Here is a 461373-nt window from a genome sequence, read left to right on the forward strand (position 1 = left end):
GATCCGTCGAGGACGACGCGGAGAAGCCGGACAACGCTCCGTAAACCGGACGTACTGCTTCTGAAAACCAGGCTCGAAGAACTCCACAGCGACGGCCGTGTCGACGGCCCGGTAGAACGGTTAGTGGCGGTTGAGCTTCGACCGGCTGATGGCGATGCCGGCCGGCGTGACGATGAGCTGGTCGTCGCCCTTCTGGACGATGTCGCCGCCGACCTCCTGGGCGACCTGCCGGAGTTCGTCGACGACGTGCTCGACGGTGCGGTCCTCCGTGCGGAGTCGCGTGATGTCCGCGATGACCATGTCGCCGTCGTAGACGGCGTCCTTGATGGCGATGACGTCCTCCTGGCCGTCTATCTCCGCGACGTGTACTTTGACCCCGACCTCGCTGGCGTCCGTGTCGAAGTCCTCGATGTCCAGTTCGACGTAATCCTCGGTGGAACTCCCGCTCCCGCCGAGAATCTTCTCCATGAAGCCCATAGACGTATGACCCGCTCGCCGCCCGCATAGTTCTTGCGTCAGACGCTAGCTGGAACGTACCGTTCTATCGTCGTCGGGCGTCGCCGAACCACCGGCCCCTTTCAGTCCAACCCGCTACCGGCTGCCAGGTAGAGCACTCTCACGCCGGTTGGGTGGTCCAGCGTGGCCACGTTCGGCGTCCGGTTCGCCTAGCGTTTAGGGCGTCGGGTGCGTTCGGCCGGACGTGACTTTCAGCATCTGCGTCCGCGAGCCCTACGAGGACGACGAGGGCGACCAGCAGTACCGCTTCGGCGTCGCGGTGACGACGCGCCTCCCGGGTGTCGGCGTCCCCTGCCCGCACGTCAACGAGCACGGCGCCGTCGCCACACAGAGCCTCACAAACGTCGAGCTCGGTCGCAGGGGCGTCGCGTACCTCGCCGACGGTCTCGCTATCGAGGACGCGCTGCAGGCGCTCCTGAACGCAGACGACGGGAGCGCGGACCGGCAGCTCCACGGCGTCTCCCGGGAGGGCTCGTTCACGTTCTCTGGCGAGGGGTGCAACGGCTGGTACGGCCACACCAGCGGCGAGAACTACACCGTCGCGGGCAACCTCCTGACGGGGGAGGCCGTCGTCGAGCGCACCGCCGAGCAGTACGAGGGCGTGGCGTTCGGGAACGCGCCGCTCGCGAAGCGACTGATAGACGCACTCGGCGCGGGGCAGGCCGCCGGTGGGGACAAGCGCGAGGACCTCACGGTCCAGAGCGCCGCCGTGAAGGTCGTCGACACCGCTGACGACGACCGCCCGTACTACGACGACCTGCGCGTCGACGCCAGCGAGGACCCCATCGTCGACCTCCGGGAGACGTTCCGGCTGGCCAAGCGGGGCTACGAGGACGCGCTCGAACGCTACGAGGAGGAGATGGACGACGAGGACGAGGCGGCGAACGGGGACGCCGAGTAATCAGACGGAGAACTCGTACAGTTCGTCGCCGACGTGGTGGAGGCTCTCGACGACCTTCCCCGACGACCCGACCATCTCGTCGCCGCTCGTGAGCGCGCGCCCGATGGCCAGCGCCTTCCCGTGGGACTCCTCCTGGATGACGACGAGGTCGCCTTCCTCGATGTCGTCGTCGGCCTCGGTGATGCCAGGGCGCATCACGTCCGCGCCGTCGCTCACGAACGAGATGGCGCCCGCGTCGACGGTGACGACACCGGTCCGCGGGGTGGTCGCGTTCGCGCCGCGCACGGTGACGAACGGTTCGCCTTCGGGGTACCAGACCAGGGGCTCGCCGTCGACGAGCACGACGTCGAACGGTTCGTCGGTCAGTTCGACGAGTTCGAAGGAGTCCGCGTCGAGTTCCACGTCCAGCCCCTCCCGGAGGGCGTCCGCGATGGCCTTGATCTCGTCGCTCCGCAGGTGGTGCCGAGAGGACACGTTCATACCGGGACTCCGTCGCCTCGACGCTTAAAACGCCCGCTCCGACCCAACCGCTAAGTGCGACGACGGCGAACAACTAGGCGATGTGGGGGTCCGAGAACGACCCGGTGACCTGTATCTCGTGTGGCGTCTCCATCGAGCGTAGCGACGCCCGCGAGTACGACAAGCACGGGGACCGCTGGGACCGCGAGGGCAAGGAGTTCGAGTACCTCTGCAAGCCCTGTTTCCGCGACCTCACGAAGCACGCGCGGACCGGACTCGAGGAGGCCCTCGAGGACGCGGGGGCGGGCCAGGTCAGCGACGAGGAGTTCGTCACGCGGTTCCTCACCGAGCGCGAGGAGCGCCCCGGCAGAGAGTGACGGCGATACGACTAACTAGGGGAGTCGGTTACTGGAAAGTATGTCAAACGACGCAGAGGCGGCGCCGGGCACCGCCGAAGCCCAGGGCCCCGTGGAGATCTCGCCCGAACTCGACCGCCAGATAGCGAACAAGCGCGAGGACCTCTTCGAGAAGTTCGAACTCCACGACGAGTTCCCGCCCGAGGTCATGGAGGAGGCCGAGGCTCGAACCGAGGGCGTCCAGGAGGAGATCCAGGACGAGGTCGAGGACCGCGCGGACATGCGACGGCTCCCCACGTGGACGACCGACCCCGTGGACGCCCAGGACTTCGACGACGCCATCAGCGTGATGGAGCGCGACCACGAGTACGTCGTCTGGGTCCACATCGCCGACGTCACCCACTACGTCCACCCCGAGTCGGCGATGTGGGACGCCGCCGTCGACCGCGGGAACACCATCTACCTCCCAGCCTATACGGTCCACATGCTCCCGCCGGTGCTCGCTGAGACGGTCTGCTCGCTGGTCCCCCAGGAGGACCGCCTCGCGCACACCGTCGAGATGCACCTCGACAAGGACGACCTCTCCTACCGGAACATCGAGATCTACAAGTCCGTCATCCACTCGAACGAGCGACTCACGTACACTGAGACCGAGGACCGCCTCGACGAACCGGACGCGCCGCTCCACGACGAGATATCGCTCGTCTACGAACTCGCCGACCAGATGCACGAGCAGCGCAAGGAGGAGGGGAGCCTCGTCCTCAACCCCCGCCGCGACCGAGCCCACACCATCATCGAGGAGTGCATGCTGAAAGCGAACAAGGCCGTCACGCACGAACTCATGTGGGACCGCGGCGTCGAGGCGGTCTACCGCGTCCACCCCCAGCCGTCGCCCGACGAGTGGGACGACGCCCTCCGCGAGATTCAGGAACTCGACGGCGTCTCCATCCCCGGGGACTCCTGGGACGACCCGCGGAAGGCGGTCAACGCCACCCTCGAACAGGCGCCCGAACGCCAGCTCGGGAAGATCCAGTGGGCGGTGATGAAGGTGATGCCCCGCGCGAAGTACATGAACGACCCGTTCGGCGGGCACCACGCGCTCAACTTCGAGATATACGGCCACTTCACCAGCCCCATCCGCCGGATGAGCGACCTCGTCAACCACTGGATCGTCTACCAGAACGACGTCCCCGAGAACCTCATCGAACTCTGCGACCACGCCAGCGACAAGCAGAAGGCCGGCGAGTCCGCCGAACGCGAGTACCGGAACTTCCTCGAGGAGGTCGGCCTCGATCCCGACGCGGTCAACAACCGCGGCATCAGGGTCGTCGAGGAGGACGGAGACGAGAACTGAGGCGGCGGCGAGACTGACCGAGGCGACGGCCGGCTACCACGTCGTCGCGGGCGGTCGCTCTCCCGTCTGGTAGGGCTTCGGCACGCCGTTCGTCCACAGCGACTGTCCCAGCCAGTAGCCGACGTGCCAGCCGGGGAGCCCGTGGGCCTCGTCCTCGAGGACGACGTGCGCCTTCGTGTAGTACTCCGGCTTCGGGTCCTCGTCCACGTCCGGCCCCTCCCAGTACGCACACGAGGACGTGGGACCTGTGGTCGGGCAGTCCTCGATTGACTCCGCGAACGAGACGACGATGTGGGCCTCCTCCGGGTCATCGACCAGTTCGAACGACGGCGGCACCGTCACCGTCCCCTGGGCGCCGCGCTCGTAGTAGGCGAGCGCGCTCCGGAGGCGCTCGTGCTGGCCGTCCGAGAGGTCCCTGTCGGCCTCCACGGCGACTCGCAGCGTCTCCGACGACCACGGGTACGTCCGGTCGGTGGCGTCCGTGATGTTCTCGGGCGCTCGCGCCGTCAGGTTCTTCGACATCGTCTTCTTCGGTTCGTCGCCGTGCCGATAGCCGAGTGTGTGGCCGAACTCGTGTTTCAGAATGGCGAGCGTCGTCTCCCGCTCGTGGCCGGCCCGCATGCGCACCGTCACCGTTCCGTTGGTCTGCTCGTCCCGCGAGAGCACCGGCGCACAGCCGAGCGCGACGCTGTCCTCGTGGACGCCACAGCCGTCGACGACCTGGACGACCTCGACCCGGATCTCCGGGGCGTCGCTCTGGCTCACGAGGCGGAAATCGGGGTTGTACGCGCTCTCCCGGTTGGTCTGTTCCTCCCAGTAGGAGAGCGCCCTCATCACCTCGGGATGGATGTTCCGCTCCATCCCCGCGTGGTCCTCGACGACGACCTCCACTCTGTCCGTTCCCCACGGGTTGTCGTACTCGTCGTACGTCGGCTTCGCGGGGCTCTGGTCGTCGTAGGGGACTTCCGTGGTCGGCGTGTCGACCCGTTCCTGCGACGCTGGCTCCGCAGCCAGGCACCCCGACGCGACGACGAGCGCGACGAGGCACAGCGCCAGCAGGGGCCGTGTCATCGTTTGCCAAATCGGCAGTATTCCGTATTAACGTGTTGCTTGATAGACGTGCTGGGTCTCACGACGCGCCAGGCGCCTCGGAGTGTAGGAGTGGTAGCACCGCGAGTAGCGAACGGGACGTCGAGAGGAAACGAGACGAACGAACTGAGTCGAGTGGACTCGCTGGGATTTGAACCCGGAGCCAGACGGACCGCTCACTCCGTTCGCGGTTGCGACTGGCAGGGGTTCAAATCTGTTCGTCCATTCTCGCTCGCAGAACTCGCTCCGATGGACTCGCTGGGATTTGAACCCAGGGCCTCTTCCTTGCGAAGGAAGCGATCTACCGCTGATCTACGAGCCCGATAAGTGGGGAACGCGTGTGACGCGCCGTCGCTCCGGGAACGCCGTCAGTCTTCGAGGACGATCTCGATGCTGACGTCGTTGGGAACCTGAATCCGCATCAGCTGGCGGAGCGCGCGTTCGTCCGCATCGATGTCGATGAGACGCTTGTGGACGCGCATCTCCCAGTGCTCCCACGTGGCAGTCCCTTCACCGTCGGGGGACTTCCGCGAGGGGACTTCCAGCGTCTTCGTCGGGAGCGGAACCGGACCGCTGAGCTTCACACCGGTCTTGTCCGCAATCTCCCGCACGTCGTCGCAGATGTTGTCGAGGTCGTCGGGATCGACGCCGGCGAGACGAACGCGTGCCTGCTGCATGGATTAGGCTTCGTTGACCTCGAGGACCTTGCCGGCGGCGATGGTCTGACCCATGTCGCGCACGGCGAAGGAGCCGAGCTCCGGAATCTCGGAGGACGGCTCGATGCTGAGGGGCTTTTGCGGGCGCACGGTGACGACCGCAGCGTCGCCCGACTGGATGAAGTCCGGGTTCTCCTCCTCGGTCTCGCCGGAGGACGGGTCCATTTTCCGGTCGATGGACTCGATGGTACACGCGACCTGCGCCGTGTGGGCGTGGAAGACCGGCGTGTAGCCAGCCGTGATGACCGACGGGTGCTGCATCACGACGATCTGGGCCGTGAACGTCTCGGCGACCTTCGGCGGGTCGTCCGCCGGACCACAGACGTCACCGCGACGGATGTCGTCCTTGCCGATGCCGCGGACGTTGAAGCCGACGTTGTCACCGGGCTCGGCCTTCGGCACCTCTTCGTGGTGCATCTCGATGGTCTTGACCTCGCCACCGACGTCCGAGGGCTGGAAGCTGACGTTGTCGCCGATGTTCATGACACCGGTCTCGATACGTCCGACGGGGACGGTACCGATGCCGGAGATGGTGTAGACGTCCTGGATCGGGAGGCGCAGCGGCGCGTCCGTCGGCGGCTGCGGCTCCGGCAGGCTGTTGAGTGCCTCGAGGAGCGTCTCGCCGTCGTACCACGGCGTGTTCTCCGAGTGCTCGGAGACGTTGTCGCCCTCGAAGGCGGACGTCGGGATGAACGACGCGTTGTCCGTGTTGAAGCCGACCTGACCGAACAGGTCCTTCACGTCATCGACGACCGCGTTGTACTTGCTCTCGTCGTAGTCGACGAGGTCCATCTTGTTGACGGCGACGATGAGCTCGTCGATGCCGAGGGTCCGCGAGAGGAACACGTGCTCGCGGGTCTGGGGCGCCACACCGTCGTCTGCGGCGACGACGAGGACGGCGTTGTCCGCCTGGGACGCGCCCGTAATCATGTTCTTGACGAAGTCGCGGTGGCCAGGACAGTCGACGATAGTGAACTCGTACTCGTCGGTGCTGAACTCCTGGTGGGCGATGTCGATGGTGACACCGCGCTCTCGCTCCTCGGCGAGGTTGTCCATGACGTAGGCGAACTCGAAGCCACCCTTGCCCTTCTCCTCGGCTTCTTCCTTGTGCTGTTCGATGACGTGCTCGGGTACGCTCCCCGTCTCGTAGAGGAGGCGCCCGACCATCGTGCTCTTCCCGTGGTCGACGTGGCCGATGACGGCCAGGTTCTGGTGTCGTTGGTCGCTCATGGTCTAATATCGCGCGAAAGGCGCGCTCTGTGGGAGTTATTCGCCACTTCGCATTAAAACCATTTCGGTACGCCCTCAGCCCCGTCCCGCCGCCTTCTGGTGGTTTGTGGGAACCTACCACACGGTCGGCGTCAGTCGAGGCGACGGACGTCCGCGAGCACTGCGGTCGCCGTCTCGGGCCCCCCCGCCCCTCGTCCGGAGATGTTCAGCCGGCCCGCGTGCTTGGTCTCCAGCTGGACGATGTTCATCGTCCCGGACACCGCGAGCGCGTCGTTCTCGGGGACGAGCCGCGGCCCGACGCGGGCGCCGTCGGCGGTCACCTCGCCGATGAGCCGGACGGTCCGGCCGTCCTCCGCGGCGAGTTCCAGCGCCGACGGCGGCACGTTCGTGATGCCCTCGACGTCGACGTCCTCCAGCGCGTAGCCGCCGCCGTGGATGACGTTGGCGAGGATGGCGCACTTCAGCGCGGCGTCGGTTCCCTCCACGTCGAAGGTGGGGTCGGCCTCCGCGACGCCGAGGTCCTGGGCCTCCGCGAGCACGTGCTCGTAGGACGGACCCTCGGCGGCCATCCGCGTGAGGATGAAGTTCGCCGTGCCGTTGAGCACGCCGCGGGCCGCGGTCACTCGCTCCGGGCCGACGCCGTCGATGGTCGAGAGCGCCGGGATGGCGCCGGCCACCGTCGCCTCGAAGCGAACCTCGCCGTCGCTGTCGCGTTCGAGTGCTCGCACGTCGTCGTAGCGCTCGGCGACTGGCCCCTTGTTCGCGAGCACGACGTGGCGGTCGGCCTCGAGCGCCGCCCGCACGTGGCCGAACCCTGGCTCCGCGTCCCCGAGCGTCGTCGGCGTCGCCTCGACGAGCACGTCGTAGTCGGCGTTCAGCGCGTCTTCGGGAGCCGCGTCGCCGACAGTACCTGCCTCGTTCTTCCGTTCGAGTGCGGCCGCGACGTCGACGCCGGACTCGTCGACGACCGCGCTCGTCGAGTCCGCGAGTGCCACGACTGAGTGGCCGTACTCTCCCGCCAGTTCGGCAACGGAGCGACCCACGTCGCCCGCACCGAGGATGGCGAGTCTCACAGTTCACCCACGAGCGGTTCGACGACCGAGAGGTCCTTCTCCGTGGCGATGCTCCGCACCGTCTCCAGGGTCTGCGCCGCGCTCCCCGACTGGACGGCGAGGCGGAGTCGCGCGCTCGAGATTCCCTCCGTCCCCTCCTCGTCGGTGAGTGAGAGGTCCGCGACCGAGGCGCTCGAACAGGCCTCCAGCCGCGACAGCGTGTCCGAGAGGTCGGTGTCCACGAGGTCGCCGACCAGCAGGACGGTGATGGCCTCGCCGTACCGCTCGGCGTCCGCCGCAATGACCGCCACGCCGGCGTCCCGCAGCGCCGCCACGATCTGCTCGAAGCGGTGGGGCGCACACTCGAGGTCGACCTCCACCGGGATGTGTCCGCGGGGCGTCAGCGACCCGCGCTCGTGGAATATCGACAGCAGGTTGCCGCCGTTGTTCGCGATGGGTTCGAGGGCGCGCAACAACTCCCCGGGCTCGTCGACGAGCTCGAGTCGGAGCGTGTGTGCGCGGTCGCCCGTCTCGCTCACGGCGACCACCCGGGTGCAGACGGTGCGCGGATTGTTGTCGGCTGTGAGCGTGAACGCTGTCGCTCCGTGCCGATTCCACGCGTGACGCGTCTGCCTGCGTGCATGCTACGTTGTGGGGGGTCTCGTCGGTATAAGCCTTCGGCCCGGACAATTCCTACCGCTGTTGGCCAGACCGCACAGGATGTACGACCGGGGATAGCATACTCGCCCGGCAGGGCGAGTTTCACCCGCGCGAACGAAGTGAGCGCGGGGACGTTTTTAGCGTAGCTTTTTGCGAGGAGCGGTGCGCGAGCGAAGCGAGCGCACCCGACGAAGTAAAAAGGTACTTAGAAGTAGTCGATGCTCGGCGGGAGTTCCGTCTTCATCCCCTTGCGAACGCGGATCTCGTTGATGATCTCCGGCTGGAGGTTGTCGGCCATGACGCGGAAGCCGGCGTTCTCCGTGTTCCAGGAGGCGCGGCCCTCGGTGGCCGAGCGGATGTCACTGGAGAAGCCGATCATCTCCTCGACGGGCGCGATGCCCTCGACGACCATGAGGTCGCCCTCCTGGTACATGTCGTCGACGCGGCCGCGGCGACCCTGCACCTCGCCGGAGGCGGCGCCCATGTGCTCGGACGGGACGTCGATGCGGACGTCCTGAATCGGCTCGAGGAGGCGAATCTGGGCGTCGATGAGCGAGCGGTGTGCGGCGTCGCGGACCGCCGGGATGATCTGGGCGGGACCACGGTGGATGGCGTCCTCGTGGAGGCGCGCGTCGTGGAGTCGGATGAGCGCGCCCTCGACGGGTTCGGCGGCGAGCGGGCCGTCCTCGAGGGAGTCCTCGAGCCCCTCGACGACGAGTTCCATCGTCTCGTTGAGGTGCTGGATACCTTTCGTGTCGTCAATGAAGATGTTGCGGCCGATGATGTTCTCGACGTTCTGGGAGGTGTCCTTGTCCATGCCGGCGTCCTGCAGGACTTCGCGGCGCTCCTGCTCGGGCATGTCCATCGATACCTCGCCGAGGCGGAGCTGCTCGAGCACCTCGTCGCTGAGCGGCGTAACGGTGAGGTAGAACTTGTTGTGGCGGTTCGGGGAGACGCCCTCGACCTCGCGGGAGTCCTGGGTGGGCATCTCGCGGTAGACGACGATGGGTTCACCGGTCGTCACGGGGATGCCCTGGTTGCGCTCGATGCGCTGGGTCTGGACCTCGAGGTGGAGTTCGCCCTGCCCGGAGATGAGGTGCTCGCCCGTGTCCTCGTTGATCTCGATGGAGATGGTGGGGTCCTCCTTGGAGACTTGTCGGAGCGTCTCGATGAGCTTCGGCAGGTCGTCCATGTTCTGCGCCTCGATGGACTTCGTGATGACCGGCTCGGAGATGTGCTCGATGGACTCGAACGCGGTCATCTCGACGCTGGAGACGGTGGAGCCCGCGATGGCGTCCTTCAGGCCGGTGACGGCGGCGATGTTACCGGCGGGGACGTGCTCGACCTCCTCGCGCTCGCCACCCATGTAGATGCCGACGCTCTGCACGCGGTTCTTGCCCGCGGTGCCGGAGACGTAGAGCTCCTGGCCCTTCTCGATGGTGCCGGAGAACACGCGGCCCGCAGCGATCTCGCCGGCGTGCGGGTCCATCATGATGTCCGTGACCATCAGCACGACCTCGCCGTCCTCGTCGACGAGACGCATCGTGTCGGCGAGTTCGGAGTCCGCGTCGCCGCGCCAGATGCGCGGGATACGACGGGGCTGGGCGTCGATGGGGTTCGGGAAGTGCTCGGCGACCATGTCGAGCACGACGTCCGAGAGCGGCGTCTGCTCGTGGAGTTCCTGGCGCTTGTCGGCGCGCTCGAGGTCGATGATGTCGCCGAAGTCCATGCCGGTCCGCTGCATCGAGGGCATCGAGACGCCCCACTTGTACAGCGCGGAGCCGAACGCGACGGTGCCCTCCTCGACGGAGACTGTCCAGTCCTCGACGTCGTCCATCTCCTCGGTCATGCCGCGGATGAGCTCGTTGACGTCCGAGATGACGGAGAGGAGCCGCTCCTGCATCTCCTCGGGCCCCTCCTGGAGCTCGGAGATGAGGCGGTCGACCTTGTTGATGAACAGCGCGGGCTTGACGCCCTCGCGGAGCGCCTGCCGCACGACCGTCTCCGTCTGGGGCATCGCGCCCTCGACGGCGTCGACGACGACGAGCGCGCCGTCGACGGCGCGCATCGCGCGGGTCACGTCGCCGCCGAAGTCGACGTGGCCCGGCGTGTCGATGAGGTTGATGAGGTGGTCGGTGTCCTGGTACTCGTGGGTCATGGAGACGTTCGCGGCGTCGATGGTGATGCCGCGTTCCTGCTCGTCCTCCTCGGTGTCCATGGCCAGCTGCTCGCCGGCGGTGTCCTCGGAGATCATGCCGGCACCGGCCAGCAGGTTGTCCGTGAGCGTCGTCTTGCCGTGGTCGACGTGCGCGGCGATGGCGATGTTCCGAATCTGCTCGGGTTCGTCCATCAGCCGTTCGCACTGTTCGACAATCTTCTTGCGTCGGCCCATTGGGAAATCATACTGCCAGCGGGTTCAAAAGGGTAGTGTTTTGCTCGGACCACGGTACGGCGGGACACGGCCCGTAGCCGGCGATTCGTCGGGTTCGAACTGACAGCTCTGGTGGCGTATCCGGCGACCCCCGAGCGGCGCGGACCGGCGTAAGAGTCTTTGCCGCGAGCGACCTGGCAAACAGTATCATGGAGTTGCGAGTCACCGGTAGCGGCCCGCCAGCCCCCTTTCTCGGCGCCCGGGACGTCTTCGAGACGGCCCACGACCTCGAGAAACCAGTCACCGTCCGCGTGCGGGAGAACCCCGACGAGCGCACGTGGGCCGGCCACTACGACGACCACCACGTCCTGAACATCTCTCGGCAGGCGGCGACCAGCGCGATGGCCCGCGAGCTCGCCCTCCACGAGTTCGCCCACATGCACTGCTACGAGCACGAGCACCCCAGCCACGTGCTCTCGATGGACGAGGTGCTGTTCCTCGCGCTCACGGGTCGGGAGGTCGAGCGGCGCGTCCTCACCCACTGCTACCAGATCGCCAACCACGTGAAGGACATCTACGCCGACGACATCACCCTCTCCGTCGGCCCGACGGACAAACTCGTCTCGTTCTTGGAGTCGGAACTCGCGGCCGCCGTCTCGGACCGCCCAGTCGCCGGCCCGCAGACGGGACAGCGCCTTACCGCGGGCGCCGACCCTTCAATGACCGCGGTGAACGCGGCGTTCGCGCTCGCACTCCTGGAGCGCAACGGCGCCATCGACGACGCCCACCGCATCTACGACCTCGCGCACGCGGCCGCCGAGGACGCCCCCGAAATAGAGTTCGAGGCGTTCCGCGACCGCTTCGCCACCCTCGGCGACGACCCCGACGAGAGCGAGTGCCGCCGCGGTCTCGTGGACACTATCCGCAGCTACGTCGACGCCCAGGAGACGACCGCCGGTCCCGCGGCCGACTAGGCGACGATGCGAACGAGCCGGTCGTCTCCCTTCTTCGGATACCCCTCCTTCGCGCGACCGTCCCGGTTCGACGTCGTCGCGTAGAGCGCCCCGTCCGGTCCCTCGACCACGCAGCGCACCCGCCCGAGCGAGCCGAGCGTCTGCCAGGCCGTCGCGCCGAAGTCGGCGTCCAGCCAGTCGCCCTCGAAGCGCTGGCCGTCCCCGGTCGGGGGCCGCGTCTCCCCGTCAGGCGTGAGGGAGACGACGCCGACCCGTTGGGCGATGAGCTGGCCGAACACCAGGCAGTTCCGCCAGGACGGAACCGCGTCGCCCGTGTAGAAGGTCCCGCCGGTCGGCGCCCACGAGTTCTCGAGGCCGGTGTTCAGCGCAGGCCTGCTCATCTCGGGGTTCGCTCGGTACCCCTCTGGCCGACGCACGTCCGGCCAGCCGTAGTTTCCGCCGGCCTCGAGGACGCTCACCTCGTCGAGGCCGTTCGGCCCGTGCTCGGTGACGACCGGCGTGGCGTCGGGGAGCCACGTGATGCACTGCGGGTTGCGGTGGCCGAGCGTGTAGACGCGGTCGTCCCAGCCGTCGTGGCGCGGGTTGTCCTCGGCCGGGGCGCCCGTCGCCTGGACGCGGAGCACCTTCCCCGCGAGCGACTGGGGGTCCTGTGCGTCCGCCTTCGTCGCGGCGTCGCCGGTCGTGACCCAGAGGTGGTTGTCGGGACCGAACACGATGCGGCCGCCGTTGTGGGCCTCGGCGGCCGGGATACCCCTGACGACTATCTCTCGCGTGCTCGCGGGGTCGTCGGCGGTGGCGTCGAAGCGCGCGACCCGGTTCTCCCAGTCGTCCTCGTTGCCGGCGGTGTAGTAGACGTAGAGCCACCCGGGGTTGGGGTAGTTCGGGTGGACGGCGACGCCGAGCGTGCCGCCCTCGCCGCCCGCGACCCACCACGTCTCCCAGTACGGCTTGTCGTCGGGTTCGTCGTCGACGGCACTCACGTCGATGGCGTCCTCGGGTGCCGCGACCGTCGAGAGCGTGTCGCCGTCGAAGCGCCGAACGCGGCCGACGCGCTCGGTGAGAAACAGCGTGCCGTCGGGAGCGAAGGAGACGTCCCAGGGCACTTCCAGTCCCGTGAGCACGTCCTCGGTCCGCACGTCGGTGTCGGGCGCGTCGGTCGGCGCGGTCCAGTCGGGGTCGTAGTTCGTCCACGCGGTTGCGTCGTGTGCCAGGTCGTCGTCGGGGCGGCTCTGCCCGGCGAGACAGCCGGCGACTCCAGCGGCGGCGATGGTGGCGGTGGTGGCGAGGAACCGGCGGCGCGAGTCGTCCATGCGGCTTAGATTTTAGGCCGCCCTAAAATCACTATCGGAACGGTGTGGCCACGCGCAGGGCTAGCGCTGGTCGCTCGGAGAACGTCAGAGAGTAGAAACCGGGTTAGCGCGCTGCCGCAGCGACGCGTTCCTTCTCCTCTTTCTGGCCCACTGCGTACGTCTGCACGTCGTAGTCGGCCGCGCCGATGAGCTGGTTCGCCAGCGCTTCGGCGGCGTCCGTCGGCGTCTTGAACGACGACGAGTGTGCACCGTCGGCGATGAACTTCAGGGCCTGGTCGACGCGGCGCTGGGGCGCGACGTCGACGGCCTGCGGGACCGAGATGCCGCCGTACTTCAGGCGGACGGTCTCCTCGCGGGGCGCCGAGTTCTCGACGGCGCGCACGAGCACCTGCACCGGATTCTCGTCCGTACGCTCGTGGACGATATCGAAGGCGTCGCGGACGATCTGCAGGGCCTGCTGTTTCTTCCCGGCGTTCTGGCCGGTCTTCATCAGGCGGTTCGCGAGCCGCTCGACGACGCTGATCTCGCTCTTCTTGAACTGCTTGGACGCGTGGCGCCCCATCGTGTGGGCGACCGGCGTCGCGGCGAGGTAGCGGCGCGTGCTCGGGTCCTCGTAGGTGATGCCCGTCACGTCCCACTTGCCGAAGAGCTTCGCGTTGACGTCCTCGTCGTCGGTGCTGCCGGGCGCGTCGGGTTCGGGGGCTGCTTCCTCGCTCATGTTATCGGACCGGTTTCTCCGCGTTCCCGCGGACGAGCTCGATCAGGCTCACGCCGTTGACCTTCTCGACTTTGTAGTTCACGCCCGAAATGTCGCCCATCGCACGACCCTTCGCACCGCCGATGCCGGCGATGGTGACCTCGTCGTGCTCGTCGATGAACGAGATGGCGCCGTCGCCGGGACAGAACGCAGTGACCTGCTTCCCGTTCTTGATGAGCTGGACCCGGACGCACTTCCGGATCGCGGAGTTGGGCTGTTTCGCTTCGATGCCAATCTTCTCGAGGACGATGCCGCGACCCTGCGGCGCACCCTCGAGGGGGTCGGACTTCTTGCCGAGACCCCGCTCTCGCCGCGCGTACTCGGAGTCGGACCACCGGTGCTTCTGGCGGTCCTTCTTGAGTTTCCGAGCGGCGTACTTGCCGTTCGACATAATGCCGATTACTCAGTGGAGGTACTTAAGCCCGTCTCATCTACTTTTTGCGCTACGGGGCCGCCTCTGGCGGCCCCTCGGCAAAAACTTAGTGAAAAAGCACTCCTCCCTCACTTCGCGCTGACGCGCTCCGTTCTGTCGTCGGCCCGCTCGTTCGCTCCGCTCCCTCGCGGTGAATCGCGGCCCTTCCGGGTCCTTCGGACCACTCGGGCCGCGAACGCTATCCGGCCAGTTGCCCAGCCGGCTGTCCAGCATCGGCGAGCGAGCGGTCCAACGGACCCGAGCAAAGCCGTCCACCGCGCGACCGAAGGGAGCGCGGGCCGACGACTGAGGGGAGTGAGCGTAGCGAACGAACCGAAGGAGGAGTGCTTTTGGCGTAGCTTTTGCCGAGCGGCGGCCACAGGCCGCCGCGCAGAGCAAAAGGTCCGTTAGGTTAGCTGAATGTCGTCGACGTCGTAGTGCCGCGCGGCGAGTGTCTTCGCGGCCTCGATGTTCTGGCCCTCTGCGCCGATGGCGACGCCCTTGTCGTCGTGGGCGACCTCGGCGTACGCCACCGTCGTGTCGTTCTCGCTGATGGTGACGTTGTACACCGCCGCGGGGGAGAGCGCGTTGGCGACGAACCCCTCCGGCGTCGGCGCGTCCTCGACCAGCATCACGTCCCGGCTGAGTTTCTCCTCGAGAGCCTCGACGCGGCTCCCGCCGGGGCCGATGGCCGACCCCATCTCGCCCGCGGTCACCACGAAGATGACGCGGTCGCGGTCGTCGTCGACGACGCAGTCGACGGCGGTCGCCTCCGTCTCGTCCTCGAATGCCGCGATGAGACGGCGGGCCTCGTCCGAGAGCCGGACTGTCATCAGTCGGAGCCGGCGCCCATGCGGAGGTTGACGTCGCCCGTGCCGAGGCGGACCGGCTTCCCGACGATGACGTTCTCGATGACGCCGTCGAGGTCGTCAGCCTCACCGTAGATGGCGGCGTCGAGGAGGTGGTTGACCGTCACCTCGAACGCCGCCCGCGCGAGCACCGAGTCCTTGTTGCCGGAGATGCCGTGCCGGCCGATGGACTGGATGGTGCCGTCGTTGGTCATGATGTCCGCGACCAGCATCAGGTGACGGATGTTCACGTCGCCGAGGCCCTGCTCCTCGAGGGTGGACATCGTCTCGTCGATGATGGCCTCGCGGGCCGCCTCGATGCCGAGGGTCTTGTGGACCTCGTGGATGTTGTTGCACGTCGTGCGGGAGGCGTCGACGCCCTCGATGTTGAGCGCCTTCTTGTACGCGGAGCCCTCCGTGTAGAGGACGAACTCCTCGCCGCGGTCGGTCTCTTCGCGCCGGATGACGACCCGGCTGACGTCGTCGATGCCCTTGAACACGATGTCCCGGAGCTGTTCGACGAGCTGGAGCAGCTCCCGGTAGGAGGGCTCGCCCGGCCCGAACTCGAGGACGGTGCCCTGCTGGGTCACGTCGACGCCGAGGCTCCCCTCGATGGTCTCGGCGATCTCGGCCGCGATCTCGGTCGTGTCGTTCTCGAGCGGCCAGCGCTCGAGGAGCGTGTCCTCGTTGAGGTCGATGCGGACGACCATGTCCGCGACGTTCGTCGAGATGTCGCCGAGCGCGAGGATCTTCGTCGCCTCGATCTTCCAGACGACCTCGTGGGCGCGCTCGCGCTCCTCGGCGTACTCGTCCTCGAGGAACACGTTCATCACCGGCGTGTCCGGCGTCTTCCGGGCGTCCACCAGCTCGATGAGCCGGGGGAGGCCCTGCGTGACGTCCATCTCCGCGACGCCCGCGTAGTGGAACGTGTTCATCGTCATCTGCGTCCCCGGCTCCCCGATGGACTGCGCGGAGACGGTCCCCACCGGGTCGAGGGGGTCGATGCGTGTCTCGAGATAGCTGGACTCGACGGCGGTCGCGATCTCCTCGACCTGCTCGGCAGTGACGCCGTCGCGGTCCTCGATGGTGTCGTAGACGCGCTCCTTGAGCCGTCGCGGCAGTTCGGTGCCCTCGACGCTCTCGCGGACGGCCTCGGTGACCTCAGTCATCCGACTCCACCTCCCAGGACGAGCCGTGCTCGGAGAGATTCGTCGGTGGCTCCTGGACGCCCAGGAACTCCGCCTTCTCGGCCTCGCTGGCGAACTCGGAGTCGACGACGCGGTCGGCGATGCCCTCGACGTCGATGTCGACGTCCTCGTTGGACGCGACCTCGACCGGCGACGTGCCGTCCTCGCCGAACTCGAACTGGACGATGGTGTCGCTGGTGTCCCGGACGGTGCCGTCGTACTGCGTCTCCAGTTCGGAGAGCGCGTTGATGAGCCGGCGCTGGAGGTAGCCGGACTTCGACGTCCGGACTGCCGTGTCCACCAGCCCCTCGCGGCCACCCATGGCGTGGAAGAAGAACTCCCTGGGCGTCAGCCCGCTCGTGTAGGAGTTCTCCACGAAGCCGTGGGCCGCACTGGAGAGGTCGTTCGGCGCGAAGTGGCTCAGCGTGCGGTCCTCGTAGCCACGGTTGATGCGCTCGCCGCGGACTGCCTGCTGGCCGACACAGCCGGCCATCTGTGTGAGGTTCAGCATCGACCCACGCGCCCCGGAGTTGGCCATCACGACCGCCGGGTTGTCCTGGGCGAAGTTCTCCTCGGCGACGTCGCCCGCGGAGTCGCGGGCCTTCCCGAGGGTCTGCATGATCTTCATCTCGAGGGTCTCGTCGACCGTCCGACCCGGCAGGGACTCGAGGTCGCCGTTCTCGTACGTCTCGATGAGCTCCTGGACGCGGTCGTACGCGGACTCGATGGCCTCGTCGATGCGCTCGCGGGCTGACTCGGAGACTGTCTCGTCGTCGATGCCGATGGAGAACCCGAAGTGCATGATCGACCGCATCGCCAGCGAGGCGACCTCGTTGATGAAGATGCGGGCGCGGGTCTTCCCGTGGACCTTCGCGATGGTGTCGACGATCTCGCCGCCGAAGCCACCGACCTCGTCCTCGGCGATGGTGCCCTCGACGAGGTAGCCGTCCTCGATGACGACCGGTTCGCCGACGGTGCCGAGGAAATCGAGATTGAGGTCGTCGGGCAGCAACTCGGAGAAGATCTGGCGACCCTCCCAGTACGGCTGGCCGTCCTCGGTGCCCGCGGGTTCCGGCAGTTCGTCGATGCGAGTCCCGCGGAGCAGGTCGGAGGCCTGCGTCTCGTTGAACCGGGGGTTCGTGTGCGTCAGCAGGTACGTCCCGCTGATGTGGTCCTGGATGGCGCCGATGATGTTCTCACCGAACCGCGGGGAGAGGATCTGCTCCTGGACCCGCATCAGCACGCGGGCCTCGGCACGCGCCTCCTCGTTCTGGAGGGCGTGCATGTTCATCTCGTCGCCGTCGAAGTCGGCGTTGTACGGCGGACAGACGACCGTGTTCAGGCGGAACGTCTTGTACGGCATCACCACGACCTCGTGGGCCATGATGGACATCCGGTGGAGCGACGGCTGCCGGTTGAAGATGATGATGTCGCCGTCGATGAGGTGTCGCTGGACCTCCCAGCCGGGCTCGACGCGCTCGGCGAGTTCCTCGCACACCTTCTCCGTGACGCGCACGCGGCGGCCGTCCGGCCGGGTGACGTAGTTCGCGCCCGGGTGGCCCTCGGGGCCGTTGCGAACGTAGCGCTTCGCCCGCTCGAGGTTCTGGTCGTTGACGACCATCGTCTGTGTCATCTCGGTCGCCACGCGGTCGGGCACGCCGACCTCGTTCAGCGACAGCGTCGGGTCCGGCGAGATGACGGTCCGCGCCGAGAAGTTCACGCGCTTCCCGGACAGCGAGCCGCGGAACCGGCCCTCCTTGCCCTTGAGGCGCTGGGAGAGCGTCTTCAGCGGCCGGCCGGAGCGGTGGCGCGCCGGCGGCGTCCCGCTGATCTCGTTGTCCATGAACGTCGTGACGTGGTACTGCAGCAGCTCCCAGAGGTCCTCGATGATGAGCTGGGGAGCGCCGGCCTCGCGGTTCTCCATGAACCGCTGGTTGATGCGGATGATGTCGACCAGCTTGTGGGTGAGGTCGTCCTCGGAGCGCTGACCGTTGTCCAGCGTGATGGAGGGACGCGCCGTCACCGGCGGCACCGGCAGCACGGTCAGAATCATCCACTCGGGTCGGGAGCGTTCGGCGTCGATGCCGAGCGCCTCGAGGTCCTCGCCGGGGATGTCCTCGAACCAGTCGCGGATGTCCGAGGGCATCAGCTTGTTCATGTCCTCGGTAGTGAGGTCGGCGCCGAGCGCGGCCTCGATGGCCTCGCGGTCGTCGCGTCGCGGTCGGAACTCGCCCGAGAGGATCTCGTTGATGCGGCTGATCTCGATGTCGGTCTGCTCGGCGAGCTCCTGCGGGCTGATGCCGTGGTCCTCGTCGTCGTCGCGGTCCGGCTGCATCGACGCCGCGATGCGCTCGGAGTAGTCCGACGCGAGAACCTGCTGGACTTCGTAGTACGTCGTCGGCTTCTCGTGCTTGACGTCGTACTGGCCCTCGCCGCAGTGCGGGCAGTGGTCCTTCTTCCGGGCCTCCCGGATGGCCGCCGTCATGACGTCGGAGACGTCCTGGCGGAGGCTCCGCGTGCGGTCGAGGTCGGCGCGGAACTCGTCTTTCTCCTCCTCGGTGAGCAGGAGCCGCGAGCACTCCCGGCACGTCCCGCGGAGTAGCCGGCGGATGAGCTTCGAGAAGCCCACGTGGATGACCGGCGCCGCGAGTTCGATGTGGCCGAAGTGGCCGTTACACGAACCCGAGCGCTGGCCGCACGTCTTGCACTCCAGCCCGGGGTCGATGACGCCCAGACGGGGGTCCATCAGCCCCATGTCGATGGGGAAGCCGTCGTCGTCGTACGTGTCCGCGGTGATGACCTTCGTCGCGGACATGTCCCGGTACTCCTCCGGGTCCATCAGCCCGAAGCTGATTTCCCCGATTTCCATTGGTGATTGTCCTGCACTCATACTGCGTCCTCCAGTTCCAGTCGCGGCGCGATACCGAGCGCCTTCATCTCGTCGAGCAGTAGCTTGAACGCGTAACTCATCTCGATGCTGTGGACGTCCGTCTCCTCCCCGCAGTTCGGGCAGTAGACGCGACGCTGCTCGTAGTTCTCCACGGCGGTCATGCCGCAGTTCCCACAGACGTGGACCTCCTCGCGGTCCGAGGAGTCGAGCAGTCGCTCCTTGAGCACCATCGCGGCGCCGTGCCCGATGACGGTGTCACGCTCCATCTCACCGACGCGGAGGCCACCCTCGCGGGCGCGCCCCTCCGTCGGCTGCCGCGTCAGGACCTGGACCGGTCCCTTCGAGCGGGCGTGTAGCTTGTTCGACACCATGTGGTACAGCTTGTGGTAGAAGATGGTGCCGACGAAGATCTCGGCCTCGATCTTCTCGCCGGAGACGCCGGAGTACAGCACCTCCTTGCCGGAGGACTTGAACCCGCGCTCCTGGAGCGTCCCACGGATCTCGTCCTCGTCCTCGCCGGTGAATGCCGTGCCGTCGACGGAGCGCCCGTCGAGGGAGCCGGCCTTCCCGCCGAGCATCTCCAGCACGTGGCCGACCGTCATCCGGGACGGCAGCGCGTGCGGGTTGAGCACGAGGTCGGGCACGACGCCCTCGCCCGTGAACGGCATGTCCTCGTGGGGCGCCAGGTGACCGACGACGCCCTTCTGTCCGTGGCGGGACGCGAACTTGTCGCCGAGTTCCGGGATGCGCTCGTCGCGCACGCTCACCTTCGCGAGCTTCGAGCCGTCCTCGCCCTCCATCAGCGTCACCGTGTCCACGACGCCGTCCTCGCCCGAGCGCATCGTCACGGACGTCTCGCGGCGCTTCTGCGGGCTGAGCCCGCCCATGTCCTCGGGTTCCTCGAGGAACCGCGGCGGACTCGTCTTCCCGAGCAGGACCGAGGATTCGTCGACCTGCGTCTCGGGGTTGACGAGGCCGTCCTCGTCGAGGTGGCGGTAGGCGTCCTCGCCGCGAGCCCCGCGCACGTCGTCGCCGGGAATCTCGAAGCGGTCCTCCTGGCCGCCGGGGTAGCGCCGCTCCTCGCCCTCGTAGGTGCGGAAGAAGTGCGAGCGGGCGAGCGCGCGCTCCACGGAGCCCTTGTTCATGACGAGCGCGTCCTCGATGTTGAACCCCTCGTAGGACATCACGGCGACGACGAAGTTCTGGCCCGCGGGCCGGTCGTCGTAGCCGATCTGCTCGGTGGTCTGGGTGTTCACCATCGCCTTCTGCGGATAGTGCAGGAGGTGCTGGCGGGTGTCCGGCCGGATGCGGTAGTTCGCCGCCGGCAGGCCCAGACTCTGCTTCATCATCCCCGCCCCCATCGTAATGCGGGGGCTGGCGTTGTGCTCGGGGTACGGGATCATCCCGGCGCCGATGCCGAAGATGAGCTGCGGGTCGATCTCGAGGTGGGTGTGGTCGTCGGTGAGGTCGTCATCCTCGACGCCGACCAGCACGTCCTCCTCCTCCTCGGCGTCGATGAACTCGACCTTCCCCGCGCGGACGAGGTCCTCGAAGTCGATGTCGCCCGTCTCGATGGCGTCCATCTCCTCCTGGGAGACCAGCGTCTCGCCGTCCTCGACGACGAGCAGCGGCCGGCGGGCGCGTCCCGCGTCGGCGTTCACGATGACCTCTTTGGTGCGGTCCTTCACGGAGACGTTCACCATCTCGGAGACCTCTCCCCGGCGGCGCGCCTCCCGGATCTGTGCTGCCAGCTCCTCGGGACTCTCGTGGGTCCCGACGAGGCTGCCGTTGACGTAGACTTTGGCTTCTCGTTCCGTGCTCATGTTAGTCGTCCGCTGGTGTCGCTTCCGTGTTGATTCCGGGGATGCCCTCGACGCCCATCGAGGAGAGCTCCCGCTTGAGTTCGCGTTCGTCGTCGACGTTCTGGGAGAGCTCCATCGCTTGCGCGAAGTTCTTCACCAGGCCACAGTTCGGCCCTTCGGGCGTCTCCGAGGGACAGATACGCCCCCACTGGGTCGCGTGCAGGTCACGCGCCTCGAAGTGGGGCTGGGAGCGCGACAGCGGACTCCGCAGGCGGCGCAGGTGCGAGAGCACGCCCATGAAGTCCGTGCGGTCGACGAGCTGACTGACGCCCGAGCGGCCGCCCACCCAGTTCCCCGTCGCGATGGGGTGTTCGAGGCGTTCGGTCAGCACGTCCGAGCGGACCACCGTGTTCACGGTGAGCTGCCGGTTGCGCATGTTCGCGCGCTCGAGCTGGTACTTCACGTCGCGCGCCAGCTTGTTCAGCGCGGTCCGGAACAGGTCCTTCATCAGGTCGCCGGAGACCTTCAGGCGCTTGTTCGCGTAGTGGTCCTTGTCGTCGGCCTCGCGGCGCTCGAGCGCGAGCTCGAAACACGCCTCGGCCATCCGGCAGAGGTAGTAGGACTTGTTGATGCGCGTCTCCTCGTCCTCGATGCCCTCCTCGTGGAGGTGCGGGAGGAGGTAGCGGTCGATGACGTAGTTCGCGCGCTTCAGCTGGTAGTTCTTCCCCTGGCCGGAGGCGACCCGCTGGCCCAGCATCTCGATGGCCTCCTCCTGGGTCTGGACCTCGGCTTCCTCCAGGTTCTCCAGCATGAACTTCACGATCTCGGGGTCCTCGCTGACCCGGTGGACGATCTCCTCGTCGGATTCGAGGCCGAGCGCCCGCACCAGCGTCACGAAGTCGATGGAGCCGGAGACGCTCGGGAACGACACCTCGAGCAGTCCCTCGCGGTTCCGTTCGACGAGCACCAGCGCGCGGTAGCCACGGCGCTGGCTGAACGTCTTCGCGACCTGGATCTCGTCGCCGTACTTCGAGTCGTACTCGGCGAGAATCTTGTTCGGCGCGAGGTCCTCGCTGGTCATCAGCACGCGCTCGCTGCCGTTGATGATGAAGTAGCCGCCGGGGTCGGCGGGGTCCTCGCCGATCTCGATGAGCTCCTCGTCGGAGAAGCCCGCGATGTTGCACTTGTCCGAGCCGACCATGATCGGCATCCGGCCGACCTTCGTCTCGGTGGTGTCGAGGACGCGCTCCTCCTCCTCCTCGCCGCCGCGCACGATGCTCATCTCCATGAACACCGGGGCGGAGTAGGTGATGTTGCGGAGGCGCGCCTCCTGTGGGTACAGCAGTTCCTCGGAGCCGTCCGCTTCGCGCACGCGCGGCGTGACGATGCGGACGTCACCGAGTTCGACCCACACCGGCTCCTCCTCCTCCTTGTCGCCGATGTCGGTCTCGATCTTCTCCTTCTCGGTCACGACGTCCTGCATGCCGCGCTCGAGGAACGAGTTGAACGAGCGGTAGTGGTGTTCTGCGAGCCGTTCCTTCGAGAAGTACGACCTCGACAGTTCGCGTCGGTCTTCCTGTTGCATTTATTCTATCACCAGTCGGTATACGACCGCCGTGTCTGTGGTTCGGGAGTCGCGGACGATCTGGATGACGTCGCCGACCTCGGCGTCGTCGGGCAGGGCCGGGTCCTTGCGCCTGATCTTGGGCAACTCCGTGCGCTCGATTTCGTAGTCCTCGAGCACCTCCTCGACCTCCGCTTCGTCGAGGACGGCGTGCTCCGGGACGAGTTCGTGTTGGCTTACGTCTACCATGGGTGCACCTGCATGGGGGGAGAATCAACTCTCACGAGATACTACAGGCCAATTACCGGCCGTGGGATTTAAGTCTTTCTAACTACAATTCGCCGGGACGTACGCGCGTGTGTCGGCGGCCCGCACGGCACCACGGCCCACACGCCACCCGATTGGAAAGCCTTATGAACGAATGCCGGCTACGGATGAGTGCAGGAAGCCCGGGTGGTGTAGTGGCCCATCATACAACCCTGTCACGGTTGTGACGCGGGTTCAAATCCCGCCTCGGGCGCTTTCTCTCTATCTCATCCCTTCCAGAGACCTCGCTACCGATGTCTCCTCTAGCAGCGGGTTTTAGACGGTCGACGCCAATCTCGGAGTATGCTCGGACTGGCCGTCGCCAACGACACGGAGACGTTCCAGCGGATGCGCGGCCCGCTCGCCGACCGGGGCATTCGTGCGGAACACGTCTCCGTCCGGGAGGCGGTGACGCCCCTCTCGGACCCGCCGTTCGACCCCGCACGGTTCGACGCGGGGTTCGTCTTCCCGGGACGATTGATGGAGGGCGGCGTCGTGAACGCGCTGCTCGACGTGCCGTGGGTGAACGACCGCGCGGCGGTCCTGCGCTCCCGGAACAAGGCCGGCGCGCTCGCCACGCTCGCCGAGGCTGGAGTCCCCGTCCCGGACACCGTCTACGTCTCGAACCCCGCCGACGAGGCGGCCGTCCGTGCAGCGTTCGAGCGCTTCGATCCGCCCGTCGTGGTGAAGCCGAACTCGACGACGCGCGGCGTCGGCGTGACGAAGGTCCACGACGCGGACTCGCTGTCGGGGGTAACGGACTACCTCGAACTCGTCCACGACTACCGCGCGACCGGCGACAAGTCCTACCTGGTCCAGGAGTTCCTCCCGGACGCCGCGGACTACCGCGCGATGGTGCTCGACGGCGAGGTGGTGGGCGCAGTCCAGCGGGAGGCGCCCGACGGCTGGAAGCACAACGTCCACCGCGGCGCGTCCGCGGACGGCGTCGAGCTCCCGCCCGAACTGCGGGACCTCGCGCTCGACGCGGCGGCGGCGCTCGACGTCGACTTCCTCGGCGTCGACCTGCTCGTCACCGACGACCGGGCGGTCGTCAACGAGACGAACGCGCGGCCGACCATCGACGACGAGGCGAAGTACGAGTCAGGGTTCTACGACCGCCTCGCGGCGCTCGTCGAGCGGACGGCCGAGTCCTGACTGGAGGCACTACGCACAGCAACTGCTGGCGAGCGACAGCGACGACCGCAGAACGGGGCGACTGCTGGGCGGTTACTGGACGTCGATGTTCGTCGAGTCGCTGGTGCGCTCGAAGACGATCTCGAGAACGCCGTTGTTGTAGCTGGCGTCGCCCGAGCGCGCGTCGACGCGGCCAGGGAGGCTGACGCGCTCGTCGTACTCCCGGGACTCGGTGTGGGCGCTGATGGTGACCTGTTCGCCGTCGCACTGGATGGAGATGTCGTCCTTCTGTACGCCGGGGAGGTCGGCGATGACGCGGATGGTGTCGTCGTTCTCGTGGACGTCGACGTGGGTGCCCGTGGAGAAGCCGGACTGGTCGCCACGGAGGCCCTGCGCGCCTCCCATCATCTCGTCCATCATCCGCTCTATCTCCCGGAAAATGTCGTCGAAGGGGTCGTCCCGGTCGTCCCGTCTCATGTGCCGGCGTAGGCAGGCACCGTGGAAAAGCGTTCGGGCTACGACACTCAGATGCCGAGCGCGTCGTTCGTCGTGGCGACGGACTCCTCGGCGGTTGCGGCGTCCGTGATGGCGCGGATGGCGTCGACGTTCTCCGGCACCACGTCGGACTCCTGGTGGATGGCCTGGAAGCAGTAGAAGTCGCTGCCCTCGGTCGTCACCGACTCGCCCCAGAGGCAGTTCTCCCAGAGGTCACCGCGCGGGCGACCCATGTCCTGGGCGTACTCCTTGAGGTCGCCGGAGCCGGCGATGCCGAGGTCGGGGTCGACGACGAAGATGCGGGACTGCTCACCGAGGAGGTCTCTGACCTCGTCGGCGTCGGGTTCGGCCTCGAGTGTGACGTTGACGCTGTGCATGTGCATCAGCGTCGCGGGCACCTTCATCCCGAGCGTGTCGATGTCGAGGTCCGGGAAGATGGTCTCGACGTCCGGGCCGTGGTGGCTCGGGATCGAGATGGGGTCCGGGAGGATGTCGTTGATGGGGCCGCGGTCGGACTGCGAGGGGTCGCCGCCGCGGCGGACGAGCGTCGCCCGCACCTTCTCGACGCCGTAGGCCTCCCGGAGCGGCGCGAGGAGTCGGGAGAGCCCGGTCGTGTTGCAGGAGACGACGCGGACGTGGTCGGCGCCGATTGACTCCTCGAAGTTCGAGCGCGCGTTGAACGAGACGTCCGCCACGTCGGCGTCCTCGCCGCCCTGATAGATGGCGGGCGTGTTCTCGGCCTCGTAGAGCTCGCGGTTCTGCGCGCCGATGCCGGAGGGCGTCGCGTCGACGACGACGTCGCTGTCCGCGACGAGTTCGTCGACGAGGCCCGCGGTCTCGATGCCGGCCTCGTCGAACTGGCCTGCGCGGTCCTCGACGGCGGCGTAGAGGTCGTAGCCGAGCCGTCGGGCCTGCTCGGCTTCAAAGTTCGGGCGGGTCTTGGCGACGCCGACGACCTCCATGTCGGGCTGGGCCCGGACCGCGTCCGCCACGCGCTTGCCGATAGTGCCGTAGCCGTTGATACCGACGCTAATCATGTACTTGGAGATGCGGCGGCGTGGCGGATAATCGTTTCGAGAACGCCGCTTCGAGCCCGCTACAGGACCACCGGCAGCAGGTCCACCAGGACTCCCGGGACGAGGTCGGCCAGGTCGAACCGGATGCCGCGGGCGAGCAGGTCGAGGCGCTCGGTGGTGACGAAGGGGACGAACCGCGGGAAGTGAACGACCGCTGCCGCCACGGCCAGGTCGAACGCGGTGACGCCGAGCGTGACGGGCGTCGCCCACCTGCTGCTCACGGTGACGCCGAAGGGGACGTCGTACTCCTTCGGGTAGGGGTAGAGGAACGCCAGACCGCGGACGTTCCCGATCAGGTCCAGGGTGTAGTGCGTGTAGACGCCGAGCCACACCCAGTGGAGGTTGTCGAGGAACAGCGGAAACGCCGCGACGACGCCGAGCGTCAGGAAGTTGTGCAGCGTCTTGCGGTGCGTGCCGAAGGAGGTGTCCACGTCAGGCAGGAGCACGCCGAGCACGACCGGAATCGTGACGACGACGACCGACACGAGCGTCCCGTAGGTCATGCTCGGGTCGAGGATGATGCCGACGCCGACGCCGAGCAGCACCGCGTTGATGACGTGGTCTCGCTCGTTCATGTGCCACGAACTCCCACCCGGGCGGTTAACTCCCCGTCAGACGCGAACCAGCGGAGCACCGCACCGGGGCCTGCGAGCAATACCAGTAACACCTTTCTTCCGGCGACAGTAGGCCCGGCCATGGCAGACCTGCGAACGGCGGCCGAAACCGCGGTCGAACAGTGTCTCGGCCTCGGCGCCGAGGAGTCCTGCGTGGTAGTCACCGACGACAAGCGCCAGCCCATCGGCGAGGCGCTGTACGAGGTGGCCTGCGAGGTCAGCGAGGACACCGCCATCCTCCGCTACCCGCCGGGCGACCAGCACGGCGAGGAACCACCGGAACCGGTCGCGGCGGCGATGAAGGGCGCGGACGTCTTCCTCGCACCGACGACGAAGAGTCTGAGTCACACGCGCGCTCGCGGCGCGGCCTGCGACGCCGGCGCCCGTGGCGCGACCCTCCCGGGCATCACCGAGGACGTGTTCACGACGGGCCTCGACGCCGACTACGAGACCATCCGCCAGCACTGCGAGGACGTCCTCGCTCAGGTCGAGGGTGCCGACGAGATCCGCGTCACCACGCCCGCCGGCACGGATATCACGTTCGAACCCGGCGACCGCGAGTGGAACGACGACACCGGCATCGTCCACGACGCCGGCGACTTCTCGAACCTCCCCGCGGGCGAGGTGTTCGTCTCCCCCGAGGACGCCAACGGGACCTACGTCGTCGACGGCACGATGCGCCCCCATGGCCTCCTCGACGGCGAGGAACTTCGTTTCGAGGTCGAGGACGGCTTCGTCACGCACATCTCCGACGACGACATCCGCGGGCAGGTCGAGACGGCCAGCGAGGAAGTCGGCCGCGACGCCTACAACCTCGCGGAACTCGGCATCGGCACGAACGTCGCCGTCACGGAACTCGTCGGCAGCGTCCTGCTCGACGAGAAGGCCGCGGGCACCGTCCACATCGCCATCGGCGACGACGCCGGCATCGGCGGCGACACGGACGCGCCGCTCCACCTCGACGGCATTCTCACGAACCCGACCGTCTACGCGGACGGCGAGCCTGTCGAACTGCCGCGAGCGTAGCGAGCGACAGGAGACAGTCTCGGAACTCGCGAGCGGGGAGCACGGCGACCCGCGAGACGGCGAGGAAGTGGAACTTCCGCGAGCGTAACGCTCGACCGACCAACCACCGACGGGAGGACTGAAAGGGGCCGGGCGGTCGGCCATCCCGGACGACGCAAGCACGCGAGCGAAGCGAGCGCGCGCAGCGAGGCCCGGACGGTCGAGCGTCCGGGGGCTTCCTAAGAGAAGTAGTCCACCTCAGCAGCAGCGACGACTGCGACTACGACGAAAAACGGGACTCCGCGCGCTTTTACGTTCGGGACGGTTAGACGCCGGTATGAGCGAGAACGCCGGGGAGCACGTCCCCTTCGAGTGTCCGTCGTGTTCGACGGACCTCGAGACCGTCCACGAAGTTCTGACGACTGGTGGGGGCCACGCCACCGTGCAGTGCACCGACTGCGGACACGTCCACAAGGAACCGCTGACCGAGGACCAGACCGTCGAGCGCGAGGTCGTCGTCTCCCAGGACGGCGAGTCCTTCACCGGGAGCGCGGAGTTCGACCCCGGGGAGACCGTCTACGAGGGCGACGAGTTCATCGTGGAGACCGAGGAGACCATCGCGCAGGTGCGCGTGACGAGCATCGAGGTCGGGCCGGAGGACCGGACGACGCGCGCGGACGCCGCGGACATCGAGACGGTGTGGACGCGTGCGGTGGACAACGTCTCCGTGGACGTGACCATTCACCCGAAGGACGGCGACGAGGGGAGCCGGAGCTTGACCGTCCACGTTCCCGGCGACTTCGAGTTCGTCGTGGGCCAGACCCAGGAGTTCGGCGACGAGACGGTCGCCGTGACGGGCATCCACGTCCGCGAGAGCGCCATCGAATCCTACAAGTTCCCGAAACTCGGCGAGGACGGTGACACGGTGTTCGCCAAGGACGTCAAGCGCGTGTACGGGGACGACGAGTCGAGCACTGCGTGGTCGGCCTGGTAGGATGACGAGCGCGAGCGACCGCGACGAGCTGGCGGACGCGCTCGCCGCCCGCCCGAACGTCAGCGACCGCGCCGCAGAGGCGATCCGCGCGGTCCCCCGCCACGAGTTCGTGCCAGAAGGTCGGCGCCAGCACGCCTACGACGACCGCCCGCTCCCCATCGATGAGGGTCAGACCATCAGCGCGCCGCACATGGTCGCCATCATGGCGACGGAACTCGACCTCCAGGCAGGCGAGCGCGTGCTCGAAATCGGGACGGGGTGTGGCTACCACGCCGCGGTGACCGCGGAACTCGTCGGCGCGGAGAACGTCTACTCCGTGGAGTACGTCCCGGACCTCGCCGAGCGGGCGGAGGAGACGCTCGCGAATGTGGGCTACGACGGCGTCTCGGTCCACGTGGGCGACGGCCGCGAGGGGTGGCCCGAGCACGCGCCCTACGACGCCGCCTACCTGACGTGTGCGGCCCCGGAGTTCCCCCCGACGGTCGTCGAGCAGGTGCACACCGGGGGTCGCCTGGTCGCGCCAATCGGGACCGGCCGCCAGCGCCTCGTCCACGCGGTGAGACGCGAGGACGGCAGTCTGGAGACCACCGACAGGGGCGGCGTCCGGTTCGTGACGATGCAGGGGGACTGACGGACGGCGGTCCGCGCACCGTCGACGGGCGGCGACTGACTGGCTCCCTGCGACTCTCGGCGACTGATTTTATCCGCCCGGCGGCCCACCGGTGGGATATGGACTACCGCGAACTGCTGTTGCTGCGCGCCGCCCGGGAGACCGGCGTACTCGACGCGCTCGTCTCCTCGGCGGACACGCCCGCGGAGGTCGCGGAGACGGCCGGGGTCACGGAGCGGGCCGCGGAACTGACCGTCGACGCGCTGCGGGCGATGGGGCTCCTGGAGCGGGTCGGCGACGCCGTGGAGCCGACCAACCTGATGCTCGGGTTCATCACCAAGACGGACGTGCGCTCTGTCGGTTCCCTGCCGCACGAACTCGACCGCGTGGAGTCGCTGGTGGCACTCCCCGAGACGATGCGAACCGGCGACCCGCCGGAACCGCGCCGCGACGCCACTCGGAACCGACTCGGGGCGCGCGCCGCCGAGGACGACGCGAGCGTCCGCGCCGCGGTCACGGCTGCCGTTCGCGAGCGGCCCGACGCCGACTCCGTGCTCGTCGTCGCCGACGGCCCGGGGCAGCACGCCGTGGAGTTCGCGCGTCGCGGCTTCGACGTGACGATGCTCACCGACCAGCGCGTCGTCGACGCCGTCCGGCCGCTGCTCGACAACGAGCGCGTCGAACTCGTCGCGGGCGACCCTCTCGACGGCGCGGACGGACCGTTCGACATCGTCTTCCACGCGCGCGTCGCCCGCGACTACGGGCCCGAGGAGAACCGCCGACTGCTCGCGGCCGCCCGGGAGGCGCTCGCGAACGGTGGCTTCGCGGTCCACGTCGACGTGCTCCGCGACGGCACGGCGGACGCCGGGCTGACCGCCGAGTTGCTGGCGGGCACCGAGCACGGCGAGTGTTACGACGCCGGGACAGTCGGTGAGTGGTTCACCGACGCGGGCTTCGAGGCCGTCCGCGAGGGGGACGTTCCGGGGACGGAGTACGGGTTCGTGGCTGGACGCAGGCGCGCAGTTCAGTGACATCCTCCTCGCCGTAAACGGCGAGGCTTCCCACGCAGGGGGAATACCAGTCAGTCGTCGCTGGTAGAGGGTTTCGACTCTTCGTAGGCCGTGAGCGTCATCTGCGCTGGTACGCTCTTCTCACGGTGAGTCGTGGCGGTGTCACAACCGCTCCCATCCCGAGGCGAGTCATCGCGTCCGGCCTTGTCAAGCGGGACGCTCTCTCCCCACGGGTCAACCCGTCGTGCGATATTCGCGGAAGCGTTGATGTCGGCCTGAAACGTCGAAACGTGGCAGTCATCGTTCGGACACCGGAACTCGGCCTGCGAGTCCCGCCGACCGATGCGGTGGCACGAGTGGCACGTCTGCGAGGTGTACGCCGGATTCACGTACTCGACCGGAATACCTGCTTCCGTCGCCTTGTCCTCGATGCGCCCTTGGAGTCGGGCGAACGCCCACGAGTGAAGCCGACGGTTCATGTACTTCCCGTAGTCGAGACGCTCACGGATGTACGTCAAGTCCTCCATCACCAACACCGGATTTTCAAACTGCTTGGCGTACTCGACGGCTTCCCGAGACGCTTTCTCCACGATGTCGGTGAGGGCGTTCTGGTAGTGGTCGAACCGTTCGTCGGTACGCCACTCCGAAGCGTCACGCTCTTGCAGTCGTTTCAGGGTCGTGTGCATCTCTTTTCGGAGATGCTTCGCTCTGCTTCCGCTACACACGAACGGGTCAGTCGGAGAACCGTCCTTGAGGGCACAGCCCGTGATGAGGGCGGTTTCTCCGATGTCTAAGCCGATGTGCGTGGCGTCACCGTCCGCCGCTGGTTCTTCAACCGGGTACTCGACGGTGACGTGTAGTACCCAATTCTTCCGATGCTGTTGAAGCCGTATCTCGCCCGCTTTCGCGTCCTCGGATACGAGGTCGTGCCAGAGGTCTTCCTGTTCGGGATTGATGCGGAGCGGCATCCAGAAATTCGTTCCCCGACCGGGACGAGGAACCCACCACGTAAACTCGTAGTCGCGTTCTTCCGAGTGGTCGAACTTCGCGGCTTGGTTCGTGAGTCGTATCGGGTGTTCGTCGTCCAAATCCTGCGCGTTGTACGTCTTGCGGAGTTTCGGGACGTAGTTGCAGAGCGCGGCTTTGGCCTGATACGGCAAGTCGTAGGGCGTCACGATGTCGCTCACCGAGGACATGGTACTCGCCCCGGCGTCGAACGCTTCTTGCAGACCGTCACGGTAGGTTTCGAGCAGGTCGTTGAGTTTCGACTGCTTGTGCGCGGTGGGGGGTGCGAACGTCGCCTGCAACGTCTTCGTGACGGTCGTGGACACGCTACTGCTCCTCCACGTACTCCATCAGCACGTCGATGCTCACTTGGCCAGTGGTGGTGAGGAAGTATCCCGGTTGCCAGAACGCTTTGTCGAGCGCCTGCCGAACCTCGGGGTTCTCGTCACGGATTTTGCGAGATGTGACGCCCTTGAGTGAGTTGATGAACTTGGTGAGGTCGGTCGTTGGCTTCGCCGTGAAGAGGATGTGAACGTGGTCGCTTCCGCCGTTGACGTTCTGGATGTTTACGCCGAAGTCCTCGGAGATGTCGCTGGCAATCTCACCGACCCGTTCTGCGATTTCGTCGGTGAGTAGGTCTGCGCGGTACTTCGTGACGGTCACGAAGTGATATTGGAGCGCGTAGACCGTGTGCGACCCGGTTTCGAGGTTGTACTTCATTTGGTCGTACTGATTTCTACACACCCAATTCTAATAAAGGTTTGCCGTCGTGGGGTATTCAGACTGCAACCGACGGTGGAACGTGAGGGAGTTGTCGGCTTCACGCCCGCCGTAAACGGCGGGATTCTCGCCTTGAAAAAAGATAGGGTCCGCACGAAAATCGGTGCATGGAGTTCGCGGCGCTGCGGGACGAGATGGTCGACAGCCTCGAACACGACACGAAGGCTGTCGTCGAGGCCCACCCGACGGGCCGCGCGATGCGAGTGGTGCCCCGCCACGAGTTCGTCGACGAGGAGCACCGCGCGTACACCGACCAGTCGTTCCGGCACCGGGACACTACGATTCTCTCGCCGTCGACGGCCGGACGGCTCCTCGATGCGCTCGCGCCCGTGGAGGGCGACGACGTGCTCGTCGTGGGTGTCGGTGTCGGGTACACGGCGGCGGTGCTGGCGGAGATCGTCGGGGGCGCGCACGTCCACGCGGTCGACATCGACCGCCGACTGGTGTACGACGCCCGGGCGAACCTCGCGAGCGCTGGCTACGAGGACGTGCTGGTGGACTGTCGGGACGGTGCGGAGGGGCTGCCGGAGTACGCACCGTTCGACCGCATCGTCGTCGAGGCGGTAGCCGTCGACGCCCCCGCCGCGCTGCTCGACCAGCTCGCGCCCGGCGGCCGTCTGGTGTTCCCCCGGGGAACTGGTGACCAGACACTCGTCGCCGTCGAGGACGGCGAGACCGTGGCCGTCCACGGCCCCGTGGCGTTCGCGCCGCTGCTGGTCGACGGCGAGCAGGGGAGCGCCGTCGAGCGCAACCGGACCGTCCGCGAGGACACCGAGCGCGCGGTTCGCGCGGCGGAGTCCCGGGGCGGCTGGGAGCACGACTGGATCGACTGGGAGAACCGCTAGTCCCGGACCACGAGGACAGCGGTGTTCTCCCGACGGTCTACGTACTCCGAGCCCGCGGGCGGCTTCAGCGATATCTGCAGGTCGCCCTCTGCCTGGTTGGGACCGAGCTCTGGCTCGATTTCGAGCGTCGCAGTGCCGGTGTCGTCGGTGGTCGCGGTCGCGACACCGTCCAGGTCGGCGGTACCTGCCTTCACGACAACAGTCGCACCGGAGACGGGGTTCCCTTCGGCGTCGACGGCGGTGACCGAGAGCGTCTGCTCGCCGGGCGTCACGACGTCTGGGCTGGGTTTCGCGTCGAGTTCGCTGACGGCCAGCGTGTTCACCCCAGAGACCATGCTGAGAAGCACGCTGAGCGTGGCGACGCCGACGACGAACGCGATGACGAGGCGGACGGGCAGTCCCTCGATGGCACGCTCGTCACCGACGAAGTGGTCGAGGTCGAGACGGTCGGCGAGCGGGTGGCCGAGTGACGCCGGGTCGAGCATGGGACGGGTTGGTCGCGCCCTCCGGGATAAACCCTCGTGCGAGCGTTCTTCAGTGGAGAGGGGAGCATCTCGAGCTATGGACGTACTCGGTGCACCCCCAGCGTACGAAACGGGTGGGAGAGGCCCCGCCCGTGGCCGACTCGGGCGGTACCTCGCAGCGGACGGTAGCCTCGGCGCTCCCGTCGGCGTGGACTTCGAACGCCCGCACGCCGGCGTCGTGGTCGGGAAGCGCGGCGCCGGGAAGTCGTACACGCTCGGCGTGCTCGCGGAGGGGCTGGCCGAAGCTGGTGGCGTGGCGCCCGTGGTCGTCGACCCGATGGGCGCCTTCGGCGGACTGAGCGCGGCCGGACTCGACGTGGTCGAGCCCCGGGTGCGGGCGGACGCGCTCCCGCCGCGGGCGTGGTGCTCGTTGCTCGACCTCGACCCCGCGAGCGCGCCGGGGACGCTGGTGTGGCGCGCGGCGGACGCGGCGAGGACACTCGAGGGGATGCGCTCGTGGGTGGCGGATTCGGACGCGGCGACCGCAGCGTGCCGGGCAGCGTCGAACCACCTCGCGCTCGCCGCTTCGTGGGACTGCTTCGCCCTGGACGCGCCGACCGCAGCGGACCTTCTGGACGGTGGCGCGGTGCTGGACTGCACCGACATCCAGGGCGCACCACTGGAGGCGGTCGTTCACGCCGTCGCAGACTCGCTCTACCGGGCGGCCGTCGCGGACCGCCTACCCTCGCTCCCCTGGCTTCTCGTGGACGAGGCACACGCGTGCGCGAGCGGAGTGGCGGCTGACGCGGTGGCGACCCTCTACACACAGGGCCGGGCGCCGGGTGCGAGCGTCGTGCTGGCGTCCCAGCGCCCGAGCGCGCTCCCCGAGGTCGCCATCTCGCAGTCGGACCTCGTTGTCGCTCACCGCCTCACCTCGCAGGCAGACGTCGACGCGCTTGCTGCGGCCCAGCCGAGGTACCTCGCGGGGTCGATCGCTTCGCGACTTCCGGGAGGTCGGGGCGAGGCGCTGGTCGTCGACGACGCGACGGAATCCGTGTGCACGGTTCGCGTCCGGGAGCGGCGGACCGAGCACGGCGGCGGAAGTGCTCGAGCGAGCGGCGGCTCCGCGTAGGAAGTGGTGATAATCGCGCTAACACCGCCCTACGCCCGGTGTAGGGCTGCGCTACTCTCCTCGGTGGTGACACCACTCCATCCCGAAACCCTACTTAAAGCTTTGGAGTGGGGGTAGTTCACACGGTCGGCGCGAATCAGCGTTTCAGGCCGCCTATCGCCGGGTATCGTGTGAACGCGTCACACGAATTCACGGCCGGGAATGGTGGAAATAACACAAAGTATTTACCAATACCGGGAGTGCATCAGTACACCCCTACCCATGGTGCCAGCGTCTAGTACCGCCCCGCATAGGGCGCGACTGACCAAGGTGCCGATGCAGACAAGATACAAACCATGACAAGCAACTCAGACAAACTCCGCGCGGTCTTCCTGACAGCGCTGATGATCGGCAGCGTCTTCGCTGCTGGCATCGCGTTCACGGGAAGTGCTGCTGCTACGGCCGAGTCCCTCGACTTGGGAAGTAGTGACGGTAACACCCACACGGTTGTAACGGACTCGACTCTCAGCAGCGTTGCGGTAGATGACACAGCTGACAAAGACGTTTCGACAATGCACGTCTTCGTCGACGAAAACGACAACGGTGAGTTCGACAGTGGCGAACTGGCTGCCACAAACGGGCCAGTCTACGCCGCTGGTGATAACGACATCTCCATCGATTCCCTCAATACTACCGGTATTGAATCGGGTACCTACGATGTCTATGCGTACGAGAACGAGTCGCTGAACGACGGCGACAGCTCGTTCGACACCAGCACGACGCTCGAACTCGCGGACGACGACACGAACTTCAACGACGGTGGCATCGTGTTCCAGGGTCAGACGGCAGCCTACGACGCCTTCGGCGATGGTGACAACTACGCCGCTGGCGGCTACACGCTCTACGAGCAGACTAGCTCCGACACGGGGTCGCCTGTCCGTGAGCTTGACACCAGCACCGGCTGGGTGAACGCGTCCACGTCCGGTCTCGACACCGGCACGACGTACTTCATCAGCAACGACGGTTCGACCCCGAGCTCCGATGCTGATGCAACGTTCACGATTCGAACGCAGGACTTCAGTACGAGTTTCGCTGCGGGTTCGGTCGCGAACGACGCTGAAGTCGACCTGACGTTCGAGTCGACGAACCGTCAGAACGCCGAGTACGACGTCTACGTGACGTCTAGTGGTCTCGACGACAGCGAACTCGTCGACATCTTCGACAACTTCGGCGCGTCGAACGTTGACGTCGACGGTGACACCACCGCCGACGGCGACGGCATCATGATCACCGTCGACGCTGGCGGTGACTTCACTGAAGGCGCGAACTTCACTGGCATCGACGCTGGTGAGTACTCCTTCGACTTCGACGTGACGGACACGACCGCCTCCGACAGCGCGAGCGTGAACGTCACGAACGCAGCCGAAGCGACCAGCCAGTTCGAGTCGATCACGCAGACGGCCCGTGGTGACATCGCCACGGTGAACGTCTCGCTGACCAGCGCGACCCAGGCGAGCATCCAGCTCGGGTCCGACGGCGTTGGTTACCTCGCGAACGTGACGGTCACGGACTCCAACGAGGACGGCTACGCGACGTTCAACATCAACACGTACACGATGGGGAAAAACACGGCCGCGAACGCCTCCGAGCCTGGTGTTGCGTACTACACCGGCGCTGAGGGCGACACCGTGGAATCCGTCGACATCGGTACGGAGGACCTCTCCGAGCCGATCGCTGACGGGAACTACCGCGCGACGGTCCGCACCGGTACGGACGTGACGGACACCGCGAACGACATCAGCCGTCTCTCGATCGTGCCGGCTGACGGCATGACCGGCCAGAACATCTGGACGGCACCCGGCGGCAGCGTGAACGCTCTCGCTGACGTCGTCAGCGACGCGCCGCTCTCCCAGGACGACTCCATCGCCGAGGGCGACTACCTCATCCACGAGGTCACCGCGAACGGCATCTACGGGGTTCTCCAGAACGCCTTGACCGACAGCGACACTGAGGCGCTCCTGAACGCGTCCGCGAATGGCGAGCTCTCGCTTGCGGTCGAGCAGACCGAAGCGAGCACGGGCCAGAACCGCGACCCGAAGACGCTCAACTACATGGAAGCGCTTGAGGACGGCAACGCGATTGCCGTTGCTGACTCCGCGAACAGCACGGTGTACATCGTTGCTGACCTCGCGAACGTCAACACCGAAAGCGGCGCTGACATCCAGTGGGACCAGGACGTCTACAACGCGTCGGTCACGCTGGACGCAGACAACACCCGCCTCGTGAGCGAGGACTCCACGACGTCCGCCGAGTTCTCGGCAGACGCGCTGGAGACGTCGCTCGCGATGGACGAGTACGAGGTCGAATCCGCGACCAACCAGTCCATCACGGCCGAGACGACGGCCGCTGACGGGACTGCGTTCAACGTGCTCGTTGAGTCGATCGAGACGCCCGGTGAGGGCTTCATCAAGCCTGACAACGAGGCAGTTGCCGAGGACGGCGAGGCAGTTGCCATGGTTGACTTCAGCGACGTCGAAGTCAACTCCACGTTCTCCATCAGCCTGGAGGACACTGACGGCGAGGTCGACTCCGCGACGGGTACGGTTGTCGAGTCGGCTGGTGGCACGACCACCACGACGACTGCGGAAGAGACGACGACGACCGCGGAAGAGACGACGACCGCGGAAGAGACGACCACCACGGAAGCGCCTGACGACACCACGACCACGGAGGACACGGGTGGCGACACGGGCGGTGACGACGGTGGCGACGGCGGCTCCGACGGCGGGATCCCCGGCTTCGGCATGGGTATCGCGCTGGTCGCCATCCTCGGCGCTGCGCTCCTCGCACTGCGCGAGTAACGCACGCTGAGAACCCCGACTGAATTCCACTCCATTTTCTTTCGCGCGCTACACTCCGACAGCGACAGCGTTCTCTCGCGTGCGACAACCCGACAGCGGCGGCGCCGTCCCCGGCGAGCGCGTGGGCGACCGACACGCATATTGTCGCGTCGTTCGTCCACCCTACCAACGATGACTGCCCTGACCGACACGCTCGCGTGGTTCGTCGTCGCGGCCTTCGGCGCGAGCGCGATCCTCCAGGGTGAGTCGCGGCGGACGAGCCGCTACGTGGCCGTCCTCGCGTGGGTGCTGTTCGCGGCGTTCTGGGCGCTACTGACGCCGCACTTCGCGTTCGTTCAGCGGAGCATCATCGAGGGCGTGCTGAGCGCGGCGGCGGTCCCGGCGTGCCTCTACACCGCCTACCTCGTCGGCTCCGGCCGGAAGGACCTCGAGACGCTGACGCGCGCGGTGGCCATCATGGGGCTTCTCTACCTTCCGTTCCAGACCATCGAGCCGCTGCGGCAGTTCGCCATCGAGTCCGTCGCCCAGCAGGCCAAGTGGGTGATGGCCCAACTCGGCTACCACCCGCCCATCGTGGACGGCGACCACGGCTACCATTCGCGGTTCGTCTTCGTCGGCGAGAACCGCATGACAGGGGAGGCCGGCCACCGGTTCACGACCACGGTGCTGCTGGCGTGCACGGGCGTCGGGAGCATGTCCATCGTCGGCGGCCTCGCGCTCGCGGTGAAGGCGCCGCTGCGCCGTCGCCTGCTCGCGCTCGCCATCACGCTCCCCGTCATCTACGGGCTGAACATCGTGCGCGTCGTCTTCATTGCCATCGCGCACGGCGAGCAGTGGTTCGCCGGCCAGACCGTCCAGAACGTAGTGTTCACGATGTTCGCCACGGGCGACGCGAACATGGTGTCGTACCTGTTCGCTGACCGTGTGCTCGCCCAGTCGCTGTCCGTCGTCGTGCTCGTGGCGCTGACCCTCGGCCTCCTCCGGGTCGTCCCGGAACTCGGCGGGGTCGTCGAGGACGTGGCCTACATCGCCACCGGCAACGAGTACGACGTCACCGAGCGGTTCGCGCAGTAACTGTCTCTCTTCGACGCCGACCGGTAACAGTCATTGATTCGCCAGATTCCGTGCAGCCATGGCTACTCGACTGCTGAGACTGAGCCGACGAGCGACGGCGCCGTGGCTACGAGCGAAGAATCCGGAGAAGTGGAAGCCAGCCTATCGGACGAGCAGTTCCTCGCCGCGCTCGACGACGATCTTGCACGGCGGCGTGATCTTGTTGTACGCGCGGCGGAACGCCTCCTTGACGGCCTCTGCCTGGTCGACCTCGCACCACGCGGTGAACAGGCGTTCGCCGGGGTAGATGCGGGCGGCGGTGCCGACCGGGACGCCGAACGCCTGGCGCATCCCGTCGGAGACACGGTCCGCACCCGCGCCAGTCGCCTGCTTGTTCTCCCGGATGATCTGGTGGGGGAACTTGCGGAGGCTCATCTTGTAGTTGCCCTCGCCGAGTTCCTTGATGAGGTGGCGGTTCGCAGAGAGGCGGGAGGCCTCGAGGCTCCCGTGGCGGAGCTGGCACTCCTCCTCGGGGGCGAGGCTGATCTGGACGGGGTAATCGTCCTTGTCTGCCTGCAGGTCGCCCATCTGGTGCTGTGCGATCTTCGAGCCCGGAATCCCCGTAACGTAGTCGCGACGGGTGTACGACGGCTTGTCGATCTTCCGGTACATGGAGGCCGGCTTCTCGGACATAGTTACTACTGTTGGCTCAGGGTCAGCGCGCGAATAAAGGCTTCGAACCCGTTCCCTCGGTTCGGCGCCCGCTACTCCCACGAGCGCGGCGTGTCGAGTCCCGCCCCCTGAACAGCCCCCACCGCGCTCCGTCACGAGTAGCGGCGGGACGCGCCCGGTACCCGGTCACTTTACGCCCGCCGGGGGCAACACGCTCGCATGACCTTCCGGGACTTCGACGCGCTCCGCGACGCGCTCGCGGCCGCCGACTTCGACCGCCCGCCGGCGTTCGTCGCCAACGCCCACGTCACGGGGCTCTCGGTGGCTCGGGCGCTCGACGCCCACGACGTGCCAGTGATCGCACTCGACCGCTCGGGCGACGGCGCGGCCCCGCCCTCGAACGCCGTCGACTACGCGGGCCAGGTTGCCTACCCGCTGGACGACCAGGCGGGCTTCCGCGAGGACGTCGAAGCGCTCGCCGCCGAACTCGACCACGACCCCGTCGCCTTCGGTTGCATGGACGAGTGGGCGCTCGCGTTCGCGGAGGCCGACCTCGAGGGCGTCCGCCTCCCGTTCGCGGACGTCGACACGCTCGACTCGGTGCTCGACAAGACCGCCCTGTACGACCGCTGCGAGGCGCTGGGCGTTCCCTACCCCGAGACCTACCAGCTCTCCCGGACCGACCCCGAGGCGGCCGCAGACGAACTCGGCTTCCCGCTCGTCGTCAAACCTGCCCGCAAGCGGGAGTTCGAGGAGGCCGTGGGCACGAACGTCATCGAGGTCGCCGACCGCGAGGAGTACCTCGACGTCGTCGAGATGGCTCGGGAGACTGGCATCGAAATCATGGCCCAGGAGAAGGTCCCGGTCGCGCGCGGGGAGGACCACTCGCTGGCCTCCTACGTCCCCGAGGACGGTGACCCGCTGGCGGTCGTCGGGAACGCCCGCGTTCGTGCACCCCTGGGATACGGCACGTCCTGTGTCGTCGAGCGCGTCGAACGGCCCGAAATCGAGGAGCGAGCTCTCGCGGTCGTCGAGGACGCTGGCTACTACGGCATCAGCGAAGCGGAGTTCGTCTACGACCGCGACCGCGACGACTTCGTGCTGCTCGACGTGAACACGCGACCGTGGAAGTGGATCAGCATGCCCGTCGCCGCCGGCGCGAACCTCCCGATGGCGGCCTACGCAGACGCCACCGGCGCCGACTACGACCCCGGCCCGCTCACGGACGCGCGCTGGGTCTCACTCGCGGACTACCTCCCGCTGGTTGCGGGCGGCGAACTCGCGGACGTCCTCGCAAGCGACGACTGGCAAGCTCTCGTCTCCGGCGAGTTCGAGACCACCGGCGACCTCACGACCGCTGTCTACCGGCCGAGTGACCCCGCACCCATCGCCCACCGCCTCGACGTGGAGTTCGGCAGTCGGGACTACTACTGCTCCTGCTGAGGTTCAAGTACGAAGCCGGGACCAACCCAGCCCGTGACCTGATCGTCGCCCAGCGTGGATCCGCGGTTGTGCGACACACCACGCCGGATTCCCGACGTCGCCTGCCAGCCCTCATTCCAGCGAGCGTTGCCGCCGTCGATGACAACGCCACGCGCCCGCCGGTGCCGGCCCGGCTAAACCCCGGCCGCTCGAACCCCGGGTGATGAGCGACCGGCTCCACCTCAACCTCTTCACGATGAACGCCGTGGAGCACGTCTCCGTCGGGTCGTGGCGGCTCCCCGGTGACCAGTCACACCGCTACAGCGACCTGGAGTACTGGACCGACGTGGCACGCACCGCGGAACGCGGCGGCTTCGACGCCGTGTTCTTCGCGGACGTCCGCGGCATCTACGACGTCTACGGCGACGACAGGGAAACCGCCGTCGAGAAGGCGGTGCAGACGCCGTCGAACGACCCCGCGTACCTCGTGCCGGCGATGGCCGAGGTTACAGACGACCTGGGCTTCGCCATCACGAAGTCGACGTCGTACAATCACCCCTACCAGCTCGCCCGCGAGTTCTCCACGCTCGACCACCTCACTGACGGCCGCGTCGCGTTCAACGTCGTCACCTCCTACCTGGAGTCGGCCGCCGCGAACCTCGGCTTCGACGAGCGCATGGACCACGACGAGCGCTACGACCGCGCCGACGAGTTCATGGACGTCGCGTACGCGCTCTGGGAGCACTCCTGGGACGACGACGCCGTCGTCGCCGACCGGGAGAACGCCACCTTCACCGACCCCGAGACGGTCCACGCCATCGACCACGAGGGCGAGCACTTCGACGTGCCCGGACCCCACGGCGCCGAGCCATCTCCCCAGCGCACGCCGGTCATCTACCAGGCCGGCTCCTCCGACCGCGGCCGCGAGTTCGCCGCGAAGCACGCGGAAGCGGTGTTCGTCAGCCAGCCATCAACGGACGCCGTCCGCGACTACGTCGAGGACCTCCGGGAGCGTGCCGCGGCCCACGGTCGCGACCCCGACGATCTCGCCTTCTTCCCGGGCATCGTTCCGGTGGTCGGCGAGACGGAGGCGGTCGCGGAGGCGAAACACGACGCCTACCGCGACGCCATCGACACGGAGGGCGTGCTCGCGCTCCTGTCCGGGTTCGTCGACGTGGACCTCTCGGCACTCGACCCCGACCAGCAACTGGAGCACATCGAGACGGAGGCGATCCAGGGCGTCGTCAACGCGTTCACCGCGAACGACGACCGCGACTGGACCGTCCGGGAGGTCGCGGAGTTCGCCGGCCTTGGCACCACCTCGCCGGTCGTCGTCGGGACGCCCGAGCAGGTCGCCGACGAGTTCGAGCACTGGTTCGACGAGGTTGGCGTCGACGGCTTCAACGTGAAGGAGGTCGCGCGCCCGGGCAGTCTCCGAGACTTCGTCGACCTCGTCGTCCCCGAGCTGCGCGAACGCGACCTGCTCGCCGACGCGCCCGAAGGCGAGACGCTGCGGGAGCGCACGTTCGGCCGGCGCGGTCTCCCCGACGGCCACCCCGGGCGCGAGTAACCCCGACGCCGGCTGCCGGTCCGGCGAGGGCAACGGTTTTCCCCCCTGATTGCGTGGCCGCAAGCGATGGCAGACACCGCAGCGGACGGCGACCAGCGGATTCACGTGGGCGAAACGGCCGACGGCGAGCGCCTGGAGTTCCCCATCGTGGAGATGCTCACCGGCCGCGGGTTCGTCACGGGCAAGTCCGGGTCCGGGAAGTCGAACACCACCAGCGTCGTCGTCGAGGAACTGCTGGAGGCCGGCTACCCCGTCCTCATCGTCGACACGGACGGCGAGTACTACGGACTCAAGGAGGAGTACGAACTCCTGCACGCGGGCGCCGACGAGGAGTGCGACATCCAGGTGAACGTCGAGCACGCCCAGAAACTCGCGAACCTCGCGCTCGAGGAGAACGTCCCCATCATCCTCGATGTCTCGGGCTACCTCGACGACAACGAGGCCGACGAACTCCTCCGGGAGACGGTCCGACACCTCTTCGCCAAGGAGAAGAAACTGAAGAAGCCGTTCCTGCTCGTCGTCGAGGAGTGCCACGAGTACATCCCCGAGGGCGGCGGCGTCGGGGAGACGGGCAACCTCCTCATCAAGGTGGGCAAGCGCGGCCGCAAGCACGGCCTCGGCGTCGTCGGCATCAGCCAGCGCCCGGCGGACGTGAAGAAGGACTTCATCACGCAGGCGAACTGGCTGGTCTGGCACCGCCTCACCTGGGAGAACGACACGAAGGTCGTCGGGCGAATCGTCGGCACCGAGTACGCCGACGACGTCGTCGACCTGGGGGACGGCGAGGCGTTCATCCAGACCGACTGGAGCGACGAGATGGTCCGACGCGTCCAGTTCAAGCGCAAGCGCACGTTCGACGCGGGCGCGACGCCCGGTCTCGACGACTTCGAGCGCCCGGACCTGAAGTCCGTCAGCGGGTCGTTGATGGAGGACCTCGGCGACATCACCGACCGGAAGGAACAGGAGCGCGACCGCATCGCGGAACTGGAGTCGAAGATCGAGAACCGCGAGGAGCGCATCGCGGAACTGGAGTCCGAACTGGAGACCGCCCGCGACGTCTCGGCGGCCGCCCGGAAGATGGCGAACGCGCTCGCCCACGGCGACGGCGCGCCGCCCGACAGCTACCAGTCGACGCTCCAGACGAAGAACGAGCAGATCGAGCGCCTCGAATCCCGGCTCGCGGAACTCGAGTCGAAGGTCGGGGACGCCGAGTCGACCGTGGCGGCGGACGAGGCGCCCGTCGACAGTACGACGGAGACCGGCGAGGAGTCGACCGCGGACGAAGAGTCTGCACCGGCCGTAGATTCTCCGGAGGGGGACGACACGGAGGGGGACAGCGCGTTCGTCTTCGACGAGACGGCCGACGAGGAGGGGGGCCGGGACGCCCTGGTCGAGGCAGTACAGGACCGGCTCCGGCGGCGCGGCGAGCGCCTACAACTCCAGGACGGCGCCGGTGAGGACCAGCCGGCACCTGAGGCCGTCGTCGACCTCTTGCAGGCGCCGCCGGTCGTCATCCGCGTGAACGCCTCGCGGCGCGAGTCGAAGTGCAACGACGACGCCGCCTGGGACATCGTCTCCGACCTCGCGACGAATCCGGGCGCGTCCGCACACGACCTGGCGGACGCCGCGGACGTGGACGTCGAGGCGGCGCACACGCTGCTCAGCGAACTCCGCGCCCGCGACCTGGTGGTCCGCGAGAACCACGAGTACGCGTTCAACGCTGAGACGATGCGGACGCTCGTCGAGCGCGACGACCCGACGAAGCCCCGGACGGAACTGCGCGACCAGTGGAAACCCTAGGGGCTGCACCAGACCTTTCCTCGTCGCGGCCGGACGTCCTGTATGGCGCTCCACAACGACAGCGACACGTTCGACGTCGGCGGCGACCGCACCGTCCACCGCCTCGGCTTCGGCGCGATGCGCGTCACCGGTGAGGACATCATCGGACGCCCCGAGGACGAGGCGGCGGCCCGCGACGTGCTCCGGCGCGCGGTGGACCTGGGCGTCGACTTCGTCGACACCGCGGACTCCTACGGGCCCGGCGTGAGCGAGCGGCTGATCCGCGAAGCGGACCTTCCCGAGAACGTCCTCGTAGCGACGAAGGCCGGTATGCTGCGGGACCACTCGGGCGAGTGGCTCCCCCACGGCGACCCGGACTACATCCGAAACCAGGCGCTGGCCTCCATCGATCGTCTCGGCGTCGACTCCATCGACCTCTACCAGTTCCACCGCCCCGACCCCGAGACGCCGTTCGAGGACTCCGTCCATGCGTTCGCCGAACTGCAAGACGAGGGGCTGGTCGACCACGTCGGGCTGAGCAACGTCTCCGTCGACCAGTTAGAGACCGCACGCGACATCGTCGACGTGGCGACCGTCCAGAACTCCTACAACGTCGCCGACCGCGAACACGAGGACGTGCTCTCGGCCTGCGAGGAGTACGACATCGGCTTCATCCCCTACTTCCCGATGGGCGGCGGCGACCTCGACGAAAAGCAGGACGCCCTGGAGGCGGTCGCCGCAGACCACGACGCCACCGTCCGGCAGGTGGCGCTCGCGTGGCTGCTCGACCACTCGGACGTGACGCTCCCGATTCCCGGCACCTCCAGCGTCGACCACCTGGAGGCGAACGTCGCCGCGAGCCACCTCGAGCTGACGGACGAGGACCGCGCGCGGCTGGAGTAACGCAGCGACCGCTGCTGGACATGGACCGACCGCAGAACTGAGACACCGCTCGCTGGTCGGTGTGAACGTTCGAAAAACGATGCCTCCAAGCCAGCGTCAGAGACGCCGGCGGGTTCCCGAGTTACAGGCGGGTGACGTTCGTCGCGCGCGGGCCCTTGTCGGCCTGCTCGATGTCGAACTCCACTTCCTGTCCCTCCTCGAGATCCGGACCGCCGACGTCCTCCATGTGGAAGAAAACGTCCTCGTCCGCGTCGTCAGTCTCGATGAAACCGTAGCCGCCCGTGTCGTTGAAGAAGTCAACCGTGCCTTCTGCCATTGCAAACTATCCACAGGCGTTTCTCACCCATAATACTTGTGGGGTTGCTCAGGAGGGCGGAGAATAGCGTAGAGGGTGTATAGCTGGTGCTAGACGCTCGATATGCGAAATCGGGGTTCGAGCGTGACGGCCGCTCAGCTCCGGCAGATGTCGTGCAGGTCGTCGAGGCAGTCGATGTCCCAGGTCGGCCAGACGTTCAGGTCCCAGGACTGCCGGTGGGGGCGCCGGATGAACGCCGAGTCGATGCCCGCGTTCTCCGCGGCGCGCACGTCGGACTCGTTGTCCCCGACGAACAGCGCGGAGTCGGCGTCGAGGTCCGCGAGCGCGAGGTCGATGTAGTGGGAGTTCGGCTTCCGGTGGCGCAGGCTCTCGACGGTGGGCGCGCGGCCGTACGCCGTGCCGAACATGTCCCTGACGTCGAAGTGGTCGAGGACGAAGTCGACGGTCGCCTGCTGGTTCGAACTGACGATGCCCATCGAGACGTCGAGGTCGTCGAGGGTGTCGAGGTCGTCGTAGAGGGTCTTCCGGCCCGCGCGGACCTCCTCGTACTGCGCCTCGGCGGTCGTTCTGTCGCGCGTGCGCCAGAACTCGTCCGGGTCGATACCGTACTCCTCGCAGACGTCGCTGACGGTCTCGGGCGTCGCACCGATGGTCATCTGTTCTACGTCCTCGGGGGCGGGGTCGGTAACGTCGAACTGCTTGAAGGTCGCTTCCGCAGCCTCCTGCAAGACGTCGTACCGGGTACGGCCGACGAGGACGCCGTCGTTGTCGAACACGACGGTGTCGTAGGTCATAGACCCCCCTACGTCGGTCGCACTGATAAGCGTTTCATCGATTCAACCCGCGCGAGCGGTGAACCTACGGGTGCGCTACGGTAGCAACTAACACCGGTAACGTCTCCTTTCCGCTCGGTAAGGGCGATGAAACTCCGTGCGAACGCGTTGCACGCAACAACGCTAACCGAATTGGGTCGCCACTGACGACGAACCAAAACTGCAGTTCGGCGGAGAGCCTCGTTCGTCGGTTCTCCTGCTGAACCGGCGTTAATGGGCCTGAGACTACAGTAACCGAGCCATACTTACCGTTCAGGATGGAACTAGAACCGTGAACCAGACAGTCTCACTGACCACCGAACCGTCCGAGAGTGATTCCCGATGATGTGGCAGGACCTGGTCTTCCTGGTCGGCAGTATGACGTCGGTAATGTTCCTCTACCCCACCCTCCGGGACACGGCCTCCCGGGTCCCACGGGCCACGAGCGTCCCCTCGATGCTCATCGGCGCCGTCTACTCGATGACGTTCTTCACGCTGGGCATGCAGTTCTCCGCGGTCGGCTCGTTCGCCGCCTGCACGATGTGGTCGCTCATCGCCGCCTTCCGCGCCCCCGACGACGGGTCGATCACCGACGGCACGCCGGTCCCGCGCGTCTCCGAGTGGCGCCCCCGCCTCGTCGCGCAGTACCAGCGGCTCGTCGGCGGAACCCCTCCCCGCGCCGACGACGACTTCGACGTCGTCCCGAACTCCGACTGACTCTCAGACGAGACAGCTGTTCTGCGACGAGTGGTCGCTCGACGCTCCGTAATTTCTGATTACTCGCGGTAGGGCGGGTAGTGAAACCGGGTAGCGGTCACTGAACGCTCACTGGAGGTAGCCGAGCTGTTCGAGGCGGTCCTTCCGGTCGTCGGAGATGGTCACCGACTCGTCGGTGTCCGCGTGCTCGAAGGACGCCAGCCACTCGTCGAGCGTCGACTCCAGGTCGTCGGCGACCGCCGGCTCCGCGTCCGCTATGTCGTCGTTCTCCCCGGCGTCGGCGGCCAGGTCGTACAGCTCACGCAGGCCGTCGGAGCCGCGGACGAACTTGTACTCCTCCGTCCGGATAGCCCGCAGCGACCGGTCGTACTGGTAGACGTGCTCTGGCAGGTCCTCGACGTTGCGTTCGAGCGCCTCCATCGACGGCTGGGGCTCCGCGTACTCGCTGACGACGAACTCGCGTGGTTCGCTGTCGGCGTCCGGGTGGACGGAGACGCCCTGGAAGGACTCGCGGGCCGCCGGCGCGTCGATGCCCGCCTCGTCGAGCAGCGTCGGCGCGAGGTCCACCAGGCTGACCAGGTTCGTGAGTTCGCCCTCGCCGCTGAAGCTCCCGCCGTCGAGCACGAGTGGGACGTGGACCAGCGTGTCGTAGAGGCAGTACTGGTGGTCCATCAGGCCGTGGTCGCCGATGTTCTCACCGTGGTCGGAAGTGACCACGAAGATGGTGTCCTCGAGCTCTCCGGCGTCCCGCAGCGCACTCCTGAGCGCCGCTAGCTGTTCGTCGACGTACGCGACCTCCGCGCGGTAGAGCCCGCGGAGGAGCTGGAACTCGGAGTCCGAGAGCGTGAGGTTGCCTGCGAGATACTCCCAGGGTTCCTGGCGGACCTCCATCGCCTCCTCGTAGGTCGCGTTCGCGGGGAGGAACTGCTCGGCGAGGCGCCGCGGTGGCCGGTACTTCAGGTGGGGTTCGAGGTAGTTCACGAGCAGGAAAAAGGGGTCCTCGGCCTCGCGGTCGGCCAGCCAGTTCTCGATCCACTCGGTGCTGCGGGCCGCGCCGTCGTCGGTCCGGTCGCGGACGAGGTAGCGGTAGAGGACGTTCGCGACGTTCGCGAGCGGGTTGCCGTCGAACAGCTCCCGGGCGACCGCGCGGACGCGGCTCTCCTCGGTCTCCTCGACGAGTCCGCCGAGCGCGTTCCCGGACTGGACGACCTGCCACATCTGCTGGAACTCGTCGAACCCGCGGTCGAAGCCGGACTCGGCGCTCAGCCACGTGTTGCTCGTGACGCAGACCGTCTCGTAGCCGGCGTCCTGGAAACACTCCGACAGCATCGGGAGCTGGTCGTCGAGTCGTTCGTGACCGGCGTGCGCGCCGTGTTTCGACGTGTGCGTCCCGGTCAGAAGCGACGCGTGGGACGGGAGCGTCCACGGCGCCGCGGAGAACGCCCGGGTCGCACGTGTCCCGGAGTCGGCGAGGTCGGCGAGCGTCGGCGCGACCTGTGCATCGTAGGCGTCGTCGACACGCGTCGTGTCCGCGACCACTACCACGACGTTTGGCTGTACGGCCATCGTCTCCTTCCGTTGGGCCTCGATGCCGATAGTAAGTCGTCGCTTGTCGGCGCCAACGCGGGCGATTCGCCCGGAGTAGCCTGCGCGCTATCCGGTTTCTCGGAGACGGCGGTCCGACGACGCGCTGGCGTGAGGGGACCCAGCGAGCGTCGCCGTCGAAAAAAGGCGGCGTCGGCTTTACTGCTCCTTGACCATCCGCTGGACGCGACTGACGAGGTCGCTGGACTCCCGCTCCAGCATCTCGTTCATCCGGATCTGCCGGAAGTGGCTCCCGAGCGCGAGGAACGTCGGCGCCCAGAGCCCGACGAAGATCCCGCGTTCGCGGTCCTTCTTACCGAAGAAGTAGTACCACGACATCGGGATCGACAGGATCGCGGCGAGGAAGAATGGGTCTCTCCCGGTTCGTTCGGCCGCTTGCTTCGATCGTTGCTGCTGCATTCTATCGGCCATGCACGTCAACGTACACTGCCCAGGCGTGATTGTTAATTGGACCCGTGTCCGGCGAAACGCGAGCCATCTCTGCGTAAGACGGTCGTACCGCGTTCGGGGGCCTATCTACTCGCCTCGTCGTCTGGCGTCGGACACGTCGAGACGCAGGAGATGGCCCCCTCTGGAACGGGAACGCGCGTCGACAACGCCGCTCGTACACCGGCGGCCGTCGGTAGCCCGCCGGTGGGGAGCCCCGAACGAGACGGGAGCAGTTCCGTTGTGATAATTCGGGTGAAAAACGCCACGGGTTTTACCCGCTCGCTCCTACCAGTGGCGTGGAGTACAACATCGGGGTGGACGAATCGGTGAGTACGGCCGTAGTGCGCGCAGTGAGCGCCATCGTCGGCCGTCGACCCGGTTCGCTTCGACCACTGGACCGCGTCCTCGACCCGGAGGCGCTGGACGCGCTGTTCGTCCCGTCGGTGGACGGCAAGACGCGAATCGGCGGTCGGCTCTCCTTCGTCTTCGGTAACTGCCGGGTCACCGTGGACAACGGCGAGTACCTGACGGTCAAGCCACTCACGGTCCAGTCGCGGGTGACCGACTTCTCCGACTTCCGGGAGGAAAGTTAGCGCGACTCGCGGTCGACGGACGACGCGCGCTCGCTCACTGTCCGGGGTCGCGAGCGGTCAGTAGCCCCTGGGCCATGAGACGGCGCGCCACCACGACCAGACCGTTCCCGAACCCCTCGCCGAATATCGCCTGTTCCTCCTTGGTCTCTGGCATGATCGAACTCACGAGGATCGTCGACCGGTCGACCAGCAGCAGCCGGCCGATAGCGGTGTCGTCCTCCAGGTCCTTCGCACCGTGCAACCACTCCAGGCCGGAGATGAACGTCGTCGCGCCGGGAACGGCGTCCTGAATTTTGTCCTCGAGCGAGCCAGTCAACGCACCGACGACCAGTTCGACATCGTCGTCGACGTCGTTGAGCGTGTCGACGAGGTCGTCGGTGAGCAGTGTCTCGTCGCCGAGCACCAGTACGACCTCGCCGTACGCCCCCCGAACGAGTTCGTTCGTCCTGTTCTCGATGCCGTCCCGTCCCCGCATCGCCCACACCTCCTGGACGGTCGAGTCGTCGTCCTCGGCGACGACGTCGATGTTCGCGAGGGCGTCGTGGAGTCGGTCGACGCGGGACTCGTACTGGTCTCTGAGCGTCTCCTCGGCCTCGTCGAGCGGAACGGCACGGAACTGCTGGGGGCTCGAGTGTTGCACCTCGACGAGGCCCTGTGCCTCGAGCACCCGGACTGCGTCGTACACCCGCGTTCGCGGCACCTCTGTCATCTCGCTCAGTTGCTTCGCTGTTCCTGCGTGAAGGCGGGAGAGTCCGACGAAACATCGCGCCTCGTACTCCTTCAGGCCGAGTTGCTGGAGAACCTCGACGGCTTCTCCCACGTTTTCAGATTCGTTCATGTGTCCCAACCCCCGGAATCGCCCGGGATTCCTCGGAGTTTGGCTCCCGAGACTGATAGGTATTGTCACTCCGTCCACGACACCGAGCGTGCCGAATGGTAGGTACGAGGCTGCTACGCTCGCCTGAGCGTCCCTCCACGAACTGCCTGCTGTTGTACCTACATGGGTTACAACCGAACTGCATCGAGGCACATGGCGTACAGAACCTCCTCGTAGCCGGAGGGTGCTGTTACCCGCTTGCTCACAAAAGTGATATACGCCCCGGGGCGCAAGCAGGTACCGGCACGCAGCTTAGTACTGTGTCCCAACCACCTTGCTACTGCGTGCCATTTCCTACACTGAAGGAGGTCCTGGCATATCCACGACTACCCAGCGGTCGCTCCGAGCGCATCTGGGGAAATGACAGCGGGGAATAAACTCAGAACCCACCCTCGTTCAGGCGTTCGCGTGCGCGACTTGCGTCGGGAGCGCGTCCAGCACCGCTTCGACCTGTTCGTCGGGCTGGTAGCTGACGGTCTCGGCCTCCTGGTTGTAGTCGACGACGCCGTGGCTGGCGAGCTTCGGTAGGTGCGTGTGGCGCAACTGGATGGAGAGTTCTCTCCGTCCCATGGCGCTGCCGTTGGCCAGAATCCGCTCGGTGCTGTGTAGTTCGTCGACGAGATTGTCGACCGTCGTCTCCTCGTCCCTCGTCTCACGCAGCCGTCGGATGACTCTACGTCGCTGCCTGTCGGAAACGAGCCTGATGTGCGCGTCGAAGGGGTTCTCAGTCACGATACTCTGCCTATGGGGTTCTGTCGGCTTCAATAGGCGTCATTTTTACACTGTGCGGTGTATTGATTAACCGAGTCACACTGGCGCCAGGGCGTCCTTCGGCCCGGACCGTGGTCGCTACGCCCGCGTGACGAAGACAACTCCGGCTGTCAGGTTAGAGCGACAACTCTTCAAGTGGAAATCGCGAAGAATGGGGATGCCGCCTCCCCGATTCGAATGGAGGAAGACGGTCGCGCTCACTTCGTTCCCGCGCTGCGACTTCCAGACTCAAATCGGGTCGGGAGCATTTCCACTGTTCACTTCGTTCGTAGGAAAATGCCGCCTCCCAGCATTGAACCAGGGGTTCAAATGCCTCTGGTTGTTTCATTTAGTTATGACAAGCTTGCCGCCTAAGGTCGAAGCCCTCCACAACCGGATTAAAAAATCAGAAGTACTGCCACAAGATGACAAAGATGCGCTGTTGCAGTTCTCGGACGAACTCGGTGCTCATAACTATTCAACGGGCAGGCGGGTGAAACTCCTACAGCACTGCACGATGATGGCAGGGGATTCGGAGAAATACAGCCCGGATCAACTTCCCGAGCCAGATCTCGTCGATATGATCGGTGACACGGAGACGGAGAAAAAGAAGGCGAAACGGTACGTCAGCTGGATCAACGGAAACTACGATAGCGAGGAATCAAAACGGGATCACCGAGTCGCACTCCGGATGTTCGGGGGGCACATTACTCGCGGGGATCCTGAAGACGAGAAACCATACAGTGTCGAATGGATCTCGGCCGATCTCCCGGATGACTATGATCCAATTCCAGACAAGACGAAAATGTGGTGGTGGGATGAACACATTCTCCCGGTCCTGAATAACGCGAAGTATGCCAGAAACAAGGCGGCGGTCGCAGTTGATTGGGACTCTGGAACTCGCTCGGGTGAATTCCGGTCGATGAAAGTTGGTGACGTCGGGGACCACAAATACGGGAAAGAAATCACAGTCAACGGTCGGCAGGGGCAACGGTCAGTCACCCTTATCACATCCGTTCCGTACCTCCAACGCTGGTTAGAGGTTCACCCAAAAGGAGATGATCCAGAAGCGCCGCTCTGGTGCGACCTGGATACCGGACGCGAGGTGAGTTACAAGATGAAGCAGAAAATGCTCCGAAAGCCTGTTGAGCGAGCAGTTAAGAACGGGGATCTGAAGAAGCCGTCAAAGATGGGCTTCACCCGGATGCGAAAATCCTCCGCAAGTTATCTGGCTCGCAAGAACGTGTCCCAACATCACTTGGAGCGCCACCACGGGTGGGTCGAGAACAGTGACGAGGCGCGGCGATACATCATCGTCTTCGCAGAAGACACGGCCCGCGAGGTTGCTCGCGCCCACGGGATGGACGTTTCAGCGGACGAAATCGCTGACATCGGCCCGGTTGAATGTCCTCGCTGTCAACGCGAAACACCGCGAGACAAGGTTCAGTGTATGTGGTGTGGACAGGCGCTGAGTCCCAAGGGTGTCGAGAAGATTGAAGAGCGGCGGGAACGGCTATTCGACTCCGCACTAGAGGCAGAAGAAGACATGAAAGACCGGCTCAAAAGCGTCCAGAGCGAACTCGAAGAACTCCGGGCATTAGGTCTGGAGGTCTAATCCAGAAGAAGCCTGAAATAAACTGGCAGAAACCATATATGAGTCGGTTATTGTTTGTTTGTGATTTGTATCCTGTCACAACCGAACCAACTCCCAATACTTTCGAATCGCTGTACAGAAGCGGGTTACCTCATCGTAGTTGTTCGACGGGTTATTCACTCAACCAAATTCACCAGACTGTAACGGGTAGCATATTTCCGGTGGCGTCACAAGCTACCAAAGTTCGACAGTCAGAGAAGTGACACTCAGTGGGTATGGCTGAAGATTACGTCAGCGAGACAACGATCTGATCACCGGTCAGCGAAGTTCATATTCTGCGACGGATCCTATATTGTCTATGAATAGCACCGTGTACCACCAGCGCCCTCCCGAATAGGCTTCACCACCCATCACTCCATCGCAAACGTTCAGGTGCCAAAGTCGTGATCGGTGAACTTGGTCTGTCGCTCACCATGCTGATCTTGGTCCAGCTCTTCCCGAACTAATTCAGGTAATTCACCGAGGTCCAGCACGTCACCAAAATATTCCCGACCAAGACCACGAACATGCTGTCGGTTCACTACATCGTCGATGTAATCACGCTCATCACTCTCGTAATCCTTCTTGCCATCTTCTTCAGAGACAAATTTGATCTGCTCTCGGTTCTCTGCAACTGCCCTCTTATACAGTGTCTTCCAAAACTGGCGAAAGTTCTGAATCGTCGGAAACTCCCCGCCATCAAGTCGAACGCCAGCAATCTTACATAGTCGCCCCAGCCATTCATTCAGCGTGCTTGGAGTCCGGCAGCCAGATTCAGACTGGTCACTCGGAACCAACTTCCCATTCCCACCGATCGCGTCAATGTACTCACGATACGCTCGAAGGAAATCACCACCCATCATTATCGGGACTTTTGCTGGTCCCTCATCTCGTCGCATGTTCTTTCGTACGGCGAAGTGAACATGCGGGTCATCACCAAAATGAAGTTGTGTCCGCAAATCAAGTTGTTCGACTTCATTTGACCGGGGACCAACGGCGATCAAGAAGATGAGCAGCATTTTCATCCATAACCGCCACCGCTCTAAATCGTGACCGTCCACAGGACACTCGTCAAGGACATCTAACGCGTTCCACAGATCGTTTAGTTGTGCTTCAGTGACTGGCTGTGCGTCACTATCACTCCGGTACCATTCGAATTCATCGAGTGCTTCTTCGACTGGATTAATATTGATCTGGTGCTTGTTTTTCACGATGTTGTAATATTCCTCAAAATATCGAGGGTAGTTTCCCATCGTGCTGTCGGCCAGGTCACGATCCATGTATTCGATGATTGTGATAGCGTGTTGGATATTCTCCACACGGTTCTTTTCAGAGTCATAGTAGCCGATATCCAGCATCTCGATGTCGAGTCCTTCGTCTCGAATCGCTTCGTACACCTTGTTCATCACCGACTCAACGGAATCAATGGTGTTCTCACTCCACTCTTTCCGCTCTTCGGCGCTCTCAATATAGTACTCCAGCGAACGGATGGTTTCTTCATCGTCTGTCGGCCATTTTCCGGTACTACGCACGCCAAATCCCTGTTCTCGAAGAAATTCAAGAATGGTCTGTCCGTACAGCTCTTTGGACTTGTTGTTCAGTCCTTGGGCGGAGTACCGTGTATTCGCGGTGATATACTCCCACGACGGTTCGTGATCTTGCGGCAAATTATCTAGTTGAAACTGTTCGTGGAGAATTGCGGGTAGTTGCTCTTTAAGCGTTTTTCGCCCGATACGTTCCCTGGTCATTGGCCTGCGGTTTCCTCTTGTTGTGCCTGCTCCAGATCTTCTAAAATGCGTTCAGCGTCATACGCGAAGGGAAGATCACTCGCTGCTAGGGCTTCCAGATCGTCCCGCAATTCTTCTGCAGTCTCGATGGCCGACTGTCGGGTATCGGAGGCCTCAGGGTTCATGTCGACCCCCTCTTCGCCACCACTCGGCCGATGTTGTTCAAATTTATAGCCATTCTAATTTTTACTGGCTAGTGATTTTACCCACTATAGTTTAAAGCCTTGGCGTACAAGAAGGAGATACGAATATGCCAAACGACTCTTCGGACACAACCGACGACGATAACGAGACGATTGGGAATTTAGAGCGAAGTAGTCATTCGGCAGAGGAACAACCAGATGTGACCGACGGGATGTCGGACGAAGACAGGACAGACACAAACATCGGCTCCTACGCAGAACCAGACGGCAATATCGGAGCTGACCTCGATACCGCGAAGGTCAGGGACTTCTTCGAAAAGAAAGGTGCAGTCGAAATCCTCGCCCAACTCGCTGACGGGTCCAAACGATTCAGCGAGATTGATGAAGCGCTTGTGGTGAGTCACGGCACGATCGCCACCCGTCTCACCGACGGGGCCAAACTCGGCCTCTGGCGTGAATTTATGACCTACCCTGACGACGGCGGGAAAATCAAATTGTACGAACTGGTGCCTGGCGCGCAGCACCTCGCTGCACTCACAGAAGACGAGAACATTGGTCAAACCACCAAACAACTACGACAAGCACACGAACAGCACGCAGACGCCGTTACAAATTTCAGAGACAAGATCCAGCCAGCGGACTCAGAGACATAGTTCACCTCCCCTCACCGTCGCCAATTTCACAGATTCCAACACTCCTACTGCGATGCTCCCGGGTCAACGATCCGTTCGAGGTTGAACAACTGCAGGTCGTCACGATCAGCGGCTGCCTCACGAACAGAGTCCGTGAACCCGTTTCGGGCGAACAGCGCATACTCGTGTTCGACTTCGCTCCCATCAGGCGACCATCGAATCTCATCAGTATGGTCTTCAAGCGAGGCGAGTGCGCTGTAATCGAGAGGCGCGGACGTGAACTTACACTCGCCCGTCACCATCTTCCCGTCGGCAGCGAGCCCGACCACATCCACCTCGTATTCGTTATACCACCAGCGGCCGATGTCGGTAAACATCGTTTCAGGATACAGGTCAGGCAGAATATCCTGACAGCGGGTTTCGAATGCTCTGCTCACGAAGTCCGCCAGATCCGGTTCGATGACCGTCTCGTAGGCGTCAGCACCTAACCGTTCGTAGCGGTCTTCGTTTCCATAGACGAACCGGAACCAAAACCGGAACAACGGATCGAGAATCCGGTACCGACCACGGCGTGACCTGGTCTTGTCCTCGGTCACCGGTACCTCTCGTTCGACCAGTCGCAGTCGCTCCAGTTTCTGCGTGTACGTCGAAATTTGCTTGCCATCGATCCCGACCGTTTGCGCGATTTCATTCGATGTCGTGTTCCCGGCCGCAATCGCTTTCAGAATAGCAAAGTACCGGTTCGGCTCGGTCAGCTCAGTACGAAGCACGTACTCCGGCTCGTCATGCAGGAACCCCTGCCGTGACAGCAGCGACTGCTGGATGACTGTTCCAAGATCGTTGTCCATATCGACGCCATCCAGATAGTACGGCGTCCCACCAAACACACCCCACGCGAGGAACAGTTGTTCAGCGGAATAGCTCTCGGGGAAGAACGTGCGCGCGGCAGCAAAATCGAGCTGGCGCAGATCAATCTTCTCGGTGAACCGGCCGTACAGCGGACTGTTCCCGAGGAGTGTCGCCTCCTCCATCATACTGATCGAGGACCCCACGAGTATGAGCGTCACACCAGTGTCACGCAACTCCTGATCCCACAATCGCTGAATCACCGACGGGAGACTCTCATCAGCGTCAATCAGATACGGGAATTCGTCCAGCACGATGACTGCATCCTGGTCAGCAAGATACCCGAGCAACGACTCCCACTCGCCCTCAATCCGATCGATCCCCGGAATCGACTCAGCCGCCACGTCCACGAACGCATCCAGTTGGATCTGCCGGGTTGTTTCAGTTGCTTGGTATAGAACGGCGTCATCGCGGTCTTCCAGTGACTCTCGGACGAGTTCGGTTTTCCCGAGGCGGCGACGACCGAAAATCACGACCATGTCAGCGTCGTCAGAATCGTAACACCCTCGAAGCCGACTGAGCTCATCCTCCCGATCCACGAATCGCTCCATACCCTCTGACTGACGCCCAACCAGATAAAACTCTCGAATAGCCTAATTCAGAATAGGCTAACTGAGGATTGGCTATTCTGGTATAGTATATGTCCACTGGATTGGAGACTGACATTGGATCAGTTTGCTGAGGGGGATTTTTGAGGCACGGTTCTGTCTGTGCTCCCATGGAATTTTCTGAGATAGTCGGTGATGAGGATGGAAAGTCCAGTGACTGGCATACAAGCGATATGCCGGATGATGTCAAGAATGCATTGTCGTTGGCATTCCTGGACGGGTTCCACAATGAAGTTCACCGGCTGCATGAGGAACTACAGCAGGAATGGGAAGAGGCAGAGAATGATGATCTTCCCATGGAGTTCAGTTTCGGCGGTGTCGGGTTGAAGACGTACGAGCTCCATAGCTTGACAGTGAGTTATTTCGAGGCAGGAGTTCCGATTCTGTGCTTCCACCACTTCCGAAATGAGACGGAAGAAGGGTACCAAATTCTGGAGTGGATGGAAGAGAACCGAGACCGTGCTCTCGACGAGGACAGTGAAGAGCCGTACGGTACACAGATCATGCAGTGGTTGAATAGTCGGCGGTCCTCTATCACCGACATGGCTCGGTTGATGGATGAGACCGGGTTGTTAAGTCATGATAAAGTGAAGCGGGTAAGGTCTCACCGCCACGACTTCCTCCACTCTCCTCTGCAGATTCTATACATCTCTGATTGGGAAGACCTGCTAAAAATGTCGGAGAGATGTATCACAGTAGTCGATGACTTAGATGAACGACTGTACCAGGATATCGACCTCCACGCATTCTATCCGACTCTCACAGACAAAGAGCGCTCCAGCCGTACTTTCTGACCTTTCCGTCCTCGTTGAGACCCTCAGTTGATGATAGGTTCCAGCAGTCGTGCTGAATTCAGTGTGTGTCCAGCAGTAACCTGTCGTTCGTCGTACTCAATCTGTCAATCCGGTTTAAACGCGGGTTCAGGGACTACTCTTATAATCTGTTGATTTGAATTGATAGCCGAGAATGTCAGATTCAGAAACTCCCACAGAATGGTCAGAGGATAGTTCCGACACTTGGAGCCATTCGAGATTACCTATAAATTTGGAACTCATCGGTATCGGTGACGAGTGGGACGTTGAAGTGACTCCGCTTCCTGACGATATGCCGTGGCACAGCGTAAGGGTAAACATTCGAAATGACAACAAGAAACAGGAGCGCGAGGTCGCAATGAGTTATATGAGTGAATTTAATGACATTGAATTTGATGTTCGGGAAGAACACCCTGAACTTTCTGAGGAACGCAAGGTTCTGATTGCAGCAACTGAAGCGATATTGAATCTTCGGTAAGTTAGTACCTTGTATTCAGCGCGTCAGTATTATCGGGTGCCGAAGAGCTAAACCGATTCACTCCCCTACTCCTGCCGCAACTGGATCTGTACTTTATCCCCGACTGCTGGTTCGCCGTTACCGTAGGTGAGCTCATAGAGGTCGCCGTTCCCTTTTTCTCCGACCGGGATGGTATTCGCCCCCTCAAGCAGGTACGCAATCCGCTCAAATCCTTTGTCCAGCAGCGGACCCCATTTCGACTCCTCGATTATTTCGTTCACATCCCGTACCAGAACGTCCTCTTCGACGCCGCCGCGGTCACGATGATAGAACGCCGTAAACTCAGTTGGCTCCTCGTCAAGTTCTGTCCCGGATTCCATTTTAGCGAGTCGTTCGTCAGTTGCGAAGGTGTACTGGGAAAGTTGCTTCAACGAGAGTTGTTCCGCCATAGCACGATAATCAAACAGACCTTGGATAACGCTGTTGAATACATTGTCTTCCCCGAAGATAGAGAACTCACGGATAAGCAGCAACCATCTACTGCCAGACAACGTATGCAGTCGCCATTCTGCTGCCTCTACTGTTTCCGTCTATGTGCAACAAGGGTATGGAACCGGTCTATGACACTCTCCTCAAGCTATCTGCGAGGCGTCGCCGTTTAGTATGTACGGGCCGTATTCGCCACGGTTCCACGAATCTTCCAGTTCCTTACGCGAAACGGGGCGTCCAAAGTAGACTGTCTCTTCTGGCGGCAACGGACTATGCCACGGCCAGGTCAGTTCGACCACGCGTTCGTCATGTTCTATCCAGCCGTGGCCGGTGATGCGTGCAGTGTGCTTCGAGAGGCCGATTCCCTCAACGTACTGAACACGGTCGTTCTCCCAGTAGCGATTGTCCTGCATCACGAGTCGGGCGTTTCTATAGCAACCGCTGGAATCGAAGTCGAACCGGCGGTGGAGCGCGCGGGCGAATCCCTGCAGGTCGTTGTCGTGAGTAACAGTTCGCCACTTCCCCTGCTCCAGGATATCCTCGTACAGCGGATCCCATTCAGTATCAGCTTCGGCTTGATCGAGTAACCGGAGGCGACGGTCGCTCACGTCGAGTTCCTCCCGCCACGTCTTGTACTCGGCATACAGATCAGGCACTGCATCTTCAAGGCCAGCGTACATGTCGTTCTCGTCCAGTTCGTGGAGTTCGAGTAACTGGATGTAGTAACCGATGGCCAGCATCTCATCACCAGTCACAAAATGTGCGATACGGCCACCGGACTCGCCGTAGCTCTCGACAATTCGGTCGGTCTGCTTGGTGCGACCGCCGCGCACAAGAATAAGATGACGCACCGCGTTGCGATCGTGAGCCTGAACGCGCAAATGGGCTAGAGGCTCGGATTCTTCGTCGTCGCTACCCCCGCTAATGAAAACCGACCAACAGTGAGAATCCTCGGTCAGCGGGGCCTCCTCCGAGCCAAGTGGTTCCGCCATCAACTCGAAAAACAGATTGGAACCTGATAAGACTATGTTGATTCGCTTGCCTGATCACGAACTTTGGAGTCTGTTTGTAGAGTCCAAAGTTCAAGTGTTTGTAGCCTTTGGTAGTATTTAAAGAGGATTCGTTGTAATGACCAATTCTGCAGATTCCAAAGTTCGTGCAAAAGTATGGGTGACACCCGAGCAAGTTGAAGCACTCCGATCCGCCTGTTACACGGCAGGCGCAGAATATCTTCAGCAGCGTAATGAGGCAATCACTGCGTTCGCGTACGATACCGGACTCCGAGTAGGAGAACTTGTCCAGGTTGATGTCTCACTGCTCCGGAGCAACAACTCGGAACTCTACCTGCCAACAGAGATCCAGAAAGACTACCCCAATGAGAACTCGCCACCGCCAGTAACACTCGAACTCGCAGACGAGACCGCCCGTCTGTTATCTGCCTACCTCACCAATCGATGGAAGGACACACCGGCATTGTTCCCCTCTCGATCCTCGAACCGTATCTCCGAACAGGGTGTGCGGAATATGCTTCACAAAGTTGCTGAAGCCGCAGACGTACGCCCCTACAAGCTCGACGGCAGTCGCGGCGATGCCGGTGACGTGACGCCGCACGCGCTTCGACACGGTGTTGCCTATCGGATGATGAACGAAGAAGAGGACAACACGCTTTACGACGTCCGCAATCGGTTACGTCACCGCAGCATCCAGACAACCGAGCGCATCTATGATCATCTACTGAAGGTTTGATTCGACAACAGCCGGCGTCACAATACTCTCAAAGAAGGAAGACACGGTATCGTCTAGGTGCTGGATCAACCGCAACGTTGCGAAAACTGTGATAGAATTACTCTATCGTCCCGGTACCATCGTTGTTCGATTCGACGTTCGCGTTCTCGATCTCATCCAGCCATTTAGACAGGGTTGCCATGAGAGGCGCTTGTATGCCGTAGCCGGCCTCTTGCGCTTCCGACAACTCCTCTGTCGAGATCTCGGGCAGGGTCTCTGGATATCCATGAATGAATGTCCGCACTGCTCGTAACGTCTTAGGATCAAGGTTCTTCTCGACAGGATCAATCGTCATGTCGCCCGAACTTTCTTTTTGGCGATGTTCCCACTTTTCTAATTCTGTGGAAGGGCCTGGCTCCGTCTCTTCACATACAAGCCCGTGGCCAGGTTCCTTCCAGACCGAAACAACATTCTCATAGAAGCTCAAACCGGTTGCCCCGACTTGCGTAGCTATTTCACCGTTCTCAAGAAGGTCAAATCCGAGGCCGCCACCTCCCTCCGGAGCAAAAACGTCCGTGTCGTCATCAACGTATTCCAGAACCTCATCGACGTCTTCGTGATCTACAATTACCGCGTCAGCGTCCGTGAGCGCTTCTCTGAGTTCATTTTTTCGTTGCATTGCAAGGTTCCATCGCGTACTAACCCACTTAATAAGTCGTAAAGTTACTACGCCGGTCGCGTACCCTCTCTCCCGGTCAGAAAGACAAACGTTGAAGTGCATGAGAAGAATTCGGCTCGAATTCTTCGGCAAAATCACCTACCATCGTATTCTGACTTCGGACCATGACGGCCCCGTCTTTGCGGACACCTCTGTTGCACTGCCTTTGAACAGGCTTAACGGGCCTGTCTTTTCCGGATATACCCATGCCTACGCCATTTCATTAACCTTCGTAAACAAGTCAGCATAATTGCGGACACACCCCCTTCTCACTACCCGAACACGAAGGCGAATTCGAACCGTCGATCGAACGCAGTCAAAACTCTCGGTGAATTCGACTACACCAAAGAGTTCTCTAACGCTGTGCGTGACTTGAGTCCGTTCCAACTACAGTACTTCGTTCACATCCCGTAACGCATCAATTGCTTCCTGGAGATGTGCCTGTAGTTCCTCGCTCCCAACGTCGTCACTCGCGGTTTGACTACCACGACGGTCATCCACACCCGTGGATTGCGCCTCAGACTCCGAGTCGGCCGCACCCCACGTTTCCGTCCTGCCTAGCGAGTCAGGATCCTTGTCAGGCACTGCGTCAAGCCGCTGCTGCCCATCAGCCTCTCCTGTATCCGTGTCAGCCGTAACGGAACTCCGTTCTGACCGCTCACTATCAGTCGGCCGTCCACCGCGATTGAACGCAGACAATGGGAAACCGTACGCACAGGCGCGCTTCTGCTTATTGAACGTGGTTCGGCGCGAGATGCCCAGCACATCGATGATATCGCTGCGATCACAGCCGCGTTCAAGCGCCTGCCTCACTTGCTCGTCTTCCATGCGTTGCAACAACAGTTGGGGGTCGTCCGGGATATGGCCACGAGCGGAGCTTTCGATCTGGTCGGTGAGCCCCCACTCCCCGGTTTCGATGTCCTTATCGACGATCTGCCGGTCACGGCCTTCGACGAGGTTATCGAGCCCTGTTAGCACCCACAACCGCTCACGAACCGCTGATACCGAGTGATCGCTCGGCAGCCCGGACACGATGTCACCAGTACGTGTCGGGCCATTTTCCGACAAGTACCGTAGAATCTCGATGTCCTGCGGAAGCAGCACACTCTGATCCTCCTCAGTGAGCTCGACTGGCGAGTCATCTGGTGTGCTCTGCTGGTGGAACCAGCTGTGACAAGACCGGCACAGGAGCGTCAGGTTCGCCATGTCGTGCTCATCCATCCCCTCAGGGTCGCGTTCGATGTGATGGACGTGCAGAGTAGCTAACCCACCCTTCTCCGGGCCCCGACGGCCGCACACCTGGCAGCGATGCCAGTATTCGGTCAACACGTCATCACGCGTCTCTGGATTCACCGTCTCGTTGCATTCACGAGGACTGGTTACGTCGGACTCGTCACCGTCTGTGCTTGCGCCGCTCAATTCATCTTTCCGAGGTTGTGATTCAGCTTCTACCATGTCGTATCTCACTTGAGGCTGCCGTTCATTTTCGACTGCTACTGCGCCGCTCTGCCGTAATCTGCTGGGGTATCGCTTCAATCCGCACCAGCGGCACTATCGACACCGAACACTTCCAGAGCGACCGAACACGTCGACCGTCTCTGTCCAGCGACTCGGATTCCAGTTACTCATGACGTGTCGGGGTCAGCGATTTCAGTTTGAAATCGGACTTTGAGCAGTACCGTTCCGAGAGCAGTCCTAACTCCCGGGTACGAAGGACATCCGCGACGTTATGCACCACAAGGTCACCGAACCGGCCATCCTCGTACGCAGTCACGGCTTCTGCACTGTCCGCGAACGGGTCGAGATCACTATACTGCCCGTCACAAAGTACCTCGTACACCCCGGCGAGATCCGACCGTGATTCTCCGTCATCGCCAGTCGTGTTGAATCGATTCGTCACGACCGGCAGCAGGTCAGCGTACGGCATCTCCCGGAACGGCCACTCAACACCTACCCGGGAGAGCCGCGTCCGCAAGAACGGTAAGTCGAACCCGGACCGCCATAACTCACCGTTGAACGCGACCAGCAACACGTCATTTCCCACTAACCGATCTGCAGCGAACGCGCCGACTGCCTCCAACAATACACGCTCTGATTCGTGTGTCGACACCTGGACGTGCGACTCAACACGATCACGAACCGCCGCCTCAACATCCGGCGCTGCGCGCCCGTCTGTCTGCACGAACGCCCGAACCCCCATCGGCACCGCAAATCCGACTACAGTCACCTCGTCACTAACCTCGAACCCGGTGGTTTCGATATCGAATGCCACTAACTCCAGCGCCATCACCGCTCACCACCGACGGTCTCCCGAGGACCCGCGATACTCACACGTCCCGGAACCCGATCCTTACTCACCGGCCGTACCCGGAACTCACCGAACCCGAACTTCGCGTGCGTCCCGACGCGTTGAATACCATTGATCGCCGTCTCAACCGGACGATCGCCCGCGTACCCAACGACTTGCCCATGATCAATCATTGCCAGCTCATGACACTCATCACCGGCCACGAGCCGACCCGTCCGGCGACGAAACTCCCCGTCAGACTCCCACCACCACGGCACCGACTGACTGTCAGCCCCCGGCGAATCGCTCTGCAACACGTACGGCGACAACAGTTCCAACTGGACGTTGTCTGCTTCTCGAACCCGCGAGTAATCGAGGTCATCCAGATCAATGACCTGCGTCTCCGCGAGCGATAGTTCACCGAACCCGTAGTTTCGACCCCCGCCGACACGCAGCCCATCCAGTACATCCACGGAAAGCGGGAGGACGTCCTCGTCTCCCCCATCGGCGTGCAGGTAGCAGTGGACGTGCCAGTGCATCGTCCGCTTGCTGTTCCGATGCTCGGGCGGCCGGCCGAAGTGAGCCTTCGGTGCAAACGCCAGTCGGCCGCCATGACTCTGGACGTCGTGCGTGTTGTGCGCATCCCGTGGCCGTGAGTCCAGCAACCACCGCTGCGCTGCATCCCGACACACGAACACATCCTCGTACGACTCCACTGGTGGGAGCGACATGCCAAGCTTCCCTCCATACCCGTCGTGCGAATGTGACTCCGGGTATGCCCCGTACTCGCCAGGGACGAACACACCAGTGCTGACGTTGAGCGACCGTCGCGCCTGCGCATCCACACGGCGGGCGAGCGCGGTGTACAGCGCGTGCCCGGTCAGGTAGTACGGGTGGCCCATGTAGTCAGTCTCCAGTTCGAACAGCACCTGCTGGATCGTGGTCATCGTTCACACGACCCCTTGTTTCGCCTCCAGGTCGTGATGGGAATCACGCCCCATCACCCTCCAGTTCCCCGGCCGCCGAGCCGTGCAATTCGATGAATTCATCGATGTACGCAAGTGCCGCCGACCACGACCGGATGCGACGCAGTTGGGCATCCAAGAGCCGCCAGCGCCGCTCGCCATCCGTGTCGAACGGGTGCGCAGGCAGACGCGACCAGACATCCGCAAACGAGCGCGCCGGCACATCACCGAGCCGCGCAGCCGGTCGATCACCAGGCGTCGCCGTCACGTGCAGGGTCATCTCAGGTGTCCATAGCACTGTTCGGTGGGGTTCGACGGCGTCGGCCGCCAGCGCTGTCTTCGGGTCGCGGGTCGAGACCGCGTCTGCATTCGGCGTCACGTCTGGCGTCGTCGCCACGAGAAACAAGTCCTCAAACGCGTGCCTGGCGCGGTAGTTGTGCAACAGCGCCGCCGTGAGCAACACGTGGTACTGCAGCGACGTGTACGGATAGTACACCGACTCGTTGAATGCAGCCGGGACCTCGCTCGTCAGCCACCGCGCGTGCAGGCACTCCGGATCCTCCGGCGTGACCAGCGCTCGAAAACCACCGCCCGTCGTCGCCTTGATCCGCTCGGTCGTCGCCGCCGTCTCGCCCGTCAACAGTGACAGCCGGTACGGCGACTCGTGATTGGCGACCGTCTGTTCGGGCTCACCCGCCGGGCGGCTCAGCAGTGCTGCATCCCGATCAGCGTCACGCGGAACTGTCTCGTTGACCGGCACGCTGGCGTACGAGTCGGCCGCCGACGCGTGCGGCCTGGCACGCAGCTTGTGAACGTCGTGTCGGTAAACAGCCACCATCGGCTCAGCCCGCGTAGACGCGTCGTCACGGCTGTCAGCCTCGACAGCCGAGTCAACCATCCTGGCCCTCAGAGTCCAGTTCTACGTCTCCACGGTCTGGACGCTCGGCGTCGTCGCGGTCTTGGGTGTCGTGTGCTCGCGCCGCCGGGTCAGGGCCCGACGCATCGTCCGCTACTGGCGACGACCGCTGCACCGGCTCGTCCTCACGTTTCGGGTCTCGGCGGCGCTTGGGCGCTTCGACTGGCTGCCACTCTCGGGCACACGCGGTGTCGGGGTTCCACTCAGCGTTTCGGGTCACGCTGCATCATCCCCCGTCGGCATCGGAAGGTCGCCATCACCGGCGGCTGTCCGAGCCTGCAGTGCCCTGACGAACTCGTCACGACACTGGTCACGCCAGATGTCGTCCTTCGTCTGCATCCCGCTCGTCGGGTCCTGCGCGCGGTTGTAGACCCGGCGAAGTTCAGCCTCCGTGTACAACGGGTTGACGACGTGGGCATCGACGATCCCAGCCCCGAAGTTGCGAGCGCCGCCGAGTTGTATCTCAAAATCGCCACTATGAGCATCCAAGTACGCGATGGCCTCGACGAGCAGCCCCACGTATTCAGGCTTCAACTCCCGGAGCGTCAAGCGCCACGTCCCCACGAGATTCCCAACGACGTCCCGCGTCGCCTGCCTGAGTGGTTGCCCCTCATCCTCAGCGTTCCGCGAACGCACCTGCGTGTTCAACTGTCTGTAGTGAGCTTCGGCCTCACCCTTCGTCACATCCACCTGCCTTCGGATGGGTGAGAAGCGAATCGGCCGGCGGATTACCCGGCCCGCGCGGTCGCCGAACCCACCGAAGAGATCGTGGATGACACAGCCGGTGTCGTCAACGCCGTCATCATCGACGCAGGACCCTTTCTCGTGATAGCCGTTGTCGAGGTCGCGGTCGTACACGTCGTCGAGCATATAGTCGGCGTCGGCATAGCCCGGATGGCACGCCGTCGCGCCCGCCGTCTGCACCACTCGTTCACAGGCATGGCGCAGCCAGCCCGACAACGTGAACGGCGAGATCTGACCTGCAATCTGATTCTGCGGGTCGTCTGCTTCGTACCGGTCAGCTGAGGCATGATGGCGATCCGTGACGATCCCATCACCCGGTGCCAGTAGGTCGATGTCGAGACCAACGTACAGATCCGGGAACGCCATCTCATCGACAGGACGCGGGAGAGCGAAGTCGATGTCGAGGTGTGAATCATCGAAGGCCTGCGTATCTTGATTCCGGCGCATCGTCACCGAGCACCTCCCGGACGGCCGCCATCACCAGCGTGTGGGGCAATAGTCCCAGTCGCGTCATCACTCATCGAACCAGTTTCCCGATCGGACGCGCCATCGCGGTTCGACCTGTTAGCCCGCGCCACCGGACGCTGCCATGGCTTACGCGTCGATTCACAATCCGCAGCAACGTACCTGTCGCTACGCGCGATAGGTTGGCGGAACCACGCAATTCCCGGTAGTGGTTGCACCGTGGTCATGTCCGCCGGGCTCACAGCGCGCGGCTGCGGAGCCAGTAACACCGGCCACGACGATTGAGTTGCAGGGTCAGTACAAGTACCAACACGACCCTCTAATACGAGCTCGCGCACGCCGAGCGTAAAGTACTCCGTCGGCTCATGCCGACACTCAGTGCATTTCACGTGCCCGGTCTCGAAGGCCAGTTGATTGGCCGGCCGGAAGGCGAACACGACGAGCGGAGCGCCTTCCCGCAGTTCCTCACCGCAGGCTTCACAAACCGCGACCCCTTCCCCGAGCGCAATTCTTTCTAGTTGATATATTTCTTCAATTATCTTCCGATCCGTGCCTTCTTGTTGGTCTGGAATTGAATCTTCCATTGGGGTTACCTCGGATTATCAGGAAGCCCCGCCCGCGTGCTCCAGCACGCGGGTATCCTCTACACTGGATCTCCCGTTGGGCTGAGCTCCCCTATCCAATGCATTAACCTGCATTGGGAAAAGCGTTGCCATTGCAGTAGGATGCATTGGGTGCAAGAGATTAAACCCCTTCTACAGGTAGGTGCAATGGACAAAGTAATGCCCAAGGATCGAGATGAGCAGACGGGAAAATACACCGAGCGATATACTCAGGAGAACTTTCTGTCGGCTCTCGAATCGTTAGGGGGCTCAGCTGGTACCCAAGAAATTGCCGATGAAGTTAGTTGTGCCTATCGAACTGCTCACGCAAAGCTAACTGAATTGGAGGGAGAGGGAAAACTTACTTCTCGAAAGGTTGGGAACGCTAAGCTCTGGGAATTAGATTCTTCTGAAGATGGGTAGCTTCGATTCTGTTCTGGTCTCTTGGTGGGCTGAACGATGGTGAGCGTCGTGAATATGGTCGGGTCAGGTTCGCTCAATGTTGAGCTTGATCTTGAAACGCTCGCCGAAGAAATCGGACAACCTCAGGCTCAATATAACCCCGACAAGTATCCCGGCATGTATCTTCGATTTGAGGAAGAAGCCCCGCTGATCACCGTCTACAGAACTGGCAAATACATCATTACTGGACCGACTTCAGAGGAAGAGCTGTTCGATCTTCGGGAACGGTTTCTGAGGTTCCTATCCGATATGGACGTCATTGAAAACGCGACTGACGAGTGGTTCTCCGTTCAAAACTCAGTACCTCACAAAGCATCCTCGGCTAGCTGTTTCTGCGGCCTGAGTTCTGTGTCGAAGCGGTTGTACTGACGGTCTCGACGAGAGAATTACGGACGGATCGACGGAGAGCTGTCGCTGTCGGCGGCGGTCAGCCGCCGACGCGACAGCGTCGCCACTCACTCCGCTGGCTTGCTCGGTCGGTGGTTAGCGGTGGAATCGGTCGTCAGGTGGCCGATTCGCGGGGACGGCCCGACGCACCGCGAGGGCCGTCCACGCAGCTCGTCGAATCATATTGACGAACTCCTTGTACGGCCACCACCAGAGGCGACGCCCGCCTCGGCGGGGCGTCGCCACATACTCGTAGTGAAGGTACCGCCAGACGTTCTGTAAGAGGAGACTCACCACCACGTACAGCAGCCGTACCGTTGGATCTCGTGTTGTCGTTGTCGCTATCGCTTGCTCAAACAAGCGATAGCTTGACTCGATACCGAAGCGTTTCGAGTAGTGGTATCGAGCGTCCCGTGGTGAGTCGATGAACGGCGCGTCAGCGGCGTAGCCGTGACGCGCCACACCGTTCTCGTCATACTTCCCATTTAGGTACGTACAGTCGATGTAGACGGGAAAATCGACGGTCCAGCTGTGACCGTCGAGTTTCCCCGTCAGATCATGCTGAATGACGCGACTCCATCCTTCCGAGAGCTCTTGCTGAATCGCCTCACCCCACCGGATGATCGGGATCACGTACGCGTAATTGTGCGCCTGAAGCAGCGTGAGACACTTACTGTCGTAGAATCCGCGATCAAGGTAGACGGCCTTGACCCCGGCGTCAAGGCCGTCGAGGACACCGAAGAACTCAGCGAGGACACTACTTGCGGTATCGCCGTCTTTGAGACGGCGTACCGCCAGCGTGTAGCGTTTGTTCTTCACACGCGCGTAGAGTGTGGCATAGGCGTGGAACGCAGTGGTTCCACGCTTCGCTACCGAGTGATAGAGGCCGTCTGTGTCGTCTTCGTCACCGTAGTAGGGCCGCAGGTGGAGGTCTGCGCAGACCTCCACCTGTTCGGGGAGCAATTCATCGAGATCCTTTCGCAGGAGCGTGTTAGCGACTCGTTCGAGCCGTTCCGGCTCGAACTTCGTCCGAAGATGGTAGAGGACCGTGTTCCCAGCGGGTGAGTTCTGGCTCGACGCACAGAGCGTAGAGACAGAGGTCCCGTCGGCGCAAGCGCCGACGAGGACCTCATAGATGTCTTCAGCAGTGATTTCAGCGTTATTGGCTAACGAGAGCGAAACTTCCTCGTCAAGGCGGTTGACGAGAAAGTTAAGAAGCTGGTCCTCGTGGATCTCACCGTCTGCTTGTTTGGTTTTAGACACACCTTCAGCAAGCAGACGTTCTAACTAAGCGGCTTTGTGAAGTACTGAGGCTACGTTCCGTCTTGACAGCCTCAATTCCAAACTCCGGCCGCAGGGGTTCGCCCAGACAGGGGCGGGTGGAGGCTTTCCTCCATGACACCAGTTAGAAGACACGACCGGAGAGGTATCGAATTAGAACAGCTCATTCTCGAAGAGAGGCTTGTCGAAGCCGCTCTCAGAATTTCTTTTTTGCGCCAATCAGGAATCCCTCTACAGGGGGGCAGCATTCAGCAGGGGCGTCGGGCCGCTAAAACCGCTCATGACGCCGATTTACTAGAGCCACTGACCGACCACGGTGCCGAGGTACTACAGATACTACTACTGTCTGTAACCAATTGCATACATCATCATCACCTCTATCAGACCATCAGCACTTGGTTCCCGCAGTTCGATGCGGGGTGGTCTGTGTGAGCGGTGAGACCAATCGCGTGAGATTGAATCTGCGCATCGACGAAGATGTGAAACGGAATTTCAACAACGAAATCAAGGCCAAGTTCGGAAAGTGCCGGCCATATGCGGGCATCGAGTTGGAACGGGAATTCCGATACTTCCTCAATCAGGGAGAACTCGCAGACCTGCAAGATGTAGTTGATGACCTCACGGACACCTTAGGTGGTTCAGAAAGCAAAGAAAAAACTCGTGAGGTTGACCGAGGTGAGACAGTCGTTGCTTCTCACCGAATCGCTGAAAACGTTCGTACAGCCTTGATATCGGCTTCTCAAGACGATTATCGTTCTGCCGGTGAACTCGCAGAGGCGATCATGTACGGATACATCACTGATGGTAGCGTAATCGAACGGGTAACACAGAAGCTTCAGAGAATCTCAGAGGAGCCTCAGCCGGATGTCGATGATTCGATGGGGGCGAAGGAGCGTCGTACCAAGACGATCGCTCACGAACTCAGTCAATCTGGAGCGGTCGGATTCAGTCTCACTGAGTTCGATAACGCAATCAAGGCAGCACAAGGAATCGGTGTGAGCGACTACACCCGGAAGCAGTATCTACCCAGAGTGCTCGATGAATTGGATTTCACATGGCATCCGAATAACCCAGAGTTGTACGTTGATTCTGAGAGTTTAGAACTCACGAATCCACGAGATCCGACTAAAAAACCGTTGATGCTTATGGACAGGGAGGATAAGCGGCTGGCAATCAAGGTCGCTGCGTACCGTTCTGATGGTGGCGATAGTATAAAAGCGACATTCAGTATAACCGATGTAGTTGACCTGTTCAAAGGTCAAATACGGAAAAGTACGGTCAGGCGATTGATGCGAGAGGTCGCTGAATCCTCACCAGGCTACAAATACAACCAAGATCGGGAAAAGCTGGGAATCAATATAAAGAACGTGAGGCGTCACAATAGGGAGAATGAAGATCTGATGCGGATCGAGCATGATGAGTTATTCATCATGGGAGACGATGATTGAGGTTCGCTGAGAGGCCTCCGTTCGTCGGTGCATTCGATAACTCTTGCTGCAGCTTCTCTAGTCGTTAGAAGAACTGCAGACTCTACATCGAAGAGAACCTTTGATCGTATTCAGAGGGTTCTCTACGCTCAACACACGATCGCATGATGAACACTGGACGGTCTCCGTAGTTCCGATCCCGCTTCCATATCCGAGCGTCACCGTTCGGGAAACTCCTTGCTCAGCCAGTTCGACATCGATCTCTCCCCGTTCGTACTCTACCTGTGTTACCGTCAGGGGAGTCACTCGAATATCCAGCGCATGCCGCTTTCGAATCTCTTCCTGTTTCTGTGGAAATCCTTGGTCGCGCTGTTCCTGCAGAGTACTTAGTTCCGCATCCACCTCTTCATACTCAGCTTTTGCCTCTTTCCGTTTCTTCAGTGCCTCCACGCGATCGTCCTGATCACTGCCGTTGATCGTTTCACTCAGCTCATCGATCTTCGAGGATAGTTTGGATCGTTCCTCTTCCAGCTCTTGGATCCGTTGTTGTTGGAGCTGCCGGTATTCTTCGACCTCTGCGTCCGCTGCTCTGGATGCTTCATTATGGACCTCATCAATTTCGTTCTGGATGCTCCGCATCAGCTGATCTTGAGCTGTGCTGAGATGTGATCGTGCGTCTGATTCCGATAATGAGGATTTCGCGGTAGTGGGAGAGCCGTTCGTGGGTATCGCCGTCATTTGAAGAAACGTCTCCTCCAACGCCGGAAGTCTCTGTTCCGAGCGGTGGTCGATGGCGATGGCGCGAAGGAGCTCCTGTTGGTATTCACTGACTGTCTCGATACTCACCTCAAAAAGAACCACAATCGCGGTACGGTCGTAGTACGGCGTGAACTGGATTTCCCTCACTTCGACGTCGCCTTCTTTAATCCACTGTGGGATCACTACGTCATCCCGACCGGCTTCTATCGATATTTTCCCTGTGGGGCGACGCTCAGCTGCCTCTCTGAGGATCCGCTGAAAAAACTCACTTTCTGGATGGAGATGCTCTCCAGTACTATCTTCGTCTCTGTTCGTACCACAAAGCAACGAGAGGGTGCCTGCCGGCAATTCTGTATCCTCATTGTCTGGAATCGCAACTTCCCAGGTGTCTCCTCGTGTCTCAATGGTGCCGCCGAGTGACTCTAGGTAGCGTTCGGAGAAGTCCTCAACGACGGACTGCGTGACCGCGAGTGCTTCGTCAGTCATCGCTTTCCCCCAAGTCGAATCCTTCGAAGACGCCGTTGTTGAACTCCTCCAGTTTGTCAGCGAGCTCTCGTTGTTCCTGCAGATCGACGGCCATCGCATCGAAGTCATTCTCCAGATCGACCTCTGAATCAGCATTGACGAGTCGGTCGAAAATCTGGTCCTCGAAGCTTGTTCCCGACTCTTCTAACCGACTCAATATGGAACTTAGCTCGCCCACGCTTTGTTGGAACAGGTCGATTTTGTGGTAAAGGCGCTCCAGTACGTACTCCTCGACCGTACCTTTCAACGCCATATTGAAAACGAATACATCTCGCTTCTGGCCAATTCGGTGAACTCTCCCGATACGCTGCTCCATACGCATAGGATTCCAGCTGAGACCCAAATTGACAAGTAAATTACAAAACTGGAGATTTCGGCCTTCACTCATTGCATCTGTTGAAACAAGGATTCCGCCTTCTTCTTCGAAGTCCTCGACGATCTGTTCTTTCTCACTACTGGAGTGCCCACCGTGGAACGCGTGGACGGTATACCCTTCTGAGGCGAGTCGATCAAGCACTTGACGTTGCGTCGCACGAAACTGGGTGAAGACGATCACACGCCCCATTTCGACGGTGTCACGTGCTTCTTCGACGATATCCAGAAGGCGCTCCTGTTTCGTTACTGTATCAATGTCTTCGATCAGGTCCAAAATGGACTCCAGTTCGTCCGCATGGGTGAGTTCAGACTGCTCATAGAGTCGTTTCTCGATCGTTTCCTTGAGCGCTACAGGACTGCTAACAACCTCCTTCTGAAGGAGCATTAGCACGAGCTTCTGGCCCTGATCTTGGCTGTAAGCACCCTTGACGTAGTCAGAGACTGCCTGGTAGAGCTCACGTTCCTTTGGAGTCGGATCGAACGTCCGTGTGTCGATAGTCCGGTCCGTGAAGTCGATATCCGTCTCTTCCCGTCGGTTCCGAATCATCACTTTGTTCAACCGATCCTGTAGTTCGTCTCGGTTGACGAGTGTCTCCTGATTGCTGTTCACGAAGTACTGGTGGAAGACGTCGCGTGTGCCGAACAGTCCGGGACGGAGAAGTGAGACGACGTTGTACAGGTCAGTTAGTTCGTTCTGAATCGGCGTCGCCGTCAGGAAGAACGCGTAGTTATACGAGAGCCGGTCGATCAGGTCGTAGCGGTCCGTCTCTTCGTTCTTGACGTAGTGTGCCTCGTCGAGGACCAGAACGTCCCAGTCGCGGTCGAGAACCGTCTGACGATGTCGCTCACTCTTCGCGGTGTCGATGCTCGCAATGATGTAGTCGTGGGCGTCGAAGTCCTCGAATTCGTCGTCGTAGTTGCAAACGAAGTCGAGTCCGAACTTCTCACGGAGTTCCGCTTGCCACTGTTTGGCCAGTTGTGCAGGCGTGAGGATGAGGACGGATTCATCTGTCTCCCGGAAATGCATCTCCTTGAGAATCATCCCGACCTCGATGGTCTTTCCAAGCCCAACTTCGTCCGCGAGAAGGGCTTTCCCATCCATCTCGAAAAGGGCCCGATAGGCAGCATCCACCTGATGTTCGAGTAGCTTGACGGAGTTTTCATCCAACTCTTTGAGCGACCGGAGTTCAGAATCAGGCTGGCCCGCTTGGAGGCGAACAGCTTGGATGCTCTGTAAATGATCCTCGTATGCACCATCCTCAGACAATGAATCGAAAAGATCGTCCGCAGACTCATGTGTGACCTCAACATCAACGAGGTCGTAACTTCCCATAGTCACGTAGAGACAGGTTCGCGTCAAATACGTTTTGTGACCGACAGGCGTAGGACTGCACATTTATTACGGCGGATTCAGCACTCACTTCGATCGAAACGTTGCCTGCTCTCTCGTTAGTGGATACGAACCCAAGTTGGGAGACAACTACTGTGTTGCCTCATCGATTGCACTACTGAACTCCTCGGCGTGTTGTGACCCGAGAAGAATTGAACGTCCGTTCGTCTGTTCGATCCAGACCCCCTGATTGCCACTGACATTGTATGCGATTTTCCCAGGTGCCCAGCGGATTCCCCAGCCACCGAACTCTCGAATGGGACTATACTGTTTGGCCTCGTAATGTTCAGTCTCTGACCACGGGATTTGACGGAATGACCAGTGGAGAGGCCACATTCTGAAATAGATGCCATCAGTTCTAACCTCGGTTTGGAGACGAAGACTGTAGATTAGCCCAGCGATCCCAACGACAATGGCGAGCCCTCCCCACAAGATAGGGCCTAATACAAGCATGAGGAGCGCGATACCACCGAGAAGCGCCCAGATCCACGGCTGGCGAAACCGCTGTACTTCACGAAACAGAGGATCACTCTCCATAAATGAGTAGTACGGCATCATCGCTACTCAATCATGGCCCTTTCGGACAATGAGACGTCCCAGATTCGCAGACCTACTTAGCATTCAGATCACCGTGAAAATAGGTGTGAGCAACAAACCACGAAGACTTCGATGACACCCTACCTTTGAATGGTTCTGGGGGGAGAGAGGGGTTCGAAAGACCATAGTGTTTATTGGGTGCCCAAGAGGTGTGTTTAAGTATCAAGATGGCACAGTCAGGATCCTTGTCGGATACCCTCAAAGACACGGTAACACTCAGCCGTGAGCTTCGGGAAGAGGGGCAAATCGACGGCCAGGTAAAGCTCTACAACGTGGATGACGATGACGAGTTCGAGTCAGACGCGGAACTCTTCTTCGAGCGAACCCTGATGACCCAGGGGCTCCGTGAAGCACTCTCCATTCTCCGCGATTCGCTCACAGGCGATGACCCGCGCGGGACACATATCCTATACGGGCCGTACGGCAGTGGGAAGTCCCACCAGATGGTCGCGCTGTACCACTGCTTCGACGACCCCGACGCAGCAGGCCACTGGGCAAGCGACTCGGTCGAAGGGTTCGACGCAGCACTCCCTGAATCGGCGACGCCGATTACGGTCGCCATGCAGAACGAGCAGTACGAGTATCTGTGGGAACCGTTTTTCGAGGCACTCGATTACGATCCTGGAACGTACAGTTCGGGAGGGTATCCCGATATGCAGACGATTCAGGAAGCAGTCGGCGACGATACGGTCGCGTTCTTCGTGGACGAACTTGAGGACTGGTTCGATACGCTCCAAGGCGACCGCAAGAGTGCGAACAAAGCATTCCTCCAGTCGCTCCTCGAATCTACGGCACTCTCCGATCTCGAACTATACACCATCGTCTCCGTCCTGCGTGAGGGCTCCGAGGTCCACGACATCCTGAACCGGGAACAGGCGGTCGAGGTCAACATGAACAACCAGGTGGACAAGCGCGAGGTTCTGCGTCACCGCCTGATCGATTCGGTTAACGAGAACGCTGCCCGGGAGATCGTCAACGGGTACTTCGATGCCTACGACCAATCTGATCACGTCTCCATTCCCGATGATCTGCTGTCGGAGATGCACGATCTGTATCCGTTCCACCCTGTGCTTCTGGATGCGCTTGAGACGCGGTACTACGCTGACGAGGATAACCAGAACACGCGAGGGATGATCTACCTCTTCTCGAAGGTTCTCCTGGAGATGCAGGATCAGACGGATCTGATCACGCACGGTGATATCGATGCTATCGAGTTCGAGGACGAATTGGCGAAGATCAACTACGAGCGACTGAACGCGGCGACGGGCGACATCAAGAGTCGAATCGATGACGACGACGTTCCCCACGGCCGACGTATTCTGAACACGATTCTCCTGTACTCGCTGAAGCCGAGCGAGGGCGAGGGTGCGGAGGTTTCGGAGATCGTCATGGGTGCCTACCAGACTGGGGATCTCGTCTCTGACGTTGTCCTCAATCTCGAACGTCTCCACGGTGTCGCGTGGCATCTCCACAAGCTGAACGGGAAGTACGCAATCCGCGACCGCCAGAACCCGAACGCACTCATCCGGAACGCGGCCGTAGACGTCTCGGAGACGTCGGCGAAGGCTGAGGTCGCGGACTTCATCACAGATATCTTCGGATCCAACGCGCACCCGGTAGGGTTCCGTACGAACGACATGCGGGACATCCCGGACGACCGTGAGGTCAAGGTCGTCGTGAAGGACGACCAGTGGACGAACGAGGAGGTCGAGAAAGTCATCACGAACGACGGACGTGGCCGCGAGTGGCGTAACACGCTCGTGTTCGTCCAGCCCTCGGGCGACAAGGCCATCGAGTCGGGGACACGGTATATCGACAAGGCACGGTACATCGAGGGCGCACGGCAGGTCCTCGCCGACGAATCCCTCGATGACGAGATTCGCACGTCGATTCAGGGAATGCGGGAGCAGGAAGAGAATGAACTCCGCGAAGAACTCCAACTCCTGTACGGTGAGGTGCTTGACGGGAACGATCTGCTCAACGACTGGGGGCAGATGACGCCGATGGAACTCGATGTCTACGTTCACGACGAGGCCGAGCTGGACGCCTCGAACATCGCGGACTCGGCATCTGCTGATCCGTTCGACCTCCAGTCGGACGTCTGGGACATCGCCGAGGATCTCTTGGAGCGGCGCGGTGAGATTTCGGTCGAGGATATCTACGAGCAGTTCCTCCGCGATCCGGAGCTTCCGATCCCCGGTAGTGCGAACGATGTGCTGAATGCAACCGTCGAAGCGCTCTCGGACAAACCGGTGCTCGCCCGTGACACTGGCGGGTTCCGCGATGACCTCTCCGGAAGCTCGCTGGACACCGTCCTCGTCCAGCAAGACGATGTGGACGTATGGGGCGTCGATGACGTCGAACAGGAACTGCGTCAGCGGTTCGGGAGCGGAACAACCGCGCTTGATATCGGTGACTTCGAACTGGAACTCGTCGAAGACGGCGAGATCTGGATCGACGGCGACAGCCACGACGTCGTGATGCGGGCCATCGGTCGGCTCGCTCGTGAGGACCAGTACGTCATCGTGAAAGGGAACGAGATTCTCGATAAGCCCCAATCCGACGCGACAGTCCGAGACGTCGGCGGCGCAGAGGTCGTCGGTGCATCGTCCCTTGTAGACCGCATCGAGACGCACATCGACGACGACGGCTACGCGAACCTCGACACGATCATCGGCGAAATCCGTGCCGAGGAGTCGGTGTTCCTCCCGCCGGACGAGACCGAGTCCGTCGCCCGCGAGGCAGTCAACGAATTCCTCGTAGACGACTACGTTCTGGAAGCCGGCGGTCGGTATCTCGGATCGCTGGGAGACCGTGACCCGACGACGGTAAAGATCGTTCCGACGGTTCCCGAGCGGATCGGCGACCAGATCCTGGAGTACATCGAGGACCTAGAACCCGGCGACCAGTTCACGGTGAACAAGGTCACGGATCGGTTCGACAGCAGTGTGACCGAGTACATGGTGCGGACGTACCTGCTGGAGAACATCGGGAAGGACGAAGAACCCGAGTACGTCGTCAACACGACCGGCTCGGAGAAAGCCTCCGACTGGGTTCCGGGGTACCCGTTCCGCAAGGCCGACACAGAGATCCCCACGTGGCGCTTCGAGTACAACGGCGACGACGTCGCCGCGATGCGGAGTAAGTGGCGGAACAACCACCAGACCGGAAGTGTCGATTACGGCGACGTCACGTTCATGTTGCCCGACCGCGAGGGTGTTCCCGGCGCTCTTCAGGGGACCGCCGACGTCGAGCGGACGCAAGTCAGCTTGACGTTACGGTCCGGACAGGACTACACGAAGGTCCAAGACCTTTTCGAGCGGATGCCCGATGAGGCGTCAAGCCTGAAGATCGAGATCACCTTCCAGAAGTAGTTCCACTTCTCCTACTGGTCGGCGTCCGCGTTTCTGACGAGGGCTTCGACGACGATTTCGTCATCGTCCGCCTCATCCAGCATATCCCGAAGAACAGTCTTCAGTCGTCTATCGAACAAACTTCGTGGGTTCAGCGGTGTCAGTTCCGCTTCAAGCTCATCTCGGCTTACTGTTCCAGAAATCACGGAGTCTCCGTCTTCTCGCACTTCCAGGAAATCAGTCATACCGAACTATCCACAGCACGCTGGATAGCCTGTTCGATTGCCCCCTAACTCGATATTCGGCGGGAAACGGTGTTGGTTCGGTTTTACCTGTGCCAGTACTCGGAACCCGGTGTGGGCCACGCTCAGCAATCGTGTGATTCTCCGATGAAGCCGCGGCCTGCCTCGCGTTGGTACGTCTTGACCCAGACCACCGATCAGTCGTGTATTCACAAACAATTCATTGAGAGCTCATCAGTTTCTGGTGTCGAACCACTTCGCGCCGCTGTTAGACATCTGGCCCATTTCGGAACTCATTGACCACTCTCACCCACCTCTCCTGACACGCATACTCGCTCTAACCCCTCAAAACAACGCAATAACGGAGAATCGCTCGAATCGTAGCGATTCAGGGAGCGAGTACCAACTCAATTACCTCCGCTCCCTCTGGCTTACCTTTAAAAATGACTGGCGGCTGTAGTTGTTCGGGTCAAACCCACTATGCAGACCGAAAAAACGATCAACCGTGCGAAGAAGATCGACGAATCGCTAGAAATAATCGCTAAGATCGAAGAAGTGGTCGGAATACCACTGACAGACAGCCGGCGAGCACTACAGGTGGCTGGAGAGTACGTCACGGATGACTCGATGTTCGTGGAACAGATGGTACAAGCAATGACTGAGGCAGCCGGTTTCGCCATCGAGACGGGTCATGACGACTTGGCATCCGACGCCATCCAGAACGTGACTGACCTCGAAACGCTCGTCTCTGACGACGACTAGGCAACTTCTTCGACGTTTGTTTTCCTTTCAAGACACCCAACGAAGCTCGCTTCACCGAGACGTTACTGCGAAGAACGCACACTTATGTGGCTCGTGGCGCATCGCTTCTACATACTGAATAATGTCTGAACAATCTGGATCTTCGCAGGGCCGGCAGGAGCGGACGGAACTCCCCATAGAACGCGGGTTCCCCATCGAGCGCGTGAACGAGATCGCGGCGAAGGAGGGTCGAGCGAAGATGTACTACCGCCCAATCTACACGATGCACAAGTGGTGGGCGCGACGCCTCGGTTGTGTCTTCCGCGCCATCTCTCTGTACACGATGCTGGACGATCCGGAGAAGGTCTCGGTGTTCGAGCCCGGCCACGAGGGCAGCACGCTGGCGTCCTATGGCGACGACGCAGACGGCAAGTCGGACTTCGACGTCGCGTCGCTCCTCGAACGCGTGGACATGACCGACCCGGAGAGCCTCTGGGAGCTTTACCCGAAGGACGTCCGTGTCGAGGACAAGAAGATTCTCGACCCGTTCATGGGCGGCGGTACGTCGCTCGTAGAAGCGTCACGCTTCGGGGCGGAGGTCGTCGGCAACGACCTGAATCCCGTCGCGTGGTTCGTCACGAAGAAGGAACTGGAAGCGGGCCAGACCGACGTCGAAGAGCTGGAGGAAGCCTTCGAACAGGTGAAGGAGGACGTCGCCGACGAGATTACGCAGTACTACAAGACCCCCTGCCCGAACGGCGACCACGACGCCGACGTTATGTACAACTTCTGGGTTCGAGAACTCGACTGCGTTTCCTGCGGGCACACTGTTCCCCTATTCAAAGACTACCGAGTCGGGAAAGGACGATATGGGGACAACAAAGGAACGTACAGCGTCTTCTGTCCGAGTTGCGAGTCGGTCGTCAGTGTTGACGATTGGCAAAACGAGTGCGCCTGTAATGAATGCGGGAATTCCTTCGACCCTTCGGACGGGAACGTCGGAAGGGGGAACTACCACTGTACCGACTGTGGACAAAAATACTCGGTTACTGACGCTGTTGCAGAACAAGATGGCTACGGTCTCAGCCTGTACGCGCTTGAGTATTATTGCGGCACCTGTGATGACCAAGGAAAAGAACGTGCCGCAGTGAAAGGCTACAAGCGAGCAGAAAAAGTGGACCGCGACCTCGCACAGGAGGCTCGAAAGGAGTGGGAAGAAGCAGACGAACTCACTCAGTTCGTCCCACAGAGCGAAATCGCACGCGGAGCAATCACCGAATCATCCTCTATTAGCGGGAACGACCTATTCCAACATGGGCTGGAGGACTGGACTGACGCGTACAGTCCACGCCAACTTCTCTGCCTTTCGAAACTTCTTCAGTCGATAAGCGAAGTTGAGAATGAGAATGTTCGAGAGTATCTTTTGATGGCATTTAGCGACATGCTCCGGACGAACAATATGCTAGTGGGATATGAGCACTCAAATAATAAAATAAATCATATCTTCAATACCAATTCGTTTGACGTTCCACAGGCAGCCGCCGAAGCAAACGTCTGGGGGACTGAATACGGGATGGGGACGTTCCAGTCCATCTGGGATATGGTGATTAGTGGGGTAGAGTATGCCAGTGCTCCCACTGAGCGGTGGGTGGACGACGGTGAAAAGAAAGAAACACCCGAATTCGCCAAACCAATTGGCGAAAACTTCACCCTCTCACAGGGGGATATGCGCAAACTTGATTATGAAGACGAGTTCGATGCTGTAATCTCGGATCCGCCGTACTACGACAACATCATTTACTCCGAAGTATCTGACTTCTTCTACGTCTGGCTTCGATTAATCCTAAAAGACGAGTACGAGTGGTTCGAACCTGAATACACACCACGTACTGAGAGCATTGTTTCGAACCCTTCCGAGGGGAAGGACGTGGAAGACTTCGAGATGGAACTTAGAGAAGGGTTTGAGGTAGTTCACGAGAGCCTCGTAGACGATGGGGTTCTAACATTCACATACCATCATAGTGATTCCGAATCCTGGGGAGAACTTCTTGAATCACTCTGTGATGTTGGCTTCGAGGTCACAGCTACGTATCCAATTACCGCAGATCTTCACAAATTCATCTCTGGTGAAGCCGTCTCCTTCGACATCGTCGTCGTCGCTCGACCCATTGACGACACCGAACCCGCCTCGTGGAACTCCCTCCGCCGCGACATCTACCGAACAGCCCGTCGCACCCGCACGCAACTCGAAGAGAACCGCGACCTCTCACGTGGCGACATCGGCGTGATGGAGATGGGCGCGTGTTTCCACGAGTACTCCAAACACCACGGGAAGGTGCAGCGCGACGGCGAGATCATGTCCGCGAAGGAAGTCGTTCAGGAGATCTACGGCATCATTCAGGAGGCCAGCGACATCGGCGTCGAAGACGTGTTCATCGACCTGCTTGATACATCGAACCCCTCCTTCGACGACGTTAACAAGCTCTGCCGCGGGACGAATGCCAACCCAGAGGACCTCAAGGAGACCCACCTGTACAACCAAGATGACGGCTTCGAACTCGGCACTTGGGACAACGAGAAGCGTCGGGCGTACATCGAAGAGCGGGTCAACGGCGAAGGTGGCGACCACCTTTCAGACCTCGACAAACTTCAGTTCCTCCGCTACCGCTACGAGAAGGGGAAAGCAGTTCAGAACTACGTCGATAAGTGGGGCGTCGATGACGACCTGCGGGAACTCGCCGGTCGGCTCGCCGACGTAACCGGCGACGACGCGTATACGCGCGTGCTCGGGGATCGGGACATCACGAGTTACGGCGAATAGGAACCCCGACATAGGACGCGAAGACAACTCCCGATGGCGATTTTCGACAATCCATTTCGAGACTCTCGCTGAGAGTGTTTCTGTTGCTTGCCGCACCCTTGTTCCTACAGCCTGTCTAAGGCGAGTCGGCGATATGGTCGTGCCGTGAGTCTGCGTTCCGGGCCCTCGATATGGATATTGGCCGTATAGGCTCTGGTGGGACGATATCACGGTGTTCTCAGGGCAGAGTTTTTTACGCACCTGGTTATTTCACCTATTCCGAACGATGAGGGCAAAACAACAGCTCGAAACGGCGGGTCGTCGGCGAAGGTGGTCACGAATTGACTCTGTCCCCCTTCTGACTCGAATCGCTCGATCAGCCGTTTTCTCGCGCATAAAGAGTGGTAGTTGCGATGAGTGACACTGATCATCTGGTTCTGCTCGTGGGATCGATCCAACCGTACTGCACGTTCTCGATCTCGCGGGACGAACGAGATACCCTTCTCCGGCATGTGACCAGAGAGATGGACAAGCAACGTTCAGATCCGACTAGGGACAGTATAGCACCGTGGTTGGAAAATCTGCGGCCCGTGATTGAGGAGTCCGTTTCGACACTCCGACTTGATATGTCGGACCACGCTAATCTGTCCACCCTCCTTACCCAGGTGATGGACTCGGAAGGCCTCCTGGAGCGGTTCCGGGAGGCAACTCCACAGTGTTACTGGTGTGGCGATTCTGCCGACCGGCAGATAGACTTCCATGACTACTATCTCGTATTGGCCTGTAGCGAGTGCCTCGAAACAATTGATTCGTCGGATGGCCACCATCTTCTGCAGGATCTCGATCCCACGATCAGTCCTTCGACGACAATCGACTGTCTGGATGCCTCTACTCACCAGGGAACGAACGAACAACAGTCCACCCTACTACAATTCACCACCTCAGACTAACTGTGAGTCAGGTCGGAGATCACGGCTAGTCGATACGGATTATTACGTGCGGAAAAGATTTATTCCTCCTTGGTGCGGAGACAGTGTATGGAGGAACCGCGCGAGGAGCTAACAGCCGACGCCGATGAACGTTCTGAGGCACCCGACTTCGAGGCATTGACTCCTCCAGAGGAGTTGGTGTGCGGCGACCGAACGCGGGACGATTTTTTCGACGCCGTCCTTGCCCTTGATAGTCCAGCAACGGCGAACGACGTCGCCGAACTCGCGGGACACGGTGTCGATGCCGCACGTGAGTACTTGGACTGGTTCGAACGGATGGGAATCGTGACACAGGTCACGGAATCACCAGCCACCTACGAGCGTAACCAGGAGTACCTGAATTGGCGACGGGTTCAGAAACTCCGGCAGGAGTACGCCACTGAAGAACTTCTTGACCTTCTAAAAACAGAGTCGGAGCGCGCAGAGACGCTGGAGAGCGAATTCGACGTCGAATCACCGGACGATATCTCGATTTCGGACTATGCGAGCGAGACTGACCGATCTATCGAGGACGTCTGGGAGAGTCTCTCCGCGTGGCAAACAGCGCGTCGTCGGGTGGCACTGCTCGAACGAGCCCTCACGACCGAGTCCGGTGACGGCGCTGATCTACAGTCCGCCGTATGAGAGGCGGCGACGAGAACACGTCTGACTCGCTTAGCGGTGCGCCGATTGATTTCGACCGACTCGATGCCATTCGAGATCGATTCGCCGCTGGTGACCGTTTCAGCCGAATCGATGATCAGCCGGCATTTGCCCCGGACCGTCTGGTGTGCGTGTACGATCAGCGGTTCTACCCGAAACGCGTTCGTGCTGCTCGCTTGGAGGTCGTCTGGTTCGAAAACGGGGACTTCTCGCTTCACTACCACGAAGAACACGACACCAGCGAGTTCGATCATCGATGGGATAGACATCCATCAGGCCACAACACCCGTGATCATGTCCATCCAGGTCCTGATGCGCCGACGCCAGGTGACGACTCGCCACACCCAATTGACTGGCGGGATGTCCTATCGATGGTACTCTCCGAAATCGAAGAACGCCAGCGTGCCTTCTGGGAGGAGTAGGACTTTCGTAGAGATAGGTGACTACGCTACCGTATCCATTTTTGTCCCTTCGGAGACGTTGTCTGCGTAATGGCAGGCCCCGGACAGATACCTGGACGCTACAATCTCGTTATCGAAGGTGCGTATGAGACCTTCGAGCATCAGATTCCTGTAGAGGAGTTTGTACAGCGACTCAAAGAAGACGACGTTCCGGATCTTGTGAGTGTTGTTGGTCTCTCAGAAGCCTTGGCAGAGGAGGACCTGGCTAATGAGTTGGCTCATGAGATGGACCGACGCGCAAACGATTTAGAGTACCAAAGTCCGACGGTACAGTTCGTCGTCGAAGGTTCGTTCCATCGAAGTGGGAAAACGTACGATCTACGGTACGAGGATGAACTTCACTCTCTCCAGCAGGTTTTCGGACCGCAGCTTGAACGAAAGGAAGACGGTGAGTGGCTCGTCGCACCGTTTTAATCTTCACCAGCGAAGATCACCAACATGCAGTCTGATTAGTTTGTTTCGAACAGTATGTGGGACTAACAAGCTCTATTCAGTGTGGTCTTTGAGCGTTCTACTCCGGGTAGTCCCCCTCAATGCCTGTAGTACTTGCTCTTCGACGGTGTCGCAAGCGTCTGTATCAACAACAGAGTATCCATCCTCTCCATTTTTGACCTTCTCTGTGAACGCTCTTCTGAATGCAGCTTTCACTGAGGGGTATTCGATGATGGGATCGTAATGCCGATCGAAGATTTCGTAAAGTGACAACAAGGATTCGAGTGGGAGGAATGCAACCGGGATTCCCCCTTTTTCAACGTCTTCACTCTGTTCGAACCACTCCTGAACACGAGAGGCGACATGGGGGAATTGACCTTCCCGGAAGTTATTCGAGACGAAGAGGTGGGCATCCAGATTTTCGTCGTCTGAAAGCGAAACTGAGAGAGCGCCGCCGAGGTTTTCCGTAACCATGTACCATGCCGCTTTGTTCTTCTCTCCGGCATCTAGGTCGTATCCCTTCTTAGTGTAGGTGAGCTTTGGATCGTAACTTGCGATGAAGTATCCATCCTCCTCCGGAATTACGAGGCAGCCGTCTGTTTCTGTTTCTCCTTCTCGGCCCCACCGCTCAGTGAAGAGGAACATAAACTTCAGGAGATAGAATACGTCCCGTTCAAACCCGTTGTAATCGTAGTCATCTTTCAGTTCCTTCCGTTCCTCCTGTGATAGGTCGTCAAATTCGCCTGCTGTACCGCGCTGATGAAGGTCTTGGAGACGCTCAAACGCATCATCAGCCCGCCCGATAATCCGATTCCTGAACTGAGACTTGCTGTTACGAATCGCTGAGACAAGAAGGTCTTCTGGGGAATCGGTCATCAACAGGTCATGTAGATTGATAGTTCCAAAGTGCTCTCGTCCGTTGAGATATGCTTTCCCGTAAACAATGAGAACTGAGTTTAGCAGGTATTGATTGATGCGTCGAGGAAGACGACCATTTCCGAGACAGTAGTTGATATACTCGTATCGGTGGGTGTTGGCTTCTTTTCCTGCACTCGCCACTTCTTGGAATGTGGTTCTGATGTAGTCGTTGTTTTTTGTCTCATACGCATCGATTGTGACGTCTAAGAAATTAATTCCATTATCAGATAGCGTGTCACCGGTCTCTTTCAGTGCCTCAAGTGCTGCTTCATGGATTGCCTCATCGTCAACGCTAACCTCTCGTCGAATTTCATCTCTGAAGCTGTCCCCTTCACATTCCTCGCATTCATCCGGTTCCTCTCCTTCATATACTTCGTGACACCGGTAGCACTCAAACGTATCAATTTCAGACACTTCGATAAATTCGTTTAGGAGCGACCGTTCTTCCTCTGGCAGGTCATCGAAATATCGAATATAAGTGTCAACTGCGCCAGTGAGAATCTGGTGGAAAATGTATGAATCACGTAACTGGACGTCATAAGGATAGATGCTGTCGAACGAGATTCCCAGTTTGTCCTCGATCAGTAATTGGATTGCCTCTTTTTCTGACTCAGGAAGATACCGGTCTTGGATTTCGAAGTAGAATCCAGTCTCTTCACGCTCTACTTTCAACTCAACCTTCTTCCCAGTCTTATTGTGGTTAAATTCGAGATGGGAGAGTTCGGAGAGGCTTTGTAGATCGACCAGTTCCTGAAAGACAGCTTCCGAGTTGAGGTCGTTACGAACTCCTGCAGGGTTGCTGAGGGAAAGTGAGGATCCATCAGGGAGATACGTTCGTTGGAACTCCACCTCTGTGAGTGTGAGCGCTTCAATCTCGTCATTGAAGATGGACGCAAGGCCATCAATAACGGGTTGAGTCGTTTGTGATCTCTCTATTCTATCAACCCCATCACTGTCTGTGAAGGTCTTTGAGAACTTCTTGATTCGATTTTTTGCACCCCGTACCTCTACTTCACTACCATCCTCTTTCCGTACGAACAGTGGGTGGGCTTGCTCAAACAATCGGCTCCTGACACGATCATCTTCCCGAGTGGTTACACGGACCTCCTTACTCGGCCATACCAATGTGAAATTGTTAGCCAACTGCTCCACGAAGAGCCCCTCCTCTTTGAGTCGTTGAAGCTCATCTTCGAAATTAGATTCCACCTGGAAGCCGTTGCTGCCGCTGCTCTTTTGAGCCCATTTTTCCTCTGCCCAGATTGTGAGGAGAGTTTGTTGAGCCTGATCTGCCGATTGGTCTTCTAATCCTGCGATTAGGTCGTCGATCGACTCAAACCGGGTGTCGATACGTTTCGTACGCCCAACGTAGAATTCCGAGACGAGATTTTCAAGCGTCCGTTCTGATTCTGGGACTTTGTCATATTTCTTCCCAAGCAGTAGACCCCAGAACCCATCATCGTTCGAGAGGGGGTCATGTGATGTCATCTCGCTACTCATTCGGTTATCTGAGTAATGTGAAACCAAGTATAAAGAGACTGTCGGACAGGACTACTAATTAGAGGAGTTTCAAAGGACCCTCTTTCTCGACTCCACCACTGCCGTTCAGGAAGTATAGGTCAATCCATTCTTGCCCCTGTTCACGACAGAACACCGGTACGCACGTCGTCGTATGCTCGTAACGCTGTTCACACCGCGTTTCGATCTGTTCCCGCGTCCAGTCACCGTCCTGCTCCAGATCGTACCGGTTTCGGACCTCCCAAGAGTGTTCGTCGGCGGCAGCCTTGAGAACACGTAAGGAGAAATCCCGAGAATCCTTGAACGTGAACGGACCTCTCATCGACTTCGAGTCGGTCAGATCCGTCTCTTCGACACCGTCAAGGCACAGTCGGTTTTCCGCGACAGCCCGGAAGGCTTCGAGTTCAGCAGACTTGCGGACAAGTACGTCGTGCAGATAGTCGTGGACGACGTCGCCATACCCACCCAACGTAAACTCCTGCTCGGGCGAAACGATCTGCAGTTCGGCATCTGTCTGGGTAACTCGCCGTCGCTTCGGTTCGAGAAGCGGACACAGAAATGCGAGCCGATCTGAGTGGAGGAGATACGCGTAACTGAAGAGCCGTGATCTGGACGGCGATTCCTTCACGGGATCGTGACCCTCTGCGTAGTATTTCGAGTCCAGTACAGCCAGTGTCTTGTCACCTTCCTGCAGGGCGTGGTCTGGTTCGTGGTATATCTGCCCTTCACCCTCGAACGGGTTCACCGATGGTGACCGAACGGGTGTCACGTCGTCGAGGTCTCCGAGGTGGTCGTAGGACTTGATGTACGAGAGTTCGCGCTCGATAACGACCTGAGAGTACTGCTCGAACAGCGACTCCATGTTCAGGACGTAGTCCACGACCAGTTCTCGTGGGCCATCACGGAGTTGCTGGCCGAGCGACGACGACATCACTGCCTTGGCGACGTCGAACGCCTTCTGGTAGTACCGTCGTTGCTTTGGAAGGTCGCTCAGTGAGAGGCGTCGATACGCGTCCATCCGGTCCAGCCCGCTGCTGACACCCATACTCTCCAGACGCTCCACTTCGCGGTGTACTTCGGAGAAGATTCGATCGTATGCAGGGTGGTCGTTCTCGTGAGAATTCTGTCGGAAGAGTCGAAGGAGCGTCTTTCCAGCGAAGTGAAGCAGCGAGTTCGCGGCGTTGTCGTACTCGGTCTCGTTGCGGATCCAGTGTGGCTCCAACGTTCCGCGCCCGTGGTTCAACAACGTTTGTTCGACGTCGATTTCCCCCCGCCCATCGAGACTGTCGAGCCGTCTGATGACCAGATCCCGGATGTACCCCTGCCGGTGGATCGTCTCCAAGCCATCCAGGTAGTTGATCGCCAGCACCACGAACACGTCGTCAAGATGGATGTCGTCAGAGAGGAAGTCCTGCAGCGGAATTCCGTGATACTCGATAGATCGGTTCTGGTCGTAGACAGCCAGGAGCATGTCGAAGATGTGTTCCCAGTCGATCTTCGGATCGACCTGCACCTTCGACGACGGCGTGAGGCTCACGACACCGATGATGTCCGTCGCCTCAACGTGGAGTACCTCGTTCTCGTCGCCGTCTACGGTGACCGTCACGACCTCGTACTCCTGATCTGAGTCGAGTGCGGCCTGACTCTTCGTGAAGACACCAGGACTCTCCTGTGTAAATGACGCGCGACGAAGCTGGTCCCCGATGGACGACGGACAGCCCTCTATTCGGATCTCCCCGCGCTCGGGGACATTGAAGGTGTCCTGCCCGTACTCGTAAACTTCGTCAACCGTACTCATTACTCGTAGGAGCCCATCTGGCGTCGTTCCTGTTCGAGTTCCCGTTCGGCGAGCTCTGCTGCCGGCGAGAGATCGAACTCCTCGAACTCACCGTTCATCGCGCGGTAGTGTTCCGCGATGCGCTCGATCTGCGGGAACGCGGCGGCGTTCAGCAATCGCGGAACGATGTACGTCCGGAATGCCTGTCCGACCGCGTCTGTCTGGTCGTACTCGTACTCTCCGCCTTCCCGACAGCCGACGCCGAGGAAGACGGCGACGTCGCGGTAATGCATCGGGCCGAACCGCATAATCGACCCTTGCGACGTCGATTCGTGGCCGTGATTGATACCCTGGTAGTCACGTTCGAACAGCCGGAGAATCTCACTTTCTCCGAGGTCGGTGTGGTCGGTGACGTGCGTGGTGATCCAGTCTTTGAACAGCTGACGGCGCTTGTCCTCCTCGTACTCGTCCAACTCGATCATGGCGAACCGGCGGGTGATGGCGTTATCGAGTTCGTTCACCGTCCGGTCGGACATGTTCATCGTACAGATGATGTTCACCCGCTCGTCCAGCTCAATAGTCTCACCTTCGTCGGTCTCAAAGATGGTTTGGTGTGGGTTCTCGATTGCAGTGTACAGCGGACCAAATATCTTCGATATGTCCGCTCGCGTAATCTCATCGAGGATGACGCCGTATTCGACGTCGAACCGGCGAGCACGCTGAACGGCTTCGGACACGCAGCCGAGTTTCGTTCGGTAGCTTAGTGAGTCGCCGGTGTAGTCCGGACTGATGCCGCCGATGATGTCCGACGGCGTCCACGAGGGAGTGGCAGTGTTGAGGGTGTATCCGATTCCGGTTTCACGAGCGAGTTGCTTAGCAAATGTCGTCTTCCCTGTCCCGGTCGGCCCATACAGGACGACTGGCTTGCCCGCTTCCAGTGCGACCTTCGCGTTCCGCTCAACGTCGTTCGGGACGAGTATCTCTTCGGGCGTTTCGTCGCCGCGGAGACTTACAATACGCTTGAGCCGATCTGACGCCAATGGAGACTCAAGTACGGCCCGTCGGACCTGACCCAGACCACGCTCTCCGTCGTGGACCACGTCGAGTTTTTCGTCCTCAATCAAAAACTCCAGTACGTCTTCGCTCTCCGCGTTCTGGATTGCTTCGACGACGTCGTCGGTTACACGGCGAAGAATTCCGACTTCGTCTTGCGCATCCTCAAGCGTATAGTCGTCCGACGAGTCACTCATTATCGGATACAGGTAGTCCTGAGTATATAAAATCCCGTTCAAGAGCCACGCAGATTCCGATATCCATCTAACCTACCCGGCTGAAACCCTCGAAGAGTTACAGGTTCGCCGCGTAGTTTGGCTGAATGCAGGCCCCTTCAAAATCGCGGTTACTTCGGTTTGTAGAGCAGACGTTTCATTTGGCTCGACGAGCCGTTGCCCGCTACTCTTCGAAGTTCTCAAAAAAGCGGCGCACACTTCACCAGCATATCGTATAGCTCTGTCTCAAGATTCGGAAAAATACGACGTACCGGATGCTTCTTGACGAACTCATCGAGATGTCTCGGGTTCGGAGTACAATCGATCTTGAGGAAATCCCGTCTCCTTCGACATCGTGTAAGGCGTTCAACCATCTTATCATGGCTGGTTCTTCTCAATCTCTCAGTAACGCTTCTCCCGACTAACGGTGTCGTCGGAATCGATGCCTCCGGGTTCGACTGCAGTCACGCCTGAAAACACTATACGGAGCGAACGAAGCTGACGATTCAGCAGTTGAAAGTCACAATTCTCGTGTAGACGAGAGCGAATGACATCCTCAATTTGCACGTGACGACGACCAGAAAATACGACTCGAAGATCGCTCCGCCGCTGATTAAGCGGAACACGAGCCGCTCGCCATTCTGCTCCGAAACTGCTACGAACGACACCGCGAATTCCGGTTGTTGCTCGACGCGTTACGGAAGAGGGCCCGCGGATTCACTTCCCTGACTTGATTCGCCGGTTGGTCCACGAGTACCCGAACGTCTTCCTGAACACGTTCTGCACGCAGGCCGGGCGAACGCGAGCCCGGGAACTGATTGAGGCCGGTCAGACGTCCCGAATCTACGAGGAGAAGCCGTCTGGAAGGACATTATCCGAACGAACGTTCTGTTCAATTTCGTGCAGCAGCTCAAGCATATCGGCGCGCTTGCCGCGGAGACACACAGTCACAGCGGGAAGATCAGTGAGTACGACCCGGCTGCGAAGCCGTGGGTTTTGCGAGACGACCGGTGAGGTAGTGCGGGAGCTCAGAAGCAGTCCGCTCTTTGGTTCCACGTGCAGCTTACTAAGTGAGAAGCCAGGATTGATTCAGGACGAGGGTTTATAACTGGTAGGTTCCTTTGAGCAATCAAGCGACGCCCGAGAATCACCCCGCATCTACAAGCTGACGATGCATAGACCCTCTCTGGCAAAATAATTCGATACCGCAATCCCTGGTATCATAGATCCTTGCTGACGCGAGGCCAGCGCGTCGTCGGACGTCGCGTGCTAGCGGTACGATCAGCAGATAGCACGTGATACCAATGACGTCAGAAATCCCGCCAGAATACGACGATAGCACAGTTCGGCATTATCGCGCCGACGGTGTCCTCACCGTCACGCATGACGACGAAACAAACGAGCATGTCATCAAATCCCGCGGCCGTGATCAGGGTGACAAGTGGACGCGTCGCGTCCCGGCAACCCGGACTACCGTGGACGTAAGCGAGGCCCTATGGAGCATCCCGGACAACTGGACGAAAGTGTACAGGCTCACAGCTGAGTACGGCCATGATAAAGGTATATACCGTATCCCCGAGTCCGGCGACGCGGTCCTCGTGTCGCTATGTCACAAAAACAGCCACATCACTGACGCGAATCACACTGTCGAAGCGGTCGGGAGTATAGCCTCAGTACTTCACAAAGCCGCTTAGTTAGAACGTCTGCTTGCTGAAGGTGTGTCTAAAACCAAACAAGCAGACGGTGAGATCCACGAGGACCAGCTTCTTAACTTTCTCGTCAACCGCCTTGACGAGGAAGTTTCGCTCTCGTTAGCCAATAACGCTGAAATCACTGCTGAAGACATCTATGAGGTCCTCGTCGGCGCTTGCGCCGACGGGACCTCTGTCTCTACGCTCTGTGCGTCGAGCCAGAACTCACCCGCTGGGAACACGGTCCTCTACCATCTTCGGACGAAGTTCGAGCCGGAACGGCTCGAACGAGTCGCTAACACGCTCCTGCGAAAGGATCTCGATGAATTGCTCCCCGAACAGGTGGAGGTCTGCGCAGACCTCCACCTGCGGCCCTACTACGGTGACGAAGACGACACAGACGGCCTCTATCACTCGGTAGCGAAGCGTGGAACCACTGCGTTCCACGCCTATGCCACACTCTACGCGCGTGTGAAGAACAAACGCTACACGCTGGCGGTACGCCGTCTCAAAGACGGCGATACCGCAAGTAGTGTCCTCGCTGAGTTCTTCGGTGTCCTCGACGGCCTTGACGCCGGGGTCAAGGCCGTCTACCTTGATCGCGGATTCTACGACAGTAAGTGTCTCACGCTGCTTCAGGCGCACAATTACGCGTACGTGATCCCGATCATCCGGTGGGGTGAGGCGATTCAGCAAGAGCTCTCGGAAGGATGGAGTCGCGTCATTCAGCATGATCTGACGGGGAAACTCGACGGTCACAGCTGGACCGTCGATTTTCCCGTCTACATCGACTGTACGTACCTAAATGGGAAGTATGACGAGAACGGTGTGGCGCGTCACGGCTACGCCGCTGACGCGCCGTTCATCGACTCACCACGGGACGCTCGATACCACTACTCGAAACGCTTCGGTATCGAGTCAAGCTATCGCTTGTTTGAGCAAGCGATAGCGACAACGACAACACGAGATCCAACGGTACGGCTGCTGTACGTGGTGGTGAGTCTCCTCTTACAGAACGTCTGGCGGTACCTTCACTACGAGTATGTGGCGACGCCCCGCCGAGGCGGGCGTCGCCTCTGGTGGTGGCCGTACAAGGAGTTCGTCAATATGATTCGACGAGCTGCGTGGACGGCCCTCGCGGTGCGTCGGGCCGTCCCCGCGAATCGGCCACCTGACGACCGATTCCACCGCTAACCACCGACCGAGCAAGCCAGCGGAGTGAGTGGCGACGCTGTCGCGTCGGCGGCTGACCGCCGCCGACAGCGACAGCTCTCCGTCGATCCGTCCGTAATTCTCTCGTCGAGACCGTCAGTACAACCGCTTCGACACAGAACTCAGGCCGCAGAAACAGCTAGCCGAGGATGCTTTGTGAGGTACTGAAGTTGGAGAATGGGTCGATGGTCTGAGCGTGTCAGAGGCAAAGGATGAGCTCAGTACAAGAATCGACCAGGCGGAGAAAGAGCGAGAACGATTACAGCGTGAACTGGAAGAATATTGTGAACTCATGGGGCGAGAAGTTCCAGATATTATCGAAGTGCCTGAACTTGAAGAAGAGGTTTCCAGCCTGTATGAAGATCTTCTCGATAAAATCGGGGCTAACGGCGAGAAGCTGCTAGAGTTTCTCCTTGGAAAAAGCGATGAGCTACCAGAGGATCAGGAAACGGGGGACCTGCTCGATACCCTTGAGCAGATTCGGCCTCTACTACAACGGAGGCTTGAACGGGAATGACACGAGTTTATGAGGAAGATGTTCACGACGCTCTTCTCAGATACGCTGGCGAGGAAACAGTAGAAATCGGGGATGGTGAGGTCGACATCGAAATCACACCGGTTGATATCCATACAATTGATTCTCCAGATTCAATTGTATGGTTAAAACTCAATTTAGAGATGTTTTCCGAGCAATTCCGAGTGAAAATCCCATTACCAGTAGAAGCAGAAGCTGCGGGGCTCGATCATGCAAAAGAGGATCTGGAGAAATTCATCCAGCGGGAAAATTATATCGCTGAACTCCCGATGTTGATCGTTGCTGAGAAGGGATTCGATTCTGACGAAGAGTCGGTCAAACAACGCGTCTCCTACAATCTCGAACAAATCCCAGAGCGACTATTAGACGAATAGATTGGCACTGCATTCTGCGTTAGTTTCTCGTAATTGAAATATCAGTGGGAGGTTCCCGTTATCGAGATGGTGGAATACATTCAAATTGGTGTCGGTACAAAGAGGTGAATAGGATGGATGAATCGTCGGTTTTCGGGCACGTCATCGACGAACTCGAAACACGCGATTACCAGCCACTCGTCCACGTGCCGGGCTCGCATCAAGACACATACGCGGATGTCTTGGATCGGTGCGAAACCCACCAGATCACGATCGGCGGCCGGTACCCGGACGTCCTAGGATTCACGCATGCTGATCGCGTGTTCGCCGTGGAGGTGAAGGGCTCAAGTGGATTACTCCGCGGGATCGGGCAGGCACTTACGTACCAGCAGGGGGCGCACGTCTCCTACCTTGCGGCAGCTACTGACACCGTTAGCCAACACGCTGATTTGCTCCGGTCAAAGGGTGTTGGTGTGATTGGTGCGACGGATGATGGCGTGACGCGGTGGTCGAGTCCGCCGACCTCGGAGTCCCACGAGCAGGTCGTCGATATTGAGGGGCAATTGTCGGTTCGACTGCGTCGCAGTGACATTTCCGGTGATATTGCGAGTCTCTCGCTTGCCCAACCGCTGAATTATCTCGCTCCTGTCGTCGCAGTCGATCAACACGGCCCGCTGGCTGGCGATGAGTTGGCAGATGTACTCAAAGCCGAGTACGGCTTCGGCGCGGGCACCCAGGCCCGGCGGAGTGCCCTGTCACTCGGACTGGTGGAGGGTACTGATCGGTTCACGCTAACTGATCAGGGAGAACTCGCAGCGACGGTGCTTCGTGGCTCCGGAATTTCGACACTCCAAGAACTCGATGCGATCAAGAACGATGTCGGCCGATCGACGGTCGTCGCAGAGCACCAGCCGCTCGCCATTCTACTGCGGAACTGTTACGAGCGACACCCTGAATTCCGGTTGTTGCTCGACGCGCTGCGGAAAGAAGGACCGACGGTTCACTTTCCCGACTTGGTTCGTCGGTTGGTTCACGAGTACCCGAACGTCTTCCTGAACACGTTCTGCACGCAAGCCGGCCGAACACTAGCCCGGGAACTGATTGAGGCCGGCCAGACGTCCCGAATTTACGAGGAGGAAGCCGTCTGGAAGGACATCATCCGGACAAACGTGCTGTTCAATTTCGTCCAGCAGCTCAAGCATATCGGCGTGCTCGACGCGGAAACACGCAGTCACAGCGGGGCGATTAGCGAGTATGACCCGGATGCGAAGCCGTGGATCCTTCGCAGTGAGGGATAGCCGCTGCTACGATTCAACCCGATCATGTTGCAGGCAGAAAGCAAAGTCACCTCTCTTAATCCATTATTGAGTGCTGATTCCCTGTCAGTGGAATAGTATAACACGTATCGATTCGTAGGATTACATCCCATGACAGATTCCCCGTCTGAGTCCGAATTAATACGGGAGTATGAGCGACTCACGACGCGGATTACTGAAGTTCGCCAGCAACGAGAAGAGCTTGTTTGGGAACTCTCATTTGAACATAGTCAAGCACACGAACAACTCGGTAGTATCAGATTTGACTCGGTGAAACACTCTGACAGGATTCCATTCAGCCACCGGCACTCGAAGGAGAAACAATCCGCGATACGGGAGGTGATGGAAGAGATTCGTGAAGATGACGAGTATCAAGAACTTTCTGAGAAGATTACTGCTCTCCAAGCGGAGTTGGATGAACTCTGGGCTCATGCTGCCGAGGTTATAGTCAGCGATGAGTTGAATAAAAAGGAGAATATCGAGGCACTGTGGGCGGCCTTCGGAGAAGATGTGCCGAATAGTCGTGTCGCCGAGGCTGTCGATTGTCACGAACAGTATCCGGGACGGCTTGTGTTCGATCCTGAGACGGAGACGGTGGACTACAAAGACCATGTTAAGCAACGCAAGGAGAACCAGGTCAGGACAGATCATCGGCAGAAGATTTTGGAGAGGGATGGCAACGCGTGTGTTCGGTGTGGAGTTTCAGCGAGTGATGGGGAAGCAGAACTCATAATCCATCATATTGTTCCCGTCTCTGATGATGGGTCAGCGGAACCGGAAAACTTAGCGACGCTGTGTTCAGATTGTCATAGCTCTGGTCATGATGAATACGGGTCTGGTGAGGTGTTTTACAGTACTAACACGGGATTTTGGCAGTGGGTTCGTGAGGGGGATCGCGGTTTTGATCCACATCATACGCAACAGAATCTCGACGCATTCTAATATAGAAAGTTACAGCCAAGCTTGGATAGGGCAGTGCTATTTTAGCAGCTCAAAAAGTGGATCAATATCAGCAACGGTGTAGTGTCGGAGTAGTTCATGCAGTGCTCGATGTTCACGATGTCCTGATTCTGGCTGCTCTGTGAGTTCTAGGTATCGCTGTCCGAAATATGGAATATCTATGTTGTAGACGATGGGGTCGTCTGGATCGCCATCGAACCGGGGGTGGTCTTTCCGCCATTCTGCAGGGGTGAGGGAGTGGTCGTAGATGTCCCAGTGAGTTTTATTGACGTCGGCGTTATCTTCAAGACTGCCCCAGGGATCCAAATTGGTCCAGTCCTGTTCTGTGAAGAGACTCCTCACCCGAGTGCTGAGGTCTGGTTCGATTTCTGAGAGTCTTTCGGCTCGTCCAATCAAGTGTTGGTAGTCAAAATCTCCTTTGAAGGTAACTAAATGAGACGGTGTATGTGATTCGACGTATTCGCAGAATTGCTGTAGTAACGCGGCCTCTGATACGTCTGTAGTTCCAGATCGAAAGAGGGTACGGGACGTCCCTGGCGCTCCCTGGTATGGCGCATAACCAACACCGATACAGAGTAATTCAAGATGGTCTGAATTGTCAAATTCGAATTCTGCTTCCGGGACGGTGGAGATCGTTTCAATGTCGAGTGCAACGACACCTCCTGTTTGTTGAGTGCTGTCGGTTGCTGTATCGTCGGGCTCGTCTTGATCGACAGAGGATGGAGATGATTCTAGATACGTTACTTGCAGGTCACCATAGTTTGATCCCACATTGACGTTCTCATTATAGATGTCTCCGAGCGCATCCTCAAGTAGAATCCACTCGTTCTCTCTAAATTCAAAATCTGGAAGATCGCCATCCCATATTTTCAGAAGGAATTCTTGACCTTCTATGTCTTGTAATTGAACCTGTGTATTCCCATCGTCGAAAGTACGATGCTGTAGTACCTGAGCCGCGATGGAGATCGTGTCTTCATCAGTAATATCGTCTTTCGTGGTCTGTGGAACGTTCATGAGGAGATACCCTGGTGGTCGCCTTGTATCGATGTTTCTCGAAGTGGGGTAAAAAAGAATACTCATTATTGGAGATTCAATCTATATCTGTTCCATGACTAACTATCCCTCGGAATCCTCACTGGTGGTGAACGCCACTCAACAGCAGTTGTCGCAAAGCCCGTTCACTGCTGGCGTCGCAATCGCACCGTCTCAGCGTGAGGAGGCGGAAGGTGGCTATGATATCGCGTTCGACACTGCGAGCCGACTTGAACTCCAGTACAAGGCAGTCTACAGCGAGATCGACGACCGGACGTTCCGGCGTGGACACACTGTGAGCGCTGTGAAATTCCCCTTCGACGGGGCACAAGCGAAGACACTTCTCGGTCGGCAAACGGGCCCGGGCACTGCTTTCTATGCATTACCGGTCGTTACTGATGTCTCTGGCCTCGGTAATGTTCTCGGGACAACCGTATTTCTTGATATAGTCGGGTTGTGGAACCTGCCTAAACCCCCGAGCGATTTTGGGGAGTACACGGCGTTCTGGGTACCCGTCAACAATGGCACGCCGACATTCTCCGAAGTGTATCTCAAAGACGGTGAGGTGTCACGATACTCCAAACCCCGAGCGTATGACCGTATTGATGGGCAGTATCTCTACACCTGGTCAGAACTCAAACGGCTAACAAGCGCCACTATGACCGGAGTGCCCGTGCGTACCAGTGGTAAATCACAGGCAACGGCGGGGTATCAGGAACTGGTATCATACGAGCGTCAGCTGTTGGATTCGCGGCTCCGTGAACTGGTTCTTGACGATCAAACATCGGAAGAAGTCGACGACTGGGAAATCATTGCTCCCGTGATTCGGGAAATCGGTCAGCGGAGTACCGAGGTTGGCGAAAGAATCGTCGGGGACAGGCCAGAACGGACCGAAGTCCCGCCAGAGGTGGGGGAACTGCTTAACGAGCATCGGTATCTGTTGGATCCGGAATTCGACATCGAGCGGCAACAGAAAGCGGTGGAAGCCGCGCTCGTCAGCTTGTCGGACGAAGAGGAGATGGAGATTGATTACGCAGGTCTGGATCCGCGTCAGGGATCCCGGCATCGCCAGTACCGGTTCCTCACCTCGGGTGAAGAGACCGATGAGGTGCTGACAGTTCCGATTGGATTCGCATGAGAGAGTGTCGAGGAAATTATAGTCTGCTGTCACCCGGGTTTCTAAGAGGGTGACGGATGTTGGTCGGTGTAGATCCCGATGTTCGCTCCTGAACAGGTACGTGCGTTTTTGCGGTGGTACGAAGGGGATGGCGAGGACCCGCCAGTCGTTCCGGACCAGCAACCACCACCGTGGCTTGTTGACAGGCATCCGTGGGTGGATCCGGAGGAGGAACCGGATGAGCGACTCGTTCCACTGTCGGAGTACGACATTAAGGAGCGGACGACGGGGGATCCTGACGGTGATGGGTACATTCCGGGTTCGCAAGCGGGTGATGAACTCGTTGATACGTGGCGCGGGACCGTGGATCAGGAGGGGTTTGATGCGATTGCCTGGTATGTTCCGTTCCACTATTCGACCGACCAGTACGGAATCTACGTGACGGAGCGCGGCGTTCAGGTCTTGGGGAATTTGTTGTTCAATTGGAGTCACGGGCAGCAAAAGCCGATGGTCGCGGATATTACGTTCTCGACCGAAGACGGGGAGCTCCCGTTGCAGGCTGATATCCGTAATGCTGCGCCGGACTACACGTTTGCGTCGTTCGAGTCGGTGCAGGCGGCGTGTGAGTTGGCGCTGGAGATTCTGCTTCGCCACGAGTGGTATCATCACCAGACGGAGCTTTTGGCGACGTACTTGGAGGACGTTGCTGGTGAGATGCTGTATCGAGACTATGTGGAGGAAGCGTATCGACCGGCGCGTCCCGGGAAGGATTGCTTGGAGGAATCGCTGGCGAATGCGTACGTGGCGCGTAGCCGGGCGTGTATGCGGCGAGCACCGTCAACGCCCGCATTCCATACGTTGTTCGAATATTCGACGCGGTTCCAACCGGACGCGTACCGTGCATACGAACGGTTTACCGGACAGGACTTCCGGGTCGGTGGCCGGCATCTCGCGCATCTTCTTCACACTGCAGACGCTACTGATGCTGCAGCATCTCTCGGTGATCGGAGCCAGCAAACGCTTCTCGGTTCTCGACTACCCTTCGATACGTCGATTGATCGGGCGACGAGCACTCGCCGCATCCCAGTGTACGTGGTTCAGCCTGCATCGCCAACACCGAACTTAGAGTATTTCAAGTATGTTGCGTTGGAGACTGACTACACCATTCGTCGGACTGATGACTTCGAAAAGAAGTACGAACGGTCGGATAACACGGTTCGAGAGCGGGTGGATCGGGCAATCGAGAAGCTTGAGACGAATGTTAATATGCCTGGGTTCAACTGGCGGAATTGCCGGACAGGGTATCAGTATGTGCGGATCAACGAGCAAATGCGGATGATCGTTGACCGCGATAACTCTATTGAGGAGGTCAAACTGGTTGACTTTGATACTGACCACGATCTCCCTCGGGAGTACGGGTGTTATAACTGACAGACACCGAAAATACCCGTCGGGGGTACTCGGATAATTAGCATAAACCGCAGTCTGCGAATAAAGGTTTGCCAGGGATTGAGCTGAATTTTTCTGCAAACTCTGAGTTCATGGGTGAGGAATATTCTACTTGATATTAGAGTATGGCATCAGTGGTTTTCAGTCACGTAGAATTCCAGAAAGAGATTCAGCAATTCGGTCAACGTTGTCTTCGTCGATTACTCCGGCTACCCGTCCGGATAACATTGGGCTGTACTCTGTGACTTCTTTCTCGCCAACCCCGTACCAGAGTGGCAAGATGATATCAGTGTTATCGTTTTCGCGGGACATCAACCCCTCAAGTTCCTCTTCAGGCCACTGTTTGCCGAAATACGCCTCTGACAAGATTATTATTCCGTGGTTTGAGTTGGCCAATCCGTCATCGATCGACCGCCGTAACCGATCTCCGATTTGGAGTTCAAACTCGTCGAACCAAACATCAAATTCCCGGTCACGCAGTTCATTAGCGAGGGGCCGGGCGACTGGATCCTTGTCCTCGCCGGCGTGAGAGATAAACACATCGTAGGAATTGTTCGCTGATTCATTGTCGACATTATCTCGACTCTCTTGGCCCTCCTCGGTCTCCTCGGTCTCTTCAGGTTCGCCGCTACCTCTTTCGTTCATTCCCGGGCAGCCACCGGACAATTCATCGTATCGCTCAAATCCAGGTATGGTAAGTTGAAATCCAGAATAGGTTCCAGACCTCTCCCTATAATAGACTAGTCCCTCATCTTTGAGCTGCTGTATTCTAGTCGCTACCGTTTGGTCACTGAGATTGAAATCATACAAGGTCAAGATATCGTGTACCTCTGATATCGGTACAGCATCATAACCGTTACAGGCTGAAATCCAGTAGACTGCCAGCCCCACCAGATCCTGCTGAGTGTCATAATTAGATTGATCGGCGAATTCGGAGAACATGTTCACAATACGTGATTGATCAGGTGCCAATATAATGAAACCACGGTTACCTAATCCCCCGTCCAGAGTGACACAACACAGTCCCTTGGCTGCGCAGCATGTAGAAGTAGCCGGGTTAGCACGACCGAAAGGGTTAATATTTGTGTGTACGTATGTACGTACATATGTCCCGGCCACAGATATCGGACGATCTCACTCAGGTCGTCGAGGAGATCCACAGGGAGGAAACCGGAACGAGACCCAGCAGTTTCGAGGAAGCATTGGAAACTGTTGTCCAGATGGCCGATCACGGCCTTGGCGAAGACGGGTGGTATCCTGGAAAATACGCTGGAAAGGCCTTCGAACGGGTCTTGGGAGGTAATAACGCTGAATCCTCCGTCCAGAACCGTGTGCAACAGCAGGGCTCTTTAGTCTCACAGGTATCGGTGGTTGATCCCGACCGGCAGGCAGTGTTCAAGCAAATCCTTGAGGACGACTACACAGTCACTATCCCTGAAGTCGAGCAGACAGCGTTAAGCTTGACGCCGGGAGAAGTACTGCAGGTCATCGCTTACCCCGCGGGGTCATCTGACAACGTTTCGGAAGAGGAAAACAGCGATGAGTAGTCCCGGTATGACTGGACCCGGCGATTTTACCAGCAGTTCGAGTAACTACGTCCCAGCCAAGATTTCGTTCATGGAGTGGCTGCAAGAGGAGGCTCAGAAGCGAGGGTACGACCCGGAACTTGACCGATACAATCGGGTTCTCTATGAGCGGCCATTTATTGCTGTCAGGACTCGGGCGAGTGTTCAACAGCAGTCACCGTTCAAGTTCAAGGTCAACGATGAGGTCAACGCAGATGTCTCCGAGTTTCAGAATGCGTACTCTATCGTACTTGATCTACATTCTCCATTCGATTTCGACCCATCGTTGGACGACTTCTACCCCCTGACCCTGACGTACTACCGGGTGTCGACGAACCAAGACAAGAATGGGGACTACCCGATCGGTATATATCTTAAAGACAACCGAGTCAATCGCCACAAGAACTCGGCCGACTACCTGTTCCCACCCGATGATTCCGATTTCGACCCTGGTTCGGATGATTCCGATGATTGGCAAAATCGGATGTCGGATCAGACGCGCAGGCTCAACGATATAGCCCAGGACCTTACCCAAGATTGAAATCCATCGATCCCGGTCGTGCGTCTGGCCGTGTATCAGGTTCACCGCTCATTCCCCTATCCATTTGCCGGTGTAAGCTGTAGATATGCCGAGGAGGATCAACGATGTACATCGGAGTTGACGGCTGTGTGGACGGGTGGGTCACGGTTTGCTATGACAACGAAGGATATACCGAGACACGCCTGTACGCGGATATCGAAGAGTTATGGTATAATCACGGCGAGTCCGCGGAGACGATTTTGATTGACATCCCGATTGGGCTCAGGGAAGATTCGAACGCGAAACGACCCTGCGACGATGTGGCCCGGCAGAAACTCAGCCCGAACCGGTACTCCAGCGTGTTCCCTGTCCCGGTGAGAGACGCCGTCTACGCAGAGAGTTACGAAGCCGCGAAGGCGGCGCAAGAACGGCAAACTGATGGGAGTCTCGGTGTTCAATCGTGGAACATTGCGGATAAAATCGCGCAGCTCGACGCGTTCCTTCGTGAAACCGAGTCCGATGCGGTCGGTGTCATCCGCGAAGCACACCCCGAGGTTTGCTTCTGGGCGTTCAACGACAAGACGGCGACCGAGTACTCGAAGACTGGTCAGCCCGCCGCGGCATTCTGGGAACGAGCGGCGATTCTGGAGGAGACCGACTCGGGAGTATTGGCGCATGTTCGTGATGCGGGTCGTGACTTGGACGGCGAGGTCGGGAATGACGACATCGTCGATGCATTCGCGTTAGCACTCACTGCGAGTCAGAAGACTGGGACGTTACGGACTCTTCCCAAAGAGTGGCCTAAGGATGATGAGGGTGATCCAACTGGTGATCTCCCCATGGAGATGGTTTACGCGTTCTCAACGTCATAGCTTACTGATCAGGCTCGCCAATTTTGTGACCGTGCCTGGCCTCACCGCATAGTATGAGAGGCCTGCCGGCAATTCACATATCGAACTTCCGCCCGACTCGTTCCGTTGGGCGATCGTCACTCACTCGCCAGAATCCTTGTGGCCAGAATGACTCTTCGTAGTCGAGCAGCCGGTTGACTGTCTCTGGTTCCACATCGATGGAGTCGTCGTAGTCCTCCACGACGTAGATGTCGAGTGCTGGGCCGCCGTCCCAATATTCGTCGCGGACGTGTTCTGTGTGGGCCATCGGCCCGACGCGTCCGGTCGCAGTGTATCGGCTTTCCGAGTTCCGGTAGATCAGGAGCGGGTCGCCGCGCTCCATTCGTTCGAGATTTCGACGGTTTCGCTCCCAGGAACCCTGTTCCGGATCGGTTCGGACGCCCCATACCCGGGCGCGTTCGGGAAATGAGTCGGGCCGGTTGTTCCAGTCCGACAGGTCGATTGGTTCGGCGAGTGTTCGCTGAAAGGACGGTTCGTCTACAGGTACGAGCCACAAGTTCATGTGTCCCTCGTGACGCTGCAGTAACTAAGTCGATAGGGAGTAGCGTCGTTTTGAAATCCGGAGCGTTCCACAGTCCCCGAATCCTTTGTCAGTCAATAACAGCTCCGAACTGTTCCTAACGGGGAAGAGGGAGGACTAATGGGATGTCGGAGTGACTACTTCTTATGCCGGTTTTGAAGGAATATGCGGACTCCAACGAGAAGGACGGGTACTACGTTCATGCTTACGTCTATGGGATGAGTCATCCGCTGCCGTTACAAACGCCAGAGGTAACCGAGAAGGTCTATCGGGAACTCGGCTATAAGCCGTTGAAACCAGGGGATGATGGCGGTGTTGATGTCCCGAAGCACTTGACGTGGACACTTTACGAGGTCGGACTACACTGGACTGGAAATTCAGGGCCGCAGGAGGATGCTTCAGAACTTGATTCTGATGATTTTCGTGACGCGGCAGGGCCGTCGCTCTCGGAAGCGGATGTGAGAACAATCCGTGACTTCACTGAGGATTACAGCGGTCAGTACTCATCCCGCATCAAAGAGCTACGTGCTGAGTTCACCGAAGGTTCCAGTGGTAAGTCGACCGGTGAAACATCACCGTCGTTCACAGAATTACTGCAGGAAATGTCGGCAGATGTCAGTTTCAACGACGAAGTAGAGGCGTTATTAGATAACTGGCAGCCAGACCGCGTCAAACCAGACGACTACGATCCCGAGGAAGCAGAGGGATTCCTCACCCAATTTTACACCACTCGGTCCGAGTACCGGGAACGGCTGGATTCTGTACCAGAACTGAACACACGGTTCGAGGAATACAGCAACCACTCGTGGGAAGTGAACTCGATCAAAGGAGTGACAGTCGACTCAGACAGTGACAGCCGAGGGCTGAGACTCGTTTTCCAACTGGATGACGACTCCAAGCTGGACGAGTGGGGGGTGACAGATTATCGGGGAACAGGTGACACCCGAGATTTCATGATTGCTGCAGATATCGGCAGTCGAAGCTACTCGTTCGAGATCTCGGATAACTATATCAGTGACTTTGAAATCACAGTTGCGCATGGACACGTCGGGAAATTCGATCTGCCGCCTGACGATTTCTGGGGATATGAAGTAGAGAACCAGGATCCGAACGAAATCATGCATACCTTGCTCTCGGACTGCAGTCACCTGCTCCCGATTATTGCGGGCTTCTTCGACGAGATCCCGTCTTACAATCTGGAATCAACTGACCCAGGCGACCACTCAATTTTCCTCCCGTGAGACACTCTGATGTCCGCGGATCTCTATTGTGGCTGCGGGCAGTAGAACAGTTCAACAGCGAGTTCGACGCAGAGACGTGAGTGTTGCAGCAGGGTCAGTGGGTATTGAGTGCTACTGATCCTTGGGGTCGTAGAATTTGTTCGCCCAGGAGCGCTTGTGGAGTTTCAGTTGGATTTCTTCGCCGTCGTCCCATTGGTTGTCGAATCCGCCAAAGCGGTAGCCACATCCCTCTTCGAGGGTGATGTCGTCGTTGAAGACGACGCAGGGTCGCTGGACGTCGCCTCTGTCGCTGTCGCTGAGCATGACTTTCTGTTTCGGTGTGTGGCTGCGGAGGTCGATGGTGTAGTTGACGAATGCTTTCGTCGTTACAAACCGATCTGCGCCGTCGAATTCGTCGATGTGGATGAACGGTGGGCTGCTCATCAGTCGGCACCTCCCTGGACGACAGTGATTTGACCGGAGGTTTGCTCGGCCGGTTGTGGGTTGCCACAGGTGGGGCAGCGCCTGTGTGTGATCGGGTCGATGAGGTCGTCGCAAGCATCGCACATCACGAGGCCGCTGTGTTGGAGGCGGCCGTCGTTGATGAGGACCGTTCGCAGCCAGCCGTCACGGACGAGCATGAGTGCGTCTGTGGGTTCGTAGAGCCGGGCGTGGCTGCATCGGGCTGCGGGGGCGTCAACGGGTGTGGCGCTGAACCAGGCTGATGCGAGGGGTTGGTGTGCGGGGGTTCGTTCGTGCCACCGGTCGCGGGCGTGTTGTTTGATTAGCGGGAGATACGTCTGGTCGAGGTTGGGTTGTACGGACATCTATCGAATTGGTTGTCTGGAGTAGTACATCGCCGTCTGGAAGTCAGTGGCTGCGAAGCAGGGAGTACCGAACGCTGACCAGCGTTGCCACTGGCCGCGTCGATATGTGCTAAGGAGACTGAGACCTGACGAAGGAACTCTTCAACGAGGGCTGATTCCTCTCAGTGATGGGTCGAAGGGCCTCTAAGGGGTGTCGCTGACTAACGACGAGAAACGATGCTTTCGAGCGCGAATTGCGCGCACGGACTATGGTACCCTCTGGAAGGGGTTCGCTTGCTGGGCCGAAGCCCATCGATTATTCCCGTGCGTGTTGGTTACGAAGCCCCCTTCGAAGGCCAAAGTGGGAGTCTAAAGAGACCCACCTCTTTCGAAGGGGGAAGCCGAATCCCGCGATAATTCGCGCGTGAACTGGCAGCCAGGCCGTCTCTCCGCCTTACGGCGGATCCGACGACCGACGACCCTAAATACGCATATTGTCGCAGGGAATACTTAAAAGAAAATTACCAATATGTATGTCCATCTGATTTAGGATGTCCAGTGTGAATGTACCGGTAGTCAGTGGGGGGTATCACCCGCTATTTTCCTTGCTATCAGTGTTAGCTGTGACGTCTGATCCGTCTCGATCGCTGGGGCTGAAAAACGCCTCCTTTTTCAGTTCACGTTTGACGAGTTGGGACACACTGTATAGATCCGCTTTCGAGACATCCTGTTGATCCAGTATCTCCTGGTAGTCTGGGTCGTCGAGCATCCGCGTCGGTAGATCATCCTCATTGAGGTTCGACAAGGCATCGTCAGGGAATCGCCGGGATCGATCCCATTCGACGATCACTTTAATCGTTGCCAGCGCGACTTTTCCGAGCCGTTTCTGTCGACCGAACCGATCTAGGTTCATCGTTGCCATTGCGGCGACTGCTGCACGTTGCTGGTGAGATGGAAGATCGAGCGCAGAGCAGAACGACTCAGTAACGCGCCCCTTGTCACGAGCTGCTTCACGAGCACTGTGGCTGCCATCGGAGCGATGCCGGCCTTCGTTATGCCGGATGAGTTTTGTTACATCTCCGCCAGCGCTTCCGATCCCGACCCGCGTGTCACCGAACGCATCGTACCCGGTAGTGTACTTCTCAGGTGAATGGTCGAGTTCTTGTTGACGGGATGGTTTCTGTTCTGGAGTTTCGTCGGCAAGATATTGGTCAGTCTCTTTTGACTCTTCTTCGTCGCCGTCTACATCCTCGCTTGTTCTCTCTCTCATCGCTGACCCCCAAGTACTGTAAAGACAATTACCAGATACTGTCTTAGTTCTTGACCTCGTTTGCATACCCTCCTGCTTACGGTGACTCCATCCATAGCGGTGTGAGAGCAAGCCGGTGGGAAGCACGCCACTTTGACATCCGAACCGTGCGATACTTTTTCACTCGTTCAGGCAGTCACGTCGCAGGTACTGCTGGCACAATTCATAGGGCAGGCCGCCAAGATTTGGAGCATGGACCGCGAAACGTTTGCGGGGATCGCTGAACAGTACCCGTGGGCTAGTTGGGCTGTGTGGGACGACGCATTCCCCGACGGCGACTGCGTTGAGAAGCGCCCCGAGCGCTTGGTCGAATTCGTCCATGACCAGGCCGAGATGCTGACTCCAGCCATCGTCCTGATGGGGTTGAATCGATCTGATGACCTCCCCGCCCCCTACTCAAACTTCCACGCACCAACTCCGAAGCACTACGATTACCGGCTGAAAGAATTCATTCAGGACGGCGGGTTGAACTGCCTCCAGGGGGCGTACATGACTGACCTCGTGGATGAGGTTGACCCGGACAGCCAGAGCGTTGAGGTAAGCGACGACGATGCCGCAGTACTGTTGGAACAGTTGCGCGAGCTTGGCGAATCCGAATACCACGTCGTATGCTTCGGGAACAAACCGTTCGACGGGGTCGTTGGATACTTCGATGCCGAAGTGACCTCCCACTCACCCGATCTCAAGCAAGCCGTGATCAAGACTGACGGACTCACATTATACGTTTACCGAGTCTGGTTCTACGGGCTCTACGGCGCAAATCAGGAGAAGGTGGATGTGCTCAGGCAACAATTACACGAATTGAACGAGCGCGTCGCCTGACGGATGCGACGACACCTTGTTACTAGCACACTCGCCTACTCGTTCACTCTCATGTCGGACAGTTCAGAACCAGAGTCGCTGTCCTTCTCACTGGTCTTTTTATGTCGAGTTATAGAACAGTCTACGCTATGCCGCATCATACATCAAACACCTCGCCAAGGAAAGCATCAACATCTGTTTCGTCCCGTTCAGGGAGTTCAACGAAATGATCCCGCAGTTCACTTACATCGTAGTTGTCAGCAGAGAACTCTAATGCAGCCTCAGTTTTATTGCTGACTTCAACATCAGGGTAATAGTCTTCGATTTCACCATTCAGGAGTAAGATGTTTTCTTCAAGTAGTCGTGCTCTCAGTTCTAAGCGGTCAGAATTAATCCTTTCATGATTGCTTGTTATCGCTTTACGCCACGCGTCATCGGATTTTTTATTGATTAATTTCTTGATGCTATCAATGTGCTCTTGATCGGGTTCTTCCCCGTCTTCCAGTCGCTCTTTTAGTTCTCTGTATCTTTCAAAAGTTCTTTCCCAAGTAGCATTGAGGATTTTACTATCGATATCGCTGCTATTCCAAGTATGATCTACTTTCCCATCATCTACGAGCGATTCAGAGGTATCTTTCAGTTCCTCAATTTCCTCTTCAATAGATTCCTCTTTGACCATCGCGGAGACAGACCACCGAAGAGCACCAATATCTGCGATTACAAACACGTCGATTCCCAGCTGTTCCAGAAAGTCTTTGAATAATGGCAGGTTCGTTTTACCCCCCACCTGAAGAACTGGGATACCTAAGCTATCGAAATTCCAATTAGGATTAAGAGATGAAGAAACTTCTCTAAGGACAATCGCATCGGATCGGCCCTCTACTAGTACCACTCTTTCCGAGAAAATGTAGGAGGATACCTTTTGAAGGTCCATTAGACGGGACTGTTCCCGCGGTTCCTTTTGATTCAAAACTGTATGGAATTGTGTAACCTCTGTTCCGTTCTTATCTCGGACAATGTTGATCGTGTCTAGTATTTTATTCTGAATCAGAAGGGGGGAGTGCGTATTGAATATAATTTGCGCATCACCATTACAAAGACTTCTGAAGACTCGAAGTAAGTTCTTCTGCAGATTCGGATGCAGAAACAGTTCCGCCTCCTCATAGAGGATCAAGAGGGGTTGCCTCTGTTCATTTTCTTCACTATCTTCATTAGCTATAGAGAGCGAACCATCTCGAAGATCAGCAATAGTGCGAAGCATACTGAAAACCAGTACCCGCCTCACACCTTCACCAACATTCTCGTGTGACAAGGTGTCTTCAAGTTGATCATCTTCAATCCGAATATCCACGCCTCGGAATAATCTCCTACTCTCCACTCGTGGGAAATCCAACTCCACAGAATAATCTCTGAAGGCTTGCTTGAGATAATCACTTATTTGGGTCTCAAAGGCTTCTGAACTGGTGTCTAGTCGATCATATACACTGCCTAAATTTTCATCAAGTTGTTTGTTGATATCTTCCTCTAATTCACTATATAGGGCATCGGTCATTTCGCCTAGTTCGCCCGAAGTCTGGGCCGCATCTTCAACTTCTTTGATAGCAGGTATCTTGACCACGTCAGGAAGCACTACCTCTCTAATCAACTGTTTCGTACCCGAAGGAAAACTCGTAGGCTTCGGTTCAAATTCAAGACCCTCCGGCCGAGAGGCTATGTAACTCTCATACCCATCCTTCCATGCACCCTTCTGCTTCAGACTGTCTTCGTCGACATGTCCCGCGACTTCTGGATATTTTTCCCGCATCGCGTCCCGATAATCAGTGTTGGTGAACCCCTCTTTATCATCGATATTTCCCCACTGATCATCGCGGAAGTCCAGAAAAGTATCTTCACTCAGTTCCTCATCAATAGGCCTGAGTTGGATTACTTGGAATGATGTATTTCCCCCTTTCTCTTCCGATTCGGTAATACGACAGATTCCAAGATGATTGTCGAAGTCTTCCCAGTTTAGAAGGAGTTCTCGTACCTGCTCCCGCTTCCTCTCATCCTGTATCCGGTGTAGGTCTTTTTCTAATACATTAAAATACCCTCTGACCTCTACTGTTCGAGAAGTCTCCTTGTTCCAGTAGAGTTCCTCATCTTTCGTCTTATCCTCTTGCTCAAGCAGGTATTTGATAGATGAAACAATATTGGTTTTTCCAACGTTGTTTTTTCCTACGAGACAGTCAAGTCCTTCAAATGTTATTGCGTCATCTCCCCATTGTTCCTTTATCGAACGGTGATTTTTGACTTCTATCCTATCAAGATTCATTTTAATACCACCATTGAGCTATCGAACTTGTTCGTACTGGTACACATTTTTAATGTTGCTGTGGAAGCACTTCCCATGTGAAGACGCGTTCATCAAGTCTGTGTGAATATTTGCGGGAACACTGAAATAACGGTAGACTCCCCCACTGTTGAATTCGATCTCTAAGATTTGGTCGTCTTGATTATAGCCGACACTTCTTAGGTTGCTAGAAGATACGGAAGTCCTGTCCATAGGCCTGAATGTGAAAGGAAGTCATATAGTTCTACCTTTGTTCACAAGTTCATAGATCTGCAGACATTTATCCATCCACTAGCATGCATATCCTTTTCACTCATCGGTGGGTGTCAGTGATGTAGGACATGATTGAGTTGCTAGAAAAGGCAGCCTCTTTTCCAACAAGGAAAAATCTTAACAACCGTTTCGGTTGCGAGGATCCCCATTCGTGCCATGACTGAACGTCAAAGAGCCCTCGGTGATTTCGGTGGTGAAGGTAGAAACAGGAGCAAATCTAGCAGCGACCCCCCGGAGTACAATTACTCGATTGAGGGGCACATCGGCTATTTCTCGTGGTACCGCGGAACCCCATCGCTCTCTTTTATAGATTCTGATGCTACACTAAATTGCGACAGCTTAGTCGGTGAGTCACTCCGCGTCACCCTCCATGAGGAACGCGTCTGTGGTAACTGCGGCGAGAAGCTCTCGAAGCCGAAATACTCGGTATGTTACGACTGTAAACAACGGCCGCCATTTACGCAGTGCATCAAGACGCCGGGTACTGACTGTAAGAACGCCGACTGTCCATTCCCCGACTACAAGCGCGATGCGTGCGCCCACACTTACGTCGTTTACCTCGTCACGAAGGCTGATGTGAAGGTTGGCATCAGCCGGAGCGACCGTCGTCTCCAGCGGTGGGCCGAGCAGGGCGCGAGTCACGCTATCGTCGTTGCCGAAACGCCGAATCGAAAGTCGGCGGGGCTCATCGAGGAGGCGTTCAGTGATCGCTTTGAAACCCAGTCGAGTAGTTCATGGTACGAACCGCGGACGTCTCCTGTTGAGGATCTTGTTGAGGCCACCCGAACGGTGCCAGAGTACATTCCAGATGACTCACGGTTACACGCGTGTCTCACCCTCAACGATCTTGATGAGGATGTTGTCGCTGACCGAGTCGTATCAATACCTCACCGTGCGACCGGCATCGACCACGCGCGTGGTGTAAATCGACCCGAACTGGAGGTCGGCGATAACGGCGAGGGGACGATTTTAGGCGTTCGGGGGAGTGTCATCCTCACGGACTCCTTTGCACTTAATCTCAAGAAACGCCAAGGTTATCGAACGACCATCGAAACAACGGCCGAGCTTGCCGTCGAAGTGGAGGATAAACTCTGTTGTCTGCTACGATTCGTAGGCGGATTGTGGGACGGCGTGGCGCAGAAACTGCAGTCAGAACGACAACTGAAAGATAGCAATGACGGCACACATTACTCTGGAGGAGATGGACGTAGCGAACGATCTGGATGAGGGTGCAAAGTACACGACGACCTTCGAGGTCGTTGACGCTCAACACCACCCTAACCGTGGGCCCGGAAACCGCGTTCTCAAGTACGTAGACGAGACGGGTAGACGGCCAGGCATCACCCTTTGGGTAAACTCAACGCCTGACGAGGTGTACGAGACGGATTTCGAAGCCGGCGAGACATACACGCTGACAGACCTTCGCTACTCTATCAACGAGTCCAGTGGTCGAACCTTCTACAATCTTACTGCGACGGCCGATACTAAAGTGACTCAGTCGACGAGAGACGCGGACATAGGTGAGACCACCAGTTCTGCTGATGTAGAATCGTCATCCGGAGACGATGAGACATCGTCGGTTGACGTGAGGGCGAAGCAGGGGGGGACAGTAGCGAAGCAGAACGGAATAACACCGACTCGACAGGCGAGGAAAAGGAGCCCCGAGCCGTGTCCGCGTCGGTTGATGAAGAAATGCAGGCAGAAATCGATGATGCGTTCGCCGACGTACCTGAGTCAGCGACCGAGCAGACGGGACACGCGCTGACGACCTTCCGAAGTGAGAAATCACTCTCTGAATTTGCGGTTCACGAGTACACGCTGAAAGCCAAGGACGGGTACCGTCCCGATGATCATCAAGCCGCCCTGCGCGACACGTACAAGGCGAGACGAGACATCTTGGGAGAGTTTGAGAGCTCGTCTCCCCCGGTTATCGCCGTTCGAGATGCCCTCGCGCTCGCTACTCCGTCCCCACTCCCTGTTGAAGATTTAGAGCTGAAGAATTTCGAGATGGTCAACGACGGGCCACACACACTGGACTACACCGATTATAGTGACAAGGCTGTCACAAAGGGGCTCATCGACGCCTCACTCCGTCGCATTCTGGATGGTGACTATGAGGTTCGAGGCATCGACACGGTCCTCTCAAAGCGCCCTGTTATCCAGAAACAAGACTTCCGCCTGCACGAACGATGGAATCTCTCGCTATCGGTAACGAATGCTGGCGTCGTCTATCTCTCGGTTGACTTCCGGCACAAGACCATCTCTGAGTACACCCTCGACAAATTCGATCTCGATAAGCTCTATCGTGGCCTCCGCGTCAACGTAACGTACAAGCAGAGCGGGAAAGGGGCGTTCGTTGACGAGCTAATGGATAAGACGGTCAACGAGAGTATCGATGATATGGGTAATCAAAGCGTCGTTGAGTACCACGAGGGAGCAGAACGGATCCCCGACCGCGTTCTGAAAGAAATCGCTCGTGCTGACCGGCGGGTAGTGAAAGTCACCAAGCAGGGTTCGCACAACACCGAGTATTACCCCCAGCGACTCCTCGCCCTACAGGGTCACCCGCAGAACGTGAAGGCGTTTGCCCCGAGATTTAATGAGGCGACTCGCGGGAAGACGCGGCTATCTGCCCAACGGTGTCTCAATCGGGCGACAACTTTCGTCGAAAATCTTCCGCCGGTCATTCCGCTAGGAGGGGCGACTCTCTCGTTTGACGCAACACCGGTCAATGGCGATGACACTTGGGAGATGTCGCGGTTGTTTGAGACCGACGCCCACATCCTCCAGTTCGCCGAGGAGCAAACTGGTGACCATCCGCGACGGGTGAAGCACAATGAAGTGTACGAAGCCCCCGAGGAGTTCTCGGTGTGTCTCGTCCATCCGAGCGCGGGCCCACACGCTGAGCGGTGGGAAAACCTCGATCAGCAACTCAAGGACATCGGAGCGGGTCCTGAAGCGGTTAATCGGGTGCAGTACGACCCGTTCAAAACTGCTGATGAGATCTATACCGACCTGCTGGTTGACGTACCCGATGACCACGAGTACTCTGCCGCGTGTGTCATCCTGCCGAAGGCGGATTTCAGCATGGGTGAGAGTAGCGCGAGCGACATTTATCACGAGATGAAGAAAGCGCTCCGCCAGAGGCGTGTTGATAGCCAGATGGCCCATATCGACACGCTCGCCACCAGCTACGCGCTTCCGAACGTCGCGCTGGGATTGGTCGCTGCCGCGGGCGGCATTCCATTTACAACCGAGGATGCAATGCCAGGCGAGACGGATCTGTTCATCGGAATTGACGTATCCCATCGCTACCCGCGAGATACCGACGAACGTGTCCATATCGCCGCCTCAACGACGAGTATCTACGGCGACGGTACTATCCTCGGGTATACCTCTGCGAAACCCCAGACGGGTGAAAAGGTGCCGCCGAAAGAGCTGAAGAATCTCACGCGCCAATCGATCGCGGGGTACAAGCAGGAACACGGCGAATATCCAGACCGCATCGTCATCCACCGGGACGGATTCATGCGCGAGGATCTCGATCAGGTAGAGGAGATGTTAGAATCGATGGACATCAACTACGATGTTGTCGAGATTCGCAAGCAATCGCCAGCGCGCGTTCTCAACCTCGCAGACGGCGTCGCCAAGATACCCGACAAGGGCATTGCCGCACTCAACCGCGAGGAAAATAGAGCTATCCTCGCTACATTCGGTGACCCCGAGTCGCAAGCGACGAGCTCAAACACGGGACTTCCTCAGCCTATCCAAGTCGAGCGCAAGGCTGGCGACACTGACATCAAAACGTTGACTGCGCAAGTCTACCTACTGAGCCAGTCCCACGTCGGTGCGATGAACTCAACTGCTCGTCTACCCATTACTACCTACTATGCTGACCGTGCGAGCGAGGCCGCAGCCGAGGGGTACCTTCCGGAAACTTCGAAACTCCGCCAGAACATCGGCTTCATCTGACGAAGCACGGAGTTCTTTCCCAGAGATGGATAATCGATGTTCTGTTGTTATGATGATTTGAGACTCAGTTGCTGTGATGAGTGAGACAGGCGGGAAGGCCCTTGATTTCGACTGCCCGTACGTCGGGCTGTTTGACAACCATCTGGCCCTTGTTGAATTGAGTGACGGCCTCTTTGAACTCCTTCGGGACGAACACGTCATGGCTTTCGACCACGTCGCGTTCGAGACCGAGGTAGATGCGGGTATTCATTTGCTTTCGAACGTCCTCATCAATGTCTTGGGGCGTCTGGGTGATGATGTAGAGCCCGAACTTGTCCTTTCGCCCTCGTTTCGCGGCTTGTCTGAACTTCCGGACGAGGTAGCCAGAGCGTGATCCGAGGTCGGATGGTGTGGTGAGGTACTCGTGTGCTTCGTCCAGCGAGAGGAGCATCGGCGTTCCTTTGATATGTGGGAACTCCACATCGCTGCCGATTTTATTCGTGACGACATGGGCAAGCAAACAAGATACCACTAAGCGGTCGGTCGATCCACGGAGATGATCAGTCGGTATGATGGTGACCTTCCCCGGAGAAAACATCTCGCTGGTGAGGTCGAACAACGACTGGTCGCCGTTGTCGAAAACTCGGTTAAACTCGTACTGCCCCACGAGGCGTTCGCGGGCGGCTGTCTTGACGCTCCCGTTCTCAGTGATGCGGTCCTCGTCCTCGTCCAGCATGTTATCTGCGAAGTTCGAGAACTCCCCGTAGGTATAGGGCGCGTTGTGGTTGTGGAAGTACTCCGTAATGAGATCGTTGATGGCATCTTTCGTGCGGTCTGGGGGCGAGGATTTGTAGAGGAGTTGGCGATTCCTTCGGACGAGTTCGAACGGGATACTGAACTCCGTACAGTTCGGGTGAGAGGGGTGGGTGTCGTTGATGTTCGGGACGTACACACCGAAGTCGACGTTGCTGTCGGGGCTGTCAAGTCCCCCGTGAAGGATATTCTGTTCCTCCAGCATCTCTTGGAACTCGTCCTCATAGTAGTCTGCTTGAGTCTCGGGGTCTGGGTCATCCCCCATTTCGACGTACTCGCCCTCGGGGTCGATTACTGTGACGTTCAGAGCCCGTTGTCGATCCTCAACCACATCGACATTTTCCCCATCCTGCTCCTCTGGCGGCACTTCGATTGAATACTCTTTGCCTGTCGAGAGGTTGCGGAGGATGTTTTTCGACCCGTGGGTCTTCCCCTGCCCAGTAGACCCCGCGACCTGTGTGTGTCGGAAGATGGCGGGCTCGCCCTCGTCCTCGTTCCCGTCAGTGGCATTCGGGTTGAACATATAATACGGAAGCGGTTCCTCCTCGGTGGGGATCCGGTCCCCGCTTACTGCCATATGTCCAAGGAAAACACCGCGGTCAGGGAGGCGGAGAGCTGACCGGAGGAAGGCCCGGTCCTCGACCAGACACGTGTTCGCCCCCGGCTTTGGTGGTTTGTCGACCGTCGCCTGTGTGAACTGATTCTCCGTGTCCGTCTCATCGAACTCAACGATGCTGATAGGTTCGATTTGGGCAACGTAGGAGAAGGAATGTTCACCCGGCGGGTTTGCGTAGCCGCCGTCCTGCTTATCATTGATGTCGGCAATGGTGGCATATTCGAGGCGTTTGATCACTCCGACGAGCATCGCGCGAGAATACTCTTCGTCTTCAAGCGGCGCATAGGGTATTCGAAGATAGTTCCCGAGACGCACGCCCTCGCGGGAGTCGGAGTCAACGAACGCACGGATGACCGACTCCTCGCGGTCAACGACGATGGGGTTGTCTTGCGCTGTGATATGACCAACGCGCTCGCCATTGTGGTCACCGAAGGGAGCGGGTGCGTCTTTGAGTTGAGTCTCGTCGGTTGCTTCTTCGCTAGCCCTCTCGTCCTCTGCTCGCGCATCGTCCAAACTGAAATCCTCTGTCATTTATTAGTTGTTAAGCGGATTAGAGACTATATCACATGAAGGTTCGCGTCTTGCCAACTGAGCCATGTCACTATTCTAAAACTCTTCAAATCGGTCATACTCGCGCCCTTCATTATAGTCTTGAACAGCGCGAACATTCCCGTGATTGTTCTGGGCGAACTGCTCAATAACATCTCGAAGGTTAAAGCGGTCGTCTCTAGAGATGCGGGCACGTTGGTCGGCGAATGTGATTGCACGAGGTTCCTTCTGTTGTTGGGCGATTTCAACGAGGGCCTTCCGGGTGATACGCTCTCGAAGTCGTGCATTCCGGGCGAAGGCGTGTGGAGTCTCCACACGCATCACGTAGTCGGATTGGGGGCAGCGGACGTAGAAGAACGCTCGGATATACTCGTTGGCATCGCCCCACTTCAGTGAAACGCCGTCGTAGAATTCGAACGGTACAACGGACTCACCGTGCGCTCCCTCCTTCTGTTGGAGGAGCCACGGCGTGTAGCTGATGATGGGGCCCTTATCACCGTAGCGGTCGTCAGAGTTGTACAAGGCGTCCTCGAATAGTAGATGGTCGCTCCCCCACGGAAGTGGTGTCTCGATATTCACGTCGTTGTCTTCAATCTTCGTCTGGAGTGAATCTAGGGCAGCACTGGAACGACCAGTCTTGATGATGCCGATGGGCGGGTAGTTTCGGTCGTACATCATCTCGATTGTGGAGACGTAGTTCTGCATGATGTCTCCTACTATCTCGGGCCAGTTGTCGGTCATATACGTCGGCCCCTCCCCCGCCTGCTCAAACAGCATCCAACTGAACGCTGGGTTCGGGTAGAGGGGTCCGTCAATGAACAAAGGGCCGTCAAGTTCGGCAGCGTACTTGCGAGCATGTTTTCCCTCGGCATACGTCCGAGAGACGCCAACAAGATAGTCGTCAAGACGGCTAATGAGGTCGCTGGCAGGGAATCGGAGCATTTCGGCGTCGGTACCACTAGGGAGTTCAATACCCGTCTCTCCGACACCAGGTAACTCAAACTCGTCGTCGTTGTGGTGGGCGACAAGTGTCGCCGTAGTTCGGTTAGCGAGGTCGGCGTTGCCTGTCTTACCCGAGACACCGAGTTTCGCGGCGCTCCCTGCGGCGAGAAGACCGTTGTTAAACTGTAGTGCCCGTGTGGTGGAACCATCCAGTCCGTACGTGGTCGGCCACGGATCGTCCCACGACTTTACTTCGCTAATCGGCTTGTGGGTGATCTGGAATTCGTCATCGTCGAGTAGGTTCACATTCCCACCCGGCTGCTGGAAGTGAGCGATAGCGTCTGCAGCTGTCACGGTCTGTTGGGCGTCGAAGTCGCCAACTGCACGGCCCAACTCCTGAAACATCTGATTTAACGCTCCGTAAGTGTCCATGTCGGTCAAGCATGACCACCCGCATAGAAGTGCTTGATAAGGATATCAGCCATCGTATCTGTTGTATAGTTAGAGATAGGGTCAAATAAGGGTTCACCGCTCAGGGCGACGCGGTCTGAGTGGAGTGGCGCTCAGTCGTCGGTGGCCGTGTCGCCCACGGTGGCTTCAGTCTCGGTGTCATTCGTTGCTTCCTCGACCGCCGCATGGCCGGAACGGACGCGGCTGGTCTCGGTCTGAGGATCCTTTTCGACGAGGATTGCGTGATCGCTGTTCTCGATGAGGGTTTCGTCGTGGCTGACGAGCAGAATTTGTGGGACATTCCACTCGCCGATGGTCTGTATCATCGTCTGTAACTCGCCGACGTGCCCCGAGTCAAGGAATGTCGTCGGCTCGTCGAGGATGAATGGCGGGAGCGCCGCACCGGCGACGCCGTCGCGTTCGGTGATAATTTTGTAGACGCCCGCCCGAAGTGCGAGGTTCAGTATGCCGGACTCTCCACCACTAGACAGTTGCGGCTTAAGTTTCTCACCGTCCTGTGCGATGAGGTAGATGTTGTACTTTTTGTCGATGTGGACGCCGCGATAGGACTGATCCCTGTAGAGGTCCGAAAACACCTCGTTAGTGTACTCGTTCAGCTTGTAGATATTCTGCTGTCGGAGCTTGCCACGAACCTCCTTATACTTCTTGATGACCTCTGTCGCCTCGTCAATGCGTTCATTAGCCCACTCGCGCTGACTGGCGAGCATTTTCTTGCGCTTGGTCTCTTCCTGTATCTGCTCCTTCTTCGAGTTAAGAGAAGCGAGTTTATTGACAAGCTCCTCCTCTTCGGACTCTTTTCCATCCAAGGTCTCGCGGAATTCGTCAAGGTAATCGTCAATCTCGTTGATATCGTCTCTGATGGACTCGGCGTCAAGATCACCAAGTTCCGCCTCAAGCTCCTCCACGTCTTCTTTCAGGTCGGACATTCGGTCGTACGCCGTCCGTCGAAGCTCGCCGATGCGCTCGCGGTTCTCCTTATGGCGGTCGATATCGGATTCCAGTTCGGAGATACGTCCGTGTAGTTCGACTGCTTCTGAGAGCAGTTCTTCGACGGTCTCCACTCTGTTGACTCGGACTTCAGCGTCTTCGAGATCCTCGTTCGCGTCGTCGATTTCGTCGTTGAGTCGCTCCTTCTTTGAACGGTACTCTTCGAGTTCACCACGGAGTCCCTCCAGCGTCGACTCCACCTCATCAACGCGCGCTTCAGCATCTTCAATATCGGAGTCGGCCTGTTCAACCTCTCCGCGGGCATCTTCGAGGTCGTTCCGGGTAGATTTCGCGTCGCGGACTGCTTCACGAAGATCATCAAGCGTCTCTTGTGCTTCGTCGAGTTCCGCGAGACGCTCCTCTGCAGCTTCGAGGTTGGCCTTGTGCTCTGCAGCAACCGCCTCCGAGTCGATGTCATGAGCGTCGTCTGTCGCACCACAAACCGGGCATTCACCCTCGGATTCGAGATTGTCGACCTGCTCTTGTAGAGTTCCGAGGTGGCTCTTTTTTTCGACGATTTGCTCTCGTTCGGACGAAATAGTTTGCCTTGTCTCGGGGATGTGTGACTCATCAATGTCGTCTACCGACGCATCTTGGGGGATATCGAGTTCCACCGCAAGATCAGCGACCGTCGTTCGGTCATTTTCGAGGGCATTTTCGAATCTCTCGACACGCTTCTCGGCATCGGACTTGCGCGACTCAGCGGACTCAACCTCAGCACGGACGTCGTCGAGTTCACTCTCTTTTGACTCGATTTCGTCTACTGTTTCTTCGATGTCGGATTCGACTCGGTCAAGGTCCGACTGAAGGGAGTTGAGTCGCCCTTCCTCGATTGATTGACGTTCTGAGCGAGCCATTTCGGCTTCTTTTTGCGCCGTTAGGTGCGCCTGCTCGGCGGTGTCAGCATCCAGTACGTCGTAGTCAGCGAGTTCATCCCGCTCGGCTAAGGCTTCAAGATCCTCCTGTGCCTCGTCACGCGCATCTTCAGCTTTGCGCTGTGCTTCCTTTTCCTCTTGGAGTTCTTCCTTGTACGTCTCGTGGTCGCTTTCGGCGTCCTCGTACTTGTCACGGGTCTCATCGAGTTCCACTTGGAGGTCGTCGATGCGGTCAAGGGTCTCCGTCTTCGTCTCACGCTCGTCCTCAAGACCATCAATTTTCGATTCGAGATCGTCGATGTCGCCTTTGATGTCCGAGATCTTCTTGTCAGTCTTGTTTATTTGGGATTGGATCTCATCCTCCGCAGGCAGATCTTGAAGTCGCTTCTTGGTTTCGTCAAGGCGACTGTTCGAATCACGCTTTGCCTTCTTGTACTCACGGCGAGCGTCTTCCATGCGGTCGACGTACTCATCGAGACGGTTCAGACCAAGGAGGCCGTCAAGAATCTTCCGACGGTCTTCAGTGCTGGCATGGATGAGGCGCGTGATGTCGCCTTGCTGGACGTAGACGCTGTTGACGAACGACTCTGCGTCCATCCCGACAACGCGCTGAATTTCGGTCTGCACGTCGCCAAGGCTGGACACGTCTTCGGAGAGGGCGTCCGAGGAGAGTTTCGGGTAGCCTTGCTTGGTCTTGGCCCCGTTAACCTCGTCGTCGTCGTCGTAGCTTTTCTGGATGACCCACTCAACGGTGTACTCGGCTCCGCCTGCCTCGAAGACAAGTTCGATACGCCCTTCGTCAGCCTGCGTGCGAACAAGGTCTGGTAAATCAAAGTCATTGCCGACCTGGTACTTCATTTTCGTCTGGAACAGCCCACCGAACACCCCTTGCAGGATGGTGGACTTCCCCGCGCCGTTCAGCCCGAAGAGGAGATTTTCGCCGTCCTCGAAGTCGATATGACCGTTCTCGTAGCTGCGGATATTCTCTAAAATGAGGGTCTTGAATTTCATTGTCGTGTCTGTGATATCTACTATCGATTATCGTTCTTCGAGGGTCGCCTCACCGAACTGTTCTTTCTGCTCAGTGCGGATGTGTGTGTTCATCTCTGGACGGATGTCATCGTCATCAACGGTGTCGTCTCGTACGAGGTCATCTGCTTCGGTCGTGATGGTGGATATCTCAAGCCCTCCGACCGCATCATCTAACATCTTGTCGGGGTTCTGAGACTCCGTCTGCTCATCGTCAAAATCGAAGTCAAAGTCCACATCGGGTTGGCGTTTGTCATCAACATAGGGAACCGCCACTTCGCGTTCAGCCATCAAATCGTACACGTCCTTCGCAGTAACGCCCACGTTCGCGCCTGTCAGGCGGGCGACGACGACCATGTCTGAAATGTCGTCGTTCATTCCGCCGGCATCCTCGTCAATGCGGGTCGCTGCGTGGTCAAGGCTGTGCGTCTCATCGAAATCGATGTTTACTGTGAGGAACGGACGGGGCACGTTCTCGCGCCCGGCTGTGGAGATAGCTCGTGTTTTACGGCTGAGTTCCCCATCCTGGATATTCAACAGGTAGACGCTGGGTGTGCCTCGCTCAGACACCTTGCATCGTTCGGTCGCCCCAGGGTAGAACACTTTGACACCGTCGACAGTGTCATTACACGTCGAGTGGTAGTCGCCAAGGGCAAGAGCGGTCGGCAGGAAGTTCAGTCGATCAAGGATATCCTCGGAAAGGTCGTACGGGTCGCCGCGGTGTTCGGGGACAAGCGGCTGAACCAACTCGTGCATACAGAGAATAGTGACATGGTCGTTGGACTCAGATTCGCCGAGCGTGAAGTCGTATCCGTCCCACTCAGGTGAGCGTATAGCATCAATTCCGTACACTGATACAGGATCGTCCCCGTTGGCGTCTGTCACTACAGTCGGCGATTTCGAGAGCCGTTTCGCATTACCGAACCGCTTGATGATATCCATCCACTGTTCCTCTCGCTTCCGCTCATGATTTCCCACGATAGCGAGGAAAGGAATACCAGCGTCTTCCAGCCGACCGATGGTATCGAGGCAACGATTGACTGCGGGAACGCTCGGCGTTGGATCGTCAAACAGGTCGCCAGTATGAATGACTGCATCCACGCCCTCGTCAATAGCGATGTCGACCGAGGCGTCGAAAGCGTCTGCGAAGTCGGCACGGCGGAGGTCCTGTCCGTACTGACGCTTGTCGAGATGAGTATCACTTACGTGGAGTATTTGTGTCACAAGTATAACTACCTATTAGGAAATTCACTATAGGTTAGCGTATAAAACCACGGAAAATATGACAAACAGGAGTAAGTCTGCTATCCCTATGGTTTGGAAGGCAAGCCCCGACTAAGACAGTTCATACCAAGGCAGACGGTGCATATAGACTATCCGAATATTACAAGATGTTATCAACGACTTCGCGTAGGTCATCTGGGCTGGATCAAGCGAAGCATCAGTCGTGGATCTTGAACAGACGGTATTCGTTTATTTTCCGCGGCAACACGTACGATTTAACGAAATTGTCCGACTAGCGTATCGCTACCAATTGACCGAGCAACCGCTGGGTCTCGTGTAATACTCTGCAAAAGTTGGACGGGGAATCGAGGAGATTAGTCCCCGAACAGTCGAGAAAAGAATCCGCCGGAGTTGTCCGTATCCGATACGTTTTCTGTGCTTGCTGACTGCACGGTATCCGTGCCGGTTTCGGCCGCTCCGTTCAGGAGCTCGTTGACGGAGTATCCGATCCACTCGGCGAATTCCTCGGGTGCACCGATGTAGACGCTTGTGGATGATTTTTCGGACATGAATCGTTTGGGGAGGCGCTTCTCGTAGTCGTAGACCTCGTACTCGTCGCGGTCGAAGTCGGCGGTGATTGCATTCGGCTCAGATTCGAACGTGACACGGCCGCCTTGGATATCCCGCTGCCACTTCAACCGTCCTGTGTCGTACGTCTTCTCGGCTGGTTCGTCAGCGGGGAAGTACTCGGGTTGCTTTCGATCGGCTTCGTCGTAGAACTCGCGGACAATACGGCGGACGTCTTCGATAGTCCCGTTCCCGTCGGTCCATGGTTGTTCGGTGAGCATTCGGCGGGCTACGTAACTGAAGATCGGGTTTTGTCGTTCCAGAACCTCTGAGAGGTCTTTTTGTGCTTCGCGGAAGCCCGGGTCTTCCGGGTTGGAGGGGAAGGAGACGTCCATGCTCAGGATTTTCATTCGGTTCCGGAACTCGGATTTCGGGAGCGCGTCGTTGGTCGTGAAGATGAGGCACGGCTGATCGACGCTGGTGGGTGTCCAGTCGCCCCAGTAGTTTCGGATCGGGCTCCACCGCTGGATCTTCTCTTTTTCGGCGTCGATGATGGCGTACGGGAAGCACGTGTCCCATTCGCGGACGCCGCGGACCTCTTTGACGCCGACGTCGTCTGCGTCCACACCGGAGATGACCGTGTTGTCGGAGACGAGTCGCAGGATGTACTCGGTGAGCTTGTCTTTCCCCGCGTCGCTCTTCCCTTCGATGTAGAGGTGCTGCAGGACGTTGTCTAGCGTCCGTGACGGTGATGATAATGCCTCGGCGTACTGGTTGGCGAACGGTGCCCAGAACCCGTAGAGGAATGCCTCGTACATCTGCGCCATCACTGCGATCTCGGATTGCGTGTGGCCGTGGTTCTGGACGGTCTCGATGTAGTCTTCGATAGTTTCGAGGCAGTGATCCAGAACTTCAGGGGTCGGCTCGTTGGTGGCGACGAGAATCATCTCGTCGTCCTCACCGATCACGACCTGCTCGGCTTCCGGAAGGACGGACATCGTTGGGATGGCTGTTGATTCCTTGACCTGGTTGTTGTACGCGCTCAGCGGCGCGGTGATGCTGTGATCCTCGACGGTCGCGCCGCGGTCACGGAGCCCGGCCCCAAACTCGTCGGCGGTGTCTTTGTCCACCTTGCTGGTTCCCATCCGTATCTTCTCGTCGGGTGCACGGACCCGCGGACGATCTAGCCCGTCCGTCAGCCCCGTTTCGTGATCCGACTCGACGAGCCCGACGTCCGGTGACTCGTCGTCGTTCGCAGCGTCGGTGGAGTTTTCCTCGTCCGCGGGCTCATCCGGCTCAATGACGTTGCGATCGGCGTTCTCAGGTTCTTCGACGAACGCAACCGTCTCGTCGGCCCCCTCCGGGTCGTCGACAACGGCAGTGACCTGATCGGCGACGTCTTTCAGGTCCTCAACGGCGTCCTGATTCAGAGCAGCAGTATCGCTCACGTCGAGATCGCCGGCACCAACCCAGTACTCGATGCGGTTCTCCCGTTCTTCCGGTGAATCGGCATCCTCCAGTGCCTCGACAAGCCCTTCGAGGAGCGTCTGGTCGCTGTACCCGTCGCGGTACTCGTCGATGAACCGCTCGAACTCCTCGTCCAGTTCGGTCCCGACATCGGTCGTAATGACGGAGATCTGGTTCGTGTGGTACTCCCAAGAGTTCCGTGAGAGGTTCGCTGACCCTTGGACGAGCTTCACCGTGTCGTCCGGCATCACGATCCGGTAAATCTTCGAGTGGACGGTCTTCCGGTTCTTCAATCGAATCGTGAGTCGATCGTCTTGTCGCAGTCGGACGAGCGACCTCGCCGTCGAGACTTCGTTCACCTGGTCGGCGTAGTCTTCGGCGTTCCCGATGAGCACGTCGAGTGAGCCAATGTCGTACTCGGTCAGCATCTTCACCATCAGGTCGGGCGTCTCCGCGTACGTCACGGCATCCACGTGACGAGCGCCTGCGAACAGATCAAGAAAGTCACTCCGCTCTTTCACCATCGCCAGGCGGTATTCCGCCGCACCGGATCCGTAGAATTCCGGCATATCCGCAAACCTGTCAAACGAGATATTCGCCGTCAGTTCGTCCATACACACGGCAGCAGTCTGAAACGAATAAAACCGTGCCGTGGAGTGATAGTGGAGCATTCGTCATCGTAACTTCGACGCCGACGCACGCCTCATCGGGCTGGAAGCCGGCCAGTGATTGAGGAATGGCGCGAAGCTTCCGATGGACGGCAGCGTAAGCCGACGCGATCTGAAGGGGCTGATTTCGGTGAGGGTGATTCGACAGGGGTGCAGGACCTGAACTGATCGTGTTGTATGTGATCAATTATCTTTACCCTCAAAATATGCTGGTAGTGGGGGCTAATACATCTGATAATTGCGGACACCCCCCGTGTCTCAGTACAAGTCGATACGGAATCGTCGGACTGCGAAAGCACCCAGGCGAAAACTCGCTGCGGATCCATCGACTAGGAGACAGAGTATCGAGTGAAGTCGTTGGCCACGGCACTGTACTATCTTAGCTACCGGTGGGGAGAGGCTGTGGTAGTTACTCGACGGTGTGCATGTCGACACGGTCCTGTGCACTTTCCCGGGCAGCGTCTGCTTCAGTTTGGGAGATGGGGCGACCAAGCAGGCTTTCGGCGGAGGGGGTGAAGTCAGCACCCGGGTCAATGCCAGCTTTTCCGAGCAACTCCCACCGCAGATAGTATTCGTCGATTGATTCTACGTCGCTGTAGATGTGACCGCGCAATGCATTCGCATCATGAGCACTCCGATGTTCCGTGGTCTTGGTAGCATGGTCAGCGGTGTCCGCGATTTCTCGTTCGACGAGGAGATACATATCGCTCATTGGGAATGACTTACCGTAGTACAGTTCAAGTTCGATTTGAGTGCGTTCCTCGTCGGAATAGTTCATTACAGCTGATGACAGCAGGTTCCAGGGTGTATCGTCGACATCCTCGCTCTGACGTGTCTCGCCATCGCCCCAGGGATGCGGGCCCATGATTGTACAGAGTTCTTGGGCTTGGTTCCACTGTTCAAGTACGTCGTCCCAGTGGTCCTCGATAGTCTCCGGGTAGAGAGTGAGGATCTCCGTGATTTCCTCTGTCGTGTGACCGGTTTTCTTGAGGGCGAGTATTTCTGCTTGCCGTTCAGAGAGCGGGGTGTGATTAGTCAGGTAGGTAGCGTGGTGTCGCCACCCGGTTTGGCGTCGAGTCATGTTCAACTTCTATGATATAATGTGCTCCACTCCGGGTTAAATGGTTGGGCGAGAGAGTTTCTTATCTGCCTATTTCTTATAATTTGGGCCTTCTATCCGGACTTTGCTGATTTTGAATCGTCCGCTATTTCCGAATTCCGTAGATATCATTGTGAATATACAATACGCGTTTTTCGCGCTACTTCACCTTGTTTTGGGAGGGGCTGTTGGGCGGGGCGCGGAGCCTGTCAGTGACTCGGATATTGTGGTTGAACTGTCGCTGCGAGCATGCCGTGCGGGTCTTCTGTGAAACTGGATGGCTCTGCTCACAGAGGGTGTGTGAATGATTAGCTTCACCCTCCTGAAATTCTGGTGTTAGCGTCTGAAAAGCCAGATAATTCCGGACACCCCCCGTCACCTTCCCGGGTTAGCAACAAGCAGCGACTCACTCTTCTGTACACGGAGCCGATTCACTCGGCCTGTGGAACTAGGTTCTTGACACAGTCTAGAACCGATCACATCCTTTCGTCGATATCCGTCGTTGCCAGTGCTTGCGCGAGGAGTTCGAGATCCTCCCGATAGTCAATGGTGGTGAGCCACCGTTCTGGAAGCGAGTCGCTCCCGAAGCGTGCGCTGGCGAGCGCGCCCGTGACGGCTCCGATAGTGTCTGTGTCGCCGCCGCGGTTGACTGCGGTCACGATGGCATCCTCCGCACTGTCGGCTGTCAGCGCGTCGTACAACGCCGTCTGTAGCGTGTGGACGACGTAGCCGCTGTTCGGTAACTGGCTCTCATCGACGTGGTCCGGCACGAGTCGGAGCGTCTCGACGAGTTCGTCCGGTGCGTCACGTTCGAGGCGGTCGAGTGCGCCTGTAAGCGGGTCGTCGTCGCCCTGGAGGTACCCGGCGATTGTGCAATTCAGCACGGCGCACCCGTAGGTGCATCGCGGATCGTGGTGCGTGATCGCCGAGGACTGTCGGCTTACCTGCGCGAGCGTGTCGGGGTCGTCGGCGAAGGCAATCGCGTGCGGGGCACACCGCATCACGCTGCCGTTGCCGGCGTTCGATCCTTCGGCGCGGTGTTGCCAGACCTCGCGCCCGGCGTCCCGCCAGGACGTTCCATTCGCGTACTCGCGGATGGCATCGGCGGTCATCAGCCCGATGTCGAACGGATCGCTCTCGTACCATTCGTGGAATCGGTCGGCGATATCAGTCCCGTTGAAGCCTCCTTGCTCGACGAGGCTCCGTGCGATACACAGCGCGAGGTCAGTGTCGTCAGTTACCGTTCCCGCGGGTTGGCCGTGCGTGCCATGGCCGAGCATCTCCGTCACGGTTCCATGCTGGTCAGCAATCGACTCGCCAGAGCGAAACTCCACGGGGCGACCCAAGGCATCGCCGCAAGCGAGCCCCAAGACAACGCCTGTGGCAGCGTCCGGTGTAACCATAGTGTTTCAACGACTACGAGTGACGGACTCTTGTAACCGTATGAGCCTGGACTACCAGATGAATCCTTTTTTAGCCGAGTATACTCCTGTCACCGCGACGCTCTCGGCATGGATCGATAATTCCTGCCTTCCGGGTGTCACGGATCACTGGGGACTGTGTAGGACGAGGGTTTATACCAGCGAGATTCATTCTCACAGTCAAGCGACGCCCGAGAACCCCCTCGCATCTGCAAGCTGACGATGCATAGACCCCTCTGGCAAAACAACCCGATACCACAATCCCCGGTATCATAGCCCCTTTCCGACGCGGAGCCAGCGCGTCATCGGACGTCGCGTGTCAGCAGCACCACCAGTCCACGACACGTGACAACGATGACCCGCGAACACTCCCCACAACACGACGACAGTACAGTTCGACATTACCGCGCCGACGGAACGCTCACCGTCACGCGAGACGACGAAACAAACGAGCACGTCATCGAATCTCGCAGCCGCGACCCGGGCGATAAGTGGACGCGTCGCGTCCCCGCAACGCGAACCACAGTTGAGCCCGGTAAGCATCTCTGGAGTATCCCGGACAACTGGACGCTACGCTACAAGCTGAAAGACGAGCACGGATCCGACAAAGGCATCTACGAGATTCCTGAGACCGGCGATTCCGTTCTCGTGGCACTCTCCCATCAGAACGATCGCATCACCGATGCGTTCCATCTCGTGGAAAAAGTTGGGTGTACAACGTGGACTGCTCGCGCGGAGGTTGACCAAGACGCCCTCAGCGACGCGCTCACCCACGTCAACAAGTACTCCGATGAGTTTCCCGACGGAGTCTGTCACGCCCTCGAATACCTCCGCGAGCATCCGCGCGAAGCAGTCGCGGACGCTGAGGAAGTCGCTGAGATGTCTGCACCCGAGTGTGTGGAGGATTTGAATGGAATCCCGGCATCAGAGTTCGATCCGTTCTATCTGGCGCTCCGCTCCAAAGAGGGAGTCGTGAGTCACCCGGAGTTCGAACACGAGAGTGAGGTCATGGCCGCTGTCCGCGACCTTCTCAGTAAATATAGTGTCGTTCCACCGTCTCCCCTCGTATCTGTGACCGTCCGATAAGGTGCGACCGCGCTTCCGCTCGACAGGCGCTCCCCGGCGCAGGGGCTCGGGTTCGACTCCCGGGCGAGCCATCAGGTCGGCGGAGATCCCGGCTCTAAGACAAACAATGACACGAGCAGACAGCAGCGAACCAAGCACAGGCACAGACACAGACGACGTTGACACGGTACTCACCGAGACAGAGTTCGAGACCATGGGATGGCCGGCTGACATCGATGGCGTAGATTCTGGAGTGGATCGTGTCTACGTGATCTCAAGCTCACTCAGTAACACGGGGATGCTTGATTCCAAAGAGGCTCAGGCGCTCGCATTCCGTGCGATCGCGGATGTTGGGCGACAGCGAACCGCTGATGAGACCGGTATGTCTACATCAGAGGTGGATCGTGAGCTCCGTTCTGCGCGGCGAAAAGTGACCGGCGCTCGGGAAGTAGTCGAAATTCTCGACGACTGCGGGTACTGAGATCGGGCATCACCGTCCTTCCCTGAGATTCCCACTGACATACCGATACACTCCTGAGTACACGTTTGCCCTGAACGGCCAACCCACTCAAATACGACTGACACGAAGCTCAAGGCATGACTGACGACGAACCCATCGACCCCTCGGAACTCGACGCTCAGACACTCAAGCAAATCAAACGCGTTGTGGAATCGTACCCGGTAGTATCGGAAAATCCATCGCAGATCGATGAGTTCAGAGCAGGGAAACACGCTGCATACACTACCGTCGCTGCGACGCTCTCAGAGTGGATCGATAAATCCTGACTTCCGGGTCTAAGTGGTTACCGAGATTTGTCGGCGAGAGTCTCGACACAACGATACACACGAATCAGTGACCCGAGCGAACACAGATGAGACGGGCGCAAATATAGTCAAATCAACGCGACTTGCACCTGTTCGATGTACTCGGCCGCGCCATCCGCTGTAGCGAATACGTCCGAACCCATCTGATCTATCTATCAGGGCTCTCTCGAACGAGTTTGTAGCGTCGAGATCAGGGCATCTTTTCTGCATCTAACCGCCGTATTCTTCCTTCTTCGACTCGGGGTGTCATAGAACAGTTGACACACCCATCTTCTGACCTCACGAATCGCCCAATGCTGTTGAAGTATTGAATAGAACCCTGACAGCAAACTCTTATTCGATTCGCGTGGCCTTCACAGGGCGGATTCACTCCGATGAGACTCCCACTGCCCGGTAGGGAGTTATTCCTGGTTGCGCTCGGCTTCTAACGCTGTGATCTCAGCATCAAGCTCGTCTTCGTCGATGTCTTCCAGTTGGGGGCCGTCTATGTTGGTGTGTTCGTCGTAGTTCTTGACGGCGAACATTCTTTCTAGCTGGTTGAGGCTCCCGACGTACCGGCGAAGGTCGTCGCGGTGGCCAAGCGCATGGTAAGCGCCGTCCTCGGTTTTCCTAATTAGCCCGTCGTTGTTGAGGCGAGTAAGAGACGTTTTGACCGTTCCAGAAGCGATGTCGAGCCGATCGTGAATATCGCCGGCGCTGAACCCACTGCCCGGGTTGTTGTAGAGGAACACAACGATATCGGATTTCGCAGTCCCCGGGGTGAGGTCGATATCAGTGGCTTTTGTGTCCGAGGGCATGGGATATCATCAATTATACGTCGTGTAGTAACGGGGTTTCGGTATCCTCCCCGGGATCCCTCACGGACGGTATTCCCGGCATGGCATGCGCAGTCTTACAGCCCGCAATGACGAAGACAGAGCAACTCCAATAGCCTGAGAAAATCTTGGAGATCAGAATCTGTCCCGCGCACAGGTTGCTAGAGCCGGTCAGGTAGTGACCCTGTTGCGCGGAGCTAAGGGCTCGCAGGCATTTGAACTGTGAGTATAATGCCGCCTCCCCGATTTGAACGGGGGACAGCTCGATCTTCAGTCGAGTGCTCTCCCAGTCTGAGCTAAGGCGGCTCGCAGTCGATGGGACGGCAGTCGGGGGAAAAAGGGTTTCGAATCCCCCGCAGCAGGACGCCGCCCTCGCGGAACTCGTCCCCGAAGGTCCATCGACGCCCCGGTCCGAGGGCGTCTCGACCCCTCTAACATGCGGACTTCGATGAAAACGCCCATAGCGCGGAAAAATCCTGTAGTGCGGGCTTAATGGCGGCTTAATTCTCGCGTCAGGCTCCAAGCATCCCGGCGCAGTATGACGGTTGGCTGACGCCGAACTTGTTAGTTTGACACTACTTGGCAGGGAAGTTTAAGTATAAGCGGGTGTAAGCACGCCGTGGGATGGTTCCCGGAGGGGGTGGCTCCGTGACGAGCCGAGGGGGGCACACCGACCGTTCCGCACCAGTGCACGACCAAAACCATGAAGAAAATCAGCTTGTTCGACATGCCGGACGACGACGAACGTGGAGTTTCGCCGGTCATCGGGGTCATCCTGATGGTCGCTATCACAGTCATCCTGGCCGCCGTCATCGCGACGTTCGTGCTCGGATTCCCGGACCAGGTGAGCCAGAACGTGAACGCCGGTGCGGACATCAGTGAGAACAGTCAGGGGAACGCTACCGTGACCTGGATCAGCGAAGGGAACGCGGTCAATCTGAGCGTCTCAGCAAAGGGAGCTGAACTAGAACCCACTGCGGGGAATATCAGTTCAGTTGGCGGGACGGTCAACGTCTACCAAACAAGTAACCCCACCAAGACAGTGAACGTCGTCGTTACAGCGTACGGTGAGAGCGGAACTCAGACTGTAGTGGCTCAAAAGGAAGTCACCCTCGAGAACGCTTCGGCGTAGAAATCCCGCACGTTCTCCCGATTTCTGTCGTACCAGGGAACTCTTCTAGAAACCCCAACGCCCAACCTATCGGACGAACCACCCGATGGAGAGCAGAGGCCCACTGTGAAGATTCGGAGGCTCTAACCCCCGCCCATGGCGACGGGCCTATACTGATAGCCTCATTGTCTGACGCTGTCCTATCTAGGTAGCCACCGAAGAGATGGCGGAAGGGCCTGTACGAACTGGTGATGCAAACCGCAACGAGTGAAGTCGGAATTATCGACGACGAAGTTACGAGCCAGGCAGTCGTCACTGCAGTCGCCGACGAGACTGGTGTCGACCCGATGGAGCTAGACCCCCTGTACAACGTCGTCGACTCTGACGCCCTGAACACGCTGCTCCGCTCGCACGAACCAGGCGCCGACGGTGCGCTCCTCGAAGTTGAGTTCGTCTTCGCGGGGTGTGAGGTTCGCGTGGCGAGCGACGGAACAGTGCAGGCCACGGCCCTCCCCGAGTGACTCTCGTTCCAGCGAGCCCTCACGGAATGAACAACACCCAGGACACCGAAGACGCATCGAACGCCACCGGGAGAACCTACGAACTCGACTGCACGGCCTGCTCGTTCGAGACGGTCGTCGACGGCGATCTGGACGACGCGTACGACCTCATCGAGGACCACGAGAGCGAGTACGAGGACGCCATGCAGGACCACTTCGTGGACCTGGTGACGCGAGGATACGAGGCGTAACGCCGGACGAGTTCTGTTCGACGAGTCGCCGTTAATGCGGCCTAGTTAGGTCACTCAGTAGACGAATCGAGTCTCGCGTCTCGCGGTTCTACGCGGTTGACGCGGAGCCGTAGGTGAGGATGTCGACGCCGGAACGCCGTCACTCGTCGGCGAGCGGCTGACATCGTTCGTGTGCTTCACGAATCCGATCAGGGCCGTTGTCGTCGGTCCTCCCGAAACGCTACTCTGGTCTCCGCAGACAGAACCGAACTGCTCGTCCCGCTTCTCAGGAACTCGGACAGACCTCGACCGTGCGGTCCTCGCGCACCACGACGGTCTGCCCGGCGTACTCGAACTGGACGTTCGCCTTACCCCGCTTGCCCCGACAGAGGGCGTTCAGGCCGTCCGGGTCGACGGCCTCCGAGAGGGGCGGGAGCTCCAGCACTGGCACCCCGGAGTTGAGACTGACCGCCTCCAGCACGGCAGTGGTCGCGGCCTCGTCGTCCGCGGGCGTGTACGACCGAACTATCGTATCGCGGGGTAATTCGCTACGGGACATCGTATACACAACACACGGGGTGAAGGATGATAAAGGGGTGTCAGACGGCGGTAAGACGGGGTTTCGGGGCAATCGCGACACGGGGTGTCGGTGAGCGTCTGACGCGAGTATGACGGACCGGTCGGGGACGCTATCGCTACCCGAATCCCGCTCGTCCCCTGTGTCGGCGCCCATCGCGGCCGTCACTTGCCGCTGCAAGCAGTCAGCGTTAGGGGTCGGAGTCCGACAACACAGTTGATGCAGTCAGTCATCCACCTCGTCTCCGGCGACGAAACCGAGCATCGAACCGCACTCAACATCGCCCGCAACCTCCTGGAGGACGAGAGCGACCGAATCGACGACGTCGCCGTGGTCGCGCAGGCTGGCGGCATCCACGCCGTGACGTCCGACGGGGAGCACGGAGAGACCGTCCGCTCGCTGATGGACGACGGCGTACCGTTCATGGGGTGTAGTAACACGCTCGAGGCGTTCGACCTGGCGGAGTCGGACCTCATCGATGGCGTCGAGATGGTCCCGGAGGGCGCCGTCGAAGTGACCCGACTGCAAGACGAGGGGTGGGCCTACCTGCGGCCGTAGCGCCGCAGTCACCGGCCAGGCGCTCGAACCCCGTTCGACCAACTTCTCGCGGACTCGTTAGCCCGGCAAGCGGGTCCGAACCACGCAAGAAGTGATGACAAAGCGACACCAAACCCGCCCCAGTTCTCAACACTCGGAATCGGACCCAAACGCCTTTGAGAGCGCCCCGGAAACCCGCTGTGAACCGGATTCCCGTATCAATTCTGATAACTGGGGGCCGGACGCAACGCATGACACGGACTCACCGGGAAAAAGCTCAGTCAGTCGCGCTCGCTATCTTGGTACTGTGCGTGTTCCTCAGTGCCGGGGCAGTTGGGATCAGTGGTGCAGACGTCACGTATTTCGACGTGACGACTAGTTCCACTATCGCCGGTGGCAGTTCGTTCGAGTACTACGTCAATTCTCCTAACGCGACCTACGTAGTTCTCGACGAGAACGGAAACGGCGATTTCGACAGTGGAGAACCATACATCACTGAAACTGCTACGGGTGGAACCAGTGGCGAATTCCCGGGTAGCCAAACGGAGAACTTGGAAGATCGACCAGACGATACCTACGAAGTTTACGCACTCGACAAGCAGAACGTCGGATCTTTAGACGATGGAACTGATCTCTCGATTGGCGCCTCTGACACTATCTCCGTCGACGGCAGCGCACCCTACGTCTCCGAGGTCAACGTCACGAACCCTTCCGGACAGGACGTGACGGTCTCGTTCACGACGAACGAACAGCTGAACGAGACGACCGTCGACCTCTCGGTCGATGGCTCGGGGTCCGCGACGTTCGGGCTCGGCGACTTCACCGAGACGAACGACAGCGGAACGTACACCTACGAACTGACGCACGCCGGGAGCTCCGACGGCGACTACACCGCGGAGGTCACGCGAGCGACCGACATCGTCGGCAACGACGCGGCGGTCAACCAGTCGGCCGGCGAGCTGACCGACTCGGTCACGGTCGACACCGTCCCGCCAGGAATCGACAGTGTCGAGGCGGAAGTCGGGAGCGACACCGTGACCGTGACGTTCAACCAGACGGTGGAAGCCGCGGACGGTAGTGCGCTCTCGGCGGCGAACTTCACGTACGGGAACGCAGAGTCGGGCGGCGCGACGGCGGTGTCCTCGGTCAGTCATACGGCCGGTTCGACCACTGCGACGCTGACGCTGGACGCATCCATCTCCCGGACTGACCTCGGGAACGACACTGTCGCCGCGGCGTCCGGCGATATCACCGACGGGTTCGGGAACACGGCGCCGACGACCGCCGTTCCGTTCACGGACACGAACACACCGATCGCGCCGGTGGACGCGTCCGGCCACCCCATCAACGCGAGCAACGACGAGAACTACGACCTGACGGTGACGCTGCCCGACGACCACGAGGCCGGGACACTTGCGGTGGACCTCTCGAACGGCGACACCGTCACCGCGAGCCAGTACGTCACTAGCGAGGACGACGGCGACGGCGACCCCCACGAGGTCTCCTTCACGGGACTGGACGTGAGTTCGCTGGACAACGGCACGGTCACCGTGGACGCGACGCTGACCGACGACGGCGGCAACGATGCGGCTGGCACGGGCCTGGCGTCGATAACGAAGGACGCCGACCGGCCGAGAATCACGGATGCGACGATCACGAACTCGCCCATCGGCACCTACGACGCGGGCTCCCAGCAAACAGTCACGGTCGACTTCGACGAACCGGTGGACGACAGCGTCGCACCGACGGTGACCATCACGGGCTTGAACCGGACGTACACCGTTTCCGGCGGTGGATTCGCCGACGACAACCAGACCTGGACGGGCACCGTCACCATCCTCGACGACAACGAGGACGCGACCGCCCGCATCGAGGTCTCTGGCGTCGAGGACACGGTGGGGAACCGCCAGACACCGGACCCGGACGACTCCAGTACGTTCCAGGTGGACACGACCGGCCCGGCGAAACCCGAGGACACGCTCGCGGGTGCGGTCACCGCGAGCAACGGCACGAACTACAACGTCACCGTCGACCTCGTCGCCGACTCGCAGGCCGACGAAGTCGAGGTGCGTGTCTCCGACGGCACCGACACCGTCACGGCGAGCACGTCGACGGGCGGCAGCGACCTCGTCACCGTTACGGGAATCGACGTATCCACGCTCGGCGAGGGGACGGTCACCGTGTCCGCTCGTGCGCTCGATGGCGGGTACGCGAACACCGAGGGGTTCGTCGAACCGGTGGACGTGATCAAGGACACCAATCGCCCGGGCGTCGCGTCGGTGAGTGTCGGCGACGGCACGGTGAACGACTCTGACGCCGGGTCCACGCAGGCGGTGACGGTGACCTTCGACGAGGACGTCGACCAGACCGTCGCCCCGACCGTCGAACTCACGGGACTGGCCCAGTCGTACGACGCCACCGGGAGTTTCACCGACGCCCGGACCTGGACGGGGACGGTCACCATCGCGGACGACGAGGAGGAAGATACCGCGACAGTAGCGGTGAGTGGCGTTCGCGACCTCGTGGGGAACCTTCAGACGCCCGACCCCGACAACTCCGGGTCGGTTCAGGTGGACACCATCACGCCGACGATTTCGAACGTTGCGGCGACCCACACTGGTGACGGGACGGTCGAACTCTCCTTCGACAGCGACGAGACGCTGACGGACGTCGCCGTCGACGTCACGGGTCCCGAACCGAAGACGCTCACCGATGCGGACTTCACCGAGTCGAGCGGCACCTACACCGCGACGTTCAACGCCGCGGACGGCGACTACACGGCCACGCTGACCACTGCCGAGGACGCCGCGGGCAACGACGGCGCGACAGACCAGACTGACACCGCGACCGTCGACACGACCGCACCCGTGTTCTCCGCGCTCTCGCCTGCCGGGACGACGGAGACGACGGACCAGCCGACACTCTCGGTCGACGTCTCCGACGCCACCGAGGGCGTGAACGTGTCGTCGATCCGCGTCACGGTCGCCGACAGCGACACGGGTGACGCCCTCGAACTGAACGCCGCGACGACCGACACCACGGGAATCTCCTACTCCGACGGGACGCTCACCGTGGACACGAGCACCGCGGGCGTCTCGCTGGCCGAGGGCGGCGTGGACGTCACCGTCGAGGCGAACGACACCGTGGACAACGCGAACGCGACGACGTTCTCGTTCACCGTGGACACCGTGGCGCCGCAGTTCTCGAACGCTTCGCCCGCGGGCGAGACGGTGACCGACAACCAGTCCGTAATCACGGTCGACGTGAGCGACGCGACGGCGGGCGTCGACGCGTCGAGCATCGCGGTGACCCTGGAGGACGACACCGGGAGCGCGTTCCTCTCGAACGCCGGGACGGGCACGGACGGCGTCTCCTTCGACGGGACGACACTGACCGTGGACCCGACCGGAGCGGACATCTCGCTCCCGAACGGCACCGTGACGGTGAACGTCTTGGCCGCGGACGCCGTGGCGAACACCGACAGCACCGAGTTCGCCTTCGAGGTCGACGTGCCGCCGACCATCTCGGGCTTCTCGGCGGCGGACACCGAGGGCCGGAACGCCACCGTCTCTTTCGAGTCGACGGACGAACTCGACGCGGTCCAGGTGGCGGTCTCCGGGGCCGAGACGGCGACGCTCGATGCCGCCGACTTCTCGGCGACGGCGGACGGCGACGGCTTCGTCTACGAAGCGGTGTACGAGGGGAGTACGGACGGCACGTACGACTTCGAGCTACAGACCGCCAGCGACGGCCGGACGGACAGCGCGGCGTTCGAGACGGCGTCCGCGCTGGTCGACGAGGCCGCGCCCGACGTGACCCTCGACGCGCCGAACGGCGGCGAACTGTTCCGCGGCAGCGAGACGGTCACCGTCGCCTGGACGGCGACCGACAACGTCTCCGTCGCGACTGACAGCGTCGTCATCGACTACTCGACGGACGGCGGGAGCACGTGGACCGAGGTGGCCGCGGGACTGACCGACGACGGGAGCTACGACTGGACGGTGCCGACAGTGGACTCCAGCGACGTCCTCGTGCGCGTGTCCGCGGACGACACCAGCTCGAACACCGGGACCGACGCCAGCGACGCGGCGTTCACGGTCGACTCGACGGCGCCCGGAATCTCGAACTACGCGGTGACGAACCCGGACGGCCAGAACGTCACGGTCTCCTTCGACTCGGCGGAGGAACTCGACGCCCTCTCGGTCGCCGTCTCGAACGCGACGACGCGCACGCTCGACCTGAGCGACTTCGCGGTGTCCGGGTCGGGGCCCTACACCTACACGGCGACGTTCGACGGCGGCGCGGAGGGAACCTACGACACGACCCTCGACGCCGCTGTCGACGCCGCGGGGAACGACGGGGCGACCACCGAGTCCGGCAGCGTCGCGGTGGACACGGTGACGCCGACGGTGTCTGCGTTCACGGCGACCAACCCCTCGGGGCAGACGGTGAACGTGAGCTTCGAGAGCGACGAGCGCCTCGCGACGGCCGAGGTGTCCCTGGTCACGCCCTCCGGGACGACGACGTTCTCGTCGTTCACCGAGACTGGTTCCGGGCCGTACACGTACTACGCGACGGCGGGCGGCGAGGACGGCGACTACACCGCGACGCTCGTCGCCGCGGCCGACGACCACGGCAACGACGCCGCCGACAGCCAGGAAGACAGCGTTACCGTCGACACGACGCCGCCTACGGTGTCGAACTACACGGTGACGAATCCGACCGGCCAGCAGGTACGCGTGCACTTCGACGCCGACGAGCCCATCGACACCGTCTCCGTCGCCATCACTGGCGCCGAGTCCGCCACCATCACCACGGACAACCCGACCGTTGTCGACGGGTCGTACGTCGTGACGTACGCCGGGAACGCCGACGGCACGTACACGGCGACGCTCGATGGGGCCGTCGACGCGTTCGGCAACGACGGCGGCGGCGCGTCCGCGTCCACGACCATCCAGACGGCTGCCCCCATCATCTCCGGGTTCACCGCGTCGAACCCCGAGGCCCAGAACGTCACCGTCTCGTTCGGCAGCGACGAGCCGCTGGCGAACGTCACGGTCGACATCTCCGGGGCGGAGACGGCGACGCTGACGGAGGCGAACTTCACCGAGAACGGCGACACGTACACCGCGACGTACGTCGGCGCCTCGAACGGCACGTACACGGCGGTGCTGCAGACCGCCGCGGACGCGGACGGCGACGACGGCGCGAGCGGGCAGACGAACAGCGCCACCGTCGGCACGACGGCGGAACCGGTCACCGGGCCGACGGTCACGAACTTCTCGCTCGCGAACCCGACCGGGCGGGAACTCCGCGTCTCCTTCGACAGCTCCGCGGTCCTGGCTGACGTCGGCGTCGCGGTCACCGGGCCGGACACGGCGACGCTCACGACGGGCGCGTTCAACGAGTCCGACGGGACGTACACGGCGACGGTGGCCGTGGACCCCGACGGCGACTACACCGCGACCCTGTTCGAGGCGACGGACGGGTCGGGGGAGAACGGCGCGAACAGTGAGTCGGACGCGGTGACCGTCGACACGTCGACCGGGGACGCGGGCGGTGGGTCCGGCGGTCCGGTTGGCGGTCAGACCGCGGGCGGCTCGTCGAACACGGGCGGCCCGCCGACGCCGACCGGGCCGTCGGTTTCGGTGACGGCGACGGGAACCAGCGAGGCCGCCATCGCCGTCGAGGACGCCGACGCCGGGGAGTCGCTGTCGGTCGCCCTCGACAACGCCACCAGTGGGCCGGTGGGCGTCACCGGGCTGAACGTCACGACCAGCGAGTCGATGGACTACTCGATGGCGGTGTCGACGTCGACGGACGCGGCGTCCGGGTCGCCCTCGTTCGATGGCCGTGCGGTCGGCTTTCTCGACGTCGCCCACTCCTTCGCGGACGCCGACGTCGAGCGGGCGACGGTGACCGTACAGGTCGCCGCGGAGCGCTTCGAAGACACCGACCTATACCCGAGTGACACCACGGTCTACCGCTACCACGACGGCGCGTGGCAAGCACTCGACACGCGGGTCGTCGGCCAGGACGACGACGCCTACACCCTCGAGGCCGAGACGCCCGGATTCTCCGTCTTCGCGGTGGGCGTCAGGGACGCCGACGTGGTGCGCGTCTCCGGGGCGAGCGTCACCGCGTCGGCGAGCGAGGTCGGGGAGCCGGTCGCGGTGTCGGCGACCGTGGAGAACACCGCCGCCTACCGGGCGAACGTGACGCTCACCGTCGTCGCGAACGGGTCGACCGTGGCGTCGAAACTCGTTTCGGTGGCCGCCGCCGACACTGCGACCACGACCCTCGACGTGGTCTTCGACGCGCCCGGCGACTACCGCCTCGCGGTCGGGAACACCGCCGCCGGCACCCTCGCTGTCTCCGAACGAGCGTCGTCGGGAACCACGACGCCAGGGGACGGAACGCCCGGGGGGACGAACACCACCAGTTCGCCGACGCCGACGGCCGTGTCTCCGACAGGGGACGCGACGACCGCGACCGGCGAGTCCTCCGACGGCGACGTGCCCGGACCGGGAGTCCTCGGGGGGCTCCTGGCGGCCGTCCTCGCCGCGCTGGTCGCGACCCGGTGGACGTGACGTCCCGGTAGCGCGGTCGGGGCCCGTCACTACTGGGCGCGGTGACGGTCCGCAAGCGCACTCTCCTCTCGCTGACGGGGGCGACTACTATCCGTCTGGCCGGCGTCGTGTCCACCTATGACGTTCGACGCCGACCGCGTGACGACCGTCACGTTCGACTCCTACAGCACGCTCGTCGACGTGGACGCCGCCGAGGCCGCCCTCGCCGACCGGGTGTCCGACCCGGAACCGGTCTCCAAACTCTGGCGCGCGCGGTCGCTGGAGTACACGTTCGTCGCGAACCAGATCGACGCCTACCAGCCGTTCTACGAGATGAACCGGGACGCGCTCCAGTACGCCCTCGACGCCTTCGGCGTGGACCTCCCGGATGACGAACGCGACGAGATACTCGCCGTCTACCACGAACTCGACGTCTTCGACGACGTCCGCGACGCCATCGAACGGCTCCGGGACGGCGGCTACGACTGCTACGTCGTCTCCAACGGCAACCCCGAGATGCTCTCCTCGATGGTCGAACACGCCGACATCGCGGATCTCGTCGAGGACACCGTCAGCGCCGACGAGGTGCGGACGTTCAAGCCCGCTCCCGAGATATACCGCCACGCCGCCGCCCGGACGGGCACGCCTATCGACCGGATAGCCCACGCGACCGCCGGCTGGTTCGACGTCCAGGGCGCCGCCCACGCCGGAATGCAGGGCGTCTGGGTCGACCGGAGCGGCGCACCCTGGGAGCCGTTCGACGGCGAACCGGACCTGGTCGTCGAGGACCTCCGCGAACTGGCCGACGCGATGGGCGTCTGACCGGGCGTGAACCACCACACAAAACAGAACTCACGCTCGCGAGCGCTACATCATTTCGTGTCGCTGTGTCATGATGACGCCGCTGGCGAGCATCAGCACCGCGATGGCAACCATCCCGGCGTCGGCGCCCATCGCGGCGTCCATCCCGCTCTGCATGCCGTCGCTCATCGAGCCGTCGTTCATCGTGCTGCCGTTCATCATTCCGCCGCGCCCGGTGGTCGCCAGCCACGCCTGGTTCACTAGCATCAGTACCGAGTAGACGACCATCAGCGGGCCGCTCGCCCGGCCGAGAGCGGTGGCGGCCGGAGTGAGGAGCACGGCGCCGTGAACGAGCACCACCACGCCGAGGGCGGCCATGAACCACGCGCTCCCCGTCATCCCCGTGCCCATCATACCCGTGGCCGACGTCGCCATCCCCGTCGTCGCCTGGTAGAGCGAGTAGCCGCCCGAGACGAGGGCGACGCTCGCGCCGTACAGTCGCATCGTCGAGACGCCCGTCGCGTCACCCGTCTGGCCGTTCATCGGCGCTACGTACGCGGCGTCCCGACTTGAAACCGGGTCCTGCCTTCGCTCGCAGCGCTACCACGGCAGTATTCAGGAATCACCGACGGTCTGCCTCCACACCGACTGTCGGTCAATCTCGGCGAGGTGTGGCACAGCCTCGCCCGCGAGTAGTTATTTCGGGAGGCAAAATCGAGGACAGGAGGCAATTCGGGAGCCACGTGTGACGATTCGACCGATAACTACACTTCCCCGGGGAGCGAACTCGTTGGCATATGGCTCCCCGGGCGACGGTCAGCGACGAGTGGGTCGACAACGAGAAGGTCAAGCGGATTCTCAAAGAGCACCTCGACGAGACCGACTACCGTATCTACAAGGCGCTCAACGAGGACGGCCGGATGTCCGACACGGAGATCGGTGAGCGCGTCGGCCTGTCGCGGACGGCTGCGCGGCGGCGCCGGAAGAAACTGCAGGACGAGGGGCTCGTCGACATCATCGGCGTCCTCGTCATGCAGGAGGCCGAACTCGCGTACGCCGACGTCTTCGTCACCCTCGACTCCAGCGTCGGCGTGGGAGAACTGGACGCGTTCGTCGAGGAGGTCAAAGACGAGGAGCTCATCTACGAGATAGAGGAGTACATGGGGAAGTACGACCTGCTCCTGCGGGTGTGGCACGCGTCGCTCTCGGACGTGAAGACGTACCTCCGGTCGATGCTCCAGGACCACGAGGCCGTCGAAAGCTACGAGACGATTCCGGTGACGAAGACCCACAAAGCCTGGCACAAGACGTTCTCGAACGGCACCGACTGACCGGTCCGAGACCGGTCGCGACCCCGCGTCGGCCTACTTCCCTCGACGTACAGTCCCGCCGATCTACAGCTCCGAAGCTGGTAGCTCCGCCGGTCTACAGCCCGCCCACGGCCGTGTAGACGAGTTTCGTGGGCGTCTCCGTCTCGTTGACGCTGTAATGCTCGACGCCCGCCGGGATGACGGAGAGCGTGCCGGCAGAGACCGTGTACTTCGCGTCCGGCGTGACGAGCGTGACCTCCCCCTCGAGGATGACCGACAGTTCGTCGCCCTCGTGGCTCGTCCACCCCTCTTCGGGGACGCGTTCGCCCGGCTGGATGACGTACGAGCCGGCTTCGGCCTCGGGGTCGTCGGACTCGAACAGCGTGAGTGGACTCCCGCTACTCTCCGCCCAGACGTCGTCGAGGACGGTGAGTTCGACGGCGTCGTCGCTCACTGTTCGCCACCTCCGCTATCGTTCTCGCCGTTCCCTGGAGCGGCGCCGTCGCCGTCGGCCGCCCGGAGGGCCGCGGTCGCGGCGTCGTCGACGTCGCCGTCCTCGGTGAGTTCGACGCCGTAGACGTCGCGGGCGGTCTCACGCGTGAAGTAGTCGTCGCAGTAGTCCTCGCGGACGCGTTCGGGGTCGCGGTCCCGCGGGTCCCCCCAGCCACCGCCCGCGCTGGTCACGAGGCGGGCCACGTCCCCGGGCGACAGTCCGTAGTTCGTGAGGTTGCTGTGGCGTTCGACGCTGCCGTCGCCGTCCCGGAGTATCTCGATGTGGTTTCCGTCGCCGTCCTGGCCGCCTTCGACGCCCCACGGCGGGAACGTCGACCGGCCGAACCCGGCGGTGATGAAGCCGCCAGAGTCGTTGTACATCCGGTAGTCCTGGACGAGGCCGGTGCCGCCGCGGAACTCGCCGTGGCCCGCCTCCTGGGGCGTGTCGAGTTCGAAGGCGTCGAACAGCAGCGGGAACCGCGTCTCCATCACCTCGACGGGCATCTCGAGGGTGTCCCCGTCGCCCGAACAGACGAGCACGTCGGCGCCGTCCTTCCCGGGGCTCGCACCCCACCCGCCGGGCTGGGGTTCGACCACGAGGAAGTCCTCGTCGTGGCGGTCGTCGTGCCCGCCGACGATGGTCGCGCAGACGCTGAGGAAGTGGCCAGCCGACAGGCGGTCGGGGAGGTGTGGCGCCAGCGCCTTCCACGGGAGGTCTGCGGCCATCGCCGACCCCTCCCAGTCGGTGCCGATTGGCGCCGGTTTCGTCGCGTTCAGCACCGTCCCCTCCGGGATGGTGACCTCGAGCGGGCGGAAGAACCCCTCGTTGGTGTCCGCGTGGGGGAGCGTGATGGCCTGGAAGAACGCCCGGATGTCGGAGACGGAGGCGGCGTACGGCGCGTTGATCGGCCCCTCGGTCTCCGGGTCCGTGCCCGTGTAGTCGAGTTCGATCGACTCGTCGCGGATGGTGACCTCTACCTCGACGTGGACCGGGTCGTCCGTGACGCCGTCGTCGTCGAGGTGGTCCTCGGCGGTGTACGTGCCGTTCGGGAGGCCTCGAATCTCCTCGCGGACGAGTCGTTCGCCGGCGTCGAAGTCGTCGGCGACGGCCTGCTCGACGGTGTCGAGGCCGTAGCGCTCGAACACCTCGACGACGCGCTCGGCGCCGACCTCCATGGAGGACTTCTGGGCCTGCATGTCGCCCCGGGTGACCTCCGGCATCCGCGTGTTCGCGATGATGACGTCGAAGACGCCGTCGTTGCGGTCGCCGCCCTCGTACAGTTTCACCATCGGGTACTGGACGCCCTCCTGGAACACGCTCGTCGCGTCGGTGGTCCACGACCCGGGGTCCTTCCCGCCGACGTCGGTCCAGTGGGCCTTCGACGCGGTGAAGCCGACGAGTTCGTCGTCGACGAAGATGGGCGCGACCATCGCGACGTCGTTGAGGTGCGTGCCGCCGTGGTAGTCGTTCAGCAGGACGACGTCGCCCGGCGCGAAGTTGTCGGCCCCGAACTTCTCGAGGACGTCGGCGACGCAGAACTTCAGCGTGCCGAGGAAGCCGGGAACGCCGTTGGCCTGCGCGAGGACGTTGGCGTCCGCGTCGGTGACCCCGCAGGCGTAGTCGAGCGTCTCGTAGATGACGCTGGACTTGGCGGTGCGACCGAGGTTGAGGAACATCTCCTCGGCGGCGCTCTGTAGTGCGTTCGTGACGACTTCCCGCGTGAACGGGTCGACGCCGTCGGTCTCGTCGTCGGTGTGTGCGTTCGCTCTCATTGGTCAGGAGATGTGGAGGTTGCCGAGCACGTCGACGTCCACCGTCTGGCCGGGGTGGACGAGCGTCGTGCACGCCGGTTCCTCGACGACCGCGGGCCCCTCGATGGGTTCGCTCGTCGGGAGTGCGCCGCGTTCGTAGACGCGGGTGTCGTGGACGCCCTCGGCGCCGAAGTCGACCTCGCGGGTCTCCTTCACGGCGCCCGCGACGTCGCCGCCGCGTTCGACCACGTCCACGTCGGGTTTCGGCATCGGCGCGGACGCCGTCAGGCGGAGGTTCACGACCTCCACGGGGTCGTCCATGCGGAAGTTGTACGTCCGTTCGTGGCGCTCGTGGAACCGCTCGATTGTCGCCGCGATGGCGTCGCGGTCGACGTCGCCGTGCGGCCCGGGCGTGTTCACGGTGTGTTCCTGGCCCGCGTACCGGAGGTCGACGCTGCGCTCGAGGACGATGTCCTCGTCGGTGACCTCCTCGCCGGCGTAGGCGTCGTACGCCTCGCGCTCCATCTCCGCGAAGATGCCCACGACGTCGCGGGCGGCGTTCCCGTCGAAGTCGGTGACGTGGGTCCGCGCGAAGTCCTTCCGGAGGTCAGTAAGTAACATCCCCCACGCGGAGAACTGGCCCGGCGCCCGCGGCACGACCGTCTCCTTCACGCCGAGTTCCTGCCCGAGCGTCGCCGCGTGCAGCGGCCCCGCACCGCCGCTGGCCACCATCACGAAGTCACGCGGGTCGTGCCCGCGCCGGATGCTCACCTGCTTGAGGGCGTTGGCCATGTTCGAGTTCACGACCTGGAGGACGCCGTGGGCAGCCTCGCGGACGCTCGTGCCGAACTCGTCGGCCAGCGGTTCGAGCGCGCTGCGGGCCGCCTCGGTGTCGAGGGTCATCTCGCCGCCGAGGAAGTAGTCGGGGTTGAGGCGGCCCGTGAGTAGGTCGGCGTCCGTGACCGTGGGTTCGGTCCCTCCGCGCCCGTAGCACGCCGGGCCGGGGGCGGCGCCGGCGCTCTTCGGGCCGACGTTGATGGAGCCGCCCTTGTCCACCCACGCGATCGAGCCGCCGCCGGCGCCGATCTCGACGATGTCGACGACGGGGATCATCAGGGGGTAGCCCTCCTCGTTGGACGAGGATTCGAGCCAGTAGTCCGTGTCGATGGTCACCTCGCCGTCCTGGACGAGCGACGTCTTCGCGGTGGTGCCGCCCATGTCGAAGCTGACGACGTCGGGTTCGTCGATCTGTTCGCCGACGCGTGCCGCGCCGTAGACGCCGCCGACGGGGCCGCTCTCGACCATCTCGACCGGTCTGCGGCGTGCCTGCCCGAAGCTCGCCGTCCCGGCGTTGGACTTCATCGCGTAGGTGTTGCCCGCGAACGACTGGTCGGCGAGTCGCTGTTCGAGCGTGCTCAGGTAGTCGTCGGCGATGGGGCGGACGTAGGAGTTCAGCACCGCGGTGTTGGTGCGCTCGTACTCGCGGTACTCCTTGGTGAGTTCGTGGGAGAGCGTGACGTAGGCGTCCGGGTGGACCTCGGCGATGAGCTCCCGGGTTCGGCGCTCGTGGTCGGGGTGCTGGTAGCTGTGGAGGTAGCTCACCGCGATGGTGTCGAAGCCCTCCTCGCGCAGGCCGCGGGCGGCCTCGCGGACCGCGTCCTCGTCGAGCGGGGTGAGGACGTCGCCGGTCTGGTCGACCCGCTCGGGTATCTCCCGACGGTGGCGACGGGGGACGAACGGCTCGGGCTTCTGGTACTGGTAGTTGAACATGTCCGGGCGGTTCGCCCGGGTGATGTCGAGGACGTCTCGGAACCCCTCGGTGGTGAGCAGCGCGGTGTCCTCGCCGTCCCGCTCCGTGATGGCGTTGATGACGACGGTGGTGCCGTGGACGAACTGGTCGAGCGCACCGGGGTCGAGGTCGCTCTTCGCGAGGCTGTCGACGACGCCGTCCGCGAAGTTCGCGGGCGTCGTGGACGCCTTCTCGAGGGTGAGCGCCCCGTCCTCGACGGCGACGAGGTCGGTGAACGTCCCCCCGATGTCGACGGCGACCCGGGTGGTATTCTCTGCCATGATAGATACCAAAACGCCACTCCTAATAAACTTATTGTGCATTAAAGGCCCTGACACCGAACGAAAAGCAAAGATAGTGGAACGTTTCGTCAAATAATCTGCGGGTCGCGGAGGAGGTCGGCGGGGCGGGGACGGGGGTGGCCGGCGTGGCAGCGGGGATGACAGATACTGGGTGCTGCCACGCCATCCGGGTCGGTGCTCAGTCCCTGCGGCCGCGCCGCTCGGCGAAGGAGACGCCGTCGGGCAGCGCTGCGGTCACCTCCTCGCGCTTCTCGCCCGGGTCGTGGAGACACCGCGTCAGGTGGCCGGGTTCCACTTCGACCAGTTCGGGCTCCACGGCGTCACAGGCCTCGAACCGCCGGTGACAGCGCGGGTTGAACGGACAGCCGCTCGGGGGGTTCTGCGGGTCCGGCGTCTCTCCCTGGACCTCCACGGCCGTCGGCTTCAGATCCTGCTCGTGGCTCTCGACGACCGGAATCGCGGAGAGCAACTGCTCCGTGTACGGGTTCAGGGGGTTCTCGAACAGCACCTCGCTGTCGGCGACCTCCATGAAGTTGCCGAGGTACATCACGCCGATGCGGTCGGCGACGTTCTTCACGAGGCTGAGGTCGTGGCTGATGAGCAGGTAGGTCAGCCCGAGTTCGTCCTGGAGGTCGTCGAGCAGCGAGATGACCTTCGCCTGCACGCTCACGTCGAGGGCGCTCGTCGGTTCGTCGAGCACGACGAACTTCGGTTCGACGGCGAGCGCCCGCGCGATGGCGACCCGCTGCTTCTGTCCCCCGGAGAGCGCGCTCGGGTAGCGGTGCCGGAACTCCACGGGGAGGTCGACCTTCCGGAGCAGTTCGGCGACCCGGTCGCGGCGCTCGGCCTTCGTGCCGACCCCGTGGACGTCCAGGGGCTCCTTCACGATGTTCCCGATGCGCCGCCGGGGGTTCAGCGACGACGATGGGTCCTGGTAGACGACCTGGACGTCGCGGCGGAGTCGCCGCAGCTCCTTCCCCTGCAGGTCGGTCACGTCCCGCCCGTCGAACGCTATCGTCCCGCTCGTCGCGCCGTACAGCCGCGCGACGGTCTTCCCGAGAGTGGTCTTTCCGCAGCCGGACTCGCCGACCACCGCGAACGTCTCGCCCGGGAAGACGTCGAAGCTGACGCCGTCGACGGCCTTCACGTGGGACTTCGAGCGCCTGATGACACCCTCGCTGACCGGGTAGTACTTCCGCAGGTCGCGGACCGAGACGAGCGGCTCCGCGGCCGGTTCGTCGGCGCGGTGGACGGCCCCGTCGGCCGTCGCGTTCGCTGCGTCGCTGTCCAACTCGGTCCCGTCGGGCGTGTCGGCGCTCATTGGTTCCCTCCTGTCCCGGCTTCCGCCGGCACCGTGTCCTCCTCGTCGTCGCTGTACGTCGCCTCGTCGGCGGCGATGGCCGCGGCGTCCTCGAACTCCATGCCGTCCTCGTAGAGGTGGCACGCGACCGTCCGGTCGTCGCCGATCTGGTAGTCCTCGACCGGTTCGACGTCGCAGGTTCCCTCCATCGCCGCGGGGCACCGCGGGTGGAACCGGCAGCCCGAGGGCGGGTCTGTGTAGTCCGGAATCTGGCCGTCGATGCCGGTGCCGTCGAAGCCCGTGAGCTTCGGGATGCTGTCGAGCAGGCCGCGCGTGTACGGGTGGAGCGGCGCGTCGAATATCTCCTCCGTGCGCCCAACCTCCACGATTTCGCCGGCGTACATGATGCAGATGCGGTCCGCTATCTCCCGGGCGACCCCGAGGTTGTGCGTGATGTACAGCATCGAGAGGTTCCGCTCCTCGACGCGCTCTCTGAGCAGGTCTAGGATCTGGTTCTGGACGGTGACGTCGAGGGCCGTCGTCGGCTCGTCCGCGATGAGGAACTCGGGGTCGTTGATGAGCGCCATCGCGACGATGACGCGCTGGCGCATCCCGCCCGAGAGTTCGACGGGGTAGCGGTCGAGGGTCCCCTCGGGGTCCGGAATCCGCATCCGTTCGAGCAGTTCGGCGCTGCGCTCCCGGATCTCCTCGCGGTTGTCGCGGCGACCGAGCAGGTTCTTCAGGACCTCCCACCAGGACGCGCTCTTCCCGCCGCTGTACGTGGCCACGTCGGCCATCATCGACCCGACGGGGTAGACCGGGGAGAGGTAGGTCATCGGGTCCTGGAATATCATGCTCATCTCATCGCCTTTCACGCGTTCGTGCGCGTCGGCGTCGGTGAGCAGGTCGGTGCCCCTGTAGCGTATCTGGCCGGCCGTGATGTCGCCGGGCGGCCGCGGGAGCGTCCCCATGATGGAGCGCGCGGTCACCGACTTCCCGCAGCCGGTCTCGCCGACGAGCGCGACCGTCTCGCCCTCGCCGACGGTGAGGTCGACGCCGTCCAGGACGTGGTGGCGACCCTCGTACGTGTCGAAGGACACCGTGAGGTCGTCGACCTCGAGGATGTTCCCCGACATCACTGTACCTCCACGTCGAAAATGTCACGCAGCCCGTCGCCGAGGAAGTTGAACCCGAGCACGATGAGGAAGATGGCGAGCCCCGGGAACGTGGAGTACCACCACTGGCCGGGCATGTAGTCCCGCCCCTGGCTGACCATCGTCCCCCACTCTGGCGTCGGCGGCTGTGCCCCCAGTCCGAGGAACCCGAGCGCGGACGCCACGAGGATGGCGTACCCCATGTCGAGGCTCATCTTCACCGTGATGGGTGCGAGCACGTTCGGGAGGATGTCCCGGAAGATGGTGCGCGTCGACGTCGCGCCGACGCCGCGGCTGGCCTCGACGTACGTCTCCTTCTTCACCGAGAGCACCTCGCCGTACGTGAGGCGGGCGTACCACGGCCACCAGACGGCGGCGATGGCGAGCATCGAGTTCGTCAGGCTGGCCTCCAGTGCGACGCTCACCGAGAGCGCGAGCACCAGCGGCGGGACGGAGAGGAACACGTCGGTGACGCGCATCAGCGTCATGCCGACCCCGCCGCCGAGGTAGCCGGCGACCAGCCCCACCGGGACGCCGATTGAGACGGCGGCCGCGAGCACGACCACCCCGATCTTCAGCGACAGGCGCGTGCCGAACAGGACCCGGCTGAAGATGTCGCGTCCGGCCTGGTCGGTGCCGAAGAGGTGTTCAGTGCTCGGCGGCTCGAACTTCTGGTCGAAGTGGACCGCCGGCTCGCCCCCGTAGCCGGCGTCGTGGGGGAACGGCGCGATCCACGGCGCGAACACGGCGATGAAGACGAAACTCAGGATGAGCCCGAGTCCGAGGACGGACATCGGGTTCTGGCGGAAGCGGTACACGATCCGGTCGAGGTCGCCCAGGCGGCGCGCGAGCGTGCTCTCGGCAGCGTCGCCGGCCGTCGATTCGGTGTCACTCATTCGGAATCACCTTCGTGCCACACGCGCGGGTCGAAGAAGCCGTAGAGGACGTCCACGGCGAAGTTCACGATCAGGAACGCCGCCCCGACGACGAGCGTCACGCCGACCATCGCGTTGATGTCCTTCTGGAGGATGGCCTCGACGCCGTAGGACGCCATCCCGGGCCAGGAGAACACGATCTCGACGACGAACGCCGAGCCCAGCAGGAAGCCGTAGTCCAGCCCGATGATGGTGAGCGTCGACGCGAAGGACTTCCGGAGCACGTACTTGTAGGCGATGAGCCGGTTCGGGATGCCGTGGGTGCGCAACCCCTCGACGTAGTCCTTCTCGTACTCCTCGATGAAACTCGACCGCGTCATCCGCGCGATGTCCGCTATCGGCGCGAGCGAGAGCGTGATTGCAGGCAAGATCAGGTGCTGGCCGGCGCTCACGAACGCGGGGAGGTTGGCTGCGAGCAGGCTGTCCACGAGCAGCAGCCCCGTCGTCTCGACGGGCATCGGACTGACGTCGCCGATGCGGCCCGTGGCCGGCAGCAGCCCGAGCTGGAACGCGATGAGCAGCTGCAGCAGGATGCCTGCCCAGAACGGCGGCAGCGAGACGTTGAAGAAGGAGAACAGCCGGCTCCCGTTGTCCGGCCACTTGTCCTTGTGCTGGCCCGCGACGACGCCCAGCGGCACGCCGACGAAGATGGCGATGAGCATGGCGAGCGTCGTCAGCTCGAACGTCGCGGGGAAGTACTCCAGGAGGTCCGTCGCGACGTTCCGCTCGGAGATGAGCGACTGCCCGAGGTCGCCCTGGACGAGCCCCGCCATGTAGTCGATGTACTGGACCCAGATCGGGTCGTTCAGCCCCATCTGCTCGCGGAGCCGCTGGACGGCCTCGTCGGTCGCGCGGGGACCCAGGGCGAGCCTGGCGGGCCGCCCTGGAATCACGCGAGCGAGGGTGAAGATGAGCACCGAGAGCCCGACGAACATCGGAATCGTCGAGAGCCCGCGTTTGATCAGGTAGTCTCTGTAGCCCATACGGCGGTTTAGCCCTGGTAGTAGCGGTGGAAGGTCTGACGGTAGCCCGTGATGCCGTTGTCCTTGAACCCCTTCACGCTGGTCGCGAGCGCGTTGCGGGTGGCCTGGTTCATCACGAACAGCGCGGGGGCGTCCTCGGCGATGAGCCGCTGGGCCTCCTCGTAGATGGGGATGCGGTCCTCCTGGCTGACCGTGCGGCGGCCCTCCGTGAGGAGCTGGTCGACCTCGTCGTTCTGGTACCACGCGGCGCTCGTCCACGACCCGTGGGAGTCACTGTGCCACGCGGGGTAGAGGAACGTATCCGGGTCCGCGTAGCTGAACGAGAGGTAGATGGCGAGCATGTCCGGCGTGGACTCCTTGCTCGAGGCCATCTCGGTGATCTTCGACCACGGCGCCTTGTTGACGGAGACCGACGCGCCGAGCTCCTGGAGGTTCGACTGGAGCAACAGCCCCATGTTCTGCTCGACGGTGAGCCCGGAGACGTACGTGTAGTTGAGGTCCAGGTCGCTCGCCGAGTAGTCGGACTGGTCGAGTTCCGCCTGCGCCGCTTCGAGGTCCTTCCCGTACGTCGGCAGGTCCTCGGTGTGGCTCCACATCGCCGACGGGAGCGGGCCCTGGAGGTGGTCGGAGTCGCCCGACATCACGTCGTTGAGCGCGGCCTCGTAGTCGAAGGCGTAGGAGATGGCGCGCCGGACGTGGACGTCGTTCAGCGGCTCCCGCTGGGTGTGCATGTAGACGTAGAACGGGTTGAACGTCGCCTTCGCGTGCACCCTGACCCCGTCGGAATCCGCGAGGTCGTTGTACGTCTGGAGTGGGAGCCACTGGTCGGACATCTGGGCGCCCTCCCGCATGCGGCCGGCCGCGGTCGCCGCCTCCTGGACCATCTCCGTCGTGACGACCTCGTAGCCGTTCTGGTCGTGGGGGAACGTCCCCCACCAGTCGTCGTGGCTCTCGATGACGATCTCGCGCTTGCGGTCGCGGTTCGTGAGTTCGTAGGGGCCGCTGCCGGCGTCGTTCTCTTCGAGCCACGCGGTGCCGTAGTCGCCGTTGTCGCCGTACTGCCCGTCGCTCTTCGCGTGTTCCTCGATCTGTTTCTGGTTGACGATGTAGAGGAACGGCAGCGTGTAGAGGAACGGCGCGAACACGTCGTCCGTGGTCATCCTCACGGTGGTCTCGTCGACGGCCTCGACGTTCTCCGGGGAGAGGACGCCCGACCACATCCACGAGAAGCCGTTGCCCATGTCCATCATGCGCTGGACAGAGTACTTCACGTCCGACGCGGTGACCTGGTCGCCGTTGTGGAACGTCGCGTCGCCGTTGAGGTTGAACGTGTACGTCCGACCGTCCTCGGAGACGGAGTAGCTCTCGGCGAGCCAGCTCTGGAGCTCCGGCGGCGTCGTGTCCGAGTAGTACAGCAGCGGGTCGTAGACGTTGTGGAGCAGGATGGTCTCCAGGTTGTCCGACCCCTTCATCGGGTCGAGCGAGCTCGGGGTGACCGTGGTGACGTAGTTGAACTCCGTCCCGTCCTGGTTGCCCGAGGTGGTCCCGTCGCCACCGGCTGTCGTTTCGGTCGTATTGTTACCTGATTCGTTCGTCGTCGCGTCTGTTTCCTGATTGCCGGTACAACCCGCGAATATCGCGCCGACGCTGGCTGCACTCCCGTATTTCAGGAACGACCGGCGGCTGAATCCGTCATTGTTACTGCGACCCATGATACCCACCTCCAACCCCGTCAGACTTAGTTCTACTGCATAGATGTACCTATTCGAACTCTAAAATTTACTTTACGTTCTACCAGCTTTCGTTTTGGACACGATTCGGGTGGACAGACACACGAATTAGAGCTTCTCGGGGAAAGCAATTTATACAATTGAACGAAACGAGTAGTCGTGACACGAGATACCAACACACAGCGCGTCGCGGTCGACATCGGTGGCACGTTCGTCGACGCCATCACGTTCGACCGCGAGACCGGCGCTGTCGAACTCGAGAAAGCCGCAACGACACCGGACCAACCGTCGAACGGCGTTCTCGACTCCGTCGACAAGGTCGGCGCCGACCTCCCGACCACGGAGGCGTTCGTCCACGGCACCACGCTCGGCCTCAACGCTGTCCTCGAACGCGACGGCGCGCGCACGGGAATCATCACCAACGAGGGGTTCACCGACGTCCACGAGATCGGGCGCACGAACCTCGAACGCGACTCGATGTACGACATCAACTACCAGAAGCCCGAGTCGATGGTGCCCCGACGGCGACGCCTCGGCGTCCCCGGCCGCCTCGACGCGGACGGGGCGGTTGTCGAGGAACTCGACGAGGACGCGGTACGGGACGCCGCCGCGGAACTCGTTGAGGAACGCGACGTCGACGCCATCGCCATCTGTTTCCTCCACTCTTACCAGAACGGCCAGCACGAACGGGCGGCCGCCGACGTCGTTCGTGAAGCCCACCCGGACGTCAGCGTCTCCGTCTCCAGCGACATCACTGGCGAGTACCGCGAGTACGAGCGCACGAGCACCGCCGTCCTCGACAGCTACATCAAACCCATCTTCGAGAACTACGTCGACACGCTCGACGGCGCGCTCGCCGACGCCGGCTTCGAGGAATCCTTCTTCATCACGCGCTCGGGCGGGGGAACGCTCACGGCGGAGAGCGCGAAGACCGCGCCCGTCCACACCATCCTCTCGGGGCCCGCGGGCGGACTCATCGGCGCCTCTCAGGTCGGCTCCATCACCGGCCGCGACAACCTCATCACGGTCGACATGGGCGGCACGAGCCTCGACGCGGCGGTCGTCGAGGACGGATCGCCGGTCGTGAAGTACGACTCCACGCTCGAACACCAGCCGATGCTCATCCCGGTCTACGACATCCGCACCATCGGCGCGGGCGGTGGGTCTATCGCGTGGCTGGACGGCGACCTGCTGAAGGTCGGCCCGGAGAGCGCGGGTGCCGACCCCGGCCCCATCTGTTACGACAACGGGGGCACCGACCCGACGGTCACCGACGCGGCGCTCGCGCTCGGCTTCCTCGACCCCGGCGACTTCCTCGGCGGCGAGATGGACACCGCGGCCGAGGACGCCATCGACGGCGTCCGGGAGACGCTCGCGGACCCCCTCGACACGACCGTCGAGGACGCCAGTCGCGGCGTCTTCGACGTCGCGCTGGCTACCACCGTCGGCGCAATCCGGGAGATAACTGTCGAGAAGGGCCTCGACCCCCGGGACTTCTCCATGCTGGCCTACGGCGGCGCCGGCCCGATGTTCGTCCCGCTCGTCGCGCGGGAACTCGGCGTGAAGGAGGTCGTCGTGCCGCAGGCGCCCTCGGTGTTCTCCGCGTGGGGGATGCTGATGGCGGACGTCGTCTACGACTTCTCCCAGACGATGATCGCCGTCCTCGACGACGTCGACGTGGAGACGCTCGAGGCGGCGTTCGAGGACCTGGAGGCCGAGGGCGGCGAGACGCTCGCCGACGAGGGCATCGGCGAGGACCGCCGGCGCCTCGAGCGCACCATCGAGATGCGCTACCTCGGGCAGGAACACACCGTCGAGGTGGACGCCGACGGCGTCGCCGACCTCGACGAACTCGCGGACCGGTTCGAGGCCCAGCACGAGACGCGCTACGGCCACACGATGAACGACCCGGTCCAGGTCGTCCACCTGCGGGTGCGCGCCATCGGCGAGAACGACAAACCGACGCTCGACCCGCAGCAGCCCCGGGACGGCCCGCTCGAGGCGGCCGGAAGCCGGGAAGCGTACTGTTTCGCCGCGGGCGAGTTCCGCGAGTTCGACGTCTACGAGCGCGGGGACCTCGCGCCCGGTGACGAACTCGACGGCCCCGCGGTCGTCACCGAACCAACGACGTCGCTGGTCTTCCACTCCGACCAGTCGGCGACCGTTGACGACTACGGACACATCGTCGTCACCAGGGAGGACGAACAATGAGCACCCAGGACATCGACGCGGCCACCGTCGAGGTCGTCCGGAACTACCTCACGTCGGCCGCCACCGAGATGCAGCGCACGCTGATCAGGACAGCCTACAACACCATCATCTACGAGATCCTCGACTTCGGCATCTCCGTCTTCGACCGGGACCTCAACCTCATCGCCGACTCCCCCGGTCTCGCGCTGTTCCTCGGCGCGAACGACTACGGCATCGAGAAGGCCGTCGAACACGTCGGCGAGGAGAACATGGACCCCGGGGACGTGTTCATCATGAACTACCCCTACTGGAGCGGCACGCACACCCTCGACGTGCTCCTGTTCGCGCCGGTGTTCCACGACGAGGAACTCATCGGTTACACGACCTGTCGCGCCCACTGGCTCGACCTCGGCGCGAAGGACTCCGGCTACGTCCTCGACTCGACGGACGTCCACCAGGAGGGCGTGCTCTTCCCCGGCACGAAGGTGTACAAGGGTGGCGAACCGGACCCAGAGATCATGGACATCATCCGGTTCAACTCCCGGATGCCCGAGAAGGTCGTCGGCGACCTGAACGCGCAGGTCGCGGCGGTCCGCACGGGCGAACAGCGCCTCCAGGAACTGTACGAGAAGTACGGCGCGGACACCGTCGAGACCGCCGTCGACAAGATCCTCGACCACGGCGAGCAGACCGCCCGCGAGGCTGTCGAGGAACTGCCGGACGGCACGTGGTCCGCCACCGGCTACGCCGACGGCATCCACCGCGACGACGACGACCTCATCAAACTCCACGCCGAGGTCACCATCGACGGCGACGAGTTCGCTGTCGACTTCTCGGGTTCTTCCCCCGAGGTGGACGAACCCCTGAACATCCCGCCGGGGATGAGCGAGACCATCTGCAAGCTCACGTTCAAGACGCTCACGACGCCCGACGAGGACTCCAACGGCGGCCAGTACGAGCCGCTGACGATGCACGTCCCCGAGGACAACATTTTCAACGCGAGCTACCCCGCGCCGACGTTCACCGTTTGGACGGGCATCGTCGGCATCGACGTCGTCTACAAGGCGCTCGCGAAGGGGATGCCCGACCGGGTGCCCGCGAGTTCGGGGGGCGACCTCGCGGACATCATGCTGTACGGCGAGAACCCCGAGACCGGTCGCCCGTTCGTAGAGGCGAACAACGAGGGCGTCGGCTGGGGCGCGGGCGTGGGCCACGACGGCGCGAACGCGCTCATGCACATCAGCGAGACGATGGTCCGGAACATCCCCGTGGAGGTGTTCGAGAACAAGGCGCCCATCCGGTTCGACCAGCTGTCGCTGCGAGAGGACTCGGCCGGTCCCGGTAAGCACCGGGGCGGCCTCGGCATTCGCCGGGACTTCCGCGTGCTCGAACCCGTCGGCGCGCTCTCCATCATCCAGAAGACCCGCACCGACAACTGGGGGATGGACGGCGGTGAGCCCGGGAAGAAGAACGTCGTCGTCCTCGACTCCGACGAGCCGGACTTCGACGAGCGCGTCGAGGTGCTCGTGGACAACGACCACCTCCACGAGGGTGAGGGGAGACACGTCGGGATGTTCCGCGGGAACTTCGCGCCCGGCGAGGTCATCTCCAACCGCACCGCCGGCGGCGGCGGCTACGGCGAGCCGTTCGAACGCGACCCCGAGAACGTGCTCGAGGACTACCGCGACGGCTACGTCTCCCAGGACGCCGCCCGCGAGCAGTACGGCGTCGCCATCACGGACGACGGCGAGATCGACGACGAGACGACGGCCGACCTGCGGGGACGTCAATGACCGACCTCCTCTGGATCGACCCGGTCGGCCACGACGACTTCTCGGGCGACATCGGGGCGATTCTCGATTCGGCCGGCCGCTCGGACACCAACGTCGACGTGACGTCGCTCGACCGCGGCCCCCACCACGTCGAGTACCACTACTACGAGGCGCTCGTAACGCCGGACGTCCTCCACACGGTGAAGCGCGCTGAGAACGATGGCTACGACGCCGTCGTCATCGGCTGCTTCTACGACCTCGCGCTGGAGGAGGCCCGCGAGGTGAGCGACGCGATGCCGGTCGCCGCGCCGGCGGAAGCGACGACGCACCTCGCGACGACGCTGGGGGATTCGTTCTCCGTCGTCGTGGGCCGCCAGAAGTGGGTGCCCCAGATGCGCGACCGCGTCCGCAAGTACGGCTTCGGCGACCACCTCGCGTCGTTCCAGACCGCCGACCTGGGCGTCCTCGACTTCCAGGCCGACCCGGAGACAACCCAGCGCCGCCTCCGGGAGGCCGCGACGGCGGCCGTCGAGGAGGACGACGCTGAGGTCGTCATCCTCGGCTGCACCGCGGAGTACGGCTTCTTCGAGGACCTCCAGGACGACCTCGGCGTCCCGGTCCTCGACGCGGTGACGGCGCCGTTCAAGTACGCCGAACTGCTCGCCGAACTCGCCGACTTCGGGTGGACCCACAGCAAGGCCGGCGGCTACGAGTCGCCGCCCGTCTCGGAGATCGCCGAGTGGGGCATCGAGGACGACTACGAGAACGCCGACGTGTGGACGAGAGGTGAGGAGGAGTGAGCGACCGGGAGCGCGTGGCGGCCTGCCAGGACCGCCTCGACAGCGCCGACGCCGACGCAGTCGTGCTGTTCCCGAGCACCGACATGGACTACCTCTCGGGGTTCACGGACGAACCGATGGAGCGCCACCTGTTCCTCTTCGTTGGGCGGACCGGCGACCCGCTGTTCGTCGCCCCCGAGATGTACGACGCGCATATCCGCCACGATTCGTGGGTCGACGACGTTCGGACGTACGCCGACGGCGAGGACCCGCTCCTGCTGCTCGAACACGTCGCCGACGAACTCGGGTTCAGGGGCGGCCGCGTCCTCCTCGACGACCGCATGTGGGCGCGGTTCAGCCAGGACTTCCGCGAACTGTTCCCGACCACCGAGTTCGGCCTCGCTAGCGAGGTGCTCGAACCGCTCCGTCTGCGCAAGGACGCCGCGGAACTCGACGCGCTCCGGCGCGCCGGCGAGGTGGCCGACGCCGCGATGCGCGACGTCCGGGAACTCGGGGCGGACGCAGTGGGGATGACCGAAGCGGACCTCGCGAACTACGTCGAGGAGCGCCTCGCCGCCCACGGCGGCACGGGGACGTCCTTCGAACCAATCGTCGGCAGCGGCCCGAACGGCGCCAAGCCCCACCACCGGCAGTCCGACCGCGAAATCGAGTCGGGGGACCCCGTGGTGTTCGACTTCGGAACGCGCGTCGACGGCTACCCCAGCGACCAGACCCGAACGGTCGTCTTCGACGGTGAACCCCCCGACGAGTTCGAGGCGGTCCACGACGTCGTCCGCGAGGCACAGCAGGCCGCCGTCGAGGCTGTCGAACCCGGGGTTCCAGCGGAAGCGGTCGATGCTGCCGCCCGCGAGGTCATCGAGGCCGCGGGCTACGGCGAGGCGTTCGTCCACCGCACCGGCCACGGCGTCGGCCTCGACGTCCACGAGGAACCCTACATCGTGGACGGCAACGACCAGTCGCTGGAGGCGGGGATGGTGTTCTCCGTCGAACCCGGCGTCTACCTCGAGGGCGAGTTCGGGGTGCGCATCGAGGACCTCGTGGCGGTCACGGAGAACGGCTGTGACCGGCTGAATCACACGGAGCGCGGTTGGCGGGCGTAGGAACGGGCCGTCCGTCTGGCTCTCGCCCGCCCGACTCGTCCGGCCCCGGGCCAGTTCTGTTCCCCAAGTTTCGACCTGGAAACAGCACGGGCTCCTCCACGTACATACCCTTTCTCGGAGCTCCACGGCCAGGAGTCAGATTGGACGGTGTCCGTGAGGCGTTCGCAAGTTCCTGTCCCCGTGGAGTCCAGTCGCTCACCGCCACTTCTGGATCTTCCCCCAGCGGAGGCTCGTCCAGCATGATCTACGGGCTTTCGCTGCTACACCGCCTGACTGGCGGCTACTTCTCGGAGGACGGACGGAGGTCCTCGACGGAACGCTCGTGTTTCTCCTTCTGGAGGTATCTCTCGATTCGCACCCTGTCTTCGTCCGTGATGCCGTACCCATCGTCCTGGCCGTCCGTTTTTTCGCCCATCGCTCATCCCGGTTGGCCTACAGGTCACGCATGAATAGTTACTTTCCCTAATCGATTAACCGGGGGAAAGGGGGAGAGATGGTGTTCGAGCGCCTTCCCGACCGTTCTTCGACTTCGTTGGCTCCTCACGTTCGTTCGTCGCGTGTGTGAGTGGGTTCGGGCGGATTTGAACCACCGACCTCGGCCTTGTAAAGGCCGCGTCATAACCAACTAGACCACGAACCCGCACCCGAAAGGAACTGTCGCGCGGCAAAAACGGTTTCCCTTCGTCGGAACGACCAAACCGTCGGAAACCGTACGTCTGGACATGGCCCGGCGCTTGTTCGCAGTGCTCGTCCTCGCGCTGCTCGCGGCGGTCGCCCTCGTCTACGTCGGGTTCTCCCCGGACACGGGCGCGGAGGTGACCGTGCGGGACGGCGGCGCTCAGACGACCGTCGACGGGACCGCAACGGGGAACGACAGCGGTGCAGGGAACGCCTCGGTACGGGTCGCCGACGACGGCGGACAGATTCTCGGGAACGTCTCCGTCAGAATCGCGGACGACCCACAGGAGCGCTACACGGGACTGAGCGAGACGAAGTCCCTCGGGCCGAACGAGGGGATGCTGTTCGTCTACCCCCAGGAGGGGAGCCACACCTACGTGATGCGGTCGATGGACTTCCCCATCGACATCGTGTTCGTGGGCGCGAACGGCACCATCACCGAAATCCACCACGCGCCGGTCGAGGAGGACAACGAGAACCTGACGGGGTACACGGGCCGCGGGAAGTGGGTGCTGGAGGTGCCGTACAACTGGACCGTCGAGCACAACGTGACAGTCGGCGACGAAATCGACGTCGAGCGCTGACCGTGTTTCGGTTCGTAGGAAAGTCTTTTTGCGAACGATTCCTACTGCTGAGAGGATGAGTACCGCCACAGAAGACGACGACCCCTTCGAAGACCAGCGGGAGAAGGTCGACAACGCGATGTACCGCCTGTTCGACGAGTACGGGCGGGACAACTGGTTCGCGGCGCTCGTCGGCGTCCTGGCCAGCGTCTTCGCCCGCGTGCTCGACCTCATTCCCGCCATCATGCTGGGGTACGCCGTCGACGCCCTGACAGGGGGCCAGACGTTCCTCCCGTTCCTTCCCGACTCTCTCCGTCCGCCGACCCGCGAGATGGAGCTCTACTGGACTGTCGCCATCATCTCCGGTGCGTTCCTCGTCGGTGCCGGCTTCCACTGGCTGCGCAACTGGGGCTGGAACTCCTTCTCCCAGCACATCCAGCACGCGGTGCGGACGGACACGTACAACAAGATGCAGCGCCTGAACATGGACTTCTTCGCCACGAAGCAGACCGGCGAGATGATGTCCATCCTCTCGAACGACGTCAACCGCCTCGAGCGATTCCTCAACGACGGGATGAACTCCGTCTTCCGGCTCTCCGTGATGGTGCTGGCCATCGGCGTCGTGCTGTTCTACTACAACTGGCAGCTCGCGCTCATCACGATGCTGCCGGTGCCGGTCATCGCGTGGTTCACCTACAAGTTCGTGAAGGCCATCCAGCCGCAGTACGCCGACGTCCGCTCCTCGGTCGGCCGCCTGAACTCCCGCCTCGAGAACAACCTCGGCGGCATCCAGGTCATCAAGACCTCGAACACGGAGTCCTACGAGTCCGACCGCGTCGGCGACGTCTCCGAGGGCTACTTCGACGCGAACTGGGGCGCCATCACCATTCGCATCAAGTTCTTCCCGGCGCTGCGCATCATCTCCGGCGTCGGCTTCGTGCTGACGTTCCTCGCCGGCGGCTACTGGGTGCTCGTCGGCCCGCCGCCGCTGATGTCCGGGTCGCTGACGGCGGGCGAGTTCGTCGTGTTCATCCAGCTCAGCCAGCAGTTCGTCTGGCCGATGGCGCAGTTCGGCCAGATCATCAACATGTACCAGCGTGCCCGCGCCTCCAGCGAGCGCATCTTCGGGCTGATGAACGAGCCCTCCCGCATCGAGGAGAACCCGGACGCCGACGAACTCCACGTCTCCGACGGCGAAGTCGTCTACGACGACGTCACCTTCGGCTACGACGACGAGCCAATCGTCGAGGAGATCGACTTCGAAGTCGCGGGCGGCGAGACCTTCGCGCTCGTCGGGCCGACGGGTGCCGGGAAGTCCACGGTGCTCAAACTCCTGTTGCGGATGTACGACGTCGACGACGGCGAGGTCCGCATCGACGGCCAGGACATCTCCGGGGTGACGCTGCCGAGTCTCCGCCAGCACATCGGCTACGTCAGCCAGGACACGTTCCTCTTCTACGGCACTGTCGACGAGAACATCAAGTACGGCACGTTCGACGCCGACCACGAGGACGTCGTCGCGGCCGCGAAGGCCGCCGAGGCCCACGAGTTCATCCAGAACCTCCCGGAGGGCTACGACACGAAGGTCGGCGAGCGCGGCGTGAAACTCTCGGGCGGCCAGCGCCAGCGTATCGACATCGCGCGGGCCATCCTCAAGGACCCCGAAATCCTCATCCTCGACGAGGCCACGAGCGACGTGGACACCGAGACGGAGATGCTCATCCAGCGCTCGCTCGACCGCCTAACCGAGGACCGCACGACGTTCGCCATCGCCCACCGCCTCTCGACCATCAAGGACGCCGACCAGATCGTCGTCCTCGAGGACGGCCGGGTCGTCGAGCGCGGCAGCCACGACGAACTGCTCGCCGAGCAGGGCCTCTACGCGAACCTCTGGGGCGTGCAGGCCGGCGAGATCGACGAACTCCCCGACGAGTTCATCGAGCGCGCCGCCGAACGCCAGGCCCACGTCGAGGAAGAAGTCGACGACTGACGCCGCCACTCACTCTCTCTTCGCCCAGTTCCGCGCCGCGCGCCGCGCATGACAGCCTACTTGCCGAGGGCCTGCGTACGCCGACGCATGCGACTCGCGGACGCGACGTGGACGGACGCCGACGGCGCGGCGACGGACCTCGCGGTCCTCCCGGTCGGCAGCACCGAACAGCACGGCCCACACGCCCCGCTCGGTACCGACACTATCACCGCGGAGAGAGTAGCCGCGGCCGCCGAAGACGCCTACGACGACGAGGTGGTCGTCGCCCCCGCGCTTCCGGTGGGAATCTCCGAGGAGCACCGCCAGTTCACCGGGACGCTGTGGCTCGACCCCGACACCTTCAGGGCGAACGTCCGGGAGGTCGTCGCTAGCCTCGCGAGCCACGGCTGGGACCGCGTCGTCGTCGTCAACGGGCACGGCGGCAACGTCCCCGCGCTCGGCGAGGTCTGTTCGACAATCACGCGCCACGACGACGCGTACGCGGTGCCGTTCACGTGGTTCGACGCCGTCGGCGACCACGCCGCCGACATGGGTCACGCCGGCCCCCTCGAGACGGCGTTCCTCCGGCACACCGACCCCGGCCTCGTGTGCGAGGACCGCGTCGAGGCGGCCCGCGAGGGCGCCAGCGACGGCTGGGGGGAGTGGACCTCGCACGCGAACCTCGCCCACGACGTGGCGGAGTTCACGGAGAACGGTGTGGTCGGCGACCCCACAGAGGGCGATGCTGCCCGCGGCGAAGAACTGCTCTCGCTCGCGACGGACGCGCTCTGCGACTTGCTCGACGCCGTCGCGGACCGGGACGTCACGCGGCCACCGCACCGGTAGCGGTCAGTTGGGTTCGACGACCGCGTCCTCGCGCACCGCCTCGTCGAGGTTCGCCAGTCCCTCCCCGGCGAACCAGTTCAGCAGGTCGACGACCTCCCGCGGCCCGCTCACGACGTACGGCGCGGCCGTCGCGTCCGTGTCGGACCCCACAGCGACCGCGACGCCATCGCTGCCGAGCACCTCGAATGCCGCCTCGTCTGTCGTGTCGTCGCCCAGGTAGACCGTCAGCCACTGCTCGTCGTCGGGGGTGAACCGCTCCCTGAGTAGTTCGACGGTAGACCCCTTCCCCCAGTCGACGTCCGGGCGGAGCTCGACGATCTGCTTGCCTTCGGTGATCCGCAGGGCGTCGTAGCCGTCGTGGTCGTCCAGCGCGGCCTCGACGGCCTCCTGGACCGCCTCGCGGTCGACGTCGGCCTGGCGGTAGTGCACCGTCGCGGTCACGCCCTTGTCCTCGACGATGACGCCGTCGTCGCCCGCGAAGACTCGTTCGACGGCGTCGCAGACCCGCGGAAGCACCTCCTGGACCTGGTGGGCCGCGGAGTGGACGGACCGCTCGTTGCCGTCGTGGAGTTCGAGACCGTGGTTGCCCGCGCAGTAGGCGTCCTCGACGCCAGCGCGCTCGCGAACGTCCTCGACGGCGCGTCCACTGACCACCGCCACGGCCGCCCGGGGGTGGTCCGCCAGCGTCTCCAGGGCTTCCTTCGCCCGGTCGCGTATCTCGGCCGCGTCCGGGTCGTCGACGATGTCGGCGACCGTCCCGTCGAAGTCCGTCATCACGAACAGGCCGTCGGCCAGCCGGAGGTTGTCCGCCAGCCACTGCTTGCGGCCCCAGACCGAGACCGGAGCTGACTGCCAACTCGGCGACTCCGACCCGCCCTCGCCGTCGCGGTCGACGGGGATGCCCGTGAACTGGTTGGTCACCCACGCGTCCGTATCCTCGCCGTGCACGCGCCGGCGGAGCGCCCGCATCCGCCGCTTCCGCGTCCGCTCGGGCATCGAGAGCGCGGCTTCGATGGTCGTCGCGAACTCCTCGATGTCGTTCGGGTTGACGACCAGCGCGGCGTCGCCCAGGGACTCCACGGCGCCCGCGAACTCCGAGAGCACGAGCACGCCGTCGTCGTCGAGCTGGGAGGCCACGTACTCCTTGGCGACGAGGTTCATCCCGTCGCGCAGCGGACTCACGAGCGCGACGTCCGCGTGGCGGTACAGCGCCGTCAGCCCTGCCCGGGAGTAGTGGTCCTTGGTGTACACCACGGGCGTCCACTCCGCGGTGGCGAAGCGGTCGTTGATCTCGCGGACGCGGCGCTCGACCTCGTCCTGGAGCTCCTGGTACTCGTCTATCTGGGTCCGGGACTCGCTGCCCTTCTGGACGTACGTGAGTTCGCCCCGCCGGTCGGGGCGGTGCTCCCAGAGCCACTCCAGGGCGTCGAGGCGCTGGAGGATGCCCTTCGTGTAGTCGAGACGGTCGACGCCGACCGCGACCTTCTCGCCGAGGGCGTGCCGCGAGGAGAACGTCTCCCAGAGCTCCTCGGTCTCCTCGGCGCCCGCGCGCTCGGCGTGAACGTCGGCGTCGACGCCCAGCGGCTGGCTCTGCACCCGCGTCGTGTGCCCCTCGTAGGTTATCAGGCCGGCGTCTGCGTCGACAGTGGCGTCCTCGAACACCGCCGCGACGCACTCGCAGAAGTGCTCGCAGTACGTCTCGCTGTGGAAGCCCAGCAGGTCGTTGGCGAGCAGTCCCTCGAGCAGTTCGTGGTGCTCCGGGCACGAGCGGAAGGTGTCCCACGCGGGCCACGGGATGTGCCAGAAGTGGGTGAGGAAGGCGTTCGGGAGCTGTTCGCGGACCAGCCGGGGCGCCAGCGCCAGGTGGTAGTCCTGGAACCAGACGACGGGGTCGTCGTCCTCGGCGCACGTGACGATGGCGTCCGCAAACGTCTCGTTGACCTGGGTGTAGTACTGCCAGAACTCGGCGTCGAAGCTCGCCCGCGTCGGCATCCCGTGACAGAGCGGCCACAGCACCTGGTTGCTGTAGCCGTAGTAGTAGCCGGAGAGCTCGCGGTCGCTGAGGTGGAGGCGCTGGATGGTGTACGACGGGTCCTCGGGCGGCACCTCGACGCGACCGCGGTCGTCGGCCACATCGAAGTCGGCGTCCCCACTCCCCCACGCGACCCACGTACCGGAGAGCTCCTGCATGATGGGGTCGAGCGCGGCGGTGAGGCCGCCCGCGGGCTGGGACACCGACACCTCGCCCCCGTCGTAGCTGTGGGTGTACGGCTCACGATTCGACGCGACGAGCAGTTCCCGGCCCTCGAGTGCGTCCACGACGGGGGGACCGTCGTCACCCTCATCGCGGTCGGTCACGATGCATCGCCCCCGTCCGGAGTCCAGGCCGGTACGGTTCGACTGCGCTCGGTTCGTTGCCGGTCGACGGGGCTCCACGCCCGTATGTTGCCTGCCATGGGCTACGGGGGTGTAGACGGCCGTGAGCCGGATAAGATGGAGAGTCTGTTTCCCCGAATTCACGGGCCTAGGGCCGTGATACCAGAGTATAAGCGCAGATTACGGACGCCGTTCACCCGTTCGTTACCGTGTCGCGGCGTCTCTCGGGGCGTTTCGCTCGCGCAGTTCACCGTCGTACTCGCTGTCTCCCACCTACGCCCCTACTCGCAGGAGAGCGGGGTGAAGTGGGCCAGAGTGTCAGTCGTCGTCTTCGTCGGCACCACCCGCCGCGTGCGCGTCCTCCAGCGCGGAGCGGAGTTCGGGAATCGTGGAGGCGAGTTCGCCCACCTGGTCGCGGGCCGTCTCCAGGTCGGCGAGCACGTCCTCGACGGCCGTCAGTTCGGCCTCCAGGTCGTCGGCGTCCTCGAAGGCGTCGGCGCGCTCCCCGACGACGAAGGCCTTCTTCGCGTCCCGCAGGTGGGTCTCGACGTCCTCGACGGCCAGCGCGGAGCGGAGCGCGTTCAGCACGCCGAGCGTGTTGTCCGCCTCCACGTCCCAGATGTCGTCCCCGGTCGGCAGTTCCGCGCGGGCGGCGGCGAGGTGTTCCTCCACGTCGGCCCGCATCTCCTCGGCCGCTTCCCCGAACAGTTCGTCGTCGTCGAGCGATGACTGGCTCATAGCTCCGAGTTCGCCGGCACGGAATTTAAAGACCCGCCTCGTACTGAAGGTGAAATCCGGCTACGAGACGCTCGCGAGTTCCATCAGCGGGTAGCCGTCGTCCATCGCCATCTCCGCGACCACCTCGTGACCCTCGTAGGCGACGACGACCTCAACCTCCATGTACTCGCCCGTCAGTTCCGTGTAGCCGTGGTCCGTGGGGAGTTCCCCGACGAGGATGTCGACGCTCACCGACTCGCAGAAGGGCTGGTTCTCGATGGACTCCTCGATGGCCGTCTCCATGCTCCCCGCGCTCGCGGGGCTGACCGGCGTCCCCGCGAACTGGTGGTAGAGCGCGCCGAACTTGATGCCTGCCTCGAAACACGCCTGCTCCACGTCGGTTGCCATACGAGTCCTGCGTGTGGCCGCGGCTAAGAACTGTCGCCTGCCGCGCCTACGGCCAGTCCTCGACGGCCGTGTAAGTGACGGCCAGGAAACCGGCGAGCCCACAGGCGAGTCCAGCGAGCGCCGCGACGCGCAGCCACGTCGAGACGTCCTGCACCGAGAGCACGACGGCGGCGCCCGCGAACGGGAAGGGGACCCCGGCGACCTCCGAGACCACCGGGACGCCGACGAGCGCGTAGCCCGCCGCCACGGCGACGAGCGCGCCACAGAAGCTGATTGCCCAGGCGAGGCGCGAACTCCGTGCTCGGGTCCGGTCCCGCTGGTGGGTGGCCTCGCGCTGGGATGCCAACACGTGTCGGCCTTCGACCCATTAGACAGTGCGAACCGCACGATTCATTGCCCGGTGGCCGCGACTCTCACACGAATGGACGACCCGGTCCTCCTCACTGGCGCCACGGGCCGCGTCGGGCAGGCCATCCTCGGCGGCATCGGCGACGACTACGACTGGCGGCTGCTCGACCGGGATCCGCCGACAGGTGACCCCGACCACGACTACGTGGTCGCCGACGTCACCGACGAGGACGCCGTCCGCGACGCCGTCGAAGGCGTCGGCGCGGTGGTCCACCTCGCGGGCGACCCCCGACCCGAGGCACCCTGGGAGAGCGTGCTCCGCAACAACATCGACGGCACGAAGACCGTCCTCGATGCGGCCGTCGACGCCGACGTCGAGAAGTTCGTCTTCGCTTCCTCGAACCACGCCGTCGGGCACTACGAGACGGCCCGGAAGCCAGACCTCTACCGCCGCGACGACGACTTCCGCCTCGACGGCACCGAACTCCCGCGTCCGAGCAACCTCTACGGCGTCTCGAAGGCGACCGGCGAGACGCTGGGTCGCTACTACTTCGACGAGTGCGACCTCTCCTTCGTCGCGGTCCGCATCGGCAACCTCACCGAGGGCCACCCGCCCATCAACTACGAGCGGGGACAGGCGATGTGGCTCTCCTACCGCGACTGTGCGCACCTTTTCGACTGCTGTCTCGAGGCAGAGTACGGCTACGAGGTGGTCTACGGCATCTCGGACAACGACCGGAAGTACTACAGCCTGGAGCGTGCTCGCGAGGTGCTGGGCTACGACCCGCGGGATAACTCCGCGGAGTGGAACGACGACGAGCGGGCCGCCGAAGACGACTGAGGCCGGTTTCGACACGCTGCGTCCACCAGCTCGAATAGGCCACGACCTGTCTGTGGAGCGGACTATTTTTGCCTCTGCCAACGATGTCGGCCCTGTATGGACGACCCCGCCCTCCAGAACCGACTCGCCGGCATCGAGCGACGCCAGCAGTTGATTATTGCGCTACTCGTCGGTCCGTATCTCGCCGGCTCCGCCTACCTCGTCGGCGTCTGGGTCGATGCGGCGTTCTACACGGTCGTGGCCGTCGTCCTGTTCGTCGCCCTCGCAATCGGACGCCGCCGCGACCGGGACGCGACTGGACAGTAGCCAGCGGTTCGACGGGACGAGGAACCAACTGCTCGCTCGCTTTCACTCCCGCGGGACGCTGATGTTGCGGAGTTTTCCCCCGCACTCCGGGCAGACCCACTTCGCCTCCGCTGTGGTGACCCTGTGCAGGCAGTCCCGGCACTCGTACTGCGTCTCTCCCGACTCGATGCTGTACGGGTCGTGTTGACTCATGCCACTCCCGATTCACTGGGTGGCATTAAACGGAATCCTATTATTCGTAGATGGAATTCGAGGACGAGAGTGGGAAGAGATGCGTTCGTATGATTCTACGCTTTATTATCTCAGATGTTCCAGAAGGAGCGGTGGGTGGGTTCGGTGTGCAACTCGACAGCCGTCCCTCGCTGTCGCCGACGCCGACTGACCGGCGAGAATCCGGGACGGGAGCGCGGATACGTTGCACGCCCGTGCAAGCCCACGGAGATGGATTTATAAGACCGAGCCCGTAACCCCCACCCATGAAACATCCCGGACTGAAGCTTCGGATGGTGCTCGTCGGCTCCATCCTGTTCGCGTTATACTCGGTGGCGATCGCGGTGGCGTGGGCCATGTTCGGCCAGAACAACACCATCCTCGCCATCGCCCTCCTCGGCAGCGTCGTCCTCGTCGGCTTCCAGTACAAGGTCGGCAAGTGGGCGGCGTTACGGAGCGTTGGGGCCGAGGACATGGACGAACAGCAGTACGCCCAGATCCACCAGTTCGTCGAGGGCGTCTCCCGTGACATGGGCATGGAGAAGCCGCGGCTGATGGTCGCCAACATGGGCGTGCCAAACGCGTTCGCGGTCGGCCGCCGCGGTGACGGCACTGTGGTCGTCTCCCGCGAACTCATCCAGCTGCTCGACCGCGAGGAACTCGAAGGCGTCCTCGCCCACGAACTCGCGCACATCGACAACCGCGACGTCGTGATGATGGTGCTCGGCCAGGGCATCGCGTCCGTCGTCGGCATCATCGCGCAGTACGTCGTGCTGTTCACGGGCGACAACAACCTGGCGGACTTCTTCCTCGCCATCGTCGTCGGCAACCTCGTCCAGTTCTTCGTGATGCTGTTCGTGCTCGCCATCTCGCGCTACCGCGAGTACGTCGCCGACTCCGACGCGAAGGGCGTCATCGGCCGCGGCGACCCGCTCGCCCGCGCCCTCGAGAAGATTCAGCAGGGCAACGAGCGCTCCCAGGACGACCGCCTCGACGAGAACGTGAGCGCGCTCTGCATCTTCGGCGGCTCGAAGAGCACGCTCGCGAAACTCGTCTCCACGCACCCGCCCGTCGAGGAGCGCATCCGCCGCCTCCGCTCGTAGATGGCGGGCGTCCGCGAACTCCTCGCGGTCGCGCTGGGGGTGCTCCTCGGGGTCGGCCTCGTCGCCGCACCCAGGACAGCAATCCGACTCTCCGTGTTCATGGGTCCGCACCGACGGCGCCGCCACGGCGAGTACGGTGGCGAAGACAACATCCCCACGGCGTGGGTGTACGTCGCCCGCGCGCTCGGCGTCGCCTGCATCGCCGTCGCTGGTGTCATCGCCTACCAGACGTACGCGTAGTCAGGAACAGAACTCAGTCGAACAGTCCCGAGACATCCGCTTCTCGTCGCCGCCGCCGCTGGACGTGCTGGCCGAGTCGCGTCGCGACCAGCGCGCGCTGTGGGCCTTCGGTGAGGAAGTCACAGAGCAACACGCCGAACTCGTTCAGCTCGCCGTCGGCCAGTCCGCGCTCGGCGTACCTCGCAGCGTCCTCGAGCATCTCTTCGTCGTAGCCCAGTTCCTCGCCGAGCACGACTGCCGCGGCTATCGCGGCCGGCGCGTCGAGGTCACTGGGCTCGAGCGCGGCGCCGTCGAGTTCGAGGCGCTGGGGGGCCGCCCGCTCGACGTACTCGGGGTCACGGCCGAGCGCGTCCACGTACGCTCGCACGGCGCCGACGTTCACGCTGCGGTAGTCCGCCGGCAGGTCAGCGAGGTAGCCGGCGCTGCTCTCGCAGAGGCCCACGGCGCCCGCCCAGTTCCGGTTCCGGGCGTGGTGGATGGCCGCCGTGAACTGGATGAGACCGTGGAGCAGTCGCTCGTCGGAGCCGTCGTCAAGTTCCAGCCACTCGTCCTCCCAGGCGTCGTGGGCGGCGTGGTAGTGGCCGGCGTTGTGAATCGCGATTCCCGCGCGGAGCGCCGCGTCCATGGGGTGGGTTGCGCGCCGACCCGCAAAAACGTCTCGTCCGGCGGCGCCCTCGGACACTCGTCAGGCGCGGACGCTCGGGAGGAAACTCCCGGTCTCCCGGCGGACGCCCGCGACGAGAATCAGCGCGGCGACCACGGGGAGCGCCGCACACGCGAAGTAGACGGGCGAGAAGCCGACGGCGTCGACCAGCGGGAGCGCGACCACCGGACCGAACCCGCCGCCGATGTCGCCGAACGCGTTGTTCGTGCCGACGGCGCGCCCCATCTGTTCGTCGGAGACGAGGTCGGCAAGCAGGGCCATCAGCGGGCCGCTCGTCCCGCCCTGTCCGGTGCCGACGAGCGCGCAGGCGACGGCCAGACTCGCCACGGAGTCCGCCAGCGCCAGCAGGACGAACCCGAGAGAGGTGGCGCCGAGGAAGAACAGCAGGGTCGGGACGCGGGACTGCAGGCGGTCGCTCGCGTAGCCGCCGAGGAACATGAACGTCCCCGCGGCGACGACCGTGATGGCCATGAAGATGCCCGAGGAGCCCTGCGGGCCGAGGCCGAAGACGCCGAGGTCCTTCTGGTTCAGGAACAGCACGAGCGTGGCGAACAGCGCGCCGATGTAGACGAAGAGGACGGCGAAGTTCACCAGCCCCACCGTCACCGCCGGGAGGCCGGTGTTGACGTCCCACGGCTTCACCGACTTGCTCGACGTCCCCTCGACGTGGGTTTCGGGGACCGTGAAGTACGCCACGCCGCTCGCGAAGAACGCGAAGACGGTGGCGACGACGAACGCGGTGATGGTCCCCGAGACTTCGCTGACGACGCCGCCGACGACGACGCCCGTCGGGAACCCGAACAGGACGCCGCCGCGGATGAGGCCCATGTTCGCGCCGCGGGACCCGCCGTCGCTGACGTCCGCGGCGATGGTGTACGCCGTCGCGAAGACGAGCGCGCTCCCGACGCCCCAGAGGATGCGGGCGCCCATGAACCAGCCCTCGGGGAACGGGGCGACCATCGCGACCACGTAGCCGAACGTCGCGAACCCCTGGACGAACATCCCGACGACGAACGGCGTCCGCGTCCCGACGCGGTCGACGAGCACGCCCGCCGGCGCGTTCGCGAACAGCCGCGAGAACCGGTTCGCGCTCAGGATGACGCCGACGAGGAACGGCGAGATGCCCAGGACGGCGCCGAGGTTCGGGAGGATCGGGAAGATGACGCCGCCGCCGAAGCCGATGAAGAACGTCGAGACGATGACCGCGCCGATGACTAGGTAGTCGTCTGTGAGGTTGCGGACGCGTTCGGCGAGTCGACTGACGGCGCTCACGACTCTCTAGCCTCGCTCGCTCTCCGCCGAACCGGGCGGCCCGCCGCGCCGTCGTTCACGTCCATCTACGCCCTGCTAGGCGAAAATTTCCCAAAAGGGTTGGGAAACCCTCCGGGCTTGCAGCGTTTCTTGGTGCCAGCCACACGGAGGGCACCCGTAGCCATAGCGGCGTAGAAATAATGTCCGGACGGAGTCTGCGCGAGCGAAGCGAGCGCAGGCACGTCCGGTCGTTTCGGAGCGAACGCTAGTGAGCGAAGAAACGTCCGGACGGAGATTTGAACTCGGAGAGACGGTCGCCTCACTGTGTTCGGCGCTGCGACTCTCCTGCTCAAATCTCCTCGACGTTTCGCAGCTTGCTCGCCGCGAGCGACACAAGCGTCGCTCACGGACTCAGTACGGCGATGAAAACGTCCGGACGGAGATTTGAACTCCGGTCCCTGGCTCCGCAAGCCAAGAGGATAGTCCACTACCCTACCCGGACTCGTTCAACAGTACCCCGGGATTACGTAAAGCGGTTACGATTGGGGGCCGCGGTGGTGGCTCTTTGCACGACCTGTCGGCGAGCAGGACACCCCGCTGGGCGGACACGAAACAAATCGGTTATATCCCGTGCTACCGTCGGTCGGTCGCACATGAGGGCAGGCGTACTCGCCGTCGTCGATGGAACGTTCAAGATGGTGGACTCGTTCACGGAGACCGTCACCGAGGACGACCAGGAGCTGGCGCGCCGCCTCGAGATCGACCGCGTGTTCTCCCTGCCGGACGGGAGCATGGCGTTCGCGGGTCGCGCGGCCGCCGAGCGGCTGGCGAACCAGCGGGACGCGGCCATCGAGGACGACGAGATTCGCGTCACGGAGGGGACCGAGGTCGTCACGGACTACACGGAGTTCGTCGGGGTCACCGGCGAGTTCGTCGTGGTCAGTAGCGGGGACGGGGAGTTCGCGTTCGACCTCATCGGCGCGGAGACGAACACGAACCTCGAGCGGGCGACCCTCGACCTCGACGGCTTCTTCGCGAGCCACGGGTCGGCGACACCGTGGCGCGCGGGATTCTCGGGGAACGGCGACGCGGGGATGAACGGCGTCTTCCACGGCGCCGACCTGCGGGCGAGCCACGACCTCGACAGCCTGCTCGCGGACTCCAGGCTGAACCAGCTCGGGCTCTCCTACGGCCACGACGGCGACGAGGTGAAGATGACCGCGTCCCGGAGCGGCTACGTCGAGGTGTACCAGCCGTCGTCGTACGACGCCGCGGCGTTCCTGACGTACCTGCGCGAGGAGATGCTCGACCACGTCGTCTGAGGACTCCGAGGGTTCATATCGGAGGGCGACACACCCCCTCCCGTGCGACGGAAAATCGCGGGACGGAATCGACGTTATCCCCCAAGGACAACGCTTATGCGCGGCGTCTCCTTGTGGTGAACTACGATTATGGGCGACACTGAGGACATCTACGAGGACCTCGACACCGACGTCAGCCTGGAGGAGTTCCGGGAGGCCGTCGAGTCGAAGGTCGAGCAGATGGGCGGGCTGGCCGACGAGGAGACGGCCGCCATGCTCATCGCCCACGAACTCGACGACGGCGAGGTCAACGGCATCGCCGACATCGAGGTGGAGATGGACGAGGTGAAGTTCCTCGCGAAGGTGACGAGCGTCGGCGACGTGCGGACCTTCGAGCGCGACGACGAGGAGAACCCGGAGGGCCGCGTGGTGAACGTCGAGGTCGCGGACGAGACGGGCAGCGTCCGCATCTCGCTGTGGGACGAGCAGGCCGCGGCCGCCACCGACGAACTCGACGTCGGGCAGGTGCTCCGCATCAAGGGCCGGCCGAAGGACGGCTACAACGGCGTCGAGGTGAGCGTCGACCAGATGGAGGTCGACGACGACGAGGAGATCGACGTCCAGGTCCAGGACGAGTACGCCGTCGGCGACCTCTCGCTGGGCATCTCTGACGTGAACCTCACCGGCGAGATTCTCGCCACCGAGAGCGTGCGGACGTTCGACCGCGACGACGGCAGCGAGGGGAGTGTGTCGAACCTCGTGGTCGGCGACGAGACCGGCCGCGTCCGCGTGACGCTGTGGGACGACCAGGCCGACCGCGCGACCGAACTTGACGCGGGCGAGGTCGTGGAAGTCGTCGACGGCTACGTGCGGGAGCGTGACGGCAGCCTCGAACTCCACGTCGGCGACCGCGGCGCCGTCGAGGTCGTCGACGAGGACGTCGCCTACGAACCGGACTCGACACCCATCGACGCGCTGGAACTCGACGACTCCGCGGACATCGCGGGCGTGATCCGCTCGGCGGACCCCAAGCGCACGTTCGACCGCGACGACGGCAGCGAGGGCCAGGTCCGGAACGTCCGCCTGCAGGACGACTCGGGAGACATCCGGGTCGCGCTCTGGGGGGAGAAGGCCGACCTCGACATCGGCCCCGGCGACGAGGTGGCGTTCGTCGACGTGGACGTCCAGGACGGCTGGCAGGACGACATCGAGGCGTCGGCCGGCTGGGGGTCGACGGTCATCCCGCTCGCGGACGGCGCCGCCACGGACACCGACGACGGTGGCGACGGGGCCACCGGACTGTCGGCGTTCGGCAGTGGTGGCTCGGACGGCGGTAGCGACGACGAAGATGCGAGTTCGACAGCGAGCGCCGCGAGTGACGGCGGCGCGGTCGCCGAGGGCGAGGACGTGGAGTTCACGGGCGTCGTCGTGCAGGCCCAGGACCCGGTGATTCTGGACGACGGCGAGGAGACGATGAGCGTGGAGACGGACGCCGACGTGACCCTCGGCCAGGAACTGACAGTCCGCGGGTCGCTTCGGGACGGCCGCCTCCGCGCCGAAGAACTGCGGTAGGAGTCTGTTTTCCGTCGCGGAACCAAGTTGGGATTCGCTGTCAGAGGTGGCCGTGTCGGCAGCCTCGCTGGTGTCCGTCTGTGGTCGCCGGACGTGGCGTCTCGCTGTCCAGTCCCGACGTCGAAATGCGTGTTGGCACCCCTACACCCGTTTGGCCTAACGGAAACAGTTAAGCGTGCGACAGCCACGCATTGACGCATGAGCGTCGAACTCCCGTTCGCGCCCGTGGACACCCTCATCCGGGAGCACGCTGGCGACCTACGCGTGAGCGCGGACGCGGCCGAGGAACTCGCGCGCCGCATCCAGCGGCGGGGGGCGACACTGGCAGCGGACGCCGCCGAACGCGCGGCCGCGGACGGCCGAAAGACACTGATGGCGGCCGACTTCGGCACCGAGACGGCGCCCGAGGGCGACGACCTGACGCTCCCCGTGGCGCCGGTCGACCGCATCGCGCGCCTCGACATCGACGACCGGTTCCGGGTCGCGAAGGACGCGCGCGTCGCGCTCGCCGACCTCCTCGAGGTGTACGCGACGGACGCCGCGCGCGGCGCCGTGGTCCTCGCCGAACACGCCGGCCGGCGCACCGTACAGGCCGAGGACGTGGAGACATACTTCGAGCTCGTGGAATGAGATTCGGGTTCGACGAGACGTGTCTCGACCACGACCCCGGGGCGCGCCACCCCGAGAGCCCGGACCGCCTGGTCGCGATCAAGCGCGGTCTCGCGAAGTGCCACGGCGTCACCTACGAGGGCGCGGCGCCCGCGACCGAGGCCGACGCGACGGCCGTCCACGACGCCGGCTACGTCGAGGAGATCCAGTCGTTCTGCGCGTCCGGCGGTGGCAACTGGGACCCCGACACCATCGCGTGCCCGGAGACGTGGCCCGCCGCGCTCGCGAGCGCCGGCCTCTCGATGGACGCCGTGCGCGCCGCGCTGAACGGTGCGGACGGCCGGAACACGCCGTTCGCGCTCGGTCGGCCGCCGGGCCACCACGCCGTCGAGGGCGACGCGATGGGGTTCTGTTTCCTGAACAACGCCGCCATCGCCGCCCAGTACGCCCTCGACGACCTCGGCGCGGAGCGGGTCGCCATCTTCGACTGGGACGTCCACCACGGTAACGGAACGCAGGACATCTTCTACGACAGCGGCGACGTCTTCTACGCGTCCATTCACGAGGAGGGCCTCTACCCGGGGACGGGCGACGCCGACGAGAGGGGCGAGGGCGAGGGCGCTGGTACGACGCTGAACGTGCCGTTCCCTCGTGGGTTCGGTGACGCGGAGTACTGCGCGGCCGTCGAGGAACTGCTCGCGCCCGCACTCGCCGAGTTCGACCCCGACCTGTTCGTCGTGAGCGCGGGCTTCGACGCCCACCGCCACGACCCCATCTCCCGGATGCACGTCTCCGACGAGGGGTACGCGCTGCTCACTGACCGCGTACGCGACATCGCGGCAGAGACGGACGCGGCGCTCGCGTTCGTGCTCGAGGGCGGTTACAGCCTGGACGCGCTCGCCGACGGCATCGGCATGGTCCACGAGACGTTCGACGGCCGCGACCCCATCGAGCCGGACGCGGACGTGACCGACGACGCCCGCGCGCTACTCGAGGACATCCACGCGGACCATCAGGCGCTCGGGTCGAAGTAGCCAGCCAGTTCCTCGCCGAACTCGTCCGCGAGCGAGGCCACGCGCTCGCCGACGAGCACCTCGTAGTCGCCCCGTTCTACGATTGATTCGACGTGCGCGCCGAGCGCGACGTCCGGCAGGTGGTCCTCGGCGAACTCGCGGGCAGTCCGCACGTCCCGTTCGCGCTCGACGACGTAGCGCTCCCCGTCCACGAACGGTCCGTAGGCGTCCGTGTCGGCGTACTTCTCGTAGAACCCCGTCGCGTGGCCGGAGACGTAGACGGGCGGTCCCTCGTGGCGCTCGACCGCCGACAGCTCTGCGACTTCGAGTTCCGCGAACAGCACCGCGCGCTCATCGGCCCACGTCGCCGCGCGCAGCACCCAGAACCCGCGCTTCTCGAGGCCTCGCACGAGGCCGTCCCGGGAGCGGTAGAGCTGCGGATAGAGCTGGTCGTCGACCAGGTCCGGCGCGTCGAAGACCACCGCGAGCGGGGTCGTCCCGCGCCGCTCGACGTGCTCGCGGACGCCCGCCGCGTCGAGGGGTTCCGGGGAGTCCGGCTCGAACACTGCCTCGTCGGGGTCGGCGAGGAACGCCCGGGCGTGGTGGATGACCCGGGCGACGTTCGTATCGGAGACGACGGCCGCGACGTTCCGCTCGGGGTCCGTCGGGTCGACGACCACCAGCGCGTCGTCGAACGTCGCCGCGGCGTGGTCCTCGGGGTCCAGACGGACCTGTGGTTCCCACTCGCTGATAGCCTCCAGGGTCTCCCGGAACTCGCCGTACTCCACGACGAGCAACTCCGTGAGATAGCCCGAAAACCCACGCGTGCGGAGGTCGCTGCCGTACGCGCCGACGCCCTTCAGGAACTGCTTGAACAGCCGCACGTCGCCAGCCAGATTGTCGTCCAGGCGCTCCACGAGGTAGGCGTTGTGGAACGGCGTCCGGTCGACCGCCGACTGGATGTCCGTCGCCGAATCCAGGCGGTAGCACGGCACGAGGTCGACGTCGTACCCCTCGAAGACGCCCTTCACGTAGGGGTGTTCGGCGTACTCCTCGCGGCCCTCCGGCAGCACCGCGTTGCCCACCTGGAGGCCGTACGCCTCGAGGTCCTCCCGGGAGATGTCCGGCGGGAACCGCACGAAGAGGTCGATGTCGCGGTCGCCCGCGACCCACGTCCCGCGCGCCGTGCTCCCGACCTGCAGCACGTCCGCGTCCACGTCCAGTTCGGTGACGGCCTCACGCGCCCGGTCCGTGAGCCGCTCCACGGTCTCTGCGAGCGCGGCCCGCTCGTCGGGCGTCGGGTCCACGCGCTCGCGGACGCGCTCGACGACCGCCTCGAACTCGCTCATACCGCGGCTTCACGCGGCTCCGCCTAAGCCGTGTCGATGGCTCGTCTGCTGGCGAAACGAAAGCCATATCAAATCCCGCCGGATAGCAACGGGTGCAAGCCGCCGTAGCTCAGTTGGTAGAGCACCTGGTTGTTACCCAGGTTGTCCCAGGTTCGAGCCCTGGCGGCGGCGTCACTTCTCTGCGTCCACTCGCGGAGCGTCGGCTCCGCGATGGACCGTGACGGGCCGACCAGGCTCGAGCACGTGAGTCGCAGCGGCGAGCGTGGCGAGCCGACCGTCTCACACCTGTTCGAGCCCTGGCGGCGGCGTGGTTCTTTCCGCGACAACGTGCGAAGCGACGGCTGAGGGTCGCCGCGATGTCCTCTCACGTCAGTACGTCCAGTGTTTCACGGTGTCCACGTCGATGCGGACGGGCGTGTTCTCCGACCACGCGTCCTCGTCGACACCGTACTTCCGGTTGATGCGGTGCAGCACCTCTCGCCCCTCCTCGTCGTCCTCGATGACCTCCGCCTTCCCCTGGAGGGTCACGCCCCACTGCGGTCGGCCGTCCTCGTCCTTCTGCACCGACAGGGCGACCCGGGGATTCCGCTGGATGTTCTCGAGTTTGCGTCCAGTCGTCACGATTTCGACGGTGTCGTCGCGGTAGTTGTACCAGAGCGGCGCGACGTGCGGCCGATTCTCCTGGCTCGTTCCCAGGTGCGCGACCAGCGGCTCACTGGTGAGCAGTGCTTCGGCCTCCTCGGGGACGGTCTGGGACATACCGGGGATTCGAGTGCCAGCCCCCTCAATCTGGTCCGGATACCCAAGCGAATCAGGGGTGTCACTGTTCGCAGAGTTGAGTGAACTCCGTACTATTTCGTCCTCTCCGGGCAAGTAACGAGACACAAAATAACTTATCAAGAACAAACCCGCTCAATCAAGCGAAAGACACTCTCGTAACTTCTAGGGCGCTCTTCCCGGACTCATACTCCTCCATTTCTTCCGCAAGAGTACGCGTAGGCTGTTGTTTGGTGGGGTGTATGGGGTTGGTTCTGTGTTTATTGGTGGGTGAGTTTGTGCTGTGATCTAAGTTTGAGTGTGGATTGTGTTTTGTATGGAACCTGGGGGTTGGGGTTTTCTTGTGGGGTGGTTGTATGGGGAGTTCGTCTTTTGGGTGTTCTCGGGGGTTTCCTCGGTGGTTGTGTGTTTGGCTCTTTGCGGCTTGGCCATTCAAGGAGTGGGCGTGAGGGTATTCCTCGCTGAGTCTATTGGGTTCATAATGGGCTGCAGTGTGGTGGTTTCGACTCCTCACCGGGTGGTTTCTGCACTCTGTTTCCTTGGTTCTCTGAGTGAGATTGTGGTTCTTGGGGCACCCATCGGGAGTGTCTGGCGGGCTATCTGACACGCGCGGGTGTGTTTGGGGTGTGATTCTCTGTATTGTACTGTGTTTGCGGGGGTTTAGAGCGATTATGAGGCGGGTGTGAGTGTTGGTGGTTCCTAGAGGGGTGCTCTACTGGCAGCTCAAGGGATTTCAGTGAGTATGTTCCACTCGTTCAGCTTCTTCATTCCCTCACTGTCTTTGCTGACTACTTGGAGGGGGGCATGTTACTTCCAGGGGTGGTCTTCTTCCCCGGTTACGGACTATGACTGGTCGAGGGATTCCCGGTTGACTTTCGCCTTGGTTTGCTTGTGTAGCCATTCAGCGGGGTAGACTGCAGTGAGGCCTGGCTCTTGGATGCGGAATTGGTGGGGTGGCGTTGTCGGGGCATACGTCTTCTCGACCCGGGGTTCGCCTTCGAGTGGGTCGTTGAGTGCTTGGAGGACGTCGTGGCCTGCGGATTGACTCATGACCACCCAGATTGCTTCTTCGGGATTGCAGGCGGCCATCTTATCGTAATCTCGAGGAACCGCGCGCGCTACGTCATGATTGATGCGCTCGGCCTCACCCGCAACCACCACACTTCCCTTGGTGTCTAGGCCGACGACGTCGAGGCGGCGCTGGTCGTATTCCTCACTCGCCTCCCGAGGGGTGTCCTCACTAGTTGCCATGAATGCGTCCGCGGGGAATGCAGGCTCATCCTGTTCGTCGAGCTCGTAGTACGGAACAACCTCAGTGACTCTGGAGTCAGGGTCCTTCTGGTATTCCTCGATTATGTGCTGGCGGAGGATTTCAACCGCGAGCACGTGCTCACTGGACTCATCGAGATCACCCTTCCCATGCCCATAATCGATGCCCTGGCGGTACTGCTCACCGATAGCGTGGCGACCACTCGCAGGCACAGAATACAACCGGTGGGGGTGGTCCGTATCATGACGCACCACGTCCGCCTTGAGGAGTTCCTGGATCTCCTCGTTGGTGATGCCCGTGTACTCCTGGAGGCGTAACATCGAATCCTCCATCAAATCATACTCAGGAGGGTCATACCGGAGTTGCTGAGCATTATACACCGCTTGAACGAACCCGAGTTGACGCGCACTCCACCCACTCGCCTCGAATTCTTTGGGTGTGAGCTTCAGGTGCAGACTCGTAATCGGGATATCGTCCTCGTCGACGTCACTCAGACTAGAGCAGCACTCAATCGCGCGCTCCATTCCGTCTCGAGTAGGATTATACCGCGAATCACACTCTCGGCACACAAGGGCATGCGTCTCCCCCTGGTACTCAACAGTAGCAGGGAGGCGTTTTGTGAGCGCGAGCGGACTCAATACACCACCCACACCCAATCCTAATTCATCCTCATCCTCGCTGTCTTCGGTGGCGTCCGTATGGGCGTTCTCTGGGATAGTACTGGGCTCGCGAACAACCACGCCCGATTCTTCCTCCGTCCGTTCCTGAGCCACTCTGAGCGCGCTCACAAAGCCCTCATCCTCTTCATCAGTGAGTGGCTCGGGGCCATCCGGGATTCCCGGGGGTTGGGGGAGTGATTGGAGGAGGAATGGCCGAGGCTCAACCGAATTAAACTCCGAGGGCAACCTGACCATCCACTGTCCACGCCTAAGCGCACGCAACCGATTCCCAACCTCTACTCTTGAGGTATCCTCAGTCGTGAGACGCTCAGCCAAACGGCGATCCAAGGCTACGTTCCCCGTCACAATCGTCGAGACATTATTCAAGACCTCACTGTACGCCCGCGGACTCGCATCCTCGAGTTGCTGGGGGAACTGCATCGCCAACGTCACCGAACACCCAAACCCCCGAGACTGCGCAAGAAACTCCGAAAGCAACCCAGAAACAGCCACACTCGCAGCCTCCTCCACATACACATTCACCAATCCCGTAGTACTCCCGCTCTCACTCCCACTATTCCCACCATTCCCTCCAGAAGCAGAGTTAGCTCTCCTAGAATCAGAAGAATCCTCAGCTTCTATGCGTGGTGCACTCCCATCTTCGCAACTCCCCTCACGAGGACTCTCCCCCTCGTGTTCCTGAGTAGGCTCTATACCGGAGTCGAGTCCTGATTTGGTTGTTTGGTCTTCTTGGCTGCGGCGTTTGAGTGCACTCCAGAGATTCGAGAGCACAACCAGCGTAAGCACGCGCTGGAACTCCGAACGCAATCCACCCGTGTCGAAGATGATGACCTCGTCCTCACTGATGTGCTCGAACAAATCAAAATACGCATCCAGCCCCTCAGAACCCGCTCTACCACTCTCACTCCCTCTGACCGGAGTCGAATCTTCCCCACCCACACCCTCCCCACCATCCACACCTAAATTCTCACTACCCGCGTCCTCCTGCAGGGGTTCCCCACCACCAGTACCGGACTCAACACCTACGCCATGGGAATCTGACTCTGAATCCTCTATCCTCGTCTCGCTTTCTGGAGTAGTGTTCTCAAGGGCGTTCTCGATGGTTCTCGAATCTGGTGTGTGATTGAAGATGCGAGCGAGACGTCGATCAACGGGAATCTTCTCGACGCGCGTTGCTACCCCACCCATGAGCTCGTTAAACGAACGCGCTTGATTCGCTGTCACACCAGCCAGCATTCCTTCAAGGTCTGGGTCTGAGACTGCGGGCGGGGTCTGGTCTTCATGCATCTTCTGAACAGTCTCATGGAACTCGCGGTGCGTGAATGCGTCCTGGCCATGCACAGGGTCGAACATCGCCTTCAGGACGTACCGAATAATATCCGGAGAGCGTACGGCGCGCTCGAAGCGCTCCGGGCCCATAATTTGAGTTAGGATCTCGATGTAGTGCTCGACTTTGTCTTCGACCGCGCTTGTGCGCGCAATCCCCATCGCGAGTTCTGGGCGGATATCGAAGAATGAGAACGCGGGAAGCACGCGAGCACAATCGAAGTACGTCACGCCATCGAGGTTCCCGTGTTTCGCGTAATGCGCCTGGAGGTACTCGATGGCCATCCCATCACCCTTCGGGTCAATCAGAATATCCGCGCCACCCGTCGCCTCTTGGTTCTCGAGTATCCCATTGATCAGACTCGTAGACTTCCCCGAGCCAGTCCGCCCAAACCACGCCACATGTAATGACTGGAGGCTCGGAGGAAGCGTAATGGACTCTTCTTCGGTGCTCCCGTCCTCGGTGAGCGCACGCCCCAAGGGAAGCCCACGACCACGGTAGGTTTCGAGTTCACTCGGTGGTGGCCGATTTAGCTGGGTTCGCTCGCCTGGTGTTGGGGCGACACCACGTACGCCCTGGTTCGTGAGCGCACTCCCATCCAGAACGAAGAAACTCGGAGCTTCACTCGCATCCACCACGATTCCCGGACTCCCTCTTCGGGTGAAACGCGAACGAAGCCCCCCGAAGGACGCCTCCTCGAAATCTCTACTACAAATTGCCCTCCCTAGTTTTCTCGCGCTCTTCCCTCGCTGTAGGCGACCCTGAACCCCGTACTTCGAACTCCCGAGCTCCCCAAACAACCCCTCCAAACCACCCATACTACTCTCGGACTTCTCGTCCGTCTCGAGCTCGTCTCCCTCAATCCTCTCTGGGTCTATACTCTCGCTTTCGCCCCCATCGATTCCGCCATAGGATTCGTTTTGAGAGCCGGTGGTGAGGAGGCGGGCGTTCACCACAAACGACCGATGCGACTCTCTCGACCGGATGTCCTCAATACGCTCACTATCACTCTGAGATAATGGTGTATCCTCGGGGGCACTACCAAAGACCGTGCTCGTCAGTTGCGCACCCAATCCATCCTGATGAGATTCTAAATCCCTGATTCGAGCGTCAGCCTCACTCGACCAATCCGGCTTCGGACGCAGAAGCATCTGGTATACTCCCGGGCGGTCGTGACTCGTGAGGAACTCAAGCACTCCAGAAAGCGGAATACGAGCATGTTCACTGGCTTGGAATGACCCGAAATTCTGAAGACTAGTCTGCCAATCCCGTGAGCGTCCAACCATGCCCTCAAAGACCACTCCAACCAAACCCTGGGTACTCAGGCTTCCCTCAGTAGCCCTCTTCTCAGGATTCGCCTCGGTATTTTCGAGTGGTGTTTCGTGGGTGGTTCCAGGCCCGAGGGCCTCCCGGGGGTAGGTTTGTGGTTTCGTGATTCGCTCGAGTTCGTAGGAATCCGGGAACAACCCCTGGAGAACACGCTCAAACCCACCAAGGAGCCCCGGGGAATTCACACCAAAGAGATACTCAATGGATCCGTCCCCCGGTGAGACAAGCAAGCACTCGAACACCGGCCGCTCTCTAGAACTTGAAGTTCGTGTTCGGAGCAGGCCCCCGAGGGGATGGCGACCAAGAGTCGATTTCTTCTCGCTAGTGAGTTGGTGGAGGCGACGAACATGCGAGAGCACTGTCTCCGTCTCCACGTCATCACGAGATGGACGCACTCGCAGAAACACTCGCCCACACTTACCCTCTGATGATTCTTTCCTCTGTGTCTCAGAGTCCTCCTGACTTACACCCGGAACACCCCTCTGGGGAGTGTCCTCATCGTTCTGTGTTTCCTGCGCTGGCTCTGAGTCACTACCTGTATTCTTCTTAGAGGGATTACTCGGATTCGACATAGACGGACCCCACCCCACTCACCCAATTAGGAATGAGCTGAGGAAGAGTTTGATTAGGTGATTCCACCGGTTTAGGACGCTTAAACTAGTGCTCTCTGTGCCTGATACCTCCTGGCCGCTGACTACACCGATTCTTGATCACTTCGCAGACTCCCCGGTGTACGTGGGCCAGGGGGCTACGCGAAATTTTGGTGTATCATCATTTTCCAGAGCGCACGAAGAGGTCATTCGAGTCACTGAACCTCGCCCATACTCAGTACCTCACAAAGCATCCTCGGCTAGCTGTTTCTGCGGCCTGAGTTCTGTGTCGAAGCGGTTGTACTGACGGTCTCGACGAGAGAATTACGGACGGATCGACGGAGAGCTGTCGCTGTCGGCGGCGGTCAGCCGCCGACGCGACAGCGTCGCCACTCACTCCGCTGGCTTGCTCGGTCGGTGGTTAGCGGTGGAATCGGTCGTCAGGTGGCCGATTCGCGGGGACGGCCCGACGCACCGCGAGGGCCGTCCACGCAGCTCGTCGAATCATATTGACGAACTCCTTGTACGGCCACCACCAGAGGCGACGCCCGCCTCGGCGGGGCGTCGCCACATACTCGTAGTGAAGGTACCGCCAGACGTTCTGTAAGAGGAGACTCACCACCACGTACAGCAGCCGTACCGTTGGATCTCGTGTTGTCGTTGTCGCTATCGCTTGCTCAAACAAGCGATAGCTTGACTCGATACCGAAGCGTTTCGAGTAGTGGTATCGAGCGTCCCGTGGTGAGTCGATGAACGGCGCGTCAGCGGCGTAGCCGTGACGCGCCACACCGTTCTCGTCATACTTCCCATTTAGGTACGTACAGTCGATGTAGACGGGAAAATCGACGGTCCAGCTGTGACCGTCGAGTTTCCCCGTCAGATCATGCTGAATGACGCGACTCCATCCTTCCGAGAGCTCTTGCTGAATCGCCTCACCCCACCGGATGATCGGGATCACGTACGCGTAATTGTGCGCCTGAAGCAGCGTGAGACACTTACTGTCGTAGAATCCGCGATCAAGGTAGACGGCCTTGACCCCGGCGTCAAGGCCGTCGAGGACACCGAAGAACTCAGCGAGGACACTACTTGCGGTATCGCCGTCTTTGAGACGGCGTACCGCCAGCGTGTAGCGTTTGTTCTTCACACGCGCGTAGAGTGTGGCATAGGCGTGGAACGCAGTGGTTCCACGCTTCGCTACCGAGTGATAGAGGCCGTCTGTGTCGTCTTCGTCACCGTAGTAGGGCCGCAGGTGGAGGTCTGCGCAGACCTCCACCTGTTCGGGGAGCAATTCATCGAGATCCTTTCGCAGGAGCGTGTTAGCGACTCGTTCGAGCCGTTCCGGCTCGAACTTCGTCCGAAGATGGTAGAGGACCGTGTTCCCAGCGGGTGAGTTCTGGCTCGACGCACAGAGCGTAGAGACAGAGGTCCCGTCGGCGCAAGCGCCGACGAGGACCTCATAGATGTCTTCAGCAGTGATTTCAGCGTTATTGGCTAACGAGAGCGAAACTTCCTCGTCAAGGCGGTTGACGAGAAAGTTAAGAAGCTGGTCCTCGTGGATCTCACCGTCTGCTTGTTTGGTTTTAGACACACCTTCAGCAAGCAGACGTTCTAACTAAGCGGCTTTGTGAAGTACTGAACCTCTGGGCACTAGCAACCGAACTCCGACGATTCCGCTACGTTGCAGAATCCGGCCGCGATATTGAGGAATACCTCGATCTACGCTTCCAAGGGAACGACGTTACACAGCGTGCGTATGAGACCGCGAAACAGCAAGTCCGGAGGCTTACGTGAGCGACGAACGAGCGACTGTCCGACCCGTCACCCTTAGTCGGCTTGTCGAACTCACGCACGCCTGTAAGGATGAATCGATGACGACAGAGAGCCTGGAAGACACCCTTGACGTTAGCCATCGCCGCGCACGCGAAACGATCCTTGAGGCAGTCCGAATCAACCTCCTCTCAGAAGAGGAAACCGGGGACGAACCAGTCTATGCAACAACCGACATCGGCGTCTCCTTCCTCAACGAAATTCGAGCAGAGAACTGGCGGAAGGCTAGTCAGATACTCGGTACCCGAAGCCCTCACTACAGGGCGTTCATCGACGCCGTAGACAATCTCGAGCACGCTGACCTTGACACACTTCTCGAGAAATTAGAGACCGAACAGGAGTTCACTCCTTATTCGTTCAACCAAACCGGCGTTGAGGTCGTTGGCGACTGGGCTGAGCGCCTCGGTCGCGTCCAGCGTAACGCCTTTACGGGAAGCTACTACCCAGCCTCGAAAACACCGATTCCGAGCAACTTCCACTTCGTCCTGCTAAACGTCTATGACGGCCTTGAGGAGACCGCTGGCGTCGACCTCCGTCAGCGCTACCTCTCTATCCCGCGACTCCGAGAGACGACGTGCGAGAGGCTCGGCTGTACTCGCGAGTCGTTCAACGAAGCGCTGCTCACGCTCTGCCAGCAAAACGTCGGGAAACTCGAACTCTCGGGTGCACCGATGGATACAGGAGCGAAGGACGCCGCGCTTGGCATCAAGCAAATTGCGCTCGCAGACGACGATGGTCTCGTCTCCACATCACAGTCCAGTCAACAAGTTATGGCGGGTGTCGAACAGTTCGGCAAACAGTACTACTACCTCGCAGTTCACGACCGCGAAATTACCTTCACGATCGAGGATTCCTCATGAGCGATGCATTCACCATTACTGACGAACAGCAGAATTACTCCCAATACGGCCTTGAGGCGAACCCCTTCCCGTACAGTCCCGTTCCTGCCGAAGACCCCGGGATATACTGCGGGCAACCTCACGTTACGAAGAAAATTAGTTCAACCGTCTCTTCGATGCTCTCGACAGGGAAGTCGAAGCATCTCGTAGTCACGGGGAAATATGGGAACGGGAAGTCGCATACCCTCAAGTATACGCGATCGTTGCTTCGCGACCGCGACGACGTCATCGTCGGTTACGTTGCCCAACCTGGCGAGGGATTCCTTGATATTTACCATGAGTTCATCTACGATCTCGGATTTAACCGTCTCCAAGCGCTCGCCTACGAGTATCTTGCCGCAGTCTCACGCGACATTACAGACACGAACCCGATCAGCGCGAGGACGATGGAGTCGCTCATTGATGAGGGCGAGGTTCTTCTCTCAGAGATTGTGCCTGAGGCAATTCGGCGGCTGAGTGACGTGACTAAGTTCGCGGATTTCGCTCGGGCAATCGTCCATATGGTCTATGAGGACACGAACCTCTACGCTTGGCAGTGGCTCACTGCTGAGGGAATTCGCTATGAGCAACGCAAGGAGATGGAGATCCACAGCGCTCTCGACGATGATACGATGGGCGTCCGCGCGTTCACTGCCCTAAAGAACCTTCTTCTCGACCTCGGGTACACAGGCGTATTCGTCTTCGTCGACGAATTCGAGAGTATTGCCCGCCTCTCCCCGAAGAATGAGCAAGCCACGTTGAACAGTATTCGCCATCTCATGGATCAGAACAGCTCTGGACTCTGTATGCTGTTCGGGTGTGCACCTGAAGTCTGGCAAGAGGTCATGAGCGAGTACCACGCGTTCAGTGAACGCATTGGGCAGGAGGTCGCCCTCCGTCCACTAACCGCCGAGAATCTCTACGAACTCGTTGGAGACTATTTAGACAGAGAACGGACAAAGACAGAACCTAGCAATCCTGTTCACCCATTTACCGAGGACAGCTTAGAGCTAATCCTCCAACGTTCCCAAGGGAACGTTCGGCAAGTCCTTTCGGTCTGTAGTCGTATGCTCGACGAAGCCGCGATTGAGGGGAGGTCGGACATCACCATGGAGTTCGCCCAAGACGTCCTCTAATAGACCAGATCCATCCATACCACTATTCGTTTTCCTGATACTGGAATTCATCGTGGGTCCGGCAATAGATCCTTGTTGGTTTGCCTGGGCTGAAACTGGCGTAGTTCTTTATGGGTGTCTCCTTAGGTTGGGGTATGCAGTTTGAGGAGTTGAATGTGGAGGTGCGGGATTTCTGTGAGCGACGAGACTGGAGGCAGTACCATACGCCGAAAGACCTCGCGATAGGATTAGTAACGGAGTCCAGTGAACTCTTGGAGTTATTCCGATTCAAGAACCGTAGTGAACAGACGGAACTCCTCGAGGAGCCTGGGAAGCGCGAGGACGTTGAGGAAGAGTTAGCGGATATCTTGTTCTTCTTGCTTCGATACGCCGATCTCTACGATATAGACTTAGAAGCAGCTCTGGAGCAGAAACTCGAGACGAACCGAGAGCGCTACCCTGAGAACGAATATAAGGGCAGCAACAAGAAGTACGACGAATAGCCAGAATGCTGGTCTACGAGAATACCAAGTCGGGATTCCTAGACGACGTCCTAGACGATCGGTTGGTCCCGGAGATCAAGGCAGGATATGAATCGAAGGGCCTGGGAATCGGGAGCGAGAGTGAGGTTCGGTCCTGGGAGAACTCCTTCCAGTACATGTACAAAGTCCTCCAAGGCAGCGACGTACCCGATGGTGCGGGCGTCGCGATTGAATTCAAAATTCCACTTACCTCTCGCCGCATCGACTTCCTGATCTCAGGGTACGACACTCAGGGGAATTCGAACGTTGCTATTGTTGGCTCTGTAGTTTCGCTAGACAGCAGTCGATTTGGGCTATTTTGGCCAGTATATTCCCTATTTTACCACGTGATTTTTAGCATTGTCCGGCGGTTCTTCCAATCGGATTTCGAGAAAATCAAGAGACTGCGGTCTATTCGGAGCATAAGTCCATCTACCGACAGTTCAGGAGCAATTTCTCACCAATTGTAGCGCCGCCTAGCGAAACTACAGAGCCCTATTGTTGAGTTGAAACAATGGAGCGGGACCAACACTGAGCCGGTTGAGTCTAAGGATGGGATTGTCGAAACCGTTCTCGGAGGCGGCATTCGCGAAACGACGCATCCGAGTTATCAGGCGAACTCGTACGCCGAACTATTACGGGATTTCAACACCCGCATTCAGGAGAAACCCATTCACCTCGCGCCTGCTGCGTATCTCCACAACTTCGAGCAGGAACACCGCGGGAAACTCGAACGCGAGCACTACAAGCCCTACACTGACCGCGCTCCAGTCTATGTTCGAGGTGACGCGAAGAAAATCCGGTCGTTCCTGGAAACCCAGATAGATTCAGGCGACGACCGTGAGACCCTCTATGAGTTAGATGAGGGGGAGCTGCGGCCGGCGAAATCCCTCCAGGATTCGCTTCTCTCGATGCTCGAAGACCAGGACGAGTTCACGCTGATTGACTCCCAGAAGGTCATCTTCGAGAAAGCTGTCGAACTCGCTATGCGCTCGCATCGTGATGGCCAAAAGCGCGTGCTAATCGTCGATGGCGGGCCGGGGACCGGGAAGACGGTGGTGGCAATCAATATTCTATCTGAGTTGATTCAGAACGACCTCGTGGCTCAATACGTCTCGAAGAATCGGGCGCCCCGCGAGGTCTATAAAGAAAAACTGCGCGGGGATAAGCTCGTCAAGGAGATCGATCACCTGTTCACGGGCGCTGGGAGTTACGTCGAGACGGACTCGAACACGTTGCCTGCGTTGATTGCTGATGAGGCCCATCGGTTGAACGAGGAGTCGACGTTCTTCGGTCGTGGTGAAAACCAGATCATGGAAATCATCAACGCCGCCAAATTCAGCGTATTCTTCATCGATGAAAGCCAGCGCGTCCACATCGATGATATCGGATCGAAAGAAGAGATCCGGCGTCACGCCCGCAACATGGGCGCGGATATCGAGGAACTCACTCTCGAGTCCCAGTTCCGGTGTAATGGCTCACAGGGGTATATCGCGTGGCTCGATGACGTCCTCGAGATTAGGGAGACGGCGAACGCCAGCGGATTCGACCTCGACTATGACTTGCGGGTCTATGATGACCCTCAGGCCCTCCATGAGGCAATCGTCCGGAAGAACGAGGAGACGCGATTGTCGCGGGTGGTCGCGGGGTATTGCTGGGAGTGGGACAAAGAAGGCCGCTCTGACCCGGATGCGCTTGATATCGAGATTGGGGAGTATGAGCGAAGCTGGAATCTCGATTCCAGTGATCCCTGGGCGATTGGCGAGGGTTCAATCGATGAAGTCGGGTGCATTCACACCTGCCAAGGCCTCGAATTCGATTACGTTGGCGTCATCATCGGCGAGGACCTGAAATACCGGGATGGCGAGATCGTCGTTGACCACGAGGAACGAGCGAGTACGGACCGCTCGCTGTTCGGTATCAAGAAAATGTTCGACGAACAGCCCGAGAAAGCCGCCCAGAAAGCAGACGAGCTCATCAAGAACACGTATCGGACCCTGATGAGCAGGGGAATGAAAGGCTGCTACATCTACTGCTGTGACGACCAACTCCAAGACTACCTCAACAACCGCATCAAAAACCTCACAACCGACACTCAATGACGGATCGCGTGATGTTCAGCCGGAACCACAGATCACTGTTCAACACATAACCCCATAGGGCTCAACGCTACCTAGACGGATTGTGGGGGGACTATTGAGGGTTCACTCATATACTTCTTCGTCCCCAGATAGTGGTTTCCGGGGTCATCGTCAGTGCCCTTGCTGAATTGGTGTTTCTACCTGGGTTTTTCGCCCCCCTTCTGGGGTGCGGGGGCATCCAAGAGGGGTGTTCCCGTACTCTAGTATGGGACATCGAGCACTCATCGCCTACGAGCGACCAGACGAGTTGTACAACCTCCACTACACGCACTGGGGTGGGTTGAATCTCCGCCTCAAAACCACACTCTCCCCCGGAACACCCTACGGGGAGACTGAACCAATCACAGGAAACCGACGAGCCTTCGGACGATTCCTCGAGGAATCAACCTCGGAGTCAGTCTCCCTCGTGGAGACGGACTCTCAGTACGCGGACGTGGATATCACGCCCCTCGAAACCCGAGTAACCCTAGAGGGGATTCTCAGTGAGCATCTTGACTACGAGGTGCATGAAGCCCTCTACGTAGTCAACCTCGACTTCGATATCGAAGCCTATCGGACGTTCGCGCTGGGCTTCGGGGATTTCGCGAGGAGCGTAGACAGTAGTCCCCGGCGGGGACATGGGGTTGTGAGTACGATACGGTGGTATGATGGTGAGCCAGTCGGGGACGCGTATATCCGGGGGTGGTTCGCTGGCGCCCGCGAACTCACTGGCGTCATGATTGACCAAGACGTCTTCACTGAGCGGCAAGCAACAACATTCCTGGTCCAGCGCTTCCTCTCGAAACTCCGGAATCAGACCTCGCACGTGCGCCGGGCCGACCAACCCACACGCGCCTAACGCAGTACTCACTGTGACTTCGCCATCCCGTTCTCGATGTATCCGAGTAGCCGAAACGGAGTGATCGTAGGGGTTCATAGTATTCTGGTAGTTCCCACTGTGCGTCCGCCTTGTTTTTTCTCGCCCCTACGGGGTGCGGGGCGCACTGTTGTGTGTCGCGTTGAATAAAATGACATTAGGAGATGAACTCCATGGGCTTGGAATCACTGCATCGAAACGCGTGCTAAAGCGCGCTCAATACGAGGCCTTCGAACTCTCCCTCTTCGAGGGCGATATCATCGTTCGGAATGCGAGCCACGCGAACCCGAGTGAGCACGAGTACCGCATCACCATCCAAGATGGGCGACCAACCAAGTGTTCGTGTCCCGCTGATGCGAACTACAAGGGCGCATGCAAGCACCGAGTTGGCGTAGCAATCCGACGCCCCGTCCTCGAGGCCGCGAGCGAAATGCAGGTGCTCACGGATGGCGGGAGACCCCCAGTCCCTCAATTCGACGCACTCGAAACCGATGGTGAGGAGTGTGCGTGCGCTGACCTCCACGAGGACTTCCCGTGCTGGGAGTGCGTCCGCACTGGCAAACGTAGCCTCCCTAAGTGACCGGCTGAATTCCCTGGCCACTTGGGTTCTGAGAGCGCGTCTTGTCATCCCCTTTCTTCCGATTCGCCACTGGTGCTCAGCGATAGCTGCTAGCGTGATTGAGGGTTCTGCATACGGAGGAGGCTGCTTCGCGTCGTGTTCGCTGTATGGGGGTTGGAGCAGTGTTTGAGGCGCTATTCGCCGTAGGCTCATGGGGTGCAGTCTTTCGATGGCTGAGATGCTTCTCCCTGTTATCGATTTTGCGGCGATGTGCAAGTTGTGTGCAATAGCCGAAACCATTATCGACCTGTGTGCAGAATATGCACATAGAATGAGCGCGAGTGACGACCCACGACGAGTGCACTTCCAATCCCCAGAGTACCTCGTCGACCGACTCGATGCGATTGCCGACCTCTTCGACAAAGACCGGACGGACCTACTTGTCGAGGCTATCCGGGAATACATCGAAGACACCGCCGACAGCGAGACCTTCCAAGAGTTGGTCGCAACGAAGTACTACGAGGACCAACTCGGGTTTGAGACCGTCAAGCAACTGGTCGGCGCCGAAACCGCCCAGCGACTCCGCCTCCTCAAAGCAGACCTAGAGGACGAACCACTCGACCTCGATGCACCCGACGATATCGACATCTACGGTGATGACGCCCGAACGGTCAACACCAGCGACAATGATCAATGAGCGGCCGGCTGCAACTACGAACCGTCGTTGCTGACACCAGCGCACTGGTCAGTCTCGCTGTACCCCGTACTGACGCTGCGTACGACACCGACGTCAACCCGGACCCACTCCAGTACCTCCTCACCTCCTGTACAGTGTTCGTGCCGCCAGAAGTCATCACGGAACTCCGGGATCTCACGCAGTATCAGGACATCCACGGCGCCGCGGCGAACAACGTCCTCGCAGCTCGCAACCATTACACCGTCGAGGATCCCTATGAGCGAAGTGACACACCGGACTCGCGGCCGACGTTCGGTCTCGACGACGGCGAAACCGACGGAATTGTTCTTGCAAACACGCTTGACGCCGACGGCTTTCTGACCGACGAGTTCGGCGGGACGAACTTCCCACTAATCCACGCAGTGCTTCAGGGGCCACGGATCGTCCCGACGCCACGGCTCATCTGCGACTACGCCCGAAACGACCACATGACCAACAAGGAAGCGAAGACACTCCTCACTGCGATCAGCCCTCATCGAAGCTGGGACAACAGTCCGTACGTCACTCAGCTAGTGAGACACCTAGAAGAGTGAGGAGGGCCGTCATCGCCGTGGCCAGTAACACCGAAACTGGGTAGGATCGTCCTACTCCGTGTGATTCACCGTCGTGACTTAGAATAGCAAGTGGTCTGCAGGTGGTTCGTATCGCCTCGTATCTGGTAGCTACGCTTAATCTGGACTGCCAGAAGGGAGGAGGTGATACTCTGGCCGGTCTCACCCCCAGTGCCCTATCTGGCAGGGGCCGAGAACCAGCAGCCAGCAAGCACTACCGATCACATGGACTCCGCCAACAACACACCAACCCCACAGGACGACTCATATCCAGTACTGAATTCGAATCAACTCACGCGCTCACTCGTCGTCACCCTCCTCGGAATCATCGTATTCTCTCAGCCGGTGCTCGCCCAGGAGGTTGGGGCGGCGTTCTGTGAGACGAGTCTCGCGCAAACCATCAAGAACGTCTTCACGCTCATCCAGTTCGGCGGCCCACTCGTCGGTGGCGTCGTCGCCCTCGGCGCGGCCGTCCTGACACCAGTCGTGAGTCGCGTCGACCTGAAGAAGGAACTCAAGGAAACACGTAATCAAGCCCTCGTCTGGGGTGTTCTGGTTGCACCACTGGGCACGGCACTCCTGCAATTCCTCCTGAATAACGTCGTCGCCGGTGGCGCAAGTTGCACCTTCTAAGCCATCCCTCACTCCTACTCCTCGTCCTCGCACTCACCGTCACTGCGACTCCAGCCAACGCCACAACCAGCCAAGTAGACACCCACAGTCCGAGTGCGACCAACACGGACACCCCTGGGTTGGATACGATCAATCAATCCCCCACCACGGGAGAACTGAACTTCGCACCAGCTCCAGTCCCGGACCCTGGGTACGGGATTGAGAATGAGACGTTCTACGCGCTCTGGTCAGGTGACACCGACAACACTGGGAATGAGGATGTGAGTGGGCTGGGCGTTGATTTCGAGGAGAACATGCGGGAGCTCGCGTCGCGGACGGACATTCCATTCGATGCGCCACCCCCTGCCGTTGAGGTCTGGAATACTGGTGAACACCAAGTCTTCACTGGCCGAAACCCCGAGCAATCATTGTACCCCCGGGGCGTCGAACGCGAGCACGGCCAGTACGTTCGTGATGCGTACGTCGAACTCTTCGCAATCACGCCATCAACGCGTGTAATCGAAGCCAGCGACCAAACCCTACTCATCCCTCCCTCAGGGCGTATCCAGGCAATCATCGACTACCGAGTTCGCCTCCCTCCACGAATTGCGACGAACACGACTCGACGCAGCGCACGCCTACTCAACCACGAAATTAATTCGACACAACTCCTCGTCAACGGCGTCCCAGTCGAGAATACAACGAGAACGCATCGACCCGGCTTCTCCTATACTGGTCTCGACGACTTAACCAGACAATCAACTCAACACGTCATCGGGCTGAGCACGCGGATCTCCGCGCTCGTTGAAGTCCGTGAGTCGACATGCATCGCGTCGAATTCGACTGGGGCCTGTATTCGCTGGGAGACGAATACGAGCACGCAACGCGAATCCATCGTCGTCAGCACCAGCGAGGAGGTCGAAGTGTCCTCGCCCATCGTAGTCGGTGAGCGGGCACGCTTCCCTGACGACACGCAGGGTTTCAGTCTCGAAATCAGTGAGCCGTGGGCGGCGATTGAAACACCAAGTGGTGTGATTCGGAGTCGCTGGAAATTCTTCACCATGCGCCCACCCAACTGGACGTCGTTCACGCGAGCAACCACGAGAGGAAGCGAGCACATTCACCCACCCGTCCAGCCACTCAACACGTACGCCTACCCAAGCACACGACCCGCACGCTCAACGGAGGAATGGGGTGGGCTCACTCTCGAAGCGATTAGTGGCCCAGAAGTCCAGTCCCCGAGTCTACCCGCGAATACCGCGTTTGGAGTGCCAACAGAGGCCTATACGCGAGCCGACCACATCGTACTCCACTCGGAATCACCCACAGAACTCGAGGGCAGAATCCGGACGCTCACCGCGAACGAATCCCTCCCAATTCACACTGCAGGCCTCCCAGTACGCGAGATTCGGGAGACAAGTCTCGAAGTCAACGTGGTAGAGCACACGGCCACCGAGACACTCATCGACGTCACGCTCACAGAGACACGTACTGGGAACCCACTCCCCCGTAGTGCGGGTACGCTCACCGTCGAGGGTGCTCCCGTAGGGATTCCACGAACGGGAGACGCCCGAGTACGGATTCCCCGTGAGGACGGCGTGATAACCGCGCGCTTCGAACCCAAGGCCTGGTGGGACACCACAGACACCACAGACGGCAAAGAGACCACAGGCCGCGAGGAAAGTCCGGGCTTTGGGGCGAGTCGGGACCGCGTCTACGCTGAGGCAACCAGCCTCGATATCCTCGGGGTTAGTTCTGGCCTGGTACTCCCCGTGAGTCTGTTCCTCCTGGGGGTATTCCTCATTGATAGAATCACGGGATGGCGCATCTGGCCGCCCTGGAGAGGCCTCTAATGCACGCCCAACCCCGTACAGTGAATGAGAACGACGTTCGCGCTCTATACCTGCCAACCCTGGTTTTCGAGCCTTGGAGTCCCCGATGTCGATTCGGTCTGGGGGTGCTCTAGATGCCCTCAATTCGTGACGCGATTGTCGGCGCGCTCACGGAGCTACTGCGCGTGCTCTTCGAGCCTATCACGGGCATCATCGAGGAATACGCCGATGACCTCCTGGACGTCGTCGTATCGACGCCACGACCGGACACCGTTCTTGGCGCACCGACGAACGAGCCCTGGCCTGACCTCCACACATACTACTGGGATGCAATCATTCCGATTTCCCTGCTGGTATGGGCGCTCTCCGTTGGACTCGTGATCATGTTGGAAGCGACGGGCCACCTGTTCAGTGGGTACCATCAGACTCGATTGAAGAAACGTGTCTTCGCCGGCCTTTTGGGGATTCTATCGTGGTGGTGGCTCGCCGCGTTCTCCCTCCGATTCATCAGCGCACTCACTGGGATTCTTCTCCCGGACCTTTCGTCGGTCTCACTCTTCGAGACGCTCTCGTTCTCGGGGATGGGCGTGCTCGGACTCGCCATCTCCCTTACTGTGGATTTCGTGTTGTTCGCGCTGATCGCGGTGATCTACTTCGTGCGCCGAGTCACCCTCTACCTCTTCGTGTTGATGATGCCACTCCTCATCGCCCTCTGGGTACCAGGCGTCGGCCCCTTCGCACTCGTCTCCAGATTCATGACCCGGCTCGCAGGATTCTACATCCCGTTCTTATTCATGACACTCCCAATCGCCCTCCTGTTCCGACTCGGCGGTATCCTCGGAGGAAGTTTCTCACTCACGATGGGCGGCATCGGAGCATGGCTCACCGCACTCGTCATCCCACTCGTCGCGGTGCTCTCACCATTCGTGTTGTTTTGGCAGGCGAGCGCACTCTTCTTCATTGGTGGCCGCATGGCCCAGAACACTTCACGACAGACCGCCGGCCGACGCATCGATAGTGCGCGAAGCCTCGGCGCAACCACTAGCCGGGGCGTACGGAATGCTCGAGCGGGCGCTCGAGGTGAGCCCGCAGTCAGTGGGAGTGGACAGTACGTACTGGACTCGAGTCAGTCACGCGCACACTCACTCGGCTCCACGATTAGCACATCCAGTTCTAGCTTCCAAGACCGGCTTCGAGGCAGTGCTTCGGAATCTCGTAGTGGAAAATCCAGTAATTCGAGTGGGGAGGATCAGGCTGAGATTTCGTTTACAGCGATGGACGCGCGCCGAGACCAAACTCAAACCAAGGGGAGTGGAGGACGAAGTGAATCGGATTCCGGGCACGATGCGGGCGGGCGGAACACCTAGGGGAATGAGATTATGACACCAACCACTGACCCAGGCAAGCGCATCCCGAAGTCACTGAACACCGAAGCGAACCTCATTGGGTCCTACACGCTGACGGACGCCGCGGTCGCACTCACACCCGGCGTTATCGTCGTGCTCGGCTTCCAATGGCTAATTCCACCCGGCCTCGGATTCTCGCTAGGTGGGTATTCGTTCACACTGAGTATGCTGGTACTCCCACTCGCAGGCGTCGGAGTCCTCCTAGGGAGCACGTTCGTGTTACTTACTCCCCCCTATACGTCAAGTCTCGGATGGCTACAGGCCGCACTCGGATTCCATCGCAGTGAACGCGACCTGGATTTCGAGCTGGCGTGCACGGAGACGCGCTTCGAACGCGCCCACCTCAGCCGGAACGCCCTAGAGCGCCAGGACGGCACCCTCGTTGGGCTCGTCGAGGTGAGTGCGCCATTGCTCGCGCTGGCAACACCAAGCGAGTGGGCGGCCCACACGAGCGCGTTCGCGGACTTCTGCAACACCACCCTCGAATACCCCATCCAGATCTACTCCACAACGCGCGCCTTCGACGTAGATTCGTATCTCTCGACGTACGAGGATAGGCTCAGTGACCCGGACGTGCTCGCGAACCCACGCCTTGGCGCGCTCATCGAGGGGTATATCGAGTGGTATGAGACCGAGCTCGCCTCCCGTGAGATGACGATACGCGAACACTACGTCATCGTATCCGTCCACCCGGACTCACTCACGTTCGAATCGAACTCCATCCTCCAGAAAGCGAGTGCACTCCCCCTCATTGGAGTGTTCGCCCGCGTACTCAACGGAGCACACCATAGAGACCGGAGTACGGAGATCGCATTCGACGTACTCGACGAGCGCTGCCGGAGCATTGCATCCGGACTACGAGGCATCGAGGGCACGCACACCAAGCGAGTCGACGCCGAAACCGCAGTCACCCTCCTCAGCGACTTCTGGGGAACCCACAACCACCCACGTACGGAGGATGGTGTCCTCCGAGAGAACCCACTCATTACTCCACGAGGACGCCAATGAGCCTCCGAGACAAGCTCTCAAACTGGCGTGCCATCACTGCGAGCACAACCACTCCCGAAGCAACCGACACCGAGACAGACGACGACCAGGAAGCCTCCACACCAAGACACTACCCCCGTGAGGAAGACGCGACACGAATCCCGGAACGCGAAGAGGACAGTTCGAGTGCAGAATCGGACGTCGACGGCCCCGAGTATACTGTTGAACCACGATTCTCTGAGACTCCTCTGGATTTCAGTGGTCGTCGCCACCAACGAACGATTGCCCCCGGTGGCATCAAGGTCAATCCAACAAGCGTCCAAGTGGGGGAGTCCTGGGCGCGAACACTCTGGGTAGGAGAATTCCCCGATGAACCCCAGGACGGCCTCTTCGAGGCCTTGTACGCGAGCCCGGAGTCACGCACAACAGACATCTCACTACACATCCAACCGCGTGAAACCGAGGCCACACTGAGCGCGCTCGAAAACCAACTCGAGGACCTCGAAGCCGACCTCGAATATCTCGATGAGAAACGCCGCGCAAGCGCCAGGGGCGTCCAAGCTGACTTCGAGGACTACCGCGAACTCTACGACGTCCTTCGAAACACGCCAACCCGCGCCTTCGACGTCTCAATGTACCTGGGCGTCCGCGAAGCCGACCCCGAACACCTCCGTGGTGTGACGGACGCTGTCTCGAGTACAGCGCGGCGTGCACCAACGAACCTCCTACCAATCATGCCGCGCTGGCAGCAACTCCCAGCACTCCAATCAGTCAGCCCACTCGGAGTCGATGCACTCAGCGAGTCCATGGATACGACGACACCGATGCTCGGTGGCGCCCTCGGCGCGATGTACCCCTTCGTTTCTGGTGCGTTCTCCGAGCCCGGAATCGAATACGGAACCTACGCACTCAATGAGAGTCCCCTGGTTGTGGATCGTTTCGAGCGCGAAACTGGGTACTGCATGCTCGTCATCGGCCAACTCGGCGCGGGGAAATCCTTCTCGACGAAACTCCAACTCGTACGCCGAGCCATGTACGACCCCGATACGATACTCGTGATGCTCGACCCACTCGAAGGATTCGCGAGCGTCAACGACGCACTGGGTGGTGAACGCATCACCGTCGGGGGCACCCGTGGATTCAACCCACTCGAAACCAAGGCTACACCCCCGGACATCATCGAGGAAGTCCCAGACCTCGACCCCTGGGCCGAACAGGTCGCATGGGTCCTCGGATTCTTCGAGACATTCTTCCAAGAAGTCGCAATGAACCCCCTGGGGAGTCGAACCCAAACCCTGCGACGAGCCATTCAGGAAACCTACGAGGCTGCTGGCATCACCCGGGACCCCAGTACCCACGACCAAGCATCACCGACAATCCACGACCTCATCACCGTCCTCGAAGCCCTCCTCGAGAACCCACGCCGATTCGGGTACGTAACCGAAGGCGAACAAGAAAACGTCCTCGATGACGCCCAATCACTACTAACTGACCTACGACCGTCCTTCCGCGAGGGCGGCGACCTCAGCCATCTCGCACAACCCACGGAATTCGACCTCAATGCGCCCGTGCTATACTTGGATTTGCATCAAGAAGAAGGCGCGCGCAGTCGAGGTGAGACGAGCCTCCTGATGCAAGTATTATTCAACGCGGTCTATGAGCGCGCGAAACAATCGAGCAAACGCGTATTGTTCGTCATCGACGAAGCCCATTACCTCCTCAGCGAAGACGGCGCACGCTCATTCCTCGAAACAGCCGTCAGACACAGTCGCCACTACGACCTCTCCCTACAATTCCTCACACAAACCGGCGGAGAATTCGCACTCACACCCGAAGCGAAGACGATCGGACGACTCTGTTCGATGACGCTCATTCACCGCGTCAACGAGGAAGCCAGCGAACTCGCAGAATGGTTTGATTTGAATGACCGCGAAATCGAGTGGGTCCGCTCAGCGAAAGCCGGGAACGACGAAGACGGCTACTCCGAAGCTCTACTTGGTATTGACGGGGAAGGCTGGTTCCCACTTCGAGTACGTGCAAGCGACTACGAAACGGCCGTTATCTCAAACCCAGACTCAGTACTTCACAAAGCCGCTTAGTTAGAACGTCTGCTTGCTGAAGGTGTGTCTAAAACCAAACAAGCAGACGGTGAGATCCACGAGGACCAGCTTCTTAACTTTCTCGTCAACCGCCTTGACGAGGAAGTTTCGCTCTCGTTAGCCAATAACGCTGAAATCACTGCTGAAGACATCTATGAGGTCCTCGTCGGCGCTTGCGCCGACGGGACCTCTGTCTCTACGCTCTGTGCGTCGAGCCAGAACTCACCCGCTGGGAACACGGTCCTCTACCATCTTCGGACGAAGTTCGAGCCGGAACGGCTCGAACGAGTCGCTAACACGCTCCTGCGAAAGGATCTCGATGAATTGCTCCCCGAACAGGTGGAGGTCTGCGCAGACCTCCACCTGCGGCCCTACTACGGTGACGAAGACGACACAGACGGCCTCTATCACTCGGTAGCGAAGCGTGGAACCACTGCGTTCCACGCCTATGCCACACTCTACGCGCGTGTGAAGAACAAACGCTACACGCTGGCGGTACGCCGTCTCAAAGACGGCGATACCGCAAGTAGTGTCCTCGCTGAGTTCTTCGGTGTCCTCGACGGCCTTGACGCCGGGGTCAAGGCCGTCTACCTTGATCGCGGATTCTACGACAGTAAGTGTCTCACGCTGCTTCAGGCGCACAATTACGCGTACGTGATCCCGATCATCCGGTGGGGTGAGGCGATTCAGCAAGAGCTCTCGGAAGGATGGAGTCGCGTCATTCAGCATGATCTGACGGGGAAACTCGACGGTCACAGCTGGACCGTCGATTTTCCCGTCTACATCGACTGTACGTACCTAAATGGGAAGTATGACGAGAACGGTGTGGCGCGTCACGGCTACGCCGCTGACGCGCCGTTCATCGACTCACCACGGGACGCTCGATACCACTACTCGAAACGCTTCGGTATCGAGTCAAGCTATCGCTTGTTTGAGCAAGCGATAGCGACAACGACAACACGAGATCCAACGGTACGGCTGCTGTACGTGGTGGTGAGTCTCCTCTTACAGAACGTCTGGCGGTACCTTCACTACGAGTATGTGGCGACGCCCCGCCGAGGCGGGCGTCGCCTCTGGTGGTGGCCGTACAAGGAGTTCGTCAATATGATTCGACGAGCTGCGTGGACGGCCCTCGCGGTGCGTCGGGCCGTCCCCGCGAATCGGCCACCTGACGACCGATTCCACCGCTAACCACCGACCGAGCAAGCCAGCGGAGTGAGTGGCGACGCTGTCGCGTCGGCGGCTGACCGCCGCCGACAGCGACAGCTCTCCGTCGATCCGTCCGTAATTCTCTCGTCGAGACCGTCAGTACAACCGCTTCGACACAGAACTCAGGCCGCAGAAACAGCTAGCCGAGGATGCTTTGTGAGGTACTGATTCTAGCTATATTCCCTACGGAGCTACGAGTGCCCAGGCGGTATCGTAATTGTCCCTCAACGTCAGAGAGGATGTCCTGAGTAGCGCTCGTCGGCGGGTCTTTGATGGTGACCTCCTTCTGCTCCGAGACTCGGATTTCACCGATACCCTGTAACTGTGTTTGTTCATCTATCTTGCTCAGGGTGTTCGATTCAGCAGCAATGTACGTCCTATGAGCACCTTGCTGGTAGACGAGTGCTTGCCCGAGCGCCTTCAGTATCCCACTGTCTCCTTTAACTTCTACGGCGATCACCTTCCCCGTGGGGGTCCGACAGATTATGTCGGGACGTCGGTTTTGGATGGTGATATTATGGGTCGTGAATCTCTCTAGAATCGACTCATACCCTGCGCCTTCTTCGTGGCTCCCTGGGACATGGACTAGTATCTCGTATCCCCGAGCGGAGAGGTAGTCCAAGGTTGTCTCGAATACGTCCGGTTCGTCGAGCGACACATTCGACTCGTTAAATCGCCCTCGGTTTAAATCGACTGAAGATAGGGGCTACCACAATTCCTCTGTCTCCGCGTCTAACTGCGTCCCTGCGTAACGCAGGTCGTCGTTCGCGCTCGAGGGACTGGCGTACCCTCATCGTCTGTCTACTGTACTGTGACGTCGTACCGCGAGCGACAATTAACGAGCGTCACGCGACCGGGTCCCCAGTCTACCCTTCGAGGGCCTCGGAATCGACCGACTCCCGAAACTCCTTCAAGATGTTCCGGATGGCCACCATGCTCACGTCTGCCCCCTGAGCCACGGTCGACTGCGTGAGCGATTCAGAGGCGAGATAGAGCGCCGTGCCAGCGACCCCATCATCCCCACGGGAACTCCCGAGGATTGCAGCGTCGTACATGTCGACGAGCTCGTGGGCTTCCGTGACGACCTCAGGGTCGACCTTGAGTGCGTTGGCGATATCATCGAGGCGGTCATGGACAGCGTCGTTTGGCTGCCGGAGTTCCTCGGCATCGAACTCATCCAGTGTCTCGTTCAGCGTTTCGAAGGCCGATTTAGCCTTCTCGACCGAGTCCGCACCGGTGATAGTCGTATTTCCGGTGCGACGACGATAGCGGCGGACGCTCGAGAAGAGATTCTCAGTGCTGAGAGAGCCGAGAAGGACTGGACATGTGGTCCCTACCAAGTGCAACCCAGGTACTTTTATCATTGACAACCATTGGCCGCAGCGTGCCATTTCAGCGCGCGAAGCCAATCGACCAACTCTACGCAGATGTCGCCGACTACGAGCTGGTCGTCGTCCCTGACGCGCCGCTCGCTAGCGCCCTGAACCGCCGCCTCGAACGCCCCCACCTCGGAACGTTCGCCACCACACCGCGACGGCTGGCTGCCGGTCGTCGCGAGGAAGCCGAGGATCGCCTCGCGTTCCTCGAGCTCGTCCAACAGACGTCCCTCAACTGGAAGCGCGCCGCCTACGCTATCGGGAACATCCTCCAGTGCTGGGAACACCAGGGTCACCTCGACGCCGTTCTCGAGTACGAAACCTACGCCGACGATGCCACGAGACAGGCTCTAGAGCACATCAGGAGTCTCGTTACAACGTCGTCGCGTCTCGCAAAGTACCAGATTTCCGGCGACCGTGACGTGGCTGTGGTCGGGGAGTCCCAGCTCACTACTCTCGAGCAGTCTATCCTCCCGGACGAATACGACGCCTACGACGCTTTCAGCGGCCAATCGTTCGACTATCCGTCGTTCCACATCTTCAACTCCGCGACGGAGATCGCAGACACCGCCATTGACGCGGTCACCCAAGAGAACGCTGGAGATGTGGCGATAGTTCTGGACAGCGCCAGCGAGTACTCCTCCCTCATCGAATCTGGCCTCGAAGCCGCCGACCTCCCCTTCTACGGTGGCCCTGGGTTCGCCGACCATCCGGACCATCGAGCCTTCCTCCGTTTGCTTCGCATCGCACACGCGGGAACCGATACCTGCATCGAAGAAGTTCGGTCCGTCCTCACTAGCCTCGATTGTGCACCCGGTATCGAACACGATGAGAAACGCCTCCACGAACTCGACCACGATGCAGTGTCGTGGGTGGTCGATTTCTGTACTGGAATTACCGACTACACGTTCGAAGAGGCGCTGAGTGCCTTTGAGACACGAGCGAACTGCGAGCTACCGGAATTTGGAGATGAACTGGACGGGCTTGGCATCGCTGACCAGCCGGTCACCGAGGCTGCCGTCAACCAGTTAGAATTCTATCTGCAGACCTACGAAGTGCCAGTTGAGCGCGAGAACGAGGGCGTGCTCCTGGCGGACGCGAAATCCGCCGCGTACGTAGACCGGCCACTCGTCTTCCACCTGGGTCTCGACGAGGACTGGACGCACAGCGCGCCACAGCGCCCTTGGGTGGACGAAGACGCCCAGTACACGCGGAATATCCAGCAGTTCCAACTCCTCCTGCAGAGCGGCGCCACCCAGTACTACCTCGTCCAAGACGCCGAAGGCGGGTCTCCGATCACGCCGTGTCTGTACTTCGAAGAACTCCTTGAGGAGGAGTTCGACCAATTCAGCGACCTCGACGCCATCCACCACACGACGCGACGGAGCACGGGCGAAAAGGAGTTCAACAGAGAACCTCGGGGTGTCGAGTCCTCGTCCGTTCAGACGGTCAGTCAGTCCACGCTGAGCACGTACGTCAACAGCCCGCGCGACCACTTCTTCTCCCGGCTCGTAGATTCGCCCGACAAGGAGTACTTCCGGCAGGGGAATCTCTTCCACGACTTCGCCGAATACTACGTTAACCATCCCGACGCCGTCGACGACAACACAATCGAATCAGCGATCGACCTCATAGTCGAGAAGACGCGAGCGTTCACGCGGTCCGTCGACGAGCCAACACGCCGTACGAGGTACCGCTTCGGCCTCGAGATGATTACCGACTATCTCGATGAGACGCTCCCGGAGAATGATTCGTTCCTGACCGCGACCAGCGGCTGGGGCACAAATACGTTCGCGGAGCACTTCGACCGGCCGGTGGACTCCCCACTCACCGAGCGCTGGTTCGAGAACCACGACCTCGGCTTGAAGGGCAAAATCGACCTCGTGAGTGGCCCCACCTCACTCGTTGACCACAAGAGCGGGGGCCGCAAGCGTGCTTCCCAGGTGGTCAATGGTTCGGCCATCGACCCGCCGAGTGACCGTCCGAACTTCCAGGCGCTGGCGTACCTCGCACACTGGCGCTCGGTCAATCCCGGCGAGGAACTGGATTTCACCTTCTTCCACTTCCTCGACCCCCTAGACAACGCTATCACCAGCGAAGCCGCCATCGATGACGCTCTGACGACGGTCACCTACTATCCGACGTCGTTCGCGGCGTTCGCGAAGTCCCGGGATACGTACGACCGGCTGGTCGAGGATGGCGCGAACAACTGCCAGAAGACCTTCTCGAAGGCCACCTACGACGACTACCGCAGGGTCTTCGAATTAGTCTCATTCCCGGAGAAGACAGACAAAAGCGCGCTGTTGGAATCCGAGTTCGCTGACCATCTGATCGAGGAGATGCAGTCGGTGGTTGGCGAGTACAAGTACGTCAGGTCGGGGTGTGAGCAGGCGCTCCGGCAACTCGCACGCGTTGGGGGCCAGAACTTCTTCGAGGACGATGTCGACGCCTTTGAAGAATTCGTTGAGGAGCGTATCTCGGAGTTGAATCGGCGCCGTGCTGGCGAGGAGCGATTCCCTGTCGACGGCCTTGGTGGCGAGCCGAACTACCGGTATGTGGACAACCGCGACCTCCTCTTGGAGGGCCGCCATGACTGACCTCGAACCGAATCCGCGACAGCAGGAACTCATCGATAGCACGGACGGCATCTACCGCGTTGATGCAGGGGCTGGCACAGGGAAGACGTTCACTGTTACCCGGCGGTACGCGAACATCGTCCAGCAGGACGACGTCAGGCCCAAGGACGTACTATTGGTGACGTTCACGAACAATGCGGCCGCGGAGATGCGCGAGCGCATCGTCGAGCACTGCCACTACGGGATGCGCGAACTCGGGGATGCCCCCATTCAGACGTTCCACTCGCTGTGCCATGACCTCCTCCAAGAGCATGGGCACGCTGCGCCAACCCATCTCGGTATCGACGACCGCATCACGGGGTCGACTCGACTGGTCGAGGATGAGCTCGTCGAGGAGGCGTTGTTCCAGCAGTTCATTAACCGGTTCAGCGACGACCACCGTGAGTACGATGATGTCTTCCGGGCCGTCTCTGATCCCGTCGAGCTACTGAGCCTTGTGAAACAGTTGGCCGCCAAGGGTGTGTTCCCCGATTCTGAGGGGTGGTATCGGGACGGCGAGCGCCACCTCGACGGTGACTTCGACGCGTTCCAGACGCTGTTCGAGGAGGTGAACGAGCCACGGAATGGTGGGAGCAAGCAGTCCAAACTCCGCTCGAAGCTCGGGCAGTATGGCCGAAATGCGTGCTATCTCCCAGAGGCGCCCGACAAACACGAGGTGCGTGGCAGCGGTAAACAGGTCCCCGAGGACCTCGCTGGAGAGGTGTTCCACGCCGACCGCGAGCACCTGAAAGCGTTCGTCCACGACGTCTACCACGAATACCTCGAGTTCGCCCTACAGCGGAACTATCTGAACTTCGGGTTCCTCCAATTGTTCGCGTACGTCCTGCTCTGCGAGAATCACCAACTCAGGGACGAGGTCGCCTTCGAGTACGTGATGATCGATGAGTTCCAGGACTCCAGTGAGATCCAGTTCAAGCTCGCGCTCCTGCTCGCCGACACCGACAACATCTGTGTAGTCGGTGACTGGAAGCAAAGCATCTACAGCTTCCAGTACGCCGATGTCGACAACATCGTCCACTTCGAGGACCGCCTCGAACGATTCGTCGAGGAACTCAACAGCGACCACGAGCGAGTCGGCTTCCCGACCGACTCGGTCACGCCCATCGAGTTGACCGAGAACTACCGGTCCACCCAAGAGATCCTCGACTTCTCCGAGCACGCACTCCTCACGCCTGCCGCGAGCAGCGATAGCCTCAACGAGGAAGAAGTCCGGGACCGCATCGTCTCCCTGGATTCGAACGCAGCCCACGAGAACACGACTATCGAAGCGCTGCAGAGCGAAGACGAGCACGAGGCAGTCCTCGCAAGAATCGAGGACATCGTCGGCAACGACAACTACCAGATTGACGGCGCCGAGGACGACGACGAGGAAGGTGAGCTCCGGACGCCCCGGTACGAGGATATCGCGGTCGTCACAAGGACGCGTGATTTCGGCCGTGACCTCCTCCAGACCGCCGAGGAGTACGGCCTCCCGATGGCGTACGAGGGCGGTATCGAGTTGTTCCGCACCGACCAGGCGAAACTCCTCATGGCGTGGCTCCGTATCCTCGAGGACGACGCCGACCGCGGTTGGGCAGTCGTCCTCGAAGATGCCGGCTACACGTTCGACGAGGTCGGCAACATCCTCGAGACTGGGGACTACCCCGAGAGTATGCGTTCGTTCCGTGAGAGCCTTCGAGAGATGGAGACGCTCGGCGCCGTTGCTCGGCGCGTCTTCCAGCGGTACGGCTACGACGGCGCGACCGCTGACGTCGTCCTCCACACTATCCAGTCCATCCACGACACGACCACGCTGACGCGGGGCGACCTCATCCGCTTCATCGAACGCAGCATTGAGGCTGGCAGCACCCACGAAGTCCACACTGGGACAGGGACGAACTCGGTGACCGTCCAGACCATCCACGCCACAAAGGGCCTGGAGTATCCCATCGTCATTCTCGCGAACATGAACAGTGGGCGCTTCCCGCCCTCCAGCGGTGGCGCGAACACAATCACCTACGACGACCCAATCGGGCTACGCCAACACGAGATGTATTCAGCGGACGCCCACGGCCACCCCCACATCTATGATAACTGGCGCACCGACGTCCTCCAGGCGTGTCTCCCCCGGAACTACGACGAGGAACGCCGACTGCTGTACGTCGCCATCACGCGCGCCGAGAGCCACGTCATCTTCACCGCCGGCGACGACCCGAATACATTCCTCGAGGAACTTCCCGTGGAGATCAAGTCGGTTACGCCCGACCCCGGTGCGATTACGGCGAGTGAGACTGAGCAGACGACTCTCGATGTTAGTGTCCCGACGCCTGATGGCCCGGTAGGGCACACGCCGCATACGCTGATGCGTGACGACGTCTTCGAGGACGTCGACGATGGTCGCGGAACCGAGTTTGGCAATCAGGTCCACGACTTCGCTGAAGCATATGCCCTTGGCGAAGAGGTGACACCCTCGAACAAGGACGAACGCCACGTCGCAGCGTTCTTAGATGGTCTGGAGGGGGAGTTACTGGTAGAGGAGGACGCTTCGCTTCCCCTGACTGTTGAAGGGGAGCAGGTAACGGTCTCAGGCATCGTGGACCTCATTCACGTCACACCGGATTCCGTGGAGATTGTCGACTACAAGACCGACCGCGGCCGTCATGGCGAACCTGAGTACCGAAAGCAGCTGAGCGTCTACTATCACGTTGCGAAGTCCGTGTATCCCGACCGCGAGATTTCGGCGAGTATCTTCTACACGGATCAAGACGAGCGACAATCGATTGAGCCCTTGACGATGGCAGTTCTCGAAGACATAGTAGGGAGAATCGAACGTCCTGGCTAAGTCCGGGACTCTGGCCGAGGATATATTCCGAGCGGCCGTAAGCTGAAGATAGTGTATCTTTACTCCCCCGGCGAAATCGACCGCGAACGCGCCTACCACCAAGCCGTCATCCAGTGCGCCGACGACGTCGTCCTCTCGACCGAGGTAAATAATGACTGAGAAAGATGATTCCGTGGAGCAATCCACTGACGAGGCCGGAATCACCGATGAGGACATGGCGCGAATCGGGGTGTATCTCCGGAAACCCAGGCACACTCGGAGTGTTGACGACCTCCGTCCCTCCTCGGAGAAATAACTCACGCGAAGACAGCGAGGCGTCAATTGGGTCTCCTAATCTATCAGTGAGGGAGTCCCAACGAGACCTGAAGTCAATCAGGTCTTACTCCCTCTGCTCAATGTCGGCCCTATTCACACAAAACCCTGGGGCAAAGAATCAGTAGTTCGAAATCCTGTCGTCCAGCGCATGACTTCCACGTTCCCCCTATCCTCTGTACTTACCGACAGCGAGTGTCGGAGAAGAGGGGGTTGTACGACAGGACGGTTCCTCGAACTAGCCGGTAAGTAGAGGTGCATTGACCGTAGAGATTCGTACCAGTTTCAGGTAATGTTCTGAGCGCCGTGCAAGACACAGAGGCTAGATTCAGCACGAGAGCTGCGGTCTGTTTACAAAAAGGGGTGAATTCTGTTCTGGTGCCGGGGAGAGGCGCTACTCGCACTCGACGATGAAGCCGCCAGCGGCGTCGAGAACTTCGTCCGGAGCCAACGGCTCGTCGAAGGCACTGGGGAACGGGGAGTCACCGTTGAGCAGGTTGAGATACGACGCGTGGCGTGCCTCGACCGTGGCAATAGTCGCACCGGCCGTTAGTAGTTCCTCGGTTTCGATCAGACTGATAGCGCCGTCGTAGGCTGAGACACCGGTGTTTTCGAGGACGGCGGCGACACCGAGGAACTCGCTGACGTTGTCGTATCCGAATTCGTAGCACGCTTCTTCGACGGGGTCCCCGCCGAGATCCTCGATAACGGACGTCAACGTGTCGACGTGGGTCTCCTCGTGGTCGCGAACGTCTTCGAGGTTCGATTGGACATTCCCCTTAACGCGGTTGGAGAATCCTCTGAGAACGTCGGCTTTCCTGAAGTCCTTCGCGTCGAAGCATTCGAGGGCGTCACGGTAGAAGGCGTATTCGAGGTGTTCGAGAGTCAGTGCGAAGTTCAGCACTTCCACGTCGTCGAAATCGTCGTCGGTCCCATCGTGAGCGAGTGCTGTGTTCGAGCTGCCGATAGCCAGCGCGAGCGCTCCTGCTCCTGCCGCTGCCGACCGACGGAGGAACGATCGCCGCGATGAAAGATCGGCGTTGCGAATCTTCGATACAAGGGCCTCATCTACCATGGAATCTTCATCCATGGCCCCTAGTAGACAGGCCACGAGGATAGTAAGAAACGGCGTAGTTGCTGGTAGTACGGGCTTATTTGCCCTTTGTCTGCGCGACTCGCGCCCGATATCTTGCACGGGTGTCTTACCAGGTAGTCGATAGTTCGTAGTTTCCCGCGTTACATCGCTCACCTGTACTTAGCGATTCAGAGCTAGATTTGTTGGTTGTTGAGTGCCCAGAAAGTCGTCCCTATCGGGACCCCTTGTACAAATATATGGGCTCGGTTGGGGGTGTGTGGCGGTGGCAACAACCGCACCGGCCCCCCTCTGCCAGATTTGCTCGCGAGCGTCGCCACGCGGCGAATCGCGCGTGTTTTATATATACTCCATGGCCGGCCGGGTCGCGCGCGGCCCACGGTGCTCAGCGACCTTCGGGAGCACGACGGCCGCCGTGGGCTTACAGTAAAGGGGGGGGCAGGTTTCGCTTGACACCTTTACACCGTTACGCGGTCTGCCAATTCCAAGAAGGTTCTATGCAACCTGCTTCGTGGCGATTCGTAGGATTTCGTCTCCTTTGCTCGTAGTTCGCACTGCTACTAGTCTCTCCCCAATGTAGAGCGGGTTTCAGGGACAGTAGTGTCCTCATATGGTACGCAGAATACGTGGCAGCGGTGACTCGGTCTCAACGATTTTCGTCCCACCAACGGGCCGTAGCTTCGCTTGCGCTCCGCACGGTCGGTGCGGTGTAGTTTGTGCTTGTGGCCTTAACCACACCTCTAAGGGGGAATGCGACCGCTCCGGTCGCATTCCCCTTGGGTGCGGTTGGGGGCGCAACGACCGAAGGGAGGCCGCGCCCCCAACCGCCAGCGCACTAACCCCCCTCTGAGCCGGGAGAATCCGCCGGAAAACAGGGTTCCGAACAGTGTTGCCACTACGCCGGAGGGCGCGTCAGCCGGGGTTTACGTAGTAGTGAACGCGGCTGTACCGCCCATCACCGAGCAGAATCTGCGCGGAGAGGAACCGGCTAGCGTCGTGCCGGGTCGCTTTCCAGAGACGGTAGCCGGTCTTGACTGCACGATTCACGTTGTCGCTGTAGTCGCTGAAATCGAGCGTCAGATTGTCGTTTCTCCGGGATACGTCCACGCGGTGCCGTTCAGCCCAGGCGTAGAACTCGGCGGCGGCCGAGTCTCGGCCACGCTCCGCCGCGTCGATGGCCTTCGCGCTCGCCTCGACGGCCCGGCGGGTCGCGTCGCGTGCCTCCTGGACAGCTTCGTGAACAAGCTCTGCAACTCGGGTCGAGCGGAGGCCCACCTCGGCGTACTTCTGCTCAACGAGGTCGTCTAATCGACGTAGCGCCCGACGCACAGAATCAACGTGACGGTCTGTAGCGTCCGCGATATCGCGTGGTGATACCTTGCCGCCGTCAGTCACCAGCATCTCAAGACTCTCCCACTCGACGGGGCTCAGGCCGTCTGTGAGGTGGCGCACAACCACGCTTTCGTGCGTGGTTTCTAGTTGGTCGAGATCGATAACGGTCGGTTCCGGTTGGCCGTCGAGCACGTCGGCCGCGAAGTAGGCGTCCGGCACGAAGTCACCCACGTCCCGTTGGGGAGCGAGGTCGAGCCCTGCCTCCAGGAGGACGGCCCGAACCGTCGCGTCCAACTCGTCGCGCAGATTCTCGAGGTCGCCCCACCGAAGCGTCTCGTCATGAAGAGAGACCTGATAAGATGCGCCGAGTTTCGGGTGGCTGAGCGCGTTCGACTCGTCGAGCGAGACCGCTTCCCGCGAGTAGTAGTGCTTGACCTCCTTCGGCAGTTCGTGGGCGGGGAACGCCTCACGGATTCGCTCCGGGCCAAGCGTGACCGTCGAGTAGTAGCCGGGGCGGTTCCGCCCATCTTCGTCCGTGTCGTTCTCTACGAGCTTTCGGTAGCCGCTCCGGTCGCTAGTGAGCAGGTGGTACATTTGTGCGAGTGGACCGTCTCTCGCGTGAATCGGACCGCTGGCGTCCTTGTGGACGCGCACGTACCGCTCGGCGTCTTGGATATTGCTGTACTCGTGGAGGCGGTCGAAGTTCCAACCCGGCACGCCCACGGCGTTGACGCCGAGGCGTAGCAACTCAGGGTAGCGAGTGGCTTCGATGTTCGACCCGATGATAGCCGCATTGATGGCCTCCTCGATGCCGTCCGGGACGTTGTACTCAGAAACGGTGCCGCTGCTCGACCGGACGTGCATCCCGGCCCATCGCGGCGCGAAGTGAACGTTGAACCGTTGGAGACCGCCCCGATCGTCGGGGTCGTACTCGGAGGGGTCGCCAAGCGGGTCTTCCTTCGGGTGGCGTCGGACGTCAAGACGGAACTCCCGCATCTCGCCGGCTAACTCCCACCGCGTGCCGGTGGGAGTCACGTCCTCCGGGGGAACGATATTTGACGGCTGGTAGGTGAGTCGGGCCTGCCAACGTTCGCCATCGGCCTGGAACTCACACCACGCGCTCTTTCCGTCGAGCTCGTTCACGCGAGCGTGCAGGGCGAAGTGGGGAGAGAGGCCGCGCTTCGCGTAGATGAGGTTGGCCTTGAACTCGTGCCACGCGGGTTCAACGGCCTTCATCTGCGGGCCTCCTGGGCCTCCTGGGCGTCGACGCGGTTGTACTCCGGCCCCTTGTCGGGAGTTAGATCGCTAAGGTCGTCTACATCTTCGAAGAGGGGCCTTTGGTGGTCGGAGGTCTCACCGAGCGGGGTCAGTCCAAAGTCCTCCGGGTCGTGGTCGGCAATGTGGAGGTCTCGGCTCTCGTTCGGGCTGAAGTCGTATCCGCAGGCCGGACACTCGGTGAGAATCAGCACTTCGCGGCTTCTGGAGAACTGAAGGGTCCGGAGAGTCACGCGGACCACCCCCAGATTTCGAGTATGGGATTCGCATGATTGCGCCGACCCCCGACCAGGGAGTGGTTGAAGTACCGCTCAACGGCCCTGTTCCCGAATACCCGGAAACGGCGTTTTCGTGGGGTAGAGTTGCCTCTATCCGTATCTTGGGTTGAAGTAAGAACCGCCGAGTGGGTGTATGGGCCCTGGCGGATTTGAACCACCGCTCACCCGGTGTCTCACAGTCCCGCCACACAAAGTGACAGACAACTGATATGAGCCGGGGGCTTTAAACCAGACTAAGCTAAGGGCCCTGTGCGTGGAGGTTTCCGTTGGTTGGCCTTAGGGGTGTCGGGTTACTACAGGTGGATTGAGGACTAAGTTATCTCAATCCAGGATTCCATGTTTTTCGAGGGCGACTCGAAGCTCGTCTGCGTTTTTGACTACGAGCACTGTGTGAGTGTGGCGTTCTAAGTGCTTGATTTTCTCCGTGAATCCGGCTTTGTTCGGTCGTGAGTTACGCTCGTATCCATCGACTTCGATCCAGACATCAGATTCGGGGAGATGGAAGTCTGCAATCCAGGGGGTATTCTCGATTTCGGGGTGTGCCTGGTACTCAAGTCCGACGTTAGTTAGGAGGGTTGCAACGTCGAATTCGGGCTTGCTTTCGAGGATTGCGCCATTAGGGCCTTCACAGCGGGTGCCGTGTTTTTCGCCGGGGGTGATGCCGGCTTCGTTGCAGGCGTTTCGCCAGGAGCCGAAGTATTCTTTGACGACGCTTGTGGGGTATGTTCCGTGGTCGTCGTATTGGCGGTGCGTGAGATATGGTGTTTCGACGCATTCGAGAACCTGGTTGAGGTCAGCACGAATCTTTGGGGCTTCTTCATCGTCGTATTCTCGTACTTGGGTTGGTTTGAGACCAGCATCCTCGAGAAGGCCCAGCCAGCCGTTATCCGCAATCCGATAGATTGTCGCGATACCAGGGAACCGGTCATCAGCAATAGCTTCTCGTGTGGTTGGTGAGCGGCCGAGTTCGTCTCCGAGTTCTCGTGCTGCTTCGACTAGTCCTTGGTAGGTGTATTTCGAGTGCGAGATTCGGTTGTTGGTCATTATTCTAGTTCTGGCGTGGCTCACTCGTGGTGTGGTGAGCGCGCCGCCAGGCCATCCTGGGCGCGATAAAACTCGGGCGGAATCAATTAGGGAAACAAGCAGGAGTCTGGAGAGGTTACTCGGAGTTCTCAGAGATGGAAAGTATCTAGAAAGGTCGCTGGTAGAAGGGAGAGGGTGGCCGTGCTCGTGGGTGTGGTTTGGGTTGGTTAGAGGTGTTGGAGACGAATACGAGTGCGTTTAGTCCGGAGGATGGAATCGCATTGAGAATGGTTTTCGGAGGTTACTCCTCGGCGTATGTTTCGAGTGGATGTCGGTCTAGACCAACGATGTCGTAGTCTTTCTCGCTCGATAGTACGGTTCCATCTCCGGTTGCGGCCATGCCGGCGTGGAGTGCGTCGAACGGTGTCATCTGGTACTCCTCAAGGAAGGTTGCCGCGGCGAGCACTGCCTCCTCGTGTTCAGCTGGCTGGATTGGGACTACTTCGAGAAGGTTGGCGATCGCTCGTGGAGCATCGATCTCGTACTCGGATTGCTCTCGGTCATAGAATAGTACCAGTACCTCTGCGTATGCCAGGATGGAGGTATAAATATCGTCTCGGTCCTCAAGTGCGCGGATTGCAGACTCACGTAGCCAGTCCTCGTCTTTGAGGAGTGCGGTGAGAAAATCCGTCTCTACGTACACGGGTTAGTCCTCGCGCTCTTCTGCCCGTTCGCTAGTTTCTTCGCGTACCTCCTGGTCGATTTGCTTGCGGGCATCAGTTTTCAGTTGCTCAGCGTCCTGTCCTTCGAAGGCGTCGCCAACGGCTGCACGGATTCCATCGAGGGGGTGATCGTCGACGGGGAATAATGCGACGTGACTAGGGAGTTCGACAATTCTGTATTTGTCCCCGAAGCGTTCGCGGACATCCTTGGGGAGGTAAATCCGGCCGCGTTCGTCAGTGGATTTCGACATTCTACCCCCAGATTAGTACGGGAAGAATATAAAGAATTCCCGTAGAGCACCGAATATTCCCACACCGGCGTATTCTGGCCGTTCGAAGGGAGATACAGGACCTCACGGAGGATTTCACTATCACTAGGCGCTCCAGATTTCTCGATAGTCTGCCACACCCAGAACAGTCAAGAATCCCCCGTTGGGCTAGTCAGGGGATCACTCTAAGTACTCCCCAAGGGAGTCTCAGTACCTCACAAAGCATCCTCGGCTAGCTGTTTCTGCGGCCTGAGTTCTGTGTCGAAGCGGTTGTACTGACGGTCTCGACGAGAGAATTACGGACGGATCGACGGAGAGCTGTCGCTGTCGGCGGCGGTCAGCCGCCGACGCGACAGCGTCGCCACTCACTCCGCTGGCTTGCTCGGTCGGTGGTTAGCGGTGGAATCGGTCGTCAGGTGGCCGATTCGCGGGGACGGCCCGACGCACCGCGAGGGCCGTCCACGCAGCTCGTCGAATCATATTGACGAACTCCTTGTACGGCCACCACCAGAGGCGACGCCCGCCTCGGCGGGGCGTCGCCACATACTCGTAGTGAAGGTACCGCCAGACGTTCTGTAAGAGGAGACTCACCACCACGTACAGCAGCCGTACCGTTGGATCTCGTGTTGTCGTTGTCGCTATCGCTTGCTCAAACAAGCGATAGCTTGACTCGATACCGAAGCGTTTCGAGTAGTGGTATCGAGCGTCCCGTGGTGAGTCGATGAACGGCGCGTCAGCGGCGTAGCCGTGACGCGCCACACCGTTCTCGTCATACTTCCCATTTAGGTACGTACAGTCGATGTAGACGGGAAAATCGACGGTCCAGCTGTGACCGTCGAGTTTCCCCGTCAGATCATGCTGAATGACGCGACTCCATCCTTCCGAGAGCTCTTGCTGAATCGCCTCACCCCACCGGATGATCGGGATCACGTACGCGTAATTGTGCGCCTGAAGCAGCGTGAGACACTTACTGTCGTAGAATCCGCGATCAAGGTAGACGGCCTTGACCCCGGCGTCAAGGCCGTCGAGGACACCGAAGAACTCAGCGAGGACACTACTTGCGGTATCGCCGTCTTTGAGACGGCGTACCGCCAGCGTGTAGCGTTTGTTCTTCACACGCGCGTAGAGTGTGGCATAGGCGTGGAACGCAGTGGTTCCACGCTTCGCTACCGAGTGATAGAGGCCGTCTGTGTCGTCTTCGTCACCGTAGTAGGGCCGCAGGTGGAGGTCTGCGCAGACCTCCACCTGTTCGGGGAGCAATTCATCGAGATCCTTTCGCAGGAGCGTGTTAGCGACTCGTTCGAGCCGTTCCGGCTCGAACTTCGTCCGAAGATGGTAGAGGACCGTGTTCCCAGCGGGTGAGTTCTGGCTCGACGCACAGAGCGTAGAGACAGAGGTCCCGTCGGCGCAAGCGCCGACGAGGACCTCATAGATGTCTTCAGCAGTGATTTCAGCGTTATTGGCTAACGAGAGCGAAACTTCCTCGTCAAGGCGGTTGACGAGAAAGTTAAGAAGCTGGTCCTCGTGGATCTCACCGTCTGCTTGTTTGGTTTTAGACACACCTTCAGCAAGCAGACGTTCTAACTAAGCGGCTTTGTGAAGTACTGAGTCTCACCATCATCGAGAGAGACCTCACCGTCCGACATTTCACTGCTCTGGACGTTCTCCAGTAACTCATCTTGGGTGACGTCGACCGCGCTCTCGGCTGTCTGAACGGCACTACCAAGCATCGTCGGTACCGACCCATCGAACGCCTGCTCGAGAACCGTCTTGTAGTACTGCAGGTCTCGAAGCGCTTCTTTGAGGTTGTCGAGTTCGCTGTTGACCTCGCTGATATTGTGCTGCGCAACCGACACGTGGTACTGGGTGTTCTGTGCCTGTTTGTGCTCTCTGGCCTTGTCTTCGAGCGCGTCGACGGCCGTGGGTAGTGATTGGGTTTCGGTCATTACAGGTCCTCCGTCACGGAGAGAATCTTCTGGCGCTTCTGCTCGTAGTCGCTGTATTCACCGAGCTGTTTAATCCGGTGTTCGAGATCCGCACCGGTCGCGTGGTCTTGCTCCTGAAGATCGTCAATCAGCGAGTCGAACGCCTCGTAAATCTCCCAGGCACCCTGCTCGTGCTGGCTTCGTGCAAAGTCATGGAGTCGAGCAACGAGCGTCATACCCGTCGTGTCCTCCATGTTCTGGAACTGCTCGACGTCGTCGCTGAACGCCGATAGCTTCACGTCCTCAGGCGATTCGGTGAGCGTCTCGTAGGCATTCTCGTAACTCGGCTTAATCGGTACGTCCATCGCGCCGGCACATTCGTACAGGGTCTCGAACCACTCGGCCAGGCCGTCGACAGTATGGCTGCTGTCGTACCAGCGCTCCACGGGTTCGAGCGCTTCTTGAATGTGGGATGCGTCTTCCTCGACGGTGAGGCGGTCGAGTTCGGCAGCGTAGTCGGAAATCCGGTCGAGCAGGCTCGACAGCTTCGTGCTCGCCTTGTTGCGTGTCGTGCCGACCTTATATGCGTCCGCGAGGTCGGCGATGTCGATCATCAGCGCTGCGTCGACATGCGCTTGCGGTTCGTCCGCAATATCGCGCCGTGCTTCCGAAAGGCGCTCGTAGTCCACGACGTTCGACTTGAGGAGGAAGAGCCCCTCGATCAGGTCGTCAATGTCGCTGGACGACATCGTCAGGTCGCTGAACGCCTGCCCGAACGCACTATCTCTATCGAAGTGCTCGGATAACGGCTTGCCGTAGGGCTGATTACTGTTGTAATCCTCAAAAATGAGCCCAGGCGGGATTCCGCCATCGTCAATCTCGACGCCACGAGCCGCGTTGATCAGGAAGCATTGGGCCAGTACCAGCGTCTTCTCGATGTTGAGCTCCGACGGGAGACAGTTCTCAATCTCCTCGCGCATCTCATGTTTGAACTGAGCGACGTTCGTGTCAGCCCACGCGCGAAGCTGGTCGAAATCCGTCGTCTGAGGGTCGAACACGTTGAAGAGCCCGTACTCGAGCATGCTGGTGTAGAGATCGGCATGCTTTGATCCCCACTCAAGTTCGATGTCGATACTTGCTTGGCGCTGTTGGTCGCCCTGAATCGAGACGGGGATGCTGTCGCCGCGAGCGTAGTAGATACCTCCCGCAGAACGCGTTGACGCATTGGGATTACTGAGGCGGGTTGGTTCGTGCCAGCGTTCTAGTGTCGCGACCGCACCGTCGTGGAGCGTGTCTGAACTCGGGTATTCTTCTCCGTTCGTCACCCAGTCCTGGAACTCTTGGAACTTTTGTTGGCGCTCCCGCTCTTCCTCCGTGAGTTCCGGTTCGTCAATGACTACGACTTCGTCCTCCTCGTCATCCTCAGTTTCGTCCGCATCAGGCTCCTCTGACTCGCTCTCATCTTCTTCGGTACCCTCGTCGGTTTCCTCTTGTTCGTCGACTCCGTGGTCCGGCGTCGGCGGGTTCTTGATCTTCTCGATTACGGCACTGCCCCTTCCGCGCTCGAAGACCACGTAGTCACCCTTGACCGGTGCGTTGTCGCTATCAGGGAGGTCGATGCCGAAGGTTTCGAGAATACCGGCCTTTACGCCGATTCCGTCGTCGACTGGGACGCCGTACCACCGGCTGACGTCCTGGTAAATCTGATCGTACTCCATGCCAATCTCGAACGTCGGAGTGTCGACGAACGAGTTCGACTTCATCGCCTCGTAGGGCGGCCAGCTCGACTTTAAACAGTGTTTGACAACCCGCAGGAGTAACAACCGCGGCGTCTTCCGGTTACTCCCCTCGTCGTTCAGTTGCCTGTATGCGACGTGAATGAAGCGCTCGTTGAACGGGTAGAGTTCGTCGAACGCTCCCTCGACTTCCTCGGGGGCACCTTCAGCGTCAGTGTTCCGCTTGATCGCGCCAAGATACGACCGGGCGAGAGCGACGGACGCGTCGTCGTCGAGGAAGTACGCCTCCCCGTTCTCATCGGTCATTGTGAGATACCCCTCCGAGCGCCCCTTCATGTACGTCGCAGCGTCCTCACGAGCGAGCGCGTCGTTGATGTTGTCCTGTTCCCATCCGATAGTCCACCCGAGAACGATGTCGAAGCTGCTACTTCCGAGCTCGAAGATGAGGTCTAGGAGTTGCTCCTTCAGGACGCTGAAGGTCGTGAGGTCCTCGCAGATGAGCGTTGGTCGAACGCCTTTCTCCTGATATCGCTGCGAATAGTCTTGGAGCAGTTCTTTGAAGTCGCCGACGAGGTTTCGAGAGAGATACTCGTGAGCTTCGTTCTTGAGGACCGAGTAGAACACGTCCTTGTTCTCGGTGAGCTTATTCCCGAAGCTCAACTGTAACCGAAGGTCCCGGTAGTCCGTCCGGGTCAAGAGGTTGAAATCCGGGTTTTCGTCGCGAGATTCCAGAGCCTCCTGGTACTCCCGGATGTTCTTCGCGAAGATTTCGCGAAGGTCACTCTTGTCTCCTCGGGCCTTCGTCAATTCCCGAATTTCTTCGTCCCTGAGGTGTTCAGTTGACCAGATGCCGCGAAGGTATTCAACAATGGCAGCCGCTGCGTCGTCGGGGTTGAGGTCGTCGATGTTGCGGACGTCGGTGTCAACATCCAGGGGCTCATTCAGGATGTCGAGGATCTGGTCCATGCGGGTCTGGCTGCGTGACACGTGGAGTGCCACGCGGTTCTCAATTCCCCCGTCGTCGTCTCCGTAGCCGTTAATCTGGTACTTGGTCCACTCACAGAGTTGCGACTTGCCAGATCCCGGTTCGCCACGCAGGATAAAGATGCGATTCGGGTCGTCGAGGCTTGACGCCGTAATGGCATTGAGTACGTCTTCTTGGGTAACGAACTCACCAGATACGCCGAGCGGCGTCAGGTTGTCCGCGTAAATCCGGTCGATATCGACGTGTGTCTCCCTGAACTGTTCTGGCGTCTTCTTCTTCGTGTGCGCCTCTGACGTGATGAAGTGGTCGACTTGTTGGTCGTCCCAGTAACTGGGCATCTCGTTGCCTGCCGTGGATTTCGGAGTCTGTTGGCTCATTAGTGGGCTAGGAACTGGTCCAGGGGGTACTGGTAAGCTGTCTCGCTCGGTTTGGAGTGAACTGACACGTACGTCACGTCCTGGCGATTGCCGCGGCTGTCGTCATTGAGGTTTTCGGGTGGAAGCTTCACTTCGTTTTGTGAATCCCCCGGTGCTGAGAGGTCGACGATGCCATCTTCGGCCAGGTTCCGAAGCACGTCGGCGATAGCGGGATGGATCTTAGGGGTTCCCGTTCTGGCCTCGAACACCGTGAACAGGTTGTCGTTAATCCAGTTGAGCATCTGCTGAGCCTCACCGTCGTCTACGGTGAGGTCGTCGTAGTCGGGATCATCACTCGAACTGGTTGGCGCGAGCGCAAGCGCATCGTACATTAATGCGCGACAGGGGCTCAAGACAAGGCCGTCCCCGGTTTCGGTGACGAGACCCAACTGCTCGGTCAACGTCACCCACATATCGATTTTCTCGTCGGTCCAGGAGAAGTCGTAGTCAGTCTCCCGCTTCAGAATCGTCCGAAGGTTGTCTCGGTCAGCATCTACTGTCCTACTGCCCTCGCTCAAGAGTGCCCGGTGGATGTCCGCGAAATGACTTTGACGACCCTCTTGTTGGTTGCAGTGATACAGTAAGCGCGCCTCGAAGGGTAATCCCTCGAAGTGACGTTCGTTGATTCGATCAACCGTGTCCAGGACATCTCCCGTTGGACTCTCCACGAAATCGACTGCATTCAGGAAGCGCAGCGAGTCCTCGACGTGGTTAGTTTTTAGACCGCTGCCGGACGGACGACCGAACTTACTTGTGACCTCTGACGCGCTCGTTGTCCCCTGAAGCGAAGCGTAGATGTGTTTGAGTTCCGGTGCTCGAACCGAGATGAACCCGGTAAGTAGCTTGTCCGGCTTGTGAGTTGCCGGTGTGTATGTTGTGCTCATGCGTCCTTTTGGTGGCGGTAGCGGTAGTTGTCGAGCCGGTCCTCTTCGAAATCCACTAGCTCGAGCATGTCGAGCATGCTGTTGGCGACCTTCTGAGTCGGCCCGTGCTCGGTCCAAGACCGAAGTGCTTCGCGGATGCGTTCAGAGTAATCCTCGAGAACTTGATCGACGTCCTCGCGGATGAGATAGTAGAGGGGGTCCCATGCGGGACTGTCCGCGGGGATGCGGGTGTAATCGAATAGGTCTGGGATGGAACCAGCCTCTATATCGGCGCGCTTGTGATGCGCTGAGACCTGATGGAAGTACAGGTTCTGTGTCGTCGACAGGGGGAGTGCGGAGTCGAGGTTGTATTGGAGATGCCGTTTCAGTAACCCCTTGTAATCCGCGACCGAGCATTCGAACTCGTCGATGAACGACTTACCGGGCTTTTTGGTGAGGCGCGGCATCTTTGGGGTACTCGTATCGGTAACAAGTACGTACGTCGCGTTGGTCGGCCGCGCTCGCAGTAGCCGCCGAACGACATCTTGCTCATCGTAGGTGCTGTCCTCGTCCTGTAGTTCACCAGTCAGCATTTCTTGGCTGACGTAGTGAACCAGTGGGAATTCGACATTCTCGATACCGTTCTCTCGTAGCGTTTCGTTTGCCACAAGGTCGTATTCGACTAGCCGCAGCCCGTTATCGTAGATGCCAGGGTGGGCCACGTGCCGGAGTTCGAACTGCGCGAGGAATGGCAGTGATCTAAGTTGTGCGCGGGCCTGCGAACCGGTCTTCGCTAGTTGCGGGTCTCGGATGACGAGAAACGAGTCCCGTGTTCCCATGAAATTCGTGAGTGCCCGCGTCTTCGAGTCGGGTGAGTCTGTCATTCTACTGGGGTGCTTAGGTTGTTCATAGCGTTCATATCGGATGGTTGACTCCGATCTTCCGTGTCCGTTTCTCACCGCCATAGATGCGGGATAACGGTCTACTATGGCCTGTTCACGTGGTTTGATTCTATGAGTATATCACACCCCGACAACATAAAAGTGTTGGATAGATTATGATTCTGGAGGTGTCGCTCTTCGTGCCGGTTAGTGGCCACCACCGGCGCGAAGTGTGCGAACGGCCACAAGTCTCTAGCCAGACATCATATAATTATCGCCGATGCAACAGTTCACCGTCGTTTGCATTAATCTGGGACGTTCGGAGGGTCTATCCGGGAAGTGCTGAGTCAGACGCCTCTGAACAGCGGTTTCCATCCCAATACCGCGACGACTGTTGCACTATCCCGGAACAGTGACGGGGCTTTGGGTTGATATCAGTTGCATGAGGACGTACCTCGCACCACTAGGGTTCGACAGTCGGCGTGTTGTTCGACCAGTATTGAGTGAAGGATTAGATGAATCGGATTGCGTTGTCCTCCTCCAACCCGCGAATAGTTCTGACCAGAGCGAGGACGCGTTCGAGGAAGTGGAAGAAGTTCTGACGCAGGTTGTCCCGGACCTCAAGTTGAAGTCAGAGCATCTCCCGTATACCGATTTTGTCGAAACAACACTTCTCTGCGCAGACCTCATGCAAGCAGCGGAAGGTGAAACCATAGTCGTCCTCGGTGGTGGTGCGCGCGAGATCCTTCTTCCGTTGACGGTTGCTACGTTCTCGAACGAGAGCTACATTAATACCGTTCTTCAAGTCGGTGATATTGACAGTAGCGTGCGCCGGATTCCACGTTTGAACCTTCGAGGGAATGTCTCCGATGCCGAAGCAGCGTTACTTACTGATCTAAGTGACCTAGACACTCCGTTGTCTATCAGCGACATTGCTACCGCCCTCGAGAAATCGAAAAGCACCATTGCTCGCCACGTCGATAGCCTAGAATCAGAGGGGCTTATCAAGACCGCTAAACAGGGCCGAACGAAGACCGTAAAACCGACCGACAGCGGGCGAATTTTCCTAAGTAGTATCGAATCAGAGCATCGGCTACATCAGGAGTGACTACACATCCTCGAGACTGTGTTAGATGCTATTGTTATCCCCGTCTGCTCTACTGAATCCGGAAGATCTGGGAGGATAGCGTCGCTCTGAAGTTGAGAGCGAAGCGGAGAGGGGAGATGTGCGAAAACTCCTCTCCAGTTTCGTTAAGCAAGCGGCGTCATTTGCTCAAAGAGCTGTGCTGTCCGCTCCACGGCGGTAGTGGGCGAGAGTGTCCCCCATTATTCTCACTATTGCTTGCTAAGCCCCACGGTGCTTGCCGCCGTACTATGGGAATTCGGGCAGCAGAGGCGCATTGTGGCGGTTGTGCGCTAGCCACTCCCAGCTTATTGGCCTGTTCGAATCGTTACAAACACGTAGTATGCATCTGGTAATTGCAGCGTTTCGTGGTGCACTCGTAGAGTTTGAACGTTCCCGGTTGGTCTCGGCATACTCGTGAATCCTAGCCTTGGCCTCGAAATAGTACTGTCTGGGGCGTCGACGTCTTATCAAGAGACGTGGGGGGTTCGTGGCAGCTCTCAGCAGCAAAAGACGGTGGGGATGGATACTGGTTGATGGTTAAGAAAACCAAGGACCTGACTAGCGTTCCTTCAGAAAACGAGGAAGACAGACACCGACGATGGGAGAAACACTGCAATAGCGTATTTCGTGAGTGAAGCGAGTGAGTAGCAACTAGACGGCATTTGGGTTCAACAACTCTCAGGGTCACTTCCGAGGTCAGTCGAGTAGACAGATTTGCGTGGTTGGATTGACCTCGGTGCTGGCTTCTTGCAGGGCCGAAGTAGACATGGATATTAGCTAGTGGGGCTTTCGGCGAACAGCGGGTGGAACGTCTCTGCGAGGGTGAGCAGTTCCTCGGCGATAGCTACGGGGTACGATTCATGTGTCGAATTCTGTTCGGCTTCATCGTGCAAGATATCCGTGACTGCGATACTTTTCGTCCGATGGAGTTTCGCATCGTACCTCGAGAGCGAACCCAGGTTCTGAGAAACGACGGATTTGATTCGCTCCCGTTCTTCCTTGCTCAACTCTTCTGTGTCCGCAATTTGCAGTCTAATTTCGGTTCGGCCGTCTTCGCCTGCGTCTGCGATATACACGTCGTATTGAACAGCATCCGGGTGCTGCGGGTGGTCTGAGCGAAAGCCCACTCGCTTTTTGTAACTCACTGACTGGTAGAATTCGGGGATCTCAGTCTCGCTTCGGAAGTGGTCTGCGACAGTCCGTAACACGTTGGACGCATCAGTCGTGACCGATTTCTCCTCTGTCGACTCGATCACTGCTTGGAAGAACTCTGCACTGTCGTGCGTGAGGTCGTCGAGGATTTCGAGGACTGCCTCGTAGCGGATGACCGAATCGAAGTCGGCTCGATTGTCTGGCGAGATGTAGCGCTCTGGCGCCAGCAGGCAGACGGTAAACGAATCCCAGTCACCTCCATCGACGCGGAACTGACCGCGGTTGAAGTAGCGCTCGACCTGGTTGGGTTGGAGTGAGGCGTCGATTTTGTTCTCTATCAGCACTAAGTGGCGCTCGCCTGTTGCCGTTCGAAACCCGAATTCGATGTCGGACTCACCTTCTCCAGCGTAGTTCGAGTGAATGATTCCTCCAATGTAATCGTCAATCTCGAGATGGGGGGCTGCCTGTGTAACGAACCATTGTCTGAACTCTTCAGAGGTCTCTACCAACTGGACAATTGAGAAGTCTACCTCGGCCTCTCCGGCCTGGGTTGGACTATCCGCTTCAATTTCCATATAGCTGAGTGAATACTCGAATTTCAAACCTTTTCGGGTGAACCTTTGCAAGGGGACATTTGACTTCTCCACACCTCTTGAGCCGGATAACGCGCTTGATTCAACAGGTTGTGATTCCCTGTCTGGATTCATGCGGTGTCGTACTCATCCCGATTGCCCGACACACCGGGGCATGGCTAGTACCTCTATCATATTCGCCATACTAGTTGGCCCACCGTCACGTTATAAGTCGGTTGAGGATTCACTCCTCTGCTATGGGAAGTGACGCAGAAGAGTTCACGGAGAACCTAAAGTCGTTCAAAGAAATCAGTGGCGGTCACGGTGGCCACTACCTGATAATGCAGTTTGAGGACGACAGTGGCCTCGTATTTGAGAAACAATCAAGCGACGGCGACCTCGCAATAGCAGAACTTTCACCGGTATATCGGGGGTTGATGCACTCAATGAGAAGTATCGCAGAAGGCACCGACTTCGAGGTCAATGAGAACAGAAATACTCAGCAAAACCTGCGGAGGTTGATGCAGGAATAGCAACCGTTTTTCTTTTTCTCGGTCCGGTCAGTACGTCTGTGGCGGCTGTTCGAGAATCTCGAAGATCTCGCGGGCACGATATTCCTTGTTTCGGCCGTGTCGGGGGACTTCCTCGAGGATACCTTCGTCGACGAGCTGGTTGATTGCCCGCGATGCAGTCGGTTGCTCGACACCGAATAGCCGTTGGACGGTCTTGCTCGTGACGTAGGGCTGCTCGAAGAGGTTCACTGCGAGCTTGTTCTTGGTGTACGATTTCCCGCCGTACTCCTCCTCGTATTCACGGCGAAGGTCGGCGAGCGCGAGCGTTCTCTCCACGGATTCACGGGCTTGGCGTGCGATTCCCTCGATGAAAAAGGAGAGCCAGGCTTCCCACTCACCGTGGAACCGGATGCCCTCCATCCGCTCGACGTACGTGTTCTTATTGCGGTTGAAGTACTCACTGAGGTAGAGGTTAGGACGTTCGAGGAGGTCGGCATCGTACAACTGGAGTGTGATGAGGAGGCGTCCGAGGCGACCGTTTCCGTCACCATACGGGTGGATGGTTTCGAACTGGTAGTGGAAGAGCGCGATGTCCACGAGAGGGTGGTAGCTGCCGCCAGTCCGATAGTAGGTGAACAGGCCATCCATTAGGTCCTCAACGGCGCCTGGCGCCGGCGGGAGGAAGTCACCCAGGTAGTTCGGTTTCGTCTTGTACGCACCGATTGTGCCTGTGTCGACGCGGTCGTCTGGAACACCAGTGAGCAGGGTTTCGTGGAGGTCGTGGAGTAACTCGACGTTCAACTCCCTGTCGTGGTCGAGAGCGTCGATACCGTCTTTGACTGCAGTTTCGTAGTTGAGGACCTCACGGGTGTCTTTGGTGTCGTCCGTTACAGTGGTCTCGCTCGGTTCGTCCCGGCCTGCGTCGAACGTGCGTGTTTCGAGACTGTACAGCGCATCGTAGTTGACGTCGGCACCCTCAATCTCCGCGGATTCCATGGCTTCCTTGCGGAGTAGCGAGGTGTAGAGGACTGGCGGGAAGTCGAGTTCGAGGCTGACGCCGCTGAGCTTACCGAGCCAGAACGTCGCGTCGGCGAGCGTCTCGTAGAAGTCGTCGTCGAGCGCAAGGGCTTGGGATGGAGGGAGTGGCTCTGGCTTGTAGTATGACTCCCGGCCGTATGAGACGAGGTCGCCGGGAGACTCAGCATCCAACTCGGCTTGCTGCATCTATACGTGACCGATAGAACCCGGGAACCATGAATCTATGGTTGATGAATGCATGGGAATGCCCCTAAATCTGGCTTCGGATGCATAGAGAACTACAGAATGTATACTCTGTGGTTGTATTGGCTGGTGAAATAGAATCGCTGCGTCCTGTTGTATGGCTGCCCGAATCCATCGGCAGCATCTTCACCATGCATCAAGGAGGTGATTGCATCAATTGGGGGAGGATCGTACTAACGAGGGTCGCCGCCATCTCTCGAATACTCAATCGAAACCACGAAGAGGGAATCAAATTTCGACCCCTCGACTCGGGCCGCTCAGACGTATTATCGAAGCTTCCACGTCTCAGCTTCCCTTGAACAAATAATCTGTGAGGAGTGTTCGCTCGTGAACTCGCTCACAGAGGCGGCGTTGTTTCGGGAGATTGACGACGGTCTCCGGTCTGCTCGAAGGAGTATCCCAGCTCGACGAGCGTCGTCTCGTCGAAGGGCTTACCCAGAATCTCCATCCCGACCGGGAGCCCATCGTCGGTGAATCCCGCCGGGACCGACATGGCGCAGCACAGCGACTGTGATCCGATAATCGTGTTCGTCGGGAACGTCATCGTCGCGTACTTCTCCTCTCTAATCTCGCTTTCGAGGGGTGGAATGACCTGAACGTCGGGATACACGATCGCGTCGAGGTCGTGGCTAGCGTAGACGTTCAGGATCTCCTGTTGGAACGCCTGCTGGGCGTTGAGGGCCTGGTAGTACCCCAGGTGGTCGGAGAGGTCATCTGGGCCGTCCTCGGCGAACGCGATGAAGAGGTCGAGCAACTCGTGGTACTCGCCGTTCTCGTAGAGCTCGTCGACCGAACCGACGGGCCCGTCGATCTCCTGGAGGAACTCGTTGATATCATGCTTCGACTGGAGAACGTACAGCATCGTCTCCCCGAGGTAGTCGTTCAAGCGGGGAATCTCGACGGGGTCGACGATCTCTGCACCGGAGTTGCGCATCGTCACGATCGCGTCGTCGACAACCTCGGTGACCGGTGCTGCGTCGGGATTGTCGTCGTCCCCGAACCCATCTCGGAGCACTCCGATTCGCGCCCCGTCCAGGGCGTCCGCTTTGAGGTGGTCGACGTAGGACTCTTCGAGGTCTGCGAGCTCGGTTTTGGCGGTGAGTTCGTCTTCGGAATCGTAGCCGACGAGCACGTCCAGTAGTTTCGCAGTCTCTCGAACGGTCCGGGTCATCGGTCCCGCGGTATCCTGATGCGAGACGAGGGGGTTCACTCCAGACCGACTGATCAACCCGGGTGTCACCCGGAAGCCGACGAGGTTGTCGAAGGAGGCCGGAACGCGAATCGACCCACCGCAGTCCGTTCCGATTCCTACTGCTCCGAGGTTGGCTGCGACAGCCGCTCCCGTCCCGCTACTCGATCCGCCGGGGTCGCGGTCGAGCGCGTACGGGTTCTTCGTCCGGCCAAGCGCCGAGGAGAAGCCGAACCAGGAGGTGGCCCAGTCGGGCAGGTTCGTCTTCGCGAGGACAATCGCACCAGCGTCTCGAAGCCGTCGGACGACATCTGCGTCTTTCTCGGGAACGTACTCTGAGAACGCCGCCGAGCCGAACGTTGTCGGCATGTCAGCCGTTTCGACTGCGTCTTTCACGAGAACCGGGATTCCGTGGAGTGGCCCGACGAACTTACCGTCCTCCGCGAACTTCGCGTCGAGTTCGTCTGCGCGGTCGACTGCAGCGTCGTTGACTTCGATGATGGAATTAAGCTCGGGGCCCGCCTGATCGTAGGCATCGATTCGCTCGAGGTACTGTTCAACAAGCTCTCTACTCGTGAGGTCGCCAGATTCGAATGCGCGGTGAAGCTGGTCGACCGTCGCCTCCTCTATTTCGACCATAGCACCACACAAAAACAGGCCCTGTAGCATAGTTATAGAATGGTTACTGCTCTCCCTCGACACGGTAGTTCAGCATTGATGCGGCCGAAACGTCCGGATTACGACCAGTGGGTCGTTCTCTGAGAGGAGCGGTATCTACGACTCATTTTCGTGGCCTGGTGGGTATCGGCGGTGTTGCTCGAGCTTCTCTCGCTTGTCGTACTGCCGATCGAGGACGGTCTGTCCGACGTCCAGCCGGTCACTCGCCACCTGGACAGGGGAGTTCTCTTGGACACGTACCGTTGCCGGAATCCGACTTTCACTGCTTACTGACGGCGCAGGGGTTTCTGGGGACGCCTCACCAGGCCCCATCCACTCACTCTGCAGGCCTTACTTCAACATAGATTCCGGATAGAGACGACTCTACCTCTCGAATACTAGCTTTCGAGACTAGCTTCGACGGCGCTGAGTCACCCGGATAGCCAATCGCCTGAAATGGAGCGCCAACTCGTTCTTTATGCTGGTGGCTGCTCAAGAACTGACAGCACCAGTCGCAAATATGCGAGGCGAGATCAGCGTCTTCCGACCGGTCGAAGCGTACGCGGAGGCCGCCTCTTCGAGAACTCACGGTGTCGTTGCAATCATCTCGTTCTTTGTGTTCGTCGGAACCATCGTCTTCGGCTTCGTCCCGGTCACGAGGGATATCGAGGCGACCGGGTATTCGACCGCAGAGCTACAGGAGGAAACGACTCGGAGTGAAGTGGACACCATCCTCCAGGCCTTCGAGCCGGTCATGGATTCGGTGGTACTTCTCTCTGTCCTGGATTACGTCTTCATCGTCGCTGGGTTCCTCCTCTTTTTCTCGCTTCATTCCCTGGCGATGAAGCGATTGACGTTCGATGACCGCCTGGTAGTGGTTCCGAAGCTCGGGATGCTGCTGACCGTCTGTTCACGGCTTCTCGATGCACTGGAAAACCTCTGGGTCATCCTGATTTACTCAAACCCAGATAGCTATCCCACTGCACTCATCAGCTTGATGAACACCACTCAATCAGCGAAGTGGCTGGTGGTCACGGTCGAATATCCCACTCTCGGACTGGCGATCGTCCTGGTCCTTCTGGCCCGATTTACATCTCTTTTCGATGGGGAGACGCCCCGGATGTGATCTACTGTCCCGTAGTCTCCGCTGAATGCCTGTGAACCGTCGAACCTGATGAGTGTGCCGTGGGGCCTCCAGTCGACCCGGAGTTTCAGCGACGCCGTGAGCAGTTGGAGACGATTGGCGAGAACGAGTCTCAGTACGGTGCAGTGTCGCCGGCCATCGCTACACGTGTGACGTCATTGTCATGGATGACGACGAGCTCCAGGAATCGTCACGGATCGCGATATTACGATTCACCTCCTGACGGACGAACACAGGACGAACGTTCTCGGTAAGGGGTCAGGGCCAGACCTCACTGTTAGTGACGTGATGACCGAGGTCCCCCTGACTATCGAATCGCAGGCATGCGTCCCGCGGTTACTCCACCACATAGACCAGGCGAACGTTCGCCGAGTGCCGGTCGTGGACGACGGGAACGTTGCCGGGATTGTCACGTTTGACGATATTGTCGTTCACTTGGCGGGTGAGAGTGCACACGTGGCCGCACAACTCGAAAGCCTCGCCGACGTCGTCCACGCTGGGTCACCACGGAGGAGCTAGACAAGACTGTATACTCGTTACAGGGGCGTTTGCAGTCGGGAATGGGCCATCCCGCTATTATTTCTGCAAGCTCGGAGCAAATGAGAGGGGGGTACTCACAGTAGATTCGGAAGACGAACTGGTAGCCCTGGCAACGATCCGAACCGAAGACGGTCTGGTTCGCAGCATCCTAGATGATGCTCGTTTGACTCGTCGTCTTCGTCTCGATGACGCAACGCTTAGAGAACGGTCGGAGTGGGTTTCGTAAACCCCCGGGGTCTCCCTTCGAACGCCTGGCTAAAGAGCCACCGAAACGTTCGAATCAAAAGCAGTATCGGCGTAGTGCTTTAGTAATTCGGCACCATTGGTCTACCATGCGCGACCTCGACGAAACTGACCTCGAAATCCTCCAGCTACTGGTCTCAGACGCTCGTCGGCCGTACAGTGACATCGCGGACGCCGTTAATCTCTCGGCACCGGCCGTGTCGGATCGAGTAGCGAGATTACAGGAGATGGGAGTCATCAACCGGTTCACGCTCGATGTCGATCGCTCACAACTCTGGGGCGGAATTCCGGTGTTGATTACACTCGATGTCTCCTTGACGGGTTCCTCTGCTGGGTCGATCAAGGAGCAACTCTTGGACGACGGCGCAGTCGAGCACGTGTTCACGACGGCCGAAGCCGACCTCGTCATCTACGCCAGAGTCCAGGATAACGACATCGCTGGCTGGCTTACAGATAGCCTCGACGAAGGAGCGTTCGACGACTTCGAGGTGAAGCTCCTGGCAGGGGTGGACTGGTCGCCTAACTTGGGTGGAACGGAGTTTGCCCTCACCTGTGCCCAGTGCGGGAATACGGTCGACAGTGAGGGAACATCGACCCGTATCGACGGAGAGTTGTACCAGTTCTGTTGTCCGTCGTGCGAGACTCGATTCACAGAGAAGTACAATCGACTTCAGCAGGACGCTGAGTGAGTGGAGTCCGGCACACCACACTTTGTATTCGAAACTCTGGCATCACGACAGCTGAATGTCTGAAAGGGAAACTACCCTGAATAAGGAGTCCGTATGTATAGATAATGAGTCAGCGAAAAAGCCACATCAATATTCAGGGGATGAGTTGTGCGAACTGTTCGCAAGCCATCTCTGAGGCCGTCACCTCACTTGACGGCGTCTCGGAGGCGAACATCAACTTCGCCACTGACGAGGGGTCGGTCGCGTACGACCCCGGGGAGGTCTCACTTGGGGAGATATTTGATGCGATAGAAGACGCCGGGTATTCACCAGTGACCGACTCGGTCACGATCGCGGTCACCGACATGTCGTGTGCGAACTGCTCGGAGACGATAGAGGACGCACTCGAACGGACGCCGGGCGTCGTCGCCGCTGACGCCAACTTCGCGACCGACGAGGCACAGGTCACGTACAATCCGGCCGAGGCAGACCGGGGGGACTTCTACGAAGCCATCGAAAACGCTGGCTACTCGCCCGTTAGAGAGGACGCCGAAGCCGACGATGGCTCGGGAGGCGATGCCCGAGAGGCCGCCCGGCAAGAAGAAATCCGTCGGCAACTCCAGCTGACGCTGTTCGGCGCAGCACTGTCCCTCCCCCTGCTGGTGTTCATGGCCGACCACCTGCTGGGACTCGGACTCGTAGGAGACGAGCTCTTCGGTGTTCCGTCCGGATGGGTCGCGTTCGCGCTGGCGACGCCTGTCCAGGTGGTGCTCGGTAAGCCGTTCTACAAGAACTCCTACAAGGCACTCGTCACGAACGGCCGCGCCAACATGGACGTGCTGATCGCGCTGGGCTCGACGACCGCCTACGTCTACTCCGTGGCAGTCTTGTTCGGGGTGATCTCTGGCGGACTGTACTTCGACACGGCAGCGTTCATCCTCGTGTTCATCACGCTCGGCAACTACCTCGAGGCCCGCTCGAAGGGCCAGGCCGGCGAAGCGCTCCGGAAACTCCTCGAGATGGAGGCCGACACCGCCACCGTCATCGACGAGGATGGAACCGAGGCGGAGATACCCCTCGACGAGGTCGACGTCGGCGACCGGATGAAGGTCAAGCCCGGCGAGCAAATCCCCACGGACGGCGTCGTCGTCGACGGCCAGTCCGCGGTCGACGAGTCGATGGTGACCGGCGAGTCCGTCCCCGTCGAGAAATCCGAGGGCGACGAAGTGGTCGGCTCCACCATCAACGAGAACGGCGTCCTCGTCGTCGAGGCGACGAAGGTTGGCGAAGACACGGCGCTCCAGCAGATCGTGCAAACGGTGAAGGAAGCGCAGTCCCGCCAGCCCGACATCCAGAACCTCGCGGACCGCATCTCCGCGTACTTCGTCCCCGCAGTCATCGCGAACGCCGTCCTCTGGGGCGTCATCTGGTCCCTGTTCCCCGAGGCCCTCGCAGGCTTCGTCGCCGCGCTCCCGCTGTGGGGCCTCGTTGCGGGTGGTCCCGTCGCCGTTGGAGGCGTCTCGGTATTCGAGTTCGCAACAATCGTCTTTGCATCGTCGGTGCTCATCGCCTGTCCCTGTGCGCTGGGCCTGGCAACGCCCGCCGCCACGATGGTCGGGACAACCCTCGGTGCACAGAACGGCGTCCTGTTCAAAGGCGGCGATGTCCTCGAACGGGCGAAGGACGTCGATACGGTTGTCTTTGACAAGACCGGGACGCTCACGAAAGGCGAGATGGAACTGACCGACATCGTCGTCTTCGACGGCGACGGCCAGCCTGTCGCAGACGGTGGGAACCCCGCTACTGATGGCGGACAGTTCGCTGCTGCTGAGCAGCTTAGCGAGGACGACGTGCTTCGGTTCGCGGCAATCGCCGAGAGTGCGAGCGAACACCCGCTCGCCCGGGCAATCGTCGATGGAGCCAGAGACCGCGGCATCGATGTGGCCGACCCCGATGACTTCGAGAACGTCCCCGGCCACGGCATCAAAGCGACCGTGAGCAACAGCGAGGTCCTGGTCGGCAATCGGAAGCTCCTCCGGGACCACGGTATCGACCCCGCGCCCGCTCAGGAGACGATGGAGCGCCTCGAGAACGAGGGCAAGACGGCGATGTTGGTCGCCTACGAGGGTGAACTCGTGGGCGTCGTCGCGGACGCCGACACAGTCAAGGAGAGTGCGAAAGACGCCGTGAGCCAGCTCAAAGAGCGCGGCGTCGACGTGATGATGATCACCGGCGACAACGAGCGCACCGCTCGCGCTGTCGCCGAGCAGGTCGGCATCGACCCCGAGAACGTCCGCGCGGAGGTCCTCCCCGAGGACAAGTCGGACGCCGTGGAATCCATCCAGGACGGCGGTCGAAAAGCGATGATGGTCGGCGACGGCGTCAACGACGCGCCCGCGCTCGCGGTCGCGTACGTCGGCACGGCCATCGGGTCGGGCACGGACGTCGCCATCGAGGCCGCGGACGTGACGCTGATGCGCGACGACCCGGTTGACGTCGTGAAGGCGATCCGCATTTCGGACGCGACGCTGGCGAAGATCAAGCAGAACCTCGTGTGGGCACTGGGCTACAACACGGCGATGATCCCGCTGGCCTCGCTCGGCCTGCTCCAGCCCGTGCTTGCCGCTGTCGCGATGGCGTTCTCAAGCGTATCCGTACTGTCGAATAGCCTGCTGTTCCGCCGGTACACCCCCGATCACGACTACAAGCTGCTCGGCCGTTTCCGCTGAACGTCTGGCCGTTCGAGGGGGTCAATTCTTTCCGTTGAACGGTACATACGTATCTCGTTGAGACGGTGAGTGCTGAGGACGGCGGTTCACGCGACCGGCGAGTTTGTGGAGGACCAGGAGGGGGAAATTCCCGCGCTACAGAAGTACTGTCTACACCGTCTAACTACCCGTTATTGCCTATCCATCTGCAAATGAGGGGGGCGAATCGATTGACGCCCACGGATTCTACGTCTCCCCAGTTTGGTGTCGAGGACGGTCGGATTCTTCGCTAATGCTTGGAGTACACTGAACGGGGAGTAATGGGTCGCCGCGAAGGAAGATACTGACATAGTGGTCCCCTCCGTCAGGCGGTAGTGGACCACACACCTGGCTGCCTGCGCTGGATGAGGGCGCGTTACTTCGACGCGTCGTAGCCCGCGTCGTCGACAGCAGCGACGAGGGTGTCGGTGTCCGACGTACCCTCTACGGTCGCGGAGTCGGATTCGCGGTCTGCGTCCGCGCTCGTCACGCCATCCACGTCGCTGAGCGCCTCTTCGACGGTCTGTTCACAGTGTCCACACGTCATTCCCTCGACAGTGATTGTTTCCGACATACAGTCTACGTGTAGGACACGACGGTCTTTATCAGTTGCTGCTTCGAATCCATTGTAACTTGCGTCACTGGGGTTAGATTCTTAGGCTCTGTAGTTTCGCTAGACGGAGACGCCGCGACTGCGTTATTGCTGTAGAAAGCGAAGAGACAGAACGTTTTGGTATCGGAATTCCGCCTCCTCACGCGTGTTACGGTCGCTAAGGCTAAATCTGTTGTCGCTACCCCGGACGAACCCGCCGACCCCGAAGGGGGTCGCGGGTTCGCCGAGTGGGCGATGCTCACGCTGCATGCACTCCGCATCGAGCTGGGAAAATCCTACCGCGTCGCGGTGGATTTGCTCAGCGAAATGCCTGGCGTCCTCGAAGAGATTGGCCTCACGCGTCTCCCGCACTATACCGTTCTCCGCACGTGGTTCGCACGGATTCCGACCAAGACGTGGCGTGCGTTCCTCGACGCGTCGGTCGAGGAACGCACTGGCCACGCGGCTATCGATTCGACAGGCTTCGACCGCGACCAGCCCAGCCGCCACTACGCTAACCGCACTAACTACCGCGTCCGAGCGCTCAAAGTCACTGCACTCGTGGATGTCGAAACGCTGTACATCACCGACATCCACTCGACCACTTCGAAGAAACACGATGCGAAGATCGGCCCGCAGGTCGCCCGGCGGAACGCCGGCGACCTGCGAAGCCTCGCCGCCGACCGAGGCTATGACGCGAAAGCCTTCCGCGACGAACTCCGCGAAAACGGCATCAGACCGCTGATCAAGCACAGGATCATGAATCCACTCGATCACGCTCACAACGCCCGCATGGACGGTGATCGGTACCACCAGCGCTCCATGTCAGAAACCGTCTTCTCGTCAATCAAGCGCACGCTCGGCGCCGCCGTGCGTGCGCGTAGCTGGTGGCTGGAGTTCCGTGAAATGCTGCTGAAAGCGACCGTCTACAACCTCCGGCGGAGCGTGAGATATCCGTGAAATCAACCGCAGTATACCGAAACTACAGAGCCGATTCTTAGAACTATCCGGGGTTCGTGGTGGGTTCGAAAACCGTTGCGCTGTCTTCGAGCCAGTTCGCCGTCTTCGGAGTTGGCAACGACCTCACTGAAAGGACAGTCCGCAACCACACTGCTGGTCGGCGTTTGGGTTGTCGATACTGAGTCCGGTCCCGTGGGCTGTATCCTCGATGGCGACCTTAGACCCGTTGAGGTACTGCTGGCTCGGACGGTCGACGAACACGGTGATGTGATTTGTCTCGCAGATGACGTCGTCCACTGCCGGGTCGTCTGTGAGATCGAACTGGTAGGAGAGTCCCGCACAGCCGCCTCGTTCGACGGACACGCGAAGCCCGGCGGTTTCGGAGTCGAACCCCTGGGAGTGGAGCATGGACTCGATCTGCTCCGCAGCGTCGCTGGTAAGCGTGATTTCCCCGCGGGGGTTGTCGTCCTTAGTCATGCCTATCACGGGGGTTATTCTCCCTTGGTAGTAAGGGTGACGCTGTCAAGGGAGGTGACCTTGCTGTCGAAAGAGCGAGACGCAGGTGGGCCGGTCTTCTTGGGAGTCCACCCGCCTGCGTCCACGGCTCGGCCCGGCCCCGACTGACAGGAGCGCGCATCAGGGATTTATTCTCTGATGAAATGCCGTACATAAGTCTGTCGGCACGCCACTTATAAGTAGGGCTCCATATGGCGTCGTAACATTGTTCTATGTGAGCTACTTGCACAGAAGTGGAATGAAAGAAAAACTGTCGCGGAGGCAACTACTATCCGGCGTTGCTGCCGGTACCACCGTCACTCTCGCAGGGTGTACGGGGGGCGATTCCGGCGACGACACCACGTCAACGGACGGTACCTCGTCGGACGGAGAGACGACGACGAAGACGTACGACGAGAACCAGCTCGAGGACCAATTGACGGTCGCGCTGCCGACCGACCCCACGGCCGGCGTGTGGTCCGTGTACGGTGGCGTCATGCCGTACTACACGAACACACTCGAGCCCCTTATCTGGGTCACCGACGACATGGAACTACAACCGTGGCTGGCGAGCAACTGGGAATCCACGGGCGAGAAGTCCTGGGAGTTCACCATCCGCGACGGCGTCAAGTTCCACAACGGCGAGACACTGACCGCCGAACACGTCGTCTGGTCGTTCGAAACCGTCCTCAACGAGTGGTCGTACGCGCCAGGCTGGCTCCACGTCAAACCGGAGAACGTCACCGCACTCGACGACCGGACCGTCGAGTTCGTGACGACGGACGTCTTCCCGACGTTCCCGGGCACCATCGCGCACAACATGGTGGCCATCCAGCACCCCGACCGGAGCCGCGAGAACAAAGATGTCATCGGGACGGGACCGTACCAGGTGACCAACCGCAAGAAGGGCCAGCGCGTGGAGACAGAGGCATTCAACGACTACTGGAACGGTGATGTCCAGATGCAGAACCTCGACTTCCGCGTCATCACCGACCCGACCACCCGTTCGCTCGCACTCGAGAACAACGAGGTGGACGTCGCCTACTCGCCGCCCAGTTCGAAGATCGATTCGCTGTCGGAGAACAGTAACACGCAGGTCACCAAGCAGACCTCGCCGGGGGCGATGTACGTGGGCCTCCACAACTACAAGGAGCCGACGAACGACGTCAAACTCCGCAAGGCGCTCAACTGGGCGACGTCCCAGAAGACCCTCGTGGATACCATCCTCAACAACGTCGGCCTGCCCGCCCGCGGACCGGTCGCCAAGTCCATCTACTGGTCTGGCCACGAGAAGCTGCCGGAGTACAAGCGGGACGTCGAGAAGGCGACGTCGCTGGTCGAGGAGTCCGCCTACGACGGACAGACGCTGCAGTTCCTCGTCGGCAGCCAGACGCCCAGCGGCAGGACCATTGCGTCCGCGCTCCAGGAGTGGTACAGCGAGATCGGCGTGGACGTCGCAATTAAGCAGGTCGAGGAATCGGCATTCGAGGACGCCGTCAGGAGCGGCGGTGGCCACCTAGTGCTCGAGAGCTCCGGTTCCAACAGCGGCGCCGCAGACTACCTCATTTACGAAACGTTCCACTCCGAAGGGGACGTCAACGAGCGATTGTACCAGGAGAACGGAACTGGCGTGTACAACCCCGGTGAGGAGGTCGACACACTCATCGAGGAGGGGTTCCAGACCGGGGACAAGGAGCTCAAAGAAGAGAAATACGAAGAGGCGCTCCGGATCATCATGGAGGATGAAGCCAGTGTCGTGCCGCTGACGTACCAGCAGTACGTCGTCGGGTCGTACAAGGACGTCGAGAACCTCGACCTCCGTCCGATCAACGAGATGGTCCGCTGGCCCGGCACCAAGCACCTTAAATAACAAAGCATCCAGCGTCCCTCTAAATGTTACAGTTCCTCATCCGTCGCTCTGCAACGGTGTTACTGGTCCTGTTCGGCGTCTCCGTCATCACGTTCGGTCTGATGTTCGTGACGCCGGGTGACCCCGCGGAGACGATCATGCGCCAACAGATGGGCGGTCGTGCACCCTCAGAGGAGGCCATCGACCAGTTCCGAGAAGAGCACGGCCTCGACAATCCGATCCCAGTGCAGTACGTCGACTGGGCGACGGACGTCGTCCAGGGCGATTTCAGACAGTCGTACTTCCAGGATACGAAGGTGAGTACGATGATACTCAACAGGGTGGTGCCGACGACGGAACTCGCGCTAGCCGCGATAGCCGTCGCGGTGGCAATCGCCATCCCTGCCGGCATCATCAGTGCCATCCACCAGGGTCAGCCACCCGACTACCTCAGTCAGTTCGGTGCGTTGCTCGGCATCTCGATGCCGAATTTCTGGCTGGGGTATCTCCTCATCATCGTGTTCTCTGTCCAACTCGACATATTCCCCGTCGCCGGCGTCGGAGGGTTGGACCACCTCGTGCTCCCCGCGATCACGCTGGGGACGGGGATGGCCGCCATCATCACGCGCCTTGTCCGCTCGTCGATGCTGGAGGTGCTCGACGAGGAGTACATTCAGACGGCCCACTCGAAGGGCCTAAAGGAGAAGATTGTCGTCTACAAGCACGCGCTACGGAACGCGCTCATCCCGGTGGTCACCATCATCGGGTTGCAGTTCGGGTACGTGCTCAACGGTGCCGTCGTCATCGAGATCGTCTTCCAGCGCCCGGGGCTCGGCAACCTGCTCATCCAGTCCATCTTCAGCCGGGACTACCCCGTCGTGCAGGGGCTGGTGCTGGTCATCGGCGCCATCTTCGTGCTGACGAACTTCGCGGTCGACATCGCGTACAGGCTCATCGACCCGCGCATCTCCTTCGAAGGTGGTAACCAATGAGCAACCGACGCGAACGACCGCGCTGGAGTCCGACCAGGTTCCGCGGGGCACTCAAGTCGTTCTGGAACTCCCGGAAGACCCAGCAGTTCATCTCGAACCGGCTGAACCTCGTCGGGTTGTTCTTCGTCTCGCTGGTGGTTTTCGCGGCCGTGTTCGCCGCGCCGATCAAGATATTCGGCGTGCCGGTCCAGCCGTTCTCGATAGCGCCGTACTCGCCGACGGAACAGAACCTGTTCAACAGGCTGGCGGCTCCCTCGCTGCAGCACCCGATGGGGACCGACCAGCTCGGCCGGGACATCTTCAGCCGGATCCTCTACGGTGCGCGAATCTCGATGCGCATCGCGGTGACCGTGGTCACCATCACGCTCGCCATCGGGACGACTGTCGGGGTCGTCGCTGGCTACGTCGGCGGCTGGGTGGACGAGGCGCTGATGCGCCTCGTCGACATCCTCCTCGCGTTCCCGGGGCTGCTGCTCGCACTCGTCGTCGCGGGCATCCTCGGACCGAGCCTGAACAACATCATGATCGCGCTCGCCGTGGTCGGCTGGACGCAGTACGCCCGCGTCATCCGCGGAGAGACGCTGTCCGTGAAGGAGACGGAGTTCATGAAGTCCGCAGAGCTAATGGGCGTCTCGACGCCACGGCTGCTGATTCGGCACGCGCTGCCGAACGTGATCACGCCGGTCATCGTGTTGGCGACGATGGACCTGGCGTACGTCATCCTCGGTACAGCCGGTCTCTCGTTCCTCGGCCTCGGTGCACAGCCACCGACGCCCGAGTGGGGAACGATGCTGGCCAGCGGCCGTGACTACGTCACGACCGCGTGGTGGATCGTCAACTTCCCCGGCCTGGCCATCATGATACTCGTGCTCGGGTTCAACCTGCTCGGTGACGGCCTTCGAGACGTCCTCGACCCGCGCGACGTAGGCAACGTGGAGGGCAAGGGCCTATGACGAGTGACGAACCCCTGCTTGAGGTTGAGAACCTCCACACGCAGTTCGAAACCCGCGAGGGGACAGTCCACGCCGTCGATGGCGTCTCCTTCACCGTTGAGGAAGGGGAAATCGTCGGCATCGTCGGCGAGAGCGGCAGCGGCAAGTCCGTCAACGCGCTCTCGCTCGTTCGCCTCGAGGACCCCGGACGCATCACGGAGGGGTCCATCCGGTTCAAGGGGACGGAGATGACGGAGGCCGACGAACGCACCATCCGGCGCATCCGTGGGGACGGGATGGCGATGGTGTTCCAGGACCCCATGGAGACGCTCAACCCGGTCTTCCCCGTGGGCGAGCAGATAGAGGAGTCCCTGAAGGTCCACGAGGAACCGGACGACCAGCGACTCCTCGACTACCTGAACGTCCCGCTGTTCAGCAACCGCTCCGAGCGCAAACAGCGCCGCGGGCGGGTCGTCGAACTGATGGAAGAGGTCGGCATCCCGCACCCCGCCGAGCGCCTCGACGACTACCCCCACGAATTCTCCGGCGGGATGCGCCAGCGGGCGATGCTCGCCATCGCGCTCGCCCGGGAGCCAGACCTCCTGATCGCGGACGAACCAACCACGGCGCTGGACGTCACCATCCAGGCCGCCATCCTCGACCGTCTCAAGGAACTCAACGAGGAGAGCGGGATGTCCATCCTCCTCATCTCCCACGACTTCGGCACCATCGCCGAAATCTGCGACAAGGTGATTGTGATGTACGGTGGCGAGGTCATGGAAGCAGGCAGCACCGAAGACGTACTGACCAACCCGCAGCACCCGTACACGCGCGCCCTGTTGGACTGCATGCCCCAGAACACACCACGGAAAGAACCGCTTCGCATCATCGACGGCCAGGTCCCGAACCTGCTCGACCCCGAACCGGGGTGCATGTTCGCGGACCGGTGCTCGCACGCGACCGACGCGTGTTACGGCCACAACATCGAGCACGTCGAGTGCGGCGACGACCACACCGCTGCCTGCTGCCACCTCGACCAGATAGAGGGCGACGCGGGTGTCGCAATGGAGACTGATACCCAATGAGTTCGGAACCGCTCGTGGAAGTCGCCGGCATCTCGAAGGAGTTCGTGACAGACGACTCCCTGCTCGCCGGCATCCTGGGCACGCGGAAGTACCTGAAGGCTGTCCGGGACGTCTCGATGTCCATCGAGAAGGGCGAGACGCTGGCGCTGGTCGGCGAGTCGGGGAGTGGGAAGTCCACGCTCGCGAACCTCGTGACGGGGCTGCACGCCCCGACGGCCGGCGAGGTCCGGTTCGAGGGCGAACCCGTGGGGACGACTACGCGCCGCGACCAGGAGACGCTCGCGGACATCGGCATGGTGTTCCAGAACCCGCGGGGGAGCCTCGACCCGCGGATGACCGTCCGGAAAGCGATCAAGGAGCCGATGCACGCGGCTGGCTGGGACAAGCAGCGCCGCGAGGAGCGCGCCGACGAACTGATGGACATCGTGGACCTGCAGCCGTCGTTCGGGAGCCGGTACCCGTACGAACTCTCCGGTGGCCAGGCCCAGCGCGTTGCGATTGCACGCGCCGTCGCACTCGACCCCAAACTGCTCGTACTCGACGAACCGGTGTCTGCCCTGGACGTGAGCGTCCAGGCGAAGATCCTGAACCTCCTGATGGACCTCCAGGAGGAACTGGATCTGACGTACCTGTTCATCGCGCACGACCTGAACGTCGTCGAGCACATCGCTGACCGGGTGGCCGTAATGTACCTCGGCGAGATCATGGAACGGGCACCGACCGACCAGCTCTTCGAGAAGCCGAGCCACCCCTACACCGAGTCGCTGCTCTCCGCGATTCCAAGCGTGGTACCGGGCGGCCACAGCGACCGCATCGTCCTCAAGGAGGACCCGCCGAGCCCAGTGAATCCGCCCTCCGGGTGCGTGTTCCACACGCGCTGTCCGGCCGCGGAGGACCGCTGCGGCGAGGAGGTCCCGGACGTACACGAGGTCGGTGAGAGCCACTCGCGATGCCACTTCGCGGAAGAGGTGTACTCGCGTGAGTGATGACGACTGCTGTGGGGGCGACGACACACCGGCCGCCGGTGACGACGACATCGCAGAAGGCGACGACCCGGGCCACGCGCTCCCCGAGGCCGACCTCAACTACCCGACGCTCTCATTCGACGAGGGCACCGTCACGGACGACGGCTCGTTCGACCTCTCCAAGGAGGTGGACTACGACGAGATGATCGCGTGGGCCGAGGACCTCGCGGGTGCACTCGCGAGCCACGACCTCGCCGTCTCTGCTCCCGAAGGCTACGTCTCGTTCGGCGTTGGACCGAAGGAGGTCGACGTTTCCTTCGACACCGACGAGAATCACCGGGGGGAACTGGAACTGACGTTCCGCCTCTCCGCGAAGGCGATGCTCGTCGCCGACGAGGACAGCGAGCCGGTCGGTTCCCGGGGTGACCGGGGTTTTGTCCCGCTCTCAATGCTGGAGGGCGACCGGGAACACTACCGGTGTTACAACTGGATCGACGACCCGGAGAACCCCGACTGACGACGGTCGCAGTTGGTCGCATCTGGCCGGACTCGTCTTCTCGCCGCGTCGGCGGTTCCAGCGACGACAGCCACCGCGCTCCTGGCTTCTGCGACGCCGGTGCAGGACCGTAGATCGGACTGGGGGACCTCCAGTACACAGACATGCAGGAACCGGACGGTCGAGTAGCGGGAGAACGAGTCGTCGTTCGAACGGGTGGAGGCGCGGGGTGGACGGAGAGTCAGAAGACGCCGAGAATGAACCCGGACCTCATCGCTGCGAGGACCACCGCGGAGGACGTTAGGAGTATGGCGTGTACTTCTCCACGCGGTCCCCGTAGTTCGTGTAGCCGGCGATGAGTAGCAGAACACCGTTCGCTTCTGGTTGATGGCGTAGCCTGCGGCGACGGGCCAGCGGTTCCCGGGTCAGAACCGTGATCTGGTTGGCTTGGATACGGCCGTCGCCTCACTCGAAGTCGTAGGGCCAGTCGCCGACGAGTTTCATCCCCTCGACGCGACCCTCCACGCGGAAGGACTCGGCGACCTCGCGTTCGGTACGGTGGGGAATCTCTGTCTCCTCGCGCGCGAGGTCAACAGCCAGTTCCGTGAGCAGGATTGCCTGCTCGTTGACGTTGCGGCGGTCTAGCTTGTCCAGGGTGTCGGCAGCCGTGTGGCCGTACCCACGGCCTTCGGCGTCACGAACGCCCGAGACGAAGTACCCTGGGACGCCCCAGCGCACGAGCGGCCACTGGTCCCCGCGGTACCCCTCCTTCGGGATGACCTTTGCGGGGTGGTTGAAGTGGCCGGTCGCACGCTCGACGGCCGCTGCGAGTTCGTCGAAGGTGTGCGTGAAGAACTGGAGCGTGCGACCCTGGACCACCCCGTCGAGGTTGACGATGGCCTGCACCGTGGACTCGTCCGTTTGGGCGGCGTGGTGGTCTGACCCGCAGAGGCCGACCTCTTCGGCGCCGTACGCCACGAACTCTACTCGCGTGTCAAGGTCGTCCGCGCGACGCGAGAGGGCTTCGGCGACGGCGACGAGCATCGCCGTGCCGCTGGCGTTGTCGGCCGCCCCCTCGCTCACGTCGTGGCCGTCGACATGACTCGTGACCAGCACGCGCTCGTCGGTGTCCGGGCCGACCGATGCGTGGACGTTCTGGCTCGTCGCCGGACGGACATCTGCCGACACGGAGATGGTCACCTGCTCGCCGCCGTGTCGCCGACCGAGACGGTGGCCGACCTCCTTCGAGACGCCGACCGCCGGAATCTCACCGATGGGTTGGTCGGTCCGACCGACGCTCCCCGTGGGCGGGAGACAGCCGTCGACGTGGTTCCGGAAGACGAACCCCGCGGCCCCACCTTCGACGGCGTGGTAGTACTTCTCTGTGCGGTGTAGCAACCGGTCGGCGTGACTGGGCATGTTCGACGCGACCTGCACCACCTTCCCGTCGACGTCGGTCGTCTCGAAGTCCTCCGGCGTCCCGTACCCGAGGTCAACGAGTTCCCCCGCGACGGTCGCCGCCGGGCTCCGAGGGAGGGCGATGCAGTCCAGGTCCTCGTCCGATGTGGTGAGCGTGCTGTCGCCACGTTCCCACCCCTGCAGGTCGAACTCGTCGAGGCGGACGTTCCGGGCGCCGACCCGTTCGAAGGCGTCACGGGTCGCCTCCGCACCCGCTCGCTCCTGCGCCGACCCGGCCATGCGACTCCCGATGTCCGTCAGCCGGACGAGGTGGTCCCACCCCGCGTCGCTCGCGAACGTCTCGCCGATCCACTGAACCATACGCCGGTGATACGCTCACCCGACAAGAATGTCGTTATTACGGCACCCCCGATTCGGTGCTAACAAGATATTTCACGGCGCTGCGGCGTCGAGTACGCATGGCAGAGAACACCGACCGACCTCTCCCGAACGTAACGAACCTGACCGACGGTGTCGACATCGTCCACAACGTCTACGACCAACCCGGCGTCGACACGGCGGAGGGGAGGGTGGGGATGTTGTTGCAGGGCGAGGACGTGCAGAGCCAGTTCATCGAGATGCCGGGCGGGCTGTACATGGACGAGCACGCCCACGAGACCGAATCGATCATCGTCACGCTGCGCGGCGAGTGGGTGCTCTGTGCGCGCGGGGAGCGCGAGCATGTGACCGCTGGCGACGTGTTCTGGTTCGGCCCCGGCGTCCCCACGGGGTACGAGGTCCCCTTCGACGACGACGCGTTCATCCTCATCTTCAAGGGGACGAAGACGGAGAACAGCCCCGAGGAGTTCGTCTCCTACCTCCAGAATGAGGTTCCAGGCCTCGTCGAGGAGGAACGGGAAGACGGTGCTGTGTTCAGCTTCGAGGAACTCGACGACGACCACGCCGCCGTCGAGTTCGCCCGGGGGTTAGACGGCGCCACGTACCCGGAATGAGCGGGCCGTTCGCCGACTTCTAGCGGCGCAGCGAGAGCACCTTCACCCGGCCTACGGCGTCGAAGTCCCGGAGCCCGTAGACCAACTGCCGCACTCGCTCCGCGTCCCCGTGGCAGAACACCATCTCGAGACACCACTCACCTTGGTGGGTGTGGCTTGTCGTCTCGACGACATCCTGGAAGTCGTGTTGGACGTCGTGGAGGTCCCGAATGACCTCGTGGTGTTCGTAGTCGAAGGCGACGATGGCGCTCACAGTCCCCTCAGTCTCTTCAAGCGTCGCGTGCGCCTCGACGTACTCGAGCATCGCCTCCCTGATTGCGCGAGACCGCGAATCGATTCCCTCCGCCTGCCATGTCTCGTCGAACGCCTCGAGGATGTCGTCCGGAACGTTAAGGCTCGTTCGCATGCGTTGTAGGTGACACAGTAGGAGTAAAAACCGCGCGGTCGGAGCCACCTAGCCGGAGTTCGGATACTAGCTGAAGACGGCAGTGCGGCCGGAACTCCGGCCCAGATTATTATGATTCGCCGAAAGCGAAATAACGGAACGCAGATAACGACCCCTCCTCGAAGCAGAGCCAATGGAGGCACGTTCCGGGACCCGTCAGGAAGATTCGGCTGACGGCCTCGTACTGAAGTACTACCTCTACAAGGCCACCAAGGCGGTCGAGTTCTACCGGCCGATCATGTACCTCTTCTTCCTCGCACAGGGACTCGACTTCACCCAGATTGCCATCCTCGAGGTGGTGTACAACCTGACCACACTGGTCGGCGAGATCCCGACGGGGTACGTCGGCGACCGCATCGGCCGCAAGAACAGCCTGCTCATCGGGACCGCCCTGATAGCCGTGTCACTGCTCGGCATCGGCCTCGCGGAGTCGTTCCCCGCGCTGGCAATCCTCTACGTCTGCTGGTCTGCGGGGTACAACTTCCGGTCGGGGAGCGAGGACGCGTGGCTCTACGACACGCTCACCGACGGCCTCTCGGAGAACGAGTTCGCCAACGTTCGCGGCCGGGGAGAGTCCGCCGCCCTCGCGGTCGGCGCCGGTGCAGCCGTCGTCGGCGGCTACCTCGGTAGCATCGACCTCTCGTACCCGTGGTTTGTGGCGTCGGCCGTCACCGGACTCGGCGTCGTGGTGTTGTTCACGTTTGACGAGCCAGAGACGTACAAGAATACGGATGCCGACGAGTTGAGCTTCCACAAGACCGTCGGAATCGTCAAAGAGGCGCTCTCGCGCCGGAACATTCGGGCTTTCATCCTCTACTACTACGTGCTGTACGCTGCCGCCACCTACCTCGTGTTCGTGTTCCTCCAGCCAATATTCCAAACCGTCGTCACCGACCTCGGCGTCGCTACGGCGCAGGTAGAGTCTCTACTCGGATGGTTCTACGCGGCTTATAGCATCGTCGGCGCCGTACTCAGCTACTACACGGGCGCCATCAAGGACCAATTCGGCATCCGGACGTGGTTCCTCGCGCTGCCGTTCATCGTCGGTGCGGCGCTTGTTGGGATGTACTTCGTTCCGATTCTCGCGCTCCCCACGTTCCTGGTTGCACGGGGGCTCTCTGACGTCACGCGGTCGTTCGCCGGTCAGTACGTCAACGACCGCATCGGCACGCTCGGCCGTGCCACCGTCCTGAGCTCGATGGCGATGGTCAGCGGTCTGGCCGTCATCCCGTTCCAGCTGGGCACCGGCATCATCTCCGACCACGTGTCACCGTTGTTCGCACTGGCGGTCGTCGGCGTCGTCCTCGTTGTCGGTTCGTACGCGATTATCTTTTGGGAAGCACCGATTGCCGAGTGACCTTGCGAACGTCCCGGAGGGCCCTCACTCCTCTCGGTCATCCGTTGAGAGAACCCGTTTCCGAGACCTGCAAACGAGACTACGAACACCGTGTACAGATTTCGCCGACCACCAGAGCCCGATGGCGGTTGCCAGCCGGGGAGCGCGGTGGTCGAGACGAACCACCCCGCCGACCGGAGTTCGTCGGTGTCCGTCCCGTCGCCGTGGTATACGGTGAACCCCTCGTTCCGCGCTCGTTCGACCATCGATACGTCCCGTTCGACGATGACGACGTTCTCACCGCGGTCTTCGAGGCGCTCAAGGGGCGTGGCGTGCGGGCGACCGTGGACGCCGAGACGGTGGACGTGGGTGGCCCGAACCTCCTCTCGCACCTCGACAGCGACCTGCCCGACGAGCTCGCTGCGTTCGCCGACCGGGCCGGTGAGAACGCCCAGACGGTCGTCTATCTCGTTCGGAACGACGAGCCGGTTGCCGCCTTCGCACTCGCGGACGTCGTCCGTGAGGAGAGCTACAGGGTCGTCGCCGCGCCCCAGGACCTGGGCATCGAAGTGGCGATGCTGACCGGCGACTCCGCAGACGTCGCACACGCGGTGGCAGACGAACTCGGCATCGACACGGTGTTCGCCGAAGTCCTCCCCGAGGACAAGGACGAGAACGTCCAGGAACTCCAGAACCAGGGGAAGCTGGTGGCGATGGTCGGCGACGGGGTGAACGACGACCCCGCGCTCACGCGGGCTGACATCGGCATCGCCATCGGCAGCGGCACGGACGTCGCCGTCCAGTCCGCGGACATCATCCTCGTCCAGAACAACCCCCTGGACGTCGTCCGCCTCGTGAAACTTAGCAGGGCGAGCTACCGGAAGATGCAGGAGAATCTCGTCTGGGCCGCCGGCTACAACGTCTTCGCCATCCCGCTCGCGGCGGGCGTGCTGGCACCGGTCGGCGTCCTCCTTTCGCCCGCCGTCGGCGCCCTCCTGATGTCGCTCAGCACCGTCATCGTCGCTATCAACGCGCAGTTCCTCCGGCGCGTCGACCTGGACCTCCCCTCGCTCCTGGGGGTTCCACAGTCGGGAAGTGCGGGACCGACCGACTGACCACGGCCCCGCATCTCGCCGACCGCTTCGCAACCCGACTCCAGGGCCAGCAGTCAGTCCCTGGTACAGGGGTCGACTTTATCGGGTGAGGCGTACAACTCTCTCCTCTAGAGGCCGTTCACTATGTCCAGCCAACATCGGGGCGACTCGCTCCTCCGGGTCGTCCTCATCGTGCTCGCCGTTATCGTGTTCGCTCCGCTCCTGATGATGTTGCTCGCGATGCCGATGATGGGGATGATGGGGTGGTGGTGGGCCGGAGGTGGACTCGGCATGGGCGCCGCACCGCTCTGGGGACTCGGGTTGATGCTACTGTTTCTCCTGGCCGTACTCGCCGTCGGATACGTCCTCTACCGCGGTCTCGTAGGCAGCCGCACTCCCGAACGCAACCGCGCTCTCGAAGAACTGCGGAGTGCGTACGCTCGCGGGGACTTCACCGACGAGGAGTTCGAACAACGGCGGCAGCGCCTCGAACGGGACCGAGAGTAGTGGACGCTGCACTCACTCGTCGGTTCGGTTGGGCCACGTCTGGCGGCGTTCCGCGGCGAGCAGTTCCACGATCGCTTTGGCTAGCCCGAGCAGTACGGGGCCGACGAAGAGGCCGATGAACCCGAACAGGGAGACGCCACCGAAGATGCCGAGGACGAGGAGCCCGGAGTTGAGTTTCGCGCCCCGCTGCATCGCGAGCGGCCGGACGAAGTTGTCCGACCCGCTGATGACGACTGAGCCGTACACGAACAGTCCCACTGCACTCGGAATGGAGCCGACGAGGACGAGATAGACGACTGCCGGAATCCAGACGATGGACGCCCCGATCAACGGCAGCAGTGAGAGGACGAACGTGGCCATGGTCCAGAAGACGAGGTCGTCGAAGCCCAAGACGGCGAAGGCGAGTACCGTCAGCACCGCCTGTATCGCGGCGACGATGACGTTCCCGATCACGGCGGCCCACAGGAGGTCGTCGGTGCGCTCGAGGAGGTCGTCCATGGTCGCCGAGTCGAGCGGGGCGACCGAGCGGAGCCAGCCGACGAGGCGGTCGCCGTCCCGGAGGAGGGCGAAGAGGGTGAACAGGAATATCACGGCGCCGATAATCAGCGCAGTGAGCCCGCCGAGGATACCGACGCTGCGTCCGAGCACACCTCGAACACCGGTCTCGATCGCCCCGGTGAGCGGCCCCGACAGCTCCGACACGTCGACATCCATCCCGATGTAGGCCTCGAGGACCGACTCGGCGGTCGCGCCCTGGGGTATCTCGATGCCGCGGACGACCGACACCGCCTGGTCCGCTGCGACGCCGACGAGTATCACGATCGGGACGAGGACGACGAGCACGGTGACGACCATCGTGGTGAGGGCGCCGAGGGTACTCCCCAGTCTCTCCGAGAGCCGGTCGCTCAGGGGGACGGCCAGGTAGGCGACCAGTCCAGCCGCGAGGATGGCCTGGAGGTACGGTAACACGAGGAGGACCGACAGCCCACCGACGAAGACCAGCAGGAGCCGGAGGAAGGTTATCGAGGACCGGTCGTCGCTACTCATCGCGAGTGGGTGCGTGCTGCCCCCGATGATTCACAGCCGGGACGTCACTGGCCCCGCTCCAGTCGAGCGCGTTCGCGCCACTCATCCCGCTCATTGTACCCGGCAGTTCGGCGGAACTGGACTTCGTTATAGACGAACCGACCGCGAGCAATCTCCGGTTACTTCAGTAAATCTCGTCCTAGTATCGACTCCACGTTCGACCAGCGTCGACACGAGCAGAGAGGAGCGACTGTCGGGGTAGCGCCGTTTTATGGTTCGACGCCTCGATGGTTGCGACATGTCGACGTTCGTCGTCGTCGGCGGCGATGCCGCCGGCATGTCCGCAGCCAGTAAAGCGAAGCGCGAGGATCCCGGCCTCGATGTCGTGGTCTTCGAGAAGGGGGAGTGGGTGTCCTACGGCGCCTGCGGGCTCCCCTACTACATCAAGGGCGAGATCCAGTCCCTCGACGACCTCGTGTCGGTTACCCCCGAGGAGTTCCGCGAGGAGCGGGACATCGACCTCCGGACCGGCCACGAGGTCGTCGACATCGACCCCGATAACCGTGTCGTCACGGCACGAAGTGCCGACGGCGAGGTGGAACAGGCTTACGACCACCTGCTCGTCGCGACTGGGTCGGAGGCGGTCATGCCCCCCATCGAGGGGCTGGACCACACGGGCGTCTTCACGCTCGGGTCGATGTCGGACGGAACCGACCTCCGGGAGTACGTCGGTCGGGCGCGCTCTGACCACGAACTCCAGCAACCGGACCGCGGGCCGGCGTGCCAGTTCCTCGAGCGGTGTAACGGACCCGTCGGCATCGTCGGCGGTGGGTACATCGGCGTCGAGATGGCGGAGGCGCTCGCGGCCAACGGCTTCGAGGTCCACCTGTTCCAGCGCGGTGACCGCATCCTGAAGGGGTTCAGCAGAGCTACGAGCGAAGCCATCCTCGACCACCTCGGTGACCAGGACGTCGCGGTCTACCTTGGAGCGGAGGTCGAGGAACTCGTTGGCGGTGACCGGGTCGAAGCCGTCGTCACCGACGACGAACGCGTCCCGGTCGACATGGTACTCGTCGGAACGGGGGTGCGTCCGCGGACGGCCCTCGCCGAGGACGCCGGTATCGAACTCGGCGAGACGGGGGCCATCGCGACCGACGCCTACCGGGAGACGAACCTCCCGGACGTGTACGCGGCGGGCGACTGTGCGGAGGCCGAGCACGTCGTTACCGGGGAACCGGCGTACGTGCCGCTGGCGTTGACCGCGAACCGCCACGGCCGAGCGATCGGACAGACGGTCGCGGGCAACCCGAACGAGGGCGGCGGAGTCGCGGGGACGGCGGCGGTCAAGGCGTTCGAGATGGAGGCTGCCCGCACCGGTATCGTCGACGACGAGGCGGCTCGGGACGCCGGCTTCGAGCCGATGACGGAGACCATCGAGGCGAAGTCCCGGGCGGGCTACTATCCGGGAGGTGGGGCTGTGCTGGTGACGCTCACCGTCGACCGGCCGTCCGGTCGAGTGCTGGGCGGCAGCCTCACGTCCGAGTACGGGGAGGGAGCGGTCCACCGGAGCCACGCGCTCGTTGGAGCCGTGACCGAGGGCATCACCGTCGACGAACTCTCGGACTACGACCTCGCGTACGCACCGCCGTTCAACACGACGTGGGACCCCGTGCTCACCGCCGCGAAAGTCCTGGAAGGAAAGCGGTGAGCAGTCCGGCGCTGCGAGTACCTCCCGAGTTCCCCTCGAATCGCTACTGGGGTCGTTCGCCGTCGTAGGCGTCCATCCACGAGCTGATGGTCTCTTTGAGCGCGCCGGTAGTGCTGCCGACGTGGAGAATCTGGTAGCCGTTCGCGGCCTTGGTGTTGACGTCGTCCATGCCGAACCCGAGGCCGCCGACGGGGACGTCTGCCTCGACGGCGGCGGAGCGGACCGTCTCGACCGCCGCCTGGACGTCCGGGTGGTCGAATTCTCCCGGGTGGCCGAGTGACACCGAGAGGTCGAGCGGGCCGACGAAGACGAAGCCGAGTTCCGGGACGTCGAGAATCTCGTCGATGTTCGCCACGGCGGCCTCGGTTTCGATAGTGACGCCGACGAGCGTCTCGCGGTCCTCGCTCGCGACGTAGTCCTCGGCGAGCCCCCAGCGGCGGGCGCGGGGCGCTGCGAGTCCGCGTTCGCCCGGTTCGCCGTCGTACTCGAAGCGGGCCGCCCGCACCGCCTCCCGGACCGTGTCGGCGGCGTCGACGCGCGGGAGGAACACGTTGCGGACGCCCGCGTCGAGGGCCTTCCGGACGGACGCTGGCTCGGTGTCGGAGAGGCGGACGAGCAGTTCGGTGTCCGTGCGTTCGGCGGCGCGGAGGAGGTGGTCGACCGCCGGCCCGTCGCCGGGCGCGGGGCCGCCGTGTTCGAGGTCAATCCAGACGAAGTCCAGCCCGAGGTCGCCGTAGAACTCTACCAGCGTCGGGCTGTACGCGTTGTCGAGGATACCAAGCGCCACGTCGTCGTTCTCGATGCGGTCCAGCAGCGCGTTCGTCCGCGTCGGCGTCGCCATGCCCCTCCTTCGAGGGCCGCGAGGATAACAGTACGTCCGGAGGCGCGCCCGCTCGGCCGACGGTAGCCGTCGCTACTGCGTCGCGGTGGCCGAGGTGACCTCGGCGATGGCGTCCGCGATGATGTCCAGGCCGGTTTCGACCTGGTCTTCGGTGACGACCAGCGGCGGGAGCAGGCGGAGCACGTTGCCGTACTGGCCGGCCTTCCAGACGAGGAGGCCGTGCTCGTAGCAGTACTGCTGGACGTCGGCGACGATGTCGCCGGCCTCGGTCACGTTGCCCTGTTCGTCGACGAACTCCGCGCCGACGAACAGCCCCTCCCCGCGGACGTCCGCGACCTGGGGGTTGTCCTCGGCGACCTCCCGGAGTCGCGAGCGGATCAGTTCGCCCATCTCGGTCGCGTGGGCGAGGAGGTCGTTGCCCTCGATGTACTCGATGGCGCGCAGGCCGGCGCGCATCGCCGGGACGTTCCCGCGGTAGGTGCCGGCGTGGTCGCCCGGGCCCCACGTGTCGAGGTCCTCGTGGTAGATGGTGCAGGACAGCGGCAGGCCGTTGCCGCCGAGAGCTTTCGCGCTCGTCACGACGTCCGGCGTCACGTCGTAGTGCTCGCTGGCCCACCACTCGCCGGTGCGGCCGAAGCCGACCTGGATCTCGTCGAAGACGAGGGGCACCTCGGCCTCGTCGGCGATGTCGCGGAGGCCTTGCAGGAACCCCTGCGGCGGGACGACGACGCCACCCTCGCCCTGGATGGGTTCTACGAAGATGCCCGCCGGGTTCGCCAGGCCGCCGTACGGTTCGAGCAGCGTCGCGCGGACCTGCTCCAGGGCGTCCTCGACGGCTTCCTCGGGGTCCTTGTTCTGCTGGAACGGGTACGGGAACGGGGCGTGGACGACGTCCGGCAGGAGCGGCGTGTAGTGCTCCTTGAACCCCTTGTTCGCGGTGAGGCTCATCGCGCCCGAGGTGGCGCCGTGGTAGGCGTTCCGGAACGCGAGCAGGCCGTTACCGCCCGTGTTGTACTTCGCGAGCTTGATGGACGCCTCGATGGCGTCGCTGCCCGTGGGGCCGCCGAAGACGACGCGGCTGTTGCCGGCGAGGTCACCGGGCGCGCGCTCCTCGAGCGCCTCGATGAGGTCGAGGCGGGCCTCCGTCGGGAAGTCGACGGTGTGGACGAACTTCTCGGCCTGCTCGTACATCCCCTCCATCACGTACGGGTTCGTGTGGCCGACGTTCAGCACGCCGATGCCGGCGAAGAAGTCGAGGAAGGTGTTGCCGTCGACGTCGCGGACGGTGGCGCCGCGCGCCTCGTCGAGCGCGATGGGGATGTTGTTGGGGTAGGCGACGGCGCTGCTGTCGACCTCGCGCTGCCGCTGGAGCAGTCGCTCGCTCTTCGGACCGGGGACCGTGTCGACGTTCGGGGCGTCGTCGAAGTGCAGTTCGTGGATTGGCGGGCCAGTCATACACGAACCTACTGGGGCCGGATTACAAATAATTTTGTGCGAAGTTTAGGGACTGGGTACGTATTCCCGGAAAAATATCGGATGCAGTCCACTACAGTACGCGTCGCTTCCGGGGGCCGCCTGCTGGGTGGAGTTGGCACTGCCGGGCGTCGGTCGAGTGGCTGGTCCAGAGACGGAGCGGTGGAAGAACAGGTCTCCGGGACGCAGCCGAAGACGGTCGTTACTCGACTTCGATGACGGCGAGCTCGTCGCCCGCGTCGACTTCCTCCTCGTTCTCCACGAAGAACTCGACGACTTCACCGTCCGCCTCGGCCGTGATGTCGTGGAAGTTCTTCATGACGCCGATGAGGCCGATTACGTCGCCGCTCTCGACGTGGTCCCCGGGCTCGGCGAAGGTGGGGTCGTCCGGGTCCGGACGCCGGTAGAACACGCCTGGCATCGGTGCTGTGACGGTGGTACGCTCGGTCATATCGTTAGCGAAAATGGAACGCCGACCCACATATAGTTTCCCCACACCGTCCGTTCAGTCGTCCGAAACGTGACTCTCTTTCCAGATTTCGAGTCGAGATAGGAGTCAATTCAACCTGGCTGCTCGGGGCCGGAACGCGGCCGGTTCCGCCGGCCGTTACCCGAGGAAGTTCGCCCGGATTGTGTCGACCTTCTCGTCGTGGGCCGACCGCGCCTCGAGTGCGTCCTCCACGTCGACGGCCTCGAACGTGATGCTGCGGTGGGTGCGCGCCTGGGCGAGCATGTTCCGGTCGATGCTGATGACTGTGCCGACCGTCGCGTAGCCGCCGCCGGTCACGGCGTCGCGCATCAGGATGATGGGCTGGCCCGCCATCTGGATGGAGCCGACCGGGTAGCCGAGGTCGACGACGTTCGTCGGGTCCGGGCCGGCGCCGAACGGCTGGTCGCGTTCCTCGAACATCCCCTCGATGTCCGGGCCGGTGAGCCGGCAGCCGACGCGGTCGGCCTCGTCGCTGATCTTCCACTCCGCGCCGAGCAGTTCGTCGCGGCCCTCGTCGGTCAGCCGGTAGTCACAGAGCCCCATCACGACGCGGATGGTGTCGTTGTTCGCGTAGTCCGGAACGTAGCTGTCGTCGACGGCCGCGCCGACGGTGGCGTTCCCGTTGGCGGACCCGACGGGGAGCGTATCGCCCTCGTCGAGGTCGCGGCCCTCGTGGCCGCCGATGCCGATGAGCGTGTACGTCGACCGGCTCTCCATCACCTTCGGCACGTCGATGCCGCCCGCGACGGCGAGGTACGAGCGGACGCCCTCGGTGGCGAACTGGAAGGAGAGGACGTCGCCGGCCTCCACCTGGACCGCGGTCCACGTGGGAATCTCCTCGTCGTTCAGCGTCGGCTGCATGTCCGCCCCGGTCGCCGCGATGACGGCGTCCTCCTCGAACTCGAGGTCCGGGCCGGCGTACGTCATCTCGAGGGTCGCGGCCTCCTCGTCGTTGCCGACGATGTAGTTCGCGACCGTGTGTGCGTACTGGTCCATCGCGCCGGACGGCGGCATCCCGATGTGGTAGTGACCGAACCGTCCCGTGTCCTGCACCGTCGTCGAGAGTCCTCCGTCGAGTACGTTGATCATCAGTCTAGCACCTCCGTGATCCGCTCGTTGTAGCCCTCTGGGTCGTCGAAGAACTCCTCGGGCCGGAAGTCGATGGTCCCGATGTTGTACTCGTAGCTGCCGTCCTCGACCTCTTCGCGGATGGCGTCGTACTCGTCGCGGTCGATGCGGCGGTAGTTGAGGATGTCACCCGGGTTCGGGAGCACCATCGAGTCCTCGAACTCCGCCAGCTCCTGGTCGACGTCGAGGACCTCGATCGGCGTCCGCCCGAACAGCTGGTAGCCGCCCGCGCCCTTCACGGGGTAGATGGCGGTGAACGCGCCGCCGTAGCCGACCGCGCGGCTCGGCGTCTCGGTGCGGGGCTGTACGTACTTCGGGACCTCGATCTGCTGGTCCCGGGGCACCATCTGGAACGTCCACGGGAGGCCGGGGACGAAGCCCACCATCGTCACCATCTGGGGGGCGCCGGCGTGGGCGTCGATGAAGTCGTCGACGTTGTCGAACCCGTTGATGCGCGCGGAGTACTCAAGGTCCGTCGAGTCGGGGTCTTGGTGGCGGTCCCGGAACTTCATCAGCGTCTCGTGGGTCCACGGGTCGTCGTAGAGGACGGGGACGTCGATGACGCGGGCCTCCCAGGTGTACTCGGTGAGGTCGATCTCCTCGCGCAGCGATTTGAGCTCGTCGATGAGGTCGTCGGGGTGGAGCTCCGCGGGGTCGAAGTGGAGCATGTAGGAGGCGTTCGCCGGTGCGACCTCGATGAGACCGGGGAGGTCGCGCTCGCGTATCTCCTGGGTGATCGCCTGCGCTTCGAAGTTCGCGTCGAAACTCATCTCCTCGGAGAGTTCGACGAAGACGTGGTCGTCCCCGCCGTACTCGTAGCGTGGCGAGGAAAGTTCTTGTCGCTGGATGCCGTTCGTCATCTATGGGGCATCGTTGCCCGTATAGCGAGTTATAGATACTGGTAAATTTTCGATACCCGACAGGTTGGAGAATACTGGGTGCAACTTCTCGGCCAGAAATCGGAACCGCGTCTGATACCGTGGGGTGAGACCGACACGAGGTTCCGCTCGACCCTACGCGAGGTCGCGTTCCGGGTCCGGCTGGAAGTCGTAGTCGTCGGGCTCGTCGTCGGTGTCCTCGGCCGCCCTGAGCACGTCGTCGATGCGGACGAGCTGGACCACGACGTCCGACGCCTTCGTCACGGCACCCTCCACGACCGCTGCGAGGTCGTACGGTCCCTCTTCGCCTGCCGACCGTACGGCCCTCGCGTCGGTGTCGTAGACCGCGTCCGCTCCCCCGGCGCGCAGGCTGGTGACGGCGTCGACCGCGTCCCCGCCGCTGTTGCGCGCGAGGGTACGCGGTAGGTCCTCCAGGGCGTCGGCGAACGCGTCCATCACGATGGCAGAGCGGTCCGGGACCGACCGGGCGTCCGCCCGCACCTCGGCAGCGAGCCTGGTCCACGCGCCGCCGCCGCCCGGAACGACCTGGCCGCCCTCCAGAATCGTCCGGCCGGTCACGACACCCGTCATCAGTTCGCGCTGCATCGACTCGGTGCCCGCGTGAACGGTCCCCGAGACGAGCAGCGTCCCGACCTCGCTCTCCGGACAGCGGTCGATGCGGACGTACTGGTCGTCGTCGCCCTCGACCCGCAGCCGGCCGGCGGTGCCCACGTCGGCGGCCGTGGTGTCCGCGAGGTCCATCACGAACGACGCGCCGGTCGCCCGCGCCACGCTTCGGGCCTGCGAGGCCTGGAGGCCCCTGAACGCGGTGATGCCGGCCTCGTCGAGCGCCGATATCGCGCGGTCGCTGATGCCCATCGCGGTGAACACGACGTCGACGCCCGCGTCTACGAGCACCTGTACCTGCGTCGCGACCTCCTCGACCTCCCGCTGCTGGAACGCCGTGCGGTCGTCGGGCGTCTTCGGGTTCACGGTGACCTCCGTGCGCCCCTTCCCCTCGCTGCCGCCGGCGCGTTTGAGCTCCCGCTCCTCGATGCCGCGGCCCGCGTTCTTCCCGCCGCCGACGACGGCGACGCGCGCGTCCTCGAACTCCCGGGGCGTGTTCGGCGTTACGGGCTCCCGTTCGAGGAAGAGGCCGCGGAGCAGTTCGGCACGCGGCGCGTGTGCGTCCGAGACGTGGTGGAACTCGACGTGGTCGATGCCGCGGCCCTCGCGGCCCGTCTCCCTGGCCGTCGCGACGAGGCGGGCGGCCTCGGTGACCGCGGCCACCGTCTCGTCGTCGCCGCCGTAGCTACCCAGCGCGGCACGGACCGCGGCCCGGCCGCGTGGGTCGTCGAGCCCGTCGACGGACGTCGCCATCTCCGGGATGGCTGTCACCGCCGCCGCACGCGCCCGGTCGAAGCCGTCGGTGACCGTCGCGCGTTGGAATCCCTCGGCGAGCAGGCCTTCGGCGCGTTCGGCGAGCGCTCGGGCCAGCAGGACCACCGCAGTCGACCCGTCGCCGACCCGCTCTTTCTGCTGGACCGCGCCGTTGCCCACCATCACCGCTGCCGGGTGTTCGACGTCGAGCGCGTCGAACAGCTGCTGGAGGTCGCTCGCGACGACTGGCTCGCCGGTGACGACGAGCTTGTAGCGACCCTCGGGTCCGTAGAGCGCCGCTGCGAGTTCACCGAGCTGTACTGCGCCGTCGAGGACGTCCACGTCGTCGAGTGGGTCGGTGGCGGTAATCTGGCTCGGCTCCATTCAGTCGTATAGGATACCTTCTCACATCTAAGCCTTTCTTTATACTGAGTTTAACCAGGCTCCCGCCACCGGGACTGGGTTGATGCTTCTGGATAGATTTATGTGTGCTGCGGCGAGTACCCGCTGGTAACAATGAGCACAGACGTGCGAGGAGAGGACGACCTGTCTTCCGAAGAGAAGGTCATCGAGATGCGTGACCTCCGCAAGGTCTACGACGACACCATCGTCGCTGTAGACGACGTCGACCTGGACGTTCGCGAGGGCGAGTTCTTCACCATCCTCGGCCCCTCCGGCAGTGGGAAGTCCACGCTCCTCCAGATGATCAGCGGCATCGAGACGCCGACGTCCGGCGAGATTCGGCTCGGCGGCGACGTGGTCAACGACGTCAAGCCGTACAACCGGAAGACGAGCCTCGTGTTCCAGGAGTACGCGCTGTTCCCGCACATGACCGCCCGTGAGAACGTCGAGTACGGCCTGATGCTGCGCGGCGTCCCCGAGGACGAGCGACGCCAGCGCGCCGACGAGATGTTCGAACTGATGGACCTCGGTGGGAAGGAGGGCCGGAACATTCAGGACCTCTCCGGCGGCGAACGGCAGCGCGTCGCGACGGCGCGCAGCCTCGTCATCGAACCGGACGTGCTCCTCCTCGACGAGGTGCTGGGCGCGCTCGACGAGAAACTGGCCAAGGAGATGCAGGTCGAACTGAAGCGCATCCAGGAGGAGGTCGAGAAGACGTTCGTGTTCGTCACGCACAGCCAGGAGGAGGCGTTCTCGATGAGCGACCGTATCGCCGTGATGAACCAGGGCGACGTCGAACAGGTCGGCAAGCCCCTGGACATCTACCAGGACCCGGCCACCGAGTTCGTCGCTGACTTCCTCCAGATGCCGAACCTCGTCGAGGGGACGGTGACGGCGGTCCACGACGACACGGTGACGGTCAGCAGCGACGGGACGGACTTCCGCATCGCGCGCAGCGAACTCCGGACCGCGCCGTCGGTCGACGACGAACTGGTCTTCCTGGTCCCGAACGAGCGGCTGTCGTTCGGCGACGGCCAGGAGAACTCGTTCTCGACGGTCGTCACGGACACCATCTTCAAGGGTCCGTACACGGAGTACGCGCTCGAACTCCCCTCCGGCCGCAACCTCCGCGCCCACCAGACGACCGGCGAGACGCTGTTCGAGGAGGGCGAGACGGTCCAGGTCGGGTTCGAACCAGACGCCGTCTCCGTCTTCGACTGAACGCGAGGGACAGTCGGCTGCCGCCCCTCCGATTGGGGCCAGGTGACGACCGAACGATTCTCGTTCAATTCTCTACCGCCGCTTCGAACTGGGTACGAGAAATCCGGCACCCAAAGACTAATATTGCGAATCTCCTCTATTTCATCACCGTGTTAGACCGTGTCTTGATTGCGAACCGGGGCGAGATTGCTATCCGTATCATCCAGGCCTGCCGCGAACTCGGTATCGACGCGGTTGCGGTGTACAGTGATACGGACGAAACAGCGAAACACGTGCGGCTCGCCGACGACGCCTACCACATCGGGAAGTCCGTCGCGCGGAAGAGCTACCTCGACCAGGAAGCCATCATCGAGGCCGCCCGGGAGGCCGACGCCGACGCCATCCACCCGGGGTACGGCTTCCTCGCCGAGAACACGGAGTTCGCCGCGAACGTCGAGGACAGCGACTTCGAGTGGATCGGGCCGCCCAGCGACGTGATGGCGGACTTCGGGGAGAAGACGAAGGCGCGGAAGATCATGGACCGCGCGGACGTCCCCATCGTCCCCGGCACGACCGACCCCGTCGAGAGCGCCGACGAGGTCCGCGAGTTCGGCGAGGAACACGGCTACCCCATCGCCATCAAGGCCGACGGCGGTGGCGGCGGGCGTGGCCTGAAGGTCGTCCATTCGGAGGACGAAGTCGACGACCAGCTCGAGGACGCCAAACGCGAGGGCGAGGCGTACTTCGACAACGCCAGCGTCTACGTCGAGCGCTTCCTGGAGAACCCCCGCCACATCGAGGTCCAGATTCTGGGCGACGAACACGGCAACGTCCGCCACCTCGGCGAGCGGGACTGCTCGACGCAGCGCCGCCAGCAGAAACTCATCGAGGAGACGCCGAGCCCCGTACTCGACGAGGAGACCCGGGAGGAAGTGTGGGAGGCCGCGCGCCGCGGCGCGGACGAGGCCGGCTACGTCAACGCCGGGACATTCGAGTTCCTCTACGAGGACGGCGAGTTCTTCTTCCTCGAGGTGAACGCCCGCATCCAGGTCGAGCACGCGATCACCGAGGTCGTGACGGGCATCGACATCGTGAAGTGGCAGCTCCGCATCGCGGACGGCCAAGAGCTGTCCTTCCCGCAGTCCGCGGTCGAACCGCGCGGGTCGGCCATCGAGTTCCGCATCAACGCCGAGGACCCGACCAACGACTTCTCGCCGATGCCGGGCGAGGTGACGACGTACCGGCCGCCGACCGGCATCGGGACGCGCGTCGACGACGCCATCGACCAGGGGGACCGCATCGCGCCGTTCTACGACTCGATGTTCGCGAAGTTCATCGTCTCCGGGGAGGACCGCGAGGAGGCCGTCCAGCGCGGTCTGCGCGTCCTCGAGGGGACCACCATCGAGGGCGTGCCGACGACGATTCCGTTCCACCAGCAGGTGCTCACGGACGACCGGTTCCTGAACGCAGAACACACGACGAAGTTCGTCGACGAACACCTCGACATCGCGGGCAGCGAGTAGCCGACCTGCCCCTCTCAGTTCTCAGTGACGATGTCCTTCAGGGTCTCGAGGTCGTAGTTCCGGAACGGGATGCGCTCGTTCTTGATGGTGGAGATGGCGAAGTTCGTACTGCTGCGCTGGATGGCGTCGATGCCCTCGTAGGCGACGACGAGCTCCTCGACCATCTCACGGCTGGAGAGGTGCGCGATGACGATGAAGTCGGTGTCCCCCATCGTGAAGTACACCTGGCTGACCCCCTCGATCTCGCTGAGCTGTTCGCCGACCTTCTCGTGGTACCCCTCCTCGTAGTCGGCCATCACTTCGGTGATGACGGTGAGGTTGAGGCCGACCTTCTCCAGGTCGAGGTTGAACAGTTCGTCCTCGATGACGCCAGCCTCGCGCAGTTTCTCGAGGCGATAGTGGACCGTGGACTTCGGGATGCCCGTCTCCTCCTCGACGCCCTTCGGACTAGGTTCACCAATGTCCGCCACTGCTTTAATGATCTCTGCGTCTTGCTCGTCCATAGTCGGACTGTATACAGCCGCTTGTTGTAAAACTACACGGTTTTCGCGACCATCGTTGGTCCCGGGTCGAAAGCGGTCTGACAGGGACGCAATCTCTCGCACTCCGTTTGATATTAGCGCCCTATACTCCCAAATATACTAACTGTACTTTATTTCCCGAACTCGAAAAGCGTACAAATAGGAATGTTGATATCGCGTCCAGAACAGAACCAGTGTATGGCTCCGAACAGTGATACCGAAGACCACGACGACGAATCCCGTCGTAGTTTCCTGAAGCTCGCAGGCGGCGTTGCGGGCGCATCGACCGTTGGTGGCCTCGCCGGCTGTCTCGGCGGTGGCGGCGGAGACGGTGACGGGAACAACCAGACCGACCAGACGAACACGGACAGCGACGGAGACACCCAGACCGACGACGGCGGGAGCTCCGTCAGCGAGCTCTCGTACTGGGCCGTCGGCACGACCAACCCCGAGGACTGGTCCAGCTTCAAAGATGAGAGCGGCATCAACGTCAACTACTCGGCGGCGGCGTGGAGCCCCGGCGAGACGGTGACCAAACTCGTCCAGGGTACCGCCTCCCAGGACTTCGACCTCGCCGGCAACGACACCACGCTCACGAGTGTCCTCCAGGAGCAGGGCGCCATCAAGCCCACGAACCTCCAGGAGCTCCCGAACTGGGAGCGCGTCTACGACGAGGTCAAGAACAGCGGCCCGACTGAGGTCGACGGCGAGCAACACTCGCTGTCCAGCGTCCAGAACGGCGACTCCGTCGCGTACCTCACCGACGAGGTCGGCGACCCCGGGAGCGTCAACTCCTACGGCATCCTCTTCGACGAGGAGTTCCAGGGGAAGACCTCCATGGAGGCGGGCTGGGCGACGGCCTTCCACAAGGTCGCGCTCTACCTCAAGCGCAACAACATGGCGGAGATCGAGGACCTCGAGAACCCGTCCGAGAGCGACGTCGACGCGGTCATCAGTTTCCTCCTCGAACAGAAGAACAACGGACAGTTCCGCACGTTCTGGAGCGGCTGGCAGACCGCCGTCAACCTCCTCTCGAAGAAGGAAGTCGTCGCCATGGACACGTGGGAACCGGTCGTGTTCGCGCTCCGCGACCAGGGCATGAACGCGGAGTACCTCGAACCGAAGGAGGGCTACTCGCTCTGGGCCATCGGACCGTGGATGACCAACAAGGGCGCGAAGAACCGCGACGCCGCCGAAGACCTCGTGAACTGGATGATGGGCGGCTGGTACAACGCCCAGATTACGACCATCCGCGGCTACCTCTCGTCCAGCGACCTCGGCATCGAGTACGCCGAGGACTCCGAGGACTTCGACGCGGAGTTCATCGAGCAGCGCCACGAGGAGGTCCGCAGTCGCTTCAGCGACGACATCAGCGTCTTCGGTGAGCGGTACCCCGACACGTTCAGTTACATGAACTCCCAGTGGAACCGCCTCACCTCGTAACCGGCTCACTGGTATTTAATGGCTCACGACAACTCTATATCGTCTGATAGCAGCGACCGAGGGGGTGTCGACTACTCGGCCCAGCAGCGCCTCCCGGCCGTGCTCCGGCCGCTCGTCGACAACGACCGGCTCAGGTTCGGCCTCCAGGTCCTGCCCTGGCTCTCCATCCTCGGGCTCCTGGTCTTCCTGCCGCTGGCCGCGATCTTCGTCTGGAGCGTCGCGATTCCTCAGCCGTTCGGCTTCAAACTCGGGTTCACGCTCGAGAACTACCAGGCGTTCTTCGACTCCTACCGCGTCGACACCTTCTTCACCACCATCAAGGAGGGCGTCATCCAGGTCCTGCTCGCGCTCGTGTTCGGCTTCCCCATCGCGTACTACGCGGGCGTGCTGAAGCGGGACTCGAAGTACACGTTCCCGCTCATGCTGCTGTTCGCCATCCCCTTCCTCACGAGCTACATCCTCCGGACGCTGTCGTGGATCTCCTTCCTCGGCAGCGACGGCGTGTTCAACAGCGTCCTGCTGTTCACGGGCATCATCGACCAGCCGCTGGGGTGGCTGCTCTACTCGACGTTCGCCGTCCGGCTGGGGATGCTCGCGAGCTACCTGCCGTTCATGATCTTCCCGGCGTGGCTCGCGATGAGCCGCATCGACGACGAGATACTGCACGCGAGCGCCGACCTCGGCGGGTCGCCGCTCGCGACGATTCGCCACGTCGTCATCCCGCTCTCGATTCCGGGACTACTCATCGGCGCGGTGTTCGTGTTCGTCGGCGTGCTCGGCGAGAGCGTCGTCCCTGTCATCCTGGGCGGCGGCAACATCTCGCTCATCGCGACCATCATCGACAACGCCGTCAACTCCGCGCGCCTCCCGCTGGCGAGCGCCATCAGCGCCGTCGTGTTGCTGTTCGCGGTGTTGCTGCTGCTCGCGTGGGAGTACGTCTACGGCCTCAGAACGGTGGGTGAGATCTGATGAGCACGAGTTCATCCCGCCTCTCCGACGTTCTGCGAACGGACCCGACGGTCTGGGTCTCCGACGTCTCGAAGGACTGGCTCTGGAAGGCGTTCATGGCGTTCTGGATCCTGTTCATCCTCGCGCCGCCGATCATGCTGGTGTTCATCTCGCTGGACACCGCGTCGTACGTCCGCATCCCGCAGGGGATCACGCTCGCGAAGTACGAACTGATGCTGCAGAGCGACGCGCTCATCACTGCGATGGAGCGGTCGCTGAAGCTCGCCGTCGTGACGATGTTCGTCGCGCCGGCGCTGGCGCTGCTGGCGGTGCTGTCCTACCGGAAGACCACGTACAAGGCGCTGTTCGTCGCGGCGATGATCCTGCCGCTGTTCGTTCCGGGCGTCGTGCAGGGGTTCAGCCTGCTGATGCTGTTCAAGCAGATCGGCTTCGGGCAGGCGTTCGTCGCCACCGCCATCGGGCACGTCATCTGGGCGTTCCCGTTCGCGTTCCTCGTCATCCTGACGAGCATGTCGACGGTCCGCGACGACGTCCTGCTCGCGAGCGCCGACCTCGGCGCGAACGAGTTCGAGACGTTCCGCCACGTCATCTTCCCCCAGATTCGGCCGGGCCTCATCAGCGCGGTCATCTTCAGCTTCGTGCTGTCGTTCAACGAGTTCTCGCGGACGGTCTACCTCCAGTTCGGGCAGAACACCATCCCGACGTACGTCTTCGCGAAACTGCAGGTGGAGCTGTCGCCGGAAGTGTTCGCCATCGCCGGCCTGACAGTCGTGCTGTCGTTCGTGCTGATCGGCGCCGCAATCGCGGTGCTCTACGGCTCCGGTTCGCCGGACGCCGAGGAGTGACGCCGCGGTAGCGTCACCGCTCGGGCTACTCGCACGTTCTGCTGTGGGCCGAATACCGAAGAATGGTAGCTCGAGCCGTCGCGGCGCCTCAGACGATCCGGTGCAGCGGCGTGAGTTCGATGTCGTGTTCCCCGATGCGGTCGTGGATGGCCTCGAGGATCTCGACGGCGTTCGGCGTGTCGCCGTGGATGCAGATGCTGTCCGCGGGCATGTCGAGCAGCTCGCCGTTGACTGCTTCGACCTGGCCCTCGGTCGCGATGCTGACGAACCGGTCGGCGACCTCTTCGGGGTCGCGGGTCTCCTTCTCCTGTTCGACGATGAGGCTCCGGTCTGGGTTGTAGTCGAGGTCGACGTAGCCCTCGAAGACGGCGTCGAGGTCGTCGTACTCCTGGGTGACCTCGTAGATGTTCCTGTCAGTCGCGAGGTAGATGAGATCGTCGTCGACGTCGAGGATGCCCTCCATCACGGCGCGGGCGTGCTCGGGGCTGTCCGAGAGCATCGAGTACATCGCGCCGTGGGGTTTGACGTGCTGGAACGTGACGCCGTGCTGGTCGCAGAACGCGTTGAGCGCGCCGAGCTGGTAGGTCACGTAGTCCCTGACCTCCTCTGGTGTCGCGTCCATCTTCCGTCGGCCGAACCCCATCTTGTCTGGGAGGCCCGGGTGGACGCCGACGCCGACGTCGTGGTCGGCCGCGAGCGCGACGGTCTCGCGCATGACGTGCGGGTCCCCGCCGTGGTAGCCGCCGGCGATGTTCGCCGACGAGATGTACGGCATCACTTCCTCGTCGCGCCCCATGGTCCAGTTCCCGAAGCTCTCCCCCATGTCGCAGTTGATGTCAATCTGTACCATACCACGCTGTTTCGCAGGGAGCGCTAATAGATTTTCGGACGAGTTCGAACTGCCAGCATAGAGTGGGACGTGTACTCGGTTCAGTGAGAAAGTTCGGCTCGAATCCAACCACGCCGGTCAGGCGAGCGCAGCGACCGCCAGCAGTCCGACGAACCCCGCCGAGACCAGCCAGTCCGTCCGCGAGAACGACAGCCGCGGCTGGGTCGGGTTCCAGGCGAAACACCGCGCCTTGAGCGCCAGCGAGAAGCGGTCCGCGCGCTCGAACGCCCGGTTGAGGCCGGCCAGGGCGACCGTCTGCATCCGCTCGTGGAGGCGGCGCTGGTCGCCGAGGCGCGCCTGCTGTGCCGCGCGCGCGCTCTGGAGGTCCGCGAGCAACACCGGCAGGAACCGCAGCACAAACGACGTGCCCGCCGCGAGGAACCGCCCGGGTTTGCCCGGGACCAGCCGCGAGATGGCGGCCTGTGTCTCTGAGACGGGCGTCGTCTGCACGTAGACCGCGCTCGCGAGCAGGATGGCGGCGACGCGGAGGCTGTGCAGGGTCGCCGCGAGGCCGGCGTCGACGTCCACCCAGGGCGGGCCGAGGGTGACTGTCCGCGTCAGCGTGGCGAACGCCAGGAGCACGAACGGGAGCGCGTACCCCGGGAAGACGCTGCGCAGTCGGACCCTCGCTAGCGCCATCCCGCCGACGACGAGCGCCCAGACGACCGGGAGCGCGAGCGCGTCGGTCCACGTGAACGCCAGCAGCGCGACGACGAACTGTCCCAGGAGCTTCGTGCGGGCGTCGAGGCGGTGGACGACGGTGTCCCCCGGGGCGTACGAGAGCCCGATGGCCGTCACGGCTGACGCACCCCGAGGTCCGGTAGTCGCTCGTGGACGGCGTCGTAGTCGCCATCGGCCGCGATGGTGCCGTCCCGGAGGACGACCACGCGGTCCGCAAGGTCGGCGACGTCGCGCAGGTCGTGTGTGACCACGACCACGCTGGTTCCGGCCGCTTTCAGCGCCGCGAGCCTGTCGCGGACGGCCGCCTGTGCGGGGGCGTCCAGCCCAGTAAATGGTTCGTCGAGCACGAGGTGGGCCGGCCGCATCGCGAGCGCACCGGCGATGGCGAGGCGTTCCTGTTCGCCGCCCGAGAGCGCTGCGACGCGCTCCTCGTCCCGGCCGCCGAGGCCGACGGCGTCGAGCGCGTCCGCCACGCGGTCGGTTATCTCGTGGTGTGGGAGGCCAAGGTTCCGCGGACCGAAGGCGACTTCCTCCCCGATGGTCGCGGCGACAAACTGGTCGCGGGGGTGCTGGAACACCATCCCGACGGCGACACGAGCGGCGACCAGGTCGTCCTGGACGGGCGTCCCGTCGACCAGCACCTCGCCGGCATCGGCCTCCAGCAGTCCGTTGAAGTGACGGACGAGCGTCGTCTTCCCGGAGCCGTTCGGACCGGCGAGCACGACGAACTCGCCGTCCGGGATGGTCAGCGAGAGGCCGTCGAGGGCCGGGACGCCGTCGAACGTCTTGACGAGGTCCCGGGTTTCTATCATTTCGCGGCGACGGCGTCGCTACGAACGATACCGACGGCGGCGGCTATCTTCGCGGCCTCGAACGGCACGAACGCCGCGCTCCCCGAGACGACGGCGGTGACGATGCCGGCAGGGGTCGCGAGGTAGATGCCGAGGGAGCCGAGCGCGTAGACGACGACGGTCCCGGCGACCATCGCGCCGACGAGCCGCCAGACGCCGGCGTCGTTGGGGTCTCGGAGCGTGAGTCCGGAGTGGACGACGGCGCCGATGACGAACGCGGCGATGGGGTACGACCAGAGGTAGCCCGCGGTCGGCCCGAGGAGCGCACCGACGCCCGCACTGCCTCCCGACCAGACGGGGACGCCCGCGGCGCCTGCGACGAGGTACAGCGCCATCGAGACCGCGCCCCAGACGGGGCCGAGGTAGATGCCCGCGAGGAACAGCGCCAGCACCTGCAGCGTCACCGGGACCTGTGGTGCGAGGGGGTTCGGGAACGAGACGTACGCGCAGGCGCCGATGAGCGCCGCGAACAGCGCCGCCCGAGCGATGTTCTCGACCGTGTCGTCGCCGACGACGTCGACGTCTTCCGTCGTGGTACTCATACCCACTCCTTCTCTCGTCAACCAGCATCAAAACTGTGGTTCACGCCACCGCTCGCCACCGGGGACGCTGGCCGACGTCCACGATACTGGAACAGACTGGTGCTCGTCCGGCAGAAACGGGATGGAGTTCGACGCCGGTGCCGGAGCGGCGCCGTTACCGCGCTCGCTCCACGGCGTCGGCCAGCACTTGCTCCGCGTACACCGCCAGCAGGTGCGCGCGGAACGCGCCGGACGACTGCGGGTCCGAGCGCACGTCGTCCGGGTCGACTGCCTCCTTCGCCGCGGCCCCGGCGTCCGAGAGCAGTTCGTCGTCCACGGACTCGCCCTCGAGCGTCTCTTCGACGCTCTCGAGCCTGAACGGGCGGTCGGTGACGCCCGTGGCGCCCAGGCGCGCCTCCTCGACGGTACCGTCGTCCAGTCGGACGCTCGCAGCGACGCCCACCAGCGCGTACCCCGAGAGGGGGTCCCGGCGCTTGTGGTACGCGCTCCCGGCGTCCCCGTCGACGGGAACCTCTAGCCTGGTGGCGACCTCCTGGTCGCCGACGGCCGTCTCGAAGGACCCGTCGAAGAGGTCGGTGGCGTCGATGGTGCGCTCGCCGTCCGGCCCCTGGACGACGAGGCCGGCGTCGAGCGCCAGCACCGCCGCGGGCGGGTCCGAGCGCGGGTCGCCGTGCGCGAGGTTCCCGCCGATGGTCCCGCCGTTCCGTATCTGCGGGTCGCCGACCTCGCCCGCGGCCTCCGACAGCGCCGCCGCGTGGTCCGCCACTGATTCCGACTCCGCTAGCTCCGCGTGGGTCGCCATCGCGCCCACCGACAGCGTGCCGTCGTTCGCCTCGATGGCGGACAGCCCATCTAGTTGGCCGATGTCGACGAGCGCGGGCGGCGACTCGTCGCCGGTCTTCATGCGCGTAAGGATGCCCTGTGCGCCCGCGAGCAGTTCGCTGCCGTCGTGTTCGTCCAAGAGGCTGACCGCCTCGTCGACGCTGTCTGCGCGGTAGTAGTCGAACGCGTCGGTGTACATCAGTCCTCACCCCCCGTTGCCCGCCAGACAGTCTCCGGCGTTATCGGCATGTCCAGGTGGTCGACACCGAACGGTTCCAGCGCGTCCGAGACGGCGGCGACGAGCGTCGGCGTCCCGGCGATGGTCGCCGACTCGCCGACGCCCTTCACGCCGATGGGGTTGTGCGGACTCGGCGTGACGGTGTTGTCCGTCACGAAGTCCGGCAGCTGGGTCGCCTGGGGCACCGCGTACTCGTCCATGCGGCGCGTCTCCAGGTGGCCGTCCTCGTCGTAGGACGCGCCCTCGAACAGCGCCGCGCCGATGCCCTGGGCGATGCCGCCGTGGACCTGCCCCTCGACGATGAGCGGGTTGATGATCTCCCCGCAGTCGTCGACGCCGACGTACTGCTGGATCTCTATCTCGGCGGTCTCCGGGTCGACCTCGACGACCGCGACGTGCGTCCCGAACGGGAACGTGAAGTTCTCCGGGTCGTAGAAGTTCGTCACCTCCAGGCCGGGGTCCATCTCGTCGGGCAGGTCGTGGCCGAGGTACGCCTGGTGGGCGATGCCCTGGATGTGCATCGACCGGTCGGGCGAGCCCGCGACCTGGAACTCGCCGTCCTCGAACTCGATGTCGTCGACGCTCGCCTCCAGCTGGTGGGCGGCGATGCGGCGCGCCTTCTCGCGGACCTCCCGCGCACCGCGCGCGATGGCGCCGCCGCCGACGGACGCGCTCCGGCTGCCGTACGTCCCCATCCCCTGCGGGATGCGGTCGGTGTCGCCCTCGATGACCTCCACGTCGTCGAGCGAGACGCCGAGTTCCTCGGCCGCTATCTGGGCGTACGTCGTCCGGTGGCCCTGCCCCTGGTCGGCCGTCCCGGCGAGCACGGTGACCGTGCCCGTCGAGTCGAACCGGACGATGGCGCTCTCCCAGCCACCCGCCTGCGAGCCAAGGTTGCCCGCCGCCTCCGACGGCGACAGGCCCGCGGACTCCACGAAGTTCGCCACGCCGATGCCGATGTAGCGGCCCTCCTCGCGGAGCTCCTCCTGGCGCTCCCGGAGCTCCTCGTAGTCGATGTGGTCGAGCGCGGTGTCCATGCCGCGCTCGTACTCGCCGCTGTCGTAGACGAGCGCCGCCGCCGACTCGTAGGGGAACTCCTCGGGCGGGACGAGATTCTGCCTGCGGAACTCGACTGGGTCCATGTCGAGTTCGCGCGCCGCGACGTCCATCGCCCGCTCGACAACGTAGATGCCCTCCGCGCGGCCCGCGCCGCGGTAGGCGTCGACCGGCGTCGTGTTCGTGAACGCGCCGACGACCCGCGCGTAGATGGTCGGAATCTTGTACTGCCCGGAGAGCACGGTCGTGTAGAGGTACGACGGCGTCGCGGAGCCGAACTGCGAGAGGTGTGCGCCCAGTCCCGCGTACGTCTCCGCGCGCAGCCCCCGCACGGTCCCGTCGTCGTCGACGGCGATCTCGACGGTGGTGTCGTGGTCGCGGCCGTGGCAGTCCGTCCGGTAGCTCTCCGAGCGGGTGGCCTGCCACTTCACCGGGCGCTCGACCTGCATCGACGCCCAGCCGGTCACCGCCTCGTCTGGGTAGTGGTAGATCTTGCTGCCGAACCCGCCGCCCACCTCGGGCGCGATGACCTGGAGCTTGTTCTCCGGGATGCCGAGCGTCGCCGCGGCCATCAGCATCCGGTGGAGGTGGGGGTTCTGGCTGGTCATCCAGATGCGCATCTCCTCGGTCGTCGCGTCCCAGTCGGCGACCGCGGCCCGGGGCTCCATCGCGTTCGGGATGATGCGCGGCAGGCGGAGGTCGACGCTGGCCGTGTGGTCGGCATCGGCGAACGCGTCGTCGACGGCGTCCGGGTCGCCGAGTTCGAAGTCGAAGCCGACGTTGTCCTCGGCTTCCTCGTGGACCTCTGGGACGTCGGCCTCGACGGCCTCTCGCGGGTGGGTGGCGTGGTCGAGTTCCTCGTACTCGACGTCGATGCGCTCGACGGCGTCGCGGGCGACGTGTCGGGATTCGGCGACCACCGCGGCGACGCCGTCACCCTCGTGGCGCACCTTGTCGACGGCGAGCATCCGGTACTGCGGCTGGACGAGGTTCGGGAGGTCCCACGCCGTCGGGATGGCGTTCGGGACGCCGCTGTCCTCGACGTCCTGTCCGGTGAAGACGGCGACGACGCCGTCCATCGCTTCCGCCTCGCTGGTGTCGACGTCGACGATGCGGGCGTGGGCGTGGTCCGAGCGCCGGATGGCGAGGTGGGTCATCCCCGGCAGCGAGACGTCGTCGGTGAACGTCGCTTCGCCCTTCAGCAGCGGGACGTCCTCGCGGCGCTGGACCGGCGACCCGAAGACGGCTTCGGCGGCGTCCTCGGCGTCGCTCATTCGCTCCCACCCAGCTGGTCGGCCGTCGCCTCGATGGCGTCGACGATGTTGTGGTAGCCGGTGCACCGACAGAGGTTCCCCTCGATGGCGTCCCGGATGTCGTCGCGGGACGGGTCCTCGGCGTCCTGGAGGAACGTGTCCGCGGTCATCAACATCCCCGGCGTGCAGTAGCCACACTGGAGGCCGTGGTTCTCCTGGAACTGCGCCTGGATGGGCGCGAGTTCGTCGTCCTCGGCTAGTCCCTCCACCGTGTCGATGGTCGCGCCGTCGGCCTGGACGGCGAGTCGCGTGCAGGACTTGATGGCGTCGCCGTCCTGCCGGACGGTGCAGGCGCCACACCGCCCCGTCTCGCAGCCGACGTTGGCTCCCGTGTAGTCGAGTTTCTCGCGGAGCGCCGTGACGAGTAGCGTCCGCGGCTCCACTGTCAGTTCGTGTCGCTGGTCGTTTACTGTGAGCGTGATGTCTGGCATCGGTGTGTTCCTCCCCCCTCGCCTGGTCGACGACGGGAGTTACTCCCCGTGGGGCCGGCCCACGATAACGCATACCACGGACCTGTCGAGCAAAAAGATTGGGGGCCCTGTTCGAACGAGAGGCGAGCAGCTCGGCTCAAATCCGATACACCGACAGGAACGCCGCTCCTCAGAGTGTGGCTTCCGCTCGTTCGGTGACGCGCTCGTAGACGGTGGCCAGCGAGTCGCGCACGGCAGCCATCCCCAGGCCGGCGTCGTCGGCGAGCGCGAGCGCCCCGCCCATGCCGACGCCTTCCTTCGCCTCGCCGGCGAGGTATGCCGCCATCGCCGGGTGGTCGCTGCGCTCGTCGAAGCCGGGGTCGGTGACGCGGAGGTCCAGGTCCTGGCTGGCGGCCAGTTCGCGGACGTTCGCGGATCCGTCGCCCGCGACGAACGACGTCGTGGCGAGGGTGAGTGGGTCCTCGATGTCGGCGTGGCGGACGAGCGCGCCGGCAGTCGCGAGCTGCGTCCCGCCCGCGAGCACGACGTCCGTGTCGCCCTCGAGCGCGCCGACGGCGAGGCCCGCGACGGCAGCGAGCACGGGGTCGCCCATCCGATGCACCGCCTCGGTCGGCTCGCCGGCGAGGTCGCCGCGCTCGAGGCCGCTCGCCGCCAGCCCCTCCCGGACGACATCGCGTTTCAGGTCGACCGGGTTCTCCGGGAGCGATGAGGAGACGCCGGTCTGCTCGCCGAGCGCGGCGAGGACGGCCATCGCCGTCGTCGTCCCGCCGGGAATCGTCTCCGCGAGGAACAGCCGGTCGGCGTCGAGGTCGCCGCCGAACTCCCGTGCGTCCGCGAACACGCTGTCGGCGTCCGGGACGGCAACCGGGTCGCGCACGTCCGCCCCCTGCTCGGCGCCGAGGTCGATGGTCGGCGCGCCGGTCGGTTTCGCGAGGCCCGCGTCGACGACGACGCTGTCGAAGTCGCGGCGTTCGCGGACGGCGCGGGTCACGACTGCTGGCGTCGGGCACCCCGTCGGGCTGACGGGGACCACCGGTGCGCGGGCGGCACGGCCGTACTCGAGAATCTCCGCGTCCGCGCTCGGTGTGTGCGCCATCAACGCCGGGTCGGCGCCGGCCGCGCTGATGCCCTCGATGCGCGCGGTCAGTGTGGACCCCGCGACGAGGGCGAACAGCGGCCGGGAATCGTCGGGCATGTCTCCACCGAAAGCGCGGGTGACCGTCAATTCCGCGGTCGGACGGTCGCCGGTTCGGAGCGTGCTGTCCCGCTCTCCGGCCCACGTGTTCGCGGTGTTCTGTAGCCGCGACCGCACGGGCCTCAGAGCGACTCGGCGAGTGCGGCGCTGGTCAGGCGTAAACGCGCCCCCGGACGGGGATTCATTACGCCGAGGGACCTCTGTTCGGCATGGAAGAAGTCGACCTTCTCGTCGTCGGGTCGGGGTCCGGACTCGATGTCGCGTCCGTCGCGGCGTCCCAGGGCCAGTCGGTGGCCGTCGTCGAGCGCGGCCCGCTGGGCGGCACCTGCCTGAACCGCGGCTGTATCCCGTCGAAACTCCTGCTCTACCACGCCGACGTCCTCGAGACCATTGAGCGCGCCGACGAGTTCCACATCGACGTCACCGTCGACGACGTCGACTTCGCCGGGATGGTCCGAGAGGTCAACGAGGACGTCCAGGAGAGCGCCGACTCGATCCGCCGCGGCCTGGAGTCCTCCGAGCAGCACACGCTGTACGAGGGCGAGGCTCGGTTCGTGGACGACCACGAGGTCGAGGTCGTCGGCGGCCGGGACGACGGCGCGGCGGTCCGCGCGGACACCGTCCTGATTGCCGCGGGCACGCGCCCGGCGATTCCGTCGATGGACGGCATCGACGCGGTCGACTACCTCACGAGCACGGAGGCCCTGCAACTGGAGTCGCCGCCGGACCACCTGGTCGTGGTCGGCGGGGGCTACATCGCGGCCGAGCTCGGCCACTTCTTCGGCGCGTTCGGCAGCGACGTGACGGTCATCAGTCGGCGGCCGACGCTGCTCCCGTACGCGGACCGGGAGGTCGCCGACGCGTTCACCGACCGGGTCGCCGACCGGTTCGACCTCTACACCGGGTTCGAGGCGACCGCCGTCTCCGAGTCGGGCGGAGGCGTTACCGTCGAGGCGATGGCGTACGAGTACGGCGACGGCGCGGGCCCAGTCGCGGGCGGCGAGACCATCTCCGTCACGGGCGACGAACTGCTCGTTGCGGCGGGCCGCCGCCCGAACACGGACACGCTGAACCTGGACGCGACGAGCGTCCGGACGGACGCCGAGGGGTTCGTGGAGACCGACGAGTACCTTCGGACGGAGGCGGAGGGCGTCTGGGCGCTCGGCGACATCGCCGGCGAGTTCCTCCTCAAACACGCCGCGAACTACGAGGCGGAGGTGGTGGCGCGCAACCTCTTCGGTCCCGAACTGGAACCCGCCGACTACTCGGCGATGCCGTTCGCGGTGTTCGGTTCCCCGGAGGTCGCCGGCGTCGGCGCCCGCGAGCAGGACCTCCAGGCCGCTGGCGAGGAGTATGCCACGAACACGTACCGGTACGAGGACATTGCGCGCGGCGATGCGATGCACGCAGAGGGGTTCGTGAAGGTCATCATCGACCACGACGGCGGAATCCTCGGCTGCCACATCGTGGGACCGGACGCGTCGACGCTGATCCAGGAAGTCGTCGTCGGGATGAAGGCCGGGTCCGGGTCCGTCTGGGCCATCAGGGAGTCGGTCCACGTCCACCCCGCGCTCCCCGAGGTCGTCCAGCGCGCGTTCTCCGGGCAGTTCAGCAGTCCCGGCCACGAACACCACCACCACCACCACCACGAGTGAGTGTCGTCCTCGGCCCGAGTAGTGTCCCGGACGAGGACCTGGTTCGCAGTGGAGTTACGAGGAGATTCCTCTGGGCAGGGCGGGCAGGCTGTCCGCCGGCCACCGACGCTAGCGTCCTACACCTGGTCGGGGCGCGTCGCCTGGGTGCCAACGCGACGACCCACCCACAGCAGGGTCGCGGCGAGCAACGCGACGGACAGCGGGACGAACCACTGGAAGGCGGCGACGAGGCCGGCGGTCGCCTGGATGCCGAGCACGACGAGGAAGGCCGGCCCGCAGCAGGCGATTCCCGAGAAGAGCGCGGGGAAGCCGGCGAGGACGCCCGCACCGGAGCCAAGTCCACACGACGCCGGGCTCCGGTACGCGACCCACGACACCGCGAGGTTCGCGCCGACGAGCAGTCCCAGGCCCAGCCCGAGCAGCACGTTCAGCGGCGAGACCAGCAACTCGAACGGTCCGGCGGCGACCAGCGCCACGGGTTCGTACTGGTAGGGCGCCATCCGTTCGGTCGCACGCGCCAGCGGGTCGTCGACGACGACGAACGCGGTTCCGCCGGTGTTCCAGTCGAGGTGACCGATGCCGACGAGGTACGCCGCCAGGTAGCCGACCACCGCGAGGACGAACAGCGTCCCGCCGTCCCGCCGACCGAGCGCGCCACGGATCGCTCGCCACGTGTTGCGGCCGCTGGCAACGCCACGCGTCGCGACCGTGCCGAGGGCCGACTCACTCGACATAGCTGGTCTCCGGGTAGTAGCCGGCCCAGGCGAACCACATCGAGTCGAACGCCAGCACGCGCTCGAGTGGCAGGGCGGCCGGCTCGTGTGTCTCGTCACCGACAGCGTAGCCGCCGTCCTCGGCGGTCACCTCGCGCTCGTCGGGGTTCGCGTACACGTAGCCCGTCAGCAGATCGGGGTCCGCGACGGCCACGAGCGGCGTCTCCGCGTCCTCGGTTGCCAGAACGCGGTCCTCGAGCAGCGCCTGCTTGTCGAACGCGACCGCGTGGTCCGCCAGGCGAGCGCCGAGGACGACCACCTTCGGGTCGAGCCGGTCGTCCTCCGTGAGCGGGTCGAAGAACGTGACGTCGTTGTTGTAGTACCGCCTCCGGGGGTTGTAGCTGCCGTAGGGGTCGTCGCCGTAGCTCCTGACGTACCCCGTGTCCTCTGTCAGTACTCTGGTGTCCGGGTGTTCGTCGCGCCACGCCCGCCACGTGGTCCAGACGATGCGGAACTCCTGGAGCGTCGCTCCCGCGAGCGGACCGTCGATGGCCGTCGCGAGCATCTGGGGCCACCGGCTGTCGGTCCCGCGGTCGTACATCACCAGATTTGCGTTCAGGAGGTCGCCGGAGACGCCGAACGTCGTCTCGCCACGCTCGAACCCCTGGGCGGTTCCAGTGAGCGGACAGTAGGTGACCGCGACCGGGTCCCCCGCGATGCGGTCGTTGACGATCTCGTGGTGGACGAGGATGTACTGGGGGTACGCGCGGACGTCGTCGCCGCGCTCGACGCCGAACACCGGGTCGCCGCCCGGGATGTCGACGTCGTCGGCCGACGCGAACTGTGGGTCGTCGATAGACGGGATTCCGTCCTTCGGGACGCCCCCGGAGACGACGTTCGAACGGAGGGACGCGTGGTCGTAGGCGACGTGTCGTGGCTCGTCCGCTGTCGGTGGTGCCGCCGTCTCGCCGGCGGTCGTCGAGCTCGAACGCTGCGACGGCTCCACGGCGTTCGGGTCACCGGACGCTGTGTCGCCGCCGAGGCAGCCGCCGACCGCTGCTGCACCGCCAGCGGCGAGTCCACGGAGGACGCCGCGGCGAGTGTGGTGCATGGTAACAAGTTGTTGCTCGACGCTGATTAGTGGTGTAGTGAGTTGGAGGTAACCGCCTCGGGGCCCGCCGCGATAGCGGCTACGGGCGCGTTCTCTCGTGGCCGCGCCCGACCCGGTGGACCATCGAAGCGACGCCGACGGAGTGCGCTGTTAGACAACTGGCAGTCCCTGAACCGGACGTGAACCCGTATCTCTCGCGTCCCACGTCCGTCCGGAGAGCAACTACGAGAACCGATATGACAAGACCAATTGATACCTCGAGGTCGACAGGGTGATCGTGCGTCGCGATGTAGCACTCGGGTTGCGTTCGTCTGCACCGTGCCGGATAGTGGGGGCGTTCCGCCCCGAGACTGGTCGTCGTACTGGCGTCGTCCTCTATTGTACGAATTCAGAGGGTAGTGTGAACCTGCCAGTTAAAAAACCATTAGGTCTCGTGGGTCGAACACTCTCACTACGTGGACCGACGGGACGGGAGGAGTAGAACTAACAAGTGTACACCTGTTATCGAAGCGGAGTTCGACCGGGTGGAGTCACGCGCCCTCCTGGGTCAGTAAATGGGCCGCGCCGCCGTCGTTCGACTGTCTCAGGCACGCTGGTAGTCTTTCAGGACCGCTCCGGCCGAGGGACTTATGCCTTCCACTGTTGACCACCAACCAACGACCATGTCACCGCAGACCACAGCGTCCGCTCGGCTCGACGTGGAGAACGTCGGGGGAATCACGGAGACGACGGTGAACGTACCCCCCGGCGTGACCGTCCTCGCGGGCCAGAACGCGACGAACCGGACGTCGTTTCTCCAGGCGATCATGGCGGCGATGGGCAGCGACAGGGTGACACTGAAGGGGAGCGCCGAGGAGGGGCGGGTCTCCTTCGAGTTCCGCGGGGAGACGTACGAGCGGACGCTCACTCGGGCCGACGGGAGCCTCAGGGTCACCGGTGAGGGCTACCTCGAGGACCCCGGAGTCGCCGAACTGTTCGCCTTCCTCCTGGAGACGAACGAAGCCCGGCGAGCCGTCGCCCTGGACGGCGACCTGCGCGACATCATCATGCGGCCGGTCGACGTCGACGCCATCGTCGCCGACATCGAGGAGCTCGAGGCGCGCAAGGGGGAGGTCCAGGACGAACTCGCGACCATCGAGAACCGCAAGCGCGACCTCCCGGACCTCGAACGGCGGCGGCGAGGGCTCCGGGAGCAGGTCGACGAGAAGCGCGAGCGCCTCGCGGAGGTCGAGTCGGAGATCGACGAGCAGAGCCGCGACGTCGAGGCGCGCCGGAGCGAGCGCTCGGACGTCGAGGACGCGCTCGACGAACTACAGGAGACCCGGTCGGACCTCGAGGAGGTTCGTCGGCGCGTCGAGGACGAGAACGAGAGCATCGGCTCCCTGCAGCGGGAACGCCGGGAGCTCGAGGCCGAACTCGAGGACCTGCGCGACGAACCGGTCGCGGACACGGACGAACTCGAGGACGAACTTGACCGACTGCGGCGGCGCCGCCAGACGCTCAACGGCGAAATCTCCGAGCTCCAGAGCCTGGTGGAGTACAACGAACAGCGACTCGAGGACGGCGGCGACGAACTCCTCGGCGCCGAGGAAGCGGGGGACGGTGACGTCACCGACCAGCTGGTCGGCGACGAGACGGTGGTCTGCTGGACGTGTGGCTCCTCGGTCGAGCGGTCCCAGATCGAGGCGACCGTCGAGCGACTCCGAGACCAGCAGAGCGAAACGGTGGCCGAACTCAACGACGTGGAGTCGACCCTCGGGGAGCGCAAGGAGCAAAAACGCGCGGCCGAGGAGCAGCGCGACCGCCGGTCGGAACTCGAGGCGGACGTCGAGGGACTGGAGGACGAACTCGACCGGCGCCGGGAGCGAATAGAGAGCCTGAAGGACCGCCGCGAGCGCCTGACCGCGGACGTCGAAGCACTGGAGGTGACCGTCGAGGACTCCGAGACGGGCGACTTCGACGAGGTCCTCGCGCTCCACCGGGAGGCGAACCAGCTCGAGTTCGAGATCGAGCGCCTCGAGTCCGACCTGGAGGACGTCGAGGCCGAGATAGCGTCCATCGAGTCGCAGGTCGAACGCGCCGACGCGCTCCGGGAGGAACGCGAAGAACTCCTCGCGGAGTTGACTGACCGACGGACGAAGATCGAACAGATCGAGTCGGCCGCCGTGGAGCAGTTCAACGACCACATGGACGCCATCCTCGACGTCCTCGGCTACGAGAACATCGACCGCATCTGGATCGAGCGCGTCGAGCGCACGGTCCGGGACGGTCGCGAGCAGTCCGAGCGCGTCGACTTCGACCTCCACGTCGTCCGGAGCACCGAGGGTGGCACGGCCTACGAGGACTCGGTCCGCCACCTCAGCGAGTCCGAGCGCGAGGTCACCGGGCTCATCTTCGCGCTGGCGGGCTACCTGGTCCACGACCTCCACGAGTCGGTGCCGTTCATGCTCCTGGACTCCCTGGAGGCCATCGACGCCGACCGCATCGCCGACCTCGTCGACTACTTCGCGGACTACGCGGACTACCTCGTGGTGGCACTGCTCCACGAGGACGCCGCGGCGCTCGCGGACGAACACACCCGCATCACCGACATCTGAGCCACTCCGCATGACTGACTCACGCGACGACCGGCCCTCGAGCAAGGTGGCGCGACTGATTGCGGACTACGAGCTCGACGGACTCGGCGACGACCTAGAGGCGCGGTGGACCGGCGAGGGCGCCGAACGAACGAGTCTGCGGGACCTCGCGGACCTGTTCAACCGGCGGCTGGTGGAGGCGGCGTTGCGCGACGCCGGGATGCGTGTCCTCGAACGGGACGTCGAGACGACGTACGAGGCCCTCACGGACGACGACGTCAGCCCCGGGGTCCGGACCGACACGCGGACGCGACTGCGACGGAACGGCGTCGACGTCGACGCGCTGGAGTCGGCGTTCGTCACGTACCAGGCCGTGCGGTCGTACCTGCAGTCCTGGCGGGATGCCGAGTACCGGGAGTACTCCGACTCGGAGAAGCTCCGGAAGGACCGGGAGACCATCGAGCGCCTCTCGAACCGGGCGCTCTCGGTCACCGAGGACCGGGTGGAGAAGCTCCGCGAGACGGGGCGCCTCGACCTCCCGGAGTTCTCTGTCTTCCTCGACCTCCGGGTGCTCTGCCAGCGTTGCGAGACGCAGTACGACGTCTCGGACCTCCTCGAACGGGGCGGCTGTGACTGCACGAACGTTTGAACGCTACTCGGTGCCCGAACTGCTCGACTATTTCCTCACCACGGGCGGGCGGTGTCGTGAACACGCTCGCCGCTCAGCGGTGACGTCGCGCGACTGACGCCTGTCGCGTTCGTGGAGGCTCGACCCCGCGTAAGTGGCAAATTACCTTAAACTAGTGAATTATGATGGGTAGGCAACGGAGGCTCCAATTCCGTCGAGCCGTGGTCGGTCGGCGGCGGACTATTCTGGTCGTGGTGTTCAGGTCGTGGCGAGTGTCAGGGTGAACCGGTGTCGCTCCCGAAAACCCTCGGTTGGAGTTGCCGCCCTCTACTTGCTCTCGACACCCAGGGAGCCACTCCGTCGGCGTCCCGCGGGACCCCGCAGTACGCCACCTTCAAGTCGCTACTACCTCGTAACTACGCATGGAATCGAAGCGTTTCCTCTTCGTCTCTGCGGACGCCGCCCTCGTCACGGACCTCGCCTGGCAGGTCCACCGGGAGGGCCACGACGTCAAGTACTACATCGAGGCCGAATCCGACCAGGAGATCGGGGACGGGTTCGTCCCGAAGACCGACGACTGGCGGAGTGACGTCGAGTGGGCCGATGTCGTCATCTTCGACGACATCTGGGTTGGCTCCGACATCGGGACCGGCGGGCTCGCGGAGGAGCTCCGGGCGGAGGGCAAGGCCGTCGTCGGGGGGACGCCGAACACCGACCACCTCGAGGAGGACCGCGGCTACGCGATGGAGGTCCTGGAGGACCACGGCGTCAACACCGTCGAACACCACATCTTCCACGACTTCGGCGAGGGCATCGAGTTCGTCCAGCAACACCCCGCGCCGTACGTCATCAAACCCCTGGGGGAGGTCCAGAACGTCAAGCGTCTGCTCTACGTCGGCAACGAGGACGACGGCAGCGACGTGGTGGACGTGCTGCGGGCCTACGAGAAGGCGTGGGGGCACCGGATGAAGGGGTTCCAGCTCCAGCGGAAGGTCGAGGGCGTCGAGATAGCCGTCTGCGGGTTCTTCGACGGGGACTCGTTCATCGACCAGGTGAACTTCAACTTCGAGCACAAGAAGCTGTTCCCGGGGAACGTCGGCCCGCAGACCGGAGAGATGGGGACGTCGATGTTCTGGGGTGGGCACAACGAACTGTTCACGGAGACGCTCGGCAAACTCGAGGGGTGGCTCGCCGAGGAGGGGTACGTCGGCAGTATCGACGTCAACTGCATCGTCAACGCCTCGGGCATCTACCCCCTGGAGTTCACGCCGCGATTCGGCTACCCCACCATCTCGCTCCAGGAGGAGTCCTTCGAGTCGCCCACGGGGGCGTTCTTCTACGACCTGGCCCACGGCATCGACCCCGAACTCTCCGTCCACCAGGGGTTCCAGGTCGGCGCCCGCATCGTGCTCCCGCCGTTCCCCTTCGACGACGAGCAGACGTACGACGAGAACTCCCGGAACGCCGCCATCGTCTTCGAGACGGAGCGCCGCGAGGGAATCCACATCGAGGACGCGAAGTGCGTGTCGGTACGCGACACAGGAACGGCGAGCGGGGAGCCGTGCGACCCGCGAGCCGACGAGGACTGCCAGTGGCGCGTCGCCGGCGAGAACGGGATGCCCATCGTCGTCACCGGCAAGGGGGAGACGATGCGTGAGGCCAGGGAGCAACTGTACGGCCGCATCGACGACATCGTCATCCCCAACCTCTACTACCGCGACGACATCGGCGAGCGGTGGCTGCGCGGCGAGGGCGACCGCCTGCAGGCGTGGGGCTACCTCGGACCGGGGACGTAAACACACTCGCGGGCGAGATGTCTCCGGGGAACTGGACGCGGACGGTCGTCGCTGCTGGGTTCCGTTTTCAGGTCACCTAAGGGGCCGGGGTGCTACCAGTGGGTATGCGGAGTTTCACTATCACTGAGGTCTGGGACATCCCAATCCGGATCAACACGTCGCTGTTGATCTTCCTCCCGATTCTGGCGTGGCTCATCGGGAGTGGTCAGCAGATCGAACTGTACGCCGGTCTCATCGAGGGGTTCACGGGCGCGGGCTTCGACCTGGCGCGTCTCCAGGTCGGGTCGACACCGTGGGTCATCGGCATCACGGCTGCGGTCGGGCTGTTCGTCAGCGTCACGCTCCACGAACTCGGCCACTCGTGGGTGGCGCTGCGGTACGGCATCGAGATCGAGTCGATCACCCTCTGGATTCTCGGCGGCATCGCGTCGCTGAAGGCGCTCCCGAAGGAGTGGAACCGCGAGTTCTGGATCGCCATCGCCGGCCCGGCGACGAGCGTTCTCGTCGGCGCGGTCTGTTACGTCGGCGTCCTCGCCGTCCCGGAGTCACTCCCCGTCGTGCGGTTCGTCTTCGGTTACCTCGCGCTGACGAACCTGCTGCTGGCCGGGTTCAACCTCCTCCCAGCGTTCCCGATGGACGGGGGCCGCATCTTCCGCGCCATCCTCGCGCGCAACCGGCCGTACGGGAGCGCGACCCGGATCGCGGCGCGGGTCGGCGTCGGGTTCGCGTTCCTGTTCGCCATCGTCGGCGTCCTCAATTTCAACGTCATCCTCCTCCTGCTCGCGTTCTTCATCTACGGCGCGGCGACGACGGAGTCGCGGACGGTCCTCCTCGACGAACTGCTCGAGGGCATCACCGTCGGCGACATCATGACTCGCGACCCGGCGACCGTCCAGGCCGACACGACCATCACGGAGTTCGGCGACCAGCTGCTCCGCGACCGCCAGTCCGTTCACCTCGTGGTCGACGACGCTGGGGACCCCCTCGGGCTGGTGACTCTCGACGACCTCAAAGCGGTCCGCGGTAAGGACCGCGCGACGACCCGTATCGGCGACGTCGTTCGCACCGTGACTCGTGTCGAACCGACCGACGACGCCTTCGACGTGCTGGCCCTGCTCAACCAGTCGGGCAGTTCGAATGCGCTCGTCGAGGAGAACGGGGCCCTCGTCGGCGTGCTCTCGAACTCCGACTACGCCCACGCCATGTCGGTCCGGCGTGGCTTCCAGAGCACCAGCGGCTAGCGGCGCCCAACACGTTGGGGACAGACTGACCCTCGGATTGGCCCCGCGTCCTCGAGCAGTTCCTGGTCGGCCGGGACTGACCGGCCGCGCCCGGCAGCTATTTACTCCTCCCATCGAGTCTAACTGATATTATGTCCGCAGAAGAGGTGCGACTCGACAGCACCGTTGGCGGGTTCACCGCCTCGGGGCGCCTCCACACGCTGAGCGTCTGGTTCATCCTCGCGCTGCGGCTGATGGTGGGGCTGGCGTTCTTCCAGAGCGGCGTCGACAAGGTCCTGTCCGGAAGTTTCAGCGCGGCAGGCTACCTGCAGAACGCGCCGCCAGCGAACGGCAGTCCGGTCGCGGACCTGTTCGTCCAGATGGGGAGCACGCCCTGGTTCGTCGACTTCGTCAACGTCGCGGTGCCGTGGGGCGAGGTGCTCATCGGTCTCGGCCTCCTCGTCGGCGCGTTCACGCGCCTCGCGGCGTTCTTCGGGGCGTTCATGATGCTCCTGTTCTACCTCGGCAACTGGGACATCGCCCACGGCTACATCAACGGCGACTTCGCGTACATGCTCGTCTTCCTCTCCGTCGCAGCGTTCGGCGCCGGACGCATCCTGGGCCTCGACGCAGCCATCGAGCAGTACGACGTCGGTGGCCAGGCGCTCGTTGAGCGCTACCCCTGGACGCGCTACCTCCTGGGGTAGGCGCTCGCCGCCCGCGTCCATGTTCGCGCCGGATTTTTTTCTGTGGCCGGGCCGTATGTTCGGCTATGCTGACAACCGGCGACAGCGTCCCGACGTTCTCCGCGACGGTCGGGACGAGCGACCACGAGGACTTCGACCTGGACGACCACCTCGGCGACGGCCCGGTCGTCCTCGCGTTCTTCCCGGGCGCGTTCACCCCGCCGTGCACGAACGAGATGGTCGCGCTCCAGGACCACCTCGACGAGTTCGAGGACGCGGGCGCGACCGTCCTCGGCGTGAGCGTCGACTCGCCGTTCGCTCAGGGGGCGTTCTGCGAGGAACACGGCATCGAGTTCGACCTCGTCAGCGACATGGGCGGGGCGGCCATCCGGCAGTTCGGCCTCGAGATGGACATCCCCGACCTCGGCCTCTACGGCGTCGCCAACCGCGCGACGTTCGTCGTCGACGAGAACGGGACGGTCGTCCACACCTGGGTCGCCGACGACCCGACGAACGAACCGGACTACGACGAACTGCTCGACGCCGTCCACGCCGCGTAAGCAGGCGCCGCTGGCCGACCGGGAGCGTTGTGGCGACGCCGGCGGCCGCCAGACCGCCGAGCACCGTGCGGCGTGAACCGCTCCCTCCACGGCTACCAGTCGGGGCGTCCTCGTCGGCCGACCCGCGAGTAGCGTGGTCTGAGTTCACACGGAACGTACGGCGCGTCGTCAGAAATCCGTGACGGCGGTCGGCGGAACGACGAATGTGTGACGCGGGCTATTCTTCGTCGCTAGACCACGGGGGTGCGCTCGATATCCCCTGCTCGGAGTGGTTGTGCAGGATGTTGAGCACGTCGTAGATGAAGTCGGTGAGTCCGGGAGCGGTCGCGGGGTCGAGGGAGACGAGTGTGCCGCGTGCGTCCCCCTGGATGAAGTGGAGAATGAGCGCGTCGTCGAAGGCGCGGATCGTGCAGTAGAGCGCGCCCACGCTGTAGAGGTTCTCCTGTCTCGTCCGGCCGACGTCCTGGAGGCGGAGGTCGTCGATGATCTCCTCGACGCGGGCCTCGCCGGGCTGGTCGTCGAGGTCGTCGTTCGTCTCGATGACCGCGGTGTCGCGGTCGTAGTGGGCGACGGACCGCAGGTTCGCACCAATCGAGTTATGCAAATACTCAAGGAGTTCTTTCGGAATCGGGTCAGATACGTTACCTGAATCGAATCCGCTGGAGTCGCGTGGTTCTGCCGAACAATCCTTGGTCACTGTGGATGATTCGTGGAACGAGTATAAATCGTTATTTGAAACCAGGGTGACACGGAAGCATCCCCCGAGCGCACCGCTCTCGGTACTCCCGTCACGCCTTGCCGCCGAGGCCGACGCCGAGCGCCATGAGGACGGACCCGACGACCACGATACCGCCGCCCCAGAGCACGAGCAGGCGGGTCACGTCGGGAAACTGTTCGACGAGCGGCACGAACAGCCTGAGGTCGAGGCCGACGACGAGCACCGCGCCCACGACGTCGAACAGCAGGTCGAGTGCGGTGTCGCGGCGCCCGTAGTGGACGAGCACGGGTTCGACGTCGAAGCGCTCGCCGACCTCGCGGGCGACCAGTTCGACGAGTTCCCAGAAGACGCCCATGGCGAGCGTGAACAGGATGGTCAGGCCAGCGACGGCTTCCGTGGAGAGGGCCACCTCCGGCGCGCCCGCGACACCGACGAGGAGGCCAGCGTACAGCAACGCCGCGAAGAGCGCGGCCGAGACGGTGTGGGTCAGGTGGTCCCACCACCACGTGGTGTCGCGTTCGTAGAGCCCCAGCATGCCCAGCGAGTGGAGGAACCCGGCTGCCGCGAGCCACAGCGCGACCACAGGGTCGACATCGACAGCGCCGCCCGAGGCGAGCGCGGCGATGGGCGGCAGGAAGGCGACGACGAGAACGAAGAGCGCGTTGACCGCCGCCGAGGCGTTGCGCTGGCGGAGCGCCTCGACCAGCGTGCCCACGACGGCCACTCTGAGCGCGAGCACGGCGGCGTCGAGTAGTTCGGTCATCGGACTGTGGGACCTCCGCGTTCCTCTCTGCCCACGCACCGACGCGACATGTGGATTGCGTAGAGGGGGTGGCTCGGAGAGACTGGGAAGACGGTTCGACTGCGGCTACCCATCTCCGGGGCGCCGCGACTGACCGGCCTGCGTCGCGACGTACCGGTCGGGGATGTGGGCGTGCGTCTCCACCGGGAGCACCGCGACGACGCGGACGACGAGCGAGGGGAGGACACGGCGGACTGCCGCGTAGACGCCGGCGACCGCCAGCGTGGCGACGACGACCCACCAGAGCAGCCCGGTCTGGGTCGTCAGCAGCGGGAGGGCCAGCCCGACGGAGAGCGCCAGGTCAGCGAGAGAGCCGTCGTAGCCCACCCAGCGACGCGGGGCGACCCACCGGCCCCGGAAGTGGTCGTAGACGGCCCGCTCGGAGGTCGCCTCCCAGGGACGGAGTTCCAGACCGCCCCCGAAGACGTCGCTCACGCTGTGGACCGCCGCGGCCACCAGGAAGACGGCGGCGGCGACAGTGGTCGGGGTCGGAATCAGGACAGCGGTGACGACCGCTCCAGCGCCGGCCACCGAGTAGTACACCGGGTAGTGCAGCGTCTTGCGGTGGGCGACGTAGAGGTCGAGGTCCGGGAGCACACCACCGAGGAGGCCTGCGAGGAGCACGACGCCGGCGTACTCTGGTGCGGCGAGCGCGACGGGGAGGGCCAGCACCATTCCAGCGAGCGCGTGCGTCGGCAGCATCATAGAGACGGAGAGAGGCGACGCTCCCGTTTGAACGTATCGGCGACGCAGGCTGTCGGTAACCCGGGCCTACGCGGCAGTGGTTACGCGCGACGGCTCGGCGACGCGACGGTCTCGACGCCGGGACTGTAGAAGTGGACGGGGTCGGTCTCCGGGTGGGCGAACCAGTTCGCGCGGAACAGCGTGTTCGCCTCGATCGAGACGTCGGCCTCGTAGAGCGGCCACGGCTCGTGGTCGACGGTCGCGTACTTGATTTCGCCCGCGGGGGACTCCGTGTAGTAGCGGCCCCGCTCGACGAGGAAGTGGGCCAGCGAGCCGGGTTCGACGGACACGCGGTCGCCGGTCGGCTCGTACGTCCCCCGGAAGCGGACCGGGCGAGCGCCCGGGTGGAGCCTGTCGCTCTCGAAGCGCACGCGCTCGCCGTCGGTCTGGAGGTCGATGCGGGCGTAGTAGTACGGGAGGGAGTGGAGCAGTCGCGCTCCGAGGACGCCGAACACTCCCTCGGCGTCGAGGCTGAAGAAGTAGACGCCTGGGTCGCCGTCGTGGGTGACGTACGTCCGCAGGTTGAGTTCGGGCAGGCGGAACCCGAGGTCCTTCGGCGCCCACGTCGGCCGGACGTCGACGTTCGTGAACGGGACGACGGAGAGCCACGCCCGTCCGTCGAACGTGTCGAGGTCGAGCGCCTCGGGGAGGTGCGGTCGGACCACCGACGGGTCGACCGGCCAGTTGGCGAACAGGACGTGCCGCCAGCTCATGTGCATGGAGACTACCATCAGTGGGCACCACCGCTCCGGCGGTCCATCGTCACGCCGGTGGCGACGGCGACGAACGACGCGAGGCCCTCCATCGTCGTCCAGCGGCGGTCGTGGAGGGATGCGAATCGGTCCATGACGGGGTTGCTATCGGGTACGGGGCCGGGGGTGTTAAAAGCAGACGCGTGGCTGTCGAGACGTCGCGGGCCGCATCCCGACGAGGTTGTCATTCGTTACCAATGGTTAAGTGGTGGCCACGCGAGGTAGTACGTGACGATAACATGGCGACAGAATCCACGACAGACGGCGCGCTCAATCGGTGGTACCGCAGCCGAATCGGCACGGCGACGACGGACGACGAGGTGCGGGGGTACTGGCTGTTCGCGCTCGGGGTCGTCCTCGGCGTCGCCGGCATCCTGCTGTTCGTCCCCAGCGAGTCGGCCGGCGCGCTCCGCCAGTGGGCCGTCGTGGCCGCCGCAACGGGGCTGGTCTGCGTGTTCGCGGGGCCGATAATCCGGCTCCCACTGAAACGCGGGGCGACACTGTTCGTCTACGCGGGCGCCGCCATCTGTCTGGTCGCAGTCGCCTGGTTCGTCCTGGCGTACCCCTACGACTGGAGCCCGCAGACAGGCCAGCCGACCATCGTCGTCCTCTACTCGCTGGGACTGCTGGCGATGGGGCTCGGCGGCGTGTTCGTCCCGCTGCTGACGACCGGCGTTGTGGGCGAGGACGAACACGAGGCGCTGCAGTCCGAAGCCGAGGACCTCCGGCACTCGGTCAGTGACACGGAGGCCGACGAGTCCGACCTCGCGGCCCAGCTCCGCGCGCTCCGCCAGAGCCAGGCCCGCTTCGAACTGTACGAGGACAAGGGTGGCCAGTACCGCTGGCGGCTCCGCCACCGCAACGGCAACGTCATCGCCGACGGCGGCGAGGGGTACACCCAGAAGCACAACGCCCAGAAGGGGATGCAGAGCGTGCAACGGAACGCCCTCGGCGCGACCGTGCTACACGTCGAAAGCGAGACCGACCTTCCCGAGGCCGAGGAGTCCTTCGAGCCGGTCGAGGAAACCCCCAGCCAGGCGTCGTTCGAACTGTACGAGGACAACGCGGGCGAGTTCCGGTTCCGCCTCCGCCACGACAACGGCAACGTCATCGCCGACGGCGGCGAGGGGTACACGTCCCGTAGCGGCGCCAGGACCGCCATCGAGCGCATCCAGGAGTACGTGGGGCCGGCCGACTACCTCCAGTTCGACCCGACGGGCTTCGAGATCTACCGCGACAGCGCCAGCGAGTGGCGCTGGCGGCTCGTCCACCGGAACGGCAACGTCCTCGCCGACTCGGGGGAGGGCTACTCCCGACGCCGCGACGCGCGCCGCGCGGTCAACCGCATCCGTTCGAACCTCGACGACATGACCGTCGAGGTGTACGAGGACGCCGGCGACGAGTACCGCTGGCACCTCGAGAGCGCGAACGGCCGCCTCATGGCGGACTCCGGCGAGGGGTACGCCGACCGCGGCGGCGCAGAGGACGCGGTCGAGCGCTTCGAAACGTACGCGTCCGAGGCGTCCGTGCTGGACGTGGGTCGCGCCGCCTTCGAACTGTTCGAGGACAGCGCGGGCGACGCCCGCTGGCGGCTCCGCCACCGCAACGGGAACATCCTGGCCGACGCCGGGCAGGGGTACGCCGACCGCACTCGCGCCCGCGAAGGCATCGAGAGCGTGAAGCGACACGCGCCGAACGCCGACACCGAGGAGTAGCCCGCTCCCCGCCGCCGTCCCTTTTCTGAGGACTGTTCTCCGAACGCTCTGCCCGGCGATGGGGTCGCCCCCACGCTCCGTACCGGTAGTTGTTACCCTCTCGGCTGCAGACTGCCCCCAATGACGGAGCGATGGCTCTACTCGTGGGCGCTCGGCTCGGTCGCCTTCGGCGGCGCCTCCCTGCTCGTTCCCCTCTACGTCGTCCAGCTCGGCGCGTCGCCCGTAGAACTGGGACTGCTCGCCGCGACGGCCGCGGCCATCGGCGCGCCCGGCGCCATCCTGTTCGGTCGCCTCGCCAACCGCGTCGGCCACCGCCGCCCGCTCGTGCTCGCGACGCTGGCGACGGTCGCCGCCGCGCTCGCAGTGGTGCCGCTGCTGGACAGCATCACCGCCGTCGTCGTCGCGAACGCGGCGCTCTGGCTCGTGGTGTCGTCGGTCGCGCCCGTGACGACGATGCTCGTCGTCGACGACGCCCCGGAGTCCGCCTGGGACGAATGTATCGGGCGCCTCAACACGTACCAGGGGTACGGCTGGGCCGTCGGCCTCGTCCTCGGGGCGGTCTGGCCAGTCGTCGGCAGCCGGCTCGTCGGCGGCGGGTCGGTCACCCGTGCGCTGTTCTGGCTGCTCGCCGCCTGTGCCGCGGTGAGTTCCATCGGCGCCGCACGTTCGCTCCCGCGGACCGGCGGTGAAGTCCACGTCACGAGCGAGCGGGAGGCCCGGCGCATCGCGCGCCTGCTGTCGGGGACCCGGCGCGGCATCAGGGGGGCGACGTTCGCCTTCTCCCCGAACCGGCTCTACTGGTCGACCCGCGGGCTCGACCTGCGACGCCTCCACCGCCGACTCGATGCACCCCTGACGACCTACCTGGTCGCCGCGGTCCTGTTCTTCACGGGGTTCGCCGCGTTCTGGGCGCCGCTGCCGCTGTTCCTCACGGACATCGGCTTCGACGCCGGCCGAGTGTTCGCGCTCTACCTCGCGTCCAGCGTCGCCTCGGCCGTGCTGTACGAGGGCGTCGGTCGGTTCGCCGCCCGGTACGACGTCCGCCGCCTCCAGTCGGGCGCGCTCGCGGTCCGCGGCCTGTTGTTCCCCACAGTCGCCGTCGTCGGGGGCGTCGGGACGGCGTCGCTTGGCTTCGGGGCCGCCGGCGTCGCCCTCGCCGCCATCGGGGTGACGTGGGCGGTCATCGCCGTCGTGGGGACTGCGCTCGTCACCCGCCTGGCGCCGCCCGGTCTCCGCGGAGAGACCCTCGGCGTCTACACGGCCCTCGGCGCCCTCGCGGGCGGTGCGGGTAGCCTGCTCGGCGGGTGGGTTGCGACCTTTGGCTACCTGCCCGCGTTCGGCGCCGCCGCCGCGCTCGTGCTCGCCGGCGCCGTCCTCGTCTTCTCGCTTCCAGCGCCGGACCGGCAGCCCACAGCACGGGCGCCCGACGCGACGACTGCCCAGGACGCTGGTGCGGAGACGACGCCCGGCGACCTGTCGAGGGACGCGTAGTCGCGGAGCCATCGAACGCCACGACCCTCCGGGCCGGGGTTCCCCGTCGCCGTCCTGACGACCACCAGCCACTTGGTCTCTCCGAGGACCCCATCGCCCGACCGCGGTTGGAGCAAGTATCGGGCGGACCCGAACACGGAAGTCCTCGTACCGACTGGCGGGGACATGGAGCTGGTCGGTCGACTGCTGGGGCTGCTCGTGTTGCTGCTGGCGGGGGCCGGACTCCGCTCGGTCGGCCTCCTCGACGAGTCCCGCAGCGCCCGGCTGAACGCCGTCGCCTACTACGTCGCGCTCCCGGCGCTCATCTTCGTCTCGACGTACGACCAGGCGGTCGGCCGGCTACTGACGCCGGCGCTGATCGTCGGCCACGTCGGGGTACTCCTCGCGGTGGCCGCGGTCGCCTGGGCCATCCACCGGGGGAGTGGGCAGACGCAACGCCAGAGCGTCGCCATCGTCCAGTCGTACCACTCGAACGTCGGCTACCTCGGGTTCCCGCTCGTCGCCGCGACGTTCGACGCGACGGTGACTGCCATCGCGGGCGTCGTCCTCGGTATCATATCCATCGTCCAGGTGCCGCTGACGATACTCGTCCTCGTGGGCGTCAACGACGCCGAGGTCCCCATCCACCACGAACTGAAACAGCTGTTCACGAACCCGGTGCTGGTGTCGCTGTTCGCCGGCCTCGCCGTCGGCTCCGCGGGCCTCGACGTGCCCGCGGCAGCGGCCAGCGGCCTCGACGTCGTCGGGAGCCTCGCGCTCCCGCTGGCGCTGCTCTGCGTCGGGGCGTCTCTCGACGTCGACCTGCCGGCCATCGACTACGCGGCGACGGGCTCCGTCGTCGCGATGAAGATACTGGTGATGCCAGCGCTCGCGTGGGCCGTCTTCTCGGCGCTCGCCGTCGACGCGGCGACGTTCACAGCGAGCATCGTAATGCTGGGGACGCCGACGGCCGTCTCGACGTTCGTCTTCGCGGGCGAACTCGGCGGTGACACGGAGTTCGCCTCGCTCAACGTCTTCCTCACGACGCTCGCGTCCGTCGCATCGCTGTTCCTCCTGATCGCTCTAGTGAGCTGATACGATCCGGGGTCCTCGCCGGACTCGTATCGTCGAGTGCGTTGTCGGAAATATGCAGCACTGAGAGCGGTTGTACTATCCCATTACCGGCTCTGATGCGTCAACAATACTATCTTTTCACAAGGAGAGAATCCCGCCGTTTACGGCGGGCGTGAATCCGACACTTGCTGACCAGTCCACCGATGACACTCTGGCCGGATATTCCACGGTAATCCACAACTATTAAGTAACTGGTTCTACATAGGCTATGTATGGCGATTCAGGTCACTCGCACCTATGTTGGGGATGTCCAAAACCACCAACAGGTGCAGTCTGATCTGGATTCGCTTGGGGACGCTGCCTCAAAAATCTGGAACGTCGCACGATGGACTGTTGATCGGGTATGGGAAGCAACCGGTGAAATCCCTGATGAAGGCACACTCAAAGCCTACATGAAAGCCCAACACTGCTGGAAGAACCTCAACGCCTTCTCAAGTCAGAAAGTCATCGAAGAACTTTCTGACGCCTTCCAGTCGTGGTTCGACGTTCGACACAAAGATGAGACAGCTAACCCCCCCGGCTACCGCAAAGAGTACGACACTCGACCGCGCTCAACAGTCACGTTCAAGGACAACGGCTTCAAGCACGACCCCAAACATAACCGAGTCCGGCTCAGTAAAGGTGCAAACCTAAAAGACGGATGGGGTGATTTCGTGCTGTGCGAATACGATACCCGCAACGACATTGATCTTTCTACTGTCGATACCGTTCAGAACGTTCGAGCCGTCTGGAATGGCGAACAGTGGGAAGTCCATTTCGTCGTGAGAGAAACAATTGAAACACCAGACTCACCCGGTAAGGGCGTGGCTGGTGTTGATCTCGGCGTGTCGAATATCGCAGCTGTCGCCTACCCCGATGAGTACGTGCTGTACCCCGGCAATACGATCAAGCAAGATAACCACTACTTCCAACGGAAAGAGTACAACACGGAAGGTGAAAATGGTCCATCACAGCAAGCCCAACGCCTTCGACAGAAGCGAACTCGACGTGAGACACACTTCTACCACACACTCACGAAAACGATCATTGAGGAGTGTGTAGATCGTGATGTTGGGACGCTCGTGGTCGGCTGGCCTGAAGATGTCCGGTCGGAAGACCTCGGTAAGACGGCGAACAAATGGTTACACACATGGGCGTTCGACCGGATATATCAGTATCTCGCCTACAAGGGCGAAAATCACGGTATTGAAGTACTGAAAGAAAACGAGTGGAACACCTCGAAAACCTGCTGCAAATGTGGTGATACCACCGACAGTAACCGAGTTGAGCGTGGTCTGTACGTGTGTGGCTCTTGTGAGCTGGTAGCCAACGCTGACTGCAATGGCGCAGAGAATATCAGACAAAAGATAACTCCGAATCCCTCTGTGGATAGGAGTAGCGGCTGTCTGGCACAGCCATCGACATACTTGTTCGACCGCGAGAGCGGGACGTTTCACACGAGAGAACAAGCCGTGTCGTAGACCAGCAAATATCCCACCTGCGGTACGGGAAGCCCCGGCGTTCACGCCGGGGAGGATGTCACCTCGAATACGAACCTTGATATGGATACACCTGTGGTAGAGTATCATGGTAGAAGGTGGCAGCCATGGCAGAATTTCGAGGCGTTCGTACATCAAGACCGGCGTAGCCGCCACGGGACTCGGTGTCCTGGCTGGCTGCACCGGTCTGCTCGGTGGTGGCACGACGACACTTCGCGCGAACTCGCCGGCGGCGACGGGCTCCGTTCACGGTGACGCGGCCGAGTGGCTCGGCGACTACGTCTCCGAGCAGACCGACGGCGCCGTCGAGATCGACGCCTACCGGAACAGCGAACTCGGCGGCCAGATCGAGTCCATCGAGAACGTCTCCTCGGGCTCCCTGGACATGTACGTCATCCCGTACGCGCTCACGGGGACGCAGTACCGCCCGGCGCAGGTGTTCGACGCGCCGTACATGTACGACGACGAGAACCCGTACGCGGACATCTACGAGAAGACCGACCCCCAGGAGTCCGATATCGCCAAGCAGGTCATCGACGACCTCGTCTCCGAGACCAGCATCCGCTCGCTCGGCGCAGTGGTCCAGGGGACCCGTCGCGTCACGCTCAACGTCGAGGGTGAGCCGCCGCGGAACCCCCAGCAGATGAGCAACTACAAGATGCGCGCGGTGCCCATCGCGATGTACTCCGAGGCGCTGAAGGGCCTCGGCGCGCAGACGACCAACATCGACTTCTCCGAGGTGCCCCAGGCGCTCGCGACCGGCAGCATTCAGGGCCAGGAGAACCCGTACAACATCATCCGCTCGTCGGGCATCTGGGAGCACCAGAACACGGTCCTGGAGACCGACCACATGCACGTCCCGCTCGCCATCATCATCAACGACGACGTCTTCCAGGACCTCTCCGGCGACCAGCAGCAGGTGCTGTACGACGGCGTCCGCGAGATCCAGCCGCAGGCGACGGAGACGCTCGAGGCGAACCTCGCCGACCACCGCTCGTTCATGGAGGAGAAGGGCCTCACCATCGTCCCGCCGGAGGACCTAGAGATGGACACGTTCCGCACGGCCGTCCGGTCTCGCATCCGCGAGAACTTCCCGGACCTCATCGACACCATCGAAGAGCTCCACGGAGACGGCTACCCCGCCTAACGATGCCAGAGTCCCGGCTTCCTTTTGAGACGGTCTCTAGAGCCCTCTACGCAGTGGCCGGGCTATCCCTGCTGCTCATCCTCGTACTCATGATCGGGCGCGTCGCCTCCCGGAACCTGGACCTCGGCTGGAGTGGACTCCAGATCATCGCACAGTTCTTCGAGGTGTGGCTGGCGTTCCTCGTCGTCGGCGCGCTCGCCTACGAGCGCGGCCACATCGAGATCGATTACCTCTCCCAGCGCCTCCCCGAGAGCTGGCAGCCGATCCACGACATCCTCGTCAGCGTCGTCAGCCTGGCCACCGGGCTCGTCGTCTTGCTCGGGTCGCTGCGCGCGATGACGAAGTTCGCCGACTCCACCGCGCCGGTCGTCCAGATCCCGATCCCGCTGTACTACCTCGCGCCGGTCGTCGGACTGGGCTTCCTCGTTATCGTCTACGTCCACCGCATCTACACCGACGTCAACGAGGTGCTCGCGTAGATGGGCGTCCTCGGCGTCATCGTCATCGCCCTGTTCATCCTGCTCGCGCTGCTCCGCGTCCCCGTCTGGGTCGCGCTGCTCGCGCCGGCGCTGGCGTACAGCTTCCTCACCGGACAGCCGGTCATCTTCTCGGCGACGAATATGGTTCGAGCGCTCGACTCGTTCACCTTCCTCGCCATCCCGCTGTTCATCTACGTCGGCTCGCTGATGAACCACGGCGAGATCACCGAACGCATCTTCGAGTTCGCCGACAGCCTCGTCGGCCACTACGACGGCGGCCTCGCGCAGGTCAACATCATCACGAGCCTCATCTTCGCGGGCATCTCGGGCTCCGCGCTCGCCGACATCGGCGGCGTCGGTCGCGTCCTCATCAAGTCGATGACCGACGCCGACTACGACGCCGACTTCTCCGCCGCGGTAACGAGCGCGTCGGCGACCGTCGGCCCCATCTTCCCGCCGAGCATCCCGCTCATCATCTTCGGCATCATCGCGGAGGTGTCGGTGCTGTCGCTGCTGTTGGCGGGCGCGCTGCCCGCGCTCCTGACGGTGGCCGCGCTGATGGTCGGCACCGTCTACATCGCCAAGTCACAGAACCTCCCGAGCAACGACAAGCGCGCGTCGCTGTCGGCCATCGCCCGGACGTTCGTCTACGCGTTCCCGGCGCTGTTCACGCCGGTCGTCCTCATCGCAGGGATGCTGGCCGGCGTGTTCAGCCCGACGGAGGCAGCGGGCGTGACGGTGTTCTACATCCTCGTCATCAACACCCTCGTCTACCGCATCATCGACTTCGGCTACATCTGGACGGCCGCCGTCGAGACGGCCCGGACGAGCGGCACCATCGTCATCATTCTCGCGGCGGCGAGCGTGTTCAGCTTCGTGCTCTCCGTCGAGAACATCGACACGCTGTTCGCCCAGACGCTGTTCGGCATCTCGACGAACCCGTTCGTCCTGCTGCTCATCGTCAACGTCGTGTTGCTGTTCCTGGGGCTGTTCCTCGACCCTATCGCGGCCCTCGTGATGATGACGCCCATCGTCGTGCCGACGCTCACTCAGGTCGGCGTCGACCCGGTCCACATCGGCGTCATCATGGTGTTCAACCTGATGCTGGGGCTGCTCACGCCGCCGCTGGGGCTCTCCGTCTACCTCTCTGCGGACCTCGCGGACGTCCCGGTGGCCGACGTGTTCCGGGAGACGAAGGTGTACTACGGGATCCTGGTGGTCGCGCTGCTGATCATCACCTACGTCCCGGAGATCACGCTGTTCGTCCCCCGGTCGCTCTAGAAGTTCGCCTTCCGCTCGGCCATCGTCTTCTCGTCTTCGACAATCTGCATCGGTACGAACGTGTCCGCCGGATCGAACGTCGCGACCTGCCAGTCGAACCCCTCCTGGGCCCGTTCACTCTCGAAGGAGAGCCCCTGTTCGCGGAACGCCGCCATGCTCTCCTCGATGTCCTCGACCTCGAAGGCGATGTGGAAGAAGCCGTCGCCGTTCTCGCGCCACGTCTCGTACACCCACCCGGACTCCGTCGTCGGCGTGATGAGTTCGAAGAGAACGCTGCCGATGGGGTAGAGTGCCACGTCGAGTTCGAAGTCTCCGGTCATCTCCCGCCTGGTCAGCTGTTCGGCGCCGTACTGGCGCTCGAAGCGTTCGACCGCCTGGTCGAGGTCGCCGACCAGGAACGCCACGTGGTGGACGTCTGTGAACATACGCCACGACTGTCGTGAGTCCGCTTCAACGTATCGGCTCGCCGCGGACGCACTCGGCGAACGCCTCGCAGTCCATTCCGGGTTCGACGCCCAGCGACCGCGCGGGCGCGTTCACCGCGCTCAACTCCCCGTCCCACGTCGAACGGCCGTCGCCGATGCGGGCCGTCGTCGCGTCCACCGTCGCCGCGGGCACGTCGTGGTCGGCGAGCATCGGGAGGCGGGTCGTCCCCGCGTCTTCCTTCCCGCCGCCAGCGTCGTTGAACACCGCGCCGGCGACGTCCGTCGGTACGTAGGACTCCGTCTCGCCGGCGAGGCGCGCGCCGTGGCTACCCGTGACGACGACGCAGCCGGCGTCCAACGGTTCGATGAGCGACAGCGAGTCCATCCCCCAGACGGGCACCTCGCCGTCGGCCAGCCGGTAGCGGTTGCTCCCGAGCGACGGGACGTCCGCGGGTGGGGTGCCCTCGCGCATGCGGACCACGCAGCCGAACGTGTCGCTGCCCGGCTGACAGCCGAGCGCGGCGGCCGTCTCGTTGACGTAGCTCACCCGGCCCTCGCGCAGACAGTCCACCCCGTCGCCGATGCGCGCGGTGGCGTTGCTCACCGTCGCCGCCGCGAGCCCGACGCCGTCGAGCAGACCCAGCGATCCGATGCCAGCGAGGTCCTTCCCGACCCCCGCGTCGTTGAGGACGACGCCGCGGACGCCCGCTTTCGCCGCGAGGTAGCCCGCGTACTCGCCGCCGTGGCTGCCGGCGACCACAACGCTCCTGGACTCCCCCTCCTCGAGCTGCGTGATGCTGTCGAGCGCGCGGACGTCTGTGAGGACCATACGTTCGAACTGGGGTGGTCTTCCGATATAAAATTCTGTGTGTTGGTACCAGGCTGCGCGGTATCTCCAGTGTATTTATACGCCGCTCTACCTCCTATCGCGTAATGAGCTACATCGTTCGGATGCCGAAGCTCGGCGTAGAGATGGAGGTCGGCGAGGTCGTCGAGTGGCACGTTTCGGTCGGTGACGCCGTCGAAGAGGGCGACGTCCTGGCTGAGATCGAGTCCGAGAAGTCCGTCGCGGAGGTCGCCGCACGCGAGGACGGCGTGCTCCGCACGGTCTACCTCGACGTGAACGGTGAGGCGCCGCCGGGCGGCGCGATGGGCATCGTCGCCGGGGCGGACGAGGACATCGGCGACCTCGAGGCCGAGGTCGACGTCCCGGAAGCGGACGACGGGGAATCCGGAGACGCGGGCACCGACGAGGCGAGCGCGGACGATGGGAGCGCGACGTCGACCACCGAGCCCCCGGAAAGCGCAACCACGAGCGCCACACAACCCGCGCAGTCCAGCGGCGAGGTGAAGGCGACGCCGAAGGCGAAGAAGACCGCGGAGGAACTGGGCGTGGCGCTGGCGGCCGCCAGTGGGACAGGGCCCCAGGGAGGCATTACCGCGAGCGACGTGGAGGCGGCCGCGGCGGACACCGGTACGGCCCAGCGCACGGTCCGGGAGGAGCGCGAACTCTCCCGGATGCGCTCGACCATCGCCGACCGCCTCGGCGAGAGCTACCGCGAGGCCGTCCACGTCACCGTCGACCGCGAGGTGGACGTCGAAGCCGTCTTCGAGGCGACCGACAGCTCTGCGGGCTCGCTCACCGACGTCATCCTCCGGTGTGTCTCCGAGACGCTCGCGGAGCACCCCGAGTTCAACGCGACGTACGACGCCGACGCGGAGACGCTTACGCTCTACGAGGAGCACAACGTCGGCGTCGCCATCGACATCGAGGGCGGCCTGGTCACGCCGGTCCTCCCGGACGTCGGCGGACTGTCGGTCGCGGAGATCAACGCCGCCCGCGGCCGCGTCACCGAGCGCGTCCTCGACGGCGAGTACACGAGCGACGACCTCTCCGGAGGGACCTTCACGGTGTCGAACCTCGGCGTCTTCGGCAGCGACTCGTTCACGCCCATCATCAACCCGCCGGAGGTCGCCATCCTCGGCCTCAACCGCGTCACCGAGCGCGCCGTCCAGGTCGAGAACGGCATCGCGTTCCACCGCCACATGACGTTCAGCCTCTCCTTCGACCACCGCGTCGTCGACGGCGCGGACGCCGCGAAGTTCCTGACGACCCTGGAGTCCCACCTCGAGTCCGCCCCGGAACTCGCCGGGGAGTGAGCGGGACCGCGCTCGGCGTAGACTGACGCGGACGCACGGCTTATGCGGGTGGCCGTGCGACCGTTCTCCAGGCCTATGCCAGCACTTCTCACGGACTCGGCGGCAGTCGTCACGGGCGCGTCCAGCGGCATCGGGCGGGCCATCGCACTCCGGTTCGCCGAAGAGGGCGCCGACGTCGTCGTCGCGGACGTCGACGAGACGCCCCGCGAGGCGGACACCCCGACCCACAGGCGGATCGTCGAGACAACCGACCGGGACGCGTCGTTCGTCGAGTGCGACGTCACCGTCCCCGCGGACCTCTCGGCGGCCGTCGAGGCGGCCGAGGCGTTCGGCGGCATCGACGTGATGGTGAACAACGCCGGCATCGTCAACGTCGAGGACGTCCTCGAGGTCACGGAGGCGGAGTACGACGCTGTCATGGACGTCAACGCGAAGGGCACGTTCTTCGGCGCCCAGCGCGCCGCCCGGGCGATGGACGACGGCGGCGTCATCATCAACATGTCGAGCATCGCGGGCCTGGAGGGAACCGGCGACTACGTCACCTACTCCACGTCGAAGGGCGCGGTCCGCCTGATGACGTACTCGCTGGCCGACGCACTCGGCCCGATGGGAATCCGGGTGAACGCCATCCACCCCGGGCCAGTAGACACCGGCCTGATGCGCGAGGACCTCGGCACGGACCCCGACGCGGAGAACCCGTTCGTGCAGAACGTCCCCCGGGGGCGGATGGGCACCCCGGAGGACGTCGCGGACGCCGCCGTCTACCTCGCGAGCGACCTCGCGGACTTCGTCACTGGGTCGTCGCTCGTCGTCGACGGCGGCATGTACTCCACCCGGGGGAAACTGCTCTCCGAGTGAGTGTCGATATCACCGATTCGGCAATGCTTTTACCTCGCCACTGCCACCTTTTGGTATAGTCTCTCATGGTAAAATCGCTTGATACAGCCGAGGAGCGCCTGGAAGCGCTCCGGACGATGTTGCTCGTACGCGAGTTCGAGAACCGCGTACAGGAACGCTTTGCAGACAACGAGATTCCTGGCTTCGTTCACCTCTCTCAGGGCCAGGAGGCGGTGGCGGTCGGCGCTTGCACCGCGCTCACCGACGACGACTACATCACCAGCACGCACCGCGCACACGGACACAGCCTCGCGAAGGGTCTCGAACCCGACCGACTCCTCGCCGAACTGTACGGGAAGGAACCGGGCTACTGTGGCGGCCGCGGCGGCTCGATGCACGTCGCCGACCTCGAGAAGGGGATGCTCGGCGCACAGCCCATCGTCGGCGCGAGCGTCCCGCTGGGCACCGGTGCGGCCCTCACCGCACAGCTGACCGACGCCGACTGGACGGCGACCGTGTTCACCGGCGACGGTTCGGTCGCCGAGGGCCAGGTCCACGAGGCCATCAACCTCGCCGCGACGTGGCAGCTCCCGGTCGTCTTCGTCGTCGAGAACAACCTCTACTCGGAGGGGATGGTCTTCGACGAGCAGCACAACATCGAGGACCTCGCGGAGATGGCTGCGGCCTACGGCATCCCCGGCGAGATCGTCGACGGCCAGGACGTGACCGCGGTCTACGAGACGGTCAACGAGGCCCGCGAGCGGGCGGCCGCCGGCGACGGGCCAACGCTCGTCGAGGCGAAGACGTACCGCTACCGCGGCCACTTCGAGGGCGACGAGGAGCCCTACCGGAGCCGCGAGGAGGTCGAGGAGTGGATGGAGAACCGCGACCCCATCCAGCTCTACCGCGAGGAACTCGAGGACGCGGGCGAACTCACGCCCGAGCAGTTCGCCGAACTGGAGGACGAGGTCGCCGACGTTATGGACGAGGCGGTCCAGTTCGCGCGCGATGCCGACGAACCCGACCCGGAGGCCGCCTACGACGACGTCTTCGTCGAGCAGGCGCCCGAGGTCGAGGCGTTCCGTGACCAGATGCGGACCGACGGAGGTGAGGGCGAATGAGCGCCCAGAGCGCCGCCGAGGAGACAGAGACGATGAGCCTCCGGGAGGCAATCCGCTCGGCGCTCCGCGAGGAACTGCTCGCCGACGACGACGTGTTCATCATGGGCCAGGACGAGGAGGACGGCGGCTCCTTCGAGGTCACCGCGGGCCTCCACGACGAGTTCGGCTTCGAGCGCGTGCGGAACACGCCCATCAGCGAGGCCGCGCAGGTCGGTGCGGGCGTCGGCGCGGCCGCGACGGGGATGCGGCCAGTAGTCAACCTCAGCTTCGCCGACTTCATCGGTGTCTGTTTCGACCAGATCATGAACCAGGCGGGGAAGACCCGCTACATGTTCGGCGGCGCAAGCGAGGTGCCGCTCACCCTCCGCGCCATCGAGGGCGCAGGGCTGAACGCGGCGGCCCAGCACTCCGGCACCGTCCACTCGCTTGTCGCCCACCTCCCCGGCGTGAAGGCCGTCGCACCTGGCACGCCCGCGGCCGCGAAGGGACTGATGAAGTCCGCCATCCGCTCGGACGACCCGGTCGTCTTCTTCGAGAACAAGACCATCTACGAGCGCCACGGTCCGGTCCCGACGGACGAGGAGTTCACCGTCCCGCTCGGCGAGGCGTCCGTCGAACAAGAGGGCGAGGACGTCACCGTCGTCGCCACCCAGCGCCTCCTTGGCGAGTCCATCGCGGCCGCCCGCGACGTCGACGCCGACGTCGAGGTCATCGACCCGCGCTCGCTGTACCCTCTGGACACCGACACCATCGCCGACAGCCTCCGGAAGACAGGCCGCCTCGTCGTCGCCGACGAGAGCCCGCTCTCCTACGGCCTCCACGCCGAGATCGTCACCCGTGTCATCGAGGACGCGTTCTGGAGCATCGACGCCCCAGTTCAGCGCGTCGGCGTCCCGGACACGCCGATTCCGTTCGCGCCGTCCCAGGAGGACGAGGTCGTGCCGGACGCCGACGACGTCCGCCGCGCCATCGAGCGGACGTTCTAACGGGACTCCCACTCGCGTTCTCCCCGTCTGCGTGCGGACGCGACAGCCGGTGTGGCGGGTGACTGCTCTACCGCATCCTACTCCTCGTCCTCACCGAGTGCACTCGAGAAGGCCAGACCGAGCGCGACGCCGAGACTCATCCCGAGGGGGAGCCACAGCCCGATGTTGTCCGTCGCGACGCCGACGCTGGCGCCGATGGCCATCCCGACGCCGATGCCGAGCGCGAGCCCCTGGCCGGTGAACTCGACGTCGTCACCCTCGTCTCCCGGAGATTCTGCGTCCATACGCGCTCCTGGTTAGCGTCCGGGGAAAAGTGTTGGCACCGTACGCCAGCGCAGTGATTCCTGGGCCGCCGAGCGGGGCGATTCTGGACGGGCCGGTGCCGCCAGCGAACTACCGCGGGGTCACCGGTTCGGCGCGTGGATGGCCTCGCCCTGGGTCTGGGCCGCGGCCTCCATCAGACACTCCGAGAGCGTCGGGTGCGCGTGAACGGTGTGGGCGACGGTCTCGGCGTCGAGGCCCGCGGTCACCGCGAGCGTGAGTTCGCCGACGAGCTCCGAGACGTGCGGGCCGACGAGCTGTCCGCCGAGCACGGTACCCGAGTCGGCGTCGACGACGACCCGGCAGAACCCACTCGCCTCGCCGGTTGTGAGCGCGCGTCCGTTGCTCCGGAACGGCACCTGCCCGACGGTGACGTCGTAGTCCGCCTCGACCGCCTCTTCCTCGGTCATTCCGACGGAGGCTATCTCGGGGTCGGTGAAGACGACCGCGGGAATCGGCTGGTCGGCGTCGCCACCGGGGTCGCGGCCCGCGGCGTGCTCGGCCGCGCGCATCCCCTCGTGGCTCGCGGCGTGAGCGAGCATCGGGTCGCCCGCGACGTCGCCGATGGCGTAGATGTGTTCGGCGTCCGTCCGCCCGTACTCGTCGGTCTCCACGAAGCCACGGTCGTCGGTCTCGACGCCCGCCGCGTCGAGGTCGACCGTGTCCGTGACCGGGACGCGGCCGACCGCCACGAGGACGTGCTCGCCGACGTACTCGCTGCGCTCGCCGTCTGCCTGAGGCGTCTCCGACGCCTCTCCGTCCTCGGTCTCGGTGACGACGGTGACGTCGCCGGTGATGTCCTCGTACCACTCCGCGGCGGCCTCGCCGAAGCTGAACGAGACGCCGAGTTCCTCGGTGCGCTCCCGGACGATGTCCACGGTCTCCTCGTCGTAGCCCGGGAGCGGAGCATCGAGGGCCTCGAGGACCTGCACGTCGGTGCCGAGGCGCGCGAACGCTGTCGAGAGCTCCATCCCGATGTAGCCCGCGCCGACGACGACGAGGCGGTCCGGGCGCCCCTCGAGGTCGAGGACGTCCCGCGAACTGAGCACGTGGTCCTCGGCGTAGTCGAAGCCCGGAATCTCCAGCGGTCGGCTCCCGGTCGCGACGATGGCGTGGTCGAAGGCGATGGTCTGGGCGTCGGCCGTGAGGTCGTCTGGCTGGACCTCGACCGTCTGGTCGTCGACGAACGACCCCGTCCCCTCGACGAGCGTCACGCCGTTCGACCGGCAGAGCGACTGGACGCCGCCGGTGAGCCGCGAGACGACGGAGTCCTGCCACGCAGCGAAGTCGTCGAACGCGAGTTCGCTGGTTCGCTCGACGCCCAGCTCGGCGACCTGGTCGTCGCTGCCCGCGTGGCGCGCCGCCTCGATGAGCGCCTTCGACGGGATGCAGCCGTGGTTCAGGCAGACGCCGCCCGGCTCGCCGCGCTCGACCAGCACCGTCTCGAGGCCACACTGCGCGGCCCGGATCGCCGCCACGTAGCCGCCGGGTCCCGCACCGATTACGACGAGGTCCGCCGCCGACGGAGCAGTCTCAGTACTCATTGTATGGCTCTTCGCTCACCGGCGCTTAAGTCTTGATAACGGCCCAGATATGTTCGAAAGCGGCTGATTTTGCGCTCGCGGATAGTCCGGTCGGCGCGGTGGCAGGCCCGACAAGACATTTACCGACCCAGTTCCCAGAATCCATCGCCGGGTAGGGGTACCCGAGATCTTTTCGGAGCGCGGTAGCGGGGAGTGGGGACGCTGTTGACGAAAACGCTTACCCGCGCTCGCGCCAACCACGGAGTATGTCCGGGCTGAATCTCGACCCGGTGCAACTCGACCGCTACTCGCGTCACATCATCATGGACGACGTGGGGCCGGAGGGCCAGCAGCGCCTGCTGGACGCCGACGTGCTGGTGGTCGGGGCGGGCGGCCTCGGCGCGCCAGTCGTCCAGTACCTCGCCGCGGCGGGCGTGGGAACGCTGCGCATCGTCGACGACGACGACGTCGAGCGCTCGAACCTCCAGCGCCAGATAATCCACGCGGACGCCGACGTCGGGACGCCGAAGGCCGAGAGCGCGCGAGCGTACGTCGAGCGCCTGAACCCCGACGTGGACGTCCGCGCGCACGTCGCGCACCTCGACCAGTCGAACGTCGACGCGCTGCTCGACGGCGTGGACTTCGTCGTGGACTGCTCGGACAACTTCTCGACGCGCTTCCTCGTCAACGACGCCTGCGTGCTCCGGGACATCCCGTTCAGTCACGCCGCCATCTACCGCTTCGAGGGCCAGGCCATCACGGTCACGCCCGACAGCGCCTGCTACCGCTGTCTGTTCCCGGAGGCACCCCCGGAGGGAACGATTCCGGACTGCGCGGAGGCCGGCGTGCTCGGCGTCCTCCCGGGGACGATGGGCTGCGTGCAGGCCACCGAGTGCGTGAAGGAACTCCTCGGCGTCGGCGACCTGCTCGCCGGGCGCCTGCTGTTCTACGACGCCGCGGCGATGTCCTTCGAGGAGGTGCCCGTCAGGCCGAACCCCGACTGTCCTGTCTGCGGGGACGACCCCGAAATCGACTCGGTGGCCGAGGTCAACTACGTCGAGGGCTGCGCGGTGCGGCCCTGACCGCCCCGGCGCTCGGCACTCCCCGACTCAATCGTCGGCGGCGCCCTTCTTCGCCGGTCGCTCGCCGTCGTCGGACTCCTCGGCGACGCCGGCCGCCCACCCGTAGACGTCCGCGGCGTGCTCGACGGGCGGGCGGCGGTGCCCCTCGTCCTCGTAGACGACCAGTTCGGCGTCGGTCACGTGGTGGGCGACGTGCTCGGCGGCGGCCAGCGGGACCGTCTCGTCGGTGCCGCCGTGGTAGACCCGCGTCGGGGCGCCGACGTCGAGCAGTTCGAAGTCCCACGGGCTGGCGAGGACGCCGTAGTCGGTCGCCACGTGCAGCGACCCCTGTTTCACTCCCTCCCGGAGGTCGGAGAGGAGGATGCGACCCGTCTCCCCGAACCGGGGGTCCGAGAGGTCGCCGTCCGTCGGGTCGCCGACGACGTCGGTGAACCGGTCGGCGTCGCGGATTCGCCGGCGCAGCAGCCAGGCGAGCGGCCGTCCGAGGTGGGGCGACCACCGGGCGAGCGAGAACAGCGCGCGGTCGAACCGCGTCGTCTCCTCGCGGGCGACCTTCGGTGGCGGGACGCCCGAGACGACCGCACACCGGGTGACGCGCTCGGGGGTGTGGGCGGCGCAGCCGAGCGCGTACGGGCCGCCCGCGGCGACGCCGACGACGCCGTACTCCGCGACGCCGAGCGCGTCGGTCAGCGCCGCCACGTCGTCGGCCCAGTCGGCGAACGACCAGTCGGGCGTGTACTCGGAGTGGCCGAACCCGGGGCGTTCCGGCGCTATCAGGCGGACACCCGCCCTGGTCATCGTCTCGCGGGCGACGCTGGCCGACACCCGCGACCCGGGCGTTCCGTGGAACGAGAGGACGGGCGCCCCCTCGAGGTCGCCGTACTCCGCGTACGCGAGCGTCCGGCCGTCGGGGAGGGTCACCTCGCTCGCGAAATCCCTGCGGGGCGGTCGCATGCTGTTGGTGTGATTCGTGGCCGAGGAGAAAAACGTTACTCGCGTTCTCGAGTCGGGCGGCGGCGCGCGCCCAGCGCCCTCAGCGTTCGCGTTCGAGTTGCGCGAGTTTCCCGCCCGCGAGCAGCGTCTCGCGCTCCCCGGGCGTCAGGTCCACTGCCGCCTCGAACGTCCAGTCGTCGTTCACGGAGACGGTCACGTGGTCGGCGCCGTCCCGGAGCGCGTCGGTGACGTCCTCCACGACGTCCAGGTCGTCGCCCTCCGCGAGGCGGTCGTAGGCGTCATCGGGCAGCGTCAACGGGAGCACGCCGAAGTTCACGAGGTTCGCGAAGTGGATGCGCGCGAAGCTCTTCGCCAGCACGCCGTCGACGCCGAGCACGGCGAGTTCGAGCGCGGCGTTCTCGCGGCTCGACCCCTGCCCGTAGTTCTCGCCGGCGACCACCCAGCCACCGTCGGCCGCCCGCGCTTTCTCCGGGAACGCCTCGTCGACACGGACCAGCGTGTAGTCGGCGCACGCCTGCGGGTCCGACCAGAGCGACATGACCTCCGCGTTCGCGGGCACGATGTGGTCGGTCGTGACGTTCCCGGGCGCCTTCGTGATGACCGGCCCGTCGACGTCGTCGGCGAGCGGCGGTTCCAGCGGGACGGTGCCGATGGTGTCACCCTTCACCACCTCCGTCGACGGGTCGGGGCCGAGAATCTCGGCGTCAGTCCGGGTCATGTCCGCGGGCAGCGAGACCGACGGCGGGTCGGCGTCGAGGTCACGGGGGTCGACGATCTCGCCCGCGATGGCGCTCGCCGCGACGACCTCGGGGGACGCGAGGTAGACGCTGTCGTCGGGCAGCCCCGAGCGGCCCTTGAAGTTCCGGTTGAACGCGCGGAGGCTCACGGAGTCCGACGCGGGGACGTGGCCCTGACCGATGCACGCGCCACAGGTCGCCTCCGAGAGGTTCACGCCGGCGGCGTACAGTTCCGCGGTGCCGCCCTCCCGGGCGAGCACCTCGACGGCGCGCTTGGAGGCGGGCGCGACAACGAAGTCGGTCTCCCCGGCGACGACCTCGTCCTCGACGACGGCCGCGACCGTCGCCACGTCGAAGTACGACCCGTTCGTGCAGGTGCCGACAATGCACTGGTCGACCGGGGTACCGGCGACCTCCCCGACGGGGACGACCTTGTCGGGCATCGACGGCTTCGCGACGAGCGGCTCGATTGCCGCGAGGTCGACGTCGATGCGGTCGTCGTAGTCGGCGCCGTCGTCCGGCGAGAGCGGCGTGAACGCGTCCTCGCGCCCGAGGCGGCGGAGGTGGCGGCGGGTCCGGTCGTCGCTCGGGAAGACGGCGGTCGTCGCGCCCAGCTCCGTCGTCATGTTCGCGATGGTGCAACGCTCGGGCACCGACAGCGATTCCACGCCCGGCCCGGTGAACTCGAAGACCTTCCCGACCCCGCCCTCGACGGAGAGGCGCCGCAGCAGTTCGAGGATGACGTCCTTCGCGGACGACCAGTCGGGGAGTTCGCCCTCGAGGCGGACCTCCACTATCTCCGGCATCTCGAACGTGTACGGGGCGCCGCCCATCGCGGTGGCGACGTCGAGGCCGCCGGCGCCGATGCCGATGGCGCCGAACCCGCCCATCGTCGTGGAGTGGGAGTCACAGCCGAGGAGCGTCGCGCCGGGTTCGATGAACCGCTCCCGGTGGACCTGGTGGCAGATGCCGTTGCCGGGTTTCGAGAAGTGGCCGCCGTAGCGCTGGGCGGCGGTCCGCAGGTAGCGGTGCGTGTCCGTGTCGTCGCTGTCGAACTGGTACACCTGGTGGTCGGCGTACGTCACCGCGACGTCGGTCTGCACCTCGTCGAACCCCAGCGCCTCGAACTCGATCCAGACGAGCGGGCCGAGGACGTCCTGCAGCAGCACCTGGTCGACGTCGATAGCGACGGTCTCACCCGGCGTCAACTCGCCGTCGGCGAGGTGGTCGCCGAGCAGTTGTTCGGTCAGTGTCCGCGGCGAATCCATGCCAGTCACTCGCACATACACGGAAAAGACCCTGTCGCTCTTCTCAGGGTTCGCCGTGAGTCGCGGGAGACTCCGAGCGAAGCGAGGAGTCTCCTGTTTCGCGACGGCCGAACGGAGTGAGCCGTGAGCCGTGGGAACTCCACGCTCGGCAGCCCCCGGGCCCAGGCGGCCGAACGTGCCCGAACTCGTCACACAGTATTACGTAGTTCGCAGTGCTACAATCGGGCATGGGACAGGAGACGTCGTACACGCCCGACGAACTCGCATCGGAACTCGTCTCGGCCTCCCGGACGACGGTGGGCGACAGCCTGCGCAGCATCACCTACTTCACCGAGGACCAAGAGGAACAGCTCTACCTCCGCAGCGACCTCGAACCCGACGCCGACCTCGTCGGGTTCGCGGACAACGAGCGCCTCGGCTTCCGCTCGCAGGCCGTCTACGACGACACAGAACTCGGGGCCTACCAGTTCACCATCCGCGTCTTCGAGCGCGGCTTCCTCACCCGCGTCATCGCCGGCGACCACGGCTCGTTCGTCACCACCGACGAGATGCCGACCGAGGAGTTCGAGGAGCTCGCGAGCGCGGTCCGCAGCGTCCTCGGCTCCCACGACCCGCCCTGACTACAGCGCCGCCTTCGCCTCGCGGAAGAGGCCGTCGAGGATCTCCGGCGTCGTCGGGTGGTACGCCCGGTCGGGAATCTCCCGCACGTCCATCCCGCCCCTGACAACGACTTGCATCGTCTTCGCCATCGCGTCCGCGTCGTAGTGGAGTCCGTGGTAGCCTAGCACCGTCCCGTCGTCCGCGTCGACGACCAGGCGAGCCATCCCGCGCGCCGCGTCCTTCGTCTTGAACACCCCGTCGTCACTCGCCTCGCGGTGGGCGGTCACCACTTCGTGACCCGCGTCGCGGGCCTCCTCGGCGGTCATCCCGAGCGAGGCGTAGGGGTAGACGCCGAGGCCCGAGAAGACGACCGAGTGGACGATGGGGTTGTAGCGTTCGAGTGCCTCGCCGCGCTCGGCGCGCAGGACGTTCCGGCCCGCGACGAACCCCTCCTCCTTGGCGGTGTGGAGCAGCATCCGTTCGCCGATGGCGTCCCCGACGACGAAGACACGGTCGTCGTCGTTGGACTGCATCGTGGCGTCCACCCAGCCCGGGCCGGGGAGGAGTTCGGTCTCCCCGATGCCCGCGGGGAACGACTGCCGGCGACCCGTGAACAGGAACAGCTGGTCGCCCTCGGCCGTCGTGCCGTCGTCGAGGTGGACGCGCACGCCGCCGTTCGCGGTGGGTTCGACGGACTCCTCGTACACCTCCGTGCGGATTTCGACGTCGAACTCCTCGCGGTACATAGCCAGCAACTCGTCCCCGAACGAGGGGTCGGCGTCGTGCAGGGGTCGCTCGTCGTGCTCGATGACGGTGAGGTCCATCCCCGCGGCCTCCGAGAGGTACGGCACGAGTTCGAGGCCGACGTAGCCAAAGCCCATCACGACGCCGGAGTCCGGGAACGCCGTGGCGTCGAGGACGTCCGCGCTCCCCATCCAGTCCACCTCGTCGACGCCCGGGAGGTCCGGGACGTTCAGCGTCGACCCCGTCGCGAGCACGACGTAGTCGGGTTCGAGCCGGTCGCTGCCGACGTCGAGCACGCAGTCGTCGACGAACTCCGCGGTCTCGTGGCGGAACGTGACGTTCTCGCGCTCTTCCATCTCCTCGATTCGCGCGCGGCGGTGCTCCGCGAACCCGAGCACGTGGTCGTCTTTCGTCTCCACGACCGCCTCCAGGTCGACCTCCGGAACACCCGTCAGCCGGTGGTCCGCCCGGGCCTGATAGCGGTGTGCCGCCGCCGACAGCACCTCCTTTGAGGGCATACAGCCCCGGAGGATGCAGAGCCCGCCGCCCGGTTCGCCGTCGTCGACGAGCGTGAGTTCGACGTCCGCCTTCGCGAGCACGGTGGCGGCCGCGACGCCCGCGCTCCCGTACGCCCCCACGATGACGACGTGTGGCCTGCTCATGTGTCAGTAGAGACGCGCCCGCAAGAAATGCGTTCGGCCCACTGGCGGCGCTCGCCGACTCAGTCCTCGCGCCGCCGGCCGCCGTGGCCGGGGTAGTCCCGCTCGAAGCGCGACGCGAGTTCGTCGGCGTCCACGCGGATGAGGGTCGGCCGGCCGTGTGGGCACGCGAACGGATTCTCGCAGTCGTCCAGCGCGTCCAGCAGTGCGACGACCCGTCCCTCCGCGAGCGACGTGTTCCCGGTGACTGCGGGCCGACACGCCATGTCCGCGAGCAGGTCGTCGGCCGCGTCCCCCGCGGGGTCACTGCCGGTCTCCGCGACGAACGCCGCGAGCACGTCCCGCGCCAGTTCCGGGTCCAGCGCATCCGCGAGCACCGCCGGCACCGCCTCGACGCGCGCTCGCCGCCCCTCCAGCGTCGCTTCGAAGCCGAGGTCCCGGAGGGCCGCGAGCGCCGCGTCGAACACCGCCGCCTCGCCCGCCGTGAGTTCGAGTTCCACGGGCTCTACGAGCGCCTGTGACGTGCCGTCGAGTCGCGCCCGGAGCCGCTCGTAGTGGACGCGTTCGTCCGCCGCGTGCTGGTCGACCAGCACGAGGCCGTCGTCCGTCTCAGCGACGACGTACGTCCCCGCCAGCTGCCCGAGCACGCGCATCTCCGGGAGGCTGTCGAAGCCCTCGTCGGGGTCGTCGGATTCGTCGGTCGCGAGCCGAGCGTTCTCCGTCGGCGGGTCGAACGACCGGTCGTCTGCGCCCGCCGGTGTCTCCCTGCTCGTCGGTGCCTGCCCGTCCGCCGGTGTCTGCTCGCTCGCAGGTTCCTCCCGTTCGCCGGAGTAGCCCGGCTCAGACGCCGTTCCGTCCGACGAACTGCCGAACTCGCGCTGTCGGCTCGAACCCGCTGTCGACTCCTGCCGAGCCGTCGAGTCGCCCCCGCTATTCTCTCGACTCGGTGCTCCCAGTTCGCTGGCTCCCGTCCCGGCCTCGGTTCCAGTACCCTCTTCTCGCTCGTTCGTGTCGACCGCGGACTCCGGCGCTATCTCCGTGTCGCCGGGCTTCGACCGGCCGCGGGGGGCCTGCGAGCGGACGAGGCCCGAGTCCAGAAGCGCGTCCCTGACGGCCTCGCGGACGGCGCGTTTCACGCCCTCTTCGTCCTCGAAGCGGACCTCCATCTTCCGCGGGTGGACGTTGGCGTCCACGCCGTCCACCTCGACGAACAGCACCGCGAACGGGTACCGGTCGTTCGCCAGCTGGCCGCCGTAGGCGTCGAGGACGGCCTCCCGGAGCACGGCGTCGCGCACGGAGCGCCCGTTCACGAACGTCGCGAGGTACTCCCGGGTCGCCCGTGTCACCTCCGGGTCCGAGACGTAGCCGTGCACGCGCTCGACGGGGCCTCCGGGCGCGGCGTCCACCTCGCGGAGCGACTGGGCGACCTCCCGGCCGTAGACGGCCAGGGCGGCGTCCCGCACGTCGCCGGTGCCCGTCGTGGCGAACACCTCGCGGCCGTCGTGGGTCAGCGACACCGCGACGTCCGGGTTGGCGAGCGCGTACCGGGTCACCGCGCGGTTGACGTGCGCGAACTCTGTCGCCGGGCGCTTCAGGTACTTCCGGCGCGCCGGCGTCTCGGCGAACAAGTCGGCCACGTCGACGGTGGTGCCGGCGGGCCGTCCGGCGGGACGTAGGTCGCCGACGGCGCCGTGTTCGACGACGAGTTCCGCACCCGAGTCGCCGGCGTCGCGCGGCCGCGTCGAGATGGTCATCCGGGAGACCGACCCCACCGTGTACAGCGCTTCGCCGCGGAAGCCGAGCGTCGCCACGCCGTCGAGTTCACTCGCGTCGCCGAGCTTGCTCGTGGTGTGCTGGCGTACTGCCGCCCGGAGGTCCTCGCCGGTCATTCCGCGGCCGTCGTCGGCGACCACGATTCGGTCGATGCCGCCGTTCTCGACGGTGACGTCGATGCTCGAGGCGCCCGCGTCGAGGCTGTTCTCGACGAGCTCCTTCACGACGCTCGCGGGGCGCTCGACCACCTCGCCGGCGGCTATCTGGGCGACCGTCGCGTCGTCGAGCTGCCGGATGCGCTCGCTCACTGTCGCGCCTCCACGTCGCCCTCGCTCATTGCCTGAGTCGAGACGGGGGGCGCGTATGAATCTCCCGCTACTCGGCGTCGGCGTCGAAGTTGCCCAGCGACCAGCGGCCGCTGACGGTCGCGTCGAACCCGTCGTAGAGGAGGCCGTTCGCCCACTCCCCGTCCGGGTTCCAGCCACACTCCGAGCCGCGGCTCTCGGTCACGGAGAACCGCGTGCCGACGTGCCCGCTCCCCGCCGCCAGGAGCGACACGACGCCGGAGTGGTCGAAGACGGCCACGGTGTCCTCGTGGACGTCGACTGCGCCGACTGGCGTGCCGAGGGACTCCGTCCACTGTGTCTCGCCGTCGGTCGCCCGGAGGGACCGTACGCGGCCGTTCTCGGTTCCCACGAACAGGTCCGAGCCAGCCATCGCGACGGCGCCGACGCCCGCGTCGAGCGAACGCTGCCAGCGCTGCTCTCCGCTGGCCGGGTCGAACGCTGTGACGGCTCCCGCGGTGTCCGCGACGTAGACGGAGGCGCGGTCCTCGTCGTGCACGAGCGGGGCCCACACGTCTCCCGGAGCGCTCTCGCGCCACCGCCGCTCGCCGGAGTCGAGCGCGACGCCGTGGACGCCGCCGGCTCTCGTGGCCACCACCACGGTGCTCTCGTGGACGACCGGCCCGACGAACGCCACGTCGTCGATACCGGACTCCCAGCGCACGCTCCCGTCGGCCGCCTCCAGAGCGAGCAGGCGGTGCGTGTACGCCTCGCGGTCCCCCGGGTCGGGGTCAGGCTGGTCGGAGTGGCTGACCGCGACCAGAATCGCGCCGTCCGTGCGGGCGGGCTGTCCCCACGCGCCGCCGCCGTACTCCTCGTTCCCGCCCGCGTCGTACGTCCAGCGGAGGTGGCCGCTGGGCTGGTCGAAGGCGTGGACGTGGTCGCTGCCTGTGCCGACCGCGACGAGGTCGCCGTCCGCGTACGGCACCCCGCCGCCGTCGCCGCCGATGGTGTACGCCCAGCGGATTTCGCCGTACTCGACGTTCGCCACCCGGTTCAGTTCGCTGCCGCCGGTCAGGGCGAACCCCTCGGAGACGAGGAGGCCGTTCGGGCTGGGCACCGGCCGCGACCAGCGGTCGCCGCCGACGGTCCAGTTGGGCTTGCGCATCGCCGGGCAGGAGTCGCCGTCGCGCGTCAGGAGGTAGCCGCCCGCCGCGGCGGCGCTCCCACCGAGCGCGGCGAGCAGTTGTCGGCGACTCAGCTCCATCGGTTCCTCGGCAGTCCAGGGGTATCGTGCATAGGTGCGGTGGTCTCGGTGGCTCGAAGTGGTCGTGGTCGGCCGTCCTACACGAACCCAGTGTCGTGCGTCGAGCGGGCTTCACGTTCGCTGCTATGGTGTTCTGTCGCCCTTCCGCTGTCTCCGACGACGGGGAGGGGTACGGGAGGGTGGCTGGCTGGCGGGCACCGGCTGGTGCGACCGTGCTGTCGTGGAGACAACTGCTTCTGGGCCGAGAATAAGTCTTCTGTGTGCTCAGTCCTCCAGGCGCTCCTGCCACCGCTGGACCTTCGACAGGAGTTCGACCGGCGGCGTCTCGTTCACGTCGACGTCCTGGAGGTCCGCCAGAACTGACGCTGTCTCGGGGTCCAGGCTCTCACTGTCCCCGCCGTCCAACGCCGCGAACTCCCCGGCGTCGAGGTCGAAGACGGCCTGCACGCGTTCGCTCGCGGAGCCCCGGGCCTCCACGGCCTTCTCCTCACGGAGGCGGTCGAGGACGTCCCGCGACCGCTCCACGACCGGGTCGGGGACGCCAGCCAGGTCGGCGACGTGGACGCCGTACGAGCGGTCGGTCGCGCCGTCGCGGACCGTCCGGAGGAACGTCACCTCGCCGTCGCGCTCCTCGGCAGCGACGTGGACGTTCGCCACGTCGTCGAGGTGGTCCGCGAGCGCCGTCAACTCGTGGTAGTGGGTGGCGAACAGGGTCTTCGCGCGCACCTCGTTGTGGATATACTCCGTGGCCGCCCACGCGATACTGATGCCGTCGTAGGTAGCGGTGCCGCGACCCACTTCGTCGAGGACGACGAGCGAGCGCTCGGTGGCGGCGTGGAGGATGCGACTCAACTCCTGCATCTCTACCATGAACGTCGAGCGGCCCTGCGCGAGTTCGTCCAGGGCGCCGACGCGGGTGTAGATACCGTCGACGAGACCGATTCTGGCAGAGCCCGCGGGGACGAAGCTCCCGACCTGCGCGAGCAGGACGATCAGCGCGACCTGGCGCATGTACGTCGACTTCCCGCTCATGTTCGGTCCCGTGACGACGAGGAACCGTCTGCCCGGACCGAACCCGGCGTCGTTCGGCACGAACTCCGTGGACTGCTCGACGACGGGGTGGCGGCCACTCCGTATCTCCAGGTCGTCACCCGCGACGAGTTCGGGGCGCGTCCAGCGGTTCGCGGCGGCGTGTTCGGCGAGGCTCGCGAGCGCGTCCAGTTCCGCGAGCGCCCGGCCCGCGTCCTGGAGCAGTTCGGCGTGCTCGCCGACGCGCTCCCGGAGGTCACAGAACAGGCGGTACTCGAGGTCCCCGCGCTCCTCCTCGACGCGCAAAATGTGGCGCTCCCGGGTCTCCAGTTCCTCGGTCGTGTAGCGCTTCGAGTTCTTGAGGGTCTTCACCTCGCGGTAGTCGTCGGGGACGGCGTCGGTCTCCGAGCGCCCGACCTGGAGGTAGTAGCCGTCGGTCTTGTTCCGGTCGACTTGCAGGTGGGCGACGCCGAGGCGCTCGCGCTCGCGGTCCGCGAGGCCGTCGAGCCACTGCTCGTGCTCGCGGTGCTCGGCGAGCAGTTCGTCGAGGGCGTCGTCGTAGCCCCCGCGGAGCAGGCCGCCCTGCCGGAGCGTTTTCGGCGGGTCGTCGGCGAGCGCGGCCGCCAGTTCCTCCCGCAGGCCCGCGACCGCCTCGCGGTCCACGCGCGCCAGCACGTCAGCAGCGGGCGATTCGGCGAGGTCCGGGTCGGTGGTCAGCGCGTCCGCGACCTCGGGTAGCAGCGCGAGCGTGCGCCGGATCCGCAGCAGGTCGGTGGCGTCCGCGCGGCCGCCCGCCGTCCGACTAGCGAGGCGTTCGAGGTCGTACGTCTCGCCGAGGGACTCGCGCAGGGCATCCCGCGCGAGCGGCGCGTCGGCGAGCGCGGCCACTGCGGCCTGCCGGCGGTCGAGTTCTGCGCGGTCCTGCAGGGGGCGCAGCAGCCACGACTCGAGGCGACGGCCGCCCGCCGCGGACACCGTGTGGTCGATGGTGTCGAACAGCGACCCGTCTCCCTCGCCGGCCATCGTCGCGGTCAGTTCGAGGTTACGCTGCGTTGTCGCGTCCAGTTCCACGTGGTCGTCCGCGCGGTAGGGCTGGAGGCGGGTGAGCGAGGCCAGCACGCCCGCGTCCGTGTCGGCGACGTAGCCGATGGCGGCGCCCGCCGCCCGGACCGCGGCGCTCTCGCGCTCGACGCCGAGGCTGTCGAGGGCGCCGTCGCCGAACTGCTCGCGCACCTCGTGGGTCGCCTTCCCCGGGGCGAACGCGCCCGCCTCGTGGAGCGTCAGCGTCGCGGCCGTTCGGTCCCGGAGCGCAGTGAGGAACGCGTCGTCACTACGCAAGTCCGGGCCGGTGAGCACCTCCTCGGGCGCGAACCGGTGGAGTTCGGTGAACGCGTCGGCCTCGCTGGCCGCGTCCGTGACGTGGAACTGCCCAGTAGTGACGTCGACGAACGCCAGCCCCCAGTCGTCGTCCCGCACGACGGCGGCGAGGTAGCGGGCCTCGGCGCCCGTCGATTCGAGCATCGTGCCGGGCGTGACGACCCGCGTTATCTCGCGGCTGATGTCGTCGGCGTCGTCGTCGCGCTGGTCGGCGATAGCGACCCGGTTGCCGCGCTCGACGAGCGCCGCGAGGTACGGCGTCAGGTCGTCGACGGGCACGCCCGCCATCGGGTAGGCGGAGCCGTGACTCGACTTCTCGGAGACCTTCAGGTCGAGGGCGTCGCCGACCGCTCGGGCGTCGTCGGCGAAGAACTCGTAGAAGTCCCCCACCTGCATCGCGAGCAGGTCGGCGTCCGTCTCCGCCTTCAGGTCGAGGAACTCCTCGACTACGCCCATGGGGTCCTCCGCGTACTCATCACCCCGTGGTCGTGCGGGAGCGGACAAGAAGGCTCCGGGTCGGCAGCCCAGACCACCTGCCGGGAGCGAGTCGACCGTGGGAAGGCAGGGAGACACCGGCAACGAGCTTCCATACCGAATCTAGCAAGAACTCTGAAGGAGTGCCGCCGGCTGCGAGTTTGTGGCGGGCGCGTCGTGACAGGTCAGTACCGTTGGATAACCTTCATTGGTGGCGACTGAGTGGGGACTAGTCCAACGTAGGGAACCGCACCGAGAAAGGGCAGCTGGTAGGACATCTGTCCTTCTCACTACGGCATCAAAAACGTTGCCCAGGCGTAGTGGCGACGCTGGCGCCGGCGTGACTCGGTGGGCCCACGAGGGGACACCATGGGAACGGGTACGATCGACGAGGACGAGAGCACCAGACAGGACGAGCTGCGGCGCCTCGACGGCGACCACCGCGTCGACGTGCGCTGGCCGTCGGGAGCGGCGGCAGTCGAGGCGCCGCAGCGGGTCGCGACCGACGGCGGGCGGACGACCGCCGCGCCGGAGGTCGGCCGCACCGACTCAGAGTACGAACGCGGCACCGCTGCGAACAGCGACGCGCACGAGGCGTTCGCGTGGCTGGCGATCGCCCCGCTCGCGCTCACCGTCGTCGGCCTCGCGGCTGGCCTGCTGTTCGGCTTCCAGTTGTTCGACACGGGGACCGCCGGGAGCGCGACCCTCCTCCCGTACGTCGTGCTCGTCCCGTACTTCCTCGTCGGCCTCGCGGGCACGCTCTGGCTGTTCCACGACGCCGAGCAGCGGGCAGACGCGGGCGCCGACTGGCAGCCGAACCCGTGGCTGTACGTGCTCGGTGGTGCCTGCGTTCTGGAACTCTACTACCTCGTACCGGTCCTCCGTGGCGCCGTCGACCCACCCGTCGTTCCATACCTCACCGGCGGCTTCGTTGTCGCCGTGTTCCTCTCGGCAGTCGTTTCGGGTCCGGTCTACTTGCTCGCGCGCCGCCGCGCCCTCGACTAGTTCCTCAGTCCTCAGACGACCGTGACCGCGAGGTAGGCCAGCGCAGAAACAGTGACCAGCGCCCCGAGACCGACCAGCCGGTCCGCCAGGGGGTTCCTCTGGCGGCGCGCCCACTCGCTCTCGGGGTCGACCGACTGGACCGTCGGCACCGCGGGCTGTCGGTCGCCGCCGTCGAGGGCGTCGAGCGCCCGCTCGCCCAGTTCGCGGAGCTCCCGGCCGAGCCACCGGACGCCCTGGTCAGCGGCCTTCCCCCCTTCGCGGCCGAGCAGCGACAGCCCGCTGGCCGTCCGGCGGGCGCCGACCAACGCGACGTGGGCGACCAGTTGCCCGAACTCCAGCAGGGCGCTCCGCGGGTCGTCGGCGGACACCGGCTGCGCCGGGCCGGCGGTCTGCGCCGGCCTGGCCGGCCCCGGATCTCGATTGGGGCCGCCTTCGGTGACTTCGTGCGCTTCGATGATCTCGGTCTCGTCGGTCGCCTGGGGCTCGTCGTCCTCGTCGGCCTCGGTGTTCTCGGTGGTCGTGGTGTCCACGTCGTCGGTGGACGGACTGCCGTCGACGTCGACGGTCGGCAGCGGGTCGACGTCCGCGGCGGTCGCCCCGAAGCGCTCCAGCCACGCCTCGTCGACGGGTTTCAGGTCCGGCGTGTCGGCCTCCCCGAACCCCGGCGTCGCGCCGGCGTCGAACGTGCGCTTGCGGCGGAACTGCACGCGCTTGACGCCCTCCTCCCAGTCCGCCATCAGGAACGCCTCGCCGTCGCCCAGCGTCTCGACGTCCGTCGAGTACGACCCGCCGAGAATGCGGTCGACGACCTTCGTGTCGTTCGCCCAGGTGAGGCGGTGCCAGACCAGCCAGTCGCACTGCGTGATGAAGTCCTTGTCCACGGACGCGGGGCGCTGGGAGAGCCCACAGAGTCCGAGGCCGCGTTTCCGGCCGCGCTTGGCGACCCGGACGATCATCTCGCCCACGTCGTCGAGGCCGCCCTTCTCGGGGACGAACTCGTGGACCTCCTCGACGAGCAGGAGGAACGGCTGCCTGACGTCCCGCGCCTGCGAGAACAGGTGTTTCGTCACCTCGTACACCAGCCGGTCGGCCACGTCGCCCTCCAGGAACCCCGAGACGTCGAGGACCACGGGAACGCCCTCCGACAGCGCGATGTTCGCGATTGCCTCTGCGTCGCCGGCGCCGACGACGGCGTCACAGCGGTCGCTCGCGCCCAGGTGCAGCACCTCGTACTCCTCCTTGAGGCCGTAGTACTCGCCGTCCGTGTCGATGATGAGGAGGCGCGCCTCGTGGTCGAGCAGCTCCTCGACGAGCACGCTCGCCGTGTTCGACTTCCCGGAGCCGGACTTGCCAGTGACGAACCCTCTGCCGGTGAGCACGTCTGTCGCCGGCAGCGTCACGTCGTCCTCGGTCACCTCCAGTTCGTCGCCGCGCTGGACCATGCTGAGAAGGTTGTTACACCCCCGGGGATATATGCTTCCTGTCCGTTCGAGACTGCGCCAGCCAGGGCGGCCGGCCGCAACTCCGGAGCCGCACGACGCGCGTCGTGCGGACCCCACCAGACTTAACTCGTGCGTCGGCGAGTCAGAGACGAGATGGACCGTACGTACCTGCGGCAGGCCGTCGGACTGGTCGCGCTCTCGACGGTGGTGCTGACGGCGGCGTTCGTCGGCGTGGTCGCACTCGGCCAGGGGCGGGCCGCCGGCGCGGTCAACCGCGTCCCGTTCTACGCGCTCGGGGGCGCCGTCGTCTTCGTCACGACGCTGGTCACGCTCGAGGACCCCGAGGAGGGCGGCGTCCCGATTCTCACCTCGACCGTCGCGGTGACGGTGATCGGGTTCGCACTGCTCGCGCTCGGCGGCGAGGGCGTCATCTACGGGGCGCGGGACCCGGGCCGACTCGGCACGAGTCTCGTCGCCTACTTCGTCGCGGCCGCGCTCGTCTGCACCGGCAGCGTCTACTGGGGGCTGAACCACTGGCGGGAGTTCACGGCGTAACTGTCGGCAGGCGAGTGGACCGACCACAACCAGTTAGTGGCTGCTCTCCGAATCGAAGGGTATGACAGCCGGGCGTCTCCGCGTCGTGCTCGCGTGTGCCCTCCTCCTGTTCGCGGGCTGTACGGCGCCGACGGCCGACAGCCCGGCACTCGGGGACACCGGGGAGCCGTCCGTCGACGAAACGACGACCACCGACGACGAGCCACCGCAGGGCGTCCGGGTCGTCGAGGGTGACCTCGGCTTCGACGTGAACCGGACGTTCGACCGGGTCGAGTCGCTCGTCGGCGCGGAGTACCCGGGCACCACCGTCGTCGTCCGCGACCTCACCAGCTACAAGACCGCGGACCTGGGGATGGTGCCGTTCTTCCGGGTCTTCGACGTCTCGAACCCCTCACTCGACGCCGACGACCCCGCGGGGCTGACAACCCTCGAGGCCCGGGTCTACCTCTCGCCTGCGGAGGCCGGACCCGCGCGCCTCGAACAGGTGCTCGCCCACGAGTTCGTCCACGTCGCGCAGATCCGCGAGGAGATGGTGCCGTGGTTCGGTGCCCTCTCACTGGGGCGCGTCTCCCTGGACGAGCGGTTCGCCCGCCGCGCGCTCGTCGAGGGCGGCGCCGTCTACGTCACCGACCAGTACACCCGGGAGCACCTGAACGTCACGCTGCAGTCCGAACACATCGCCGAGCGGTACGAAGCCGGCTCCTCGGGCGACCGCATCGTCTACAGCCAGTACTACTTCGGCTCCCAGTACGTGAACGCCAGCATCGACGATCCCGCGGACCTGGCCGACGTGTACGACGACGCGCCCAGGACGACCGAGAACGTCCTCCACCCCGGGGCGTCCGACGAACTCGCCCCGCTCGACGTGACCACCGACACCGGGGAGTTCGAGCTCGTGCAGTCGCCGACCGGTCGTGCGGGCGAACTCGTCACGCGCATCACGCTCCGCGACGCCACCGGGAAGCCGCAGGCCGTGAACGCCAGCGAGGGGTGGGGCAACGACCGCGTCGTCGTCTTCGAGGACGGCTGGGAGCGCTCGGTCGCGTGGGTGACCCGCTGGGACACGGCCGCCGACGCCGACGAGTTCGCCGCCGCTGCGCGCACGCTCGGCAACGAGACGGACACCAAGGCGTTCCGGACCACGCGACTCGACGAGGAGACGGTCGTCGTCTTCGCGGGCACCGAGTCGTTCGTCGAGACGGCGTCGGCGTCCGGCAACGTCACCATCTCCGCCTGACCTCGCCACTCCGCTGCTCTGTTACTCGCGGAACCGCTCGCGTGCGGCCTGGTACGCCGGCCACAGCGGGTCCGAATCGGGTTCCGCCAGCGGGTCGCCGTCCACGGTGACTCCGGCTCCTTCCTCGACGACGCCCACGTCCGCGGCGCGAATCCCCGCTGAATCGAGTGCGCCGAGCACTGCGTTCACGTCCCCCGAGTCGACCGTGAGCACGACGGTGCCCTCACTGGAGGCCGTCCACGGGTCCATCCCGAAGAGTTCACACACCTCCTGCACACCCGCGCCGACCGGCACGCGCTCGCGCTCGACCGCCAGCGAGACGCCGCTCGCCGCGGCGAGTTCATGGAGGCCGTTGGCGAGGCCGCGCTCGGTCGCGTCGTGCATCGCCGTGACGTCCCCCGCCGCGGCCGCCGTGAGCGCGTCCCGGACGGGACTCGCCTCCTCGAAGCGCTCCCTCGCTGCCGCGACGACGTCGTCGCCCAGCGGGAGGTCGTCGCCGAACAGCACGCCGAGCAGTCCGACGGACTCGATGGCCGGCCCCTTCGTGACGACGACCCGGTCGCCCGGGTGGGCGCCGGTCGGCACCACCAGGTCCGCGGGGTCACCGACCGCGAGCGCCGTCGCGCCGCCCACAGTGGGGAACGCACACCCCTCGTAGGTGCCCGTGTGCCCGGTCGTGATACTCGCGCCGAGGTCGCGGGCCTCCCGGTCGAAGACCGCCCAGATGTCGTCGAACGTCTCCGTGCTCGTCCCCGGCGGGAGGTTGAGGGTCACGGAGAGGTGCGCCGGTGGCAGCCCCGACAGCGCTACGTCGCTGACGCAGATGTGGAACGCGAACCAGGCCGCCCGCTCGACGCCGAGTTCGCGCAGCACGAACACGGGGTCCGTGGCGAGCGCGAGCACCCGGTCGCCGACGTCCACGACGCCGAAGTCGGCGCCGTAGGTCGGCCCGAGGCGCACGTCCGCGCGCTCGGCGCCGGTCCGGCCCGCGACGTGGTCCGCGAAGAACTCCCGGCTTGCTTTCCCGTCGTCCATGGCGGCGCTTCGGGCGCCCGCCTCAAGTAGCCCTGCGAATCGCGGCGGCGGTCAGTTTCCCCCGGTCGTGGACCGCCAGCAACAGTTTTCCTCGCGTCTCGCCAACCTGTCGGTATGCCCCTCGGTTCGACGCCCGCCGTCTCCGCACAGTCCATCCGTCCAGCGGTCTTCGCCGGTCCACTCGCGGTCTGGGTGGTCATGGCCGTCCTCGCAGTGGCGAACGGCGTGTTCCGGGAGACCGTGATAATCCCGCGAATCGGGGAGTATCCGGGCCACGTCGTGAGCACGCTGGTGCTGGTCACCGCCATCCTCGTCGTCGCCGCCGCGTACTTCGCGACGACGGGGACGACGTACACGGACGCCGAACTGCTGCTCGTCGGCGTCGGCTGGACGGTACTCACGGTGGGCTTCGAGTTCCTCGTCGGTGCCGCCGAGGGCACGCCGGTCTCGGTGACGCTCGGGCAGTACGACGTGTTCGCCGGGCAGGTGTGGATTCTGGTGCCGCTGACGCTGCTGGTCGCGCCGTACCTCTTCGGTACTCTGTTCGCGAAGTAGCGGTCTCGGAACCCCTGGCGGGCGCATAGAGGGAGCCAAATCCCTCTCGCTGCCGGCGCTGGTGTGGGCGCTGCGGGCCATGCCGAAAGTCAAAGCCCTTTACGTCGGGGTGACTTACGTCTGGTCAAGGAAACCATGCAGGGTCAGAACCAGCAGCAGGCCTACGACCGCGGTATCACGATCTTCTCCCCGGACGGCCGACTCTACCAGGTCGAGTACGCGCGGGAGGCAGTCAAGCGCGGCACGGCGAGTATCGGCGTCCGAACCGCCGAGGGTGTCGTCCTCCTCGTCGACAAGCGCACGCGCTCCCCGCTCCTCGAGGGGTCCAGCGTCGAGAAGCTCCACAAGGTCGACGACCACGTGGGTGCCGCGAGCGCGGGTCACGTCGCCGACGCCCGCCAGCTCATCGACTTCGCGCGCCAGCAGTCCCAGGTCGAGCGCGTCCGCTACGACGAACCCATCGGCGTCCGCACGCTGACCAAGGAGGTCACCGACCACATCCAGCAGTACACGCAGGTCGGCGGCGCGCGCCCGTTCGGCGTCGCGCTCCTCATCGCGGGCGTCTCCGACGGCGAACCCCGCCTCTTCGAGACGGACCCCTCGGGCACGTCCAACGAGTGGAAGGCAGTCGCCATCGGTTCGGACCGCTCGGCCATCCAGGAGTACCTCGAGGACGAGTACGACGCCGACCTCACCGTCGACGACGGCATCGACCTCGCGCTGCGCGCGCTCAACGAGGGCCGCGAGGGCGCACTCGAGGGCGAGGGCGTCGGCATCGCGGTCGTGGACGCCGAGACCGCGACCTACCGCGAACTCGACGCCGAGGAAGCCGAAGCCCACATCGAGGAACTCGACATCGAGTAACCCGCCGGCCAGTTCTCCGTTCGGTCGCAATTGCTTCTCCGCAGGGAGCCTGGAGTGACGACCGACGGGTTCGTCGCTGGACACCGACCACTCCGTGTGGGACACGCTGTGGGTCACGACTAGCGCAGACGAACCGACGGACGAGGACCGTCTGTGCGTCCCCGAGGGCTGCGTCCTCCCGCTCGTCGACGACGGCCGCGCGTGCGCGCGTCCGACGACCTGACACTCCGGCGTCGGGTTGACACTCCGGCGTCGGGTCCGCTGGTAGTAGTGCTTATCCGAGTGCACCACGTACAATTCTGTATGAGTTCGTCCACAGAGACGCGAACACCGATCCGCGCCGCAGACGGCGCGGAACTCCGCGCGGTACTCGAAGCCCACGACCGCGTGCTCGTCGAGTTCTACACGAAGGGCTGTGCGATGTGCCAGGCCATCGAGCCGGTGCTCGGCAACGTGGCCCGGCAGACTGGAATCACGGTCGTGATGGCCAACCCCGGCGACGACGTCGAACTCGTCGACGAGTGGTCGATCCGGAGCGCGCCGACGCTCGTCCTCGTCGAGGACGGCGAGGAGGTCGCCCGACTCGCGGAGGGGTTCCAGGGCGGTGACGACATCGAGGCGTTCCTCGACGAACACGCGAACTGACCGACCTGCTGTCTGTTCTCTTCAGCCCGCGTCGGCCTCTGCCCCGGGCACGTCGCGGTCGGTGAACGCGGGGAGGTGTGGGTCGCGCTCGGGGTTGCGGCCGAACGCCGGCAGGCCGCCCGCGAGCTGGTCGGTGAGGACGCGGCGGAGCCGGTTCAGACTCGTCTTGTCGAGGTCGTAGCGGTCGGCGAGACGCTGGAACGCCGGCTCCTCGGTCACGTCGTGGCGCTTGTACTGCTCGAAGAGGTCCTCGAGGCGCTCGGAGGAGACGCTGCCCGCGTCGAGGTCGTCGAGCCCGAAGTAGCGCCGCCGGTCGACGTCCACGACGTGGCGGATGACCACGAGCGCCACCTTCTCGATGGCGCGCTGGCTCCCGAACTCCGTGAGGTCGATCTCGCCCATGACGCCGAGGGCGACGTCGCGCTGCCACGGCGTCACGTCCACCGCGTTGCACAGCGCCTGCGTCGTCCGCAGGCGGTCGAGGTAGTGCGCCCGCCGGCTGTGGCCCTCGGTGGCCGTGTGGCGCTCGTCGTGGAGGCGACGGACGCTCTCCGAGAGGTCGGCCTCCGGTGACTCGGCGCGCCCGATGACCGTCGCGCTGGGTGAGACGACGCCCCACTTCCGGACGGTCGTGTCGCGCTGTGCCTCCGCACGGGACAGCGCACCCGCTCCGGGCCGGTGTTCGACGCGTCGGTCGCCGCCGCTGGCCGACTCCCACCGGACTGACGTCCCGGAGCCTGCTCGCATGTCGTCATCGTCCGGGCTGCCTACTGTTAAACTCTCGGTCGACGCCGTCGTTCGTCGATCAGAGCAGCCGCTCGTCGGTCGGAGCAGTGCCCGTAGAAGTCCTTCGTATCTACTCCTTGTCGCCAGAAGCACTTAAAGGAGGGTCGGGGCGGCCGACACTCCCGGCGGTAGTGGAACGGAAACTCCTCGACGACCGGCGACGGAGCAGTCGCTGGGACGTCGTGACACCCCGAGAAGCCTTCGTATCTACACCTTGTCGCCAGAGGCACTTAAAGAACGAACGGGGATGGAGTTCCCTACTCCGTGCCTTCGACCAGCCGCCGGAGCTGTGCCGGCGGGACGGCGCCGCGGGCGGCGTAGCCGTCGTAGGCGAACGTCGGCACGCCAGTGACGCCGGCCTCCCTCGCCTCGGCGAACTGCGCCTCGAGGCGCTCGCGCCACTCCTCGTCGGCGACGGCGGAACGGATCTCCTCGGGGCCGAGGCCGACGTCCGCGGCGACGTCTGCGAGCACGTCCACGTCGCCGATGTCGCGGGCGTCCTCCCAGAGCGCCTCGAGGAGCGCGACGTCGAAGTCGAGCCACTGGTCGGGGTGCTCCTCTTTCACGTAGAACGACGCCACCTGCGCGTCCAGGGAGTCGACGTCCCGCGAGAGGTCGACGCTCATCTCGTCGGCGCCGTACTGCTCTTTGAGACGCTGGACGTTCTGTCTGGCCTGCTCGAAGTACGCCTCGTCCTTCCCGTCGTCGGCGTCGTGGTCGATCTCGCCGTCCGGCCCACGCTTGCCCGCGCGCAGGTCGAAGGGACGCCAGTCGACGTCGAGGCGGTCCTCGCGGCTCTCCTGGTACTCCGCGAGGGACTGCCGCCCGAGGTAGCAGAACGGACAGACGTAGTCCGAGTAGACGGTGATCGCGTCGGTGTCGCTCATGGACGCCCGTTGTCGCTGCGACGCGAAAAGCGACAGGCTAGCGGGGAATACCTCCGACGGTAGCCGACGTCGGCGAACACGTATGCGTCGCAATGCCATCCGGCGAATACGTCGGTGGTAGCTGGAAAGGTGGCATGTTGGTGTTCGAGGGCTGGTATCGTCGCCCGTCACAAGGAGTGTCTACAAGGTCACCGTCTCGCCGAACACGATCCGGTAATACCCAAAACTTTTCTCTAATCGTATTCCTGTTCATTGCATGCGCGAACAGGACACTTTTCGGGTGAAGTCAACAGCGACGACTGTCCAAGTCATCGACGGATTGATCGCTCTAGACCACCCCGGAGTTGCCGACATCGCGGCCCACCTCGACATCCCGAAGAGTACTGCGCACGACCACCTCAGCACGCTCATCAGTTTGGGGCTTGTCGTCAAGGAGCCAGGCGGATACCGACTGGGTGCCCGCTTCCTCGAGTACGGCAGCTACGCACGCGACCAGATGGCGGTGTACCGTGCCGCCCGACCGGTGGTCGACCGACTCGCCGATGACACCGGCGAACGCGCAAACCTGCTGATCGAGGAAAATGGGCTCGGTGTCTACCTCTACAGTGCGGAGGGCGGATATCCGACTGAGATCGATACCCGCCCCGGGGAGCGAGTACCCCTCCAGACTACCGCGTCCGGAAAGGCAATCATGGCATTCCTTCCCCGGACCCATACCGCTGAGATAATCGACGAGCATGGTCTTCCGGGAGCTACTGAAAAGTCGATCACGAACCGAGATGTACTGTTTACGGAACTTGAGCAGGTCCTGAACCGAGGATTCGCCATCGACGACGAGGAACACATTGAGGGAATTCGGTGTGTCGCCGCACCGGTACTCGACTGTGACGACACGGCTGTCGGCGCTGTCAGCGTCTCTCTACCAGTCACCAGAGCGCCCGACGAGCCCGTCACGGACGAGATAGTGCGTCGCGTCCTCGGTGCCGCAGAAGGTATTGGGGAAACTATCGCGCGTTCGTAGCGTCATTGTTTCCACAGTGGTGACCCACTCTCTGGGTTCGAGATAGTTTTCCGGCTATCCCGGATACCGGCATCTCGCCTGTGGGGTTGTAGTTGTCACCCTGTCAGACCGTTGTGAGTGCGACCACCGGCTCGTGTGGCGGAAAACATATAGCTGGAAAACATATTTCGTTTTATTAGTGGCGGCCTCTGTACGATTCGGGGGCTGAAGTTACCTGCCAGTTGTGGTCGACGAAGAACCGCTCTATGTACTCCTCCTACACTTGAATCCTGGAGTACTCTCCTCATCTCATAGTCAGAACGGGGTGTTCCCGAACGCTACTCACTGATCAGACACTAGACAGCCGATAGTTGCGATCGCGCTATACTGCCGTCTCAGTTTAGTGAGGGTTCCTCATCTTTGGTTCGCCGCTCTCGTGGTTGTGGTAGTGATTGGTACTACTTCGACGACCCTGGTGTAGCACTGATTTAAATCCGGTATTAGCGGATTTCGTAGTGGGGCCTGATTGGGTGAATGCGATGGTAAAGTCCCGGCAAACACCGAGGTCGACCATCTCCCGTGAACAACGTCCTCGGCCACGACTATCGATAGTTCCTACACCACCTGTCACTGGTGTCTGAACCAGTGAACTGAGCAGTCCACGATTTCAGCGACGGTCCGTAGCTCAACTTCTGACACGTACCGTGGTCGACGAGGGAGCGAAGATATGGCCCGAAACTGATATATCGGCAGGGGGAATAACAAACGCACTTCTGTTATTTCCGGAATGTCGGTGTCGAATTCACCAGCTGAACGGTTCCACTGTTCGTTCAGCCGAGTGACCAAGAGGTGACGAGACGTTGATTCTCTGGTCATGACGCGAGGCTGCTGGGAACTGGTCCCGGACGACCTTCATCCCGGGGGTGGGCCGTTGAATTCAACAGCAACAACTTTCAACACCTTCTCCGTATGCTATACCATGCCAAACGCGGGCGAGAACAGCTCGACACGAACGGTCGACGCGGTCGGACGGACGATCGATATCTTCGAAGCCCTCCACGAACTCGAGGGGGGTACGGTGACGGAACTGGCCGACCATCTCGGCTACTCGAAGAGCTCCGTACACGCGTATCTAACCAGTCTCGAGGAGCGTGAATTCGTCACCAAAGAGGGCTACTTCTACCGGCCTAGCTACCGCTTCATCACGATAGCCGAACGCCTCCGTCGATCGCACTACGACATCTACAAATTCGGTCGGGAGGCGGCCAAGCGGCTCGCGGAGGAGACCGGCGAGTTCGTTCAGATAATGGTCGAGGAGTACGAGATGGGCATCCACATCTTCACGGCCTCGGGGAAGAAGGGCGTGTACGCAGACAAGTACCCGGTCGGACGACCGTGTCCGCTTCACTGCAACGCTGCAGGGAAGGCGATCCTCGCCACCCTCCCGGAGCGGAAACTGCAGCGCATCGTGTTCCAGAACAATCTGCCTTCGATCACCGAGAACACCATCACTGACCCCGACGAACTGCTGCGGGAACTGGAGGCGATCCAGGAGACCGACGTCGCGTTCAGCACGGAAGAAGCTGTCATCGGGATGCGTGGTATAGCGTCACCTGTCGTTGGTCCGTCGGGGGAGACTCTCGGATCGGTCAACATCTCCGGGCCGGTGAGCCAGTTCGACACGGAACGGTTCCGTGAGACCCTCCCAGAGAAGGTCGTCGAGTGCTCTAACTTCATCGAGGTTGAGATAATGAACGAACGCGGATACGATGATTAAACGGGACCGACAGCAGTCCTCTACTACCGTGTGGACGGCCCTGCTTCCATCCTCTCGCCGATAGAGTGTACTCCCGTAGAGTACCGTCTATGCTGTACTCGTTCGAGTCGTTCTGGCCCACCTCGCAGGTGGACGCTGTTCTATTGCCGTGGTGCACACGAACTCGACTATCTGTCACTCTGTGGAATCGCTGCGAACTCGCCGGACCGACTCATCACCTCGGGATTACAGCACTTTGTCTGTAAGACCCCTGGGGTGAGGTCCAGGCTCACAAGACCCACAACCCGTTCTCTTCTCACGAACAGGGCTTCCTGGGTCGAGACCCCTCTATCGACGCCTCAGAGCCGCTCGCGAGTTATACGGGGGAATAATGGAGATTCGATCATTCCTCCTGTCCCCTGATGTTCTCCCCTTGCGAACGGTAGTCACACCTGTTGGAGTCGACGAACGCCCCCGGCCTCCCCCGTTCCAGCAGCTCCTCGAACTGACGAGGGCTCGTTTTTGTACTCCCGAGCGGTGATTTTTCGGCTCTCGCGAACGCACCTTCCTTCGACAGAGTAGGTGTCTCGTCGGCGCGGAACTCAGAGTAAGTGCAGCCTTCTCGTGGCTAGATTCCGACTCCAGGTCACCCTTCTTACTACCGCTCAAAAACGGTTGGCAATATTACAAAAATAGTTAACTGTGCTTGCTACGGTTTAACGTGTGATGACTGCTCAAAACGAGGAGATCTCAGATTCTCGTAGCGGTGACGCCACGGAAGTCGAACCCTCGACCGAGGACGTCGCCGTTCGACTCCAGAACATCCGGAAGACGTTCAACGACGGTCAGATCGTCGCGTGTGAAGACTTCAACCTGGACGTCGCGGAGGACGAACTCGTCGTCTTCCTTGGCCCATCCGGCTGTGGAAAGACGACGACATTACGGATGATCTCTGGCCTCGAACAGCCCGACTCCGGGTCGATATCCATCGAGGGTCAGAACGTCATCGGGAAGGCTCCAAAGGACCGCAACCTCGCGTTCGTCTTCCAGAACATCGCGCTTTACCCCCACATGACTGTCCGAAAGAACATGCGGTTCGGGCTGGACATGAAGAGCGACCTCTCGAAGGCGGAGAAGAACAAACGTGTCGAAGAGGCTGCCGAGTTGCTCGGCCTCGAGGGTATGCTGGACCGGAAACCGTCCGAACTGTCCGGAGGGCAGCAACAGCGCGTAAGCCTCGGCCGCGCGATGGTCATCGAACCGGCCGCGTTCCTTCTCGACGAACCGTTCTCAGCGCTAGACGCGAACCTCCGAGACCAGATGCGCGTCGAGGTCAAGAAGCTTCAGCGACGCCTCAATACCGCGATGGTGTTCGTCACTCACGACCAGGAGGAGGCGATGACGCTGGGGGACAAGATCGTTATCATGAACTCGGGCCGCATCCAGCAGGTCGGCTCCGCCCACGACATCTACAACGATCCCGCCAACCAGTTCGTCGCCCAGTTCATCGGCTCTCCCTCGACGAACGTGTTCGAGGCGACAGTCGTGGCCGACGGCGACGGGTTCGCTGTGGAGACCGATTTCTTCACCATCCCACTTCCCGACGAGCGGGTGGCCGGCGCCGACCTCACCGACGGGCAGTCGGTCTCCCTCGGTGTGCGCCCGGAGTACATCGAACTCAACAGCGGCGCCTCGAAGTTCTCCGCGGAGGTCTCTGTCGTCGAACCTCGCGGAGACACCGACGCAGTCTACCTGATGGTCGACGACGAGGAGATCCGGGCAATCACGTCGCAAGGCGAGATCGACGAGGACGCTGACTCGGTCTCCGTGGACGTGCGACCCGAGAACGTCTGGGTGTTCGACTCGGTCTCCGGGGACCGCCTGTTGTAGTGACACCCGGGACAGGGTGCTGCAACGGGACTACTGACCCGCCGTTGGACTTCTCGGTCACGAAGGACCCTCCCACAGTCACCAATCTGCGCCACGCGGGCAGCCGTCTGGGCATCGGCTCCTCGAACACGGTGGCGCCGATCGAAACGAGCGGTCCCGCTGACAGGGGCCCGTCGGTCAGCCACCCTGCAAGACAACTGGAGGAGGAGTTTGATGTGTACTCCAGCCACCGAGGACGGCCGTGTCGGTTACCTCACCGGAGAATTTTTGATGGTCGATTTCGTGGGTAACGGTGATGTCAGCCAGATTTGACCGCGCCAGACAGTACACCAAGGTATCAATCTCGGTCGTCGGTTACGGATTGCTGACCCTGTTCATGCTGCTCCTCGCCTACTTGACCTACAAGTACGGTGGCGGGTTCGCGGACTGGAAGTCGGTCGTCACCATCCTGTCGCTATCGATGATCGCCTTCATCACTGGTTGGTTCGCCGTGACCAGCTGGCGCGACCGGTAGCTCCCTCTCGACAGCGAACACTGGGCGGTCAATCGCCGACCATCTTCGCCTCACTGCACTCGCCAAGGCGGTCACGAACACGGTGAACTAGGCAGCCAGTCCGGACGACTGGCGCAGTTCGTTCTGGTGCGGAGCGGTCGACGTCAGCGAACGGAGATTCCAACTCGTCGAAGGCAGGCGCGTTTCTCGGGATGCTAGCTGGACATACAGTGTGAGCCCTCCTCGTTGCTGGCGAAGCCCCTCTAGGGATCGTCGGTGCTGTCAGAGGACTCGGATCCAGAGCAGAACGGAGCGTGCCCGGCCGTTCGAGGTCTACTCGGAGACCTCGAACGACTCGGAGAGGGACTTGCGCGCCAGGAGGTACAGTACAGTCGGCGGAGTCCCGATGATGAGCGTCTCGCCCATGATCAGTCCCCACGGGACTGACGCCGAGGTTCCGTGAATCGTCAGGTAGAGGCCAACCACGGCGGGCCGCGGGCCGGTTCCGTCGGTCAGCATGCTGCCCATGAGGAAGTCGTTCCACGCAACCAGGAACGACAGGAACGCGACGGCGATGATCGCGGGCATGGCTAGCGGCAGGATGACACGACGGAACGCGCTGAACTGCGTGCAGCCGTAGATGCGCGCCGACTCCTCCAGGTTGAGGGGGAGCTTAGCGAAGTAGTCCCTGAGCACCCAGATGGCGAACGGGGCGACGAAGATCTGGTACGCGATCCACATGCCGGGAACGGTGTTGTACAGCCCCAGAGTGAACCAGCTCTCCGCAATTGGGATGATAAGCAGGACGAAGGGGAACATGATGATCAGCAACACGAGGTAGAACATCGTGGACTTCCCCTTGAAGTCCAGCCGCCCGAAGACGTAGGCGCTGGGGATGACGATGATCAGGGAGACGAGCATCGTTCCCGAGGAGATTAGCACGCTGTTCCACAGGAGGTCGCCGACACGACCGAAGGACGTCTCCAGTGTCGTAAGCGTCAGCGACGACGGGATGAGCTGGACGGTCCAAAGCTGGTCCGACGGTCGGAAGACCACCGACAGCATGTAGAGGAACGGTAGCACGCACAGCACAGCGATGCCTATTCCGAGCCCGTAGGTGAGGAACGTGAGCGCCTGGTCGGTGAACGACCGCTGGGAGTTTCTGTTGCCGAAGTTCATAGCTGGTCACCCTCCGACTTCTCGAAGTACCTGATGAACAGGACGATGAACGCGAGCACCAGCAGCAGGAAGATGATACCCACGGCGAACGCCTCGCCGAGGTTACCGTCGCTGAACGCGGACCGGTAGAGGAGCAACGAGAGCGGGGAGGTCTGGTAGCCGGGCCCCCCACCAGTCATCTGCAGTGGCTGCGAGACCTTCGTCAGGTTCCAGACCAGGCGGAGCGTGACCACCACGAAGATGGACGTCTTCAACTGCGGGAGAGTCACGTACCAGAAGGTCTGCCACCTGCTCGCGCCGTAGACGCGAGCACTCTCGTAGTACTCGTCTGGGATGCTCACCAGCGTCGCGAACAGGATGAGGAACATGAACGGCCAGAACGTCCACGCGTTGACGAGCGTGACGACTAGCAGTGCCATGTCCCCCTGCGTGCTCCAGTAGATGGGGTCCTGCAGGATCCCCCAGTCGGTGAGGAGGGTGAAGATCGGGCCGAGGTTCGGCTTCAGCAGGAAAACCCACAACGTCCCCGTTGCGACCGGCGGCATCGTGTACGGGAGCAGGTACATCCCGCTGAACAGGCTCTTGAACTTGATCTTGTTGACGATCAGCGCCGCAGTCAGCGCCAGTCCCAGCTGGATGACCGTCGCGAAGCCGTAGATGACCGTCGCCTTCAGCGAAACGTAGAACCGCTCCGACGTCAACAGGTTAGAGTAGTTATCTAGCCCGACGAAGCTGGGCGCAGTGAACCCGAGCGGCCAGTTATGCAGACTCATCCAGATTCCCTGCAGGAACGGGACCCAGACGATGAAAATCAGGAACACCATCAGCGGTGCTAAGAAGATGTACGCCAGGCGGTCTTCGACCGAGTCGGGGACGAAGCCGAGATCTGGTAGTCGCTTCTTGAAGTCTATTGAGCTCATTGGGGTGGTGGGACTTTGGGAATCGATTGATTGCTGGATTACGTTCTCGCGGACCAGTAGTCGTCGAGCACGGAGTTACCGGCCTCGGCACCCCTCGTACAGACCTCTTCGGGGGTCAACTCGCCGTTGTACCCCTGCCCCATGAGCGAACCCATGTCAGAGGACGCGGAGAGGTACGTCGGGTGCGAGGTGTGGATCCCTCGGGACTCTTCGTCCACCATGGTGGTCAGCGTCTCGAACGCTCCCGACGCGTCGTTGTACGGAAGTTGCTCTGCGTTCTGGTCCCAGAGGTCGCGGCGAACTGGGACGAACCCGGTGTCCATGAACAGGGACGTCTGGACCTGCTCTTCGAACCACATCTCGGCGAGCTTGACGGCCAGTTCCTGTTTCCTCTCCCACTCGTCCTCGTCGGCTCCCTCTGGCGGGTTGGTGATTGCGAGGCCGTACGTGAGCATTGCGTTGTTCATACCCGACGGCTCGCTCCACAGCGAGCCGTACTTGATGTCGCCGGCCTCCATCAGTTCGGGCGCGGTGTCGTGGTAGGTCGGGTAGTTCATCGGCTCGATGGGGCTCATGCTCACCTGGCCCTGAGTCAGAAGTGGGACCGTGTCCTCGTCGGGAATCGACGGCGTCTGTGGCCCGGAAACCTCGTGTTCCCGGTACAGCGCGATGGTGTCGGCCACGACCTGCTTCCAGGTCTCCGTGTCGTAGTTCACCGAGCGGTAGTCCTCGGCGAAGTAGCCGGCTTCACCCTCGTGTCCGCCCAGTGCGTTGGTGTACGGCTCGATGAACGTGTACCAGTCGAACGGGTGACCGTGGAGCTGGAACCCGTAGTCGCCAGGGCCGTCCTCCGTGAGCGTCGTCGCGATCTCGACGAGGTGCTCGTAGCTCTCGGGCGGGAAGTCGGATTCGGGGTCGAGACCCGCCTCCCGCATGTGGTCGGCCCGGACCTGAACCGGGTCCTGTGGCACCAACCCGACGGGGAACGTGTACGTATTCCGTTCCATGCTGGGGTGCTCGCCCATCCAGGCAGTCGCCTCGTCGATGGGTCCGTCGAGAATCCAACTGAGCCCGTTGCGGACGTTGCTACTGAGTTGGTCGTGCCAGTCGGTGAACGGCTTGATGTATCCCCCCTCTTCGAATCGGCCGGCAACGATCTGGTCGCCGGTGAAGATGACCGGGTACTCGCCCTCCTCGAACCGTGTGATCCACTCCGAACCGGCCATCTGGCCGAACCCGGAGAGGTTCAGTTCGACGTTGACATCGTGTTCGTCCTCGAACCGCGAGACGAGGTTCTCCACCGTCTCCCTGGCGGACTGTGATTGGACGTTGAACGTGTCCCAGTACTTGATGGTGGTCTTGCCCGAGCCACCACCACCCAGACCGAAACAGCCCGCGAGTCCAGTTGCGGCGATTGTTCCACCAGCAGCTTTCAGGTAGTCCCGTCTCTTCGGGTGGCGCTTGCTGTCTTCCAGCATGGTATCCGAGAAGAAATCAGCGCGTATATAATTTTGGGTGATTCTTCACGTCCTGCCGTATTCGCGTCGTCTCGTGGGGAGACTGAAATGACCGAGAACGAGGATATCGGGTGTCCACCACTGTCCACGTACTCACTGCTGGCCACATGCCATCCTCTCGTTCGACTTGCCTCCGTCGTTGCCGAGTTCGCAGTGCGTCGCTCAGTCCAACTCGAGATCTGTCCCAGGACCGACGCGCGTTCCGCCCTCGACTGCCACTACCCTGAACGAAACCGACGTCTGGGAGCCACAGCCGTCGTTCACGAACTCCGTCCACGTGTCGCCGACGACCACCGGCCCCTCGTGGACGCGCTGGAGGTACCGGCTGAACGTGGGGTCGGTCACGGCGTCTCTGACGTGTTCGGTGTCAGGCTCGACGGCGACGCGTACGGCGTCCGCGTCGCTGCTGTCGGGGGCCCGGCTATCAGTCATCGTTGGGGTCCTCCGGGAGGGTTCCCAGGCAGTCCTCTGCTCGCGCCTGGAGTCCCGAGCGAGCCACCTTCTCCGTTCCCGTCAGCGGGTACTCCTCGACGAAGAAGACGTGCCGCGGGTGCGCCGCCGCCGGTCCGTGTTCGATGGCGAACTGCTTCAGCTCCGCCTCGGTCACCTCACCGTCGGGGACGACGAACGCCACCGGCACCTCGCCCTTCACACGGTGGGGGACCGGGACGACGACCGCCTCGGAGACCGCCTCGTGGCGCTCCAGCCGCTCCTCTACGGTCACCGGGTAGATGTTCTCGCCGCCGACGATGAGCATGTCGTCCAGGCGGCCGACGACGTAGTGGTAGTCGTCCTCGTCGCGCCACACCACGTCGCCAGTGTGGAGGAACCGCTTCCCGTCGCGCTCCTCGAAGCGTTCGGCGCTCACCTCCGGGAGGTCGTGGTATCGGGCCACCCCGGGGCTCGCGACGAGCAGCTCGCCAGACTCGCCGGGCGGCAGCTCATCGCCGGTCTCGGGGTCGACGACCCTGGCGTCGACCTCCGGGAGCGGGATGCCCGCACTCCCGTGTTTCTTCGGCCCCCACCGGGGGGTCATCGTTATCATGGGGCCGCCCTCGGTCAACCCGTACCCCTCGGTGAGGGGCGCACCGAACACCGACTCGAACTCGTCGTAGAGGCTGCCCGAAACGGTATCACTCCCTGTGCTGCCGACCTCGACGGAGGACACGTCGTGTGCCTCGAGCGCGTCCTCCGCCTCGACGAGGTAGTGGTAGATGGCGGGGACGCCCGTGAGGTACGTGACGTCGTGTGCGTCGATTGCCGCTATGGCTGCCGCGGCGTCGAACGACCGCATCACCACGACGGTGCCGCCGCCGAGCAGCGTGGTCTTCAGGTTCAGCATCGCGTTCTTGTGGTACAGCGGCGTCGCGGTGAGCGTGACGTCCTGTTCGTCCATGAGGTTCACCTGCGCGAATCGCCTGGCGTTCCAGTACGCACCGCCGTGCGAGAGCACGATCCCCTTCGGGACGCCGGTCGAACCGCTGGAGTACGGCTGGAGCGCCGGGTCGTCGAACGCTACCTCCACAGGGTCGAGCGTCGGTGACGCCTCGTCCACGTGCGCCTCGAAGTCGACGGTTCGGACGCCGTCGACGCCCTCGCTCCCGCCGTACGTTCCCAGCACCGTCGCGCTCTCACACTCGCTCGCAGCGTCGGCAGCGACCGCGCGGGCGTTGCCGTCCCTGCCCGCTACCACAACCCGTGACCCGCTGTCGGCGACGACGTGGCGGACGGTCTCTACGGACGATCGCACGTTGACGGGGACCGGCACGAATCCGGCCCGAATCGTCCCGAAGAACACCGCGACGAGTTCCGGCCCGTTCTCGAAGCAGAGCGCGACGCGGTCACCGCGCTCGACGCCGAGGTCGCGGACAGCGTTTCCCGCGCGGGCGATGGCGTCGGCGAGCTCGCCATAGGTGACTGTCTCCTCGGAATCAGGGAGGACGAGCGCCGTACTATCGGGTGCGACAGCTGCGCGGTCGTCGTGTAACGTTCCGAGGTTGCGGGCCCACGCTGACTCGTCGTGCATCTTGCCCCCAACTCCTCCTTCGAGTGGCAAAAAGTCCCCGGGTGGACCGGGATTTAGGTGGGCCGACTGCGAGGTAGTAGGCGTCATGCACGGAATCACGACCAATCGAACTGACGGCGGTGTGCGCACTATCGCGCTCGACCGGCCCGAGAAACTGAACGCGCTCGACACCGCGACGCTGCGGAACCTCGCGTCCACGGTCGCGGACGCCGACGAACAGGTGGTCGTCGTGGAGGGGAGGGGTCGTGCGTTCTGTGCGGGGGCTGACCTCGAGGAAGCAGGTGAAGACGGCGAGGACATCGACGCCTACCAGGACGTGACGCGGGTAGTGCGGCGTCACCCGGGCGTCGTCGTCGGGAAACTCCACGGCCACGTCGTCGGTGGCGGCCTGGAACTGGCGCTCGCGTTCGACCTCCGGTACGCCGCCGCGGACACGACGTTCCAGCTCCCGGAGGTCACCCTCGGCGCGGTGGTGTCGAACGGCGCGACGCGGCTCCTCCCGCTCGTCGTCGGCGACGGGTTCGCCCGCGAGATGGTGCTCACGGGCCGGCCGGTCGACGCCGAGGAGGCCCTCGACCACGGACTCGTGGCCGCAGTCCACTCTGCGGAGGAACTGGACGACGCCGTCGCGGGCGTCGCCCGGCGGATTGCCGACAACCCCGCCGTGGGCGTGGCGTTGAACAAGCGCGGCCTGAACCGGGCGTTTCCGGTCGGGGACACGCTGGCGGTAGAGCGTGACCTCCACCGCGAGCACGAGGCGCGGGGCGCCAGCGTGGACACCAGCCTCGACTGACAGGGTGGGGGATGCCAACCTATATCACGATTGCGGGCGACGAAGCAGACACGACACATGAGCACACACACCCAGCGCAGCGGCGACCGCTACTTCGAAGACGTCGAACTGGGGGAGGAGCGGACGGTTGCGGACGCGCGGACCATCACCGAGACGGACATCGTGAACTACGCCGGCGTCAGTGGGGACTTCGGCGACATCCACGTCAGCGAGGAAGCGGCGAAGGAGACGGGGTTCGGGCAGCGGATTGCCCCTGGCAACATGGTCCACGCCATTGCGGAGACCATCGGCATCGATTGGGCGGTGGAGGCGTTCAGCTACGGGCACGACAACATCCGGTTCGTGAACCCGGTGTTCATCGGCGACACCATCACCGTCCACACCGAGGTCGTGGCGGTCGAGAACTACGACGACGAGTTCGGCCGCGTCGTGAACAAGTACACAGTGACGAACCAGCGCGACGAGACCGTACTCGTCGACGAGCACATCCTGCTCGTGAAGCGACGGAACGCGGGTGAGTAGCGATGGAGTACACGACGCTGGGCGACACCGGCATGCAGGTCAGCCGTATCTGTCTCGGCTGCATGAGCTTCGGCACGGGCCGGGAGTGGACGCTGGACGAGGAGGAGTCCCGGGAGATCATCGAGCGCGCCATCGACCTCGGCGTGAACTTCTTCGACACCGCGAACGTCTACTCGAACGGGGAGTCCGAGCGCATCCTCGGGGACGTGCTCGCGGACTACGACCGCGACGAGCAGGTCGTCGCGACCAAGGTGTTCGGCGACATGAACCCCGACGACCCGAACGCGAGCGGGGTGTCCCGGAAGGCCCTCGAGCAGGAGCTCGACGCCTCCCTGGAGCGGCTGGGGATGGAGACGGTGGACCTCTACCAGACCCACCGCTGGGATTACGAGACGCCCATCGAGCAGACGCTGGCGGCGCTCGACGACGCCGTCCGCCGGGGGAAGGTGCGGTACATCGGGACGTCCTCGCAGTGGGCGCGCCAGTTCGCCGAAGCGCTGCACACCAGCGACCTGCTGGGTTACGAGCGCTTCGTCACGATGCAGAACCACTACAATCTCGTCTACCGCGAGGAAGAGCGAGAGATGCTACCGTTGTGTGAGCGCGAGGGGATCGGCGTGATGCCGTGGTCGCCGCTCGCCCGCGGCTACCTCACCCGCCCCCACGAGGACGTCGAGGCCACCAAACGCGGAGACACCGACGACTACCGCCGCGAGCAATCGTACCAGGAGGGTGGCGGTCGGGAGGTCAACGAGCGCGTCGAGGAACTCGCCGCGGAGAAGGACGTGGAGATGGCTCAGATCTCCCTGGCGTGGCTGTTCCACAAGGAGTGGGTCGACGCGCCCATCGTCGGCACAACGAGCGTCGAACACCTCGAGGACGCCGTCGAAGCGCTGGACATCGACCTCTCGGACGCCGACGTCGACTACCTCGAAGAACCGTACCAGCCAGTCCAGATCTCCGGGCACGAGTAGACCGCCGGGGTGGACTCACGCGTCCCAGCCGAGGACGCGATTCAGCGTCAACAACACGGCGAGCGCCGCGAAGATGACCGCGAGGACGCCGTAGGCCACCTGCCAGCTGAAGAAGGTCGCGAGCGCGCCCGTCACGACGCTCCCGAGCGCCGCGAGCAGCATGTACACGGTGCGGACGAGGCCGAAGCCGACGCCCTGCTCGTCGTCGCGGAGTGCGTCCATGAACCGTGCCTGGATGGCTGGCGGCCAACTGAAGCCGAGTGAGAGCAGCGGTACGGCGACGACGTGGACCACCGTGTCGCCGACCAGGAAGAGCGCCAGTCCGGCCGTCCCGAGCACGTAGCATGCCCGGATAGTGCGATCACGGCCAAAGCGGTCTGACGCACGGCCCACCAGCGGGAGAGTTATTCCCTGGAGCGCGAACAGCACCGCGAACGCGACGCTGGCGTACGTCTGCGTAGTGCCCACGTACTCCACGAGGAACGTGGGAAAGAACGACTGGATCGCCTGGATGACGAACACGCCGAGGAACGCCAGTGTGGTAGTGAACCCGATGCTCGGCCGGACGAGGAGCGCGACGTTCGACCGCACGTTGAACTGGTCGGTGATGTTCAGGTCGGGGTGTTCCGAATCAGACGACCGGATGCGGGACGCGTACAGGGCGGCAACCGGGAACGCAACGACTGCGCCGAGCGTGATGGCCACCCGCCAGTCGAACTGCGTCGCGACGAACACTGCGGCGACGGGTGTGAGGAGACCAGCGAGGGGCGCGCCCATGTTGTGGAACCCGAGCGCCTGTCCGACGTTCTCGAACCGATTGGTGAGCAGCGTGGCGGCAGCCGGGAAGTAGAGGCCCGCGCCGACGCCGAGGAAGACGCCGAACAGTGCGAACGCGGGGAACGAGGGCGCGGCCGCCAGCAGTAGGCTCCCGACACCCGTCAGCAGTAACGAGGCGACGATGATCGTGCGCTCGCCGTATTTCTCGCCGAGGATCCCGCTCGGGAACTGCATGACCGCGTACGCCGCCCACATCCCCGTGAGTACGAGGCCGACGGCGCTCTTCGAGACGTCGAAGGTGAGCATGATGTCGGGGATGAGCGGACTGACGACGAGGCGTGCGACGTACGTCCCGAAGAACGCGGTCATCGTCAGCCCGAGCAGCGTGCGCTGGTAGGACCAGGTCACGCGCACCCGAGCCACCTCCGAGCCGTCTCGGCGCCGTCACCCATTACAGGTCGAGGAACTGGTCGGCGATGGTGACCTTCTGGATCTCGTCAGTGCCGTCGTAGATGCGCGTGACCCGTGCGTTCCGGTACTCGGCCTCGAAGGGCAGCGAGCGCACGTAGCCAGCGCCGCCGTGGATCTGGACCGCCCTGTCGGCGGCGTCATTCCAGAGCTGTGCGCCACGGAGTTTCGCGGCGCTCTGCTCCCAGCGCTCGCCCTCGCCTCGGTCGTACTGCCAGGCGGCGTGGCGATAGAGCCACCGCACCTGTTCGATGTCCGCCCGCATCTCCGCGAGCATGCCCTTCACGAACTGGCGGGTGCCGATGGGTTTCCCGAACGTCTCGCGGCTCTCCGCGTAGTCGACGCACTCCTCGAACATCCACTGTGCGTGCCCGACCGCTCGCGCCGGAAGGCTCAGGCGGAAGTAGCCGACCGACCCCATCGCGACGTCGACGAGCCCGCGTCCACGCTCGCCGACCATGCGCTCCTCGGGGACCCGACACCCCTCGAAGTGGTTGAAGGCGATGCGGCCGGCGTCCTCGTCCCCCATGGGTCGCTGGGCTTTCCCCCGCTCCCAGCCGGGGTTGTCCTCGTCGACGACGAACGCGGAGATACCGTAGGCGTCGCCGTCCTCGCCGTCGGTGCGCGCGAACACGATGATCGCGTCCGCGAACGTGGAGTTCGTGATCCAGCACTTCGTACCGTCGACAACCCACTCGTCACCGTCCTTCTCGGCGGTCGTGTCGAGGTAGGTGATGTCGCTGCCGTGGTCGGGTTCGGACATCCCGATGGTGACGGTGATGTCGGCGTTCATCATCGGCTCGAAGTAGCGCTCCCGGAGGTGGTCGTCCTCGTGCATCGGAAGGAGTGCGGGTGTCAGGAGCGTCTCCAGGAGCATCTCGTGGAATCCCTCCGGGTGGTAGCTGTTGACGTGTTCGAGTACGAGCAGGTACTCGAGGAGACTCAATCCGCCACCACCTACCGACTCGGGCATGTGCATCGTGAGGAAGCCAGCCTCCGCGGAGAGCTGGCGTATCTCGTCCCGGATGTCGAGGTATTCGTCGACGAGGTAGCCGTTCTCGTCCAGTCGGTTCTCCACGCCCCGTTCGCCCAGGAACTGGTCGTGCTCGGACTCGAGCGGCCGGACTTCCCGTTCGATGAAGCGGTCGATCTGGCTCTTCACGAGGCCGAGTTCCGAGGATTCGGAGAAGTCCATGCCGCCGGGGGTCGCTGAGGATGTCGTATCGGTCATTGGCACAAGTCGTTGGTCGTGGTCGACCGCCCAGTGGCGGTCAGCGGTACTACTCTTCGCGGTCGGTCCAGTAGTCGAAGCCGCGGCCCGGCGCGAATACGTCGAGACCGACCGCGCGTTCGTCGCTCTGGTTCTCGACGCGGTGGGGTTCGTCGGACGCCAGCCAGACGGAGTCGTACTCCCCGAGGGTGACGGAGTCGTCCTCGGTGTGGACGACCATCTCGCCCTCGAGGACCACGCACACCTGTTCGTTCTCGTGGTGGTGCATCGGCGAGGAGTGTCCAGCTGGTTTCTCGAACCACTCGAAGGTGAACGCGTCGCTCCCCGCGAGCGAGACGCGTTGCCAGCCGTCTTCCGGTTCGTACGTTTCTGCGTCGGTGAAGTCTACGAATTCCATGGTTTGACTGGTCGTCCGGGATGGTCGTCGTGACGGTGTGCTCCCGGCCGTGACAATCACCGTCACGTTGCGCGTTGTGAGATTCCGAGCCGTTCTACATAAACTTTCGCCAGCTTCGTCGGGCGGTGTTCGGGCGAGTGAGTGACCCCGGCAGACGGCAGTCCAGCTAGAACGTCACAGGGGGCGTCCGGCACCCGCTGTTCGCCGACGCGCTCGTGGCAGTTCGGTTTACAGGGTGCCTGTCTGCACAACCTAAGAGAGTTGGATCTGGTGTCACGATCACCGAGCGCGTTCCCCGAACATCACCGGGGCCAGTCACTCCTCCAGCAGTTCGACGAGGTTCCCGTCGGGGTCCTCCATGAACGCGAGTTTCACGCCGTTGTCCAGTTCCTGTGGCGGACTCAAAAACTGGACGTCATCGCGCAGGCGTTCGTAGGCCTCGTCGGCGTCGGCCACGGCGAGACAGAAGTGTGCCGCGCCCACGTCGTTGTTCTCGACGTCCGCGTTCGCGTCGCCCCCTGGCGGCCGCTGGTAGTCGATGAGTTCCACCACGTAGCCGTCGGCATCGAGGAATGCGAGTTCGACGCGCGCGTTCGCTACCCCGACCGCACGGTCGAACGCCTCGCTCTCCTGTTCGAACCGGTCGACGAGTTCCATACCGAGCGTGTCGCGATAGAACGCCAGCGACGCGTCCATGTCTCCGACGACGACGCCGTAGTGGTCACCTGAACCAACCATGCGAACGGGTTCCACGGCCGCTGGCTTAAACTCTCGTCCCTCCGGTCAAACTATCCGATACGTTTATGCGGGTTTCGCCGGTCGTTCAGAGTGCGTGTGAGAATGAGTCACGAGCTACCAGAGCTCGTCGAGCGTGTCGCGGAGCACGCGCTCGACGACCAGACGTTCAACATGGAACAGCACGACTGGGAGAAGGGGTGTGCCATCAACGGCCTCCACGCGGTCGGCCTCCACGAGGAGGAGACGCGATACCTCGTCGACCGGTCCATCGAAACCCAGACGACGGAAGGCCAGCTCACGTACGGCAGTCTCGGCCTCACGCCGTACGGCTGGGAACCCGACTGGGCGGGCGACAAGAACGACTACAAGTCCTACGCCGACCCGGTCGTGCCGGGCCACGGCGTCCTCGAGCTGTACGATCGGACGGGCGACGACTACTACCTCGACGCCGCCCGGAAGCAGTACGAACAACTCCAGAGCATCGAGAAGACCGAGGGCGGCGGCATTCCCATCTCGCGCGGCGAGAAGGAACTGTTGCTCGACTCACTGTACCACATCAGCCCGTTCATGGCGCGTTATGGGGAACTCGCGGACGACCCCGAGGCCATCGACGAGGCGGTCCGCCAGATAGAGGTCCACGCCGAGCGCTGTTACGACTCCCACACGGGGCTCTATCGACAGGGCTGGCAGGAGACCCCGAACTCCTTCGCACAGGACACGTTCTGGTCTCGTGGTGTCGCCTGGCTCACCACGGCCATCGTCGCCACGTTGCCGTACGTCCCGGAGGACCACGACGGCTACGACGGCCTCGTCGAGATGCTCCAGGACGTCAGCGAGGTCGTCCTCGACTACCAGGACGACAGCGGGTTCTGGCACAACACCCTCGACGACCGGACCTCCCCACTCGAGGCATCAGGTACGCTGATGTTCGTCTACACCTTCGAGGAGGGCATGGAACAGGGCGTCCTCGACCCGTCCACGTTCGAGGAGCCGTCCCAGCGTGCGATGGACGTCTGCAAGGGACTCGTCGACAGCCAGGGCGGCGTTCGCCGCGTCGCAGTCGTCCCCGGTGGCCCCGACGCCCCGCTCGGCGTCGCGCTCCACGGCCAGGGGTTCTTCCTGCTCGCTGCGAGTTACTTCCTGTAGTCGCTCGCTCGCGTCTGTCCCAGACCGCGAGCGATTTCTTCGACGCGGTCGCCGAGTGCGGAGCGCAACGCGTCGACGTCGCTCCCGACGACGAGCAACTGGTAGCCAGCCTCGGCCTTCTCGGCGGCGTCCTCGCTGTCGCCGACGAACCCCATCACTGGCACGTCCGCGTCGGCGCAGGCGTCCTCGATGTCCGCGATGGCGGCCTGCACACTGTCGTGCTCCTCCTCTAGCGGGTGGCCGAGGGAGTGTGAGAGGTCCCACGGCCCGATGAACGCGAACCCGAGTTCGTCGACGGCGAGTATCTCCTCGACGTTCGCCACCGCGCGCTCGTTCTCTATCATCACGCCGACCTGGACGTGGCGGTCCGACCGGGACGTGTAGCTGTCCATGTCCGCTCCCCACCGGTTCGCACGGACGCCTGCGAGCCCCCGGTCGCCGACCGCGCCGTCGTAGCTGAAGTGCGCCGAAGCGACGGTCTGGCGGACCTCCGCGGCCGTCTCGACGCGCGGTATCAGTATGTTCCGGACGCCCGTGTCGAGGGTCTTCCGGACGAGCGACGGGTCCTTCGTCGGGAGCCGGAGCACGACTTCGACTCCCGCGAGATCCGCGGCGCGCGCGAGGTCCTCGAGGCGTTCGGCGTCGTAGGGTGACGGGCCGGCGTGCTCCAGGTCGATCCACACGAAGTCCAGTCCGAGGCTGCCGTACACTTCGACGAGGTTCGGGTGTACAATCGTGGAGAGCACGCCAATCGTCGCGTCCCCCTGATCGAGGCGCTCTGCGAGGGTGAGTGAGTCGTGCATCGGTTGGTTCGAGGGTCGCCGTCGCGCGGTATGAATGTTTGGGGCTCGGTGACACGGAACGAAGATTTAAGGCGCTCGTCACCCCACTTTTCGGCGTGCAACCAGAGGACTTCGAGACGATAGATTGGCGTTTCGACGAGGAAACGGGCGTCGGGCGGATCATACTCGACCGTCCAGACAAACTCAACGCACTCTCCAAGCAGTGCTGTGACGAGATAATCGAGGGGCTGGAGGCGTTCGAGGGCCTCGACCGGCAGGGTCTCTACGAGGAGGACGACGGCGTCAAGACCCGCATCGTCGTCCTCGAGGGCGCTGGCGACGACGCGTTCTGCGTGGGGTCGGACGTCGACGAGTTCCACGACGTGAAACCGGGCGTGTTCAACTTCAACCCGATGTTCACGCGCGTCGAGGAGTTCCCCGCCCCCGTCGTCGCGAAGATCGACGGCTACTGTCTCGGGGGCGGTCTCGAACTCGCGCTGACCTGTGACTTCCGCATCGCCAGCGAGGACAGCCAGTTCGGATTCCCCGAGATCCAGCTTGGCATCATGCCCGGCGACGGCGGTACCCAGCGCCTCCCGGAGATCGTCGGTCCGAGTCGTACCAAGGAACTCGCCATGACGGCCGAGCACATCGACGCGGCGGAGGCGCTGGACGACGGTATCGTGGACTACGTGCACACGTCGGCGGACCTCGAGACGGAGGTCGTCGAGTTCGCCGAGCGCATCGCCGAGCAGCCCCCGCTCGCCGTGCGAGCGATCAAGGACGCGGTGAACATCTCCCAGGAGACGAACCTCCGCACCGGGCGGTACTACGAGCGCCGCGCGGGCAACTGGCTCACGGCCACCGAGGACCACGAGGAGGGCGTCGAAGCGTTCGAGGAGAAGCGCGATCCCGAGTGGAAGGGGCAGTGAGCGTCCGCAGTCGACTCGCGTAGACGCGCCTCCGTGGTGGTCCGACGCCGAAATCTCCACCCGACTCCCAGGGCAGTTCCCCGGACGGGACGGCGACTGACCCCGGGAAACACTTATCTAATCGCCAGTGAATGACGTTAACGAACTGATGACAGCACCACTGTCAGAGCTTACTAGCCGCGTCGCAGAGCACACCGTAGACTGGGACATGGAGATGGGCATCGACTGGGAGAAGGCGTGCCTCATCGACGGCCTCCTCGCGACAGGGGAACAGCCCGAACGAACGCGGGAGATCGTCGACCGCTGTATCGAGACCCAGACCAGCGAGGGCCAGTTCTCCTACGGTTCGCTGGACCCGCTCCACCTCGACTGGGCGGCGGAGTGGACTATCGGTGAGTACCAGTCCGTCCCCGACCCGGCGGCAATCGGCCACGGCGTCCTCGAACTGTACGACCGGACGGGTGACGACTACTACCTCGACGCCGCACGGAGACAGATCGAGTACCTCCGCGACGTCGAACGCACCAGTGAGGGCGGAATCCCCCAGCAGCGCGGCGAGCTCTCACTCGCCGTCGACGGCCTGTGGATGGTCTGTCCGTTCCTCGCGCGCTACGGCGTGCTCGCGGACGACCCCGACGCCGTCGACGACGCGATCAAACAGTTCGAGGTCCAGCGCAAGCACCTGCAGGACCCCCATACGGGGCTGTTCCGGCACACGTGGATGGAGCAACCGAACTCCTACGTCCAGAGCAGCTTCTGGTCGCGCGGCATCGGGTGGGCGATCTGCGCACTGGTAGACACCATCGAGTTCGTTCCGGACGACCACGAAGGCCATGAGATCATGGCGGAGATGCTCCGAGAGGCCTGTTCGGCGATGGTCGACCTCCAGGACGACACTGGCTTCTGGCACAACATCGTCGACGACCACGAGGAGCCCCTGGAGACGTCCGGCACGCTGATGGCGGCGTACGCGTTCAAACGCGGGCTCGAACTCGGTGTGCTCGAGGGGGAGGAGTACGAGACGGCCGCCGATCGGGCCATGCAGGTCTGTAAGGGTGTCGTGGACGAAGACGGCGAGGTCCGTCGCGTCGCACTGGTTCCCGGCGGTCCCGAGGCCCCCATCGGCGTCACGCTCCACGGGCAGGGGCTGTTCCTCATGGCCGCGAGCTGCTTCGAATGAGTGTTCACACCACTGTAGCCTGATTCCGGAGTCCGCGTCCAGACAGTCCTCGAGAACGCTCCGCTCCTCCTCACGGCAACCCTCGCCCTCAGCCGAGGGCGATCAGTACGACGCCGACCACGGCAGTGCCGGCGGCCACAAGCCGCAACAGGAGGTCTTCCTCGCCAAGGATGATTCCGCCGAGGACGACGGCGACGACCGCCTGCATGCTGATGATGGGGGATGCCAGGCTCGCGGGTATCGTGGAGAACGCGAGTGCGGTCACCCACTCGCCGAGCCCGACAAACGCGCCGGCGACGGCGAACTTCCCGAGGTCGCCCCAGACGCGCGGCGTCCTGCCCCGCCACGCAACGGGGCCGAGAACGATCGGGACGCCGGCGAGCTTGATGAGCGTCCAGACGGCGGGCTGGACGCCTCCCTCCTGGAGCAGGACGCGCTGGCTCACGGCGACGACACCGAGCAACATCGCGCTCAGTAACGCGAGACGTGCGGGACGGGAGGTCACGGCAGTCTGGAACGGTGTGTGGATGCCGCCGCCCTGGTAGTTCGCGACGTAGACCGCCACCGTGGCGATGAGGACACCGGCGACCTGGACGGGTCCGAGATGCTGGTCGAGCACGACAACTTCGAGCGGAAGGACGAACGCTGGAGAGAGCTTGCTAAGCGGTGCGACGTACGAGACGTCCCCGACGGCCAGCGCGTGGTACAGCAACAGCAATCCGCTGGCGAACACGACAACAACGCCGGCGGCGGCAAGCCAGTCGTCCGCGGGCAGCGCCACCACTTCCCCGACGACAGTCCGGCCGGGGTCGAGACTCACCGCGGTTAGAAACCACCCCACTGAGAAAATGTTCGTCACGACGATGACGAGTGCGGGCGGGTAGTCACTGAAGTGCCGCTTCAGATAGAACAGGAAGACGCCCCAGAGGACCGCCACGCTGGCGGCGTAGGCGAGTCCCTGGGCGTGAGGAACGAACGTCATCAGTGACTGGATGGGGTGCGTGTCCTTACCAGTTCTGCTGGGAATGCGTCTCGGGGGTGCGAGGCAGACACGGCTTCGAGAGTAAACAATATACGAGCGCGCTCGAATTATGTTAGCGCATGTCGAGCCAGCACCGCAATTTCATCGACGGGGATTGGGTAGAATCCAACTCCGGCGAGACGTTCGAGAACAGGAACCCGGCGGACACCAAGGAAGTCATCGGCGAATACCAGCAGTCGACAGCCGAGGACGCGGAGGCGGCCATCGAAGCCGCGAACGAAGCCGCAGACGAGTGGGCGGCGATGCCCGGGCCGGAGCGCGGCCGCATCCTCCGGAAGGCGGGCGAGATCCTCGCAGACCGAAAGGAGGAACTCACGCAGACGCTCTCCCACGAGGTCGGGAAAACCACGTCGGAGGCGGGAGGTGAGGTCCAGCGCTCGATCGACATCTACGCGTACTATGCAGCCAAGGCGAGTGACTTCGGGGGGACCGTCAAGGAGTCCTCGAGCCCGACTACCCACCTCTACTCCCAGAGCGAGCCGGTGGGCGTCGCCGGCCTCATCACGCCGTGGAACTTCCCGATCGCCATCGCGTCGTGGAAGATGGCGCCGGCGCTCGCGGCGGGGAACACCGTCGTCCTCAAACCCGCGTCGCTCGCACCGGGAATCATCCGCGAGCTCGTGGAGGCACTGGAGGACGCGGGAATCCCTGACGGAGTCGTGAACTTCGTCACCGGGCCCGGGAGGAGTGTCGGGGCCACCGTCTCCTCCAGTCCGGACGTGGACGCGGTCTCGTTCACGGGTAGCCACTCGGTCGGTGAGAAGGTCCGCAAGCAGGCGGTCGACGACGGGAAGCGTGTGCAACTGGAGATGGGCGGGAAGAATCCGACCGTCGTGATGCCTAGCGCCGACGTGGACGAAGCCGTGGACATCGTCGCGGGCGGCTGCTTCGGCGTCACCGGCGAGGCGTGTACGGCGACCTCCAAGGCGATCGTCCACGAGGACGTCTACGAGGAGTTCGTCGAGAAGATGGTCGACCACGTCGAGAGCATCGAGGTCGGTCCGGGGCTCGAGGACTACGACATGGGTCCGCACATCAGCGAGTCGGAGCTCGACTCGACCCTCGACTACGTCGAGATCGGCCAACAAGAGGGCGCGACGCTCGAGACCGGCGGGAACCGCGTCACAGGCGACGGTTACGACGACGGGTACTTCGTCGAACCGGCCGTCTTCTCCGACGTCACGAACGATATGCGCATCGCGCAGGAGGAGATCTTCGGGCCGGTGCTCGCCATCATCCCGGTGTCGGGCTTCGAGGACGCGCTGAAGCAGGCCAACGACGTCCGGTACGGACTCGCGGCGGGGCTCGTCACCCAGGACCTCACGGAGGCCCACGAGTTCGCGAACCGCGCCGAAGCCGGCATCGTGAAGATCAACGAGAAGACGACCGGGCTGGAACTCCACGTCCCGTTCGGGGGGTTCAAGGACTCCTCGAGCGAGACCTACCGGGAGCAGGGCGACGCGGGCCTGGACTTCTACTCGATCAGCCGCACGGTCTACATGAACTACTGACGGACTTGCAGTCCGCGGAGCGTTGCACCCAGCCACCGTCGGTGGCCCGGTCGAGCGGCGAACGGGATGCGGTCGGCCCGACCTGACTCGACCGCTCGCCGTGGAACGCATTTTCCCGACCCTCGTCAGGCGAGCGTGACGACGACTGCCCCGAGGACCACGACGACTGCCCCGGCCACCAGGCCGAGCGTGACCCGCTCGAGCTTGTCGAGGAACGCGTAGGAGAGCGCCATCACGATCAGGGGGCTGAGCTGGAGGATGGGGACGACCAGGGAGACCGGCGCGAGCGACAGCGCGGCGTAGTACGACAGCAGGAACACGGAGTTCGAGAGGCCGGCGAGCAGGTACCACCGGCGGTTCGGGCTACGGACAAGGTCGCCGGGGGCCGGGAGCGCGTTGCGCCACCGGAGGTACGCCCACATCCCGGCCGCCGCTACCACTGTCTTCACTGCGAGTCCGGACATGACGGAAGTCCCGTCGCCGAAGCCGACCTTCACTATCACCGGTTCGAGCGCGAACACGAGCGCCGTTGCGAACGGCAGCGTGAGCGCCCGGGCCGGGGCGTCGGCGAGCGTGGCGTCGCCGTCGACGGTCTGTTTCGACAGCCACGCCACACCCGCGACGATGAGCACGACGCCTGCGAACTGGCCGTTCGTGACCGGGTCGCCGAGCAGGAGGACGGCGAGCACCACCGCGAACAGGGGGTTGGAAGCCTTGATGGGTTCCGTGATGCTCGCGCCCAGGCGGTCGATGCTCGTGTAGTAGAGCGCCCGCCCCAGCAGCGTCCCGAGCAGGCCCGCGGCGACGAAGGAGAGGAGCGCGTTCGTGGACATGCGGTACGCCGGGAACTCCAGGACGGCGGCGAGGGGAACGAAGATAGCCACGTTCACGAGCAACACGACTGTCAACGCGTCTGTCGTCGACCCCTCGTGGGTGCCGACGCGGACAGCCATCACCTGCCCCGCGATGCCGATCGCCCCGAGCACCGCGAGCGCTACCCCCACAATCTCGTTCACCGAGCGTTACCCCTCGAGGTGAACGTCCCGGTAGCTCTGGACGTACTTGCTGGGGAGTAAGTCGATAGCCGCCGACTTGGTCAACTCGCCGTCGTCGCCGGGGTAGATGACCGTCATCTGCGGGTTGACGTCCGAGATTAGCTCCCGGCAGACGCCACACGGGGAGACGACCTTGATCTCGTCCTCGTCCTCCGCCGGACCTGGGTGGCGGACCGAGACGATGGTGTCGATGTCCTCCCCCTTGACGCCGTTCGCGACGGCCGTCCCGAGGGTGACTGGCTCCGCGCAGACGGACGCGCGGCCGACGTTCGCTTCCACGTGGACGCCCGTGTGGACGTCGCCGCTTGTCGTTCGGAGTGCCGACCCGACGTAGTGGGTGCCGTGGACGAACGCGTCCCGGATCACGTCGCGGGCTGCTTCGATGAGCTGCTCGTCGTCGCTGGTGAGTGTGCCTGTCATGTTACTGGGTTCGCGTGCCGCCTTCGCTCGCGGTGACGCCGTTCTCCTCGAGGTCCGCGATCTCGTCGTCGTCGTAACCGAGTTCCGCGAGAACTTCCTCGGTCTGTTCGCCGGGCACCGGAGGGTCGCTGAACTCCACGTCTGCGTTCGACATGGAGACGGGGACGCCGGTCGTCTCGAACGTCCCGACGCCGGGGTACTCCAGTTCGATGATCATGTCGTTGTGCCGGACCTGGGGGTGGTCCGCGGCGTCCTGGTAGTCGTTGACCTCTGCTATCCACGCCCCGGCGTCGAGCAGACGGTCCATGAGTTCGTCGGTCGGCACCGACCGCGTCTCTGCTTCGAGCTGTTCTTTGACCTCGTCGCGGTGCTCGTACACCTCCCGGCCGTCGCTGTAGTCACAGAGCGGCTCGACGCCCAGTTCGTCCGCGATGCTCGGCAGGTTCGCGAACGAGAGCGCCACGTGGCCGTCCGCGGTCTCGTAGACGCCGTAGGGTGCGCCCGAGTAGACGTGGCCGATGCCCGACTCGCTGCGCTCGGCCTCGACGTCCATGTTGACGGCGCTCGTGATCTCCTGGGTCTGGAAGTCGATGCCGGCGTTGAGGAGGTTCGTCTCTATCTTCTGCCCCTGGCCGGTCATCTCTCGCTGGAACAACGCGACGACGGTGTGGAGCGCGATGGTGTTCGCGGAGTGGGCGTCGCAGATGAACGAGCCGGCGGGCGTCGGTGGGTCCTGCTTCCGGCCCGTGTTCTGGACGAGTCCGCTCATCGCTTGCGCGAGGATGTCCTGGCCGGGCCGTTCCGCGTACGGGCCGTCCGCCCCGAACCCGGACGCCGACACGTAGACGATGTTCTCGTTGACGTCGCGGACGTCCTCGTACCCGAGACCGAACTTCTCCATGACACCCGGGCGGAAGTTCTCGACGAGCGCGTCTGCTTCCCCGATGATCTCCTCGGCGACCTGCCTGCCCTCGTCGGACTTGAGGTCGAGGGTGATCGAGCGCTTGTTGCGGTTCATCGCGAGGAAGTACGGGCTGACGTCCTCGAGGAGTTCCCCCTCGATGGGCGCGGTCCGGACGAGCTCCCCGCCCGCTGGCTCGATCTTGATCACGTCGGCGCCCATGTCCCCGAGCTTCTGGGTGGCCCACCCACCCTGTTGCATCTGGCTGAAGTCGGCGATAGTCACGTCTTCGAGTGGTGCTGGCATACACCACGGAAAATGCTGACCGAGGGTTTAGTTCCACCGATGAATCCGGTGGACGCCGGATTTCGAACATCAGGTGGTGGTCCAGATTGGTGAGTGTGGAGCCGGTCGGGATGGCCAAAGGGCACAGACTCTCGGTGGCGCGACCGGCCAGTCAGGGGGCCGCCGCCGCGGCCAGCAGGAACCACCCCTGCCCGTGGAGCGTGACACCGGCGGGCGCCTTCGGCCCACCTGGAACTTTCGCCACCCGACGGACCCGACCCCGGCTGTCTACGACGCCCTCACACACCTCCATCGCCTGCCGCGCCGGTGGGACGTACGTCTCCGGGTCGAGGACACCTAAGTCGACTCCGCGTCCGAAGGCGTACGTGGCCATCAGCGTACCGGACGTCTCCAGCCACGACGTCCGGTCGTCGACGATGTTGTGCCAGAAGCCGCTGGCGTCCTGGTAGGGCCGCATCGCGGCCGCGAGGGCTTCGAACTGCTCGACGAGGTCCTCGCGGGCGGCGTGGTCGGCCGGGAGCACTGCGAGAACGTCCGCGAGCGCGGCCAGCACCCAGCCGTTTCCGCGAGCCCAGAACGTGCTCTGCACGAAGCTGTCGGGCTCTGCTGCCCAGTTGTGCCGGTAGAGTCCGGTCTCCGGGTCACGGAGGCGGTCCCGGCACGCGTGGAACTGCGCGACCGCGTCGTCGACGGCATCGGGGTCGTCCGCGAGCACGCCGTAGCGCGCGAGGAACGGGGCGGCCATGTACAGCATGTCCACCCACAGCTCCTGAGCTTCCCGGCGCTGCGGGATGCCGACCCCAGCTACGCGTTCGACCCGCTGGAGGAACTCGTACTGCTTGCGCGCGGCGTCGAGGTAGTAGTCGTCACCCGTGCGATCGTAGAACTCGAGGACCCCGTGCCCCGGGATGAGCGGGTCCGCGATGGACGTGTACCCGAGGCGGTCCTGTTCACCCCAGTCGACGTCCCAGTCGAGGTGTTTCGTGTGGAGCGACCCATACGCGAACTGTCCCTCGCCCGTCTGGGTCTCGATGGATCGCTCGACGTGGTGTTTCGCATCCGCAACGCGTACCCCACACGCGAGTAGGCCGTTCACGAGCACCCCCTTCTCCCAGTCGTGGTCCGCTACGTCCATGCCGAGGAACGGCTGGTCGTCGTGGTGGGCGAGCGAGTAGTCGGCGACGCGGTCGACCAGTTCGGACAGTGGTGCGCGAGCCACTCGGCTCACTCCGGTGGCGGCCCCTCGAGCCGTTCGATGAGTTCGATGGCGTGCCCGTCCGGGTCCTCGACGAACGTGATGACGTTCCGGTGTGTCTCGAACGGCGTCGTCTTCGGGGGCAGAATCACGTGACAGTCGGTCCGTTCGACGAGTTCCTCGAAGACACCGTGCAGGTCTTCCTCGACCAGCAAGCAGACCGAGTGGTCGGTGTGGATGGTGTCACTGCCGCCGCCTGCCACGGGTTCGTCGTTCGAGGGGTCCTCGAAGATGTGGATGTCGGAGCCAGTCTCGGGCCCGAGGTAGACGTGCTCCACGCCGTCCTCCTCGAACCCCCACTTCTCCTCGAACCCGAGTCCGTCCAGGTAGAACTCCTTCGAACGGTCCAGATCCGTCACTCTGAACGCCGTGTGGATCAACTCCATGCTCCCGAATCGGAGCAAAGGTGCATAAGCGTACTCCCGGCGCACAACCCGGATGTGGTGGTCAGCTGCTGGAGCCGCCGCGTGTCGACGGGGGTCCCGACCACTGATCGTGCCGCCAGACTCGGTTTACAGGTTCGACGCCCCGAGGCCGCCGTCGACGGGTATCGCGACGCCGTTGATGAAACTCGACCGCTCCGAGGAGAGGTACGCGACGGCGTCCCCGAGTTCCATCGGGTCGCCGATGCGCCCGAGCGGGATGGGCGCGCCTCGCTCCTCGAGGCCCTGTTCGTAGGACTCGTACTCGCCGCGCTCGACGCCCTGTTCGATGAGCTCGACCGTCCGGTCGGTCTCGTGGGGCGCTGGGAGAACAGCGTTGGCGCGGATTTCGGGCGCCAGTTCTTTCGAGAGTGTCTTCTCCAGTCCCACGACACCCATGCGGACGGCGTTCGACAGTACGAGCGACGGGATCGCCTCTTTGACGCTGCGTGATGCGATGGTGACGATGGTGCCGCCGTCGCCCTCCTGGAGGTGCTCGGCGGACTCGCGGACGAGTCGAACGACGCTCATGACGAGCAGGTCGTAGGCGTCGTACCACTCCTCGTCGGTCGTCTCCAGAAACGGCCCGCTCGGCGGCCCACCCGCGTTCGTCACGAGGTGGTCGAGGCCGCCGAACTCCTCGACGGTCCGGTCCACGAGCGTGGTTATGGCGTCCGCGTCGGTTAGGTCGGCGGCGTGCCCGACGACGTCACCCTCGGCGACCTCCCGGACCTCCTCGACCGCGTCCTGGAGGCGGTCTTCGTCACGGCCGTTGAGTACGACGTTCGCCCCCTCCTCGGCGAGGCGGGTCGCCGCCGCCTTCCCGAGTCCGCTACTGGACGCCGTTACGAGTGCACTATCGCCCTCGATTTCCAAATCCATGGCTGCTTACTACCTCTCCGAGCGGATTCTTAAGGGTACCGCATACGCGGTACACGGGCAAGGCAGAGAGACGAAAGACACGACCCTCGTACTTGTCCAGAACTGCTGACGTGTCCCAGCGGGCCTCCAGTGAGCCGTCGACGACCAGGAACGCTGGACCGGGGAAGGTGTCGGTTCCAGGGTCGACAATTCGCGACCCGATATGATGTATTATCAATATTGGATAATACTAAATGCACTGTTAATTCTCCCGGATCTGGTTTGATAGGTCGCTCGGGCTACCCGAACTTGCGTCGCAGCTGGGTGGGCTCGATCTGGGTGGATCGCTGGTCCAGTCGCACCCCGTTACGACCTCTGGGATGGGCAAAAAAGGCTAACAAACTGGCGTCACCAGGGGTATTTAATGGGTGATTGGAGGGTCAAACTGGGGATTAGTTAACAAAACGAAACAACACGTCTCTGGCGCTCATCGAAATCGACAGACGCTACCGGTTACTGTGTGGCGAAGTCGATACCAGTCTAGATCAACCTCCGGAAGTGTAGAATAGTCTCCGATGGCCACTAGAAATACCTCGGTATACTTACTATCTTTACTTACTATCTGATTTTCTACCAGAGATGGGTTCGGTCCCGGGCCACCTGTGGCGAGCGGTGGCGTCTCCACAGGTGAGCAACCAGCCGATGTGCCGAACACCTGACAACCCCCGAGAAACGTAGTTAGTCGAGGCTGTTCACGGATGGCCTGCACGGGAACGGGGTTCGTGTCAGTCAACCGGTTGAAGAGCGGTCACGCTGCCGAGCACGATTCAGTCGGCCCTACCGACCCGCGATGCACCATTCCGGGGGTAAGCTCGGGGAAGATGTTCGGGGGAAGGACTTCTCCGGCGCGCTCCGTCGGTCCGCCTGCGTTGCCGGCACACTCCCCGACCGCCGCGGACGACGTGGTGTCACCCGTCCGCCGGCAGGACGCCCCACGCGACCGTCGTCGGTCCAGACACGACGTGGCCAACGTTCGTCTCGTCGCCGACGGTCACCGGGGCACCGCCGGCTAGCGCAGTCGCTCGTGGTCGTGCTCGAACACCTGCCCCGAACAGACACCGCGACCCGGCGACCATCCTTGCGTTTTTGCCGCCGTCCCACCTACACCGTAGCGTGCGAACCGTCACCGACCCCGACCCGGAGACCGCCGCGGCGTTCGTCGCCGACGCCAGCAGCGACGGGCTCGCGGTCTCGCTGGTCGGGCGCTGTGCCACGACGTTCGAGGGGCGGGCGGAGCGGGCGCTGCCGGCTGGCGTCCGGCAGCTGCTGTACAAGCCCGACGACACGGTCCTCGTCCACGGCGCGTCGGGCCGCGACCCCGTCGCGTGGTCGTCGGGCGGCGGCGTGACCGCGAGCGTTGTCGACGACGCCCTCGAACTCCACTGCGGCGAGGCCGACGGCGCGGACACGCTGACGGTGCGCTTCCAGTCCGTCCGGCACGCCGCGGCGTTCGCCCCGACGAGCGTAGCGGGCGACGTCTCCGGCACGGAGGCCGACCTCAAGGAGCGCGTGCTGTCGAACCCGGACCTCGTCGAGGCGGGGTTCCGGCCGCTCGCCACGGAGCGCGAGACGCCCGCGGGCCCCGTCGACGTCTACGGCCGCGACGCGAACGGCGCGGTGGTCGCCGTCGAACTGAAGGCGCGGCAGGCCGGTCCGTCGGCGGCCTCCCAGCTGGAGCGGTACGTGACGGCGCTCCGCCGGGACCTCCACGCCGACGCCGAGGTGCGTGGCGTCCTGGTCGCGCCCGAGGTCACGGAGAAGACCCGCCGCCTGCTCGCGGAGAGCGGGCTCGACTTCTCGCCCGTCGAGTAGCTACTCCAGGTCGCGCCGGAGCTCGTTGAGCACGTTCAGCGCCTCGATCGGCGTCAGTTCCGCGACGTTCACGTCCCGGAGTTTCGCCGCCAGGCCGGCGTCCGTGCCGGTGCTCTCGTCCGCTCCCTCGTCCGCGCTCCCGTCGCGTGTCCGTTCGCCAGCGTCCGCCGCGACGACGGACTCGTCGAGGAACGTGCGGGCGCGCTCGACCACCTCGTCGGGGACCCCCGCGGTCCGCGCGACTTCGACGCCGTAGGAGGCGGTCGCCGCGCCCTCCCGGACCTCGTGCTGGAAGGTCACGCCCTCGTCGGTGCGCGTCGCCCCGAAGTGGAGGTTGACGGCGTCGGCGAGGCGCTCGGCGTCCGCGGTGAGTTCGTGGTGGTGGGTGGCGAACAGCGTCGTCGCGCCGAGTTCGTCGTGGACGTACTCCGTGACGGCGCGCGCGATGGCGAGACCGTCCGTCGTCGACGTGCCGCGGCCCACCTCGTCGAGCAGCACGAGTGAGTCCTCCGTGGCCGCCCGGAGGATGGACGCGAGCTCCGTCATCTCGACCATGAACGTCGAGCGCCCGCCAGCGATGTCGTCGCTCGCGCCGACCCGCGTGAAGATGCGGTCGACGAGCCGGAGTCGGGCGTTGGCGGCGGGCACGAAACTGCCGGCCTGCGCCAGCAGGACGACAAGCGCGACCTGGCGCATGTACGTCGACTTCCCGCTCATATTCGGCCCCGTGACCACCGCGACGCGCTCGTCGGGCGTGAGTCGGCTGTCGTTGGGCACGAAGCCCGACTCCGTCCGCTCGACGACGGGGTGGCGCCCGCCCTCGACGCGGATGCCGTCGCCGCCCATCGTGGGGCGCGCGTAGTCGTGGGCCGCGGCGACCGACGCGAAGGATGCGAGGGCGTCCAGCGCTGCGAGCGCCGCCGCCACCGCCTGCATCCGCTCGGCCTCGCGGGCGACCCTGTCACGGACCTCGGTGAACAGCTCGTACTCGAGGTCCTGGGCGCGTTGCTCGGCGCGCACGATGTCGTCCTCGCGTTCCTTCAACTCCGGCGTGACGTAGCGCTCGGCGTTCTTCAGGGTCTGTCGGCGCTGGTACTGCTCGGGCACCGCCTCGCTGTTCGCGTGCGTCACCTCGATGTAGTAGCCGTGGACCGCGTTGTGCCCGACCTTCAGCGAATCCACGCCCGTGCGCTCGCGCTCCTCGGCCTCCAGGTCGTCGATCCACTGCTTGCCCGAGCGCTCTGTCTCCCGGAGGCCGTCGAGGGTCTCGTCGTAGCCGTCCCGGACGACCCCGCCCTCGGTGAGTTCCTGTGGCGGGTCCGGCACGATGGCGCGGTCGAGCAGGTTCCGAATCTCCGGCAGATCGTCGAGTTCGGCGCGCAACTCCCGGAGTTTCCCGCAGTCGGCGTCCGCGAGCAGCGAGCGCACCTCCGGCACCACGTCGAGGGTGGCCTTCAGCGAGCGCAGGTCGCGGGCGTTCGCCCGGCCCCGGGACACCCGCGAGACGAGGCGCTCGATGTCGTAGACGTCCCGGAGGTGTTCGTGGAGTTCCTCGCGGGTCATCGGGTCGGCGACGAGTTCACCGACGGCGTCGTGGCGCGCCTCGATGGCCTCGCGGTCGGTGAGCGGGCGGCGGAGCCAGTCGGTCAGCGCGCGCCGCCCGAGCGCACAGGCGGTCTCGTCGAGTACGTCCACGAGCGCGGTGCCCTCGGCGCCGTGGACGCTGCGCTGTTCGAACACCTCGAGGCTGCGCAGCGCCACGGCATCCAGCTGGAGGTACTCCCGGGGGTCGTAGCGCGTGAGGTGGTTGAGGTAGTCGAGTCGCTGGTGCCCCTCGCCCCCGCGCGTGTACTCGGCGTACGCGAGCAGCGCGCCGCAGGCCCGCACCTCCGCGTCGGCGGCGAGGGCGTCCGCGCTCCCGAAGTACGACGCCACGCGTTCCGTGGCCGCGTCGAGGTCGAACGCCGCGTCGTCGTACTCCGCGAGGAAGGTGTCGCCGTCGAAGCGGCCCGCGTCGACGGCCGGACCGGCGACGAGCTCGGCGGGCGCGAACCGCCCCAGTTCGTCACGCACCCTGGCCGCCTCGGGGAGACTCGTGGCGTAGAAGTCGCCCGTTGAGACGTCGAGCAGCGCGAGGCCGAAGCGGCCGCTCTCGGACTGGGACAGCGCCGCGACGAAGTTGTTGTCGTCGCCCGCGAGCAGTTCGTCCTCCGTGAGCGTCCCCGGGGTCACGATGCGTGTGACGGCCCGATCGACGACGCCAGTCACCTCCTCGGGGTCCTCTACCTGGTCGGCGACGGCGACCCGGTAGCCCGCGTCGAGCAGGTCGTCGATGTACGGTTCGGCGTTGTCGATGGGGACGCCCGCCATCGGGTAGCGGCCCGTCGAGTCCTCGCGAGCAGTCAGCGTGATCTCGCAGATGCGGGCGGCCGCCTCGGCGGCGTCGCAGAACAGTTCGTAGAAGTCGCCCACCTGAAAGAGTACGAGCGCGTCCTCGTAGCGCCGCGTGAGCTCGAAGTACTGGCTCATCATCGGCGTGAGGTCGCCCTCGCTCTCGGCCATCTGGTCGGGTGGCCCCAGCGCCGCGTCCATGCAGGAGGGCAACGGGGTGGCGGCTGTTATGCTCGTCGGTTGGGACGGAATCGGGTCCGCAGCGGGTGTCCAGCGGGGTCGTCTTTCACCGGGGGTTTTTGGGTTCGCAGGCGCTAGGCCCTCCCCGAATGGCGGACGTCGTCGACAGCGTCGAACGTCGCGCCGAGAACGTCTTCCGGCTACTCGGGCTCGACCGGATCGCCGCCCCGGCGCGGGCGGTCCGCGCTGTCGAGTTCGGCGTCGTCGGCACCACTGGCGCCGTCGTGAACGCCGTCGTCTTCGTCCTCGTACCGGTGGCCTACCTCCTCGCCGGTGCGCTGGCGTTCGCGGGCGGCACCGCCTGGACGTTCGTTCTCAACTGGGTCGTCACGTACGACCGCCCGGGCCACGACCTCCACCGCGCTGCTGCCCGGTACGCGTCCGTCTACGGCCTCGGGTTCGTCGTCTACTCGGTCGCGCTCGCGGTCGGCGTCGAGGTCCTCCACCTGGCCGCGTTCACGGCCAACGTCGGGGCCATCGCCGTCGCCGGCACCGTGAACTTCGCCGGTAGCGAGCTGTTCGCGCTCGGCGAGTGACCCCGTCGGTCACCGTCCGTCCCGGTAGCACGGACCGCGGAAGCCTTTACCCCCGGGTGTCACAGTCGGAGATATGCGACTGGAGGAGTACTGGGGTGTCGGCCCGAAGACGGCCGAACGCCTCGAGACCGAACTCGGGGTGCCGGCGGCCGTCGACGCCATCGAGAGCGCGGACGTGCGGGCGCTCGTCGAGGCCGGCATCTCTCGCGGCCGCGCCACCCGCATCCTGCGGCGCGCGAACGGCGGCGAGGGGATGGAGAAACTCGCCACCGACGACACCCGGGCCGTCTACAAGGAACTCGTCTCGCTGGCCGCGACGTACGCGGTGACCCGGCACGCGGGCGACCGCATCCGCGTGCTCACGCCGCTCACCGACCGCGCGGCGATGAGCGAGCGCCTCGACGCCGTCGAGGCCGCCCTGGAGACGTGGCGCGGCCTCGACGGCGAACGCCGCCGGGCCGTCCTCGACGTCTTCGAATCGCACGACGGTGACAGCCGACGGGCGGCCGTCGAAACGGCGCTAGCGCTCGACGACGTGGGCGTCTCCGGGGGCGTCTTCGCGTCCGTCGTCGGCCTCGACAGGGACCGACTGGAGGCGGCCGCCGATGCACTCCGCCACCTCACCGACGACGGCGTCGCCGAGGGCGCGGACGCCAAACTCGACCGACTCCGGGAGCGCACGGACGCGCTGGACCGTCTCGAACGCGACACCTTCGACGTGCTCGAGGCGGTGCGCTCGGAGGGCGTCGAGGGGACCGACGAGTTCCGCGAGGCGTTCGTCCAGTACGTCGCCACGGAGGCCGACGTGGAACCGCGGCAGGTCCGGAACGCGATGGTCGCGGACGCCGCCGACGCCCCCGACTTCGTGAGCACGACGCTCCGCGAACTCTCTGGGGAGCTCCGAGAGCGCGCCGACGAGCGCGCCGAGGAGGTCGCGGCCGACCTCCGTGGCTCCATCTCGGGCGCTCGCGAGGAAGTCGACGCGGCCGTCGACGCGGTCAGCGACCTCGCCTTCCACCTCTCGCTGGCGCGGTTCGCGGACGCCCACGACCTCGTACGGCCGGAGTTCGTCGCCCACGACGCGCTCGCCGTCCGGAACGCCCGCAACCTCACGCTCGCCGCGGAGGACGGCGACGTCCAGCCGGTGACCTACGCAATCGGCGACCACGACCTCGCGGACGTGCCGTCGGGCGACCGCGTCGCCGTGCTCACGGGGGCGAACTCCGGCGGGAAGACGACGCTGCTGGAGACGCTCTGCCAGGTCGCGCTGCTCGCCGCGATGGGACTCCCGGTGCCCGCCGAGCGCGCGGCGGTCGGACCGGTGGACTCCATCGTCTTCCACCGCCGCCACGCCTCGTTCAACGCGGGCGTCCTGGAAGCGACGCTGAACTCCGTCGTCCCGCCGCTGGCGACCGGCGAGCGGACCCTGATGCTGGTCGACGAGTTCGAGGCCATCACGGAACCCGGGAGCGCCGCCGACCTGCTCCACGGCCTCGTCACGCTCACCGTCGACCAGGACGCCCTCGGCGTCTTCGTCACCCACCTCGCCGACGACCTGGAGCCGCTGCCCGACGTGGCGCGCACGGACGGCATCTTCGCGGAGGGGCTGAGCCAGGACCTCGCGCTCCTCGTCGACTACCAGCCCCGCTTCGACACGGTCGGGAAGTCGACGCCCGAGTTCATCGTCTCCCGGCTCGTCGCGGACTCGGCGGACCGCTCGGAGCGCGCGGGCTACGAGACGCTCGCCCGCGCGGTAGGCGAGGAGGCCGTCCAGCGCACGCTCGCGGACGCCAAGTGGACCCAGGGGTAGCGGGATGCTACCGGTTACGCCAACGACTTGGGGGCTGGCCCACGTGGTCGACGTATGCCCGTCGAGTTCTCAGTCGTCGCGTCGCTCGTCGCCGTCGTCGCCCTGCTGGCGGTGTCGGCGTTCTTCTCTAGCACAGAGATCGCGCTGTTCTCGCTGACGCCAGAGCGACTCGACACGCTCGCGGCGAGTGACGCCCGCGGACCGGGTCTCCAGCGCCTCCGGGAGGACCCACACCGACTGCTGGTGACGATCCTCGTCGGCAACAACGTCGTCAACATCGCGACGTCGAGCATCCTCACGGTGCTGCTGGTGACCTACCTCCCGCCGGAACTCGCCGTCGTCGGGACGACGCTCGTGGCGACGACGCTGGTGCTCGTCTGTGGCGAGATTCTCCCGAAGTCCTGGGGGCTGGCGAACGCCGAATCCTGGGCGCTCACGTCAGCGAGACCCGTGAAGTACGTCGGACTGGCGCTGTGGCCGCTCGTAACGTTCTTCGACGTACTCACGCGGCGGCTCGCAGGCGTCACTGGTGGCAGCCCCGACATCGAGCGGGAACTGCTCGAAGAAGAGTAGCTACGGCCACTCGGCGTCGGCGCCCTCCATGGGCGTCGCGACGACGCCGTCGCGCTGGCTCAGGCTCCGTGCGTGCGGGAGACAGACGTCGCGGTCCGGGCCGCGGGGGTCGTGGACGCGGACGGCCGCCGGGCGGGAACAGCCGTCCTCGGCGCAGACCATCGCCTCAGAGCCGGACCGCCATCATCACCTCGTCGACGTAGTCGTCGTCGAGCTTGTAGTGGTCCTCGCGGACGGCCTCGATCTCCCAGCCGTTGGTCTTCAGGAACTCGACGGCCTCCTCGTTCGACGACGGGACGCTGTTGTACATCTTCTCGTACCCGCGGCTGCCGGCCCACGCGAGGCCGCGCTCGAGGAGGTGGCTGCCGATGCCGTGGCCGCGGTACGTCTCGATGACGCCGACCGTGAGCTCGGCGGTGTGTTCGAGCTTCTCGAGTTCGGAGCCCGCGACGTGTACCCACCCGACCACGTCGGTACCGACCGTGGCGACGAAGAACATCCGCTCCTCGAGTTCGTTGTGCCGGAGGATGACCTCCTGGTGGTCGATGACGTCCGCGACGGACTCGGCTTCGATGTACGTGCGCTCGCTGGCGACCTGCCGGATGGCGCCGACGAGCCCCGTCAGGTCCGACTGGTGGGCGGGCCGCACGACGAACTCCAGGTCGCCGTCGCGGTGCTCCTCGGCGGCGACGTCGTCGAAGGCGACGGCGATGCGGCCGTCGTCGACGGTGACGTAGCCGTCGCGTCGCAGGATGGCGACGTGGTGGCGGACGCCCCGCGGGTCGAGGCGGAGGCCGTCCTCGATGTCGTCGAACCCGCACTCGCCGTGGCGCTCGACGTAGTTGTAGATGCGTTCGCGGTCGTCGTGGCCGAACTCCATGCCCTGCTCGAGGTTCATGATAGTTCGTACTAAACCAGCCTATGTAAACCTTTGTCACCCGTTACCACGCAACAGTCGGTGTCAGCTCTCCGCGTTCACCCGCTCGGGCACGTGCGTGAGCACCTGGGCCGTGTCGACGACGTTCCGCGTGTCGACGAGCACCGTCGCGGCCTCGCGGATGGAGAAGTCGGCGTCGAGTTGCACGCCGTAACACTGCGCGTACAGCGACAGCCAGCTGTTCAGCGACTGTTCGAGCAGGGAGAGTTCGACGTCGGTGAACGGCGCGGGCTCGCCGCCGGTCCGCCCCTCGACGTAGACGGAGATGGCCGGACCGACGCCCTCGCGGAGGTACTCGAGGGCCTCCGCCTCGTTCGGCGGCTCCTCGGGCGGCTCGAAGCGCTCGCTGTCCCGCTGGGCGCGGTTCGCCAGCGGCTTGATGCGCTCCCAGTACGGCGACCGGTCGCTCATCCCTGTTCGAACTCGACACCCTTCCCGCCACGGGGGTGTTCCCACTCGGTGTCCGCGACGACCGCGCAGGTGCCACACTCCACGCAGGGCTGGGTGTCGAGGCTCACCACGCGCTCCTCGTCGCCGTTGCGCTGGACGGTCTCCGAGCGGTAACAGCCGCCGCCGAAGTCCTCGGCGCTCACCGGACACGCCGCCACGGCCGCGCCGCTCGCCTCGTAGGAGTTGTCTCGCAGTTCGATGTGGGGGTTGCCGACGTCCGTGTCGTAGGTGAGGTCGCCGATGCGGTCGGCGAGACTCGGCGGTTCGACACTCGACTCGCTGGTGATGTGGGCGCCGAGTTCCTCGGCGATGACCGTCGGCAGCGTCACGTACGGTGTCTGGGTGTCCGGCACGATAGACGCGAGGTACGGCGACCCGTACAGCGCTTCGAGGCGGCCGCCGAGCGCGCGCACCGCTGCCCGCCCCGCGAACGACGTCAGCACGCCGTCGACCACGCTGGTCACGGCGTCGTGCTCGCCGAGCGCGCTGGTCACGCGGTAGCCCGACGGGCGGAGTTTGTCCATTACGCCCTCGTCGCGGAGGCGGCGCTCGTAGCGCTTGCCAGCGCTCGTCGGGTTGTCCCGGTGCTCGGCCTCGACGAACGCCTCCGCGGCCAGCGCGCCCGCGCTCACGGCGTGGTTCATCCCCTTGATGATGGGGCCCTGGGCCTGCATCTGACCGGCCGCGTCCCCCACCAGCAGGAGCCGTCCCTCGTGGGGCGAGGGGTGGGCGGCCTTCTTCGAGTCCGGCACGAGTTTCGCGCCGTACTCCAGTTCCTCGTAGTCGTCGCCCAGCCAGTCCGCCAGCAGCGGGTGGGTGAGCAGCGCGTCGAGCAGTTCGTGCGGTTCGGCCTCCTCGGCGACCAGGCTGTCGAGGTGGAACACCGTCCCGATGGACAGCGACCCCTCGTTCGTGTAGCAGAAGCCGCCGCCGCGGACGTCCTCGAAGAGGTCCCCCGAGAACAGGTGGGCGACGCCCTCGTCGGCGTCGATGCCGAAGCGCTCGTTGACCACCTCGGGGTCCACGTCGACGACGGCCTTCACGCCCTGGAACCACTCCTCGGGTTCGTCCCAGTCCATCAGGCCCGCGTCCCGCGCGAGTTCGCTGTTCACGCCGTCGGCGGCGATCACGACGTCGGCCCGGATGGGGTTGAGTTCGTCGCAGGTGACGCCGACTATCTCGCCGTTCTCCCTGAGCAGGCCGTTGACCCGTACGCCCGTCAGCAGGCCGCCACCCGTCTCCCGGGCGCGCTCGTGGACGCGCTCGGCGAGCCACGAGTCCATGTGCCGCCGGAGCACGGCGTCCGACCACTCGGTGTCGTGCTCGTGGAGCTCCGTGATGTCGAACGTCTCGACCTGCCGCCCGGCGACGTTGTGGAGGTAGTACTCCGTCACGGGGCGCTCGGTCGCCGCCTCCCGGACGCCCGGGAAGAGGTCGTCGAGCGTGTACGGCGCGGACTCCTCGCCGTACAGCAGCCCCCCGCTCACGTTCTTCGACCCGGCCTCGACGCCGCGTTCGAGGACGAGTGTCTCTACGTCGTTGTCCGCCAGTGCCGCGGCCGCCGCCGCCCCGCCAGGGCCGGCGCCGACCACGACCGCCTCGTAGTGCTCGTAGTCGTCAGTTTCAGTCATCGGATGCACCGCCTGTAGCCGCGAGTTCTTCGACGTCCAGTTCCCCACTCTCCAGCGCGTCGGTCAGCACGGGCAACACCTCGAAGAGGTCGCCCTCCACGAAGTAGTCCGAGAAGTCCCGGATGTCCGCGTCGGGGTCGGTGTTGATGGAGACGATTGTGTCGGACTCGTCCATCCCGACCTTGTGCTGGACCGCACCGCTGATGCCCGCCGCGACGTACAGTTTCGGCTCGACGACCTGTCCGGTCTCGCCGATCTGTCGCTCCTCGCTGGCGTACTGCTCGACGTGGCCGTCGAAGTCGTACGACGAGGTGACGATGCCGCGGGTGATGCCCATCGCGGCGTCCTCGAATGCGTTCGTCAGTTCGAGGCCGAGTTCCATCCCCTCGGTGGGGTCGTCGCCGATACCGCGGCCGAGCGCCACGACGACGTCGTGGCCCGTCAGGTCGACGCCGCTGTCGAGTTCGTCGTACTCCGTGACCTCGACCTGGAACCACGACTCGGGCAGCGAGAAGTCGTACTCGTGCACCTCGCCCTCACGCCCGGTGTCGGGCTCCGGCACCTCGAAGCTCCCCGGGATGACCGAGGCGCCCTGCGGGTGGAACTCCCGCGTCGGGTTGTCCAGACAGAGGATGGTGGAGTACTCGAAGCCCGAGAAGTCCGGGCGCTTCATGTGGAGGACGCGCTCGAAGCGCTTCTTCTCGCCCTCACGCCCCGTCTTCGCGGGGTTCGAGATGACGGTGTCGTCGATGTACAGCCCCGAGCAGTCGCTCGCCAGGCCGCTGTCGAGTTCGCCCTGCACCTGTGCGGAGAGGTCACGGCCGTTGTTCGTCGCCGGGAACAGCACGTACCGCGGTTCGTCGTAGTCGCGCCACGACGAGTCACCGGCGTCCGGTTCCGCGTCGAGTTCACCGCCGGCGCGAGCCATCGCGGAGAACAGCTCCGCGTACGGCTTGTGCCGGAACCGTTCCAGTTCGGGGTCGTCCTGGTAGACGACCACGTCGGCGCCGCACGCGATGGCCTCGTCGGCCAGGTCACCGACCTCGTCCTCGAGCAGCACGGCGACGACTCGCTCGTCGTCCCCGTCGTCGTACTCCTCGTTGTAGCCGTCCATCAGGCCTCGCGCCTTCCCGAGCATCTCTCGTGAGACGTCGAGCAGGTCGCCGTCCTTCGTCTCGCAGAACACCCACATGTCCTCGTAGGTGCCGTCCTCCATCTCCTCGACGTACTGCTTGTCCGCGGTCGGGTGGTCGAGGTCGGGGTACTTCTCCTCGGGCGGCACACGCTCAATCTCCTCCTCGCGCTCCCCGCTGCCCTGGATGGAGTCGATGCGCTTCTGGACGAGGCGCTTGACGCTGTCGCGGTCCTCGCCGCTCTCCTCGCGCTCGATCAGTTCCTCCAGTCGCTCGACGCTGTCGATGTTCTGGAGTTCGTTGGCGAGGTCAGCGGGGCTCATCTCCGTCGGGTCGAGGTCCTCGCGGTCCTCGGCCTCGTCCTCGCGGAACTTCTCGATGCGGGACTGGATGAGCTGTTTCGCGCCGGCGCGGTCCTTCCCGGCTTTCTCCGTCTCGAGGATGTCCTCGAGTTCGTCGACGTCCTCGACGTCCTGTATCTCGGGACCGAGTTCGGAGATGTCGTAGTCGTTCGGGTCGAGCGCCACTGTCAGTCACCCCCCGCGAACTGCTGGAGTTCGTCGACGACCTGCTCCATCCCCTCCTCGTCCCGCGCGTCGACCATCGTTGCGTCCCGCTCGGCGGGCGCCTTCGGAATCGGGTCCACCCCGGAGACGATGGTCGGCGAGCCGTCCAGGCCGATGTAGTCGGGGTCGAGGTTGAGGTCCTCGTGGTCCCACACTGTCAGGTGGTCCTCGTGGTCCTCGGCGCGCTCAGTGGTCTCTGCCCGCCGGTCCTTGTGTTCGAGGCGGTGGGCGGCCTTCCGGTAGGTCGGTTCGAACTCGGGGTCGGTGACGACGAACGCCGGCAGCGACGCCTCGACGGTCTCTATCTCGTCGACGTCGCCCGCGACGAGGCGCTTCGCCCGCACGCGCCCCTCCTCGGGTTCCACGTCGAGCGCGACGACGTGGGTGAGAATCGGCCAGTCGAGACACCACGCGGTCTGCGGGCCGGTGTGGCCGGTCTCGCCGTCGGCGGTCTTGAACCCCGCGAACACGAGGTCGGGTTCGAGTCGTTCGAGGCCTGTCGCCAGCGTCATCGCCGTCGCCCACGTGTCGGCGGCCGCCATCTCGCGGTCCGACAGCAGGTAGAGGTCGTCGGCGTAGACGGACGCCATCGCCTCGCGGAGCACGTCGCCGTAGCCCGGCGGCCCCATGCTCATCACGCTCGCGGTGCCGCCCTGCCGTATCTTCGTCTGGAGCGCCGCGCGCAGTGCGTGCTTGTCGTTCGGGTTCATGACGGTTGGCGTGTCGCCGCGTTCGAGGTGGCCGTCCTCGTCGAAGGACACCTGTCCCTCGCGGAAGTCCGGCACGCCCTTTGTCAGTGTGACCGTGTGCATCGTCAGGTTCGCCCCGCTCGACCGGCGTCGACGTCGATGGCGTCGACGGGGCAGACGTCGACGCAGAGCATGCAGTCGATGCACTGGCTCTCGTTGGCGGGGTCGGCCTTCAGCTCGGATTCGGGGTGGTCGGGGGAGTCGACCCATTCGAAGACGTCGACGGGGCAGTCCTCGACGCAGGCGCCGTCGGCGATGCAGATGTCGAAGTCGACGGCGACGTGCGTGCCGTGGATGCCGAGTTTCTCGGGTTCCTCGACTGGCCCCCAGACGTCGTGGCCCTCGTGGGTGTCTACCTTCTCGCGGTTCTGTTCGAAGTTCGCGTCTATGGCCATTGGTATACAGTAGCAGGCAGCCCGCATACACTTAAATCTACCAGGGAGATTCGTGATACTCCGTGTAGGCGCAGCGCTCGCGCTACGCGGCGCGGAGAACTGCAGAAGTGAGACCGCCGTCCGCTACGACTTCCGGCGCTTGCCGGCGTTCGTGCTCGGGCGGACCTTCTCGGCGCCTTTGCCGCGGTTCTGGAGGCCGCGAGCGCGGCGACCCGCGCTCGTCAGGCCGCGGAAGACGCGGTTCTCCTGGGAGTCTTCACAGATCCAGTTGAGGTCGTCGTCGTTCTTGATGGCGCCGTGCTCGGGGTCGAGGAGAATCACTTCGAACCACTTCTGGGAGCCGTCCTCGCCCACCCAGTAGGAGTTCAGCACGCGGAGGTTGATGAACTTCCGCGACGCGCGCTCCTCGGCGATGCGCTGGAGGTTCTTCGCGCGGCCGATGCGGTTGACGCCCTGGCGCTTCGTCCGGCGGCCCGCCTTGAATCGGGACTTCCGGGCGGTGCCCTTCCGGACGCTGACGCGGGCGACGACAACGCCCTGCTTGGCCTTGTAGCCGAGTTCGCGGGCCTTGTCGAGGCGCGTCGGTCGGTCGATGCGTTCGATGGCGCCCTGCTTGCGCCACTCCTGCTTGCGCTGCCACTGGAGCTCGGCGAGTTTCCCGTCGCTGGGATTCCGCCAGGCTTCCTTGATGTGGGAGTAGAGGCTTCGTGTCATGTGTTGTCCGCGGGCGTTGCGTGGTTCAATCCGCGAGGCACGCAGCGCCTCACGGATCACATCCCGTCCTGACTGTGGTCAGGAGCCCGCTGGAGCCCGCTCGCCAGCGAGTTACCCTGAGTTCGAATCGGTCGGGGTTAAGAACTTCGGAACTACTCGACGTCGAAGGTGAGGTCCGCGCGCTGGAACCGGACGCCCGGGCCGTCGTACGTCTCGACGAGCGTCGCCCCGTCGAAGTTCTCCGGCACGGAGAACACGAGGACACCACGCGACGTATCTCCGGGCGCCATCCGCGTCGGCAGTAGCTTGCTCTTGAACGTGTTGGTCGTGTTCTGGAACGTCTGGGGCGCCCGGTTCGTCCCGTTGACGTGCAACACGAAGTTACTGGGGCGTAGCGTCGTTATCTCGTCGCCGGCGGTCGCGTTGAACTGGACGACGACGAACGTCTCGTTCGCCCGCGCGCTGTAGTTCCCGACGCTGTTCTGGACGCGGGCATCCCACCGTACCGTCGTCACGTTCGCCGTCCCGTTGGCCGTCGCGTTCCCCGAGTTCGCTAGCGACATCGCCGTGAACGGCGTGCCGGCGTCGGCCGGGCCACCGCCACCACCGCCGCCGACGAACGGGACGAAGCCGAGCAGCGTCGGCCCCGCGAACACGGCCGCGAGCACGACGACGACGGCGGCCGCGATGGGCACGATGGGCACCCCCTTCGGCAGGCCCGACGGCACCGGGAACGGGAGGCTGTCGAACAGGGACCCGCCGCCACCGCCGCCCGTGAACTTGCCGACGAGTTCCTCGACGCCCTCGTCGCGCACCGCCGACGCCAGTTCGTTCGGGTCGAGCAGGTGGACGTCGCCGGCGTCGGCGGCGCTCCGCGCGCCGGTCGTGAACCGGCCGCGGGTCGCCATCACGCGGACGTCGACGCCCTTCTTGTCGCAGAAGGCGGCGAAGTCCTCGACCTCCGAGGCGCCGATCTCGGTCTCGCCGCTGGGGCGAACGCCGATGAGCCCGCGGGTCCCGCTCTCCTTGTCCCCGGCGACGAGGTACGTGCCGTCGTCGTTCGGTGTCACCGACGTGTCCCACCCCTTCTCCGCCCAGAACGCGGCCAGGAACTCCGGGAACGCCGGCTCCTCCATCTCTTCGAACATCACCACCCCCTCCGTCTCGGACGACTCGTTGAGCCCCTCATGAAGCGTGATTTGTCACCGTAAGCAGCATCCCGGCGCACCATAAACTGTCGGGTCACTGCCGCCACCCCAGCAGCGCCGCCGCCGCGAGCGCCACGACCGCCGTGAGCGGCGAGAGCGGCACGAATCCGCCCGAAGACCCACCGTTACTCGCGTTCGCGGGATTCGGTGTCAACGGGTCGCTCTCGTCGACGTCGAGACCCGACGTCGTCTCGGTCCGGGTCCGAGTGGTCGTGGTTGTTTCGTTGCCGGAGTCCTCCGGGGACGGGAGCACCGTCGCGCTGTCCGCGACTGGCACGCCGTCGACCTCGTACGGGCCGTCGCTGGCCTCGAACGCGCCGCTACGGTTGGCATCGGCGACGACTGTCGCCGTCACCTCGGTCGCGTTCTCCAGCGTGGTGTTCAGCGGGACGCGAACCGATTCGTGGGACCCTTCCGGGAGGTACGCGGAGGCGCCGATGGTCTCGTTGTCCGCGGAGAGGCGGACGAATCCGCCGTGGGACGTCGTCACGTTCTGCGCGACCACCGCCCCGTCGGCCACCTGTTGTGACTCGAAGGTCACCGTCGCGTTCGCCGTGGTGAGTCGGACAGTTCGCTCGCTCATGTCCTGGTACTCGCGCACCCACAGCGGGAACGACGTCGGCGGGGTCGCCGCCGAGAAGTCGAAGGTCGCTGTGAACGTGCCGTTGGTCGAGACGTCCACGACGTTCTTCCAGAGGTAGGAGTTCGGCGTCTCCTGGAGCGCCCGCACGTCGAGGGACGTGGTCGGCGCGAGGTTCGTCCGTCCGTCGACGCGCATCGTGGCGTCGTCCCACGGCGCGAGCGTGAACGACGGCTCCGCGGTGAGCGCTACCGCGGGCTCTAACACCTTCGTCCGCTGCTCGACGAGGCGCTCGTCCTCCGCGACGAGGTTGCTGCTGCCGTCGAGTGTGAGCCGGAACTCGTAGGTGTTGTTCGAACTCCGGTGGCGTTCGACCTGGTCGGTGTCCCACAGCACGAGGAACCGGTCGTGGTCTTCGACCTGGGAGATGATTCGGAAGTCCCCCCCAGAGAACTCGTCGGCGACCGTGTTCGGCTCGGGGTCGAGTTCGACGATCTCCGCGGTCAACTCGTCGGCCAGCCCGCTCTCGTTCACCGCCCAGCCGAGTCCGCTCTCGTTGACGACGAACGCCGCGTAGTCGCCGTGGGCGACGGTCCCTCTGGGCGTGACGCGACTGTGGATGTTGCCCGGCTTCGACTCCTCGAAGTCGACGTCTCCGGGAAGCACGCCCGTCGTCCCGGTGGTCTCGCCGCGCTCCGTCACCTCCAGGTTCCCGACGGCTTGCGTGACGCCGTCGATGGTGACCTCCAGCTGGTACTTGCCGGGCTCGATGGCCTCGTCTAGCGGCATCGAGTGGAGGTGGCCACCGTTCACCGAGAGGAACTTGTCCGGGTTCGACCCGGTGGTCCGGTACGTGTCGAACTCGACGATCTTCTTGCCCGACCCGCCCAGCGGCACGACGACCTCGAAGCCGTCGTTCTCGCTGCCGATGGTGAGGTTCCCCGGCGCGGAGTGGCTCACCGTGATGGTCGCAGTTTCGCCCCGCTCGACCGTCACGTAGCCTTCACCGAACGACGCTGACTCGTCGGTCGCCACCACAGGGGTTGCGGCCACTCCAGCCGTGACGAGGAGCAGTGCGACGACGGTGGCGGTGGCGGTACGTGTCATGTGGTGTCGGTACGTTCACCAGTTGTTTCCCGCGTGCTCGTATAAATAGCCGTGGGTCCGCCGCGCCCCGGAGAAATCGGGGGTCTTGAGCCCTCAAACGTTCGTCTAGAGCGATGCGCCGGGACCGGAGGATTCGATAGGCTCGGCCGTGGAGTTCGACCCATGAGCGACGACGCCGACCCCGCAATCGGTCCACAACCCATCGAACCGACCGCGCCCGAGGAGTTCGGCCTCGTGCAGGTCTGGTGGGGCGACGGGAAGGGGAAGACGACGGCCGCGATGGGGATGGGACTGCGGGCGGCCGGCCACGGCTACCGAGTCCACATGCTCCAGTTCATGAAGGGCGGCACGTCCAGCGTCGAGGACGTCCGCGGGGAGTACAACGCCATCGCTGCCCTTCCGGGGTTCACCTACGAGAACTCCGGGCACTACGGCTGGCACGGCTTCCTCGACGAGTCCAACGACGAGGACCACGAGGCCCGCGCGAAGGGCGGCCTCGCTCGCGCCCGGGAACTCCTCGACGCCTCTCACGACGTCGACGGCCCGCTCCCACTCGACGGGTCCGCCGACGACGGCGTCCACCTGTTGATTCTGGACGAGATTCTCTACGCCGCGAACCGAGGCCTCGTCGCCCCCGAGGACGTCGTGGACCTCGTCGAGAACAAGCCCGCGAACCTCGAACTCGTGCTCACGGGCGGCCACGAGGAACCCGCCTACCTCCTCGACAGCGCGGACCTCGTGACGGAGGTACGCAAGCAGAAACACCCCATCGAGGCGGGGCAGGGCGCGCGGAGGGGGACGGAGTTCTGAGCGGCGTGACCGGGTAGTTCAAGTTCACTTGCAGTAATGCAACGCACAGTGGCGACATCGTTCGACTTGTTCGGGACGCTCGTGTCGGCCGACCGGCCGGCCGAGCCGGCGACGGCGGTCGCGGACGCCCTCCGCGAGCGCGACGTCACCGTCCCCGCGGACTGGGCGACCGCCTACCGCGAACCGCAGTTCGACGCCCCAACGGGCGCGGAGCACTCGCTCGCGACCCACGTCGCGGCCGCCCTCGAGAGCCGGAACGTCGACGCATCCAAATCCGCAGTCGACGCGGCGACCCTGGACGCCTTCGACCGCCCCGTCTCGGTTAGAGACGCCGCCCGCGACGCCGTCGATGCGGCCCGCCAGAACGGTCCGGTCGCCGTCCTCTCGAACTGTAGCGTACCCGGCCTCGTCGAGCGGACCCTCGACCGAGCCGATCTCGCTGGCGAATTCGACGCCGTCGTGACGAGCGTGGACTGCGGCTGGCGCAAACCCCACGAGCGTGCGTTCGAGGCCGTCGCGGACGCGCTCGACGTGTCGGCAGAGTCGCTCGTCCACGTCGGCGACGACTCGGAGGCCGACGGCGGCGTCGAGGCTGTCGGTGGCCGCGCGCTGCTGCTCGACGACGCCGAACTCGCAGCGATTGCGGACCAACTGGAGGCGCGAGCGTGGGACTGACCGCCGCCGCGGCCGTCGCGCTCGCCGTCGTCCTCGACGCCGCCGTCGGCGAACCGCCGACGCGCGTCCACCCGGTCGCCTGGTTCGGGCGCCTGGTCGCGCCGTTCGACCGCGAGTGGACCCATCCCCTGGCTGTCGGGGCCAGCGTGGCGCTCGTGCTCCCGTTCGCGGCGGCCCTGGCGGTCGGCGGACTGGTCGCGCTCGCCGGACGCATCGCCCCAGAACTCGCCGCCGCGGTCGCCGGTCTCGCGCTGTTCGCGGCGTCGAGCCGTCGGATGCTGCTGCGCGAAGCCCGCGCCGTCGTCGACGGCACGGAGACGGACCTCGACGCCGCGCGCGGACGCCTTCGCTCGCTCGCGGGCCGCGACGCCGCGGACCTCTCGGCGGGGCAGGTGCGGAGCGCGGCGGTGGAGAGCGCGGCGGAGAATCTCGCCGACGGCCTCGTCGCGCCGCTGCTCGCGTTCGCCGTCGGCGCGTTCGTCTCGCTGCCCGTGGCGGCCGGCGCCGCGGCGTGGGTGAAGGGCGTGAACACGCTCGACTCGATGCTGGGCTACCGCGAGAAGCGCGTCGGCACCCCCAGCGCCCGCCTCGACGACGCCGTGATGTGGCTCCCCGCGAGGCTGAGCGCGCTGTTGCTCGCGGCGACCACGCTCCTCCCGGGGGCCGTCGTCCGCGCTCGCTCCCACGCCGCTGCCCCGCCGTCCCCCAACTCCGGGTGGCCGATGGCGACGCTCGCCGCGGTGCTCGGGGTCCGTCTCCAGAAACCCGGCGTCTACGACCTCCCGCTCGGCGACGCGTTCCCGACCGTTGCAGAGAGTCGCCGCGGTGTCCGCGCGGTGGGGACTGCCGGGCTGCTCGCGGCCGCGCTCGCGGCGGGGGTGGTCGCGTGGTCCTGACCGCGCTGCGGGGCGCTCTCGGATTCCTCACGCGCCTCCCGGTCGGCCACGGGGAGGACGCCTGGCTGGCGTTCCGCGCGTCGCCCTGGGCGTTCCCGCTTGCCGGGTACGCTGTCGGGGCGCTCCTCGCCACCCCGCTCCTCGTCCTGCAGACGTCAGTACCCGGAACCACCGTCGCGTTCGCGTACGTCGCGTGGGTCGTCGCCGTCACCGGCATCAACCACCTCGACGGCGTCGCGGACGTCGGCGACGCCGCCGTGGTCCACGGCGACCCAGACGACCGCCGTGCGGTGCTGAAGGACACCACGGTCGGCGTCGGCGCTGCGACCGCCGTGGCGTTCGTCTTCGTCGGCCTCGCCGCCGGCGCATTCGGCGTCGTCAGCCTTCCGCTCGAACTCGCCGTCGCCGTCGTCGTCGCCGCGGAGGTCGGCGCGAAATTCGGGCAGGCGGCGGTCGCCGCGCTCGGTACGGCCACCCACGAGGGCCTCGGCTCGCAGTTCACGTCTCGAGCGAGCGGGCACGACCTCCTCCCCGCCGCAGTCGTCGCGCTCCCCGCCGTCGCGCTCTCCTGGCCGTCGCCGGCCGCGGGCGGTTCGCTCGCCGGCGCCGTCGGCGCCAGTCTGCTCGCACTCTGGTGGGTTCGGCGCCTCCTCGGCGGCGTCAGCGGGGACGCCTTCGGACTCGTCAACGAGATCGGTCGCGTCGCCGGCCTCCACGCGGGGGTGATCGTGTGGACGCTCTCCTGATGTGCGGTGGGCGGGGCACCCGTCTCGACGCCGACGTCGAGAAGCCGCTGTTCGCGGTCGGCGGGCGGCCGATGGTCGACCGGGTGCGCGACGCGCTCGCCACGAGCCGAATCGAGACCACCTACGCCGTCGTCTCCCCGTACGCGCCCGAAACCAGGGCCCACGTCGCTGGCGACTTGCCCCTCGTCGAGACGCCGGGCGAGGGGTACGTCGCGGATCTCACCAGTGCGCTCGAACGCGTCGAGATGCCCGTCCTCACCGTCGCCGCGGACCTCCCGCTGCTGGCGGGCGAGGTGGTGGACACGGTCCTTTGGAGCGCCGACGGGTCGACGAGCGTGCGCGTCCCCCGGGCGCTGAAGGAGGCACTCGGCGCGAGTTGCGACAGCGAGGAGCCGTGGGTACCGACAGGACTGAACGTCGTGGACGAGGACGAGGACGGCGTGTACCGGAGTTACGACGCCCGCCTCGCGGTCAACGTGAACCGCCGCTCGGACGCCGAACTCGCCGAGCGGCTGCTCGCCGCGGGGGAGGTGAGCGATGGACCCTGACGCCGTCCGCGACGCCGCCCGCGTGCCCCACGGCGGCAGCGACGACCCTGACGTCCTGGACTTCAGCGCGAACGTCAACCCACGGATTCCCGACGGCGTGTGCGAAGTGTACAGCGCGGCGCTCGACGACGCGGCGCGCTACCCGAACGACGCGTATCCGGACTACCGGGCGGCCGCCGCGGGGTACGTGGACTGCGATGCCGAGCGGGTCGTTCCGACGCCGGGCGGCCTCGCGGGTATCCGCCTCGCCGTCGAGACGTGCGTCGAACCCGGCGACAGCGTCCTCGTCCCCTACCCGAGTTTCGGCGAGTACGCACGCGAAGTCGAACTCCAGGGCGCCGACCCGGTGTTCGTCCCCCACGACGAACTGCTCGACGCCGACCCCGCGGGCCACGCGATGGCCGTCGTCTGCAATCCGAACAATCCGACCGGCGACGCCTCCGACCCAGACGCCCTCAGTGAGTTCGCCGCGCGCTGTCGGGGCGCCGGCACGGAACTGCTCGCAGACGAGGCGTTCCTCGGGTTCACCGACCACTCCTCGGTCGCGGGCACGGAAGGCGTCGTCGTCGCGCGCTCGCTGACCAAACTGTTCGGCCTCCCCGGCCTCCGCGCGGGGTTTCTGGTGGCGACTAGCGACCGACTTGCGGACCTCCAGACCGCACGCCGGGCGTGGAACCTCGGTACGCCCGCCGCCGCCGTCGGCGCGCACTCGATGGTCGACGACGAGTTCGTCGAACGGACTCGTGAGCGCGTCGCCAGCGAACGAGCGCGGATGCGCACGGAACTCGACGATCGCTTCGACGTCCACGAATCCGACGCGCCGTTCCTGCTGCTCGACGTCGGCGACCGGGACGTGGCTACACTCGTCGACGCGACGCGCGAGCGAGGGGTCACCATCCGGGACGCGACGACGTTCCGCGGCCTCGACTCGCACGTCCGGGTCGCAGTCAGAACGCCCGCCGAAAACGACCGACTACTGGCGGTGCTCGCGGATGTTTGAGACTGTCGTCGCGGACGACGTCCTCCGCCTTCGACGGTCGGCGACGCGCTGGCTCTCGACGGGATGGGACGGCGGATTCGCCGAGGCCGACGCCGCGTACAACGTCACCGTCCCGGAGGGCTGGCACTGCGAGGACATCGGCACGTACGTCGCGGAGCGCCTCGCTGCGGCGGGGTTCGGCGATGTGGCCGGCGGTCCAGTGTTGCTGACCGGGGTCGGCCAGCGGCACGCCCGCGGCGCGCGCTGCGGGCCGGTCACGGCCGTCGCGACGGCGGGGCTCTCGAACCCCGCGTCGCTCCCGCTCGACCCCGCGGGCGGCGAGTTACCGGCCGACCCCGAACCCGGGGCAGGCACGGTCAACGTCTTCGTCGGCACGGACCGCGCGCTCGACGACGCGGCGCTCGCGAACCTGGTCTCCGTGGCGACGGAGGCGAAGACGGCGACGTTGCTGGGCGAGACGGGGTTCACGGGCACCACGACGGACGCCGTCGTCGCCGCCTGCGACCCGTCGGGCGAACCGGCACCGTTCTCCGGGAGCGCGACCAGGGTCGGCGCCGCGGCGCGGGCGGCCGTGCGAGAGGCGGTCACCGCGAGCGTCGAGTCGCGTTACAGCGACGAGACCGTAGCCGACTCCGTCGCCGACGCGGAGTACGGCGTGCGGACGGACGTGCGGGCGGACGTTTTTGTCCCCGACGAGCCGTGAGCGAACGGGCAGCGACAGGTCCGAATTTTGGCGCTCCCGGGAGCTTCCGGTGCCACGGCGATGTGAACCGGATGCCGCTTCAGTAATCTTCGATAGAACGGAGCTCGTCGGCAGCCACTGCGTCCGCGACGGCCGTCAGGTCCGCCTCGGGCACGTCGCCGGGATACTTCCGCTGGAAGTAGCCGACGATGTTCGCCACGTCGCGGTCGAGCAGTTCGCGGGCGTTCTCGTGGTCGGTTGGCGTCGCCTGCGGCCAGTCGAAGAGGACGATACCGTCCTCGCTCACGAACACGTTGTACTCACTGACGTCCGCGTGCACGTAGCCCGCGTCGTAGGCGGCCGCTACCTCCCGAAGGATGAGGTCGAGGACGCCGCTGGCCTGCTCAGGCTCGAGTTTCGCCTTCGACAGCTCCGTCCCGGTCATCTTCTCCATCACGATGGCGTGGCGGTTCTGGTCGACCGGGCGCGGGACGTTCACGTCCGGGTAGAGGGTCTCCAGGGCGTCGTACTCCCGTTCGGCGGCCTTCCGGGCGGTGTACTGCCAGGACGTGTGCTCCTTGTCGCTGGTGTAGTCGCGGCCGCGGTGGACCTCCCGGAACTGTGTGTACCCCTCGCGGTGGAACTTCAGCGCCATCGGGCGGTAGGACTGCACCTCGTAGACGTCGCTCTCCTTGCCGACGCCGAGGGGCGCGCCGAACCCGTCGACGGTCTCCCGCTCGGCGAACGTGTGCAACGCGAGCGCGTCGTAGCCCGCGAACGTCAACTGGACGCCCTCGTACTGGATGGTCTTCCGCTCGAGGAACTCCAGGTCGAGCATCCGGTCGAGGCGGTAGTCGACCTCCTCGGCCGTGAGGCGGGAGAACTCCGGGAGTTTCTCCCGGTTCACCCACCGCGAGAACCGCATCCCGTGTTCGACGCCCGAGAGCAGGTGGAAGTCCTCGGCGTCGAGGTCCGCCATCTCGGCGGCGACGTTCCGAACCATTCGTCGCGGAGTAGTCGTGGGCCGGGTATAAGCCCCGCGGGCCGCGGACGTGAGCCGAACGACCGACCCGATATAAAAGAACTCTCTCTGCCACGAAATCGGACGACTCGGCCGCTCTCTCGTGAGCAGGGTTTTCTGGCGGGAACACTCGATAAATCACATACTACGATATAGAATTTTCTCCCGCGGCCGCTCTCACGCTCGGATATGTCGCCAGCAAACGCCGATAGAGTGGCCACAGGCACCGTGAGGCGGAGAAACCTGGATTGCTGTAGGCCCGCTGGCACAGACGAACGGCTTTTGGCGCTCCCGGCGAAACTCCGGCCATGACTCTGGCCGACCGGGAGTGGCGGCTGATTCGGGCGGAGGCCCGCGACGGGCCGATGCAGATGGCACTCGAGGAGATCGCCGCCGAGACGGCGGCCAGCGGCGGGCCGCGGACGGTCCGTGCCTACCAGTGGTCGCCATCGACGCTGTCGATGGGCTACCGCCAGGAAGCGGAGTCGGTGGACTGGGCGTTCTGCGAGCACGAGGGAATCGATGTCACCCGCCGACAGACCGGGGGCGGCGGCATCTACCACGACGAGTTCGGCGACATCTCCTACAGCATCGTCGCACCCGCCGACGAGTTGCCCGGCGACCTGATGGACTGCTACGAGGTGCTCTGTGAGCCGATCCTCGACGCGTTCCACGAGATGGGCGTCGACGCACAGTTCGTCCCCGAGGAGCATCCCGCGCTCCACGAACCCGCCTGCTACTTGCGCGCGCTCCACCCGGCACACGACATGGTCGCCAGCGGGCGGAAGATAGCCGGGAACGCCCAGTACCGCACCCGCGACGCGGTCATCCAGCACGGCTCGCTGTCGTACGCGCTGGCGCCGGAGCGACACCTCGGCGTCTTCGCGGCGCCGGGGGTCGACGAGGCGGCGTTCCGGGAGCGCGTGACGAGCATCCACGAGGAATCCGGCATCGACCGCGAGGCAGCAGTAGCGGCCGTCGAGGACGCGCTGGCGTCGTGGTGCGACGCCACCGAGGGGGAGTGGACGGACGGGGAACTCGAGGCGGCCCGCGAACTGGCCGAGGAGAAGTACGCGACCGACGAGTGGACCCGCGAGCGGGTCAGCTGAAGCCGAAAGACTCCGGTTCGTCCCCGGAGAGCTCTTCGACGGCGGTCCGGATCTCGTCGAGGGGTGGCTGGTCCCGGGTCGGGTCGAGGGGGTGGTCCCCGACCCAGCGGTACTGCACGACGCCGTCGGTGTCGACGAGGAACACCGACCGCTTCGAGCGCGGGAACACGCGGAACGCGCGATAGGTCACGCCGAACGCGTCCGACAGTTCGAGGTCGCCGTCCGAGAACAGCGGGAACTCGAGGCCGAGGTAGTCGATGAACCGGCGGTGCGTGCTCACCTTCGACTTGCTGGCGCCGACGACGCGCAGGCCGTCGCTCGACGCGAACCAGCCGTAGTCCCGGAACGAACACCACTCGTTGACGCAGTCCGGGCTGAAGTCGTTCGTGTAGAAGACCACGAGCAGCGGGCGGTCTTCGTAGAGGTCGCTCAGCGAGGTCGGTTCGGCGTCACCCTCCGCGTGTACCAGTGGCGCCTCGACCGGGGGGACGCGCTCCCCCACCGCCAACGCCTCGTCGTCGCTCATGGCCGTTCCAGGGAACCGCGAGTCAAAAGGTGTTGTGCCGCGGTCGAAGCCTCTTTGACGGTCCGCGCGAACCCCAGCGTATGCGAGTAGGTGCACACGTCTCTATCGCGGGCGGCGTCGACAACGCCGTCGACAACCAGCTAGACGTCGGCGGGAACTGTGGTCAGATCTTCACGCACTCCCCGCAGGTGTGGCAGGACCCGAACCTCGGCGACGAGGAGGCCGAGGCGTTCCGGTCGGGCACTGCGGCGAACTTCGACGGCCCGTGGGTCATCCACTCCTCGTACCTCGTGAACCTCTGTACACCCAAAGCGGACCTGCGCGAGAAGTCCGTCGACAGCATGCAGAAGGAGGTCGACGCGGCCGCGGAACTCGACATCGACTACGTGAACGTCCACCTCGGCGCCCACACCGGCGCGGGCGTCGGACAGGGCCTCGACAACGCCGTCAGCGCGCTCGACGAACTCGACGTCCCGGACGGCGTCACCGTGCTCGTCGAGAGCGACGCGGGGTCGGGGACGAAACTCGGCGGCGACTTCGAGCACCTCGCGTACGTCCTCGAGGAGTCCGCCCAGGACCTCGAAATCTGTCTCGACACCGCCCACGCGTTCGCCGCGGGCTACGACCTCTCGACCCCCGAAGGCGTCGAGGAGACGTTCGCGGAACTGGACGAGACGGTCGGCGTCGAGAACCTCGCCTGCGTCCACCTCAACGACTCGAAGCACGACTGTGGCACCAACAAGGACGAACACGCCCACATCGGCGAGGGTCTCATCGGCGAGGACGGTATGACCGCGTTCGTCAACCACGACGTCGTCGTGGACAACGACGTGCCGCTCGTCCTCGAGACGCCGAACGAGGAGGGCAAGGGGTTCGCGTGGAACATCGACCGCGTCCGGGAAATCCGCGAGAGTAGCCTCGCCGAAACCTGAACGAACCGCCGCACGGAGTCGGTCAAACAGTCGTTTCACTCTCGGACGGAACTAAGTTGGTGTGCCCGGTAGTACCGACTGCGCCCGCCACGCCATCCCCGTCCCCCTGCCCCCCACTGCCGTGGACCCGACACCCGGGGCGCGAGGCGGGCCAGTTGCCGAACCCCTCAGCTTTTGCCCCTCCCCCGTTTTCCTCCGTCCGTGCGCCGCTTCAGCGCCGACTACCTCGAGGAGAGCCGCCGGGGGATGTGGAGCGAGCGCGACGCCCTCGACGCCCTCGCACTCCCCTCCCGCGAGCGCGTCCTCGACGTCGGCTGTGGCACCGGCGAACTCGCGGCCGTCTTCGCCGAGGAGTCCGACGCGGAGGTGCTCGCGCTCGACGCGGACAAGACCCTCCTCTCGCACGTCGACGCCGACGGTCGACTGCTGGGTGACGCCACGCAGCTCCCCCTCTGCGAGGACAGCTGCGACCTGGTCGCCTGCCAGGCGCTGCTCATCAACCTCCCCGACCCCATCGCCGCCGTCCGGGAGTTCGCGCGGGTCTCCTCGGACCTCGTCGCCGCCGTCGAACCCGACAACGCCGCGGTCACCGTCGACTCGACGGTCGCCGCGGAGTCGGCGCTGACCCGGCGCGCCAGAGAGGCCTACGCCGCGGGCGTCCCCACGGACGTGAGCCTCGGCGCCGACGCCGCCGACGTCTTCGAGCGCGCCGGACTCGAGGACGTGACGACGACGCGGTACGACCACGTTCGCGCCGTCGAACCGCCGTACGACGAGGACGACCTGGAGGCGGCGGCGCGGAAGGCCACGGGCGAGCGACTCGCCGAACAGCGGCCGACGCTCGCGGCTGGCGGCATGGACGACGACGCGTACGACGACCTGCGCGCCGAGTGGCGGGAGATGGGGCGCGCGGTCGTCGAACAGATGCGCGAGAACGCCTACGAGCGGGCCGAACGCGTCCCCTTCTTCGTGACGGTGGGTCGCGTTCCCTGAGATATCCCGCTACCCGCAGAAGTGAAAGACGCGAAACAGAACACGGGTTCTGGAAACCCTTTTGCTCCGGCTGTGATACGCCCAGAGCAGGTGGAGATACTCGACGACGCCGACGAGGTCCGCATCGTCTCGGGCGAAGAGACGGACGTCACGATGAGCGTCGCTGGCAACCCGACGAAGAACGACGACGCCCGCAACAACCTCACCGGCGGCGAGGTGTTCACCGCACCCGTGCCGGACAGCGTCGAGGGCGAGGTGCTGTTCGACAAGCCCGTGATGGGGATGGGCCGCGAGATCCAGGGCGCCTACCTGGAGTTCGAGGGCGGCGAGGTCGTCCACCACGACGCCGACCAGAACGCCGACGTCCTCGCGTCAATCGTGGGGACGGACGAGGGTTCGAAACGCGTCGGCGAACTGGGAATCGGAATGAACCGGGACATCGACCGCTTCACGTACAACATGCTGTTCGACGAGAAGATGGGCGACACCATCCACCTCGCAATCGGCCGCGCGTACCGGGATACTGTCGGTGAGGGCAACGAACAGAACGAGTCCGCAATCCACAAGGACATGATCGTGGACATGAGCGAGGACTCGTACATCGAGGTGGACGGGGACGTGGTCCAGCGCAACGGGACGTTCCGGTTCGAGGACGGCTTCGACGCGGAGACGTAGTCCTGTCGGGTCAGTTCAACCCTGTAACAGAAAGACCGTTCGGGGAGTCTTTATTCGGGCCGAGGTCCGTCTCCGGGTATGGACGAGAGAGTCCGACGACACGCGGAGATACTGGCCGAGTTCTCGGCCGAGGTCGAGCAGGGCGACATGGTGCAGATTCACGCCCCAAAGGAGGCCGAGGACCTCGTCGTCGCGCTGTACGAGCAGCTGGGCGAGGTGGGCGCGCGCCCGACGACACACTGGCGGCTGGGTCCCGCGGCGCGGGCGTACAGCATGGCGATGGACGCCGAGGACTACGTGACCAAGGAGCACGCGCTCGCCGAGATGGAGGAGACGGACGTGGTGTTCCTCGTCACCGGCGGCGGGAACCCGTACGAGACCACCGACGTGCCGCCGTCGAAGAGCCAGGCGGCCGGCCGGGCGAGCAAGCCCGTCCTGGAGGAGCGCCTCGACAAGCGCTGGGTCATCACGACCCACCCGACGGCCGCGGCTGCACAGGAGGCCGAGATGAGCACCGCCGCGTACGAGGAGTTCGTCTGGGAGGCGGTGAACAAGGACTGGGAGGCCCAGCGCGAGCACCAGGCACAGATGGTCGAGATACTCGACGGCGCCGACGAGGTCCGCATCGTCTCGGGCGAGGAGACGGACGTCACGATGAGCGTCGCGGGGATGCGGGGGGCCAACGACTTCGGGAGACACAACATGCCCGCCGGCGAGGCGTTCACGAGCCCGGTGCCCGACAGCGTCGAGGGAACCGTGCGATTCGACAAGCCGCTGCTGCGCCAGGGCAACGAGATAGTAGACGCTTACCTGGAGTTCGAGGGCGGCGAGGTCGTCGACTTCGAGGCTGCGAAGAACGAGGAGGTCCTGGAGGGCATCCTCGACACGGACGCGGGGGCGAGGCGCCTCGGCGAACTCGGCATCGGGATGAACCGGAGCATCGACCGATTCACGTACAACGTGCTGTTCGACGAGAAGATGGGCGACACCGTCCACCTCGCAGTAGGTGCGGCCATCGAGGAGTGCGTCCCGGAGGGGATGGAGTTCAACGACTCCGCCCAGCACGTCGACATGATCGTGGACATGAGCGAGGACTCCTTCATCGAGGTGGACGGGGAAATTGTCCAGCGCAACGGCACGTTCCGATTCGAGGACGGGTTCGAGGAGTAGCGAGGGTCTGAGCGGGGCGAAGACCCTCGGAGACTACGAGCGGCGGGAACCGCGAGCAGCGTGGTTCTCGCTCGCTGCCTCGCTCCGAACCACGAGATTGCGTGGGCGACCACTGCGAGCGGCGCGGTTCGGGGAGGGGTCTCGAAACCGCGAGCCACGCCAACCGGCTGGTCGGCCGTCACGGAATCGAAGGCCGCGAGCGCGGGAGCCGACGCGAATAAGCTCGGCTTAGTCGTCGAGGCTCGAGTCGTCGCCGGAGCTACCGGGGCCGGAACTCGAACCACCGGAGCTACCGCCGTCACTGGCCGACTGCGCCTTGCTGCGGGCCGAGGACATCCAGTCGCCGATGTTCCGCTCGACGTAGTCCTGGGCACCGAGGCCGATGGCGACGCCCGCGCCGATGGCGATCGCGAGGGCGGCCGCGCCGAGGAGCGCCACGAAGAACGTCGTGAACAGGGTCGCGAGCACGAACGTCTCAAAGCCGATAGCGCTCAGGGCGATGGTGACGGTGATGTAGTAGATGAGCAGCTTCACCGCGAGGCCGGCGTAGCGGGTCGCCGCGCCCTCGTCGCTCTCGGCGATCATGTCGCCGACGCGCTCGGCGACCCAGATGCCGACGAGGAGCACGACAAGGCCGCCGATGAGGGCGGGCAGGTAGCTCGCGAACGTGTCGAGCAGCTGCGAGAGCTCCTCGATCTGGACGATGTCGGCCACCGTGAGGAGCGTGAGCAGGTAGATGTAGTACGTGACGAGCAGCCCGACGTAGTGGCCGAACTCGCCTTCGCGGTCGCCGAACTGTTCGAGGGGCGTGTCGCGGAGCCGCGGACCGATGTTGAAGCCGCCGACCACGTCGGCGACGATGTCGCCAACGAATCTCCCCGCGACGAACCCGATGATGAGGATGACGACGGCGCCGAGGATGACCGGGAGGTAGGCTCCGAGGTCGGCCAGCAACTGGGAGAGTTGCGGAATGTCGAGGACGTTCGCCGCCGCGACGAAGGTGACGAAGTAGATGTAGAAGGCGACGAGTTTGCCCAGTGCCTTGGCGATGCCGTCCTCGCTGTCACCGTTCGACCGGCGGTCGGTTCCACCCTCTCTCGAGGAGTCTCGTCTCGCCTCCCGGTCGCCAGCCGACCCGCTCGTGTACTTCCCGATACCGATCTGCTTGACGACGCGGGTGACGAGCGCCCCGACGATGCGCCCGATGATGTACCCCACGATGAGGATGATGAGCGCGCTGATTATCGTCGGCAGATACGCGATTACCTCCGCGATAGTCTCGTTGATGGCGTCCGTTACCCCCTCTTGGAGCGGCGTTATCGTCGTGCCTGTGGCTTTCATAATACATCGGTTACTAAATCTCGCTGAGGTATTGTTACACGCAGTCTGTGGATGTTACAGTGGCATTACTCGCGACCCCGGGGGTGCAGAAGAAGTGTAGGGGAACGAACAATTGCCGAATGGCCGGCCGTTACACGACGTCGCCGCGTACCGTCATCCCTTCAGAACGCTCCCGGCGCTCCTCCACCGCCGCGGCGGCCGTCTCGGCCTCCGTCTCGTCCATGCCGAGCATCTCCAGGGCGCCCGCCAGCGTCGGGAAGACGAGTTCGCCGCTCCGGAGTTTCTCGAAGGCGTCCTCGCTGCGCTGGCCCTCGACCCAGAGGCAGACGCCGCGGGGGTCGAGCACCTGCTCGTAGTTCCCCGTCGCGCGCGCGCCCTCCAGTCGCTGGGTGACGTTGTCCTCGAAGCCCGCGTTGCACACCTCGACGTGGATGGGTTCGTCGTCGTCGACGAGGTGGGCGGCGAGACACTGCTCGGGCGCGACGTGGCCGTTGTCGTTCGCCCGGAGGTGCTCGGGGTGGTCGTCGGCCCACGACGCGCGCACCGTCTTCCCGACCCCCTTCACGCCGTACTCGCGTTCGAACTCCGCGGCGCGGTCGGCGTCGTCGCCGCGCAGCAGGATGTCCTTCGTGAGGTAGACGTCGAGTCGCTCGACGGGGTCCAGGCCGAGCGCCACGTCGCCGTACACCCACACCTCGCGCACCGGCACGGGCAGCTCCTCGTCGACGACCGTGTCGACGAGTTCCTCGACCCGGTCGACTGCTGCGTCGCGGTCCATCGCCCGGAAGTTGCCCGCGCAGGCCGAAGAACGTTCCGCACTCCCGGAACCCGAACTATTTCGCCCCCGCGGTGGTACGCCCGCGTATGGCAGCGGAGTCCGAGGAGTCGGTGGACGCCCTCGACTCCTACCGGCAGTTCTTCGCGCTCGAACCCGACGTGCTCGTGCTCTCCGTGGCGATGCTCGTCTTCAGTCTCGCCTTCCAGATGACCACGCGCTACGTGCCCGAGTACCTGTTCACGCTCGGGGCCGGCGCGGGCATCGTCGGCCTCTACGGCAGCCTCGGCAACCTCATCTCCGCCGTCTACCCGTACCCCGGTGGCGCCGTCTCCGACCGCGTCGGTTCGCGCGTGGCGCTCACCGCGTTCGCCGTGGTCACCACGCTCGGATTCGTGGTGTGGGCGGCCGCTCCCTCGCTCCCCGGCCTCGACCTCCCCGTCGTCTCGCTCGCCGGAATCGAGGTCGGCGGCACCGTCGGCCCGTGGGTCTGGGTGTTCCTCGGCCTGCTCCTCACGCAGGCCTGGAAGTCCTTCGGCCTCGGCGCCACGTTCGCCATCGTCAAGCAGAGCGTCGCCCCGGACCGCCTCGCGATGGGGTTCGCGAGCACCGAGATATTCCGACGGGTCGGCTTCCTGCTCGGCCCCGCTATCGCCGCCGTCGTGCTCGCCGTCTACGAGTTCCAGGTCGGCTTCCAGTACGTCCTCCTGCTCGCCGCCGGGTTCGCCGCCGTCGCAACTGTAGCCCAGCACGCGCTGTACGACGTCGACGAGCGAAGCTCGTCGGGCAATCAGAACTCGAAGAGTTCTGATGACGCCAGCGAGGACACAGTAGGGGACTCCTTCGAGGGCCTCGACACTGTCCGCCGCGACTTCCGGAACCTCCCCCCGACGCTGCGCCCGTTGCTCGTCGCTGACACCCTCATCCGGTTCGCGAACGGGATGGTGTACGTGTTCTTCGTCGTCGTCGTCACGCGCTACCTCGGCGTCGGGTTCACCGGGTTCGGCGTCTCCATCGGTCCCGCGGCGTTCTTCGGCGTGCTGCTCTCTGTCGAGATGGCCGTCGCCATCCTCACGAAGGTGCCCGTCTCGAAACTCGCCGAGCGAACCGGCCTCAAACCCGTCGTGGGACTCGGATTCCTCGTCTACGCGACGTTCCCCATCCTCCTCGTCTCCGCGCCCGCCGACCAGTGGGCGCTCGTCGCGCTGTTCGCGTACTCCGGGCTCCGGTTCGCCGGCCTGCCCGCGCACAAGGCGCTCATCGTCGGGCCCGCCGAACGCGACGCCGGGGGCCGCGTCACGGGAACCTACTACCTCGTGCGGAACACCATCGTCATCCCGAGCGCGGCGCTCGGCGGCCTCCTGTACGGCGGCGACTGGACGCTCCGCTTCGCCGGCGTCTCGGTGACGGCGGGTCCACAGCTAGCGTTCGGTCTCGCCACCGTCATCGGCCTCGTGGGCGTCGCCTACTTCGCCGCGTTCGGTCGGGAGTTCGAGGCGTACGCCTGAGACGAACCGAAAGACGGAGGGCGCTCGACCGTCTCTGTCCGGCAATCTCGGCCCGTCCCCGCGGACGAGCCACGCTCACCATGCCGACCACACAGATCAAGGACCCAGTCCACGGCTACGTCGAACTCGAACAGCCACTCGTCGACAGCATCCTCGACACCCGGCCGTTCCAACGCCTCCGGCACGTCCGCCAACTCTCGGCGACGAACCTCGTCTACCCGGGCGCCAACCACACGCGCTTCGAGCACTCCCTGGGCGTCTACCACCTCGCGCGCACCGTCTTCGAGAACCTCCGCGAGCAACAGTACTTCTACCAGGACGCCACGAGCGCGGAACTCGACGACATCCAGCGCACCCTGGAGTGCGCGGCGCTCCTCCACGACGTCGGCCACCCGCCGTTCTCCCACCTCGGCGAGCGGTTCCTCGACGTAGACGACCTCCGGACGCGCCTCGCCGACCACGGCCTCCAGGAGACGTTCTTCGACGCGGGCGTCGGGGACGCGCCCATCCGCGAGGCGAGCGCCCACGAACTGCTCGGCTGCCTGCTCGTCTGCCGCGAGTACGGCGACGCGCTCGGTGAGATGGGCGTCGACCCGCACGACGTCTGCGCGCACGTCCTGGGCTACAGCCTCGAGTACGAGCGCGGCGGCCGTTGGCAGCACGGCGTCGCCGCCCAGGTGCTGCACTCGCCCATCGACGTCGACCGCCTCGACTACATCACGCGGGACAACCAGATGACCGGCGCGGACGTCCTCAGCTTCGACACCGACCGCATGGTCGAGTCCTACACCGCCCACCCCGAGGAGGGGCTAGCGCTCTCGGACAAGGCGCTGTCCGCCATCGGCAACTACCTCGAGGGACGCATCGCGCTGTACATGTGGGTGACACAGCACCACAAGTCGGTGTACGCCCACGCGCTCCTCGACGACCTGCTGGACGAACTCGCGGCCGTCGCCGACGAACCGCCGGTGACCACCGACGCAATCCTCGCGGAGGGCGTCGACGACAACACCATCATGGAGCGACTCCGCGTCGCCGCCCGCGACAACCCCGACTCGACGCTCGCCGCGCTCTACGACCGGTTCCGCGGCCGTCGGTTCCCCGAGACCTGCTGGAAACACCGAATCGCGTACGCCGACCGCGTCGACGCACCGCTCGACGACTTCAGCGACTGGCTCGCTAGCAACGCCGACCGCCTCGAACGCGGGCTCGCCGACGAACTCGGCGTCCCCGTCCACGAGGTGTGGATCGAGCAGTCCTACGTGCCCGAGTACGAGCCACAGGAACTGAAGGACATCCCCATCGCGTACGGCGGCACCACGCGCTCGGTCGGCGACTGGGGGCTGTACGGCGACCGCGCGTTCGACAGCCCGATTCCGTTCGTCTTCGTCCCCTACGGCGTCGAGAAGCGCGCGACCGCGTCGCTCGTGGAGTGGTTCCACGAGGAGCGCGCCTGACTTCGGGGTCTCTCGTTCTCGCGTTCGCCGTTCTCGGCGTCCAGCGGCCGCGCTGTCCCGGCGTTTAATCTGTGGCCGCACTCGCCGCCGTCACCGTGATTTCCTATCGCAGAATGCGCTTTACCGGTCGGCGAGTCCAGCGAGACGAAACGGTGAAACGCGGGCACTCACAACGTGTAGGCGATGGATTGCACCAAGTGCGACCGCGAGGCGGTGATGCACGCGGCGTACTCCGGCAGCCACCTCTGTGACCGCCACCTCTTCGAGAGCGTGGAGCGCCGGGTCCGCCGCCGCGTCCGCGAGGACGACATGCTGCCCGCGGACGCCACCCCCGAGGACCCGGAGACGTGGGTCATCGGGCTCTCCGGCGGGAAGGACAGCGTCGTCCTCACGGACATCCTCCACGAGACGTTCGACGAGGACCCCCGGGTCGAACTGGTCGCGCTCACCATCCACGAAGGCATCGAGGGCTACCGGGACGAGAGCCTCGAGGCCTGCGTGGAACTCGCCGACGACCGCGGTATCCGCCACGAGGTCGTCACCTACGCCGATGAGTTCGACGTCGAGATGGACGACGTCGCCGCCGATGACCCCCTCGACATGGCGCCCTGCGCGTACTGCGGGGTGTTCCGGCGGGACCTGCTCGCGCGGTACGCCGAGGAGCTGGACGCGGACAAACTGCTCACCGGCCACAACCTCGACGACGAGGCCGAAACCGCGCTGATGAACATTTTCGAGGGCAACGTCGAGCAGGTCGCCAAGCACTTCGACGCCAGCCTCGGCCCGTTCGACGAGCGCCGCGAGAAGGAGGGGATGATCCCACGCGCGAAACCGCTCCGGGACGTCCCCGAGAAGGAGGTCGCGCTGTACGCCCAGTTGCGTGAATTGCCCGTCCACATGGCGGAGTGCCCCCACTCCAGCGAGGCGTTCCGCGGCGAAATCCAGGACCTCCTCCTGCAACTCGAGGAGAACCACCCCGGCACCCGCCACTCCATCATGGCGGGCTACGAGGAGCTCGCTGGGATTGCGGCCGACGAGTACGGCGACGAGGACCGCGACGTCGGTGAGTGCGAGGAGTGTGGCGCGCCGACAACGCGAGAGAAGTGCCGGAAGTGCGCGCTCGTGGACGCCGTAAACGCGGTGTAACGTCGCTCTCCTCCAGAAATCGCTGCTCGTTTTACACGTCGTGTAACGCTCGCGCTCGGTGGTGTCACGAGTGAGCCCACGGGTGGGTGGGAGTCGTAGCTAAAGAACAGCTACCGGATGACGTCGAGGCCGTTGTTCTGCTCGACCTCGTCCGTGCCGCCATCCGAGTGCGCCCCGAACTTGCCGCTGGGTTCCTCGGTCGCTCGCTCCTTGGAGTCGACCTCCTTGAGCTCCTGGCGGGACTTGTCCGCCTGCTTCTGCGTCGACGGCCCGAGGACCTGCGCGGACTGCACGCCGGTCATGATGGCCATCACGCGGACCTTGCCCTTGTAGTTCTCCTGGATGCGCGCGCCCCAGATGACGTTCGCGCTCGCGTCCAGGCGCTCGGTGATGTTGTCGGCGATGCCCTCCGCCTCTTTCAGCGTGAGGTCCGGGCCACCAGTGATGTGGACCAGGCCGCCGCTGGCGCCGCGGTAGTCGACGTCCAGCAGCGGGTGGTTCATCGCGTCCTTCACCACTTCGTTGCTCTTGTTCTTGTCCTGGGTCTCGCCGACTAACATTACGGCGACGCCGCCCTGGTTCATGATGGCGGTCATGTCGGCGTAGTCCAGGTTGATGAGCGAGGGCTGGGTGATCGTCTCGCTGATGCCCTTCACGGTCTCCGCGATGATCTGGTCCATCACGGAGAACGCCTTCCCGATCGGGAGGTTGGGCACGTAGTCGAGCAGGCGGTTGTTGTCGAGGACGATGATGGAGTCCGCTTCCTCGCGGAGTTTCTCCAGTCCCTCCTCGGCTTTCACCGTGCGTGCGCGCTCGACGTTGAACGGCGTCGAGACCATGCCCACGACGATGGCGCCCTGCTCTTTGGCGATCTTCGAGACGACGGGGGCCGCACCGGTGCCGGTGCCGCCGCCCATGCCGGCGGTCACGAACACGAGGTCCGCGTCGCCGAGTACCTCCTTGATCGTGCCCTGTGCCATCTCGGTCGCGCGCTCGCCCATCGAGGGGTCGCCGCCCGCTCCGAGCCCGTTGGTCAGGGACTTGCCGACGAGGATCTTCGTGTCGGCTTCGATCATCTTCAGGTGCTGTTTGTCGGTGTTGATCGCGACGGTGTCGGCACCCTCGACGCCGATGTTGTACAGGCGATTGACGGTGTTGTTGCCGGCGCCACCGCAGCCGACGATGACGATGCGCGGGTCGCCGAACTCGCTCCCGTCGGAGTCGGCGTCCATCTCGCGCTGCTCGGCTTCCGCGTTGTCGAGTGCGTCCTGGACGATGTCTTGCATCGGTTACACCTTCGCCCAGCTGTTCGGACTGGCCTGGTCAGTCTGTTCGTCGATCATCTCTCGGACGGCGGACCGAATCGCTTCGCTGCGATTCGGGAACTTCCCCCGTTCGACCATCTGTTCCACTTCGTCGATCTGCTGTTCCGGAATGCGGAGTGTCACACGCTCCATGATTGATTTCCCCTTGTTGAGTAAGACGGATCGTATCGCCCGCACTTCGTGTCTTACAGGTGGGGAAATACGCGGCATGACCGCGCTGTCGCCCGTTTCTCTGTAAGACGGCCGTCTTACGTACCAATACCCATAGCGCCCTACACTAAATAACTAACGGCGAATGTAAACAGTCGTCTTACCGCTCGAGTGCGTCAGCCGACGCCGTCCGACGCCCGCAGTGCGGACAGAACGCCCAGTCCGCCCGAACCTCGTCTCCGCACTCGCAGAAGACGCGCCGCGACGCTTTCTCGCCACAGTTCGGGCAGTAAACGTGGTCGGCAGACACCGTCTCCCCGCACTGCGCACACGAGCTTCCCTCACCAACGTGGTCTCCGCTTCGGCCAGCGTTCCCTCGTGATTCGGGTTCCGAGACCGGCTGTCGTGGTTGTTCTCGCCCGCGTTCGGCCTGCAGTCCTTCCTGTGGCTCGACTGTTATGCGGACGTTTACGTCCTGTGCGGGTTGCCGCACGCCCAGGCGCTGCTCGACGAGCTCGTCGACGCGGTCGGCGACGACATCGTCGAGGCTGTCCGCCGAGGTGTCCGACGCGCCGTGCTCGTCGAGGTAGCTGCGGAGCGCGTCCCGCATCACCTCGCTCTTCGACGCGTCGAGGCCTTCGACGGCGTCCACGAGGTCGCTGTCGGCCCGGAACGTTATCTTCGACATCCCAGTTCGACACCACCTACCACGCCCAGGCTTATGAAGCCTGCCCCCGCGTATGACGATTGTCTGTCGCACCGAATGACAACCCTTAAATTTCGACGACGGCGTACAATCGGGTGCGACCGCCCTTAGCTCAGACTGGTAGAGCAGTCGACTGTAGATCGACTTGTCCCCCGTTCAAATCGGGGAGGGCGGACTTCTACTGCAGTCGATTCCGAGCAGAAGCCCAAACGCTCTAAACTACCCGTAGATAGCGCTCTACTCTGCGTTTCCGTTCTCGCGCGACCGACTTCTGAAGGCGGGTTGAACACGGTCCCTGTTGGGGGTCGTCGCCTTCGGGCGAATTTCATAGTCGAATTTCGGGGGTGGTCGGCGTGAGTCTCCGCGTCACCACTTACTCGCGGAGCCGCGAATTCAACACGCTCACGCACTGCCCGCTCTGCGGCTACAACTTCGACCCCGAGGAGTCTCGACCGAAACACATCGCCGACGAACACGACCCTGCTGACGCCGGCCTGACTCCCGCGGGGGAGATCACCGAGGGACACGACGCCCCGCTGTTCGGAGGTGACCGGCGGTGAGCCGTTCCGAAGTCAACCCTGGCGAGTGTCGGCAGTGCAGCGACCAACCGCGTCCCTGGGAGTGCCTACGAGACGGCCTCTGTCCCGGGTGCTGGCGGCGCGAACACCGCGACGATCTCCGGGCCGACGGTACAGGTGTCTACCCAGTCGCCAGCGGACGCCTGCCCGACTGCGGAGGGCGCCACGCCGGGGAACGACGCGGAGGTGACGAACAGGACGGCCAGGGCGAGGGCCCCACAGCGCCGGAGCCACGGCCTCACAGCCCACCACCCACGCCAGCAAGGATGACGCCCATCAGCGCCGATGCGGCACCCAGGGTGTGCATGAGTGCGTCACGTTTGGGGTACTTCCTCATTTGATTCACCTCAGTACCACGCGGTGACGGTGTAGGAGGCTGAGAGCAGGACGGACGCGAGGGTCCCGACGATCTGGCTTCCCAGTACGAGGTCCTGGATGAACGGCGTGAACGCCATGCCGAGCAGGAGGAGTGTGGCGCCGCCGACGGCGACGGATTCGACTTCGTCGAGGTTATCCCAGCCGTCGCCGGCGCGGTTGGTGAGCCAGCTGCCGGCGAGCAGGAGTGCGGCGGTCACCAGGGAGATGGAGATGCTGGCGCCGCTGCCCGCGAACAGTGTTTCGCTGAAGCTGTAGCCGAAGATGCTGAAGGTGCCGATACCGGTCAGGACGACGGCGGCGAGCCCGAAGGCGGGGGCGCCGAGCAGGTCCTGAAGGTCGATACCTCCCCTGGTGTGGAGGCTGAATACATCTGAAGTTGCCATACTGCGGCCGCAACGTCGCCCACCCGACACTTAACCCAAGGAATCGGTCAAGCACCGGCCCTCTCGGTAATCTTCGTCGTGTAACCGTGGGCAGAGTTCACTGCAATGGCGCTTTGAGCGTTGGCTCGTGAGACGGAGGTGCGTTCGCTCATCAAACACCGTGAGTTCTCGTCGCTCCACAAAGCGTGGAATGCGCGATTAGATGCTGACCTCTACGGTCAGCGAAGCCAAAACGAGACTGTCAATTCGCGTCTCAAGCGCAAGTACGGTTCGTTGGGCGGATCTCATTTGCATACGAACACTGTCGCATCACCGTTGTAAACGGTGAGTATCTGACCGCCTGGTCGTTGCGGATCCAGCCACGGCGCGCTGTTGATAGAGATCCGGACGGTGCCGACGCATAGTGACGGCCGGGCCGAGAAACCGGGTTCTCAAACTTACTGGCCAGGGTCGTGTGCGGCCACTAACCCTTGGGCCATGAGCCGCCGGGCGATCACGACGAGGCCGTTCCCGAACCCCTCCCCGAAGATTGCCTGTTCCTCTTTGGATTCGGGCATAATCGAACTCACGAGAAACGTCGATCGGTCGATCAGTACCAGCCGGCCGATCGCCGTATCGTGCTCGGCAGTCTGCTTGCCGTGGAGCCACTCCAGGCCCGAAATAAACGTCGTGGCATCCGGGATGGCTGTCTGAACCTGATCTTCGAGGGACGGGGTGAGCGCTCCGATGACCAACTCGACGCCGTTACCGATATCATTCAGTGTGGTGACGAGCTCGTCGGTCAGCAGCGATTCGTCACCGACGACGAGTACGACTTCTTCGGACGCGTTTTCGATGAGGTCGTTTGTCCGGTTCTCGATCGCGGTGCGCCCGGCCATCGACCACACCTGCTGAACGGGAGATTCGTCGTCCTCCTCCACGATATCGACCGTGTCGAGGGCGTCGTGTAGTCGCTCGACGCGACCCTCGTACTGGTCCCGGAGCGTCTCGGTCGCCTCGTCCAGTGGTACCGCCCGAAACTGCCTTGGACTGGAATGTTGGATTTCGACCAGCCCTTGGGCTTCGAGCACTCGAATGGCGTCGTAGACGCGCGTTCGAGGGACTTCGGTCAGCTCGCTGAGTTGCTTTGCTGTCCCGGTATTCAGACGGGAGAGGCCGACGAAACACCGCGCCTCGTATTCCTTCAACCCGAGTTGTTGTAGTACCTCTACCGCCTCTCCGATGTTTTCTGAGTGTGCCATGTGTCTCAACCTCCTGGGACGCCCCGGGAACTGGCCGGAGATTCATTCCCGGAACGCATCGGTGCCCAGTCGGTGTGCCGAATGGCGAGGCGGTCGAAGGTGACTGGGGCCTCCTGTTCGGCTGCGTAGTCCAAAATGTACCGACGAACAGGATCCACTAATGGACTGAGATTGGGTACCGCCTCGGTTGATTCGGCCATACCGTGGTAAGGACGTGCTAGAGAATAAGTCCTGTTACTCATATAATTCAAAAATTTGGAAAACCCAACCGTAGCCAGTTATCGGTGGATATATTGAATTTGAAATTTGTATCGGGGGGCTATTGACGCGGATGGATTTGAAAATTTCGGCTCTGTAGTTTCGCTAGACGGAGACGCCGCGACTGCGTTATTGCTGTAGAAAGCGAAGAGACAGAACGTTTTGGTATCGGAATTCCGCCTCCTCACGCGTGTTACGGTCGCTAAGGCTAAATCTGTTGTCGCTACCCCGGACGAACCCGCCGACCCCGAAGGGGGTCGCGGGTTCGCCGAGTGGGCGATGCTCACGCTGCATGCACTCCGCATCGAGCTGGGAAAATCCTACCGCGTCGCGGTGGATTTGCTCAGCGAAATGCCTGGCGTCCTCGAAGAGATTGGCCTCACGCGTCTCCCGCACTATACCGTTCTCCGCACGTGGTTCGCACGGATTCCGACCAAGACGTGGCGTGCGTTCCTCGACGCGTCGGTCGAGGAACGCACTGGCCACGCGGCTATCGATTCGACAGGCTTCGACCGCGACCAGCCCAGCCGCCACTACGCTAACCGCACTAACTACCGCGTCCGAGCGCTCAAAGTCACTGCACTCGTGGATGTCGAAACGCTGTACATCACCGACATCCACTCGACCACTTCGAAGAAACACGATGCGAAGATCGGCCCGCAGGTCGCCCGGCGGAACGCCGGCGACCTGCGAAGCCTCGCCGCCGACCGAGGCTATGACGCGAAAGCCTTCCGCGACGAACTCCGCGAAAACGGCATCAGACCGCTGATCAAGCACAGGATCATGAATCCACTCGATCACGCTCACAACGCCCGCATGGACGGTGATCGGTACCACCAGCGCTCCATGTCAGAAACCGTCTTCTCGTCAATCAAGCGCACGCTCGGCGCCGCCGTGCGTGCGCGTAGCTGGTGGCTGGAGTTCCGTGAAATGCTGCTGAAAGCGACCGTCTACAACCTCCGGCGGAGCGTGAGATATCCGTGAAATCAACCGCAGTATACCGAAACTACAGAGCCAAAATTTCAATCGTTCTCCTGACTATCCTTGACCGGCGGACGGCCCGGCATCGGTGTCGTCGTCCTGGACCGCGTCGGGGTCCGGCCGTGGATAGAAGTGGTCCCATGACTGGATTCGCGTCTCGGAGATGATCTCGGAGCTATTGATGGTCATGCCCAAGCCCGCCAGTTCGTTGCGGATATCTTCGATCTCTCTGACCGAACCGGCGACGATCTCGACGTGGACATTCCGTTCGCCCCCAAGCAAATCGCGGGTTGTCACCACACCACGAACGTCGAGGATCTGTTCGGCCAGCGTGTCCAGATCATTCGGATTGACCGTGCAGACGAACATGACGTGGAGGGGGTAGCCAGCTTGCTCGTAGTTGATTTCGGGGTAATAGCCCCGGATCACGCCCCCATCCTCGAGTTTGTCGAGGCGATTCCGGACCGTCGTGGAGGTCACATCCACTTTCTCGGCGATTTCCGTATCGGTTTGGCGAGCGTTGAGTTGGAGTTGGTGCAGGATGCTCCGGTCCACGTCGTCGATTAGACTGTCGTCCATACCATCCCTTCGGAGGGCGCGAACGAAAAGGTCGGGTGGACTCTTCACTGGCAGAGAGTGACGCAATCCATCCGATAACTCCGCACATCTACCTAACGGCTGTTTCAGTAGGAAAGGCGTCCAACAAATAGGATTTCAACAGAGCCGCATATCCCGCAAAACGCAATCCAGTAACTAACCGGTTGCGGCTCTAACTGTTACTCCTCAAGCTCCTCAGCACTAACCTCCCCGGCCAGAAGTGCATAGCCCCGGTCAGTAAAGTCTGAGCGATGGAATGGGATTTCGGAGTACGTCGCCGGCGTGATTCGAGACTGCATCTCTGGCCCCCGTCGCGAAGTCTTTGACGAACACGACCGGAACCCGGTGGTGACGACTGCGCAGGGACGAATCGCCCGGACCACGATTCGGAACGTCCTCTATCGAGTAACGCGGCCATGCTGGCGCGGGGAGGAGTGCCCACACGACCGCGACCCAGGAGACTGTGAGGCGACCGAGCAGGGACGGATGAGCCGTTGCCCATCGGCGCGGTCGCCTCACGATATGCGCAGCGGCCGGGTCACCGCGTACCGGCTTCAGGACACGCCCCGTGTCGTGGTGAGCGACCGGATGGACGCGAGTGAGCGGATTTTGGATAAACACTACGACCGACGTTCGGAGCGGCAGCGTGCTGCGCAGCGCCGCGAACACTTGGAGGGGCTGTAACGATGTCCGCCGGTATCACTCTGCCCAGTACTTGCCACCTGCCTGTTTATCCAACGCGGGGAGGGCGGACTGGTTCTTCCAGCGAACTACGTTCGAGGGACAGCGCCACGTTTTCGACGCAGACGCCGCACAATCCGCCTGTGAGTTGACCAGGGAACCCGGTGAACTCTCCGCAGCAGGTCTCACGTAGACTGTCCCGGACCAGCTGGTTAGTCGTTGTCACCATCCGCCCGAGGCGTCCTGCGGCGGTACCGGCGTAACGTGGGAGTAAATCCAACAGTGTGGCTGTAGCGGTCACGTCACCCGCGTCCACGTCAAGTACCACCGAACCGTCTCGATTCTCGAATCACCTGGTATAGATCCAGTAAATACGCTCTTTGGAAAGTCGCCTGAACTGACGTGTATGCGCACCACAACGACGTTCAGGGCCGTGTTCGCCTCGGTCATTGTCGTCTCGTCGGCTCTCCTCGTCGCCTCCGCGGTTCCCACTGCCGCGCAGGACACGGACGCACAGGCCCAATCCGACTGGAACCTCACCGTCGCCGAGGGGTACAACACGAGCAACCCCGGCGAGCGGACCACCGTCGTCACCGCACACGTCACCGGCGGCGACATCTGGCAGTACTCCCTGAACGGCACACTGCTGTACCACAACGACACCCACGACGCCTACTGGGACGTCGACCCGGTCCCCAACGAGTCGAACTCGGTCGTGTACGTCGCCACCGACGAAGTCCGCAACGAGTCACTCTGCAACCCCGTCAGCGATGACGAGTACTGCATCCGCCAGATCATCGAACGCGCGAACCTCACGACCGGCGAGACCGAGGTGCTGTACTCGCGCGTGGACGCGACGGACTACCGCCAGTGGCACGACGCCGACCGCGTCGGCGACTCACGATACGTCGTCGCGGACATGTTCTCCGACGAGGTGTTCGTCGTGAACACTACCACCGGCATCGTCACGTGGGAGTGGAACATGCAGAACAACTTCCCGCTCACGTCGGGCTGGGACTACCCCGACGACTGGGCGCACATCAACGACGTCGAGAAACTCGACGACGGCCGCGTCATGTTGAGTCCCCGCAACCACGACCAGGTGCTGTTCGTCGACCCGGAGACCGGCCTCCAAGAGAACTGGACGATCGGCGCCGACAACCGCTTCAGCGTGCTCAACGGCCAGCACAACCCGGACTACTTCAACGAACCCGCGGGCGGGCCCGCCGTGTTGATCGCGGATTCGAACAACAACCGCACCATCGAGTACGCGCGAACCGAAGACGGTGGCTGGGAGCAGTCCTGGGTGTGGCAAGACGAACAACTCACGTGGCCACGCGACGCGGACCGACTGCCGAACGGACACACGCTCATCACCGACACGAAAGGTGGGCGAGTCGTCGAGATAGACGAACAGGGGGAGGTCGTGTGGAACCTGACCCGTGAGGGCCACAGCCGAGGCGAGTTCGCAGCGTACGAGGCCGAACGCCTGAACACTGGCGACGAGAGCGCCGGCGGCGAGAGCGCTGCCGCCCTCGGCCTGCCCTCGCGAACCGCCCCGGACGACCAGGCCAGCGCCGTGAGAGACGAGAGCGCCTCGGACGCCGGACTCGTACCTGCGAGCGTCGCGAACTCCGCCAGTGACATCGTCCAGGCACTGCTCGGCCTCCCCGCCTGGATTCTGCTCGTGACCATCGCCTGCACCGCGCTAGCGTGGTTCGGCGTCGAACTGTGGCGCGACGATGGCGCCATCCAGATAGCCACAGGACCATAGAACGACCGCACACTACCGGAAATCGGGAGTGAAAGAGAGAAGTGCTCCGTCGGGAGTATCTCCTCGCGTTGCTCGTCGTCGTTCGAGCGGGTCGGCAGCAGACTCTTCTCGTGGAGGTCCTGGGGGACAGCGTCGATGGTCTCACAGAACTTGATGAACACGCGGAGGGTCTGCAACTGGGTCCGCAGAGAAACAGCCTTGAGGTCGCCGTCATCCTTCCGCCAGAGCCGATACTCGTGGAGGGCCCGACCTGAAAGTTCGTTCAAGTTGTCGAGGTCGTTCTCGTCGCACCAGCGGATGAAGTGGACAAGACGATAGTGGTGTGCCTGTAGCGTTCGTTCTGCAACTTCGCCCTCTCGTTCCCTGTGGTACATCTCTTTGGCCGTCTCGGGAGCGAGGGGTTCGAGTTCATTTTCGGTGGTCATGGGTTGTCATGAACCCACGGCCACGGGACGAATGACCGAGCACCGCCGACTGTAGGTCGACTTGTTGGCGGCCTACTGGCCGCGAACAGTGGCGCCGAAGGGCGGTGAAACCGCCCGAAGGCTCCACGAGTCCCCCCGTTCAAATCGGGGAGGGCGGACTGTTCCTTCCAGCGAACTACGGTCGAGGGACAGAGCCGTGTTTCCGGCACACACTCCCCGTAACCGCCTACAGAATCGACCGGGGAACTCGGTGAACTCTCCGTGCAGCCGACTCCGAGGGTCAGTCAGGAGGTCGTCGCGCCCAGCTCCGGTCGCAGTGACCCGGACGCCTGCACCCAGTAGACGCCGCCGACAACGAGGGCAGCGACGAGGAACCCGCCGACGGACTGCTCCCACGTGTGTGCGTCCAGGTAGATGCGGTTCGGGACCATCACGACGGGAAAGACGAGGAGCGGCCAGAACCGCCGGTCGACGAGCGTGAGGTAGAGCGCGGGCATCAGCGAGATGATGACGTGCCCGGAGATGTTCCAGAACGGCGAGACGAGGGCGTACGGCGCGGTCACTGCGGCGAGCGCCTGCATCGCGCCCGGCACGAGCGGCCCCCAGTCGAAGTGCCGCCACACGACCCACATCAGTCCCGCGGCGATGAGGAGGCCGCTGGCGACGAGCGCGTCCATCACGGCGCTGTTCCCCTTCGTCGCCTCGAGGACGCCACCGCCGACGACGAGGAAGTACGCGACGGTCGGCAGAACCGAGAGCAAGCCGACGCCGAGGAACGCACCGAGGCGACGCCAGAGCACCGCCCGGTCGAGGTCCTGCCTGGCCCACTCGTGGTGGACGAGCAGGGCGATGCCGACCCCGAGGACGTTGATGGGGTGGACGACGTACGGGTAGTACTCCATCGTCTGGGATACCAGGCCCATCACCCAGTAGTACGGTATCACGCCGGAAAGGGCCTGTGTCGGAGTAGACCCGACGCCGCGGCTCACTGGGCCGGCACGCAGCGTAAGTGGCTTCGTCGCGTACGTCGTGGCATGGAGGAAATCGAACTCGGCCAGGCGACAATCGTGTACGAGGACGAGGACGGCATCACGGAGGAGACCGTCGCGAACGAGCAGCTGGTGTACGCCCGCGACCACTGGATGATCCGGACGGGCACCGACGACGAGGGCAACGACCTGATGCAACAGATTCCGGCGAGCCGCGTCTACCGCGTCAGCCGGAACGTCGAGCGCTTCGAGGAGGAGGCCCAGACGGTGCGCCACCGCGTCGAGACGCTCGCCAGCGACCTCCGCGAGCGGCTCCCGATGGACATCGGCGAGGGCGGCCGCCGCTCGCGCCGGGACCGGGGTGGCGAGCGCGACGTCGAGCCGACGACGGTTCCCGTTGAGGGCTCCGACGACGACGAGAAGGCCTGATTCTTCAGACGGGAACCACCGTTCTCAGGCGCTGTCGAACCCCGTTATCTCGAACCGCGTCCCGGACGCCACGTCCTCCGAGCGGCAGTCGGTCACCGTGATTTCGCCGCGGTGGGCTTCGACGATCTCCGCGACGATGGCGAGGCCGAACCCCGTGCCGTCGTCCGCGGTCGTGTACCCAGGGTCGAAGACGGAGTCCCGCTCCTCGGGCGGAATCCCCGGCCCGTCGTCGGCCACGTAGAACCCGCCGTCGTCGAGCGCGCCGACGCGGACCGTCACGCTATCGGCGGTCGAGGCGCCGTGTTCCACCGAGTTCCGGAAGAGGTTCTCGAGGAGGTGCTGGACGCGCTCGGGGTCGGCCTCGACGGCGACGTCGTCCTCGACGCGGAGTTCGGCGCTCTCTGTCTCGACGACCTGCCAGGACTGTTCGGCGACCTCGGCGAGGCGGACGGGCTCCGTCTCACCGACGGTCCGTCCCTCCCGCGCGAGTTCGAGCGTCCGCTCGACGATCTCGTCCATCCGGTCGAGCGCGTCGCTCGCGATTTGGAGGCCCTCGCTGTCGGTTGTCTCCCGGGCGAGTTCCACGCGCCCGCTCGCCACGTTCAGCGGACTGCGGAGGTCGTGGGAGACGACGCTGGCGAACTCCTCCAGTCGCTCGTTCTGCCGTTCGAGTTCGGCGGCGTACGTCCGCAGGTCGCGCTCGCGCTCGAGACGGGTGAGCGTCTCGCGGGCGTGTTTCACGAGCAGCTCCGTGAGCTCGAGGTCGGTCTCGTCGAACGCGCCGGTCTCCCTGGCGACCGCCTGGAACATGCCGTAGTCGTTGATGGGGACGGTTATCGCCGACCCGTACGTGGGGTCCGCGGGTGCGACGTCGTGCTCGCTGAGGTCCTCGGCGAGGATCGACTCGCCGGTCCGGTAGGACTTCGCGGCGAAGCTGTCCTCCGCGTCGACGGGGACCGCCCCGTGGTACTCCTCCTCGGGGATGTCGTCTGGCATCGCCTTCGGGACGAGTTCGTCGCCCTCGACGCCGTCGACGATGCCGCGGTCGAAGTCGAGGACGTCCTCGCCGGCGGTGACGAGGAGGTTGTACACCTCGTCGGCCGACGTACACGCCTCGATGTCGGCGGCGACGTCGTGGAGTGCCTTCACCTTCTCCTGCTGCTCCTGGAGGCGGCGCTCGCGCTCGATCTGCTCGGTGACGTCCTGGGCGAAACTCAGCCCGGCGAACACGTCTCCATCGCCGTCGCGCAGCGGCGCCGTCCACACGCGCCAGTGTCGCCCGTCGGCCCCGATGGTCGTGCTACCGATCTCGCCGTCCTCGATGGTGGTCCGGAACACCGGTTCGAGGGCGGCGATCGTGTCGTCGGGGTACACCTCTGATATCCGGCTGCCCTCCAGTACGTCCGCGGGGGGTAGCGTGTCGCCGAGCGCGACGCCCTCTGCGAGCGTGTATCGGAGGTCCTCGTCGTACATCGCGACGGCGCCGTTCGGGAAGTGCTCGGCGAGGGTCCGGTAGCGTTGCTCGCTCTCGGCGAGTTTGCGCTCGCCCTCCTTGCGCTCGCTGACGTCCCGGGTCATCGCCAGCACCTGCGTCTGCCCGTTGATGACGGTCCGCTTGAGGTGGACCTCCACCCAGAACTCCGCGCCGTCCTTCGGGTCGAAGCGCCACTCGAAGGTCTGCGGGCCCTCCTTCATCGCGCGGCGGACGCGCTCCTGGGCCTCCGCCTGCGAGAACGCCGGTTCGTCTGCGCTGAACTCCGTGACGTCCATCTCGAGGAGCGCCGACCGGTCGTAGCCGAGCATCTCGCTGGCCCGCGAGTTCACGTCGTTGACCGCGCCCGTCTCGGGGTCGTGGAGGAAGATGGCGTCGGCGGCCTTCTCGAAGATCTCCCGGTAGCTCGTCCGGGACTCGTGCTGTTCGACGGCGTTGCGCACGCGGTTCGCGAGCAGCGCGTACTGGTCGGTGCCGCGTTCCTTCTGGAGGTAGTCGGTGGCGCCGGCGGAGATGGCGTCGCTGGCAACCTCCTCGCTGCCCTTCCCCGTGAACAGCACGAACGGCAGGTCGGGGTGGCGGTCACGGAGTTCGTCGAGGAACTCCAGGCCGTCCATTCCCGGCATGTCGTAGTCCGAGACGACGCAGTCGACGCGTTCCTCGCGGAGTCTGTCGAGGGCGTCCTTCGGCGACGTCGCGGTCAGCACCTCGAGACAGTCGTCCTCTCGCTCGAGGAACTCCGCCGCGAGGTCGGCGAAGTCCGGTTCGTCGTCGACGTGGAGGACTCGAATGGCCGGGTCCATCGCAGATGTGCAGAACTGTCTAGAACACTGTATATGGTTTCCGGTTCCGCAAACCACGCCGCAGCGTCCGGCTGTACTGTCGGCCAGGCGGAATCATCAGCGCTTCCGGGTGCAAGTATTACGCCCGGCAGTCCCGAAAATATTTTGCCGGGGGCGCGTCTATCGGACTCCGTGACACTCCTGGTCGCTGACGACGACCGACCGTCCCTGTCGGCACTGCTCGCCGCCGACGTGGTCTCGGTCGAGACGGACGCGGTCGCTGCCGCCCTCGCCCGCGACGACCCCGACGTGGTCGTCGTCGACGGGGACTCCGTAGCCGACGCGCGGGCTGTCGTCGCTGACATCCGAGCGAACGCACCCGACGCCACTGTCGTCGTAATCGGGGCCACAGACGTGGGTGCCGACGTGACGACTGCGACCAGCGACGAGCGGTCCGTCCGGGCGGCCGTCGAGCGCGCCAGACGGGTCACCGACTACCGGGAGTCGGTGGCCGACCTGTTCGACGCGTGTCGGGACCGCGCGCTCGGGCGCCCGGACGACGACCTCCGGGAGCGCCGGCGCGAGGCCGACGACCAGTTCGACCAGTTGCCCGAGGACCACGAGACGTTCGCCGCCGCGCTCCGCACCGACGAGAACGATGGTTGAGGCGTTCGCCGTCGCCAGCGGGAAGGGTGGCACCGGGAAGACGACGAGCACGCTCGCGCTCGGGATGGCGCTCGCCGAGGACCACGACGTGACGGTCGTCGACGCTGACACCGGGATGGCGAACCTCCTCTTCCACGCGGGCCTCGCTGACGCCGACGTGACACTCCACGACCTCCTGCTCGCCGACAGCGACGCCACCGTCTCCGACGCCGTCTACGAGCGCTTCGGCCTGAAGGTCTTCCCGTGTGGGACGAGCCTCGCGGACTTCCGCGCGGCCGACCCGGACCGCCTCCGCGACGTGGTGGCGGACCTCGCCGCCGACACGGACGTCCTCCTCCTGGACTCGCCGGCGACGCTGTCCAGTCGGAGCGCCGTCCTCCCCGTGGTGCTCGCCGACCGCGCGGTGCTCGTCGTCCAGCCGACGATACCCGCGCTCTCGGACGGCCTGAAGGTCCAGGAGTACGCGGCGTCGTACGGCACGGGCGTCGCCGGCGTCATCTTCAACAAGGTCCAGGACCCGGCCGCCGTCGAGCGCGTCGCCGAACAGTCCGAGCGCTACTTCGAGGGGCCGACGCTCGGCACCGTCCCCGAGGCCGACGCGGTGCGCGCGGCGCGCCGTGCGGGCGAACCGCTGCTCGCCCACGCCCCGGAGAGCGACGCCGCGGCCGCCTACCGGACCATCGCGGACGCCATCGACGTCCAGGACACGGCGGCCGACACGGTGGCCGACCGCTTCCGGAACGCCGTCGTCCCCGAGCAGCCATGAGCGATCTGACGTTCTCCCGGGTCGTCGAGGACGCGAGCGAAGCGCTCTCGCTCGCCCTCGACCGTGAACTCTCCGGACACGCCGTGTTCACGCCACAGGACGCGCTCCTCCTCGACGGCGACGGCGCGGGCGTCGTCGCGTTCGCGGACGGCGTGCCGACGCACGTCGTCCACACCGGGACGGACCGCGGCGGCAGCGCGGCGCTCGCGGACCTCGCCGAACCGGGGCCGCTCCGCGTCGAGTGCTACGCGGGCGAGGACGGCCCCGTCCCCCGGACGGACCGCACCGCTGTCGCACCGGACACGCCCGCTGACCGACTCGCCGGCGACGACGACCTCGCCGCACGCACCCGGGCGGCCGCCGACGTGGAGGACGCCACCGAGAACGTGGACGCGGTGGAGGCGTTCCTCGCCGACGAGCAGAAGGTCGAGGCCATCCGGGAGCGCGCCCGCGAGGAGGCCGCCGAGCGTGCCGAAGAGTGGGGATTCGAGGACCTCGCCGAGGACTGACGAGCGCCGCCGAGCCTCGGGACGAGTCTGGGACGTGACCGCGGTCGGTCGCGAGCGCTACCGCGGCCGCACGACTCGGCTGAATCGCGTCGTTCCGTCCGGCGTCGTGACGCGGACGTCGAACGCCACGGCGACCACGACGGTCTCGCCCGCGCGCTCCTGGACGACGACACCGCCGAGCGTCTCACACGCGCCGAACTCCCGGCCGTCACCCGACGGACAGCCGACCCGGGACGCAAGCGTAGCGTTCTCGGTGACGTTCACGGCGACGCCCCGACCGAGTCGCGCCCGCTCGAGCGTCCGCACTCGCGGGTCCAGTCTGTCCCGCATCCGGTCGACCGCTGCTTCGCGCTCCCCCCAGGCGGCGCCGGTCGCAGCTTCGGCTGCGTCGTCGACGATTCTGTCGAGGGACCGCGAGACGTGCGACCCGTGGTCGGCGTCCACGTCGGCGACGGCGGGCGCGTAGCCGAACTGGAGGTACGCCGCGACGACCGGGACGAGCGCGAGCGCGGCGATGACCGCGGCGACGAGCACGAGCTGGCCGCGGTCAGTCACGCGTACCACACCCAGACGGTGACGCGGCCGCTGCCGGTCGGAACGTGCGCGACGCCGACCGCCACGTTCGACGGGCGCACGAACCCCACCGCGCCGTGTGGCGTCTCCACGCGGTACATGAGGTTGTCAGGGAGGATGCGGTCGACCCGGCGCTCCAGCGCGTCGGCCTCCCGGTCGAAGGCGTCCTCGGAGGCCGCGACCTCCGCGAGCCGCGTGCTCTCGCCGTGACTCGGTGCTTCGTTGCCCAGCACCGTCGCGGCGTCCTGGGCGTAGGCGTCGAGCTGGGCGTGCCGGGAGACGCCGACCTCCGGCACCCCGAACGCGAACGCGGTGGCGACGGCGACCACGAACAGCACGCCGATTCCCGCCTCGACGACGGGCAGGGACAGCTGGGCGCGCTCACGCATCGGCGGTCACCTCCAGGACGGCCTTCGTCGTGGTCTCGACGCGGTAGGTGACGGTGACGCTCCCCGCCACGAGGTCGCGGCTGGCGTCGAAGGAGAGTTCGACGGTGTCGTAGCGCGCGAGCGCGATATCGTACGTCCCGTCGAGGCCGCCGGGGTCGTGGAGGACCACGCGGTCGTTCGCGCGCACCGCCGTGACGCTGGCGCCCGGCCGCGGGTCGATCGTGAGCGTGGCGTTCGACGTCCGGCGTGGCAGCGTCACGGCGTCCCGGCCGGTGAGCGCTGGTTCGAACGTCCGTCGCTCGGCGTCCACGACGAGGACGATTCGCTGCATCGTCGCGCCGCCGTCGGGGTCCCCCTGTTCGAGAATCGGGTCGCCGCCGAGGCGCACCCGGATTGACGCATTCTCGGGGAGCGAGTCACTGCTCGCGTTCTCGACCGCGGCCCGTGAGAGGACGTTCGCGCGGACCGAAAGCGGCCCATCGGCGGCGACCAGTCGCTCCGACAGCGACCCCGCGAGCCGTGCGTCAGCCGGGTCGGCGTCCGCCCCAGCGAACGCGCTCGCGGCGAGACCGACAGTGACGCCCACGCTCGTGGTGACCAGCAACAGCGCAACCACGAGCGCCGGGAGGTTCGCCTGTGCGCGACTCACGCCGACCCCTCCGTGAGCACGACCACCAGCCCGCCGTCCGGATGTTGCTCCACGCGAACGACGGCGTCGCCGCCGGTCCAGTTCCCCCGCACGGAGCGCACCCGGTCGGGGAGCGAGAGCGGGGTCCGTCCACCCACTCGCTGATTCGCGTGGACGAGCACGAGCGCGTTTCCGTCGGCCTCGATGCGGTATCCCCGGCCACGGATGGTCCCCGGGAGGCTGACCCGGCGTTCGACAGCCACGTTTGCGCCGACCGGTGGAACCGCCTGCTCGACGCTCGCGGCGGCGTGCTGGAGCGTCCGCTCGCCCACCTCGTCGGCCGCCGCGGTGCGGGCGTTCGGCACCACGCTCCCGAACAGCGTCGTCGTCAGCAGCGCGACGAACATGACCACGATGCCGGCCTCGAGGGCCTTTCCGACCGAGGGCACGACCGCTCTCGACTGCTGGTCGCTCACGACACCGACACCTCCGTCTCGTGGACCACGAGGTAGGCAGTCCGTACGCCCGGGAAGTCGGCGACGACGCTGTCGATGCCGTCCCCGTCGACGTCCCGGGTCGTCACCGTCGCGTTCAGCCGCTCGAACTGCCGCTCGAACGCCGCCGGGTGCGTGGTCTCGACGGCGACGCGGTAGCTCTCTCGGCCGAGCGACCGGCGGTGGTGGGTGACGTTCGAGCGGAGCGTGTACGACGCGCCGCCGCTGGCGGCCAGCGAGACGTCCCCCCGGAGTGCCGGCACGCTAACCACGAGCACGCGCGGGTCCGCCGACAACGGCACCGCTGTCCGTGTCTGGGACCACTCCGGTCCGTGTGTGACAACCGACCCGGCGAGGTAGGTCGCGCCCCGCTCGCCGGCGCTGAACCGGAGCGCGTTCGCCTCGACGCGGGCGACCACGCCGCCGCTGTCGAGAACCCGGACGTCCCGGGCGAGGAGGTCGAGGTCGCCGCTCGTGAATGAGAGCTCGCCGCGCCGAACGCCGGTCGTCTCCACGGGCGCGAGCGCACCGTCGAGGTCCGCGGCGACACGTCGCGAGTCGCTAGCCGCCGCGTGCTGGTCGACGACCGTCCCGACGCTCGCGGTCAACATCCCGAGCGCGACGACGGTCACCCCGAGCAGGATGGCGACGCCGACGACGTTCGACTGCGCCCGGGTCACAGCATCCCCACCCCCGCGAAGACGGCGTAGGCGAACGCGACTAGCAGTCCCGAATGGAGCAACGCGTCGTAGCGTCCGCGGCTGGCGGCGCCGGCGAACCAGCCACAGGCCAGCATCGTCGCCTGCGTGACGAGGTAGAACCGGTAGCGGTCCCGCTCGATGTCCACAGCCGTCGGGTCGATGGTGAGCCCGCCCGTGCTCGCGGCGTTCGAGACGGAGGAGAGCTGCGCGAAGCTATCGAGCACGGAGAGGTTGACGGCGACCGTGATGCCGACGACGAGCACCGCCGTCGTCCAGCCGACCGCGACGTAGACGAGCAGTCGCGAGCGGAGCGCCCGCTTCTCGTGGTAGAGCCGGCCGACCTCCGCCTGCAACGCCTCGAAGGCGGCGTCGGCGTCGCTCCCCGCGTCGAGCGCACCGGAGACGAGGCCGACGGTCTGGGCGGCGAGCTGCGTGTCGACGCGCTCGACGAACCGGTCCAGCGCTGCAGCGCGAACGTCGTCGTCGTGCGTGGTCATCCCGAGGTTGAACGAGAGGTCCGCGACGTCTCCGTTCAGTGGCCCGAGGTCGACGTCACGGGCGACGCGCTCGACGGCGTCCCCGAACGGGCGCCCGAGGCTGACGTGGCCGGAGACGGCGTGGACGAAATCCTGGATCTCGCGGTCCTTCGCGTCGTCGAGGCGGGCGCGCCGCACCGCGACGAGGCCGACGGGGACGGCGAACGCGACGTAGCCGAGCAGGACGACGTTCGCGGGTCGCAGGCCGTGGTCCCAGAGCAGGGCGGCGACGGCGAGTGCCGGGAGTGCGAGTACGAGTGCAGCGTCGGCGGGGTTCCGGGGGGCGTTCAGGAGGACGCCGAGGCTCGTCGAGCGGTCGTGGCCGTTCCAGGAGAAGCCGCGTGGTCGCATCGACTCGACGAGCCACGCCGCGAGCGCGCCGACGACGAGCACGAAGCCGCCGCTGCCGAGGACGAGCAGTTCGCGGACGGTCGCGGTGCCGAGCGGCGTCGCCACGGTCCGTCCGAGGCCGGGCGCGAGCACGCTCAGGACGGTGGCGACGATGACGAGGAGTGCGGGCAGCACGAGGAGGACGATGAACAGTTCGGCGACGAGTTCGAGGAAACCGGCGGCGCGCTCTCGCGTGCGCTCGCGGCGGTTCGCGAGCATCCGGGACTCGAGTTCGAGGTACTGGGCGACGGCGTCCGGCCCCTGCGCGGCGTGCTCGCGGAGCTTCAGGAGGAACGGCGCGAGCACGTCACGGCTCGGGGTGTCCCGCGCGACGACGCGGAGCCCGCGGCTCACGCTCCCGGTGAGCTCCGCGGTGTTGAGCACGTCCCGGAACGCGACCGCAGTCTCCCCGTACGCCGCCGGGCGGTCGGCGACCCGGGAGAGAAGTTCGCGCTCGTCGGTGGTGCCCGACGCGAGCACCGAGAGGTAGCGGACGGCGCCGGGGAGCGTGCTCTCGACGTCCGAGCGGCGCGCACGGGCGAGCAGGCCCAGGTAGTGGCCGCCGGCCCACACAGTCGCGCGCTTCGCGAGGAGGCCAGCGGGGACGCCCAGCGCCAGCGCCGCCGTGACGACTGGCTCGACAGGTGACGAGGCGGTGAGCGGGACGAACACGCCGGTCGGGAGGAGGGCTGCGGCCGCGAGAACGAACACTGCGACAGCGCCGAACGCGACCCAGGACGCGCCGTAGACGCGAGCGAGGAAGACGTCGAAGCTCACGTCGAGGCGGGCACCGCGGTAGCGCTTCCGGTCGGGGTCGTGGCGCGTGCGGTCGGCCTGCCGCGCGAACAGCGCGTAGAGCGCCCGGTCGAGAACCCCGAGGGTCGCGCTCACTCCTCGGCCCTCCGGTGGAGTCGCTCGACGGTCGCGGCTTCGTCGGTGCGGAGGTCCGACAGGAGGCCGAACAGCTCCTCGAAGTTCGAGACGCCCTGGTCGTGGAGGTACTCGACGTAGCGGCGCTTCTGCGCGAACTCCTCGCGGACGTCGGCGACCGGCCGGTCGGTGCGCGCGGCGAGACGGTCGATGAAGCACACGTTCTCGGCGCCGACGAACGAGAAGTCGTCGTCGGGCGTGCGCTCGACCACGCGGCGGTAGTGGATTGTGCCGTCGTCCTTCTGGACGCTCCGAGCGTCGTCGGGTGCCTCCTCGTCGCCGACGAGTTCGACCACCTCGCCGACGTAACGGTCGCCGTCGACGTGTCGGGGGAAGACGACGAGGTCCACCTCGCGGAGGAGGTAGGCGGGCACGCCCTGCTCGATGGCGCGGTTGACGAGCGTCTCGACGTCCTCGGCGTGCGTGGTGCCGACGACGCCGTGGCCGGTGTTCAGTACCTGCGCGAAGCTCTCGAAGCTCTCCCGGGTGTTGATCTCGGCGATGACCTCGACGTCGGGGTTGAGGTAGTTGGTCTCGGTCATCAGGTCGGCCATCGAGACCCGCTTGAACTCGCGCTCGTGGTCCCGGGTGGTGAGCGAGACGCCGGTCTCGTGGGGGAGACGGACTTCGCGGGAGCCCTCGTCGATGCTAATGGGGCGGTCGTCGAAGGGGACGAACGGCATGTGGGCGTTCATGAGCGTCGTCTTCCCCACGCCGGTCGGCCCGGAGAAGAGGACGACGCCGTGGTGTTCATACACCATCCAGAGCAGCGCGACCACGTCCGCCGAGAGGCTGTTCCGCTGGAGGAGGTCGACGGGCGTCAGCGCGTCGGCGGCCTGCTTGCGGATAGAGACGTGGGGGCCGCCCTCGCTGATGACGGGGAGCGCGACGGCACACCGGATGGTCACGTCCCCACTCACCTCCGCGGGTTCGAGGTTCACCTTCGCCGAGGGGTTCGAGGCGTTCAGCTCGACGCCGTCGCGGGCGGCCAGCTGGGTGACGAGGTTGACGAAGCGCTGCTCGTCGTCCAGCGAGAGGTTCGTCGGCAGGCGCTCGCCGTGGGCCCGCAGGTCGCCCCGCGGGACGACCTTCACGCGCTCGCCGACGCGGTTGGCCTCCACGTCTTCCAGGCGGTCGTCGCGGATGGGGACAGTGAGTTCGCCGTCGCCGACGAAGTCCCGGAGGACGTAGTACGTGAGGTCGTCGAGCCGGTCGTCCGAGAACCGGCGCCCGACCGGCGGCACCGCGAGCCCGTACTCCGCGAGCGCCGCACGCACGCGGTGTCGCGTGGCCTCCAGCCACGCCCGCGTGTTCCGCACGGTGAGCCGCCGGGAGAGGAATTCGCGGGCGCGCTCCGCGACGAACGCGGTGCGGTCGGCGCCGTCGCCGAGCAGCCCCTCGACGTTGGCCTCCCAGATTCTGTCTTTACATTCGGCGATAAGTTCGTCGTCGCCCGGGAGGCGGTCGGGTTCGCGGACGGCGTACTTGGTGTCGAACGCGTCCCGCCCGAGGACACGCTCGCGGTAGACGACCACGGGAACGTCGAAGTCCCGGAACGGGACGGTGTACCGGGCGAGGCGCTCGGAGAGGAACCGGTCGAGGTGCGGCGGGTCGGCGGGGATGTCGGTGACGGCGGGCGCGTACTCGGCGGTGTGGACGACCAGCGATTCGGTGGCGGCGTCCGCTACCTCCACGCCCTCGTCGAGCGCCAGCGGCGTGAGATCGCCCAGGCCGCGGACCGCACAGAGCGCGTGGAACTCGACGCGCCGCCGGGCGGCCCGCGAGCAGTCCGTCAGGCGAGCGAGCACGCGGCGGTGTTTCTCGCCGAGGCCCGCCGCGACGCGCTCTCTCGTCCCCTCCCGCGTTCGTGGCCGGGAGAGCTGCGCGTCCGCGAAGTAGTCCGTGACGCGGTCGAGGGCGGCCTCGTCGTCCTCGCCCAACGGCGGCGTCCGCACTGCGTACTCGAAGCTGTCCGCGCGCTCACTCACGGTGACCACCACGCCCGGGTGGACCTCGTACTGCGAGCGGACAGCGGGCGCGTACCAGGCATCACCGTCGTCCGGCGGGACGGGCGCCGGTACTGCGTCGGCGTGTTCCAGCATTGCCCGCCTCTCACGCCTACTGTAATTTAAAATTTAGCAAACTAGAAGAAAATTAATTCTGGTTCGGGCGGATGATTTGGGGCTCCGGGTCCGGTGCTGCCCCTCACGGACAGTCTGTGGCTCCGAAGGTTCGGGGCTCGGCTCCCTGCTGCACGGCCGTCGTCGCGCCGTCGGTCACCGAGACGAGCATCGCCTGTCCACCGTAGCCGTGCGTCTCGTCGTGACCACGGACAACCACACAGGAACTGTCGTCGGGAACCTCGATGGTCGCCGAGCGCGTGAACTCCCTAGTGCCGTGGGCGTGTGCGAGTTCGCGGCGGCCGAGTCTCGTGCCGTCCAGTCGTTCGACCTGCCACCAGTTCGCGTAGCCGTCCTCGTCGTCGTCGTCGTGGTGGAGCGTGACGTCGAAGCGGACGCCCTCGCCGGTCTGTTCGACGCTGACGCCCGTGACGTTCGCCTCGCGGAGGTCGAGTTCGTCGGTCCCATCGTTGTCGGACTCGCCGGAGTCGGATTCGCCGGTCGTCGAGGTATCCGTCGTGGCATCCTCGGACCCGGTGGTACAGCCGGTGAGGGCTAGAGCACTCGTGCTCGCGACGGTCGCGAGGAAGCGTCGACGGAACACGACTGCAGCTTCGTTCTCTGGCCCCATAACGACCACAGTGTGGTCAGGGTCGCCCGCTCACCTCTCGCGCGTGCCGTGGTACAGTACCCCGCGCTTACTGGTCGCAAGAGCTATACTTCAGACATCGCAAACGCCGGACAGTGGACCGAAACGTTCGCGCCCTGATACTCGCTCTCCTCTGCGTGCTCGCCGTTTCGCTTGCGGCCGCCACGCTGGCGAACCCCCAGCACCCCGCCGGCACCGGCGACGGGTCCAGCGGGTCCGGATTCGACGAGAGCGGCCCAGCCGACCGGAACGGCGACGAAACTGGCGACGGTAACGGCGTCCCCGAACCCAAAGATGGCGAGGGGATGATACAGATCGGGCCGGCCTGCTGGCCGTTTCTCCTTTCTCCGGAGTTCGCGCTGCTCGCCGCCGCGTTCTACGTGGGCGTCGGCGCGTACTTCTACCGGCGGGACGGCTGGATTCCGGCCGTCGCCGTGCTGTTCCTCGTCACGATGGTCGTCCTGCCCGGCTGGCTCGTTTTCACGGGCTGTGGCACCGAAGCGACCACGAACCAGAACGGCGGGGTCATCCCTCCGCTTAGCGCCAGCGACCCCGGTAGCAGCGACGCCGGCGGCTCCTCGGGCACCGAGACGCTGTTCGACCCGCCGATGGTGCTCGCCGCGCTGGCCGTGGTCGTCGTTCTGCTCGCGCTCGTCGCGTTCCGCGCGACCGGCGACGACCCGCCGCCCGACGAGGCGATGCCCGAGGAACCGGCCGGCGAGACGGACGAAGAGGCACTCGGTGCGCTCGGAAACGTGGCGGGGGAGGCCGCCGACCGCATCGCCGAGGCCGCCGACGTGGAGAACGAGGTGTACCGCGCGTGGCGGGAGATGACCGGCCACCTCGACGTCGAGAACCCCGAGTCCAGCACGCCCGCCGAGTTCGCCGCCGCCGCCGAGTCCGTCGGCATGGACGACGCGCACGTCGCGGAACTCACCGACCTGTTCCGGGAGGTCCGGTACGGCGGCGCCGCCGCGACCGACGACCGGGAGCAGCGCGCCATCGACGCGTTGCGCGCCATCGAGTCGACGTACGGGGGTGAGGACTGATGCTGCGCCGCGTGCTCGCCGGACTCGGCCTGCTGTTCGCAGCCCTCGGCGTCGCGGTCGCGCTCGTGCCGTCGGTCGCGAACGTCGTCCGGTTGCCCGACGTGCCGGCGGTGGTCGTCGGCGCCGTCGCGGTCGTGCTCGGGGTCGCGACGTTCATCGCTCGCAGGCAGGTCGGGTTCCGCGACCCCGCGGAGGCGTCCGTGCGCGCCAGCGGCCTCGAGAGCCGCTTCGAACCGCCCCGCCCCGGCCACGAGATAGACGAACAGCTCTCCCTGGGCGGTCGGGAGTCCCTCGACGTCCAGTTGCGCGAGCGCCTCCGCGTCCTCGCGGTCCGCCTGCTCGCCGAGTCGGAGGGGTGGTCCGAGGCGGAAGCGGAGCGGCGCCTCAAAGACGGCACGTGGACCGAAGATCGCACCGCGGCGGCGCTGTTCTGCGACGACATCACCCCGCCCGCCCAGGACGTCGTCGCGTCCATCGCGGGCATCAGTTCGGCCCGCGAGCGGGAGCTCAGACACGCCCTCGACGAACTGGAGCGGCGCTCCGGCGTCGACGTGGAGGGGGGTGACTGACGTGGCGACCGCTACCGAGGCGCCCGCGACAGAGTCCAGCGGCGGGGACGCCACCGATGACGTCGCTGCGGGGGACGGAGCCATCGTCTCCCTGTCGACCCGGGAGACGAAGCGCTGGCGCGGCGTCACCGCGCTGTCGCTGCTCGCCGCGGCGGTCGGGGCCGTGTTGACGTCGCCGACCGCACTCCTGCTGGCCGTGCTCGGCGTCGCGTACGCGGCGTACGGACAGCTGTTCCCCGCGCCGTCGCCGTCCCTGCGTGTCGAGCGCACCGTCGAGGCCGAGGACCCCGACCCGGGCGACGAGGTCGACGTGACGCTGTCGGTGACGAACGAGGGGGCGTTCCTCCCGGACCTCCGCGTCGTCGACGACGTCCCCGAGGGCGTGGCGGTCGTCGAGGGGTCACCGCGACTCGCCACCGCGTTGCGGTCCGGGAAGACCGCGACCATCCGGTACACCATCGAGATGCGGCGCGGCGAGTACGAGTTCGACGCGGTCCGGGTTCGCGCACGCGACCCGAGCGGCGCCCGCGAGACGGAGGCGACCATCCGCGCCGCGTCGACGGTGGCGTCCGTCCCGACGCTGCCGCGACTCGACTCGTTCCCGCTCCGCAGCCAGACCGTCCAGCGCGTGGGCCGGGTCTCCACCTCGCAGGGCGGCAGCGGCGTGGAGTTCCACGCGACCCGCGAGTACCGCCCCGGCGACCCGCTCTCGCGGGTCGACTGGAACCGGCTCGCCCGCACCGGGGAGCTCTCGACGGTGCAGTACCGCGAGGAGCGCGCCGCCACCGTCGTCGCCATCGTGGACGCCCGCGAGCAGTCCCACGTCGCAGACGCCGACGGGGAGAGCGCCGTCGAGTACGGCGTCGAGGCGGCGGGCGGCGTCGCGTCCGCGCTCCTCGACTCGGGGGACAGCGTCGGCCTCGCCGCGTTCGGCCCCCACTGGACGTGGGTCCAGCCGGGCATCGGCCGCGACCACCGCGCCCGCCTCCGGGACCGGCTCGCCCGCTCGCGGGGCTTCGCGGCGCTGCCACCCGAGCGACGGTTCCTCGCCGCACTCGTCTTCCGCCGGCTGAAGAAACAGCTCCCCGCCGACGCCCAGGTCGTCTTCTGCTCGCCGCTCGCCGACGACGACGCCGTCGAGTACGTCCGGCGCATCGAGGCAGGCGGCAACCCAGTCACGGTCGTCTCACCGGACGTCACTGGAACCGACACACTCGGCCAGCAGGTCGCCCGCGTCGAGCGCGCCACGCGCATCCGGTCGCTCCGCCGCGCCGGCATCCGCGTTGTCGACTGGTCGCCGGAGGACTCGTTCCCGGTTGCCGTCGCCACGGCACAGCGGGGGTGGTCGCAGTGACAGAGTTCGACCCGCGTCCGCCGACCACCGCGGTGCTGCCGGCCGCAGTCGCTGCCGCCGTCTCCGTGCTGGCGGTCGTCGCCGGGTCGGTGGTCGGCGCGGCGCTGGTGGGGCCGGGCGCCGTCGGTGTCGTCTACGGCGCCCACACCGCGACACGGCGGTACGTCACCCTCGGTGCGGGTCTCGCGTTCGTCGGCGTCGTCCTCGCCGCCACCCAGGGCCTCCCAATCTCGCTGGCGCTGGTCGCCGGCGTCGCTGCCATCGTCGCGTATGACACCGGCGAGCACGCCGTGACGCTCGGCATCGACGTCGGCAGCCAGGCACCGACGGGACAGTCGGTGCTCGTCCACGCGACTGGGAGCCTCGCGGTCGGGTCGCTCGCCGCCGCCTTCGGCTACGCAATCTACGTCTTCGGGCCCACCAGCCTCCCGGTGACCGGGCTCATCGCGTTGCTCCTGGCCGCCGTCCTGCTGGCGTACGCCCTCGGCGACTAGCCCTGGACGGTCGGCACTTCGACGCTGTCGAGGACGTCGGCGACGACGTCCTGCTTCGCGACGTTCTCGACGGCGGCGTCGGGCGTGAGCACGATGCGGTGGGCGAGCACGTTCGGCGCCAGTCGCTTCACGTCCTCCGGAACGACGTACTCCCGGCCCTTCACGACGGCCCGCGCCCGCGCGGCCTCGAACATGCGCTGGGTGCCCCGCGGACTCACGCCGACCTCGACGCGGCGGTCCTCGCGGGTCGCCCGCGCGATGGATACCATGTACTGGAGGAGGCCGCCTTCGACCCGGACCTCCTCGGGGGCCTGCTTCATCGTCTCGATGCGCTCGGCGTCTAGTACGGCTTCGACCGTGGGACTGCGCGTGTCGCGGCCCGCGCGCCGTCGCAGCAGGTCGAGTTCGCCGGCCTCGTCGGGGTAGCCGATGCCCGCCTTCGCCACGAAGCGGTCCATCTGTGCCTCCGGGAGCGGGAACGTCCCCTCCTGCTCGACCGGGTTCTGCGTCGCGATGACGAAGAACGGCTTCGGGAGCTCCATCGTCTCCCCGTCGATGGTCGCCTGCCCCTCCTCCATGGCCTCGAGGAGCGCGGCCTGGGTCTTCGGCGGGGCGCGGTTGATCTCGTCGGCGAGCACCACGTTCGCGAAGATCGGGCCCGGCTGGAACTCGAACTCCCGGCTCTTCTCGTTGAAGACGTGCGTCCCGAGCACGTCCGAGGGGAGGAGGTCCGGGGTGAACTGTACCCGCTGGAAGGAGAGCCCCAGGGCCGTGGCGACGCTCCGGGCGGTGAGCGTCTTCCCGGTGCCCGGGACGTCTTCGAGGAGGACGTGGCCGTCGGCCAGGAAGCCGACGAGGACCGTTTCGAGGAACTCGCGGTCGGTGATGACTGCCCGCTCGACCTCGTTCAGGACGGCGTCGCACTCGTCACGCGCGCTGGTGACGTCCATGGTCGATTCGAACGACCCGCTCCGTTTAGCGCTATCGGTTGACACGATGGCTGTTTGTGGAACCGAAACCACTAAATCCGAACACGGCGACGTATCGAACGAGCCGAGGTAGCCTAGCCTGGCCAAGGCGGTTGCCTCGAAAGCAACTGTCCACACGGACTCAGGAGTTCAAATCTCCTCCTCGGCGTTTCACTACTGACGACACCGCGAAGCGACTGCTCTGTCGCTTCGCGTGTCTGCGGTGTATCGACGAGCGAGATTTGAATGAGGGCAGTCGCAGCCGGCGAGCGCAGCGAGCCGGTCGCCTGCACGTAGTTCAAATCTCCTCCTCGGCGCTTTTCGGGAACCAAACCGACCAGCGACGCCTGTGTCGCTGGTCGTGTGGGCACGTAAACGCCGTGAGGAGTTTGAACCCTGCAAGACGCAGCGCGAACGCCAGTGAGCGACCGTCTTGCTCCGGTTCAAATCTCCATCTCCTCCTCGGCGCTTCTCCAACACTATCTCACCACAGAGCAACTGCTGTGTCGCCCTGCCCGGGTTGGCGGAACCGCTGGGAGGCGTTCGAAACCTTCTCAGTCGCCGTCAGTCCGCGACGGCTTCCGTGGCCTTCTCCGGGAGCAGTCTGTCCAGCGCGTCCACGACGGCGGTGACGCTGGCGTTTGTGATGTCGCTGTCGCTGGCGTCCACGGACACCGAGCGGTCGCCGCGCGTGACCGTAACGTGGACGGTGACGACGGCGTCGGTGCCACCCGTGATGGCGTCGACGTGGTAGTCCTCGAGGTGGAAGGTGACGTCGCCGAGCGCCTCACGGACGGCGGCCATCGCGGCGTCGACGGGGCCGCTGCCGGTGCCGGCGGCGGTCTGCTCCTCGCCGTCGACGCGGAGGCGGACAGACGCCGTGGGTGTGCCCCCGCCGCTCGCCGCCGTGAGGTCACAGACCTCCACGCGGCGCTCCCGGTCGCCGGAGCGACCGGTGACGTCGTCGGCGATGGCGAGCAGGTCGGCGTCCGTGACGCGCTTCCCGCGCTCGCCGAGTTCGTTCACGCGCTCCACGACGGTGACGAGGTCGTCGTCGCCGACCTCGACGTCGTGTTCGGCGAGCGCGGCTCTCACGCCCGCGCGCCCGGCGTGCTTCCCGAGGACGAGGCGGCGCTCGCGGCCGACCGCTTCCGGCGGGTACGGCTCGTACATGCGGTCGTCCTTCAGCGTGCCGTCGGTGTGGATGCCGGACTCGTGGGCGAAGGCGTTCTCGCCGGAGACCGCTTTGTTCGGCGGGAGCGGGACGCCCGTCGCCTCGCTGACGGTCGCGGCGAGGTCGTAGAGCTGTTCGGTGTCCACGGTGTCGACGTCGTAGCAGTGGTCGAACGCGATGGCGACCTCTTCGAGCGCCACGTTGCCGGCGCGCTCCCCGATGCCGTTGACGGTGGCGTGGACGAGGTCGGCGCCGGCGCCGACGCCCGCGAGCGCGTTCGTCATCGCGAGCCCGAGGTCGTCGTGGGTGTGCACGCTCACCGGTCCGTGCCTGGCGGCGCGCGCGACGCCCTCCCGGACCGCCTCGGGGCTGGCGTGGCCGACGGTGTCTGCGAAGCAGAACCGGTCGGCGCCGGCCTCGCTGGCGGCCTCGGCGAGCCGTTCGAGGAAGCCGAAGTCGGCGCGCGAGCCGTCCTCGCCGATGACCTCGACCCAGAGCCCGTGATCGGTCGCGTACTCCACGAGCTCCCGGGTCGTGGTCAGCACGGCCTCGCGCGTCGTGCCGACCTTCCCCTCGATGTGGCGGTCGCTGGCGGGGACGACGACGTTGACGCCGTCGACGCCGCAGTCGAGTGCGAGTTCGACGTCCCGCTGGACGCCACGGCAGAAGCTCGTGACCGTCGCGTCCAGGCCGAGTTCGGTGACCCGCTGGATTGTCCCGCGTTCGCCAGCGCTCGTGCACGCGCTGCCGGCTTCGACGACGGCGACGCCAGCCGCGTCGAGTTTGCGGGCGACTGTGGCTTTCTGATCGCCGGTCAACGACACGCCGGGGGCTTGCTCGCCGTCCCGGAGCGTGGTGTCGAGAAGTGATACGTCGGCGTCGGCTGATTCAGTAGTGCCGGAGAATTTCGCGTCCAGCCGCCGTGAGGCGACTTCGTCTATCCTCCGTGCCGGTGTGGTCCGACATGGTGTGCCCTAGGTTACTACCCGGGGCCACCTGAAGCTGTGGGGCGTGTCAGGTATTGCCACTACCTCTCAGTCCGCGACGAAGAGGCGGTCACCGACCGAAATGCTGTCGGCGGCGCCAGCGGGCAGTTCGACGAGCGTATCACAGCGCGCTTCGCCGCGGCCGGTCCACGCCGAGAGCCGTTTCACCTGCTGGACTTCGCCGTCCTCGACCCACACGGCGTCGATGTCGAAGGGGACGAACACCATGTGAGCGTCGCGCGCGGCGGGCTTGTCGAAGGGGAAGACGAGCGCGTAGTCCTGGGGCATCGACGTCCTGAACATCAGACCGAGTGTCTGCGAGATGAACGAGTCGGCGGTGTCCACGGTGTGGGCGAGCGTTCTGGACTCGCCGTTGCGTTCGTGGCAGAGGTGCACAGCACCGTGTTCGTCGCGGGTGCGTTAAGCGTTGCGACGCCCCAGTGTGGTTTCGTGGTAGACCCACGATACGAACCAAAAATACAATCTTTACTAGAAAAATATTAAGAAGATACGTACCAATAACAGTCGCAGGGGATTCGAGTGAGAGCCCTACTCATGACAGCCGTACTCGTAGTCGCATCGCTCGCCGCCGGAGTCGGGACCGCTGCCGCGGCACCGGCCCCGGACGCGAACGGCGCCCCGGCACCGGCAGTGGCGCCGGAGCCGACGGCGGAGAACAACTCGACGGACGGCTACCGCGCGGTCGAACCGTCCCAGAACTGGACCGACAAGCCGGTCCTGGAGACCGAGCTGTCGGCGGACGCCGCGTCGACGTCGGACTCCGGGTCGGCGTCCAGTGACGGCGCGGACGGGATGACCAGGCAGTTCCTCACCTTCGGACCGCAGGGGTACACGCTGACCACCTTCGAACTCCGCGAGGTCGGTGACAACGTGGAGGTCTGGGTCGCGGACGACCTCTCGTGGGGCGTCCCGGGCGACCGCGAGACGCCCTCGATCAGTGAGGCGCAGGTCGAGCACCTCGCCGACGAGTTCGACGAGAACATCTACCCGAAGGAGTCCGAGGTGTTCGGGACGCCCGAGGCGCGCAACGGTACCGAGAACCTGATCGGGCCGGAGGGCTACTACAACACCACGAAGAACGCGGGCAACAAGACGGTGCTGCTGGTCCAGAACATCCGCGACCAGAACTACTTCAACCCGGACTACCCGCTGTACATCGCGGGCTACTACTCGCCGACAGTCCAGGACTACTCCGACCGGAACGTCATCAACGTCGACGCCTACGGCTGGTCGAACGTCACCGAGGAATCGCCGAACGTCGGCTACGAGGGGACGCTGGCCCACGAGTACCAGCACCTCATCCACGCCGACCTCGACGCCGACGAGACGACGTGGGTGAACGAGGGGATGTCCGACTACGCCGAGGTCGTCACGGGCTACGGCACGCCCGAGAGCCACCTCTCGGCGTACGAGGAGATGCCGTCGAACTCCCTGACGAACTGGGAGGACCAGGGCGCCATCAACGTCCTCGCGGACTACGGCATTGCGTACGCCTGGACGCAGTACGTCGCCGACCGCTACGGCCAGTCGTTCGTCAGCAACCTCGCCAAGGAGGAGCAGAACGGCATCGCCAGCGTCGACGCGACCCTCGACGAGGCCGGCGCGGGGACCGACTTCGACGGCCTCTACCAGGACTTCTCGACGGCGGTGGTGACCGACAGCCTCGGGAACCCGCCGAAAGACCGGTTCGAGTTCGATAGCGTCGACGTCGGCGTGAACACGTCCACCGACGTGGGGACGGCGGGCGTCTGGGGGACGAACTACCGCACGATAGACACCGCCGAGGCGGGACCGATCACGGACGTCACCGTCTCCGGCACCAACTTCACGGAGACCGAGTGGTCGACGGCCACCGACCCGGTCACCGGCGAGGGCGAGGTGCTGTACAGCGGGTCGGGTAACCTGCTGAACCGCCACGCAATCGTGGAGGCGAACCTTTCCGGGACGGAGAATCCGACCCTCGAGTTCGACTCCTACCAGCGCATCGAGTCGAACTGGGACTACGGCTTCGTCCAGGTGTCGACCGACGGCGGCGAGACCTGGCAGAGCCTCTCGAACGAGCACACCGACGAGTCGGCGGCCGGCGGCGCCCACCCGCGGGTGCAGGCGAACCTCCCCGGGCTGACCGGGAACACCGACGGCTGGCAGGCCCAGTCCTTCGACCTCTCGGCCTACGAGGGCAACGAGAGCGTGCTCGTCTCCTTCCGATACGTCACCGACTGGGCGGTCACAGAGCCCGGCTGGTGGGTGAAGGACGTCTCCGTCGCGGGCGAGTCCGTCTCGACGGACTCTGTCGAGCCCTTCCAGAGCCTCCGGGAGGCGACCGGTGACAACGTCGAGTACCAGTTCACGTTCGTCGGCGTGAAGCACAACGGCAACTACCAGGTCAAACAACTCGACACCCGGACGTTCGACGACGGCGGTGAGCGTGAACTGAAGCAGTTCCTCCACAACGGCAACTTCGAGCGGGTCGTCGTCGCGAGCACGTGGGCCGGGAAGTCCGGTGAGTCGGGCCGCGTGCCGGTCGGCGTGGAGTTCCAGTTCGCCCACGAGAACGGGAACAACGGCAACAACGGAAACAACGGGAACGGCAACGGAAACAACGGAAACCACGGCAACGGGAACGGGCCCCACTGACGCGTCCCGTTTCAGCCCGGAACGTTCCGCCACCCGCTGACGGTACCGCCCTTCTTCTTTCGTGTCGACGCCGCGAGCGACGGCCGCATCGCAGTCGGTCGCCGGGTGAGTGGACGGTAACGTTCAACCGGGTCGAGTGCGTTCACGGGCACGATGAAGAAGACGCCGACCGGCACCGCCGTCGGGGTGGAGGACCCCTACGACCACGCCGGCGTCTGCGACCACGTCACCGGCGACGGGAAGTGCCGGTACGCCTTCGAACACGGCGAGCACGACCCCGAGTTCGCGGCCGAGCGCCGCGCCGAGGAGTTCGCCTGCCCCGTGGCGGAGGGCGACTGGGAGTGGGCCGACTGCCCCCACTACCGCTGCCGCCAGCACGACCGGGAGTGTGCGCGCTGTGGCCTCGAGGAGCGCCGGCAGGCCCACGCCGACGAGCGACCACTCCTCGAGGAACACCACCTCGCGTACGACGACGAGGAGGACGTCGGCCACGAGATTACGGTGTTCCTCTGCCGGTGGTGTCACGCGAAGGTCCACGACTCGTGGGCGCGCATCGACGACGACGTCGGCCCGGACCCGGAGGCCATCGCGGCCGCCGAGGGCCGGCGCAGTGCCGAGCAGTCCGAACTCTCCTTCGAGTCGGCGGCCGAGCGCTTCGAGCCCGAGGACTGACGCACCGAGTGCGGGCGCGTGTCGCTGGCACCCCGAGAGCTAACTGTCGAACCGTCCAAGGTGACGTATGAACGAGGACACGCCGTACCACCTCGGGCACGTCCACCTCAAGGTCCGGGACCTCGACCGCGCGGTGGCGTTCTACCGCGCGGTGTTCGACCTGACGGTGAACGAGACCCAGGGACGGTTCGCGTTCCTCACGTGGGGCGACCACCACCACGACGTCGCGCTGCAGGCGGTCGGCGCGGACGCCCCCGACGCGGGCCGGGGCGTCGGCCTCTACCACGCCGCCATCGAGGTGGACTCCGAGAGCGCGCTGGGAGACGTCTACGACCGCCTCGCCGAACGGGACGTCCCCGTGACGCCCGTCGACCACGGCATCAGCAAGGCACTCTACTTCTCTGACCCCGCGGGCAACGGGCTGGAGGCATACGTGGACACCCGCGAGGAGCAGGAGCAGTCCGCGTGGGCGGGCGAGAACCGACGCTTCGACCCGGCGGTGCTGTAGCGGTCGTTCCCAGCACGGTTTCTCTGGTCAGCGTGCAGAGCGAAACGGCCGTTCGATGCAGTTAAACTGCTGCTCGGTACGTATCTCCACAAAACACTTCCCGCGGTCGTTATTTGATTTTGATATGAATTGGCGGAGTATTGTATTGTCTATTTCCGGAGTACTTCTGCTGTATCTCTCTGTACGTATGGGTGGTCTCTCGACGGGCTATGGAATCGGGCGACCATCGGTACTCCTCCGCGTCGGGATGGGATACGCAGTACTTGGCATACTGACGGGAATTTTGCATCCGACCACCGTCCGGAAGGGAATGTTGAACGCAATGGCGACGATAGCGGTGATCTTCGTCGTCGGTCTCTGTGTGATGTACTACGACTTAGGTGCCCACCCACCGGTGGGAGGTACCGACCTGACTCTACCCCGGCTGGTCAGCACCCAGATGGAATTACTGCTCGTCACACTCCCCGTTCCCGCAGGATACATCTCGGGAATCCTTCTACGAGAACGAACAATAGTGGAGGCGGCAGGCCTCTTGCTCACTGTGATGGTAGTCGGGTTCGCTGGCGGGACAGGGGTTTCGTTAGCCCAAGGGAGTGCGCCCGGCTTTACCCAACTCATATTCGGCGGGGCAATTCTCGCTACAACCGTGTTTGCGCTGCTTCCACTGGGCGTGATGAGATGGCTTGCCCCGAGCAGTAGATAGATTCGTAGAGCTACCTATCGATTCAATCGTCGCAGTTTCAGCGTAGTACGGAATAGAGAAATTCCGGTAGCAGCTGTGCTACCCGCCCAGGAACCGCTGGCGGACTTCCTCGTTGCCGAGCAACTCCTTGCCGGGCCCGTCGTAGGCGTTCTCGCCGTTGACGAGCACGTAGCCGCGGTCGCAGCGCCGGAGTGCCTCCTTCGCGTTCTGCTCGACCATCAGCACCGCCGTCCCGCCGTCGTTGATCTCGTCGATGCGGTCGAAGAGGTCGTCGACGAGGTCCGGGGCGAGGCCCGCGGAGGGCTCGTCGAGCAACAGCAGGTCGGGGTCGCTCATCAGCGCCGACCCCATCGCGAGCATCTGGCGCTGCCCGCCGGACATCGTGCCGGCGCGCTGCTGCTGGCGCTCCTCGAGGATGGGGAAGTAGTCGAACACCATCTCGAGGGTGTCCTGCGGGAACTCGTCCTCGGTGAACACGCCCATCTCCAGGTTCTCGCGGACGGTGAGGCTCGTGAAGATATTCCCCGACTGGGGGACGTACGTGATGCCGCGGTCGATGATCTCAGAGGAGGCGGCGGCGTGGATGGGTTCTCCGCGGAACGAGATGCTCCCGTCCATGTACGTGGTCAGCCCGAAGACGGACTTCATCGCGGTGGACTTCCCGGCGCCGTTCGGGCCGACGATGGTGACGTACTCGCCGTCGGCGACGTGCATGTCGACGTCGGTGAGAATCTGCAGGTCGCCGTAGCCGGCGTCCAGGGAGTCGAGTTCGAGCAGCGGCGTGCGGTCGCTCACTGCGCCTCACCCCCGAGGTACGCCTCGACGACGCGTTCGTCCGACCGGACCTCCTCGGGGTCTCCCGAGGTGAGCACGGCGCCCTGGTGCATCACGATGACCTCCTGGCAGTACTCCATGATGACGTCGATGTCGTGTTCGATGAAGAGGAACGAGTACCCCTCCGACTCCAGCCGCTGGATGTGTTCGAGGATCTTGTTCTCCAGCGTCGGGTTGACGCCGGCGAGCGGTTCGTCGAGCAACACGAGGTCGGGTTCCGTGAGCAGCGCCCGCGCGAGTTCGAGCAGTTTGCGCTGGCCGCCCGAGAGGTCGCCGGCGGGCGAGTCGAGCAGGTGGTCTATCTCGAGGCGCTCGGCCATCTCGACCGCGCGCCGCTGTGCCTCGGCCTCGTCGGCGTAGTAGTCGCCGCCCCGCGTCCACGTGGTGACGAGGCGCTCGCCGCTCTGGTTCTTCGGCGCGAGCGCGAGGTTCTCCCGGACGGTCATCTCGGGGAGTTCGCGGGGAATCTGGAACGTGCGGACGAGTCCCCGTTCGGCGACCGCTGGCGGGCGCTCGCCGGTGATGTCCTCGCCGCGGAAGCGGACGGTGCCGCCGTCGGGTTCGAGGAAGCCGGTGATGCAGTCGAACATCGTCGACTTCCCGGCGCCGTTCGGTCCGATGAGGCCCGTGATGCCGGGTTCGACGTCGAACGACGCGCCGTCGAGGGCGGTGATGCCGCCGAAGTACCGCTCGACGTCCTCGACCGCGAGGATGGGGTCAGTCACCGCTACCACCCCCTGGCGTGACGCCGGTGTCGTAGGTCTGCCGGCCGAGCAGTCCCTCCGAGCGGTAGTAGAGGATGACGATGAGCAGCGCGCCGATGAACATCAGGCGGAGCGCGGCGAGCTGGGTGGCGTACTCCGCGGGGAAGAAGTCGTTGAGGAACCGCGTGCCCGTGTAGAGCGTCCAGAACACGATGGTTCCCACGATGACTCCACGGTTGTTCGCGGTGCCGCCGATGATGACCGCACTGAACGCGAAGAACGTGATCTCCGCGGTGAACTGTGACGGGTCGATGAAGCCGATCTGGGTCGCCCAGAGGCCGCCGGCCGCGCCAGCCAGCGCGGAGCCGAACATCATGCTCTGGACCTTGTAGCGGAACGTCCGCTTGCCCAGCGCCTCCGGCACGCTCTCGTCCTCGCGGATGGACCGGAGCACACGCCCGTACGGGCTGTTGACGGTGCGTTCGCACCACCAGTACGCGAGGCCGAGGAAGCCGACGCTCACGAGCAGGACGAACCGGCCGTAGGTGAACCCGCCGGCGGTCCCGACGGTCGGGTCGAACAGCCAGACGAGGCTAGCGAGGACGCCCGACGGTCCGACCGTGAGCAGCGGCGTGCCGAAGTACCACAGGGCGAACAGCGCGGCCGCGAACAGCGCCAGCGGCCGGCCGAAGCCGTCGCCGGCGCGGATGCCCTGCGCGAGCACCCAGACGCCGGCGGCGGCGACGAGCGGCCCGACGAGCACGAGGGCGCCGCCGAGCGTGGCGATGCCGAGGCCCGCGGCGACCAGCACGACGGAGCCGAGCACGTAGGCCGCCGCGCGTCGGTCGACGGGCCGGAGGTAGCCGCCGACCCGGTAGCCGAGGTAGCCGAGGACGACCACCGACAGCAGCCCGAACACCGCGAGGTTGACGAGGAAGCTCCCCAGCGAGACGGGGAACACGCCCTCGAGTGGGGCGTAGACGTCGCGGACGCCGAACGGGCCGTTGAACAGCCAGCGCTCGTCGTTGACGACGGCGTGGAAGATGGTCGCGACGCCGAGCGCGGTGATGGCGAGGTAGTCCTCGCGCAACCGCAGCGTCGGCACGCCGACGGCCAGCGAGACGAGCGCCGCGGCGACCATCGCGATACCGAGCGCGAGCAGCCAGCCGAGCAGTCCACCGAGCGGGAGCGCGGAGAGCACCTCGGGGAGCCCGAACCCGCCGATGCCCTGGTAGCCCGAGGTGCCCGGCGGGATGGTGAGCACGACGGTAACGTAGGCGCCCACCAGGAAGTAGAGGACGTGGCCGAAGTCGACCAGCCCCGTGAACCCGAACTTGATGTTCAGCCCGAGGCCGAACAGCGTGTAGATGCTGACCACCGTCAGCAGGCTGACGAGGAAGTCCGCGAGCGCCATCAGGCGTCACCCCACAGGCCCTCGGGCTTGACGAGCAGCACGGCCACGAGGATGACGAACGCGATGGCGGTGCGGTAGGTGGCGAACCCGGCCGGCAGCAGGTAGACACCGACGTCCATGCTGATGCCGATGAGGAGGCCGCCCAGCGCGGCCCCGTACGGGGAGTCGATGCCGCCGACGATGACCGCAGCGAACACGGGCAACAGCAGGCTGAACCCCATGTTCGGGTTGAGATTCGAGGCGTACCAGCCGAGCAGGACGCCCGCGATGGCCGCGAGCACGGCCGCGAGCACCCAGACGACGAGCTGGACGCGGTCGATGTCGACGCCGCGGACCCGCGCGAGCGCCTGGTCGTCGGCGGTCGCCCGCATCGCGCGGCCGGTCTTGGTTCGCTTGAGCACGTAGTTCATGCAGAGCATTGTCGCGATCATCACGGCGATGATGATGCCGAACTTCCGGCTGTAGCCGACGCGCGTGCTGGCGACGGCGTCGGAGACGGCCAGCGGTGCGCCGCGGGCGAGCAGGGCGGCCGCCACGAGCGTGACGGCGCCGCTGGCGACGCCCCAGATCCACGGGCTGACGAAGTGGACCTTCTCGAAGCCCTGGTCGCCCGTCCGCCAGCGGTAGACGGCGACGCCGACGGCGACGGCGACGAGGAGGATTGCAACCACGACTGGCCAGCCGTACCCCCACGCGTCGAGGGTCTGGAGCGCGCCGCCCGCGCGCTGGTTGATCTCGACCGCGACCCCCTGGCCGGTGAGGTAGAGGTCGGCGTTGAAGTCGACCCGGCTGACGGTGTCGTAGGTGACGTTCTTCGACCCGACGAGGAACAACACGAGGTTCCGGAGCACGAGCGCGAGTCCCAGGGAGACGATGACCATCGTGATGAGGTCGGCGTCCTTCCCCCGGAACTGCTTGAAGACGACCTTCTCGTAGACGCCGCCGAAGACGCCCGCGAGCAGGACGCCGCCGACCGCGGCGAGCGCGAACGGGAGCACGAGCGTGCTCGGGACGAGCGGGAGTTCGCTGGGGTTGTTCAGCGCCAGCGCGAGGTAGGCGCCGACGGTGAGCATGTCCCCGTGGGCGAAGTTCGGCACCTCGGCGATGCTGTAGACGAGCGAGAGGCCGAGCGCGCCGGCGGCGATGATGCCGCCGGTCACGATCCCCTGCAGCAGCGCGTTGACGATGCCAGTCTCTACCATGGTCTCCCCCCGCCGGTCTGGCGGTTCGGCCGCTGTACGCTCGGACGTGTGTACTGTGTTGTCATATCGTTTTGGTCGCTGTGTTGGTGGGGGCCGCGCTCACGGCCAGCGCGGCGAGGCCGAGCAGCACGGCGAGCAGGACGAAGACGGCGCCGTAGCCGCCTGTCGTCGTCCGGACCACGCCCGTCAGCGTCGGGAGCACGACGGCGGCGACGTTGCCGGCGGCGACGACCACCGCCAGCGCCGCGCCCTGGTGTGGCGTGGCGCCCGCGGCGAGGTTGAACACCGCGCCGAACGGCAGCGAGACGGCGACCATCGCCACGAGCGGGAACGCGAGTGCGACGAGGCGGACGTCCGCCGTGAGGACGAGGAACGACGCGGCGCCGACGACGGTGGTCGCGCGGACGATTCGTTCGTCCGACAGCGACCAGCGGCCGGCGACGGTGCCGCCCGCCGCGCGCCCGAGCGTCGCCATCCCGAGCACCGCCGCGTTGAGCGGACCGGTGACCCCGAGGTCGCCGAAGTACGCCGTGACGAACGTCGAGAGCGTGATGTAGCCGGCGATGATGGCGACGTAACAGAACGCGGCCACGAGCACCGTGCGGTTCCCGAGGACGGTTCGGAGCGGCGGCCCGCTCCCGTCGCCCTCGCCCGCGGTCCACGTCGCGTGGCGGTACGGCCAGAGCGCGACGACGGCAGGCACGGCCAGTAGCGCGCCGAGCGCGTGGATGCCGAAGCCGCCGGTCGCCGCGACGATGGGTTCGGCGAGCAGGAAGCCGACGGCGGCGCCCAGCGTGAGCATGCCGCCGTAGACGCCCTGCTGGCGGGTCGCCTCGGCGCCCGAGTAGAGCCGCGCGATGTGGGTCGCGCCGACGCTCAACAGCAGGCCGCCCGCGAGGCCCCAGACGGTCCGCATCACGAGCGCTCCCGCGAGCGTCGTCGTGAGGTCGAGGACCACTGCGGCGGCCGCGTGGGCGGCGAGAAGGCTGAGCAGCACCTGCGTGGTCGTCCATCTTGAGACGAGGCGGTCGGCGACGCCCTGCGCGACGACGAAGGAGACGAGCGCCGCGCTCATCAGCAGGCCGACTGCCGTCAGGCCCGCGTCGTACCGCGTCGCGACGTAGCCGGGCACCGCGGAGTAGGTGAACGTCACGTAGCCGACGGTGAACACCGCGAGGTGCGGCGCCAACCGGAGGCGACGCGGCTGGTTCGTCATTGTCAGTCACCGTCCGCCCCCTCCTCGAGTGGGTCGACGTCGTGGTGCTCGCGGGCGTACTCCCGGGTTATCTTCCCCAGGCGGAAGTCCCGCAGGACCGCCGCGGGGTCCCGCTCGTCCGGGTCGCCGAAGCCGCCCGCGCCCGGCGTGCGGACGCTCACGACCGACCCCGGGTCGAGGTCGTGGACGGACTTCTGGGGGAGGCGTTCCCCCTCGCCGTCGGCGTCGTACGTCTCGCCGTCGAAGTGGTAGGCCGCGCCGAGGCCCCCCGGTTCGCCGCCGGCCAGGCCGTAGGGCGCGTGCTTGTGGCGCTCGGCGAGCAGGCTGAACCGGGCGGTGTGGTCGCGCACTTCGATGTCTCGCCGGAGGCCGAGACCGCCGCGGAACTCGCCCGCGCCCCCGGAGTCGGGCCGGTAGGCGTAACGGCGCACCCGCAGCGGGTAGGCCGTCTCCAGCACCTCGGCGGGCGTATTCATCGTGTTCGACATGTGGACGTGCACGCCGTCCATGCCGTCCTTGCCCGTGCGGCCGCCGAAGCCGCCGCCCTGGGTCTCGTAGAACGCGTACGGCGTGTCGTCCCGGGGGTCGGTGCCGCCGAACGTGATGTTGTTCATCGTGCCCTGTCCGGCGGCGGTGACGCGCTCGGGCGCCTCCGTGCCGAACGCGCCGAGCACCACGTCGGTCACGCGCTGTGACGTCTCGAGGTTTCCGCCGACGACGGCGGCCGGCGGGTTCGGGTCGACAATGCTGCCGTCGGGCGTCTCGATGTCGATAGGTCGGTAGCAGCCGTGGTTCGGCGGGATGTCCGGGTCCGTCACGCAGCGGATGGCGTAGTACGTCGCCGACGAGGTGACCGCCAGCACGGCGTTGATTGGGCCCTCGGTCTGGTCGGCGGTGCCCGCGAAGTCGACGGTGACGCTGTCGCCATCGACGGTGACGGCCACCTTCACGGGGAGGTCGGTGTTCCCGCGGCCGTCGTCGTCGAGGACGTCCTCGAACGTGTACGTGCCGTCGGGGAACGCGTCCAGTTCCGCGCGCATCCGGCGCTCGGAGTAGTCCTTGATCTCGTCGAAGGCCGCGTCGAGTTCGCCGACGCCGTACTTGTCGACGAGTTCGTGGACGCGCTCGCGGGCCGTCTCGTTGGCGGCCTCCTGGGCACGCAGGTCGCCGCGGCGCTCGTCGGCGGTCCGGACGTTCAGCAGGATCATCTCCATCACGTCCTCGACCACCTCGCCCCGGTCGAACAGTTTGACCGGCGGGATGCGCAGCCCCTCCTGGTATATCTCCGTGGAGTCCGCGGCCACCGAGCCGGCGGTCGACCCACCGATGTCGGCGTGGTGGGCGCGGTTGGCCGCGTAGGCGACGAGCGTCGGGTCGTCGGCCTCTGGGTCCGCGTAGATTGGCGAGACGAGCGTGAGGTCCGGGAGGTGTGCGCCCCCGCGGAACGGGTCGTTGAGGAGGACGGCGTCACCGGGTTCGAGGTCGCCGCCGAACTCGTCGACGGCGGCCGCGACGGAGAACGGCATCGCGCCGAGGTGGACGGGCATGTTCTCGGCCTGCGAGATCATCTCGCCGTCGGCGTCGAACAGCGCACAGGAGCAGTCACGGCGCTCCTTGATGTTCGGCGAGTAGCCCGTGCGGATGAGGTTCGCGTTCATCTCCTCGGCGATGGCGACGCAGCCGTTACGGATGACCTCCAGGGTGACCGAGTCGACCATCAGCGGCCACCCCCGGTCTCGACGACGAGGTTGCCGTACTCGTCCACCTCGGCGGTCTGGCCGGGGTGGACGACGACGGTGCTCTCCTTCCCCTCGACGACCGCCGGCCCGTCGAAGGTGGCGTCCGCGGGCAGCGTCCCGCGGTCGTATATCTCGGTGTCGTGGGGCTCACCGTCGTAGGTCACGGTGCGAGTCTCGCGAATCGCGTCTTCTACCGTGCCCTCCGTGGTCGGCGGCGCGAGTTCCGGGGTCTCCACGAGGCCGCGGGCGCGCAGGCGCAGGGTCACGAGCTCGACCGGTTCGTCGGGGTCGGCGTGCCCGTAGCGGCGCTCGTGGCGCTCGTGGAACCGCTCGACGACCGCGTCGAGGGTCGCCTCGTCGACCTCGCCCTCCGAAACCGGCACCGAAATCTCGAACGACTGGCCGACGTAGCGGAGGTCCGCGGTGCGGTCGAAGCGGCGGTCCGCGGGCGCGACGTCCTCCTCGGCGAGGCGCCCGTCGCCCTGCTCGTGGAGGTCCGCGAACGTCTCGCGGAGCGTCGCCGGCGACAGCTCCTCCCACTGCCGGACGCGAGAGACGCTGTAGTCGTACAGCACGTCGCTGATGAGCAGACCGAGCGCGGAGAGCACGCCCGCGGTCTGCGGGACGATGACCTTCGGGATGTCGAGGTCGGCGGCGAGCCGGCAGGCGTGCAGCGGCCCCGCGCCGCCGAACGCGACGAGCGCGAAGTCACGCGGGTCGTAGCCGCGCTCGACGGAGACGACGCGGAGCGCGCGCTGCATGTTCGCGTTCGCCACGTCGAGGACGCCCTGCGCGGCCTCCTGTGGGTCCATGCCGAGTTCGTCGCCGAGTCGCTCGTCGAAGGCGTCCCGGACGTCGTCGACCTCCACGTCGAGTTCCCCGGAGAGGAACCGGTCGGGGTCGAGGCGCCCGAGCAGCAGGTGGGCGTCCGTGGTCGTCGGTTCGGTGCCGCCGCGGCCGTAGGAGATGGGGCCGGGGTCGGCGCCCGCCGAGCGCGGGCCGACGCGGAGCGCGCCGCCCTCGTCCACCCACGCGATGGAGCCGCCGCCGGAGCCGACCGTGTGGATGTCGATCATCGGAACGCCGACCGCGTAGTCGCCGACGGTGACGTCCGTCGAGACGAGCGGCTCGCCGCCCTCGACGAGCGAGACGTCGCAGGACGTGCCGCCCATGTCCATCGTGATGATGTCCTCGACGCCGCAGCGTTCGGCGACGTAGGTGGCACCCTGGACACCGCCGGCGGGCCCCGAGAGGAGCGTGTTCACCGGGCGTCCGCGCGCGGCGTCGGCGGTGATGAGGCCGCCGTTGGACTGCATGATCTTCAGTTCCGCGCCCACGTCGTTGTCGCGGACCTGGGCCTCGAGGTTGCCGATGTAGCTGTCCATGACGGGTTTGAGCGCGGCGTTCAGCGCCGTCGTCAGCGTTCGCTCGTACTCGCGAATTTCCGGGAGCACGTCGCTGGACAGCGAGTAGGAGACGTCGAGTCCCGCCTCGCGGAGCAGTTCGGCGACGCGCTGCTCGTGGTCGCCGTTCTCGAAGGCGAACAGCAGCGAGATAGCGACGCTGTCGACGTCCGTGTCGGCGATGGTGTCGGCGAGGTCGCTGGCGTGGCCCTCGTCGAGTTCGCGGAGCACGTTCCCGCGCTCGTCGAGGCGGCCGGGAACCTCGAAGCGGCGGTCGCGGGGGACGATGGGCGCCGGCTTCTCGGCGTCGAAGTCGTAGATGTCGGGGCGGTTCTGCCGGGCGATCTCGAGGACGTCGCGGAACCCCTCGGTGGTGACGAGCGCGGTGTCCGCCCACGTCCCCTCGAGGACCGCATTCGTCGCGACCGTCGTGCCGTGGCTGAGGAAGCCCACGTCGTCGAAGGCGAACGCGGCCTCCTCGCGGCTCTTCTCCAGGCCGTTGACGACGCCCTCTTCGGGCGCGCCCGGCGTCGACGGCGTCTTGGTCACGTGGACGTCGCCGTCTCGGACGGTGACGATGTCCGTGAACGTGCCGCCGATGTCGACGCCGACCCGTACGTCGTCCGCGCTCACGGCTCGTGCCCCCGTGGTGGTCTGTCCTGCGACGCGACTACTGACTGGTGTGAGATTACAAACATGAATGCGGGGTGTGGCCGTTCAGACGAGTTCGCTCGCCGGAATCGTCTCCTGGTCCTCGAAGGAGCCGTCGACGACCTGAACGACGACCATGTCGCTGGCCACGTCGCCGTTCTCGTCGTAGTTCACGTTCCCGCTCGGACCGGAGTAGTCGATGTCGGAGCCGTTGTCGAGTGCGTCGACGCCGGCCTGGAACTCGCCGTAGCCGACCGCCTCGCCCTCCGGGTTGGTCACGGGCCGCATCTGCTCCTTGACGTCGGGGGACGCGACGCTGCCCGCGCTGTGGGCGGCGAGCGCCCACGACATCAGCGCGTCGTAGGAGTTCCAGGAGTACGGCGAGAACAGCTGCGAGTCGGGGTACGCCGACTCGTAGTCGTCGACGAAGCTCTGGGTGTCGCCGCCGCTCGGCGGCTTCGTGCGGACGCCGTACATGCCGTTCATCACTTCTTCGCCGACGTTCTCGATGACGTCGCTGGAGAGCAGGCTGGTGTGGAGCACCCAGTTGCCGCCGTAGCCGCCCTCGTACCACTGCGAGAGGATGGTCGTCCCGCTCTCGGGGTAGCCCGCGAGCGCGACGTAGTCGGGGTCGTCGGCGAACAGTTCCTCGAGGGACTGCTGGTAGGAGGAGGCGCCGGACTCGTAGCCCACCTTCGCGGTCACTTCGCCGTCGAAGGACTCCTCGAAGACGTCCGCGAGCGCCGAGCCGAAGTCGTTGTTGACGTAGAGCACGGCCGCGGAACTCGCGTCGTTGTTCTGCGCGATACGTGACATCACTCGCGCGACGAACCGGTCGTTGGTACGGGTCCGCCAGACGTAATCGTCGTCGTCGAGCGTGCTGATGACGGGCGACGAGGACGCCGGCGTCACGTGCAGTACCTCGTTGGGCACGGTCACCGACTCCGCGATGCTGATGGTCACGCCCGAGGAGACCGCGCCGAACACCGCGTCGACGCCGGTCGTGTCGACGAGCTTGGTCGCGGCGTTGACGCCCTGGGTGGACGCCGAGTTGGAGTCCTCGAAGTGGAGCTCCACGTTCATGCCGTTCGGGCCACCAGCGTTGTTGATGTCCTCCCGTGCCAGTTCGAAGCCGTTCTGCATCGGCCCCCCGAAGTCGCTGAGGTCTCCGCTGAACGGCACGACGACGCCGACGTCGACGGTGCCGCCACCGCCGCCGCCACCGCCCTGGAGGTCCTCGAGGCAACCCGCCAGTCCGGCGGTGCCGAGGGCACCGGCGGCGCGCAGGAACCGTCTCCGTTTCAACCGATCACTGAACGAGCTGTCCTGTGACATAGTGTAACACTATCATCCGGGGTATATATTCGTGGTTGTGAACCGTGTGCACGGTTGCTGCGGTTCTTGTGAACGAATACGCGGTCGTGTGAACAGTCGGCCGCGGTTGGTCGGGGGGTCGAACCCGGCTCAGGGCTTCTCGGTCAGCAGCACCTTCGCGACCCCTTCCTCCATCTCCACGTCGAAGGGGAGGTGGGCGACACTCCGCGCGATGAACCGCGTCATGAACCAGCGGATGTCCGCCGAGGGGAAGACGATGTGGTAGGTGTTCTCCGTCGTCCGTCGGACCGTTAGGAACCCGCAGAGCGCCAGCCACTCCAGGAGGTCCTCCAGGGAGTCGAAGCGGTCGCGGTACTCCTCCGCGTGGTAGTCCGACACCTGGTCGGTGTCCTCGATGAACGCCTGCTTGGGTTCGCCGTCGTCCTGGACGTGTTCGAGGAAGCAGTGGAGGAAGTCGATGTCGAGGAGGACGTGCTCGCCACCCGCGAGCATCTTGTAGTACTCCTCGAGGGTCTCGGAACTGTCCGTGCTGGCGGCCTCGTAGTTCGCGGCGTAGAACGTCAGGGCCCGCCGCACCAGTTCGCTCTGGGAGCGGTCGGTCTTCTTCGCGAGGTCGTCGAGGGCCTCCCGAGCCTCCCCGTCGAGGGAGACTGTCAGCCGGTCTGAACTCATTGAGGTGGTGTAGCATGCCGAGGTAGTAAAACCCCGTCGCCTCCAGCGGCCGCGTTCCCCCGAAATCCACGACGCTCCGGCCGAGCCGTGGCGTGCCGCGTCCGTCCCGATCTCCGACCGACCACCGGACCCAGGTCGACAGAACGCGGGAATGCAGCCCGGAGGCGCCCGAAATCGGGTTTCACGAGCGAACGGTTGGGTTTTTAGGCACCTACCGTCTATTCCGCTATCATGACCCGCATCCTCGTCGTCGACAACCACGGGCAGTTCACCCACCTGGAGCACAGGCTGCTCCGGGACATGGACGGGGTGGACGCCGAGCTCGTGGCGAACACGACGCCTCCCGAGGACCTCGACGCGGACGGCCTCGTACTCTCCGGCGGCCCCGACATGGCCGACATCGGTCGCTGTCCCGACTACCTCGACCTCGACATCCCCGTCTTCGGCATCTGTCTCGGCATGCAGATCATCGCGGCCGAACTCGGCGGCCGCGTCGAGTCCGGCGACTACGGCGGCTACGCCGACGTGAACGTCAGGATCCTCGACGAGGACGACCCGCTGCTCGGGTCGCTCGCGCCCGACACCCGCGTCTGGGCGAGCCACGCCGACGAGGTCGTCGAACTGCCCGAGGGGTTCACGCGCACCGCCGAGAGCGACATCTGCGGCGTCGAAGCGATGTCGGACACCGACCGCGACCTCTACGGCGTGCAGTTCCACCCCGAGGTCGCCCACACGGAGGAGGGCGAGGCGGTGTTCGAGAACTTCCTCCGTATCTGCGAGTAGGCCATGACTGAGACCCAGGGCGAACTGGCCAGCCTCTCGAAGTACATCTTCCGCGCGCCGCGGTGGTACACCAGCGTCGCGCTCTCGCTGGTCATCGCTGCCCTCGCCGGCATCGCGGCCTTCGACAGCCAGTACGTCCTGGAGGACGCCTGGCAGGGCGTCTTCTTCATCGCCGTGCCGACCATCGTCGCCAGCCTCGCGACGACGCCGGTCGACCGGTTCTTCGGCGGCCAGTTGACGTACAACCGCTCCTCGCTGCTCGCGGTGGCCTGCGAGGTGCTCGTGGTCATCGTGCTCGTGACCGCGGGGGTCATCGCCGTGCTCGTCCCCCGGTTCGGGCAGAACTTCGTCTTCGACTCGCTCATCGCGGCGCTCGCGCTCGTGTTCGCCGTCCGCTTCCTCGTCGTCCTCGCGGTGTCTCGGAACTCGCCCATCGTCGCCGCTATCCCCGCCAGCATCCAGACCGCGACGGGGGGCGTCCTCCTGTTCGTCTACAGCGGGACGATGAACTTCCTCACCGGGGGCGGCCCCCTCGTGGGCGCCTACCTCTCGCGGCCGAGTCGCGCACCCCCCGAGATCCAGTACGCGTTCGCGCCGCAGGACTTCCTGCTGCTCGTGCTGATGACGACGCTGTACGGCCTGACGGCGTACGCGTTCGTCGTCATCGTCGACCGCCCGTGGAAGCGCAGCCTCGGCGTGAGCGTCCTCGACTTCATCCGCGGGTTCATCGGCCACATCGCGGAGGGAACTCGGGAACTGGAGGACTTCTTCGAACAGATCGGCGAGGAGGCAGTCGTCCCGGTCACCGTCCTCTCGTTCCGCCGGACGAGCGACGAGACGGAGAAGGCCCGCTTCGTCCTGCCGATGATCCACCCCGGCCCGATGGGCGAGATCGGCGGCGGCAACCTCCCCCAGCGCGTCGCGGAGACGTCGACGGGGCTGGCGTTCCCACCCCACGCGACCGCTGGCCACGACTTCAACCTCGTCACCGAGCGGGAGGTGGACACGCTCATCGAGACAGCCGAGCGTGCCTTCGAGAAGATCGAGTACACCGAGCAGGCGACCGACTCGGTCCGCGTCCAGGAGGGCGACGCGAAACTCCTCGGACAGGCTGTCGACGACCGCGCTCTCATCGTCTCCACGTACGCCCCCGAGTTCGCAGACGACGTCGAGTACGCGGTCGGCCTGTCGGCGGCGGCCGAGGCCCGCGTCGAGGGGATGGACGACGTGCTACTCGCGGACGCGCACAACTGCAACAACGGCCTCGACGGCGACGACCTCGGCCACGTCTACCCCGGCAGCAAGCGCTCGTTCGACATGATCCAGGCCGCGGGCGAGGTCGCGCGCCGGATTCGGGACGCCCCCGACCGCGACATGCGCCTCGGCACAGCGTGGGACCGCACGACGTGGCGCCCCACCGACGGCATCGGGCCGCTCGGCGTGCGCGTCGCCGTCCTCGAGACGGGCGACCAGCGCACCGCCTACGTCCTCGTCGACGGCAACAACATGGAACCGGGCCTCCGCGAGCAGTTGATCGACGCGCTCGACGCTGTCGACCACGCCGAGGTGATGACGACGGACACCCACATCGTGAACACCGTCGAGTCCTCGAACCAGGTCGGCGCCGCCCTCGACTGGGACGAACTCACGGCCCTCGTCAGCGAACTCACCGAGGAGGCCATCGAGGACCTCGAACCCGTCGAGGGCGGGATGGCCAGCGAGCGCGCGGAGGTCACCGTATTCGGCAACGACCGGACGGAGACACTCGCCAGCCACGCTAACGCCGTTATCGCCATGAGCGGCGCGATAGCCGTCCTGGCGGTGCTAGCGACGGTCACGATCAGCGTCCTCATCTTCTTCCTGACCTGAGCCGTGGGGATTCCGCACCTTTCTGCTCCGTTTACTGCTATCGGAGCGACTCTCGACACTCGTGACACCACCTCGAAAGCCCCGAGTGGCTGAACCGTCCGCGCCTCGCTGCGCTCCTCCTCGCTCGTTTCACTCGCTCCTGCGGTGCTTACGTCGCCGGGGCCGGGTTCAGCCACCCGCCCCTTTCAGTCCAGCCCGATACCGGCTGGTACACTGGCGAGTGGGACTTTCGAGGTGGTGTTGGTAACGCTGACCAGTAGAATTACAGAAGCAACTAGGAACCGTGGCGAACGGGAGAAGACGAACTCAGTTCTCGTTCGCGAACAGGTCGTCGACCGCGCCCTGTGCGGCGAGGGCGGCATCGTCGACGACCTGTTCGAGGTCGGCATCTGCGTCGGACGCGTCGAGGTAGACGTCCACCTCGAGCACGCCGTCCTCGAACGTCACGGTGATGTCGAGGTCGTCCACGTCGCTCGTCTTCAGTCGGTTGAAGACGAGTCCTTCGGCGGCCTCGGCGGCCGTCTCGACGACCTCCTCGTCGGTCGGCTCCGCGTCGGTCCGCTCTTCGTCGGTCGCCATCCCTTACGCGCTCGGACCGCCCATGGCGCCGCCGGCGCCGCCGAGCATGTTCTGGAGCTCCTCCTGGAGGCTCTCGAACTGCTCCTGGACGCGCTCCTCCTGCTTCTGGAGGGTCTCGACGCGGATCTCGAGGTCGTCGACCTTCTCCTCGAGGTCCTCGTTGGCGTCGTCGTAGTCGGTCTCCACGAGGAGCTCGCCGACCTCGCGGTACATCGTGGTGCCGCTGTCGATGTCTTCGAGGGCGTCGAGTGCGGTCTGGGCTTCCGAGAGCTGACTCTCGGCCTGCTGCTTCTGGGCCGCGACAGTCTGGGCCTTCTCCTGAAGGTCCTGAAGCTGTTCGAGTTTCTCCTGTGCCTCGGGCGGAAGATTACCCTGCATACGCGAAGAGAGACGACCCCTACAGAAAAACCCCCGCTTTGTGGTCTCGGGCGGCGTGGCCCGCGCGACGCCCCACTGACCCGGCGCAGTTACCGGCTTTCGCCCGCCGCAGTTGCCGCGCGTTCCGCTACCTCCACGAGCGTCAGCCAGGTATTGTTCCCCGCGCGGAGTGCGGTGAGGTCCGTCGCGTCCACCGTCACGGTGACGGTCTCGTCGTCGCGCTTGACGGTCGCTTCGCTACGGTCTCCCTCGATGTCGCCCGCCTCGACGGCCACGCTGCGCTCGACAGTTCGTGCGAGAGCGGCCGAGTCGTAGTCGAAAACCAGCTCCGTGGAGTGCACCGTTACTCGACGTGGACTTCCTTCACGTCGCGGCTCCGCTCCTTCAGGAGGACGCGGTGGCCGCAGTAGGGACAGCGCACGCCGCCGTATTCGTCGAGCTCGACGTCTCGCTTACAGCGGGAGCACTTGTACGCCATCTTACTCCTCGGTCTCTTCGGTGTCGACGTCGTCGAGGTCGACAGACTCCTCGCTCTCGCCGAGCGCCGCGCGAATCGAGCGCGAGACGGTCTTGCCACCCGGCGTCTGCGGGCGGTACGCGCCGCCGGCGTACTTGTAGTTGCACTTGGCACACTGCCAGATGCCCGTCCCCTGCCGCGAGACGTTCGCAGCGCCGCAGTCGGGGCAGACGTGGTCGTCGTTCATGTCGTCCTCGATCTCGGAAACCCGGCGGCGAGAGACGCGGCCGTAGCGCGCGCCGAATCGGCCGGCACTCCCGGTGGAGCCCTTCTTAGCCATAGTGACCGACACTATCGTCGTCGCGCACATAAACGCTACGAGTCGCGTGTCCGACCGGAGGGAGGACACGGACCGAACGAGCGGGGAGTGAAACGACCCGCGAGGAGCGCGAGCGAGCGAAGCGAGCCCACGTCACTGCGAACGGCGACTGGCGGAGAGCCGTGAGCCGCGTAGCGCGCCGAAGGCGGGCCACGTTCCTGCGAGCGGTGACCGCAGGGAGCCGTGAGGAGCGTGGCCGAACCCAGAACCTCCGCCCTACTCCCGCAGGTCCGTCTCGCCGAGCGCCTCGTTGAGGTCTGTGCGCACCCGCTCGCCGGTATCGCGGTCCATCGCTGTGGTGACGACGCGGTTCTCCTGGACGCTGGAGCCGTCGCGCACGAGCAGTCGGAGGTTGCCGTTGTCGTCGGCGCGAGTGACCTTCGCGCGGACGCCCGTCCGGGAGCCCGAGCCGCCGGCGTCGATGGGGCCGGGAATCACCTTCTTCACGTTCGGGTGGCCGGCCACCGTACGAATCGCTCGTTGGCCGTCCCGGTTCCCGATGACCGTCGAGTGGCGACCGCCGATTTTCTCCCCGGCGGGGGCGTCCACCACATCCAGCGAGCGTTCGCCGCGGCGCTCGAGGACGCTCTCGACGGGGTCCTCGCTGGGCACGCGGAACACCTCGTAGCGGAGGTCCGCGCGCACCGCGGAGATGACGTCGTGGTCGCCCGCGACGAACACCTCCTCCGGGCGCTTTCGTCTGATTTCGTCGGCGACGCGGCCCGCGAAGTTCCGCAGTTCGACGACGCCCGCCTCGCCGCCCTCCTCGGGGACGGTTGCGATGTCCGTGCGACCGACCACGCTCTCCTCGTCGAGGAACGTGAGCGTGGCGTGGTCGCGGTCGCAGGCGGCGACGACGGTGTCGCAATTGGCGGTGTCACAGACCAGGCAGTAGTCGCCCGGCTTCTCCAGTGGCGTTCCACACCGCCCACACTCCATACGTGGAGGGAGTCGGTCGGCGCGCAAAAGGCCGGTGTTTCGCCCCGATGTCCGCAACGCTGGCGGACGGGGCCGCTGTCGTCGCCGACCACGCTCAGCCGTCAGCGCTCCAGCGGACGTCGGCGTCGCCGTCGAGGTTACCGGTTACCCAGAGGCTGTCCTGCCAGAGCACGTCGACGTCGCTCGCCGCGATACCGCTGTCGACTTCGAACAACAGGACGCCCTCGCGGCGAACGCCACCCTGCACGTCGCCGCCCTCGAAGGCCGTGTAACCCTCCGCCTGGAGTGCGCCAATCCGAAACACGTTTGCCACCTGCTGGTCGGCGAACAGTACCTCCCAGGAGTCCGTCTGGTCGGGGATAGTCTGCGGTTCGTCGCTCGTGTTCGCGGCTCCGACGGGGACTACGAGGAACTGGTCGCGGTTCTGGGGTACCTGGTCCCCCATCTGGTCGTACAGCGTTCCTTCGGACACGGTTACCTCGACACCGTTGGAGACCCGCGCGGTCTCGCCGTAGGCCAGCGACACCTGGCCGTCGACTTCGTCGACGAACTCTCCCGTCCCACCGTCGCCGCCTCCGCTGTCACTGCCGCCGTCACCTCCACCGCCAGCGTCTCCGCCTGCTGGAGCGCCCCCGCGCCAGGACTGCCGTTTCGCCCGGGCGATGCTCTCGGTGCGAGCAACGTGTGAGATACACCCGACCGTACTCGTACAGTCGGCGAATCCGACGGCGCCGACGCAGTTCACGTCTCTGAAGATGGCGCCCGTGAAACCGTCGTAGCCCGCGATGACGGCCTCGCTCGCCAGGTCGAGGTCCATCGTCCGTCCTTCGCCGACCTGGCCGACGAAGTCGGCGGCGAGCTCCTCGTAGAGGCCCACTGCTTCGGCTTCTGTTTCTCGGCCGGCCGCAGCGGACGTCGCGACCCAGAAGTTGCTCCCGTCGTCGCTGACGTTCCGCTGGAACGTCACGCTGACGTCGAGCACGTCTCCCTCCTCCACCTGGCCTTGCGTCCAACCGTTTTCGGGGAGCAGGGTCGCGTCCAGAAGCAACTCTTCGGAACTCTCGAACTCGATTGGCTCACTCTCCTGGATCGAGTTCGACCTGTTCTCCGCGACCGCGTACCCACTGCCGACCGTCGCAGCCAGCGCTGCACCGGTCAGCTGGAGCATCTTGCGTCGTTGCATGCCAACGCCGAGGTTGTATTATAGAACTGACAAACGTTCTGACAACCTGTCAGTCACGTAGTTGACAACGGGGCCCAGTTACCGACACCGAACGTAGCAATGAGAGCACTCGGCGGCCATCGACGGAGTTGCTCCTACAGTTCCAGCGGACTCGTCTTCAGGTACTCCCGGAGCACGACCGTCGCGTAACTCCCGGAGGGGAGCGAGAACTCAAAGGTCAGCGGGTCGCGCTCGACGGTGAGGTCGGGACGGAGCAGCACCGCACGCCGGGTCCCCTGCGAGTCGAAGTCGCCGGGGAGGTCGAAGTCCCCCGGTTCGAGGTCGAGGTCGGCGAGCACCGAGCGCGCTATCTCGCCGGGTTCGCCCTCGGCGAACTCGGTCTCGGTGCCGACGAGCGGCGCGGTGACGAACGCCCGGCCGCGCTCGCAGTGCCGCGCCATCACGTCGACCCGCGACTCGGTCACGCGCTGCTCTCGCCCCGGGTCCGGGCGCGCGACGCCGTCGGGCGCGTCGGACTCCGCAAACCACACTACGTCGCCGGCCACCGGCTCGTGGAACGGGAGGCCGCGGGCCATGCGCTCGGAGAGCATCCGGTTGAACGCGTACGACTGCGCGGCGTTGACGAACAGGCGCTGGAGGTTCGACGGGAACGTCTCGACGGCGTCCCGGAAGCTCCCGCCGTCTGCGAGTTCGTGGAGCATCGTGCGCTCGTAGCGCAGTCGCCCGGGGAACTCGTCGAGCGCGCCCGCCCAGTCCCGGGTATCTTCGACGTACTCCCGCGCCCGCTGGGAGTCGGCGGGTTCGTACTCCGTCGGGCGGCCGAGGTAGGCCATCGCCGCGCCCTCCCAGTCGTCGCGCAGGATGGCGAGGCCGACCTCGTGGGTGATGGGGCGCTTGCTGCCGAAGCGCTGCTGGCCGAAGTAGTTGGGTGTGGCGACCGCTCCACTCCCGAAATCGCGGAGGTCCTCGGTCACGCCGTCGGCCTTTCCGGGGTTCTCGGGGTCGCGCACGACGACGCGGAACTCGTTGCCCGCGAGGTCGCCGAACTGGAGGCCGCGGCCCGCGCGCCCGACGACCTTGACGTCCGCGTTGCGCACCTCGGGGACGTCCGCGGCGTCGAGGTCCCGGATGGCGAACAGCTGCGTGGTGACGGCGTGGCGGTCCTTCGTCCCCGCCCAGGTGACGCGCTCGCGGCTCATCCCGACGGCGTTCGCGAACGACCGGGCGAAGTCGTTCGTGTCCCAGCCCGTGAGCGTCGCGCGAACCACGAGCCACGGGTAGTCGCCCGTGTCGCCGTCCGCCGGCTGGACGTCGAACTCCTCGATCTCGGTGACGCGGAAGTCCCCGGGGGCGTCGCGGAGGCGGCCGCCGGTGCCGTCGGCGTCGCTCGCGTAGTACTCCATGCCGACGGCGCGTTCGAGTTCGTGGGCCTCGCGCATTCCTCCTCTACTCCGGGGGCCGGCGGCTTAACGCGGGCGGTTCGCCGCCACGGCTATGCGCCCGCCAGCCGTACACCACCAGAATGGCGGACTACCGCCTCGGCTTCGAGTCCTGTGACACGGAGTACGCGGGCGTCGACCTGCCGGTGGAGGGGTCGATTCCGAACTGGCTCGACGGCACCCTCCTGCGGAACGGACCGGGGAAGTTTGAATCGGGTGAGCCGCGCAGCGCATCACCGAACGAGCGAGCACAACCCACCGAGAGTCGCGAGCAGGGCGGCGAGCGGTTGGCCCACTGGTTCGATGGCCTCGCGCTCCTCCGGAAGTTCGCGGTCTGTGACGGCACCGTCACCTACACCAACCGCTTCCTGCGGACCAGGGAGTACCGCTCGGTCGTCGAGGGCGACGGCCTCGGCGCGGGTCAGTTCGGGACGGACGCGAGCCGCGGCATTCTGTCGCGGCTGAAGGCGGCCGTCCTCCCGGAGTCGACGGACAACGCGAACGTGAACGTGATGCGCGCTGGCGACGCCTTCCTCGCGCTCACGGAGGTCCCCGAGCGGGTCGCCTTCGACCCCGGAACGCTCGAAACCGAGGGGTCGTGGTCGTTCGACGACGACCACGACGGGCACATGGCCTGCGCCCATCCGGTCGTCGACCCCGAGACGGGTGCGACGTTCAACCTCACGGTGAGCTTCGGCCGGGACACCGATTACGTGGTCACGCGCCTCCCCGCGGGTGAGACTGCCAGGGAGGTCGTCGGTACCGTCTCGCTCTCCGACGCCGTCTACGTCCACAGTTTCGCGCTCACGCCAGAGCACGTCGTTATTGTGGCCTGCCCGCTCGTCGTAGACGTGCTCGGGTTGCTCAGGCCGGGCGGTCACGACACGTTCCTCGACGCGCTGGACTGGCACCCCGAGCGGCCCGCGCGGTTCGTTGTCCTCTCCCGGGAGACCGGCGACGTGGTGTCCGCGCCGACGGCGCCCCCGTTCTTCACGTTCCACCACGTCAACGCGTTCCGGCGCGGCGACGACCTGGTCGTGGACCTCGTCGCGTTCCCGGACGCGAGCGTCCTCACCGACCTCACGCTGTCGGCCCTCGACGCGGGGTCGGTGACCCAGCTCGACGGCGACCTGCGGCGCTACCGCGTGCCCCTCGACGGTGACCGGACGACCCACGAGACGCTCGAGTCTGGCGGTCTCTCGCTCCCACGATTCGACGAACGGCGGCGCGGCCGCCCCTACCGGTACGTCTACGCGAACCGGGCCGGGGACGACGGCAGGGCGCCGAACCACCTCGTCCGCGTCGACTGCCGGACCGGGGAGACCCGCGTCTGGGCGGCGGCCGACGCGTTCTGTGGCGAACCCGTCGTCGTCCCCCGGCCCGGCGGCGAGGAGGGCGACGGCGTCGTGCTCTCCGTCGTTCTCGACACCGAGCGCGAGCAGTCATTCCTGCTGGTGCTCGACGCCGATTCGTTCGAGGAGGTGGCGCGAGCGTGGACGCCCCACGTGCTCCCGTTCGACTTCCACGGGCAGTTCTTCCGCGGAATCCAGTGACTCAGAACAGCGAGAGGTCGCCGGTGACCTGGTCGACGTCCGCGTCCGGCGCGGGGCCGACGGCGACCGCGGTAGGCGTTCCTGGTTCGAGCTGCGTACGACCCGCGTCCTCGATAACTCCTGACGGGAGGCCGCGCTGTTTGGCCTCCTCCGCGACGGCGTACAGTTCCCGCTCGCCGCTCACCTTCACCACGGCCTTCATCTGGCCCTCGGCCTTCCAGCGGCGCTTGACGTTCTCGTCGGCGTACTCGTAGGCCTTCAGGGAGGCGTGGGCGACCTGGGCGGCGAGCTTCCCCTGCCCCATCCCGATGTCGGTGCGGGCGGCGATGACCTGCTTCATGGTCGTCGTGACGGGTGCGCCGGACTAAGGCCTGCCCATCGGCACGCGAGTCTGAAACCTTTAGGCGGGCGGGGACCCACGAGTCGGTATGATACTCTCCGACCGCGACATCCTCTCCTGCCTGGCCGACGGGAGCCTCGTCGTGGAACCGCTCGACGACGTCGACCTGCAGGTCCAGCCCGCGAGCGTCGACGTCCGCCTCGGGCGGCGCTTCCTCGAGTTCGAGCGCGCGAACGTCCCATGCATCCACCCGAACCGCGAGGAGGAGGTCGAGGACTACGTCCACGAGACGGTCGTCGAGGACGGCGAGGAGTTCATCCTCCACCCCGGCGACTTCGTGCTCGGAACGACGAAGGAGCGCGTCGAGGTGCCGCCGGACCTCGTCGCGCAGGTCGAGGGCCGGTCGTCGCTCGGCCGCCTCGCCGTGGTCGTCCACGCCACGGCAGGCTTCATCGACCCCGGATTCAAGGGGAAGGTGACGCTCGAACTCTCGAACCTCGGGAAGGTGCCCGTGGCGCTCACGCCGGACATGCGCATCAGCCAGCTCGTGTTCACGGAGCTGTCGAGCACCGCGGAGCGGCCGTACGGCGCCGGGCGCGGCTCGAAGTACCAGGACCAGGACGGCCCGCAGGCCTCCCGGATCCGCGGGGACCGGGAGTTCGGTGGCGACCAATGAAGTTCGTGGAGGAGGTCGTCGTCGAGGAGTTCCTGCCGACGTTCCGGTCCCTGCTCGCGGCGGACCTGCGGGAGCGCGGCCTCACCCAGCACGAGGTGGCCGAACTCCTCGGCGTCAGCCAGTCCGCGGTCTCGAAGTACGCCCACGGCGAGGTCACGGTCAACGACGCCGTCGCGGACGACGAGCGCGTGCAGGACACCGTCGAGCGCGTCGGCGAGGGACTGGCCAGCGGTGACGTCTCGCAAGTGCAAGCGCTCGTCGAGGCGGAGGTCCTCGTCCGACGGCTCTCCACGCGCGGCGACGTGCTCGCGGACCTCCACGAGGCGGCGATGCCCGCGCTCGCGGACTACGATGGCGAGCTCCGCGTCCACGACCCCGACAGCGAGGTCAGGGTGCGCGAGCGCGTGCTCTCCTCCGTCCGCCGGGGCATCCGGACGCTCGAACACACCGGCGGCTTCACGACGCTCATCCCCGCCGTCGGCTCGAACCTCGTGGAGTGCACGCCCGACGCGACGGGCGTCGAGGACGTCGCAGGCGTCCCCGGCCGGATTCTGGACGTCATGGGGCGCACGGAGATTCCCGCCGACCCCGAGTTCGGCGTCAGTGTCCACGTCGCGTCGGTTCTGCTGGCGGCCCGCGGCGCCGGCAGCGACGCCACGGCGTGCCTGAACGTCAGGTACGACGGAGAAATCGTCGACGCACTGGAGGCCGCGGGCTACCGCACGGCCGAGTTCGACCCGGATGGCGACTCCACGACGGCGGCGATACGCGACGCCGTCGCGACGGCCCCGGACGCCGACGTGCTCTACCAGACCGGCGGCTTCGGTGTCGAACCCATCGTCTACCTGCTCGCCGACGGCGCGCCCGCGGCGGCGAAGATGGCGCGAGAACTACTGTAGGTCGCCGTCTCGGATGGCCCGTTCGGCGGCGTCCAGCGCCGCCTCGCGGTCGAACGCAGCGACTATCTCCTCCAGCTCCTCCCGCGATTTCCCACGCAATTCGCGGGCGTGTCGCGTGATGTTCGGCACCGCGCGAACCACGTTGTCCACGATGGGGACCGCGGCGCTCTGTGCCGACCGGGAGAGCGGGTTCAGGTCGATTACGAGTTCGGTCTTCCCCATCGCCGCGAGCGCCTCCGCGCGGTCGCCGTCCTCCAGGGGGACGAGCACGACGTCAGCCTCGTAGATGCCGTCGGCGTCGACCTTCGCGCGCTCGTGTTCGAGGCCGGGGATGCGGGCGTCGGCCGCCAGCCCCTTCACGTCCTCGGCGCCGTGTTCGCGGAGGTAGTCCGCGATGGCGTCCATGCGCTCCGCTGTTCGGTTGAACAGGTTCACCTCCAGTGCCGCCCCGGTCGACTCGGCGAGTTCGACCATCTCTCCCGGGACGAGCGCCGCGACGTTCCCGTTGACGGAGAGCACCGGGTGGTCGGCGAGCAGGAGGTGGGCGGCAGCCACGCGCTCGGCCTCGTCCGCGGAGGAGATGGTCTGTTCGCCGAGCAGGTAGTCGTAGGCCTCCCCGCGGCCCTGCGCGACGAGGCCCTGCTTGCTCGTGATGCCGGCCTCGACACCGGCCTCGATGCGGTGGCGGGTCACCAGGGATTCGTGGCGCGGGTGGTCCGCCGGAATCTCGGTCATACTCCGAGGTCACGGCCGGTCAGCAAAAATCGCCCGCTCTCGGGGCGAGTCCTCACCGCTCCAGTCGCGCACCGGCGGGGTGGATGCGGCAGGCCGCGGCGTCGTAGCCCGCGTCCGAGAGCCCCGTGCCGAGCGCGAACACCGTCCGCCCGAGCATCGCCATCGCCGCCTCCCCGCCCGCATCAGTGACCGCGTCGACCGCTTCGGCCACCTGGCCGTCGAGCAGGGCCGCATCGCGGGCGAACCGCCGGGACGCTGCGAAGAACTCCGAGAGCGTCGGGTCCGCGCGCACGTCGACGAGCGCCCGCTCGCCCGCCTCGTCGAGGCGGTCCGTCTCGTCGCCGATGACCTCGCTCGTGGAGAGCGGGCCGAAGGAGGCGTACTCCACGCGCCCCGCCGCCGGGACGCCGTCGAGCGCGCCGAACGCCGGCGCGCCGGGTTCGACGCGGATGGGAACGCCGCCCCGCGCCTGCGCGACCACGTCGCCGAGTCCCGTGCCAGCCTCCACTTCGGCCGCGTGCGCGACGCCCACCAGGTCGTTCTCCGAGCGTCCCCGTCCGAAGGCGTGGTTCGCGGCGAGCGCTGTCCCGAGCGCCATCGCGCCGGAGACGCCGAAGCCGGCGCCCAGCGGGAGGTCGGTCTCCGCGGACACCGCTGCTGACGCGTCCAGCGCGTCCAGCACTCGCGTGACGCTCTCCACGTCGAGTTCCCGGCCGTTCAGCCGGACCGTCGTCTCGTCGGCCGGTTCGACCCGCGTCCTCACGCCGTCCGACAGCGTCAGGCCGGCGCCACGCGACCCCGCCCGCAGCGGGTCCTCGGCCCGGTGGACGCTGAACAGCCCCGTGACGTGACCCGGCACGAACGCAACACCGTCGTCGCTCATCGTCTCCCACTCGGGAGCGGGGTGAATTAAGGGTTGTACTATTCGCTCGGTCGGTCGTCGGGGTCCGGCTTGTCCCAGTCGTCCTTCTCGAACTCCGTCTCGTCGGCGAGCGTCACGCCCGCTCGCGGGTGCTGGTCGGCGTCAGCGACCAGCGTCCCGTCCGCCCGCAGGTCCTTCAGTTCCTGCCTGGCGTCCTCGCGGCTCCGGTCGCTGAGGACGGCCGCCGCCTCCAGCAGGTCGTCCTTCGAGACGCCCGAGGACGCCGCGCTGTTCGGCGGGTGCTCCGTCTCGTTGATCACCTGAACGTACTTCGCCAGAGAGTCCCCGGGGGCGAGTCTCTCGTGCCACTCCGGCGGGTAGCCGCTCACCCGCCCGTCGCCGACCTCGTACAGCGCCGCCTGTTCCGCCCCCTCGCGGTCGTCCGCGAGGTGGTCCTCGAGTTCCCTGCGCATCTCCGCGGCGTCCACGGAGCCCTCCGCGTCCAGTTCGTCGACGTAGTCCTCCACGACCGAGCGGGGAACCCCCTGCCCCGTGCCGTGGTGTTTCTCGACGAGCTTGACGAGCTTCCCGGCGAGCAGCTTGTCGCCCCGGTTGGCCGCCTCCTCGATGACTGGGTCGTCGTGCTCCATATCGGCGCTACGTCGCGCCCACTGAAAAGCCGCTAGTCGCCCTGTAGCTAGCTGGTCGCTACCGCGTCAGATTCCGGTCGGCGCCACGTCGCAGGCGTCCCGGAACGCCCCCTGGACGACCTCCGAGAGCGCCGGGTGGACGTGGATGGTCTCGGCGATTCCACGGGCGTCCGCGCCCGCCGCAACGGCCGTGCTCACCTCGTGGATGAGCGTCGAGGCATCCGGGCCTACGACGTGGACGCCCAGCACCTCGTCGTCCTGGCCGACGAGGACCTTCGCGAAGCCGTGGTCGGCCTGCATCGCGGACCCCAGCGGGACGTCGTCGTACTCACGGGTACCGACGGTGTACGCTACCCCCTCGTCGAGTTTCGATTCCGGCTTTCCCAGGCTCGCCAGCTGCGGGGAGCCGAAGATGGCGTGGGCCATTCCGGGGTACTCCACGGGCTCGTGGTTCCCGCGGATGGCGTTCTCGACGACGTACTCGCCCTCCTTGTCGCCGGAGTGTTTGAACATGTAGTTGCCCGCGACGTCGCCGATGGCCCAGACCCCGTCGACGGACGTCTCGAGGTAGTCGTCGGTTTCCACGAACCCCTTCTCGTCCGTCTCGATGCCCGCGGCGTCCACGTCCCACGTGTCGGAGTTGGGCTGCCGGCCTGTGGCGACGAGCACCTCGTCGCCGCGCACGGAGATCTCCTCGCCGTCCTCGGACTCCGCACTGACGACCACCTCGCCGGAGTCCGCAGCGAGTTCGGACGCACTGTAGCCGAGGCGGAGGTCGTGGCGATCCCGGTAGGCGTCGGTGAGGCGCTCGGCGGCGTCCCGGTCCTCGTGGTGGACGAGCAGGTCGCCGTGCCCGACGACGGTGACGTCGGTCCCCATCTGGCCGAAGAAGTGCGCCAGTTCGACGGCGATGTAGCCGCCGCCGACCACGACGAGTCGGTCCGGGCGCTCCTCGAGGCGGAGCGCCTCGTCGCTCGTGAGGAAGTCAACCTTGTCGGTGCCGTCGATGCTGTCCGGAACTCGGGGTCGTGAACCGCCAGCGAGCACGATGCGGTCGCTCGTCAGCCGTTCGGTGCCGTCCCCGGTGTCGACTTCGACGGCGTGCTCGTCGACGAACCGGCCCTCCGTCTGGTAGAACGTCAGCCGGTCGTGCTCGCGGGCCTGTTCGGCTTTCGCCTCGGCCTCCTCGGTGACCGTCTCGGTGACGTTCTGCACGATGTCAGCGAACGCGATGTCGTTCAGCGTCGCGTCCACGCCGAACTCGTCGGCCCGCCGCACCGTCTCGACGATGTCCGCGTGGTGGATGAGCCGCTTCGAGGGGTTGCAGCCCCGGTTCAGACAGGTCCCGCCGAGTTTGTCGCGTTCGACGATAGCCACGTCGAGGCCCTCCTCGACGGCCGCGCTCGCGACGACGTTCCCCGTCCCACCGCCGAGCACGATGAGGTCGAACTCCGGCATACCTAGTTCGTGGGGACTCCGGCGAAAAAGCGTAGTGGCGAGGTGGTGGTTCGACGGTCGAGCGCTCCCGTCGACAAGGTCCACGGCTTGCCCGCGTGACTCGGTCGGACTCGCCGAGTAGCTGTCAGGTAGACTTACACTGGACACTCGACAACTGTCTGTATGACCCGAGACCGGACGGTGTTGCTCGCGGGCCTGGGGGGCGTGGGGTACGAGGCGCTGCAGATTCTCTGTGGCGACCCGGTCGTCGACGAGGTCGTCGCGACGGACGTCCTCGCCGGCGTCGGTCAGACGAGGACGAACACGGCCCGGTACCAGGCGCTCCAGCGCGGTCGGAACCCGAACGTGGAGTTCGAGACGCTGGACCTCCTGGACGTCGACGCGACCGCCGCGCTGCTGGAGGACGTCGAGCCGGACGTCGTCCTGACGGCCGCGACGCTGCTCCGCTACTCGCCGTTCGAGGAACTCCCCGACGAGCAGCGCGAGAAACTCATCGGGTTCACGTCGACCGGCCCGGGCTACGCCTGCATCGTCCCCGGACAGATTCCCCTCGCCTACAACCTGCTGCGAGCGACCGAGAAAGCCGACGTTCGGGAACCGGCCGTTGTGAACGTCTCCATGCCCGACGTCGTCAACCCCGCGCTGGCGGGAGCCGGCTACGAACCCCTCGTCGGCTCCGGGAACGTCGGCCACCTCGTCCCGCCGATCGAGCGCGTCGCGAGCGAGATCTACGACGTGCCGATGCCGGCGGTCTCGGCGTACGTCGTCGCCGGCCACTCGATCATTCACCCGATGCTGTTCTACGGGCACACCGGCGACGTACCGTTCTACGTGAAGGTGCTCGTCGACGGGAAAGACGTCACCGAGGAGATCGACCTCGACGCGGAGTTCCAGTCCCGGAACCTCCCGTTCCCGAGCGAGCCGTCCGCCCGCGAAATCAGCATCATGACGGGAACCCACTCGGCGAGAATCGTCCGCGCGGTGCTCTCGGACGCAGGGACCCTGACGCACGCTCCCGGCCCGAACGGGATGGAAGGCGGCTACCCGGTCCGCCTGGACCGCGACGGCGCAACCGTCGTCCTCCCGGACGGGATTTCGCTGCAGGAAGCGGAAGCGTTGAACCGGGAGAGCCTCCGCTACGACGGCGTGCAACGCATCGAGAGTGACGGCACGATAGTCTTCACGGACACCGCCCGGGACGCCATGGGCGACGTGCTCGGTGTCGACGTGCCGCGGGTCCATCCCGACGACGCACTCGACGTGACTGCGGAGATAATCCAGGGGTACCGGGACGTCGCCGCGGACTGCGGCATCGAACCGAAGCTCTCGGTCCACTGGTAGGCCCAACGGACGCGGCTCCGGGGAGCGGATCAGCTACGGTAGTTCTGCAATAGTAAAGCAGTCTCCTCGCTCCCAGAGAAGTCGCCTAGGGGCTCAGACGCTGGCGGTCACGCGGGAAGAGGACGGCTTCCCGGATGTTGTCGAGGTCGAGCATCGTCATCACGAGGCGTTCGACGCCGTACGCCCAGCCGGCGTGGGGCGGCATCCCGTACTTGAACATCTTCGTGTAGTAGTCGAACTGGTCGGGGTCGAGGCCCTGCTGCTCGAAGCCGGCGACGAGTTCGGGGTAGCGGTGTTCGCGCTGCCCGCCGGAGACGAGTTCCATGCGCGGGTGCATCAGGTCGAACCCTTTCGAGAGGTCGGGGTCGTCGTCGTAGTTCTGGATGTAGAACGGCTTGATCTCCGCGGGCCAATCGGTGACGAAGTAGTGGCCGCCGACGTCGTCGCCGAGCGCCTTCTCGCCCTCGGTAGGGAGGTCGTCGCCCCAGACCAGCTGCTCGTCGAGTTCACCCGTCGCATTGATGCGCTCGATGGCCTCCTCGTAGGTGAGCCGCGGGAAGTCGTCGGTGGGCGCCTCGAACTCCTCGGCGAGGCCTAGAATCTCGAGCTGGTCCTGGCAGTTCTCCTCGACGGCCTCGTAGGCCGCGCGGAGCGTGCCCTCGCAGACGTCCATCGCCTCCTCGTGGTCGATGAACGCGGACTCGAAGTCGATCATCGTGGCCTCGTTGAGGTGGCGGGGCGTGTTGTGCTCCTCGGCGCGGAAGATCGGGCCGATTTCGAAGACGCGCTCGAGGCCGGAGCCGACCATCAGCTGCTTGAACAGCTGCGGGCTCTGGTTCATGAACGCCTCGCGGCCGAAGTACGTGATGGGGAAGAGTTCGGTGCCGCCCTCCGTCCCGGTGGCGACGATCTTCGGCGTGTTGATCTCCGTGGAGCCGACCGACCGGAAGTACTCACGGACCGCGCGCAGCACTTCGGCGCGGATGTCGAAGACGGCCTTCGTCTCGTCGGTCCGCACGTCGAGCGTGCGGTTGTCGAGGCGCGTCGAGAGGTCGGCGTCGACCTTCCCGGAGGGGTCTAGCGGGAGCTGGGGGTCGGCCTCGGCGAGCACCTCGATGCTCTCGGGGACGACCTCGACGCCCGTCGGCGCGCGGTCCTCCTCCTCGACGTCGCCCGTGACCGAGACGACGGACTCGCGGTGGACGTTCAGCCCGGTCTCGACGAGGTCGTCGTCCATCTCGTCCTTCTCGAACTTGACCTGGATCTTCCCGGACTTGTCCCGGAGGATGAGGAACGCGATGCCGCCGAGGTCCCTGACTTCGTGGACCCAGCCGGCGACCGTCGCGTGGTCGCCCGGTTCGGCGTCCGCCGTGTACGTACGAGATTCCATGCCTCCCGATTCACGAGGACTGGCCTTAAACGACTTCATTTCCGGCGTGGAGCGGGCGGCCCGCGCGCCCGACCAACGGGAGGGCGCGGTTCGAGCGAGCGGGGAGAGCGTGGCCGAACGCGGTGAGGCCACGAGAACGCGAACGCCGTCTCCGTGAGCAGCGCGAGCGGACGCCCGGAAGCGTAGCGCTCTTCGGTCGACCAACGGAAGCTGTGAGCGAAACGAATCGCGAGCCGCCCCCGGCCCGGGGACTCAGTCGTGTGGCTGGGTCAGCCCCGGGGCCGGGTCCTTCTCGCCGGCGTCGTGGAGGTGGCAGGCCGCGGGGTGGCCGGTGCCGGTCTCCTGTAGTTCGGGTTCCCGCTGCTCGCAGACCGTCGCGAACGCTTCGCGGAGTCGGTCGGCCGCGGCGTCCACGTCGCCGGCCACCGCGTCGTCGACAGCCGCCGCGAGCACTGCCTCCGCGTCGGGGTCCGGGAGCGCCCGCGGGAGGTCGAACTCGGCCCGGACGTCTGTCCCGTCGTCCAGGGCCTCGGCGTCCACGTCACCGTTCTCGGCGGCCAGCCGGAAGTCCAGCACCTGCCGGAACGAGCCCTCCGGGAAGTCGTACGCCGCCGGCGGGACGACGTGCGGGCAGCGCGGGTGGAACGAGCAGCCAGCGGGCGGGTTCGACGGGTCGGGAACGTCGCCGGTGAGTTCGACGGCGTCCCCGCGCTTGCGGGGGTCCGGGTCGGGAATCGACGCCAGCAGCGCCTCCGTGTACGGGTGCTGGGGGTTCTCGAACAGCTCCTCGGTCGGCCCCATCTCGACCATCTCGCCGAGGTACATCACGCCGACGCGGTCACACACCTGCCGCACGACGCCGAGGTCGTGGCTGATGAGCAGCATCGACAGGTCGAGTTCCGCCTGCAGGTCGTCGAGCAGCGAGAGAATCTCGGCCTGCACGCTCACGTCGAGCGCGCTCACCGGCTCGTCAGCGACCAGCAGGTCGGGGTTGAGGATGAGCGCCCGGGCGAGCGCGATGCGCTGTTTCTGTCCGCCGGAGAACTCGTGAGGATAGCGGTCGGCGTCGTTCGCCGAGAGGCCGACGCGCTCCAGCAGGTCGGCGACGATCTCCTGTTGGCGCTCCTCGTCGCGGAGGCCGTGGATGCCCAGCGGCTCCGCGACGGACTCGCCGACGGTCATCCGCGGGTCGAACGCAGAGTTTGGGTCCTGGAACACCATCTGGGCGCGCCGCCGGAACTCCGTCTCATCGTCGTCGCCGTACTCCGTGATGTCCTCGCCCTCGAAGTACACCTCGCCGCCGGTCGGCTCCTCGAGGCGGAGCAGGCTGGTCGCCGTCGTCGACTTCCCGCAGCCCGACTCACCGACGAGGCCGACCGTCTCGCCCTCGCGGACCTCGAAGCTCACGCCGTCGACGGCCTTCACGTGGCCGGTGACGCGGCGCAGAATCCCCGAACGCACGGGGTAGTGTTTCTCCAGGTCCCGCACAGAGAGGATGGCGTCGTCAGTCATCGTCCACCTCCATGGCCCGCGGCACCTCGTGGTCCGACCCGTACAGCACGCAGGAGACGTCGTGCTCGCCGCCGACGTCCTCGAAGGCAGGCTGGTCGCCCTCCTCGCAAGCGGGTTCGGCGTGAGGACAGCGCGGGTGGAACCGACAGCCCTCCGGCGGGTCCGTCGGGTCCGGGAGGGTGCCGCCGATGGTCTCCAGCGCCCGCCCGCGACCGGGCAGGCAGTTGAGCAGCGCCTTCGTGTACGGGTGCGAGGGGTTCTCGAACACCTGGTAGACGTCGCCCGTCTCCATCACCTTCCCCGCGTACATCACGACGACGCGGTCGGCTATCTCCGCGACGACGCCGAGGTCGTGGGTGACGAACACCATCGCCATCCCGCGCTCGTCCTGCAGGTCGTCGAGCAGGCGCAGCACCTGGGCCTGGATGGTGACGTCGAGCGCAGTGGTCGGTTCGTCGGCGATGAGGAGGTCGGGGTCGCAGGCGAGCGCCATCGCGATGACGACGCGCTGTTTCATCCCGCCGGAGAACTGGTGGGGGTAGTCGTCGATGCGCTCCTCGACGTCGCCGATGCCGACGCGGTCGAGCAGCTCGATGGCGCGCTCGCGGGCGACGGACTTCGGCACGTCGCGGTGGAGGCGGATGGCCTCGACCAGCTGGTCACCGACGGTGTAGACTGGGTCGAGGGCGCCCTGGGGGTTCTGGAAGACGTGGCCGATGCGGCAGCCGCGGTACGCCTCGAGCTCCCTCGAGGAGAGGGCCGCGAGGTTCTCGCCGTCGAAGTCCACCTCGCCGCCCGTGATCTCCCCGGGCGGCGTCGGGATGAGCTTCGTGATGGACTCGCAGGCGACCGTCTTGCCCGAACCCGACTCGCCGACGAGACAGACCGTCTCGCCGGGTTCGACGTCGAAGCTCACGCCGTCGACGGCGCGGACGGTCCCGTCCTCGGTGTCGAACTGGATGTGCAGGTCGCGGACGGAGAGCAGCGGGTCCCCCATCTACGCCACCCCCTCGTGCGGGTCGAGTACGTCGCGGACGACGTCCCCGAAGACGTTGAACGAGAGCACAGTGAGCACCAGGAACGCGGTGACGCCGGCGGCGACCCACCACCCCATCCCGAACGGCGGGAGCGACCGCCGGAGGATGCCGCCCAGCGAGCGCAGCCGGACGGTGTTCAACTGGAGGTACGCCAGCAGCACCTGCACGAGGATGAGCAGTGGAATCTGGCGGGTGAGCGCGGTGACGACCGTCGCCGTCGAGTTCGGGACCAGGTGTCGCCTGATGACGTGGAGGTCGCTCGCGCCGGCGCTCCGGGCGGCCCGGACGTAGCCCGACTCCCGGCGCTCGAGGGTCTCGCTGCGGACGAGGCGGGCGATGCCGCCCCAGTTCAGCAGGCCGAAGATGAGCGCGAGGGTGAACAGTCCCTTCCCGAGGTACATCGTCGCGACGATGATGTAGACGACGATGGCGGGGATGGTCTGCTGGACGTCGACGTACCGCATCAGCACGTCGTCGACCCAGCCGCCGAAGTAGCCGGCTGTGGTGCCGACCGCGGTCGCGACGACGACCATGATCATCGCGGCGGCGATGGAGAGTTTCAGCGCGATGTGCGCGCCGTACATGATGACGTTCACCATGTCCTCGCCGACGCTCGTGGTGCCCAGCGGGTACTGCCAGGAACCGTGGCAGACGCCCTCGGTCACCCGACCGACGCAGTCGACGCCAGCGTTGCTGGCGATGCCGATGCTCGTGAACACGGGCGGCTGGTAGTCGGCGTAGAAGTCGACCCGTGGCATTCCGAGGAGTTCCGGGCCGACGAGCCCGAGCACGCCGAACGCAGCGATCCAGGCGGCGCTCGCGACCCCGGCGGGCCGCCGGAGGAACGCCCGGACCGTGCCGCTGGACTGGTCGGCGTTGGCGGCTAACGGGACGACGGCGTACCGGACGAACAGGACGCACGTGAGGAAGAACAGCCAGTCCATCCGGTTCAGGATCCACGTGTCGACGATGGCACCCGACACCATCGTGTAGTCGTAGACGAAGAGGGCGGCGAGGCCGGCGAGCGCCGCGACGAAGCCGACCGTCCGCGGTCTGACGTCGAGGGCACTCCTCTGTCGGTCACTCCAGTCGATACTGGTGAACAGCGGGGACTCGTGCTGCTTGGAGGGCATGCGTGAGCTCGTTCAGTCGGTTTGAAACAAACTTTTATAAAACTTTGCGGAGGATGCGCACACGAAGCGATGCTGCCCGCCCTCCACCACCGAGCCGCACCGCCCTCCAGACCGAACTCCGCGACGACCACCGCAAGGTGGTCACCGTGAGCTTCTCGACGTACGTCGCGCGCCGGACGCTGTTCGCGCTGCTCGCCGTCTACCTCGTCGTGACGGCGACGTTCGGCGTCGTCGCGCTCACGCCGAACACCGACCTCGGCGGCGAGATCGGGACCGCAGTGTACTACGACCGGATCTCGGCCGAGGAACGCCAGGAACTCAAGCAGTCGTACCTGGAGGAGCGCAACCTCGACCGCTCGCTCTCGGACCGCTACGTCGACTGGCTCGTCGGCCTCTCTACACTCGACTGGGGGTACTCCTTCGAGTACGACAAACCCATCTCGAATCTACTGATACCGGCGATACAGCGCACGGCGCTGTACACGATACCGTCGTTCGCGTTCGCCGTTCTGCTCGGCACTGCGCTCGGCGCGCTCTCCGGGGCGCGCCGTGGTATCCCGGACGGAACCGTCCGTCTCCTCGGGTACGCCACTGTCGGCATCCCCGCGTTCATGGGTGCGTTCGTGTTCCTGGAGCCGTTCGTCGGTGACGTCGAGTGGCTACGGCTCCTCACCTGGGAGAACACGACGGCGTTCACGATACAGGGGGAACCGATGAACCCCAACCGTGGACTGTGGCCGCCCTCGAAGCCGCTCCGGTTCCTGGTTCCCGCGGGTGTGTTTGCCGTGGCGCTGGTGGGGTGGCAGCTCCGGTACGGCCGAGTCGCCTACCTCGAACAGGCCAGCGAGGAGTTCGTAAAACTCCACCGCGCGAAAGGTGCCGGCTGGTTGCGGGTCGCACGCCACGTGCTGCGGAACGCGGCGGTGCCCATCGTGTCGGCGTCGCTGTCCGAACTGCTCGTGGTCGTCCTGGTGAACATCTACGTCATCGAGACGGTGTTCGGCATCCAGGGCGTCGCGGCGTACAACATGATTGCCGTACGCACCCGTGATATGGCGCTCATAATCGGGACGTCGCTGGTGCTCGCAGTGGGTGGTATTCTGGCGAGTTACGTCCAGGACCTGCTGTACGGTTACCTGAACCCACGGATTCGAGCGTAGCGACCCTCGCTCCCTAACGTTTATTCTCGTTCACTTTCACTACTCGCGTGCTAATGCCCTCCACACTGCCCGCCCACGGTAGCGGTGGTCCTCCATGAGTTTCGCGTCGTACGTCGGCCGGAGGACGCTGTTCGCACTGTTCACGATCTACCTCGTCGTGACGGCGACGTTCGCCGTCGTCGCGCTCACGCCGGACACGCAGATCGGCGCGATGAAGGGAAGCATGCAACGCGCCGGCGTCTCGTCGGACGTCATCGAAGAACGCGTCCAGGCGTACAAGGAAGCCCGCGGCCTCGACGACCCGCTGCACGTCCGGTACGCCGACTGGCTCGTCGACGTCAGCACGCTGAACTTCGGGCGGGCGCACTCGATGAACGCCCAGACCGCCGCGGTGCTGTGGCCAGCCATCCAGCGCACCGCCCTCTACACGATACCCGCGCTCGCGTTCGCACTGGTCCTCGGGACGCTGTTCGGCGGTCTTTCGGGGTCGCTCTCCGGGAGCGTCCCCGACTGGGCCGTCCGCGTGGTCGGCTACGGCGCCGTCGGCGTGCCCGCGTTCATGACGGCGTACGTGCTGCTGGAGCCGTTCGCCTCTAGCTTCGAGTGGGTTCGTCTGCTCACCTGGAAGCACACGCCCTTCGACAGCCTGGGGCGGGTCGCCCTCCCCAACCACGGGCTCTGGCCGCCGTCGGAGCCGCTCCGGTTCCTGGTTCCCGCCGCGGTGTTCGCCGTGGCGCTGCTCGGCTGGCAGGTGCGGTACGTGCGGACATCGTACCTCGACCGCGCCGGCCAGGAGTCGGTGAAACTGCTGCGAGCGAAGGGCGCGGGGCGGCTGAAGATCGCCCGTCACGTGCTGCGGAACGCGGCGGTGCCCATCGTGTCGGCGTCGCTGTCCGAACTGCTCGTGGTCGTCCTGCTGAACATCTACATCATCGAGACGGTGTTCGGCATCGAGGGCGTCGCCGCGCTCAACATGATCGGCGTCCGGCAGCGGGAGATGTCGCTCATAATCGGGACGTCGCTCGTCCTGGCAGTCGGCGGCGTGCTGGCGAGTTACGTCCAGGACCTCCTGTACGGCTATCTCGACCCACGGATTGGCACCGAGTGACGACCCTGGGGAATTAGTTCCGCGGGTCGAGCGCGTCGCGGGCCGCGGCCTCTTCGCGGTGTTCGCCGCGTTCCTCGTCGTCTCCATCACGTTCGGCGTCGTCGTCTCCATGCCGAACGTGCAACTCGGCGCCGAGATAGCGAGCGCGCAACGGAGCGGCGCGACCGACGCACAGATACAGCATCTCCGCGAGGAGTTCTGGGAGCAGCGCGGCGGGAAGACCGGCGCGCTCGACCGCTACGTCGACCGGATGACCGGCATCGCCACCCTCGACTGGGGGGAGTCCTACGAGCTCCAGCGGCCGGTCACGGACGTGCTCGCCCAGCGACTCCAGTACACCCTGGCGTACGTCGTCCCTGGCGTCCTGGGTGCCTTCCTGGTGGGGTCGCTGGTGGGCGTGGCGAGCGGGTTGCGGCGGAACACCGGTTTCGACAGGGCGGCCCGGCTGGGCGCGTATCTGCTGATGGGGCTGCCGGCGTTCTGGGTCGTCCACTTCCTCGACACGAAGTACCGCTGGACGATGCCGTGGCTCGAGCCGACCCTCCACGCGTTCGGGGCGTCGGTGCGCATCCCGCTCGTCTGGTCGTTCGACCACCCGCTCCGGTACGCCTGGCCGACGCTCGTGCTCTCCATCGGGCTCGCCGCCGGCCTCCTCCAGCACTCGCGGGCGGAGTCCCTCGAGTACGAGCGGGCTGAGTTCGTGAAACTGCTGCGCGCGAAGGGCGCGGGGCGGCTCCGGGTCGCGCGACACGTCGTCCGGAACGCCGCCATCCCGATTCTCACGCTGTCGTTCGTGGAGGTGCTCGGCGTGTTGATGCTCAACGTCTACATCATCGAGGCCGTCTTCAACATCCCAGGGCTGGGCGCCATCAGCCTGTTCGCCATCAAGAACCAGGACCTCCCGCTCATCATCGGCTCCACGCTCGTGCTGGTGTTCATCGGCATCGGCGGCAACTTCCTACAGGACCTGCTGTACGGCTACCTAGACCCGTCGATACGCGAGGACTGAGCGATCCACCTATCGGTCCGCGTGGGCGTCCTGGACGCCCTCGACGGTCCGGCGGACGGCGTCGACGCCCTCCTCGTGGAGCAGGTCTCCGACGACGATCGTGTCGGCGTGCTCGCCCATCTGGTAGGCCGCGTCGTAGTCGCCGATGCCACCGCCGTAGAACAGCGTCGCGTCGTCGAGCGCGTCGGCGGCCGCCGCGACCACGTCCGGCTCGCCGAGCATCCCAGAGTACTCGACGTAGACGATCTCCTGGCCGAACAGCCGGTCGGCGACCGCCGCGTACGCGGCCACGTCGTCGGCGCCGAGGTCGCAGTCGGCCTCCGTGTACTCCGCGACGCTCGCCTCCGGGTTCAACACGATGTACGCCTCCGTCGTGGTGCGCTCCCAGTCCAGGTCCGCGATGCGAACCCACTCCTTGTGGGCGCCCGTAATCCAGAAGGGGTCGCCGGCGTTCAGCACGACCGGCACGAGGTAGCCGTCCAGCGCGTCGTCGTCGACGACGACGGCCGGGTTCGACGGCTCCTGGTAGAGCGGAACGTCGTGTTTTCGGCAGGCGTCGATGACCCGCTGCATCTTCTCGGTCGTCACGTCCAGCGTGCCGCCGACCTCGATGGCGTCGGTGCCCGTCTCGCAGACGTCGTCGAACGTCTCGCCGTCGACGAGCGACTTGTCCGGGTCCACCTTCAGCACGTGGTCCCAGTCCTCCCACGGGGTAGTCATGGTCCCCGATTTCAAACGTGCGGCCAAAACCCCTTCGGTGCGGCGAGTAGTGCCTCGATGTGGGCGGCGCTACCGCTGGGACGGCGCTACCGGCGGAGAATGGAGGCGAGACCTAGCCTTGGATGCCCATCGCCTCGATCTGCTCCTGGTACCGGTTCCGGATGGTGACTTCGGTCACCTGCGCGACGTCCGCTACCTCGCGCTGGGTCTTCTTCTCGTTGCAGAGCAGGGACGCGGCGTAGATCGCTGCCGCCGCGTAGCCGGTCGGGGACTTTCCGGAGAGCAGCCCCTTCTCGGCAGTAGTCTCGATGATCTCGTTGGCTTTCGACTGCACTTCTTCGGAGAGTTCGAGTTCCGAGCAGAACCGCGGCACGTACTTCTTGGGGTCGACGGGCTTCATCTCGAGCCCGAGCTCCTGGGAGATGTAGCGGTAGGTGCGACCGATCTCCTTGCGCTCGACCCGCGACACCTCGGAGATCTCCTCGAGGCTCCGCGGGATGCCCTCCTTGCGGCACGCTGCGTACAGCGCGCTGGTGGCGACGCCCTCGATGGAGCGCCCGCGGATGAGGTCTTCTTTCAGTGCGCGTCGGTAGATGACGGACGCGACCTCGCGGACGGACCGCGGCACGCCGAGCGCCGAGGCCATCCGGTCGATCTCGGAGAGCGCGAACTGCAGGTTGCGCTCGCCGGCGTCCTTCGTGCGGATGCGCTCCTGCCACTTCCGCAGGCGGTGCATCTGCGACCGCTTCTTCGAGGAGATGGACCGGCCGTAGGCGTCCTTGTCCTTCCAGTCGATGGTGGTCGTGAGACCCTTGTCGTGCATCGTCTGGGTGGTCGGGGCGCCGACCCGGGACTTCTCCTGTCGTTCCTGGTGGTTGAACGCTCGCCACTCTGGACCGGGGTCGATCTGCTCCTCCTCGACGACGAGGCCGCAGTCTTCGCAGACCAGTTCCGCGCGGTCCGAACTCTTCACGAGGTTGTCAGAGCTGCACTCCGGGCACTCCCGTACCCCCTCCTCAGACTCCTCCTGCTCTGTCGCTGTTTCTCGCTCCCGCTGGCGAGTGGACCGTGTCATCGCACTTTTATATTAGCGGTGCGCAAACATTTAAATCCGTTGCCCGTATTGGTCCGGAACTCGAACGACAGAATGCGAGTTAGAGAGCGATTATACGTCGAATTCGGGGCTTAGACGGTTTATATCGCCGAATACCGAATAGTAACCCATATACGGGGCGCGAGGTGACGTCGAATCAATGCCGGTTGTGGAATGCGACGTCGAGGACGCGCGCGCACGACTCGCCGACGCGGGCGCGTCGTTCAGCGAGGGGAACTCCGAGTACGAGCAGTGGCACGCCGACCTCGGGGAGGCCCACGCCGTCGCCTACGAGGACAAACTCGTCGTCCAGGGGAAGAGCCCGACCGACATCACCGCCGTCGTCGAACCCGAACGCGGCGGCCGCGTCCACGTCTACTTCGACGGCGCGTGCCGCGGCAACCCGGGCCCGTCCGCGGTCGGCTGGGTGCTCGTCTCCGGGGACGGCATCGTCGCCGAGGACGGGGAGACCATCGGGCGCGCCACCAACAACCAGGCCGAGTACGAGGCGCTGCTCGCGGGCCTCCAGGCTGCCGACCAGTTCGGCTTCGACGAGGTGGAGGTCCGGGGTGACTCACAGCTCATCGTCAAGCAGGTGAAGGGCGCGTGGGACACCAACGACCCGGATCTCCGGGAGAAACGCGTCGCGGTCCGGGAGCTACTCGAGCGCTTCGACGACTGGTCGCTGACCCACGTGCCGCGGGAGGTAAACGACCGCGCGGACGAACTAGCCAACGAGGCCCTCGACAATGACTGACCTCCCCGACGACGTCGTGACCGAAGCCGAGCGGCTCACCCGACTGACCCGGAACGCGGTCGACGACGACGCCGCGGCGGCCTACCGTGAACGCCGGGACGACCTGCTCGACGAGCACGGGTTCGCCGCGCGCGTCCGCGACGACGACCACACGCTCGTCTGCTACCCGGTCGACTGGCTCGACGACGACGGACAGGTGAAGATCGCAGACGTCGAGGACACGGACCGTGCGGCGGAGGTGTCCCTCGCCGGGCCGGGCGAACAGGGCGACTACGAGGCCGCCGCCGAGCGCAACGCGGAACTCGTCGGGCTGGTTCGCGTGGAACACGGCGAGGTCCACGGCGAGAACGCGGCTGCGTTCGCGACGTTCATGAACAACCACTACGCGCGACCGATGGACACCGCCTCCGAGCGCGAGCGCGCGGAGTTCCTCGCGGAGTTCTTCCCGCGGAACGCGTGGCCGACCGAAGAACAGCGCGAGGCCGTCGAGCAGTCGCTGTCGTACGTCATCGACGTTGCCGAGGATGGCGGTCGCTGAGGAGCGTCGCACTCGAAGAAAACCGTGCCGCGGTGTGCCTCAGTTGGTCTCGACGATGTCGCTGACGCGCTCCTTGCGCTCCTCGTCGACGAGGAACTTCGAGAGCGCCCACTCCAGGTCGTCGACGACTGCCTCGAAGCCGTCGTCCGTGAGTGCGTACTCGTTGGTGCGCTTGTCGAGTTCCGACTTCTCGACGAGCCCCTTGTTGACGAGGTCGTCGAGGTTCGGGTAGAGTCGCCCGTGGTTGACTTCCTGCCCGTAGTACTCCTCCAGTTCCCGCTTGATAGCGAGCCCGTAGCGGGCTTCCTCGGCGAGAACGGTCAGGATGTTTTTCTGGAACGCAGTCAGGTCCCGCACGTCTGTGCGCGTGGCGGGTTGTGCCTCTGACATACCAACGCAAATGTCACCCATCTATTTAAACACTTCTCAATACACAGCCGATTCTTCGGTTCGGACCGCAATACGAAAGCTCTTTTTCGGCCCAGGGTGCACCTACGAACACTATGACGAACCTCTGGGAAGACCTCGAGACGGGCCCCGACGCACCCGACGTCATCTACGCCGTCGTCGAGTGCCTGAAAGGCGAGCGCAACAAGTACGAGTACGACAAGGACGTCCCCGGCGTGGTGCTGGACCGCGTCCTCCACAGCAACGTCCACTACCCCTCGGACTACGGGTTCATCCCGCAGTCCTACTACGACGACGAGGACCCCTTCGACGTGCTCGTGCTCGTCGAGGACCAGACGTTCCCCGGCTGCATCATCGAGGCCCGTCCGGTCGCGCTGATGAAGATGGACGACGACGGCGAGCAGGACGACAAGGTCATCGCGGTGCCCGACGAGGACCCCCGCTACGACCACGTCAACGACCTCGCGGACATCCCACAGCAGACCCTCGACGAGATCGAGGAGTTCTTCGAGACGTACAAGAACCTCGAAGCGGGCAAGGAGGTCGAGACCCAGGGCTTCGAGGACGCGGCGGCCGCCAAGGACGCCATCGAGCACGCCCAGGACCTCTACTCCGAGCACTTCGAGTAACCCGGAGCGCGACCGCCCGATTACCGCGGCGAATGCTCCGGGTCGACCCCATGTGTTATGCGCATGGGTAATTACTTCCGGGTGTCGACCCTACCTAGGAGTGTGATGGCTGCCAACCGCTCCGACACCAGCCGCGCCGAGTTCGGGATGCACCACGTCACCGTCGTGCCGACGAACTTCGACACCGACGACGAGGACGAACCCGCTCAGCGGTCCTCTCGGTAGTCTCCCAGTCGCCACTCGTTACTCGGCAGTTCCGTGACTCTGCGTAGCCACGCAGTTCGCGGTTCAGTCCGTTCACCGCTCACTCTTCCCGAGACACTTCGCAGCGCTCAGCGTCTCGCGGCTCGCGGGTCGTTCCACTCCCCGATCGCCAGTTTCGAGGACTCCCTTCGGTCGTCCTCGCGGCTCACGGCTCTCTTCGGTCGCCGTTCGCGGATTCCGAGGAAGTTCGCTGTGCTCACTTCCTCGCACGGGACAAGGTTCTTAACCATCCGCAGTGACTCTCGGGCACATGCTCTCCGAGGTCGGCTCGGCCCCGCTCCCAACCATCGCGTTCGTCGCCATCACGCTGATCGTCGGGGGTGCGGGGGTGTACGCCGTCAGCTCCGTCCTCCGCCGCCGTCGCGCGGACGCCCGCAGCGAGGACTTCGAACAGCTCCGTGACACCATCGCCGGGCTCGAGTCCGTCGCGCTCGTCGTTCCCGAGAACCCGAGCGTGGACGCGCTCGCCGCCGCCATCGGCCTCCGCGAACTCTGCAAGGAGTGGGGTGTCTCCGCGCGCGTCTTCGCCGAGGGGCGAGTCACCAGCGACGACGCCAAGGCGTTCTGCAACCTCTTCAACCTCAGTCTCGACGTCGCCGACGACCCCCTCGACGACTACGACGGTGCGGTCGCGGTGGGTGGGGGCGGCACCGTTCCCTCCTTCGCCAACCGCCCGCCCGTCGTGGCCGTCGTGCGCCACCGCCCGGCGGCCGTCGACCACCCGCTCGTCATCGCCGGCAACGACGCCGGCGCCACCTCCACCATCGTCGCGCGGTTCATCGAACGCGCCGACCGCACGCCCGAGCAAGATGTCGCCACTGCGCTCCTCTACGGCATCCGCGCCGGCACCCGGGAGTTCCGGCGCGTCCGGTCCCGCGAGGACTTCCAGGCCGCGAGCTTCCTTCAGGAGTTCGCCGACCAGGGGACCATCGACGCGCTCCGCGCGCCCGGCATGAGCGGGGAGACGTTCGACGTCATCGGCGAGGCCATCGCCAACCGCGAGCGCCGAGCGAGTTTCGCCGTCACGAACGTCGGCAGCGTCCCCGCGGTCAGTTCCCTCGAGGAGGCCGCGGACACCCTGCTCCGCCTCGACGGCGTCTCCTCCGCGGCGGCGTTCGGCGTCCACGAGGACACGGTCGTGACCGCCTGCCGCGCAGAGGACGTCCGGACCAGCTCGCTCGACGTGCTCTCCACGGCGTTCGACCAGACTGAAGCACTCGGCGGCGACGCCGACGCCGCGACTGCCCGCGTCCCGCTGGGCCTGTTCAGCCGTGTGAGCGCGGACCAGCAGCCGACCCTCGACGAACTCATCGACGCGAGCACCCGGAAGGCGCTGTTCGCCTCCTTCGAGCAGGCCTGACCGGGTACCGACCTATCTGGCCGCCAAGACCAACGCTTTAGTGCGACAACGGCGACTCGGGAGGTATGGGTCTGTTCGACCGACTCCGCGGCAGTGACGACGCGCGAGTCGCCTTCGTCGGTATCGACGGCGTCCCGTACAGCCTCGTCCGCGACGAACCCGAGACGTTCCCGAACCTCCACGACGTGCTCGACGAGGGGTCCGGTGGCGCCATCGACAGCATCGTGCCCCCCGAATCCAGCGCGTGCTGGCCGTCGCTGACGACCGGCGTCAACCCCGGAGAGACGGGCGTCTACGGCTTCCAGGACCGCGAAGTCGGGAGCTACGAGACGTACGTGCCGATGGGTCGGGACGTGCAGGCGACCCGGCTCTGGGACCGCGTCACCGACGCCGGTCGGGACGCCACCGTCCTGAACGTGCCTGTGACGTTCCCGCCCCAGCGCAACATCCAGCGCATGGTCTCCGGGTTCCTCTCACCGGACATCGAGAAGGCCGCCCACCCCGAGGACGTCGCGACCTACCTGGAGTCCATCGACTACCGCATCGACACGAACGCGAAACTCGGCCACGACGAGGACAAGACCGAGTTCCTCGAGAACGCCCACGAGACCATCGACGCGCGCCAGGAGGCGTTCCTGCACTACGCGGAGGAAGACGACTGGGACCTCTTCTTCGGCGTGTTCATGACGACCGACCGCGTCAACCACTTCCTCTTCGACGACTACGAACGGGACGGCGAGTACCACGAGGAGTTCCTCGAGTTCTACGAGAAGGTCGACCGCTACATCGGCGAACTCCGCGACGCGCTCCCCGAGGACGTCACCCTCGTCGTCGCCTCCGACCACGGGTTCACCAGCGAGGACTACGAGGTCCACCTGAACTCCTGGCTGGAGGAGGAGGGGTGGCTCTCCTTCGAGGACGACGACCACGACAGCCTCGACGACATCGACGACGACACGAAGGCGTACTCGTTCATCCCAGGTCGCTTCTACATCAACCTCGAGGACCGCGAACCCCGCGGGAGCGTCTCCGAAGACGACTACGAGTCGGTCCGCGCGGAACTGAAGGAGAAACTCGAATCGCTCGAAGGGCCCGACGGCGAGAAGGTCGTCGACCGCGTCGTCGAGGGCGAGGACGCCTTCGAGGGCGCCCACGACGAGATCGCGCCGGACCTCGTCGCCATCCCGAACCACGGCTTCGACCTGAAGGCGGGCTTCAAGGGCAGCGACGACGTGTTCAGCGTCGGCCCGCGCACGGGGATGCACTCCTTCGAGAACGCCACGCTCGTCGCCGACAACCCGGACGTCGAGGTGCCCGAGGGGACGGACCTCTACGACATCGCGCCGACCCTCCTTGACCTGCTCGACGTGCAGTACGACGCCCGCGAGTTCGACGGTGCGAGTCTCGTGCAGGCCGACGACTGACGACGGGCTGACGAGCGCTATTCTGCGACTTCGTGCAGCATTCGCCGAGCGTAGCGAGGCGATTCACTGCGCGAGCGGAGCGAGCGCAGGTCGTTTTTAGCGTAGCTTTTTGCGAGGAGTGGTGGGCGAGCGAAGCGAGCGCACCCGACGAAGTAAAAAGGTACCTTAGAAGAGGCCGTCCAGTTCCTCGTTCTGGAAGTTCTCCGTGACGTGCTCCCGGTCGACCTCCTCGCTGGCGGCCTTCGCGCGCTCCATGAACTGCTGGATGCGCTCGGAGCGGGCGATGCCAGAGAGGAGCACGAGCACGGCGATGTTGTCGGAGTCGATAGGGAAGTCGCCGCCGCGGACCTGCATGCTTCTGGTCTCGTCCTCGACCCACGAGCGCGCCTTCTCCACGCCCTTCCGGGGGACGCGGTCGCTCTCGCCGGCGGCGATGACGAGCGCCGCGCCTGCTTCGGTCGTCTCGGGGACGCTCATGCCGGAGAGGAGGGCTTTCCGCGTGGTGGAGGTGACGACGTTGATGTTCTCGCCGGCATCCGGTGCTGCCTCGGCAGTGGCGAACCCGAGCGCGGACATGTCCCCCGATTTGAGGGTGTTGATGACCTCGCTGGAGTCGACGACGCTCTCACCGACGCCCTCGATGCCCTCGCCGGCGGCGAGCAGGATGCCGATGCGGCGCGCGATGCGCTCGTTGATGGCGTCGTACGCTTCGGTGACGCTCTGCCCGGTCTTGCGCCAGGCGTCGTTGTCGACGAGCAGCGTCGAGTCGGCCTCGCGCACGAGCGTCTTCAGCGAGCGGCCCGCGTTGGCCTGGTAGATACCGCCCTCGTCGCGCCCGGGGAGGATGCCGAGCGCGTAGACGGGGACGTCGTAGATGCGTTTGAGCTCTTTGACGAGGACGGGCGCCCCGCCAGACCCGGTGCCGCCGCCGAGGCCAGCGATGACGAAGATGGCCTCGGTTCGTGGGTCGACGACGCCGTCGAGGCCACCCATTACCTCGCGGATGTCGCTCTGCATGACCTCCGCGCCGAGCTCGTTGTCGGCGCCGACGCCGTGGCCCTTCACCCGGTCCTGACCGATCAGCATCGTGTCGATGTCGAGCCCCTCGAGGTCCGTCTCGGCCGTGTTGATGGCGAACGCTGAACGTATCGATTCGTAGCCCGCTCGCCGGTCTTCCGCCAGGAGGGCCTCCGCGACCTTCCCGCCGGCTTGACCGACGCCAATCAGGGCGGCTTTCATACGATACGCCTCACAGCCCTCCTGCATCAACGTTGCGCCCGGAGGACTAAGTACCAGAACGGGACCACCCTGGGCCATGTCCGAGGAGGAACTCGAAGCCCGACTGCAGGCGGTCGAACGCGCGCTCACGGACGACGACGTCGGCGTCGCCGAACTGTCGGACGCGGCCGCGGTCCACCGCCGTCTCGACGACGTCGAGGCCCGCCTCGACACGCTCGCAGAGCGCGTGGACGCACTCGACGCCACCGTCCAGTCGCTGCACGGCTACGTCGGCGAACTGGAACACGTCAACGATCGAGTCGAGCGCCGCGCCGACGCCGCACGCGCAGCGGTCGAACGACTCGACGGCGGTCAGCACAGCCACGCTCGGCAGCCGACTGCCCGGCAGACGACTGCGGATTCGGAGTCCCGGAATCACTCGGGAACCGACACCCAACCGTCGGACGAACCTCCTGAACCCTCTCCCGAGGAGTCCCTGCTCGACCGGGTCCGGGACTCGTTGTGATTGTCCGGGTGGCGCTCGCCGCGGTCGTCTCGCTGGCGCTGCTCGCGGCCGCAGTCCCCGCAGTCGAGCACGCCACGAGGACTCGGGACGCTGCGACCGTCGACGCGAGCGCGGACCGTGTCGTGGATGCGGTGACGGCGCTCTACCGCAGGAACGACCCGGTGGCGTCGATAGCGAGCGCACCGCGCCGGACGCTCGAACTCGACCTACCGGAGGGGACGACCTTCGAACTCAGAACCGACCCGCCACGGCTCGTGACCAGCCTCGGCGCCGGCCCCGAACACCGGCACTCGCTTCCGATCCGGGTCGCGGTGTGTGGCGACGATTCGGAACTTCGCGGTCCCACCACGCTCGCGTACGTCCGCGGCCCGGAGGGCCCCGTGGTGGTGGCGACGCGAGGGTTTATCCGAGGAGGCGGAACCAACCCGCCCCATGCGTGCGCTCTTCGAACGCTTCGGGTCGGCTGAGGAGTCAGCCTGTGGTTGTGCGGTCGACCACGAGGACGGCGTGCTTCGCGTGGACGCCACCGACTGCGACGGCGGCGGCGCCCTCACCGAGGAACCGGCCTGCCGCGCCACGGCCGCCACCGCTGCTCGCCGGTTCGACCCGCGGCGTATCGTCGTCGACGCCGCGGGGTTCCAGCGGGCGTACGACGAACGCGCGGCCGCACTGTTCACCGCCGCCGGTCGCTTCGCCGCTCGCGTCGCGGACCGGGAGGAACGGCTGGCCACCCGCGCGACAACAGACCCGCTCGCCGCGGCCGCGGAGGCCAGCGGTCGCGCCGGCCCCGTCGCCGACGTGGCCGCCGAGACGGGGTTCGCCGCCGTCGCGGGGGACCTCCCGGCGTACGACTCGCTTCGGCCCAGAGTGGGGCCCGCGCTC

At 64.3% G+C, this 461373-nt stretch carries 431 protein-coding genes, 9 tRNA genes and 2 pseudogenes (2 of these 442 cut by a window edge); 209 read left to right on the forward strand and 233 right to left on the reverse strand.

What is annotated here, in order from left to right; genetic code table 11:
* Nucleotides 1-44: the 3' end of a hypothetical protein gene (locus tag HALDL1_03295; protein ID AHG02757.1), read on the forward strand. 352 nt of this gene lie to the left of the window's left edge; the window shows 44 of its 396 coding nt (coding positions 353-396); its start codon lies beyond the left edge, outside the window; the stop codon is at nt 42-44.
* Between the two features lie 76 nt (nt 45-120).
* On the opposite strand, the gene HALDL1_03300 is transcribed toward HALDL1_03295, so the two are convergent.
* The gene (locus tag HALDL1_03300) at nt 121-477 is read right to left on the reverse strand and encodes a hypothetical protein (GenBank protein ID AHG02758.1); all 357 of its coding nucleotides are present in this window, start codon (nt 475-477) and stop codon (nt 121-123) included.
* A 223-nt stretch (nt 478-700) separates the two neighbouring features.
* Between HALDL1_03300 and HALDL1_03305 the strand changes: the two genes are divergently transcribed.
* The gene (locus HALDL1_03305) at nt 701-1417 is read left to right on the forward strand and encodes a hypothetical protein (protein AHG02759.1); all 717 of its coding nucleotides are present in this window, start codon (nt 701-703) and stop codon (nt 1415-1417) included.
* On the opposite strand, the gene HALDL1_03310 is transcribed toward HALDL1_03305, so the two are convergent.
* Nucleotides 1418-1897: an RNA-binding protein gene (locus HALDL1_03310; GenBank protein AHG02760.1), complete on the reverse strand. Its 480-nt coding sequence runs from the start codon at nt 1895-1897 to the stop codon at nt 1418-1420. It lies immediately after the preceding gene.
* Nucleotides 1898-1977: 80 nt separating this feature from the next.
* Between HALDL1_03310 and HALDL1_03315 the strand changes: the two genes are divergently transcribed.
* Both HALDL1_03315 and HALDL1_03320 read left to right on the forward strand, forming a co-directional pair.
* A complete protein-coding gene (locus HALDL1_03315) occupies nt 1978-2253 on the forward strand; it encodes a hypothetical protein (GenBank protein ID AHG02761.1) in 276 nt (91 codons plus the stop codon).
* A 40-nt stretch (nt 2254-2293) separates the two neighbouring features.
* A complete protein-coding gene (locus tag HALDL1_03320) occupies nt 2294-3586 on the forward strand; it encodes a ribonuclease R (GenBank protein AHG02762.1) in 1293 nt (430 codons plus the stop codon).
* Nucleotides 3587-3619: 33 nt separating this feature from the next.
* Here the strand turns inward: HALDL1_03320 and HALDL1_03325 are convergent, their stop codons facing one another.
* The 7 genes from HALDL1_03325 to fusA form a co-directional block, all read right to left on the reverse strand.
* Nucleotides 3620-4657: a hypothetical protein gene (locus HALDL1_03325; protein AHG05111.1), complete on the reverse strand. Its 1038-nt coding sequence runs from the start codon at nt 4655-4657 to the stop codon at nt 3620-3622.
* Nucleotides 4658-4925: 268 nt separating this feature from the next.
* Nucleotides 4926-4997: transfer RNA gene (locus tag HALDL1_03330), tRNA-Ala, on the reverse strand.
* Nucleotides 4998-5043: 46 nt separating this feature from the next.
* Nucleotides 5044-5352: a 30S ribosomal protein S10 gene (gene rps10p, locus HALDL1_03335; GenBank protein ID AHG02763.1), complete on the reverse strand. Its 309-nt coding sequence runs from the start codon at nt 5350-5352 to the stop codon at nt 5044-5046.
* Between the two features lie 3 nt (nt 5353-5355).
* Nucleotides 5356-6621: an elongation factor 1-alpha gene (gene tuf, locus HALDL1_03340; GenBank protein AHG02764.1), complete on the reverse strand. Its 1266-nt coding sequence runs from the start codon at nt 6619-6621 to the stop codon at nt 5356-5358.
* Between the two features lie 131 nt (nt 6622-6752).
* Nucleotides 6753-7694 (reverse strand): homoserine dehydrogenase, encoded by a 942-nt coding sequence (locus tag HALDL1_03345; GenBank protein ID AHG02765.1) that lies wholly within the window; start codon nt 7692-7694, stop codon nt 6753-6755.
* Nucleotides 7691-8221 carry an amino acid-binding protein gene (locus tag HALDL1_03350; protein ID AHG02766.1) on the reverse strand — a complete coding sequence of 177 codons (531 nt, stop codon included), beginning with the start codon at nt 8219-8221 and terminating at the stop codon, nt 7691-7693. Before HALDL1_03350 ends, HALDL1_03345 begins: the two co-directional genes overlap by 4 nt.
* A gap of 317 nt (nt 8222-8538) precedes the next feature.
* The gene (fusA, locus tag HALDL1_03355) at nt 8539-10725 is read right to left on the reverse strand and encodes an elongation factor EF-2 (protein ID AHG02767.1); all 2187 of its coding nucleotides are present in this window, start codon (nt 10723-10725) and stop codon (nt 8539-8541) included.
* Nucleotides 10726-10913: 188 nt separating this feature from the next.
* Between fusA and HALDL1_03360 the strand changes: the two genes are divergently transcribed.
* Entirely contained in the window at nt 10914-11678 is a 765-nt protein-coding gene (locus HALDL1_03360; protein ID AHG02768.1) for a hypothetical protein, read from the forward strand.
* Here HALDL1_03360 and HALDL1_03365 read toward each other — a convergent pair.
* The 9 genes from HALDL1_03365 to HALDL1_03405 form a co-directional block, all read right to left on the reverse strand.
* Nucleotides 11675-12988 carry a glucose/sorbosone dehydrogenase gene (locus tag HALDL1_03365; protein ID AHG02769.1) on the reverse strand — a complete coding sequence of 438 codons (1314 nt, stop codon included), beginning with the start codon at nt 12986-12988 and terminating at the stop codon, nt 11675-11677. The genes HALDL1_03360 and HALDL1_03365 overlap by 4 nt on opposite strands.
* A gap of 103 nt (nt 12989-13091) precedes the next feature.
* The gene (locus tag HALDL1_03370) at nt 13092-13706 is read right to left on the reverse strand and encodes a 30S ribosomal protein S7 (protein ID AHG02770.1); all 615 of its coding nucleotides are present in this window, start codon (nt 13704-13706) and stop codon (nt 13092-13094) included.
* A gap of 1 nt (nt 13707) precedes the next feature.
* The gene (locus HALDL1_03375; protein AHG02771.1) at nt 13708-14136 is read right to left on the reverse strand and encodes a 30S ribosomal protein S12; all 429 of its coding nucleotides are present in this window, start codon (nt 14134-14136) and stop codon (nt 13708-13710) included.
* Between the two features lie 428 nt (nt 14137-14564).
* Complete coding sequence (locus tag HALDL1_03380; protein ID AHG02772.1) at nt 14565-14990, reverse strand: transcription elongation factor NusA; 426 nt, start codon at nt 14988-14990, stop codon at nt 14565-14567.
* Nucleotides 14990-16174 carry a DNA-directed RNA polymerase subunit A'' gene (locus HALDL1_03385; GenBank protein ID AHG02773.1) on the reverse strand — a complete coding sequence of 395 codons (1185 nt, stop codon included), beginning with the start codon at nt 16172-16174 and terminating at the stop codon, nt 14990-14992. The genes HALDL1_03380 and HALDL1_03385 overlap by 1 nt, the downstream gene beginning before the upstream one ends.
* On the reverse strand, nt 16167-19082 hold the full coding sequence (locus HALDL1_03390) for a DNA-directed RNA polymerase subunit A' (protein ID AHG02774.1): 2916 nt from the start codon (nt 19080-19082) through the stop codon (nt 16167-16169). Before HALDL1_03390 ends, HALDL1_03385 begins: the two co-directional genes overlap by 8 nt.
* Nucleotides 19079-20905, reverse strand: a complete 1827-nt coding sequence (locus HALDL1_03395) for a DNA-directed RNA polymerase subunit B' (GenBank protein AHG02775.1) — start codon at nt 20903-20905, stop codon at nt 19079-19081. Before HALDL1_03395 ends, HALDL1_03390 begins: the two co-directional genes overlap by 4 nt.
* A gap of 1 nt (nt 20906) precedes the next feature.
* Nucleotides 20907-22469 carry a DNA-directed RNA polymerase subunit B'' gene (locus tag HALDL1_03400; protein ID AHG02776.1) on the reverse strand — a complete coding sequence of 521 codons (1563 nt, stop codon included), beginning with the start codon at nt 22467-22469 and terminating at the stop codon, nt 20907-20909.
* Nucleotides 22470-22697, reverse strand: coding sequence for a DNA-directed RNA polymerase subunit H (locus tag HALDL1_03405; GenBank protein ID AHG02777.1), 228 nt, complete (start codon nt 22695-22697; stop codon nt 22470-22472). It lies immediately after the preceding gene.
* A gap of 198 nt (nt 22698-22895) precedes the next feature.
* Between HALDL1_03405 and HALDL1_03410 the strand changes: the two genes are divergently transcribed.
* Together HALDL1_03410 and HALDL1_03415 are read left to right on the forward strand one after the other, a co-directional pair.
* Nucleotides 22896-22968, forward strand: a tRNA-Asp gene (locus HALDL1_03410).
* Nucleotides 22969-23057: 89 nt separating this feature from the next.
* On the forward strand, nt 23058-23909 hold the full coding sequence (locus tag HALDL1_03415; GenBank protein ID AHG02778.1) for an alpha-L-glutamate ligase: 852 nt from the start codon (nt 23058-23060) through the stop codon (nt 23907-23909).
* Between the two features lie 72 nt (nt 23910-23981).
* Here the strand turns inward: HALDL1_03415 and HALDL1_03420 are convergent, their stop codons facing one another.
* Genes HALDL1_03420 through HALDL1_03430 form a run of 3 tightly spaced genes read right to left on the reverse strand, consistent with a single transcriptional unit; the run spans nt 23982 to nt 26034 of the window.
* Nucleotides 23982-24365: a type III effector protein gene (locus HALDL1_03420; protein ID AHG02779.1), complete on the reverse strand. Its 384-nt coding sequence runs from the start codon at nt 24363-24365 to the stop codon at nt 23982-23984.
* 47 nt (nt 24366-24412) lie between these two features.
* Nucleotides 24413-25420 (reverse strand): glyceraldehyde-3-phosphate dehydrogenase, encoded by a 1008-nt coding sequence (locus tag HALDL1_03425; protein AHG02780.1) that lies wholly within the window; start codon nt 25418-25420, stop codon nt 24413-24415.
* 59 nt (nt 25421-25479) lie between these two features.
* A complete protein-coding gene (locus HALDL1_03430; GenBank protein AHG02781.1) occupies nt 25480-26034 on the reverse strand; it encodes a membrane protein in 555 nt (184 codons plus the stop codon).
* A 120-nt stretch (nt 26035-26154) separates the two neighbouring features.
* Between HALDL1_03430 and HALDL1_03435 the strand changes: the two genes are divergently transcribed.
* From HALDL1_03435 to HALDL1_03450, 4 genes are all read left to right on the forward strand, one after another.
* Nucleotides 26155-27099: an aminopeptidase gene (locus tag HALDL1_03435; protein ID AHG02782.1), complete on the forward strand. Its 945-nt coding sequence runs from the start codon at nt 26155-26157 to the stop codon at nt 27097-27099.
* Between the two features lie 316 nt (nt 27100-27415).
* The gene (locus HALDL1_03440; GenBank protein ID AHG02783.1) at nt 27416-28072 is read left to right on the forward strand and encodes a hypothetical protein; all 657 of its coding nucleotides are present in this window, start codon (nt 27416-27418) and stop codon (nt 28070-28072) included.
* A gap of 1 nt (nt 28073) precedes the next feature.
* Nucleotides 28074-28703 carry a protein-L-isoaspartate O-methyltransferase gene (locus tag HALDL1_03445; protein ID AHG02784.1) on the forward strand — a complete coding sequence of 210 codons (630 nt, stop codon included), beginning with the start codon at nt 28074-28076 and terminating at the stop codon, nt 28701-28703.
* A gap of 98 nt (nt 28704-28801) precedes the next feature.
* Nucleotides 28802-29713 (forward strand): hypothetical protein, encoded by a 912-nt coding sequence (locus HALDL1_03450; GenBank protein ID AHG02785.1) that lies wholly within the window; start codon nt 28802-28804, stop codon nt 29711-29713.
* Between the two features lie 50 nt (nt 29714-29763).
* On the opposite strand, the gene HALDL1_03455 is transcribed toward HALDL1_03450, so the two are convergent.
* Together HALDL1_03455 and HALDL1_03460 are read right to left on the reverse strand one after the other, a co-directional pair.
* Complete coding sequence (locus HALDL1_03455; protein ID AHG02786.1) at nt 29764-31023, reverse strand: transposase IS605; 1260 nt, start codon at nt 31021-31023, stop codon at nt 29764-29766.
* Between the two features lies 1 nt (nt 31024).
* Nucleotides 31025-31417, reverse strand: a complete 393-nt coding sequence (locus HALDL1_03460; protein ID AHG02787.1) for a transposase IS200 — start codon at nt 31415-31417, stop codon at nt 31025-31027.
* A gap of 167 nt (nt 31418-31584) precedes the next feature.
* On the opposite strand from HALDL1_03460, the gene HALDL1_03465 reads away from it, so the two are divergent.
* A complete protein-coding gene (locus HALDL1_03465; GenBank protein AHG02788.1) occupies nt 31585-32322 on the forward strand; it encodes a protein-L-isoaspartate O-methyltransferase in 738 nt (245 codons plus the stop codon).
* Here the strand turns inward: HALDL1_03465 and HALDL1_03470 are convergent.
* Nucleotides 32319-32807 carry a hypothetical protein gene (locus HALDL1_03470; protein ID AHG02789.1) on the reverse strand — a complete coding sequence of 163 codons (489 nt, stop codon included), beginning with the start codon at nt 32805-32807 and terminating at the stop codon, nt 32319-32321. The genes HALDL1_03465 and HALDL1_03470 overlap by 4 nt on opposite strands.
* Nucleotides 32808-32883: 76 nt before the next feature.
* Here HALDL1_03470 and HALDL1_03475 point away from each other — a divergent pair, with 76 nt between their 5' ends.
* The 3 genes from HALDL1_03475 to HALDL1_03485 all read left to right on the forward strand — a co-directional run bounded on the left by HALDL1_03475 (nt 32884) and on the right by HALDL1_03485 (nt 37832).
* Nucleotides 32884-33918, forward strand: coding sequence for an ATPase (locus tag HALDL1_03475; protein ID AHG02790.1), 1035 nt, complete (start codon nt 32884-32886; stop codon nt 33916-33918).
* 551 nt (nt 33919-34469) lie between these two features.
* The gene (locus HALDL1_03480) at nt 34470-36758 is read left to right on the forward strand and encodes a hypothetical protein (GenBank protein AHG05112.1); all 2289 of its coding nucleotides are present in this window, start codon (nt 34470-34472) and stop codon (nt 36756-36758) included.
* A gap of 171 nt (nt 36759-36929) precedes the next feature.
* The gene (locus HALDL1_03485; protein AHG02791.1) at nt 36930-37832 is read left to right on the forward strand and encodes a cytochrome oxidase subunit I; all 903 of its coding nucleotides are present in this window, start codon (nt 36930-36932) and stop codon (nt 37830-37832) included.
* A gap of 141 nt (nt 37833-37973) precedes the next feature.
* On the opposite strand, the gene HALDL1_03490 is transcribed toward HALDL1_03485, so the two are convergent.
* The gene (locus HALDL1_03490) at nt 37974-38504 is read right to left on the reverse strand and encodes a 50S ribosomal protein L16 (protein ID AHG02792.1); all 531 of its coding nucleotides are present in this window, start codon (nt 38502-38504) and stop codon (nt 37974-37976) included.
* A gap of 198 nt (nt 38505-38702) precedes the next feature.
* Between HALDL1_03490 and HALDL1_03495 the strand changes: the two genes are divergently transcribed.
* From HALDL1_03495 to HALDL1_03510, 4 genes are all read left to right on the forward strand, one after another.
* Nucleotides 38703-39926: a carboxylate-amine ligase gene (locus HALDL1_03495; protein AHG02793.1), complete on the forward strand. Its 1224-nt coding sequence runs from the start codon at nt 38703-38705 to the stop codon at nt 39924-39926.
* Between the two features lie 202 nt (nt 39927-40128).
* Complete coding sequence (locus tag HALDL1_03500) at nt 40129-41475, forward strand: N5,N10-methylene tetrahydromethanopterin reductase (GenBank protein ID AHG02794.1); 1347 nt, start codon at nt 40129-40131, stop codon at nt 41473-41475.
* 66 nt (nt 41476-41541) lie between these two features.
* A complete protein-coding gene (locus tag HALDL1_03505; protein ID AHG02795.1) occupies nt 41542-43275 on the forward strand; it encodes a hypothetical protein in 1734 nt (577 codons plus the stop codon).
* A gap of 42 nt (nt 43276-43317) precedes the next feature.
* A complete protein-coding gene (locus tag HALDL1_03510) occupies nt 43318-44157 on the forward strand; it encodes an oxidoreductase (protein ID AHG02796.1) in 840 nt (279 codons plus the stop codon).
* 121 nt (nt 44158-44278) lie between these two features.
* Here the strand turns inward: HALDL1_03510 and HALDL1_03515 are convergent, their stop codons facing one another.
* Both HALDL1_03515 and HALDL1_03520 read right to left on the reverse strand, forming a co-directional pair.
* A complete protein-coding gene (locus HALDL1_03515) occupies nt 44279-44473 on the reverse strand; it encodes a cold-shock protein (GenBank protein AHG02797.1) in 195 nt (64 codons plus the stop codon).
* 134 nt (nt 44474-44607) lie between these two features.
* Nucleotides 44608-45267 (reverse strand): hydrolase, encoded by a 660-nt coding sequence (locus HALDL1_03520; GenBank protein AHG02798.1) that lies wholly within the window; start codon nt 45265-45267, stop codon nt 44608-44610.
* A 360-nt stretch (nt 45268-45627) separates the two neighbouring features.
* On the opposite strand from HALDL1_03520, the gene HALDL1_03525 reads away from it, so the two are divergent.
* Nucleotides 45628-46002 (forward strand): hypothetical protein, encoded by a 375-nt coding sequence (locus HALDL1_03525; protein AHG02799.1) that lies wholly within the window; start codon nt 45628-45630, stop codon nt 46000-46002.
* A 108-nt stretch (nt 46003-46110) separates the two neighbouring features.
* Here the strand turns inward: HALDL1_03525 and HALDL1_03530 are convergent, their stop codons facing one another.
* Together HALDL1_03530 and HALDL1_03535 are read right to left on the reverse strand one after the other, a co-directional pair.
* A complete protein-coding gene (locus tag HALDL1_03530) occupies nt 46111-47568 on the reverse strand; it encodes a sulfatase (GenBank protein ID AHG02800.1) in 1458 nt (485 codons plus the stop codon).
* 177 nt (nt 47569-47745) lie between these two features.
* Nucleotides 47746-48018 (reverse strand): hypothetical protein, encoded by a 273-nt coding sequence (locus tag HALDL1_03535; GenBank protein AHG02801.1) that lies wholly within the window; start codon nt 48016-48018, stop codon nt 47746-47748.
* 314 nt (nt 48019-48332) lie between these two features.
* Here HALDL1_03535 and HALDL1_03540 point away from each other — a divergent pair, with 314 nt between their 5' ends.
* Nucleotides 48333-48629: a hypothetical protein gene (locus tag HALDL1_03540; protein ID AHG02802.1), complete on the forward strand. Its 297-nt coding sequence runs from the start codon at nt 48333-48335 to the stop codon at nt 48627-48629.
* Nucleotides 48630-48663: 34 nt separating this feature from the next.
* Here HALDL1_03540 and HALDL1_03545 read toward each other — a convergent pair whose 3' ends face one another.
* Both HALDL1_03545 and HALDL1_03550 read right to left on the reverse strand, forming a co-directional pair.
* Nucleotides 48664-49467 carry a transcriptional regulator gene (locus tag HALDL1_03545; GenBank protein ID AHG02803.1) on the reverse strand — a complete coding sequence of 268 codons (804 nt, stop codon included), beginning with the start codon at nt 49465-49467 and terminating at the stop codon, nt 48664-48666.
* 435 nt (nt 49468-49902) lie between these two features.
* Complete coding sequence (locus HALDL1_03550; GenBank protein ID AHG05113.1) at nt 49903-50238, reverse strand: hypothetical protein; 336 nt, start codon at nt 50236-50238, stop codon at nt 49903-49905.
* A 373-nt stretch (nt 50239-50611) separates the two neighbouring features.
* Between HALDL1_03550 and HALDL1_03555 the strand changes: the two genes are divergently transcribed.
* A complete protein-coding gene (locus HALDL1_03555) occupies nt 50612-51871 on the forward strand; it encodes an integrase (protein AHG02804.1) in 1260 nt (419 codons plus the stop codon).
* Nucleotides 51872-52278: 407 nt separating this feature from the next.
* On the opposite strand, the gene HALDL1_03560 is transcribed toward HALDL1_03555, so the two are convergent.
* Nucleotides 52279-53637 (reverse strand): hypothetical protein, encoded by a 1359-nt coding sequence (locus HALDL1_03560; protein AHG02805.1) that lies wholly within the window; start codon nt 53635-53637, stop codon nt 52279-52281.
* A gap of 289 nt (nt 53638-53926) precedes the next feature.
* Here HALDL1_03560 and HALDL1_03565 point away from each other — a divergent pair, with 289 nt between their 5' ends.
* Nucleotides 53927-54472: a hypothetical protein gene (locus tag HALDL1_03565; protein ID AHG02806.1), complete on the forward strand. Its 546-nt coding sequence runs from the start codon at nt 53927-53929 to the stop codon at nt 54470-54472.
* 44 nt (nt 54473-54516) lie between these two features.
* Here the strand turns inward: HALDL1_03565 and HALDL1_03570 are convergent, their stop codons facing one another.
* Nucleotides 54517-55908 carry an ATPase gene (locus HALDL1_03570; protein AHG02807.1) on the reverse strand — a complete coding sequence of 464 codons (1392 nt, stop codon included), beginning with the start codon at nt 55906-55908 and terminating at the stop codon, nt 54517-54519.
* 167 nt (nt 55909-56075) lie between these two features.
* Here HALDL1_03570 and HALDL1_03575 point away from each other — a divergent pair, with 167 nt between their 5' ends.
* Nucleotides 56076-56759 (forward strand): hypothetical protein, encoded by a 684-nt coding sequence (locus HALDL1_03575; GenBank protein AHG02808.1) that lies wholly within the window; start codon nt 56076-56078, stop codon nt 56757-56759.
* A 561-nt stretch (nt 56760-57320) separates the two neighbouring features.
* Here the strand turns inward: HALDL1_03575 and HALDL1_03580 are convergent.
* Together HALDL1_03580 and HALDL1_03585 are read right to left on the reverse strand one after the other, a co-directional pair.
* Nucleotides 57321-57683 (reverse strand): hypothetical protein, encoded by a 363-nt coding sequence (locus HALDL1_03580; protein AHG02809.1) that lies wholly within the window; start codon nt 57681-57683, stop codon nt 57321-57323.
* A 183-nt stretch (nt 57684-57866) separates the two neighbouring features.
* Entirely contained in the window at nt 57867-58715 is an 849-nt protein-coding gene (locus tag HALDL1_03585) for a hypothetical protein (GenBank protein AHG02810.1), read from the reverse strand.
* Nucleotides 58716-58851: 136 nt separating this feature from the next.
* Here HALDL1_03585 and HALDL1_03590 point away from each other — a divergent pair, with 136 nt between their 5' ends.
* Entirely contained in the window at nt 58852-59469 is a 618-nt protein-coding gene (locus HALDL1_03590) for an integrase (GenBank protein AHG02811.1), read from the forward strand.
* Nucleotides 59470-59566: 97 nt separating this feature from the next.
* On the opposite strand, the gene HALDL1_03595 is transcribed toward HALDL1_03590, so the two are convergent.
* The 6 genes from HALDL1_03595 to HALDL1_03620 all read right to left on the reverse strand — a co-directional run bounded on the left by HALDL1_03595 (nt 59567) and on the right by HALDL1_03620 (nt 65525).
* Entirely contained in the window at nt 59567-60127 is a 561-nt protein-coding gene (locus HALDL1_03595) for a hypothetical protein (GenBank protein AHG05114.1), read from the reverse strand.
* 426 nt (nt 60128-60553) lie between these two features.
* Nucleotides 60554-61621, reverse strand: a complete 1068-nt coding sequence (locus HALDL1_03600; protein AHG02812.1) for an HNH endonuclease — start codon at nt 61619-61621, stop codon at nt 60554-60556.
* Nucleotides 61622-61787: 166 nt separating this feature from the next.
* Entirely contained in the window at nt 61788-62453 is a 666-nt protein-coding gene (locus tag HALDL1_03605; GenBank protein ID AHG02813.1) for a hypothetical protein, read from the reverse strand.
* Nucleotides 62453-63400, reverse strand: coding sequence for a hypothetical protein (locus tag HALDL1_03610; protein ID AHG02814.1), 948 nt, complete (start codon nt 63398-63400; stop codon nt 62453-62455). Before HALDL1_03610 ends, HALDL1_03605 begins: the two co-directional genes overlap by 1 nt.
* A gap of 43 nt (nt 63401-63443) precedes the next feature.
* Nucleotides 63444-64316: a hypothetical protein gene (locus HALDL1_03615; GenBank protein ID AHG02815.1), complete on the reverse strand. Its 873-nt coding sequence runs from the start codon at nt 64314-64316 to the stop codon at nt 63444-63446.
* A gap of 234 nt (nt 64317-64550) precedes the next feature.
* The gene (locus HALDL1_03620; protein AHG02816.1) at nt 64551-65525 is read right to left on the reverse strand and encodes a hypothetical protein; all 975 of its coding nucleotides are present in this window, start codon (nt 65523-65525) and stop codon (nt 64551-64553) included.
* A gap of 1079 nt (nt 65526-66604) precedes the next feature.
* Between HALDL1_03620 and HALDL1_03625 the strand changes: the two genes are divergently transcribed.
* Nucleotides 66605-66976 (forward strand): TATA-box-binding protein C, encoded by a 372-nt coding sequence (locus tag HALDL1_03625; protein AHG02817.1) that lies wholly within the window; start codon nt 66605-66607, stop codon nt 66974-66976.
* A 114-nt stretch (nt 66977-67090) separates the two neighbouring features.
* On the opposite strand, the gene HALDL1_03630 is transcribed toward HALDL1_03625, so the two are convergent.
* Nucleotides 67091-68257: a transposase ISH3 gene (locus tag HALDL1_03630; GenBank protein ID AHG02818.1), complete on the reverse strand. Its 1167-nt coding sequence runs from the start codon at nt 68255-68257 to the stop codon at nt 67091-67093.
* A gap of 446 nt (nt 68258-68703) precedes the next feature.
* On the opposite strand from HALDL1_03630, the gene HALDL1_03635 reads away from it, so the two are divergent.
* The gene (locus HALDL1_03635; GenBank protein AHG02819.1) at nt 68704-69723 is read left to right on the forward strand and encodes a hypothetical protein; all 1020 of its coding nucleotides are present in this window, start codon (nt 68704-68706) and stop codon (nt 69721-69723) included.
* A 57-nt stretch (nt 69724-69780) separates the two neighbouring features.
* Here the strand turns inward: HALDL1_03635 and HALDL1_03640 are convergent, their stop codons facing one another.
* The 3 genes from HALDL1_03640 to HALDL1_03650 form a co-directional block, all read right to left on the reverse strand.
* Nucleotides 69781-70947: a hypothetical protein gene (locus tag HALDL1_03640; protein AHG02820.1), complete on the reverse strand. Its 1167-nt coding sequence runs from the start codon at nt 70945-70947 to the stop codon at nt 69781-69783.
* Nucleotides 70940-72694, reverse strand: a complete 1755-nt coding sequence (locus HALDL1_03645) for a helicase (GenBank protein AHG02821.1) — start codon at nt 72692-72694, stop codon at nt 70940-70942. The genes HALDL1_03640 and HALDL1_03645 overlap by 8 nt, the downstream gene beginning before the upstream one ends.
* Nucleotides 72695-72841: 147 nt before the next feature.
* Nucleotides 72842-73306 (reverse strand): hypothetical protein, encoded by a 465-nt coding sequence (locus HALDL1_03650; GenBank protein ID AHG02822.1) that lies wholly within the window; start codon nt 73304-73306, stop codon nt 72842-72844.
* Between the two features lie 209 nt (nt 73307-73515).
* Between HALDL1_03650 and HALDL1_03655 the strand changes: the two genes are divergently transcribed.
* Nucleotides 73516-76722 (forward strand): ATPase AAA, encoded by a 3207-nt coding sequence (locus tag HALDL1_03655; protein AHG02823.1) that lies wholly within the window; start codon nt 73516-73518, stop codon nt 76720-76722.
* A gap of 11 nt (nt 76723-76733) precedes the next feature.
* Here the strand turns inward: HALDL1_03655 and HALDL1_03660 are convergent, their stop codons facing one another.
* Nucleotides 76734-76946 (reverse strand): hypothetical protein, encoded by a 213-nt coding sequence (locus HALDL1_03660; GenBank protein ID AHG02824.1) that lies wholly within the window; start codon nt 76944-76946, stop codon nt 76734-76736.
* Between the two features lie 477 nt (nt 76947-77423).
* On the opposite strand from HALDL1_03660, the gene HALDL1_03665 reads away from it, so the two are divergent.
* The 5 genes from HALDL1_03665 (at nt 77424) to HALDL1_03685 (ending at nt 82990) form a co-directional block, all read left to right on the forward strand.
* Complete coding sequence (locus tag HALDL1_03665) at nt 77424-77705, forward strand: hypothetical protein (GenBank protein ID AHG02825.1); 282 nt, start codon at nt 77424-77426, stop codon at nt 77703-77705.
* Between the two features lie 121 nt (nt 77706-77826).
* Nucleotides 77827-80505, forward strand: coding sequence for a DNA methyltransferase (locus HALDL1_03670; GenBank protein AHG02826.1), 2679 nt, complete (start codon nt 77827-77829; stop codon nt 80503-80505).
* Nucleotides 80506-80897: 392 nt separating this feature from the next.
* Complete coding sequence (locus tag HALDL1_03675) at nt 80898-81434, forward strand: hypothetical protein (protein AHG02827.1); 537 nt, start codon at nt 80898-80900, stop codon at nt 81432-81434.
* 87 nt (nt 81435-81521) lie between these two features.
* Complete coding sequence (locus HALDL1_03680; protein ID AHG02828.1) at nt 81522-82097, forward strand: hypothetical protein; 576 nt, start codon at nt 81522-81524, stop codon at nt 82095-82097.
* Between the two features lie 509 nt (nt 82098-82606).
* Nucleotides 82607-82990 (forward strand): hypothetical protein, encoded by a 384-nt coding sequence (locus HALDL1_03685; GenBank protein AHG02829.1) that lies wholly within the window; start codon nt 82607-82609, stop codon nt 82988-82990.
* A 72-nt stretch (nt 82991-83062) separates the two neighbouring features.
* Here HALDL1_03685 and HALDL1_03690 read toward each other — a convergent pair whose 3' ends face one another.
* From HALDL1_03690 to HALDL1_03705, 4 genes are all read right to left on the reverse strand, one after another.
* Nucleotides 83063-85411 (reverse strand): hypothetical protein, encoded by a 2349-nt coding sequence (locus HALDL1_03690; GenBank protein ID AHG02830.1) that lies wholly within the window; start codon nt 85409-85411, stop codon nt 83063-83065.
* Between the two features lie 70 nt (nt 85412-85481).
* Complete coding sequence (locus tag HALDL1_03695; GenBank protein AHG02831.1) at nt 85482-87239, reverse strand: restriction endonuclease; 1758 nt, start codon at nt 87237-87239, stop codon at nt 85482-85484.
* On the reverse strand, nt 87239-88468 hold the full coding sequence (locus HALDL1_03700; GenBank protein AHG02832.1) for an ATPase: 1230 nt from the start codon (nt 88466-88468) through the stop codon (nt 87239-87241). The genes HALDL1_03695 and HALDL1_03700 overlap by 1 nt, the downstream gene beginning before the upstream one ends.
* A gap of 524 nt (nt 88469-88992) precedes the next feature.
* Nucleotides 88993-89154, reverse strand: coding sequence for a hypothetical protein (locus HALDL1_03705; protein AHG05115.1), 162 nt, complete (start codon nt 89152-89154; stop codon nt 88993-88995).
* Nucleotides 89155-89386: 232 nt separating this feature from the next.
* On the opposite strand from HALDL1_03705, the gene HALDL1_03710 reads away from it, so the two are divergent.
* From HALDL1_03710 to HALDL1_03725, 4 genes are all read left to right on the forward strand, one after another.
* Nucleotides 89387-89500: a hypothetical protein gene (locus HALDL1_03710; protein AHG05116.1), complete on the forward strand. Its 114-nt coding sequence runs from the start codon at nt 89387-89389 to the stop codon at nt 89498-89500.
* 290 nt (nt 89501-89790) lie between these two features.
* Nucleotides 89791-90180, forward strand: a complete 390-nt coding sequence (locus tag HALDL1_03715) for a hypothetical protein (GenBank protein AHG02833.1) — start codon at nt 89791-89793, stop codon at nt 90178-90180.
* A gap of 24 nt (nt 90181-90204) precedes the next feature.
* On the forward strand, nt 90205-91371 hold the full coding sequence (locus HALDL1_03720) for a transposase ISH3 (protein ID AHG02834.1): 1167 nt from the start codon (nt 90205-90207) through the stop codon (nt 91369-91371).
* Nucleotides 91372-91681: 310 nt separating this feature from the next.
* Complete coding sequence (locus tag HALDL1_03725; protein AHG05117.1) at nt 91682-91906, forward strand: hypothetical protein; 225 nt, start codon at nt 91682-91684, stop codon at nt 91904-91906.
* A 194-nt stretch (nt 91907-92100) separates the two neighbouring features.
* On the opposite strand, the gene HALDL1_03730 is transcribed toward HALDL1_03725, so the two are convergent.
* Nucleotides 92101-92271 (reverse strand): hypothetical protein, encoded by a 171-nt coding sequence (locus HALDL1_03730; GenBank protein ID AHG05118.1) that lies wholly within the window; start codon nt 92269-92271, stop codon nt 92101-92103.
* Between the two features lie 140 nt (nt 92272-92411).
* Between HALDL1_03730 and HALDL1_03735 the strand changes: the two genes are divergently transcribed.
* Nucleotides 92412-93575 carry a hypothetical protein gene (locus HALDL1_03735; protein ID AHG02835.1) on the forward strand — a complete coding sequence of 388 codons (1164 nt, stop codon included), beginning with the start codon at nt 92412-92414 and terminating at the stop codon, nt 93573-93575.
* 234 nt (nt 93576-93809) lie between these two features.
* Here HALDL1_03735 and HALDL1_03740 read toward each other — a convergent pair whose 3' ends face one another.
* On the reverse strand, nt 93810-94244 hold the full coding sequence (locus HALDL1_03740) for a hypothetical protein (protein AHG05119.1): 435 nt from the start codon (nt 94242-94244) through the stop codon (nt 93810-93812).
* Nucleotides 94245-95661: 1417 nt separating this feature from the next.
* Here HALDL1_03740 and HALDL1_03745 point away from each other — a divergent pair.
* Both HALDL1_03745 and HALDL1_03750 read left to right on the forward strand, forming a co-directional pair.
* A complete protein-coding gene (locus HALDL1_03745; protein AHG05120.1) occupies nt 95662-96723 on the forward strand; it encodes a hypothetical protein in 1062 nt (353 codons plus the stop codon).
* A 78-nt stretch (nt 96724-96801) separates the two neighbouring features.
* Complete coding sequence (locus tag HALDL1_03750) at nt 96802-98133, forward strand: hypothetical protein (protein ID AHG05121.1); 1332 nt, start codon at nt 96802-96804, stop codon at nt 98131-98133.
* A gap of 159 nt (nt 98134-98292) precedes the next feature.
* On the opposite strand, the gene HALDL1_03755 is transcribed toward HALDL1_03750, so the two are convergent.
* Nucleotides 98293-98796, reverse strand: a complete 504-nt coding sequence (locus HALDL1_03755; GenBank protein AHG02836.1) for a molecular chaperone Tir — start codon at nt 98794-98796, stop codon at nt 98293-98295.
* Between the two features lie 461 nt (nt 98797-99257).
* Between HALDL1_03755 and HALDL1_03760 the strand changes: the two genes are divergently transcribed.
* The 3 genes from HALDL1_03760 (at nt 99258) to HALDL1_03770 (ending at nt 101108) form a co-directional block, all read left to right on the forward strand.
* Nucleotides 99258-99698, forward strand: coding sequence for a hypothetical protein (locus HALDL1_03760; GenBank protein ID AHG05122.1), 441 nt, complete (start codon nt 99258-99260; stop codon nt 99696-99698).
* A gap of 7 nt (nt 99699-99705) precedes the next feature.
* Nucleotides 99706-100257 (forward strand): hypothetical protein, encoded by a 552-nt coding sequence (locus HALDL1_03765; protein ID AHG02837.1) that lies wholly within the window; start codon nt 99706-99708, stop codon nt 100255-100257.
* A gap of 194 nt (nt 100258-100451) precedes the next feature.
* On the forward strand, nt 100452-101108 hold the full coding sequence (locus tag HALDL1_03770; GenBank protein ID AHG02838.1) for a hypothetical protein: 657 nt from the start codon (nt 100452-100454) through the stop codon (nt 101106-101108).
* Nucleotides 101109-101181: 73 nt separating this feature from the next.
* On the opposite strand, the gene HALDL1_03775 is transcribed toward HALDL1_03770, so the two are convergent.
* Nucleotides 101182-101649, reverse strand: coding sequence for a hypothetical protein (locus tag HALDL1_03775; protein ID AHG02839.1), 468 nt, complete (start codon nt 101647-101649; stop codon nt 101182-101184).
* Between the two features lie 164 nt (nt 101650-101813).
* Here HALDL1_03775 and HALDL1_03780 point away from each other — a divergent pair, with 164 nt between their 5' ends.
* The gene (locus HALDL1_03780; protein ID AHG05123.1) at nt 101814-102908 is read left to right on the forward strand and encodes a hypothetical protein; all 1095 of its coding nucleotides are present in this window, start codon (nt 101814-101816) and stop codon (nt 102906-102908) included.
* A gap of 111 nt (nt 102909-103019) precedes the next feature.
* Here the strand turns inward: HALDL1_03780 and HALDL1_03785 are convergent, their stop codons facing one another.
* The 3 genes from HALDL1_03785 to HALDL1_03795 form a co-directional block, all read right to left on the reverse strand.
* Complete coding sequence (locus HALDL1_03785) at nt 103020-103331, reverse strand: hypothetical protein (protein AHG05124.1); 312 nt, start codon at nt 103329-103331, stop codon at nt 103020-103022.
* The gene (locus tag HALDL1_03790) at nt 103331-103714 is read right to left on the reverse strand and encodes a hypothetical protein (protein ID AHG05125.1); all 384 of its coding nucleotides are present in this window, start codon (nt 103712-103714) and stop codon (nt 103331-103333) included. Before HALDL1_03790 ends, HALDL1_03785 begins: the two co-directional genes overlap by 1 nt.
* Before the next feature lie 568 nt (nt 103715-104282).
* A complete protein-coding gene (locus HALDL1_03795) occupies nt 104283-104615 on the reverse strand; it encodes a hypothetical protein (protein ID AHG05126.1) in 333 nt (110 codons plus the stop codon).
* A 579-nt stretch (nt 104616-105194) separates the two neighbouring features.
* Here HALDL1_03795 and HALDL1_03800 point away from each other — a divergent pair.
* The 4 genes from HALDL1_03800 (at nt 105195) to HALDL1_03815 (ending at nt 107739) form a co-directional block, all read left to right on the forward strand.
* The gene (locus HALDL1_03800; GenBank protein ID AHG05127.1) at nt 105195-105824 is read left to right on the forward strand and encodes a hypothetical protein; all 630 of its coding nucleotides are present in this window, start codon (nt 105195-105197) and stop codon (nt 105822-105824) included.
* Between the two features lie 571 nt (nt 105825-106395).
* Nucleotides 106396-106566: a hypothetical protein gene (locus tag HALDL1_03805; protein AHG05128.1), complete on the forward strand. Its 171-nt coding sequence runs from the start codon at nt 106396-106398 to the stop codon at nt 106564-106566.
* A gap of 375 nt (nt 106567-106941) precedes the next feature.
* Nucleotides 106942-107112 carry a hypothetical protein gene (locus HALDL1_03810; GenBank protein ID AHG05129.1) on the forward strand — a complete coding sequence of 57 codons (171 nt, stop codon included), beginning with the start codon at nt 106942-106944 and terminating at the stop codon, nt 107110-107112.
* 462 nt (nt 107113-107574) lie between these two features.
* Entirely contained in the window at nt 107575-107739 is a 165-nt protein-coding gene (locus HALDL1_03815) for a hypothetical protein (protein AHG05130.1), read from the forward strand.
* Between the two features lie 393 nt (nt 107740-108132).
* Here HALDL1_03815 and HALDL1_03820 read toward each other — a convergent pair whose 3' ends face one another.
* Entirely contained in the window at nt 108133-108345 is a 213-nt protein-coding gene (locus tag HALDL1_03820; GenBank protein AHG02840.1) for a hypothetical protein, read from the reverse strand.
* A 1752-nt stretch (nt 108346-110097) separates the two neighbouring features.
* Between HALDL1_03820 and HALDL1_03825 the strand changes: the two genes are divergently transcribed.
* Nucleotides 110098-112377: a stem cell self-renewal protein Piwi domain protein gene (locus HALDL1_03825; protein AHG02841.1), complete on the forward strand. Its 2280-nt coding sequence runs from the start codon at nt 110098-110100 to the stop codon at nt 112375-112377.
* A gap of 64 nt (nt 112378-112441) precedes the next feature.
* Here the strand turns inward: HALDL1_03825 and HALDL1_03830 are convergent, their stop codons facing one another.
* The 7 genes from HALDL1_03830 to HALDL1_03860 all read right to left on the reverse strand — a co-directional run bounded on the left by HALDL1_03830 (nt 112442) and on the right by HALDL1_03860 (nt 125066).
* A complete protein-coding gene (locus tag HALDL1_03830; protein ID AHG02842.1) occupies nt 112442-114316 on the reverse strand; it encodes a hypothetical protein in 1875 nt (624 codons plus the stop codon).
* Nucleotides 114317-114391: 75 nt separating this feature from the next.
* Nucleotides 114392-115708, reverse strand: a complete 1317-nt coding sequence (locus HALDL1_03835; protein AHG02843.1) for a nuclease — start codon at nt 115706-115708, stop codon at nt 114392-114394.
* A gap of 131 nt (nt 115709-115839) precedes the next feature.
* Nucleotides 115840-118620, reverse strand: coding sequence for a chromosome segregation protein SMC (locus HALDL1_03840; GenBank protein AHG02844.1), 2781 nt, complete (start codon nt 118618-118620; stop codon nt 115840-115842).
* Between the two features lie 27 nt (nt 118621-118647).
* Nucleotides 118648-119580: a metallophosphoesterase gene (locus tag HALDL1_03845; protein ID AHG02845.1), complete on the reverse strand. Its 933-nt coding sequence runs from the start codon at nt 119578-119580 to the stop codon at nt 118648-118650.
* A 656-nt stretch (nt 119581-120236) separates the two neighbouring features.
* Nucleotides 120237-122465, reverse strand: coding sequence for a hypothetical protein (locus HALDL1_03850; protein AHG02846.1), 2229 nt, complete (start codon nt 122463-122465; stop codon nt 120237-120239).
* Nucleotides 122466-122973: 508 nt separating this feature from the next.
* Nucleotides 122974-123645 (reverse strand): LuxR family transcriptional regulator, encoded by a 672-nt coding sequence (locus HALDL1_03855; GenBank protein AHG02847.1) that lies wholly within the window; start codon nt 123643-123645, stop codon nt 122974-122976.
* A gap of 494 nt (nt 123646-124139) precedes the next feature.
* Entirely contained in the window at nt 124140-125066 is a 927-nt protein-coding gene (locus HALDL1_03860; GenBank protein AHG02848.1) for an ADP-ribosylglycohydrolase, read from the reverse strand.
* A gap of 372 nt (nt 125067-125438) precedes the next feature.
* Here HALDL1_03860 and HALDL1_03865 point away from each other — a divergent pair, with 372 nt between their 5' ends.
* Together HALDL1_03865 and HALDL1_03870 are read left to right on the forward strand one after the other, a co-directional pair.
* The gene (locus HALDL1_03865; protein ID AHG02849.1) at nt 125439-126170 is read left to right on the forward strand and encodes a hypothetical protein; all 732 of its coding nucleotides are present in this window, start codon (nt 125439-125441) and stop codon (nt 126168-126170) included.
* A 576-nt stretch (nt 126171-126746) separates the two neighbouring features.
* The gene (locus HALDL1_03870; protein ID AHG02850.1) at nt 126747-126935 is read left to right on the forward strand and encodes a hypothetical protein; all 189 of its coding nucleotides are present in this window, start codon (nt 126747-126749) and stop codon (nt 126933-126935) included.
* Nucleotides 126936-127375: 440 nt separating this feature from the next.
* On the opposite strand, the gene HALDL1_03875 is transcribed toward HALDL1_03870, so the two are convergent.
* Nucleotides 127376-127771: a CopY family transcriptional regulator gene (locus tag HALDL1_03875; GenBank protein AHG02851.1), complete on the reverse strand. Its 396-nt coding sequence runs from the start codon at nt 127769-127771 to the stop codon at nt 127376-127378.
* A gap of 250 nt (nt 127772-128021) precedes the next feature.
* Nucleotides 128022-128095: transfer RNA gene (locus HALDL1_03880), tRNA-Phe, on the reverse strand.
* A 397-nt stretch (nt 128096-128492) separates the two neighbouring features.
* Here HALDL1_03880 and HALDL1_03885 point away from each other — a divergent pair.
* The 3 genes from HALDL1_03885 to HALDL1_03895 all read left to right on the forward strand — a co-directional run bounded on the left by HALDL1_03885 (nt 128493) and on the right by HALDL1_03895 (nt 129651).
* Nucleotides 128493-128921 carry a flagellin gene (locus HALDL1_03885; GenBank protein ID AHG02852.1) on the forward strand — a complete coding sequence of 143 codons (429 nt, stop codon included), beginning with the start codon at nt 128493-128495 and terminating at the stop codon, nt 128919-128921.
* A gap of 230 nt (nt 128922-129151) precedes the next feature.
* The gene (locus HALDL1_03890; protein AHG02853.1) at nt 129152-129421 is read left to right on the forward strand and encodes a hypothetical protein; all 270 of its coding nucleotides are present in this window, start codon (nt 129152-129154) and stop codon (nt 129419-129421) included.
* A gap of 26 nt (nt 129422-129447) precedes the next feature.
* Nucleotides 129448-129651 carry a hypothetical protein gene (locus HALDL1_03895; protein ID AHG05131.1) on the forward strand — a complete coding sequence of 68 codons (204 nt, stop codon included), beginning with the start codon at nt 129448-129450 and terminating at the stop codon, nt 129649-129651.
* Between the two features lie 265 nt (nt 129652-129916).
* On the opposite strand, the gene HALDL1_03900 is transcribed toward HALDL1_03895, so the two are convergent.
* Nucleotides 129917-130189 (reverse strand): hypothetical protein, encoded by a 273-nt coding sequence (locus HALDL1_03900; protein AHG02854.1) that lies wholly within the window; start codon nt 130187-130189, stop codon nt 129917-129919.
* Between the two features lie 237 nt (nt 130190-130426).
* On the opposite strand from HALDL1_03900, the gene HALDL1_03905 reads away from it, so the two are divergent.
* The 3 genes from HALDL1_03905 (at nt 130427) to HALDL1_03915 (ending at nt 138135) form a co-directional block, all read left to right on the forward strand.
* Nucleotides 130427-130765: a hypothetical protein gene (locus HALDL1_03905; protein AHG02855.1), complete on the forward strand. Its 339-nt coding sequence runs from the start codon at nt 130427-130429 to the stop codon at nt 130763-130765.
* A 530-nt stretch (nt 130766-131295) separates the two neighbouring features.
* A complete protein-coding gene (locus HALDL1_03910) occupies nt 131296-137334 on the forward strand; it encodes a hypothetical protein (GenBank protein ID AHG05132.1) in 6039 nt (2012 codons plus the stop codon).
* Between the two features lie 117 nt (nt 137335-137451).
* Nucleotides 137452-138135 carry a haloacid dehalogenase gene (locus HALDL1_03915; GenBank protein AHG02856.1) on the forward strand — a complete coding sequence of 228 codons (684 nt, stop codon included), beginning with the start codon at nt 137452-137454 and terminating at the stop codon, nt 138133-138135.
* A 45-nt stretch (nt 138136-138180) separates the two neighbouring features.
* Here HALDL1_03915 and HALDL1_03920 read toward each other — a convergent pair whose 3' ends face one another.
* A complete protein-coding gene (locus HALDL1_03920; protein ID AHG02857.1) occupies nt 138181-138657 on the reverse strand; it encodes a hypothetical protein in 477 nt (158 codons plus the stop codon).
* A gap of 254 nt (nt 138658-138911) precedes the next feature.
* Between HALDL1_03920 and HALDL1_03925 the strand changes: the two genes are divergently transcribed.
* Complete coding sequence (locus tag HALDL1_03925; protein ID AHG02858.1) at nt 138912-139445, forward strand: AsnC family transcriptional regulator; 534 nt, start codon at nt 138912-138914, stop codon at nt 139443-139445.
* Between the two features lie 94 nt (nt 139446-139539).
* On the opposite strand, the gene HALDL1_03930 is transcribed toward HALDL1_03925, so the two are convergent.
* The 8 genes from HALDL1_03930 to HALDL1_03965 all read right to left on the reverse strand — a co-directional run bounded on the left by HALDL1_03930 (nt 139540) and on the right by HALDL1_03965 (nt 149843).
* On the reverse strand, nt 139540-139878 hold the full coding sequence (locus tag HALDL1_03930; protein AHG02859.1) for a cupin: 339 nt from the start codon (nt 139876-139878) through the stop codon (nt 139540-139542).
* Nucleotides 139875-141689 (reverse strand): N-methylhydantoinase, encoded by a 1815-nt coding sequence (locus HALDL1_03935; GenBank protein AHG02860.1) that lies wholly within the window; start codon nt 141687-141689, stop codon nt 139875-139877. The genes HALDL1_03930 and HALDL1_03935 overlap by 4 nt, the downstream gene beginning before the upstream one ends.
* 3 nt (nt 141690-141692) lie before the next feature.
* On the reverse strand, nt 141693-143738 hold the full coding sequence (locus HALDL1_03940) for a 5-oxoprolinase (protein ID AHG02861.1): 2046 nt from the start codon (nt 143736-143738) through the stop codon (nt 141693-141695).
* 199 nt (nt 143739-143937) lie between these two features.
* Nucleotides 143938-145050, reverse strand: a complete 1113-nt coding sequence (locus tag HALDL1_03945) for a peptide ABC transporter ATP-binding protein (GenBank protein AHG02862.1) — start codon at nt 145048-145050, stop codon at nt 143938-143940.
* A gap of 26 nt (nt 145051-145076) precedes the next feature.
* Nucleotides 145077-146195: a peptide ABC transporter ATP-binding protein gene (locus HALDL1_03950; protein ID AHG02863.1), complete on the reverse strand. Its 1119-nt coding sequence runs from the start codon at nt 146193-146195 to the stop codon at nt 145077-145079.
* The gene (locus HALDL1_03955) at nt 146195-147109 is read right to left on the reverse strand and encodes a cytochrome C550 (GenBank protein ID AHG02864.1); all 915 of its coding nucleotides are present in this window, start codon (nt 147107-147109) and stop codon (nt 146195-146197) included. The genes HALDL1_03950 and HALDL1_03955 overlap by 1 nt, the downstream gene beginning before the upstream one ends.
* Nucleotides 147106-148131, reverse strand: coding sequence for a peptide ABC transporter (locus HALDL1_03960; GenBank protein AHG02865.1), 1026 nt, complete (start codon nt 148129-148131; stop codon nt 147106-147108). The genes HALDL1_03955 and HALDL1_03960 overlap by 4 nt, the downstream gene beginning before the upstream one ends.
* A gap of 8 nt (nt 148132-148139) precedes the next feature.
* Nucleotides 148140-149843, reverse strand: a complete 1704-nt coding sequence (locus HALDL1_03965) for a peptide ABC transporter substrate-binding protein (protein AHG02866.1) — start codon at nt 149841-149843, stop codon at nt 148140-148142.
* A gap of 177 nt (nt 149844-150020) precedes the next feature.
* Between HALDL1_03965 and HALDL1_03970 the strand changes: the two genes are divergently transcribed.
* The 4 genes from HALDL1_03970 to HALDL1_03985 are packed head-to-tail and all read left to right on the forward strand — an operon-like array spanning nt 150021 to nt 155723.
* Nucleotides 150021-152072, forward strand: coding sequence for an N-methylhydantoinase (locus tag HALDL1_03970; protein ID AHG02867.1), 2052 nt, complete (start codon nt 150021-150023; stop codon nt 152070-152072).
* On the forward strand, nt 152069-153844 hold the full coding sequence (locus HALDL1_03975) for an N-methylhydantoinase (GenBank protein ID AHG02868.1): 1776 nt from the start codon (nt 152069-152071) through the stop codon (nt 153842-153844). Before HALDL1_03970 ends, HALDL1_03975 begins: the two co-directional genes overlap by 4 nt.
* Nucleotides 153841-154623 carry a hydantoin racemase gene (locus tag HALDL1_03980; protein ID AHG02869.1) on the forward strand — a complete coding sequence of 261 codons (783 nt, stop codon included), beginning with the start codon at nt 153841-153843 and terminating at the stop codon, nt 154621-154623. The genes HALDL1_03975 and HALDL1_03980 overlap by 4 nt, the downstream gene beginning before the upstream one ends.
* Complete coding sequence (locus HALDL1_03985; protein ID AHG02870.1) at nt 154620-155723, forward strand: peptidase; 1104 nt, start codon at nt 154620-154622, stop codon at nt 155721-155723. The genes HALDL1_03980 and HALDL1_03985 overlap by 4 nt, the downstream gene beginning before the upstream one ends.
* 280 nt (nt 155724-156003) lie before the next feature.
* Here HALDL1_03985 and HALDL1_03990 read toward each other — a convergent pair whose 3' ends face one another.
* Nucleotides 156004-156138, reverse strand: coding sequence for a hypothetical protein (locus HALDL1_03990; protein ID AHG05133.1), 135 nt, complete (start codon nt 156136-156138; stop codon nt 156004-156006).
* A gap of 151 nt (nt 156139-156289) precedes the next feature.
* A tRNA-Val gene (locus tag HALDL1_03995) sits at nt 156290-156363 on the reverse strand.
* 82 nt (nt 156364-156445) lie between these two features.
* Between HALDL1_03995 and HALDL1_04000 the strand changes: the two genes are divergently transcribed.
* The 3 genes from HALDL1_04000 to HALDL1_04010 all read left to right on the forward strand — a co-directional run bounded on the left by HALDL1_04000 (nt 156446) and on the right by HALDL1_04010 (nt 159779).
* Entirely contained in the window at nt 156446-156985 is a 540-nt protein-coding gene (locus HALDL1_04000) for a hypothetical protein (protein AHG02871.1), read from the forward strand.
* Nucleotides 156986-157040: 55 nt separating this feature from the next.
* A complete protein-coding gene (locus HALDL1_04005; GenBank protein AHG02872.1) occupies nt 157041-158954 on the forward strand; it encodes a multidrug ABC transporter ATPase in 1914 nt (637 codons plus the stop codon).
* 87 nt (nt 158955-159041) lie between these two features.
* Nucleotides 159042-159779 (forward strand): creatininase, encoded by a 738-nt coding sequence (locus HALDL1_04010; GenBank protein AHG02873.1) that lies wholly within the window; start codon nt 159042-159044, stop codon nt 159777-159779.
* Nucleotides 159780-159782: 3 nt separating this feature from the next.
* Here the strand turns inward: HALDL1_04010 and HALDL1_04015 are convergent, their stop codons facing one another.
* The 4 genes from HALDL1_04015 to HALDL1_04030 all read right to left on the reverse strand — a co-directional run bounded on the left by HALDL1_04015 (nt 159783) and on the right by HALDL1_04030 (nt 163629).
* Entirely contained in the window at nt 159783-162020 is a 2238-nt protein-coding gene (locus HALDL1_04015; GenBank protein AHG02874.1) for an alpha,alpha-trehalose-phosphate synthase, read from the reverse strand.
* A 453-nt stretch (nt 162021-162473) separates the two neighbouring features.
* On the reverse strand, nt 162474-162893 hold the full coding sequence (locus HALDL1_04020; protein ID AHG02875.1) for a hypothetical protein: 420 nt from the start codon (nt 162891-162893) through the stop codon (nt 162474-162476).
* Between the two features lie 60 nt (nt 162894-162953).
* On the reverse strand, nt 162954-163280 hold the full coding sequence (locus HALDL1_04025) for a hypothetical protein (protein AHG02876.1): 327 nt from the start codon (nt 163278-163280) through the stop codon (nt 162954-162956).
* A gap of 46 nt (nt 163281-163326) precedes the next feature.
* Nucleotides 163327-163629: a hypothetical protein gene (locus HALDL1_04030; GenBank protein AHG05134.1), complete on the reverse strand. Its 303-nt coding sequence runs from the start codon at nt 163627-163629 to the stop codon at nt 163327-163329.
* 72 nt (nt 163630-163701) lie between these two features.
* On the opposite strand from HALDL1_04030, the gene HALDL1_04035 reads away from it, so the two are divergent.
* Together HALDL1_04035 and HALDL1_04040 are read left to right on the forward strand one after the other, a co-directional pair.
* Nucleotides 163702-164469: an NAD-dependent epimerase gene (locus HALDL1_04035; protein ID AHG02877.1), complete on the forward strand. Its 768-nt coding sequence runs from the start codon at nt 163702-163704 to the stop codon at nt 164467-164469.
* 96 nt (nt 164470-164565) lie between these two features.
* The gene (locus HALDL1_04040) at nt 164566-164775 is read left to right on the forward strand and encodes a hypothetical protein (GenBank protein ID AHG05135.1); all 210 of its coding nucleotides are present in this window, start codon (nt 164566-164568) and stop codon (nt 164773-164775) included.
* Between the two features lie 42 nt (nt 164776-164817).
* Here HALDL1_04040 and HALDL1_04045 read toward each other — a convergent pair whose 3' ends face one another.
* Nucleotides 164818-164967 carry a hypothetical protein gene (locus tag HALDL1_04045; protein AHG02878.1) on the reverse strand — a complete coding sequence of 50 codons (150 nt, stop codon included), beginning with the start codon at nt 164965-164967 and terminating at the stop codon, nt 164818-164820.
* Nucleotides 164968-165251: 284 nt separating this feature from the next.
* Between HALDL1_04045 and HALDL1_04050 the strand changes: the two genes are divergently transcribed.
* Together HALDL1_04050 and HALDL1_04055 are read left to right on the forward strand one after the other, a co-directional pair.
* Nucleotides 165252-166088 carry a protease gene (locus tag HALDL1_04050; protein AHG02879.1) on the forward strand — a complete coding sequence of 279 codons (837 nt, stop codon included), beginning with the start codon at nt 165252-165254 and terminating at the stop codon, nt 166086-166088.
* On the forward strand, nt 166089-166328 hold the full coding sequence (locus tag HALDL1_04055; protein AHG02880.1) for a hypothetical protein: 240 nt from the start codon (nt 166089-166091) through the stop codon (nt 166326-166328).
* A gap of 13 nt (nt 166329-166341) precedes the next feature.
* On the opposite strand, the gene HALDL1_04060 is transcribed toward HALDL1_04055, so the two are convergent.
* The 3 genes from HALDL1_04060 to HALDL1_04070 form a co-directional block, all read right to left on the reverse strand.
* The gene (locus HALDL1_04060; GenBank protein AHG02881.1) at nt 166342-166953 is read right to left on the reverse strand and encodes a hypothetical protein; all 612 of its coding nucleotides are present in this window, start codon (nt 166951-166953) and stop codon (nt 166342-166344) included.
* 60 nt (nt 166954-167013) lie between these two features.
* Nucleotides 167014-168264 carry an MFS transporter gene (locus HALDL1_04065; protein AHG02882.1) on the reverse strand — a complete coding sequence of 417 codons (1251 nt, stop codon included), beginning with the start codon at nt 168262-168264 and terminating at the stop codon, nt 167014-167016.
* Between the two features lie 408 nt (nt 168265-168672).
* Nucleotides 168673-168745, reverse strand: a tRNA-Arg gene (locus tag HALDL1_04070).
* 151 nt (nt 168746-168896) lie between these two features.
* Here HALDL1_04070 and HALDL1_04075 point away from each other — a divergent pair.
* The 4 genes from HALDL1_04075 (at nt 168897) to HALDL1_04090 (ending at nt 172759) form a co-directional block, all read left to right on the forward strand.
* A complete protein-coding gene (locus HALDL1_04075) occupies nt 168897-169565 on the forward strand; it encodes a hypothetical protein (GenBank protein ID AHG05136.1) in 669 nt (222 codons plus the stop codon).
* Nucleotides 169566-169694: 129 nt separating this feature from the next.
* Entirely contained in the window at nt 169695-171116 is a 1422-nt protein-coding gene (locus tag HALDL1_04080; GenBank protein ID AHG02883.1) for a replication protein A, read from the forward strand.
* Between the two features lie 198 nt (nt 171117-171314).
* Entirely contained in the window at nt 171315-171746 is a 432-nt protein-coding gene (locus HALDL1_04085) for an aldolase (GenBank protein AHG02884.1), read from the forward strand.
* Nucleotides 171743-172759 (forward strand): acetoin utilization protein, encoded by a 1017-nt coding sequence (locus HALDL1_04090; protein ID AHG02885.1) that lies wholly within the window; start codon nt 171743-171745, stop codon nt 172757-172759. The genes HALDL1_04085 and HALDL1_04090 overlap by 4 nt, the downstream gene beginning before the upstream one ends.
* Here HALDL1_04090 and HALDL1_04095 read toward each other — a convergent pair.
* Nucleotides 172738-174087: a tRNA CCA-pyrophosphorylase gene (locus HALDL1_04095; protein AHG02886.1), complete on the reverse strand. Its 1350-nt coding sequence runs from the start codon at nt 174085-174087 to the stop codon at nt 172738-172740. The genes HALDL1_04090 and HALDL1_04095 overlap by 22 nt on opposite strands.
* 98 nt (nt 174088-174185) lie before the next feature.
* Between HALDL1_04095 and HALDL1_04100 the strand changes: the two genes are divergently transcribed.
* Nucleotides 174186-174258: transfer RNA gene (locus HALDL1_04100), tRNA-Asn, on the forward strand.
* A 198-nt stretch (nt 174259-174456) separates the two neighbouring features.
* On the opposite strand, the gene HALDL1_04105 is transcribed toward HALDL1_04100, so the two are convergent.
* From HALDL1_04105 to HALDL1_04115, 3 genes are all read right to left on the reverse strand, one after another.
* Nucleotides 174457-174846 carry a pyridoxamine 5'-phosphate oxidase gene (locus HALDL1_04105; protein AHG02887.1) on the reverse strand — a complete coding sequence of 130 codons (390 nt, stop codon included), beginning with the start codon at nt 174844-174846 and terminating at the stop codon, nt 174457-174459.
* Nucleotides 174847-175707: 861 nt separating this feature from the next.
* A complete protein-coding gene (locus HALDL1_04110; GenBank protein AHG05137.1) occupies nt 175708-179337 on the reverse strand; it encodes a hypothetical protein in 3630 nt (1209 codons plus the stop codon).
* Between the two features lie 1144 nt (nt 179338-180481).
* On the reverse strand, nt 180482-181648 hold the full coding sequence (locus tag HALDL1_04115; protein ID AHG02888.1) for a transposase ISH3: 1167 nt from the start codon (nt 181646-181648) through the stop codon (nt 180482-180484).
* A 280-nt stretch (nt 181649-181928) separates the two neighbouring features.
* Here HALDL1_04115 and HALDL1_04120 point away from each other — a divergent pair, with 280 nt between their 5' ends.
* From HALDL1_04120 to HALDL1_04140, 5 genes and pseudogenes are all read left to right on the forward strand, one after another.
* Entirely contained in the window at nt 181929-182747 is an 819-nt protein-coding gene (locus tag HALDL1_04120; GenBank protein AHG05138.1) for a hypothetical protein, read from the forward strand.
* Nucleotides 182744-183901, forward strand: coding sequence for a hypothetical protein (locus tag HALDL1_04125; protein ID AHG02889.1), 1158 nt, complete (start codon nt 182744-182746; stop codon nt 183899-183901). Before HALDL1_04120 ends, HALDL1_04125 begins: the two co-directional genes overlap by 4 nt.
* A gap of 134 nt (nt 183902-184035) precedes the next feature.
* Nucleotides 184036-184383: a nucleotide pyrophosphohydrolase gene (locus tag HALDL1_04130; GenBank protein ID AHG02890.1), complete on the forward strand. Its 348-nt coding sequence runs from the start codon at nt 184036-184038 to the stop codon at nt 184381-184383.
* Between the two features lie 5 nt (nt 184384-184388).
* Nucleotides 184389-186503 (forward strand): annotated as a pseudogene (locus tag HALDL1_04135) (ATP-binding protein).
* Between the two features lie 445 nt (nt 186504-186948).
* Nucleotides 186949-187380 carry a hypothetical protein gene (locus tag HALDL1_04140; GenBank protein AHG05139.1) on the forward strand — a complete coding sequence of 144 codons (432 nt, stop codon included), beginning with the start codon at nt 186949-186951 and terminating at the stop codon, nt 187378-187380.
* A 223-nt stretch (nt 187381-187603) separates the two neighbouring features.
* Here the strand turns inward: HALDL1_04140 and HALDL1_04145 are convergent, their stop codons facing one another.
* The gene (locus HALDL1_04145; GenBank protein ID AHG05140.1) at nt 187604-187999 is read right to left on the reverse strand and encodes a hypothetical protein; all 396 of its coding nucleotides are present in this window, start codon (nt 187997-187999) and stop codon (nt 187604-187606) included.
* Nucleotides 188000-188225: 226 nt separating this feature from the next.
* Here HALDL1_04145 and HALDL1_04150 point away from each other — a divergent pair, with 226 nt between their 5' ends.
* The 3 genes from HALDL1_04150 to HALDL1_04160 all read left to right on the forward strand — a co-directional run bounded on the left by HALDL1_04150 (nt 188226) and on the right by HALDL1_04160 (nt 189877).
* Nucleotides 188226-188654: a hypothetical protein gene (locus HALDL1_04150; GenBank protein AHG02891.1), complete on the forward strand. Its 429-nt coding sequence runs from the start codon at nt 188226-188228 to the stop codon at nt 188652-188654.
* Nucleotides 188651-189226: a hypothetical protein gene (locus HALDL1_04155; GenBank protein AHG02892.1), complete on the forward strand. Its 576-nt coding sequence runs from the start codon at nt 188651-188653 to the stop codon at nt 189224-189226. Before HALDL1_04150 ends, HALDL1_04155 begins: the two co-directional genes overlap by 4 nt.
* A 363-nt stretch (nt 189227-189589) precedes the next feature.
* The gene (locus HALDL1_04160) at nt 189590-189877 is read left to right on the forward strand and encodes a hypothetical protein (GenBank protein ID AHG05141.1); all 288 of its coding nucleotides are present in this window, start codon (nt 189590-189592) and stop codon (nt 189875-189877) included.
* 742 nt (nt 189878-190619) lie between these two features.
* On the opposite strand, the gene HALDL1_04165 is transcribed toward HALDL1_04160, so the two are convergent.
* Nucleotides 190620-190793 carry a hypothetical protein gene (locus tag HALDL1_04165; GenBank protein ID AHG05142.1) on the reverse strand — a complete coding sequence of 58 codons (174 nt, stop codon included), beginning with the start codon at nt 190791-190793 and terminating at the stop codon, nt 190620-190622.
* 331 nt (nt 190794-191124) lie between these two features.
* Here HALDL1_04165 and HALDL1_04170 point away from each other — a divergent pair, with 331 nt between their 5' ends.
* The 5 genes from HALDL1_04170 (at nt 191125) to HALDL1_04190 (ending at nt 197371) form a co-directional block, all read left to right on the forward strand.
* Complete coding sequence (locus HALDL1_04170) at nt 191125-191709, forward strand: hypothetical protein (GenBank protein AHG05143.1); 585 nt, start codon at nt 191125-191127, stop codon at nt 191707-191709.
* A gap of 113 nt (nt 191710-191822) precedes the next feature.
* Entirely contained in the window at nt 191823-193055 is a 1233-nt protein-coding gene (locus HALDL1_04175; GenBank protein ID AHG02893.1) for a hypothetical protein, read from the forward strand.
* A gap of 12 nt (nt 193056-193067) precedes the next feature.
* Nucleotides 193068-194102, forward strand: a complete 1035-nt coding sequence (locus tag HALDL1_04180; GenBank protein ID AHG02894.1) for a hypothetical protein — start codon at nt 193068-193070, stop codon at nt 194100-194102.
* Entirely contained in the window at nt 194099-196180 is a 2082-nt protein-coding gene (locus tag HALDL1_04185; protein AHG02895.1) for a transfer complex protein, read from the forward strand. Before HALDL1_04180 ends, HALDL1_04185 begins: the two co-directional genes overlap by 4 nt.
* 24 nt (nt 196181-196204) lie before the next feature.
* Nucleotides 196205-197371: a transposase ISH3 gene (locus HALDL1_04190; protein ID AHG02896.1), complete on the forward strand. Its 1167-nt coding sequence runs from the start codon at nt 196205-196207 to the stop codon at nt 197369-197371.
* Between the two features lie 157 nt (nt 197372-197528).
* Here HALDL1_04190 and HALDL1_04195 read toward each other — a convergent pair whose 3' ends face one another.
* A complete protein-coding gene (locus HALDL1_04195) occupies nt 197529-198047 on the reverse strand; it encodes a hypothetical protein (GenBank protein AHG02897.1) in 519 nt (172 codons plus the stop codon).
* A 208-nt stretch (nt 198048-198255) separates the two neighbouring features.
* A complete protein-coding gene (locus HALDL1_04200) occupies nt 198256-198753 on the reverse strand; it encodes a hypothetical protein (GenBank protein ID AHG05144.1) in 498 nt (165 codons plus the stop codon).
* A 20-nt stretch (nt 198754-198773) separates the two neighbouring features.
* Between HALDL1_04200 and HALDL1_04205 the strand changes: the two genes are divergently transcribed.
* Genes HALDL1_04205 through HALDL1_04215 form a run of 3 tightly spaced genes read left to right on the forward strand, consistent with a single transcriptional unit; the run spans nt 198774 to nt 204381 of the window.
* The gene (locus tag HALDL1_04205; protein ID AHG02898.1) at nt 198774-201362 is read left to right on the forward strand and encodes a hypothetical protein; all 2589 of its coding nucleotides are present in this window, start codon (nt 198774-198776) and stop codon (nt 201360-201362) included.
* A complete protein-coding gene (locus tag HALDL1_04210) occupies nt 201355-204222 on the forward strand; it encodes an ATPase AAA (GenBank protein ID AHG02899.1) in 2868 nt (955 codons plus the stop codon). The genes HALDL1_04205 and HALDL1_04210 overlap by 8 nt, the downstream gene beginning before the upstream one ends.
* Before the next feature lie 51 nt (nt 204223-204273).
* Nucleotides 204274-204381, forward strand: coding sequence for a hypothetical protein (locus tag HALDL1_04215; GenBank protein AHG05145.1), 108 nt, complete (start codon nt 204274-204276; stop codon nt 204379-204381).
* A gap of 547 nt (nt 204382-204928) precedes the next feature.
* Here HALDL1_04215 and HALDL1_04220 read toward each other — a convergent pair.
* The 4 genes from HALDL1_04220 to HALDL1_04235 all read right to left on the reverse strand — a co-directional run bounded on the left by HALDL1_04220 (nt 204929) and on the right by HALDL1_04235 (nt 208760).
* Nucleotides 204929-205624 (reverse strand): hypothetical protein, encoded by a 696-nt coding sequence (locus HALDL1_04220; protein ID AHG02900.1) that lies wholly within the window; start codon nt 205622-205624, stop codon nt 204929-204931.
* Nucleotides 205625-206539: 915 nt separating this feature from the next.
* A complete protein-coding gene (locus tag HALDL1_04225; protein ID AHG02901.1) occupies nt 206540-208195 on the reverse strand; it encodes a hypothetical protein in 1656 nt (551 codons plus the stop codon).
* The gene (locus tag HALDL1_04230; protein ID AHG05146.1) at nt 208192-208467 is read right to left on the reverse strand and encodes a hypothetical protein; all 276 of its coding nucleotides are present in this window, start codon (nt 208465-208467) and stop codon (nt 208192-208194) included. Before HALDL1_04230 ends, HALDL1_04225 begins: the two co-directional genes overlap by 4 nt.
* A gap of 179 nt (nt 208468-208646) precedes the next feature.
* A tRNA-Met gene (locus HALDL1_04235) sits at nt 208647-208760 on the reverse strand.
* A 481-nt stretch (nt 208761-209241) separates the two neighbouring features.
* On the opposite strand from HALDL1_04235, the gene HALDL1_04240 reads away from it, so the two are divergent.
* Nucleotides 209242-209469: a hypothetical protein gene (locus tag HALDL1_04240; protein ID AHG05147.1), complete on the forward strand. Its 228-nt coding sequence runs from the start codon at nt 209242-209244 to the stop codon at nt 209467-209469.
* A gap of 367 nt (nt 209470-209836) precedes the next feature.
* Here HALDL1_04240 and HALDL1_04245 read toward each other — a convergent pair whose 3' ends face one another.
* The 7 genes from HALDL1_04245 to HALDL1_04275 form a co-directional block, all read right to left on the reverse strand.
* Nucleotides 209837-210238 (reverse strand): twitching motility protein PilT, encoded by a 402-nt coding sequence (locus HALDL1_04245; protein AHG02902.1) that lies wholly within the window; start codon nt 210236-210238, stop codon nt 209837-209839.
* A gap of 3 nt (nt 210239-210241) precedes the next feature.
* Nucleotides 210242-210508, reverse strand: coding sequence for a hypothetical protein (locus HALDL1_04250; GenBank protein ID AHG02903.1), 267 nt, complete (start codon nt 210506-210508; stop codon nt 210242-210244).
* 411 nt (nt 210509-210919) lie between these two features.
* Nucleotides 210920-212086, reverse strand: coding sequence for a transposase ISH3 (locus HALDL1_04255; protein AHG02904.1), 1167 nt, complete (start codon nt 212084-212086; stop codon nt 210920-210922).
* A 20-nt stretch (nt 212087-212106) separates the two neighbouring features.
* The gene (locus tag HALDL1_04260; GenBank protein ID AHG05148.1) at nt 212107-212472 is read right to left on the reverse strand and encodes a hypothetical protein; all 366 of its coding nucleotides are present in this window, start codon (nt 212470-212472) and stop codon (nt 212107-212109) included.
* Nucleotides 212472-215549, reverse strand: coding sequence for a hypothetical protein (locus tag HALDL1_04265; protein AHG05149.1), 3078 nt, complete (start codon nt 215547-215549; stop codon nt 212472-212474). Before HALDL1_04265 ends, HALDL1_04260 begins: the two co-directional genes overlap by 1 nt.
* A complete protein-coding gene (locus HALDL1_04270) occupies nt 215549-216472 on the reverse strand; it encodes a hypothetical protein (protein ID AHG05150.1) in 924 nt (307 codons plus the stop codon). Before HALDL1_04270 ends, HALDL1_04265 begins: the two co-directional genes overlap by 1 nt.
* Nucleotides 216469-217335, reverse strand: a complete 867-nt coding sequence (locus HALDL1_04275) for a hypothetical protein (protein AHG05151.1) — start codon at nt 217333-217335, stop codon at nt 216469-216471. The genes HALDL1_04270 and HALDL1_04275 overlap by 4 nt, the downstream gene beginning before the upstream one ends.
* Nucleotides 217336-217918: 583 nt before the next feature.
* On the opposite strand from HALDL1_04275, the gene HALDL1_04280 reads away from it, so the two are divergent.
* Nucleotides 217919-218440 (forward strand): MarR family transcriptional regulator, encoded by a 522-nt coding sequence (locus HALDL1_04280; protein AHG02905.1) that lies wholly within the window; start codon nt 217919-217921, stop codon nt 218438-218440.
* A gap of 791 nt (nt 218441-219231) precedes the next feature.
* On the opposite strand, the gene HALDL1_04285 is transcribed toward HALDL1_04280, so the two are convergent.
* A complete protein-coding gene (locus HALDL1_04285; GenBank protein ID AHG05152.1) occupies nt 219232-220185 on the reverse strand; it encodes a hypothetical protein in 954 nt (317 codons plus the stop codon).
* A 37-nt stretch (nt 220186-220222) separates the two neighbouring features.
* Between HALDL1_04285 and HALDL1_04290 the strand changes: the two genes are divergently transcribed.
* Entirely contained in the window at nt 220223-220450 is a 228-nt protein-coding gene (locus HALDL1_04290) for a hypothetical protein (GenBank protein AHG02906.1), read from the forward strand.
* Nucleotides 220440-220715: a hypothetical protein gene (locus tag HALDL1_04295; protein AHG05153.1), complete on the forward strand. Its 276-nt coding sequence runs from the start codon at nt 220440-220442 to the stop codon at nt 220713-220715. Before HALDL1_04290 ends, HALDL1_04295 begins: the two co-directional genes overlap by 11 nt.
* Before the next feature lie 27 nt (nt 220716-220742).
* On the opposite strand, the gene HALDL1_04300 is transcribed toward HALDL1_04295, so the two are convergent.
* Both HALDL1_04300 and HALDL1_04305 read right to left on the reverse strand, forming a co-directional pair.
* Nucleotides 220743-221918, reverse strand: coding sequence for a filamentation induced by cAMP protein fic (locus HALDL1_04300; GenBank protein ID AHG02907.1), 1176 nt, complete (start codon nt 221916-221918; stop codon nt 220743-220745).
* A gap of 394 nt (nt 221919-222312) precedes the next feature.
* On the reverse strand, nt 222313-223803 hold the full coding sequence (locus tag HALDL1_04305; protein AHG02908.1) for an amidase: 1491 nt from the start codon (nt 223801-223803) through the stop codon (nt 222313-222315).
* 171 nt (nt 223804-223974) lie between these two features.
* On the opposite strand from HALDL1_04305, the gene HALDL1_04310 reads away from it, so the two are divergent.
* From HALDL1_04310 to HALDL1_04330, 5 genes are all read left to right on the forward strand, one after another.
* A complete protein-coding gene (locus HALDL1_04310) occupies nt 223975-224115 on the forward strand; it encodes a hypothetical protein (GenBank protein AHG05154.1) in 141 nt (46 codons plus the stop codon).
* 226 nt (nt 224116-224341) lie between these two features.
* A complete protein-coding gene (locus HALDL1_04315; protein AHG02909.1) occupies nt 224342-224947 on the forward strand; it encodes a hypothetical protein in 606 nt (201 codons plus the stop codon).
* A 303-nt stretch (nt 224948-225250) separates the two neighbouring features.
* Nucleotides 225251-225484: a signal transduction protein gene (locus HALDL1_04320; GenBank protein ID AHG02910.1), complete on the forward strand. Its 234-nt coding sequence runs from the start codon at nt 225251-225253 to the stop codon at nt 225482-225484.
* A 353-nt stretch (nt 225485-225837) separates the two neighbouring features.
* Complete coding sequence (locus HALDL1_04325) at nt 225838-226437, forward strand: Lrp/AsnC family transcription regulator (GenBank protein ID AHG02911.1); 600 nt, start codon at nt 225838-225840, stop codon at nt 226435-226437.
* 104 nt (nt 226438-226541) lie between these two features.
* Complete coding sequence (locus HALDL1_04330) at nt 226542-229145, forward strand: molybdenum-binding protein (protein ID AHG02912.1); 2604 nt, start codon at nt 226542-226544, stop codon at nt 229143-229145.
* Nucleotides 229146-229539: 394 nt separating this feature from the next.
* On the opposite strand, the gene HALDL1_04335 is transcribed toward HALDL1_04330, so the two are convergent.
* A complete protein-coding gene (locus HALDL1_04335) occupies nt 229540-229737 on the reverse strand; it encodes a heavy metal transporter (protein AHG02913.1) in 198 nt (65 codons plus the stop codon).
* 156 nt (nt 229738-229893) lie between these two features.
* On the opposite strand from HALDL1_04335, the gene HALDL1_04340 reads away from it, so the two are divergent.
* Nucleotides 229894-230715 (forward strand): transposase ISH9, encoded by an 822-nt coding sequence (locus HALDL1_04340; GenBank protein AHG02914.1) that lies wholly within the window; start codon nt 229894-229896, stop codon nt 230713-230715.
* Between the two features lie 123 nt (nt 230716-230838).
* Here HALDL1_04340 and HALDL1_04345 read toward each other — a convergent pair whose 3' ends face one another.
* The gene (locus tag HALDL1_04345) at nt 230839-231192 is read right to left on the reverse strand and encodes a heme biosynthesis protein HemY (GenBank protein ID AHG02915.1); all 354 of its coding nucleotides are present in this window, start codon (nt 231190-231192) and stop codon (nt 230839-230841) included.
* 277 nt (nt 231193-231469) lie between these two features.
* Here HALDL1_04345 and HALDL1_04350 point away from each other — a divergent pair, with 277 nt between their 5' ends.
* Genes HALDL1_04350 through HALDL1_04375 form a run of 6 tightly spaced genes read left to right on the forward strand, consistent with a single transcriptional unit; the run spans nt 231470 to nt 237550 of the window.
* Nucleotides 231470-233080 carry an ABC transporter substrate-binding protein gene (locus HALDL1_04350; protein AHG02916.1) on the forward strand — a complete coding sequence of 537 codons (1611 nt, stop codon included), beginning with the start codon at nt 231470-231472 and terminating at the stop codon, nt 233078-233080.
* A 23-nt stretch (nt 233081-233103) separates the two neighbouring features.
* Nucleotides 233104-234051: a glutathione ABC transporter permease gene (locus HALDL1_04355; GenBank protein AHG02917.1), complete on the forward strand. Its 948-nt coding sequence runs from the start codon at nt 233104-233106 to the stop codon at nt 234049-234051.
* Nucleotides 234048-235004 carry a nickel ABC transporter permease gene (gene nikC / locus HALDL1_04360; protein ID AHG02918.1) on the forward strand — a complete coding sequence of 319 codons (957 nt, stop codon included), beginning with the start codon at nt 234048-234050 and terminating at the stop codon, nt 235002-235004. The genes HALDL1_04355 and nikC overlap by 4 nt, the downstream gene beginning before the upstream one ends.
* Nucleotides 235001-236068, forward strand: a complete 1068-nt coding sequence (locus HALDL1_04365) for an ABC transporter ATP-binding protein (GenBank protein AHG02919.1) — start codon at nt 235001-235003, stop codon at nt 236066-236068. The genes nikC and HALDL1_04365 overlap by 4 nt, the downstream gene beginning before the upstream one ends.
* Entirely contained in the window at nt 236065-237054 is a 990-nt protein-coding gene (locus tag HALDL1_04370; GenBank protein AHG02920.1) for a peptide ABC transporter ATP-binding protein, read from the forward strand. The genes HALDL1_04365 and HALDL1_04370 overlap by 4 nt, the downstream gene beginning before the upstream one ends.
* Complete coding sequence (locus HALDL1_04375) at nt 237047-237550, forward strand: hypothetical protein (GenBank protein AHG05155.1); 504 nt, start codon at nt 237047-237049, stop codon at nt 237548-237550. The genes HALDL1_04370 and HALDL1_04375 overlap by 8 nt, the downstream gene beginning before the upstream one ends.
* Nucleotides 237551-237994: 444 nt before the next feature.
* Here the strand turns inward: HALDL1_04375 and HALDL1_04380 are convergent, their stop codons facing one another.
* Nucleotides 237995-239308, reverse strand: coding sequence for a peptidase M28 (locus HALDL1_04380; protein ID AHG02921.1), 1314 nt, complete (start codon nt 239306-239308; stop codon nt 237995-237997).
* A gap of 98 nt (nt 239309-239406) precedes the next feature.
* Between HALDL1_04380 and HALDL1_04385 the strand changes: the two genes are divergently transcribed.
* Entirely contained in the window at nt 239407-239940 is a 534-nt protein-coding gene (locus HALDL1_04385) for a hypothetical protein (GenBank protein AHG05156.1), read from the forward strand.
* A gap of 19 nt (nt 239941-239959) precedes the next feature.
* Here HALDL1_04385 and HALDL1_04390 read toward each other — a convergent pair whose 3' ends face one another.
* On the reverse strand, nt 239960-240346 hold the full coding sequence (locus HALDL1_04390) for a NikR family transcription regulator (protein AHG02922.1): 387 nt from the start codon (nt 240344-240346) through the stop codon (nt 239960-239962).
* A gap of 172 nt (nt 240347-240518) precedes the next feature.
* Between HALDL1_04390 and HALDL1_04395 the strand changes: the two genes are divergently transcribed.
* The 3 genes from HALDL1_04395 to HALDL1_04405 all read left to right on the forward strand — a co-directional run bounded on the left by HALDL1_04395 (nt 240519) and on the right by HALDL1_04405 (nt 243322).
* Nucleotides 240519-241742, forward strand: a complete 1224-nt coding sequence (locus tag HALDL1_04395; GenBank protein AHG02923.1) for an MFS transporter — start codon at nt 240519-240521, stop codon at nt 241740-241742.
* A 203-nt stretch (nt 241743-241945) separates the two neighbouring features.
* On the forward strand, nt 241946-242836 hold the full coding sequence (locus HALDL1_04400) for a copper transporter (GenBank protein AHG02924.1): 891 nt from the start codon (nt 241946-241948) through the stop codon (nt 242834-242836).
* Between the two features lie 123 nt (nt 242837-242959).
* The gene (locus HALDL1_04405) at nt 242960-243322 is read left to right on the forward strand and encodes a hypothetical protein (protein ID AHG02925.1); all 363 of its coding nucleotides are present in this window, start codon (nt 242960-242962) and stop codon (nt 243320-243322) included.
* Nucleotides 243323-243334: 12 nt separating this feature from the next.
* Here HALDL1_04405 and HALDL1_04410 read toward each other — a convergent pair whose 3' ends face one another.
* A complete protein-coding gene (locus HALDL1_04410; GenBank protein ID AHG02926.1) occupies nt 243335-244369 on the reverse strand; it encodes a permease in 1035 nt (344 codons plus the stop codon).
* Nucleotides 244370-244646: 277 nt separating this feature from the next.
* Between HALDL1_04410 and HALDL1_04415 the strand changes: the two genes are divergently transcribed.
* Nucleotides 244647-246056, forward strand: a complete 1410-nt coding sequence (locus HALDL1_04415; protein ID AHG02927.1) for a pyridine nucleotide-disulfide oxidoreductase — start codon at nt 244647-244649, stop codon at nt 246054-246056.
* Between the two features lie 43 nt (nt 246057-246099).
* Here the strand turns inward: HALDL1_04415 and HALDL1_04420 are convergent, their stop codons facing one another.
* The 6 genes from HALDL1_04420 to HALDL1_04445 all read right to left on the reverse strand — a co-directional run bounded on the left by HALDL1_04420 (nt 246100) and on the right by HALDL1_04445 (nt 252630).
* Entirely contained in the window at nt 246100-246897 is a 798-nt protein-coding gene (locus HALDL1_04420; GenBank protein ID AHG02928.1) for an aldolase, read from the reverse strand.
* 72 nt (nt 246898-246969) lie between these two features.
* Nucleotides 246970-248352: an aminotransferase class III gene (locus tag HALDL1_04425; protein ID AHG02929.1), complete on the reverse strand. Its 1383-nt coding sequence runs from the start codon at nt 248350-248352 to the stop codon at nt 246970-246972.
* 220 nt (nt 248353-248572) lie between these two features.
* On the reverse strand, nt 248573-248821 hold the full coding sequence (locus HALDL1_04430; GenBank protein ID AHG02930.1) for a hypothetical protein: 249 nt from the start codon (nt 248819-248821) through the stop codon (nt 248573-248575).
* A 156-nt stretch (nt 248822-248977) separates the two neighbouring features.
* Nucleotides 248978-249949 (reverse strand): allophanate hydrolase, encoded by a 972-nt coding sequence (locus HALDL1_04435; protein ID AHG02931.1) that lies wholly within the window; start codon nt 249947-249949, stop codon nt 248978-248980.
* A complete protein-coding gene (locus HALDL1_04440; protein AHG02932.1) occupies nt 249949-250848 on the reverse strand; it encodes an allophanate hydrolase in 900 nt (299 codons plus the stop codon). Before HALDL1_04440 ends, HALDL1_04435 begins: the two co-directional genes overlap by 1 nt.
* A gap of 153 nt (nt 250849-251001) precedes the next feature.
* On the reverse strand, nt 251002-252630 hold the full coding sequence (locus HALDL1_04445) for a hypothetical protein (protein ID AHG05157.1): 1629 nt from the start codon (nt 252628-252630) through the stop codon (nt 251002-251004).
* A 132-nt stretch (nt 252631-252762) separates the two neighbouring features.
* Between HALDL1_04445 and HALDL1_04450 the strand changes: the two genes are divergently transcribed.
* Together HALDL1_04450 and HALDL1_04455 are read left to right on the forward strand one after the other, a co-directional pair.
* Entirely contained in the window at nt 252763-253869 is a 1107-nt protein-coding gene (locus HALDL1_04450; protein ID AHG02933.1) for a spermidine/putrescine ABC transporter ATPase, read from the forward strand.
* Between the two features lie 149 nt (nt 253870-254018).
* Nucleotides 254019-255371, forward strand: a complete 1353-nt coding sequence (locus HALDL1_04455) for a carbamoyl phosphate synthase (GenBank protein AHG02934.1) — start codon at nt 254019-254021, stop codon at nt 255369-255371.
* Nucleotides 255372-255385: 14 nt separating this feature from the next.
* On the opposite strand, the gene HALDL1_04460 is transcribed toward HALDL1_04455, so the two are convergent.
* Entirely contained in the window at nt 255386-255874 is a 489-nt protein-coding gene (locus tag HALDL1_04460; GenBank protein ID AHG02935.1) for a transcriptional regulator, read from the reverse strand.
* 216 nt (nt 255875-256090) lie between these two features.
* On the opposite strand from HALDL1_04460, the gene HALDL1_04465 reads away from it, so the two are divergent.
* From HALDL1_04465 to HALDL1_04475, 3 genes are all read left to right on the forward strand, one after another.
* Nucleotides 256091-257335 (forward strand): hypothetical protein, encoded by a 1245-nt coding sequence (locus tag HALDL1_04465; protein AHG05158.1) that lies wholly within the window; start codon nt 256091-256093, stop codon nt 257333-257335.
* 99 nt (nt 257336-257434) lie between these two features.
* The gene (locus HALDL1_04470; GenBank protein AHG02936.1) at nt 257435-258304 is read left to right on the forward strand and encodes an ABC transporter permease; all 870 of its coding nucleotides are present in this window, start codon (nt 257435-257437) and stop codon (nt 258302-258304) included.
* Nucleotides 258304-259149 (forward strand): polyamine ABC transporter, encoded by an 846-nt coding sequence (locus HALDL1_04475; GenBank protein ID AHG02937.1) that lies wholly within the window; start codon nt 258304-258306, stop codon nt 259147-259149. Before HALDL1_04470 ends, HALDL1_04475 begins: the two co-directional genes overlap by 1 nt.
* 88 nt (nt 259150-259237) lie before the next feature.
* Here the strand turns inward: HALDL1_04475 and HALDL1_04480 are convergent, their stop codons facing one another.
* From HALDL1_04480 to HALDL1_04515, 8 genes are all read right to left on the reverse strand, one after another.
* The gene (locus HALDL1_04480) at nt 259238-259999 is read right to left on the reverse strand and encodes a LamB/YcsF family protein (GenBank protein AHG02938.1); all 762 of its coding nucleotides are present in this window, start codon (nt 259997-259999) and stop codon (nt 259238-259240) included.
* 117 nt (nt 260000-260116) lie between these two features.
* Nucleotides 260117-260836, reverse strand: a complete 720-nt coding sequence (locus HALDL1_04485) for a cobalt ABC transporter permease (GenBank protein ID AHG02939.1) — start codon at nt 260834-260836, stop codon at nt 260117-260119.
* Nucleotides 260833-261531, reverse strand: coding sequence for an ABC transporter ATP-binding protein (locus HALDL1_04490; GenBank protein ID AHG02940.1), 699 nt, complete (start codon nt 261529-261531; stop codon nt 260833-260835). Before HALDL1_04490 ends, HALDL1_04485 begins: the two co-directional genes overlap by 4 nt.
* Nucleotides 261528-262112: a biotin biosynthesis protein BioY gene (locus HALDL1_04495; protein ID AHG02941.1), complete on the reverse strand. Its 585-nt coding sequence runs from the start codon at nt 262110-262112 to the stop codon at nt 261528-261530. The genes HALDL1_04490 and HALDL1_04495 overlap by 4 nt, the downstream gene beginning before the upstream one ends.
* A gap of 154 nt (nt 262113-262266) precedes the next feature.
* Nucleotides 262267-263133 carry a carbon-monoxide dehydrogenase gene (locus HALDL1_04500; protein ID AHG02942.1) on the reverse strand — a complete coding sequence of 289 codons (867 nt, stop codon included), beginning with the start codon at nt 263131-263133 and terminating at the stop codon, nt 262267-262269.
* A complete protein-coding gene (locus tag HALDL1_04505; GenBank protein AHG02943.1) occupies nt 263133-265502 on the reverse strand; it encodes a carbon-monoxide dehydrogenase in 2370 nt (789 codons plus the stop codon). Before HALDL1_04505 ends, HALDL1_04500 begins: the two co-directional genes overlap by 1 nt.
* Nucleotides 265499-265972 (reverse strand): carbon monoxide dehydrogenase, encoded by a 474-nt coding sequence (locus HALDL1_04510; GenBank protein ID AHG02944.1) that lies wholly within the window; start codon nt 265970-265972, stop codon nt 265499-265501. Before HALDL1_04510 ends, HALDL1_04505 begins: the two co-directional genes overlap by 4 nt.
* 169 nt (nt 265973-266141) lie before the next feature.
* Complete coding sequence (locus HALDL1_04515; protein AHG02945.1) at nt 266142-267167, reverse strand: hypothetical protein; 1026 nt, start codon at nt 267165-267167, stop codon at nt 266142-266144.
* A gap of 209 nt (nt 267168-267376) precedes the next feature.
* On the opposite strand from HALDL1_04515, the gene HALDL1_04520 reads away from it, so the two are divergent.
* Entirely contained in the window at nt 267377-268822 is a 1446-nt protein-coding gene (locus HALDL1_04520) for a dihydrolipoamide dehydrogenase (protein AHG02946.1), read from the forward strand.
* Between the two features lie 116 nt (nt 268823-268938).
* Here the strand turns inward: HALDL1_04520 and HALDL1_04525 are convergent, their stop codons facing one another.
* Together HALDL1_04525 and HALDL1_04530 are read right to left on the reverse strand one after the other, a co-directional pair.
* On the reverse strand, nt 268939-269556 hold the full coding sequence (locus tag HALDL1_04525) for a hypothetical protein (protein AHG02947.1): 618 nt from the start codon (nt 269554-269556) through the stop codon (nt 268939-268941).
* Complete coding sequence (locus HALDL1_04530) at nt 269546-270646, reverse strand: hypothetical protein (GenBank protein ID AHG02948.1); 1101 nt, start codon at nt 270644-270646, stop codon at nt 269546-269548. Before HALDL1_04530 ends, HALDL1_04525 begins: the two co-directional genes overlap by 11 nt.
* Nucleotides 270647-271308: 662 nt before the next feature.
* On the opposite strand from HALDL1_04530, the gene HALDL1_04535 reads away from it, so the two are divergent.
* The 6 genes from HALDL1_04535 to HALDL1_04560 all read left to right on the forward strand — a co-directional run bounded on the left by HALDL1_04535 (nt 271309) and on the right by HALDL1_04560 (nt 278112).
* The gene (locus HALDL1_04535; protein ID AHG02949.1) at nt 271309-273243 is read left to right on the forward strand and encodes a chromosome segregation protein SMC; all 1935 of its coding nucleotides are present in this window, start codon (nt 271309-271311) and stop codon (nt 273241-273243) included.
* Nucleotides 273244-273253: 10 nt separating this feature from the next.
* A complete protein-coding gene (locus tag HALDL1_04540; protein ID AHG02950.1) occupies nt 273254-273871 on the forward strand; it encodes a hypothetical protein in 618 nt (205 codons plus the stop codon).
* A 401-nt stretch (nt 273872-274272) separates the two neighbouring features.
* Complete coding sequence (locus HALDL1_04545; protein AHG02951.1) at nt 274273-275646, forward strand: phosphoribosylamine--glycine ligase; 1374 nt, start codon at nt 274273-274275, stop codon at nt 275644-275646.
* Nucleotides 275647-275750: 104 nt separating this feature from the next.
* Nucleotides 275751-276887 carry a metalloprotease gene (locus HALDL1_04550; GenBank protein ID AHG02952.1) on the forward strand — a complete coding sequence of 379 codons (1137 nt, stop codon included), beginning with the start codon at nt 275751-275753 and terminating at the stop codon, nt 276885-276887.
* A 131-nt stretch (nt 276888-277018) separates the two neighbouring features.
* On the forward strand, nt 277019-277573 hold the full coding sequence (locus HALDL1_04555; protein AHG02953.1) for a DoxX family protein: 555 nt from the start codon (nt 277019-277021) through the stop codon (nt 277571-277573).
* Nucleotides 277574-277638: 65 nt separating this feature from the next.
* Nucleotides 277639-278112 (forward strand): peroxiredoxin, encoded by a 474-nt coding sequence (locus tag HALDL1_04560; protein AHG02954.1) that lies wholly within the window; start codon nt 277639-277641, stop codon nt 278110-278112.
* Between the two features lie 217 nt (nt 278113-278329).
* Here the strand turns inward: HALDL1_04560 and HALDL1_04565 are convergent, their stop codons facing one another.
* The 5 genes from HALDL1_04565 to HALDL1_04585 all read right to left on the reverse strand — a co-directional run bounded on the left by HALDL1_04565 (nt 278330) and on the right by HALDL1_04585 (nt 281223).
* Complete coding sequence (locus tag HALDL1_04565; GenBank protein ID AHG05159.1) at nt 278330-278716, reverse strand: hypothetical protein; 387 nt, start codon at nt 278714-278716, stop codon at nt 278330-278332.
* Nucleotides 278717-278900: 184 nt separating this feature from the next.
* Complete coding sequence (locus HALDL1_04570) at nt 278901-279593, reverse strand: hypothetical protein (protein AHG02955.1); 693 nt, start codon at nt 279591-279593, stop codon at nt 278901-278903.
* A 105-nt stretch (nt 279594-279698) separates the two neighbouring features.
* Complete coding sequence (locus HALDL1_04575) at nt 279699-280337, reverse strand: membrane protein (protein AHG02956.1); 639 nt, start codon at nt 280335-280337, stop codon at nt 279699-279701.
* 80 nt (nt 280338-280417) lie between these two features.
* Entirely contained in the window at nt 280418-281107 is a 690-nt protein-coding gene (locus HALDL1_04580) for a hypothetical protein (GenBank protein AHG02957.1), read from the reverse strand.
* Nucleotides 281107-281223: a hypothetical protein gene (locus HALDL1_04585; GenBank protein ID AHG05160.1), complete on the reverse strand. Its 117-nt coding sequence runs from the start codon at nt 281221-281223 to the stop codon at nt 281107-281109. Before HALDL1_04585 ends, HALDL1_04580 begins: the two co-directional genes overlap by 1 nt.
* Before the next feature lie 144 nt (nt 281224-281367).
* Between HALDL1_04585 and HALDL1_04590 the strand changes: the two genes are divergently transcribed.
* The 6 genes from HALDL1_04590 (at nt 281368) to HALDL1_04615 (ending at nt 289832) form a co-directional block, all read left to right on the forward strand.
* Complete coding sequence (locus tag HALDL1_04590) at nt 281368-282843, forward strand: hypothetical protein (GenBank protein ID AHG02958.1); 1476 nt, start codon at nt 281368-281370, stop codon at nt 282841-282843.
* Nucleotides 282844-282963: 120 nt separating this feature from the next.
* Nucleotides 282964-284334 (forward strand): MFS transporter, encoded by a 1371-nt coding sequence (locus tag HALDL1_04595; GenBank protein AHG02959.1) that lies wholly within the window; start codon nt 282964-282966, stop codon nt 284332-284334.
* 165 nt (nt 284335-284499) lie between these two features.
* Complete coding sequence (locus HALDL1_04600; GenBank protein AHG02960.1) at nt 284500-285408, forward strand: malonate transporter; 909 nt, start codon at nt 284500-284502, stop codon at nt 285406-285408.
* 1605 nt (nt 285409-287013) lie between these two features.
* Entirely contained in the window at nt 287014-288072 is a 1059-nt protein-coding gene (locus HALDL1_04605) for a C4-dicarboxylate ABC transporter substrate-binding protein (protein ID AHG02961.1), read from the forward strand.
* A 53-nt stretch (nt 288073-288125) separates the two neighbouring features.
* Nucleotides 288126-288551, forward strand: a complete 426-nt coding sequence (locus HALDL1_04610; protein ID AHG05161.1) for a hypothetical protein — start codon at nt 288126-288128, stop codon at nt 288549-288551.
* Nucleotides 288552-289832 carry an ABC transporter permease gene (locus HALDL1_04615; protein AHG02962.1) on the forward strand — a complete coding sequence of 427 codons (1281 nt, stop codon included), beginning with the start codon at nt 288552-288554 and terminating at the stop codon, nt 289830-289832.
* Here the strand turns inward: HALDL1_04615 and HALDL1_04620 are convergent.
* The 3 genes from HALDL1_04620 to HALDL1_04630 are packed head-to-tail and all read right to left on the reverse strand — an operon-like array spanning nt 289829 to nt 291086.
* The gene (locus HALDL1_04620) at nt 289829-290236 is read right to left on the reverse strand and encodes a hypothetical protein (protein AHG05162.1); all 408 of its coding nucleotides are present in this window, start codon (nt 290234-290236) and stop codon (nt 289829-289831) included. The two genes, HALDL1_04615 and HALDL1_04620, sit on opposite strands and share 4 nt — an antisense overlap.
* Entirely contained in the window at nt 290164-290394 is a 231-nt protein-coding gene (locus HALDL1_04625) for a hypothetical protein (protein ID AHG02963.1), read from the reverse strand. The genes HALDL1_04620 and HALDL1_04625 overlap by 73 nt, the downstream gene beginning before the upstream one ends.
* Entirely contained in the window at nt 290283-291086 is an 804-nt protein-coding gene (locus tag HALDL1_04630) for a hypothetical protein (protein ID AHG02964.1), read from the reverse strand. The genes HALDL1_04625 and HALDL1_04630 overlap by 112 nt, the downstream gene beginning before the upstream one ends.
* Before the next feature lie 104 nt (nt 291087-291190).
* Between HALDL1_04630 and HALDL1_04635 the strand changes: the two genes are divergently transcribed.
* From HALDL1_04635 to HALDL1_04650, 4 genes are all read left to right on the forward strand, one after another.
* Nucleotides 291191-292417, forward strand: coding sequence for a dihydrolipoyllysine acetyltransferase (locus HALDL1_04635; protein ID AHG02965.1), 1227 nt, complete (start codon nt 291191-291193; stop codon nt 292415-292417).
* A 75-nt stretch (nt 292418-292492) separates the two neighbouring features.
* Complete coding sequence (locus HALDL1_04640) at nt 292493-293275, forward strand: 3-ketoacyl-ACP reductase (GenBank protein AHG02966.1); 783 nt, start codon at nt 292493-292495, stop codon at nt 293273-293275.
* Between the two features lie 65 nt (nt 293276-293340).
* Nucleotides 293341-294375 (forward strand): acetoin:2,6-dichlorophenolindophenol oxidoreductase subunit alpha, encoded by a 1035-nt coding sequence (locus tag HALDL1_04645; GenBank protein AHG02967.1) that lies wholly within the window; start codon nt 293341-293343, stop codon nt 294373-294375.
* On the forward strand, nt 294372-295361 hold the full coding sequence (locus HALDL1_04650; protein AHG02968.1) for a pyruvate dehydrogenase subunit beta: 990 nt from the start codon (nt 294372-294374) through the stop codon (nt 295359-295361). Before HALDL1_04645 ends, HALDL1_04650 begins: the two co-directional genes overlap by 4 nt.
* 77 nt (nt 295362-295438) lie before the next feature.
* On the opposite strand, the gene HALDL1_04655 is transcribed toward HALDL1_04650, so the two are convergent.
* Nucleotides 295439-295645, reverse strand: coding sequence for a hypothetical protein (locus tag HALDL1_04655; protein ID AHG02969.1), 207 nt, complete (start codon nt 295643-295645; stop codon nt 295439-295441).
* A 120-nt stretch (nt 295646-295765) separates the two neighbouring features.
* The gene (locus tag HALDL1_04660; GenBank protein ID AHG02970.1) at nt 295766-297226 is read right to left on the reverse strand and encodes a dihydrolipoamide dehydrogenase; all 1461 of its coding nucleotides are present in this window, start codon (nt 297224-297226) and stop codon (nt 295766-295768) included.
* Between the two features lie 245 nt (nt 297227-297471).
* Between HALDL1_04660 and HALDL1_04665 the strand changes: the two genes are divergently transcribed.
* On the forward strand, nt 297472-298287 hold the full coding sequence (locus tag HALDL1_04665) for an adenylyltransferase (protein AHG02971.1): 816 nt from the start codon (nt 297472-297474) through the stop codon (nt 298285-298287).
* 3186 nt (nt 298288-301473) lie between these two features.
* Nucleotides 301474-301866, forward strand: coding sequence for a hypothetical protein (locus HALDL1_04680; protein AHG02972.1), 393 nt, complete (start codon nt 301474-301476; stop codon nt 301864-301866).
* Here the strand turns inward: HALDL1_04680 and HALDL1_04685 are convergent, their stop codons facing one another.
* From HALDL1_04685 to HALDL1_04700, 4 genes are all read right to left on the reverse strand, one after another.
* Nucleotides 301867-303252, reverse strand: a complete 1386-nt coding sequence (locus tag HALDL1_04685) for a pyridine nucleotide-disulfide oxidoreductase (protein AHG02973.1) — start codon at nt 303250-303252, stop codon at nt 301867-301869.
* Between the two features lie 59 nt (nt 303253-303311).
* Nucleotides 303312-305330 (reverse strand): DNA mismatch repair protein MutL, encoded by a 2019-nt coding sequence (locus HALDL1_04690; GenBank protein ID AHG02974.1) that lies wholly within the window; start codon nt 305328-305330, stop codon nt 303312-303314.
* A gap of 67 nt (nt 305331-305397) precedes the next feature.
* Nucleotides 305398-306573: a hypothetical protein gene (locus HALDL1_04695; GenBank protein ID AHG05163.1), complete on the reverse strand. Its 1176-nt coding sequence runs from the start codon at nt 306571-306573 to the stop codon at nt 305398-305400.
* 264 nt (nt 306574-306837) lie between these two features.
* Nucleotides 306838-309435: a DNA mismatch repair protein MutS gene (locus tag HALDL1_04700; protein AHG02975.1), complete on the reverse strand. Its 2598-nt coding sequence runs from the start codon at nt 309433-309435 to the stop codon at nt 306838-306840.
* Between the two features lie 387 nt (nt 309436-309822).
* Between HALDL1_04700 and HALDL1_04705 the strand changes: the two genes are divergently transcribed.
* Nucleotides 309823-310458 carry a hypothetical protein gene (locus tag HALDL1_04705; GenBank protein ID AHG05164.1) on the forward strand — a complete coding sequence of 212 codons (636 nt, stop codon included), beginning with the start codon at nt 309823-309825 and terminating at the stop codon, nt 310456-310458.
* A gap of 11 nt (nt 310459-310469) precedes the next feature.
* On the opposite strand, the gene HALDL1_04710 is transcribed toward HALDL1_04705, so the two are convergent.
* Together HALDL1_04710 and HALDL1_04715 are read right to left on the reverse strand one after the other, a co-directional pair.
* Nucleotides 310470-310763: a hypothetical protein gene (locus HALDL1_04710; protein AHG05165.1), complete on the reverse strand. Its 294-nt coding sequence runs from the start codon at nt 310761-310763 to the stop codon at nt 310470-310472.
* Nucleotides 310696-311900: pseudogene (locus HALDL1_04715) on the reverse strand (ATPase). The gene HALDL1_04710 and the pseudogene HALDL1_04715 overlap by 68 nt, the downstream one beginning before the upstream one ends.
* 153 nt (nt 311901-312053) lie before the next feature.
* Between HALDL1_04715 and HALDL1_04720 the strand changes: the two are divergent.
* Together HALDL1_04720 and HALDL1_04725 are read left to right on the forward strand one after the other, a co-directional pair.
* Entirely contained in the window at nt 312054-312455 is a 402-nt protein-coding gene (locus HALDL1_04720; protein ID AHG05166.1) for a hypothetical protein, read from the forward strand.
* A gap of 61 nt (nt 312456-312516) precedes the next feature.
* On the forward strand, nt 312517-313692 hold the full coding sequence (locus HALDL1_04725) for a hypothetical protein (GenBank protein ID AHG05167.1): 1176 nt from the start codon (nt 312517-312519) through the stop codon (nt 313690-313692).
* Nucleotides 313693-313713: 21 nt separating this feature from the next.
* On the opposite strand, the gene HALDL1_04730 is transcribed toward HALDL1_04725, so the two are convergent.
* Nucleotides 313714-314727: a hydrogenase expression protein gene (locus HALDL1_04730; protein AHG02976.1), complete on the reverse strand. Its 1014-nt coding sequence runs from the start codon at nt 314725-314727 to the stop codon at nt 313714-313716.
* Nucleotides 314728-314841: 114 nt separating this feature from the next.
* On the opposite strand from HALDL1_04730, the gene HALDL1_04735 reads away from it, so the two are divergent.
* The 4 genes from HALDL1_04735 (at nt 314842) to HALDL1_04750 (ending at nt 316791) form a co-directional block, all read left to right on the forward strand.
* Nucleotides 314842-315282, forward strand: a complete 441-nt coding sequence (locus HALDL1_04735) for a hypothetical protein (protein ID AHG02977.1) — start codon at nt 314842-314844, stop codon at nt 315280-315282.
* 135 nt (nt 315283-315417) lie between these two features.
* Nucleotides 315418-316146 (forward strand): proteasome subunit alpha, encoded by a 729-nt coding sequence (locus HALDL1_04740; protein AHG02978.1) that lies wholly within the window; start codon nt 315418-315420, stop codon nt 316144-316146.
* A gap of 94 nt (nt 316147-316240) precedes the next feature.
* The gene (locus HALDL1_04745; protein AHG05168.1) at nt 316241-316369 is read left to right on the forward strand and encodes a hypothetical protein; all 129 of its coding nucleotides are present in this window, start codon (nt 316241-316243) and stop codon (nt 316367-316369) included.
* Nucleotides 316370-316449: 80 nt separating this feature from the next.
* Entirely contained in the window at nt 316450-316791 is a 342-nt protein-coding gene (locus HALDL1_04750) for a thioredoxin (GenBank protein AHG02979.1), read from the forward strand.
* A 21-nt stretch (nt 316792-316812) separates the two neighbouring features.
* Here the strand turns inward: HALDL1_04750 and HALDL1_04755 are convergent, their stop codons facing one another.
* Both HALDL1_04755 and HALDL1_04760 read right to left on the reverse strand, forming a co-directional pair.
* On the reverse strand, nt 316813-317538 hold the full coding sequence (locus HALDL1_04755; GenBank protein AHG02980.1) for a DNA-directed RNA polymerase epsilon subunit: 726 nt from the start codon (nt 317536-317538) through the stop codon (nt 316813-316815).
* 296 nt (nt 317539-317834) lie between these two features.
* Entirely contained in the window at nt 317835-318464 is a 630-nt protein-coding gene (locus HALDL1_04760) for a DSBA oxidoreductase (protein ID AHG02981.1), read from the reverse strand.
* A gap of 256 nt (nt 318465-318720) precedes the next feature.
* Between HALDL1_04760 and HALDL1_04765 the strand changes: the two genes are divergently transcribed.
* The 4 genes from HALDL1_04765 to HALDL1_04780 all read left to right on the forward strand — a co-directional run bounded on the left by HALDL1_04765 (nt 318721) and on the right by HALDL1_04780 (nt 323624).
* Complete coding sequence (locus tag HALDL1_04765) at nt 318721-319485, forward strand: IclR family transcriptional regulator (protein AHG02982.1); 765 nt, start codon at nt 318721-318723, stop codon at nt 319483-319485.
* A gap of 958 nt (nt 319486-320443) precedes the next feature.
* Nucleotides 320444-321241, forward strand: a complete 798-nt coding sequence (locus HALDL1_04770) for an IclR family transcriptional regulator (protein ID AHG02983.1) — start codon at nt 320444-320446, stop codon at nt 321239-321241.
* Between the two features lie 705 nt (nt 321242-321946).
* Nucleotides 321947-323110, forward strand: a complete 1164-nt coding sequence (locus HALDL1_04775) for a glycerol-3-phosphate ABC transporter ATPase (GenBank protein AHG02984.1) — start codon at nt 321947-321949, stop codon at nt 323108-323110.
* A 295-nt stretch (nt 323111-323405) separates the two neighbouring features.
* Nucleotides 323406-323624 (forward strand): hypothetical protein, encoded by a 219-nt coding sequence (locus HALDL1_04780; protein AHG05169.1) that lies wholly within the window; start codon nt 323406-323408, stop codon nt 323622-323624.
* Between the two features lie 312 nt (nt 323625-323936).
* On the opposite strand, the gene HALDL1_04785 is transcribed toward HALDL1_04780, so the two are convergent.
* From HALDL1_04785 to HALDL1_04805, 5 genes are all read right to left on the reverse strand, one after another.
* Nucleotides 323937-324782, reverse strand: coding sequence for an ABC transporter permease (locus HALDL1_04785; GenBank protein AHG02985.1), 846 nt, complete (start codon nt 324780-324782; stop codon nt 323937-323939).
* The gene (locus HALDL1_04790; protein ID AHG02986.1) at nt 324779-325702 is read right to left on the reverse strand and encodes an ABC transporter permease; all 924 of its coding nucleotides are present in this window, start codon (nt 325700-325702) and stop codon (nt 324779-324781) included. Before HALDL1_04790 ends, HALDL1_04785 begins: the two co-directional genes overlap by 4 nt.
* 38 nt (nt 325703-325740) lie before the next feature.
* Nucleotides 325741-327180 carry a hypothetical protein gene (locus HALDL1_04795; protein ID AHG05170.1) on the reverse strand — a complete coding sequence of 480 codons (1440 nt, stop codon included), beginning with the start codon at nt 327178-327180 and terminating at the stop codon, nt 325741-325743.
* A gap of 201 nt (nt 327181-327381) precedes the next feature.
* On the reverse strand, nt 327382-327651 hold the full coding sequence (locus HALDL1_04800; protein AHG02987.1) for a hypothetical protein: 270 nt from the start codon (nt 327649-327651) through the stop codon (nt 327382-327384).
* The gene (locus HALDL1_04805) at nt 327644-329245 is read right to left on the reverse strand and encodes a hypothetical protein (GenBank protein ID AHG05171.1); all 1602 of its coding nucleotides are present in this window, start codon (nt 329243-329245) and stop codon (nt 327644-327646) included. Before HALDL1_04805 ends, HALDL1_04800 begins: the two co-directional genes overlap by 8 nt.
* A gap of 85 nt (nt 329246-329330) precedes the next feature.
* Here HALDL1_04805 and HALDL1_04810 point away from each other — a divergent pair, with 85 nt between their 5' ends.
* Genes HALDL1_04810 through HALDL1_04820 form a run of 3 tightly spaced genes read left to right on the forward strand, consistent with a single transcriptional unit; the run spans nt 329331 to nt 331534 of the window.
* Nucleotides 329331-330038 carry an enoyl-CoA hydratase gene (locus tag HALDL1_04810; GenBank protein AHG02988.1) on the forward strand — a complete coding sequence of 236 codons (708 nt, stop codon included), beginning with the start codon at nt 329331-329333 and terminating at the stop codon, nt 330036-330038.
* Nucleotides 330039-330095: 57 nt separating this feature from the next.
* Complete coding sequence (locus HALDL1_04815) at nt 330096-330560, forward strand: MaoC family dehydratase (GenBank protein ID AHG02989.1); 465 nt, start codon at nt 330096-330098, stop codon at nt 330558-330560.
* Between the two features lie 2 nt (nt 330561-330562).
* Complete coding sequence (locus HALDL1_04820; protein ID AHG02990.1) at nt 330563-331534, forward strand: aldo/keto reductase; 972 nt, start codon at nt 330563-330565, stop codon at nt 331532-331534.
* A 15-nt stretch (nt 331535-331549) separates the two neighbouring features.
* On the opposite strand, the gene HALDL1_04825 is transcribed toward HALDL1_04820, so the two are convergent.
* The 4 genes from HALDL1_04825 to HALDL1_04840 form a co-directional block, all read right to left on the reverse strand.
* Nucleotides 331550-332719 (reverse strand): lactate dehydrogenase, encoded by a 1170-nt coding sequence (locus tag HALDL1_04825; GenBank protein AHG02991.1) that lies wholly within the window; start codon nt 332717-332719, stop codon nt 331550-331552.
* A 43-nt stretch (nt 332720-332762) separates the two neighbouring features.
* Nucleotides 332763-333974 carry an acyl-CoA dehydrogenase gene (locus HALDL1_04830; GenBank protein AHG02992.1) on the reverse strand — a complete coding sequence of 404 codons (1212 nt, stop codon included), beginning with the start codon at nt 333972-333974 and terminating at the stop codon, nt 332763-332765.
* 85 nt (nt 333975-334059) lie between these two features.
* Entirely contained in the window at nt 334060-334407 is a 348-nt protein-coding gene (locus tag HALDL1_04835) for a cupin (protein ID AHG02993.1), read from the reverse strand.
* Nucleotides 334408-334722: 315 nt separating this feature from the next.
* Nucleotides 334723-335145, reverse strand: coding sequence for a lactoylglutathione lyase (locus tag HALDL1_04840; protein ID AHG02994.1), 423 nt, complete (start codon nt 335143-335145; stop codon nt 334723-334725).
* A gap of 102 nt (nt 335146-335247) precedes the next feature.
* Here HALDL1_04840 and HALDL1_04845 point away from each other — a divergent pair, with 102 nt between their 5' ends.
* A complete protein-coding gene (locus tag HALDL1_04845) occupies nt 335248-336291 on the forward strand; it encodes a glycosyl hydrolase family 88 (GenBank protein ID AHG02995.1) in 1044 nt (347 codons plus the stop codon).
* Here HALDL1_04845 and HALDL1_04850 read toward each other — a convergent pair.
* A complete protein-coding gene (locus HALDL1_04850; GenBank protein ID AHG02996.1) occupies nt 336279-337094 on the reverse strand; it encodes an aldolase in 816 nt (271 codons plus the stop codon). The two genes, HALDL1_04845 and HALDL1_04850, sit on opposite strands and share 13 nt — an antisense overlap.
* Nucleotides 337095-337189: 95 nt before the next feature.
* Here HALDL1_04850 and HALDL1_04855 point away from each other — a divergent pair, with 95 nt between their 5' ends.
* Nucleotides 337190-338005 (forward strand): crotonase, encoded by an 816-nt coding sequence (locus tag HALDL1_04855; protein AHG02997.1) that lies wholly within the window; start codon nt 337190-337192, stop codon nt 338003-338005.
* A 148-nt stretch (nt 338006-338153) separates the two neighbouring features.
* On the forward strand, nt 338154-339185 hold the full coding sequence (locus tag HALDL1_04860) for a glycosyl hydrolase family 88 (protein AHG02998.1): 1032 nt from the start codon (nt 338154-338156) through the stop codon (nt 339183-339185).
* 88 nt (nt 339186-339273) lie between these two features.
* On the opposite strand, the gene HALDL1_04865 is transcribed toward HALDL1_04860, so the two are convergent.
* Nucleotides 339274-340089: a hypothetical protein gene (locus HALDL1_04865; protein AHG02999.1), complete on the reverse strand. Its 816-nt coding sequence runs from the start codon at nt 340087-340089 to the stop codon at nt 339274-339276.
* 197 nt (nt 340090-340286) lie between these two features.
* Here HALDL1_04865 and HALDL1_04870 point away from each other — a divergent pair, with 197 nt between their 5' ends.
* On the forward strand, nt 340287-341738 hold the full coding sequence (locus tag HALDL1_04870) for an aldehyde dehydrogenase (GenBank protein ID AHG03000.1): 1452 nt from the start codon (nt 340287-340289) through the stop codon (nt 341736-341738).
* Between the two features lie 125 nt (nt 341739-341863).
* Here the strand turns inward: HALDL1_04870 and HALDL1_04875 are convergent, their stop codons facing one another.
* The 6 genes from HALDL1_04875 to HALDL1_04900 form a co-directional block, all read right to left on the reverse strand.
* The gene (locus tag HALDL1_04875; protein ID AHG03001.1) at nt 341864-342742 is read right to left on the reverse strand and encodes a hypothetical protein; all 879 of its coding nucleotides are present in this window, start codon (nt 342740-342742) and stop codon (nt 341864-341866) included.
* Between the two features lie 18 nt (nt 342743-342760).
* Nucleotides 342761-343213 (reverse strand): hypothetical protein, encoded by a 453-nt coding sequence (locus tag HALDL1_04880; GenBank protein AHG03002.1) that lies wholly within the window; start codon nt 343211-343213, stop codon nt 342761-342763.
* A 1-nt stretch (nt 343214) separates the two neighbouring features.
* Complete coding sequence (locus HALDL1_04885) at nt 343215-344420, reverse strand: L-carnitine dehydratase (GenBank protein AHG03003.1); 1206 nt, start codon at nt 344418-344420, stop codon at nt 343215-343217.
* Nucleotides 344421-344571: 151 nt separating this feature from the next.
* On the reverse strand, nt 344572-345648 hold the full coding sequence (locus HALDL1_04890) for a glycosyl hydrolase (protein ID AHG03004.1): 1077 nt from the start codon (nt 345646-345648) through the stop codon (nt 344572-344574).
* Entirely contained in the window at nt 345645-346061 is a 417-nt protein-coding gene (locus HALDL1_04895) for a glyoxalase (protein AHG03005.1), read from the reverse strand. The genes HALDL1_04890 and HALDL1_04895 overlap by 4 nt, the downstream gene beginning before the upstream one ends.
* 126 nt (nt 346062-346187) lie before the next feature.
* Nucleotides 346188-346979, reverse strand: a complete 792-nt coding sequence (locus HALDL1_04900; protein AHG03006.1) for an oxidoreductase — start codon at nt 346977-346979, stop codon at nt 346188-346190.
* On the opposite strand from HALDL1_04900, the gene HALDL1_04905 reads away from it, so the two are divergent.
* Both HALDL1_04905 and HALDL1_04915 read left to right on the forward strand, forming a co-directional pair.
* Nucleotides 346978-347088, forward strand: a complete 111-nt coding sequence (locus tag HALDL1_04905) for a hypothetical protein (protein AHG05172.1) — start codon at nt 346978-346980, stop codon at nt 347086-347088. The two genes, HALDL1_04900 and HALDL1_04905, sit on opposite strands and share 2 nt — an antisense overlap.
* Nucleotides 347089-348131: 1043 nt before the next feature.
* Nucleotides 348132-348830 carry an endonuclease gene (locus tag HALDL1_04915; protein ID AHG03007.1) on the forward strand — a complete coding sequence of 233 codons (699 nt, stop codon included), beginning with the start codon at nt 348132-348134 and terminating at the stop codon, nt 348828-348830.
* Here HALDL1_04915 and HALDL1_04920 read toward each other — a convergent pair whose 3' ends face one another.
* Complete coding sequence (locus tag HALDL1_04920) at nt 348831-351422, reverse strand: DNA mismatch repair protein MutS (GenBank protein AHG03008.1); 2592 nt, start codon at nt 351420-351422, stop codon at nt 348831-348833.
* A 128-nt stretch (nt 351423-351550) separates the two neighbouring features.
* Between HALDL1_04920 and HALDL1_04925 the strand changes: the two genes are divergently transcribed.
* From HALDL1_04925 to HALDL1_04935, 3 genes are all read left to right on the forward strand, one after another.
* On the forward strand, nt 351551-351997 hold the full coding sequence (locus HALDL1_04925) for a hypothetical protein (GenBank protein AHG05173.1): 447 nt from the start codon (nt 351551-351553) through the stop codon (nt 351995-351997).
* A gap of 73 nt (nt 351998-352070) precedes the next feature.
* A complete protein-coding gene (locus HALDL1_04930) occupies nt 352071-353807 on the forward strand; it encodes a DNA mismatch repair protein (protein ID AHG03009.1) in 1737 nt (578 codons plus the stop codon).
* A 54-nt stretch (nt 353808-353861) separates the two neighbouring features.
* A complete protein-coding gene (locus HALDL1_04935) occupies nt 353862-354380 on the forward strand; it encodes a hypothetical protein (GenBank protein AHG03010.1) in 519 nt (172 codons plus the stop codon).
* Here HALDL1_04935 and HALDL1_04940 read toward each other — a convergent pair whose 3' ends face one another.
* The 10 genes from HALDL1_04940 to HALDL1_04985 form a co-directional block, all read right to left on the reverse strand.
* The gene (locus HALDL1_04940) at nt 354381-354542 is read right to left on the reverse strand and encodes a hypothetical protein (GenBank protein ID AHG03011.1); all 162 of its coding nucleotides are present in this window, start codon (nt 354540-354542) and stop codon (nt 354381-354383) included. It abuts the gene before it with no gap.
* A 4-nt stretch (nt 354543-354546) separates the two neighbouring features.
* A complete protein-coding gene (locus tag HALDL1_04945) occupies nt 354547-355278 on the reverse strand; it encodes an acetyltransferase (GenBank protein AHG03012.1) in 732 nt (243 codons plus the stop codon).
* A gap of 63 nt (nt 355279-355341) precedes the next feature.
* Nucleotides 355342-355728 carry a hypothetical protein gene (locus tag HALDL1_04950; GenBank protein AHG03013.1) on the reverse strand — a complete coding sequence of 129 codons (387 nt, stop codon included), beginning with the start codon at nt 355726-355728 and terminating at the stop codon, nt 355342-355344.
* Nucleotides 355725-357398: a flavoprotein gene (locus HALDL1_04955; GenBank protein ID AHG03014.1), complete on the reverse strand. Its 1674-nt coding sequence runs from the start codon at nt 357396-357398 to the stop codon at nt 355725-355727. The genes HALDL1_04950 and HALDL1_04955 overlap by 4 nt, the downstream gene beginning before the upstream one ends.
* A complete protein-coding gene (locus tag HALDL1_04960) occupies nt 357391-359058 on the reverse strand; it encodes an electron transfer flavoprotein subunit alpha (GenBank protein AHG03015.1) in 1668 nt (555 codons plus the stop codon). The genes HALDL1_04955 and HALDL1_04960 overlap by 8 nt, the downstream gene beginning before the upstream one ends.
* A gap of 2 nt (nt 359059-359060) precedes the next feature.
* Nucleotides 359061-359909 (reverse strand): electron transfer flavoprotein subunit beta, encoded by an 849-nt coding sequence (locus HALDL1_04965; GenBank protein ID AHG03016.1) that lies wholly within the window; start codon nt 359907-359909, stop codon nt 359061-359063.
* 2 nt (nt 359910-359911) lie between these two features.
* A complete protein-coding gene (locus HALDL1_04970) occupies nt 359912-360241 on the reverse strand; it encodes a ferredoxin (protein AHG03017.1) in 330 nt (109 codons plus the stop codon).
* A gap of 123 nt (nt 360242-360364) precedes the next feature.
* Entirely contained in the window at nt 360365-360955 is a 591-nt protein-coding gene (locus tag HALDL1_04975; protein AHG03018.1) for a 50S ribosomal protein L15, read from the reverse strand.
* Nucleotides 360956-361107: 152 nt separating this feature from the next.
* Nucleotides 361108-362103: a hypothetical protein gene (locus HALDL1_04980; protein ID AHG03019.1), complete on the reverse strand. Its 996-nt coding sequence runs from the start codon at nt 362101-362103 to the stop codon at nt 361108-361110.
* Nucleotides 362104-362197: 94 nt separating this feature from the next.
* Nucleotides 362198-363850 (reverse strand): hypothetical protein, encoded by a 1653-nt coding sequence (locus HALDL1_04985; protein ID AHG05174.1) that lies wholly within the window; start codon nt 363848-363850, stop codon nt 362198-362200.
* Nucleotides 363851-364012: 162 nt separating this feature from the next.
* On the opposite strand from HALDL1_04985, the gene HALDL1_04990 reads away from it, so the two are divergent.
* Genes HALDL1_04990 through HALDL1_05020 form a run of 7 tightly spaced genes read left to right on the forward strand, consistent with a single transcriptional unit; the run spans nt 364013 to nt 369228 of the window.
* The gene (locus HALDL1_04990) at nt 364013-364660 is read left to right on the forward strand and encodes a cob(I)alamin adenosyltransferase (GenBank protein AHG03020.1); all 648 of its coding nucleotides are present in this window, start codon (nt 364013-364015) and stop codon (nt 364658-364660) included.
* A gap of 48 nt (nt 364661-364708) precedes the next feature.
* Nucleotides 364709-365335, forward strand: a complete 627-nt coding sequence (locus HALDL1_04995; protein AHG03021.1) for an HAD family hydrolase — start codon at nt 364709-364711, stop codon at nt 365333-365335.
* Nucleotides 365326-366231: a cobalamin biosynthesis protein CbiB gene (locus tag HALDL1_05000; protein AHG03022.1), complete on the forward strand. Its 906-nt coding sequence runs from the start codon at nt 365326-365328 to the stop codon at nt 366229-366231. The genes HALDL1_04995 and HALDL1_05000 overlap by 10 nt, the downstream gene beginning before the upstream one ends.
* A complete protein-coding gene (locus HALDL1_05005) occupies nt 366222-366977 on the forward strand; it encodes a cobalamin synthase (protein ID AHG03023.1) in 756 nt (251 codons plus the stop codon). The genes HALDL1_05000 and HALDL1_05005 overlap by 10 nt, the downstream gene beginning before the upstream one ends.
* Complete coding sequence (locus HALDL1_05010) at nt 366977-367525, forward strand: GTP:adenosylcobinamide-phosphateguanylyl transferase-like protein (protein ID AHG03024.1); 549 nt, start codon at nt 366977-366979, stop codon at nt 367523-367525. Before HALDL1_05005 ends, HALDL1_05010 begins: the two co-directional genes overlap by 1 nt.
* Nucleotides 367515-368525, forward strand: a complete 1011-nt coding sequence (locus tag HALDL1_05015) for a threonine-phosphate decarboxylase (protein AHG03025.1) — start codon at nt 367515-367517, stop codon at nt 368523-368525. The genes HALDL1_05010 and HALDL1_05015 overlap by 11 nt, the downstream gene beginning before the upstream one ends.
* Nucleotides 368518-369228 (forward strand): adenosylcobinamide amidohydrolase, encoded by a 711-nt coding sequence (locus HALDL1_05020; protein ID AHG03026.1) that lies wholly within the window; start codon nt 368518-368520, stop codon nt 369226-369228. Before HALDL1_05015 ends, HALDL1_05020 begins: the two co-directional genes overlap by 8 nt.
* Before the next feature lie 79 nt (nt 369229-369307).
* Here HALDL1_05020 and HALDL1_05025 read toward each other — a convergent pair whose 3' ends face one another.
* Nucleotides 369308-370210, reverse strand: coding sequence for an RIO-type serine/threonine protein kinase (locus HALDL1_05025; protein ID AHG03027.1), 903 nt, complete (start codon nt 370208-370210; stop codon nt 369308-369310).
* 326 nt (nt 370211-370536) lie between these two features.
* Between HALDL1_05025 and HALDL1_05030 the strand changes: the two genes are divergently transcribed.
* Nucleotides 370537-371337: an Lpl gene (locus HALDL1_05030; GenBank protein ID AHG03028.1), complete on the forward strand. Its 801-nt coding sequence runs from the start codon at nt 370537-370539 to the stop codon at nt 371335-371337.
* Here the strand turns inward: HALDL1_05030 and HALDL1_05035 are convergent.
* Nucleotides 371330-371863 (reverse strand): peroxiredoxin, encoded by a 534-nt coding sequence (locus tag HALDL1_05035; GenBank protein AHG03029.1) that lies wholly within the window; start codon nt 371861-371863, stop codon nt 371330-371332. The two genes, HALDL1_05030 and HALDL1_05035, sit on opposite strands and share 8 nt — an antisense overlap.
* Before the next feature lie 80 nt (nt 371864-371943).
* Between HALDL1_05035 and HALDL1_05040 the strand changes: the two genes are divergently transcribed.
* From HALDL1_05040 to HALDL1_05055, 4 genes are all read left to right on the forward strand, one after another.
* On the forward strand, nt 371944-372795 hold the full coding sequence (locus tag HALDL1_05040) for an endonuclease IV (GenBank protein AHG03030.1): 852 nt from the start codon (nt 371944-371946) through the stop codon (nt 372793-372795).
* Nucleotides 372796-372996: 201 nt separating this feature from the next.
* Nucleotides 372997-373788: an S-adenosylmethionine-dependent methyltransferase gene (locus HALDL1_05045; GenBank protein ID AHG03031.1), complete on the forward strand. Its 792-nt coding sequence runs from the start codon at nt 372997-372999 to the stop codon at nt 373786-373788.
* Nucleotides 373789-373878: 90 nt separating this feature from the next.
* On the forward strand, nt 373879-374463 hold the full coding sequence (locus HALDL1_05050; protein ID AHG03032.1) for an aminopeptidase: 585 nt from the start codon (nt 373879-373881) through the stop codon (nt 374461-374463).
* A gap of 78 nt (nt 374464-374541) precedes the next feature.
* Nucleotides 374542-375633, forward strand: a complete 1092-nt coding sequence (locus HALDL1_05055; GenBank protein AHG03033.1) for an aminopeptidase — start codon at nt 374542-374544, stop codon at nt 375631-375633.
* Nucleotides 375634-375861: 228 nt separating this feature from the next.
* On the opposite strand, the gene HALDL1_05060 is transcribed toward HALDL1_05055, so the two are convergent.
* Together HALDL1_05060 and HALDL1_05065 are read right to left on the reverse strand one after the other, a co-directional pair.
* Nucleotides 375862-376974: a hypothetical protein gene (locus HALDL1_05060; protein ID AHG03034.1), complete on the reverse strand. Its 1113-nt coding sequence runs from the start codon at nt 376972-376974 to the stop codon at nt 375862-375864.
* A gap of 130 nt (nt 376975-377104) precedes the next feature.
* Nucleotides 377105-377752, reverse strand: coding sequence for a hypothetical protein (locus tag HALDL1_05065; GenBank protein AHG03035.1), 648 nt, complete (start codon nt 377750-377752; stop codon nt 377105-377107).
* An 86-nt stretch (nt 377753-377838) separates the two neighbouring features.
* On the opposite strand from HALDL1_05065, the gene HALDL1_05070 reads away from it, so the two are divergent.
* The 3 genes from HALDL1_05070 to HALDL1_05080 all read left to right on the forward strand — a co-directional run bounded on the left by HALDL1_05070 (nt 377839) and on the right by HALDL1_05080 (nt 381860).
* Nucleotides 377839-379257 carry an MFS transporter gene (locus HALDL1_05070; GenBank protein ID AHG03036.1) on the forward strand — a complete coding sequence of 473 codons (1419 nt, stop codon included), beginning with the start codon at nt 377839-377841 and terminating at the stop codon, nt 379255-379257.
* Between the two features lie 80 nt (nt 379258-379337).
* A complete protein-coding gene (locus HALDL1_05075) occupies nt 379338-380714 on the forward strand; it encodes a phosphohydrolase (protein AHG03037.1) in 1377 nt (458 codons plus the stop codon).
* A 183-nt stretch (nt 380715-380897) separates the two neighbouring features.
* Nucleotides 380898-381860, forward strand: a complete 963-nt coding sequence (locus HALDL1_05080) for an arginosuccinate synthase (GenBank protein AHG03038.1) — start codon at nt 380898-380900, stop codon at nt 381858-381860.
* A gap of 110 nt (nt 381861-381970) precedes the next feature.
* Here HALDL1_05080 and HALDL1_05085 read toward each other — a convergent pair whose 3' ends face one another.
* The 3 genes from HALDL1_05085 to HALDL1_05095 form a co-directional block, all read right to left on the reverse strand.
* Nucleotides 381971-383146, reverse strand: coding sequence for a cell division protein FtsZ (locus HALDL1_05085; GenBank protein ID AHG03039.1), 1176 nt, complete (start codon nt 383144-383146; stop codon nt 381971-381973).
* A gap of 3 nt (nt 383147-383149) precedes the next feature.
* On the reverse strand, nt 383150-383317 hold the full coding sequence (locus HALDL1_05090; protein ID AHG03040.1) for a transcriptional regulator: 168 nt from the start codon (nt 383315-383317) through the stop codon (nt 383150-383152).
* 178 nt (nt 383318-383495) lie between these two features.
* Nucleotides 383496-384023, reverse strand: a complete 528-nt coding sequence (locus HALDL1_05095; protein ID AHG03041.1) for a CopG family transcriptional regulator — start codon at nt 384021-384023, stop codon at nt 383496-383498.
* 119 nt (nt 384024-384142) lie between these two features.
* On the opposite strand from HALDL1_05095, the gene HALDL1_05100 reads away from it, so the two are divergent.
* A tRNA-Tyr gene (locus HALDL1_05100) sits at nt 384143-384216 on the forward strand.
* A gap of 169 nt (nt 384217-384385) precedes the next feature.
* Nucleotides 384386-384601, forward strand: a complete 216-nt coding sequence (locus HALDL1_05105) for a hypothetical protein (protein AHG05175.1) — start codon at nt 384386-384388, stop codon at nt 384599-384601.
* 65 nt (nt 384602-384666) lie between these two features.
* Here HALDL1_05105 and HALDL1_05110 read toward each other — a convergent pair whose 3' ends face one another.
* The 4 genes from HALDL1_05110 to HALDL1_05125 form a co-directional block, all read right to left on the reverse strand.
* On the reverse strand, nt 384667-384861 hold the full coding sequence (locus tag HALDL1_05110) for a hypothetical protein (protein ID AHG05176.1): 195 nt from the start codon (nt 384859-384861) through the stop codon (nt 384667-384669).
* A gap of 105 nt (nt 384862-384966) precedes the next feature.
* Complete coding sequence (locus HALDL1_05115) at nt 384967-385380, reverse strand: hypothetical protein (GenBank protein ID AHG05177.1); 414 nt, start codon at nt 385378-385380, stop codon at nt 384967-384969.
* A 198-nt stretch (nt 385381-385578) separates the two neighbouring features.
* Nucleotides 385579-385674: a hypothetical protein gene (locus HALDL1_05120; GenBank protein ID AHG05178.1), complete on the reverse strand. Its 96-nt coding sequence runs from the start codon at nt 385672-385674 to the stop codon at nt 385579-385581.
* Nucleotides 385675-385817: 143 nt separating this feature from the next.
* On the reverse strand, nt 385818-386621 hold the full coding sequence (locus tag HALDL1_05125) for a transcriptional regulator (GenBank protein AHG03042.1): 804 nt from the start codon (nt 386619-386621) through the stop codon (nt 385818-385820).
* Nucleotides 386622-387041: 420 nt separating this feature from the next.
* Between HALDL1_05125 and HALDL1_05130 the strand changes: the two genes are divergently transcribed.
* On the forward strand, nt 387042-387863 hold the full coding sequence (locus tag HALDL1_05130; GenBank protein ID AHG03043.1) for a transposase ISH9: 822 nt from the start codon (nt 387042-387044) through the stop codon (nt 387861-387863).
* 54 nt (nt 387864-387917) lie between these two features.
* On the opposite strand, the gene HALDL1_05135 is transcribed toward HALDL1_05130, so the two are convergent.
* Nucleotides 387918-388439 carry an Lrp/AsnC family transcription regulator gene (locus HALDL1_05135; protein AHG03044.1) on the reverse strand — a complete coding sequence of 174 codons (522 nt, stop codon included), beginning with the start codon at nt 388437-388439 and terminating at the stop codon, nt 387918-387920.
* A 540-nt stretch (nt 388440-388979) separates the two neighbouring features.
* On the opposite strand from HALDL1_05135, the gene HALDL1_05140 reads away from it, so the two are divergent.
* The 3 genes from HALDL1_05140 (at nt 388980) to HALDL1_05150 (ending at nt 391166) form a co-directional block, all read left to right on the forward strand.
* Entirely contained in the window at nt 388980-389141 is a 162-nt protein-coding gene (locus HALDL1_05140) for a hypothetical protein (protein AHG05179.1), read from the forward strand.
* 403 nt (nt 389142-389544) lie between these two features.
* Complete coding sequence (locus HALDL1_05145) at nt 389545-390912, forward strand: hypothetical protein (protein AHG03045.1); 1368 nt, start codon at nt 389545-389547, stop codon at nt 390910-390912.
* A 41-nt stretch (nt 390913-390953) separates the two neighbouring features.
* Complete coding sequence (locus tag HALDL1_05150) at nt 390954-391166, forward strand: hypothetical protein (GenBank protein AHG05180.1); 213 nt, start codon at nt 390954-390956, stop codon at nt 391164-391166.
* 455 nt (nt 391167-391621) lie between these two features.
* Here HALDL1_05150 and HALDL1_05155 read toward each other — a convergent pair whose 3' ends face one another.
* Nucleotides 391622-392260 carry a hypothetical protein gene (locus HALDL1_05155; GenBank protein AHG05181.1) on the reverse strand — a complete coding sequence of 213 codons (639 nt, stop codon included), beginning with the start codon at nt 392258-392260 and terminating at the stop codon, nt 391622-391624.
* 111 nt (nt 392261-392371) lie between these two features.
* Here HALDL1_05155 and HALDL1_05160 point away from each other — a divergent pair, with 111 nt between their 5' ends.
* Entirely contained in the window at nt 392372-392755 is a 384-nt protein-coding gene (locus HALDL1_05160) for a hypothetical protein (protein ID AHG03046.1), read from the forward strand.
* 24 nt (nt 392756-392779) lie between these two features.
* On the opposite strand, the gene HALDL1_05165 is transcribed toward HALDL1_05160, so the two are convergent.
* Nucleotides 392780-395050 (reverse strand): hypothetical protein, encoded by a 2271-nt coding sequence (locus tag HALDL1_05165; GenBank protein AHG05182.1) that lies wholly within the window; start codon nt 395048-395050, stop codon nt 392780-392782.
* A gap of 171 nt (nt 395051-395221) precedes the next feature.
* On the opposite strand from HALDL1_05165, the gene HALDL1_05170 reads away from it, so the two are divergent.
* The gene (locus HALDL1_05170) at nt 395222-395695 is read left to right on the forward strand and encodes a hypothetical protein (protein ID AHG05183.1); all 474 of its coding nucleotides are present in this window, start codon (nt 395222-395224) and stop codon (nt 395693-395695) included.
* Entirely contained in the window at nt 395688-396461 is a 774-nt protein-coding gene (locus HALDL1_05175; GenBank protein AHG03047.1) for a chromosome partitioning protein ParA, read from the forward strand. The genes HALDL1_05170 and HALDL1_05175 overlap by 8 nt, the downstream gene beginning before the upstream one ends.
* 566 nt (nt 396462-397027) lie before the next feature.
* Here HALDL1_05175 and HALDL1_05185 read toward each other — a convergent pair.
* The 8 genes from HALDL1_05185 to HALDL1_05220 all read right to left on the reverse strand — a co-directional run bounded on the left by HALDL1_05185 (nt 397028) and on the right by HALDL1_05220 (nt 404362).
* Nucleotides 397028-397534, reverse strand: a complete 507-nt coding sequence (locus HALDL1_05185; GenBank protein ID AHG03048.1) for a hypothetical protein — start codon at nt 397532-397534, stop codon at nt 397028-397030.
* Nucleotides 397522-397932, reverse strand: coding sequence for a hypothetical protein (locus HALDL1_05190; protein ID AHG03049.1), 411 nt, complete (start codon nt 397930-397932; stop codon nt 397522-397524). Before HALDL1_05190 ends, HALDL1_05185 begins: the two co-directional genes overlap by 13 nt.
* On the reverse strand, nt 397925-398581 hold the full coding sequence (locus tag HALDL1_05195) for a hypothetical protein (protein AHG03050.1): 657 nt from the start codon (nt 398579-398581) through the stop codon (nt 397925-397927). Before HALDL1_05195 ends, HALDL1_05190 begins: the two co-directional genes overlap by 8 nt.
* On the reverse strand, nt 398578-399036 hold the full coding sequence (locus HALDL1_05200; GenBank protein AHG03051.1) for a hypothetical protein: 459 nt from the start codon (nt 399034-399036) through the stop codon (nt 398578-398580). The genes HALDL1_05195 and HALDL1_05200 overlap by 4 nt, the downstream gene beginning before the upstream one ends.
* On the reverse strand, nt 399033-399734 hold the full coding sequence (locus HALDL1_05205) for a hypothetical protein (protein AHG03052.1): 702 nt from the start codon (nt 399732-399734) through the stop codon (nt 399033-399035). Before HALDL1_05205 ends, HALDL1_05200 begins: the two co-directional genes overlap by 4 nt.
* Nucleotides 399731-401572 carry a membrane protein gene (locus HALDL1_05210; GenBank protein ID AHG03053.1) on the reverse strand — a complete coding sequence of 614 codons (1842 nt, stop codon included), beginning with the start codon at nt 401570-401572 and terminating at the stop codon, nt 399731-399733. The genes HALDL1_05205 and HALDL1_05210 overlap by 4 nt, the downstream gene beginning before the upstream one ends.
* A complete protein-coding gene (locus HALDL1_05215; protein AHG03054.1) occupies nt 401569-403713 on the reverse strand; it encodes a secretion system protein in 2145 nt (714 codons plus the stop codon). The genes HALDL1_05210 and HALDL1_05215 overlap by 4 nt, the downstream gene beginning before the upstream one ends.
* 103 nt (nt 403714-403816) lie before the next feature.
* A complete protein-coding gene (locus HALDL1_05220) occupies nt 403817-404362 on the reverse strand; it encodes a hypothetical protein (GenBank protein ID AHG03055.1) in 546 nt (181 codons plus the stop codon).
* A gap of 113 nt (nt 404363-404475) precedes the next feature.
* Between HALDL1_05220 and HALDL1_05225 the strand changes: the two genes are divergently transcribed.
* The 4 genes from HALDL1_05225 (at nt 404476) to HALDL1_05240 (ending at nt 407846) form a co-directional block, all read left to right on the forward strand.
* On the forward strand, nt 404476-405429 hold the full coding sequence (locus HALDL1_05225) for a hypothetical protein (protein ID AHG03056.1): 954 nt from the start codon (nt 404476-404478) through the stop codon (nt 405427-405429).
* A complete protein-coding gene (locus HALDL1_05230; GenBank protein ID AHG03057.1) occupies nt 405429-405998 on the forward strand; it encodes a hypothetical protein in 570 nt (189 codons plus the stop codon). Before HALDL1_05225 ends, HALDL1_05230 begins: the two co-directional genes overlap by 1 nt.
* A gap of 91 nt (nt 405999-406089) precedes the next feature.
* The gene (locus HALDL1_05235; GenBank protein ID AHG03058.1) at nt 406090-407352 is read left to right on the forward strand and encodes a hypothetical protein; all 1263 of its coding nucleotides are present in this window, start codon (nt 406090-406092) and stop codon (nt 407350-407352) included.
* Nucleotides 407340-407846 carry a hypothetical protein gene (locus tag HALDL1_05240; GenBank protein AHG03059.1) on the forward strand — a complete coding sequence of 169 codons (507 nt, stop codon included), beginning with the start codon at nt 407340-407342 and terminating at the stop codon, nt 407844-407846. The genes HALDL1_05235 and HALDL1_05240 overlap by 13 nt, the downstream gene beginning before the upstream one ends.
* On the opposite strand, the gene HALDL1_05245 is transcribed toward HALDL1_05240, so the two are convergent.
* A complete protein-coding gene (locus HALDL1_05245) occupies nt 407843-408796 on the reverse strand; it encodes an ATPase AAA (protein ID AHG03060.1) in 954 nt (317 codons plus the stop codon). The two genes, HALDL1_05240 and HALDL1_05245, sit on opposite strands and share 4 nt — an antisense overlap.
* 102 nt (nt 408797-408898) lie before the next feature.
* Here HALDL1_05245 and HALDL1_05250 point away from each other — a divergent pair.
* Nucleotides 408899-408983, forward strand: a tRNA-Ser gene (locus HALDL1_05250).
* A 395-nt stretch (nt 408984-409378) separates the two neighbouring features.
* Here the strand turns inward: HALDL1_05250 and HALDL1_05255 are convergent.
* Both HALDL1_05255 and HALDL1_05260 read right to left on the reverse strand, forming a co-directional pair.
* Nucleotides 409379-410905, reverse strand: coding sequence for a citramalate synthase (locus HALDL1_05255; GenBank protein ID AHG03061.1), 1527 nt, complete (start codon nt 410903-410905; stop codon nt 409379-409381).
* Between the two features lie 117 nt (nt 410906-411022).
* Nucleotides 411023-411370 carry a hypothetical protein gene (locus HALDL1_05260; protein ID AHG03062.1) on the reverse strand — a complete coding sequence of 116 codons (348 nt, stop codon included), beginning with the start codon at nt 411368-411370 and terminating at the stop codon, nt 411023-411025.
* 144 nt (nt 411371-411514) lie between these two features.
* On the opposite strand from HALDL1_05260, the gene HALDL1_05265 reads away from it, so the two are divergent.
* The 4 genes from HALDL1_05265 (at nt 411515) to HALDL1_05280 (ending at nt 415515) form a co-directional block, all read left to right on the forward strand.
* The gene (locus tag HALDL1_05265) at nt 411515-413632 is read left to right on the forward strand and encodes a peptidase M6 immune inhibitor A (protein AHG03063.1); all 2118 of its coding nucleotides are present in this window, start codon (nt 411515-411517) and stop codon (nt 413630-413632) included.
* 153 nt (nt 413633-413785) lie between these two features.
* Entirely contained in the window at nt 413786-414304 is a 519-nt protein-coding gene (locus HALDL1_05270) for a hypothetical protein (GenBank protein AHG03064.1), read from the forward strand.
* A gap of 67 nt (nt 414305-414371) precedes the next feature.
* Nucleotides 414372-414812: a glyoxalase gene (locus HALDL1_05275; GenBank protein AHG03065.1), complete on the forward strand. Its 441-nt coding sequence runs from the start codon at nt 414372-414374 to the stop codon at nt 414810-414812.
* A gap of 310 nt (nt 414813-415122) precedes the next feature.
* Complete coding sequence (locus HALDL1_05280) at nt 415123-415515, forward strand: hypothetical protein (GenBank protein ID AHG05184.1); 393 nt, start codon at nt 415123-415125, stop codon at nt 415513-415515.
* Nucleotides 415516-415593: 78 nt separating this feature from the next.
* On the opposite strand, the gene HALDL1_05285 is transcribed toward HALDL1_05280, so the two are convergent.
* From HALDL1_05285 to HALDL1_05325, 9 genes are all read right to left on the reverse strand, one after another.
* Nucleotides 415594-416292, reverse strand: a complete 699-nt coding sequence (locus tag HALDL1_05285) for a branched-chain amino acid ABC transporter ATP-binding protein (GenBank protein ID AHG03066.1) — start codon at nt 416290-416292, stop codon at nt 415594-415596.
* A gap of 14 nt (nt 416293-416306) precedes the next feature.
* Nucleotides 416307-417074, reverse strand: a complete 768-nt coding sequence (locus HALDL1_05290) for a branched-chain amino acid ABC transporter ATPase (protein ID AHG03067.1) — start codon at nt 417072-417074, stop codon at nt 416307-416309.
* A complete protein-coding gene (locus HALDL1_05295; protein AHG03068.1) occupies nt 417067-418467 on the reverse strand; it encodes an ABC transporter in 1401 nt (466 codons plus the stop codon). Before HALDL1_05295 ends, HALDL1_05290 begins: the two co-directional genes overlap by 8 nt.
* On the reverse strand, nt 418467-419669 hold the full coding sequence (locus tag HALDL1_05300) for a branched-chain amino acid ABC transporter permease (GenBank protein AHG03069.1): 1203 nt from the start codon (nt 419667-419669) through the stop codon (nt 418467-418469). Before HALDL1_05300 ends, HALDL1_05295 begins: the two co-directional genes overlap by 1 nt.
* A gap of 61 nt (nt 419670-419730) precedes the next feature.
* Nucleotides 419731-420885, reverse strand: coding sequence for a hypothetical protein (locus HALDL1_05305; protein AHG05185.1), 1155 nt, complete (start codon nt 420883-420885; stop codon nt 419731-419733).
* Nucleotides 420886-420887: 2 nt separating this feature from the next.
* Nucleotides 420888-422603 (reverse strand): 5-oxoprolinase, encoded by a 1716-nt coding sequence (locus tag HALDL1_05310; GenBank protein AHG03070.1) that lies wholly within the window; start codon nt 422601-422603, stop codon nt 420888-420890.
* A complete protein-coding gene (locus HALDL1_05315) occupies nt 422603-424660 on the reverse strand; it encodes a hydantoinase (GenBank protein AHG03071.1) in 2058 nt (685 codons plus the stop codon). Before HALDL1_05315 ends, HALDL1_05310 begins: the two co-directional genes overlap by 1 nt.
* Nucleotides 424661-424744: 84 nt before the next feature.
* A complete protein-coding gene (locus HALDL1_05320; GenBank protein ID AHG03072.1) occupies nt 424745-426013 on the reverse strand; it encodes an ABC transporter substrate-binding protein in 1269 nt (422 codons plus the stop codon).
* A gap of 129 nt (nt 426014-426142) precedes the next feature.
* On the reverse strand, nt 426143-426685 hold the full coding sequence (locus HALDL1_05325) for a CopG family transcripitonal regulator (protein ID AHG03073.1): 543 nt from the start codon (nt 426683-426685) through the stop codon (nt 426143-426145).
* A 231-nt stretch (nt 426686-426916) separates the two neighbouring features.
* On the opposite strand from HALDL1_05325, the gene HALDL1_05330 reads away from it, so the two are divergent.
* Together HALDL1_05330 and HALDL1_05335 are read left to right on the forward strand one after the other, a co-directional pair.
* The gene (locus HALDL1_05330; GenBank protein AHG03074.1) at nt 426917-427468 is read left to right on the forward strand and encodes a GMP synthase; all 552 of its coding nucleotides are present in this window, start codon (nt 426917-426919) and stop codon (nt 427466-427468) included.
* A gap of 3 nt (nt 427469-427471) precedes the next feature.
* Nucleotides 427472-429337, forward strand: a complete 1866-nt coding sequence (locus HALDL1_05335; GenBank protein ID AHG03075.1) for a membrane protein — start codon at nt 427472-427474, stop codon at nt 429335-429337.
* A gap of 306 nt (nt 429338-429643) precedes the next feature.
* Here the strand turns inward: HALDL1_05335 and HALDL1_05340 are convergent, their stop codons facing one another.
* The 8 genes from HALDL1_05340 to HALDL1_05375 all read right to left on the reverse strand — a co-directional run bounded on the left by HALDL1_05340 (nt 429644) and on the right by HALDL1_05375 (nt 434691).
* On the reverse strand, nt 429644-429916 hold the full coding sequence (locus tag HALDL1_05340) for a hypothetical protein (protein AHG03076.1): 273 nt from the start codon (nt 429914-429916) through the stop codon (nt 429644-429646).
* A gap of 3 nt (nt 429917-429919) precedes the next feature.
* On the reverse strand, nt 429920-430294 hold the full coding sequence (locus HALDL1_05345) for a prefoldin subunit beta (protein AHG03077.1): 375 nt from the start codon (nt 430292-430294) through the stop codon (nt 429920-429922).
* An 89-nt stretch (nt 430295-430383) separates the two neighbouring features.
* Entirely contained in the window at nt 430384-430635 is a 252-nt protein-coding gene (locus HALDL1_05350) for a rpo operon protein (protein AHG03078.1), read from the reverse strand.
* Between the two features lie 2 nt (nt 430636-430637).
* The gene (gene rpoP / locus HALDL1_05355) at nt 430638-430772 is read right to left on the reverse strand and encodes a DNA-directed RNA polymerase subunit P (GenBank protein ID AHG03079.1); all 135 of its coding nucleotides are present in this window, start codon (nt 430770-430772) and stop codon (nt 430638-430640) included.
* A gap of 1 nt (nt 430773) precedes the next feature.
* The gene (locus HALDL1_05360; GenBank protein ID AHG03080.1) at nt 430774-431091 is read right to left on the reverse strand and encodes a 50S ribosomal protein L37; all 318 of its coding nucleotides are present in this window, start codon (nt 431089-431091) and stop codon (nt 430774-430776) included.
* A 255-nt stretch (nt 431092-431346) separates the two neighbouring features.
* A complete protein-coding gene (locus tag HALDL1_05365; GenBank protein ID AHG03081.1) occupies nt 431347-432069 on the reverse strand; it encodes a metal-binding protein in 723 nt (240 codons plus the stop codon).
* Nucleotides 432070-432163: 94 nt separating this feature from the next.
* Complete coding sequence (locus HALDL1_05370) at nt 432164-433237, reverse strand: hypothetical protein (protein ID AHG05186.1); 1074 nt, start codon at nt 433235-433237, stop codon at nt 432164-432166.
* 149 nt (nt 433238-433386) lie between these two features.
* On the reverse strand, nt 433387-434691 hold the full coding sequence (locus HALDL1_05375; protein ID AHG03082.1) for a tRNA pseudouridine synthase D: 1305 nt from the start codon (nt 434689-434691) through the stop codon (nt 433387-433389).
* Between the two features lie 83 nt (nt 434692-434774).
* On the opposite strand from HALDL1_05375, the gene HALDL1_05380 reads away from it, so the two are divergent.
* The gene (locus HALDL1_05380; GenBank protein AHG03083.1) at nt 434775-436244 is read left to right on the forward strand and encodes a 15,15' beta carotene dioxygenase; all 1470 of its coding nucleotides are present in this window, start codon (nt 434775-434777) and stop codon (nt 436242-436244) included.
* Nucleotide 436245: 1 nt separating this feature from the next.
* Here HALDL1_05380 and HALDL1_05385 read toward each other — a convergent pair whose 3' ends face one another.
* Complete coding sequence (locus tag HALDL1_05385) at nt 436246-436584, reverse strand: peptidyl-tRNA hydrolase (protein AHG03084.1); 339 nt, start codon at nt 436582-436584, stop codon at nt 436246-436248.
* An 88-nt stretch (nt 436585-436672) separates the two neighbouring features.
* Between HALDL1_05385 and HALDL1_05390 the strand changes: the two genes are divergently transcribed.
* Nucleotides 436673-437260 (forward strand): deoxycytidine triphosphate deaminase, encoded by a 588-nt coding sequence (locus HALDL1_05390; GenBank protein AHG03085.1) that lies wholly within the window; start codon nt 436673-436675, stop codon nt 437258-437260.
* Nucleotides 437257-438159 carry a thiamine-phosphate synthase gene (locus HALDL1_05395; GenBank protein ID AHG03086.1) on the forward strand — a complete coding sequence of 301 codons (903 nt, stop codon included), beginning with the start codon at nt 437257-437259 and terminating at the stop codon, nt 438157-438159. The genes HALDL1_05390 and HALDL1_05395 overlap by 4 nt, the downstream gene beginning before the upstream one ends.
* On the opposite strand, the gene HALDL1_05400 is transcribed toward HALDL1_05395, so the two are convergent.
* The 4 genes from HALDL1_05400 to HALDL1_05415 form a co-directional block, all read right to left on the reverse strand.
* On the reverse strand, nt 438151-438894 hold the full coding sequence (locus HALDL1_05400) for a hypothetical protein (GenBank protein AHG03087.1): 744 nt from the start codon (nt 438892-438894) through the stop codon (nt 438151-438153). The genes HALDL1_05395 and HALDL1_05400 overlap by 9 nt on opposite strands.
* Before the next feature lie 52 nt (nt 438895-438946).
* Nucleotides 438947-439777 (reverse strand): sugar kinase, encoded by an 831-nt coding sequence (locus tag HALDL1_05405; GenBank protein AHG03088.1) that lies wholly within the window; start codon nt 439775-439777, stop codon nt 438947-438949.
* A 38-nt stretch (nt 439778-439815) separates the two neighbouring features.
* Entirely contained in the window at nt 439816-440406 is a 591-nt protein-coding gene (locus HALDL1_05410; protein AHG05187.1) for a hypothetical protein, read from the reverse strand.
* 66 nt (nt 440407-440472) lie between these two features.
* Nucleotides 440473-441864, reverse strand: a complete 1392-nt coding sequence (locus HALDL1_05415) for a dihydrolipoamide dehydrogenase (GenBank protein AHG03089.1) — start codon at nt 441862-441864, stop codon at nt 440473-440475.
* Between the two features lie 162 nt (nt 441865-442026).
* Here HALDL1_05415 and HALDL1_05420 point away from each other — a divergent pair, with 162 nt between their 5' ends.
* Nucleotides 442027-443205, forward strand: coding sequence for a hypothetical protein (locus HALDL1_05420; protein AHG05188.1), 1179 nt, complete (start codon nt 442027-442029; stop codon nt 443203-443205).
* A gap of 85 nt (nt 443206-443290) precedes the next feature.
* Here HALDL1_05420 and aspC read toward each other — a convergent pair whose 3' ends face one another.
* The 4 genes from aspC to HALDL1_05440 all read right to left on the reverse strand — a co-directional run bounded on the left by aspC (nt 443291) and on the right by HALDL1_05440 (nt 447809).
* Entirely contained in the window at nt 443291-444595 is a 1305-nt protein-coding gene (gene aspC / locus HALDL1_05425; GenBank protein ID AHG03090.1) for an aspartyl-tRNA synthetase, read from the reverse strand.
* Nucleotides 444596-444847: 252 nt separating this feature from the next.
* Nucleotides 444848-446107 carry a peptide ABC transporter ATP-binding protein gene (locus HALDL1_05430; protein AHG03091.1) on the reverse strand — a complete coding sequence of 420 codons (1260 nt, stop codon included), beginning with the start codon at nt 446105-446107 and terminating at the stop codon, nt 444848-444850.
* The gene (locus HALDL1_05435; protein AHG03092.1) at nt 446100-447104 is read right to left on the reverse strand and encodes a peptide ABC transporter ATP-binding protein; all 1005 of its coding nucleotides are present in this window, start codon (nt 447102-447104) and stop codon (nt 446100-446102) included. The genes HALDL1_05430 and HALDL1_05435 overlap by 8 nt, the downstream gene beginning before the upstream one ends.
* Complete coding sequence (locus tag HALDL1_05440) at nt 447105-447809, reverse strand: peptide ABC transporter permease (GenBank protein ID AHG03093.1); 705 nt, start codon at nt 447807-447809, stop codon at nt 447105-447107. It abuts the gene before it with no gap.
* Between the two features lie 521 nt (nt 447810-448330).
* Between HALDL1_05440 and HALDL1_05445 the strand changes: the two genes are divergently transcribed.
* From HALDL1_05445 to HALDL1_05455, 3 genes are all read left to right on the forward strand, one after another.
* Nucleotides 448331-449437 carry an ABC transporter permease gene (locus tag HALDL1_05445; protein ID AHG03094.1) on the forward strand — a complete coding sequence of 369 codons (1107 nt, stop codon included), beginning with the start codon at nt 448331-448333 and terminating at the stop codon, nt 449435-449437.
* A gap of 94 nt (nt 449438-449531) precedes the next feature.
* Nucleotides 449532-450545, forward strand: a complete 1014-nt coding sequence (locus tag HALDL1_05450; protein ID AHG03095.1) for an ABC transporter permease — start codon at nt 449532-449534, stop codon at nt 450543-450545.
* The gene (locus tag HALDL1_05455; protein ID AHG03096.1) at nt 450532-451554 is read left to right on the forward strand and encodes an ABC transporter permease; all 1023 of its coding nucleotides are present in this window, start codon (nt 450532-450534) and stop codon (nt 451552-451554) included. The genes HALDL1_05450 and HALDL1_05455 overlap by 14 nt, the downstream gene beginning before the upstream one ends.
* A gap of 9 nt (nt 451555-451563) precedes the next feature.
* On the opposite strand, the gene HALDL1_05460 is transcribed toward HALDL1_05455, so the two are convergent.
* Both HALDL1_05460 and HALDL1_05465 read right to left on the reverse strand, forming a co-directional pair.
* Entirely contained in the window at nt 451564-452274 is a 711-nt protein-coding gene (locus HALDL1_05460; GenBank protein AHG03097.1) for a geranylgeranylglyceryl phosphate synthase, read from the reverse strand.
* A gap of 112 nt (nt 452275-452386) precedes the next feature.
* The gene (locus HALDL1_05465; protein AHG03098.1) at nt 452387-453349 is read right to left on the reverse strand and encodes a transcription initiation factor IIB 2; all 963 of its coding nucleotides are present in this window, start codon (nt 453347-453349) and stop codon (nt 452387-452389) included.
* A gap of 178 nt (nt 453350-453527) precedes the next feature.
* Here HALDL1_05465 and HALDL1_05470 point away from each other — a divergent pair, with 178 nt between their 5' ends.
* Nucleotides 453528-454124 (forward strand): ribonuclease H, encoded by a 597-nt coding sequence (locus HALDL1_05470; GenBank protein AHG03099.1) that lies wholly within the window; start codon nt 453528-453530, stop codon nt 454122-454124.
* Nucleotides 454117-454662, forward strand: coding sequence for a rnhA operon protein (locus tag HALDL1_05475; GenBank protein ID AHG03100.1), 546 nt, complete (start codon nt 454117-454119; stop codon nt 454660-454662). Before HALDL1_05470 ends, HALDL1_05475 begins: the two co-directional genes overlap by 8 nt.
* A gap of 39 nt (nt 454663-454701) precedes the next feature.
* Here HALDL1_05475 and HALDL1_05480 read toward each other — a convergent pair whose 3' ends face one another.
* Nucleotides 454702-455052 carry a PadR family transcriptional regulator gene (locus tag HALDL1_05480; GenBank protein AHG03101.1) on the reverse strand — a complete coding sequence of 117 codons (351 nt, stop codon included), beginning with the start codon at nt 455050-455052 and terminating at the stop codon, nt 454702-454704.
* Between the two features lie 113 nt (nt 455053-455165).
* Between HALDL1_05480 and HALDL1_05485 the strand changes: the two genes are divergently transcribed.
* The 4 genes from HALDL1_05485 (at nt 455166) to HALDL1_05500 (ending at nt 458747) form a co-directional block, all read left to right on the forward strand.
* A complete protein-coding gene (locus HALDL1_05485) occupies nt 455166-455699 on the forward strand; it encodes an inorganic pyrophosphatase (protein AHG03102.1) in 534 nt (177 codons plus the stop codon).
* Between the two features lie 105 nt (nt 455700-455804).
* Entirely contained in the window at nt 455805-455924 is a 120-nt protein-coding gene (locus HALDL1_05490; GenBank protein ID AHG05189.1) for a hypothetical protein, read from the forward strand.
* Between the two features lie 289 nt (nt 455925-456213).
* Nucleotides 456214-457323 carry a hypothetical protein gene (locus HALDL1_05495; protein ID AHG03103.1) on the forward strand — a complete coding sequence of 370 codons (1110 nt, stop codon included), beginning with the start codon at nt 456214-456216 and terminating at the stop codon, nt 457321-457323.
* A gap of 65 nt (nt 457324-457388) precedes the next feature.
* Complete coding sequence (locus HALDL1_05500; protein AHG03104.1) at nt 457389-458747, forward strand: nucleotide pyrophosphatase; 1359 nt, start codon at nt 457389-457391, stop codon at nt 458745-458747.
* Between the two features lie 165 nt (nt 458748-458912).
* Here HALDL1_05500 and HALDL1_05505 read toward each other — a convergent pair whose 3' ends face one another.
* A complete protein-coding gene (locus HALDL1_05505) occupies nt 458913-459986 on the reverse strand; it encodes a cell division protein (GenBank protein ID AHG03105.1) in 1074 nt (357 codons plus the stop codon).
* A gap of 76 nt (nt 459987-460062) precedes the next feature.
* Between HALDL1_05505 and HALDL1_05510 the strand changes: the two genes are divergently transcribed.
* The 3 genes in view from HALDL1_05510 to HALDL1_05520 are tightly spaced (at most 8 nt apart) and all read left to right on the forward strand, a layout consistent with a single transcriptional unit that may run on beyond the window.
* On the forward strand, nt 460063-460491 hold the full coding sequence (locus HALDL1_05510; GenBank protein ID AHG03106.1) for a hypothetical protein: 429 nt from the start codon (nt 460063-460065) through the stop codon (nt 460489-460491).
* Between the two features lie 8 nt (nt 460492-460499).
* Nucleotides 460500-460958, forward strand: coding sequence for a hypothetical protein (locus HALDL1_05515; protein ID AHG05190.1), 459 nt, complete (start codon nt 460500-460502; stop codon nt 460956-460958).
* Nucleotides 460924-461373: the beginning of a type II/IV secretion system ATPase gene (locus HALDL1_05520; protein AHG03107.1), read on the forward strand. It continues 1350 nt past the right edge of the window; the window shows 450 of its 1800 coding nt (coding positions 1-450); it begins with the start codon at nt 460924-460926; its stop codon lies beyond the right edge, outside the window. Before HALDL1_05515 ends, HALDL1_05520 begins: the two co-directional genes overlap by 35 nt.

It is taken from the genome of Halobacterium sp. DL1, from assembly GCA_000230955.3.
Classification (GTDB): Archaea; Halobacteriota; Halobacteria; order Halobacteriales; family Halobacteriaceae; genus Halobacterium.

Bases quoted from the DNA above. Each gene is read 5' to 3' on its own strand.
- HALDL1_03300 (AHG02758.1), bottom strand. From the start codon at position 477: ATGGGCTTCATGGAGAAGATTCTCGGCGGGAGCGGGAGTTCCACCGAG.
- HALDL1_03310 (AHG02760.1), bottom strand. From the start codon at position 1,897: ATGAACGTGTCCTCTCGGCACCACCTGCGGAGCGACGAGATCAAGGCC.
- HALDL1_03315 (AHG02761.1), top strand. From the start codon at position 1,978: ATGTGGGGGTCCGAGAACGACCCGGTGACCTGTATCTCGTGTGGCGTC.
- HALDL1_03320 (AHG02762.1), top strand. From the start codon at position 2,294: ATGTCAAACGACGCAGAGGCGGCGCCGGGCACCGCCGAAGCCCAGGGC.
- HALDL1_03325 (AHG05111.1), bottom strand. From the start codon at position 4,657: ATGACACGGCCCCTGCTGGCGCTGTGCCTCGTCGCGCTCGTCGTCGCG.
- rps10p (AHG02763.1), bottom strand. From the start codon at position 5,352: ATGCAGCAGGCACGCGTTCGTCTCGCCGGCGTCGATCCCGACGACCTC.
- tuf (AHG02764.1), bottom strand. From the start codon at position 6,621: ATGAGCGACCAACGACACCAGAACCTGGCCGTCATCGGCCACGTCGAC.
- fusA (AHG02767.1), bottom strand. From the start codon at position 10,725: ATGGGCCGACGCAAGAAGATTGTCGAACAGTGCGAACGGCTGATGGAC.
- HALDL1_03360 (AHG02768.1), top strand. From the start codon at position 10,914: ATGGAGTTGCGAGTCACCGGTAGCGGCCCGCCAGCCCCCTTTCTCGGC.
- HALDL1_03365 (AHG02769.1), bottom strand. From the start codon at position 12,988: ATGGACGACTCGCGCCGCCGGTTCCTCGCCACCACCGCCACCATCGCC.
- HALDL1_03370 (AHG02770.1), bottom strand. From the start codon at position 13,706: ATGAGCGAGGAAGCAGCCCCCGAACCCGACGCGCCCGGCAGCACCGAC.
- HALDL1_03375 (AHG02771.1), bottom strand. From the start codon at position 14,136: ATGTCGAACGGCAAGTACGCCGCTCGGAAACTCAAGAAGGACCGCCAG.
- HALDL1_03380 (AHG02772.1), bottom strand. From the start codon at position 14,990: ATGACAGTCCGGCTCTCGGACGAGGCCCGCCGTCTCATCGCGGCATTC.
- HALDL1_03385 (AHG02773.1), bottom strand. From the start codon at position 16,174: ATGACTGAGGTCACCGAGGCCGTCCGCGAGAGCGTCGAGGGCACCGAA.
- HALDL1_03390 (AHG02774.1), bottom strand. From the start codon at position 19,082: ATGAGTGCAGGACAATCACCAATGGAAATCGGGGAAATCAGCTTCGGG.
- HALDL1_03395 (AHG02775.1), bottom strand. From the start codon at position 20,905: ATGAGCACGGAACGAGAAGCCAAAGTCTACGTCAACGGCAGCCTCGTC.
- HALDL1_03400 (AHG02776.1), bottom strand. From the start codon at position 22,469: ATGCAACAGGAAGACCGACGCGAACTGTCGAGGTCGTACTTCTCGAAG.
- HALDL1_03405 (AHG02777.1), bottom strand. From the start codon at position 22,697: ATGGTAGACGTAAGCCAACACGAACTCGTCCCGGAGCACGCCGTCCTC.
- HALDL1_03415 (AHG02778.1), top strand. From the start codon at position 23,058: ATGCTCGGACTGGCCGTCGCCAACGACACGGAGACGTTCCAGCGGATG.
- HALDL1_03420 (AHG02779.1), bottom strand. From the start codon at position 24,365: ATGAGACGGGACGACCGGGACGACCCCTTCGACGACATTTTCCGGGAG.
- HALDL1_03425 (AHG02780.1), bottom strand. From the start codon at position 25,420: ATGATTAGCGTCGGTATCAACGGCTACGGCACTATCGGCAAGCGCGTG.
- HALDL1_03430 (AHG02781.1), bottom strand. From the start codon at position 26,034: ATGAACGAGCGAGACCACGTCATCAACGCGGTGCTGCTCGGCGTCGGC.
- HALDL1_03435 (AHG02782.1), top strand. From the start codon at position 26,155: ATGGCAGACCTGCGAACGGCGGCCGAAACCGCGGTCGAACAGTGTCTC.
- HALDL1_03440 (AHG02783.1), top strand. From the start codon at position 27,416: ATGAGCGAGAACGCCGGGGAGCACGTCCCCTTCGAGTGTCCGTCGTGT.
- HALDL1_03445 (AHG02784.1), top strand. From the start codon at position 28,074: ATGACGAGCGCGAGCGACCGCGACGAGCTGGCGGACGCGCTCGCCGCC.
- HALDL1_03450 (AHG02785.1), top strand. From the start codon at position 28,802: ATGGACTACCGCGAACTGCTGTTGCTGCGCGCCGCCCGGGAGACCGGC.
- HALDL1_03460 (AHG02787.1), bottom strand. From the start codon at position 31,417: ATGAAGTACAACCTCGAAACCGGGTCGCACACGGTCTACGCGCTCCAA.
- HALDL1_03465 (AHG02788.1), top strand. From the start codon at position 31,585: ATGGAGTTCGCGGCGCTGCGGGACGAGATGGTCGACAGCCTCGAACAC.
- HALDL1_03470 (AHG02789.1), bottom strand. From the start codon at position 32,807: ATGCTCGACCCGGCGTCACTCGGCCACCCGCTCGCCGACCGTCTCGAC.
- HALDL1_03475 (AHG02790.1), top strand. From the start codon at position 32,884: ATGGACGTACTCGGTGCACCCCCAGCGTACGAAACGGGTGGGAGAGGC.
- HALDL1_03480 (AHG05112.1), top strand. From the start codon at position 34,470: ATGCACGTCTTCGTCGACGAAAACGACAACGGTGAGTTCGACAGTGGC.
- HALDL1_03485 (AHG02791.1), top strand. From the start codon at position 36,930: ATGACTGCCCTGACCGACACGCTCGCGTGGTTCGTCGTCGCGGCCTTC.
- HALDL1_03490 (AHG02792.1), bottom strand. From the start codon at position 38,504: ATGTCCGAGAAGCCGGCCTCCATGTACCGGAAGATCGACAAGCCGTCG.
- HALDL1_03495 (AHG02793.1), top strand. From the start codon at position 38,703: ATGACCTTCCGGGACTTCGACGCGCTCCGCGACGCGCTCGCGGCCGCC.
- HALDL1_03500 (AHG02794.1), top strand. From the start codon at position 40,129: ATGAGCGACCGGCTCCACCTCAACCTCTTCACGATGAACGCCGTGGAG.
- HALDL1_03505 (AHG02795.1), top strand. From the start codon at position 41,542: ATGGCAGACACCGCAGCGGACGGCGACCAGCGGATTCACGTGGGCGAA.
- HALDL1_03510 (AHG02796.1), top strand. From the start codon at position 43,318: ATGGCGCTCCACAACGACAGCGACACGTTCGACGTCGGCGGCGACCGC.
- HALDL1_03515 (AHG02797.1), bottom strand. From the start codon at position 44,473: ATGGCAGAAGGCACGGTTGACTTCTTCAACGACACGGGCGGCTACGGT.
- HALDL1_03520 (AHG02798.1), bottom strand. From the start codon at position 45,267: ATGACCTACGACACCGTCGTGTTCGACAACGACGGCGTCCTCGTCGGC.
- HALDL1_03525 (AHG02799.1), top strand. From the start codon at position 45,628: ATGATGTGGCAGGACCTGGTCTTCCTGGTCGGCAGTATGACGTCGGTA.
- HALDL1_03530 (AHG02800.1), bottom strand. From the start codon at position 47,568: ATGGCCGTACAGCCAAACGTCGTGGTAGTGGTCGCGGACACGACGCGT.
- HALDL1_03535 (AHG02801.1), bottom strand. From the start codon at position 48,018: ATGGCCGATAGAATGCAGCAGCAACGATCGAAGCAAGCGGCCGAACGA.
- HALDL1_03545 (AHG02803.1), bottom strand. From the start codon at position 49,467: ATGAACGAATCTGAAAACGTGGGAGAAGCCGTCGAGGTTCTCCAGCAA.
- HALDL1_03555 (AHG02804.1), top strand. From the start codon at position 50,612: ATGACAAGCTTGCCGCCTAAGGTCGAAGCCCTCCACAACCGGATTAAA.
- HALDL1_03560 (AHG02805.1), bottom strand. From the start codon at position 53,637: ATGACCAGGGAACGTATCGGGCGAAAAACGCTTAAAGAGCAACTACCC.
- HALDL1_03565 (AHG02806.1), top strand. From the start codon at position 53,927: ATGCCAAACGACTCTTCGGACACAACCGACGACGATAACGAGACGATT.
- HALDL1_03570 (AHG02807.1), bottom strand. From the start codon at position 55,908: ATGGAGCGATTCGTGGATCGGGAGGATGAGCTCAGTCGGCTTCGAGGG.
- HALDL1_03575 (AHG02808.1), top strand. From the start codon at position 56,076: ATGGAATTTTCTGAGATAGTCGGTGATGAGGATGGAAAGTCCAGTGAC.
- HALDL1_03580 (AHG02809.1), bottom strand. From the start codon at position 57,683: ATGGCGGAACAACTCTCGTTGAAGCAACTTTCCCAGTACACCTTCGCA.
- HALDL1_03585 (AHG02810.1), bottom strand. From the start codon at position 58,715: ATGGCGGAACCACTTGGCTCGGAGGAGGCCCCGCTGACCGAGGATTCT.
- HALDL1_03590 (AHG02811.1), top strand. From the start codon at position 58,852: ATGACCAATTCTGCAGATTCCAAAGTTCGTGCAAAAGTATGGGTGACA.
- HALDL1_03595 (AHG05114.1), bottom strand. From the start codon at position 60,127: ATGCAACGAAAAAATGAACTCAGAGAAGCGCTCACGGACGCTGACGCG.
- HALDL1_03600 (AHG02812.1), bottom strand. From the start codon at position 61,621: ATGGTAGAAGCTGAATCACAACCTCGGAAAGATGAATTGAGCGGCGCA.
- HALDL1_03605 (AHG02813.1), bottom strand. From the start codon at position 62,453: ATGGCGCTGGAGTTAGTGGCATTCGATATCGAAACCACCGGGTTCGAG.
- HALDL1_03610 (AHG02814.1), bottom strand. From the start codon at position 63,400: ATGACCACGATCCAGCAGGTGCTGTTCGAACTGGAGACTGACTACATG.
- HALDL1_03615 (AHG02815.1), bottom strand. From the start codon at position 64,316: ATGGTTGACTCGGCTGTCGAGGCTGACAGCCGTGACGACGCGTCTACG.
- HALDL1_03620 (AHG02816.1), bottom strand. From the start codon at position 65,525: ATGCGCCGGAATCAAGATACGCAGGCCTTCGATGATTCACACCTCGAC.
- HALDL1_03625 (AHG02817.1), top strand. From the start codon at position 66,605: ATGGTGAGCGTCGTGAATATGGTCGGGTCAGGTTCGCTCAATGTTGAG.
- HALDL1_03640 (AHG02820.1), bottom strand. From the start codon at position 70,947: ATGACTGACGAAGCACTCGCGGTCACGCAGTCCGTCGTTGAGGACTTC.
- HALDL1_03645 (AHG02821.1), bottom strand. From the start codon at position 72,694: ATGGGAAGTTACGACCTCGTTGATGTTGAGGTCACACATGAGTCTGCG.
- HALDL1_03650 (AHG02822.1), bottom strand. From the start codon at position 73,306: ATGCCGTACTACTCATTTATGGAGAGTGATCCTCTGTTTCGTGAAGTA.
- HALDL1_03655 (AHG02823.1), top strand. From the start codon at position 73,516: ATGGCACAGTCAGGATCCTTGTCGGATACCCTCAAAGACACGGTAACA.
- HALDL1_03660 (AHG02824.1), bottom strand. From the start codon at position 76,946: ATGACTGATTTCCTGGAAGTGCGAGAAGACGGAGACTCCGTGATTTCT.
- HALDL1_03665 (AHG02825.1), top strand. From the start codon at position 77,424: ATGCAGACCGAAAAAACGATCAACCGTGCGAAGAAGATCGACGAATCG.
- HALDL1_03670 (AHG02826.1), top strand. From the start codon at position 77,827: ATGTCTGAACAATCTGGATCTTCGCAGGGCCGGCAGGAGCGGACGGAA.
- HALDL1_03675 (AHG02827.1), top strand. From the start codon at position 80,898: ATGAGTGACACTGATCATCTGGTTCTGCTCGTGGGATCGATCCAACCG.
- HALDL1_03680 (AHG02828.1), top strand. From the start codon at position 81,522: ATGGAGGAACCGCGCGAGGAGCTAACAGCCGACGCCGATGAACGTTCT.
- HALDL1_03685 (AHG02829.1), top strand. From the start codon at position 82,607: ATGGCAGGCCCCGGACAGATACCTGGACGCTACAATCTCGTTATCGAA.
- HALDL1_03690 (AHG02830.1), bottom strand. From the start codon at position 85,411: ATGACATCACATGACCCCCTCTCGAACGATGATGGGTTCTGGGGTCTA.
- HALDL1_03695 (AHG02831.1), bottom strand. From the start codon at position 87,239: ATGAGTACGGTTGACGAAGTTTACGAGTACGGGCAGGACACCTTCAAT.
- HALDL1_03700 (AHG02832.1), bottom strand. From the start codon at position 88,468: ATGAGTGACTCGTCGGACGACTATACGCTTGAGGATGCGCAAGACGAA.
- HALDL1_03715 (AHG02833.1), top strand. From the start codon at position 89,791: ATGACGTCAGAAATCCCGCCAGAATACGACGATAGCACAGTTCGGCAT.
- HALDL1_03725 (AHG05117.1), top strand. From the start codon at position 91,682: ATGGGGCGAGAAGTTCCAGATATTATCGAAGTGCCTGAACTTGAAGAA.
- HALDL1_03735 (AHG02835.1), top strand. From the start codon at position 92,412: ATGGATGAATCGTCGGTTTTCGGGCACGTCATCGACGAACTCGAAACA.
- HALDL1_03740 (AHG05119.1), bottom strand. From the start codon at position 94,244: ATGATCTGTCCTGACCTGGTTCTCCTTGCGTTGCTTAACATGGTCTTT.
- HALDL1_03745 (AHG05120.1), top strand. From the start codon at position 95,662: ATGACTAACTATCCCTCGGAATCCTCACTGGTGGTGAACGCCACTCAA.
- HALDL1_03750 (AHG05121.1), top strand. From the start codon at position 96,802: ATGTTCGCTCCTGAACAGGTACGTGCGTTTTTGCGGTGGTACGAAGGG.
- HALDL1_03755 (AHG02836.1), bottom strand. From the start codon at position 98,796: ATGAACGAAAGAGGTAGCGGCGAACCTGAAGAGACCGAGGAGACCGAG.
- HALDL1_03760 (AHG05122.1), top strand. From the start codon at position 99,258: ATGTCCCGGCCACAGATATCGGACGATCTCACTCAGGTCGTCGAGGAG.
- HALDL1_03765 (AHG02837.1), top strand. From the start codon at position 99,706: ATGACTGGACCCGGCGATTTTACCAGCAGTTCGAGTAACTACGTCCCA.
- HALDL1_03775 (AHG02839.1), bottom strand. From the start codon at position 101,649: ATGAACTTGTGGCTCGTACCTGTAGACGAACCGTCCTTTCAGCGAACA.
- HALDL1_03780 (AHG05123.1), top strand. From the start codon at position 101,814: ATGCCGGTTTTGAAGGAATATGCGGACTCCAACGAGAAGGACGGGTAC.
- HALDL1_03785 (AHG05124.1), bottom strand. From the start codon at position 103,331: ATGAGCAGCCCACCGTTCATCCACATCGACGAATTCGACGGCGCAGAT.
- HALDL1_03790 (AHG05125.1), bottom strand. From the start codon at position 103,714: ATGTCCGTACAACCCAACCTCGACCAGACGTATCTCCCGCTAATCAAA.
- HALDL1_03795 (AHG05126.1), bottom strand. From the start codon at position 104,615: ATGGCAACGATGAACCTAGATCGGTTCGGTCGACAGAAACGGCTCGGA.
- HALDL1_03800 (AHG05127.1), top strand. From the start codon at position 105,195: ATGGACCGCGAAACGTTTGCGGGGATCGCTGAACAGTACCCGTGGGCT.
- HALDL1_03805 (AHG05128.1), top strand. From the start codon at position 106,396: ATGATCTACTTTCCCATCATCTACGAGCGATTCAGAGGTATCTTTCAG.
- HALDL1_03810 (AHG05129.1), top strand. From the start codon at position 106,942: ATGCAGAAACAGTTCCGCCTCCTCATAGAGGATCAAGAGGGGTTGCCT.
- HALDL1_03815 (AHG05130.1), top strand. From the start codon at position 107,575: ATGTCCCGCGACTTCTGGATATTTTTCCCGCATCGCGTCCCGATAATC.
- HALDL1_03820 (AHG02840.1), bottom strand. From the start codon at position 108,345: ATGGACAGGACTTCCGTATCTTCTAGCAACCTAAGAAGTGTCGGCTAT.
- HALDL1_03825 (AHG02841.1), top strand. From the start codon at position 110,098: ATGCAGGCAGAAATCGATGATGCGTTCGCCGACGTACCTGAGTCAGCG.
- HALDL1_03830 (AHG02842.1), bottom strand. From the start codon at position 114,316: ATGACAGAGGATTTCAGTTTGGACGATGCGCGAGCAGAGGACGAGAGG.
- HALDL1_03835 (AHG02843.1), bottom strand. From the start codon at position 115,708: ATGGACACTTACGGAGCGTTAAATCAGATGTTTCAGGAGTTGGGCCGT.
- HALDL1_03840 (AHG02844.1), bottom strand. From the start codon at position 118,620: ATGAAATTCAAGACCCTCATTTTAGAGAATATCCGCAGCTACGAGAAC.
- HALDL1_03845 (AHG02845.1), bottom strand. From the start codon at position 119,580: ATGGATATCATCAAGCGGTTCGGTAATGCGAAACGGCTCTCGAAATCG.
- HALDL1_03850 (AHG02846.1), bottom strand. From the start codon at position 122,465: ATGCCGGAATTCTACGGATCCGGTGCGGCGGAATACCGCCTGGCGATG.
- HALDL1_03855 (AHG02847.1), bottom strand. From the start codon at position 123,645: ATGACTCGACGCCAAACCGGGTGGCGACACCACGCTACCTACCTGACT.
- HALDL1_03860 (AHG02848.1), bottom strand. From the start codon at position 125,066: ATGGTTACACCGGACGCTGCCACAGGCGTTGTCTTGGGGCTCGCTTGC.
- HALDL1_03865 (AHG02849.1), top strand. From the start codon at position 125,439: ATGACCCGCGAACACTCCCCACAACACGACGACAGTACAGTTCGACAT.
- HALDL1_03870 (AHG02850.1), top strand. From the start codon at position 126,747: ATGACTGACGACGAACCCATCGACCCCTCGGAACTCGACGCTCAGACA.
- HALDL1_03875 (AHG02851.1), bottom strand. From the start codon at position 127,771: ATGCCCTCGGACACAAAAGCCACTGATATCGACCTCACCCCGGGGACT.
- HALDL1_03885 (AHG02852.1), top strand. From the start codon at position 128,493: ATGAAGAAAATCAGCTTGTTCGACATGCCGGACGACGACGAACGTGGA.
- HALDL1_03890 (AHG02853.1), top strand. From the start codon at position 129,152: ATGCAAACCGCAACGAGTGAAGTCGGAATTATCGACGACGAAGTTACG.
- HALDL1_03895 (AHG05131.1), top strand. From the start codon at position 129,448: ATGAACAACACCCAGGACACCGAAGACGCATCGAACGCCACCGGGAGA.
- HALDL1_03900 (AHG02854.1), bottom strand. From the start codon at position 130,189: ATGTCCCGTAGCGAATTACCCCGCGATACGATAGTTCGGTCGTACACG.
- HALDL1_03905 (AHG02855.1), top strand. From the start codon at position 130,427: ATGCAGTCAGTCATCCACCTCGTCTCCGGCGACGAAACCGAGCATCGA.
- HALDL1_03915 (AHG02856.1), top strand. From the start codon at position 137,452: ATGACGTTCGACGCCGACCGCGTGACGACCGTCACGTTCGACTCCTAC.
- HALDL1_03920 (AHG02857.1), bottom strand. From the start codon at position 138,657: ATGAACGGCCAGACGGGTGACGCGACGGGCGTCTCGACGATGCGACTG.
- HALDL1_03925 (AHG02858.1), top strand. From the start codon at position 138,912: ATGGCTCCCCGGGCGACGGTCAGCGACGAGTGGGTCGACAACGAGAAG.
- HALDL1_03935 (AHG02860.1), bottom strand. From the start codon at position 141,689: ATGAGAGCGAACGCACACACCGACGACGAGACCGACGGCGTCGACCCG.
- HALDL1_03940 (AHG02861.1), bottom strand. From the start codon at position 143,738: ATGGCAGAGAATACCACCCGGGTCGCCGTCGACATCGGGGGGACGTTC.
- HALDL1_03950 (AHG02863.1), bottom strand. From the start codon at position 146,195: ATGTCGGGGAACATCCTCGAGGTCGACGACCTCACGGTGTCCTTCGAC.
- HALDL1_03955 (AHG02864.1), bottom strand. From the start codon at position 147,109: ATGAGTGACACCGAATCGACGGCCGGCGACGCTGCCGAGAGCACGCTC.
- HALDL1_03960 (AHG02865.1), bottom strand. From the start codon at position 148,131: ATGGGCTACAGAGACTACCTGATCAAACGCGGGCTCTCGACGATTCCG.
- HALDL1_03965 (AHG02866.1), bottom strand. From the start codon at position 149,843: ATGGGTCGCAGTAACAATGACGGATTCAGCCGCCGGTCGTTCCTGAAA.
- HALDL1_03975 (AHG02868.1), top strand. From the start codon at position 152,069: ATGAGCACCCAGGACATCGACGCGGCCACCGTCGAGGTCGTCCGGAAC.
- HALDL1_03980 (AHG02869.1), top strand. From the start codon at position 153,841: ATGACCGACCTCCTCTGGATCGACCCGGTCGGCCACGACGACTTCTCG.
- HALDL1_03990 (AHG05133.1), bottom strand. From the start codon at position 156,138: ATGGGCGAAAAAACGGACGGCCAGGACGATGGGTACGGCATCACGGAC.
- HALDL1_04000 (AHG02871.1), top strand. From the start codon at position 156,446: ATGGCCCGGCGCTTGTTCGCAGTGCTCGTCCTCGCGCTGCTCGCGGCG.
- HALDL1_04005 (AHG02872.1), top strand. From the start codon at position 157,041: ATGAGTACCGCCACAGAAGACGACGACCCCTTCGAAGACCAGCGGGAG.
- HALDL1_04010 (AHG02873.1), top strand. From the start codon at position 159,042: ATGCGACTCGCGGACGCGACGTGGACGGACGCCGACGGCGCGGCGACG.
- HALDL1_04020 (AHG02875.1), bottom strand. From the start codon at position 162,893: ATGAGCCAGTCATCGCTCGACGACGACGAACTGTTCGGGGAAGCGGCC.
- HALDL1_04025 (AHG02876.1), bottom strand. From the start codon at position 163,280: ATGGCAACCGACGTGGAGCAGGCGTGTTTCGAGGCAGGCATCAAGTTC.
- HALDL1_04035 (AHG02877.1), top strand. From the start codon at position 163,702: ATGGACGACCCGGTCCTCCTCACTGGCGCCACGGGCCGCGTCGGGCAG.
- HALDL1_04040 (AHG05135.1), top strand. From the start codon at position 164,566: ATGGACGACCCCGCCCTCCAGAACCGACTCGCCGGCATCGAGCGACGC.
- HALDL1_04045 (AHG02878.1), bottom strand. From the start codon at position 164,967: ATGAGTCAACACGACCCGTACAGCATCGAGTCGGGAGAGACGCAGTAC.
- HALDL1_04050 (AHG02879.1), top strand. From the start codon at position 165,252: ATGAAACATCCCGGACTGAAGCTTCGGATGGTGCTCGTCGGCTCCATC.
- HALDL1_04055 (AHG02880.1), top strand. From the start codon at position 166,089: ATGGCGGGCGTCCGCGAACTCCTCGCGGTCGCGCTGGGGGTGCTCCTC.
- HALDL1_04060 (AHG02881.1), bottom strand. From the start codon at position 166,953: ATGGACGCGGCGCTCCGCGCGGGAATCGCGATTCACAACGCCGGCCAC.
- HALDL1_04075 (AHG05136.1), top strand. From the start codon at position 168,897: ATGAGGGCAGGCGTACTCGCCGTCGTCGATGGAACGTTCAAGATGGTG.
- HALDL1_04080 (AHG02883.1), top strand. From the start codon at position 169,695: ATGGGCGACACTGAGGACATCTACGAGGACCTCGACACCGACGTCAGC.
- HALDL1_04085 (AHG02884.1), top strand. From the start codon at position 171,315: ATGAGCGTCGAACTCCCGTTCGCGCCCGTGGACACCCTCATCCGGGAG.
- HALDL1_04090 (AHG02885.1), top strand. From the start codon at position 171,743: ATGAGATTCGGGTTCGACGAGACGTGTCTCGACCACGACCCCGGGGCG.
- HALDL1_04095 (AHG02886.1), bottom strand. From the start codon at position 174,087: ATGAGCGAGTTCGAGGCGGTCGTCGAGCGCGTCCGCGAGCGCGTGGAC.
- HALDL1_04105 (AHG02887.1), bottom strand. From the start codon at position 174,846: ATGTCCCAGACCGTCCCCGAGGAGGCCGAAGCACTGCTCACCAGTGAG.
- HALDL1_04120 (AHG05138.1), top strand. From the start codon at position 181,929: ATGACGACAGAGAGCCTGGAAGACACCCTTGACGTTAGCCATCGCCGC.
- HALDL1_04125 (AHG02889.1), top strand. From the start codon at position 182,744: ATGAGCGATGCATTCACCATTACTGACGAACAGCAGAATTACTCCCAA.
- HALDL1_04130 (AHG02890.1), top strand. From the start codon at position 184,036: ATGCAGTTTGAGGAGTTGAATGTGGAGGTGCGGGATTTCTGTGAGCGA.
- HALDL1_04150 (AHG02891.1), top strand. From the start codon at position 188,226: ATGTGCAAGTTGTGTGCAATAGCCGAAACCATTATCGACCTGTGTGCA.
- HALDL1_04155 (AHG02892.1), top strand. From the start codon at position 188,651: ATGAGCGGCCGGCTGCAACTACGAACCGTCGTTGCTGACACCAGCGCA.
- HALDL1_04165 (AHG05142.1), bottom strand. From the start codon at position 190,793: ATGGGCGAGGACACTTCGACCTCCTCGCTGGTGCTGACGACGATGGAT.
- HALDL1_04175 (AHG02893.1), top strand. From the start codon at position 191,823: ATGCCCTCAATTCGTGACGCGATTGTCGGCGCGCTCACGGAGCTACTG.
- HALDL1_04180 (AHG02894.1), top strand. From the start codon at position 193,068: ATGACACCAACCACTGACCCAGGCAAGCGCATCCCGAAGTCACTGAAC.
- HALDL1_04185 (AHG02895.1), top strand. From the start codon at position 194,099: ATGAGCCTCCGAGACAAGCTCTCAAACTGGCGTGCCATCACTGCGAGC.
- HALDL1_04200 (AHG05144.1), bottom strand. From the start codon at position 198,753: ATGATAAAAGTACCTGGGTTGCACTTGGTAGGGACCACATGTCCAGTC.
- HALDL1_04210 (AHG02899.1), top strand. From the start codon at position 201,355: ATGACTGACCTCGAACCGAATCCGCGACAGCAGGAACTCATCGATAGC.
- HALDL1_04220 (AHG02900.1), bottom strand. From the start codon at position 205,624: ATGGATGAAGATTCCATGGTAGATGAGGCCCTTGTATCGAAGATTCGC.
- HALDL1_04225 (AHG02901.1), bottom strand. From the start codon at position 208,195: ATGAAGGCCGTTGAACCCGCGTGGCACGAGTTCAAGGCCAACCTCATC.
- HALDL1_04250 (AHG02903.1), bottom strand. From the start codon at position 210,508: ATGTCGAAATCCACTGACGAACGCGGCCGGATTTACCTCCCCAAGGAT.
- HALDL1_04260 (AHG05148.1), bottom strand. From the start codon at position 212,472: ATGACCGAAACCCAATCACTACCCACGGCCGTCGACGCGCTCGAAGAC.
- HALDL1_04265 (AHG05149.1), bottom strand. From the start codon at position 215,549: ATGAGCCAACAGACTCCGAAATCCACGGCAGGCAACGAGATGCCCAGT.
- HALDL1_04270 (AHG05150.1), bottom strand. From the start codon at position 216,472: ATGAGCACAACATACACACCGGCAACTCACAAGCCGGACAAGCTACTT.
- HALDL1_04275 (AHG05151.1), bottom strand. From the start codon at position 217,335: ATGACAGACTCACCCGACTCGAAGACGCGGGCACTCACGAATTTCATG.
- HALDL1_04285 (AHG05152.1), bottom strand. From the start codon at position 220,185: ATGGAAATTGAAGCGGATAGTCCAACCCAGGCCGGAGAGGCCGAGGTA.
- HALDL1_04295 (AHG05153.1), top strand. From the start codon at position 220,440: ATGGGAAGTGACGCAGAAGAGTTCACGGAGAACCTAAAGTCGTTCAAA.
- HALDL1_04300 (AHG02907.1), bottom strand. From the start codon at position 221,918: ATGCAGCAAGCCGAGTTGGATGCTGAGTCTCCCGGCGACCTCGTCTCA.
- HALDL1_04305 (AHG02908.1), bottom strand. From the start codon at position 223,803: ATGGTCGAAATAGAGGAGGCGACGGTCGACCAGCTTCACCGCGCATTC.
- HALDL1_04315 (AHG02909.1), top strand. From the start codon at position 224,342: ATGCGAGGCGAGATCAGCGTCTTCCGACCGGTCGAAGCGTACGCGGAG.
- HALDL1_04325 (AHG02911.1), top strand. From the start codon at position 225,838: ATGCGCGACCTCGACGAAACTGACCTCGAAATCCTCCAGCTACTGGTC.
- HALDL1_04330 (AHG02912.1), top strand. From the start codon at position 226,542: ATGAGTCAGCGAAAAAGCCACATCAATATTCAGGGGATGAGTTGTGCG.
- HALDL1_04335 (AHG02913.1), bottom strand. From the start codon at position 229,737: ATGTCGGAAACAATCACTGTCGAGGGAATGACGTGTGGACACTGTGAA.
- HALDL1_04345 (AHG02915.1), bottom strand. From the start codon at position 231,192: ATGACTAAGGACGACAACCCCCGCGGGGAAATCACGCTTACCAGCGAC.
- HALDL1_04350 (AHG02916.1), top strand. From the start codon at position 231,470: ATGAAAGAAAAACTGTCGCGGAGGCAACTACTATCCGGCGTTGCTGCC.
- HALDL1_04355 (AHG02917.1), top strand. From the start codon at position 233,104: ATGTTACAGTTCCTCATCCGTCGCTCTGCAACGGTGTTACTGGTCCTG.
- nikC (AHG02918.1), top strand. From the start codon at position 234,048: ATGAGCAACCGACGCGAACGACCGCGCTGGAGTCCGACCAGGTTCCGC.
- HALDL1_04365 (AHG02919.1), top strand. From the start codon at position 235,001: ATGACGAGTGACGAACCCCTGCTTGAGGTTGAGAACCTCCACACGCAG.
- HALDL1_04370 (AHG02920.1), top strand. From the start codon at position 236,065: ATGAGTTCGGAACCGCTCGTGGAAGTCGCCGGCATCTCGAAGGAGTTC.
- HALDL1_04380 (AHG02921.1), bottom strand. From the start codon at position 239,308: ATGGTTCAGTGGATCGGCGAGACGTTCGCGAGCGACGCGGGGTGGGAC.
- HALDL1_04385 (AHG05156.1), top strand. From the start codon at position 239,407: ATGGCAGAGAACACCGACCGACCTCTCCCGAACGTAACGAACCTGACC.
- HALDL1_04390 (AHG02922.1), bottom strand. From the start codon at position 240,346: ATGCGAACGAGCCTTAACGTTCCGGACGACATCCTCGAGGCGTTCGAC.
- HALDL1_04395 (AHG02923.1), top strand. From the start codon at position 240,519: ATGGAGGCACGTTCCGGGACCCGTCAGGAAGATTCGGCTGACGGCCTC.
- HALDL1_04405 (AHG02925.1), top strand. From the start codon at position 242,960: ATGTCCAGCCAACATCGGGGCGACTCGCTCCTCCGGGTCGTCCTCATC.
- HALDL1_04410 (AHG02926.1), bottom strand. From the start codon at position 244,369: ATGAGTAGCGACGACCGGTCCTCGATAACCTTCCTCCGGCTCCTGCTG.
- HALDL1_04415 (AHG02927.1), top strand. From the start codon at position 244,647: ATGTCGACGTTCGTCGTCGTCGGCGGCGATGCCGCCGGCATGTCCGCA.
- HALDL1_04420 (AHG02928.1), bottom strand. From the start codon at position 246,897: ATGGCGACGCCGACGCGGACGAACGCGCTGCTGGACCGCATCGAGAAC.
- HALDL1_04425 (AHG02929.1), bottom strand. From the start codon at position 248,352: ATGACTGGCCCGCCAATCCACGAACTGCACTTCGACGACGCCCCGAAC.
- HALDL1_04430 (AHG02930.1), bottom strand. From the start codon at position 248,821: ATGACCGAGCGTACCACCGTCACAGCACCGATGCCAGGCGTGTTCTAC.
- HALDL1_04435 (AHG02931.1), bottom strand. From the start codon at position 249,949: ATGATCAACGTACTCGACGGAGGACTCTCGACGACGGTGCAGGACACG.
- HALDL1_04440 (AHG02932.1), bottom strand. From the start codon at position 250,848: ATGACGAACGGCATCCAGCGACAAGAACTTTCCTCGCCACGCTACGAG.
- HALDL1_04445 (AHG05157.1), bottom strand. From the start codon at position 252,630: ATGGAGCCGAGCCAGATTACCGCCACCGACCCACTCGACGACGTGGAC.
- HALDL1_04450 (AHG02933.1), top strand. From the start codon at position 252,763: ATGAGCACAGACGTGCGAGGAGAGGACGACCTGTCTTCCGAAGAGAAG.
- HALDL1_04460 (AHG02935.1), bottom strand. From the start codon at position 255,874: ATGGACGAGCAAGACGCAGAGATCATTAAAGCAGTGGCGGACATTGGT.
- HALDL1_04465 (AHG05158.1), top strand. From the start codon at position 256,091: ATGGCTCCGAACAGTGATACCGAAGACCACGACGACGAATCCCGTCGT.
- HALDL1_04475 (AHG02937.1), top strand. From the start codon at position 258,304: ATGAGCACGAGTTCATCCCGCCTCTCCGACGTTCTGCGAACGGACCCG.
- HALDL1_04480 (AHG02938.1), bottom strand. From the start codon at position 259,999: ATGGTACAGATTGACATCAACTGCGACATGGGGGAGAGCTTCGGGAAC.
- HALDL1_04490 (AHG02940.1), bottom strand. From the start codon at position 261,531: ATGATAGAAACCCGGGACCTCGTCAAGACGTTCGACGGCGTCCCGGCC.
- HALDL1_04495 (AHG02941.1), bottom strand. From the start codon at position 262,112: ATGAGTACCACGACGGAAGACGTCGACGTCGTCGGCGACGACACGGTC.
- HALDL1_04500 (AHG02942.1), bottom strand. From the start codon at position 263,133: ATGTACACCGACGCGTTCGACTACTACCGCGCAGACAGCGTCGACGAG.
- HALDL1_04505 (AHG02943.1), bottom strand. From the start codon at position 265,502: ATGAGCGACGCCGAGGACGCCGCCGAAGCCGTCTTCGGGTCGCCGGTC.
- HALDL1_04510 (AHG02944.1), bottom strand. From the start codon at position 265,972: ATGCCAGACATCACGCTCACAGTAAACGACCAGCGACACGAACTGACA.
- HALDL1_04515 (AHG02945.1), bottom strand. From the start codon at position 267,167: ATGCCCGACGATTCCCGGCCGCTGTTCGCCCTCGTCGCGGGGTCCACA.
- HALDL1_04520 (AHG02946.1), top strand. From the start codon at position 267,377: ATGGAAGAAGTCGACCTTCTCGTCGTCGGGTCGGGGTCCGGACTCGAT.
- HALDL1_04525 (AHG02947.1), bottom strand. From the start codon at position 269,556: ATGTCGAGTGAGTCGGCCCTCGGCACGGTCGCGACGCGTGGCGTTGCC.
- HALDL1_04530 (AHG02948.1), bottom strand. From the start codon at position 270,646: ATGCACCACACTCGCCGCGGCGTCCTCCGTGGACTCGCCGCTGGCGGT.
- HALDL1_04535 (AHG02949.1), top strand. From the start codon at position 271,309: ATGTCACCGCAGACCACAGCGTCCGCTCGGCTCGACGTGGAGAACGTC.
- HALDL1_04540 (AHG02950.1), top strand. From the start codon at position 273,254: ATGACTGACTCACGCGACGACCGGCCCTCGAGCAAGGTGGCGCGACTG.
- HALDL1_04545 (AHG02951.1), top strand. From the start codon at position 274,273: ATGGAATCGAAGCGTTTCCTCTTCGTCTCTGCGGACGCCGCCCTCGTC.
- HALDL1_04550 (AHG02952.1), top strand. From the start codon at position 275,751: ATGCGGAGTTTCACTATCACTGAGGTCTGGGACATCCCAATCCGGATC.
- HALDL1_04555 (AHG02953.1), top strand. From the start codon at position 277,019: ATGTCCGCAGAAGAGGTGCGACTCGACAGCACCGTTGGCGGGTTCACC.
- HALDL1_04560 (AHG02954.1), top strand. From the start codon at position 277,639: ATGCTGACAACCGGCGACAGCGTCCCGACGTTCTCCGCGACGGTCGGG.
- HALDL1_04570 (AHG02955.1), bottom strand. From the start codon at position 279,593: ATGACCGAACTACTCGACGCCGCCGTGCTCGCGCTCAGAGTGGCCGTC.
- HALDL1_04575 (AHG02956.1), bottom strand. From the start codon at position 280,337: ATGATGCTGCCGACGCACGCGCTCGCTGGAATGGTGCTGGCCCTCCCC.
- HALDL1_04580 (AHG02957.1), bottom strand. From the start codon at position 281,107: ATGGTAGTCTCCATGCACATGAGCTGGCGGCACGTCCTGTTCGCCAAC.
- HALDL1_04585 (AHG05160.1), bottom strand. From the start codon at position 281,223: ATGGACCGATTCGCATCCCTCCACGACCGCCGCTGGACGACGATGGAG.
- HALDL1_04590 (AHG02958.1), top strand. From the start codon at position 281,368: ATGGCGACAGAATCCACGACAGACGGCGCGCTCAATCGGTGGTACCGC.
- HALDL1_04595 (AHG02959.1), top strand. From the start codon at position 282,964: ATGACGGAGCGATGGCTCTACTCGTGGGCGCTCGGCTCGGTCGCCTTC.
- HALDL1_04600 (AHG02960.1), top strand. From the start codon at position 284,500: ATGGAGCTGGTCGGTCGACTGCTGGGGCTGCTCGTGTTGCTGCTGGCG.
- HALDL1_04605 (AHG02961.1), top strand. From the start codon at position 287,014: ATGGTAGAAGGTGGCAGCCATGGCAGAATTTCGAGGCGTTCGTACATC.
- HALDL1_04615 (AHG02962.1), top strand. From the start codon at position 288,552: ATGGGCGTCCTCGGCGTCATCGTCATCGCCCTGTTCATCCTGCTCGCG.
- HALDL1_04630 (AHG02964.1), bottom strand. From the start codon at position 291,086: ATGGTCCTCACAGACGTCCGCGCGCTCGACAGCATCACGCAGCTCGAG.
- HALDL1_04635 (AHG02965.1), top strand. From the start codon at position 291,191: ATGAGCTACATCGTTCGGATGCCGAAGCTCGGCGTAGAGATGGAGGTC.
- HALDL1_04640 (AHG02966.1), top strand. From the start codon at position 292,493: ATGCCAGCACTTCTCACGGACTCGGCGGCAGTCGTCACGGGCGCGTCC.
- HALDL1_04645 (AHG02967.1), top strand. From the start codon at position 293,341: ATGGTAAAATCGCTTGATACAGCCGAGGAGCGCCTGGAAGCGCTCCGG.
- HALDL1_04650 (AHG02968.1), top strand. From the start codon at position 294,372: ATGAGCGCCCAGAGCGCCGCCGAGGAGACAGAGACGATGAGCCTCCGG.
- HALDL1_04655 (AHG02969.1), bottom strand. From the start codon at position 295,645: ATGGACGCAGAATCTCCGGGAGACGAGGGTGACGACGTCGAGTTCACC.
- HALDL1_04660 (AHG02970.1), bottom strand. From the start codon at position 297,226: ATGAGTACTGAGACTGCTCCGTCGGCGGCGGACCTCGTCGTAATCGGT.
- HALDL1_04665 (AHG02971.1), top strand. From the start codon at position 297,472: ATGTCCGGGCTGAATCTCGACCCGGTGCAACTCGACCGCTACTCGCGT.
- HALDL1_04680 (AHG02972.1), top strand. From the start codon at position 301,474: ATGGGACAGGAGACGTCGTACACGCCCGACGAACTCGCATCGGAACTC.
- HALDL1_04685 (AHG02973.1), bottom strand. From the start codon at position 303,252: ATGAGCAGGCCACACGTCGTCATCGTGGGGGCGTACGGGAGCGCGGGC.
- HALDL1_04695 (AHG05163.1), bottom strand. From the start codon at position 306,573: ATGGAGCTGAGTCGCCGACAACTGCTCGCCGCGCTCGGTGGGAGCGCC.
- HALDL1_04700 (AHG02975.1), bottom strand. From the start codon at position 309,435: ATGGGCGTAGTCGAGGAGTTCCTCGACCTGAAGGCGGAGACGGACGCC.
- HALDL1_04705 (AHG05164.1), top strand. From the start codon at position 309,823: ATGGGAACGGGTACGATCGACGAGGACGAGAGCACCAGACAGGACGAG.
- HALDL1_04720 (AHG05166.1), top strand. From the start codon at position 312,054: ATGGACCGTACGTACCTGCGGCAGGCCGTCGGACTGGTCGCGCTCTCG.
- HALDL1_04725 (AHG05167.1), top strand. From the start codon at position 312,517: ATGACAGCCGGGCGTCTCCGCGTCGTGCTCGCGTGTGCCCTCCTCCTG.
- HALDL1_04730 (AHG02976.1), bottom strand. From the start codon at position 314,727: ATGGACGACGGGAAAGCAAGCCGGGAGTTCTTCGCGGACCACGTCGCG.
- HALDL1_04735 (AHG02977.1), top strand. From the start codon at position 314,842: ATGCCCCTCGGTTCGACGCCCGCCGTCTCCGCACAGTCCATCCGTCCA.
- HALDL1_04740 (AHG02978.1), top strand. From the start codon at position 315,418: ATGCAGGGTCAGAACCAGCAGCAGGCCTACGACCGCGGTATCACGATC.
- HALDL1_04750 (AHG02979.1), top strand. From the start codon at position 316,450: ATGAGTTCGTCCACAGAGACGCGAACACCGATCCGCGCCGCAGACGGC.
- HALDL1_04755 (AHG02980.1), bottom strand. From the start codon at position 317,538: ATGCGAGCAGGCTCCGGGACGTCAGTCCGGTGGGAGTCGGCCAGCGGC.
- HALDL1_04760 (AHG02981.1), bottom strand. From the start codon at position 318,464: ATGAGCGACACCGACGCGATCACCGTCTACTCGGACTACGTCTGTCCG.
- HALDL1_04765 (AHG02982.1), top strand. From the start codon at position 318,721: ATGCGCGAACAGGACACTTTTCGGGTGAAGTCAACAGCGACGACTGTC.
- HALDL1_04770 (AHG02983.1), top strand. From the start codon at position 320,444: ATGCCAAACGCGGGCGAGAACAGCTCGACACGAACGGTCGACGCGGTC.
- HALDL1_04775 (AHG02984.1), top strand. From the start codon at position 321,947: ATGACTGCTCAAAACGAGGAGATCTCAGATTCTCGTAGCGGTGACGCC.
- HALDL1_04780 (AHG05169.1), top strand. From the start codon at position 323,406: ATGTCAGCCAGATTTGACCGCGCCAGACAGTACACCAAGGTATCAATC.
- HALDL1_04785 (AHG02985.1), bottom strand. From the start codon at position 324,782: ATGAACTTCGGCAACAGAAACTCCCAGCGGTCGTTCACCGACCAGGCG.
- HALDL1_04790 (AHG02986.1), bottom strand. From the start codon at position 325,702: ATGAGCTCAATAGACTTCAAGAAGCGACTACCAGATCTCGGCTTCGTC.
- HALDL1_04795 (AHG05170.1), bottom strand. From the start codon at position 327,180: ATGCTGGAAGACAGCAAGCGCCACCCGAAGAGACGGGACTACCTGAAA.
- HALDL1_04800 (AHG02987.1), bottom strand. From the start codon at position 327,651: ATGACTGATAGCCGGGCCCCCGACAGCAGCGACGCGGACGCCGTACGC.
- HALDL1_04805 (AHG05171.1), bottom strand. From the start codon at position 329,245: ATGCACGACGAGTCAGCGTGGGCCCGCAACCTCGGAACGTTACACGAC.
- HALDL1_04810 (AHG02988.1), top strand. From the start codon at position 329,331: ATGCACGGAATCACGACCAATCGAACTGACGGCGGTGTGCGCACTATC.
- HALDL1_04815 (AHG02989.1), top strand. From the start codon at position 330,096: ATGAGCACACACACCCAGCGCAGCGGCGACCGCTACTTCGAAGACGTC.
- HALDL1_04820 (AHG02990.1), top strand. From the start codon at position 330,563: ATGGAGTACACGACGCTGGGCGACACCGGCATGCAGGTCAGCCGTATC.
- HALDL1_04830 (AHG02992.1), bottom strand. From the start codon at position 333,974: ATGGACTTCTCCGAATCCTCGGAACTCGGCCTCGTGAAGAGCCAGATC.
- HALDL1_04835 (AHG02993.1), bottom strand. From the start codon at position 334,407: ATGGAATTCGTAGACTTCACCGACGCAGAAACGTACGAACCGGAAGAC.
- HALDL1_04840 (AHG02994.1), bottom strand. From the start codon at position 335,145: ATGGTTGGTTCAGGTGACCACTACGGCGTCGTCGTCGGAGACATGGAC.
- HALDL1_04845 (AHG02995.1), top strand. From the start codon at position 335,248: ATGAGTCACGAGCTACCAGAGCTCGTCGAGCGTGTCGCGGAGCACGCG.
- HALDL1_04850 (AHG02996.1), bottom strand. From the start codon at position 337,094: ATGCACGACTCACTCACCCTCGCAGAGCGCCTCGATCAGGGGGACGCG.
- HALDL1_04860 (AHG02998.1), top strand. From the start codon at position 338,154: ATGACAGCACCACTGTCAGAGCTTACTAGCCGCGTCGCAGAGCACACC.
- HALDL1_04870 (AHG03000.1), top strand. From the start codon at position 340,287: ATGTCGAGCCAGCACCGCAATTTCATCGACGGGGATTGGGTAGAATCC.
- HALDL1_04880 (AHG03002.1), bottom strand. From the start codon at position 343,213: ATGACAGGCACACTCACCAGCGACGACGAGCAGCTCATCGAAGCAGCC.
- HALDL1_04885 (AHG03003.1), bottom strand. From the start codon at position 344,420: ATGCCAGCACCACTCGAAGACGTGACTATCGCCGACTTCAGCCAGATG.
- HALDL1_04895 (AHG03005.1), bottom strand. From the start codon at position 346,061: ATGGAGTTGATCCACACGGCGTTCAGAGTGACGGATCTGGACCGTTCG.
- HALDL1_04905 (AHG05172.1), top strand. From the start codon at position 346,978: ATGGCTGCTTACTACCTCTCCGAGCGGATTCTTAAGGGTACCGCATAC.
- HALDL1_04900 (AHG03006.1), bottom strand. From the start codon at position 346,979: ATGGATTTGGAAATCGAGGGCGATAGTGCACTCGTAACGGCGTCCAGT.
- HALDL1_04920 (AHG03008.1), bottom strand. From the start codon at position 351,422: ATGGACGCGGCGCTGGGGCCACCCGACCAGATGGCCGAGAGCGAGGGC.
- HALDL1_04925 (AHG05173.1), top strand. From the start codon at position 351,551: ATGGCGGACGTCGTCGACAGCGTCGAACGTCGCGCCGAGAACGTCTTC.
- HALDL1_04930 (AHG03009.1), top strand. From the start codon at position 352,071: ATGCGACTGGAGGAGTACTGGGGTGTCGGCCCGAAGACGGCCGAACGC.
- HALDL1_04935 (AHG03010.1), top strand. From the start codon at position 353,862: ATGCCCGTCGAGTTCTCAGTCGTCGCGTCGCTCGTCGCCGTCGTCGCC.
- HALDL1_04940 (AHG03011.1), bottom strand. From the start codon at position 354,542: ATGGTCTGCGCCGAGGACGGCTGTTCCCGCCCGGCGGCCGTCCGCGTC.
- HALDL1_04945 (AHG03012.1), bottom strand. From the start codon at position 355,278: ATGAACCTCGAGCAGGGCATGGAGTTCGGCCACGACGACCGCGAACGC.
- HALDL1_04950 (AHG03013.1), bottom strand. From the start codon at position 355,728: ATGAGCGACCGGTCGCCGTACTGGGAGCGCATCAAGCCGCTGGCGAAC.
- HALDL1_04955 (AHG03014.1), bottom strand. From the start codon at position 357,398: ATGACTGAAACTGACGACTACGAGCACTACGAGGCGGTCGTGGTCGGC.
- HALDL1_04965 (AHG03016.1), bottom strand. From the start codon at position 359,909: ATGCACACGGTCACACTGACAAAGGGCGTGCCGGACTTCCGCGAGGGA.
- HALDL1_04970 (AHG03017.1), bottom strand. From the start codon at position 360,241: ATGGCCATAGACGCGAACTTCGAACAGAACCGCGAGAAGGTAGACACC.
- HALDL1_04975 (AHG03018.1), bottom strand. From the start codon at position 360,955: ATGACACGAAGCCTCTACTCCCACATCAAGGAAGCCTGGCGGAATCCC.
- HALDL1_04980 (AHG03019.1), bottom strand. From the start codon at position 362,103: ATGTTCGAAGAGATGGAGGAGCCGGCGTTCCCGGAGTTCCTGGCCGCG.
- HALDL1_04985 (AHG05174.1), bottom strand. From the start codon at position 363,850: ATGACACGTACCGCCACCGCCACCGTCGTCGCACTGCTCCTCGTCACG.
- HALDL1_04990 (AHG03020.1), top strand. From the start codon at position 364,013: ATGAGCGACGACGCCGACCCCGCAATCGGTCCACAACCCATCGAACCG.
- HALDL1_05010 (AHG03024.1), top strand. From the start codon at position 366,977: ATGTGCGGTGGGCGGGGCACCCGTCTCGACGCCGACGTCGAGAAGCCG.
- HALDL1_05015 (AHG03025.1), top strand. From the start codon at position 367,515: ATGGACCCTGACGCCGTCCGCGACGCCGCCCGCGTGCCCCACGGCGGC.
- HALDL1_05020 (AHG03026.1), top strand. From the start codon at position 368,518: ATGTTTGAGACTGTCGTCGCGGACGACGTCCTCCGCCTTCGACGGTCG.
- HALDL1_05025 (AHG03027.1), bottom strand. From the start codon at position 370,210: ATGGTTCGGAACGTCGCCGCCGAGATGGCGGACCTCGACGCCGAGGAC.
- HALDL1_05030 (AHG03028.1), top strand. From the start codon at position 370,537: ATGACTCTGGCCGACCGGGAGTGGCGGCTGATTCGGGCGGAGGCCCGC.
- HALDL1_05035 (AHG03029.1), bottom strand. From the start codon at position 371,863: ATGAGCGACGACGAGGCGTTGGCGGTGGGGGAGCGCGTCCCCCCGGTC.
- HALDL1_05040 (AHG03030.1), top strand. From the start codon at position 371,944: ATGCGAGTAGGTGCACACGTCTCTATCGCGGGCGGCGTCGACAACGCC.
- HALDL1_05055 (AHG03033.1), top strand. From the start codon at position 374,542: ATGGACGAGAGAGTCCGACGACACGCGGAGATACTGGCCGAGTTCTCG.
- HALDL1_05060 (AHG03034.1), bottom strand. From the start codon at position 376,974: ATGAAAGCCACAGGCACGACGATAACGCCGCTCCAAGAGGGGGTAACG.
- HALDL1_05065 (AHG03035.1), bottom strand. From the start codon at position 377,752: ATGGACCGCGACGCAGCAGTCGACCGGGTCGAGGAACTCGTCGACACG.
- HALDL1_05070 (AHG03036.1), top strand. From the start codon at position 377,839: ATGGCAGCGGAGTCCGAGGAGTCGGTGGACGCCCTCGACTCCTACCGG.
- HALDL1_05075 (AHG03037.1), top strand. From the start codon at position 379,338: ATGCCGACCACACAGATCAAGGACCCAGTCCACGGCTACGTCGAACTC.
- HALDL1_05080 (AHG03038.1), top strand. From the start codon at position 380,898: ATGGATTGCACCAAGTGCGACCGCGAGGCGGTGATGCACGCGGCGTAC.
- HALDL1_05085 (AHG03039.1), bottom strand. From the start codon at position 383,146: ATGCAAGACATCGTCCAGGACGCACTCGACAACGCGGAAGCCGAGCAG.
- HALDL1_05090 (AHG03040.1), bottom strand. From the start codon at position 383,317: ATGGAGCGTGTGACACTCCGCATTCCGGAACAGCAGATCGACGAAGTG.
- HALDL1_05095 (AHG03041.1), bottom strand. From the start codon at position 384,023: ATGTCGAAGATAACGTTCCGGGCCGACAGCGACCTCGTGGACGCCGTC.
- HALDL1_05115 (AHG05177.1), bottom strand. From the start codon at position 385,380: ATGGCAACTTCAGATGTATTCAGCCTCCACACCAGGGGAGGTATCGAC.
- HALDL1_05120 (AHG05178.1), bottom strand. From the start codon at position 385,674: ATGCAAATGAGATCCGCCCAACGAACCGTACTTGCGCTTGAGACGCGA.
- HALDL1_05125 (AHG03042.1), bottom strand. From the start codon at position 386,621: ATGGCACACTCAGAAAACATCGGAGAGGCGGTAGAGGTACTACAACAA.
- HALDL1_05135 (AHG03044.1), bottom strand. From the start codon at position 388,439: ATGGACGACAGTCTAATCGACGACGTGGACCGGAGCATCCTGCACCAA.
- HALDL1_05140 (AHG05179.1), top strand. From the start codon at position 388,980: ATGCGCAGCGGCCGGGTCACCGCGTACCGGCTTCAGGACACGCCCCGT.
- HALDL1_05145 (AHG03045.1), top strand. From the start codon at position 389,545: ATGCGCACCACAACGACGTTCAGGGCCGTGTTCGCCTCGGTCATTGTC.
- HALDL1_05155 (AHG05181.1), bottom strand. From the start codon at position 392,260: ATGGGCCTGGTATCCCAGACGATGGAGTACTACCCGTACGTCGTCCAC.
- HALDL1_05160 (AHG03046.1), top strand. From the start codon at position 392,372: ATGGAGGAAATCGAACTCGGCCAGGCGACAATCGTGTACGAGGACGAG.
- HALDL1_05165 (AHG05182.1), bottom strand. From the start codon at position 395,050: ATGGACCCGGCCATTCGAGTCCTCCACGTCGACGACGAACCGGACTTC.
- HALDL1_05175 (AHG03047.1), top strand. From the start codon at position 395,688: ATGGTTGAGGCGTTCGCCGTCGCCAGCGGGAAGGGTGGCACCGGGAAG.
- HALDL1_05190 (AHG03049.1), bottom strand. From the start codon at position 397,932: ATGCGTGAGCGCGCCCAGCTGTCCCTGCCCGTCGTCGAGGCGGGAATC.
- HALDL1_05215 (AHG03054.1), bottom strand. From the start codon at position 403,713: ATGCTGGAACACGCCGACGCAGTACCGGCGCCCGTCCCGCCGGACGAC.
- HALDL1_05220 (AHG03055.1), bottom strand. From the start codon at position 404,362: ATGGGGCCAGAGAACGAAGCTGCAGTCGTGTTCCGTCGACGCTTCCTC.
- HALDL1_05230 (AHG03057.1), top strand. From the start codon at position 405,429: ATGCTGCGCCGCGTGCTCGCCGGACTCGGCCTGCTGTTCGCAGCCCTC.
- HALDL1_05245 (AHG03060.1), bottom strand. From the start codon at position 408,796: ATGGACGTCACCAGCGCGCGTGACGAGTGCGACGCCGTCCTGAACGAG.
- HALDL1_05270 (AHG03064.1), top strand. From the start codon at position 413,786: ATGAAGAAGACGCCGACCGGCACCGCCGTCGGGGTGGAGGACCCCTAC.
- HALDL1_05275 (AHG03065.1), top strand. From the start codon at position 414,372: ATGAACGAGGACACGCCGTACCACCTCGGGCACGTCCACCTCAAGGTC.
- HALDL1_05280 (AHG05184.1), top strand. From the start codon at position 415,123: ATGTTGAACGCAATGGCGACGATAGCGGTGATCTTCGTCGTCGGTCTC.
- HALDL1_05295 (AHG03068.1), bottom strand. From the start codon at position 418,467: ATGGCGCTCGCGGACTTCCTCGTCAGCCTGCTGACGGTGGTCAGCATC.
- HALDL1_05300 (AHG03069.1), bottom strand. From the start codon at position 419,669: ATGGTAGAGACTGGCATCGTCAACGCGCTGCTGCAGGGGATCGTGACC.
- HALDL1_05305 (AHG05185.1), bottom strand. From the start codon at position 420,885: ATGACGAACCAGCCGCGTCGCCTCCGGTTGGCGCCGCACCTCGCGGTG.
- HALDL1_05310 (AHG03070.1), bottom strand. From the start codon at position 422,603: ATGGTCGACTCGGTCACCCTGGAGGTCATCCGTAACGGCTGCGTCGCC.
- HALDL1_05320 (AHG03072.1), bottom strand. From the start codon at position 426,013: ATGTCACAGGACAGCTCGTTCAGTGATCGGTTGAAACGGAGACGGTTC.
- HALDL1_05325 (AHG03073.1), bottom strand. From the start codon at position 426,685: ATGAGTTCAGACCGGCTGACAGTCTCCCTCGACGGGGAGGCTCGGGAG.
- HALDL1_05330 (AHG03074.1), top strand. From the start codon at position 426,917: ATGACCCGCATCCTCGTCGTCGACAACCACGGGCAGTTCACCCACCTG.
- HALDL1_05335 (AHG03075.1), top strand. From the start codon at position 427,472: ATGACTGAGACCCAGGGCGAACTGGCCAGCCTCTCGAAGTACATCTTC.
- HALDL1_05340 (AHG03076.1), bottom strand. From the start codon at position 429,916: ATGGCGACCGACGAAGAGCGGACCGACGCGGAGCCGACCGACGAGGAG.
- HALDL1_05345 (AHG03077.1), bottom strand. From the start codon at position 430,294: ATGCAGGGTAATCTTCCGCCCGAGGCACAGGAGAAACTCGAACAGCTT.
- rpoP (AHG03079.1), bottom strand. From the start codon at position 430,772: ATGGCGTACAAGTGCTCCCGCTGTAAGCGAGACGTCGAGCTCGACGAA.
- HALDL1_05360 (AHG03080.1), bottom strand. From the start codon at position 431,091: ATGGCTAAGAAGGGCTCCACCGGGAGTGCCGGCCGATTCGGCGCGCGC.
- HALDL1_05365 (AHG03081.1), bottom strand. From the start codon at position 432,069: ATGGAGTGTGGGCGGTGTGGAACGCCACTGGAGAAGCCGGGCGACTAC.
- HALDL1_05370 (AHG05186.1), bottom strand. From the start codon at position 433,237: ATGCTCCAGCTGACCGGTGCAGCGCTGGCTGCGACGGTCGGCAGTGGG.
- HALDL1_05375 (AHG03082.1), bottom strand. From the start codon at position 434,691: ATGCGCGAGGCCCACGAACTCGAACGCGCCGTCGGCATGGAGTACTAC.
- HALDL1_05380 (AHG03083.1), top strand. From the start codon at position 434,775: ATGGCGGACTACCGCCTCGGCTTCGAGTCCTGTGACACGGAGTACGCG.
- HALDL1_05385 (AHG03084.1), bottom strand. From the start codon at position 436,584: ATGAAGCAGGTCATCGCCGCCCGCACCGACATCGGGATGGGGCAGGGG.
- HALDL1_05390 (AHG03085.1), top strand. From the start codon at position 436,673: ATGATACTCTCCGACCGCGACATCCTCTCCTGCCTGGCCGACGGGAGC.
- HALDL1_05395 (AHG03086.1), top strand. From the start codon at position 437,257: ATGAAGTTCGTGGAGGAGGTCGTCGTCGAGGAGTTCCTGCCGACGTTC.
- HALDL1_05400 (AHG03087.1), bottom strand. From the start codon at position 438,894: ATGACCGAGATTCCGGCGGACCACCCGCGCCACGAATCCCTGGTGACC.
- HALDL1_05405 (AHG03088.1), bottom strand. From the start codon at position 439,777: ATGAGCGACGACGGTGTTGCGTTCGTGCCGGGTCACGTCACGGGGCTG.
- HALDL1_05410 (AHG05187.1), bottom strand. From the start codon at position 440,406: ATGGAGCACGACGACCCAGTCATCGAGGAGGCGGCCAACCGGGGCGAC.
- HALDL1_05415 (AHG03089.1), bottom strand. From the start codon at position 441,864: ATGCCGGAGTTCGACCTCATCGTGCTCGGCGGTGGGACGGGGAACGTC.
- HALDL1_05420 (AHG05188.1), top strand. From the start codon at position 442,027: ATGACCCGAGACCGGACGGTGTTGCTCGCGGGCCTGGGGGGCGTGGGG.
- aspC (AHG03090.1), bottom strand. From the start codon at position 444,595: ATGGAATCTCGTACGTACACGGCGGACGCCGAACCGGGCGACCACGCG.
- HALDL1_05430 (AHG03091.1), bottom strand. From the start codon at position 446,107: ATGACTGACGACGCCATCCTCTCTGTGCGGGACCTGGAGAAACACTAC.
- HALDL1_05435 (AHG03092.1), bottom strand. From the start codon at position 447,104: ATGGGGGACCCGCTGCTCTCCGTCCGCGACCTGCACATCCAGTTCGAC.
- HALDL1_05445 (AHG03094.1), top strand. From the start codon at position 448,331: ATGCGCACACGAAGCGATGCTGCCCGCCCTCCACCACCGAGCCGCACC.
- HALDL1_05450 (AHG03095.1), top strand. From the start codon at position 449,532: ATGAGTTTCGCGTCGTACGTCGGCCGGAGGACGCTGTTCGCACTGTTC.
- HALDL1_05460 (AHG03097.1), bottom strand. From the start codon at position 452,274: ATGACTACCCCGTGGGAGGACTGGGACCACGTGCTGAAGGTGGACCCG.
- HALDL1_05465 (AHG03098.1), bottom strand. From the start codon at position 453,349: ATGACACGGTCCACTCGCCAGCGGGAGCGAGAAACAGCGACAGAGCAG.
- HALDL1_05470 (AHG03099.1), top strand. From the start codon at position 453,528: ATGCCGGTTGTGGAATGCGACGTCGAGGACGCGCGCGCACGACTCGCC.
- HALDL1_05475 (AHG03100.1), top strand. From the start codon at position 454,117: ATGACTGACCTCCCCGACGACGTCGTGACCGAAGCCGAGCGGCTCACC.
- HALDL1_05480 (AHG03101.1), bottom strand. From the start codon at position 455,052: ATGTCAGAGGCACAACCCGCCACGCGCACAGACGTGCGGGACCTGACT.
- HALDL1_05485 (AHG03102.1), top strand. From the start codon at position 455,166: ATGACGAACCTCTGGGAAGACCTCGAGACGGGCCCCGACGCACCCGAC.
- HALDL1_05490 (AHG05189.1), top strand. From the start codon at position 455,805: ATGGCTGCCAACCGCTCCGACACCAGCCGCGCCGAGTTCGGGATGCAC.
- HALDL1_05495 (AHG03103.1), top strand. From the start codon at position 456,214: ATGCTCTCCGAGGTCGGCTCGGCCCCGCTCCCAACCATCGCGTTCGTC.
- HALDL1_05500 (AHG03104.1), top strand. From the start codon at position 457,389: ATGGGTCTGTTCGACCGACTCCGCGGCAGTGACGACGCGCGAGTCGCC.
- HALDL1_05505 (AHG03105.1), bottom strand. From the start codon at position 459,986: ATGAAAGCCGCCCTGATTGGCGTCGGTCAAGCCGGCGGGAAGGTCGCG.
- HALDL1_05510 (AHG03106.1), top strand. From the start codon at position 460,063: ATGTCCGAGGAGGAACTCGAAGCCCGACTGCAGGCGGTCGAACGCGCG.